The sequence below is a fragment of the Bradyrhizobium sp. YCK136 genome, assembly GCF_044570075.1.
Taxonomy (GTDB): Bacteria; Pseudomonadota; Alphaproteobacteria; order Rhizobiales; family Xanthobacteraceae; genus Bradyrhizobium; species Bradyrhizobium diazoefficiens.
In genome coordinates this window covers 3766494-4214414 of the sequence record NZ_CP172424.1, presented here as the reverse complement: position 1 = coordinate 4214414, position 447921 = coordinate 3766494, and the positions used below count along the sequence as shown (strand labels likewise).

The following is a 447921-nucleotide window of genomic DNA, read 5'->3' as shown; positions in this document are numbered from 1 at the left end:
GACGACGAGCGCAAGCAACATCGCGATCGCTGCCGCGCCCCGGCGGACGCGGTTCAGCCCGATCGTCTGCCGTGTCCCGGAGGGCTGCGATGTGCAGCGCATGACGACAAATCCCGAAGCAAATGGCGGCGCGCAAAAATGCAACACGAGCGGCGCACGCATGCTGCGATTTGCGCCGAACTGTTACGGAGGGTCAACCGGCTGGCGCCTTGAGACGGGGGTGATTGCTCCCGATTGTGGTTCCGCGGCCACAGGTCGGAAATTGCAGACGGGCACTCCCGGCCCGGCCTTGAAATTCGCGCATGGCTTGCTAACGCGCGATTTTCGTGTTGCAATATCCGACACAATCGGAATTGGCGCTCGGCTGTGCGTTTCGCGACATTGAGACTCAAGACTCGAACAGACTTCCGGAAGCCCGTTTGTGGCGTGGCACGCGAAAAGCGGCCGCGTCTTTTTTGTATCTAGCGGAGGAGACGAACGATGCCACAAAAGGGCACCGTCAAGTGGTTCAACCCGACCAAGGGCTATGGGTTCATCAAACCGAACGGCAGCGACAAGGACGTGTTCGTCCACATCTCCGCCGTCGAGCGTGCTGGACTCTCCACCCTCAACGAAAACCAGGTGGTTGAATACGACCTCGTGGAGAACCGCGGAAAATCATCCGCGGAGAACCTCAAGGTCTCCTGATCTCTCGTTCCACACGCGAGACATCACGACGATGCCCCCGGCTCTGCCGGGGGATTTTGTTTGTGACGACGAAACGCGACGGCGCCTCAGCTCGCCACGGGCGAAACCAGGAAATTCTCCGACGGTCCGCTGCCCGCCGTCTTGCAGACATCGCCCGCGATCTGGACCTTGCCGGTCGCCAATAGCCGCAGCGCGGCCGGATAGATGCGGTGCTCGACTTCGAGGATGCGTTCCGACAGCGTGTCCGCCGTATCGTGGTCGCTGACGGGAACCGCGCCCTGCATCACGATCGGGCCGGCATCGGTCTCGGGGATCACGAAGTGCACCGTCGCGCCAGACAGTTTCACGCCGGCGCGCAGGGCCTGACCGTGCGGGTCGAGGCCGGGGAAGGACGGCAGCAGCGAGGGATGGATGTTGAGCATCCGCCCGTACCAGGCCTTGGTGAATTCGGCCGTGAACAGGCGCATGAAGCCGCCAAGACAGATCAGCTCGATGCCGTGCTGATCGAGCGCGGCCTGCAGCACCGCCTCGAAGCCGGCGCGATCCTTGCCGAACGGCTTGCTCTCGATCACCAGCGTGTTCACGCCGCTCGCCCTGGCCCGTTCGAGCCCAGGTGCATCGGCCTTGTTCGAGATGACGAGGGAAATTTCCGCCGGAAAATCCGGCGCGCTGGCTGCCTTGATCAGCGCGACCATGTTGGAGCCGCGGCCGGAAATCAGGATGGCGACGCGGCGCTTCATCACGGCGCCAGATCGAGATGGCCATTGTAGACGACGCGATGCTCGCCCTCGGCGGGGATCACGGTGCCGAGCTGCGCCACGCTCTCGCCTGCTTCGGTGAAGACCTGCACGACCCGGTCGACCTTGTCCGGCTCGACGATCGCGATCATGCCGATGCCGCAGTTGAAGGTGCGCAGCATTTCGAGCTCGGCGATGCCGGCCTGCGCGGCCAGCCATTTGAACACCGGTAGCACGGGCAGCCGCGCCAGATCGATGCCGACGCCAAGGTTCTTGGGCAGCACGCGCGGAATGTTGTCGGTGAAGCCGCCGCCGGTGATGTGGGCGAGCCCCTTCACCGCGCCGGTCTCTCGGATCGCGCGCAGGCAGGATTTGACGTAGAGCTTCGTCGGCGTCAGCAGCGCGCCGCCGAGCGTCATGACAGGCGCGAACGGCGCCGGCGCCTCGAAGCCGAGGCCGGACTGCTCGACGATCTTGCGCACCAGCGAGAAGCCGTTGGAGTGCACGCCCGACGAGGCAAGACCGATCACGGCGTCTCCTGCGGCGATGTCCTTGCGCGGCAACAGCGTACCGCGCTCGGCGGCGCCGACGGCAAAGCCGCCGAGGTCATAGTCGCCGTCCTTGTAGAGGCCTGGCATCTCGGCGGTCTCGCCGCCGATCAGGGCACAGCCGGATTCCCGGCAGCCATCGGCGACGCCGGCGACGATCGAGGCGGTCGCCTCCGGATCGAGCTTGCCGCAGGCGAAATAGTCGAGGAAGAACAGCGGCTCGGCGCCCTGCACCACGAGGTCGTTGACGCTCATGGCGACCAGATCGATGCCGATGCCGCCATGCAGGCCGGTTTCGATCGCGATCTTGACCTTGGTTCCGACGCCGTCGGTGGCGGCGACCAGGACGGGATCCCTAAAACCGGCCGCCTTGAGGTCGAACAGGCCGCCGAAGCCGCCGATCTCGGCGTCGGCGCCGGGCCGCGCGGTGGCGCGCACCATCGGCTTGATCAGATCGACCAGGCGGTTGCCCGCGTCGATATCGACGCCTGAATCGGCGTAGGTGAGGCCGTTTTTGCGGTCGGTCATGCCCGATTTCCAGTGGGGTTGCGGCTGGTTACGTCGAATTCCGGGGACGCGCAATGGCTCGCATGGCGCTCGGCGCCATACTATGTAGATATCAACGGGTTCAGCCTTCAAACGGGGCGGATTCGAGGTCAGGCCGGGTGCCGGGAAGCGCCGCGTGAGTATTCCGAACATCATCACTTTGGGCCGCATCATGCTGGTCCCGATCATCGTCTGGGCCATCGTGTCGAGCCAAATGGAGGTGGCGTTCGCCGTCTTCCTGATCGCCGGGATCAGCGATGCCGTGGACGGCTTCCTCGCCAAGCGCTTCAACATGGCAAGCGAGCTCGGGGCCTTGCTCGATCCGCTCGCGGACAAGGCGCTGCTGGTCTCGATCTATATGTCGCTCGGCATCTGGGGCGCGATTCCGCGTTGGATCGTGATCCTGGTGGTATCCCGCGACATCATGATCGTCGCCGCCGTGATCGTGTCCTGGCTGTTCGACCGGCCCGTCGAGATGAAGCCGTCGAAAGTGTCGAAGCTCAACACCGTCGCCCAGGTGGCATTCGCAGCGCTGGTGCTGGCCGCGCTTGCCTTCGGTTTCAAGCCGGCGCCCTATGATATTATCCTGATGGGCCTCGTCACGATCTTCACGCTCTCCTCCGTGTCGCTCTATCTCGTCGAGTGGGTCCGGCACATGAGCACGATCGAGGCCAAATGAGCGCGAACCGGCCCCGCAAAAGGCCAACTCACGCCCGATCAAGTCGAATCTTTCAAGCGAAGCCGGCCGTCCGGCATGGAGCAAAGCAAGCGTGGCAGGCCGCGTTCACCCCCGACAATTGGCGTTCTCGCTGCCACACGCGGAGAGCCTCAGCCGGGACAATTTCCTCGAAGGCCCCGCCAACGCTGCCGGCCTCGCCTTGATCGACGGCTGGCCGGAATGGCCGAACCGGATCATGTGGCTGGCCGGCCCCGAAGGCAGCGGCAAGAGCCATCTCGCCGCGATCTGGGCCGAGGAGGCCGGCGCCCGCTCGACCACGGCCAATGCGTTGTCCGCCGCAGGCGTTCCTGGCGCGCTCGCCACCGGCGCGCTGGTGGTCGAGGATCTCAAGGCCAAGGATTTTGACGAGCGCGCCCTCTTCCACCTGATGAACCTCGCCCGCGAGGACGGCGCCTACGTCCTGTTCACGGGGCGCGAGGTGCCGGCTGCTCTGGACATCGAGCTCAACGACCTGCGCTCGCGGCTGCGCGCCTTGCCGGTGGTCACGCTGCTGCCCCCCGACGACCAGCTCTTCCGGGGCCTGATCGTCAAATTTTGTGCCGACCGCCAGCTCACCGTGGACGAGAGCGTGGTCAGCTACCTCGCCACCCGCCTGGAGCGATCCTCGGCCGCCGCCCGCCAGGCCGTGGAACTGCTCGACAGCGAAGCCCTGCGGCTCGGCCGCCCGGTGACCCGGGCGCTGGCCGCCGAGCTGCTCCGCGACGCCTGACCCCGCCCCAACGCCGCTTGACGGCGCGGAACGGCGGAACATCAATGTCATCGAAACGTCATCGCCCTAACACATGCTCCCGGCGGTTTTGCGCATCAGTCGCAAATTGGGGCAAACTGGATGGACCGACTTCTCATGGACTCCGCGCAAGCTGTTGAAATAAAAGAAAAAGTCCCGGAGACGGAAAGCCTGCCGGCGATCGCATCGAGCCCCGAGCGATTCATCAACCGCGAGCTGTCCTGGCTGCATTTCAACCGCCGCGTCCTGGAGGAATCGGTCAATCCCAGCCATCCCGTGCTGGAGCGGGTGCGATTCCTGTCGATTTCCGCGAACAACCTCGACGAATTCTTCATGGTCCGCGTCGCCGGCATCAAGGCCCAGGTACGCGAGGGCATTGCCGAGCGCAGCCCCGACGGCCTGACACCGTCCGAGCAGCTCGCGCTGATCAACCGCACGGTCTCCCAGCTTGCTTCCGACCAGCAGGCGATCTGGCGCGACCTGCGCGCCACGCTGGCCGATGTCGGCATCGTGCTGGTGGACGGCAAGGAGGTCACCAAGGCGGAGCGGACCTGGATCGAGGACTACTTCCTCAACAACGTGTTCCCGCTGCTGACGCCGCTCGCGATCGACCCGGCCCATCCCTTCCCGTTCATCCCGAGCCTCGGCTTCACCATCGCACTCCAGCTCACGCGCGCCGCCGACGGCAAGCAGATGAACGCGCTGATCCGCATGCCCGGCAAGATCGACCGCTTCATCCGCCTGCCGTCCGAGGGCACGATGCGGCTGATCTCGCTGGAGCAGGCGACAGCCCTGTTCATCAACCGACTGTTCCCCGGCTACAATCTGCATGGCCAGGGCGCCTTCCGCATCCTCCGCGACTCCGAGCTCGAAATCGAGGAAGAGGCCGAGGATCTCGTCCGCCTGTTCGAGACCGCGCTGAAGCGCCGCCGCCGCGGATCGGTGATCCGGCTCGAGATCGACGCCAAGATGCCGGAGCAGCTGCGCAACTTCGTGCAGCATGCCCTCTCCGCCGCCGACGACGAAGTATTCCTGGTCGACGGCGTGCTCGCCATGAACGAGCTGTCGCAGCTCACCCGCCTCGACCGACCCGACCTCGAATTCACGCCTTACGTGCCGCGCCATCCCGAGCGCGTGCGCGAGCATGGCGGCGACATCTTTGCCGCGATCCGGCAGAAGGACCTTGTCGTCCATCACCCCTACGAATCCTTCGACGTGGTGGTGCAGTTCCTCCAGCAGGCAACGCGCGACCCCGATGTCGTCGCGATCAAGCAGACGCTCTACCGCACCTCCAACAATTCGCCGATCGTGCGCGCGCTCGCCGAAGCCGCCGAGGCCGGCAAATCCGTCACCGCGCTGATCGAGCTCAAGGCGCGCTTCGACGAGGAGGCCAACATCCGCTGGGCGCGCGACCTCGAACGCGCCGGCGTGCAGGTCGTCTACGGCTTCCTCGAACTGAAGACGCACGCAAAACTCTCGATGGTGGTGCGCCGCGAGGGCGGCAGCCTCACGACCTACGTCCACACCGGCACCGGCAACTACCACCCGGTCACCGCGCGCATCTACACCGACCTCTCCTACTTCACCTCCGAGCCGACCATCGGCCGCGACGCCGCGCGCGTCTTCAACTTCATCACCGGCTATGCCGCGCCGAGCGATCTGGAAAAGATGGCGGTGTCGCCGCTGACCCTGCGCAAGCGCATCATCGAGCACATCCAGGGCGAGACCGCGCATGCGCGGCACGGCCGCCCCGGCGCGGTCTGGATGAAGATGAATGCGCTGGTCGACCCCGACATCATCGACGCGCTGTATGAGGCCTCACAGGCCGGCGTCCAGGTCGAGCTCGTGGTGCGCGGTATCTGTTGCCTCAGGCCCGGTATCCCTGGCCTGTCGGAGAACATCCGCGTCAAGTCGATCATCGGGCGCTTCCTGGAACACGGCCGAATCTACTGCTTCGGCATGGGCCAGGGGCTGCCGAGCACGAAAGCGGCTGTGTATATCTCCTCGGCCGACATGATGCCGCGCAACCTCGACCGCCGCGTCGAAGTGCTGTGTCCACTGCAAAATCCCACGGTGCATCAGCAGGTTCTCGAACAGATCATGGTCGCGAATCTCAAGGACAATGAGCAGAGCTGGCAATTGTTGCCGGATGGGTCCTCAACGCGTATGAAGACCGCGAAGGGCGAGGAGCCTTTCAACGTCCACAACTACTTCATGACAAATCCGAGTCTGTCTGGCCGTGGAAAGTCGCTCAAGGAATCCTCGCCGCGCCGTCTCACGCGCCGGAACGAACGCCATCCATCCTGATCGGACGTCGACGTGACTCGGCCGCGCAAGCGCGGCTCGAGCGTCGCGGTCATCGACATCGGTTCCAACTCGGTCCGCCTCGTCGTCTACGAGGGACTGGCGCGGAGCCTCATTCCGATCTTCAACGAGAAGACGCTGTGCGGCCTCGGGCGCGAGGTGCAGAGCACGGGCCTGCTTGCGCCCGACGCCGTCGACAAGGCGCTGACCTCGCTGAAGCGATTCCGCGCGCTGTGCCGCGTGATGCAGGTCGGTCGCGTGTTCGCGATCGCGACCGCCGCCTGCCGCGACGCCTCCAATGGCCCCGACTTCATCGCCAAGGCCGAGCGCATCTGCGCCGTCAAGATCGAGATTCTGTCGGGCCCGCGCGAGGCGCGGCTGTCGGCGCTCGGCGTGATTTCCGGCATCCACCACCCCGACGGCATCGTCGGCGATCTCGGCGGCGGCTCGCTCGAACTGATCGACGTGCGCAGGAACAGCGTGCGCAGCGGCGTGACGCTGCCGCTCGGCGGGCTCGCGCTCCAGGACCTCGCCCACAAATCGCTCAAGCGCGCCGACCGTATCGTGCGCGAGGAGCTCGACGGGGTGCCGCAGCTCAAGGCGGGCAGCGGCCGCACATTCTACGCCGTCGGCGGCACCTGGCGCGCGCTCGCGCGCATCCACATCATCCAGAGCGGCTATCCGCTCCAGGTGATGCACGGCTATTCCATCTCTGCAGCGGAAGCGCTCGACTTTTCGCGCCGCCTTCGCCGTCTGGCGGCCGCCGACATGCTCGCCGATATCGAGATCGTTGCCGATGCGCGGCGCCCGCTCCTCACCTACGCGGCGCTGGTGCTCGAGCACATCATCCGCGTGGCAAAGCCCAAGACCATCGTGTTCTCGACCTTCGGCGTACGGGAGGGCCTGCTGCACGAGAAGCTGACGGAAACCGAGCGCAACAAGGACGGGCTGATCTGCGCAGCCGAAGAGCTCAACCAGCTGCTGTCGCGCTCGGCCAAGCACGCCCGCGAGCTGATCGCCTGGACCGATCGCCTGGCGCGCGTCGTGAAGCTGCGCGAGACCGAGGAAGACCGCCGCTTGCGCCACACCGCGTGCCTGCTCTCCGACATCGGCTGGCGCGTGCATCCCGATCACCGCGGCGAGCAGACGCTGAGCCTCGTCGTCAACGGCAATTTCGGCGCGATCACCCACACCGAGCGCGCCTTCGTCGGCCTGTCCGTGTTCTATCGCTATGCGGGCCTGAGCGAGGAAAACCAACCGCCGGCCACCATGCAGGAGTTACTGACGCCGGCCCAGCTCGACCGCGCCCGCCTGCTCGGCGCGGCATTCCGCGTCGCGCATCTGATCTCGGCGGCGCGGCCGGGCGTGCTGCCCGCCACGCATTTCCGCAGCCAGGGCCGCAAATTGATGCTGGTGTTCGAGCATCGTCTCGGCGACATCGTCGCCGACCGCGTCGGCAGCCGCTTCCGCCAGCTCGCCCGCCTGGTCAACCGGGCCGGCTCGATCGTGCGTCGGTAGTTCACCTCTCCCTGCGGGAGAGGTGAGATATGCGTCCCTCGGAAAAGTTTACTCTGCCGACGCCTTGGCGTGGCGCTCGGAGGATTCCAGCGCCGCCTGGCTCAGGCTGCGCCGGCGCCAGATGGTGCCGACGACCAGCACGACGATGACGCCGAGCGCCGCGCAGAAATATTCGCCGCCTCCACCGCCATGGCCGAATTGGGCCGGGATGCGCAGTGCACCGAGCATGTTGTCCAGCGAGGCACCGAACGGACCGTCGAACAGCGTGTGCAGCTTCGGTGCGACGCCGGGATCGGTCGCGATCACCTCGCCCGCGATCCAGCCGAGCAGCGCAGCGCCCGCCCACACCAGGACCGGGAGCTTGGCGAGCAGCGCCATGATCAGCGCCGCACCGGCGACGATCAGGGGAACGCTGATGGCAAGGCCGAGGATCAACAGCGGCACGCTGCCATTGGCCGCGGCGGCGACCGCAATGACGTTGTCCAGGCTCATGACGATGTCGGCGACGACGACGATCTGCACCGCCTGCCATAGATGCGAGGCCGACTCGACGCCGTCCTCGTCCTCGTTTTCAGGCACCAGGAGCTTGGCCGCGATCACGATCAGCGCGAGACCGCCGACGAGCTTGAGATACGGCAGCTCCATCAGGCTTGCGACGATGCCGGTGAAGATGATCCGCAGCACCACCGCCGCGCCGGCGCCCAGGATCATGCCCCACAGCCGGTGCCGCGGCTTGAGGCCGCGGCAGGCGAGCGCGATCACCAGCGCGTTGTCGCCGGAGAGCAGGATGTTGATCCAGATGATCTTGCCGACCGCAATCCAGAAGGTCGGCTCGGCCATCTCATTGCGGAACTGGGTGAAGAATGCCCCGATCGTAGCGGGATCGAAGATCTGCCAGAGCCAGTTCACAATGAGTCCTTTCGCCCCGTCGCTTTAACGTATCGGCTGAATGATCAGCCGACGATCTCGTTGCCCGAGAAGAACTGCGCGATCTCGATCGCGGCGGTCTCCGGAGCATCCGAACCGTGCGCGGAGTTCTCGCCGATCGACTTTGCGTAGAGCTTGCGGATGGTGCCTTCGGCCGCCTTGGACGGATCGGTCGCGCCCATCGCGTCGCGGTACTTGGCGACGGCGTTCTCGCCTTCGAGCACCTGGACGACCACCGGGCCCGAGGTCATGAACTCGACGAGTTCGCCGAAGAACGGACGCGCCTTGTGGACGGCATAGAAGGTCTCGGCCTGTTCCTTGGTCATGCGGATGCGCTTCTGCGCGACGATTCGCAGGCCCGCCTTCTCGATCACGGCGTTAACCGCACCGGTCAGGTTACGCGCGGTCGCATCGGGCTTGATGATCGAGAAAGTGCGTTCGATGGCCATGATCTTGTCCTTGAGAAGAAAAGCGGTGGTTCGGAGTTGCGGGGCTTATATCGGCGCCTTCGCCAGACGGCAAGCGACCGCCAAAACCCTCCTCCCGGGCGCTTCGCCGCAGGCCGCCCCGGCGGATCCAGCGATGGATTACCGAGATTTCATCGAGATGAACCCAATCTGAAGCCCCCATTCAGGCTTTGGTTCAGCTTCGCCGGCGTAAGGTTGGGTCTATCGAAACCAAAGCCTGATCATCAGGCAGACCGTTTCGGCGGCCTTTCCATCGACGCGATACCCCGCGCCGGCAGTTTTGAGGAGATCACCATGTTGAGGAAACTTTCGCTTGCCGCTGTCGCTGCGGTCGCGCTGGGTGCCGCGCTGGCACCGACCTCGGCCTCTGCTCACTGGCATGGCGGCGGCTGGGGCTGGCACGGCGGCGGCTGGCATCACGGCTATGGCTGGGGTGGCCCGCGCTTCTATGCCCCCGTCTCCTACGGTTATGGCGGCTGCTATGTGCGCCGGCTGGTCCCGACCCCCTGGGGACCCCGCTGGCGGCTGATCAACCGCTGCTACTGAGCCCGACAGCACCTTAACTCAGGGTGCCGGCCCCCCACGGCACCTTCCAAGAGAGGCCCCGGCGATCCCCCCGCCGGGGCCTCGCATTTGAGCAGGCACGACGAATTCATACAATTTTCACGAGAATGTCCGGCATTCCCCACGACCGGCGAAACCATTTGGAGGCCAACGACTTGGTACCGTGTCGTTACTCTGCAACATGGAACCTCGTGATGACGGGCCCTTTCGCCAATGACAGCGAACAAATCGACCGGCGCACCAGCCGCTCGATTTGCGATGCCGTGGGGGAACGGCTTCAGCAGAGACTCCGCCCCGACCCCCGGCTGCCCACGCATCTCGAACAGCTCCTCGACGAGCTGAAGAAGCGCGACCGCGAGGGCGGCGCTCACTGACAGGCCGTAGACGTAGAACGGGCTGCGCAAAAACGGGTTGCGTTTGATCCCGGCTGCGGTGACAAGGCCGCATGCTTGCTATCACCGACCTCTCCATCCGCCTCGCCGGACGCCTTTTGATTGACCAGAGTTCCGTGCAGATCACGCCCGGATCGCGCGTCGGCATGGTCGGACGCAACGGCACCGGCAAATCGACGCTGTTCAAGGTGATCCGCGGCGAGCTCGCGGCCGAGCACGGCGCGGTGACCCTGCCGCCGCGCTGGCGGGTGGGCAGCCTCGCGCAGGAGGCGCCGAACGGCCCCGAGAGCCTGATCTCCGTCGTGCTCAAGGCCGACCTGGAACGCGACGCGCTGCTTCACGAAGCCGAGAGCGCCACCGATCCGCACCGGATCGCCGAGATCCAGACCCGGCTGGTCGACATCGACGCGCATTCGGCGCCGAGCCGTGCCGCCGCGATCCTCTCCGGCCTCGGCTTCTCCGCCGCCGATCAGCTCCGTCCCTGCGCCGAGTTTTCCGGCGGCTGGCGCATGCGCGTCGCGCTCGCCGCGACGCTGTTCGCGGCCCCCGACCTGTTGCTGCTCGACGAGCCCACCAACTATCTCGATCTCGAAGGCACGCTGTGGCTGGAGGATCACCTCGCGCATTACCCGCGCACGGTGATCGTGATCAGCCACGACCGCGACCTCCTCGAAAGCTCGGTCGACCAGATCCTGCATCTGGAGCGCGGCAAGCTCACGCTCTACAAGGGCACCTACTCCTCCTTCGAGGAGCAGCGCGCCGCGCGCGAGCTGCTCGATGCGAAGGCGGTCAAGCGCCAGGAGGCCGAACGCGCCCGCCTGCAAGCCTTCGTCGACCGCTTCAAGGCCAAGGCCTCGAAAGCGCGCCAGGCCCAATCGCGCGTCAAGATGCTGGAGCGGCTGAAGCCGATCACCGCGCTGGTCACCGAAGACGTGCGCGAGATCAGCTTCCCCGCGCCGGAAAAAATCCTGTCGCCGCCGATCATCGCCGTCGACAACGCCTCGGTCGGCTACGATCCGGCGACGCCGGTGCTCGGCCGCGTCACCTTGCGCATCGACAATGACGACCGCATCGCGCTTCTCGGCGCCAACGGCAACGGCAAGTCGACGCTGGTGAAGCTGCTCGCCGGCCGCCTCGCGCCGTTCTCGGGCAAGGTCACGCGCGCCGACAAGCTGTCGATCGCCTATTTCGCGCAGCATCAGCTCGACGAGCTGAACGAGGACGCCTCCGCCTACGATCACGTCCGCAAGCTGATGGGCGATGCGCCGGAAGCGAAAGTGCGGGCGCGCGCCGGCGCGATCGGCTTCTCCGGCAAGGCGGCCGACACCAAGGTGGCAAGACTGTCGGGCGGCGAGAAGGCGCGGCTGTTGCTCGGAATTGCGACCTTCTTCGGCCCCAACATGATCATCCTGGACGAACCGACCAACCATCTCGACATCGACAGCCGCGCTGCGCTTGCGGAAGCCATCAACGAATTCCCCGGCGCGGTGATCATGGTCTCGCATGACCGCTATCTGATCGAGGCCTGCGCCGACCGGCTCTGGATCGTCGCCGACCGCACCGTCACCAATTACGACGGCGACCTTGACGAATACCGCCGCCTGGTCCTGTCGGCGCGCAACAGCGAACCTGCCCCGCGCGAGCGCAGTACGCCAAGCGAGAAGCCGCAGCGCCCGAAGTCGGACAATCGCGGCTCGCTCAGGAAGCGCATTACCGAAGCCGAAGCCGAGATCGCCCGCGTCAGCGACATCATCACCAAGATCGACACGGCGCTCGCCCTGCCCGACATCTTTACCCGCGATCCCAAGCAGGCCGCGCAGCTGTCGAAGGCGCGCGCAAACGCAGCGGATGCGCTGGCGCGCGCGGAAGAGCAATGGCTGGAGGCGAGCACGCAATTCGACGAGGCGGCGGGCTAGTCTTGCGACCGCGGAACGTCGGTCCGGGCTCGGCCGGCCAAGGCTCCATCAAAATCTGAAGAACAACCCCATGCACAGTACAGGTATTAAAATACCTGCACGTTTCCATCTGGGGCTGTTGGACAATCTGCTCCGCTGCGCCGGGCCCGGTTATCCCCCGAACTGATTGAAAACGGGGCTGGCACGTTGGCGCGCGATACGGACGCCGCGCCTGCTCAAGTCGCGCAACTGCAGGAACATCATCGCAGTCATCAATGCGTCGTTGAAAGCATCGTGCTGCCCAAGAGGCGGAATGCAGAGGTCGTGGAGGATCGCGGCGAACGACAGATCGACCTCGGTATTCGGCGGCGCGTTGCCGTATTTGCGTTCGTAGTAGAGCCGCGACACTTCGATGCGTTCGTTGGGCAGTTCGATTCCCACCAGCGGCAGGATGTACTTGTCCAGCATGGCGATGTCGAAGTCGACATAATAGCCGATCAGCGGGCGCGGCCCGATGAAATGCAGAAAGCCTGGCAGCACCTTCCAGACGATCGGCGACGCTTCGACGTCGGACCGGCGCAAGCGGTGAATCTTGATCGCCTCCGCCTCCAGCTCGCTGTCGGGATGGACGATGGCTTCGAAGCGCGCGCTGGTCAAAATCCGGTTGCCGCGGATCTTGATTGCGGCAATGGCGACGACGTTGTCCGTTCGCACATTCAGACCGGTGGTCTCGCAATCGATGACGACAAACTCGTCGTCCGGAGCGCGATCGAACATGAAGCGATAAGATTGATCGCTCAGGGTCGCCTGGTGCAACAGTCGTTTGATCGCACGGGGCAGCATTCTAGAACATGCCGAGCTTGAAATGATGACCGACAATTTCCCGAAACTTCTTCACCACCTGGAGCGCGTCACGCAATAGATGACGTTCCATGCTGGACAAGTGCGCCGGTCTTACCAGAGTTCCCGATGCGCCCGCGGATGCGGCCAGTTGCCCGTCGAGCCGAAGCATCAGCAGGAATCGGAAGGCTTGTTTCAAGTCGCGTCCAAAGTCCCGTTGCAGCACGCCGAGATCACAGAGCCGGGAAATCCGCTTGTCGGTGGAGGTCTCGCGCAGGCCCTGCTCGAGCGCCAGGCTGCGAACGCCGTGCACGATGGGAAAGATGCCGCCCTTCTTGAGATCCAGCGCATCGCCGGTGCCCTCCGACGTGATCAGGTTGTTGAAGAGGCCGATCGGCGTTTCAAACGCGTCAACGGCGCGCGCGAAGTGTGCCATGAACGCCTGCTCGCCCCGGGTCATGTCGATCAGCGCCGTCTTGGCGTCGTGCAGGAGCTGCTCATTGCCCGCGATCGCCTGCGCATCGTAGACGATGGCCACATTCATGTGCCCGGCCTGATCGGGAAGCACGATCCAGCGGCGCAAATCCGCGCGATACTCCGAAAGCGGCCGGGACCATAGCGGATTGCGCACCATGATATCGCCCGGACAGGGCGGAAAGCCGAAGCTCTGCAGAGCGACGAAGAATTCCTGACGGAACGCCTCCAGGATTTCGCCCTGCATCGGACCTGCGAGGATAAGGCCGTTGTCCTGGTCGGTGCGGATGGTCTGCTCGCCCCGCCCTTCGCTTCCCATCACGATCAGGCAGCTGCTGGTGCGCAGCTCGGCCGGCGCGACCATTTCGAACAACCGAGACAGCAGGCGTCGATTGAGGTCGGAGACGATCTCCGCAATGACCTCTACCTTGACCCCTTGCCGTCGCAGCACGCGCGTTTGCGTCTCGATCTCCCGCGCCGCGGTGGCGAGGTCCTGCTGACTCGAGGCTCGATCGATGCGGCCGGCAATGACTTGAGCGCTTCCCGCCAAGAACCCCAGCAGATCGATCTCCTCCAGAATTCCGACGAGCTCTTCGCCGTCGCGCACGGCAAGCCGCCGCTTGTTGTGCTTGGTCATGAGCAGGAGGGCCGAGGAGACGAAATCGTCACGGCGCAGCGACACGATGTCGAAATTCGCGAGCTCGCCGACCGGCGTCTGGATGGACTGGCGCCGCAGCACCACCGCTTTGGACAGGTTCATGCCGGTCACGATGCCGATCCGCTCACCGTCCCGGACAAACAGCGCATTGCTGTTGATCTCGCGCATCAGATGCCCGGCGGCCTCGATCGTATCACTGGCAGCCAGAAACACCGGCGGATGCAGGAACAGTTCGCCGACCTTGGCGTGCATCAACGAGCCGTAACGTCCCGTCTCCTCGTCGTTGGCGAGTTCGTCCAGCTTCTGGGATATCTCCCGGTAGAAAAAAGCCGCAAAGCGCGGGTTCGCCTTGATCAGACCGAGCGCGACCTTCCGGGGGATCACGTAGCAAAGCGTCTCGTCGCGGGCGATAAACTGGTGGCCGCTATGGTCGTGAACGAGCGCACGACTGTCGAACGTGTCCTTGGGACCGAGCAATGCCAGCAGGTCGGCTTCGTTCCGCTCCTCGACGATGCCCTTGATCACGACATAGAGCGCCTCCGCCGGGGCGTCCCGCCCGATGATCGCTTCGCCCGGACTGAAGTACCCGATGTCCAGCGCGGCCCGCAACGTCTCGGCCTCGCCCGGCGTCAGACGATCGAACGGCGGGTTGGTGATATCGAACGCCTTGGGCATTTCGGCCTTTCGAAGATACGGACCATCCGAGGATCCGACGACTGATCATCGAAAGCGCGGCACCGGCCGGCCCATATGAGCCGGTCGGTACCGAAGCGACGTCCCGCAGATCCTCGCCTAGTGAGCCGTGGCCGAAGCAGCACCGATACCGGTCTGCGATCGGACATATTGCGCGTCAAAGCCATCGCGATCGGCCGCGGCACGCTTGCTGCGGTCCAGGATCGAGACCAGCCAGATCCCCGCAAAGGCGAGCGCCATCGAGAACAGCGCCGGATTGTCCAGCTTGATGGGAGCCGACCCCTTGGCAAAGCCAAGGGTCGCCTCCCAGACTGCCGGCGAGAGGACCACGCCCACAACCGCGCTGAACAGGCCAAGGAAGCCGCCGAACACGGCTCCCCGCGTCGTCAGGCCTTTCCAGAAGATCGACATCACCAGCACGGGGAAATTGCAGGATGCCGCGATGGCGAAAGCAAGGCCCACCATGAAGGCGACGTTCTGGTTCTCGAACACGATGCCCAGGAAGATCGCAAGCACGCCGAGCACCAGTGTCGCAATCTTCGAGACCCGGATCTCGTCCTGCTCGTTTGCGTTGCCGCCCTTGATCACCATGCCGTAGAGATCGTGGCTGATGGATGATGCCCCGGCCAGAGCCAAGCCCGACACGACGGCCAGGATCGTGGCAAAGGCAACGGCCGAAATGAAGCCAAGGAACAGATTGCCGCCGACGGCGTTCGCGAGATGAATCGCCGCCATGTTGGAGCCGCCCTTGATCGCCGCGATTCCGCTCTTGGTCTTCTCGAGAATGCTCCCATCGAGAAACATCGCGTCGGTCGAAACCAGCGTGATCGCGCCAAAGCCGATGATGAAGGTCAGGATGTAGAAATAGCCGATGAAACCCGTGGCGTAGAACACCGACTTGCGGGCCGCCTGAGCGTCCTTCACGGTGAAGAAGCGCATCAGGATGTGAGGCAGGCCCGCCGTTCCGAACATCAGCGCCAGGCCGAGCGAGATGGCCGAGAGCGGATTGGAAATCAGGCTGCCGGGCTCCATGATCGCGAGTTTCTTGGGATGCACCTCTGTTGCCTTGGTGAACAGCGCTTCCGGGCTGAACCCGTACTTGTAGAGGACGGCTCCGGCCATGAACGTTGCGCCCGAGAGCAACAGCACCGCCTTGATGATCTGCACCCAGGTCGTCGCCTTCATCCCGCCGAACGTCACGTAGATCATCATCAGGCCGCCAACCAGGACGACCGCGATCCAGTAGTCGAGGCCGAACAACAGCTGGATCAGCTTACCGGCACCGACCATCTGCGCGATGAGATAGAACGCAACCGTCACCAGCGAGCCGCACGCCGCCAGGATACGGATCTCGGTCTGCCCGAGCCGAAACGAGGTCACGTCGGCAAAGGTGAACTTTCCGAGGTTGCGCAATTGTTCGGCGATCAGAAAGGTGACGATCGGCCATCCCACCAGCCAGCCGACGGAGTAGATCAAGCCGTCGTAGCCCGAAGTATAGACGAGGCCCGATATGCCGAGGAAGGACGCCGCCGACATGTAGTCGCCTGCGATCGCAAGTCCGTTCTGGAAGCCCGTAATTCCGCCGCCGGCCGAGTAGAAATCCGCGGCCGATGCGGTCCTCTTGGCGGCCCAATAGGTGATGACGAGCGTCAGGCCAACGAACCCGACGAACATACCGATCGCCGACCAGTTGGTCGCCTGCTTAACGCCGCCGTCGATGGTGCCGGCGGCGAGCGCGATGGTGGGCAGGCCTGCGAGCAGGATCGCCAGGAGCCATGAGAATTTCTTCACGAGCGGTTCTCCTCGACAATCTTGCGGATGAGCACGTCGTAACTGGAATTCGCCTGGCGGACATAGATACCCGTCAGCAGGAAGGCGAGCACGATGACGGACAGTCCGATTGGAATGCCGATCGTCGTCACGCCGCTGCCCAGCGGTATCCCGAGGAACTTGGGAGCGTAGGCGACCAGCAGGATGAAGCCGAAATAGACAACAAGCATAACCGCCGACAGCATCCAGCCCAGCGACGAACGTCGGCGCACGAGCTCCTGGTAGTTCGGATCGCGTTCAATCTTGGCGAGGTTGCTCACATCAATGGTCCCTGGATGATCCTCTGGAGTTCTTGTCGTCAAAGCGGTCCCTTATCTGGCGGGACCATCCGAGCCTGCACTGCCGGACGGCCAAGCTCCATGATCCAGATCAAGTCCGGTTGATCCCTAGGACGTGCGTGACAAACGGCCAGCGGCCGCGCAGCTGTCGAAGGCGCGCGGAAGAGCAATGGCTCGGGGCCAGCACGCAGTTTGATGAAGCGGCGGGGTAGAGGTTGCTCCGGACTACGCGATGGTTCCGAACTCGGCCACCGGAGCAATCCTATATACGAGATTGCAGCCCGCGAACGAATGCCGGAGCTGATCGACCAGGCGCCTGGCGTCCGCTCCTGGCAGAACGATCTGGACATGCACCTGATCGGCGTGGCCCTTCACACGTTCGGCGGCCGTCGGCAACTGCACGCCTGAGCCGTGTCCCGCGGCATCGGAGACCGTGAAGCCGGACGTCTGGCCCGGCTGCTCGCTGAGAAAGTCGAGCAGCTCCTCGCGCAGCTTTCGCGCCAGGATCAACGACAGGCACACATATTCGCTGGTCATTTTGACTCCTTCGCAGTGCCGCCGAACCGGCGATAGAGGATGGGGAGCAGGATGAGCGTGAGCAGCGTGGACGACAGCAATCCTCCGATCACCACGATCGCCAGCGGCCGCTGGATCTCCGATCCCGGACCGGAAGCGAACAAGAGCGGGATCAGGCCCAATGCGGTGATGCTGGCGGTCATCAGCACCGGGCGAAGTCGCCGCCTGGCACCGTCGACCACGATCTGGTCCTCGCCGACGCCATGCGCCCTCAACTGATTAAAATACGAAACCAGCACGACGCCGTTCAGGACCGCGATTCCGAGCAGGGCGATGAATCCGACAGAGGCCGGAACCGACAGATACTCGCCGGTCGAGACGAGGGCAAACACGCCTCCGATCAGCGCGAACGGGATGTTCACGAGCACGAGCAAGGCCTGCCGGACGGAAGCGAAGGTCGTGAACAGCAACACGAAGATGAGACCGATGGCGACGGGCACGACAATCGAAAGGCGCGCGGCAGCGCGTTGCTGGTTTTCGAACTGTCCGCCCCAGGTGAGCCGATAGCCCTTCGGCAGCGAAAGGTCGGCGGCGACCTTCCGTTGGGCCGCCTCGACGAAGCCGACCATGTCGCGGCCGCGCACATTGGCGCGAACGACGCTCATCCGGTTGCCGTCCTCGCGGTCGATCTTCACCGGGCCGTCGACGCGCTGGATGCGCGCGACCTGGGACAGCGCGACGTGCTGCCCGGAGGCGAGCGTGAGTGGCAGGCTCGCGAGCAATGTGGGCGCCTCCCGCGTCGTCTCGCTTCCCCGGACCAGAATGGGCGTGCGACGGCCCTCCTCGAGCGCGGTGCCGATCGTCCGCCCCTCGATCTGAGTCCGCAGCGCATTGGCAATGGTGTCCACCGTCAGACCGAGACGGCCGGCCTCCATCCGGTTCACGACGACCGTGTAGTATTGCGCACCTTCGTTGAGCGTCGTGTAGACGTCTTCCGCACCCTCGATACTGGTGAGGATCTCGGACAGTTTCGTCGCAATCTCGTTGAGCCGGCCGACGTCGCTGCCGAAGACCTTCACAGCGACGTCGCCACGCACGCCGCTGATCATCTCCTGCACCCGCATGTCGATGGGTTGGGTGAAGCTGAGCGAGATGCCCGGAAAGTCGGCGAGCACGTTGCGCAGTGCCTTCAAGAGCTCCGTCCTGTCCGGGGCGGCTCTCTCTTCAACAGGCTTGAGCACGAGAAACGTGTCAGTCTGGTTCGGTCCCATGGGATCGAGCCCGAGCTCGTCGGAACCGGTTCGCGCGATGATCCCGGTGACGTCCGGAACCTTCAAGAGCGCCGACTGGATCCTCGCGTTGATCGCGAGGGATTCGTCCAGATTGACCGACGGCAACGTCTCGACGCTGACGATGACGTCGCCCTCGTCCATGGTCGGCATGAAGGTCTTGCCGAGTTGCGAATAGGCGTACCCTGCCGCGACCAGCGCCAGGAGAGCCGCAGCAATGACCTTTCGCTCGTTTCGCAGCGACCAGTCCAGCGCGGGTGCGTAGACGCGTTGCGCGAGGCGGATCAGCAGCGGCTCGCCGTGCCCTGCCGATTTGAGCAGGAACGAGGTCGCGACCGGGATCACGGTGAGCGCCAGCAACAGCGAGCCGGCGAGCGCAAAGATGATTGCGAGCGCAACAGGGATGAAGAGCTTGCCTTCGAGCCCCTGCAGGGTGAGCAGCGGCACGAACACGATCATGATGATCAGCACGCCGGAAGCGACAGGTTGCAGCACCTCGCAGACCGACCGGAAGATGACGTGGATCAGCGGAAGGCCCCTGCCCGGCTCGTGGTTGCCGAGATTTCCGACGATGTTCTCGACCACCACCACCAGCGCATCGATCAGCATGCCGATCGCGATCGCAAGCCCGCCGAGGCTCATCAGATTGGCGGACATTCCAACCGCACGCATGGCCAGGAGCGCAATGACGATCGCGAGCGGCAGGCTGAGGGCGATCACCAACGATGCGCGCCAATTGCCCAGGAACAGCAACAACAGGACGACCACCAGCACGGTCGCCTCGCCGAGCGCCCGCACCACCGTGCCGACGGCGCGACCGACGAGTCGGCTTCGGTCATAGAACACGTTGAGGGATACGCTCTGGGGCAGCGCGGGCTTCAGCTCCTCGAGCTTTGCGCGGACGTCACGCACGAGTTGGCCGGCATTGGCTCCGCGCAAGCCCAGCACCAGCCCTTCGACCGTTTCGCCCTGGCCGTTCTCCGTCACTGCCCCATAGCGTGTCAGGGCCCCGACCTTGACCCGCGCAACGTCGTTCACGCGTATCGGGACCCCGTCGCGGGTGTCCACGACAATGGCCTTGATGTCGTCGATCGTGCGGATGCTGCCTTCAATCCGCACCAGGGCACTGTCCTCGCCCTGGTTGACGCGCCCCGCGCCGTCGTTGCGGCTGTTGGTTTCGACGGCGCGGCGAAACAGCTCCGACGAAATGCCGCGCGCGGCGAGCGCATCGTTGAGCGGGACGATCTCGAACGCCCGCACGTAGCCGCCGAGGGCATTCACGTCGGCAACCCCGGGAACCGTGCGCAGCGCCGGTCGGATCACCCAGTCGAGCAGGGTTCGCCGTTCCGCCAGCGACAGCTCGGAGCTGTCGATGGTGAACATGAACATCTCGCCGAGCGGACTGGTGATCGGCGCAAGCCCGCCACTCACCCCCTCGGGAAGGTCACGAGCGATGTTCGACAACCGCTCGGAGACCTGGTTGCGCGCCCAGTAGATATCCGTGCCGTCCTCGAAATCGATCGTGACGTCGGCGAGCGCGTATTTGGTGGTCGAGCGAAGGATCTTCTTGTTCGGCAGGCCCAGCAGTTCGAGCTCGATCGGGACGGTGATGCGCTGCTCGACCTCCTCCGGCGTCAGGCCCGGTGCCTTCATGATGATTTTCACCTGGACTGGTGAAACGTCGGGGAACGCGTCGATCGGCAGGCTGGGGAGGAACGTTGCGCCCGCGCCGATCAGCAGCAAGACGGCGAGCAGGACGAACAGCCGCTGCGAGAGCGCAAAGGCGACCAGACGCTGGAGCATTATTGGCCGGCTCCGAGCCGCGAGAGAATGCCCCGAAGCGCCGAGATGCCCGCGATCGCAACCTCGTCCTTGTCGCTGATCGGGCCGGATATCACGACGTGATCCTGGTCCTCTGCGAGCAGCGTGACCGATACCAGCCGGAAGCCGCCCTCGATGGCTTTGAATATCCAGCTCTGCTCGCCACGACGGACGAGACCGCTATAGGGAATCTCCCAGGCGCTCTCGCCCTCGGAGAGGAAGCTGAGACGGACGGACGCCGTCTGGCCCGGGTGCAATTGGCCGCTGTTCGGCACTTCGGCCCGCACCAGGATGGTTTGCGTCGCCGCATCGGTCGTCTCGGAAATCAGAACGACGCGACCGGGCGTTGCGTAACCTTCGACCTCGACCCGCGCACCGGTGCGGATTGCGCGGATGTTGGCCGCTGGAATGGCGATTTCGGCCCACAACGGCGAAAGCCGGGCAAGCTTGACCAGCGGCGCGGACTGCTCCAGCCGCTGCCCCGGCGAGACCGCGATCTCGACCACGGATCCCGTTTGCGGCGCATTGACGGTCAGCGTCCCGCTGATTGCCGCGTCGGTCGCCAACCGGGAGATTGCGTCATCGGAGAGCCCCGCCAACCGGAGCATCTGCCGGCGCTCCGCGACCGCGATGGTGGCCTGTCGCGCCTCGGTCTGGCTCGCCTCAAGAACGCGTTGTGGGACGGCCTTGCCCTCGAAGAGATCGGCGTTCCGCCTGAGCTGCTGGTTCGCAAGAGCCTCCTGCGCGACGGCGTGAAGATAGTCCCGCTGGAGTGACACGAAACCCTGGCTCTCCAGCGTAAGAAGCGGCTGGCCGGCGCTCACGCGATCCCCGCGCGCGACGGCCAGATTGGTGACCATGCCGGCAACGGGTGTGCTCACCACCCACAATTGAGGCGTCGGAACGACGATCTGCGCCGGATAAGGCAGTGTCTGGTCGGTTCTGCTCGAAACCGGATGCACGACACGAATGCCGAGGCTTTCGATCTGCGTGGGCGTCAGTTTCATGTCGTCGTCGGCCGCAGCGATGCCGGGGCACCCGACGATCGAGAGCGCAACAACGACGCGGCACGCCCTGCGTAGAAGACGTTCCATCTGATGGAAAGATCGCATCAATACCAGCTTCGAAGACCGTTGCCGGGTCTTTCTAGGCCGGATGCGATTGAAGGTGTTGACCTACGTCAACGGCAGCCCATTGCGGCAAATCGGGTATTCGAGCTGGCTGTCGCGGATGATGTTGTTGTTTTGGTCGCGCGCGGCGCGCGCTCTTCAATTGCGCGATCCGCGCGAACCAGCGGCAAGGACCGTATGTCGAGGTCGATCGCCCTGGCCGCGTTCGGATCGACGACCAGCTCGTAGCGTTGCGCCGGGACGCGGGCTTGCGCTTACGCCGACTTCTTCTTCGCCTTGGGCTTGGTCGCCTTCGGCATCACAGGCGCCTCCGGCGTGCCCTCGATCGAGGACAGGCGTCCGGCCGTGAACGTGTAGATGCCCGCGCGCGGACCGGTCGTCCATGTGACAACGGCAACGCGCCTGCCGACGGCATCATTGGAGAGGTTCACGTTCGAGGGCGCGCCGATGCCGCGCACCACGTCGCATTCGGTATGGCCGAGCGCGACTGTGCCGCCGGCGGCCGCCGGCGCGGTCGTCGATGCATTGGCATCGGCAGGTCCGGGAGGCGCCGCCATGCCGGGACAGGCGCCGTCGGCGCTGACCAGATCCTCAGCCCCGACCGGCTTTTCGGGAGTCAGCGGCGGCGATTCGATCGAGATGTTCCTGATGAACAGGCGGCTGGGCGTGTTGAACCACTGGGCATCCTTGGACAGCAGATCGGTCCCGCCCGAGCAGCCCGCGACCAGCGGTGCTACGGCAGCCAACGCAACTATGAGCGAGCCGGGAAGCTTTTGATGTCGCACGATAAACTAAATTCCCCGCGTGAAGGACCAGCCCTAAACGATTGTCCCAACATCACTTTGCGGCACGAAGGTGGCCGAAGCCAGCATCACCCGTAAAGTGCAAATTATCATTAATTGCGATCGACCGCTAATTCCGCCGCTGCCACCGACCCCGTTCGTCGGCCTGCCAATAGGTGACATCAAATCCCCGCGCCTTGCAATCCGTCCAGGCACTGCGGGCGAGCGCCAGCGCGTCCGGATCGTCGCCGTTGAACAGCAGCACCATGCGCTCATAGCCCTGCGCATCCTGCGGCAGCGCTGCGTTGTCGACCAGAAAGCGGACATGGGCGCCGTTGGGATTGTCCTCCTCGATCGCCAGCACGATCGGCTGATCGGCGGCATCGTTCACGCGCCATGTCGCGTGCGGCAGGAAGGAATCGTCGCGATAGGTCCACAGATGCGCATCGAGCGCATCGGCGCGTTCCTCCGAGGTCGACTGCACCACGACGCGCCAGCCGCGCTCGAGCGATTTCTCGAGAAGCGGCGGCAACACGTTCTCCACCGTCATGTTTTGCAGATGGTAGAACAGCACTTCAGTCATTTTGGATCATTTGCGCTCGTAGTGGTCCGCCACCAGGCGATCCAGGAGGCGGACGCCATAGCCGCTTCCCCAGCTCTGGTTGATGTCGGTCTTCGGCGCGCCCATGGCGGTGCCGGCGATGTCGAGATGCGCCCAGGGCGTGCCGTCGACGAAGCGCTGCAGGAACTGCGCCGCGGTGATCGAACCGCCGTGGCGGCCGCCGGTATTCTTCATGTCGGCGAACTGCGAATCGATCAGCTTGTCGTATTCGGGGCCGAGCGGCAGGCGCCAGACCTTCTCGCCGCTCTCGATGCCGGCCGTCAGCAGCCGGTCGGCAAGTTCGTCATTGTTGGAGAACATGCCGGCATGCTCGGTGCCGAGCGCGACCACGATCGCGCCGGTCAGCGTCGCCAAGTCCACCATGAATTTCGGCTTCGTCTTCTTGGCCACGTACCAGAGCACGTCGGCCAGCACGAGGCGGCCTTCGGCGTCGGTGTTGATGATCTCGATGGTCTGGCCCGACATCGAGGTGACGATGTCGCCCGGCCGCTGCGCATTGCCGTCGGGCATGTTCTCGACGAGGCCGATGGCGCCGACCACGTTGGCCTTGGCCTTGCGCGCCGCAAGCGCGTGCATCAGCCCGACGACGCAGGCAGCCCCGCCCATGTCGCCCTTCATGTCCTCCATGCTGCCGGCCGGCTTGATGGAGATGCCGCCGGTGTCGAAGCAGACGCCCTTGCCGACGAAGGCGACCGGGGCCTCGCCCTTCTTGCCGCCGTCCCAGCGCATGATCACGGTGCGGCTCGGCCGCGTCGAGCCCTGGCCGACGCCGAGCAGCGCGCCCATGCCGAGCTTGTCCATCGCCTTGACGTCGAGCACCTCGACCTTGACACCGAGCTTGCGGAGCAGGCTTGCGCGGCGTGCGAATTCCTCGGGGAAAAGCACATTCGGCGGCTCGTTGACGAGGTCGCGCGCGATGATCACGCCGTCGACGACATGGCCGGCCGAGGCAAACGCCTTCTTGGCCGCGGCGACATCGCCCACCGCAAGCGAGATATCGGCGCGTGAGCCGCCCTCCTCGCCGTCCTTCTTCTTGGTCTTGTAGCGGTCGAACTTGTAGGCGCGCAGCCGGAGCCCCGCGGCGATCGCAACCGCCTGCTCGCTCGTCATGGCGCCGTCAGGCAGTTCCGCCATGATGGTCATCGCGGCAGCAGTGGCGGAGAGCTTGCCCGCCGCCACGCCGCCGAATTTGAGAAAGTCGTTCGCCTTCAGGCCTGTCGCCTTGCCGGCCCCGATCACGATCAGGCGGGTGGCCTTCACCCCCTCCGGCGCCAGGATGTCCAGCGCGGCGCCGCTTTTACCTTTGAAAGCGGCGGCCGAGGCCGCCCGCTTCACAAGTTCGGTAGCGCCGCCGAGCGCCTTGGCGGTCGCCGGGCCCAGCTTCAAACCGTCGTCGCAGAACACGACCAGGATGCCACGGGCGGCAGCAGACAACGGGACGAAGCCGACCTTGATGGCATCGGACATGGGTAACTCCTCCAAAACATGGGGCTTTTGCCGCTCGACGGGTCCGGCCACGGGCCGGCGCTGAACGGCGATTCACTGGACTTTCCCCACTATGGGCCACCGGCCGGGCAGATGCCAAGCACCGCCCGTGGCCGCCAGGCCACAAGAGGGAAATATTAACCATATGTTGAGGGTGCCACGGGGCAGCCATTTTGTTGACGGATCAAAGGGATGGTAGTGAGAGAGTAAGCCGGCGTAAGAGCTGTTTGTCCGACCTTGGGGATCCCCTTCCGGGGATTGGTTGGACGGCCAGAACTCCGGCCGACATTGGGGACTTGGTGGGATTCGTGCGGTAGCGCATGGGGTCAATCGATAGGTATATCTTCCGCACGACGCTGGCGTCGTTTGCGCTGGTCCTGGTCAGCCTCACCGGCGTGATCTGGATTACGCAGGCGTTGCGCGGCATCGACCTGATGACGAGCCAGGGTCAGACCATCCTCACCTTCCTCGGCATCACCAGCCTCGTCGTGCCCGCGCTGGTCCTGATCATCTCGCCGATCGCGCTGATGATCGCGATCTCGCACACCCTGAACAAGCTCGCGACCGATTCCGAGATCATCGTGATGAATGCCGCCGGCTTCTCGCCGTTCCGGCTGTTCTATCCGTTCTTCTACGCCACCTGCGTGGTGGCCCTGCTGGTCGCCTTCATCGCGGCCTATCTTGCGCCCGACGGCATGCGGCGGATCAAGCAGTGGGACGCCGAGATCACCGCCGACGTGCTCACCAACATCCTCCAGCCCGGCCGCTTCGCCCAGCTCGACAAGAACCTGACGATCCGGATCCGCGAGCGCCTGCCGGGCGGCATCCTCGCCGGCATCTTCATCGACGACCGCCGCGATCCCAACGAGCGCGTCTCGATCGTCGCCGAGCATGGCGAGGTCATGAAGAACGACACCGGATCGTTCCTGGTGCTGGAGACGGGAAACCTGCAGCGTTTCGAGGTCGGCAAGCGCGATCCCGCGCTGGTGGCGTTCGGCCGTTACGGCTTCGACATGTCGAAGTTCTCCGGTCAAGGCCGCGACGTCACCCTCGGCATCCGCGAGCGCTATCTCTGGGAGCTGTTCTCGCCGTCCGAGGATGATCCCGTCTACAAGCAGATTCCCGGTCAGTTCCGCTCGGCCTTGCACGACAGCCTGTTGGCGCCGATCTATCCGTTCGCCTTTGCCGTGCTGACCTTCGCCTTCCTCGGTGCGCCTCGCACCACCCGCCAGAGCCGCAATTTCTCGATCGGCTCGTCCATCGTCGCAGTGTTCGGCCTGCGCATGGCCGGCTTCGCCTGCTCGGTGATGGCGGTGAAGTCGCCCGCCGCGGTGCTGGTCCAATACGCGATGGTGTTGGGCGCCATCGGCGTCGGGATGTGGATGATCGTCGGCGGCATCGTGGTCGAGCCGCCGCCCCGCCTCATGGAGGCCATCAACAGGTCGAACGCGCGCATCGCACGGTTGTTCGGACGGCCGGCCACCGCATGAGCATGCTCACCAATACACTCGGGCGCTATTTCGCCGGCCGCTTCGTGGTCGCGGCGCTCGGCGTGTTCGCCAGCATCTTCCTGCTGCTGGTGCTGGTCGATTACATCGAGATGGTGCGCAAGACCTCCGGCCTTGCGCCCGCCTCGGCGATCATGGTGGCCGAGACCTCGCTGTTCCGGGTGCCGCAGCTCCTGGAGAAACTGACGCCGTTCTGCATGCTGATCGGCGCCATGACCTGCTATCTCGCGCTCTCGCGAAGGCTCGAGCTCGTGGTCGCGCGCGCCGCCGGCGTCTCGGCCTGGCAGTTCATCTCGCCGGCGCTCGGCAGCGCGCTCCTGATCGGGGTGATCGCCACCGTCGCCTACAATCCGATGTCGGCCAATCTGCGCGAGCTCTCCAAGCGCATGGAGGCCGAGCTGTTCGGCTCGGCGCCCGGCGGCGGCATCCAGGACGCCTCCGGCTTCTGGCTCAACCAGGTGACCAACGACGGCCAAACGATCATCAATGCGGCGCGCAGCGAGCAGCAGGGCGTCCGGCTCACGGGGCTCACGCTGTTCCGGTTTGACACAGAGCAGCACTTCAAGGAACGCGTCGAGGCGCGCGAGGCGGAGCTCGAAGTCGGCCAGTGGATATTCAGGAACGTCCGCCGCTTCTCGCTCGACGGGCCGCCGATCGAGCAGGCCGTTCTGGCGATTCCGACGACGTTGACCGAGGCCCAGGTCCGCAACAGCTTTTCCACACCCGAGACTGTGTCCTTTTGGCAACTACCGAGCTACATCCGCTCCTCCGAAAGCTCAGGCTTCGCGACAGCCGGCTATCGACTCCAGTATCACAAGCTGTTGGCGCAGCCGTTTTTGCTCGCCGCCATGGTGATGCTCGCGGCCTCGGTGTCGTTGCGTTTCTTCCGGATGGGCGGCGTGCAGAAGATGGTTTTGAGTGGCGTGGGCGCAGGCTTTCTGCTCTACGTTCTGTCGAAAGTGACTGAAGACTTGAGCAAGGCTGAGTTGATGCATCCGATCGCTGCGGCGTGGTTGCCCGTGGTGGTGGGCGGCCTCACCGGCTTTTTGGCCTTGTTGTACCAGGAGGACGGTTAGTGACTGCCGTCCATCGAGGGCCCGTGTCTCGTTTGACGCGCCGCACTGTGATGCGCGCGAACGGGCGCGGCTTGTCCGTGCGCAGGCTTCTGCTCGCCGTCGTCGCTGCCGTCTCGCTCGGCGGGCTGATCGACATTGCAGCCGTGGCGCCGGCCTCGGCCCAGTTCACCTATAATCCGCTGCCGCCGCGCCCGAAGCCGCCGAAGGCCGCCAACGACAACCAGATGCTGGTTCAGGCGACCGAGGTCGACTACGACTACAACAATTCGCGCGTCTCCGCGGTCGGTAACGTCCAGCTGTTCTACAACGGCACCAGCGTCGAGGCCGACAAGGTCATCTACGACCAGAAGACCAAGCGGCTCCATGCCGAAGGCAACATCCGCATGACGGATGCCGACGGCAAGATTACCTATGCCGAGATCATGGATCTCTCGGACGATTACCGCGACGGTTTCGTCGATTCGCTGCGCGTGGACACCGCCGACCAGACCCGCATGGCCGCGACCCGTGCCGACCGGTCCAGCGGCAACTACACGGTGTTCGACAACGGCGTCTACACGGCCTGCGCGCCGTGCAAGGACGATCCGAAGAAGCCGCCGCTGTGGCAGGTCAAGGGTGCGCGCATCATCCACGACCAGCAGGAGAAGATGCTGTACTTCGAGACGGCGCAGCTCGAATTCTTCGGCGTGCCGATCGCCTACATGCCCTATTTCTCGACGCCCGACCCGACCGTGAAGCGCAAGTCCGGCTTCCTGATGCCCGGCTACTTCCCCGGCACGACGAACACCGGCTTCGGCGCCGAAGTTCCCTATTATTGGGCGATCGCGCCCGACATGGACGCAACCTTCACCCCGCGCTTCATGTCGCGACAGGGCGCGCTGCTGCAAGGCGAATTCCGTCAGCGCTTGATCGACGGCGCCTATCAGATCCGCGCCTACGGCATCTACCAGCTCGATCCCGGAGCCTTTGCCGGGCAGCCCGGAGACCGCCAGTTCCGCGGCGCTATCGACACCAAGGGTCAGTTCGCGCTGAACGACAAATGGGTCTGGGGTTGGGACGGTGTCCTGATGTCCGACTACTATTTCTTCTCGGACTATCGCCTCGCGGCCTACAGGGACCCGCTCGGATCGTTCCTGAACCTGCCGACCGATGCGATCTCGCAGCTTTATCTGACCGGCGTCGGCAATCGCAGCTTCTTCGACGCGCGCACGATGTACTGGCTGAGCTTCTCGGGCAACCAGAACCAGGTGCCGATCGTCTACCCCGTGATCGACTACTCGAACGTGCTCAACTATCCGGTGTTCGGCGGCGAGTTCAGCTACAAGACCAACTTCGTGAACCTGTCGCGTGACACCGCCGTGTTCGATCCGATCACGACGCTCGCCAACACCAACAGCCTGTGCACGACGGCGTCGGCCGATCCGCTCGCGCGCACGCCGTCGCAGTGCCTGCTGCGCGGCTTCCCCGGCACCTATACCCGCCTGACGGCGGAAGCGCAGTGGCGCAAATCCTTCACCGACCCGCTCGGCCAGATCTGGACGCCGTTCGCCAGCCTCCGTGCCGATGCGATCAACTCCTCGGTCTCGAACCAGCCGGGCGTGTCGAACTACCTGCCGGTCGGCGACACCCAGGCGATCCGCCTGATGCCGACCGTCGGCCTCGAATACCGCTATCCCTTCATCAACGTTCAGCCCTGGGGCTCGACCACCATCGAGCCGATCGCGCAGATCATCATCCGCCCGAACGAGACCTATGCCGGCAAGCTGCCGAACGAGGACGCGCAGAGCATGGTGTTCGACACATCGAACCTGTTCAGCGTCGACAAGTTCTCCGGCTACGACCGCGTCGAGGGCGGCGGCCGCGCCAATGTCGGCGTGCAGGCCACCACGCAGTTCGACAGGGGCGGCGCCGTCAAGACGCTGTTCGGCCAGTCCTACCAGCTGTTCGGCATGAACTCCTACGCGGTCCAGGACTCCATCAACACGGGCCTGGATTCCGGTCTCGACAAGCCTCGCTCCGACTACGTGGCGAGCATCGCCTACTCGCCCAACCGCACCTACACGTTCAGCGTCCGCTCCCGCATGGACGAGCAGACCTGGAACGTCCAGCGTTTCGAGGCGGAAGGCCGCGCCAACTTCGATCGCTGGTCGATCAGCGTGATGTACGGCAACTACGCGGCACAGCCGGAACTCGGCTATCTGACGCGCCGCGAGGGCATCCTGACCTCGGGCTCGCTCAAGGTCGCGACCAACTGGGTGGTGTCGGGCTCGGCGCGCTGGGACCTCGAGGCCAACAAGATCAACCAGTATGTGCTCGGCGCCGGCTATGTCGACGATTGCTTCGTGTTGGCGGCGAACTATGTAACTTCGTATAGCTATTCGGCGGGCACTACGCCGCCAGTGCTGAGCCATGCGTACATGTTCACGTTCGGGCTGCGTACGCTGGCGACCTCGTCGACGACCAGCAGTACCGGCGGCCTCCAGTAAACGGTTTGAAGTGCCGACCGCGTTGCCCCAATCGCAGGTTCACCGCGGCTGACATGCGAGCGAGATCCATGACGACTGCCTTGCCTTTGTTCCGCCTCCTCCTCGTCCTCGCCGCCCTGTTTCTGGCCGGCACGCCGTCGCGCGCGCAGAACATCGTCGTCATGGTCAACGGCGATCCGATCACCGATTTCGACATCGACCAGCGCTCCAAGCTCGACCTGCTGACGACGCAGAAGACCCCGAGCCGGCAGGAGGTCATCAACGAGCTGATCGACGACAGGGTGAAGCTGAAGGAAGGCAAGAAGTACGGCGTCGATCCCGGCGTCTCCGACATCAACCAGTCCTTCGAGGGCATGGCGCAGCGCATGCGCATCACGACGGATCAGCTGACCAAGTCGCTCGAGGTCAAGGGCGTCCGCCCGGAGACGTTGAAGGCCCGCATGAAGTCCGAGATGGTCTGGACCAGCCTCGTGCGCGGCCGCTTCAAGGAGAAGCTGATGGTCGGCGAGCGCGACGTCGCGCAGGCGGTGCAGGCCCAGGCCGGCGACAAGCTGCAGATCGAGGGCACCGAATACAAGATGCAGCCGATCGTGCTGATCGTGCCGCGCGGCTCGTCTCCGGCCTTTCAGGAAACGCGGATGAAGGAAGCCGAACAATATCGCTCGCGCGTTGCGAGCTGCGAGGAGGCCAATTCGCTGTTCCGCTCGACGCCGAACGCCACCATCCGCGAGAGCCTCACCAAGACGACCGCGGAGCTGCCCGAGGCGCTGCGCAAGGTGCTCGACGACACGCCGATCGGCCATCTGACCGCGCCGGAGGTGACCAAGGCGGGCATCGAGATGGTGGTGCTCTGCTCACGCAAGCCGACCATGATCGACACGCCGAAGAAGCGCGAGGTCCGCGAGAAGATGTATCAGGAGAAGTACGAGAAGACCCAGAAGGCCTATCTCGACGAGCTCCGCAAGGCGGCGATGATCGAATATCGCAACCGCTGATGGCCAACCACGCAGCAAAGCCCCTCGCCCTGACCCTGGGAGAGCCTGCCGGCATCGGCCCCGACATCACGATCGCAGCCTGGCTCCGGCGCCGCGAGCTGAACCTGCCCGCCTTCTACCTGCTCGGCGACGAGGCGCTGATCGCGCGGCGCGCCAAGACACTGGACAAGACCCTGGGTACGGCGCTCGGCGCCGAGATCCGGATCGCCTCCGTGAGCGCACACGAAGCCGCGGCCGCCTTCACCGAGGCCCTGCCGGTGGTTGCGACCGGCGAGCGCGCCACGGCCGAACCCGGCCAGCCCGACGCCTCGAGCGCGCCGGCTGCGCTCGCCTCGATCCGCCAGGCGGTGGCCGATGTCCGGGCCGGCCGCGCCGCCGCCGTCGTCACCAATCCGATCGCCAAGAGCGTGCTCTACCGCGCGGGCTTCCGCCATCCCGGCCACACCGAATTCCTCGCCGAGCTCGCCGCAGAGGACGGCCGCGTGCCGCAGCCGGTGATGATGCTGTGGTCGCCGCGGCTCGCCGTGGTGCCCGTGACCATCCATGTCTCCTTGCGCGATGCGCTGTCCCAGCTCACGAGCGAATTGATCGTCTCGACCGTGCGCATCGTCGCGACCGAACTGAAATCCCGCTTCGGCATCGCGCGGCCGCGTATCGCGATCTCCGGACTCAATCCGCACGCCGGCGAGGACGGCTCGCTCGGCCACGAGGAGCAGACCATCATCGCGCCTGCGCTCAAGACATTGCGCAACGACGGCATCGACGCCAGGGGGCCGCTGCCGGCCGACACCATGTTCCACGAGGCCGCGCGCAGCCTCTATGACTGCGCGGTCTGCATGTATCACGACCAGGCGCTGATCCCGATCAAGACGGTCGCCTTCGACGACGCCGTCAACGTCACGCTCGGCCTGCCCTTCATCCGTACCTCGCCCGATCACGGCACCGCCTTCGACATCGCCGGCACCGGCAAAGCCAATCCGGCGAGCCTGATCGCAGCGCTTCAGCTCGCCAGCCGCATGGCGGCTGCCAAGACCTGATGAGCGCGATCGACGACCTCCCGCCGTTGCGCGAGGTCATTCGCCAGCACGCGCTGTCGGCCCGCAAATCGCTCGGCCAGAATTTCCTGCTCGATCTCAACCTCACCGCGCGCATCGCGCGCGCGGCGGCGCCACTGGACAACTCCACCATCGTCGAGATCGGCCCGGGCCCGGGAGGACTAACCCGCGCCCTGCTTGCGCTCGGCGCCAGGCGCGTCGTCGCCATCGAGCATGACGAGCGCGCGATCCCCGCCCTGCAAGATATTTCCGCGCGCTATCCCGGCCGGCTCGAGATCGTCCACGGCGATGCCATGACCTTCGACCCGCGTCCGCTGCTCAATGGCGAAAGCGCAAAGATCGTCGCCAACCTGCCCTACAACATCGCGACCCAGCTTCTGATCAACTGGCTCACCACCGAACCATGGCCGCCCTGGTACGACATGATGGTCCTGATGTTCCAGCGCGAGGTCGGCGAGCGCATCGTGGCGCGCGAGGACGAGGAAGCCTATGGCCGCCTCGGCGTGCTCGCCAACTGGCGCTGCGAGACGAAGATCCTGTTCGACATCGCGCCGTCCGCCTTCGTGCCGCCGCCGAAGGTCACCTCCTCCGTCGTGCGCCTGGTGCCGCGCGCCGAGCCCCTGCCATGCGATCGAAAAATGCTCGAGCAGGTCGCGGCGGCCGCGTTCGGCCAGCGCCGCAAGATGCTGCGGCAAAGCCTGAAATCGCTCGGCGTCGATCCGGCGCGGCTTGCGCAGGCCGCCGGCGTCGATGCGACGCGGCGCGCCGAGACCATTCCGATATCCGGCTTTGTTGCCATGGCGCGTGAATTGGCGGATATACGCAGCGAAGGCTAAGACAGAAATTCCGGAGGAAAGAAAATGGCGTTGATGCGTCGGCAGTCGCTGGTCAAGTTCGATGCGCCCTTGTGCGAGACCATCGTCGACACGCCAAAGCCGAAAGGCGCCGAGGTGCTGGTGCGCATCGAGCGCTGCGGCCTCTGCCATTCGGATCTGCACATCCAGGACGGCTATGCCGATCTCGGCGGCGGCAAGAAGCTCGACACCACGCGCGGCATGACGCTGCCCTTCACGCTCGGCCACGAGATCGCCGGCGTCGTCGATGAAGTCGGCCCCGACGTTCCGGCCGGCCTCGTCGGCAGCAAGAAGGCGGTGTTTCCGTGGATCGGCTGCGGCCAGTGCCGCGACTGTGCCAACGGCGACGAGAACCTCTGCGTCAAGCAGCGCTTCCTCGGCGTCTCCATCGACGGCGGTTTCGCCACCCACGTGCTTGTGCCCGACGCGAAATACCTGCTCGACTACGATCCCCTGCCCGTCAACCAGGCCGCGACGCTGATGTGCTCCGGCGTCACCGCCTACGGCGCGCTCAAGCGCCTGGTCGACCGTCCGCGCCAGCGCAACTTGCTGCTGATCGGCCTCGGCGGCGTCGGCATGATGGGCCTGTCGTTCGCGCAGGCGATGTTCAAGCAGCCGATCACGGTCGCCGATCTCTCGCCGGCCGCGCGCGACACCGCACTGAAGAACGGCGCAGCCAACGCCTACGATCCGGCCGAGCCCGACGTGATCAAGCGCATCCTCAAGGAGACCGAAGGCGGTTTTGACGAGATCGTCGATTTCGCCGGCAACGAGAAGTCGATGGCGTTTGCGGTCGCGGTCGCCGCGCGCGGCGGCAAGATCGTGGTCTCCGGCCTGATGGGCGGCCAGTTCACGCTGCCCATGGTGCAATGGGTCTACAAGCGCATGACCATCGAAGGCTTCATGGTCGGCACGCTTGCGGAGGCCAAGGAGCTGATGGCACTCGCCCGCGCCGGCAAGATCAAGCCGACACCGATGCGCGAGGAGCCGATGGGCGACGTCCAGAAATGGATCGACGAACTGCGCGCCGGCAAGGTCGTCGGCCGCATCGTGCTGAAGAACTGACACCGCCCGCGGCGGCCGGACGCAAGTTTCGCCCGCCGCGCGGAACGGCTGCGGCCACGCCGCGTTGGCAGAGTATGTCCATTCGCTGCACCGTCGAGAGCGCGTTCTTCATCGCCTGGGGCTTCCTGGAGCAGAGCGGAGAGCTCGGCCCTCCGGACGAGACCGCGAATGTCCTTCTCGACGCCATCGAAGCCCAGCTCAGGACCGGTGAACGCCGGCAGTTGATGCTCGCGAACAGAGCGATCGATACCTGGCGTGCCCACGCGGCGAAGCGCCGGCCGTCGCAGGAAGCCCGCTTCGGATGATGGGCGGCGGGCGATCCCCTCGGGCCCCGTTCCGGCAAATGCGCCACCGCCATCGAGCCCAATGCCCGCCCCTTCGATGAAGACAGGAAGCTTCCGCTCCGCCACACCATCATGCCGGTTGCCAGCCGATCACTTCGGCCTGACATTGGAACGTCGCGCGCCTCGGGCGCGTTTGTCTCTCGTGAAGGCAACGACGGAGTCAGAGCTGATGACAAGGCCGCTGACGAAGACAGTGCAACCTGTTCCTGAAGAAAACCGGAGCCACAAGGGCGCCGGCAGCGCGCCGTCGGTCCCGGTCGACACCACCAAGGGCCACCGCGACGACGAGAAGCAGAATATTCGCGAGCAGGCGGCGCACGGCAATCTCACCCAGAACACAAGCAACAGGCGCAAGGGATAAGCGATACACCGGGGGGGTAAAACGAGGAGAGACGAACGTGGTCAGTCTCGGCAAGTGGTACGATCCGATATCCGAACGCTGGATCGTACCGCGCGAACCCCGCCCTGAGACGCCATCCTCCCCAACGAGCGAGAACCACGTCCTGGAGCTTCAGAGGACGGTCGAAATCCAGCGCATCTGGCGCGCGCTCGTCGATTGCTGCGCACGCGACTGATGCTCGCGCGCAGCAGAGGAACCTGTCGTCGGCTGCGCTGTTGTCATTCCGCATGAACGATCCCGCATCGCCCGCAAGGCCAGTCGCAGTCGCGATACGCTATCTGTCGATGATCGTCGGCTGCGCTTGCCTGCTGCTCGCGGCTGTTTGCTTCGCTATCGCGGCGCAAGTCTTTGTTCAGACCGGCGTCTTCGCGCAATCCTACGCGTTGGTGGGCCTCATCAGCGCCGCGCTGGGGCTGCTGGCGCTGACGTTGGCGCGCGTCTGGAAATAGGCTTGCCCGACGGGTCGCGAGGGGCGCCCTTGAACCATGCGCGTCATTCCGGGGCGCAAAACACCCCGTCAATCCCCTCACGCAAAAATATTTCACTTTTCCGAATTTCGGATTTATGGCATACACCCCCTCACCTCGGCCCTGCCAAAGGGGCGTTCGCGACCGTCACGACATGCGGGCCGGGTGGCGGTGGACGCGGCAGCGTCGGCGCGGTCCGTGCGATGACAGGGCGGGCAACCGTGAGCCATCCACGCGACGCGGTACGACACGGCGCAGTTACAGCGGCTTCGTCGGTCGTCTTGGGTGAGCACGCGCCAGCCCCTGACGATCCGGCAAAGCCGTCCGCGGACGGAGAAGTCGTGTGGTCCTGACGCCCGGGGTCTGTGCGTCAAGTCCTGCGGTGATGTGGCGGCCCGACCGGGCGCGCGTATCAGTGATCGGCAGGGCGACGGGGGCAATAGTGCATCGCTCCGCGGGGAGAGCACGAAGGACACCGTTAAAACCATCCGCGCAGGGAAGGCCGGGCGACCGGCATCACCTGTGGTCCAAACCGTGTGCATTTCTATCGCGCACGGACGTGCGGGTGCCGCCGGCGCCCGGCCTTCCCTGCGCCCTTTGGCCTCCATCGGGCCGCGAACGGAAGCAAGGCTCGGGCAAGACCTGCCGCGGGAACGCACAGCCGCGCCTCTTTCCCGGCACGATGCGGACGGGCCCGTGGCCGCACAGAATGTCGCACCGCTTTTCGCCCGCGCACCTAGCTGGTACATTGGCGCCATTGCTTTGGGGAATTTTTATGCGCGCGAGGATTTTCAATCGCGTTGTGGGGCTGGCGGCACTCGCCACAGCGCTGCTCGTCGCCGCGGCAACGCCCGCATCCGCCGATAAGCGCATCGCGCTCGTCGTCGGCAACTCCGCCTACAAGAACATCACGCCGCTCGACAACCCGTCCAAGGACGCCAGCCTGATGGCGGAGACGCTCGGCACGCTCGGCTTCACACTGGTCGGCGGCCGCGCCCAGCTCGATCTCGACAAGGGCGCGATGGACATCGCGGTGCAGAGCTTCGGCCGGCACGTGCAAGGCGCCGACGTCGCGCTGTTCTACTATGCCGGCCACGGTGTCCAGGTCGCCGGCTCCAACTATCTCGTGCCGGTCGGCGCCAATCCGACGCGCGAGGCCGACGTCGACTTCCAGATGACCGACGTCAATCTCGTGCTGCGCCAGATGCAGGGGTCCGGCACGCGGCTCAACCTTGTCATCCTCGACGCCTGCCGCAACAACCCCTTTGGCTCACGCGGCTTACGATCGTCCGATGGCGGCCTCGCGCAAATGCGCGCACCCGAGGGCACGCTGATCTCCTACGCGACGCAACCCGGCAACGTCGCCCAGGACGGCAGCGACGGCCATAGCCCCTACACCAAGGCGCTGGCTGCGACGATCCGGACCGCAGGTCTCGACGTATTCCAGACCTTCAACCAGGTCGGCCTCGCGGTGAAGCGCGCCACATCGGGCGCGCAGCAGCCCTGGGTGTCGTCCTCGCCGATCGACGGCACCTTCTATTTCGTGCCGCCGACGCAAGCCGCGCCGCCACAGGTCGCGGCGATGCAGCCCGATTCCTTGCCGGCGGACCGCCTGCGCGCCGATCCCGACCGCGTGCCCTTGCGCGATGCCGCCTTGCTCAGCGAACTCAGCGAACGGCTCTACGAGCTCAATTTCGATCCTGACACGCCCGACGGCCTTACCCGCGCGATCACGAAGCTTCAGCAGCGGATATCCATGGCGCCGACCGGAGAGGCGACCGAAGGCCTGCTGCTGCGGATGCGCAAGATGGAGGATCTGAAGCCATGGGGCTCGATCGTTTACGGCCCCGACGGCAGCAAATGGGGCATGTCGTGGAACCACGCCTCGCGGCGCGCGGCGGTCGCGGATGCGCGCGGCAACTGCGCCGGCGCCAAATGTCCGATCGAGCTTTCCTTCTATGGCAAGGGCTGCGGCGCCTTCGCGATCTCCGACAAATCCTGGTCGCTGGTCCAGCGCGAGGGCGTCCAGCGCGCCAGGGATGCCGCGCTTGACGAATGCGGCAAGGCTGGCAAGGCTTGCCGCATTATCGGATCCGTCTGCGCCGACGGCTCCGGCCGCTGATACGATTTTCATTTTGGATTATTTGCCCATGCCCAACGCCACTGCCCGCACGTTCGCTCTCGCCTCCCTCCTCGCCCTCGCCTCGTCGTCCGCCTTCGCGCAATCCGGCAGCGCCGGTGGCTCGATCGGCAATGACGAGAAATCGCTGTCCGGCTCGCGCCAGGATCCTTCTTCAGGCCGCTCGGCCGAGCCCGCGCCCTCCGCGCGCCGGAGCAAGCCGGCGGCCGAGGAACGCTCGGCGCCGCGGAGAAGCGGCGGCGGTGGTGGCGGCGGTTTCGACGGCGCCTGGGTCGTCCTCAGCGTCGGCTGCGGCGGTTCGACCTCCGGCGCGGTGGTCGTGAGCTCGGGCCGGGTCATCGGCGAGGGCGTCAGCGGCAGCGTCAGCGCGAGCGGCGCGGTTCATACCTCCGGCGCGGGCAATGGCGTGACCTTCACGGGCGCCGGCCGCCTTTCGGGGCGCAGCGGTTCCGGAACCTTCCGCCGCTCCGACGGCTGCTCGGGAACATGGACCTCGACCAAACAATAATGGTCGAAAATGCCTGATTTCGCGGCGGAACGATCGCCGCGCAGGCCCGATTCAAGCCACATCCTCTCCGGATTTGCGGCTCATTGCCACCCAACTCTTTGAAGAGAAAGGGAAGGTTAAGAGTTGCGTCATGCGTAACCGGGAGACCAGGATGGGCAACCGCACCGCGAAATTCATATCAGCGCTTGTTGGCAGTATCATTGCCGGCGCCCCCCTCGCTGCGGTGTCGCAGAACGCGCCGAGCACGTCGAGCACGGCCAATGCGGCCGCCGACTGCCTCACCTCGCCGAAAAGCACCGCGCCGCAGGGACAGCACTGGCACTATCGCCTCGATCGCGCGACCAAGCGGCAGTGCTGGTACCTGCGTGCCGAAGGCGGCAAGGCGACGCAGAGCGCGCAAGCGACGGCCGACACGCCAAACGCAGATTCAGCAGCGCCGCCGTCGGTGCAGAATGCGCGCGCGGAATACATTGCACCGCAGACTGGTGCCGCGCCGAGCTCGCCGAACATGACCGCGCCTGCGCCAACGAGCGCGCCACAGGTCATGCAACAGCCGCCGGGCGCCATCGCCGACAACAACGCGCAGCAGCCCGCCGTCGCCGCGCGCTGGCCCGATGCTTCCGCGAGTTCCGCTGCGCCCGCACCCGCAACGCAGCCGGGCGCGACACCACCGGCAAAGGCCAACGCCCCGGTGGCGCTCGCCGCGGCCGAAATTCCCGCCGACAAGCCGACCGGCTCGCTCCAGACGCTCCTGCTCGTGATCGGCGGCGCTTTGGCGATCGCCGGCATCCTCGCCAGCGTCATCTACCGCTTCGCCGGTGCGCGCTCCCGCGTCAAGGCGAGCGACCACCGCCGCGTGAATTGGGACGATTGGGAGCCGCAGGACCAGGACGAGAGCCGCGCGCCCTGGCTCAAGGCGATGCCGGCCGTCACGCCGCGCGCGCAGCCGCCGCGCCCGATCGACTTCGATGCCGCACGTCCGCAGGCGGCACAGCTCGCCGCGATCGACCGCGAGATCGATGTGATCGACGCACACGAGCCGGCTGGCGTCGCCGAAGTCGTGGAATCCGGCGAGTCTCAGGTCGCGGTATTCGACAGGGAATTCGAGATCGGGGCCAGTTCACCCCGGTTAGCCGCGGACCGAGCCGACAGCGATGAAAAGCCGGCTGGTCGCGACGAGGATGCGGTCGACGTCGACATCATCACCGCGATGCTGGAACGGCTGGCGCAGGAAGGGCCGCGGCTGAGGCAGCCTGGCCCTGGCTCTAACCCTGCAGCTGGCCTTGCAAACCTCGCACGAAACCAACGAGGCCAATCCGCCGCTCGCGCTTGAGGCGCTCGGCCTTCAGGATCGATTGCACCTCGGCGAAGGCCTCGTCGACGTCGTGGTTGATCACGATGTAGTCGTACTCGGCCCAGTGGCTCATCTCGTGGCTGGCGCGGCTCATGCGCTTGCGGATCACCTCGTCGGAATCCTGCGCGCGCGAATGCAGCCGCTTCTCGAGATCGCCGGCCGACGGCGGCAGGATGAAGACGCGAACGACGTCGACGCTTGCCTTCTGGTGCAGTTGCTGCGTGCCCTGCCAGTCGATGTCGAACAGCACGTCCTGCCCCGCCGACAGCGCCGCCTCGACCGGCGCACGCGGCGTCCCGTAGAGATTGTCGAACACGGTGGCCCATTCGAGCAGTTCACCCTGCTGCACCATCGTTTCGAACTTGGGCTTACTCACGAAGAAATAGTCGCGCCCCTCGACCTCTCCCGGCCGCATCTGACGCGTGGTCGCCGACACGGACATCTTCAGGCCGGGCTCCCGCTCGAGCAGCAGCCGCGACAGCGTCGTTTTGCCTGCGCCCGACGGCGAGGACAGCACGAACATCAATCCACGCCGCTCGACACCGTCAGTTCCGTGACCGCCCGTCGTCATCGATCACTCCAGATTCTGGACCTGCTCGCGAAATTGCTCGACCACGTTTTTCATGGCGAGCCCCGTATTGGTCAGCTCGATGTCGTTCGACTTCGAGCAGCAGGTATTGACCTCGCGGTGAAACTCCTGCGCCAGGAAGTCGAGCTTGCGCCCGATCGGGCCGCCCTTGCCGATCAGCTCGCGCGCCTGCGCGATATGCGAGGCGATACGGTCGAGCTCCTCGCGGATGTCGGCCCTGGTCGCGATCAGGATCGCCTCCTGCATCAGGCGGTCGGGATCGAAACGGTCGGAGGTGTCGAGCAGCGTTGCGATCTGCTCGGCGAGCCTGGCCTTGATCGCCTCCGGCTTGCGGCCGGGTGCGGCTTCGGCCTTCTTTGCCAGTTGCTCGACCTCGTCCACCCGCTGGGTCAGGATCTGCCCGAGCGAGGTCCCCTCGCGCTTGCGCATCTCGACGAGATCGGCGAGCGCCTTGTCGAAGGCCTCCGCTGCCGCGGCGCGCGCCGCCTTGTCCTCTTCCTCGTCGCCCTCGGGCTCGGCGACCTCGACGACGCCCTTGATGGCGAGCAGGCCGTCGACGCTCGGTGCCACCGCATCGACCTTTCCGGCGATCATCGAGGCGGCTTTCAGGACGGCGTTGAGCACGTCCTCGTTGACACGGACGGAGGCGGCGGCATTGGCGCGCTTGACGTTGAGATTGGCGTAGACGGTGCCGCGCGACAAAAGCTCGCCGGCGCGCTTCTTGGCGTGGGCCTCGAGCTCGTCGAACCCCTGCGGCAGCCGCACCCTGAGGTCAAAGCCCTTGGCGTTGACCGACTTCAATTCCCATTCGAACGTGTACGGCCCGCTAGCGCCGTGGCTTCGGGCAAAGCCGGTCATGGACGACAGCGCCATCAGGTCAAATTCTCCAGAAACACAGGATTCGCGAGGCTATCAAGGCACGCGAATCTTAAGACTATTTTGCCGGAAAGTGGAATCCGCAAAGTCCCGTAGGCAGGTCTGCGCGGGCCTAGCGCTGGATCACCGGCGACGAGGGCTGCACCGCGCCCTGCCGGGCAGGGGCGGGACCAGCGGGGCGAGGAGCAGCCGGCGGCTTCTTCTGCTGGTTCGGCCGTGCCGGCGTGGTCGCGGTCGGCGTGTCGGCAGCGCCGGGCGCTGCCGCCGCCGGCGGCTGCGCGTCCTCGGCCGGCTCGACCGTGTCGTTCTGGATCTGCTTCTCCATCGCGCGCAGCTTGGCGACGTTTTTCTGGTGCGCGTCGTAGGTCTCGGTGAAGGCATGCCCGCCGGTGCCGTCGGCGACGAAATAGAGGTCGCGGGTGCGGGCCGGGTTGGCGGCGGCTTCGAGCGAGGCGCGGCCGGGATTGGAGATCGGGCCCGGCGGCAGGCCTTCGATCACATAGGTGTTGTAGGGCGAGGGCTGCGTGATCTCGCTGCGCTTGATCGGGCGGCCCAGCGTGCCCTTGCCGCCGACGAGGCCATAGATGATGGTCGGATCGGACTGGAGCTTGATCTTCTGCTTCAGGCGATTAACGAACACGGCAGCGACGCGGCTGCGCTCGTCCGGCTTGCCGGTCTCCTTCTCGACGATCGAGGCCAACGTCACCAGCTGCTCCGGAGTCTTGACCGGAATGTCCTGGCTGCGACGCTCCCAGATCTCGGTCAGCACGCGCTTGTGTGCCTGCTGCATGCGCTGGATCACCTGCTCGCGCGTGGTGCCGCGCGGGAACTTGTAGGTCTCGGGCAAGAGCGTGCCCTCGCGCGGCAGCTCGCGCACGCTGCCGGTGAAGATATCGTTGTCGGAGAGCCGTGCCACGATCTGCTCGGAGGTCAGGCCTTCCGGAATCGTGACGGCATGCTGCACCACCTTGCCTTCGACGATGGTGGCGATGACGTCGCGCAGGGATGCGTTCTTCTGGAACGAATACTCGCCGGGCTTGAGGTCCGAGCTCGCCTTCAGCGCGGCCACGCTTGCGATGAACACCCACGGGTTGACGTCGGTCACGCCTTCCCGGTTCAGCGTCTCGGCGATGTCGCGCTTGCCGGCGCGCTGCGGGATGTTGACGATCTTGTCTTCCTTGAGCGGACCCGGCGCTTCGAGCACCTGCCGGCCGTAGTAATAGACGGCGCCCGCCCCGATCATGGAGATCAAGAGCAGCGTGATGATGGCGTTGCCGACGATCACGAAGGGATTGCGCGCGCGGTCCGATCGCTTCGGCGGCGGCGGGACCTGCTCGGGCTCGAGCGCTGCCCGCGGACTCCGGGGCGAAATGGGCGGCCTTTCACTCATCGAAGCAACCTGAATCCTGCCGGTTCAATCGCGGCCTGACAACCGTTTGCCCTGCCAAATGCACGCGCCCACTACCATGACTATCGCCGAATACGGCAAAACGGTGGATTCGTTTCAAACGCAAACTAATTGGCCAAACGGCGGACGATCACCGACGCATTGGTACCGCCAAAACCGAAAGAATTCGACAACGCGACGTTGACCTCTCGCTTCTTCGCCGTGTGCGGCACGAGATCGATCGCAGTTTCGACCGACGGATTGTCGAGGTTGATAGTCGGCGGCACGACATTATCGCGAATCGCGAGAATGGCGAAGATCGCCTCGATCGCACCGGCCGCGCCGAGCAGATGGCCGGTCGACGATTTGGTCGAGGACATCGCGACCTTGGAAGCGGCATTGCCGAGCAGACGCTCGACCGCGCCGAGCTCGATCTCGTCACCGAGCGGCGTCGAGGTGCCGTGCGCGTTGATGTAGTCGAGATCGGACGCCGTGAGGCCGGCGCGCTTGAGCGCGGCCTGCATGCTGCGGAAGCCGCCATCGCCGTCGGGCGACGGCGACGTGATGTGATAGGCGTCGCCCGACAGACCATAGCCGATCACCTCGGCATAGATCTTGGCGCCGCGTCGCCTCGCATGTTCGAGTTCTTCCAGGACGAGGACGCCGGCGCCCTCGCCCATCACGAAGCCGTCGCGATCCTTGTCGTAGGGACGTGAGGCCTTCCCGGGTGTCTCGTTGAAACCGGTCGAGAGAGCGCGCGCAGCATTGAAGCCGGCAATGCCGATGCGGCTGATCGGCGACTCAGCGCCGCCGGCGACCATCACGTCGGCATCGCCCAGCGCGATCAGGCGGGCGGCATCGCCGACCGCATGCGCGCCGGTCGAGCAGGCCGTGACCACCGAATGGTTCGGCCCCTTCAGCCCGTGCGCGATCGAGACGTAACCGGAGGCGAGATTGATCAGGCGGCCTGGAATGAAGAACGGCGACACCCGGCGCGGTCCGCGCTCCTTCAGCAGGATGGCGGTTTCCGCGATGCCGTTAAGGCCGCCGATGCCGGACCCGATCATGGTGCCGGTCGCACACTTGTCCTCTTCGGTTTCGGGATGCCAGTTGGCATCGTCGAGCGCCTGGCCGGCTGCGGCCATGCCGAAGATGATGAAGTCGTCGACCTTGCGTTGGTCCTTCGGCTCCATCCAGTTGTCGGGATTGAAGGTGTCGTTCGACCCGTCGCCGCGCACCACCGTGCAGGCGATCTTGGTCTGAAGATCGGAGACATCGAAGCTCTCGATCCTGCGCGCACCGCTTTCGCCGTTGAGGATGCGTTTCCAGGTCGGCTCGACGCCACAGCCGAGTGGCGAGACCATGCCGAGACCCGTGACGACAACCCGCCTCATATCCGCAAACTCCGCATCGAAAGATTCACGGCCAATAACAAGAAACCGGCTGACCGCTGCGAAGCGGCCCGTCCGGTTTCAATGTTGTCCCCGCGAAAATAAAGAGCCTTAGCTCTTCGCGTTCTTCTCGAGAAACTTCGTGGCGTCGCCGACGGTGAGAATCGTCTCCGCGGCGTCGTCCGGAATCTCGCAACCGAATTCTTCTTCGAACGCCATCACCAGCTCGACGGTGTCCAGACTGTCGGCGCCGAGGTCGTCGATGAAGCTCGCAGCGTCGACAACCTTCTCGGGTTCAACACCAAGGTGTTCGACCACGATCTTCTTAACCCGCTCGCCAATGTCACTCATTGCATAACCTCGTGTTGTTCCCTGTAGACCCGACCCCCCGGGACGATACGAGCCGTCGTGGTCGTTGACTGCCTTCGCTTACGAACTTTGATTTGGCCCCATCCTAACCGATGCAGGGCCCGGCGAACGACGGCCAAGGCTCCGCATCGCCAATATACAGGGTTTCAAAAACCTGCAATGGCGTTCTTTGCCCATCCGTTGAAGGTCCGGTTACCATACTTCAACTGCCTTGACTACAAGCCTCATTTCGCATCGGAAACGGCCGTTTGCCGCATCCCGCACCGCCATGTGGGCGGCACGGAACGAGGACTTCAGATCATGGCCATGCCGCCGTTGACATGGATGGTTTGCCCGGTGACGTAGGCCGCTTCGTTTGAACTCAGGTAGACGGCGGCCGCCGCGATGTCCTCGGGCGTCCCCAGCCGGGCCGCCGGAACCTTGGTCAGAATCGTCTCGCGCTGCTTGTCATTGAGCGCGTCCGTCATCGGCGTCTTGATGAAGCCGGGCGCGATGCAGTTGGCGGTGACGCCGCGCTTGGCGTATTCGGCACCCAGCGTCTTGATCATGCCGATCAAGCCTGCCTTCGACGCCGTGTAGTTGCCCTGCCCGGGATTGCCGGTGACGCCGACCACCGAGGTGATGGCGATGATGCGGCCGAAGCGCTTGCGCATCATCAATTTGGTGGCGGCGCGCGCCAGGCGGAAGGTCGAGGTCAAATTGACGTTGATGACCTCGTCCCAGTCCTCGTCGCGGAGCTGGACGAAGAGATTGTCGCGCGTGATGCCGGCATTGGCGACGAGGATGTCGACCTGGCCCATCGCGGCTTCCGCCGCAGGCACCAGCGCCTCGACCTCGTCGGCCTTGGAGAGATTGCAGGGCAGCACGAAGGTGCGCTCGCCGAGCTTGCCGGCAAGCTCATCCAGCACTTCCTTCCGCGTTCCTGATATCGCGACCGTGGCGCCCTGCGCGTGCAGCGCCTGCGCGATTGCGCCGCCGATACCGCCGGTCGCGCCGGTGACGAGCGCCTTTTTGCCAGTCAGATCGAACATGGATAACTCCTTCAAAGCACGATCCGGAAACGTGCGCAGCGGTTTTCCGGCAAGATCGTGCGCAAACTAAAGAACCAAAGCGCGATGACGATTCATCGCGCTTCAGGCCTGCTTCGCAGCGGCCAGCGCATCCTTGGCGGCCGCTATGTCGTTCGGTCCGCCCACCGCGACACCGACGGCGCCGTCGGCGATACGCTTGACGAGACCCGTCAGCACCTTGCCGGCACCGATCTCGAAGAAACGGGTAACGCCCTGCCCGGCCATATAGGCAACCGACTCGCGCCAGCGCACCGTTCCGGTGACTTGCTCGACCAGACGGCGGCGGATCTCGTCGGGATCGGTGATGGCGGTTGCCAGCACGTTCGACACCAGCGGAGCTGCCGGAGCCTTGATCGTGACCTTGGCCAGCGCCTCCGCCATCGCGTCGGCAGCCGGTTGCATCAGCTTGCAATGGAACGGTGCGGACACCGGGAGCAGCATCGCGCGCTTGGCGCCCTTGGTCTTGGCGATCTCGACGGCGCGATCGACCGCGGCCTTGTCGCCGGAGACGACCACCTGCCCGCCGCCATTGTCGTTGGCGGCCTGGCAGACCTGCCCCTGAGCCGCCTCATTGGCGACCTCCATGGCGGCCTCGTAATCGAGGCCCAACAGAGCGGCCATCGCACCGGTGCCGACCGGCACGGCTTTTTGCATTGCGAGACCGCGGGTGCGAAGCAGCCGCGCGGTATCGGAAACCGTCAGGCTGCCGGCCGCGGCCAGCGCCGAATATTCACCAAGCGAGTGGCCGGCGACAAAGGCCGCGTCCCGCCCTCCGGAAAAACCGGCTTCAGCCTCAAGCACCCGCAGGGTCGCAACAGAAACGGCCATCAGCGCCGGCTGGGCGTTTTCGGTGAGCTGGAGGGTTTCGGCCGGGCCATCCCAGATGGTGGCCGTCAGCTTCTCCCCAAGCGCTGCATCGACCTCGTCGAACACGGCGCGCGCCACCGGGAAGGCGTCGGCCAGCGCCTTGCCCATGCCAACCGCCTGGGACCCCTGCCCCGGAAATGTGAATGCTGCCGTCATCGGCGCTCCCTGCTTGTCGAGCACGATCCCTGCGAGAACCGGCAGCCGAATACGCGCGGCCTTGGGCCATGGTTCCGGATCGTGCCTCAAAGGGGGCCGTAGACACCGTCCGGGCCTGCAATGTCAAGCCAAGATGGGAACGTCGACCGGCATTCAACTGGGGATGCGCCCCTTAAAAACCACCCGCCTTCTGATCCGCGCCGACCTCGGCGCCAGCCCGCGCGCGGCGCGCGCTGCTGACCAATTGCCCCGGCCGGTCGTCGCGGTTCGGCTTGGCGGTGGCGAGCCGCAGCACGGCGCAGTAGTTCGGCTGCACTTCCATGCGGCCGGCATGACGACTCTCGCTCAGCAGGCGATGGACCTTGGGCAGATTGTAGCAGGCACGTAGAACAAGAGATGATGCTCGAGGTGATAGTTCACGTAATACGGCGCGATGAACAGGCGCTCGAGAAAATTGGCATGCGTGGTGCGGGTGTTGCGCAGGGGATCGCTGCTGTCGGGGACGACGGCATGCTCGGCGATGTTGCGGATGCGGGTGATGACCATCATCCAGGTGAGCAGCGGCACCAGCCATAGCAGCGGGTAAGCCCACCACACACCGGCCGCCGCAAGGCCTGCAAACAGGATGGCGTTCAAAACGCATTGCGGGCCAAGCTTCTCCCAGAAATGCGCCGCGCGCTGCCGCCACGGCCAGTCCTGCGGGCCGAGTGCGTTGAGCAGCTGCGCCTTGCGCTGCTGGTAGCCGGTCTGCCCGGTGATGTCGCGAATGAACTTGCGGCGATAGCTCAGCTGCGTGATCGGAAATGGCGCCGACAGCACGAGATCGGGATCGTCCTCCTGCTGGGTGCGCGCGTGGTGCTGCAAGTGATAGCGGCGATAGGCGCGCGTCTCGGCAAAAACGGGATAGGCGCAGAACCACTGGCTCAGCGTCAAATTGGTGTTCTCATCGGCGGAGAGACAACCATGCGCGCCGTCGTGCATGAGGATCGACAGGCCCAGCTGGCGCGAGCCGATGACGGCGACAGCGAAAATGTACGTCAGCGGATTGGGCCACCATGCGACGAGGGCGATGGCACCGGCAATCAGCGCCCAGGCATGCGCGATCAGTGCGACACCCTTCCACGTTACGCGCCGGCGCACGTCGACGAGCTGATCCTCGGTCAGGAAATCGCGGGCACGCATGCGAAGTGCGGTCATGGCCTAGCTCTCCTCATCCGAAGTGGTCGATGCGTCGCGGTCGTCGACGAGGCGCAGGCGCGCGGCGTCGCCGGCAGATTTCGCCTGCTCGCCAAGCACGCGCAGCATCTCGGCGCAGAGCTCATCCGGCGAGCGGCCCATGGCATAGCCTTCGAGGATAACGCCGATGGCGACGGCCCAGAACCGCCGCGAGCTCTCGTCGGGCGCGCGCGGGGAACGCCAGCCGTGGCGCGCGACCTGGCTCGCATAGGCGCGTGCGCCCTCGGCGTGCAGACGCTCGATGGTGCGCTCGACCAGCGGCGCGAGATCCGGGCGACGCCGCGTCAACGTCAACGCCTCGGCGAAGAAGGCCACCGAATCGCTCGCCGTCACCGTCTCGGCCAGCGCGTGGGTGTAGTCCCGCGGCGTGCGCGCCTTCAGCGCAGCCTGCTCGGTCGCGCGGGCGACGTACAGGAGCTCGCGGCAGGCGCATTCGACGAACAGCGCCTCCTTGGTGCGGAAAGTAGGTGATCTGGCTCGGAAATGCGTCCGCGGCGGCCGCGATGTCGGTGATCGAGGCGCCCGACAATCCCCGCTCCCGGAACAGCGGGCTGACCGCATCCAGCAGCAACGAGCGCATTTTGCGACCGGCCGAGCGTGTGGCGCGCGCCGCATGCTTGGGGTCGCCGGCGGCCGGCTCGGATGGGGCGCGGGCAGATTTGTCTGCCATGGGATCCTCCCGTTGATTTATTTGTATGCTATACAAACAAATAAATCAAGCCGAAGGGCCCCCAGCCTGGGCGCCAGAGGCGAAACCTGGCCCTCCAACCTTGCAAAGCCGGCCAAAATCCGTATAAGGCGCGCATCCGCAGACCCCGGCCGGGAGCTGAACGGACGGTCTCAACAAATCATTCGTGATTTTGGTGTGGCAGGGCCAGTCGGCCCGTCGTCCCGTGTTTCCGCCTTCTGAGCTTAATCCCAGAGTCCTTTCCGAAGGCCTCTTAAGGGCTTGACGCCGGGCGATGCGCCAACATGAGGAAAGGACTTCCATGGCTCTCTATGAGCATGTTTTTCTCGCGCGCCAAGACGCGAGCCCGCAGCAGGTCGAAGCGCTGACTGCGCAGATGACCGGTATCGTCGAGGGTCTCGGCGGCAAGGTCACCAAGACCGAGAACTGGGGCGTTCGCTCCCTCACCTACCGCATGAACAAGAACCGCAAGGCGCACTTCGTGCTGCTCAACATCGACGCGCCGTCCGCGGCGATCGCCGAGATCGAGCGCCAGGAGCGCATCAGCGAAGACGTGATCCGCTATCTCAGCGTCCGCGTCGAGGAGCTCGAGGAAGGCCCGTCCGCGATGATGCGCAAGGCTGATCGCGATCGCGAACGTGACGATCGTGGCGGCGGCTTCCGTGGCGACCGCGAGGGTGGTTTCCGTGGCGGCGATCGTGACGGTGGTGGCTTCCGCGGTGATCGCGGCCCGCGCCGTCCGCGCGAAGAAGCTGAAACCACGACGGATGGGGAGTAAGATCAATGGCTGAAGCTGGTGCACGCCGTCCGTTTTTCCGTCGTCGCAAGAGCTGCCCGTTCACGGGCGCCAATGCTCCGAAGATCGACTACAAGGACTCCAAGCTGCTGATGCGTTACGTCTCCGAGCGCGGCAAGATCGTGCCGAGCCGCATCACCGCGGTGTCCGCGAAGAAGCAGCGTGAGCTCGCCCGCGCCATCAAGCGCGCGCGCTTCCTGGGCCTGCTGCCCTACGTCATTCGCTAAGACGAATTCGGCCGGCGGCGACATCGCCGCCGGCCGCACTCTCGAAGTTTCATAAGGCTTCCGGGTCGTCCGGTCGCCGATGGTTGGGGCGAGATGCCTCTAACCGCTCGGAAGGAGCGGGACAGCTGATGATGGCCTTTGGACTGATAGCCCTGATCGCCGGCGCTGCGTCGGCCCTGATGTTCGCCTCGATCGTTTCGGGCGCGCTGATCTCGCTCGTCCTGTTCTATCTCGCACCACTGCCGCTGATGGTCGCCGCGATCGGCTGGGGACCGCTTTGCGCGAGCCTTGGCGGCATCGCCGCTGCGATCGGCCTCGGCGCCCTGTTCGGCCTGCCCTACTGCATCGCGTTCGCCGTCACCGTCGCGCTGCCGGCCTGGTGGCTCGGCCATCTCGTCCTGCTCAGCCGGCAGGTTGGACCTGTCACGCCGGACGCCGCGACCGAGCCGCCGGCCGAGCCTGGGCTCGAATGGTACCCGGTCGGCCGCATCCTGCTGTGGATCGCGGGCTTCGCCGCGCTGACCACGATCGCCGCCCTGCTCACGCTCGGCACCGACGCCGACACCATCATGGGCACCCTGCGGCGCGGCCTGATGCGCATCCTCCGCGCCACCGATCCGCAAGCCTCCGGCGAAGCCGACCAGTTCGTCGACGCACTGGTGCGCATCGCGCCGGCCGCCGCCACCATCGTCGCCATGATGACGCTGACCCTCAACCTCTGGCTCAGCGCCAGGGTGACGGCGACGTCGGGCCGGCTGCGCCGCCCCTGGCCGGATCTGATGACGGCCGAGCTGCCGCCGATGACGCTCGTGGCGCTCTGCATCGCGCTCGCTTTCTGCTTCACCGGCGGGCTGCTGGCGATCGTCGCGCAGATCACCACGGCGGCGCTGATGATGGGCTATGCGCTGACCGGCTTTGCCGTGCTGCATACGCTGACGCTCGCGCTGAAGAGCCGCACGTTCTGGCTCGGCTCGACCTACGCCGTCGTCGTCGTGTTCGGATGGCCTGTCATCGCGATGGTGATCCTGGGCCTTGCGGACGCCGTGTTCGGCTTCCGCGAGCGCTTCCTGCGCAGCCGCCAGCCGCCGCCGCTCCCGACCCCTTAAGTCCACCCCTGAAACCCAGAACTCACAGAGCACTTCAAAGGAGAACGAATATGGAAGTCATTTTGCTGGAACGCGTGAACAAGCTCGGCCAGATGGGCGAAGTCGTGAAGGTTCGCGACGGCTACGCCCGTAATTTCCTGCTCAAGCGCGGCAAGGCGCTGCGCGCCACCGCCGACAACCGCGCCAAGTACGACGGCATGAAGGCCGACCTCGAGGCCCGCAACCTCGCGTCCAAGGCCGAGGCGTCCAAGGTCGCCGAGAAGATCCAGGGCAAGAACATCATCGTGATCCGCCAGGCCTCGGAAGCCGGCCAGCTGTTCGGCTCGGTCAACGTGCGTGACATCGTCGTCGCGTTCGAAGCCGACGGCATCTCGCTCGCTCGCCCGCAGATCCAGCTCGACGCACCGATCAAGACCATCGGCAAGCACACCATCACCGTCGCCGTTCACCCCGAGGTCGAGGTCGAGATCACCGTCACGGTTGCGCGCAGCCAGGACGAGGCCGAGCGCATCAACCGCGGCGAGGACATCTCGACCCGCAACGAGGACCGCGATGCGGCCGCCGAGGCGATCGCCGCCGCCGGCGAGTTCTTCGATCCGGAAGCCCAGCACGACGACGTCGAGCCGGCCCCGGCTGCGGAAGAGACCGAGAAGTAACTCCAACGTCGTCATTCCGATGGTCCGAAGGACCAGACCCGGAATCTCGAGATTCCGGGTCCAGCGCCGATGCGCTGTCCCGGAATGACGAAGACAAATCAAAAGCCCGGTCGCTTCAAGCGGCCGGGCTTTTCGTTTTGGCGGCGACGTCCTCGCTCGCATCGCGATCGAACGAGCGCCGTTGCCGTGTGCTTCTCGACTCCGTCGCTGACACAGAACACGTCGGCCGCCACCACCGAGACCTGGCGTCCTGGCTTGATCACCCTTGCCCGGCAGATCAGCTTCTCGCCGACAGCGGGCGACAACAAATTGAGCTTGTATTCCGCCGTCAGCGCCGGCTGGCCGCGCGAAGTGGCGGCCGCGATCGTCGTGGCGTTGTCGACCAAAAAGGCGGTGACGCCGCCGTGGAAAAAGCCGTGCTGCTGGAGCAGTTCCGGCCTGCGCTCCACCGCGATCGTGCAGGTGCCGCGCGACAATTCCGAGAGCTCGGCACCGACGAGGTTCATAAAGCCTTGGCGGCCGACATTGGCATGGATGCGCTCGGCTACGGCCGCAAATTCCGGATCCGCTTCGGCTCGCATGACATCTCTCCCTATTGCTTGTTGATGCGATCGGCCGGCCGCAGCGCTCGGATGGCGCAGGCGACCAGCGTGTCGGCTTCGCTCCGCGGATCGGCACGATCGCGGCCCGACAGGAAGGCGCGGCATAAGATCTGCGCCGGGCCGATGAGCTGGCTGATGAACGTCACTGGCGTCATCGGCAGGAGCTCGCCGCCGGCAACCAGCGGCGCGCGCCAGCGTTCGATGCCTTCGGCAAGGCGCGCATTCTGTGCGCGCTGGGCGTCGCGGACGTCCTCGCCCCATTCGCTGCGCGAGATCTCGAAGAGATAGCGGGCCTCGCGCCGGCTCGAGACGACCCAGTCGAGATGCGCCCGGATCAGGCGATCGATGCCCTGTTCGGCGTCGGACACGGGATCGAGCGCGGCCAGCACTGCGGCGTGATAATGCCGCAGCACCTCCAGGAACAGCGCGCCGGCCAGCTCCTTCTTCGACCCGAAGGCATGAAAGAAGCTGCCGTTGGAGGCGCGCGCCTTGGCGCGGATCGCAGCCACCGTCGCAGCTTCGAAGCCGACGCGGTCGAACACGAACAGCCCCGCCGCCAACAGGTCGTCACGCACGCTCGTCGTCATCGCGCCTCCTAGAGTATCACTCTAGAGTACTGCTCCAATCGCGGTCAAGACGATGCGAAGGCCGCGGCGAGCGCGACCTTCGCAACTTGATCTGAGAATGCGGGTTGGCTTAGCGCGAAATCGGCGGTGCTGGCGGTCCCGATGACTCCGCCGGCGGCGGGGCCGCAGCGGTCGTGGGCGGCGCCGGCTCCTGCGGCTTGACCGCCGGCTCGGAGCTTGCGGCAGGCGCGGCAGGCTTGGGAGCCGCCTCTTCCGCCGCCTTGGGCGCGGCCGGCTCGGCGGGCTTCGTGGCGGCCGCCGGCGGGGCCGGCGTCACCTGCGGCACAGGATCGGGCCGCAGCGCCGGAGCCTCGCTGCCGCGCGGCTCGACCCTGGCGCTCTCCGGCTTCGGCTCGGCGGGTTTCTCTGAGGCCTTGGCGCTGTCGGGCTTGGCTTCGTCGCGACCGGGCTCGACCTTGGCGGTGTCGGGCTTGGGCTCGCTCTTCCTGTCGTCAGCGGCCGGCGCGGCGGCATCGACCTTCGGCGCCTCTTCGGTCTCGGGCTTGCCGCGCTTGCTGAGACGCTTGGCCTTGCGGCCCTCCGGCGTGGCTTGCCCCTCGGGCTTCGCGCCTTCCTTTACCCCCTCCTCGCTCGGCCGCGCCGCGCGCTTCTGGCGCGCGCCCTCGGCGGCTGGGGCGGCAGCTTCGCCTTCCGGCTTGGCGGCCTCCTGGGAGCGCTGGCGACGGCCCTGATGCTCAGGCGACTGCGCAGGATTGGTGCTCGCCTCCTTGTCCTTGGCGCCGTCCTTCTTGTCCTTGCCGTCCTTGGCCTGGTAGCGGGTGTCGGTGGCGCCGTTCGAAACGAGGTAGGAGGCCAGCACGCCGGCCATGTCGGAGCTGGTCGTGTAGTGCTGACGCAGGAAACCCGGGAGCGAGCCCGGCGCGACAGTCTTCAGCAGCCCCCTCGGGCTCTTGTGGCAGGCACTGCAGGTCTGCGCGAAGAGCTGGGATGGGGCCTTGCCGGCCTCGAGGTTCGTCGCCTGTGCCAGAACGGCATCGGCCGCACCGAAGCCGATCAGAAGCACTACCGTCGCGAGGCTGAGCGCTCGGCTCGACATTCCCATCATCTCCGTTGAATTTCCGCGAATGCAGCCGGCATCCCGGCGCGGCGGCGGTCACCTTTTACCGGATTGAGCCACGAATGGAAGCAGGGTCCGCGCGCAAGGATGTGATTAAGCGCTTTTGGAATATCGGCATTGAATACAGCGCAATAGCGGGAGCGGAATACCCTCCCTAGATTTAGATGCAAACGCATAGGAACCTGAGCGGGACCTGAGCGTCTGATGTGAAAGCCGGGTTGGTCGCATCTCTTCGGGTTTGCTCGAGAGGAAGGTGTCGATGGACCGTTTGTTGCGTCAATTCCTGTCTCAATTCATTCGCCGCGGGTCGATGACGGTGACCACGGCGAAGGGGTCGAAGTTCACCGTCGGCGACGGCTCAGGCGAACCGATCGCAGTCCGTTTCGTGACTGCGGACGCGGAACGGAAGATCCTCATCAATCCCGAGCTCGGGCTTGGCGAGGCCTATATGGATGGCGAGTTCGTCGTCGAGCGCGGCACCATAGCTGATGCCCTCGCGATCCTGCTCGATCAACCCGACCTGTTGCCGCAGTGGGCAAAACCCTGGTGGCACCTGCGCTATCTGACGCGGCATCTGAAGCAGTTCAATCCGCGCGCGCGCTCGCGTCGCAATGTCGCGCATCACTACGATCTCGACGCCCGGCTCTATTCGCTCTTCCTCGACGCCGACAAGCAATATAGCTGCGCCTATTTCGAGACGCCGGAGAGCACCCTCGACGACGCGCAGCTCGCCAAGAAGCGCCACATCGCCGCAAAGCTTCGCGTCAAGGGCGGCGAGCGCGTGCTCGACATCGGCTCGGGCTGGGGCGGGCTCGGGCTCTATCTCGCCGAGACCGCAGGCGCCGACGTCACCGGCATCACGCTGTCGTCAGAGCAGTTGCAGCTCGCCAATGCGCGCGCGGCCGAAAAGGGCCTGACCCGATCGGCCAAATTCCTGCTCCAGGACTATCGCGACATTGACGGGCCGTTCGACCGGATCGTCTCGGTCGGCATGTTGGAGCATGTCGGCGTCAGGTTCTACGACGCCTACTTCCAGCGCTGCGCCGAACTCCTGAACGAGGACGGCGTCATGATGCTGCACTCGATCGGCCGTTCACAGGGCCCGGATTCGACCAATCCCTGGATCGCCAAGTACATCTTCCCGGGCGGTTACATCCCCGCTCTGTCCGAAGTGCTGCCGGCGATCGAGCGTGCTGGCCTCCTGGTCTGCGACATCGAGATCCTGCGGCTGCATTACGCCGAGACGCTGAAGGCCTGGCGGGAGCGCTTCATGGCGCGGCGCGAGGAGGCCGTGCAGCTTTACGACGAGCGCTTCGCCCTGATGTGGGAATTTTATCTGGCGGCCAGCGAGATGACGTTCCGCAAGCAGCACATGATGAACTTCCAGATCCAGCTCACCAAGCGTCAGGGCGTGGTGCCAATCACCCGTGACTACGTCGCGCACGAAGAAGCCCGCCTCCGGGCCATCGAAGGCGGCGCCAAGCCACGGCTGAAGCTGGCCGGTGAATAGAGGCTAGTGGCGCGAGGTTGAAATCGGAGAAGAGCGGAAAGACGCCGTTAACGCCAACTGCGCCCGCAGTTCCGCCAGGATCTCGGGCGCGACCGGCTGGCGGCGGACTTCGGGGCGCTCGGCATGCTGCATGGCCGCGATCAGCCCGGACAGCCAGAGCCGGCTGCCTGCCTCGCTTCGCCATATCCCGTGCTGCCGTTCTGGCCGCATCGCCTGCCTCGTCCCCCTGATGGCGGGTTACCGGGGACAATCCCCTGTCCGCCCGTCCGTTCCGGCTCTACCCCCGAAAGAATCCGGGGAGATGTGATCTGCTTCACATAAGTCTGGTCGGGCCTGGCTTAGACCGTCGCCATGAGCAAAGAGACCCAAACCTCATTCGACGTGCAGGACGACCTCCGCACCGATTACGCCCTGATCGCTACCGGCGTCGGGGCGGCCCTGGTTGCACTGGTCTACCTCCTGCTGGTCTGAGCCCGAGCCGAAAGCGGCCAGCGCGCGTCATTTCGCGCGCTCTTCATACGTCTGCACCCCAATCCATTAGGTTCACTGTTTCAGTATTTTTCCGCGGCACAGTCGCGGCCGCTTCCAGGCCGGGGTGAGTTCCGCAAAAATCCGTCAAGCGCGGCGCATGCTGCGGCTGCTAATCATCCACCATTTTAACTGAGCGGTTGATAGCGGTCAGCTTTTGCTTCCGCTTTGGGCGCAGGCGGCGCTTTATCCCGGCCCCGCATCCGCCCAAGAAAATTGCTAAGCACGTCCGACCATGGCCCTGACTGATTCGAACGTTCTCAAACTCGCGCCTGACGCAGGAACTCCGACCTATCGGAGCGCGCCGCACAATATCGAGGCGGAACAGAGCCTTCTGGGCGCCATCCTGGTCAACAACGATGCCTTCTACCGCGTCTCCGACTTCCTGGAGGCGAAACATTTCTTCGAGCCGCTGCACCAGACCATCTTCGACACCGCCGGCAGCCTGATCCGGATGGGCAAGATCGCCACGCCCGTCACGCTGAAGACGTTCCTGCCCGCCGATACCGATGTCGGCGGCATGACCATCGGGCAATATCTGGCGCGCCTCGCTGCCGAAGCGACCACCATCATCAACGCGCAGGACTACGGTCGCACCGTCTACGACCTGTCGCTCAGGCGCGACCTGATCGGCATCGGCGAGGACATGGTCAATGTGGCCTATGACGCCCCGGTCGATTTCCAGCCGCGCGCGCAGATCGAGGACGCCGAGCGAAAGCTGTACGAACTCGCCGAGTCCGGCCGCTATGACGGCGGCTTCCAGAAATTCTCGCAGGCGTTGGCGGTCGCGGTCGATCTCGCGGCAAAGGCGTTCCAGCGCGACGGAAAGCTGTCGGGCATCTCGACGGGTATGCGCGACCTCGACACCAAGATGGGCGGCCTGCAGCACTCCGATCTCATCATCGTCGCGGGACGTCCCGGCATGGGCAAGACGTCACTGGCGACCAACATCGCCTACAATGTCGCACGCGCCTACGTTCCGGAACTCCAGGCCGACGGCACCACGAAGGCCGCCAATGGCGGCGTAATCGGCTTCTTCTCCTGCGAAATGTCGGCCGACCAGCTCGCCACGCGTATCGTGGCCGAGCGCACCGGCGTTCCCTCCTCCCACATCCGCCGCGGCGGCATCTCGGAAGCCGATTTCGAGAAGATCCGGGAGGTCTCGATTGAGCTGCAATCGCTTCCTTTCTATGTCGACGCGACTGGTGGCCTGTCGATCGCGCAGCTGATGGCGCGCGCGCGCCGCCTGAAGCGTCAGAAGGGCCTCGACCTGCTCGTGATCGACTACATCCAGCTGCTCTCGGGGTCCGGCAAGCGCGCCAGCGACAGCCGCGTGCAGGAAATCACGGAGATCACGACCAGCCTCAAGGCGCTGGCGAAGGAACTCAACGTCCCCGTGATCGCGCTGTCGCAGCTCTCGCGTCAGGTCGAATCCCGCGACGACAAACGGCCGCAACTCTCCGACTTGCGTGAATCCGGATCGATCGAGCAGGACGCCGACGTCGTGCTGTTCGTGTACCGCGAGGAATATTACCTCGCGATGAAGGAGCCCCGCCCGGGCACGCCTGAACACGAGAAGTGGCAGCTTGACATGAGTCTTGCGCACGGAAAAGCCGAGGTCATCATCGGCAAGCAGCGCCACGGCCCGACAGGCACCGTCGATCTGGCGTTCGAAGCCTCGGTCACGCGGTTCGGTGACCTCGCGCCCGACAGCCAGATGCCGGCTCGCAGCAGCAACGACTACTGAGTTCCTTGAACCAGACCTGCCTCTTGCGTAAAACGGCGCCATGACAATGGCGTCCGACCCGAAAATGAACCCGCAATCCGGCCTTCTCTCAGCGGAGGCCAACCATGCCGCCGCGCTCGCAGCCTATGGCGGCGTGCTCACCGTCGACCTCGACGCCATCATTGCCAACTGGCGCAAGCTCGAGAAGACGGCGGTGCCGGCCGAATGCGCGGCGGTGATCAAGGCCGATGCCTATGGCTGCGGCGCCGCGCAGGTCGCGCGTGCCCTCCACAAGGCCGGCTGCAAGACCTTCTTCGTCGCCACCATCGAGGAGGCGCGCAAGGTGCGCGCCGCCGTACCGGAGCCGACCATCTACGTGCTCGGCGGCTATTTCCAGAACACCGGCGAGCACTACGCCCAGATCAATTGCCGTCCGGTGATCGGCGATCTCAACGAGCTCGCCGAATGGGACGTGTTCTGCCGCCGCACCGGCTGGAACGGAGGCGCCGCTGTTCACATCGACACCGGCATGAACCGGCTCGGGCTGACGCTTGCGGAAGCACAGGCCATCATCCCCCGCATCAATGCCGGCGACCACGGCATCACGCTGGTGATGAGCCATCTGGTCTCGGCCGAGCAGCTCAACAGCCCCGTCAATGCCAAACAGCTCGCTTCCTTCCGCGGCATCGCCAGCGAATTCTCCGGCGTGCCGGCGGCGCTCGCCAATTCGTCCGGAATCTTCCTCGGGGCGCCGTTCCAGTTCGACCTGGTGCGGCCGGGCGCCGCGCTCTACGGCGTCAACCCGACGCCGGAGGCCGATAATCCGATGCAGCCGGTGGTCGACCTCAAGGCGCGCATCGTGCAGATCCGCAATGTCGAGCGCGGCGAGAGCGTCGGCTATGGCGGCACCTGGACCGCGCGCCGGCCGACAAAGCTTGCAATCATCGCGGTCGGCTATGCCGACGGCTATTTCCGCGCCGCCAGTTCAAACGACGGCACGCGCGGCGCAGAGGTGATCGTTGCCGGCAAACGCTGCCCGGTGGCAGGCCGCGTCTCCATGGACCTGATCGCGATCGACATCACCGATCTGCCGCCGAACGCGGCACGGCGCGGCCACCTGGTGACGCTGATCGGCGAAGGCATCACCGTCGACGAGCTCGCGCATCATTTCGGCACGATCGGCTATGAGGTGCTGACCAGCCTCGGCCACCGCTATGCCCGCGTCTACAAGGGCGGCAATGTGGCGGAGCCGCTGGCAAAGCCGGCAGCCGAGCAGCCGTCCTCTCCGCCGCCGGTCGAGCAGCCGGCGAGCCCGCCGCCGCTGCCGAGCTAAGCCGTCAGCCGCCTACTTCTTCTTCCTGTTGTCCAGCGCCGCCTTGCAGGTCGCGCTGAGCTGGTCGCGCTTGCCGTTGAGGCAGGCGACGATGCCGCCGCCCGGCGCAATGCCGGCACAGAACTTGTCGTAATCCGCCTTGCACGCACCGCGTGGATCGGACGATTGTGCCGAAGCCGCTCCGGAGATCGCGGCAACGACGACGAGAGCAGCAAAGTTCAACTTGGACATTGTATCTCCGGTGACGGAAGGCGGGAGCCGCTAGCTCTACATGAAGATCGCGACATTCAACATCAACAACATCAACCGCCGCCTGCCCAATCTGCTGGCATGGATGCGCGCGGCAAAGCCAGATGTCGTCGCGCTCCAGGAATTGAAGGCAAGTGATGGCGAATTTCCGGCGGCAGCCATCGAAAAGGCCGGCTACGGCGCAGTATGGCGTGGACAAAAAACCTGGAACGGCGTTGCCATCCTCGCCCGCGATGCCGAGCCCATTCTCACCCGCGACCACCTGCCCGGCGGCAGCGACGATCACGAGGCGCGCTACATCGAGGCCGCCGTGCGCGGCATCATCGTCACCAGCATCTACCTGCCCAACGGCAACCCCCAGCCGGGGCCGAAATTCGACTACAAGCTCGACTGGTTCGCGCGCCTGAAGCGCCACGCCAAGACCTTCATCAAGCAGGATCTGCCCGTGGTGCTCGCCGGCGACTACAACGTGGCGCCGACGGCGATCGACATTTATCCGACGAGGTCCTGGGACAAGGATGCGCTGATCCAGCCGAAGAGCCGCGCGGCATTTGCCTCGCTGGTCGCGCAAGGCTGGGGCGACGCGATCCGCGAGCTTCATCCGGACAAGCGCATCTACACTTTCTGGGACTATAAGCGGAACCGCTGGCCGCGCGATGCGGGCCTGCGGCTCGATCATCTGCTGCTCAGCCCTGCCCTTATTTCACGCCTGGCCAAGGCCGGCGTCGACAAGAAGGTGCGCGGCGAGGACGGCGCAAGCGATCACGCGCCGGCCTGGATCGTCCTGCGCTAGATCAGCGCCCGTAATACTCCTGCACCGTGTCCCACGCCGCCTTTTGCAACAGTTGCGCCGTCTCCGGATCCAGCCCCATCGTGTAGGAATTGCCGACCGGCGTGCGACCTGTCAGCGCGGCGAGCGTCGTGCATGCCGCCAGATACGTGCCGGCCGGACTCGGATGCCGCTTGTCCGGCGCATAGAGATTGAGCTCGGGCTGAAGCTTGCGGACGCGCGCAAACGCAAGACCCGCGGGAATGACGAGCGCATCATTGGCATTGCCGGCGAGCGTATAGGCCTCGGCCAGTCCTTCCGTCATCTCCGGCTTGTCGGCGTAGGCCCAGGACATGAACAGCACCGGCCGCATGTCGTGGGCGCGGACGATCTCGCTGTCCTTCTTGGCGAAGGCGACGAAGGCATCTTTCAATTGCGGATGGATCGGGCACTGACTGCAATCCATCATCACAACCGCTTCGAACTGCCTGCCGGGCTTGTTGAAGACCACGACGTTCTGCTCGTCGAAGGAGTAGGCGCCGATGCCGCCCGGCCGCAGCAGATTGTCCATGTCGTGCCAGTCGAGGCCGGAGCCGCCGATCGTGACCATGGTGTTGCGATACGCCGCCTTGTTGGCCGCATCCGCAGCCCGCTCCATGAAGGAGAGATGCCAAGGCATGCCGTTGTTGTAATAGAAGAAGCTGTTCCCGACGAACAGCGCCGCCTTGGGGAAGTCAGGTCCGAGCGTCGTGACCTTCGGCCTGGTCTGCGCCTGCGCCGCGTTGAAGCTGACTACAACTCCCAGACACATTGCGAGCATCGCTCGCGTCAAAAGACGCATCATGGGTTTCCTCGCCTTTTCTTCTCACCGAGGCCGGAAACAGATCAGCTTTCTCCGCCAGCCTCAAGAGGACGGGAGGCGGCATCCTCACCACAAATTCCTGCCGTCGATCATGTTCACCGATACCGCGTCGAGGTCGAAATCGTCGAACAGGCGCGCGTTCACCGCGACCTTGGGGTTGTCGAAGTCAGGCTTGCCGGTCGACCAGTCCGGCGACTCCGAATAGGTGCCGCAGCCGCAGCTCGCACAGAAATGGTGTTTGACGGTGCGGCTGCCCCAGAGATAGGTCGTGACGTTTTCCGGCGGCGACAGCAGACGAAACTGCTCCGGCTTGTAATAGGCCCACAGCGCGCCGCGCTTGGCGCAGAGCGAACAGGTGCAGCGCGTCACGCTGGAGGGCGCCTCCGTCACCTCGAACACCGTTTCACCGCAATGACAGCTCGCCTCGATCGGCATGACCACCTCTCCGTTTTGTCAGGAGATGGTCGTAGCCGGCCCCTGCTGCCAACATGCTGTCAGCAGCGCAATTCCCTCACGGAGTCTCGTTCGCGGAGAGGCGCCTGGCATTCGCGGCCACATGCTCACGATAGCGCCGGACGATGGCGGCCGGCGTTGCCCCCGCAAGCAGGCCCGCGGCGGCCTCGAAGGCTGCAGCGATCTTCTCGCTCACCATCAGCACGGCCTCCTGCCCGGCGGCCTCATCGCCCTGGCTGAGCTTCTCGCAGCGCAGCCGCACCACTTCACTCGCTTCGACCGCGAGCATCGCGCCGGCGTACCAGGGAAAACCGTTGTCGGACCCGCTGAGCACGGCATGGCGGTCGAGCGCGGAGAAGGAATGGTGATCGGGCATCGCGGACCTCAAATTCTCTAGGCGAACGCTCCGATCAATACGCTTCAAATTCTAAGGACCAGGCCGCCGAGCGGGTCGGATTGGCGGTTCCTGCAACACCGCCGATTAACCAAGAGGCGATGTCGATGCGGCTGGGCACGGTTGCCGGCCACGGGCTACATTCGTCCGATTCCCGGAGCCCCGCCCTTGGCCTTCCTCTTCGTCCTCACCGTCGGCCTCGTCGCCGGCACCATCTCAGGCATCGTCGGCACCGGCTCGTCGATCATGCTGATGCCGGTGCTGGTCTACGCCTATGGGCCAAAGGAAGCCGTGCCGATCATGGCGGTCGCCTCCGTGATGGCGAATTTCTCGCGGATCCTGGCCTGGTGGCGCGAGGTCGACTGGCGGGCCTGCGCGGCCTATTCGGTGACGGGTGTTCCGGCCGCAGCGCTTGGCGCGCGCACGCTGCTGGCGCTGCCCTCGCACACTGTCGAACTTGCCATCGGCATCTTCCTGATCGCGATGGTGCCGGTCCGGCACTGGCTGGCGCGGCACGACCTCAAGGCCAATCTCTGGCATCTTGCGATCGGCGGCGCGATCATCGGCTATCTCACCGGCATCGTGGTCTCGACCGGGCCGCTCAGCGTGCCGCTGTTCCTGTTCTACGGCCTGTCCAAGGGTGCCTTTCTCGCCACCGAGGCGGCCGCCTCGCTCGGCCTCTACTTCGCGAAGTCCGTGACCTTCGAGCGCTTCGGCGCACTGACGAGCGATGTGTTCATCAAAGGTCTGATCGCAGGATCGTCATTGATGGCCGGCGCCTTCATCGCAAAGCGTTTCGTGCTGCATCTGAAGCCCGAGATGTTCCGCCTGCTGATGGACGCGATCATGATCGCGGCCGGGGTCTCGATGTTCTGGAACGCGACACAGCCGTAGCCGCACAGCGCTCAGGCGGCAAATTCGGGCGCGATCGACGGGCTGTCGATGACGACGCGGCTCCCAGCCGCCTGTCCCTCGAGCCATTGCAGCACGGCCGCGAGCGGTTGCGGCCGATGATAGTGATAACCCTGCCCGAGCATCACACCCATCTCGCGCATGGCGTCAGCTTGCTCGGGCCGCTCGATACCTTCCGCGACAAGCGTCAGCCCCAGCGTGCCGGCGAGCGAGGCGATGACGCCAACGATCGCCTTGTCTTCCGCGCTGTCCGGAATCTCGCTGATGAAGGCCTTGTCGATCTTGACCTTGTCGAGCGGGAAACGCCTGAGATGGGCGAGCGAGCTGTAGCCCGTGCCGAAATCGTCGAGCGCGATGGTGGCGCCGAGGCGCCGCAGGCGGTGCAACGTCTCGGACGCGCTGGCGATGTTGTTGATCAGCGAACCCTCGGTGATCTCAAGCTCGAGCGACGATGCCGCGACGCCGAAGCGCTGGCAGGTCTCGCGCAGCTCGGCGGCAAGCGAATGGTCGGCGAGCTCGGACGGCGGCAGGTTGATCGCGATCCGGATATCCGGCCTGCCGGCGGCAGCCAGATGTCGCAGCGCGCGGCAGGCATCGGTCAGCACATAGCGCGTCAGCCGTGCATTGTTGCCGCTGCGCTCGATCAGCGACAGGAATTCGCCGGGACCGATCACGCCATATTCAGGGTGGCGCCAACGAATGAGCGCCTCCAGGCCGACGACGCCCTGGCTGTCGAGGTCGACCTGGCTTTGATACCAGACCTCGAACTGGCCCTCGGCGAAGCCTGTGGGAATGGCAAGCTCGAGCTCCCTGCGACGGCGGTAGTCGCGCTGGAGCGCCTCGTTCAGCACCGCGACGGTGCCGGGCGCCTTGGTCTTGGCATGGTAGAGCGCGATGTCGGCGAGCGCCGGCAGGTGCGATAGCTCGGGATCGTCGGCGCGGCGCACGGCAAGACCGATGCTGGCCCGCGGCACGACCTGCTTGTCGTGAAGCCGGATCGGCTCGGAAATCGCGGCCAGCAGATGGCGCGCGAAGGCCTGCGCGGTCGCTTCGTTGCTGACTTCGGGGCGGATCACGACGAATTCGTCGCCGCCGAGCCGCGCCACCCAATCCTGCGGCTCGACCGCCTCGCGGAGACGCCCGGAAATGTGGACCAGGAACTTGTCGCCGGCATCATGACCGAAAGTGTCGTTGATGCCCTTGAAGTCGTCCAGATCGATGAAGCAGAAGGCGATCAGGGAATCCGGCGAGCCTGCATCGCCGCTCAAGGTCACCAGGCGCTCGGACAGCGAGCGCCGATTGGGCAGGCTCGTGAGCGGGTCGTGCGACGCCATGTGCCCGAGCCGGTCGAGCGCACCTGACGTCGTGTGCTGCATCGCGTTGAAGGCGTGCGCGAGCTGGCCGAATTCGTTCGACGATGTGATGTCCGCCGGATAGGCGCGACCATCCCGCTTGCTGCGCTGGATCGCAGACATGATTGCGTCAAGCGGCTTGCCGATGAAGATGTTCGCCGATATCCGCATTGCGACCACGGTCGCAAGCGTTGCGAGCAGGCCGACGATCAGCAGCCGCATCAGACGGCTGCCCGTGTCGGCGTAGACTGTCGCGTAGGAATAGGCGATCGCAATGCGGCCGGCCTGCACGGCCATGTTGCCGTTGCTGTAGTTGATCGGACGCGACACCTCCGCGACCGCCTGCCCGGAGGGGCGCGCCACCACGCGGGCGATCGCAACGCCGGTGTCGTCATAGACGGCCGCCGCAGCGATGGTCTCGTCGTGCATGATCTCATTGAGCACGTTCGTGACCTGGTCGTAACGCATCTTCCAGAGCGGCTCGGCGATCAGCTCGGCGCGGCTCTCGGCCGTGCGGGCAATGCGCGCGTCGAGCTGCCTGATCTGCGACCAGAAGCTGGATGCCTCGACGCCGGCGGAGGCGAGCAACTGCACCACCAGCAGCACCGGCACGGTGGCCCAGATCATCGCGCGGACCACCGAGCGCGAGCGCGACGGCGCCGCCGCCTGCTGCTTGCGATCTGGATCGGTCATGTCGTCACCGTTTCGCATCAGTCAGCGATGCCTTCCGGCAGCGTCAGCGAAGAAATCAGCGCATCGACGGAGAAATCGTACTGGCCGCAGCGCCCTGCCCTCGCCCTGAAACGCGCGAAATCGATCCGATCGAAGGCGCGCGTCTTGATGAGGTCTCCGACCGCAGCGAGATTGTCGCGGGTGATCGCGGATGTCTTGGCCTCGACGCGGGGCGATGTGGCCGCGAAATCGCAGCCATCGGCGTAGTCGCGGAGCAGGACGATCGACCAGCCGCCGAGCAGGAAGTGGCCGCCGTCGGTCAGGAGCAGACGGCCGGCCCTGATCTCGCGCAGTGCATCCTCCGACCAGTTGAGGCCGACCACCTGAATATTCCGACCGGGCATGAGGCCGGCAGCGGTCGCCGCGCGAAGCGCGCCGAGCGCCATCGGATCGTTTCCGGCCCAGATTCCGGCGGGCCGAATCTCCTTGCGCGCGGCCCAGCTCAGATAATTCGCCGTGACCTGCTCGGCCTCCGACTGCGTCCAGTTGGCGAACAGCATCCGGTCCACCACCACGTCGGGCGCGGCCGCCACCGCAAGCTGGAGCCCGGCGTTGCGCGCGATCGAGGCGGGCGTGATCTCGTCGCCACCGATGCCGAGAATGTGGATCTTGCCGTCCGGGCTCTGCCATTTCTCGGCACGCGCCGCGCTGATCAGCGCATTCGCCATCCGCGCGCCCGCGGTCTGAAGATCGGTCGTGATGTCGCCGAGCCAGGTCTTGAGCGTCTGGCGCGGCGGTCCGAGCCGCGCCGCATCCTCGCCGATCAGCGTGTTCGAGAGCAGCAGTGTCTTGACGCCCGCGACCTCGGCCGCTTCCAGGATCGGAACGGCGGCGGATTCCTCGTTCGAGAGAATGAGGAAGTCGGGCTTGTCGGGACGTGCCACGACGCCAAACCCCAGTTCCTGCATGGTGCGGTAGTTGCGCTCGCTGGTCAGCACCTCGACATGCGCATCAAGCTTGCGGCCGGCGGCCTGCATGGTCTGCGCGACCATGTCCCAATAGACCTCGCCGGTCTTGCCGGGATTCACGAAGACGATGTTGAGGGATTTGGCGTCAGCCGCGACGACACGGCCGGCAGGCGCCAGGACGCCGCAGGCCATGCCCACGGCGAGCAATATCCGCAAAAATATCGTCATTGGTCTCGTCACCCCGTACTGGTTCCGAAACTGGACCGTTGTCCGCTAACATTTGGCAAAGCCCGGTGCGGCGCTGCGGCCTAGAACTAACAAAGGGTGTACTGGTTGCGTTGAATTGCGATATTGGGCGCGCGGGCGATCGGCCTCGCGGCCCGCCATTCCGTGCTATCAGCTGACATCAAGACCCCCGACTCAACTGTCCCCATGGCCAAGAACACGCTTTCCTTCGTCTGCCAGAACTGCGGCGCGGCCTATAACCGCTGGCAGGGCAAGTGCGAGTCCTGCGGCGAGTGGAATACGCTCGCCGAGGAGGACACGAGCGGCAGCGTGCCGGTCTCGATCCGCTCCAAGCGCAAGGGCCGGACCTTTGCGCTGGAGAGCCTTGCCGGCAAGAGCCCGGACGCGCCGCGCCTGTCCTCGGGGATGACCGAGCTCGACCGCGTCACCGGCGGCGGCTTCGTCCGCGGCTCGGTGCTCCTCGTCGGCGGTGATCCCGGCATCGGCAAGTCGACGCTGCTGACGCAGGCGACCAGTCTGATGGCGCGCGCCGGGCATCGGATCGTCTACATCTCCGGCGAAGAAGCCATCGCCCAGGTGCGGCTGCGTGCCGAGCGGCTCGGCCTGTCGGACGCGCCGGTGCAGCTTGCGGCCGAGACCTCGGTCGAGGACATCGTCTCGACGCTGTCGGAGGGCGCGGTTCCCCGCCTGATCGTGATCGACTCGATCCAGACCATGTGGACCGACACCGTGGAATCCGCGCCCGGCACCGTCACGCAGGTGCGCGCTTCGGCGCAGGCGTTGATCCGTTTCGCCAAGAAAACCGGCGCCGCCATCATCCTGGTCGGCCACGTCACCAAGGACGGCCAGATCGCAGGCCCCCGCGTGGTCGAGCACATGGTCGATGCCGTGATGTCGTTCGAGGGCGAAGGCTCGCAGCAATTCCGCATCCTGCGCGCCGTCAAGAACCGCTTCGGGCCAACCGACGAGATCGGCGTGTTCGAGATGACCGGCCTTGGTCTGCGCGAGGTCACCAATCCCTCCGAACTGTTCCTGTCGGAGCGCGATCTCGGCACGCCGGGCACCGCGGTGTTTGCGGGCATCGAGGGCACAAGGCCGGTCCTGGTCGAATTGCAGGCACTGGTCGCACCAACCTCGCTCGGCACCCCGCGCCGCGCCGTGGTCGGCTGGGACCCGAGCCGGCTCTCGATGGTGCTGGCGGTGCTGGAAGCCCATTGCGGGGTCAAGCTGTCCGGCCATGACGTCTATCTGAACGTCGCCGGCGGCTTGCGCATCCACGAGCCGGCGGCCGACCTCGCCGCGGCGGCGGCACTGGTTTCGTCCCTGGTTAATGCGCAGTTACCCACGGATGCAGTCTATTTCGGCGAGATTTCGCTCTCAGGCGTGGTCCGTCCGGTGGCGCAGACCCCGGCCCGGCTGAAGGAAGCGGCAAAACTCGGCTTCCAGCGCGCCGTGCTGCCGGAATCGGCCCGGGGCGAAGCCGGCGGCGACGCCGGACTGTCGCTCAACGCGGTGAACAGCCTGACGACTTTGGTGGCCGAGATCGCCGCTCGCGGCTCCCGTCGGGGCGAATCCGGCGGATCGGCAGAGAAAAATGCCACACCGGCAAGATTCCGCCGCGGAGAGGGGTAGCCGGAGGTGACGTCCCCGGCCCCCGCCGCTATACAGCCGTCACAAAAGCAGCATGGGATTGCGTGGTTGCGGCCTTGCCGGGAACGCCGTCTGCCCCTCTTTTAGGGCAGCGGCCAAACACCGATTCGCTGAGCACCTTTGAGAGTACGAGCGGACCAGACCAGCCGATGCCAGTAACACTCCTCGACCTGATCCTGCTCGGTGTGATGCTGATCTCGGGCCTGCTTGCCATGGTCCGCGGCTTCATGCGCGAAATCCTGTCGATCGCAGCCTGGGGCGCGGCCGCGATCGTGACGCTGTACTCCTTCTCCAAGCTGCTGCCGACCGCAAAGACCTATTTCAACAACGACACGGTCGCGAGTGTGGTCGTGGTCGCCGGCGTGTTCGTCGGTACCCTGGTCGTGGTCTCCGTCATCACCGTCCGGATCTCCGACATGATCCTGGATTCGCGGATCGGCGCGCTGGACCGCACCCTCGGCTTCCTGTTCGGGCTGGCTCGCGGCCTTTTGATCGTCGTGGTCGCCTTCCTGTTCTTCACCTGGCTGGTGCCGGACAAGCAGCGCCCGGACTGGGTTACGGGGGCGAAATCCCGCGTGGTGCTCCAGGGAACCGGCGATTGGCTGATGGCGCTCTTGCCGGACGACCCCGAGAACACCATCTTGAAGAGATTCAAGAAAAACAAACCAGATGATGATCAAGCTGATTCCGAGCAGCAGCCTTCGGGCAGTGGCGACGGATACAGTAAACCTGCTCGTGACAGCCTGAAAAAGCTGATCGAGAAACCTGCGGCGCGTTGATTAGGCCCTAAAGAGAGGCGCGGACGAGATGCGACACCCTGACCAGGACGCCCAACTTGATCTCGATCCAAAAGCCGGTTTGAGCCCGGCCGCGCTAGAGCTTCAGGACGATCTGGAGGGGGATACGCTCCGCGAGGAATGCGGCGTATTCGGCATCTACGGCCACCCCGACGCCGCCGCCATCACCGCCCTCGGCCTCCACGCCCTTCAGCACCGCGGCCAGGAAGCCGCCGGCATCGTCTCCTATGACGGCAGCCGCTTTCACAGCGAACGCCGCCTCGGCCTCGTCGGCGACACTTTCTCCCGCCGCGAGGTGATCGACCGCCTGCCCGGCAACATGGCGGTCGGCCATGTCCGCTACTCCACCACCGGCGCGACCATCCTGCGCAACGTGCAGCCGCTGTTCGCCGAGCTCAACGCCGGCGGCCTTGCGGTCGCCCATAACGGCAACCTCACCAACGGCCTGACGCTGCGCCGCGAGCTCGTGAGGAACGGCGCGATGATGCAGTCGACCACCGACACCGAGGTGATCCTGCACCTCGTCGCGCGCTCCCGGCGCAGCCGCTTCATCGAGCGCTATATCGACGCGCTGCGCGAGATCGAGGGCGCCTATGCGCTGGTCTCGCTGACCAACAAGAAGCTGGTCGGCGCGCGCGACCCGCGCGGCATCCGCCCCCTGGTGCTCGGTGAGCTCGATGGCTGCCCGATCCTGACGTCGGAGACCTGCGCGCTCGACATCATCGGCGCGCGCTTCATCCGCGACATCGAGCCGGGCGAAGTCATCGTGTTCGACGAGAACGGCCAGGACATCCACAAGCCGTTCCCGCCGATGGCGCCGCGTCCCTGCATCTTCGAATACATCTATTTCTCCCGTCCGGATTCCATCGTCCACGGCCGCTCGGTCTACGAGGTGCGCAAGGCCTTTGGTGCGCAGCTCGCGCGCGAGAGCCACGTGCCGATCGACGTCGTCGTACCGGTGCCGGATTCCGGCGTGCCCGCCGCTGTCGGCTACAGCCAGCATTCCGGCGTGCCGTTTGAGCTCGGCATCATCCGCAACCACTATGTCGGCCGCACCTTCATCCAGCCGACGCAGGCAATCCGCGAATCCGGCGTGCGCATGAAGCATTCGGCCAACCGCGCCGCGATCGAAGGCAAGCGCATCATCCTGATCGACGACTCGCTGGTGCGCGGCACCACCTCGAAGAAGATCGTGCGCATGATGCGCGATGCGGGCGCGAAGGAAGTGCATTTCCGCCTCGCCTCGCCGCCGATCCTCTATCCCGATTATTACGGCATCGACCTGCCGGATCGCGGCGGCCTGCTGGCCGCAACGCATTCGCTGGAGGAAATGCGCGAGATCATCGGCGCCGACTCGCTCGCCTTCCTGTCGATCGACGGCATGTACCGCGCCATGGGCGAGCCCGGCCGCGACCCGGCCAATCCGAAGTTCTCGGATCACTGCTTCACCGGGGCGTATCCGACCCACCTCACCGACCAGACCCAGACCGAGCAGCAGCCTCGGCAATTGTCGCTGCTGGCGGAGGCGAGCTGACGGCGAAGCCGTCATCCCGGGGCGGTCCGTAAGGACCGAACCCGGGATCTCGAGATTCCGGGTTCGCGCTACGCGCGCCCCGGAATGACGGGGATGCGGGGGGCTTGTCCCGGCCATCCACGGCTGTAAAACCCCGCCATGACAAATCCCCTCGCCGACCGCATCGCTCTCGTCACCGGCGCCTCGCGCGGCATCGGCTTCGCCACGGCCAAGGCGCTGGCGAAGGCCGGCGCACACATCGTCGCGGTGGCGCGCACGCAGGGCGGGCTGGAAGAGCTCGACGACGAGATCCGGAAAGAAGGCGGCAGCGCCACGCTGGTGCCGCTCAACCTCACCGATTTCGACGGCATCGCGCGGCTGGGCGCAGGCCTGCACGAGCGTTACGGCAAGCTCGACATCCTGGTCGGCAATGCCGGCGTGCTCGGCCCCTCCTCGCCAATTGGCCATATCGAGCTGAAGGCCTTCAACGACGTCATGGCCGTCAACGTCTCCGCCAACTTCCAGCTGATCCGCTGCATGGAGCCGCTGCTGAAGCGGTCCGATGCCGGCCGCGCCGTGTTCATCACCTCGGGCGCCGCCAGCAAGGCGACCGCCTATGTCAGCCCCTACGCCGCCTCCAAGGCCGCGCTGGAAACGCTGGCGCGCGCCTGGGCGCAGGAGACCGCGAACACGCCTCTTCGTGTCAACCTGTTCAACCCCGGCCCGGTCCGCACCCGCATGCGTGCCACCTTGATGCCGGGCGAGGATCCCGCGACGCTCGACACCGCCGAGCAGGTCGCCGAATTCATCGTGCCGATGTGCGCGCCTGATTGGACCGAGACCGGCAAGTTCTACGACTACAAGACCCGCAGCCTGATGAGCTTCCGCTCGCCAGGCTGATTGACCTGATTGGCTTGGCCAATTGACTTGGCCTCCTCCCCGCGATTGACTGCCCGCGCTCAAGCGGCAGCAAGCCGCAGGCCAAAAAAGGGAGGTTGCGATGGCAGCATCGCATGATCGCGCACGCGTTGGCGGTGCGCTCGCACGGGTCTCTCACGCCTTCTCCATCCTGATCGCGGCACTCACATTTGCGCTTCCGGGCGCTGCGACCGCCGGCGATGTCCCGACCTTCGCCGTCGATCCCGCCTGGCCAAAGCCGCTGCCGAACAACTGGATCCTCGGCCAGGTCGGCGGCATCACGGTCGACTGGCAGGGCCATATCTGGGTGATCCATCGCCCGCGCTCGCTCACCGATGACGAGAAAGGCGCAAGCCTCAATCCGCCGCGCTCGAAATGCTGCGTCTCGGCGCCGCCCGTGCTCGAATTCGACACCGACGGCAACCTGCTGCGGTCCTGGGGCGGCCTCGGCGAAGGCTACGAATGGGTCGGCCGCGAGCACGGCATCGAGGTCGACGAGCGCGGCTTCGTCTGGGTCGGCGGCAACGCCGACAATGACAACGCCATTTTGAAATTCACGCTCGACGGCAAGTTCGTCGCCCAGATCGGCAAGATCGCGCCGAGCCTCGGCAGCAACGACACGACGCAACTCGGCAAGCCCGCGGAGACCGCGATCGACAAGGAAGCGAACGAGATCTACGTCGCCGACGGCTACGGCAACCGCCGCGTCATCGTGTTCGACGCGAGCACGCTGGCCTACAAGCGGCACTGGGGCGCCTACGGCAACAAGCCCAACGACGACAAGCAAGGTCCCTACGACCCCAAGGCGCCGGTTGCGCAGCAATTCGGAAATCCCGTCATTGCGTGAAGCTCGCCAATGACGGGCTCGTCTATGTCTGCGACCGCATCAACAACCGCATCCAGGTGTTTCGGAAGGACGGCACCTTCGTGAAGGAGTTTTTCTTCGAGAAGAACACGCTCGGCAACGGCGCGGTGTGGGACATCGCGATCTGGCCCGATCCAAAGCAGACCTGGCTGCTCAGCGCCGACGGCGAGAACAACGAGATCAGGGTGATCAGGCGCGACGACGGCAGCGTGGTCGGCAGCTTCGGGCGCAACGGCCGCAATGCCGGTCAATTCCACTGGGTGCACGCCATGGCGATCGACGCCAAGGGTAACGTCTATACCGCCGAGGTCGATACCGGAAAGCGCATCCAGAAATTCAAGCTGACGTCGGACGCGCTCAAATAGCGCCTCAACGCATTTTGCCCAAAAGTTAACCGACGGATGACGTAACGACGCAGCGTCATCCGGCTTTAGGCGCATTGCCGCCGGCCGTGGGACACGGTAGAGCGATCAGCTGGACCAAGGCTCCGCAAGAGAGCCGTCCGCATGTTTGACAATGGAGGGAATCTATTATGACGACATTCGCGCGCCGCTCCGCGGCCCTTCTGGCCTGTGCCGCCTTCGGTTTTTCCACATCCGCCTTCGCGCAAGACAAGACCGTCAAGATCGGCGTCTTGAACGACATGTCGAGCCTCTATGCCGACATCGGCGGCCCGAACTCGGTCGCCGCGGTGAAAATGGCGGTCGAAGATTCCGGCCTGAAGGCCAAGGGCTGGACCATCGATGTCCTCTCGGGTGATCACCAGAACAAGCCCGACATCGGCGTCAACATCGCCCGGCAATGGATCGATGCCGACAAGGTCGACGCCATCGCCGACACGCCGAGCTCCGGCGTTGCACTCGCGGTGAGCAACCTCGTCAAGGATAAGAATTCGGTGCTGCTCAATTCGGGTGCCGCCACGGCCGACCTCACCGGCAAGGCCTGCACGCCCAACACCGTCTCCTTCACCTACGACACCTACATGCTCGCCAACGGCACCGGCAAGGCCCTGACCAAAGCCGGCGGCGACAGCTGGTTCTTCCTGACCGCGGACTACGCCTTCGGCCACGCGCTGGAGCGTGACACCAGCGCCGTGGTCACGGCCACCGGCGGCAAGGTGCTCGGCGGCGTCAAGCATCCGCTCAACTCCTCCGACTTCTCCTCCTTCCTGCTGCAGGCGCAGTCGTCGAAGGCCAAGGTCATCGGCCTTGCCAACGCCGGCGGCGACACCACCAACGCGATCAAGCAGGCGGCCGAGTTCGGCATCGTGGCCGGCGGCCAGAAGCTCGCCGCGCTGCTGCTGTTCATCAACGACGTGCATTCGCTGGGCCTGAAAACGGCACAGGGGCTGACCTTCACCGAGTCCTTCTACTGGGACCTCAACGATCAGACCCGCGAATGGTCGAAGCGCTTCCAGAAAGTGTCGCCCAAGGGCTCGATGCCCTCGATGACGGTAGCGGGCCTCTATGCGGAAATCCTGCACTACCTGAAGGCAATGGACGCGCTCGGCGACAATCCGCATGACGGCGCCAAGGTCGTCGCCAAGATGAAGGAGCTGCCGACCGACGATCCGCTGTTCGGCAAGGGCCCGCTGCGCGCCGACGGCCGCCGCCTCATCCCGGCCTATCTCTTCGAGGTGAAGAAGCCGGAAGAGTCGAAGGGGCCATGGGATTACTACAAGCTGGTGGCCACCATCGCGCCGGAAGACGCCGCCAAGCCGCTCGAAGCCAGCGAGTGCCCGCTGGTCAAGAAGTGACCGCGTAGCGGACGCGCACAGGCTCCACGACGACATGCCCGGGCGAGAGCGCGAAGCGCGTCTTCGTCCCGGGCATTTACGTTCGGTGCCTGCACAAAGGACGAGGGTACCGGCGGGCAAGGCGCCGCTCGCGCCATTTCTCTACGTCGCGTCTCTACAACGCGGACGAGCGCTTCCTACCAGGCATAGCGCACCACGCCCTTTCCGGAGTAGCTTGTGGTGACGTTCGAGAACTCACCCTCAAAGGTCCCGGCGAGCGAGAAACCGTTCAGCCATTTCGCCTCGGCGGTTGCCGAGGTGAGCGCCGCGTCTCGCGCAGGCGATGCACCGCCGACGACGAAGGATGCGCCCGGCAACGCCTGGAAAGTGGCGGCGATGCCGCGATCGATATTGTAGTCATGTGCCCAGCCGAAGCGGCTGCGCAGGGTGAGGATCGCTCCCGGCAATGCCAACGATCGGTCGGTGCGGAATCCCAATTCGGAGCGCGGCGAGGTAGCGGTCTTGGCCGCATAGGCCAGCGCAAAGGTGTTGGCACCGACTATTGCCCGTTCGGCATAGCCCGGCAGCTCGAAGGTCGCGAATTGCGCGGCGGCATAGGGCGTAAGGCCGATGCCGGCCCACGGGGTGATGAGGCGATAGCCGCCCTCGATACGCCCCGCCCACGCATTGGCGTTGAACTGCGCACGCAACTGGTCACTGCCCGCAATCGTGACCGTCCGGTTCGTCGTGATATCCTGCCAGCCATAGGCCAGGGCGCCGGAGACGTACGCGGCGCCGGCCGTATGACGAACGAATACGCCAGCCTGGAACAGGTCGGAGCGCCCCGAACCGAGACCGTTGGCGACGACGAAGTTGGTACCGCCGCCGGCCAAGGCGAACCCGACCTGGGTGAATGGAGAGATCCGATAATCGGCGCCGACGGCCGTGCCAGCGATGCGGCTGGTGGACGTGTTCGATCCCTGTACGGCATTGCCGTCGGTGGTCTGCGAGCCCCCATAGCCCGCGCCCCACACGCTCCAGCGCTGGCCGAAATCGATCGCGCCCGGCGTCTTGGCGATCATGGCGTAGGCGTCACGCTCGGCACCGGGCCGGCGGCGACCGCCGGCATAGCTATCGGCTGCTCCCTCTTTCCCAAATGAAGCGGCCGTCGGTGCGGTCCCGTCGCGGCCCGCGGTAAACGGATCGGCCAGCAAATTGACGAAGAGGTTCATCGCGTCGAATGTTGTCTGCTGCGAACCTGCCGCCAGTTCGCCCGAGGCCTGTGTCAGGTTCGCCGGGACATTGCCGGCGAAGATGCCGCCAAACGCCGAAGGAACGCTGCCGAAGGAATTGAACGCCCTGTCGAGCGCGGTGGCGACGGCCCGCTGGTTGATGTTGAGGCCGGCAATCTCCCCAAGGCCCGAGGCCAGAACAAGCTGCACCGTGCCGCCCGAATAGGTCAGCGAACCGGAAATTCCCGTCGGCGTCGCCACCGAATCAAAGCGCGAACCGTTCAGCGCCCCCGCGGTCAGGATGGTATAGGGCGAATTGAACCGCAGGGTGCCGCTGGCGAGCGCAACCCGAACCGTCCCGGCCAACGTCGCCGCCCCCGTCACATTGGTGAGGTCGGAAGCCGCCGATGACACCTGCACGAGGTAGGTCGCGGCGGCCGTGAATACGAGGCTGCCCTGAACGTTGATGGTGCCGACCGAGTTGCCTGGAGACAGAATGCCGCCGTTGATGACGGTATTGCCGACGATGCCATTGCCGCCCAACGTGCCGCCGGCATTGACAACGAGATTGCTGGCCGATGCGATGTTGCCGTTCACGATCAGCGCCCCGCCGCCGACATTGACATCACCGGAGAAGGAGCCGGTGCCAGTCAGCGTCCAGACTGAATCGTCGACCTTGTTGAAGGTCGTGAACCCCCGATACTGGGCCGCCGCACCCAACGTGCTGACATCGAAGGTCGCCGCACCGCTGCCCCCGAGTTGGAACGTATCACTGCCCCCACCGAGCACGTTGCCCGATATCACCGATCCCGGCGCGAGCGTGAGAACGTTGCCGCTACCGGCGAACTGGATCGCGGCCGTTCCTCCAGTGATGGTCCCCGCATTGAACACGGCCGATCCGCCCGTGCCCGCATAGATGCCGTTGCCCGCAAGGCCGGAAATGGAGCCGTAGTTGATGACTGAGACGGACCCGAGGCTGGCGCGGACGCCTGTATCGCCGCCACTGATCTGCGCGCCGGCATTGTTGGTCACCACCGCACTCGTCTCGGCGCGAATGGCGTAGCCAAAGCCGCCGGCGCTTATGGTTCCGGAATTGACGACGGTTGCGACGCCATTGCTGGCATAGATTCCGTTGTTGATCAGGCTCGTGATCTGCCCGCCAACGCCGTTGGTTACATTGACGTCGGTGAAGGCAAAGATGGCGATATTGTTGAGACCGGAAATGGTCCCGTGATTGGTAACGTGAGCAAAGCCCAAATTGGCAACCATGCCGCCGGTAATGCTTCCAGTGACACCGTTCGTTATTGTCAGATTGGCATTCGCAGAGGCGGCAAAGCCGGTGGGGCTCGAGATGGTGCCGAAATTCGTTACCGAAATCGATCCGCTGTTGGCGCGGATGGCAGCCGTTGCGCCGGTAATCGTCCCGGCGGCGGCGTTGGTGACGTCCATATTGCCGGTCACCTCCAGGCCATAGCTGGTCGTACCGGTAATCGTGCCGGCATTGGTGACATTCAACAATTGGTTGGCCTGGACACCGCTTATCCCGCCGGAAATCAGACCGCCCGCAGCGTTGGAGACGACCCCCGTGCCGTAGGCAATGAAACCGTAAGAAGTGCCGATGATATTGCCGGCATTGGTGACATTCCCGACAGCGGAATAGCCGGAATTGACGCCGAGATCGCCGGCGATGGTGGCGCCCGCATTGTTGGTAACCGTGGCGTTGACGAAGGCGAATACGCCAACGTTTGCGTTGCCCGTGATCGTGCCGGAGTTGACGACAGTCACACTGCCGTTGTTCGAGCCGATGCCGGATAGGACAGTGCCGGTGATGGTGGCGCCGGTGTTGTTGGTGACGGTGACGTCATTTTGAGAGAAGACACCGTTCGTTGCGCCTGTGATGCTTCCCGAATTGCTGACCGTAGCGTTGCCGATATTGATTCCGCTATTCACGCTTCCGGTGACAGAGGCACCGCTATCGACATTGATGACAATGCCGGTCTGGTTGCCCGTCCCGTAACCGTTGGTCCCGTTCTGATCGGTCGTCACGCCCGAGCATGTAATGGTCGTGCCTGGCGGAGGATTGGGGCTATTGTCGGCCGCCGGCGAACAGGCCGCATACGCCCCGCCCATCAGAGCCAGCGTGACGGTAGCCGTGATCGCAATTGCAGCGGCAGCTCGCCAAATCAGCAAGCGCTGCCGAGGGAAACACCATATCCGAATCGGCAGGCGCGTCATTTGAATGGCTTGCTTCCGAGGCGTCGGCGGCCCCGGCCTTCAATTGCAAAAAGAACGAATCAACAGATTTATTGAATATGCTAAGTATCGCCGCCGAAAGGCTCCATGTACGCACGTCTGGCGAGAATCCGACGAATCGGAATCTCTGTTGCGAATTGGCGACAGTCGCAACCGTCCTATTCGCGGGCACCAGTCTGCCGGGCGGATGCGACTGTCGCCAGCGTCCGCATCGCGATGGCCACGCATACCACCATCAGCGCGCCCGCGAGGAGGAATGGCGCGCCGGGCAATTGCCAGGGCGCGCTGGTGCCGATGAAGTATGAAAACGTCAGCGTGAACAGGAACGGCCCGACGAGCTGCGACACGCTCTGCACGCTCGCGGTTGCGCCCTGCAGCTGACCCTGTTGATCGGGTGCGACCAGCCGCGTCATCAGCGATTGCATCGCGGCACCCGAGATGCCCCACAGCGACATCACTGGAATGCCGATCCAGAACAGCGGTCCGGTCGGCGCTGCGCCAAAGATCACGAACCCGATCGCACCACAGCACAGGCCCAGCAACAGTGTGTTCCGCTCGCCGAGCGCGCGCACGATCGGGCCGATGGCGAGCCCCTGCACCACCATGGCGCAGATGCCGACCATCGCGAGCGTCAGCCCGACCGTCTTGGAATCCCACCCGTAGCGATAGGTCGCATAGAGCACGAAGGTCGACGGCAGCACGACATGCGCGACCTGCGCGATGAAGTTGACGACCGACAGCGCAGCCAGCATCGCGTTGGAACGCAGCAGACGCAGCGCCCCGACCGGATTGGCGCTGGTCCAGCGGAACGGCGCGCGCTTGTCGGGCGCCAGCGATTCCGGCAGGACCAGGAGCCCATAAAGCGCATTGGCGAAACTTAGAGCCGCCGACGCCCAGAACGGCAGGCGCGGATCGATGTCGCCGAGCAGGCCGCCGAGCGCCGGGCCCAGGATGAAGCCGGCGCCGAAGGCCGCGCCAATCCTGCCGAAGATCGCCGCGCGCTGCTCCGGCGGCGTAATGTCGGCAATATAGGCAAACGCCGTCGAGATGCTGGCCGAGGTGATGCCGGAGATCACGCGCCCAATGAAAAGCCACACCAGCGACGGCGCCAGCGCCATCAGCACGTAGTCGGCGGCGAGCCCGAAATTCGACAGCAGCACCACCGGCCGCCGTCCGAAACGATCCGACAGCGCGCCCAGCACCGGCGAGAACACGAACTGCATCAGCGCCCAGGCGGTGCCGAACAGGCCGAAGATGCGGGCTGCATGTGCGGTGTCGTTGTCGACGAAGCTCTCGATGAGCTTTGGCAGGATCGGCATGATCACGCCGAGCGCGAGCATGTCGAGCAGGATGGTGACGAAGATGAAGGCGACCGCGCCGCGCCGGACCGGCGCAGCGCCCCGCGCCATCGCCTCGCCGGCATCGCCGCTCACGACGGCCGCTTGCGCTTATGGGCGAAGGGGTTGGCCTTCTCGCGCAAGGTGATGCGCACGGGCGTGCCCGGCAGATCGAAAGCCTCGCGCATGGAATTGGTCAGGTAGCGCAAGTACGACTGCGGCACCGCGTCGGCACGCGAGCAGAACAGCACGAAGCTCGGCGGCCGCGCCTTGGTCTGCGTGATGTAGTTCAGCTTCAGCCTGCGGCCGGACACGGCCGGCGGCGGATTGGCCTGGACCGCCTGCTCGAACCAGCGATTGAGCGCTGACGTCGACACGCGTCTGTTCCAGACCGCGTAGGCGTCCTGGATCGCCTGCATCAGGCGATCGATGCCCTCGCCCATCAGGCCTGATACCGCGACGATCGGCACGCCCTTGACCTGCGGCAGCCAGTGGTCGGCGTCGCGGCGCAGGCCCGAGATCGCGCCGCCACCCTTGGTCTCCATCAGGTCCCATTTGTTGGCGGCGAGCACGAGCGCGCGGCCCTCGCGCTCGACCAGATCGGCAATGCGCAGATCCTGCTCCTCGAAGCGGTTCTGCGTATCCATCATCAGCACGACGACTTCGGCAAAGCGCACCGCGCGCAGCGCGTCGGCGACCGAGAGCTTTTCGAGCTTCTCCTCGATGCGCGAGCGACGCCGCAGGCCGGCGGTGTCGAACACGCGAAAATCCCGGCCCTGCCAGTTGATCTCGACCGCGATGGAATCGCGCGTGGTGCCGGCCTCCGGGCTCGTCAGCAGGCGCTCTTCGCCGAGCAAATGGTTGATCAGCGTCGACTTGCCGGCATTCGGCCGGCCGACGATGGCGACCCGGATCGGGCGCGTCGCGGCCTCTTCCTCGGAGAGCGGCGCGTCGTCCTCGTCCTCATCCTCCTCGACGGGCTCCGGCATCAGCTTGGCGAGGGCGTCATAAAGCTCGCCCATCCCCTCGCCGTGCTCGGCCGAGATCTGGATGGGATCGCCAAGACCAAGCGCAAAGGCTTCCATCGCGCCGGCATCGCCATGCTTGCCTTCGCTCTTGTTGGCGACCAGCAGCACCGGCTTGTTGGCCCTGTGGGCGAAGTCGGCGAAGGCGCGGTCGGTCGGCGTCAGGCCGATGCGGGCATCGACGACGAAGAACAGCGCGTCGGCCTGCGCGATCGCGGCCTCGGTCTGCTCCTGCATCCGCGCGGTCAGCGAGCCCTTGGCCCCCTCGTCGAGGCCGGCGGTGTCGATGATGGTGAATTCGAGGTCGCCGAGCCTGGCCTCACCCTCGCGGCGGTCGCGGGTGACACCCGGCAGGTCATCGACGAGCGCGAGCTTTTGCCCAACCAGGCGGTTGAACAGCGTCGATTTGCCGACATTGGGCCGGCCGATAATGGCAATCGTGAAGGACATCGGTCATTCGTGCGCTGCGAAGGCCGCGCCTGTCAATGCAATGAAATTATTAGCGCGAGAAGCTGCCGCTCGGCAGCGGCGCCGGGAAGCCGCCCTGCGACTGCTGCTGCGTGGTCTGGGTCGGTTGGGCCTGCTGGACGGGCTGATCGGGCGGCGGCGCGGTGGTGCGCTTGCGCACGATCTTCTGCTTGGGCTGCGGAGCGGCCGCGGGCGGCGCAGCCTCCGGCTGGGCCTCGCCATCGACTTCGCCGGCAGGCGCATCGGCGGGCGCGGCCGCGCTGGCAGCCGGCTGTCTGGTCTTTTTCGCCTTCGCACCCTTCGCCGGCTTGGCCGGCTCAGGCGGCGGCTCCGTGGGCAAAGCCGCAACGGCAGGCGCATTCGGATCGGGCTGCTGCTGTGCGCCCTTGTACATGTCCTTCGGCACACCCTGCTCGAGGCCCGGCACGCCCTCCGGGAAGACCGGCTTGCGGTCGCCTGGCAGCTTCTTCTTGGTGTCGAGGAAATCGAGCATGTCGCTCGGATCGAAGCTGGAGCAGCCGCCCAGCACGCCCGTGAAGGCGATCAGGACGGCGGCTGCGATCAAGCGTGGCGTGCGGCGCATATCGGTGTCTCGTCTCAGCTCTCGGGACCGTCAGCTTTTGGCGACGGGCGGCAGCAGGGCCTGGAGCGCCTCGGCGCGCGAGCGCAGGCCCGGCGGGGTTTCGCCGTCCTCTGCGATCGCGTCGAGCCATTTGCGGGCTGCGGTTGTGTCGTTGTTGCGCCAGGCCGACAGCGCCAGCAACTCGCGGGCGCTGTGGCGGAAGGTCGATTTGGGTGTGGCGGAAGCCTCCAGCCGCTGCTGCATGTCGGCGTAGCTGGCGCTGTCGACCAGCAGGCCGGCGGCGCGGATCTTCGCCAGATCCTGCCACTCGCCGCCGACGCCGCGGTCGGCGGCAATGTCGTCGTACATCTTGGCGGCGGCCTTGGGATCGCGGCTAGCGGCCTCGGCCGCAGCACGCAGCCGCGCCAGAGTGCGATAGCCCGACGGAGCCTTGGCGGCGAGCTCGGTGAAGGCCGTCTCGGCCTCCGCATGCTTGTCCTGCTCTGACAGCTCGACGGCCTTCTCGAAGGCGGCGCCGGCCTCGGCGGCCTTCTTGGCCTCCAGATACTGGTAGCCGCGCCAGCCGCCCACGGCGGCCACGATGAGCACCATCAGGGCGATGAAGTAGATCGAATATTTTTCCCACAGCTTCTTGAGCTGTTCGCGACGTACTTCCTCGTCGACTTCGTCAAATAATTCAGACACTTATGCTAATCCCATGCCCGTCCGGGTGCGCGCGCCACAGCGTTCGCGTCAGGAATCCCGTCCCCCGCGTGGCGGCGAGGTAGCCTAACGATATGGCGGTGGCAAGGCAAAGCGAGCCCGATCAAGGCGTTAACCACCCGGGAGAGCCCGGAAGAAGCCCCTGCCCGGCTCAGGTTCCCAAGTGCTCCCGCAACTGCCGCTTCAGCACCTTGCCATTGGCGTTGCGCGGCAGCGGCTCGGCGGTGATCGCCATGGTCTCGGGGACCTTGTAGTCGGACAGCCGCTCCGCGCACCAGGCCCGCAAGACGTCGCCGGCGACCGGGGTGCGGGTCACCACGACAGCATGGACGCGCTCACCGAGCACCGGGCAGGCCCTGGCAATGATCGCGCTCTCGATCACCGCGGGGTGGCCCGCCAGCACGGACTCGACCTCCGCGGAATAGATCTTCAACCCGCCGCGATTGATCATGTCCTTCTGGCGGTCGAAGACGCGGACAAAACCGTCCGCATCGACTGACCCCAGATCGCCCGAGTGCCAGAACCCACCGGTGAAGCTCTCGGTCGTGGCTTTCGGGTTGTTCCAGTAACCCTTGATGACGGAGGCGCCCTGAATCCAGAGCTCGCCGATCTCGCCATGGGGCAGCTCGCGCCCATCGGGTCCCATCGCGACGATGCGCGCGCCCGTCGCGCCGTAGCAGTTCATCAGCTTCAGGCCGGGAATCGTCGCCTTGAGCTTCTCGATGGTCGCGACCGGCATCGGCGCGCCGCCAAAGCCACCGATGCGCCAGCTCGACAGATCGTAGCTGTCGAAATCGGGCTGGAGCAGGCAGAGATTGTACATTGCCGGAACCATCACCGTGTAGGTGACGCGCTCGCGCGCGGCGAGCTTGAGATAATCGGCGGCCTTGAACTCCGGCATGATGATCAACGCGCCACTGCTGCGGATCATGGTCGTGATGTTGGCGACGACACCAGTGACGTGACCGAGCGGCACGGCCGCGATCGAACGGTCCGCTTCCGTCAATTGCAGGCAGGACGCAAACACCATCGAGGAATGGACGATGTTGCAATGGGCCAGCATCGCGCCCTTCGGCTTGCCCGTCGTGCCCGAGGTGTAGAGGATCATCGCCGTGTCCTCTTCGTGCACGTCGACTGGCGCGGCGGCCGCGGCGTTGTCTGCGAGCACTGCGAAGCGCGACACACGCGGGTCGTCGTCGACGGCAACGCGGTGGATCACATCGGGCACATCCCGCGCATCCGGCAGCCGCTCGGCGAGCCCTGCCTCGTGGATCAGGATATTGGCGCCGCAATCGGTGAGCACATAGGCAATCTCCGGCTTCTGCTGCCGCGTGCTGAGCAGAACCGTGACCAGCCCCTCATGCGCGGCGGCAAACAGCAGCAGCGGAAATTCGATGCGGTTGCCCAGCAGGATGGCCACGCGATCACCGCGCTTGAGGCCGAGCTTGCGAAAGCCCTCGGCGATCCGGGCGGCCCGGTCGACGACCTGGCGCCAGCTCAGCCGGACATGACCGCAGATCAGGGCCTCGCCATCGGCGTTCTGCGCAACCGCTTCCGCAATCATCGCCCAAACGCTGCCCGGCCGCTTCACAAAGGCCGGCACGACGCGGTCGCCGAAGCGCGGCTCAAGCCGCATCGACGGAAGTGCGTGCTGCGACCAGTCCATGCGCGCCCCTCCTCAGCTCTTCTTCATGTCGTAGACATGCTCCGGGCCCGGGAAGGCCCGGCTCTTCACGTCGCGCGCATAGCCCGCGATGGCTTCCTCGATCGCCGGCCCGAGATTGCCATAGCGGCGTACGAATTTCGGCGACCGCGGCGACAAGCCGAGCATATCTTCCAGCACCAAAATCTGGCCGTCGCAGGCTGCGCTCGCGCCAATGCCGATGGTAGGAACTGCGATCGATTGCGTGATCTTGCGCGCCAGCGGCTCGGCGACCGCCTCGATCACGATCGAGAAGGCCCCCGCCTCTGCGATCGCCCTGGCGTCGTTCTCGATCGGAGCCCAGTTCGCCTCCTCGCGGCCCTGTGCGCGGAACGAGCCAAGCGTGTTGATCGACTGTGGCGTCAGTCCGATATGGCCCATCACGGGAATGCCGCGCTCGGAGAGAAACGCCACCGTCTCCGCCATCCGCGCGCCGCCCTCGAGCTTGACCGCGCCGCACAGCGTTTCCTTCATGATCCGCACCGCCGACTGGAAGGCCTGCTCCTTCGAGCCTTCGTAGGAGCCGAACGGCATGTCGACGACGACGAGCGCCTGGCTGGAGCCGCGCATCACCGCGCAGCCCTGCAGGATCATCATCTCAAGCGTCACGGGCACCGTGGTCTCGAAGCCATGCATGACATTGCCAAGGGAATCGCCAACCAGGATCGCATCGCAGTGCCTGTCGACCAGCGCGGCGGTGTGCGCGTGATAGGAGGTCAGCATCACGATCGGCTCGCCATTCTTGCGGATGCGGAGGTCGGGCGCGGTCTTGCGCCTGATGGCGGATTGGATGGACATTTGTCAGACCCCTACGACAGGAACTCCGATCACGACAGGATGGAATGCAAACGCCAGCGCCAGATAGGCAACGACGCCGACCGCGACCGCGATCAGATCGTTGGAGACGCCGCCTACCGGAATCGGCGGGCCGCCAGCGTCAGTGCGATGCTTCAACGAAATGCGGTCATACACAGCCCAGCCCAGGAACGAGCCGAACAGGATGATGGAACCGAGATCGCCATTGGCGAGGAGATGCGCGGCCGCCCACAGCTTGATGCCGGCCAGCATCGGATGTTTCAGCGTCGCGTAGATGCGGCCGCGCAGGTATGACGCGACAACCAAGATGACCGCGGGCAGCATCAGCGCGAGCGTGATGTGCTTCATCGCCTTCGGCGGATACCAGACGTCGATCCAGCCGGTCGCACGGTAATGACCAAAGCCCCAGATGATCAGCGCGAGCCCCGCGAGTGAGACGAGCGCATAAAGGATCTTGTAGGTCCCCTCGCCCAGCCTCGCGATGGCCTGCGCGCGCGCCTCGCGTTTCGTTGTGAAGACATGGGCCGCGAAAAACAGCACCAGCCCCAGGATCATGACCAGCAGACCCACGACATCCTCCCCTCAACCAGCGCCCGCCTCTGGCGTAGCATCGATTGGCGGTCGGTCGCAACCGATGCGCTACTTGCCGAGCTGCCGATTGTCGACATAGCGGATCGCGATCGGCCGCCCTGCCAGGGCGCCGCCGAGACCGCTGGTGAATTTCAGCGGCAAGCAGGCCTTCAGCGAAGCATCGATGGCGTTCAGATAGGTCGTGCGGGTGTCGGCCGGGACGCCCGCGGTGGCGTATGTGAGGCGTGGCGGACCGATCAGGCCGCCCGCCTTGTTGAAGCTGAAGCGCACCGACATCTGCATGCCGGCCCGCGCGTTGTCCGCTGGCGGCGACCAGCAAGTGCGCAATTCGGCGAAGAGGTCGCCGATCGTATCGAGATCGTGATCCGGCTTCCGGTATTTGGCGCGGTCGGATTCGGACGGCACGCTGACGATCGTAAGCTGGAGATTCTGGCCGTAAGGATAGTCGATCTCGGGAATGCACGGCCCGGGCTCGAGCGGGCTGCAATAGGACGGCGTGCAGGGCCGGTTGTCGAGCACGCTGCACGGTTCATGCGCAAACGGGATGGGATTGATCTGGCGCCGCTGCGCGTCGGCGGCCACCGTCGACATCGCCAGCAGTATAAGGAGGAGAATGCCGCGCCACATGGTATGCGAGCTCACAATGCCACTGTGGACGAAAGGTGGCATTGGTCGCGAAAGCGTCAAGTGCGCGCGCGTTCACATGCTCGCGTTTAGGCGGCCTTGGCGCGCGTTATCCCTTCTTCTTGACGTCCTTGACGTTGGTGAACTCGATGCCCTCGGCGCGTTCCCTGGTGTAGCCGAGATAGAACTCGTTCCTCGCCAGATAGACGGGATCACCATCGACGTCGTCGGCGATACTCGAGGTGTTGGCGGCGATGAAAGTGTCGAGCTTCTTGCGATCGTCTGAAGAAACCCAGCGCGCAAGCTGGAACTCGCTGACCTCGAACTCGACCGGAAGGGAATATTCCGCCTCCAGCCGTGCCTTCAGCACGTCGAGCTGGAGCGCGCCGACCACGCCGACCAGCGCAGGCGCACCGTCGCGCGGGCGGAACACCTGGACGACGCCCTCTTCCGACATCTGCTGAAGCGCTTCCTTCAGCTTCTTCGCCTTCATCGCGTCTGTGAGACGGACGCGGCGGACGATTTCCGGCGCAAAGCTCGGCACGCCGACGAAGTTGAAATCCTCGCCCTCGGTCAGCGTATCGCCGATGCGCAGCGTGCCGTGATTGGGAATGCCGACGACGTCGCCGGCAAAGGCCTCATCCGCCACCGAACGGTCCTGCGCGAAGAAGAATTGCGGGCTCGACAGCGGCATGCTCTTGCCGGTGCGCACCAGTTTCGCCTTCATGCCGCGGCTGAGCTTGCCCGAGCACAGGCGCGCAAAGGCGATGCGGTCGCGGTGGTTCGGATCCATGTTCGCCTGGATCTTGAACACGAAGGCGCTCATGCGCGGATCGGTCGCCTCGACTTTGCGCTGGTCGCTCTCCTGCGCACGCGGCTCGGGCGCGAACTTGCCGAGGCCCTCCAGGAGGTCGCCGACGCCGAAATTGCGCAGCGCGCTGCCGAAATAGACCGGCGTCAGGTGGCCCTCGCGAAACGCCTCCAGCTCGAACGGCTTTGAAGCCTCGGTGACGAGCTCGAGCTCGTCCTTCACCGCGGAAACGTCGAGATTGGCGTTGAGCTTGGCGAGCTCCTCGATCTCGATCTGCTGCGCCGCGCCGGTCTTGGCGCCGCCGCCTTCGAGCAGGCGCACGCCGCCATTGACCACGTCATAGGTGCCGAGGAAGTCGCGGCCGCGGCCGACCGGCCAGGTCATCGGCGTGGTGTCAAGCGCCAGCGTCTTCTCGATCTCGTCCAGCAGCTCGAACACGTCGCGGCTCTCGCGGTCCATCTTGTTGATGAAGGTGATGATCGGAATGTCGCGCAGGCGACAGACCTCGAACAGTTTTCGGGTGCGCGCCTCGATGCCCTTGGCGGCGTCGATGACCATGACGGCGGAATCGACGGCCGTCAGCGTGCGATATGTGTCTTCCGAAAAATCCTCGTGGCCCGGCGTGTCCAGCAGGTTGAACACGAGGCCCTCGAACTCGAAGGTCATCACGGACGTCACGACCGAGATACCGCGCTCGCGCTCGATCTTCATCCAGTCCGAGCGCGTATTGCGCCGCTCGCCCTTGGCCTTGACCTGACCGGCGAGGTTGATGGCGCCGCCGAACAGCAGCAGCTTTTCGGTCAGCGTGGTCTTGCCGGCGTCGGGGTGGGAGATGATCGCAAAGGTGCGCCGCCGCGCCACTTCAGCGGCAAGCAGGGAACGGGCCGGCGATTCGGCTGTGGTGGTGGCGATGTCGGACATGGCGGGAGCGTTTGGCAGGGAAAATGGGCCGGATCAAGCCTGATTTGGTAATTGCGGAGCCCTTCGGCCAGCCCCATATAGCCGTTTGGGAGGGACGGCCCTCCTATCCACCAGCATATCAGCCGCGGGGACGACCCTGCTTTGAATGGAGGGTCGTCATGGCCTGGAGCATCCTGTTCGTCGCCGGTCTTCTCGAGATCACCTGGGCGATCGGCCTGAAATACACCGAGGGTTTCACCAGGCTTGTTCCCTCCGTCATCACGCTCGCGGCGATGGCGGGCAGCGTGATCCTGCTCGGGCTCGCGCTCAAATCGCTGCCCGTCGGGACCGCTTATGCGGTGTGGACCGGCATCGGCGCGGTCGGCACCGCGACGCTCGGGATCATCCTGTTCGGCGAGCCGGCGACCGCGCTTCGCCTGGCCAGCATCGGACTGATCGTTGCCGGTATCATCGGGCTGAAGCTCGTTACTTGACGAAAATCCTGACCGCCCACCAGGTCAGCGCGGCGACGATCGCCGAGGCCGGCATCGTGATCACCCAGGCATAGACGATCGAGCTGGCGACGTTCCAGCGCACCGCCGAGAGGCGGCGGGCGGCGCCGACGCCGACGATGGCGCCGGTGATGGTGTGGGTGGTCGAGACGGGAACCCCGAGGAAGGTCGCCATGAACAGGGTCGCGGCGCCGCCGGTTTCGGCGCAAAAGCCCTGCATCGGCGTCAGTTTCGTGATGCGCAGGCCCATGGTGCGGACGATGCGCCAGCCGCCCATCAGCGTGCCCATCGCCATCGCCGCCTGGCAGGACAGCACGACCCAGAACGGCACCGAGAATTCGCTGCCGAGATGGCCCTGTGAATAGAGCAGCACGGCGATGATGCCCATGGTCTTCTGCGCGTCATTGCCGCCATGGCCGAGCGAATAGAGCGAGGCGGAGGCGAATTGCAGGATGCGGAAGGCGCGATCCACGGCGAAGGGCGTCGATCGCACCGAGGCCCAGGAGACGATCGCAACCAGCAGCATCGCCAGCAGGAAGCCGACCAGCGGAGACAGCACGATGGCGATCACCGTCTTGGACAATCCGCTCCAGACCGCCGCCGAGATCCCGGCTTTGGCCACGCCGGCACCGAACAACCCGCCGATCAGCGCATGCGACGACGAAGACGGGATGCCGAGCGCCCAGGTCACGAGGTTCCAGACGATGGCGCCGACCAGCGCCGCGAAGATCACCTGGGCATCGACGATCGAGGGATCGATGATGCCGGTGCCTATGGTCTGGGCAACGTGCAGCCCGAACACCATGAAGGCGACGAAATTGAAGAAGGCGGCCCAGAACACCGCGAATTGCGGCCGCAGCACGCGGGTCGAGACGATGGTCGCGATCGAATTGGCAGCATCATGCAGGCCGTTCAAGAAGTCGAACAGCAGCGCGACGGCGATCAGTCCGACCAGGACGGGAAGACCCAACGCAGCATCCACGGCGAGGCCCCTGCCTTAAAGTTTTGGCATGATTTGCGCGGACAACCGCTGCACATTTTTCCGGATCATGCGCTACACTTGCTCGATGACGATGCTGTTGATCTCGTTTGCGACGTCGTCGAAGCGATCGGCGACCTTTTCGAGATGGTCGTAGATCTCGACACCGACGATGAAATCCATCGCGTTGCCGTCGCGGTGTTTGAGGAACAGCTCCTTCATCCCGATGTCGTGGAGATCGTCGACCCGGCCCTCGAGCTTGGTCAGCTCTTCCGTGATCGCGGTCAGCATGGCCACGTTCTTGCCGATCTGCTGCATCAGGGGCAGCGCACGGCCGACCAGATTGGCGCATTCGATCAGAAGCCCGCCGATCTCGCGCATCGGCGGCTCGAAGGCGCGGACCTCGAACAGCATCACGGCCTTGGCGGTCTGCTGCATCTGGTCGATGGCGTCGTCCATCGAGGTGATGAGGTTCTTGATGTCGCCGCGGTCGAACGGCGTGATGAAGGTGCGGCGCACCGCCGTCAGCACCTCACGGGTGATGTTGTCGGCATCGTTCTCGAACTGGTTGACGCGCTGGCAATAGACCGGCGTCTCCTCGCCCCCGTTGAGCATGCCCTGGAGCGCGATCGAGCCCTGGATCACGGTCTGGGCATGTCGGTCGAACAGGTCGAAGAACCGTTCTTCCTTGGGCAGGAAAGCGCGAAACCATCGCATCATGGGGATAGACTACCGGTTGGAAATGGCCCGGCCCGGAAGGGCCGTCACGAAACTGTCATAGACCATTTTCGGTCCGCGCGCGTGCCACCTCACGCTCGCGGTGCCGGATCATCCACCACTTTCACGAAGCGGGTAAATTGACCTTAAATCAATTACTTAGAGCGAACGCCGGAAGTAATGCGCGATTTCACCGACGACGCCGCGGCGGAAGGTGAGCACGCAGATCACGAAGATCGAGCCCTGGATCACCGTCACCCATTGGCCGAAGCTCGCCAGATATTGCTGCATGGCGATAATCACGAAGGCGCCGACCACGGGTCCGAAGATGGTCCCGAGACCCCCGACCAGCGTCATCAGCACGACTTCGCCCGACATCGACCAGTGTACGTCGGTGAGCGAGGCATTTTGCGCCACGAACACCTTCAGCGATCCGGCGAAGCCGGCCAGCGTGCCCGACAGGACGAAGGCCAGGAACTTGTACTGGTCGGTCCGGTAGCCGAGCGAGATCGCGCGCTGCTCGTTCTCGCGGATCGACTTCAGCACCTCGCCGAACGGCGAGTTGATGATGCGGAAGATCAACAGGAAGCCGGCGAGGAAGCCGACCAGCACGACGTAGTACAGGACCGTCGGCTTGGAGAGATCGAGGACGCCGAACATGTGCCCCTGCGGAATGCCCTGGATGCCGTCTTCGCCATGGGTGAACGGCGCCTGGAGGTAGATGAAGTACAGGAGCTGCGACAGCGCCAGCGTGATCATCGAGAAATAGATGCCCTGGCGGCGGATCGAGATGTAGCCGGTCACGATCGAGAGCACGAAAGCACCGGCGACGCCGACGAGGATGCCGAGCTCCGGCGGCAACGCCCACACCTTCAGCGCATGCGCGCTGCAATAGCCGGCCGTGCCTAAGAACATCGCGTGGCCGAACGACAGCAGGCCGCCATAGCCGATCAGAAGGTTGAAGGCGCAGGCGAGGAGCGCGAAGCACAGCGCCTGCATCACGAAGAACGGATAGACCCCCGTGAACGGCACCGACGCCAGCAGCAGCGCCATCACCGCAAACACGATCATCTCGTCACGCATCGCGCGCGGGGTCGCCCGCAGCGTATCGTCCGTCAAGGCTGTCATATCAGGCCGCCCTTCCCGTCAATCCCGATGGCTTCACCAAGAGCACCAGCACCATCAGCACGAACACGACGGTGTTGGAGGCCTCGGGGTAGAAATACTTGGTCAGGCCCTCGATCACGCCGAGAGCGAAACCGGTAATGATCGAGCCCATGATCGATCCCATGCCGCCGATCACCACCACGGCAAACACGACGATGATGAGGTCGGCGCCCATCAGCGGCCGCACCTGGTTGATCGGCGCCGAGAGCACGCCGGCGAGCGCGGCAAGGCCGACGCCGAGACCGTAGGTCAGCGTGATCATGCGCGGCACGTTTATGCCGAAGGCGCGGACCAGCGTCGGGTTTTCGGTCGCGGCGCGGAGGTAAGCGCCGAGCCGCGTCTTCTCGATCAGGTACCAGGTCGCCAGACACACGATAAGCGAGAACACGACGACCCAGCCGCGATAGACCGGAAGGAACATGAAGCCGAGATTCATGCCGCCCTTGAGCTGGTCAGGAATGGCGTAAGGCAGGCCCGACGATCCAAAATAGTTCTGGAACACGCCCTGCACGATCAGCGCAATGCCGAAGGTCAGCAGCAGGCCGTAGAGATGGTCAAGCCCGGTCAGCCATTGCAGCATGGTCCGTTCCAGGATCATGCCGAAGATGCCGACGACAATCGGAGCGACGATCAATGCCGGCCAGTAGCCAATACTGAGATAATCATTGTTCAGCAGGAAATAGGCGACGAAGGCGCCCATCATGTAGAGCGCGCCATGGGCGAAATTGATGATGTTGAGCATGCCGAAGATCACGGCAAGCCCGAGACTGAGCAGCGCGTAGAACGAGCCGTTGATCAGTCCCACCAGTAGCTGAGCGTAAAGTGCCTGCATCGATCCCGCACCCGGTCCCTTCGGCGTTCCCCTGAAAGTCGCCCGCAGGCCTCAAAGGCCTGCGGGCCGTTATCCTACTTCTTCAACAGCGCGCACTTGCTCTCGGACAGCGGCGTGAAGGCCTGATCGCCCGGCACCGTCCCGACCAGCTTGTAGAAGTCCCACGGGCCCTTGGACTCCGAGGGCTTCTTGACCTCGAACAGATAGGCGCTGTGGATGGTGCGGCCGTTCGGCTGGATCTCGCCCTTGCCGAACAGATCGTCCTCCGTCGGCATCGACTTCATCTTCTCGACGACCTTGACGCCGTCGTGTGGATTGCCGCCGAGTGCGTCCAGCGCCTTGAGATAGTGGCGCACGCCGGCATAGACGCCGGCCTGCACCATGGTCGGCGGCGCGTTGTTCTTCATTTTCCCGGCAAAGCGCTTCGAGAACGCCCGGGTCTGGTCGTTCATGTCCCAGTAGAACGTCTCGGTGAAGTTGAGGCCCTGCGCGGTCTCCAGACCGATCGCCTTGACGTCGGTGAGGAACAGCAGGAGCGCGGCGAGCTTCTGGCCGCCCTTGACGATGCCGAACTCGGCCGCCTGCTTGATGGCGTTGGTGGTGTCGCCGCCGGCATTGGCAAGGCCGATGATCTTGGCCTTGGAGGCCTGCGCCTGGAGCAGGAAGGACGAGAAGTCCGGCGTGTTCAGCGGATGCTTCACGCCGCCGACCACCTTGCCGCCATTGGCGGTGACAACGGCCGTTGTATCGCGCTCGAGCGCCGCACCGAAGGCGTAGTCCGCGGTCAGGAAGAACCAGCTGTCGCCACCCGCCTTCACCAGCGCCTGGCCCGTGGTGTGGGCCAGCATGTAGGTGTCGTAGGTCCAGTGCACGGTGTTGGGTGAGCACTGCGCGTTGGTGAGGTCAGAGGTCGCCGCACCAGAGTTGATGTAGACGCCGTTCTTTTCCTTGATGACGTTGTTGACGGCGAGCGCCACACCGGAATTCGGCACGTCGACGATGACATCGACCTTGTCGACGTCGAACCACTGCCGCGCGATCGCGGTGCCGATGTCGGGCTTGTTCTGGTGATCGCCGGAGACAATGTCGATCTTCCAGCCCTTGGCGGTAAGGCCGGAATCTTCAACGGCCATCTGCGCTGCGAGCGTCGAGCCGGGGCCGCCGAGATCGGCATAGAGTCCTGACTGATCGGACAGCGCGCCGATCTTGACGGTCTTGTCCTGCGCGGACGCGACGCCGGCTGCGGCGAAGGTGAGCGCGGTGGTCAGCAGCAATGATGCAATCGACCTGGTCTTCATGCAACTTTCCTTTTTGAATTTTCTCGTTGGCAGTTCTTCTGTTTAAGCATGATCTTTTCGGAAAATCGCTTCACACCTTCCGGATCATGCCTAGACGCCGAGATAAGTGTGGAGCTTGTCCATGTTGGCGGCAAGCTCCGCATTGGAAAATCCGTCAATGATCTTGCCGTGCTCGACCACGTAGTAGCGGTCGGCAACGGTGGATGCGAACCGGAAGTTCTGCTCGACCAGGAGGATCGTAAAGCCCTCCTTCTTGAGCCGCGCAATGGTGTGGCCGATCTGCTGGATGATGACTGGCGCCAACCCTTCGGTCGGCTCGTCCAGCATCAGGAAGCTCGCACCGGTGCGCAGGATGCGCGCGATCGCCAGCATCTGCTGCTCGCCGCCGGACAACTTCGTGCCCTGGCTGTTGAGCCGCTCCTTCAGGTTCGGAAACAGGTCGAAGATCTGCTCGAGCGGCAGTCCGCCTTCGCGGACCACTGGCGGCAACAACAAATTCTCCCGCACGTCGAGGCTGGAGAATATCCCCCGCTCTTCCGGGCAGAACGCGATGCCCATGCGCGCGATCTTGTCGGAGGTCGTGCGGATGATCTCCTGGTTGTTGAACTTCACCGAGCCGGTACGCTTGCCGATGATGCCCATGATCGACTTCAGCGTGGTCGTCTTGCCGGCGCCGTTACGCCCGAGCAGGGTGACGACCTCGCCCGCGTTCACGTCGAAATTGATCCCATGCAGGATGTGGGACTCGCCATACCAGGCCTCGAGGTTGCGGACCTGGAGGATGTTTCCGCCGCTCGCAGCCTTTGCCGGAGCCTCGGCGATCGCAGTGTCAGGCATGACCGGCTCCCAGATAGGCTTCCTTGACGTGTTCGTCCTTGGTGAGCTCGCTGTAATGGCCCTGCGCGAGAACCTGCCCGCGCGTCAGCACGGTGATGATGTCGGAGAGATTCGCCACGACGCTCAGATTATGCTCGACCATCAGGATGGTGTATTTCGCGGAGATGCGCTTGATCAGCGCCGCGATCTTGTCGATGTCCTCGTGGCCCATGCCGGCCATCGGCTCGTCCAGCAGCATCATCTCGGGGTCGAGCGCGAGCGTGGTTGCAATCTCGAGTGCGCGCTTGCGCCCGTAGGGCATTTCGACCGCAGGCGTATTGGCAAACTCGCTGAGGCCGACATCGTTCAACAGGTCGCGTGCGCGATCGTTGAAACGGTTGAGCACGGACTTGGAGCGCCAGAAATCGAAGGAACTGCCGTGCTGGCGCTGAAGCGCGACGCGAACGTTTTCCAATGCGGTCATATGCGGAAACACCGCCGAGATCTGGAACGATCGCACCAGTCCCATGCGGGCCACGTCGGCCGGCGCCATCGCGGTGATGTCCTGTCCCTTGTACAGGATCTTCCCGGCGGACGGCCTGAGGAACTTGGTCAAAAGATTGAAGCACGTCGTCTTGCCGGCGCCGTTCGGGCCGATCAACGCGTGAATGCTCCCACGGCGGACCTTGAGCGCAACGTCGCGGACAGCGAAGAAGCCCGCGAACTCCTTGGTCAAGCCTTCCGTTTCGAGAATGAACTCATCGGCCAAACAGATTTCCCCCTGCCCGCGCGACCCGCGTGGCTGTCCTTGTTGCTTCGGCTTTCAGGAGGCCTTGGAGCCTTCCCGGAACGCCGCCTCCGGGCGCGGAATATGCCGGAGGTGACGGGGGTTAGGCAAGGCGGAAAGCTGAGCAGATCAGGTCTCCGGCTGGGATACAAATGCTCCCTTAGTCGGAGATGTTTTGATGTCACGCCTGCCCGGCCTTCCGGTTCAAGAAAGCACCGGTCGTCAAGCCGTCGTTAACGGTCTTTCGTCCCGCGCGCCAGCCTTCATAGAAAATTTTCCCGCCGCATGGATGATGCGCGGGTTTCGATCTGCCGGGAATATTGTTTTGGATTTCGCAAGCGCCGCTCCCTCCGTCGTCAAGTCGATCAGGCAGCGTGATCTCCTGAACACGTGGCTGCGGCTCTACGCGCGCCAGCAGATCGCGCCGGCGATCTGGGAGTATCAACCTGCGCGGCTCGAGGAAGAGCTGTCCGATCTCATCTATTATACCGTTGACGCCTCAACTCCGGTGCCGCGCCTCATCATCCAGAGCGAAGGCACGCGGATCTCGCGCGCCTATGGACATACCGGCAAAGGCCTGCCGCTGGATGAATATATCGGGCCGCGGCTCGTGCCCTCCGTGATGCCCATCTATTACGAATGCGTCGCGCGCGGGCTTCCGGTCTACAGCGTTGCCGACGTCGACGACATCTACGGGCGCATCGTCGCCTACGAACGCCTGCTGTTGCCGTTCCTGACCGACGGAAAGGTCTGTCACATCATCGCCTCGCTCAAGACCTTCTGCGAGGACGGCGGCTTCGAGATCAAGAATCTGATGCGCGGAAATGACGCGCCGCCGCGACCGAAGCTGCGCGCCGTGATCGATCGCGACCTCTTTCATCGCGCCCCCGGCCGTATCGCGGCCGCCGACGTCGTCGAGTTCGCGGACCAGTCCGGTCCCGCCGACGCCACCGAGATCATCGAGCTGAACTAGCCTTCAGCGCGATTTGGCGCCGACTTACTTCGCCCTGACTTCCTTGGCGTAGATGTCCGGCTTGAAGCCGACCAGCAGCTTGCCGCCGACTTCCAGCACCGGACGCTTGATCATCGATGGTTGCGCTAGCATCAACGCCAGTGCCTTCTTCTCGGTAAGACCCTCCCTGTCGGCGTCGGGCAGCTTCTTGAAGGTCGTGCCGGCACGATTGAGCAGAATCTCCCAGCCGAGCTTGTCGCTCCACTGCTTGAGCTTGTCCTTCTCGACGCCCGCCGTCTTGTAGTCGTGAAACTCATAGGCAACGCCATGGCTGTCGAGCCAGGCGCGCGCCTTCTTCATGGTGTCGCAGTTCTTGATGCCGTAGATGATGTTGGGCAAGACGTTCCTCTCGCATGCGTGATGCTTCGGCTGTGGCGTTGTACGAAACTCCGGTTCGCGCGACAATATTGCGAGCGAAGCTTACGAACTCTGTCAACGGACTCATCATGCACGTCACCCACGATCCCGCCGCGGCCCCGTCGCCGACCATCGACTTCAACAGCTTCCTCGCGGTCGATATTCGCGTCGGCACCATCGTCGATGCCAAGCCGTTCCCGGAGGCGCGCAAGCCGGCCTGGCGGCTGTGGATCGACTTCGGCCCGGCGATCGGCGTGCGCAAGAGCTCGGCGCAGATCACCGAGAACCATCCGCTCGAGACGCTGGTGGGGCAACAGGTCGCGGCCGTCGTCAATTTTCCCCCGCGCCAGATCGGGCCGGTCGTATCGGAAGTGCTGACGCTCGGATTTCCCGATGCCGACGGCAAGGTCGTGCTGGTGCAGCCGGGCAAGCCGGTGCCGAACGGCGGACGGCTGTTCTAGCGGCACACGGTCGCGAGCCGAGCCGTTGCGTCTGTCGGCGGCTCGCCAGCCGTTTACGTCTCCTGTTCCCCGGCTCGGAGCCATCGAGACTTGACCAAAACCCGTATCGCTAAAACGATCGATCAGTCAGTTATTTGCGGAGGCTCGATGCCGAAGATCAGCGACAAGCAGCGTGAAGGCCGGCGACGGCAGATCCTCGAGGCCGCCCTCGCCTGCTTCGCCGAGAATGGCTTTCACCAGACCGGCATGGCCGACATCGTGAAGCGGTCGGGGCTGAGCCATGGCGCGGTCTATCTCTACTTCCAGAGCAAGGACGACCTGATCGAGGCGCTCGCCGACGACCGGCACCGCCGCGAAGCCGTGCTCAACTCGGTCGCGCAGGGATCGGGTGATCCGATCGAAGGACTTCACGCGCTGGTCCGCGTCTACGCGCAATGGCTCACCGATCCCGCCGGCGAAGCGCGGCGGCGCGTCGGCATCCATGGCTGGGCCGAGGCGCTGCGTAACCGCCGCGTCCGCACCAGCGTCGTCGAAGGCATCGAGATGCCGCGCGCCCTGATCGTGGCGCTGGTCGAGCGCGCCCAGCACGACGGCCTCATCAGGCGCGATCTCGGCGCCGACGCCATCGCGCGCGTGTTGATCGCTATCTTCCAGGGCTTTGTGCTGCAAAAATGCTGGGGCGAGGACTTTGACGTCGATGCCTGCATGGCGGCTGTCGATGGCGTGATCGACGGCTTCCGCACGACGAAGCCGGACGTCAAGCGACGAACCCGGGCTTGAGCGATGTCCTGGATTTACGAACTGCTCGCAGGCATCGGCGTCGGCTTCGTCGGCGGCGTGACATCGGGCTTCATGGGCACGAGCCCGGGCGGCGGTCTCGTGATCTTTTCCGTTCTGTTGCTCGGCGCGGAGCAGCACGTCGCCCAGGGCACCTCGCTGATCACGCAGGTCCCGCCGACCGGTTTCGCCGGAGTGCGCCGCTACTGGCAGAGCGGCAATCGCAGTCCGCTGCAATGGATCGTCTGGATCGGCATCGGATTTCTCGTCGGTGGCGCGGGCGGCGGCTATGCCGCGGCCGGCGTGTCCGACGCAGTGCTGCAATGGACCTACGTCGTCTACCTCGCTCTGCTGATCGCAGCCCTGCTGCTGCGCCGCGACCGCAAGGACGGAGCTGGCGAGGCCGGCGATCCCGCCGAACTGCCCTGGCTCCCGCTGTTCCTCATCGGCGCGCTGGCCGGCTTTTCCTCCGGCTTCATGGGGATCGGCGGCGGCCTGGCGATCACCGTCGGCCTTGCCGCGGGCCTGCGCGTGCCGCAGCACCAGGCGCAACTCGTCAGCCTCGTCTTCTCGGTGATCCCGACCAACATTCCAGCGGCGTGGATCTACTGGAGCAAGGGGCTCTTGGTCGGCTGGCCGGCCATCATCGGCATCGTTGCCGGCCTCTGGGTCGGCACCGATCTCGGCGCACGCATGGCCAATGGGGTCAGCAAATCGGTGCTGCAACGGGTCATGGTCGCCCTCGTCTCGCTGATGGCGCTCTACATGATCTACAAGGCGCTGAGCTAGTTTCACGGCCGCTTGGGAATATTGAGCCCACGTTGCACCGCCGGACGCGCGAGTCCCCGTTCGAGCCATGCGGCAACCGATTTGAACTGGGTGAATTCGACGAGATCACCGGCGCCGTAGAAGCCGATGAGGTTGCGCACCCAGCCAAGCATCGAGATGTCGGCGATGGTGTAGTCGTCATCCATGAACCATTGCCGGCCGGCCAGATGCGTCTCCATCACGCCGAGCAGACGCCTGGACTCGCCCACGTAGCGTTCGAGCGGCCGCTTGTCCTCGAAATCCTTGCCGACGAATTTGTGGAAGAAACCGACCTGGCCGAACATAGGCCCGATCCCGCCCATCTGGAAATGCACCCACTGGATCGCCTGGTAGCGGCGCGCGGCATCCTGCGGCAACAGCTTGCCGGTCTTCTCCGCTAGTACCCACTTTTCTTGGAACGTGAGTCGTGATTCAAGGTCGGGATGATACCCGAAGCAAGAGAAGTCCACCTTTCGAGGAAAGATCGCAAGGTGCTTGAGGCGTGCTGTCGCTCACCGGTGACGTTGCAGCGCGATTTGAAGCGGGCGCGGATAGTTCTGTTGGCGGCGGATGGGCGCAGCACCCGGTCGATCGCCAAGGAAGTTGGGGTCCAGCCGCGGATTGTCAGCCTTTGGCGGCATCGCTATGCCGACCATGGCCTTGAAGGGCTGCAAGACAAGCCGCGGCCTGGCAAGCAGCCGATCTATACGAAGACGACCGACAAGCGGATTCTGAAGCTGCTGGATAAGCCGCCACCGCAAGGGTTTGCGCGCTGGACCGGCCCCCTGCTGGCCGAGGCGCTGGGCGATGTCGATGTCCAATATGTCTGGCGGTTCCTGCGCAGCCACAAGATTGACCTGGTGGCTCGCAAGTCCTGGTGCGAGAGCAACGACCCGAACTTTACGGCCAAAGCCGCCGATGTTGTCGGCCTCTATGTCGCGCCGCCGGCGAAGGCCATTGTGCTGTGCGTGGACGAGAAGCCCTCGATCCAGGCTTTGGAGCGAGCGCAGGGTTATCTGAAGTTGCCCAATGGCCGCGCCTTGACCGGCCAAAGCCACGATTACAAGCGGCATGGCACCACAACATTGTTTGCGGCGCTCGAAGTCGCCACCGGAAAGATCATCGCGACCCATTCAAAACGCCGGCGCCGCGTCGAGTTTCTCGATTTCATGAACAGCGTCACCGCGGCTTTTCCGAACCGCAAGCTTCACGTCATCCTCGACAACCTCAACACCCATAAAAAGAACGAGGACTGGCTCAAGGCCCACCCCAACGTGCAATTTCATTTCACGCCGACAAGTGCGTCATGGCTCAATCAGGTCGAAGTATGGTTTTCCATCTTGCAGGGGCAGTCGCTCAGCGGCACCTCCTTCACGAGCCTCAAGCAGCTTCAGGAACACATCGATGCCTACGTCAACGCATACAACGACAGAGCCGAGCCCTTCGTCTGGACCAAGAAAAAGGTCCGTCAACGCCGTTTCAAAGGCCGCCGTATCACTCAGCTCTGATTCCGGGTACTAGATATTGCAGGATAGCCCCGGACTCGAACAGCGGCAGCGGCCGGCCGCCGGGACCGTTGGGATCGAGGATCGCCGGGATCTTGCCGTTGGGATTGAGCGACAGAAACTCGGGCGTCTTCTGGTCGTCCTTGCCGAAATCGACGAGATGGACCTCGTAGGGAAGCCCGATCTCCTCCAGCATGATCGACACCTTGACGCCGTTCGGCGTCGGCAACGAATAGAGCTGAAGTAGCTCCGGATGCCTTGCCGGCCAGCGCTTGGTGATGGGAAAGGCGGAGAGATCGGACATCGGGACCCCGGCATCGTTCGTGAGATTGTCGCCTAATCTAGGCGAGCGGACGAACGGCACAAGGCCGATGCAGAGGTCACACGATCTTTTCGCACTGAAGCCGGATCACAGCGGCCGCAGCAAGTGACTTGTCGCATACACGATATCGCGCTGCGCACGTTGCTCGATGAAGCGCTGCCCGGTGACGAGCAGGGCTCCGGTGAAAACGAGCGCGAGCAGCGCGGTCGCGAATTGACTGGTATCATTCATCGCACGAGCATCTCTGTAATCTCTTCGCACGGGGAACGCGGGCCGACCATCTACAGTTCCTATACCTGTCAAATAAATTGCCGCTTTATCCCGAGTGCACCTTGGCGACCGGTCGCCTCAATAGTTGATCTCCATCCGCAATCCGCGCGGATCGATCTCGCCATCGCCGACCGACTGCGTGCTGTCGCGCGCTGCGACCGCGCAGGCGCAGGCGTCGATGAGATCGTCACGGCCGATGCCGGTGCCGTGACGCTGCGTCAGCCATTTCCGCAAGCGTGTGAAGCCGCGTTGCTCCAGTAGCGCGATGCGTTGTTCGCGGCCCTGCGCCGATGTCTTGCTCTCGAGCCGTAGGCGCCCGGCGAGATTCCAGAAGATCAATTCCGGATGCGCTTCGCCGATCGCGGCTTGCCGTGCCGGCGTCATGATCTCGTCGACCTCCCTGATCTTGTCCCTGATGTTCCAGAGCTGCGCCGACACGCCCCTGCCCTTGCCCTCGTGCTTCCAGTAGTGACGATTGGCTGCCGCCATGTCGGGAAATCTCCAGAGGTCGCGGCGCGCGCCGAGAAACACGGCGGGGCCGACCAGTTCGCGCGCACGCAGGTCGCATGTTCGATAGCCGCTCGTGTTCAACCCAATCGGCATGTCGATCATCGCGCGCGCGTGTGGCGTCGCGAGCAATCGCGTCAGCCCCGGCGAATAGTCGAAGCCGTGATCGCCGTGCTCGTCGATCCAAGCTGCGACCCAGCCGTAACGAAATCCATCGAGGCCGAGATAATTATTCACGCGGACGACCGAGCCTCCGATGCGCGTTCATCCCGTGGTTTCACCTCGATGTCGCTCGAACAGGCGCTGCGCCAACAGCGCATGGCCGAGCGTGCCGCCGGCGCGGACCGCAGCGGCGATCAACGCAGCTTCCGCGACCTCCTCGCGCGTCGCACCGGCTTTCGCCGCCTGCGCCGTATGCACGTCGAGGCAATAGGCGCATTGCGTGGTGAGCGCGACCGCGAGCGAAATCAGCTCGCGATATTTCGGCGGGATCAAGCCGTCCTTGCGCTCGACGGCATGATTGAAGGCGAGGAAGGCGTTGGCCTCGACCGGCGCGAGCGCGACGAAGGCCGGGACGGATTTCAGGTCATCGGGGTTTTGATAATCGGTCATGTCTCATCTCGTCAGATATTCGCGCATCAATGCGCGGGCGCGATGCAGGCGTGCCTTGACGGTCTGCCTGGACGCGCCGAGTGCGACGGCGATTTCGTCGATGGTCATCTCCTTGACGTCGCGCATCAGCGCGACGTCGCGATAGTGCAGCGGCAGCGCCTCGAAGGCCGCGGCCACGTCGAGCCGCAGATCGGCCTCGGGCCGCGACAGCAGTGCGGCCTCCGCGTCACTCGCAGCGATGGCCGGCATAAGGCCGGCCTTGCGCGCGAGCCGCAGGCATTCGCGCCGAACCACGCTGAACAGCCAGGCGGACAGCGCCAGCAGCGAGCGGATGGTGCCGACATGGCGGAACAGGATCCACAGCGCCTCCTGCGTCGCATCCTCGGCATCCGCCGAACTGCGGCAGGTCGCGCGCGCGTAGCGGCGGATATCGGGCTGCGCCGTCGCGAGCAGCGCCGCGATCGCCTCGGGATCGCCAAGCCGCGCCGCCTCGAACAGGTTGGGCGAGATCGCAGCCGCACTCACGACACGCCTCCTCGTCCGATTCCGGCCATCGCGCACATCGTGCAGTAGCCGACGAGGCCGGTCAGCGCGAAGCCTGCGCCGCCGAGCGCGACCAGCCACGCCGCAAGCCCGGACAGATACGCGAACGCGGCAATCCCGACCGCAATTCCGAGCGCCACCCGCACCGCCTGATGCACGCCACCGATGTTCTTCCTGTAAAATCCCATCACATCCTCCGACACGCGCCGAGGCGGAATGCCTCGAGGACAAGGAGGACGCGACGGGCGAAAAGGATTCGCGGAGGCCTGCAATTTTTTCGCGGTCAGCCTCCGACCGCCTGGTAGGCCAGGCGCTTGAACTCGAAGAAGAACGGATTCCAGAAGCCCATGTAGCGCTGGGCCATCAGGACGCCCGCGGTATTCGCCTGCGGGCAGATCCACCAATGCGTGCCGGCAAGGCCGCCCCACTGGAATTCGCCGGTGGAATTCGCCGGATCGAACGGCGTCGGCGCGAAGGTGACGGCGCCGCCGAGACCAAAACCCTTGCCGGGCATCGGCCCGAGATTGGCAAAGCGGATGGTCTGGCCTGCGGGCAGCTGGTTCGTCATCATCTGCCGCAGCGTCTCCGGCTTCAGCAGTGTATCTGACCCGGGCACCAAGGCGCGCACCAGCGCAAGCATGTCCGGCAGGGTCGAGACCAGACCGCCGCCGCCTGAGAGCCGCGGGAACGGACGGCGATAGGCCTGCGGGTAAGGCAGATTGTCGGCCCGCGTCAGGCCGGGCTTCATCGGATCGAGCACGTCGGCGCCGGTGTAGAGCGCGACCAGCCTGCCCTGCTGCGCTTCGGGCACGTAGAAGCCGGTATCGGTCATGGCGAGCGGATCGAAAATGCGCGCCTTGAGGAAGGCATCGAGGGATTTTCCGGAGACAACCTCGACGACGCGGCCGAGCACGTCGGTCGCCACCGAATATTCCCAGCCCGTTCCGGGATGATAGGACAGCGGCAGATCGGCAAGCTTGTCGATCATGTCGGTCAGCGGCGTCAACGGATTAAGCACGCCCGCCTCGTTATAGCCTTTGAACAGCACCGTGCCGGGGTCGAAGATGCCGTAGCTGAGGCCGGAGGTGTGGGTCAGGAGCTGGCGGATCGTGATCGAGCCCTTCGCCGGCTCGACATCGGCAAGGCTCAAAGCGCCCTGCTTCAGCACCTTGCGATTGCCGAGCTGCGGCAGGAATTTTTCGACGACATCGTCAAGCCCGAGGCGGCCCTCTTCCACCAGAAGCATGATCGCACACGTGACGAAGATCTTGGTATTCGAAAACGCGCGGAAAATGTGGTCGGTCCGGAGCGCGGTTTTCGCTTCGCGGTCGGCAAGCCCGACGCATTGCTGGTCAACGACCTCCCGGCCGCGCAGCACCGCCCAGGACACGCCGGGAATGATCTCCTGATCGACGTAGCGCTGCATCGCCGTCCGCACGGCGGAAAAATCGGTTGTCCTGGCGTCCATGTGTTTCCCCCAATTGTGGTTGGGACGGATTTAGCGTGAATTCGAAGGAAATGAAGGGCGATCCCCGAGGGAGCCTATCCCTCCTTCATGAACGCAGTGACGTACAGGCGCCGCCGAATTCGCATGCCCTGTCGCTGGTACAGCGCGATCGCGGACGCGTTGCCGGAAAACACGTGCAGGAACGGAATCTCGCCGCGCGCCTCGATCCGGCGCGCGACCGCCGCGAGCAGCGCCTGCGCATAGCCGCGCCCGCGATAGTCCGGATGGACGCAGACGGCTGTCATTTCGACGAACCTTCCCGGCTTCATCCGCTCGCCGGTCATCGCGACCAGTTCGCCGCTGACGCGGATGCCGAGGAATGTGCTGAGCTCATGCGTACGCAGTGCGAATGGACCGGGCTTCGTCAGATCCGTCAGCGCCATCATGGCGGGAACGTCGGCGGCGCTTAATTTGACGATCTCGGCGTCGCGCAGCGAACTGTCAGCGGGCGAGCCGATCATCTGCTCGCCGGTCTTGGCCAGCACCACCTTGAAACCGGCGGGCATTTCGACCGGCTCCGGCGTGAACAGCGCGGCGACCTGCGAGCCCGACAGGAGATCACGGAGCGCGGCAAAACTTGCCGCGGACATGTCGGCCATGTCGGCAAACGGCGTCATGTCCACAGGATAGCGCAGCGCTCGCGGGCCGCCCTCCGCCAGATGCTTCTGGCTCGTTGTCAGCGCGCTCCAGATCGGGCGATCCAGCAGCGCCTCATCGCTGTCGGACACCGGCCTACTCCTTGTCGAAGCTGACGATGACGGCGGCATTGGCGATGAGGATGGGGTCGTTGGCCACCTCCGTGGCCGAGGGAATCTCAAGCCCGCCCTTGACCGCAGTCACGGTCACGGTGCCGTAGGGCAGCTCCTTCGCAACGGCTTCCTTGTCCACCGCCTCGGGGTTGGGCACTCCGATCGTGACATCGACGAACATGTCGTTCGCGGTCTTGCCGATCATCCGGAAGAAACCGAGGCTCGAATGCCGGATGGCATCCGACACCGCCCGCTTCGCCGCCTTGGTGGCGTCCCTGCCGTGAACGTCGACGCCCATGCCCATCTCGGTGATACAGCGAACGCGAGTCATTTCATATTCCTGTGGCTGGTTGGATTACGTTGACGCAAGTTGTTATCGCATTTTGGCTGATCGGCATACTCCGTCATTGCGAGGAGCGAAGCGACGAAGCAATCCAGACTGCCTCTGCGGAAACACTCTGGATTGCTTCGCTACGCTCGCAATGACGGGTGTGGCGAGAGTGGCGAGCACATCACGCCTTCGACTTCTCGTGAGCCCGCAGCTCATCCACGAGCACCCGCACGTTCTCCGAATAGTCGATCGGGATCGAGACCAGGTGCACGCCGCCTTCCCTGAACGCGGCATCCAGCGTCGGGCCGAAGCTGTCGATGCTCGCGATGCGATGGCCCTTGGCTCCATAGGCCTTCGCGTAGAGGGCGAAATCGGGATTGCCAAAGGTCATGCCGAAATCGGCGAAATGATCGACGGCCTGCTTCCAGCGGATCATGCCGTAGGCGTTGTCCTCCAGCACCAATACGACCAGGTTGAGCTTGAGGCGGACGGCGGTTTCCATCTCCTGGCTGTTCATCATGAAGCCGCCGTCGCCGGCGACCGCGAGCACGCGGCGGTCGGGATAGAGCATCGCCGCCATCATCGCCGACGGCAGGCCTGCGCCCATCGTCGCCAGCGCGTTGTCCAACAACAGCGTGTTGGCGACGCGGGTGCGGTAGTTGCGCGCGAACCAGATCTTGTACATGCCGTTGTCGAGCGCGACGATGCCGTTCTCCGGGATCACCTGGCGAATGTCGTGCACGATCCGCTGCGGCGTCGGCGGCCAGCGCGCCTCGGTGGCGCGGTCGGCGATATGCCTGAGGATCTCCTCACGGAGCGGCACCAGCGCCGCGGCCTGCGGCAGCTTGCCTTCGAGCCGGTCGGCGAGCAGCTCCAGACTCGGGCCCACGTCGCCGACAACCTCGGCATCCGGGAAATAGACCTGCTCGACGCTGGCCGACGTGTAGCTGACGTGAATAACCTTCGGGCCCGACGGCCCCATGATGAAGGGCGGCTTCTCGATCGGGTCGTGACCGATCGCCACGATCAGATCGGCGGCGTCGATCGCGTCGTGGACATAGTCGCGCTCCGACAGCGCCGCGGTGCCCATATAGAGATTGGTGCCGCCGGGCACGGTGCCCTTCCCCATCTGCGTGGTGAAAAAGGGAATGCCGGTTCGCCGCACGAAGCTCGCGATGCCGTGGGTCGATCGCGGCCGGCTGGTCGCGGCGCCCATCATCACCAGCGGATGCCTTGCGGCGAGAATCATCTCGGCGGCACGATCGAGCGCGGCGCGGTGGGCGACCGGAATCTCGATCGGATGGATCGGAATCACGGGAGCGGCCGGCACTTCATCGCCCGCGATGTCCTCGGGCAGTTCGAGATGCACCGGCCCCGGCCGCTCCTCCATCGCCACGCGAAAGGCATCGCGCACCACGGTCGGGATGCTGGAGGCGCTGATGATCTGCCGCGACAGCTTTGTCAGCGGCTTCATGGTCGCGACCACGTCCACGATCTGGAAGCGCGCCTGCCTGCTGCTCATGATCGGCTTCTGGCCGGTGATCAGGATCATCGGCATCGCGCCGAGATGCGCATAGGCCGCACCCGTGGACAGATTGAGCGCCCCTGGGCCGAGCGTCGAGAGACAGACGCCGGGCTTCCCGGTGAGCCGGCCATGGGTGGCAGCCATGAAGGCGGCCGCCTGCTCGTGGCGGGTCAGGATCAGCTCGATCTTGGAGGTGCGGAGCGATTCCACGAGATCGAGGTTTTCTTCGCCGGGAACGCCGAAGATGCGATCGACGCCTTCATTCTCCAGCGCCGCGACAAACAGGTCCGATCCCTTCACCTTGCGCTCCTGCCCGCTCATGTCGCCTCCCGGTCACAATGTCGGCCCCTGTGTTCGACGGGAACCTCAAGTGTATCGTAACCGCGTGGCGCTCCGGCACAACTCACAAAGCGGCGCAGTTGGCCAACTATGTAGAGAGTGACTGTTCCGTCATCCTGAGGTGCGAGGCTTGCGGTGCGAATGCATCGCAAGCCGAGCCTCGAAGGATGAACGGCCGGGATGCAGCCGGGCCGTCGCCCTTCGAGGCTCGCCCTGCGATACATCGCAGGACGAGCACCTCAGGGTGACGGTGATAAATTGGTGCTCGCGACCAGTCGGATTTCCCAATCGCAGACACATCTTCGCATCCTCGCGGCTTGCTTCGCCCGAGCTTTGCTTCATCGCGACACCCTCCGATGTCAGAGGGCGCAGGGAAGACCGGGTGCCGACTGGCACCCGAGGTCCACTGTGCGAAAGGTGGCTACAAAATCTGCACAGCGGCATACAGGTGAAGCCCAACACACGGCCTTCCCTGCGCAGTGGTTTGACGGCTTATGCCGCGTTCTCCCCGGGGAGCGATGCACTATTGCCCCCGTCGCCTTGCGGATCGCTGATGTGCGCGCCCGGTCGGGCCGCCGCATCACCGCAAGACTTGGCGCACAGACCCCGGGCGCCAGGACGACACGGTTTTGCCGTACGCAGATCACACCGGTCGTGTGCGCGACGGCCTTCGCTCACGGTTGCCCGCCCTGCGATGCCCTCGCGCCGATGTGACTAGCGTCCACCGCAGCTCACCCCGCGTGTCGTGACGATCGCGATACGCCCCTCTGACCGGGATGAGGTGGCGCACGAATACGCCAAAGCCGAATTTCGGTAAAGTGGAATATTTTTGCTTGAGCGGATTGACCCGCGGCTTGGGTGTTTTGCCCGTCGGGCAACGCAAGCTCTTGTAGCCCGGATGAGCGAAGCGATATCCGGGATTCGTGCGGGCGGCGGTCCCGGGTATCGCTTCGCTCACCCGGGCTACGAGTCACATCAAAGCTTCGCCTCGGCAAAAATGCCCAATATCCAGTCGAGGAAGACGCGCAGGCGCAGCGCGGGCTGGCGGTTTTGCAGGTACAGCGCGGAGAGCGGCGTCGGTGACGGCGGATAGTCGGCGAGCACCTCGACCAGCGCGCCGCTGGCGAGATCATCCGCGAAGCGATAGCGGGGGGCCTGGGCGAGGCCGAAGCCGAGCCGTGCGAGATCGGCCATGGTGTCGGAATTATTGACGCGAACCCGGCTCGGCAGCACGACGTGATGCAGCGCGCCGGGAACCGAAAATTCCAGCGGCAGCACATGCCGGTGCGCGAGGAGACGAAGGCGACCATCTGATGGCCGTCGAGCGTATCCGGCGCCATAGGCACGCCGTGGCTGGCGAGATAGGCCGGGCTCGCCACTGTGATCTCCGCGATCGTGCCGAGGCGGCGCAGGATCATCCCGCTGTCCTCCGGCTCGCCCGACCGGATTACGCAATCGATGCCTTCGCGCACGAGATCGACCAGGCGGTCGCCCTGCCCGATCTGCAAGTCGAGCTGCGGATAGCGCGCCAGGAATGCCGGCAGGTGCGGCAGGATGAAGGTGCGGGTCAGCAAGGGATGGGCGTCGATGCGGAGCAGGCCGCGCGGCCGCGCATCACGCATCGCGGTTTCCGCTTCCTCGACCTCGGCCAGGATGCGACGCAGCGGCGGTAATAGTCCTCGCCGTCCAGCGTCGGCGTGACATGCCGCGTCGTGCGGTCGAGCAGGCGCGAGCCCAAGCGCGACTCGAGGCTGCGCAAGACCTCGCTCGCCGTCGAGCGGGGAATGCCGAGATCGGCGGCCGCAGCCGTAAAACTCTGCCGCTCGACGAGGCGAACGAACAGACGCATGGCGTCAAATCGGTCCATGGCCGATTGTTCACCACAGCCGACAAGTGATGGCAAGTCCCGGGCGATTATCCGGCCACGGCGATCAGCTAGATCTCCGGCTGAGGACAACGAGGAGACCTGCCATGACCCACCAACATCAGCGCGCCGCCATCGTGACCGGCGGCTCCCGCGGCATCGGCGCGGCGATCGCCCGCCGGTTGGCGCAGGACGGAATTGCGGTCGCGATCAACTATGCGAGCGGCCGCGCGGCTGCCGATGCGCTCGTCGCCGAGATCGAGGCCGCCGGCGGACACGCCATCGCCGTGCCGGCCGACCTCGCCGATCCGGCAACCCCTTTACGGCTGTTCGATGCGGCCGAGCGCGCCTTCGGCGGCGTCGACATCCTCGTCAACAATGCCGGCGTCATGGAGCTCGGGCCGCTCGCCGAGGTGACCGATGAAGCGTTCGCGCGGCAGATTTCGATCAATCTCGAAAGCGTGTTCCGGTCCTTGCGCGAAGCGGCGCGGCGGCTTCGCGACGGCGGCCGCATCGTCAGCCCTCCAGCGTGATCGGTCTCTACCAGCCCGGCTACGGCGTCTACGCCGCGACCAAGGCGGCGGTCGAAGCCATGACGCACATCCTCGCCAAGGAGCTCGGCAGCCGGCGCATCACCGTCAACGCGGTGGCGCCCGGGCCGGTCGAGACCCGGCTCTTTCTCGAAGGCAAGAGCGAGCAGCAGGTGCGCGCCATTGCCGCCATGAATCCGTTCGGCCGCCTCGGCCAGCCCGACGACATCGCAGGAATCGTCGCCTTCCTCACCGGTCGCGACGGCGGCTGGGTCAACGGCCAGGTCATCCGCGCCAATGGCGGCGTGGTCTGACGCGCGGCACGATCGCATCACACGGAGAGACCCATCATGCCTTTCGCCAACATCAAGATTCCGCAAGCCGCACTGTCTCGCGCCCAGAAGGCGGAGATCGTGCATCGCCTCACCGCGCTGTTCGTCGACTATTTCGGCGAAGCGGCGCGGCCGCACACGATGGTGCTGATCGAGGAAGTCCCCGACGGCGGCTACGGCCGCGCCGACGAGGTGTTCGTTGTTCCCGACGCCTGGCGCGCCCGCGACGCCGTCACGCCAGCTTCAGGCTGAGCTCGGTGCCGCCCTTGGTCGTTTCACCAGCAAAATCAGCAGCCAAGCTTGACATTCCTCTGACATACCGCTGGTATGTCAGCTATGCCAACCGCCTCCCTCGACCGCGACCGCGCCTATGCCCTGCTCCGCGACCTCGTCGTGTCAGGCGAGTTTGCGCCTGACGAACCCCTCTCCGAACGCAGCCTGTCGAGCCGGCTGGCGCTGGGCCGCACCCCGATCCGCGAGGCGCTGAAGGCGCTCGCCAAGGACGGCCTGCTCACCATCCATCCGATGCGCGGCACCTTCCTGCGCCAGATGTCCTTCGACGATCTGCGCGAGATTCATGAATTGCGGCTCGCGCTCGAAGGCATGGCCGCCTATCTCGCCGCGACGCGCGGGCCGACGGAGCCGCTGCGCCAATGCGCCGGGGAGCTGCGCAGCATTCAGCCGCGCGAAAACCTCGATGTCGAGGAGGCGCAGCAGGTCGGCTGGGCCTTCCACGACGAACTGTTTCGCGCGACCGGCAATGGCCGGCTGGCGCAGTCCTACGACAATCTGCGCGCGCAGAGCGGCCTCGCCCTCCAGAAGATGCGGCAATACAGCGTCGAGCGCACGCGCCAGGCCGTCAGCGAGCATCTCGATATCTACGCGGCCATCGAAGCGCACGATCCTGACGCCGCGCAGCAGCGCATGTGGCGGCATCTGTCGTCCGCATTCGAGGCTCGCCTCACCGCGCTGGGCGCGATCCGCACGCAATATCCGGGACAAGGAGACCACCACGCATGATCCGGCCGCTGTTCAGATTGCCGCTCGTGTTCCAGATGCTGCTCGGATTGGTGCTGGGCCTCGGCGTCGGCCTGCTCTGGCCGGATTTCGGCGCGAGCCTGCGGCCGATCGGCACCGCCTTCGTCGAGGCGGTGAAGATGATCGTCATTCCCGTGGTGTTCGCAGCCGTCACGCTCGGCCTCTATCGCATGGGGAGCGAGTTGAAGGTCCTCGGGCGCATCGCCGCGATCAGCCTCGGCTATTTCTACCTCGCCACCGTGATCTCGATCCTGATCGGCCTGCTCCTCAACGCCGCCTTCCATCCCGGCGCCGGCGCCCCGCTGGCCGCGACCGGCAAGGTGCCGCAGAACCTCGCAGTGTCGGTGGACTGGATCAAGTTCTTCATGGACATGATCCCCTCCAACATCGTCGCGGCGATGGCCGAGCAGAAGATTCTCCCGACGCTCGTCTTCGCCATTCTGTTCGGCCTAGCCCTCGCCTCTAGCGGCAAGGTCGGCGAGCCCATGGTGGCCGTGCTCGAGGCGGTGATGGCGGCGATGTTCAAGATCACCAAATGGATCACCTCGCTCGCTCCGATCGCCATCTTCGCGGTGATGGCGTGGCTGTTCGCGACGCAAGGACTCGCCACCGTGGTCGCGCTCGCAAAACTCGTCGGCGTGATGTATCTGGGCCTTGCGATCATGGTCGCGATCTTCTGGCTGATGCTGCTTGCGATCGGCGAGAAGCCGCTTGCCGTCACCAAGGCGGTGATGGAGCCGATGATCCTGGCCTTCTCCACCCGCTCCTCGGAAGTGACCCTGCCGCTGCACATGGAGAAGCTGCGGGCGATGGGCGCCTCAGAGCGCATCGTCTCGGTGGTGCTGCCGCTCGGCTATGCCTTCAACCGCGACGGCGCCATCATGTATTTTGCCCTCGCCGTCACTTTCCTCGCGGAAGCCTATGGCGTGACGCTGACCTGGTCGACGCTGTTCACCATCGTCATGGTCACGACGATCGCGAGCAAGGGCAGCGCCAACGTCCCCTCCGGCGGGCTCGTCGCCATCGCCATGGTGCTGTCGGCAATCGGGCTGCCGATCGAGGCGCTCGCGGTCATCGCCGGCGTCGACGCCTTCCTCGACATGGGCCGCACCGCGATCAACGTGTTCGGCAACACGGTCGCGGTGAAGCTGGTCGAAAAGTTTGCCGGCGACATGGCCGCCGATGAGACCCAGCCGACGGCGGCCGGCCTGCAAGTGCAGGACGCCTGATGGTCGCGCAAGAGAGAGGCCGCGACGGCGTCGTCGATCTGCGCAGCGACACCGTCACGCTACCGACGGCCGCGATGCTGGAGCGCATGCAGCGGGCCCCGCTCGGCGACGACGGCCGCGAGGGCGACCCGACCGTCCGCGCGCTCGAAGCGCGCGGCGCCGCGTTGACCGGCAAGGAAGCTGCCCTGTTCGTGCCGAGCGGCACGATGGGCAATCTCCTGGCGATGCTCGCCCATGCCGAGCGCGGCGCAGAGGTATTCGCCGACGCTGGTGCGCACCTGCTCAACTCCGAGCTCGGCAGCGTCGTGACGATCGCGGGGCTGGTGCCGAAGCCCATGCCGAGCCGTCGCGGCGCAATGGACGAAGCGGCGCTTGCAGACGCGATCCGCGGCTCGGAACGTCCCGGCCTGATCGCAATGGAGACGACGCATAACGGCGCCGGCGGCGCCGTGCTGCCCCTGCCGCACATGATGCGAATTCACGCGCTCGGACAGAGCAACGGGATCCCCGTGCATCTGGACGGCGCCCGCCTGTTCAATGCCTCGGTCGCGCTCGGCGCGCCGGCGGCACGGATCGCCGAGCATGCCGACAGCGTGATGGTCTGCCTGTCCAAAGGCCTGAGCGCGCCGGTCGGCAGCCTTCTGTGCGGTACCGCGGAGTTCGTCGCACGGGCGCGCACCTTGCGGAAACTCGTCGGCGGCACCATGCGCCAGTCCGGTGTCGTCGCAGCCGCGGGCCTCGTCGCGCTGGAGACGATGATCGAGCGCCTCTCCAAGGATCACGCGGCAGCAAGGCGGCTCGCCGCGGCCTTGAGCTGGCTCGACCCGGCACTCGCTGATCCCGACCAGGTGCAGACCAACATCCTGCGCGTCGACGTCTCCGCAAGCGGACGCGAGGCCGCCGCATGGGCCGAGGGCGTGAAGCAGCGTGGCATCCTGGTGCAGGCGAGCGGCCCCTCGCAGCTCCGGCTCGTCACCCATCGCCACATCGACGGAGCGGCGGTGGACCGCACCATTGCCGCCTTCGCGGCGCTCGGCCGCTAGCGCGCGCATTGCAAGCAGCAAGCGCGCGCATTGCAAGCCGCACGCGGCGTGCTATCGCTCGCCCCATGACTCCGAAAAGCTTCGAAGCGCGCTGCCTGCGCCTGCCCGCCGCCACCAAGGTGGTGCAGTGGGAAGGCACCTCCGTATTCAAGGTCGGCGGCAAGATGTTCGCGCTCGGCGGCGGCTTTGTCGCAAGCTCCGGCGGCTACATGTTCAAGGTCTCGGACATGGCCTATGCGATGCTGATCGAGCACGGCGTGGCACGTCCGGCGCCGTATCTCGCCCGCGCCAAATGGGTGCAGCTCGTCAGCAACAACGCCCTGCCTGATGCCGAGCTCACCGCCTATCTGGCGCAGGCCCACGCGCTGATCGTGGCCAAGCTGACGCGCAAATCACGCAAGATGCTGGGGCTGGACTAGAGCCTCGCTGCGCCGCCCTCGCCATAACGTGATGTTCCTCCCATGGACTTGTGCTGCACCGCAACTAGCTCAAGGCAAAGTCCAATCGAGATGGAGTGTTTTATGAGCTCACCGAACACCACGACAGCCGCCAAATCTCATCGCTATGAACTCGTGCATGGTGACGGAGCCGACTTCGTCGCCTACCAGCGCCGTCGCGAAGACGGGATTTGGCAGACCTTTGCGACATGGATGATTCCGCGCACGGTCTGCAGCTGAAGCGGAGCGCTTTTCCCTCGTGCTTGCGCCGGAGGCGGACGCCGCCTCCGGCTTCCCTGCAGAAGCCCGCTCCGCTCAGCGCTTCTTCTCTGCACCCGTTTGGGTCGCGCGCAGCAGATTGTCGCGCAATGTGCTCACCGTCTTCTGCACCACCGGAAAATCGTCGCCGAGGCCGGTCGCCTCGATCAGGGACTCGCCGAGATCCTGTTCGATCAGCTTGCGCCCGCCCGGCGTCAGGCTCACCCGCACCTGCCGCTCGTCGGCGGGATCACGGTGGCGCCTGATGTAACCCGTCTGCTCGAGCTTCTTCAGGATCGGCGTCAGCGTGTTGGATTCCAGGAACAGCTTCTCGCCGAGCGCGCTGACGGTCTGCTCGTCCTCCTCCGACAGCGCCACCAGGGCGATGTACTGGGTGTAGGTCAGCCCGACCTTGTCCAAGAGGGGCTTGTAGGCACGGCCGAAGGCGAGATTGGCCGAATAGACCGCAAAGCACAGGAAATTCGACAGCTTTCGGCCTTTGCCGGCGGCTTTGGGGAAACGGGCCACGGGAACCTCCGCAATTCGTGATCTGCCAACCGATATAAATCGTATCCGATTAAATCGGAAGATCTTGACCGGCGGATGCGGCGGGTTTATTTCATGGCGCATCCGATTAGCTCGGATACGATAAAAAAGGACCCCGCCATGTCATCCGCTGCCAAGCTTCTCTTTACCGGCAAGACCCACGTCACCTCAGGCTCCGATGGTGCCGCGCACTCCAGCGACGGCTTCCTCGACATCAAGTTGGCGCAGCCGCATCCGGCCGCCGAAAACCTGTTCGCCGCCGCCTGGTCGGCCTGCTACCTCGGCGCGCTCGGGCTCGCCGCCGCCCAGCGCAAGGTCAAGCTGCCGAGCGAGCCGTCGGTCGACACCGCGATCGACCTGAACAATGCGAACGGCGCCTTCTTCCTGCGCGCCCGTCTCGACGTCAGCGTCCCCGGCGTCGACCGTGCGGTGGCGCAGGAGCTGATCGAAGCCGCGCACGGCATCTGCCCGTACTCCAAGGCGGTGCACGGCAACATCGAGGTGACCACCACCCTCGTCTGAAGCGCCACGACGCGGGAACCGGCCGGCATCGGCTGGGCCCGAGTGGTGCGATCAATCCTGCGACCACACGGAGCCGACCATGAGCCATCGTCTTTTGCCCGCCGTGCGTATCCTCGCCAGCGCCGCCGTACTGGCCGCAAACCTGTTCACGCTGCCGGTAGCGGCGCAGCCGGCCGGCGTCACGCGCACCGGACTCCAGCGCCACGATCTCAGCGCGCCCGGCCGCGAAGCCGTGCAGGTGCGCGTCGACCTCGCCCCCGGCGTGGCGTTCGGCCGGCACACCCATCCGGGCGAAGAAATCATCTACGTGCTGTCAGGCGCCATCGAATACGCCGTCGAAGGCAAGCCACCGGTGACGCTGAAGGCCGGCGACGTGCTGTTCATCCCGTCCGGCACAGTGCATGCGGCGAAGAACGTGGGCACCGAGACCGCCAGCGAGCTTGCGACCTATATCGTCGCGAAGGACAAGCCGCTGCTGACGCTGGCAAAGTGAGGCCAGCCACTCCAATTGACCAGGAGATAATATCTGACTAAAGTCAGATATTATGCTCGATTCCGTCTCACGCGTTCGCCGCTTCAACCGTGCCGTCACCTCCGCCGTCGGCGCGCTCGACACCTCGTTCCTCGGCCGCGGCCGTCCGCTCGGCGCGGCGCGCGTGCTCAACGCGATCGGGCACGGACGTTCGGACGTGGCCGAGATCCGCGACTATCTCGGGCTCGATTCCGGGCTGATGAGCCGGCTGTTGCGCAGCCTCGAGGACGAAGGGCTGGTCGAGACCACGGCGCATGCGGACGATGCGCGCCGCCGCGTGGCAAAACTCACACGCACCGGCCGGCGCGAGTTCGCGGCCTACGAGGCGCTGTCGAATACGCAGGCAGAAAGCTTCCTCGCCCACCATTCGCAGCGCGATGCGCTGCTGGCGGCCATGGACATGATCGCCTCCGCGCTGACGCGCGAGCGCGTTGTGCTCGACGAGATGGACCCGCGATCCGAGGAGGCGCGCTATTGCCTCGGCGAATATTACGCGGAGCTCAGCCGCCGTTTCAAACAGGGCTTTGACGTTTCGCTGTCGCGCGATCCCGATGCCAAGGACATGCGCCGGCCGCGCGGGAGCTTCATCGTCGCGATGTCGGATGCGCTGCCGATCGGCTGTGTCGGGCTGAAGGGAACCGACCACGGCTATGCCGAGATCAAGCGGCTGTGGGTCGCCCCCGCCGCGCGCGGATTGCGGCTCGGCCGTCGCCTGATGGACGCGGCCGAAGATGCGGCGCGCGCGCTCGGCATCGCGCTGCTGCGGCTCGACACCAACAGCGCCCTCCCCGAGGCCGGCCAGCTCTACCGCAGCACGGGCTGGCGCGAGATCCCGCGGTTCAATGACGATCCCTATCCGGATCTGTTCTTCGAAAAGCAGCTGTGAGTCAGAAGTCCCGGGTGTCGCTTCGCTCACCCGGGCTACAGTCTCACGCCGCTGCAGTCGCCGCCTGCCCTTGCGGCTTCGCGAACGGGCGGAAGGTCATCGCCATCAGGAAGGCGCCGAGGCCCATCGCCCAGGAGGCGATGTAGAGCCAGGCGTAGCTCGAGAACGCGTCGTAGATCAGGCCGCCGGCGAGCGGCCCCGTCGCCATGCCGAGGCTGCCGGCCATCGCGGTGCCGCCGATCACCGTGCCCATCATGCGCAGCGGAAAGTTTTCGCGCACCAGCACCGCGTAGAGCGGCATGGTGCCGGCATAGATGAAGCCGAAGATGGCGCCGACCGCGTAGAAAGTCGCGAGCTGATGCGCGAAGACGTAGGCGAGCGCGCCGAACGCCTGCAACAGCAGGCCCGTGACCAGCACGCGCTTGGCGCCGAAGCGATCGCCGAGCAGGCCGAAGGCGATGCGGCCGCCCATGCCGGCAAAACCCTCGATGCTGTAGATCGTCACCGCCGCGATCAGCGGAATGCCGCAGCTCACGGCATAGCTGACGGTGTGGATGATCGGGCCGGAATGGGTGGCGCAGCAGAAGAAATTGGTCGCGAGCAGGATGAGGAATTGCGGCGAGCGCAGCGCCTCCCCCAGCGACATCTCCGCCTGCGCGGCGTCCTCACCCGACGGCACGGGCATCGCCTGCGCAAGCGCGGGCGGACGGCGCACCAGCAGCGATACCGGGATCATGATGGCGCCGACCACCAGTGCCACGATCTGCATCGAGGTGCGCCAGTCATGGCCGGAGACGAGCCAGGCCGCGAGCGGCGACATCGTCATCGGCGCCATGCCCATGCCGGCCGACACCAGCGAGACCGCGAGGCTGCGATGGGTGTCGAACCAGCCGGTGACGGTCGCCATCATCGGCGCGAAGATCGCCGCGCAGGAGGCACCGACCAAGAGGCCGAACACGAACTGGAACGCAATGAGCGAGGTCGCATGGCTCGCCCCGAACAGGCTCAGCGCCAACACCGTCGAGCCCGTCAGCACCACCGGCCGCGGCCCGAACCTGTCCGTCGCGGTGCCCCAGGCCATGCTGGTGAAGGCCATCGCCAGAAAGCCGATCGTCATGGCGCTGGAGATGCCGGTCACCGACCAGCCGGTGTCCTTGGCGATCGGCTGCAGGAACACCGGCAGCGAAAACATGCCGCCGATCGCGACGCAGCCAAGCAGGCCGCCGGCGGCGACGATCACCCAGCGATAGTAGGACGAGTTCATTTTCCTTGTCTCCCGTCAGTCTGTCTGAGTGAAAGACGATTGGGATTGGCGCGCGCCGACAGGCGACGGTACTTTAATTTTCCGGCGATCGCGACCGCGCCGCCGGTGCGCGGTTCCGCAAGCGCCGCCCCTGATGCGGCCTGTTCGCGCCTCATAACTCCAAAGGTTTCAGGAAAGCACCCGCATGCCCAAGATCGACATCGCCGCAGTGCCGGAGCGCAGAGGCTCCGGCTATCCCTCGCCCTTCAGCCTTCCTTGCGCCGAGCGCATCCGGCAGCGGCTCGGCAGCGCCGGGGGGCCTTTCCGATTTCGGCGTCAATTTGATGCGGCTGCCGCCGGGCAGCTGGTCGAGCCAGCGGCACTGGCATTCGCATGAGGACGAGTTCGTCTATTTGCTCGAAGGCGAACTGACACTGATCGAGGACGACGGTGAAACCGTCTTGCGCGCGGGCGATTGCGCCGCCTTTCCGAAAGGCAGCGGCAACGGCCATCACATGATCAACCGGTCGGACGCGATGAATCGGCTCGCGCTCGCCCGCCGACCTCATCACCTGCTCCGACATCGACATGATGAGCCCGGCTTCCGACGGCCGGTTCCTGCACAAGGATGGCAAGCCCTATCCGGACGGCTAGTTCGGCCACGAGAACAAAAACCTCGAAAACAACCCCATGCACAGTAGGCGGGCGCTGCGGGATCAATGACTTACGATGTCGGTCACTTGCGATGCCGATCACTTGCGATACCAGGCCGCAATTTGACTCGTCGGGCAAAACACCGGCATCCTGTCATGATCCCGCCAACGCCATCGCATCACCCCAGCTGAGCCCGCCTGGCGCCACGCCGCCACGCGCTGACGGTGAGCCAGATCGCCGAGACCAGGAAGTAGAGCGCGCCGACCGCAGCATAGCCGGCGACATTCGTGATCGACGGAGCCGCGGGCATCGCGGCTTGAGCAATGAAGAAGCCGCCTGCCAGCGCTGATTGGCCACCGCTGAGCGCCATGGCCCACTGCGCGCCAAAACGGCTCCAGCGTCGGATTGCCGTCCCGAGCTGCAGCAATCCGGACAGGATCGCCCATGCACCGAACACGCCGAGCACCCAGTTCATGCTGACCTGCAAGGCAAGGACGACCGCGACTGTGGTCGCCAGACTGACCAGGACGTTCAGAGCCTGGGTGCGGTTCTGGGCGAGCCCACCGCTGCGCAGCGCGTCGAGCCAATTGGCCGCGGCGTCCCACGCCGGATAGGCGACGAGCAAAGCTCCGGCGACCGGCGCGGAGGACTGACCGACGGCAAACGCAGCGGCGACCCAGGCGACGGAAAACCCCGCGCGCGTGAAGTAGTACAGCCTCAGCCATTGCTCCTGACCGGCCGAATCCGGCTGATGATGATCTCTCATGACAGTCTCCTTACCTACTAGTTGGTAGTTTCTCGAGCGAAGCGAAATTGCAGCGACGCAGGTGGCTTGCAGCTTGTGTGATTGTCGGGGGGCCCGCCGGGTGGATCTCAGCGCGTTGCGGACAGCCGCTCCAGCAGCGGCCGGGTGATGACACCGAACATCTTGGGATCGCCATAGGCACGCGCCGACAGCATCGCGCCGTGAACCGTGGCCATGAATCCTTCGGCCTCGACCCGCGCCGTGCCGGAAAGCTGTAGCCGCCCCTGCCGCTTGCCGCGCTCAATCACCGAGGTCAGCCAGGATGCCAGGGCGCGGAAATGGGCGCGCACTTCAAGCGCCACCTCCTCGGGCAGGAGCGGAAGCTCGCTGGCAAGAAGCGCACACACGCAGAACGGAGCCGTCGCGTCCTTGATGCACGCCTCCCAATAGGCGAGATAGCTTTTGAGCTGTGCGCCGGGGTCCGGGATGTTGCGCTCGATGGCGGAGAGTCCCGCCGCGGCCTCCTCGCGATAGCGCGACACGAGGGTGCGGACCAGGTCGACCTTGCTGGCGAAATGGTGGTGGATGCTCGGCTTGCGGATGCCGACGATGTCGGCGATGTCGGCGTAGCTGAAGCCGTTATAGCCGCCGGCAATGATCAGCTTGCGCGCGCAGGCCAGAATCTCGTCGGCGGTCGAGGAAACGTTGGTCATGGCGCATTAACTACCTTCCAGTTGGTAGGGCGTCAAGAACGAGGTGCTTCAACCATCCGTGAGTGGTAGGGAGCGTGCATGACCATCCGCCCCCTCGTCCGCTACCCCGACCGCCGGCTGGCGATTCCTGCCCGCCCCGTCACTGCGTTCGACGACGAGCTCCGCGAGCTCGCCGCGGACCTGCTCGACACCATGCGCGCCGCGCCCGGCATCGGCATCACGGCTCCGCATATCGGCGTGCCCTTGCGCGTCGTGGTGCTCGAGCTCGACGCCAAAGACGGCGCACGGACCTATGTCAATCCTGAGATCACATGGGCTTCGCCCGAGATGATCATGCACCGGGAGGGCAGCGTCTCGATGCCCGGGGTCAACGACGAGGTCCAGCGTCACGCCCGCGTGCGCATCAGCTACTGGGATCTCGACGGCACCATGCAGACCGAGGATTCGGAAGCCCTGCGCGCCGTCTGTCACCAGCACGAGATCGATCAGCTCGACGGGATGTTCTGGATCCAGCGGCTGTCGCGGCTGAAGCGGGAACGGCTGGTGAAGAAGTTCGAGAAAATGTCGCGGGGGTGACCGTGACGCTAAGGCGGCTTCGCCACCTTGTTCGCGACGCCTTCAAGCCCTCTTCCCGCTCCGTTTGGTGACGGGAGCGTGACGACGCTCCCGCTTGCCGCGCGCGATCTCGGTCGCCAGCGCGTCCAGCTTCGGCTCCCAGAAATTCCTGAACTGACCGATCCACGCATCCACCGCGCGAAGCCCCGCAACGTCGACCGAATAGAGCCGCCTTTGCGCCTCCGCCCGAACCGTCGCGAAGCCGCTCTCGCGCAGCACCTTGAGGTGCTGCGACACGGCGGCCTGCGTGATTCCGAACTCCGCCCCGATCGCCTCGACGACCTCGCCGGACGCCATTTCCCCGGGCGACAGCAGCTCGAGGATGCGACGGCGCACGGGATCGGCGAGGACCTCGAAGACGTGCATCAGCTTCCTGTGCCTGGATGTGCGACATCGGGCGGCATCTCGCCGCGATAGAAGGCGATGGTGCGGTCCGAGCGCTGCTTCGCCGTGTCAGGGTCGACCCCGCTCGCGACATGCGCCTCGCGCCATTGCTCGCCGCTTCGTGTCATGAATTCCTTGCCCGCAGGAGATCCCATCCATGCCTCGGCCGTCTCATGGTCGACCGATGCCCCCGTGGCAACATATCGCTCAAGTCCGGCAATGGCGAGGTCCCAACCGATACCCACGGCGCCTGGGCCGAACTGATTCCAGTGATCCTCGATGATCGCGGTGTGCTCCAGCGTCAACCGCGCCTGATGTCGTTCTGCCGCGAGCTGGACGTCGATCCAGCTCATCGCACCGCCGAATTCCCACGTCGCTGCAAAATGGGTCGGCGGCGTACATGCCGTGATGGTGCCGCCCGCATTGCCCTTGAGCTGGTACCTTCCGCCGAGCTGGAGGTCTCCCTCGACCGGCAAGAACCAGCGCGGAATGCGCTCCCTGCTGGTCACCGCGTCCCAAAGATCGTCAACGCTCGTCTCGTAAAGCCGCGTCAGTGTCACCGCGCTGGCCGGCTTGCCGTCTTTCTCGAAATTCCGCACCGAACGCGTCACAAGCCCCAAGACTCTGGCGACGTCGATCTCCATTGCATTCCTCCTTGTCGTTGATCGCAAGGGCAAATATCGATCTGCACTAATATAAGTCAAGTCTTATATTCACGACGTTCGACGCCTGGAATTCGGTGCCCCTCCTTCAGCGGCAGAAAAAGGTCCCCAACCGCCTCGTGCTCCGGCACCTCCGGGAAGAAGCTCCGCCGCTGGCAATAGATCGGGAAGTTGCGTGCTTCCCTACGCATCCCGCACGATACTGCTGAGATATTTTGCCGGGGGTTTGCCGAGCGCCTTCTTGAACATCGTGATGAAGGCCGCGACGGACTCGTAGCCGAGATCGGCCGAGACCTGCTGCACGCTGGCGCCGGCAGTGAGTTCTCGCAGGGCGACGATCAGGTGCAATTGCTGGCGCCAGCGCCCGAAGCTCAGACCCGTTTCCCTGACGACGAGACGCGCGAGGCTGCTCTCGCTGAGCGCGACGCGCTTCGACCATTCGGCGAGGGTCCTGCGGTCGGAAGGATCTTTTGCCAGCGCAGCCGCGATCCGCTTCAACCGCGGCTCGGACGAGAGCGGCAGATGGAGCTGCTGGACGGGCATGCGCGGCAGCTCGCGGAGCAGGACGCTCGCCAGGAGGTCCACCCTCGCCAAGTCATCCCCGACCTGATCGCACAACTCGACGATCAGCTCACGCAGCAGCGGCGAGATCGACAGCGTGCAGCATCGACCCGGCAGGTCCACGATGTCGGGCTCGATGTAGAGGAAAAACAGCCGGGCATTCTCTGTGGCGAGGTTGCTGTGCTGCATGCCGCCGGGAATCCACACCGCGCAATGTGGCGGCACCATCCACAGGCCACTGGGAACGCGACATGTGACACCACCTCCCAACGCGAAGACCAGTTGTCCCTTGCGGTGGCTGTGATCGGGGACCTCCCCCTTGGTCCCCGTCACGTCAACGCGCACGGCGATGACCGGGGCGGAGCGATCGTCCACATCGAGGCTGGACCATGGAAAGCGAAGGGGTTGCCGCATGCTGCCGGTTTTTAGTCATTGATTGGCTAAATATCTAAATTCAACGAGGGCGAAAGTCGATAGGTTGTTGCCAAACCTGCAGGGCGGCGGCCAGGCGCCTACCGATGACGGGATACGACCATGAATGCCTTCACGACCGCGACAGCAGCCGAACTCGGACGTGTGGTCCGCACCCAAGCCGGTTTCGTGCGCGGCGGCGTGCGGGACGCAAGCGGCGTGCTGTCGTTCAAGGGCATCCCCTACGCGGCGCCCCCGGTTGGACGGCTGCGCTGGTGCGCACCGCGGCCGCCAGCGCCTTGGGACGGCGTGCGAGATGCAAGTGTGTTTGGCGCAGGCTGTCTTTCAGCTCTCGAAAACGACCATCGGCCGGGACCGCGCGACGAGGATTGCCTCTATCTCAATGTCTGGACCACAGCGGAGCATCCGGACGAGAGGCGGCCCGTGATGGTGTGGATTCATGGCGGGGGCTTTCAATTCGGCTCCTCGGCCAACCCCGCGACCGACGGCGGCGCGCTGGCGGCCAGCGGGGTCGTCGTCGTCAGCTTCAACTATCGCCTCGGCGTCTTCGGCTTCCTCGCCCATCCTGATCTCGACGCGGAAGCGCCGTCGGGCAATTACGGCCTCAGAGACCAACTGGCGGCGCTGCGCTGGGTCAAGGCCAACATTGCCGGCTTCGGCGGCGATCCTGACAACGTCACCCTGTTCGGCGAGTCCGCCGGCGCCATGGCCGTCGGGATCCTGATGGCCTCGCCGCTCGCGCACGGACTGTTTCACAAGGCCATCGGACAGAGCGGCGCGTTCTGGGATGGCAAGCACGGGCCACTTCAGAGTTTTGAAGAAGCCCGCGCGCGCGGTCTCGCGTTCGCCCGGCAACAAGGCGATGAGTCCATCGCCGCCTTGCGCGCGATGCCGGCCGACCAATTGAACGCAGCCGCGCCGTGGAGCTTCAAGACCAGTCCCGTCGTCGCGGCATTCTCACCGAGCATCGATCATGATGTGGTGCCCGACGTGCCCGCCCGCAGATTCCTGCGCGGCGAGCAGATGCACATCCCGTTGCTGGCGGGCTGGAATAGCGCGGAGGAATTCCCCTTCCCTGCGCAATCCCTGCCCGACCACTCGGCGCGCGCCTTTCTCACCGCGGCCGAGGCAATGTTCTGCCGGGAACGCATGGCCGATTTCCTGAAGGTCTACCCCGCCGCGACCGATGCCGAGGCGAAGGCCTCCGCGGCGGCCCTCACCGGCGACACCGTGATCGGCGAGCAGTGCTGGCAGTGGCTGCGGCTGCATCGGCGTCGCCGGCGCGCGCCCGCCTACGGCTATCTGTTCAGCTATACGTCGCGCTACACGCCGATCGCCTCGCATGTCACCGAGATCCCGTTCGTGTTCGGCACGCTGACGCCGCAACAGGTGATCGGCAGCACAGCACCGCCGGCCGAGGAGGACCGCGCGCTGGCGCGGACGATGATGGGTTACTGGGTGAATTTCGCGACGCAGGGGAATCCGAACGGATCAGGTCTGCCACCCTGGCCCGCCTATGACGAGAACGACGTCGTGCAGATCCTCGATACGACGATCGAAGCCCGTCCCAATCCGCAAGCCGCCCGCTTCCGCTTCCTCGACAGTTTCAGGCAGGACGGCGTATTGCCGATGCGCTGGCGCGAGATGGCATAAGCGGCTTAACCGCCAACTCGATAGCGACCAGTCCGTCTCCTACGACCGAAACGGACAGGCCGCCGTCAGGTGCGCTATTTCAGCGGCAGGAAAAGCTCCGCGACCGCCTCATGCTCCGGCACCTCCGGGAACAAGCTCAGCCGCTGGCAATAAATCGGGAAGTCGCGCGCTTCCTCGCCGCTGGCCGGAAGCCAGTCGCGATAAAGGTAGAGCGCGGCGGGCTCCAGATTGTCGGTGTGGCCGACGACGCGCAGCACCGCGCAACGTCCGCCGGGGATCTCGCCGGCCTTGATCGCTTCGCCATTCGCCTGGATCGGCTGGTCGGTCCCGGCGCAGAGGTCCACGCTGTAATCGGCCGGCGAGGCGGGACGCCGCTCGGAACGCCAGACATTGAAGGTCGGACTTATCCTGGGGTGGAGGTTAGCCGCCCTGCGCCAGGCGATGAACCGCTGGATGGTGGCAGGAAGCGTCGCCGGGTCGCCCCGATGCGCCATGATCGCCACCCGTGTGGGCGGGACATCGCGGATCGTCACGTCGTCAGGGGTAAAGGTCTTCTGCATGAGCTTGCTCCTCGCGTTGTCGAGAGGCCCGAAGGCCGCAAGCCACGGCTCCCAGTCGGGAGATTTCCGGAACGACGACGGCGATTGCCCGAACCGTTGCCGAAAGGCGCGGGCGAAGGCGTCCGGTGCGTCGTAGCCGGCATCCATCGCGATGTCGGTGACGCTTTCGTCGTCCCTGTAGGCCAGCCGATGCGAAGCGCGCTTCATACGGGCAAGCTGAACATAGCGATGCACGGACAGCCCGAAGGTCGCCGTGAACTGCCGGTGGAAATGAAATTTCGAGAAGGCCGCAACAGCGCTCAGCGTGTCGAGGTCCAGATCAGCGTCAAGATGCCGGTCGATATGCTCCAGCACCCGCCGCATCCGATCCTGATAATTTTGCAGCGCCGCCTTCATCGTCCCTCCTCCGTGGCGGCTCCAGTTAGTCGCTGACGGCTGCGACGTGCTCGACCGATCTTGCGGTTCGGGGACTCGTAGGATGGGTAGAGCGCAGCGAAACCCATCATCGCTGGTACTCCGCGAGAGAAGCCGATGGGTTTCGCTATCGCTCTACCCATCCTACAACCTCACCTCACCCGCCCGCCATCAGCTGCTTCGCCAGCGCCATGTAGGCCGGCAGCGTCACGGGATCGTTGGCGGCGTTGCCCGCGACGGGGTGCGAGGCGTAGCGCGCGATCACCATCTCGGCCTTGGGATCGATGTAGATGCCCTGGCCGTGGACGCCGCGCGCCATGTAGGCGCCGTGGGGATTGTGCGTCACCCACCATTGATTGCGATAGGAGGCACCTGGCAACGTGGTGTAGCCGGCCGGCTTGAATTTCTCGGAATCGCCGCCGCGCGAAATGTCCTCGACAACGGACGACGGCACGATCTGGCGGCCATTAAAACGGCCGTGATTGCGCATGGTCTCGCCGAAGCGGGCGAGATCGCGCAAAGTGGTCGAGAGACCGCCGCCGCCGCTTTCGGTGCCGATGCGGTCGACGTGATAATGCGCGTCCTCTTCCGCGCCGATTTGCGTCCAGATCCGCTCGGAGAGAAGATCGGACAGCGTCAGGCCGCTGGCGCGCCGGCAGATCCAGGCCAGCACGTCGGTGTTGACGGTCTTGTAGGCAAAGGCCTTGCCGTGCTCGCCCTGCTTCTTCTGCGCGACGAGGAAATCGAAAATGGTGGTCGGGCCGTCATAGCCAGGCGGAATCGGCGCCATGCCGTTGGCGCGCCGCAAGCCCCACACATGCGAATTCTTGTCGGTGTAGACCTCGGTGTATTCGAGGCCAGTGGTCATATCCATGACCTCGTGCACGCGCGCATCGCCAAATGCGCTCGCCTTCAGCTCCGGTACATAGTCCGTGACCGGTGCCTGCGGATCGATCTTGCCCTCGGTGACCAGAATGCCCGCGAGCACGCCGGTGAAGGATTTCGTTACCGACATTCCGATATGCGGCTTGTGCGCCTTCAACGCACCGAAGTAGCGCTCGTAGATCAGCTTGCCCCGATGCAGCACGGCGATGCCGTCGGTGTAGGTCTCCTCCAGCATTTTCGCGAAGGTCATGGGACGGCCGTCCATCGTGGTCGAGGCGACCGCGCCGATGTCGTGGTCCTCGCGCGGCAGCGGCGATGCCGGTCCCGCCCCGCGCCAGACGTTCACGGTCGGCACCAATTGGCGGATATTGCTCCAGGCCCAGCGCAGCTCGGGGAAGCTGCGGAACGAGCCGTCCTGGAAGGTGATCGTCCGCTCCGGCGCCGGCGGGAAGCCCTTCATCCAGCCGAGCGTTTCGGGATCGGTCTCGGCGGCGGTTGCGGGGGCTTGATTGGCGGTGGTCGCGACGGACATGAAGGCAGGCTCCGGAGAGGACGATGTGGCTGGCGTATCATGAGACAGCGCAACCCGCATCCCGCGTTTGTGCCGGGGTGCTGTGCAGTGCCCCCCGATGATGCCCCGCCCCGGCGGGCCGCCCGCGCGGTCGATCGCTGTCTCGTGAACGGCGTCGAGGCGTGCCGATTGACCTGTCTCAAAGTGACGACCTCCATTGTGATCCATCGTTTCGTCAGCACCGGCGGCTGAGATCGGCGATTTGTTCTCTGCTTACGCGAAAGGAACGACGAAGCATGGCCTACGCAACCACCTACCCCTACACGGGTGAAGTCCTCGAGACATTCCCCACCGCCACCGATGCCGAGGTCGCCCGCGCGATCGACGCGGCGCATGCGGCCTTCCTTGCCTGGCGCGAGACGTCCTTTGCCGCGCGCGGCGCAATCCTGCAAAAGGCAGCTAACCTGCTGCGCAAGGACGCCGACGCCTATGCAAAGCTCCTGACGCTCGAGATGGGCAAGCTGTTCACCGAAGCGAAGGCCGAGGTCGAATTGTCCGCGAAGATCTTCGAATATTACGTCCAGAATGCCGAAAGCCTGCTCCGGCCGGAGAAATTGACTGTCGCCGATCCCGCCGAGGGCGAGGCCGTCATCGTCTGCGAGCCGCTCGGCGTGCTGCTCGCCATCGAACCCTGGAACTTCCCTTACTACCAGATCGCCCGCATCATCGCCCCGCAGCTTTCGGCCGGCAACACCATGCTGCTGAAGCACGCCTCCAACGTGCCGCAGAGCGCGGCGGCGTTCGAACGGCTGATGCGCGAAGCGGGGCTGCCCGAGGGCGCCTTCATCAATCTCTACGCGACCCGCTCGCAGGTCGAGACGATCATCAACGATCCGCGCGTCCATGGCGTGGCGCTCACGGGCTCGGAAGATGCCGGCGCGGTCGTCGCCGCGCAGGCCGGCAAGGCGCTGAAGAAGTCGACCATGGAGCTCGGCGGCGCCGACGCGTTCGTCGTGCTCGCCGACGCCGACATGGCCAAGACGATCAAATGGGCGGTGTTCGGCCGTCACTGGAACGGCGGCCAGGTCTGCGTCTCATCCAAGCGCATGATCATCGTCGATGCGGTCTATGACGAATTTCTTGCGCGCTACCGCGAGGGCGTGGCCGGCCTCAGGGCGGGCGACCCCTTCGCTCCCGAAACGACGCTGGCTCCGCTCTCCTCGCAAGCCGCGGCCGACGAGATCAAGGAAAAGATCCGCCAGGCCGTCGCTCATGGCGCCAAGGCCGAGCAGGTCGGCCCGCCCGTCCCCAACCAGGGCGCCTTCGTGCAGCCGACGATCCTGACCGATGTCGCCGACGACAATCCGGCGCGCTACTGGGAATTCTTCGGCCCCGTCTCGATGCTATTTCGCGCCAGGGACGAGAATGATGCCGTGCGCATCGCCAATGATTCCCCGTTCGGCCTCGGCGGCTCGGTGTTCACCTCCGACACGAAGCACGGCGCGGACGTCGCCAGGAAGATCTCGACCGGCATGGTGTTCGTCAACCATCCGACCAAGGTCGAGGCCGACCTGCCCTTCGGCGGCATCCGCCGCTCCGGCTACGGACGCGAATTGCTGGGGCTCGGCCTCAAGGAGTTCGTCAATCACAAGCTGATCGACGTCGTCGACATCGACGCCCGGTTCTGACGACGCGTCGTGCGTCACCCGCGCCGTGCGCGGGTGACGTGCGATGGATGGGTCGGGCGATCGATACCCGTGGCTCCGGCTTCGGCTTATCCCTTTCGCCCCGTGCGCTTCTTTGCCTTCGCGGCGCGTTTGCGCCCGGGGGCTGCCGCGCGTGCGGGACCGCGTGCCGCGCGGCCGCCCGTGTCGGCGGTCAGCTCGGGACGCAATCTGGCGAGCTTGGCGCGGTCCGGCAGCAGGTCCGCGAAGCCGTCGAGCACCCGCGGCGCGGGCGCGCCGTCGCCGGCGACGGCCAGTGCACCTGCCGGCGCCGCGGTCTGGCTGAGCGCCTGCAAGCGCCGGCACGCCTCGCCGAGGTGATAGGCATCGCCGCCGAGCGCCACCCATTTGCCGACCTCGGGATGCAGCACGAGATTGGCCGAATGGTTGTCGCTGGCGCTGGACGGATAGTCGACGAACACGTCGATCCCCGACTGCACGCCCACCATCACGCCCTGCGCCGACCACGACACGGCGACGTCGACGCGGTAGCGGCCCGGTCGCTCGAAGGCAAAACCCGCCGTACTCCAGAACACCTTCGCCGAGGCCGTGACGCTCTTGCCAGGCTCGAGCTCGCTCAATTTCGCGTGCTCGCACAGGATCACGAAGGGCCTCACCGGGCGCTCGCGCCCCTCGGCATCGGTGACCGTGATCGACGCGAACAAGGCCTCGATGCCGACGTCGTTCGGCGCGCGCAGCGACACGCCGCTGGTGTTCGTCATCGTCCAGGTCAGATCCAGCGGCTGGCCGAGCGCGACGCGGTCGGTCGTAGCCGTCACCGCAAGCGTCAGCTCGGAAGGTTCGAAGTCGTGCCGGTCGGCGGCCTGCGGCGCGCCGGTCGGGAACCAGCTTGCGAACGGCCATCCGCCCGGACGAATGACCGGATCCGGCATGTGGTTCAGGTGATGACGGACGTTGGTGTTGTGCGCGAGCTTGATCTGATCCGGGAACACGCCGGGCTCGCCCGTCGCGGGACCTCCGAGCACGTCCGCCACGCTCGGCGTCGTGGTCATGATCGAGTTGTCGGCCGCCGTCTCCTGCTCCTGGTGGATCTGGTTCAGCGTGTGCGTCAGCTCGTGGGTCGCACTGCGCAGGAACGCACGCGGCACGTCGCGCTGCTTCCTGTTCGCGGCGAGACCAAAGTTCGACGAGTCCGAGGTGGGATAGCCGTCATCGGAGAAGCTCGCGCAGCCCTCGCGGGGAACGCCGATCTGGTCGTACATGATGCCGCGCGAGCAGCCGAGCTTCGCAGGCACGACGATCATGTGCACGCGCCATTCGGCGTCCAGATTCGTCGCCGGATTGCGCACGGTCGTCATCAGCGCGTGCAGATCCGCAGAGCTCCAGCAGTTGGTCGGCACCACGCCTGATGGCACCGGGACGTTGAGCTGGTCCTGCACCACCGTCAGCTGCCAGCCGGTCCTGGCGAAGATCGTGTCGAAGAACTCCGTGCCGCCGGCGCCGTCGGGCACCGGCGCGGGCCGCACGGCGCCGACCAGCGTATCGATTTCCAGCGTCGCCCGGCGGAAGAATTTCGACACCCAGGCGAGCGTGACGCTGCCCTTGTCCACACCGCCCTCGAACAGCCGGCCCTCGTAGAACGGTCCGCCGGTCAGGGAGAACGGAAACGGCGCCGGCACCTTCGCAAGCTTCATCGTCACGGTGCGCGACGGCGTCGCCGGGAACGTGCCCTTGAACTGGCCGACCGGCGGCTGCGTGTAATTGAACTGCTCGGCGACGATGGTGAGCTCGCACTTCTTCGGCAGCGGGACCGCGACCGGCGCGGACACGCTGGTCACCCTGAGATAGGAGTGATAGCGCGCGCGGGGGAAGATGGGGATCCTCGGCCTGCGGATCGGGAACGGAATAGCCGGCTCGTCGACCGCGCTGAGCGAACCGGCGAGGCTCGTCAGCCCCGCGTCCGCTGTGGCTGCATCTCCGTCCTTGTTCCCCACGGGCGGCAACGGATGGGGGATTGGACCGATCACCGGCCGCTTCGAGTAGAGATCGCCGCTGACGATCAGATGATCCGCGCCGCCGTCGGGCGCCGAGCGATCGACGCGCAGCGTGCCTTCGAAAGACACGAAGCCGGCCGTCGGCCTGAAGTTGATCTGGTAGCAGCCCTCGCGAAAGTCGAGCCTGCACAGCCTGAAGGGCGGAAACGGCTGCAGATCGGTCCCGGCCGGCTGGTCGCCGGAATCGTCGTCGCTGATGCTGATCTGACGCGACAGCGGCACCTGCGGCTTCATCGCCGGCTCGACCGATGCTCCGGTCATCTTCGCAAGGCTGCCACTCGATTCATGCTCTGAGCAATTGCACATGTCGTAATCTCCTCGTTGAAATGACGAGGCGATCGACGTGAGCATCGGGCTCGTTCGCGGGTACGCCCGCGTTATCTCAAGTCAGCTGTGGCGTGCGCAGTCCTACGCGCGCCGATAGGTCACGACACAGCCCTCGGAATCCGTAAACTCAAACCGGTCGGCCTCGAGTGAAATGCGATAGGTCACAAGTTCATCGCTGGCCGTCCCGACGACGAGTGTGTTGGGATCCTCGAGACGGTAGATTCCCGCGTCCCACCACACCATGCCCTGCCCCTCGCCGCGCATGCCGCGGTAGGTGCCGGTCGAGAAGGTGATGGTGGCGGGATATTTGTCCGCACACGCAGCCGCCGTGGTTTTGGTCCACGTACCAACCATGCTCTGTTCGTGTTTGTCAGCCATAGTGTCTCCATAGCTCTCATGGACCGACGCAATCGGCCGGTTCATGGCTATTTCAACATGTCGTTCTGGCGTGTGCAGCTCATTTCAGCTGATGTGGTGGCGGGCATCTCAATAAGCCCAATTCACCACGTACAATCACAGCAGGTGTTCTGTCGCATGATTGACGCAAGCGTGCGTGTGAGATGCTTCACATGAAGGTGCGACAATTGGCGCCGAGAGGCTTGCGCCAACGCCAGACCTACTCCGTCATCAACCGGCTCGGCCAGCCCACGCGGACGAGCAGGTCGTCGGGGCCATTTAGCACGAATTCATACATGCCCCACGGCTTGTGCTCGGCCGCGCGGCTCGGCTCGACGATCTCCGGGCACATCGCCGCGGCCAGGCCGCGGACCCGGGGCGTGTAGACGTAGACGCCAAACGGGTTGCTCCCCGGAATGAGCCAGCCTTCCACCGCCTGCTGCAAATGCACCTCGCCACCAACACCATCTGACAGCATCCGATAGTCTTCGTAGACTTGATCGACCGGCCTGAAGAAGCCGAGCCTGTTCCACCACCGTTCCGCTGCATCGAGGTCGTTGCAGGGAATGATTGCGACTACGCTCGATGTCTGCCGCTCGTCCATGGCGCTGCTCCGTTGAATATCATGCAATGATTGCACCCTAGCAGGCGTCGATGAACTCTTGAATGCGATCCGCCACGATCCGTCCCGCGCGGCTGTCGAGGTGCACGCCATCGGTATGGAACCGCCATCCATTCATGCGCGAGACCCAAACGACGACCTTGCCGGGACGACAGGCAAGCACCGCAGGCAATCGCTTCAGCGCATTGTAGGCCAGGTCACCACCGACACCGAAGTTCTCGAACTTGACCTGCGCATTGCGCGGCCGGGCGCGCAGCTCGGCGATCCAGTCAAAGGCCTGCCCTTTGCCTCCCGTGCTGCTCGATCCGAGGCACGCCACGGTTTCCCGGCGACATGATACCGATCCTGCAAAACACCAGCCGCAGCGGACTGACAGGGAGGCATGAGCCCCCGCTTGGCGCTTGCCGTCAGCCATAAATTCTATATATTCGGAATATGCCGAATATGTCAAACAAGACCAACAAGGACGAGCAGCGGTTCACGGAGGACGTGGCACGGCTGCTCACGCCCTGGGGCGTGCCGCCCGTCGCCGCCCGTCTCTATGGCTATTTGCTTCTCTGCCCCCGCCCCGTCAGCCTCGATCAGATCACCGAAGACCTCGGGATCAGCAAGAGCAGCGCAAGCGTAGCCGCTCGACTGCTCGAGAGTTACACGCTGGCGCGTCGCCATAGCGAACCTGGGACGAAGCGCGCGCTCTATGCCGTGGCAGACGATTACGAAGCCATGGTCCGGCAGCAGAATCGTCTGCTCGACGCGTTGGCCGGGCAGTTGAACGCCGGAGCTGAAATAGCTGCGTCCAAGGCGGCAAGCGCGCGTCTCAGGGAGATGGCCGACTTCTATCGGGTCATGCGGGGCGCCATGGAGGACGCCATGAGCCGCTGGACACGTGGCCGACGACGGCAATGAGGAAACCCGCAGCGGCGCTGGCCGTGCGGAAGACTCCGAACCTTCGACGGGAAAGGCAGAAAAATGGGTCTCGTTCTCAATCTCATCGTTCAGACGATCGTCTGGTTCGGCTTCATGGGCGCGATCATCTTTGGTGCTGCAGGCACGACGGACTACACTGGCGGGTGGCTCTACCTCGGCGCGATGATCGCGCTCTCGGTCGTGTTCGGGATAAACATGGCGCGGGTTGATCCGAGCCTGCTCAGAGAGCGCCTTAAGCCGCCCGTGCAGAAAGATCAGCCGCTCGCGGACAAGCTGATTCTCATCCCGATCCTGCTCCTCATATTCGGAGGAATGGGCTTCATGGCGGCAGATGCGGCGCGCTGGCACTGGTCAGCAATGCCAACTTCCGTGCAGTGGGCAGGCTGCGGGCTCCTGCTGGCGGCAATGCTGTTCATTTACTGGATCATGCGCACGAACAGCTTCGCGGCGCCGGTCGTGAAACTGCAAAAGGACCGCGGGCAGGCGGTCATCACAACAGGCCCCTATGCCATCGTCCGCCATCCCATGTATTTCGGCACGCTCTTCTACGTCGCCGGGACATCGCTGGTGCTCGGCTCGTGGTGGGGACTTGCGACGGTCCTCATCCTCGCCCTGTTGTTTGGCATCCGGATCGGCATCGAGGAGCAGACGCTGCGCGCAGGCCTCAAGGGCTATGACGACTACGCGCGCCGTGTGCGCCGGCGCCTGATTCCGTTCATCTGGTGAGACGGTACGTCCTGCATGGCAACGCGAGAACGATCGCCTGCTATTGCTGACACAACATCGCCTTAGTACGACGCTGCATCAGTCGCGCGATACGGACAGCCCCGCGAGAAGCGGCGCGTACGCGGTGAGCCTGCGGGATACGAACTCGGTGAAGAGCCGCACGCGCTTCGTCTTGCGTGTCTCGCCCTGTGTGAGAAGCCAAACCGTTCCGTACATGTGCAGGTCGCTGCCCGGCACCCTCACCAGCAGGGGGTCGGCATCGCCGACGAAGCACGGCAGTGTCGTGATCCCGAGCCCTTGCCGTACGGCAGCGATCTGCGCGCCGGCATCCGTGACCCTGAACGGACCGCCCGTGGTGCGAACCTCACCCTCGCTGGCCCAATCCGGAATCCCATGCATGCTGATGACGATCCACCTGACAGGATCAGGCGCGCCCGCACGCCACGCGGCCAGTCGATCCCTGGACATGTAGACGGCGCCGAACAGCTCCGGTCCCTTCAGGCCGTGAAGATTGAGCGGCAGGGTTTTGCGGTCGTAGACGACGCGGATCGCGACGTCGGCCTCCCGGTTGGTCAGATTTGCCAACTCGCCGAACGACAGGATGTCCATCTCGATGTCCGGATGCAGACGCGCGAAATCGGCGAAATCAGGCATGAGCAGGTGTGTCGCCAGCGGCGGCGCCAGCGTCACCCGCAGAAGCCCGCGCACGCTCTGGTCGCGCCCGAAGACGCGCGTCTCCAGCAGGTGCGAAGACGTTTCCATCTGGTCCGCGAACTCGAGGACCTCCTCGCCTGCAGCCGTCAGGCGGTAGCCCGAAGGCAGCTTTTCGAACATATGGACCCCGAGGCGCTCCTCGAGCTGGGCGATGCGTCGCAGCACGGTCGCGTGGTTCACACCGAGGCGCTCGGCGGCAGCCCGCACCGAGCCTCCGCGCGCGACGGCAAGAAAGTAGCGAACGTCATCCCAGTCGATCATGGTGCAATCCCGCACCGCACGGTGCGCCTTCCAAAGCCCGTGTCCAACACATCGAGCGGCATCTCGTATGTGGGTAGCACGGGCAGCGATCACAGCCCCATGCCGGCAGGTACGGCCCAATTCCGACCGGCGGACACCGCTCGTCGCGGCCGGCGTCAATCGTCCAGCCGGATCGATTTCGCACCACCGATGTGCGCGCTTTCGCACTCAACACCTGACCCCGGCGGACCCATCTCGGGGTTCTCGGAGGCAGATGCTGTCCCGACACCACGAATGGAGAAGTCATGGGAAAGCTTGAAGGCAAGGTTGCGGTCGTCACGGGTGGATCGAGTGGCATGGCGCTGGCGAGCGCCAAGCGGTTCGTTGACGAAGGCGCGTACGTTTTCATCACGGGCCGGAGGCAGCAGGCGCTCGACGAGGCCGTCAAGCTGATTGGCCGGAACGTGACCGGCGTGCGCGGCGACGCGGCCAATCTCGACGATCTCGACCGCCTGTTCGACACGGTCAAGCGGGAGAAGGGCAAGATCGACGTCCTCTACGCGAGCGCCGGCATGGGGGAAGCCGTTCCGCTCGGCGAGATTACCGAGCAGCATTTCGATGCAACCTTCGGCCTGAATACGCGCGGCACGCTGTTCACGGTGCAGAAGGCGTTGCCGCTGTTCCGCGACGGCGGATCGATCTTCATGACCGGGTCCGTTGCGTCGGTGAAAGGCTTTCCCGGTTACGGCGTGTATGCGGCGAGCAAGGCGGCGTTGCGCTCATTTGCACGCACCTGGCTCAACGAACTGAAGGGCAGAAACATCCGGGTGAACGTGCTGAGCCCGGGGCCGATCGCCACACCGATGCAGGACCAGGTTCTCACCGAGGACGCGAAGCGGATGTTCGAATCCCTGATCCCCAGGGGAACGATGGGTCGTCCTGAGGAAATCGCGGCGGTCGCGCTGTTTCGGGCGTCAGACGATTCAAGCTTCGTGAACGGGGTGGAGTTGTCCGTCGACGGCGGCTTCTCGGCCATCTGAAAACAGGAGACGTATGATGAGCTACGCAATCATAGGATTCGGCAAGATAGGCCAGGCCCTCGCCCACGCCTTCGCCCGCAAGAACATCGACGTATCAGTTGCAAGCCGCCGGCCGCCCGAGGCGTTGGCGCCGCAGGCTCGGGCGATTGGCCCCACGGTCGTCGCCAGGTCGCTGCGGGACGCGCTCGAGGCCGACACGATCATCCTGGCGGTCCCGTTCGGGGAGCATCGCGCGGTTGCGAAGGCCCTGCCGAACTGGAAAGGCAAGACAATCATCGACGCGACGAACGGCTTTGGAGAAGAGCTGGACGGTCTTCTGTCCTCCGCCGTCGTCGCGAAGGCGTTCACCGGAGCCAGGTTCGTGAAAGGTTTCAATCATCTGATTGCAGCCAAACTGGCTACCGATCCGGTCGTCGAGGGCGGCCACCGGGTCGTCTTTCTGTCCAGCGACGACGAGGACGCGATCGTTCCCGTCGCGGCCTTGGCGAAACAACTCGGCTTCGCACCCGTGAAGCTCGGAAAGCTCAACGAGGGTGGCGCGCTGGTGCACGCGCGCGGCCGCACCTGGGGCCCGCTGGTCTTCCAGGATTTGTTCAGGAAGGAGCAGTAATCGATCTATGGCCGTGATCGACGCCGAGAACCGGTCGCGCGCTGACTTCTTCGAACATTACGGTGACAGTGAATTCAACTCGCAAGCCTTCTTTAGCGAGCGATAGTCAAATGCACTGTCACCGTAATCCCGATCCCTCAAACTGAGACTTCGGCTCACCGCTTCCGACCTTTCTGCACGCCGCAGTACGCCACATTGCGCTGTTCGCGGAAGCGCGATAGTTTTCAGACCTCGATCAGGCTTATGTGACGACGCGACCGGGAAGAAATGAGATAGACGCTCCAAAACCACGCCAAACTGCCCGATGACAACCGGTCCACTACTCCCACTCAATCGTCCCAGGCGGCTTGCTGGTCACGTCGTACACCACCCGGTTCACGCCCTTCACCTCGTTGATGATGCGCGTGGCGGTCTCGCCTAAGAACTTCATGTCGAACTGGTAGAAGTCCGCGGTCATGCCGTCGGTGGAGGTGACGGCGCGGAGGCCCACGACGTAGTCGTAGGTGCGGCCGTCGCCCATGACGCCGACGGTCTTGACCGGGAGCAGCACCGCAAAGGCCTGCCAGATGTCGTCGTAGAGGCCGTGCTTGCGGATCTGGTCGATGTAGACGGCGTCGGCCTTACGCAGGATGTCGAGCTTGTCGCTCGTGATGTCGCCGGGGCAGCGGATGGCGAGGCCCGGGCCCGGGAACGGGTGGCGGCCGACGAAGATTTCGGGCAGGCCGAGCTCGCGCCCTAACTTGCGCACCTCGTCCTTGAACAGCTCGCGCAGGGGCTCGACGAGCTTCATGTTCATGCGCTCGGGCAGACCGCCGACATTGTGGTGCGACTTGATCGTCACCGAGGGGCCGCCGGTGAAGGAGACGCTCTCGATCACGTCGGGGTAGAGCGTGCCTTGCGCCAGGAAGTCGGCGCCGCCGATCTTCTTGGCCTCGGCCTCGAACACCTCGATGAAGAGGCGGCCGATGGTCTTGCGCTTGATCTCGGGGTCGGTGACGCCTTCGAGCTCGCCCAAAAACTGCTTCGACGCATCCACGTGCACGAGCGGGATGTTGTAGTGGTGGCGGAACAGGTCGACCACCTGCTCGGCCTCGTTGAGGCGCATCAAGCCGTGATCGACGAAGACGCAGGTGAGCTGGTCGCCGATGGCTTCGTGGATCAGCACGGCCGCGACGGCCGAATCGACGCCGCCGGAGAGGCCGCAGATCACCTTGCCCTTGCCGACCTGGGCGCGGATTTTTGCGATCTCCTCCTCGCGGAAGGCGCGCATGGTCCAGTCGCCGGTGAGGCCGGCGATCTTGCGCACGAAGTTGCGGATCAGCTTGGCGCCGTCGGGCGTGTGCACCACTTCGGGGTGGAACATCAGGCCGTAATATTTGCGCTTCTCGTCCTGGATGATCGCGAAGGGCGCGTTCGGCGAGGTGCCGGCCACCGAGAAGCCCGGCGGCATCTTGGTGATGCGGTCGCCATGGCTCATCCAGACCTGGTTCTTGCTGCCTGATGACCAGACGTCCTCGAACAGCTTGCTCTCGGCCTTCACCTCGACATCGGCGCGGCCGAATTCGCGGTGATGGCCGCCCTCGACCTCACCGCCGAGCTGCGCCGCCATGGTCATCTGGCCGTAGCAGATGCCCATCACGGGAACGCCGGAGGCGAAGATCAATTGCGGGGCGCGGGGCGAGCCGGCCTCGTGCACCGACTCCGGCCCGCCGGAGAGGATCACCGCCTTCGGCTTCATCTCCAGAAAAGCCTGTTCGGCCTTGTTGAACGGGACGATCTCGCAATAGACGCCGTCCTCGCGCACGCGACGCGCGATCAGCTGCGTCACCTGGCTGCCGAAGTCGACGATGAGAATCTTGTCATGCGCCGAGGCCACGGAGGGCGTCGACGCGGAGCGGTCGTTCTGTGCTGCTGTCATGGCAAGCAGATACGCGACAGGCGCCCGGCCCGCAACCGCGCAGGTTTGCGCGCCCACATTCTTCTTTGGGCATGGACAAACGGATATAGGTAAGTATTATTGACCTAATTTGCCACCCTTCAACCAGGGGCCGATCAGGGAGAATGCCATGTCACAGCACCATCAGCCATCGACGCTTGCCGCGCTCGGCCGGACCTGGGTCGAGGCCTGGAACGCGCGCGATCTCGAACGCGTGCTCACGCTCTATGACGAGGCGGCCGTGATGACATCGGACCGCATCCCGGCGCTGGGGTTCGATGCCAGCGGCACCGTGCGCGGCAAGGACGCGTTGCGGGCGTACTGGGGCAAGGCGCTTGGGCTGCTGCCGGAGCTGCACTTCTCGCTGATCGACTTGTTCGTCAGCCCGGATAGCGTTGTGGTGTTCTACGCGAACGAGCGGGGCAAGAAGATCTGCGAGTATCTGCGGGTGAATGATGCGGGGCTGATCGTGCAGGGGTCGGCGAACCATTTGCCGCAGTGACGCCTGCGTGGGTTGCTGTCCCCGCCGCGGCTTGTCGTGTGCAGACGGTGCCACCCCACCCACCGCTGTCATTCCCCGCGAAAGCGGGGAATCCAGTACGCCGCGGCTTCTCCGTATCACGGCACGGCCTCTGGAATACTTGATCGCCCGCTCCAGTGCGCAAGCGCGCACAAGGCGGGCGATGACACCTTGAGCGGTGTGCGAGCGTGCCCCAAGCCCGTCATCGCGAGACAAAATTGCGGAGCAATTTTGCGCTGACGCGACGAAGCAATCCAGATGGCCTCCGCGGATGCATTTCTGGATTGCTTCGCTGTGCTCGCAATGACGGAGACTGCGGCAACGGCCTGCGCTAACACCGGCATTGCCGGCTCTGAGACAGGATCCCCCCATGAAACTTCCCACCTCCCCCTTCACCGTCACCGACTGGAGCAAGGTCGAGCCGACCAAGCATGCCGGCGAGACCGGCCAGGCGCTGTGGCGCACGCTCAACATCGGCGATCTCCGGGTGCGGATGGTCGAGTATTCGCCGGGCTATCTCGCCGACCATTGGTGCGACCGCGGCCACGTCATCTTCGTGGTCAAGGGCGAGCTCGATTCGGAGCTGCGCGACGGCCGCAAGTTCAAGCTCACGGCGGGGATGAGCTACCAGGTCTCCGACTTCGGCGACGCCGCGCACCGGTCCTCGACGGCCACCGGAGCGACGCTGTTTATCGTCGATTGAGATGCGCCGGAGCGGTTAATTTGCACCGCAAAATAGAAAATCCGGGCGAGGTGCCGGGTGGCGGGTGGTGCCTTGAAGTGGCCCAAAATTCTCGCTATATTGTGATCATCGATACTTGGCCGAACGACTGGGCCGCTTCGCCTCGTCTAAGACAGGCGCGCACGCTTCAGATGATTTCTCCAAAACATCGACTCATCAGGACTATGGGCGCAGTGCTGCGTACCGGTCCGCGTGCGTATCCTCTCTAACTAACTAAAGGAAATTCCCATGGCTATGGGCACCGTGAAGTGGTTCAACACCCAAAAGGGTTATGGTTTCATCCAGCCGGACGACGGCCAGAAGGACGTGTTCGTGCACATCAGCGCCGTCGAGCGCGCTGGCCTCTCCTCCCTCAACGAGGGTCAGAAGGTCTCGTTCGACATCGTCGCCGACCGTCGCAGCGGCAAGTCGTCGGCTGACAATCTCCGCGTCGGCTAATCGCCAGCGCACCAGCGCTTCTGACCACGGACGTACCGGCAGAGCGCGAGAACTTGAAAGCCCCGTGGCCGGGATTCGGTCTGCGGGGCTTTTGTTTTTGGGGGGCCCAACGGCCGTCATTCCGGGGCGCCCGGAGGGCGACCCCCGGAATCTATCGCGCGGCGGTCCCTGCGGCTCGATGGATTCCGGGTTCTCGCTTCGCGAGCCCCGGAATGACAACGTTGATCAGGCGGTCTTCTTCAGCACCGAGACGAAGAAGCCATCCGTCCCGGTCCGGCGCGGCGTCATCAGCCAGCCCTCGGGCGATTGCAGCGCGGCTTTTGCGAAATCTTCCGCCTTGTCCCAGAGCACGCTCGCGATCTGCTCGGGTGGGACCACCGCGAACTCCGGGTGACGGCCGATGAACGCCCTCACCTGCTCGCCGTTCTCTTCCGCCAGCACCGAGCAGGTGATGTAGGCGATGCGGCCACCTAGCTTCACCAGCGGCACGGCGCGCTCCAGCACCTCGGCCTGGTCGCGCAGGCGAATCTCCAGCGCACCCGGCCGCATCCGCCATTTGGCGTCGGGGTTGCGGCGCCAGGTGCCGGTTCCCGTGCAGGGGGCGTCGATCACGACGAGATCGGCCGTGGCACTGATGTCGGCCAGCGGATCGGCCTCGCCCTTGGGCGTGCGGACATCGGCATTGTGGACGCCGGCGCGCGACAGGCGTTCGTGAATGGGCGCAAGCTGCCGCTTGTCGCTATCGGTCGCGATCAACCGGCCCTTGCCCTGCATCATGGCGGCGAGCGCCAGCGTCTTGCCGCCGGCGCCGGCGCAGAGATCGATCACCTGCTCGCCGGGTTTTGCCGCGGTGAACTGGGCCGCAAGCTGCGATCCCTCATCCTGCACTTCAACGGCGCCCTTGATGAAATCCTCCTCGGCCTGGATGCCGGGGTTGCGCGCATCGGCGGAAAGCTCGATGCGCAGGCCGGTTGCAGACCAGGGCGTCGGTTTCGCATGAAGATGAGCAAGCGCCCGCAGCACCTTGTCACGATTGGACTTTAGCGTGTTGACGCGCAGGTCCAGCGGCGCCCGGCTCGCCATCGCGGCCGCCTCCGCCGCACGGTCCTCGCCGAACACCTTTGCCAGATGCGGATCGAGCCATTCGGGGTAGTCGCCGGCGATCGCAGCGGGAGCGTCCTTGAGGGAGCGATGGCTGAGCGCCGCCTGCTCGGCCTCCGTCAGCGGCGCCGGCGCAAAGCGGCTGCCGTCGAACAGGGCGGCCATGGTGGCCGCGTCCATGTCGCGCTCGAGGCGGAGCATGCCGATCAGCCGCGCCCGCGCGGTGTCGGCGTCCATCAGGAAGGCGCTCGAGGCATAGCGGCGCAGCACGTCCCAGACGAGGCCGGCAATCGCGGCGCGGTCGCCGGAGCCGGCGAAGCGGTGCGCGGTGCCCCACTCCTTCAGTGCCTTGGCCGCGGGCACGCGGTCTCTCTCGATGGTATCGATCAGTTCGATGGCTGCGGACAGCCGGGCAGCGGGGGTCATTTCAAATCTTTCAGATGAAATCCGACCGTTAAAAGTCAGATCAACAAGAGCATTCTCAGCGCGAAGCAGATCCACATCACCAGCAGCACCAGTACGCCGGCGAGCCAGATCGTCGAGCGGCGGCCGAGATCGTTCGAGGAGACGAACACGCCGGCATGGGCGAACCGTGTCACCACGAACACCCATGACATCAGCACGATGAAGAGATCGACATGGCGCAAGGGGAGCGCCAGCGCGATCAGGGCGTAGAACAGCAACGGCAGCTCGAACTGGTTGCGGTAGCAATTGGCGATTTGCGTGGTGCTCTTGGGCCAGTTCGGCTCGCCCAGCGCAATGTCGCGGATCTTGGTCTCGCCCGAGACCAGCGCCTTGCGACGCCCGAAGACCATGCCGATCAGAAGCGCGAAGGTGAGACCGACCTGCACGAAGACAGGCAGCAGGATCATTTGGACAGACATCGGAACTTTCCCGTAAGGCGGAACACCGCGGACCGTCATTAGCCGCGACTTCTGACGCTGACAATCAGCGAGTTGAACCGGTGTTCCCGCTCTTGCGACCAACCACCGATTGTTAAAGCAATTTCGTCCCCTTTGGGGCGCAAGGCGAGCGACCGCCATGAACACCCTCTCCGGCCTGATCGGCCCCCTTGCCGAATCCGCCAGCGACCGGCTCGGCATCCTGATGTCGGCGCTGTCAGGTATCGCGATGGCGCTCGCGGTCGCGCTGGCGATGACGGTGTATTTCCGCCTGGGCTATCGGATGAGCTATTCCCCTTGGCGCGATGTCGTCAGGCATGGCCTCGCCACGCTCGCCGCCGTCGCCTTGTTCGCCTTCGCCGCCTACGACGTGCGCCACGCTGCGCTCGCCTATCTCGGCCTCAACCCGTCCAAGCCTGCGGTCGAGTTCGAGATCCGCATGCCCAGGGAGACGCTGACGGCTGTATCCGACACCCAGATCGAGCTGCATACCGACCGCAACCAGACGCTGGCGCTGGTCGACGGCGTGCGCGACCTCGCCGACGGCCGCGCACTGCTGCGCGGCGCGGTGGCGCTCAACCACCGCACCGCCGACCGCGTGCTGGTGGTGAACCTGCCCGGCAAGGGCACGTTCGAATTCCGCCTCCGCCTTCCGGCCAAGCCGCATCGCTCCGAGCAATTCGGCCCCTGGCATCTCGCCGACCGCATCGCCTCGCCGGTGACGGGCAGCATCGCGCCGCAGGACGCCTACACGATCCGCTATCGCGTGCTTTAAACATTGTTCGATCGCGGATGATGCGCGCGCCGTCATCGTTCCGACGTGCGACAACGCGTATGCTGACGCCATGTCCGAATTTCGCCTGACGCAGATTTCCGACACCCATCTCGGCCAGCGCTTTCCCGGCCTGATCGCCAACTTCCACCGCGTCTGCGAGCACATCGACGCTGACCGGCCCGATCTCGTCGTCAACACCGGCGACGTCTCCTTCGACGGCCCGACCAGCCGCGATGATGTCGTATTCGCCAAAGGCCTGCACGACGCCCTGCCCGTGACCTGCCGTTACCACCCCGGCAATCACGACATCGGCGACAATCCGACCGCGATCGGGCCGGCGCCGAAGCCGCCGGTCAGCGAGGCATACCGCCAGCAATTCCGCGACATCATCGGCGAAGACCATTGGTCGTTCGAGGCCGCGGGCTGGTGCTTCATCGGCCTCAACACGCTGGTGATGAATTCCGGGCTCGCCTTCGAGGCCACGCAGTTCGACTGGCTAACCCGGGAGATCGCACGCACGAATGGCAGGCCGGTCGCGCTGTTCCTGCACAAGCCCGTGTTCCTCAACCTGCCCGACGATCCAGAGACGCCGGAGACCTCGATCCGCTACGTGCCGCAGCCGGCGCGGGCGCGGCTGATCGAGATGTTTGCGCGTGTCGATCTGCGCCTCATCGCCAGCGGCCACGTGCACCAGCGCCGCGACTTCACGTTCCGCCACACGCGCCACGTCTGGGCGCCGTCGGTCGGCTTCAAGATCAACGACCAGCGCCAGGACCGGATCGCGATCAAGGAGACCGGCCTCGTCGAGTACCGCTTCCGGCCGGACAGCCTCGAGGTCCGCCACCTCAGGGCGGCGGGCCAGGTCGACATCGATATCGAGGAGGTCCTCGGCCAGATGGGTGGCGAGCACTAGCCCAATCCGACGGCATCAACCCCTACTTTGATACCTATTTGCACTGAACTTGGTCCGTGGATGGCTAAAATCCGCTAATGACAACGTTGTCATTAGGACATATCGTTCATTCCGGCGGTCGAGGGCCGCTGAGGGAGCGACGATGCAGTTCTTGTCCCGGTGGGATAGCCAACGCGTTTCGACGACTACCCGGGGCATCCCCCTGGTCGATGGCCTGGCCACTGAGGACATTGGCGGCCAGCGCTGGTCGCCTTCGCGCGGCGATCTTGCCCTGCCCGCCCTCACCCTTGATGAAGCCGCCTTCGCGGCCAACCGCGACCTCTTCCTGACATGGTGCGCCAGCGCCGGCGTCAGCGTCGCGCCCCACGCCAAGACCCCGATGTCGCCGGAGCTCGCCCGCTCGCTGCGCGCAGCCGGCGCCTGGGGCACGACGGTCGCCAACGTCCAGCAGGCCGCCGTGCTGCTCGCGAGCGGCGAGCGGCGCCTGTTGCTGGCCAACGAGATCGGCGGGCTGGCAGCCGGCCGGCGGCTCGGCGCGCTGCTCAGCGCCTATCCCGACGTCGAATTTCACGCCTTCGCGGATTCACCCGCCGCTGTCGCCGCGCTCGCCGAAGCGGCACGGATCGCGGAGCGCCGCGAATTGTCCGTGCTGGTCGAGCTCGGCGCAGGCCGCGCCGGCGCGCGCGATCGCGCCGCCATCGAGGCGACGATCGCAGCCGTGCTCGCCGTCGACCGGCTCGTGCTCGGCGGCGTTGCGACCTATGAGGGCGCAGCCGCAACGCCCGATGCCGACGAGACGAGGCGCGCGATCGCGGCACTGATGGAGCGCACCATCGAGACTTTTGCGCTGGTGCGCGCCGCCGCCCCGCAGCGGCCACTGATCATCAGTGCCGGCGGCTCGGCCTATTTCGACATCGTCGCGCGCGCGCTCGCACCTGGCGCGCAGGCTGACGGCAACGCCAGCGTGATCCTGCGCTCCGGCGCGCTGTTCTTCGCCGATCACGGCATCTACGCCCGCGCCTTCGCGGAAATAGACCGGCGCGGCGGTCTCCTCATCGACGGTCTGCACCACTCCGCCGTAGAAGGCTTTCGCCCTGCACTGACGCTCTGGGCCGAAGTCTTGTCGCGCCCCGAGACAGGCCTTGCGATTGCCGGCTTCGGCATGCGCGACGCCTCGTTCGATCAGGGACTGCCGGTCCCGTTGCGCGTATTCCGCGACGGCATCGAGCAGCAAGGGCTCGACGCTGCGCTGACGGTCACGCGCCTCAACGACCAGCATGCGTTCCTGTCCGTCGCCCCCGAAAGCGTCCTTGCCGTCGGCGACATCATCGCCTTCGGCATCTCGCATCCCTGCACCTGCCTCGACCGCTGGCGGGTGATCCTCGGGCTCGACGCCGATGGTGTGGTCACGCGCGCCCTCCCCACCCAGTTCGGCTGAGAGCGCACGCAATGAACTTCCTGCCGCTCTGGCGCTATCAGAACCAGCTCATCGACGGGGCCATCGTCACGCTCGAGCTGACGGTGATCGCGGCGCTGGCCGGGCTCCTGATCGGCGTTGCCGGCGCGGTCGCGCTGAACGGCCGCATCACGCCGCTGCGCTGGCTGGTGCGCGGCTATATCGAGCTGTTCCGCAACACGCCGTCGCTGATCCAGATCTTCATCGTCTTCTTCGTGCTGCCGAACTTCGGCCTGAAGCTGCCGGCCTTCGAGGCGGCTGCCGTCGCGCTGTCGCTCTATTTCGGCGCCTATTCGGTCGAGATCATCCGCGCCGGCCTCGACTCCGTGCCGAAGAACCAGATCGAGGCCGGCCAGTGCCTTGGACTATCGGGCTGGCAGGTTTTCCGTCACATCCTGCTGCCGCCGGCGCTGCGCAACGCCTATCCAGCCGTGACCAGCCAGTTCGTCCTTTTGCTGCTCGGCACCTCGCTCGCCTCGCAGGTCGCCGCCGACGAACTCTTCCATGTCGCGGGATTCATCGAGAGCCGCACCTACCGCAGCTTCGAGGTCTATGCGGTGATCTGCGCGGTCTATTTCGCGATGGCGATGTCGTTCAAGGCGCTGTTCGCCATCATCGGTCTGGCGGCCTTCCGCTGGCCGCGGCGGCGCTGAGGGGACAGCGATGCGATCCTTCTCCCTCATCGATTTCGTCTCGCTGTTTGCGGCGCTGCGCTGGACCGTTGCGCTGGTCGTGCTCGCGCTCGTCTTCGGCGCGCCGCTGGCGCTCGGGCTCGCCATGGGCCGCATCAGCCGCTTCGCCGGGCTGCGCTGGACGATGGCGGCGTGCATCCAGGTGATCCAGAGCGTGCCGCTGCTCGGGCTGTTGTTCTTCTTCTATTTCGGCATGCCGGTGTTTTTGGGCATCCAGGTGCCGGCGCTCGTCGCCGTGACCGTCGCCTACACGCTCTACACCGCCGCCTTCCTCGGCGAGATCTGGCGCGGCGGGCTGGAGGCCGTGAAGCAGGCGCAATGGGAGGCCGGTGCCTGCCTCGGCCTCTCCGCCTGGCAGCAATTCCGCCACATCATCGCGCCGCAGGCGCTGCGGCTGTCGCTGCCGCCGACCGTCGGCTTCCTGGTGCAGCTCATCAAGGGCACCTCGCTCGCCTCGATCCTCGGCTTCGTCGAGCTTGCCCGCGCCGGGCAAGTGGTGAGCGCGGCGACGTTCCAGCCGCTGCTCACCTACGCGCTGGTCGCCGCGATCTATTTCGCGCTGTGCCTGCCGCTCACGCTCTGGTCCCGCTCCCTGGAGGCCCGCCTCGATGGCTCTCGTTGAAATCCGCGACGTGCACAAGACATTCGGCAAGGTCGAGGTGCTCAAGGGCGTCTCGCTCGACGTCGAGGAAGGCGAGATCGTCACGATCATCGGCCGCTCGGGCTCGGGCAAGTCGACGCTGCTCCGCTGCATCAATGCGCTGGAGAGCGTCGATTCCGGCGAGATCCGCGTCGAGGGCGAGCGGGTCCACGCGAGGATGCCCGACCTCAAGAAATTCCGTCAGCGCGTCGGCATCGTGTTCCAGGCCTTCAACCTGTTTCCGCATCTGAAGGTCGAGCGCAACATCACGCTGGCTCCGCTGCTCACCGGCCGCATCGACAAGGCCCGCGCACGCACGCTGGCGGAGGATGTGCTCACCCGCGTCGGCCTTGCCGAGAAGATCGACGCCTGGCCGGAGCAGCTCTCCGGCGGCCAGCAGCAGCGCGTCGCGATCGCGCGCTGCCTCGCCATGGCGCCTCATCTCATGCTGTTCGACGAGGTGACCTCCGCGCTCGATCCTGAACTCGTCGGCGAGGTGCTGAAGGTGATGGAGGCGATGGCGAAGCAAGGCATGACCATGATCCTAGTCACCCACGAGATGGGTTTTGCCCGCAACGTCGCCAACCGCATCGTCTTCATGCACCAGGGCCGCGTCTGGGAACAGGGGCCGCCGGCAAAGCTGTTCGCCAATCCTGAGACCCCCGAGCTCGCCAGCTTCATCGCCTCCGCAAAATGATCATCCAGCCATCCGCCACCAGGAGAGAGTCATGAGACAACTGAAATCCCTCTTTGCGATCGCAGCCGCGGCACTCGCAGTGCTCGCCGCGCCGAACCTTGCACACGCCGACAAGCTGCAGGACGTGCTCGGCTCCGGCAAGCTGCGCGTCGGCATCCTGACCGATGCCGCGCCCTGGGGCTTCAAGGACGACAAGGGCGAGATCGCAGGTCTTGACGCCGATCTCGCCCGGCTGATCGCCGCCGACATGGGCGTGAAGCTCGAGCTCGTGCCGGTGACGGGCGCCGCGCGCATCCCGAGCCTGCTCTCCGACAAGATCGACATGCTGATCGCGGGCCTCGGCGCCACGCCCGAGCGCGCCCAGCAGGTGATGTTCTCGCAGGCCTATGCGGTGGTGAATCTCGGCGTCTACGGTGCGAAGTCGCTGCCCGCCGCGACCGGCAAGAAGCCCGACAATCTCGACGGCCGCAGCGTTGCGGTGGCCAAGGGCTCGACGCTCGACGTCTGGCTCACCGACAACGCACCGAAGGTGAAGCTGGTGCGCTTCGAGGACACCCCGGCCGCGCTCGCCGCATTCCTCGCCGGACAGGCCGACACCTTCGCCGAGAACAGCGCCATCGCGCTGAAGGTGCAGGACCAGAACCCGACCAAGGAGGTCGAGCTGAAATTCCTGATCCGCCAGTCGCCGGCCCATGTCGGCGTGCGCCAGGGCGAGCAGAACCTGCTGAACTGGATCAACACCGACATCTTCTTCAACAAGCTCAACGGCAAGCTCGGCGCACTTCAGCTGAAATGGTTTAGGGAAGAGCAGTCGCTGCCGACGCTGTAAGTTCACAAGCGGCTCCCGCGCCCGCGCGGGAGCCGCTTTTCCCAAGGAGACTTCGAGATGATCAAACGTTACGTCGTCGGCTCGCGCATGAGCCAGGCCGTCGCCGCCGGCGGCATGGTGCATATCGCAGGTCAAGTTGCGGACGACCGCAAGGCCGGCATCGTGTCGCAGACCCAGCAGGTGCTCGCCAAGATCGACGCGCTGCTCAAGGAAGCCGGCACCGACCGCTCCAAACTGATCGCGGTCAACGTCTTCCTGCCGCATATCACCGACTTCGACACCATGAACTCGGTCTACGATTTCTGGATCGATCCGGCCAATCCGCCGGCGCGCGCCTGCGTCGAAGCCCGTCTCGCCGATCCCGATTTGCGCGTCGAGATGACCGCGGTCGCCTTGCTGTAACGGCATCGTCCCTCTTTCAACCTTCGGCCGGCGTCGGCGACGACGCGGCCCCGAGGCAAGCCATGCATACCGGACTTTTCCACGAGATCGATTTCGAGAAGGACCAGAAATGGTCCGGCCATCTCGGCATTCCCTTCTCGATCGATCGATCGCCCTACTTCCAGCTCAAGATCCCGATCTTCCGGATCAAGAACGGCGCCGGCCCAAAACTTCTCTTGATGGCCGGCAATCACGGCGACGAATACGAGGGCGAGATCACGCTGACGCGGCTGTATCGCCGGCTCGATGCCAAGGCGGTCAAGGGCGAGATCACCATCCTGCCCTTCGCCAATCTTCCTGCCGTGATGGCGGCGCGACGGCGCTCGCCGCTCGACGAGGGCAATCTCAACCGCGCCTTCCCGGGCGATGCCGGGGGCACGCCGACGTTCCGCCTCGCGCACTTCCTCGAGCACGAGCTGTTTCCGCGCCATGACGTCGTCTTCGACATCCATTCCGGCGGCACGTCGATGGCGCACGTGCCCTGCGCCCTGATCGAGCGGCAGGGACCGCCCGAGATGTTCGGCCAGGCACTGCGCCTGATGGAAGGATTAGGGATGCCCTTCGCCTTCGTCGCCGAGAACGGCGCCGCTGCGCCGACCTCGATGGCGGCGGCCGCGCGCGCCGGCGCGATCGGACTGTCAGGCGAGTTCGGCGGCGGCGGCACCGTCACGCCGCAGACGATGGCGTTCACCGCGCGCGCCGTCGACCGGCTGCTGCTCGCGCTCGGCATCGTCCAGGCCCCGGTGCTGGGGCCGCACGCGCCGGTCGAGCGTGCCACCGAGTTGCTGGCGCTGCAAAGCCATGCGCAGGCGGTGTTCGCGACACGGCGCGGCTGGTTCGAGCCCGCCGTCATGGTCGGCGCGCGCGTTGCGGCCGGCGACGTCGCCGGCTGGTATCATGATTTCGAGCGGCCGGAGCTGCCGGAGGAAGTGTTGCGCTTCCCGGCCGATGGCATCGTGATCTCGCAGCGCCTGCACACCGACAGCCAGAGCGGCGACTGCCTGGTCCAGGTCGGCCGCGCGCTGTCGCGCGACGAGCTGCCAGCGCGCTGAGCTTTGGAGACGATAGCGACTTCGACTACCCTCGGGATTCGATGACCGATCCGGCAAAGCCGAGCTATGACGACGTGGTGCGCATTCCGGCGCCGCCCGGCCGCGCCAGCGCGACCGGACGGCCGCCGCGCATCGCGGAGGTGGCGGAGCGCGCCGGGGTATCGCCGATCACGGTGTCGCGGGTGCTGCGCCACCCCCAGAAGGTCAATCGAAAGACCCGCGAGCGCATCCTTGAAGTGATCGAGGCAACCGGATACGCCTCCAACCCGCATGCGCGCGCGCTGCGCTCGGGCCGCTCGAACGTGGTCGTCGCCTTCGTCTCCAACATTCTCAGCCAGCAGTTCGGGCTCGCCGTGCGCAGCTTCGCGGCCACGCTGGAGCCGGAAGGTTTCGAGGTGCTCGTCGGCCAGACCTCCTACTCCTATGTCAAGGAAGTCGCGATGATCCAGTCGCTGCGCGGCATCCGCCCCGCCGCGGTGATGTTCACCGGCGTGATCGAGCTCGAGGAGAATCGCGCAGCGCTTGCAGAGCTCGGCATTCCCGTGATCGAGACCTGGGCGTTTCCGCGCGATCCCATCGACATGCTGGTCGGCCTGCCCAATGCGGATGCCGGTGCGATGGCGGCGCGCAGGCTTGCCGAGGCCGGACATCGCCGCGTCGCGTTCATCGGCCGCAGCAGCGGCCGCGGCGCGCTGCGCCGCGACGGTTTTCGCGCGGCAGCGGCGCAGCTCGGCCTCGAGATCGTCCGCGAGATCGGCGTTGGCGAGATCACAGGCCTCATAGACGGCCGCGCCGCCTTCACCGCCCTGCTCGATCGCGGCGACCGCGTGGATGCCGTGTTCTGCGCCAACGATCTGCTCGCGACCGGCGCGCTGATCGAGGCCCGCGCGCGCGGCCTGTCGGTGCCGCGCGATCTCGCCGTGCTCGGCTTCGGCGACAACGACGTCGCCGATCAGATCACGCCCGGCCTCACCACCATCTCGTTCGATGCGGCGGCCGTGGGGCGCATCGCGGCCGAACTGCTGCTGGCGCGCCTGTCGGGCACGCAGCTTGCCGAACAGCGGCTCGCCGTCGACCTGTCCCTGATCGAGCGCGGCAGCGTCTGAGGATTGCGGCTTACGCGACGCTCTTGAGGTCCTGCTGGATCGCAGCCAGCAAGGATTCCAGCGCTGCGCTGTTCACCGGCCTCGCCTCGGCCATCTCGGGCTGTACGTTGGCGGACTGGACGCCGGCGGGCTGCGCAGCTTTGAGCGGACGCTTCGGGAACGGCGGCGGTGTCGGCATCGCGGGCCGGGTCAAATCGCCCTCGTCCTCGGCATGAACGAACTTGCCATGGATGACGTCGTCGCGGCGGCCCATGACGAACATGGTCGTCCAATAGCCGGCGGCCAGGAGGATTACGCAGAAAATACCAATCTCTAACATCGCAACACCTGAAATATGCCCGATGATTCAATGCCTTCGTCCGGACGTCAATGAACCGACGGTCACACCTGCGGGTTTTGCGGGCAGGTGTGACCGATCGGTGACACTTTCTTAACCATCCGCGCCGGGGCTGTGGCGCAGGTGCAACCAAGCCGTGCAGCTAGGCCTTATCTGGCCCGACCCGCACCAGCTGCTTGCCGAAATTGGCGCCCTTCAGAAGCCCCATGAAGGCACCGGGGGCGCTCTCCAGGCCCTCGGTGACGAACTCCTTGTATTTCACCTTGCCGTCGCGGACCCAGCCGGACATGTCGCGCAGGAAGTCGCCATGGCGCGCGGCGAAGTCGGAGACGATGAAGCCGCGGAAGGTCAGCCGCTTGGTCAGGGTCGCGCGCATCATGCTGGCGGCCCATTTCGGCGGCTTGGCCTCGGTGTCGTTGTAATGGGCGATCAGGCCGCAGACCGGCACGCGCGCGAACGGATTGAGCAGCGGGAACACCGCTTCGAACACGGCGCCGCCGACATTCTCGAAATAGACGTCGATCCCCTTCGGGCAGGCGTCCTTCAGCTTGGCCGCAAGATCGGGATCGCGGTGATCGATGCAGGCATCGAAGCCGAGCTCCTTCACCACGTAGTCGCATTTGTCCTTGCCACCCGCAATTCCGACCGCCCGCGCGCCCTTGATCTTGCCGATCTGGCCGACGGCGGAGCCGACCGCACCGGAGGCACCGGCGACGACGACGGTCTCGCCTTCCTGCGGCTTGCCGATGTCGAGCAGGCCGGTATAGGCGGTCATGCCGGGCATGCCGAGCACGCCGATCGAGGTCGAGATCGGACCGAGCTTGGGATCCACCTTGATCAGGCCCTTGCCGCTGGAGATCGCGTGCGTCTGCCATCCGGTACGGGCTCGCACGATGTCGCCTGCCGCGAAATCAGGATTGTTCGACGCCGCGACCTCGCTAACCGCCTCGCCCTCCATCACGCCGTCGATCGGCACCGGCGCGGCATAGGACGGACCGTCACTCATGCGGCCGCGCATATAGGGATCGAGCGACAGCCAGATCGTGCGCAGCAGGACTTCGCCCTGCCCCGGTGTCGGGACAGCGAATTCCTCAATGCGGAAATCGGACGGCTTGGGTTCGCCGACGGGACGCGCGGCGAGAACGATGCGTTTTGCTTGGGACATGATGGCTTCCTCCTGAATGCTTGTTGCAGTCATTTAGGAGGTAGGTGGGAATGAAGCAAATCCCACACTCGCTGTCATCGCGAAAGCGGGCGATCCAGTAGTCCAGGGGCGGCTGTGATTGAACCGAGAAGCCGCGGCGTACTGGATTCCCCGCCTTCGCGGGGAATGACACCGTCGTTGAGGCGAGCGCGCAAACCACTCATTGTCATTCCGGGGCGATGCGAAGCATCGAACCCGGAATCTCGAGATTCCGGGTTGCGCTTCGCGCCCCCGAAATGACGGCAGAGGCGACTAACCCCCGCCCGGATAGTTCGGGCTCTCGCGGGTAATCGTGACGTCGTGGACGTGGCTTTCGCGCAGGCCTGCACCGGTGATGCGGACGAACTGCGCCTTGTCGTGCAGCTCCTTCATGTCCTTTGCGCCGACATAGCCCATCGCGGCGCGCAGGCCGCCGGCGAGCTGGTGCATGACGTGGCCGACCGCGCCCTTGTAGGGTACCTGGCCCTCGATGCCTTCAGGCACGAGCTTGAGCGTGTCCTTGATGTCCTGCTGGAAATATCGGTCCGCCGAGCCGCGCGCCATTGCGCCGACCGAGCCCATGCCGCGATAGGCCTTGTAGGAACGGCCCTGCCACAGGAAGACTTCGCCGGGCGTCTCGTCGGTGCCGGCGAGCAGCGAGCCGACCATGGCGATGTCGGCGCCGGCCGCGAGCGCCTTGGCGAGGTCGCCGGAGAACTTGATGCCGCCATCGGCGATGACGGGAATGTCGGCCTTCTTTGCAGCCTCCACCGCATCCATGATCGCGGTGAGCTGGGGAACGCCGACGCCGGCGACGATGCGGGTGGTGCAGATCGAGCCGGGGCCGATGCCGACCTTGATGCAGTCCGCGCCAGCATCGATCAGCGCCTGCGCGCCTTCGGAGGTCGCGACGTTGCCGGCGACGACCTGCACGGAGTTGGACAGACGCTTGATGCGGTTCACTGCGTGCAGCACGTGGCGCGAATGGCCGTGCGCGGTGTCGACGACGACGAGGTCGACGCCGGCGTCGATCAGCCGCTCGGTGCGCTCGAAGCCGGTGTCGCCGACGGTGGTGGCGGCGGCAACGCGAAGGCGGCCCTGCGCATCCTTGCAGGCGAGCGGATGGGCGACCGCCTTTTCCATGTCCTTCACGGTGACGAGGCCGACGCAGCGATATTGCTCGTCGACCACGAGCAATTTCTCGATGCGATGCTGGTGCAGCATCCGCCGCGCCTCGTCCTGGCTGACATTCTCGCGCACCGTGACGAGGCCTTCATGCGTCATCAGCTCGGAGACTTTTTGCCTGCGGTCGGTGGCGAACCGCACGTCGCGGTTGGTGAGGATGCCGACCAGCTTGCCCGGCGTGGACTTGCCCGCGCCGGTGACGACGGGAATGCCGGAGATGCCGTGATCGCTCATCAGCTTGAGCGCATCGTCGAGCGTCGCCTCGGGGCTGATGGTGAGCGGGTTCACCACCATGCCCGACTCGTAGCGCTTGACCTGGCGCACCTGGGCGGCCTGCCCTTCGGGATCGAAATTGCGGTGGATGACGCCGAGGCCGCCGGCCTGCGCCATGGCGATCGCCATGCGGGCCTCGGTGACGGTGTCCATGGCGGAGGCCATGATCGGGATGTTGAGCGGAATGGCGCGGGTGACGCGGGAGCGGATGTCGACCTCGCCCGGCATGACGTCCGAGAGGCCTGGCTTCAACAGCACGTCGTCGAACGTAAGGGCTTCGCGGATGCCTTGAACTTGCACCGTGGCCATCTGCCAACTCCTTCCTGCGGCCCTGCCGCAAATAGCTATGGATGAGCGCCGCCCTCGGCGTACCTTGCGGCATCGCCGGAGAATCGGAGCCCATCGGTGGGGTTGACGCGGGTCGATAGCACGGCCGCGTGACGAATCAAAGCAAATCGAGCCGCTGGCCAGCCATGCACAGGCTTTTTACCCAAATTCAGCGGGGATAGCCGGGCGGCGGCCACCCCTCGTCATTCCGGGGCGCGACCAAGGGCGCGCCCCGGAATGACGAGGGAGCGAGTGCAACCGCCGTCGAGGGTCACATGGTTATTACCCAGGATTTAGGTGCCATGCGTTGATCCGCAATGGTCGCCGCCGGGCGGCGGTGTTAAGCCGCAAGCCTCGCCCTTCCTTCCGATTTTCGTTACCAATCCGTCATGGTCGACAAGCAACGCGTCATTCCGCTGATCGTGGCCACTGCTCTCTTCATGGAGAACATGGACTCGACGGTGATCGCCACCTCGCTGCCGGCGATCGCGGCCGACATCGGCACCAGCCCGCTGACGCTGAAGCTCGCGATCACCTCCTATCTGCTGTCGCTCGCGGTGTTCATCCCGGCGAGCGGCTGGACCGCGGACCGGTTCGGCGCGCGGATGGTGTTCGCGATCGCGGTCGGCGTCTTCATGGTCGGCTCGGTCGGCTGCGCGCTCTCGACCTCGGTCACGGATTTCGTGTTCGCGCGCATCCTCCAGGGCATGGGCGGGGCGATGATGACGCCGGTCGGGCGCCTCGTGCTGCTGCGCTCGGTGGACAAGAGCGCGCTGGTCAATGCGATGGCCTGGGTGACGGTCCCTGCCCTCATAGGCCCTGTGATCGGCCCGCCGCTCGGTGGTTTCATCACGACCTACGCGTCCTGGCACTGGATCTTCCTGATCAACATCCCGATCGGGCTGCTCGGCATCTTCATGGCCTTGCGCTTCATCGATCCCATCAAGAGCGAGGAACGCGAGCCGTTCGACCTCTACGGCATGGTGCTCGCGGGGATCGGGCTCGCCGGCATCGCCTTCGGCCTGTCGGTGGCCGGCCTCAACCTGCTGCCCTGGAGCACGGTCGCCGCGCTGATCGCCGGCGGCGCGATCTCGATGACGCTCTATGTCATTCATGCCCGGCGCACGGGATCGCCGGTGCTGGACTTCTCGCTGCTGACCTTGCCGACGCTGCGTGCGGCCGTGCTCGGCGGCTTCCTGTTCCGGCTCGGCATCGGCGCGCTGCCGTTCCTGCTGCCGCTCCTGATGCAGATCGGCTTCGGCCTGTCGCCGTTCCATTCGGGCCTCGTCACGTTTGCTTCCTCGCTCGGCGCCATGGGCATGAAGACGCTGGCCGCGCGGATCATCCGCACCTTCGGCTTCCGTAATCTGATGACGGTGAACGCGATCGTCAGCGCGTTCTTTCTTGGCGTCTGCGCGCTGTTCACGGTGACGACACCGCTGCTGATCATCATGGTGATCCTGGTGGTCGGCGGCTTCTTCCGCTCGCTCGAGTTCACCGCGATCAACACGGTGGCCTATGCCGAGGTCGAGACTGGGCAGATGAGCCGCGCCACCACGCTCGTCAGCGTCAACCAGCAGCTTGCGGTCTCTGCCGGCGTCGCCGTCGGCGCAGCGTCCGTCGAGACGACGATGTGGCTCAGCCATGTCAGCGAGCTCAACGCCACCGTGTTCGCGCCGGCCTTCGTCGTGGTCGCGCTGACCTCGGCGGCGTCGAGCTGGTTCTTCTGGCAGATGCCCGCTGATGCCGGCCACGAGATCTCCGGCCGCAAGGCGACCGAAATCGCGAGCCGCAAGGGCGCCGGCAAGGGCGCGGCCAAGGCCGCCGTGAAGGCCGCGACGGAGGATACGCAGGACGTGCGCGACCAGCGGCTGGGGTAAAAAACGCGCTCCGTCATTCCGGGGTGATGCCACGGGACCGCGCAAGCGCGGCCCGGAGCATCGAGCCCGGAATCCATTGTGCCGCAAGAGTCCTGGGAGAAATGGATTCCGGGCTCGCCTCTTCGAGGCGCCCCGGAATGACGGAGTTCGTTGCTACGCCTTCGCCCCGCCGCGAAACCCGGTCGCCAGCACGTAACGTTCCGACGAATCCTGCCGGCTCGCCGCCGGCTTCACATGGCGCACGGTGGCGAAGTCGCGCTTGAGTTGGGCGAGCAGATCGGCATCGGCGCCGCTCTGGAACGTCTTGGCGAGGAAGGTGCCACCGGGCTTGAGCACGTCGCACGCAAACGCCGCCGCGGTCTCGATCAGGCCGACGATACGGAGCTGGTCCGTCTTGCGGTGACCGGTGGTGTTGGCGGCCATGTCGGACATCACGACATCGGCGCCGCCCCCCAGCATCGCGGTAAGCTTTGCCGGCGCGTCATTGTCCATGAAGTCGAGCTGCGCGAACTCGACGCCGGCAATCTCGGGCATCTCCAAAAGGTCGATCGCAACGACCTTGCCCTTGCCGTCCACCGAACCGACGCGCTTGGCGGCGATCTGGCTCCAGCCGCCCGGCGCGGCCCCCAGATCGACCACGGCCATGCCGTGCTTCAGCAGCCGAAACTTGTCGTCGATCTCGAGCAGCTTGAATGCCGCGCGCGAGCGATAACCCGCCGCCTTGGCTTTCGCCACATAGGGATCGTTGAGCTGCCGCTCCAGCCACAGCTTCGACGACAATTTGCGCTTGCCGCCGGTCTTGACCTGGACGTGCAAGCGGCCGGTGGTGTCCTTGGCCATCTCACCAGCTCCTGAGCGCGCCGTCCTCGCGCATCATCTCGACCAGCATGCCTTCGCGCAGGCCGCGGTCGGCGACGCGCAGGCGCGGCAGCGGAAAGGCGCGGCGGATCGCGTCGAGGATGGCGCAGCCCGCAAGCACGAGATCGGCGCGCTCGACGCTGATGCAGCTGTTGTTCGCGCGCTCCTCGTAGCTCATGCCGAGCAGCTTGTTGATGGTCGCGGTGATGTCGGAATCGTTCATCCAGATGCTGTCGATGCGGCGGCGGTCGTAGCGCGCGAGATTGAGATGGATGCCGGCGAGCGTCGTCACCGTGCCTGAGGTGCCGAGCAAGTGCATGTCGGCGAGATCGACGCCGTGCTGTTCGGCGAACGGCGCAACGTGGTGTGCGACCTCCCGCTCCATCGCGTCGTAGATCTCCGGCGTCACGTCGCGGCCGCCGAACTGCTCGGCGAGCGTGACCACGCCGAACGGGATCGACATCCAGGCCTTGATGCGCGGCTCCGGATTTTCCGGATCGCGCTCGATCCGCACCAGTTCGGTCGAGCCGCCGCCGATGTCGAACAGGATCGCGCCGCGCCCCCTGGGGTCAACCAGCGGCGAGCAGCCGAGCACGGCGAGCGATGCCTCGGTCTCACGGTCGATCACCTCGAGCTCGATGCCGGTCTCGGCCGCGACGCGGCTGCGAAAACCCTCCGCGTTCGAGGCCGCGCGGCAGGCTTCGGTCGCGATCAGCCGCAGCCGGCGCGCTTTCCGCAAGTTGATCTTGTCGCGGCAGATGCTGAGCGCCGCGATGGCGCGCTCGATCGCGGCCTCGCTGATGGAGCCGGTCGCCGAGACCCCCTCGCCGAGCCGGATGATGCGCGAGAAGGAATCGACCACGCGAAAGCCGTCGCTGGTCGGACTGGCGATCAGGAGCCTGCAATTGTTGGTTCCGAGGTCCAGCGCCGCGTAGACGCCGGTTCCCGGCGCTTGCGCGGCGACGGCCGGTTCAGTGGCCAACGCCACCGCCGCCATCGACCCCTCGAGCTCACCGTGCGGCCCATGGCCGTCGCGGAGCCGCGTGTGGTCATTCATACAAACTGTCTTTCCGCGGCCCGCTGGGGCCGAGCTGGAATTGCTTTTTCGCCTGAAACATTAGCAGCGCGGCAGGCCTGCGCAACAACGCATCACATGGCACCATGCCCATTCGTGCGTTGTCGTGAACGGGACCGTGGGTTATTTTTGAGGGGTCCGGCCCCCCCAAGCGCCCCCCAAAACGCGCAATTGCCGGCTTTTCAGGTCAATTCCATGCAAGAACACACCAAATCGTCCACGCTCGAAAACGCTATTGCACTGCAAAAATACGGCGTCGGGCAGCCCGTCCGCCGCAAGGAGGACGACACGCTGGTGCGCGGCAAGGGCCGCTACACCGACGATTTCAACCTGCCCGGCCAGGCCTACGCCGTGGTGGTCCGCTCGACCCACGCCCATGGAATCATCCGTGGCATCGGCCTCGATGCCGCCAAGGCGATGCCGGGCGTGCTGGGGGTCTGGACCGGGACGGACCTCGATGCCGCCGGCTACGGCCCCTTCACCTGCGGCCTGCCGCTGAAGAGCCGTGACGGCTCGCCCCTGCTCCAGACCAACCGCCAGCCGCTGGCGACCGACAAGGTTCGCTTCGTCGGCGATCCCGTCGCCTTCGTGGTGGCCGACACGCTGGCCCAGGCGCGCGACGCGGCCGAGGCGGTCGAGCTCGATATCGAGCCGTTGCCGGCTGTGACCGACCCCGAGGAGGCCGCCAAGCCCGGCGCGCCGCAGCTCTACGACCACATCCCGAACAACGTCGCGCTCGACTACCATTATGGCGACATGGAGCAGGTGAACGCGGCCTTCGCCAGCGCCGCTCACGTCACCAAGATCGACATCGAGAACACCCGCGTCGCCGTGGTCTCGATGGAGCCGCGCGTCGGGCTCGCCTCCTACGACAAGAAGGCCGAGCGCTACACGCTCCAGGTTCCGACGCAGGGTGTCGCCGGCAACCGCGCCAACCTCGCCAAGAACCTGAAAGTGCCGAACGAGAAGGTGCGCATTCTCACCGCCAATGTCGGCGGCTCCTTCGGCATGAAGAACATCAACTACCCCGAATACATGTGCATCCTGTACGCGGCCAAGGCGCTGGGACGGCCGGTGAAGTGGCTGGACGAGCGTTCGACCAGCTTCCTGTCCGACAGCCACGGCCGCGCGCAAAAAATCCATGCCGAGCTCGCGCTCGACGCCGAGGGGCACTTCCTCGCGGCCAAGCTCGAAGGCTACGGCAATCTCGGCGCCTACATCACCGGCGTTGCGCCGGGCCCGCTCTCGCTCAACACCGGCAAGAACTTCTCCAGCGTCTACCGCACCCCGCTGATGGGCATCGACATCAAGACGGTGCTGACCAATACCACGCTGATGGGCGCCTATCGCGGCGCCGGCCGGCCCGAGGCGAACTACTACATGGAGCGGCTGATCGACCGCGCCGCCGACGAGATGGGCATCAACCGGCTGACGATGCGCAAGCGCAACTTCATCAAGCCGAACCAGATGCCGTTCCCGGCGTCCTCCGGCGTCACCTATGACAGCGGCGACTTCCAGGCCGTCTTCAACAAGGCGCTCGAAATCTCCGACCACGAGAATTTCGCCAAGCGCAAGAAAGAGAGCAAGAAGGCCGGCAAGCTGCGCGGCATCGCCGTCGGCTCCTATCTCGAGGTCACCGCGCCGCCGAGCCCCGAGCTCGGCAAGATCGTGTTCGATCCTGACGGCAGCGTGCAGCTCATCACCGGCACGCTCGACTACGGCCAGGGCCATGCCACTCCATTCGCGCAGGTTCTGTGCGAGCAGCTCGGCGTGCCCTTCGAGAGCGTCAAGCTCGTGCAGGGCGACAGCGACATCGTCCACGCCGGCAACGGCACCGGCGGCTCGCGCTCGATCACCGCGAGCGGCATGGCGATCGTGGGAGCCGCCAAGCTCGTCATCGAGAAGGGCAAGCGCGCCGCCGCGCACATGCTGGAGGCGTCCGAAGCCGACATCGAGTTCGAAGGCGGCAGCTTCACCATCGCCGGCACCGACCGCAGCATCGACATCATGGAGCTCGCCAAGAAGCTGCATGACGGCAAGGTGCCGGACGGCGTGCCTGATAGCCTCGACGTCGATCACACCAGCGAGCCGGTGCCCTCTGCCTTCCCGAACGGCTGCCACGTCGCCGAGGTCGAGATCGATCCCGATACCGGCGTGGTGCAGATCGTGCGCTACAGCGCGGTGAACGATTTCGGCACGGTGATCAACCCGCTGCTGGTCGCAGGCCAGCTCCATGGCGGCGTCGTCCAGGGCATTGGACAGGCGCTGATGGAGCACGTCCGCTACGACGAGAGCGGCCAGCCGATCACGGGCTCGCTGATGGACTACGCCCTCCCCCGCGCCGAGGACGTGCCGTTCATGACGGTCGGCGATCACCCGGTGCCGGCCACGACCAATCCGCTCGGCAGCAAGGGCTGCGGCGAAGCCGGCTGCGCCGGCAGCCTGTCGACCGTGGTGAACGCCGTGCTCGATGCGCTCTCCGACCACGGCATCAAGCACATCGACATGCCGCTGACGCCGGAGCGCGTGTGGCGTGCGATCCAGGATGCGAAGAGCAAGGCGGCGTAGGAGTTGTTTGTCGTTCCGGGGCGATGCGAAGCATCGAACCCGGAACCTCGAGATTCCGGGTTCGGTCCTGCGGACCGCCCCGGGATGACGACGCTGGATGTTACGCCGCAGCCTCCTCGCGCGGCTGGTAGATCGCGGTGTGCTGGCAATGCGCCAGCGGTGTCGTGCCGTTGGCGACGACCAGCGCGTCGAGCTCGACGAAGCGGTGGCCCTTCTTCTCGTAGTTCGCGGTGACCTTGGCCCGCGCAACGATCTCGTCGCCGGCGCGCGCGGGCGACAGCAGCTGCATGCGGCTGCCGACGTGGATCCACGGGCCCAAAATGGTATTGTCGACGAGGACGCGATTCATCACGCGCTGGATCAGGCCGGGATGGCCGAGCCCCTCGCGCGCGAAGATCGGATCGGTTTCCCTGATATCGGCGAGATAGTCCGCGGCGGCCTGCCCGATCCATCGGCGCGGCTCTGTGCCAAGCCATTTGCCGGTCTCGAACGTCGCCGGGCTGACCGGCTTGCGCTCGGCGACCGCGGGGACCGCGAGATAGTCGCTCAAATCCACCGCAGGCGCAGCCGCCGGCAGCGAGGCCGTCCCGGTGGCGCAGAGCTCGGTACGGCTGAACACCTCGATCGTGAGCAGGCCATTGTGCTCGGTCGCATCGACATCGGCCGTCTCGCCGTCATAGACCGGCTTGATGAAGCGGGCCTCCACCAGTCCGCGGGTGAGGAAATCGCGGCCCCAGCGCGCCAGCGGCACATGCATCATGTAGGCGAAGACGTCGACGCCGGGCACCAGCCCGCCCGAGAAGCCGAAGCGGCGCGCCACCTTGTCGTCATGCATCTTGTTCTCTGATTGTTTGGCGGTGTTGTAGGCCTCGACGCGGTAGGTTTCGAGCCGGTTCGGCATGGCTGGCCTTCCCCAAAATTCCTGTTGTTTCGGATCGATCGTAGGCCCCGGGGAACACCGGTCAATCCCCTCGCCTTTGCGGCCCGAATGGGGTACCACCCCGCCAATGACTGACACGCCCACCCGCATCTATGTCGACGCCGACGCCTGTCCGGTGAAGGACGAAATCTACCGCGTCGCGCTCCGGCACGGCGTGCCCGTAAGCGTGGTGGCTGGCAACTTCATCCGCGTGCCGCAGGACCCCTTGATCGAGCGCATCGCGGCGGGAGCCGGCATGGATGCCGCTGACGACTGGATCGCCGAACGCGCCAGGCCCGGCGACGTCGTCGTCACCTCCGACATTCCGCTCGCCAGCCGCTGCGTGAAGGCGGGCGCCGACGTGATCGCGCCGAACGGCAAACCGTTCACCGAAGAGTCGATCGGGATGACGCTGGCGGTCCGTAATCTGATGACGGATTTGCGCTCGGCAGGCGAAGTCACCGGCGGCCCGCGATCGTTCGCGCCGCGCGACCGTTCGACGTTCCTCTCGGCGCTCGACCAGACGCTGCGCCGGATCCAGCGGCGCCGCATTGATGCGGCCGCAACCAGCCAGAATTCAAGCCAGGGCTGACGATGGCGCCGCCGCTGATCCAACTCAAGGACATCAAGCTGACGTTTGGCGGCACGCCGCTGTTGAACGGCGTCGAGCTCAACGTCGCGACTGGCGAGCGGGTCTGTCTGATCGGCCGCAACGGCTCCGGCAAATCGACATTGCTGAGAATCGCGGCTGGCCTGGTCGAGCCCGACGGCGGCACACGCTTCGTGCAGCCGGGCGCCACGATCCGCTATCTGCCGCAGGAGCCTGACTTCGGCGACCACAAGACCACGCTCGCCTATGTCGAGGCGGGGCTTGCGCCCGGCGACGACCAGCATCAGGCGCGCTATCTCCTCGAGCAGCTCGGGCTGACCGGCGACGAGAACCCGCACAACCTCTCCGGCGGCGAAGCTCGCCGCGCGGCGCTCGCGTGTGTGCTTGCGCCCTCGCCCGACATCCTGCTGCTGGACGAGCCGACCAACCATCTCGATCTCTCCACCATCGAGTGGCTGGAGCAGGAGCTCGACAGCCGCCGCAGCGCGCTGGTGCTGATCAGCCACGACCGTCGCTTCCTCACCAACCTCTCGCGCTCGACCGCCTGGCTCGACCGCGGCCGGATCAAGCAGATCGACCGCGGTTTTGCCTCGTTCGAAGCCTGGCGCGACGAGGTGCTGGCGGAGGAAGAGCGCGACCAGCACAAGCTCGACCGCAAGATCGTCGACGAGGAGCACTGGCTGCGCCACGGCGTCTCCGGCCGGCGCAAGCGCAACGTCAAGCGGCTTGCCAATCTGCACACGCTGCGCGACCAGCGCCGCAACTATCGCGGCACCGCTGGCAGCGCCAATCTCGCAGCCGCCGAGGCCGAGCAGTCCGGCAAGCTGGTGATCGAAGCCAAGGGCATCACCAAGGCCTATGGCGAGCGCAAGATCGTCGACAATTTCTCCACCCGCATCCAGCGCGGCGACCGGCTCGGCATCATCGGGCCGAACGGCGCCGGCAAGACCACGCTGGTCAATCTGCTCACCGGCGGCATGCAGCCTGACAGCGGCACCGTGCGGCTCGGGGCCAATCTGGAGATGGCAACCCTCGACCAGCACCGTGAAAGCCTCGACCCCAAATCGACGCTGGCGGAGGCACTGACCGGCGGCCGTGGCGACCAGATCATGGTCGGGGGCAAGCCGAAGCATGTCGTCGGCTACATGAAGGACTTTCTGTTCGCGCAGGAGCAGCGCGGCACGCCGCTGGAAGTGCTTTCCGGCGGCGAACGCGGCCGGCTGATGCTGGCGCGCGCACTGGCCAAGCCCTCGAACCTGCTGGTGCTGGACGAGCCGACCAACGATCTCGACCTCGAAACGCTGGACGTGCTCGAGGACATGCTCGGCGACTACGAGGGCACCGTCATCCTGATCAGCCATGACCGCGACTTCCTCGACCGCGTCGTCACCTCGGTGATCGCGCCTGAGGGCAACGGCAAATGGATCGAATATGCCGGCGGCTACAGCGATATGCTGGCGCAGCGCGGCGCGGACTTGAAGCGCGAGACGGCGAAGGCGCAAGTCCCCGCGGAGAAGAAAGAGGAGCGGATCGCTATTCCCGCTGCCGCGCCAAAGCGGCGATTGAGCTTCAACGAGAAGCACGCGCTGGAAACACTTCCGAAGAAGATGGAGACGTTGCAGGCCGACATCGCCAAGCTGCAACGCGTGCTCGACGATCCCAACCTCTACACCAAGGATCGCAAGACATTCGACGACACCTCCGCCGCCATCGCCAAGGCGCATGACGAATTGTCCGCCGCCGAAGAGCGCTGGCTCGAACTGGAAATGCTCCGCGAAGAAATCGAACAGGCTTAGCCCGTCTTATTCGTAAGAGTGCGCCTGAGGGCTGGCGAGCGTGGTGTAAAGCGCTGATGCGGCGTAGGATTCGGTTGCGAAGCCACCCCATCACCTTCAACCGCGAACGCCACGCCCGCCATGACCGATGATACGATTCTGCCCTTCTCGTTTCCAGCCATTCACGCCAAGAAAGTCACAGCTGCCTTCGATGGTGGGCGCCTAACCTCGAACGGGGGCGTGATGCTTCTGGCGATGGCCGAGCGGCGTCTCGGCTTGGCCGACAATCTGGCCCGGGTGTTCCCGGATCGGCGCGATCCGACGCGGGTCGTGCACAGCCTTGTCGATATGTTCCGCGCGCGCATGTTCGCGATCTGCTGCGGCTACGAGGACGCCGACGACCTCGATCATCTGCGGTCCGATCCCGCATTCAAGCTGGCCTGCGGACGGCTGCCGGACACGGGCCGCGATCTGTGTTCCCAACCGACGCTGTCGCGGCTGGAGAATGCTCCGCGCCTGCGCGACGTGATCCGACTGACCTACATTTTGGTCGACGCATGGATGGATAGCTACCCGCGCGAGCCGGCATCCGTCACGCTCGACATCGATGATACCTGCGATGTCGTCCACGGCCATCAGCAGCTCTCGCTGTTCAACGCTCATTATGACGAACGCTGCTTCCTGCCGATCCACGTCTACGACACGGAGAAGAGCCGTCCCGTGGCGGTCGTGCTGAGGCCCGGCAAGACGCCGGGCGGCGTCGAGGTGCGTGCCCTTCTGCGCCGCCTGGTACGGCATATCCGGACGCGGTGGCACAACACGCGAATTACGTTCCGTGGCGACGGGCACTATGCCCGGCCGGAGGCCATGGCGTGGTGCGAGACCAACGGCATCGACTACATCTTCGGTCTGTCCGGCACCAAGCCTCTCGCCAGAAAAGTCGACGAGGTCGCCGACGACATCCGCACCCGACGCGCCATCGAGAACCTGCCGGTTCTGCGTGGCTATACCGAGACCCGCCACAAGGCAAAGTCCTGGGATCGCGAACGGCGCACCGTCGCCCGTATTGAGGCGACGATGCTCGGCCTCGACATCCGTTTCGTCGTCACCAGCCTCGATGTCGGCTCGGCCGAGTGGATCTACGACAGCCTGTATTGCGCGCGCGGCCAAGCAGAGAATCTGATCAAGCTGCATAAGACACAGCTCGCCTCCGACCGCACCAGCTGCCGTTCGGCGCTCGCCAACCAGGTCCGTCTCGTGCTCCATACGGCCGCTTATTGGCTGATGCTGACCGTGCGCGACGCCATTCCCAAAGCCCGGGAATTGGCCACTGCCGAGTTCGCGACGCTGCGTCTTCGGCTCTTGAAACTCGCTGCCCGTGTGGTCGAGACCACGAGCCGCATTCGCCTTGCGTTTGCCGCGGCATGTCCCGAAGCCGACCTGATCCGCGGCTTGCCCGGCGCGCTGCTGCCGCTCGGTCCTTGACCGGCGGGGCGTCCGCCCCCGTTCGCCCAACCCATCCCTCAAGCGCGTTGCAAAGTACCGGTCGTCAGGCGGCGAAAAGCCGAAGGCAATCCTGTGCGCCTCGTCAGACAAGATGTGCGGCCGCATCAATCGGGCCCAAAAGCCGCACTCTCACGAATAGGACGGGTTAGCGCGTATTCCGCAAAAATGGGCACCGGTTTTGCAATCAGACTACGCGCCAACTGAGGGACTGCCATGACAACGACTCTCGCCGCCAAGATCGCCCGTGAATACGGCACCCCCTGCGCCGTCATCGACATGGACAAGGTCGAGCGCAACATCGCGCGGATCCAGAAAGCCTGCGACGAGGCCGGCGTCGCCAATCGTCCCCACATCAAGACGCACAAGAACCCAACGATTGCGAAGATGCAGATCGCGGCCGGCGCCAAGGGCATCACCTGCCAGAAGCTCGGCGAGGCGGAGATCATGGCCAATGCCGGCATCGACGACATCCTGATCAGCTACAATCTGCTCGGCGAAGAGAAGATGGCGCGGCTCGGCGCGCTGCAGGCGAAGGCGAACATGACGGTGGCCGCCGACAATTCGACGGTCGTTGCCGGTTTGCCCAAGGCGGCCGCAGCATCAGGCCGTCCGCTCTCGGTGGTGGTCGAATGCGATACGGGCCGCAAGCGCGCCGGCGTCGAGACGCCGGCCGAGGCGATTGCGCTGGCGCGCGAGATCGCAGGGTCCAAGGGGCTCGAATTCGCCGGCTTCATGCTCTATCCGACCGAGACCGGCTGGGCCGACGCGCAGAAATTCTACGACGAGGCGCTGGCCGGCGTGCGCGCGCACGGGCTCGATGCAAAGATCGTCTCGACCGGCGGCACGCCGAACCTCGTCAATCTCGGCAAGCTCAAGGGCGGCACCGAGCATCGCTTCGGCACCTATATCTACAACGACCGCATGCAGGTCGCGGCCGGCTCCGCCACCTGGGACGACTGCGCGCTGCACATCTATTCGACCGTGGTGAGCCGCGCCGCGCCCGAGCGCGGTATCCTCGACGCCGGATCCAAGACGCTGACCACGGACACCGGCGGGCTCGACGGCCACGGCCTGATCCTGGAGCACCCAGAAGCCAAGATCGCGCGCTTTGCCGAAGAGCACGGCTTCCTCGACCTCTCCCGCAGCAACACGCGCCCGAACGTCGGCGACGTCGTGCGGATCATTCCCAATCATGTCTGCGTCGTCGTCAACATGATGGACGAGGTGGTGATGGTGCGCGGCGATGAGATCATCGGCACGCTGCCGGTGGCGGCGCGGGGGAAGCTGCGCTAACTCCCGATCATCGCCTGGAGCTCCCGGTCCAGTCCATCGCGGAACAGCTTGATCGGCCGCTCCAGACGGCCGGCGGGCGCACGATGGACTATCCAGGCGCGCACGGCGGGTTTGAAGTCGCGCGCCACCACCGGCTTGAGCTTGTCGCGAAACGCGCTGCGTTTCAGGGCGATCGGAGTGACCAGCCCGACGCCGAGGCCGCGCGACACCAGCGACAGGCGGAGCTCGCTGTCCAGCGCTTCCACGGCGATGCTGAACGGCAGATGCTCCGCGTCGAATTTTCGTTTCAGCGAATCGCGAAAGCCGCAACCGTCCTGGTTGATCACCCACGACAGCTGCGACAGCCGTTCAAGATCGACGATGCGCGGGATCTTCATGTCGCGCGCAACGACGAACACGACGGGCTGTGCGCCGAGATCGTCGGCGGCGAGATCGGAAGGCGGGACCGCGCCGTCGGGCAGACAGATCGCGGCCGCATCGAGCTCGTTGCGGCAGACACGTTCGAGCTGGTTCGGCGACCAGCCGGAGACGACACGCACGGCCAGCGCGGGAAATTCGGCACGCACCGCGTCGAGCGGTCCGGTCAGCCCCGCCTCCGAGAGGAACGGCGTCAGGCCGAGCCGGAATTCGCCGCGCACCACGCCGTCATTGGCGACCCCTGATTTGAGATCGTCCAGCATCCGGAGCAGGCGCCGGCCCTGCTCATACGCTTCATGGCCCGCCGCGGTCGGTTTCAGCGGCTTGGAGAGCCGGTCCAGAAGCTTCGCCCCCAGCATCTCCTCGAGGTTCTGGATACGCCGCGTCACGCCGGGCTGCGTGAGATTGAGGCGCGCCGAGGCCGCCACGATCGATCCGGTCTCGACTACCGCAACAAACGCCACAAGGTCATGGGTGTTCATAACTAACTCGCATATTCTTTATAGACTTATTTGAATTGTAGCATATTAGACCCGCGGCTTAAAGGGACCTGCACTGAGCCCCGCGAGGTCCCATGACGATTTCAGAAACCCCCACGCTTGCGTCGCGAAACCAACTCGCCGAACGGCCCCTGATCTGGCTTGGCGCCATCACTGCCGGTGTCGTCGTCACCAACCTGTTCGCGCCGCAGATCCTGCTCGGGCAGATCGGGCGCTCCTTGTCCATGCCGGCGTGGCAGGCGGGCCTGATCAGCACGTTGACGCTGCTCGGCTATGCCCTCGGCCTGTTGCTGCTGGTGCCACTGGTCGATCTCGTCGAGAACCGGCGCGTCATCCTGCGCACGCTCGGCTGCGCTATCCTTGCCGCGCTCGCCACGGCGTTTGCGCCGAAGCCATTCCTGCTCTTGCTTGCGACCTTCGCCCTCGGCGCCTCCTGCGCGGCGATTCAGATGATGGTTCCACTGGTTGCATCCATGGTGGCGCCGGAGCGGCGCGGACAGGCGATCGGCGAGGTGATGAGCGGATTGATGATCGGCATTCTGCTGTCGCGGCCCGCCGCGAGCCTGATCGCCGATCTCTGGAGCTGGCGCGCCTATTACGTCGTCTCCGCCGCCCTGATGGCGCTGCTTGCCGGCGCGCTCGGCCGCTACCTTCCAGCCCTGCAATCGCCGGCGCGCGCAAGCTACGGCGAGTTGCTGCTCTCATTTCCCAGGCTGCTGCGCGAAGAGCCCGTGCTGCGCGTGCGCGCCTGGACCGCATCGCTGGTCATGGCCTCCTTCACCGCCTTCTGGTCGGCGGTCGCGCTGCGACTGCCGGAGGCGCCGTTCGGCCTCGATGCCAAGGGAATTGCCGCTTTCGCGCTGATCGGCGTCGTTGGCGCCGCCGCGACGCCGATGGCCGGCCGGTGGGGGGACAAGGGATGGGCACGCTCGATGTTTGTTGCGGCCCATCTGCTCATCATCGGCTCGCTCGCGCTCTGCGCCTGGGCCGGCGCGCTGGAGTCCCGCATTGCCGCCCTCCTCGTGCTCAGTCTGGGCACCATCCTGCTCGATGTCGGCATCACCACCGACCAGACGCTCGGCCGCCGGGCAATCAACCTGTTGCGGCCCGAGGCACGCGGCCGCATCAACGGCCTGTTCGTCGCGCTGTTCTTCATCGGCGGCGGTGTCGGTGCCGCCGCGGCATCGCTGGCATGGACCCTCGGCGGCTGGACGATGGTCTGCGCGGTGGCGGCGAGTTTTGGGGTGCTCGGCCTGGTCACGGATCTCGTCAGCCGGACGGGGACATCATGAGCACCGCTATCAGCGAGCATCGAACAGCGACGGCGATCTACGAACGCTTCAGCCACTCCAGCACACCCCTGCCCGCGGCAGCGCCGGTCGCGAACGACGCCTGCAGCAGATAGCCGCCGGTTGGCGCCTCCCAGTCCAGCATTTCGCCGGCGGCGAACACGCCCGGCAGCTTGCGGATCATGAAGTCCGCGTCGAGCTCGTCAAACGAGACTCCGCCTGCAGTCGAGATCGCGCGATCGATCGGGGCAACGCCGGTGAGCTGAACCGGAATTGCGTTGATCAGGTGTGCGAGCTCGGCCGGCGAGAACGATGCCAGCGGCCGGCCGGATGCGATCGCGGCCTCCTGCATCAGGCCGATCCCGACCGGCGAGACTTGCGCGGCCTTGCGCAGGAAGTTTGCGAGCGATTGCTTGCCGCGCGTACCTGACAGGCGCGTGGTCAGCGCGGCGGCGCCGAGGTCGGGCCGCAGTGCGATGGTCAGCGTCGCCTGCCCGATCCCCAGCACCGCCTCGCGCAGCTCCGCCGACAGCGCGTAGATCGCGCCACCTTCGATGCCGCCGCGGGTGATCATCGCTTCGCCGCGCACCGTGTGTGCACCGATCGTCACCGCCACGCCCTTGAGCGGCTGGCCCTCGAAACGGTCACGGAACAATTCGGACCAGGCGACGGTGAAGCCGGAATTGGCCGGCCGCAGCTTTGAGATGGCAATGCCGTTGGCCGCAAGGATATCGCCCCAGCCGCCGTCCGACCCGAGCCGCGGCCAGCTTGCGCCGCCGAGCGCAAGCACCGTGGCATCGGCCGCAACGACGGAGGTGCCGCTCCGGGTTTGGAACAACAGCCGCCCTTCCCCATCCCACCCGGTCCAGCGATGGCGAAAGGCGAACCGTACGCCGCTGGCGTCCAGTCGCCGTAGCCAGGCGCGCAGCAATGGCGAGGCCTTGAATGCCTTCGGAAACACGCGGCCGCTGGTGCCGACAAAGGTCGGCTCGCCCAGCGCCTCGCTCCAGGCGCGTAGCGCGTCGGGTGGAAACGCTTCGATCGCGGCCTGCAGCTTCGCCGCCGCCTCGCGATAGCGCGGCATGAACTGCGGCAGAGGCTCGCTGTGAGTGAGGTTGAGCCCGCCGCGGCCCGCCATCAGGAATTTGCGGCCGGCGGATGGCATCGCGTCGTAGACGGTGACGCGCGCGCCACCCTGCGCCAGCACCTCGGCCGCCATCAGCCCGGCCGGACCTGCGCCAATGATGGCAACGTGGGATTCGGGTGCGGTCATGGTGGGAATTTAGGCCAGATTCTAGCGCCCAGCTCGTCGTTCCAGGGCGCGCCTTCTTGGGCGCGAACCCGGAATCCATTAGACGACGGATTCTGAGGCACGATGGATTCCGGGTTCGCGCTACGCGCGCCCCGGAATGACAACTCAGAGCTTGATGCCGGCCCTGGCCGCGGCCTGCGCAACATACTTCTGCGTCTGCTCGAAGGCGCCCTGCAAAGCCTTCGCCTTCGACATGTCGCTGATCTCGGCGAAATGCGCGGCGACCGCGTCCGGCGTCCATTCGGACTCCGGCAGGTTGATGCCTTCGCTCTCCACAATCTTGATCACGGCGAAGGAGCCGGCACCGGCGCCCATGATGGTGCGGGTCGGCGCATCCTCACTGAGCATGTACTCGACAGCGGGCGTGATCGCGTTCGGCTTCATCAGTTGCAGCGCCTGCGGCGGCAGCAGCTCTTCGGTCATGCGGGTCGCCGCGGTCGGCGAGATGATGTTGACGCGGATGTTGGTCTTGCGGCCCTCTTCCGCCAGCACATTCATCAGGCCGACCATGCCGGACTTCGCCGCGCCGTAATTGGCCTGGCCGAAATTACCGTAAAGGCCGGAGGACGACGTGGTCAGCACGATGCGGCCGTAGTTGCGGTCACGCATGCCGGCCCAGGCCGCCTTGCAGCAGTAGAAGGTGCCGACGAGGTGCACGTCGAGCACCTTCTGGAAATCGGCCGCCTCCATCTTGCCGAACGACTTGTCGCGCAGGATGCCGGCATTGGCGCACAAGAGGTCGACGCTGCCCCATTCCTTCGTGGCACGCTCGACCATCGCGGTGACCTGCTCGAGGTTCGAGACGTCGGCACCGTCGGCCATCGCGGTGCCGCCGGCTTTGCGGATCTCCTCGACCACGGCTTCCGCCGGCGACAGCGAGCCACCAGTGCCGTCGCGCGCGCCGCCGAAATCGTTGACCACGACCTTCGCGCCGCGGCTGGCCAGTCCCAGCGCATGCGCCCGTCCGAGGCCATTGCCCGCGCCGGTGACGATGGCGACGCGTCCGTCAAACCTGATTGCCATTGTGCTTCCTTTCTTCCTTCTCCCCTTGTGGGAGAAGGAACGTCCATGTAACTAATTGATCCTGCATGGGAAACTAAAAGTGGTGTCCATATGGTGTCCCTTGCAGGAGGTTCTTTGCGCCTCTCAAATTGATGGCTTGACGCGCGGCTCTGAACCCGCGTGTTTATGCAGGACCAAACCTGACCTGCATCGACATCTCCACCTTCGGAATTTGAGCCTCGGAGGGGTGCGGCGCAATACCATCATATTCGAACACCATGTCGGGCGTCAAAATCACCACGTTGTTGACGAAGTGCCCGTCGCGATGAGCGAATACGGGTGTCCCCTCAAGCTTAGGCATTGAATTCAAGATAGCGTGCCAAGCGGCTCTGCCCGCCTCGTTTACAAGGACTGGCAGAGGAAGACCCACTTCTTTCTCAACTGTGTCTGGCGATCTGCCGTGAAGAAGATGATCCCGTGTTCTCACTAGGTCGCGATAAAACCGACCACCTCCATCTTCCCGGATTGCTGACAATAGCTGTCGAATTGCTTGCCGGGCCATCGGGCGACGTAACGGGCTTTCATTGCAATCAGAGCAGAACAGGGCACCTTGGCATTTCGGACAAGGAATTGGGGCTCGTGTCGTTGCCTTACTGCCTTCGGCGATGGTCTCAATTGCCAGCCAGAAGTGCTGGAACTGGTCTTCAGGTTGCTGCTCTATTACGCCATCACGAAAGCTACGCTGAGCTTGTATCACGTAATCTTCTTGCTTAGCGCGAGTGATAGCCTGTGCGGTGTCAATCAGCTCACGGTGCAGTTCGGGATCGGGCGGGTCGAACGGATCGAACTTCTTCATCGGCCGAATTCTTCGGCTCTTCTGATGCGGCTCCCAATCGATCACGCGCTGACACTCGTCGATGCGGAAAGCAGAGTGCGTAACGAAGCTGAGCACATCCAGCTGTTGTGCCAATAGCGTTCGAAATTGCCCAGCCACGTTTTCAATCGCGTCACAATCTGCAATCATGTGTACTGTGAGCGCCGGAGTGTGGCCCGCTGCATTGGGATCAGCGTTACACAACAGCATTTCGAATGGCGGGTCGCCTCCCGAGATAACCTTCGGTTCGGAGCCGAATGGCAAAACAAGACTGCCCTTTACTAGGAAGTCTGCGCGAAACTTGCTCATCCAAATGAACTCCTCTCCCTCGCGCAGGGTAGAATATGAAAACGAGAGTGAATAGTTCTTTTTGTAATACGACCGTCTAAGCGATACAAAGACCCATGGCGCTCGATCATTACGTCTCTCAGGTTCACCTGAAAAACTTTTACTCTCCGGCGATGGATGGCTTGATGTACGCTATCCGCAAATCGGACCTGAAGCGCTTCCCGACCAAATCGCAGGACGTGTGCCGCATTGAGGAGGGCAGCACCAACGCATACCTCACGAAGGATCGTGCCGTTGAAGAATTCCTGAAGGATGTTGAGCCGCGCTACAACGCTTCGGTCGCGAAGCTGCGCGAAAACAAGATGGATCAAGAAGCCATCGCCAGCCTTGCGGGATTTGCCGCCTACATCGTGGCGTGCTCGCCTACGGCGATGCGTCTGCACTCCGGCCCCCTCAAGGCTCAGCTTGAGGCAACGGCAGCCATTCTCGACAAGCAGGGCGCAATCCTGAAAGCGCCGGAAATTCTCGGCGGAAAGTCGATCACCGAACTGCTGGCTGACGGTACTGTGAAGTTTACGGTTGATCCCAAATATCCGCAGGCCATCGCGATTGCCAACATTCTGCACCACACTTCTGTTTTCGGGAATTCGCCGTGGGAAATCCTGCACAATGGCGAAAAGGAAAGTCCATTCTTCACCAGCGACTACCCGGCTGCCATCGAGGCGTTCGACATCAACACCCCGATTAACCGCATCGTACCTCTTGCGCCGGACATCGCCTTGCGGATCAAGCCGGACATTAACCTGTCAGGCGTGAAGCCCGACATCAGCTTTGCACAGTCTAACGCCACGCACCGCTATTTGAAGCGCTCCGAAGTCCTCGAAATCAATCGCCTGCTAGTACGTTGCGCGGAGGACATGATCTTCTTCCGCGAGGACGGGGATTGGATCGAGGACTTCGTTGCCAAGAACCGCCGCTACCGCATCGAACCGGTGACGCATAAGCTCCCGCATGGGAGCGGCCACGTTCTGGTCTCCACGCACCGAATTCTTGCCCAACCTGAAGAGACCAAGTAGGCGCAATCCCAGCGGAGACAGCAAAGATGTCAAGTTTCAGCGGCCTGCCGAACGACTTGAATGAACTCATCGCTTACGAACGGGATGCCTTGAAATTTGTACGTTTGGAGCTTTTTGACCAGAGATCATCGAGTGGCCACGGGCTAGAATTGGACTTGTCCAAGCCGAAGACTGCGGAGGGGCACTTTCCCGTTACAGCAAAGGTCGCGGCGCATATTTCTGTCAGCGGCGACGCCGTCAAGTCCGCATTGTCTCGATTGCGCCCGTTGGCCTTTTCGGCCGCGTTCAAAATGCACGATATGATTGTTGAGTGGGTGTTGCGAGCCAACGGCTCTACATCGTGGCGGTTCGGAGACAAGATTTCGGACCTAACCCGATCTATTCACGAGAGCACGGTCGTTCTTGACGTCTGACGGGGGCTGGCGGCTGGCGTGGGTGACCGTCCGGCCTTTTCTCACCGGGTTCTGCATCAAGCTGTTTTGTAGGCGATGGAGGAGTGGGGCGGGTGAGCGGGCGCAGGCCCGGTCGGTTACGGACCGAGCGGGAGCAGCGCGCCGGGCAAGCCGCGGATCAGGTCGGCTTCGGGACATGCCGCGGCAAACGCAAGGCGAATGCGGCTCGTGGTCTCGACCACACGGGCAGCGAGTTTCAAGAGACGAAGACGCAGCGTCGCGAACTCGGCAGTGGCCAATTCCCGGGCTTTGGGAATGGCGTCGCGCACGGTCAGCATCAGCCAATAAGCGGCCGTATGGAGCACGAGACGGACCTGGTTGGCGAGCGCCGAACGGCAGCTGGTGCGGTCGGAGGCGAGCTGTGTCTTATGCAGCTTGATCAGATTCTCTGCTTGGCCGCGCGCGCAATACAGGCTGTCGTAGATCCACTCGGCCGAGCCGACATCGAGGCTGGTGACGACGAAACGGATGTCGAGGCCGAGCATCGTCGCCTCAATACGGGCGACGGTGCGCCGTTCGCGATCCCAGGACTTTGCCTTGTGGCGGGTCTCGGTATAGCCACGCAGAACCGGCAGGTTCTCGATGGCGCGTCGGGTGCGGATGTCGTCGGCGACCTCGTCGACTTTTCTGGCGAGAGGCTTGGTGCCGGACAGACCGAAGATGTAGTCGATGCCGTTGGTCTCGCACCACGCCATGGCCTCCGGCCGGGCATAGTGCCCGTCGCCACGGAACGTAATTCGCGTGTTGTGCCATCGCGTGCGGATATGCCGTACCAGGCGGCGCAGATGGGCACGCACCTCGACGCCGCCCGGCGTCTTGCCGGGCCGCAGCACGACGGCCACGGGCCGGCTCTTCTCCGTGTCGTAGACGTGGATCGGCAGAAAGCAGCGTTCGTCATAATGAGCGTTGAACAGCGAGAGCTGCTGATGGCCGTGGACGACGTCGCAGGTATCATCGATGTCGAGCGTGACGGATGCCGGCTCGTGGGGGTAGCTATCCATCCATGCGTCGACCAAAATGTAGGTCAGTCGGATCACGTCGCGCAGGCGCGGAGCATTCTCCAGCCGCGACAGCGTCGGCTGGGAACACAGATCCCGGCCCGTGTCCGGTAGGCGACCGCAGGCCAGCTTGAATGCCGGATCGGACCGCAGATGATCGAGGTCGTCGGCGTCCTCGTAGCCGCAGCAGATCGCGAACATGCGCGCGCGGAACATATCGACCAGGCTGTGCACGACCCGCGTCGGATCGCGCCGATCCGGGAACACCCGGGCCAGATTGTCGGCCAAGCCGAGACGCCGCTCGGCCATCGCCAGAAGCATCACGCCCCCGTTCGAGGTTAGGCGCCCACCATCGAAGGCAGCTGTGACTTTCTTGGCGTGAATGGCTGGAAACGAGAAGGGCGGAATCGTATCGTCGGTCATGGCGGGCGTGGCGTTCGCGGTTGGAGGTGATGGGGTTGGCTTCACAACCGAATCCTACGCCGTATCAGCGCTTTACACCACGCTCGCCAGCCTCTCGGGCGCCTCTTACGAATAAGACAGGCTAAAGAGATTTCTGGCCGCAGGGAGCCTGACGCAGCCACCTGTCTTAGGTAACTGGCCCACTGGAGCTGCTGGGTTCTGGAAGCTCTACGAGGTTCTTGCCCCGTTTAGAAACCAGCTCACTCATGGCGGAAGCTTCGTTCTTGAAGGAGATGTGCTAAAAATACGAGATCGCAGCGGGGCACAGTTAGTGCTTTCCGACACGGCGCAAGGTGCTTATGTGCGCTTTGTTTGTCTCGTGGCCGATCATGCCTTGAACGGACGGCCGTTCGAAGTGCGAGAAGCCCTGATAGCCGAGAACGATCTGTACGAACTGCGGGTGGTCCACGCGCTAACGAACTTCTCCGCGGGAGGCTTCCGGTTCACTTCAGTTCGAGTATCCGCACCTGCTACATTGGATGGCGGTCTAGCGCGTGTCGTTGTTAACTTCGATGATATAAGAGCAAGCTCTGAAAGAGTGCTGCCTGTCCCAGGTGGCGGCGTCCTGGTGTATGACTTGACCTTAACTGCTCAGGTTGACGGTCGCCGCCTCGAATGGCGGTTCCCGGATTTAGGCGCACCAACTGGAGAGGTAACAATACTTGAGGGCGATGCAGAATTTGAGCCTTACCGAATAGTGTAAGGCTACTCCTTTCAGATGGCCAATCCAGCGCGTTTGGAGGCCGCGCTCGTGACTGAAGCCGGAGTATCCTGCGGCGAAGCAGAAATGATACGCTGATGACCTAAGCCGTCTCTAATAATCGCCGCCCCCTCGCCAAGACGGCTGCCTCTCGACGGCCGCCGAAACCGTGAGCGCGTTGGCGCTGGCGGTGCAACTCGATCGCAGCCGGATCTACATTGGCAAGCTCGAAGCCGAAGGCGTGATCCAGCGGCAAGGTGGCGGCTTTCCGCTCGACCAGAGCCGCGTTACCTACCTTTAAGCCGCGCGATGCTACTTTTGGTGGCGTGCTTCTCAATACTATACTAAGCTAAATAAGGGGCCACATGACGCGATTTTCATTCCTATCGCTGTGCTTAGTCGCGATTTTGCTGTCGGGATGCATAACCACAACTATGCAGGGTTACGCGGATCGAGATTTGCCTGCGCGGCCCATACAACGCATGGCTGCTTACGTTGTCGCGCCCACCGCCCTGGCGTCCAGTTTTCAGTCGAGCATCACGGAGGAGGCAGCGAAGCGAGGCATCGCCGCCGAAGACGCGTACGCCCTGCTGCCGCCCACGCGAACGTACACAGACGCAGAAATTCGGAAGGTGCTGGCCGAGAATGGCGTTGAGGCTGTTCTTATCATCAACGTGGGTGATACCGGTGTGGTCAAGGAATATGCTGGCACGTTCTTTCAAGGCCAATACTCGGGTTCAACTGATGTTGGTGGCACCGTCACGCGCAACGGAAACTTCTCGAATGTTTCTCTAGCAGGAACCACCTCCGGAACGATGACGGCCACGGCAACGCCCATGCACCGGTACAGCCGACAAACGGTATTTAGAGCACGTCTCGTTGATCCAGCTACCGCGAGAAATCTCTGGGTCGGTTCGGGAGAAGTGAGCGCAGGTGGGAAACTTTTCGTAGGCAATGGCAGCAGCGCATCAAATTCTGTCTCTGCGATTTTCGACGACTTGCGCTCTAAGAAAATAATTGGCGGCACCTCCTAGACGGCGACTACTGCGACTGTTTCAATGTGCAACCTCTACAGCATCACCACTAACCAAGCCGCGATCATCAACCTGTTTCGGGTGATCAACAGGTACGTCGGAAATCTTGCACCAATGCCCGGCGTGTTTCCCGACTATCCCGCCCCGGTCATCCGGAACACAGACGCGGGCACCAAGATGGTGACGATGCGCTGGGGCATGCCGCCGTCACCGCGCACAGGCGGGCCGCCGGTCACCAACATCCGCAGCACATCGTCACCGCACTGGCGCGGCTGGCTGAAGCCGGAGAGCCGATGCTTGGTCCCCGCTAACAGCTTTGCCGAGTACGCGCCGGAGCCGGACCCGGAGACGAAGAAAAAGGACGTGGTGTGGTTCGCGCTTAGCGACGACCGACCGCCGTTTGCCCTCGCTGGCATCTGGACGACGTTTAACGGTGATCGCGGCACCAAGTCCAAGCCGGTGCCGGGTCCATATGGATTTATGACGACATCGCCCAACGCGGTGGTCGAGCCGATCCATCCGAAGGCCATGCCGGTGATGCTGACCACCGATGAGGAGCGCGACGCATGGATGCGTGCGCCATGGGATGAGGCGAAGGCGCTGCGCAGCGGCCATTGCCGGATGATGCGCTAAGGATCGTCATGCGCGGGGCCGACAACGAGGATCGCTGGGCGGCAGCATGATCCGAGACATCATTCCCAAAAACCTTGCCAGGCTCCATAGCACCGAGGAGCAGTTGCGCCAGAAAGCGCACAGCATGATCGCCGCCGATGATCGGCTGCAATTGCATCTCGCGGTGACGGAAGCCGCGATGGACTTGGCCGACACGCTGCGGCAATTCAATTCGAGCGACGAAGACCTGAAGGTTGCCGTGGTGCTCGGGATGCGCACGTTCAATGCGTTCGCTGCGAGCACTAGACTGACGCTTTCGGGTTACCATCAAAACAGCGCCCTCATCCTGCGCGACGTTATGGAAACGGTGTTTTTGCTGGACTTATTCGCTGGCGACCCGCCGCTGATCGAGCGCTGGCGATTTGCCGACAAAAAGGCGCGCATGAAGGATTTTTCGCCTCTGAAAGTACGCGAGGCGCTAGATGCCCGGGACGGCATTACATCGAAAAAGCGCTTTGAAATGTACGAGCTATTTTCTGAACTCGCCGGTCACCCCAACATGAAATCGTCCTGGATGATGCGACCGCAAAAAGACGGCGATGCCGTGATCGGCCCGTTTATGGAAGCAACGTCGCTGGAAGCCGTCATCTCCGAAATGGGACGGCTCGCGGTGCAGGTTGGCGAACAACTCGACCGTTTTTTTCCCACGGATTGGGGCATCCCGTCGCGTATCGCCTTCGCCAAGCTAAAGCAAAACTGGATAAACAGCTTCTATCCGACCGCAGCGAGGCCCGATGCCGCTACCTGAAAGCCCGTTCCAGATCGACATCGGCGCGTCACTGTCCCTGACCTTGCACGAAGCAGCGAGCCGTCAAGTTGACGCGGCCATCGATGCATTACAGGCCGGAGACTTCGACGTGGCATTGACGCTTGCCGGAGCCGCAGAGGGAATGATCGAGCGCACGGGCCATCACATGTTCGGCTGGCTGAAGCAACACCCAAGAGCGTTGGAGCGGTTCGACAAAAAGGAGTGGATTTCGATACTGAACAGCGAGCGCGATTGGCTGAAGCACGGCGGTCGGCCAGCGATGCACATTGAGTGCGCTGGCGCCGCGTTCATGATCGCGCGCGCGGCGTCGAAGCTGGAGGAATGGACACCCAAAATGGTGGCTTTCAAAATCTGGTTGCTCGCCAACATCGACAACATTTAGTCCCTGCCGATTGACCAACTACTTGATAAGGACGGCTATACATGGCAGCCCAGCTATCGCAAGTTGACGCGAGAAGCGAGGACAATCCCTGCCAATGAGCGCAACTCCGACCCGCACATACAACCCCCTTCCGTTCACCGACCTTGAACCTAAGCGGTTCGAAGATTTGGTGCGGCAGCTTGTCTACGATTTTCGCCAATGGCGGAGATTAGAGGCGACCGGGCGATCTGGCTCAGATGATGGCTTCGACGCCCGCGCTCTTGAGATTGAGGCACCCGACGCGACTGCTGCGGTGGATCAGGATGAACCGGAGGATGAGACGCGGACCGATGGCGCGGCAGATCGGCTATGGCTGATCCAGTGCAAACGGGAGCGAACTATCACCCCCGCCAAGCTCAAGGGCTACTTGGCGGAGATAAGTCTCGCTGCCGACGAGAAGCTGCACGGGATCATCTTTGCTGCCGCTTGCGACTTCTCCAAGGCATCCCGCGATGCATTTTATGCTTGGTGCCGGGATAAAGGTATCAGTGAGGCGGTGATCTGGGGCAAAGGCGAATTAGAGGACCAGCTATACCAGCCCAAAAACGACAATCTGTTATTTGCTTACTTCGGCATTTCCCTGACGATCCGCCGCCGTAGCCAGGCCACGCAGATACGGTCTGAGATAGCCACGAAGCGAAAGCTAAAAAAGACGATCCTCCTAAGCTCCGCCGATGTGCTGCTGCGCGATCCGTCGGCCGAAGAATACCCACGCGTCATGGAGGGGGAACGGCCAACCAAATGGGGCGTCTACGCTCCGGAAGCACTAAGCCACAATGGCCTCGAAATGGGTATCTCGTGGTATTTTGCATTCCTCGATCCCGACACAGGCGAGTGGGATGCGGCCGACGCAGTGCCTGCCATGCGTCGTCATCATCATTGGCGCGTGGAAGATGAGCGTCTGGATAAACTAGAGCATATGGCGCGCGAAGTGTGGGATCAGTTGCCAGAGAGCAACCGAGCGTGGCTCAAAATTTTCGGCGCTATCAGGTTGCGAGACATTGTTGCGATTGATGAGGTTGGCGACGATCTTTTCGAAGGTGTTCACGTCTACGTTCCCTTTTCGCCAGCGAACGGACCATTTTATGGTTTCATGCACCGTCTGGAGATACCCCGACATCTTCACCAATATGGTTCCTTTGATCCCGACCCCGCAAAGCGGATTGACCGCTATCCGGTTCAAACAAAGAAGACCAAGAGGGCTTAGGCGCGGATTGAACCTGTCGCGCGCTGCTCTATCCTCCGGCTATGGTCTTGCAGCTGCGGCGTTTCTCCGGCTTCATCAAAGCGTGTCTGCCGTCTAGGGTGGTCCGGCCAGGCGCCCTGCCCGCTGCTGTGGGGTCCATGAAATCAAGCATGAAGGCTATCGGCTGATAGTGCGCCGGTATGGCGAGCGCGTTCGCGCGATAATCGGGCCGCCACGCACGCCCATCTTGCGCGCGCCAAAAAGCTCCCGTTCGGCCGAGCCTCACGGGGGCAGGCACCACCCGTAAATTTCCCAAGTGTTGGCTATTAGGCTCGATGGTTAACTGGCGCGGGTTGAGCGCCGCACCATGAAAGCACCGAAGCCAAAACAATGGGACGAGCAGGAAGTCCGACGATTGGTCAGGCTGGCCCGGGCACGTGCTGGCGTATCGAAGATAGCAGCCGAGCTGGGCCGTCACGCAGGATCAGTGAGGCGAATGGCGCGAACGATAGGGATACTGTTGAAGAAGTAGCCGACTGGCCCGATGAACACTCGGCGCCGTCCTACAGCCCAAAACCGCGGCCAATCTCCCGCACAAGCCTGAACGCAGCGTCAGTATTTCGGCCGTAAAAGAGCGCCTGATCGAGCTGCGAAAGAATGCTCAGCCCAAATAGCGCGATAGCTATGCCTCTAAACATGGTTGTGGACCGGGTTGAACCATACAGCGAAAGTTCAAATCCGCCCCAGCCGCAGGTTGGGAGAAACAGCCGGGGCCGACATTCCCATTCCGTGTGCCGTAATCAGCGGTAATCGGCACGCTCCCAGCAAGCCACAAGAAAGCTAATGAACTGTTTCGTAAGTCCCGAATTTGGAGCACCACGCCTTGATTATCGGCAACGAGCACGTGCTTCGCAACGCAACACGAGCGTCGACCGTAATTGTACGGAGCCTGAAGCAAGGTCCTTGGAGTTGCGTGTCTTCCATCTTTTACGTCTACTTCAGATTGATTGACTGATTTTTTCAGACGAGGGCTCATGAGCGTCAAAGCCATGATGGCGACCATTCTCCAAGACCAGATGACGTTGCGTGGCGTGAATTCGCTGTCGCCCTCCGACTACGAGCAGATCGTCGAACTGCTGATTGAACAGCTCAGAGAGCTTGAGCCTAGCTTGGCGCCCGTTGCGATGACAGTCTTCAACCAATCGGTCGCCGACCCCTCGTATTGAGTTACCTCTTAATAGCAATCGCCCAAGTTGGCGCTTATCCGTGAGGATTGGCCTCGTTTCGACCCGAGCTTTGGGGGCGCCCATTGTACGAAGCGATTGCGACGAGTTCATTCATTTTTGCGGTTTTGGGAATTTTAGTCGGCTTGGCTTTCCTCCGTGTCTCGAACAGGAAACCCCTCGGCAAGGCTCTGGCAATCGGCTGCTTCTTCATCGCTCTCGCCTCATGCGAATACAATAGGAGCGTCGTCGATCGAAGGGACAAGCAAGAAGCTCTGTCGCATGGCTACGCGAACGTCAACGACTGGAAGGTCGCTAGACAACAGTTGATCCCCATCGAAGTTGGCTTAGGAGCGATTAGCCAACGCAGGGCCGCACAGGAAGCTGAACGCCTGCGCCTGGAGCGCAACAAGCAGGAAGAGGACCGAAGACTGCAAGAAGAGGAGCGCAAACGGCAAGAAGAGCAGCGATGCGCGACAGAACTGAAGTGTATCGGCGATAAAATACGGTCTTACGCTACGGTGTATTGCCCGCGCTACGTAGAGCGATTAGCGAAGAACGACTTTCAATGGACCGACGGCTGGCTCGACGAAAAATTCAGTCACTACCGATGGGCCAACGGCTCTCATCGAACTATCACGTTCATCGGCGACAAAATCAAATTCCAAAATGGTTTCGGCGCCTGGACGTACCACACTTACGAGTGCGACGTTGATCCCGCGCCAGAGCACGTGGTCGACGTTAGGGCCCACCCAGGTCGTCTTCTACCGTGAAGGGTGTCTCGTCTGGTAAGAGGGAATTGCAGGATGTCCAAGTACGTTTACTTCGCGGCGTCGCTTATTGCTGCCACTCTAACATGGACTTCGATGGCGTTGGGCCAACCTCTGACGAGCGAAGAATGCCGCCAAATGGTCAAAGGTCTCTCAAATCTCGCACCATCAGGGAGCAAACTAGAGGAGGCGCTACCCAAGCTCGATGCCGCGCTTAAGGACAAACTCCTTCCACGCACGTCAGACCAACTCAGAGCAACAACCATTTCCGCGATGCAAGCAAATCAAGAATTGCTTCCCGTCGTGCGGAAGTTTTTTGCTAGCATAGATGCTTTGAGCAGCCAGCTACAGCTCTGTGCGGATGCGAACTCAACACTAGTTAAGTCTTCGGACGCGAATACTTCACCCACAATCGCCCCGGCGCCTAAGGATGACCTCAAAGGTGCGCCCGCATCGGCGCCCAAACAACCAGCGGTGTCCACGCCTATTACCACGGTCGAGAAGCCAATCGTAAGAGCAGGCGCTGCAAATGTCGATAAAGGGCAAGAGGCCCCAAACGCTGCACCAAACATCGATCCAGCGGTCACTGGAAATTCAGCTCATGATCGCGTGAGTAAATTGCCGAAAGCTGAACAAGCCGCACTTTTGGGTAAGGCCATTCCTTGCACTGGAATTGATGCGTTCTTCATGGGGATGGGGCCCGAAAGGGAGGCGTTTTGGAGTTTACGGTGTACAGACGGAAGGACCTATGCAGTCTCACTCCCTCTTAAGGTTGCCGACGGCAAAGTCGTTGAGTGTGCGGTTCTAGCTGCTGTGGGCGCGGGGCCCTGCTTCAAGAAATTTTCAGGCCAATAACAAGGTCCCTATTTCCACCGTCCCATCATTTCTGTCCGAGCGCGGTGAGATCGGCCTCAATCACTTTCGCGCCCCAGGGCCGCATGGGTTAGACGGTCCGGTCTGCAAGCATCGCGAACAGTCTCGCACGATGGTTGGGTGCAGGCACTGGGTCAAAGTCAAAAACCGCCAGTATCCTGAGATGGAGCGTGAGCTGTGAGGTCGCGAACAAACAAGTTGGCAGGTACCAACTTGTTGCACGCAAGCAACTCTTCTCTTGTTCCATGATTTGCACCGTGGTTCCAGCTTCACACGATAAGCCTGACCTGCGTAGAATAATCTGCGCGTGAAAGTGGCTGGTAATATTATGATCGGCGGGGAAGAAGCCGCGCGCATTTATCCGGCGCCTACAGAAAGACCGTCTGTAGATGGTCTTTCTGTAACGCGTGGCCGTTCGTATTAGTCACGCGCAGGAGAATATTTTGGGCTTTCTCGCGAAGCCTAAGCCGCTACATTCATACTATTGCGATCTCATATTTTATAATGGGGCCGACTATGTTGGATGACGAATTCAATAGGCAACGTGCGAAAGTATTACGTGAACTCGCAGAGCAAGCTGACCCATTCATCAAAAAGCGGCTCTTAAATCTGGCGCAGCGCTACGAACCCAGGCGGCAGCCCACAAAGCAGAAAGGCCCCGACGATGTTGCACGTCGGAGCCTTTCAAGATCGTCAGGCACGGGTACCTCCGCCGGGCCTTCCGATCTTTGATCTCGCCGATTACCGCATCTGATCTGGTGCAGAAGGTGGCACGGCTGAGGCATAAAGCGCTCGGCCGCATGATCGGCCAGTTAGTGCAACGTCGCGGACGGCCGCTCCATCATCGCCTCGACAAATTGCCGCAAGCCCTCCATAGCCTTGCTCCGCCACGCCTCCAGCTCGCCGGCATATTTCGACAAGTCCGCACGAAACTCTTCCCCGTGAATGTCCGCGCCGCGCGCAAGCAGGCGCCGCGCATAGGCCGTGAGCGCAAGATCGCGATGGCGGCATAGCTCGGCGTTTGCTTCATCTAAGGTCATTTTGTGCCCCGCTTCACAGCCAGTCGCCAAAAATTTCCGCCTTCACCTGGCCGAACGCCGGTGCTTTCCGCCTCGGTATGCCAAACTGAACCCGCATGGGTGACGAAGGACCCCGGCGGATACGTCCGCGATGCATCCCAAATGCCCAGGTACCGCAGCGTCGGGCGCGACTCGAGTTCCTTGATCCGGTTTTTCAGCGGCGTGATTGCTGCCAGCACGAAATCGCCGATCACCGGTGCCAGCGATTTGACGAGGCCTTCGATCTCGGCTCGCCGCTGGGGCGAAACCTTCGCTTCGATCGCACGGTGCTCTTCGGGAGTTGGGACGTTCGTCATTGGGGGGCTTTCCCATGGCGTCGCTCATACGCAAGCGACAGCCGAGCTTGCTCGCGGACCAACGCGCGACACGCGCGCATGCTGTCAGGATCATCGCGGCGCCAGAGCAGCTCGCGGATTTGCTTGGTTATCCGATTGATTGCAACCAGATCATCGGCTTCCGGCAAAATGCGAACCACCGAACGAACCATCTTGCGGGCAACCAAACGGCGGCCAATTTCCAATTCACTCGCTGTTAGCCTGACGACCATTGTCGTCCCTTCTTCATTTCGAAGTCGATCTTCAAATAGCAGATCGCGATCTCAACCTCCGTTACGCCGTAACTTGCGATGCTGTTTTTGCAGCACCAGCTTCAAAGCTTGCGCGAGTGCTCGTTCGTCGTCCTCGTCCCACTCCCGCAGCACGCCCTGGCTGCGAAGCCAATCCTTGTCGTCCCCGTCGAGATCAATGGCAATTCGCGTAGCACCGATCGCCTGGCGCGCGCGGTGTTCACGCATGCGCTGGGCAGCGGCCGTCGGTGCAAGCTGCGCCTTCGCCTTGGATTTCACGGTTACCTCCTGGGCTAAATGCCGTCAAAATGGGGCAACCCCCCTCTAGGAATTTGATCCCATTGCATACGGACCACCCCGTGCGGTCCAGAACCCCCGCGCCTTGGATTCCGACAAGCCCCCCAGGGGTCGGTCAGTGAACTGTGTCATGATGCGGACTGCCTCCACTGTTCGCTGATCTCGCGGCGAGCCATCGCTTCATCCCCTGGGACGCAGCCCACGACAGCGCCTCCCGACGCCGTCCCGATGACCGATGACCTAACCTGACCCGAAAAACGCCCTTTCTCTGTAAACCCACTTTCTCCCTGCCTTTTGGCCTTCCTTCCCTTCATTTCTCATTTCTCCAACAAAGAGGATTAAAACTGGTCACTACGGTCATTACTGCTCGAAAAACGAATGCAGCCAACAACTTGAGTCAGTGACCGCCTCGATGACACGTCGCGCCTCATCGGCACTTTCCCGGTCACTGGTCAGTGACCGGCACCTCGCCCGCCTCATCATTCTGGTCATTCGTGACCCGATTTGCGTGATGCTCGCGCATCTTGGTCACGCTCTGCTTGTTGTCCCAGGACGGCGGGATCAGCCCATTGACCTCGCTCGCCGGGTCGGTGGCGTTGCCGACCTTGCCCTCGAACAGCCGGCTCTGGTAACCGATCTTGTGATAGTCGAGACCCGCGTCGTTGAGCGCGACACCGCAATAGTACCGCCTCTTGCCGTCGCGCATTTCCTTCCTGTCCATACCGATGCGACCATCACCGATCGCCTGCAGCGCCTTTCTGATCGCTTCATTGCTCGGCAAGCGCCGATCTTCGCCCTTCATCTCCACGAACCACGCCGAATGCGCCAGACAGAAGTCGACAATCTTGATGCGCGCGAGCGGATCGAACTCGATGCAGTCCTCCAGGAAGCCCGCCACGAGATTGCTGTCCTCGTGGATCGCTTTGGCAGTCTCGGCGATGCTGTCGGTGCTGGCGATCGAACCGCGCTCCAGCGCCCGCTGCAGGCCCGCCATGGCCCAGTTGAGAACGCCCGGCAGCTCGGTCGCGACCACGAATTCGCCGGGCTTGCTGAAGCCTCGCTTGATGGCTTCGGCGGCGGCGCCGATCGGCTTGGCCGTGTCAAATTTGCGCGTGACCTCGATCACGATCATGCGCTCGACGATCGCCCTGGTCGCCTCCTTGAATTGCGGCTGATGGTTGGTCGCCCAGAAGATCGGCGCGCGCACGGTCCGCGTCAGCATCGGCCCATTCTTGATGTTGATCTGAACCGGCTCGCCCGTGACGATGGCCTTGACCGTCTGCGACATGTGCCACACTCCCGTGAAGGCTTCGTGCAGCACCCAGGGCGCGCGTCGCACGAACGGCATCGTGCCGTGGGTGCTATCGACGGTGCCGATGCCGGCGGTGATCGGCCGATCGCCGAACAGGCCTGAGACGACCTCCAGCACGCCGGACTTGGCGCGGTTCTCATTGCCCCAGAACACGCATGCTTTGCGCAAGCCGCGCGCCTTATTGTCGATCAGCGCGGCGCCCATCAGCTCCTGCACGACGCCGGCCAGGGCGCGCTGCTCGGGCGCGGGACGATCGCCGAACATGTCGGCCATCATGGTTTCCCACCACGGGCATTTCGCGGCGGGATCATAGTCGACCTCGACGCGCCATGTGCAGAAGTGATCGGGGCGAGCCGGCTCCAGCTCGCCCGTGCGCGGGTCGACGAGGCCAGAGCGCGTCGGAATCTTGCCGTGCTGATCCCAGGGCAATTCGCCGTCGCGCCACAGCTCGGGCCGGCGCAGAATCCAGTTGCGCGTTTCGTTCACCAGCTTGGTGCCGGTCTTGTAGCCGTGCTGCTCGAAATTATGCTCGATCCGCACGTCGAGCCATTTGGTCTCGTTGCGCAGCTCCCAGATGCCCTTGCTGTAGAACCAGCTCCCATCCTTGGTGTTGATCAGCTCTTCGCCCTCGCTGGCGAAATGCGCGATGACGGACTTGCCGACTGCGATGTGCAGCTCGTGCGGCTTCGGCGGGGCCGGCGTGATCTTCGGCATCTTCACGATGTTGTCGGTGCCGGTGGCTTGCTGTTGCTCTTCCACTTCGATCTTGCCGCCCTCGACCGCCTGCAGCTTCGGTTTCGGCTTCGTGGCGGCCGGATGCTTCTTGATCCAGTCATCACACATCTTGATGATGCCGCGTTCCTCGCGGCGCCAATTCCAGCGCTTGCCATAGTCGCCGGCCGCGCGCCGCGTGTAGGCGAGCACGGTGGCGACAACCTCATCCTTCGGCACGCCGGCATTGAGCAGCGCCGCCGTGCATTGCAATTGCGTCTGATGGACCGCGCTGTCGCCGCCGCCCATGAAGATCATGTTTTCGAGCCGCTGCTGCACGTCGATCGGCGGCTTCAGGTTGAAGCGCTTGCCATATTCGGCAAAGAAGTTGAGCGTATCGTTGCCGGCGCCGGCCGGCTCGGCGTGCTCGCGCACCTTGCGCAGCATGACCGGCGATTGCTCGCTCAGCCATTCCTCCAGGTCTTCGAGGTTATAGCGGCGATCGGGATGCAGCTCGATGATCTCGACCTCGGTGAACGCGCCGTCCTTGGTGTTGTGCGAGCCTGGCAGGCGCAGCACCCGCGCCACCTCGCACACCGGCAGGTCGCCGGCCGAGACGTCGGCGAGCTGGCGCAGCGCCGCCTCGATGCGCTCCATTTCGTCCTGGGTCTGCAGCGGCTCCTTGAGCAACCAATAGCAATGCACGCCACCGCCGGAGAACACGATGATGCTCGGCTGGTATTTCAGCCGCGCGATGTGCTTCAGCACGAAGCCGCGCGCCTCGACCGGATCGCTCGGGCAGTCGTAAATCTTGCCGAAGTCCTGGTCGGTCCACAGCGCAGGCGTCTCGACGCAATTCTCCTTGTTGCGCTTGGCACCGGCCTTGATCGTCGACATCGCGACGTACATGCCGCGGCCGGGCTTGTCCCATTTCTGCATGAACGAGGTGACATCCGCGGCGTTGCGCGTCGCCACGTGACGCTCGGCGCCTGCGCCGCGCTCATTGGTGAATGAGCAGAAGTAAACCGGCTCCGGCTCGGTGTGGGCGAACAGTGTCTTCACGAAGTCGATCGAGGTGATGTGCGTCGGCACGCCAGCGTCGGACACACTGCTGGCAATCCGCGGGGGCGGTTCCTCCCATGGCGCGAAGAGGGGGGCGTGCTCGATGGTTTCGGCGTAATCCTCGTAGAACTTTGCAATGGCATCGAAGTGTGTGCTATCAAGCATGAGTGAATTTCCCAATGTTCACATGAACCAAGCGCTCACTTGGTTTTCTAAGATCAAAGGTCCCGCCGCTGACCACGGCGGGCCTTCGCGTTTTCGGATCAGGCCACGGTCTCGCGCTCGCGCTCCCATTCGGCGATCGCCGTCGCCGAAATGATCACGCGGCGGCCCAAGCGCATCTCGCGCGGGCCTTTCCCCTCCTTGCGCAGCTTGCGATAGAAGCCTTCCGAGAAGCCATACGAAGCGCGGAACTCTGCGATGGAAAGGCCCATGCGCGGAATGTCGGCCCTGGCTTTGGCATCTTCAGCCTTGGTCTTGCTTGTCATGGAAGTAAGAAACCCCTCAACGAACGATGCTGAGGAATTTAGAGCCGCGTGGGCGCGGCGAGGAGATGGTTATCAACACCCACGATGCGATTTCAACACTCGCGGATCACGGGCAAAAACGGAGATGTGCGCACGATCCGTGCGCACATCCCTCGCCTGATAGTCACCGCGCCAGCGGGATGACGTTGTCTGGCATCCGCTCGCACGCTTCATCGGCGAGCAAGCCCCTCCGGCTCAGATCGTCCGATGCATTGCCGAGATAGCGGGCGTAAGTACGCTCGATCTCCTGGACGCTGGTATCGTGCGTGAAGGCAATGATGCGCAGTGGAACGTTGCTGCGAATTTGGCGGATGATTGAACTGTGTCGCAACGTGTATGGCGACAGCGACAGATCAAGGCCAAGCCGATCGAGCACCACACGGAAGCGCTGTGACATGTTCCAAATGCGATCGAACAGCGCCCGTTTCATGCCCCTGGCTGTGGCGCGCTTGCGCAGCATCTCGGCCAGCTTCGGCGTGATCGGCACCGAGCGCTGTTCGGGATCACGATCCTTGCCCTTATTCGAGCACCAGAGCATCAGGCGCGGCTCTTTTCGATGTTCGTCGCGCAAGTCATTGGGCCACAGCTTCAGGGCTTGGCTCTCGCGTGTGCCGGTCACCGCTAGTACGTCGATGAGTGCGCCGAAATCCGCATCTTCGACATAGCATTCGCGCACGATGTCGCGGACCGTGGCATCTGGCAGATAGTAGTTATCACGCGGCGGGCTGCTGCCGCCTTTCGCTTTGAGCGGCTTGAGACCGTTCTTCCAGGCCGCGCTGTTGGTGATGCGGCGGTCACGCTTGGCTGCCAGCGCCAACGCGGCCTTCAATGATTTGCCGATCCGGTTGGCAGACGAAAGCTTGAGCCCCTTTGTGATGAGGCCATTGCGCCAGTTTGCCAATTCAATGTCAGTCAACAGCATCACGACCTTCGACAGCAGGGCCGGAGTCAGATGGTTGCGCACCGAGGTCGCGTTATATTTGGCGCCACCGCGCACCGCGAGGTCCGTCTCGTAGGCGGTGAGCGCTTCATCAACCGTGACCGGCTTATCGCTGTCAGCTTCGCTGCCGCGGGCCAGCGCCAGCGCGCGCTTCTGTGCCTCCCAGAAGGACATCACGGTGTTGTTGTTGGCGGCCTCGAAGTCGTCAGCGACAGCGAACCGCTTCAACCAACCAGCTTCGACGCTCCAAGTGCCGGGACCGGCATTCCTGCGATAGCAAAGGAAGATGCCGGGCGCGATCAGCAGCTTGTATGGCTTCTTTTTGATCGGCAGCTTGAGGCGGTTGGTTCGGTTTTTCAGATGATTGGAATAGACGCTGCGCGCCATGGTCCTGCCCTCGGTGTCCGCCAAAGTGTCCCTAAACTGGTGCTGCGGCCTAGTGAGGTCTGGTGATGGCTCAGTGAGGTAGACTTTAGTGATTACAATGATTTGCGCTTGGTCAGGAAGGTAGCATACCGCTCAATGCGGTCAACCTTCTCCCCTTGTGGGAGAAGGTGGCGCGAAGCCACCCTCTCCCACAGGGGGAGTGGGTAAGAGCGCTTCGCGAGAGATTGGACAGCTTTTGAGCAGCGATGAAGGACCGGGTCAAGCCCGGCCAGACCTACGCGAAATAGATCAGGCCCAGCCACTCGGCGACCAGCGCGGGCTTGTCCTCGCCCTCGATCTCCACCGTGACGTTGGTGCGGGACTGCAGCTCGTTCGGCTTGCGCAGCTTGGCTTCCGCCAGCACGAAACGGCCGCGGACGCGCTTGCCCGAGCGCACCGGCGAGATGAAGCGCAGCTTGTCGAAGCCGTAATTGACGCCCATCGTGGTGCCGGCGATGACCGGCATGACTTCATAAGACATGATCGACAGCAGCGACATGGTCAGGAAGCCGTGCGCGATGGTGGTGCCGAACGCGGTCTCCTTCTTTGCCCGTTCAGGGTCGACGTGGATGAACTGGTGATCCTCGATCACGTCGGCATAGGTGTCGATGCGGGGCTGGTCGATCAGGTGCCATGACGACACGCCGATCTCCTTGCCGACCATGGCCTGATAGGCGTCCAGCGTAATCGGCGGCTTCTTCCAGACTTCGTTCATTGATAGCTCCAGATGGCGTCATTCCGGGGCGATGCGCAGCATCGAGCCCGGAATCCATTGTGCCACAGAGCTTGTCGCCGAATGGATTCCGGGTTCGCGCTCCGCGCGCCCCGGAATGACGAAGGTGCCCACTTAACTCTCGCTCCGGGTTTTCGGCAGCTCCGGAAAATCCTCCTCGCGGAATTCCCGGCCACGCAGCGGATCGCCCCGATCATCGTCGCGCTCGAGACGTCGTAGCTGCACGCGGCGGATTTTGCCAGAGATCGTCTTCGGCAGCTCGGTGACGATTTCAAGGCGGCGGATGCGCTTGAACGGCGCAAGTCGGGTGTGCAGGTGCTTGAAGATCGACAGCGCCGTCTCCGGCGTTCGCTCCGCACCCGAAGTCAGCAGCACGAACGCCTTGGGGATTGCCAGCCGGATCGGATCCGGGCTCGGCACCACGGCAGCCTCGGCGACGAGTTCATGCTCGAGCAACACGCTTTCCAGCTCGAACGGACTGATGCGGTAATCAGACGATTTGAACACGTCGTCGGAGCGGCCGACGAAGGTGAGATAACCATCTTCGTCTTCGAACACGACGTCGCCGCTGCGATAGAGTGCGCCCTCGGCACCCGAGAGCTTGCCGTCGTCGCCCTGATAGCCCTGCATCAGGCCGGCGGGACGGTTCGCCCCGAGCACCAGCGTCACCTCGCCTTCCTTCGCCGGGTTGCCGTCGGCATCGCTGACCTGCACGCGATAGCCCGGCAGCGGGCGGCCCATCGAGCCGACCTTGATGTTTTGCCCCGGCGAGTTGCCGGCAAGCGCGGTGGTCTCGGTCTGGCCGTAGCCGTCGCGGATGGTGAGGCCCCAGGCCGCCTGCACCTGGTCGATCACCTCGGGATTGAGCGGCTCGCCGGCGCCGCAGACCTCGCGCAACGCGACCTTGAACGAGGCAAGGTTCTCCTGGATGAACAGCCGCCACACCGTCGGCGGCGCGCACAGCGTGGTGACACCGCAGCGGCCGATGGTGGCGAGCAGCGCCTTCGCGTCGAAGCGCGGCTGGTTCACCACGAACACGGTGGCACCCGCGTTCCACGGCGCGAAGAAGCAGCTCCAGGCGTGCTTGGCCCAGCCGGGCGATGAGATGTTGAGATGGACGTCGCCGGGCTTCAGCCCGATCCAGTACATGGTGGAGAGATGGCCGACGGGATAGCTGCGCTGGCTATGCAGCACCAGCTTCGGCTTTGCCGTGGTGCCCGAGGTGAAATAGAGCAGCATCGGGTCGTCGGCGTGGGTGGGGCCGTCGGGCACGAAGCTATCCGGAGCCTCTGCCGCCTCATCGTAAGCGAGCCAGCCATCGGAGGCCGCGCCGACCACGATGCGGACGACATTCTCTGCACCGAGGCTCGCGAACTTCGCGACCTGATCCTGCGCGGCCACCACGGCCTTCGCCTTGCCGCGATCGAGCCGGTCGCGCAGCTCGTCGGCGGTGAGCAGCGTGGTGGCGGGGATGACGACGACACCGAGCTTCATCGCAGCGAGCATGGTCTCCCACAGCGGAACCACATTGCCGAGCAGCAGCAGGAGATGGTCGCCACGCTTCAGGCCCTGCGCTCGGAGGAAGTTGGCGACCTGGTTGGAACGGCGCGACAGCGCCGCGAAGGACAATTTCGTCTGCCGGTCCTGCGCGGCATCGACGATCCAGAGCGCGGGCCGGTCCTTGCTCTCCGCATTCGCCGCCAGCTCGGCGTCGAACCAGTCGAGCGCCCAGTTGAAGGGGGCCGGATCGGGCCAGCGGAAGCCTTTGACCGCTGCCTCGTAATCCGTGCGGTGTTGTAGAAGAAACGCGCGCGCTTCCTGAAATGTCGTCATGGTCCGGGCCCGTCCAATTGACCTGCGAGCGTAGCCCGGATGGAGCGAATCGCAATCCGGGGCCGGCTACGCAATTGGCAGAGCCTGTCCCGGATTTCGCTTCGCTCCATCCGGGCTACGGGCAAAGCCTCGCTATTTTCCAGCGAGGCCGCGAACGTGCTTGATAATTCCGGAAAAATCCACCCCGCCCTGCCCCGCCTTGTCGAAGGCCTGGTAAATCTCCTGCGCATGCTGCCCGAGCGGCGTCGCCGCGCCGGCGGCCTTGGCGGCATCCTGCGCCAGGGTCAGGTCCTTCACCATCAGTGCCGAGGCGAAACCCGGCTTGTAGTCGTTGTTCGCCGGAGAGGTCGGCACCGGGCCCGGAACCGGACAATAGGTCGTCAGCGACCAGCACTGGCCCGACGAGGTCGAGGCGACGTCGAACAGCGCCTGATGCGAGAGGCCGAGCTTCTCACCCAGCGCGAAGGCCTCGCTCACAGCGATCATGGAAATGCCGAGGATCATGTTGTTGCAGATCTTGGCCGCCTGGCCGGCGCCGGCGCCGCCGCAATGCACGATCTTCTTGCCCATGTTTTCGAGCACGGGCTTTGCCGCGGCGAACGCCTTGTCCTCGCCGCCGCACATGAAGGTGAGCGTCGCCCCCTTGGCGCCGCCGGTGCCGCCGGAGACCGGCGCATCGACCGAGAGCACGCCGTTCTTGGCGGCCAGCGCGTGTACCTGCCGCGCGCTCTCGACGTCGATGGTGGAGGAATCAATGATCAGCGCGCCCTTGGTCATGACAGGGACGACCTCGTTCCAGACGCCGAGCACATGCTTGCCGGCCGGCAGCATGGTGACGACGACATCGGCGCCCTTCACTGCGCCCGATGCGCTGTCGGCAATGCCGGCGCCATCGGCCTTGGCCTGCGCGCGCGAGGCCTCGACGAGGTCGAACGCGACGACCTTGTGGCCGGCCTTGACCAGATTGGCCGCCATCGGGCCGCCCATGTTGCCGAGACCGATGAATGCGATCGTGGCCATTGTCGTTTCCTCCGCTTGAGACTGTTGTTAGTTGAACTTGAGTTCGTCGGCGCCAATCTCGGCGAGATACGGCGCAAGCAATTCCGGCGTCACATCCTCGATCCGCGGCGGCGACCAGATCGGATTGCGGTCCTTGTCGATCACGGCGGCGCGTACGCCCTCGCGGAAATCGTCGCTGCGGAAGACCTCCAGCGCGGCGCGATATTCGCGCACCAGACATTCTTCCAGGCTCGACGCGGCGCGTGCCAGCCGCAGCAGCTTCAGCGTCACCACCATGCCGCGCGGCGATTTTTCGCCGAGCGTCTTCAGTGTCGCCAGAGCAAATTCCGAACCGTCGCGCTTGAGCGCGGCGACGATGTCCTCCATCCGGTCGAAGCCGAACAGCGCATCGATCATCTTCTGCTTCGCCGCGACCGGCCCGGCGGTCTCGCCGGTCGCAAAGCCGTTGATGAGCTTGCCGACCTCGGCCGCGGTTGCACCGGAGCGCAGCTTCGTCAGCGCATCCCGCAGCTCCGGCCATTTCGCCGCTGGCACCACCCAATCGGCGAACTTCGCGTGGATCGCGTCCGGCCCGTTCATGGTCTGGCCGGTCAGGCCGAGATAGGTGCCGATCTCGCCCGGCGAGCGCGACAACAGATAAGTGCCGCCGACGTCCGGGAAGAAGCCGAGCCCGACCTCGGGCATCGCGAGTTTGGTGCGATCGGTGACGACGCGGTGGCTCGCATGCGCGGAGAGCCCGACGCCGCCGCCCATCACGATGCCGTCCATGAAGGCGACATAGGGCTTTGGGAACCTCTTGATCCGGGCGTTGAGGATATATTCCTCGCGCCACAGGATCTTGCCAAGGTCGCCATGAACCTTCGAGCTTTCCCAGAGCGTGCGGATGTCGCCGCCGGCACACAGGCCGCGCTCGCCGGCGCCCTCCAGCACGATCACGGCGACGGCCGCATCGGTCTCGAAGCGGTCGAGCGCGGTCTCGATGTCGCGAAACATCTCGAGCGTCACGGCATTGATGGCCTTGGGACGGTTGAGCCTGATGACGCCGGCCGATCCCTCGACGCGGGCGACCAGATCGCCCTCTTCCGCTGCCGTCATCGCGCGCCCTCGATCAGTTTGCGCGCCACGATGAGCCGCATGATTTCATTGGTGCCTTCGAGGATCTGGTGCACGCGCAGATCGCGCACGATCTTCTCGATACCGTATTCGCTGAGGTAGCCATAGCCGCCGTGAAGCTGGAGCGCCTGGTTGGCGACCTCGAAGCCGACATCGGTGCCGAAGCGCTTGGCCATCGCGCAGAGCATGGTGGCGTCAGGATCCTTGCGGTCGAGCGCCGCTGCGGCCCGCCACAGGAACGTGCGCGCGGCCTCCAGCTCGATCGCCATGTCGGCAAGACGGAATTGCAGCGCCTGGAATTCGTCGAGGCGTTTTCCAAACGCCTTGCGCTCCTTCATGTAGTTGCGCGCCTTGTCGAGCGCGGTCTGCGCGCCACCGAGCGAGCATGCCGTGATGTTGAGACGGCCGCCATCGAGGCCGGCCATCGCGATCTTGAAGCCGACGCCCTCCTCGCTCAGCCGGTTGGCGACCGGCACGCGGGCGTTCTCGAACATGACGGCGCGGGTCGGCTGCGCATTCCAGCCCATCTTGCGCTCGTTGGCACCGAAGGAGACTCCCGGTGTGTTGCCGTCAATGACGAGCGTCGAGATGCCGCCGGGGCCGTCGCCGCCGGTCCTGACCATCGCGACCAAAAGGTCGGTGCCGCCGGCGCCCGAGATGAACTGCTTCTGGCCGTTGAGCACATAATGGTCGCCATCGCGCACCGCGCGGGTGCGCAGCGCCGCCGCATCGGAGCCGGCGCCCGGCTCGGTCAGGCAGTAGCTCGCGATCAGCTCCATGGTGCAGAGCTTCGGCAGCCATTTGTGGCGCTGGGTGTCGCTGCCGTAGGCATCGATCATCCAGGACGCCATGTTATGGATGGAGATGAAGGCCGACGTGGTCGGACAGCCCGTCGCCAGCGCCTCGAAGATCAGCGCCGCGTCGAACCTGGTCATAGCGGAGCCACCGACATCCTCGCGGATGTAGATACCGCCCATGCCGAGCGTCGCCGCCTCGCGCATCACGTCGACGGGGAAATGCTTCTCCTCGTCCCAGCGCAGCGCGTGCGGCGCGATCCTTTCCGCCGCAAACGCCAACGCCATGTCGCGAACCGCGATCTGATCCTCGTTCAGAGCGAACTGCATGCTCGGCTGCTCATTTTTCTCGTCATTGCGAGCGAAGCGAAGCAATCCAGACTGTCTTCGCGGAAAGATCCTGGATTGCTTCGTCGCAAGAGCTCCTCGCAATGACGGCTGAGGAGATCACTTCATCAGCGGGATCGAGAACTCCGCACCTTCCTTGACGCCGGACGGCCAGCGCGAGGTCACCGTCTTGGTCTTGGTGTAGAAGCGGACCGAGTCCGGGCCGTGCTGGTTGAGGTCGCCGAAGCCCGACTTCTTCCAGCCACCGAAGGTGTAATAGGCGATCGGCACCGGGATCGGCACGTTGATGCCGACCATGCCGACATTGACCTTGGCCGCGAAGTCGCGCGCCGCGTCGCCGTCGCGGGTGAAGATCGCAACGCCGTTGCCGTAGTCATGCTCGGATGGCAGCGCCAGCGCTTCCTTGTAGTCGTGCGCGCGCACCACCGAGAGCACCGGGCCGAAGATCTCTTCCTTGTAGATCCGCATGTCCTTGGTGACGTTGTCGAACAGCGAACCGCCGAGATAGAAGCCCTTCTCGTAGCCCTGCATCTTGAAGCCGCGGCCGTCGACGGCGAGCGTCGCGCCTTCCTTGATGCCGATGTCGATGTAGCCCTTGACCTTCTCGACCGCCTCGCGCGTCACCAGCGGGCCGTAATCGGCCGACGGATCAATCGAGGTGCCGATCTTGAGGCTCTCGACGCGCGGGATCAGCTTTTCCATCAGGCGGTCGGCGGTGGACTTGCCGACGGGCACCGCGACGGAGACGGCCATGCAGCGCTCTCCGGCCGAGCCGTAGCCGGCGCCGATCAGCGCATCGACCGCCTGGTCCATGTCGGCGTCGGGCATGATGATGGCGTGGTTCTTGGCGCCGCCGAAGCACTGGCAGCGCTTGCCGGTCTGCGCGGCGCGCTCATAGATGTACTGCGCGATCGGCGTGGAGCCGACGAATCCGACGGCCTTGATGTCGGGGTCGTCGAGGATGGCGTCGACCGCTTCCTTGTCGCCGTTGACGACATTGAGGATGCCGGCCGGCAGGCCCGCTTCCATCATCAGTTCGGCGAGCAGCATCGGCACGCCGGGATCGCGCTCGGAGGGCTTGAGGATGAAGGCGTTGCCGCAGGCGATCGCGGGCGCGAACTTCCACATCGGGATCATCGCCGGGAAATTGAACGGCGTGATGCCGGCGACGACGCCGAGCGCCTGGCGCATCGAATAGATGTCGATGCCGGGGCCGGCGCCTTCGGTGTACTCACCCTTTATCAGATGCGGGATGCCGCAGGCGAATTCCGCGACCTCGAGGCCGCGCTGGATGTCGCCCTTGGCGTCCGGCACGGTCTTGCCGTGCTCACGCGCCAGCAGCTCGGCGAGCTTGTCGTAGTCGCGCTGGACCAGCTCGACGAATTTCATCATGACGCGGGCGCGGCGCTGCGGGTTGGTCGCGGCCCATTCCGGCTGCGCGGCGCGGGCGTTCTCCACGGCAGCGCGGACCTCGGCCTTGGACGCCAGCGCCACCTTGGCCTGCACGTCACCGGTCATCGGCTCGAAAACGTCGGCGGTGCGGCCCGAGGTACCCTTGACCTCCTTGCCGCCGATGAAATGTCCGATTGAACGCATGGAAATATCTCCTTCAGGCCAGCCTGTTCGCTTTGACAAATCCTATCGACCTGCATTTTATAGGATTCAAGTCTGATATATTGCACCATAGATGTGCGAAAATGCTGGATCAAGGCGCTATCGACTGGGACGACTTTCGCTTCGTGCTGGCCATCGTGCGGGGCGGCTCGGTTTCGGCTGCGGCAAAACAGCTCGGCGTCGACCATGCCACGGTGATCCGTCGCGTCGACAGGCTGGAAAAGCACCTCTCGGCGAAGCTGTTTGACCGGCGCAAGACCGGCTATCTCCTCACCGAGGCCGGCCAGCGCGTCGCCGACAGCGCGGAAGCGATGGAATCGACCATCGTCGCCAACCAGGAGCAGGTCGGCGGCTCCGTGGCGCGGCTGACCGGAACGGTGCGGATCGGTGCGCCCGATGGCTTCGGTACCGCCTTCCTGGCGCCGCGGCTGGCGCCCTTCGCGGACCGGTATCCCGATCTCGATCTGCAACTTGTGGCTACTGCGCGGCTGTTCAGTCTCTCCAAGCGCGAGGCCGACATCGCGATCAGCCTGACCATGCCGAAGGAGGGCCGCATCGTCGGCCGCAAGCTGCTCGACTACCGCCTCGGGCTCTATGCCGCCCCCGCCTATCTCGACCGCTTCCCGCCGATCGTGTCGCGCGAGGTGCTGCCGCAGCACCGCTTCGTCGGCTACATCGAGGAGCTCCTGTTCACGCCGGAGCTCGACTATCTGCCGCAGGTGTCGCCGCGGATTTCCGCCCGCTTCCGCAGCGCCAATCTGATCGCACAGCTCAACGCCACGCTCTCGGGCTTCGGCATCGCGGTGCTGCCGCATTTCATGGCGAGCGACTATCCGCAGCTCGTCGCGGTGCTGCCGGAGGAGATCTCGATCACGCGGACGTTCTGGATGCTGATGCACGCCGACAGCAAGGACCTCGCCCGGATCAGGGCCGTGGCGGACTACATCGGCGAGATCGTGGAGCGCGAGCGCGCGTTGTTTGCGGGGCGGTAAGCACCGATCCCGTAGGGTGGGCAAAGCGAAGCGTGCCCACCATGCCAACTACGATCACGGAGAGACGGTGGGCACGGCGCAAGAGCGCCTTTGCCCACCCTACGGCATCTCGGCCTAACTCTGCTTCGCCTTCTTCACCGCCGCCACCTTCGGCTCACGCTTCGCACCATCCAGCGCGCTGTCCCTGCCCGCCTTCAGCACCTCGTCCGACAGTTCGCTGGAGCCGGCGATGCGCGCCAGCAGCATGGTGCCGGCCATCGTCGCCAGCGTCGCGATCGCCTGCTTGCGCGCCGCCTTGCGCGGCAGGTTCGGGATGTAGTCGGTCATCATCTCGATCATCTCGTCGAGCTTGCCGGCGAAGGCCTTTCGCGTCTTCGGGCTCTCGCGGGCGATCTCGGCGCCCAGCGCGGGAATCGAGCAGCCATGGCCGGGATTGTCGCGATGCAGCGCGGAGAGATAGGTCTCCGCGATCAGCGCCAGCCGTTTCTCGGGAGAGACCTCGCCACTGATCTTGCGCCAGTGCTCCATCGAGCGGTCCATGGCGTAGGCAAAGGCCTCGATCACCAGCGCCTCGCGGGAATCGAAATGCGCGTAGAAGCCGCCATGGGTCAGGCCCGCCTCCTTCATGAGGTCGGCGACACCGATGCCGTGCGCACCCTTTTCGCGCAGCCGCACGGAGGCCTTCTTCACGATGCGGTCGTGGGTTTCCTGCTTGTGTTCCCGGGAATAGCGCATGCGGGTCTCATTGAATGTCGGAGATCATTTCATAACACAAGAATGGACCGGACAGTGAATTAATTCATGTTAAGATATTGCCAATCATGGAAAAGGTTGCAGTTGCATGGACTGCGAGCGCCCCCTTGCCGTCGCGGACGAACCCCTCGGTGTAGCTGGTCTGCCGTCCCAGCTTGATGATCTTACCTTCGGCCGTGATCAGCCCGGACCGGACCGACAGCGGACGCAGGAACGTCATTTTCAGATCGAGGGTCACGGACGACTGCCCGGCCTCCAGCCGGGTCGAAATGGCGCATCCCATGGCGGTGTCGATCAGCGCCGCGGCCGTCGCGCCATGCAGGAGGCCGATGGTATTTTCGAGATCCTCGCGCGGCTCCAATTGCATCACGATCCGGCCCGGCTCGACCACCGCCATGGTGAAGCCGATCAGCTTTGCGAAGGGTGGCGGCGGCAGCCGGCCGTCGCGAATGCCCAGCATGGCGTCCATGCCCGACAGGCCCATCGCCGCTTTCGCGACCGGCGCAGGGACCTGCCACTCCACCACACGCTCGCGCCGCTGCGTGGGCGAAAACAGGTCGAGTTGATCGATGTCGGTCATGGCAGCCTCGTTGTATGACATGCATCATACTATGCCACGAACTTCGCGCTGGCAACTCCGTCTCCCCGGCCCGCTTGACAAGCAACGCGTTTCGGCCCGGAAGTGATCCCGACCGGTGCGCCCGCGCACGTCCAACAAACGTCGAGATCCCACGATGGAAATGCTCAACAGCCACTGCGGCGTGACGCGCGATGCGCGCGGCGTCGTTCACGTCGCGATCTGCAACGCCGGCTCGCTCAACATCCTCGGCTCGCCCGTCACCGACGCGGTGCGCGAAGGCCTGCAACAGCTCGCCTCCGATCGCAGCATCCGCGTCGTGGTGCTGCGCGGCCAGAGCGAGAAGAGCATGATCGGCGGCGCCGACATCAAGGAGATGGCCAAGCTCGACCAGGCATCGGCCGAAGCCTTCATCAGCCGCCTGCGCGATCTCTGCGAGGCCGTGCGCCAGTTCCCGGCCCCCGTGATCGCGCGCATGCCCGGCTGGTGCCTCGGCGGCGGGCTCGAGGTGGCGGCCGCCTGCGACTTCCGCATCGCCGCGCATGATGCGCATTTCGGCATGCCGGAGGTCCGCGTCGGCATTCCCTCGGTGATCCACGCCGCGCTGCTGCCGCGCCTGATCGGCTGGGCCCGCGCGCGCTGGCTGGTGATGACGGCAGAGAACATCGACGCAGCCACGGCGCTCGCCTGGGGACTGGTCGACAAGGTGGCGCCCGAGGGCGGGCTGGATGCAGCCGTCGAGCACACGGTGAAGGCGCTGCTCGAATGCGGCCCCAAGGCGTTGCGGTCGCAAAAGGCGCTGCTGCGGCAATGGGAGGAACTGCCGCTGACGGAGTCGGTGAACCTCAGCGTCAAGGTGTTCGGCGAGTCGTTCCTGACCGACGAGCCAACGCGCCTGATGCAGGCGTTCGTGAACAGGAAGCGGTAGGCGCTGGACGGGGTGCTTCGTTCCGCATGACGCTGTCATCGCCCGCGAGGCGGGCGATCCAGTATTCCAGAGGCTGCGGTGATTGAGCCGAGAAGCCGCGGCGTTCTGGATGCCCTCGCCTTCGCGGGGCAGACATCGTCATTGGGGGAGCGCTTTCGTTCCTAGAGTCACAGCCCCTCCTCCGATCGCAGGAGGAAATCTCATGCGAACCACAAGATTTTCTCATCCCAGCCGCGGTTGCATTTTTTGCGCCGCATCATATGATGAGCATAATCTTACTCAACCGTCATCGCAGGGAGTCCCGTCATGGCCGAAGCCGCCGATCCCGTCGTCATCGTCTCCGCCGCCCGTACCCCGCTCGGCCGCTTCATGGGCGAATTGTCGCCGCTGGCCGCGCATAAGCTTGGATCGCATGTGATCGGCGCTGCGCTGGAGCGCGCCAAGCTCGCGCCTGAGAAGGTCGATGAGGTCTTCATGGGCTGCGTGCTGCCCGCAGGACAAGGCCAGGCCCCGGCACGCCAGGCTGCCCGTGCGGCCGGCCTGCCCGATGCGACCGGCGCCACCACGGTCAATAAGGTCTGCGGCTCCGGCATGAAGGCGACCATGCTGGCGCACGACATCATCCGCGCCGGCTCCGCCGAGATCGTCGTCTCCGGCGGCATGGAGAGCATGAGCAACGCGCCCTATCTTCTCGCCAAGGCACGCGGAGGCTATCGCGTCGGCCATGACCGCATCATCGACCACATGATGATGGACGGGCTGGAGGACGCCTACGAGACCGGCCGATCCATGGGCGATTTCGGCGAGGCCACGGCAGAGGCCTACCAGTTCACCCGCAAGGACCAGGACGCCTATGCGATGGAGACGCTCAGCCGCGCCCGCAGGGCGGTCGAGGGCGGCGCGTTCAAGGCCGAGATCGCGCCGATCACGCTGACCGAGAAGGCTGGCCCACGCGTCATCGCCAATGACGAGCATCCGCTGAAGGTCGATCCGGCCAAGATTCCCGGACTGAAGCCGGCGTTCCGCGCCAATGGCACGATCACGCCGGCCGCCTCCTCCGCCAATGCCGACGGTGCCGCCGCGCTGGTGCTGACGAAGCGGTCGCTGGCCGATCGGGGCGGCCTTCCGGCGCTTGCCGTAATCAAGGGCCACGCCACCCACAGCCAGGAGCCGCAATGGTTCACCACGGCGCCGATCCCTGCGATCCGCAAGCTGCTCGACAAGATCGGCTGGAGCGCCGGTGACGTCGACCTGTTCGAGATCAACGAGGCTTTCGCCGTGGTGGCGATGGCGGCGCAGCGCGATCTCGGCATTCCCCGCGACAAGCTGAACATCAACGGCGGCGCCTGCGCGCTCGGCCATCCGATTGGCGCCACCGGTGCGCGGCTGATCGTGACGCTGCTGCATTCGCTCGAGGCGCAGAACCTCAAGCGCGGCGTCGCCGCGCTCTGCATCGGTGGCGGCGAAGCCACGGCCATCGCGGTGGAGCGGCTGACGCACTAGTCGTGATGTCCGAAATTGAGGGAAGTCTGACATTTTAGACTTCCGACGAATATGCCAGATTATAACGATGACGCGAGTCCCGGGAGGGACCGCCAACCATGATTGAGGCCCAATGATCTCGAACTGGCTCGCGGCAAGGCTCAGCCGCCGCAATATCCACTACGGCTGGGTGATGGTCGGCGTGACCTTCCTGGCCGCGCTGATCAGCGCCGGCACGGTCGGTGCGCCCGGCGTGTTCATCGTTCCCCTGCAGAAGGAGTTCGGCTGGAGCACGGCGGAGATCTCTTCCGCGCTGTCGATCCGCTTCATCCTGTTCGGGCTGATGGCGCCGTTCGCCGCCGCCCTGCTCAACCGCTACGGCCTGCGCAACGTCACGCTCACGGCGCAGCTGATCGTGGTCTCGGCGCTGGTCGCATCGCTTGGCATGACCGAGGTCTGGCAGCTCATAGCCCTGTGGGGCGTCGTGATCGGTATCGGCACCGGGATGACCGCGCTGGTGCTCGGCGCGACCATCGCCACGCGCTGGTTCGCGGCGCGGCGCGGCCTCGTCGTCGGCATCATGACCGCGAGCGTCGCCACCGGTCAGCTCGTGTTCCTGCCGCTGCTCGCAAGCCTCACCGAACGCTTCGGCTGGCGGCTGGCGCTCGGCTTCGTCTGCATCATGCTCGGCGTTTCCGCACTCGCGGTCCTGCTCGCGATGCGCGACCGTCCGAGCGATCTGGGCCTGCGCCCGTTCGGTGACGAGGGCAGCGAGCCGCTGCCCACCCCGCCCGTCAACCACGGCTCGATCACGGCGGTGGCGCTCGGCACGCTGCGCGACGCCTCGAAGTCGAGCGCGTTCTGGATCCTGTTTGCGACCTTCTTCGTCTGCGGCGCCTCGACCAACGGCCTCGTCCAGGTCCACCTGATCCCGATGTGCCTCGATTTCGGCATCCCGCAGGTGCAGGCCGCAAGCCTGCTGGCTGCGATGGGTATTTTCGACTTCTTCGGCACCATCTTCTCGGGCTGGCTGTCGGACCGTTACGACAATCGCTGGCTGCTGTTCTGGTACTACGGCCTGCGCGGTCTCTCGCTGATCTTCCTGCCCTTCAGCGATTTCTCGTTCTACGGCCTGTCGATCTTCGCGATGTTCTACGGCCTCGACTGGATCGCCACCGTGCCGCCGACGGTGCGCCTCACCGCGCAGAAGTTCGGCCCCGAGCGCGCCAATCTGGTGTTCGGCTGGATCTTCGCCGGGCATCAGCTCGGCGCCGGCACCGCGGCCTTCGGAGCGGGCCTGTCGCGGACGCTGCTCCAGAGCTACCTGCCCGCCTTCTTCATCGCCGGCGCGCTCTGCGTGTTCGCCTCATTGATCGTGCTGGCACTGTCGCGGCAGCCGAAGCCGAAGACGCAACCCGCAATGGCGTAAGCCGCCCTAGTACCGGATCGTTGTGGTGACGCCGAAGACTGCGGCGTCACCGATCCGCGAAGTCCTGCTCGGATCGTTCGGATTGGGGATGCCGCCCGAGGGGCGGAACACGTACTGGAAATACGGCGCCACCAGCCAGCCCGGCTTGATATGCGCCTCGTAGATCATCTCGATCAGGGTCTCGTTGCTGCGCACCGGGCTCTGCACGCCGGTGAAGGCCTGCGTATCGAGATCGAGCGTGCGGGCCGTGTTCGAAATCCGCATATAGGCCATCGCCACGCCGAAGCGGTCGAGCGGACGGCCTGGCGTGAAGCCGACGAAGCCGATGCCGCCGTCGAGATAGAGGTCGATCAGATTGCGATCCGGCGGGCTGTAGGCGATGCGGCCGAACGCGGTGACGCCCGGGATCGAAGCGGAGGTGGTGTTGTCCTTCACCTCCGGCGGGCGGTAGAGCACCTGCTCGATCACCGCGAAGATGCCGTAGTTGCCGCGGAGCTTCGCCGGAACGCCGCTTCCGGAGGGATCGGCGATCGACAGTCCCTCCGCGGTAAACCGCTGGCTGTCGAACGAGCCAACTTTTCTTGGAACGTGAGTCGTGATTCAAGGTCGGGATGATACCCGAAGCAAGAGAAGTCCACCTTTCGAGGAAAGATCGCAAGGTGCTTGAGGCGTGCTGTCGCTCACCGGTGACGTTGCAGCGCGATTTGAAGCGGGCGCGGATAGTTCTGTTGGCGGCGGATGGGCGCAGCACCCGGTCGATCGCCAAGGAAGTTGGGGTCCAGCCGCGGATTGTCAGCCTTTGGCGGCATCGCTATGCCGACCATGGCCTTGAAGGGCTGCAAGACAAGCCGCGGCCTGGCAAGCAGCCGATCTATACGAAGACGACCGACAAGCGGATTCTGAAGCTGCTGGATAAGCCGCCACCGCAAGGGTTTGCGCGCTGGACCGGCCCCCTGCTGGCCGAGGCGCTGGGCGATGTCGATGTCCAATATGTCTGGCGGTTCCTGCGCAGCCACAAGATTGACCTGGTGGCTCGCAAGTCCTGGTGCGAGAGCAACGACCCGAACTTTACGGCCAAAGCCGCCGATGTTGTCGGCCTCTATGTCGCGCCGCCGGCGAAGGCCATTGTGCTGTGCGTGGACGAGAAGCCCTCGATCCAGGCTTTGGAGCGAGCGCAGGGTTATCTGAAGTTGCCCAATGGCCGCGCCTTGACCGGCCAAAGCCACGATTACAAGCGGCATGGCACCACAACATTGTTTGCGGCGCTCGAAGTCGCCACCGGAAAGATCATCGCGACCCATTCAAAACGCCGGCGCCGCGTCGAGTTTCTCGATTTCATGAACAGCGTCACCGCGGCTTTTCCGAACCGCAAGCTTCACGTCATCCTCGACAACCTCAACACCCATAAAAAGAACGAGGACTGGCTCAAGGCCCACCCCAACGTGCAATTTCATTTCACGCCGACAAGTGCGTCATGGCTCAATCAGGTCGAAGTATGGTTTTCCATCTTGCAGGGGCAGTCGCTCAGCGGCACCTCCTTCACGAGCCTCAAGCAGCTTCAGGAACACATCGATGCCTACGTCAACGCATACAACGACAGAGCCGAGCCCTTCGTCTGGACCAAGAAAAAGGTCCGTCAACGCCGTTTCAAAGGCCGCCGTATCACTCAGCTCTGATTCCGGGTAATAGTGCTTCCAGGCGCCCGGCGTAAAATTGCCGGCGAGCGGGCGGCCCCCGATATCGATGTCGTAGTTGAAGCGGACCTGCCCGATCACCCAGGGCGGATCGTTGACGCGGAACGCGAGGCCGTGATGGTCGCGAATCTGTGGATCGGCATCGCCCGGCCCGGACGGATCGCCGTTGAACACCGCAGCATAGGCGGTGATCTGGTCCGTCAACGCGGCCTTGACGCGAATGCCGGGCACCGCGATCGGCGGGGCCGGGCCGCCGGCCGGAAGGTTGGAGGCCTTGATCGCCGGCCAGCCGAAGGTGCCGTTGATGAAGAGGTCGTCGGTCTGGCTGTCGAAGAACTCCACATCCGCGGCCTGCTGGCCGGCCCTGATGTTCAGCCTGTCGCCAAAGAAGCTCTGCTCGAAATAGGCGTTGTAGAGCCGCTGGTCCGGCAGCGCCTCGATCTCGCTGATGGTGGCGAGGTTCTGCACGTAGTTGCGCGAGAGCCCGCGGCCGTAGATCACGAAGGCGTTGGCGTAGAAGCGGCCGCCGCTCCAGCCGACGAGCTTGTCCAGATCGGCATCGACCGAGAGATCGAGGCGGCCGAAATGGATCGCGCCGCGCCCAACACCGCCGGACACATTGCCGATGTTGTCGGCGATGTAGGTGGCGCCGAAATTCAGGCCCTTGTTGGCGAGCCCGTCATGCCATTCGTTGGACCATTTTGGCGCCAGCCATTCCGCCGCGCTTTCGTCCTTGGCGCCGGCGCGCGCGCTCGTGCTCGCCAAGGTGCACGCCAGCGCAATTGCAGCCATGCTTCGCAGCAGAGAGCTATCGGCAATCGCGTTCACGGTTGGGTACGCTACTTGAAAATGCCCGTGCGCCGCATGAACAAATAGGCCGCGCCGACCGACGAGGCCATCAGCGCCGCCGCCCAGAGGAATCCGGTCTCGACGTCGGTGAGCGGCAGGCCCTTGGTGTTCATGCCGAAGATGCCGGTGATCAGCGTCGGCGGCAGCAGCAGCGTCGTCACGATGGAGAGCGTGTGGAGGTGGTGGTTGCTCTCCTCCTCGTTCTTGAAGCGCAGCTCCTCCTCGAGCAGCCGGCTGCGCTCGCGCAGCTCGACGATGTCGTGATCGAGACCATCGAGCCGCTGCGCCAGCTTGCCGGCGTGGATCCGCAAGCCCGGCGAGAGATGGTCCGTGTTCTTCTGGTCGAGCCGGTGAAACAGCACGCGCAGGCCGGTGAGCTGACGATGCAGCCTGACGCAGGTGCGGCGCAGCCGGCCGAGATTGCGGCGCATCTCCGGCTTGGCATCGTCGGCGAGGATGCGTTCCTCGATGCCGTCTCCTGCCCGAGCTTGTCGGCCATCCGATCAAGCGTGTCGGCGACCTCGTCCACGATCTTTTCCAGGAGATGGGCGACGTTGTCGACGCGGTAGCCGCCTTCGAGCACCCGGCGCGTCGCATCCGCCGAGCACAGCGCCTGATGGCGGCCGCTGACCAGCAGGTGCTCGGTCATGGCGAAGCGCAGGAACGCGGTCTCCTCCGTGGCGCTGTCGATGTCGCGCACGAGGTCGGAGAACACGCCGTAGACGCAGTGGTCGATGACATGGAGCTGCTGGAACGTGTCGTTGGACAGCAGCAGCTCGCGCGCAAGCGGCGGCAGCGTCGATGCCGCAATCCACGGCCGCGCCCGCGCATCGGTCAGGTTGAAATGCAGCCAGAGCCGGCCGTCATGGCTGAACTCGATCGGCCGGTCGATCGGCAGCGCCTCGGCGCTGCCGTCGCTGTGCAGGCGGAACGCCCAGACCAGGCCCGGAATGGCAGGCTCAGCCCCCGATATCGCGCTGACAAGCTTTGCCGGCTCAGCCATGGTCGCCCCAACCGTCAACAAATGCCCCGTCTCCGGAAGATGGCTGACGGCATCGTCCGGATCCACGCGGGTACTCAATTACGCCTTTGTTACAGTTTGATGATGGCGCCGCCCTACTCCGCGGCCAGCCCCGTCGCGGCCGCCGCCTCGGCTTCCCTGATATAGTCGTGCACGACGCGGCCGAACGGCAACGTCAGATCGGCGATGTAGTGATGCGCGCCGCACGCACAATCTCAAGGTCCTGCTCTACAAGGCCCTGGCGAAGCTGCCGGAGGAACAACTGAGCGAGGAAGAGCGCAAGTTGAAAGCGAGCCTGTGCCACATACCCGAGATCGCGATCCTGCATCTGATCTACCAGCAGAAGGCCTATGAGGGCGACGCCAAGGACCACGAATTCTCGGACACCTCGATGCGCGAGCACTGGCAGAGCGGCTTTGAGGACACCAACCGCACGCTGAAGCGGCGCGACCGGATCAAGATGCCCGAGCAAGGCATGGGGCTGGTGGTGCACGACGTGCACCGGGAGACGGAGAGCGCGTAGGGGTAGTGGAGCGGGGGCGCAAACAAAAACCGCGAAAACAACCCCATGCACAGTAGCCGAGGCACGGCGGATCAATGACTTACGCGTCCGCAAGGCGATTTGACTCGTCGGGCAAGACACCGGCATGATGTGATCATGGCGGGATACACAAGTCGCCGATGCCCTGCCCGACATTGATGCAGGAAGCCTTGCTCAAAGCGTCGCGACGCGCGGGTTGACGACCGTATACCCCCGCAAGGAACGCGCGTGCATTCTTGTTGCGTGTCCGCCCGAGTTGGCGTCATACGCCATCCAGATGTCTCCCCCGAGGTGCTGCTCCAGGACGAACACGTGGCCGCGTCGTGCCGCCACCATTCCCGGCGCTGGCGATGTGCGCGGAAAACGTAGCCAGTTAGCCGCGAGATTCAATTCCGGCACCATACGACCAAACACGCGCAGGGCCGCGCCGCAACCACAGAAGGACGACGGGCAACCGGCCGGTCGACCGCCGACGATCCGATCGCCAGGGACATTCGCCGCCGCAACGGCGTTGCCAGCGGCGACCATTGTGAGTTGTCTTGAATGGGGCGCCTGTGATGAGTACTTGGAAACGCGCTCGCGGCGCGTTTGCGAAGACGAGAAGTCGCAGGGCATGATGACATTGCATTCGGGCGCTTGAGCAATGCGGTTGGGTCGTGCTTCCGAAGCAATAGAACTGACGGCAACAAAAAGACACGCAGAAAGAACCGGCTTGAACATTGCAGGACTCCGAATTGGAAGGTCCCGCCCCGGTCGATGAGCAACTGATAACAGTTTGGCTGAAATGGGCCTAAAGGGCGGCAGAAAATGGCAGCATTTGCGGACCGCTCTCTTCAATCCGCATAAGCCACACGTTGCGACCGAAATGATTAACTCGCAGAGTACGAACGTCCGCCTTTGACACTCCCAGCGCTTGCGACAAGCGACCAGCTTCGCGTTGCGCTGGAAGCGGGAGGTCGCGACCGCCGGCGACGCCGAAGGCGTTGCGCAGGAGTATTCGACGAGCCTTGTACATATCGTGTCAGAGTGGAAATCTCGCTCCCGCGAATTTAGGCGCTAAAGCCAGCGTAAGGACGCTCAATTATGCTCACTGTCTATGGCGAAGGTCGTGGGTTCCGTGTCGTTTGGCTGCTCGAGGAATTGGGAGTGGCTTATCGGCTGCGCCCGGTCGATCTGCTTGCTGTCGAGAATGATCCCGATTTTCTTGCGATCAACCCCGCCGGCTTTATCCCGGCGCTACAGGACGGCGAGATGATCATGGTCGAATCGATCGCGATCCTCGAATACCTGCTTGCCCGCCACGGTCCGAGCCCGCTCGCCGTCGCCCCGGATGATCCGGCTTTCGGCGCCTATCTGCAATTCCTCCATTTGGGAGAGGCTGGGCTCGCTGGACCAATGAACGCCGTCTTCGTCGGTCGCGCACTCGCGCCCGCAGAGCGAAACGCCCGGGTCACAAACTGGGCACTACAGACCTTTCACAGCCGGCTGGGATTGGTCATCCAGCGTCTCGCAAATCGTCCATCTCTCGCCGGAGACCAGTTCACTGCTGCTGACATTTCAGTGAGCTACGCTCTCCTGCTTGGTCTGCGCACCGGCAACTATACCCCGGGTTCAGTCGAGCGTGCCTATCTCGCCCGCACGACGACACGCCCCGCCTACGCCCGAGCGATGGAAACCTGCAAAGCCACCAAAGCTTGGGCGGAGCGATCACCGACGTTGTAAAGCCAAGTCGTGAATCCATAGAAGGGATTCCCACGAGCGTGGTTGTCTGGTTCAGGATTGGCATGAGCCGATATGACCTGACAGACGTCGAGTGGCGCGTGATCGCCCGCCTGCATCCCGGTTAACCGGCGCCGCGTCGCGACGCTAGCAGGTCTTCTGCTGCAGATGCTGGACGCATGTGCACGTCGTCGTCGCCGGATACTTCACGTCGTAGTATGGGAAGCTCGAGTTGGCCGGGCTGTTGGTCGAGCAGCGCGGGAACAGGTAATAGCTGTCGGTCAGCTGCACGGTGCCGGCGATCGTATAGCCGAGGTTGGGCGTGTAGTCATAGGACACCTCGCTCAGGATGAGCGAGATGTTGGCGTTGTTGGGATTCTTCGGATCGGTGGCGGTGAACTGGGACAAGGTAATCTGCTGACCCACGGTTCGCGCTGCCCCCGATTTGGTCGACGTGCTCCATTGCACCGTCGCATTGCCCTTGCTGTCGGTCGAGACTCCGGAGACCGTGATCGTCATCAGGGAGGTACTGCCGCTCTTGACGGCATAAGGCGCCATGATGGCGGTCGAAGCGGCAAGGATGCCGGTCATCTGGGACGCTGTGACCTGGGTGTTCTGCGAAACCATGTCCGCGACACTGTGCGCGGTCGCGGAGACCTTGACGTTCATGGCCAACCCGTTCCCGAGCTCGACGCCGCCGATATAGAGCAGCAGCATGAACGGGCTCACGATGGCGAACTCCGTCGCCGCAACGCCGCGAGCGTCGGTCCACAGGTCCCGTGCGCGAAACGACAGGCCGGCGATCATCAGTCAGCTCCCTGGCTCATTCTGGAACGCGGCGGACGCCATGATCAGCCGGTTGCCGTTGGAAAGATTCGACAGATTGAAACCGAGTGGCCCGAGCATGACAGGCCAGACATACATCACCCGGAGGACGACGATATCGCCGGAGTCGCCGGGATTGAACTGCCAGGTGTTGGTGACCGCACCCGTAGCGTCGAAGGTCAGGGAGGGCATGGCCGTGTTCGCGGAAGTCCACGACGTGGCGACCTGCATGTCCACCATGATGCCGCTGCAGTTGAACAAGATCACGATCTGGTCGCAGACCTTCTGCTTGAATGCGGACTGCGTCATCTGCGCGGACTGAACCTGTCCCGTCATGACCAGGCGCGCCGATTGACGCACCACGGATTCGAGCAATTCCTGCGCAAAGAAAACGATGAACGTCTGAATGAGCGCAATGATGAGGGCGAGGAACGGCGCGGCGACGAGCGCGAATTCGACGGCCGTGGCACCCCTGCTGTCCCGGGCGAAAGCTGCGCAGCGACCGCCGCGCCTCGTTCTCGTTGTAGCCTTTGGACCAGTCATGGCGCTTGCTCTACTGCACGAGGCTGGCAGTGCTTGACGCCACCTTGATGAAGAGGTTCGTCAGCGCGTCGGAAATGTCGCCACCGGTTTGGACGGAGGCATAGAAGCCAGGCGAGGCGCATGATTGCAGTTTTTGCGCGATGGTCCCGGTCAAGGAAGTAGGCTCGTTGTACGGGTCCACCCAGCTCATGTACCAGCTGTTCGTGACCGGGATATTGGGGGTCTTAAGTTGCAAGTATTCCGTGTAGAGGACAGCGATCTTAATGCCCCGGTTCTTGATGGTCGTGCAGATCGTCGTGTCGAGCGGCTGCTGGCATCGATTGTTGGAGGCGAGGCTCGCGTTGGGGCAAGTCGAAGCGCCCGAGACGATCTTGTCCTCCACGCCGTCGGTGACAAGGAACACCACTTCCTGCGGCGTATCTCCCGACGCGTTGCTCCCAAGCCCGGGAGTGGGCATGACGTCGTTGAGGCTTTTAAGCGCGCCGGCGATATCTGTGCCATTGTCGGTCTTGCAGTTGGTCGTCACAACGACGCAGTTCTGGTAGGCGACCGGCATCAGCGCGATGTTGGAAACCTGGGTTCCGGCGCTGGTCGGGGTGGTCAGTGTGGCCAGTGCGTTCAAACCCAAATCGAACGTATAGAGCGCCGCTTTGTAGGTGGTGTTGTTCAACGCCGACATGCACTGCATGACGCCGCCCGAAACGCCCGACTGCGGGCAGTTCGACCAGCTATTCAGCAACTGGTTGACGGCACTCGTCACGAGATCGATCCGCAAGGTGATATTTCTTTGTCGCGCGATCGCGAGGTTATCCTTGGTCCCGCCGTCGTGAGCGATATTGGTTTCATGACAGGCGAAGCCGCAGTTCTGCGAGCCCCCTGCCGACTGGTACGCGGGGGCGGTGTATTTGATGAGATTGCTGATGTCGGTCGTGGTCGCGCCGATCCCCATGGACGGCGAGTCATCCATCAGCAGATAGAAATTCATGTTGGGCGCGCTCGACGCCCTCGCCGTCGCGGAACCGGCGACCTGCCAGGTCTGCTTGCCGAGAACGCCGGGGAAATTGTTCGTGGACTGCGCGGTGTAGGAAACCGTGATGGTTCGCGCGAGACCGGAATCGACGATAGTGACCGTCGGTGTCGGAACCGCGGACAGTCCGGGAAGATTCGCCTTCGCTGCGAAGACGGCTTCCGCGGTCGCCTTGACGACGGTGGTGTCGCTCTGCGTCAGCATCGCCGGCCTCACGGCCGCGATCGCGGCCGCGTCGGCAGCTGCGTTCAATTGCTCCCGCTTGCGCAGGGCCAGCGTATAGTCGAGCGCCATGCCCAGTAGAAAGATCGTGGGGACCATCATCAGCGCGAAGATGATGGCGACGTTGGCCTTCCTGTCTCTCGCGAAACGAAGCATTGCGCTGCGGAGCATGAGTTTCATCCTGGCTGCCGTCGCTACGGCAGCGGCCCTTCCCCTGAAATCGACGGAAACGACTGCCGGGTTTCGATCCCGGCGCTCGCCGTCATGGGCGGAATATGCGGAGGGCTCCCTTAATCAAGACTTACGAGCAATCCACAACATGGGCTGCAACAGGTTGGATGTATCATATTGAGAAGGCATCATTAACGTCGGTTAAACGCGATCGCAGACACCCGCGGGTAAGCGGTAACAGGTGCCCCCTACGCCCGTTGCGGCCTCACGACCGGCGCTATCAGGCACGGCCGCGCGCCGTCTCCAGGCAGCTCGCAAGCGGCGGAAAACCCGTCCCGCTCATGGCAAGGGGGGCCTGTCGGTCCGATTCGGGACTTTCGCATGTCCCGCCTCTGTGACGCGCCGGGCCGCCTACGGCCTGATCGTCATGTTCGTCGGCGGTCCGGCTTTTCGCAGCGGCTCGGCCAGCCTTGCGAACTCGCAGAGCAACGATCTCGTCTTCCTGGGATCGATGATCTCCTCGACCCAGAACTTCTCGGCCGAACGGAACGGCGAGCGCAGCTTGTTCAGCCGCTCCTCGATCTCCCTCAGCTTCGCCGCCTTGTCCTCGGCCGCATCGATGTCGGCGCGGTAGGCCGCTTCGATGCCGCCCTCGAGCGGAAGCGAGCCCCAATAGGCCGACGGCCAAGCGTAGCGGATAGAGAAGCGGTCGGCCGGCTGATGCACCACGCCGGCGACGCCGAACGCGTTACGCAGGATCACGGTGCACCAGGGCACGGTGGTCTGGTTGACCGCGGCCATGACGCGGACGCCGTGGCGGATGGTCGCCGCCTTCTCGGCATCGAGCCCGATCATGAAGCCGGGGCAGTCCATGAGATAGACGATCGGCAGATGGAAGGTTTCGGCGAAATCGACCCAGCGCACCACCTTCTGGCACGCATCCGCCGTCCAGGAGCCGCCATAGTGAAAACTGTCGCTGGCAAGCAGCAGCACCGCCCTGCCCTCGAGCCGCGCGAGGCCGACGATGATTGGTTTGCCGAAATTCTTCGCGACCTCGAAGAACGAGCCCTTGTCGACAACGGACTCGATGATCGGCCGCATCTTGTAGACCTGCTTGCGGTTGCGCGGCACCGCGTTCATCAGCGCTTCCTCGGTGCGCTCCGGATTGTCGGTGCAGGGCAAGGTCGGCGGCAGCTCGTAGACCGACGACGGCAGATAGGACAGGAAGCGCCGCGCGCAGGCGAACGCCTCTTCCTCGGTGTCGACGGCATGGTCAATCGCGCCGGCGCGGGTCTGGATGTCGGCGCCGCCGAGTTCCTCCTTCGAGAGGTCCTGTCCCAGCGCCTTCACCACAGGCGGCCCCGCGACGAACATCGCGGACTTTCGGGTCATGATGGAATAGTGGCTGGCGGCGAGGCGCGCGGCACCGAGCCCTGCAACCGAACCGAGGCCGAGCGCGACCACCGGCACCTGCGACAGGTTTTCCGTCGTGAAGCGGTACCAGCGCGTGCCGCCGATGCCACCCGGCAGGTTCGCCGCGCCCTTGGTCTCGATGGTCTTGACCGAGCCGCCGCCGCCGGAGCCTTCGATGATGCGGACGACGGGCAGACGGAAGTCGTGCGCCATCTCCTCCGCCATCAGCGGCTTCGCGGAGATCGATGCATCCGCCGAGCCGCCGCGCACGGTGAAATCGTCGCCGACCACGACCACCGTGCGGCCGTCGACGCGCGCGCGGCCGAACACGCAGTTCGCCGGCGTCAACTTCTGCAACTCGCCGCTGGAATCGTACTCACCGATGCCGGAGACGGCACCGATCTCGTGAAAGCTGCCTTTGTCGATCAGCTTGTCGATGCGCTCCCGAACAGTCAGCCGGCCCTGGTCATGCTGTCGCTTGACCTTGTCAACGCCGCCCATCTCCCGCGCGAAGGCTTCGCGCCGGGCGAGCTCGTCGAGTTCCGGCTTCCAGGTCATTCACTCCCTCCGAATTGATCGGCTTGTTATTGTTGTGCACGGCCATTGCGACCGGTTTGCGCGGGATACGGTTGTTGAAGACGTCGCCTTCCGCACCCTCGAGCAGGCTGCCCAGCGATCGGCCCAGCGCGAGCATCAGCGGCGCGACTTCCGCATGCAGACGCTGCTCGTCGTACATCGCGGACAGAAGGCCGATCGTGATGACGACGAAGGTCTGGTACTGCGGCGACCAGATCGGCACCGCGAGGCCGTTGATGTGCGGGCTCCAGAGGCCGCAGGCCACGACATAGCCGCGCTCGCGCAGCGATTGCCGGTTGGCTTCGATGCGAGGCTTCAGGATCTTGGCCGCCTCGGGAGCTTCGCGCTCCATGTCCGCAATGAAGGCATCGCCGACCTCGGGCGCCAGCGCCGCGGTGTAGGCTGCGCCCGCAGCGGTCGAGGCCATCGAGATGCGGCTGCCGGTGCCTTCATGCAGGCCGAGCGCAGTCGCGGATCGCGCGAACTGGAGATAGACGAGATGGAAGCGATCGGGGACCACAAAGCCGACCGTCCCCGGCAGTTGCTCAGCGACCTCTTGCAGGCGTTGCCGGATCATGCTGCGCAGCTGCGCGCCCTTCATCATCGAGGCGCTCATCGCCACCGCGCTCGGGCCGATGCGATATTTCTGGTCGCGCGGCAGATAGACGAGCTGGCCCATGCGCGTCAGCGTGTGCGTGAGCCGCGACACGGTCGAGCGCGGCAGTCCGCAGCGATTTGAAATCTCGAGATTGCCGAGCCGCGCCTCGTGGCCCTCGAAGCATCGCAACACGTCGAACGCGCGCGACACCACCTGGATGACATCACCCTCACCGGCTTCGCCAGCGAGCGCACCTTGCCTACTCAACCGCTCCGAACGTCGTCCCATGTTCCCTACCATCTGTTCCGCTGTGCGGAATTAAATTCCACTTGCAGACGACGCTACCTCAGGCATTTTGCGACGACAACAAAAAGGCGATGGCATGCCAGAAATTAAGATCGTCACGGAGGTCGCTGGACGTATCTGCGCAACTCCCGTGCAAGTTGGAGGAACCGTTGCGGATGGTGACGACGTTGTGGTGGTCGAGGCGATGAAGATGGAGATCCCGGTACCCTCGCCTGCTTCTGGCACGATCACATCGCTTCTCGTCAAACTCGACGACGTCGTCGCCGAGGGACAGGCCATCGCGATCGTCGCGAGCTGAAGCGCATGCGCATCGCCTGACGTGGTTGCGCAATCTTTTTGTGGCCATCCTTCGAGACGCCTGCTTTTGGCAGGCTCATCGGGATGAGGCTGGTTTTCGCAGCAAATCACACATCCTCATGGTGAGGAGCGCCGCTCACGGCGCGTCTCGAACCATGGCCGAGCGATGCGCTATCGCCGTCAGTGGTCCGCGACAATCTGTCAGACCTCCGCTTCACCTCCGCGGTACGACGTTGCCATCGCCTGATACGGATGACATGATCTTTTCAAGCAAGAAGGTCTTCGCGAACCAAGCGAGGACGTTGGGAGGAAAACATGCTTCGTGGGCTGCTCGTGCTCGCGCCTGCCTTGGTTGCGGGCATTTCTTTTGCGTCTACACGCTATGCGTCGGCCGAAGACATCAAGCTGCCGCCGACATTGACGTTCACCGCCTATGACACCGGCACCGCCGGCTTCAACATCGCGGTCGGCGTCGGCAAGATGATGAAGGACAAGTACAGCACCGACGTGCGCGTGCTCCCCGCAGGCAACGACGTCGCGCGGCTGGCGCCGCTGCGCGCCAAGCGTGCCGCGGCGGCGGCGATGGGATCGGGCACCTATTTCGCGCAGGAAGGCGTGTTCGAGTTCGGCAGCAAAGAATGGGGGCCGCAGTCGCTTCAGATCCTGCTCTCGAGCGTCGATTGCAATTGCGGTTCGCTTGGCGTCGCAGCCGATACCGGCGTGAAAGATCTGAAAGACCTGAAAGGCAAGCGCGTCGGATTCGTCGTGGGCTCGCCCGCGCTGAACCAGAACTCGCTCGCGGTGCTCGCCTTCGCCGGGTTGACGCAGAAGGACGTCAAGGTCGTCGAGTTCGCCAGCTACGGCGCGATGTGGAAGGGCCTGATCAACAACGACACTGACGCGGCCTTCGGCACCACCATCACCGGCCCCGCCAAGGAAGCCGAGACCTCGCCGCGCGGCCTGATCTGGCCGCCGCTGCCGGCCAAGGACAAGGAGGGCTGGGCGCGGATGCAGAAGGTCGGCTCGTTCTTCTTCCCGCAAGTCGCGACCTGCGGCGCCGGCATCTCGCCGGACAAGCCGATCGAGCTCGGCAACTATCCCTACCCGATCTTCGTGACCTACGCCTCGCAAGCACCCGACCAGGTCTACGCGATCACCAAGGCGATGATCGTGAACTACGACGCCTACAAGGACTCCGCGCCCGGCGCCGGCGGTCTCGCCGCCGACCGCCAGACCAAGAACTGGGTGGTGCCGGTGCATCCCGGCGCGGTGAAGGCACTGAAGGAAGCCGGGCAATGGAGCGATGCGCAGGACGCGCACAACAACAAGCTGATCAAGCGGCAAGAGGTGCTCGCAGCCGCCTGGGCGGACTACGGCAAGTCCAGTCCGCCGTCCGACGACAAGGCGTTCCTCGACGGCTGGATGAAGGCGCGCGCCACTGCGCTTGCGAAAGCCGACATGCCGAACGGGTTCGAGGACTAATCCACAGCGGTTAACTGCCTACGATCGGGGTCGATCATGTCGTCTGCTTCAGTTTCCACGGCCCCCAAGGACGAGGCCAAGCGGGTCGTGTTCGACGATCCGCACGGCGCCGCCGGCAACATGCAGGAGGCCGAGGTGACGCGCGTGCGCGCGTTGCGCGGCGCCTGGCGCTGGACGCTGGTTACTGCGACCGCGGCGACCATCCTGCTCTGCATCAACCAGCAGTTCTCGCTGCGCTTCTTCATCGGCTATACCCAGCTCAACACGGAGTATTTTTATCTCCTGATCGCCTTGATGCTGCCCTTCACCTTCCTGATCTTCCCGGGAACCGAGCGCGCGCCGCTCGACCGCATTCCCTGGTACGACCTCGTCTTCTTCGTCGTGACCTTCGCGGCCGCGCTGCTGTTGATGTCGAACGTGCGCAAGGCGGCGGAGGCCGGGTGGGAATTCGGCGGCGCGCCGAACAGCGTGATCGCCGCAGGCCTCGTGATGTGGGTGATGCTGATGGAGGCGCTGCGCCGCACCGGCGGCTGGAGCCTGCTGCTCAGCGTGTTTCCCTTCACCGTCTATCCGCTGTTCGCCGAATCCGGCTGGTTAGGTCCGTTCCGCGGCACGCAATCGACGCTGGAGCAGGCCACCGCCTATCACGTGCTGTCGGGCGAGAGCCTGCTCGGCATTCCCATCCAGGCCTTTGCCGACACCGTGATCGGCTTCCTCGTGTTCGGCACCGCGCTGATGATGACGGGGACCGGCAAATTCTTCATCAACCTCGCCTTCGCGCTGTGCGGCACGTTCCGCGGCGGCGCGGCGAAGGTCTGCATCTTTGCCAGCGGCCTGCTCGGCATGATGTCGGGCTCGATCATCTCCAACGTGCTCACCGCGGGCACCATGACCATCCCCGTGATGAAGAAGAGCGGCTTTCGCGCCTCCTATGCCGGCGCGATCGAGGCCTGCGCCTCCACGGGCGCGGTGCTGGCGCCGCCGGTGATGGGCGCGACCGCCTTCGTGATCGCGCAGTTCCTCAATGTCAGCTACGCCGACGTCGCGGTCGCCGCGATCATTCCGGCGGCGCTCTATTATGTCGGCCTGTTCATGCAGGTTGACGCCTACGCGGCGCGCCACGGGCTGAAGGGCATTCCGCGCGCCGAGCTGCCGCGGATCATGGATACGATCAAGGACGGCTGGTACTACGTCTTCGTCATCGCGCTCCTGATCGTGATGCTGCTCTACTTCAAGCGCGAGAGTCATGCGCCGTTCTACGCCACCGCGCTGCTGCTCGTGCTCAACCAGTTCTTCTCCAGGGACACGCGCTGGACGCCCGGCACGATCGGCAAGTTCCTCGAGGTCAACGGCCGCACCTTCGTCGAGCTCGTCGGCATCCTCGCCGGCTGCGGCCTCCTGATCGGCGCATTCTCGATGACCGGCGTGGTGTCGAGCCTCGCCAATGACCTGCTGCATATTGCCGGCGACAATCCCTTCCTGCTGCTCGGCATGTGCGCCCTCACCAGCCTCATTCTCGGCCTCGGGCTGACGACGACGGCCTGCTACATCTTCCTCGCCATCCTGGTCGCGCCGGCGCTGGAGAAGCTCGGGCTGAACAGGATGGCGGTGCACATGTTCATCTTCTACTGGGGCATGCTGTCGTCGATCACGCCGCCGGTTGCGATCGCCTCTTTCGCCGCCGCGGGCATCGCCGGCTCGCTCGCGATGAAGACGGGCTGGGAATCGATGTGGGTCGGCAGCATCATCTATTTCATCCCGTTCTTCTTCGTGCTCAATCCGGCGCTGGTGCTGCAGGGGGCGAGCCCCTATCTCGCCGGCCTCGGCCTGATGGCGCTGGCCGCGTTCGGCACGCTGTTCATCTGCGGCGGCATCCAGGGCTACCAGCCCTTCGTCGGCGACCTCCGCGGCGCAGGCGCGCTGGAATGGCCGATCCGCGTGCTGCTGGTGATCGGCGGATTCGTGGTGGCGACCCCCGGCGGCGGAATCATGCCGCTGTCGCAGATGCAGGTCACCATGCTGGGCCTTGCGATCCTCGCGCCAACGATTTTGATCGCCCTGCTGTTGATCCGACGGCAAGGGCCGATACCGGACGGGTTGCGCGTGCCCTGATTGCGTTGCACAAGGAGGCGATGACACCGCCGCCCGCCTCCGCCTGGACCCGCTCGAAGCCGCCCTTGCTGCGGTTTCTCGACACCTGCCTCAACGAATTCTCCGCCGAAACCTCCGGCGCGGTGGCCGATTACATTCCGGAGCTGGGCAAGGCCGACCCTGCCTATTTTGGCATCAGCCTCGCCACGCTGGACGGCCATGTCTACGAGGTCGGCGACTCCAGGGTGCCCTTCACCATCCAGTCGATGTCAAAGCCGTTCGTGTTCGCGCTGGCGCTGGATCTTTTGGGCGCCGGCCGCGTCGAGAGCGCGATCGGCGTCGAGCCGTCGGGCGATCCCTTCAACTCGATCCGGCTCAATTCCGACAACCACCCGTTCAACCCGATGGTCAATGCCGGCGCGATCGCGTGCACCGGACTGATCTACGACAGCAAGGGCGCGGAGGCCTTCGAGCAGATCCGCCTTGCGCTCAGCCGCTTCGCCGGGCGCGATCTCGCCGTGGACGAGGCCGTCTACAGCTCGGAGAGCCAGACCGGCGACCGCAACCGCGCCATCGGCTATCTCCTGAAGACCAATGCGGTGATCTCGGACAACGTCGCCGCCGTGCTCGACGTCTATTTCCGGCAATGCGCGGTGCTGGTCACGGCGCGCGACATCGCGGTGATGGCGGCAACGCTCGCCAATCGCGGCATCAATCCGGTGACCGGCGAGCAGGTGATGAGCGCTTACGCGATCTCGCGCACGCTGTCGGTGATGACGTCTTCCGGCATGTACGACTATGCCGGCGAATGGATCTACCGCATCGGCATTCCCGCCAAGAGCGGCGTCGGCGGCGGCATTCTGGCGGCGCTCCCTGCCCGGCTCGGGCTCGGCAGCTATTCGCCGAAACTCGACAAGCACGGCAACAGCGTGCGCGGCATCAAGGTCTGCGAGGCGCTGTCCTCGCATTACGACCTGCACATGCTCAACCGCAGCGACGACGCGCGCAACGCCGTCATCGCCGACTACGACATCGGCAAGAGCCCGTCGCGGCGCGTGCGCCGCGCGCAGGAGCGCGAGATCCTGGCCGCGCACGAGCAGGAGGTGCGGATCATCGAGCTGGTCGGCACGCTGTCGCTGTCGGCGGTCGACTACGTGTCGCGGCGGCTCGCGGGCCGGCCACGGCCGCAATTCGTGATCTTCGACCTCCACCGCGTCACCTCCACCACGCGCGCCGGCGCGCGGCTCGTGGCCGAGGCTTTCGAGGAGCTCGCCGCGCTGAACGTCACGGTGGTGCTATCGGGCGTCAGGCGTGCCTCGAAGGAGTGGAATACCCTGCGAGAGTGGACCGCGGAGCTGAAGAACGTCCGCGACTTCTACCTGCTCGACACCGCGATCGAATGGGCCGAAGACCAGATCGTCTACCGCTATGGCGGTTCGATCGATTTTCACGAGACCACCGAGCTTGCCGAGCAGCCGCTGCTGGATGGTCTGAGCGCGGACGAGCTGGCGGAGCTCGGCGCGATCTGCACCATCAGGACCTATCAGTCCGGCGCAAAGATCCTCACGACAGGCGATCCCGCCGATGCCCTGTTCTTCCTGCGCAGCGGCGCGGTGCATGTCACGCTGCCCGACGGCGTGCGGCTCGCAACCCTGACCGCCGGCATGGCGTTCGGCGAGATGGCGCTGCTCGAGCAAACCCGCTCGGCCGACGTCTTCGCCGACATGGCGGCGACGGCCTTCGAAGCCCCGCTGAAGGATTTTGAGCGCTTCCGCAAGCAGCACCCCCACGCCAGCGAGCGCATCATGCGCAACCTGGCGCAGCTGCTCGCCGATCGCCTGATTGTGGCCAATGCCAAGGTGGACATCCTGACGTCGACCTGAGCGGCGCCGGCATGGCTTATCGGCTTGCCGCCTCGCTGATCCGCCGCCTGATCTTGGCGGCGCTAGCCTTGAGCAATTCGGATGGCTGCTGGCCGGTCGCGGCGCACAGGCAGGCCCAGTAGTAGATGACATCGCCGAGCTCTTCGACGAGACCCGCCTTGTCGAGCCAGTCATCGCGCAGCAGCTTCTTGATGTGGTCGGCGACCTCGCCCGATTCACCGGCGAGGCCGAGCCCGAGATAGGACAGCCGCTCGTTCGACGGATGCTCATCGACTTTCGCAACGCTTGCAGCCCAGGCCGCATATTCATCGATCGTCATCGGCATCCCTCGCCCCGGCTTTCGGATCAGCCCACCACTTCCGTGACCGGCTGAAGATCGATCTCGAACGTCTCCAGGAATTTCGACGTCATGATGTAGAAGCCGACCGAGAGCTGCAGCTCGACCAGCGCGGCCGGCGTCAGCTTCGATGCGATCGCCTTGAAGGTCGCGTCCGTCGGCTTGTTCAGCTTGACGATCTCGTCGGTGAAGGCGAGCGCGGCGCGTTGCACCTCATTGAAGCAGCTCGCGGCCTGCCAGTTCTCCAGCGCCTCGTTCTGCTCGTCGGTGACGCCGACATTCTTGCCGATGCGCTTGTGGGCGACGATCTCGTACGGCGCCTCGCACAGGATGCCGGTGCGCGTGATGGCGAGCTCGCGCACGATCGGGTCGAGCTCGCCCTTGTGGCGGATGGCGCCGCCGAGCCGGCAGTACTGCTCAAAATAGCTCGGCGAATGCGACATCATCCGGAAGATGTTGGCGTGGCGGTTCTTGTCGAGGATTTCGCGGGTGCGATCGGACGCCTTGGACGGGTCGCTGTAGTTGATACGGGCCATCAGTCACCTTGGGTCTTGGTCTTGTTGTCGTTTTTTCGGAGTTCCCAAGACTAATCTTGCGCTGACGCAAGCGCAACATCATCGCGCATCGCGTCATCGCTACGCGGTTGACGCTTTCGGCGCCTGGAACGGCGTGGAATCAGCAAAGCGGCGGACGATATTGGTCACCAGCAGGGCAGCACGTTGTTGTAGCCGTCAACCGGCAACGCACCGATGAAATTCATCGAGCCGACGGAAAAGACCGCGCCGCCATTCGGCGTCTCGAAGAAGGTCAGGTCGGAACGGATGATCTCCTCGCGCGACGCCGGCCAGGTGTGGTCGTAGCGCTCTTCATTGACCGGCTGATAGGTCGGATCGGCAAGCACGGCCCGGCCGATGATGATCGCATGATGCGGCGTGCCGAGGCGCGTGTCGGCGCGGTCGAGTTCGTGGCCTGCGGCGCCACCGCCCATGAAGCCGCGCTCGCCGAGCTTGGCGCCCGGCCTTGCCAGATCCTCGATGCCCTCGCGCATGAATGCGACGCGGGGATCGAGAATGCCGTCGAGGAAGGTGTAGGGGAAGCCCATGTACTCCCCTTGCGTACTGAAGCCGACGCCGACCAGCGCCTGCGGCGGGCGGCCGAGCCTTCGCCAGAGGCCGCCATAGGACCCGTCGAAAGCATGATAGCTCTCGCCGGGGAGCGTTTCCCAGAGCCGGATGCCGCCCTCGGCGCGTCGCAATTCGAAAGCCCATGTGCCCGTCGCGTGCGGCACCACTTTCCAGTAGAAGCCGTTGCCGCCGAGATACATGAAGCGGCCGCCATTGCCGATATAGGCACCGAGCGCATCGAGCGTCTCGTGCGTGTGGTACTCCGGATGCTGGCCGGTCAGAACCACGGAATATTTCGACAGCAGATCGACGCCTTCGGCATGGACGTCGTGATCGGTGATGACCTCGAAATCGATGCCCTTGCGGGTCAGAAGATCGGTGATGGCGCTGTCGGCGGAGATCCAGTACAGGCCGGAACCGTAGTCGCTGGGATCGACGAGGTGGATCTGGTTCACGCGCTTGTCGATCAGCGGCCGGCGCATGGTCGACATCACCACGCCGCTGCCGTCCGAATGGAAGTTGTAGGGCGACACGCCGTATTCGGGATGGCCGTCCGGCGCCTGCGCCAGCGCGCCCCAGGCGAGCGACCGCTCCGTGATCAGGGCCTGCCTGCCCTTCTTCTGATACTGGCTATAGACCGTGTAACTGAAGGTCGGGGCGAGGAATGCCACCTTGGCCTGCGATCCCGGTATGCGGGCGCGGACATAGAAGACGATGTTGTCGCGCGCGCCGTCCTTTTCCAGGTGCAGCGCATAGACGCCGCTCTTCCAGTCGTCCGGCACGGTGAAGGTCAGCGACGGCTGCCAGCCGGAATCGCCGATATCGTCGTCGTGGAAATGGATCGCGCCCCAGAGCTTCGGCTCCTCTGTCCAGCGATGCGTCACGCCGCCTGTCCAGCGCGATCCCGTCATCGCGCGCGTCGGCAAATTGATGCAAACGCCGTGCGCCCTGGACGGACCGATGTCGGTCGCAATGTCGGTCGGAATGCCGATGGAGAAATCCCATTCGGCGACGGCCGGGGCCGCGGCTCCAGAGCCTTGCGCGGCGATGACATCATCAAGGCCGTTGCTGCCATCGGTGATGCGCGGCCGTTCGATCTTGCCGTTGAAATGGTGGACTGCGCCTTGCCCTGCGCGCTCCGCCGCAATCGCGACGGCCCCCATGCCGGCCAACGCGGTGCGCGGCGCGCCCAGCGTTTTCGTCGCGCGCTCGTCGCGGTCGAACCTGATCTTGCGGGGGGCCTGTGCGATCGCCAGCGATCCGGTCACCGGGTCGAACAGACACGCGATATCGTGCCACGCCCGCTCGGTGAGCGCGATGCCGGTCTCGACCTCGAATGTTGTCTCGCCAACGACAAGCCGCGCAAAAGCGCCCGCCTTGCCGACGCCAAGCGTCAGCGCGCCGCTGGCGCCCGCCCAATTCAGCACGGCCTGCCTGCCCGCGGCGAGCAGGGTCGGCCAGACGGTCGCGGCAAAGGCGATCGGGCCTGCCGGCAGCGCCAGTGCTGATACATCGACCCATGAGCCCTTTGCGATGGTCTGCTCGATGCCATCGTGCTGGCCTTCGAGATCCCACTTGACCGGAATCTCGCGATAGCCGGGCCCCTTCGGGTTCGGGTCGCCACAGATCACGCGGGCGATCCGCGCCGAATAGCGGCCACCGCCCTTGACCGCGATCATGAAGTTGATGGCGTCGCCGGGGCGCACGCTCCAGCGGTCCGCATAGCCGGTGATCGGAAGCATCGAAAATCCCTCTTCAGGCCCCGCGCACGTTCCAGAACAACGGCAGGCCCTTGAGCATGCCCGTCAGGCTCTTCTTGTAAGCGGTCGGCTGATAGAAGACACCAAGCGGAACATAGGGAACGTCGATAAAGCACTGCTTCTGCATCTCGACGCCGATCCTGACCTGCGCGGCGGCATCGGGAGCGGCGAACCAGGCATCCCGCAGCTGTTCCAGCTTCTCGCTCTTCGCCCAGCCGAAGGTTGCCTTGTCGCCGCTGCCGCGGATGAAGTTATGCGCCGACGGATTCAGCTGCGTGACACCCGCGGAATAGGTGCAGAAGGCGCTGTATCCGCCCTTGTCCGGCGTCTCGCGGTTGCCCATGCGCCGCAGCATCGAGCCCCAGTCCATCGCCGCGTAGTCGAGATTGAAACCGAGCTTGCGGAACAGATCGGCCGCGACTTCGCTCATCTGCCCGATCACAGGGAAATCGCCCGGCGCCATCAGCAGCACTTTCTCGCCCTTGTAGCCGGCGTCCTTGATCGCCTTGGCCGCGGCGGCGATATCCCGGGGGCCGGTCAGCGCTTCCATGCCGGCATCGTTCGCCATGTTGCCGCCGGGCGCGAAGAAGCCGATTTTGTCCCGCCAGAGACTGCTGTCCTCGCCCGCGACCGCGGACATGAATTCCTTCTGGCTGATGGCGGAGAGCACCGCGCGGCGGATGGCCGGGTTGTCGAAGGGCGGCTGCGTGTGGTTGAAACGCAGCACGCCGACATTGCCGATCGGATCGAGCAGCTCGACATTCAGCGCCTTGTTGCCCTTCAGCTTCGGCAACAGGTCGACGATGGGCTGATCCCACCAGTCGATCTCACCCTGCTGAAGTGCGGCCGCCGCCGTCGCGGGATCCGGGATGACCTGCCACTCGACCCGGTCGAAATGCGCGACCTTCGGACCGGCGAGCAGGCTCGGCGTCCCCTCGGGGCGCGGCACATAGCCGTCGAAACGCGTGTAGACCAGACGCGCGCCGGGCACGTGCTGATCGGCCTGGAACTTGAACGGACCGGAGCCGATCAGCTCCTTGACCGGCGTGACGCTGTCCGTCTGTGCAAGACGCTCCGGCATGATGAAGGCAACGATGGCGCCCACTTTGCCGAGCGCTTCCGGCAGCAGCGGAAACGGCGACTTGAGACGCCAGCGCACGGTCTTGTCATCAGGCGCCGAGACCTCGTCGACCAGGTTGAAGAGCGAATTGCCGAACGCATCGCGCGAGGCCCAGCGTTTCAGGCTCGCCACCACGTCGCGTCCGCGCACGGGCTCACCGTCGTGGAATTTCAAGCCATCCCGCAACGTCATCGTCCAGAGCTTGCCGTCGTTCTCGACGGTATGGCCGGCGACCATCTGCGGCTGAACCTGGAATTTCTCATCCACGCCGTAGAGAGTATCCCAGATCAGGAAACCGTGGTTCCGGTTGACCAGGCCGGTGGTGATCATCGGATCGAGAATTGCGGCATCGGCCTGCGGTACGAAGCGCAGCACGCGCGAGGCTTGCGCGCGGGCCAGCCGCGGCATCGGCAAAGTCGAGCCCAAGGCGACGCCGAGACCGGCGCCCAGTGTGGATCGGAGCAGGTCTCGACGGCGCATGCTGTGGTCTCCTCAACGGGTTACGCGGATGGACGTTTCTCGGCAAGCTTCGCTTCGGCGCTGAACAAGGTCCGCCCGAAAAGGTCGAGCGCCTCGTCAACTCCGGCTTCGTCGATGATCAGCGGCGGACAGAACCCGATCGTGTCGCCCATCGCGCGGATGATCAGGCCGTTCTCGATCGCGAGCGCGTCGAACATCGCGCCGACCTTCAACGCGGGATCGAAGGCCTGCCGCGTCGCGGGGTCGGCGACGAGTTCGACCCCGATCATCAATCCCTCGCCGCGCACCTGCCCGACGATGCGCGAATCCCGCGCGATCTGCTCCAGCCCGGCGCGGAGCCGGCTGCCCATGCGGCGGACATGCGGGACCACATCCATCTCGTGATAGATCTTCAATGTCTCGAGCGCGATGGCCGCGCCGACCGGGTGTCCGGAATTGGTGAAGCCGTGGCCGAACAGCTCACCGCCCTTGTTGATCTCGCTGAGTGCATCCCGGATAGGACGTCCCAGCAACACCGCTGACATCGGGAAGTAGGACGAGGTGATGCCCTTGGCGAGCGCCACCATGTCCGGCTTCATGCCGACCGTCTCGCAGCCGAACCAGTTGCCGGTGCGGCCGAAGCCGCAGACCACCTCGTCGCCAAGCACCAGGATGTCGTGACGGCGGAGCACCGCCTCGATCGCAGCGAAATATCCCTTCGGCGGCACGACGATGCCGCCGCCGGCGTTGATCGGCTCGGCGATGAAGGCTGCGATCGTATCAGGCCCTTCGGCCATGATCAGCGCTTCGAGATCGGCGGCAAGGCGATCGACGAACGCCGCCTCGCTCTCGCCCGGCCTGGTGCCGCGATAGGCATCCGGGCAATGCGTGTGCAGGAAACCGTCGAGCGGGAGGCCGAATTCACGATGCATGCGCGGCAGGCCGCACATCGAGGCCGCAACGATCGTCGAGCCATGGAAACCGCGATCGCGGGCGATGATCTTCCGCTTCCCGGGCTTGCCGTGAACCGCGTGATACACCCAGGCAAGCTTCACCATCGTCTCGGTGGCTTCCGAGCCTGAGGTGGCGAAATAGGCCTGCGCATCCGGGATCGGCGAGATTTCGACCAGCTTCTCGGCAAGCTCGATCGTGTTATCCGGCGTCTTGTGATTGAAGCTGTGATAGAAGCCGAACTTGTCGTAGGCCGTCGCTGCTGCGGCCTTGAGCCGCGTCTCGGAAAAGCCGAGCGAGGTGCACCAGAGCCCGGCCATCGCTTCCAGATAACGCTTGCCGCTCGCGTCATAGACATGGACGCCCTCGCCGCGCGCCATGATCAGCGGTCCGATTTCTGCATGACGCTGTGGGTTGGTCTGCGAGTGCAGATGGAACGCGATGTCGCGCGCCTCGGCTGAATTGGGCTTGCTGTCGAACACGCGCGCAGCCTCCATCGTCCCACCGACGGAGCATTCCCAACCCCGGTCGCGTGCGAAACTGGTCAGTCCAAATTGGTCTGACCAGCTTGGCTTTCGTGCGGCAGCTTGTCAAACTCAAATAAAGAGCTGATGAGCACGAAGATGTTGCACGATCCCCCGTCTAAGCCTGAACGCAGCTTCGAGATCGTCGCCCGGCGCATTGCTGCGATGATCCAGGCGAGTTACCGGATCGGCCAGCGCCTGCCGGCAGAGCGCGATCTCGCGAAGGCCTTTGGCGTGTCGCGGCCGACGGTGCGCGAGGCCATCCTGTCGCTGGCGATGGCCGGCATGCTGAAGGTACGCAGCAACAGCGGCGTCTATGTGATCAGTCGTCAGGAAGCACCCGACGTGCACGCGCTCGAAGGTTTCGGGCCGTTCGAGAACCTGGAAGCGCGCCAGCTCATCGAGCCGCAGATCGCCGCGATCGCGGCGCAGCGCGGCACCGAAGCCACCTTCGCGCAGCTCGCCGAAGCGCTCGCCATGATGCGCTGGGAACATGCGCAGGGACGCGAGGCCGACACGTCGGATCACCGTTTCCACATGGCGCTGGCCGAGGCGACGGGGAACGGCGCGCTGGTGCAGATCAGCGACTCGCTGTGGCGCGCGCAAACCGAGTCCGGCATCTGGCAGGAAAATCACAACCACATGCAGATGGAGGACTATCGTCCCATGTGGCGCAGGGATCACGAGGCCATCTTCGAAGCCGTTCAAGCGAGGAACCCACGCAAGGCGAGCCTCGCCATGACGCGTCACCTCACCAACATCAGGGATGCGCTGATGGAGGCTTCGAATGCCAGATCGATGGCCACGACCAAGGCGCCCGCGAATCCTCCCAAGAAGGCCAGATGAAACTTTTTGCGGTTGAAGCAAGTTTTCGCAAACCCTGTGCTGCGCGACCGCAAGAGCAACATCATCGAGTCAAAATGCCGCCGCATTGCTGATCGAGCTTGGCACAGTCGATATTCGCCGCGTGGGGACAAATCGCGGCGGATACTCGCAAGGGGTGTTCCGAGTAAAAACAATTGGCCGTCGGGTGCGCTAGCCGCGCAACGATGAGTCACGCCCAAGTCTAGGGAGAAAAGGCATGAAGGAAGCCACCAAGGGGGCGGCCTCGGGAGCGCTCGCGCATATGCTGGCGGTGACGGCGATGCTCGTCATCGCCAGCATCTTGTTCTACGGGCGCTAGTAAGAGTTGTAAGCGTTGTAAGAGTTTTCGTCGTTCCGGGGTGGCCCTCGCACAGGCCAGGCCCAGAATACCCGTTCCAGGCTCGGTCTTCCGGACCGCCCCCGAATGACGAAATCCCGCTATTTGCTTTTGGTGAAGAACGGCACGAGCTTCCCGGCGAACGGCTTGAAGCTCGCATTGACCTCGTCGCCGATGGCGAGGTCGGTCTCGCCGTGGGCCATCATGCGAAAACCCTCGGCACAATCGACCAGCAGGATGTTGTAGGGCACGTGCGCGCGCGTCTCGGGCGTGGCGGCGCGGCAGACCAGCGAGGTCGCGTAGACCCTGCCCTTGCCGCTGGCGCGCTGCTCGGATGGGCCGGACCCTCCGCAGGCCGCGCAGAAAGCGCGAGGGAAATACTGCACATGACCGCATGCGCCGCAGGTCTGAAAGGTGATGGCCCGTTCGCCCGTGGTCCAGTCGGCCAGACGCTCGCTCATCGCACCCGCTCCAGGAACATGCTGACATGGGACGACAGCACGCCGCCGTCGCCGTGCAGGAGTGCGATCGAGGCATCGCGCACTTGGCGATTCGCCGCCCGCCCCGTCATCTGCAAATGCGCCTCGACCAGATGCGCCATCGCACCGCCGACGCCGCAATGGCCGTAGCTGAGCAGACCGCCATGGGTGTTGAGCGGCATCGCGCCGTCGCGGCCATAATGGCCAGAGCGTACGCGGGCCGCCGCCTCGCCGCGACCGGCAAGGCCGAGGTCCTCCAGCAGCATCGCGAGCGTGATCGTAAAACTGTCGTAGATCGCGGCGTAGCGCACGTCGGAGATCGCAAGGCCGGTGGCCTCCCTGGCGCGCGCGATCGAGATTTCGGCGCCGAGCTCGCTCAAGCCGGGCGCGGCCGTGACGTGCTGATGGGTGTGGGCCTGCGCGCAGCCGCGAATGCGCACGCCGGCCTCGCCCGTCCGCTCGCGGCTGATGACGAAGGCCGCGCCGCCGTCCGACACCGGGCAGCAGTCGAGCAATTTGAGCGGCATCGCCACCGGCTTCGAGGCCATGACGTCCGCGACCGTGATGGGATCTCGGAATTGCGCGCCGGGATGGGTGCAGGCGTGGGCCCGCATCAGCACCGCGAATTCGGCGAGGTCCTCTTCGGTCACGCCATATTCGTGCATGTACCTGTTAGCAACGAGGCCGTAATAGGCGGGAATGGTCGGGCCGAGCGGCACCTCGTAATCGGGATGGCCGACCTGCGCCAGCGCCTGGATCGAGGCATCGCGGCTCTGTCCCGTGAGGCGGTTCTCGCCGGCGACGACGAGCACATTGCGCGCGACGCCGGCCTCAACGAGATGATGCGCGAGCATCGTCATCGCCAGCCCCGTGGCGCCGCCGACCTGCACGGCGTGGGCGTAGCTCGGGCGGATACCAAAGTGCTCGGCGAACACGGTCGCCAGCATGATGCGCGGCGAGACGGTGGAGTAGCCGCAGAGGACGCCGTCGATCTCGGCACGCTTCAGCCCGGCATCGTCGAGCGCGGCTTGCGCGGCCCTGCTCATCAGGTCGAGCGAGGATGAGCCTTCGTGCTTGCCGTACGGCGTGAGGCCGACGCCGGTGATGAAGCTCATGCTCTCTCCTCCCCGTCATTCCGGGGCGCGCCTTCTTTAGGCGCGAGCCCCGGTGCGCAATTGCGCACCTGAGAATCCATACTCCCGATGGTGGTTATGGATTCCGGGCTCGCGACTTCGTCGCGCCCCGGAATGACGGATGAGAGGGTTTGCGCCATCGCTTCCTCCTCTATTCCGGCGCGGAGCGCGTCACGCCGTCGCGGACCATGGCTGCGATCTCGTCGGCGGAATAGCCGATCTCCTTCAGTATCTCCGCGCCGTGCTCGTTGAGACGCGGCGCAAGCCTGGTGGTCTCGGCCTCGGTCTCCGACCAGCTCGCCATCACCTTCATGCTGCGGATCGGGCCCTCGGTGGGATGGTTCACGACCGGGAAGAAGCCGGTCGCCTCGAGATGCTCGTCGTGCAGCATCGAGGCGAGGTCGTGCATCGGCATGACCGGCACGTCGGCCTTGGTCAGCAGGTCGATCCATTCGGCTGTCGTGCGCGTCTCGAAGATGCGGGCGAGCTCGGCATAGACGACGTCGATATTATTGGCGCGGCCGGCGAAGGTCGCGAATTTGGGGTCGGCGCGCAGATCGTCGCGACCCGTCGCCTTGAAGAAGTTTTCCCACTGCTTGTCATTGTAGACGATGACACTGAGATAGCCGTCCGACGTCTTGTAGGGCCTGCGGTCGCGCGAGAGGTGGCGGGCATAGCCGCCCTTGTCGAGCGGCGGCTCGAAGGTGAGCCCGCCCATGTGGTCGCCCATGACGAAGCCGGCCATGGTCTCGAACATCGGGATGTCGACGCGCTGGCCGCGCCCGGTGCGGTCGCGGTGCACGAGGCTGGCGCAGATCGCGCCGACGGCAGTGAGGCCGACGATGCGGTCGACCAGCGCGTTGGGCACGTAGCGCGGCACGCCGTCGCCCGTCTGCGCCATCAGCGCCGGCAGCGCGGTGGCACCCTGGATCAGATCGTCATAGGCGGGTTTGGCCGCATAGGGCCCGTCCTGGCCGAAGCCGAACACGCCGGCATAAACGAGGCGCGGATTGATCTCCGAGACGACGTCATAGCCGAGCTGGAGCCGCGCCATCGCCTGCGGGCGGACGTTGTAGACGAGAACGTCGGCGTCCCGGAGCAGGCGCAGCACGGCATCGCGCCCCGAAGGCTTCTTCAGATCGAGGCAGATCGAACGCTTGCTGCGGTTGGTGTTGAGAAACACCGGGCCCATGCCGGCGTGGCGCATCGGGCCGATCAGGCGGGTGACGTCGCCGTCCAGCGACTCCACCTTGATCACGTCGGCACCGTAGTCGCCGAGCATCTGGGTCGCATAGGGCCCCATCAGCACGGTGGTCATGTCGACGACCTTGATGCCCTTCAGCGGCCCCATTCGTTCGCTCCCGATTGCGCGGGCTCGGCTCAGCCCGCGATTTCGGTCCAGCTAACGGCAGCGACGCCGCGCGCGCAAGGGCGGCCGGCGTATGGCTGCATGCGTGGTGGCGCGGCCGCTATTTCTTCTCGCGGGATTCCCGGATCTTCAGCAGCCGGTCGAGCTCTTCGTTCTGCTGGCTGATCCGGTCCGCGATGCGCGACTCGTTCTGCTCGCCGGAAGCGGCCGCGGCCTGCTCGATGAGCTGCCTGATATTGTCCTCGAGGATCGCGATGCGATCGTTGAGTGCGTCCATCGACAGCGAGTCTTCGTAGTCATTGCTCATGATGCATTCCCTGCAAATCAATCAAGAGCTTTAAGGGGCCCGGGCGGGGCCACCATGATCTAGCGCAATAAAGAAAGAAGGTGGGCACCGCGCTTCGCGCCTTTGCCCACCCTACAAGCCTTACTTCAGCGGCTCCAGCACGGAGACGTAGTTGGCAACCGCTGCACCGCCCATGTTGAAGATGCCGCCGAGTTTTGCATTTTTGAGCTGCATGCCCTCGGGCGCCTGACCCGCAAGCTGCATCGCGGTCATCACGTGCATGGAAACGCCGGTGGCACCGATCGGGTGGCCCTTGGCCTTCAACCCGCCGGACGGATTGACCGGCAGCTTGCCGTCCTTGAGCGTCCAGCCTTCCTTGATGGCGCGGGCGCCCTGCCCCTTCGGCGTCAGGCCCATCGCTTCGTATTCGATCAGCTCGGCGACGGTGAAGCAGTCATGGGTCTCGACGAAGGAGAGATCGGTGAGCGCGACGCCCGCCTTCTCCAGCGCCCGTTGCCAGGCGACCGTGCAGCCCTCGAACTGGAGGATGTCGCGCTTGGACATGGGCAAAAAGTCCTGGGCGTGCGCGGTGGCGCGGAAACCGATCGACTTGCTCATGCCCTTGGCGGTTTCGGCGTCGGCCAGAATCAGCGCCGCGGCGCCGTCGGAGACGAGCGAGCAATCGGTGCGCTTCAGGGGGCCGGCGACGTAAGGGTTCTTCTCGCTCTCGGCGCGGCAGAACTCGAAGCCAAAATCCTTGCGCATCTGCGCGAAGGGATTGGCGACGCCGTTCTTGTGGTTCTTGGCCGCGATCAGCGCCAGCGCATCGGACTGGTCGCCGTATTTCTGGAAGTAGGAGCTGGCAATCTTGCCGAACACGCCGGCAAAGCCGCCCACCGTGTCGCCGTCCTCGGGCAGGTAGGACGCCTTGAGCAGGTTCTTGCCGATCTCCGGCCCCGGCGTGCGGGTCATCTGCTCGACGCCGACGACGAGCACGATCCTGGCCGCACCTGCGGCAATCGCGCGCAGGCCTTGGTGCACCGCGGCAGAGCCGGTCGCACAGGCGTTCTCGACGCGGGTTGCCGGCTTGAAACGCAGCTTCGGGTCGGCCTGGAGCACCAGGGAAGCGGTGAAATCCTGCGGCGAGAAGCCGGCGTTGAAATGACCCAGCACGATCTCGTCGACGTCGCCGGCCGAAATGCCGGCATCCGCCAGCGCCTCATTGGCCACGCGGACGACGAGGCTTTCGACGGTCTCGGTGTCAAACTTGCCGAACGGCGTATGCGCCCATCCGACGATGCTGGCAGTCATGGTCTTTTCTCCCTGGAAGCTCTCCCCTGAGCTATGTCTTAGCCTAGGGATGGCAAGACTTCACGCGCCTTTCAGGGCCTTGAGGGTGCGCTGGCAGATGGCAGTTATGCCGGCCCAGTTCCCCGCCTTGATCTCCGCGGTCGGGCACAGCCAGGATCCGCCGACCGCGACCACGTTGGGCTCCGCCAGCCAGGTCGCCGCATTGGCCTCGCCCACCCCGCCGGTCGGGCAGAACCGCACGTTGGGGAATGGCCCGCCGAGCGCGCGCAGGCCCTTGATGCCGCCGGCCTGCTCGGCCGGGAAGAATTTTGCGACGTCGAAGCCGTAGGACAGCGCCATCATCAGCTCGGACGCCGTGGCAATGCCCGGCACAAACGGCAACGAGCTATCGGTGGCGGCCTTCAACAGGTCCGGGGTCAGGCCCGGGCTGATGCCGAACGCGACGCCGAGCTTCTCCACACGGGTGAAGTCGGCCGGATTGAGAATCGTGCCGATGCCGACGACCGCCTCGGGTACCTCGGCCATCATCGCCCTCGCCGCCTCGATCGCAACGGGGGTGCGCAGGGTCACCTCCAGCGTGCGGACGCCGCCCGCAACCAGCGCACGGGCCAGCGGTACAGCATCCTGGATGCGCTCGATGGTGAGGACGGGAATAACGGTCGCAGCCTTGAATAGCGCGACGAGCTGGTTCTGTTGGGCAGTCGTGGTCATCTTGGCCTTCGTTTCACTTGGTCGCTTGGCGCGTAGCCGCCGGCCGGTGCCGCTTCTTCGGCGGCATGGCATAGCCCGGAATGATGGCGCCGGCATAGCAGATCACGAGGCTGGCGAGGCGATGACCGGCCTGGGCCGCCTCGACCGGCTCGGAACCGGCGAGCCGGGCTGCGATATAGGCCGCGGCAAAGCTGTCGCCGGCGGCCGTGGTGTCCACCACGGGCTTGGTCATGGGCTCGGCACGGACCTCGCTGGTCCCGCCCGGAAAGCGCAGCAGACTGACCGGCTCGGCGAGCCGGAACACCAGCTCGGGGCTCGGGATGCGCGCCATCAGCTGGTCGTGGCTCTCGCCGGGATAGAGCGCGAGCAGATCCTCGGTCGAGGTCAGCACGATGTCGGCGGTCGCAAACGCCGCGGCAAAGGCCTCGCGCGCGACATCGCGATCGGGCCATCCCCGCGCGCGAAAATTGGTGTCGAACACGAAGCGGGTGCCGAGCAGGCGCGCGCGCTTGATCGCCGCGAACAGGCGCTCGCGGCCAGGGGCGTCGTAGATCGAGAGCGTGATCGCGGAGAGATAGACGATGTCGTAGCTCATCAGCGAGTTGAGCAGCTCGTCCGTCTCCGGCAGGCTCATCAGCTGGCGGGCGGCCGCGCTGTCGCGCCAGTGGAAGAACTGGCGCTCGCCCTTCGCATCCGTCTGGATCATGTAGAGGCCGGGCAGCTTGCCCGGCAACCTTACGACGCGCCGCGTGCCGACGCCCTCCGCGGTCCAGGCCGCGATCATCTCATCGCTCAAGGCATCGTCGCCGAGCGCGGTGAGGTAATCGACGTTGACCTCGAGCCGCGCCAGATAGACCGCGGTGTTGAGGGTGTCACCGCCGAAGCCGCGCGAATAGAGACCGCCGCCCTGCCCGGCGGACTGTCCGGCAGATTGTCCCGCGGAATGTCCACCTTGGGCCTGCCGGAGCTCGACCATGCATTCGCCGATGCAAGCAACGCTCGCCATCATCAGATCCACGCTGTTCATCGATTGCGTCAGGCGACGAAATTGCCGCCGAGCTCGTCTTCGATGTGAATGCGGATGATATCGTCGAAATTCTTCTCGGCAGTGGTGAAGCCGAGCTCGAGCGACCGCTTTGCGTTGAAGTTGCGCGGCCAGCCGCCGACGATGCCGACGATGAAGGGATCGGGCTCCCGCTTGATGCGGGCTGCGACCTTTTCGCCGGCAACGCGCTTCAAGGCGGCGATCTGCTCGCCGACGGTCGCCGACAGGCCCGGCATGGTCAGGTTGCGGCGCGGGCCGACGGTGGCGAGGTCCATGGTGCCGGCGTGGAGCAGGAAGCCGACCGCCGAACGCGGCGTCGCGTGCCAGTGGCGGACGTCCTCGGACACCGGGAGGATCGCTTCCTTGCCGGCCAGCGGCTCACGCAGGATGTTGGAGAAGAAGCCCGATGCCGCCTTGTTGGGCAGGCCGGGCCGGATGCAGATGGTCGGCAGGCGGATGCCGATGCCATCGAGGAAGCCGCGGCGGGAATAGTCGGCGAGCAGCAGCTCGCCGATCGCCTTCTGGGTGCCGTAGCTGAGCAGCGGGGTGTGGAAGAACTCGTCGCCGATCGCGTCCGGGAACGGGGCGCCGAACACCGCGATCGACGAGGTGAACACCACGCGCGGCTTGTAGCCGCCGCCGACGAGGCGGATCGCGTCGAGCAGCATTCGCGTGCCGTCGAGATTGATGCGGTAGCCCTTGTCGAAATCGAGTTCGGCCTCGCCCGAGACGATCGCGGCGAGATGGAAGATCGCATCCGGGCGTCCGGCGATCAGCTTTTCGGCAGCCCCCGGCACGGCGAAATCGCCCGACACCGTCTCGACCGGGAAACCGGCCTTCTCCGGCTTCTTGGGCTCGACCACGTCGTGCATGGTCAGCTTGGTGATCTCGCTCTTGCCGAGCCGGCCGTCGCGCAGCAGCCGTTCACAGAATTTACGGCCGACCATGCCGGCGGCGCCCAGAACCAGAATGTGCAAGAGCTTAACTCCTTCTTATTGGCCGGACCGCGCCGCTCCTGACGCGCCCTCGGCAAGCCCCGCGATCATTCCTTCACGGCGCCGGTCATCGCCGACACATAATGCTCCACGAAGAAGGCGTAAAGGATGACGAGCGGCAGCGAGCCGGCCAGCGCCCCCGCCATCAGCGAACCCCAACGGTAGATGTCACCATCCACGAACTCGTTGACGATCGCGACCGGCACCGTCTTGTTGCTGGTCGATTGCAGGAAGGTCAGTGCGTAGATGAACTCGTTCCAGCACAGCGTGAAACAGAAGATGAAGGCCGAGATGAGGCCGGGGATTGCGAGCGGCACGACGATCTTGATCAGGATCTGCCAGCGGCTCGCGCCGTCGATCAGCGCGCATTCCTCGAGCTCGAAGGGGATGGTCTTGAAATAGCCCATCAACAGCCAGGTCGAGAACGGGATCAGGATCGTCGGATAGGTCAGGATCAGCGCCAGCGGCGAGTCGAAAAGGCCGTACTGATACACGACGGTGGCGAGCGGAATGAACAGGATCGAAGGCGGCACGAGATAGGCAAGGAAGATCAGCCCTCCGACGAGGTTGGCGCCCTTGTAACGCAGCCGCACGATGGCGTAGGCCGCAAACACCGATGCGACGATCGAGAGCACCGTGGCGCAGATCGCCACGTACATCGTGTTCCAGAGCCAGTGCGGATAGTAGCTCTCGAACAGCAGCTTGTAGAAGTGCTTGAAGGTCGGATTCCAGGTCCAGAACGGATTGAACTTGTCGAGATCGAGCAGCTGCTCGTCCGGCTTCACCGAAGTCAGCGCCATCCAGTAGAACGGGAACAGCAGGACCACGACGATGATCGTGAGCGGCAGATAGAGCGTCACCATGCGCCGCGGCACGGACTGGAGATAGCTCATGCCCTCGCTGTTATCGGCGCGCGCCGGCGTCGATAGCACGGACTTGAGATCGACTTTCGAGGCAGGAAGATCAGTCATTGCTTTCTCCCTGTTGCCACTTGCGACGCTGCAGGCCGAACCACGAGACCATGATCGCGGCAAGCAGGAATGGAATCATGGCGCTCGAGATCGCGGCGCCCTCGCCGAGTTGCCCTGCGATGATCGCGCGCTGATAGGACAGCGTCGCCATCAGGTGGGTTGCGTTGACCGGGCCGCCGCGCGTCATCGCCCAGATCAGCTGGAAGTCGGTGAAGGTGAACAGCACCGAGAAAGTCATCACCACCGCAATGATCGGCGTCAGCAGCGGATAGGTAATGAAGCGGAAATTCTGCCAGCGCGTGGCGCCGTCCAGGGTCGCTGCTTCATAGAGCGAGGGCGATACCGTCTGCAGGCCGGCGAGCAGCGTGATCGCCACGAACGGCACTCCGCGCCAGATATTGGCGAAGATAACGCAGATCCTCGCCCAGGTGGTATCCCCGAGGAAATTGATGTTCTGGCTGATCAGCCCGAGATGCCGCAACGACCATGAGATGATGGAAAACTGAGAGTCGAATATCCACCAGAACGCCAGCGCGGAGAGCACCGTGGGCACGATGAACGGGATCAGTACGGCTGCGCGCAGCATCGCCTTGAACGGCATGTGTTCGTTCAGGAGCAGCGCGAGATAGAGCCCGACCGCGAATTTAACGGCGCTGGCGACGAAGGTGTAGAGCAGCGTGTTGAACACCGACAGCCAGAAGATGGAATCGTCCCAGAGCCATTCGTAGTTCTCGGTGCCGATGAAGTGCCCGACGCGGCCGATGCGGGTATCGGTGAAGGACAGCCAGATCCCGAGCCCGAGCGGATAGGCCAGGAAGAAGATCAGGAATGCCATGGCCGGCACCATGAACCAGAAACCGAGCCAGTTGCGGTTGTGCTTGAGCTGGTCCCAGGCGCGTGCCTTTTGAATCTGCGGCTTGGCGCGGGGAGCAACTGCGATATCGGCCATGCTCGGATCCCTGATCGGAGTGTTGACGAGTGGGTGGCCGGCGAGACCACCCACTCCGCGACGGTTAACGATAGATGCGCTTCAACTGGCGCTCGGCTTCCGCCATTGAGCCCTTCACATCCTTAGTGCCGGTGCAATAGTTGGCGAACATGTCGACGACGATGAAGTCGGCGATTGCGGTTGCCGCCTTCTCGCCCACAGTGCCGATGCCCGAGGCCGGCAACGTACGCTTGGACGCCTGCGCAAACACGGCGTTCTTGGGATCCGCGGTCCAGACCGGGGCCGTCTCATAGGCGTTCAAGGTCTGCGTCAAATAGCCTTGCGCACCGCTCAACCACTTCTCGTAGTTCTCCTTCTCCAGCATGAAGGCGATGAAGGCCTTCGCTGCGTTCGGATATTTGGTGAAGTTGAACGCGAGGATGGGCAGCGCAAGCTGCAATTCGGTCGGCTTGCCGATCGGACCCACCGGCCACAGGGCGTGATAGGTGTCCTCAGTCAGCTCCTTCTTGGTCGGATCGGTCTTGGCCCCCACGTAGATCGAGATGCCGTTGGCCGTACAATAGAGTTCGCCAGCCAGGTACGCCTTGTTGTTGGAGGAGTCGTTCCACGACGGCGTGCCCGGGATGAAGGTCTCGTAAAGCGCCTTGCAATACTCCAGCGCCTTCGCCGTCTCCGGCGAATTGATGATGACCTTGTCGTTCTGGTCGACCGTGTAAGCGCCGTGGCCCCAGAGGACCCAGTGCAGCCATGAGTTGCCGTCGCCGCTGGCATGGCCGAGGGCAAAGCCGGCCGGCGTGTTGTTTGCCTTCAGTGCCTTGCACATCTCGAGGAAGCCGGGGAAGTCCTTCGGGAATTCCTTGAAGCCGGCCTTGTCCGTCGCCGACTTGCGGTACGTCATGTAGCCGCCGTTGGTCGCAACCGGGATTCCCAACCAGTCGTCACCGAGCTTGCAGGTCTTGGCTGCCGCATCGGTCCATCCGCCGTACTTCTTGCCGAGATAATCGGCGACGTCGTTCATCTTGAGGACCTTGGTCGGGAACAGCTGCGGCAGCGTGTGCAGGCCCCAGGCCAGATCGAGACCCGAGCCGGTGTTGGCGGCAACCGATGCCTTCGGCTGCACGTCCTCGAAGGACTCGCTGAACACGTTCATCTCGGTGCCGGTCGCAGTCTTGAACGCCGCGACCATGGCGTTGAATGCTTCGTCTTCCTGCGGCACGAAACGCTTCCAGCGCATCACCGTCAGCTTGGCGCCCGGCTCGGCCTTCCACGGCGAGTCCGCCGCCCAAGCCCTTGCGAAGTCGAACAGTGCCGGCCCGGTCAGTGCGCCGGTGGCAGCCAGCGCGGTTCCGCCTTGGAGCAGAGCCCGGCGGGTAAAGTCTTGCATGTCGTCCTCCCTGTGATGCTTTTTTGTAGTCTTTTGCAGTCTGCCTTATTCAGCTTGCATTACGCATTGAGCCGTTTCCCCGTGGCCTCGTCGAACAGGTGAACCACCGACGGATCGGGCCTCAGCCGGACCTTGTCGCCCGGGTTGAACTGGTGACGCTCGCGGAAAACGGCGACGACCTGCTCGCCGCCGAGCTTGGCGAAGACCTGGGTTTCCGAGCCGGTCGGCTCGACCACGACGATCTCGGCCTCAGCGCCATCGTCGGCGATGGTGAAATGCTCGGGCCGGACACCAAAGACCACGGGACGGCCGTCGGCCCCCTCCGGCGCGTTCCTGAGCGGCAGCTTGACACCGTTCGGCCCTTCGAAGGTCGCAGTGCCGTTGACGCGGACATGCCCCTTCAGGAAGTTCATGGCCGGCGAGCCGATGAAGCCGGCGACGAACTGGTTTTCAGGCTTGTCGTAGAGCTCGAGCGGCGTGCCCATCTGCTCGACGATGCCGTCATGCATGACGACGATCTTGTCGGCCATAGTCATGGCCTCGATCTGGTCGTGGGTGACGTAGACGGTCGTGGTCTTCAGCCGCTGGTGCAGCTCCTTGATCTCGGTGCGCATGGCGACGCGCAACTTGGCGTCGAGGTTCGACAAGGGCTCGTCGAACAGGAAGACCTGCGGATCGCGCACGATGGCGCGGCCCATGGCGACGCGCTGACGCTGGCCGCCGGAGAGCTGGCGCGGATAGCGCTCGAGCAGCGGCGACAACGCGAGGATCTCGGCGGCGCGCTTGACGCGCTTGTTGATCTCGTCGGAACTCGCGTTCCGCAGCTTCAGCGAGAAGCCCATATTCTCGCCAACGGTCATATGCGGATAGAGCGCGTAGTTCTGGAACACCATCGCAATGTCCCGCTCCTTGGGCTGGACATTATTGACGACGCGGTCGCCGATCGAGATCGTGCCGGAGGTGATGTTCTCGAGGCCTGCGAGCATGCGCAGAAGCGTCGACTTGCCGCAGCCGGAGGGGCCCACCAGAACGACGAACTGGCCGTCCTCGATCGGGATCGAGACGCCGTGCAGGACTTCAAAGTTGCCGAACGATTTCCGCACGTCGCGGATTTGCACAGACGACATCTAGCTCCCTCCTCGAAAGTCCACGGCGCCTCGCGCCGCGACCGTCTTGTTTTTTTTCTGAACTTCGCCGAACGAAGCCCGGTCTTAACAGGCGACATTGTCGGCAGTTTGTGCGGTTTTGGCAATTTGTCTTTGGTTAGTCGTTGCTGGTAGCGCTGTCAACGTTCCTTTGTTTGCGGCAGTGACTGTGTTAAGAGCAGCAATGGGTCGAAAACGCACCAAGTCAGGCAAAATCCGGCTGGCGGAAGTCGCCGAGCTTGCCGGCGTCAGCCCGATCACGGCGTCCCGCTTCTTCCGTAACCCCGAAGCGCTCTCAGTCGCCAAGCGGACGCGGGTCGAGAGCGCGGCCAAGGAGCTCGGCTATGTGCCGAACCTGGCGGCACGCGCGCTCGCCTCGCAACGCACCGAGGTTATCGGTGTCTTGATTCCGTCACTGACCAACAACGTGTTTTCCGACGTGCTGCGCGGCATCTATGACGCCTCCGAAGGCGGCCGTTACTCGATCCAGCTGTCCAACACACGCTACAGCATCCTCCAGGAGGAGAAGCTGCTGCGCCTGTTTCTTGCGCAGAAGCCTGCCGGGCTGATCGTCACCGGCATCGACCAGACCGCGGAATCGCGCGCGATGCTGGAGGCGGCCGACTGTCCGATCGTGCAGATCATGGAGATCGGGCCCAATCCGGTCGACATGATGATCGGCTTTTCCCACTATGAGGCAGCACGCGCGGCGGTTGCCCACCTGTTCGCGCAAGGTCACCGCAAGATCGGATTCGTCGGCGCGCGCATGGACCCGCGGGTGCAGCGGCGGCTGGACGGATATGTCTCGGCCATGAAGGACGCCTCCCTGTTCGAGCAACGCCTCGTCGTCACGACCGCCACGCCGACGTCGGTGACGCTCGGCGGCGCCCTGTTCACCGATCTCCTGGCACGCGAGCCCGACCTCGATGCGGTGTTCTGCGCCAACGACGACCTCGCGCTCGGCGTGCTGTTCGAATGCCGGCGCCGCGAGATCGGCGTCCCCGAGCAGATCGCGATCGTCGGCTTCAGCGACCTCGAATTCATGGCCTCCGCCGTCCCCACCCTGACCAGCGTGCGCACCAACCGCTACGAGATGGGCAAGACAGCCGCCACCATGCTGATCGAGGCGATCGACGGACGGCGCCCGGAGCAGCCGGTGCTCGATCTCGGCTTCAAGGTGATCGAGCGGCAAAGCTCGTCGGCGCGGCGTCCGGACGGCAGGCCGGCTGCGTCAGGCGCGGGCACTGCGAACAAAATGGTAGCGTTACCAAGTAGCCATGACTAGTATCGGATTTGTGAGGAAACGACCCGCCAGCGGGAAGGCAGGTCATCGCTAGCGCCGCTGGGCATCGCACAAGCCGACACCCCAAGACCGACGCCAGTGCGTTTGCATTGCAGGAGAACCCAATGACAAAAAAGCCAACCAATGGGCACGCGCCCGCCGGTAACGGCGCCCGTCGCCACCTTCGCTCGCAGGAATGGTTCAACAACCCGCATAACCCGGGCATGACGGCGCTCTATATGGAGCGCTATCTGAACTATGGCCTCACCCGCGCCGAGCTGCAGTCCGGCAAGCCGATCATCGGCATCGCCCAGACCGGCAACGACCTCTCCCCTTGCAACCGCCACCATATCGAGCTCGCCCACCGCGTCCGCGAGGGCATCCGCGAGGCCGGCGGCATCGCGATGGAATTCCCGACCCATCCCATACAGGAGACCGGCAAGCGCCCGACCGCGGCGCTCGACCGCAACCTCGCCTATCTCGGCCTCGTCGAAATCCTTTACGGCTATCCGCTCGACGGCGTGGTGCTGACCACCGGCTGCGACAAGACCACGCCCGCCTGCATGATGGCGGCGGCGACCGTGAACCTGCCCGCGATCGTGCTGTCGGGCGGCCCGATGCTGAACGGCTGGCATGCCGGCGAACGGACCGGCTCCGGCACCATCGTCTGGAAGTCGCGCGAGCGGCTTGCCGCCGGCGAGATCGACTATGAAGAGTTCATGGAGATCGTGGCGTCCTCGGCGCCCTCGGTCGGCCATTGCAACACCATGGGCACCGCCTCGACCATGAACGGGCTGGCCGAAGCGCTCGGCTTCTCGCTGCCGGGCTGTGCGGCGATCCCCGCCCCCTATCGCGAGCGCGGCCAGATCGCCTACGAGACCGGAAAGCGCATCGTCGAGATGGTCTGGGAGGACCTCAAGCCCTCGGACATCCTGACCCGCAAGGCGTTCGAGAACTGCATCGTGATCAATTCGGCGATCGGCGGCTCGACCAACGCACCGATCCACATCAACGCGCTGGCGCGCCACATCGGCGTCGAGCTCTCGATCGACGACTGGCAGAAGGTCGGCCACGACGTGCCGCTGCTGGTCAACATGCAGCCGGCCGGCTTCTATCTCGGCGAGGAATTCCACCGCGCCGGCGGCGTGCCGGCCGTGGTGCGCGAACTGATGAAGCACAAGCGCATCCACGAAGACGCGGTCACCGTGAACGGTCGCGGCATCGGCGAGAACTGCGCCAATGCGCCCACGCCCGACAACGACGTGATCTGGTCCTACGACAAGCCGCTGGTGAAGGACGCCGGCTTCCTGGTGCTGAAGGGCAATCTGTTCGATTCCGCGATCATGAAGACCAGCGTGATCTCCAAGGAATTCCGCGACCGCTATCTCAGCAAGCCTGGGGATCTCAACGCCTTCGAGGGCCGCGCCATCGTGTTCGAGGGTCCGGAGGATTATCACGCGCGGATCGACGATGCCTCCCTCGACATCGACGAGCGCTGCGTGCTGTTCATCCGCGGCACCGGCCCGATCGGCTATCCCGGCGGCGCCGAGGTCGTGAACATGCAGCCGCCGGCGGCGCTGATCAAACGCGGCATCCTGTCCCTGCCCTGCATTGGCGACGGCCGCCAGTCCGGTACCTCGGGCTCGCCGTCGATCCTGAATGCCTCGCCGGAAGCAGCCGCCAATGGCGGCCTCGCGATCCTCAAGACCGGTGACAAGGTCCGCATCGACCTCAACAAGGGCAGCGCCAACATCCTGATCTCGGACGACGAGCTGAAGAAGCGCCACGCCGAGCTCAAGGCCAATGGCGGCTTCAAGCATCCGCCGAACCAGACGCCGTGGCAGGAGATCTACCGCAACACCGTCGGCCAGCAGTCGACCGGCGCCTGCATGGAGCTCGCCACGCGCTACCAGAACGTCGCCGGCACCTTTGGAGTGGCGCGGGATAATCACTGACACTGTCATTCCGGGGCGCGACGAAGTCGCGAGCCCGGAATCCATTGATCAACCGACGCTGTGGCCCGATGGATTCCGGGTTCGCGCCAAGAGGCGCGCCCCGGAATGACGACAAAAAATTCAAAGGAGAACAAAAAAATGGCAGACCGCCTCAAGGGAAAGCGCGCCGTCATCACGGCTGCGGCAGCAGGCATCGGGCGCGCATGCGCCATCGCATTCGCGCGTGAAGGCGCGACCGTGATCGCGACCGACATCAACGAGAGCGGCATCGCGGGCCTTGCCAAGGAAGGCATCGCCGAAACCGCAAAGCTCGACGTGCGCAACACCGCCGACGTCAATGCTTTTGCAAAACGAGTCGGCAAGATCGACATCCTGCTCAATGCGGCCGGCTTCGTGCACCACGGCACCATCCTGGAATGCTCGGAAGAGGATTTCGACTTTTCGTTCGACCTCAACGTCAAGTCGATGCACCGGACCATCAGGGCCTTCCTGCCGGACATGCTCGCGGGCGGCGGTGGCAGCATCGTCAACATCTCGTCCTGCGCCGCGCTGCGGCCGCCCGCCAACCGCTATGTCTACAGCGCGTCGAAGGCTGCGGTGTCGCTGCTGACCCGCGCGGTCGCGCTCGACTTCATCACCAAGGGCATCCGCTGCAACAGCATCTGCCCGGGCACCGTTGAGACGCCCTCGATGCTCGACCGCGCCGCCGCGCAAGGACCGCAGGGCAAGGAGATGTTCATCTCCCGCCAGAAGATGGGCCGGCTCGGCACCGCCGACGAGATCGCCTCCATGGCGGTCTATCTCGGCAGCGACGAGAGCGCGTTCACCACCGGCGTCGACCTCGTCGTCGACGGCGGCTACATGCTCTGATCACGTCTCGTCCCGAGGAGGCGCGACAAGCGCCGTCTCGAGGGACGGGCCACGGGCTCCATGGGTCGAGACGCGCGCCAAGCGCGCGCTCCTCACCGTGAGGGACAGATAGAGGGATTTTTCGATGAACAAGATCGACCTCAACGGCCGCGTCGCCATCGTCACCGGCGGCGCACAGGGCTTTGGCCGCGCCATCGTTCAGCGCTTCGCCGCCTCCGGCGCCAAGGTCGCGATCTGGGATTTCGACGCCGCGCTGGCCGAGATGACGGCAAAGGAGATCGGCGGCGAGACCAAGGTGTTCAAGGTCGACGTCACCGACACCGCAGCCGTCGAGCAGGCCCGCGATGCGACGCTGGCCGCCTTCGGCAAGATCGACATCCTGGTCAACAATGCCGGCATCGCAGGCGTCAACAAGCCGGTCTGGGAGACTGACCTCGAGGAATGGCGCAAGGTGCTGCGCATCAACCTCGACGGCCCCTTCATCTGCTGCAAGGCGATCGTGCCGGAAATGCTCAAGCAGAAATACGGGCGGATCGTGAACATCGCCTCGATCGCCGGCAAGGAAGGCAATCCGAACGCCTCGCACTATTCGGCGTCCAAGGCCGGCCTGATCGCGCTGACGAAGTCGCTCGGCAAGGAGCTCGCCGCGCACGACATCCTCGTCAATGCGGTGACGCCGGCGGCGGCGAAGACCGCGATCTTCGACCAGATGACGCAGCAGCATATCGACTTCATGCTGTCGAAGATCCCGAAAGCGCGCTTCGTGCAGGTGGAAGAGCTCGCCGCGATGGTGAGCTGGCTCGCATCCGAAGATTGTGCCTTCTCCACCGGCGCGGTGTTTGATATTTCCGGTGGACGGGCGACCTACTGAAGCATTGGCCGCCCCTGGAAGGGGCGGGCCATGCGGCTTGGTTGTCGGGATTTTGGGCGTCGGGATTTCGTGAAGCTCGCAGCGGGCGCAGGCGCGCTGCCGCTGCTGTCGTCGACGACGTTCGCGCAACTCTCGCCCAACCCGCCGAACATCCGCCCGCCCTCACCCGCCGAGCGCGGCGCCATGGCACGGCTCGCGCACAGCTTCATGGACAAGTACGGCGTGCCGGCACTCTCCGTTGCTATCGGCTATGCCGGCACTGTTGTCCATGAGGACGCCTTCGGTGTTGCCGATATCGAGCGGAACGAGGCCGTAACACCGCGGCATCTGTTCCGGATCGCCAGCGTCAGCAAGATGATCACCTCAGTCACGATCTTCCGCCTGATCGAGGAGAACCGCCTCAAGCTGGCGGATCGCGTGTTCGGCCCGGGCGCGTTGCTCGGCACCGATTACGGACAGCCGCCCTATTCCGCCGGCATCGACCAGATCACGCTCGAGCATCTGCTGACCCACACCGCCGGCGGCTGGAGCAACGACAACCGCGATCCCATGTTCACCCATCCGCGGATGGATCATGCCGAGCTGATCGCCTGGACGCTGGCCAACCGGCCGCTCGACCGCCCGCCGGGCCAGCACTACGCCTACTCCAATTTCGGCTATTGCGTGCTCGGGCGCGTGATCGAGAAGCTCACCGGCCAGCCCTATGCCGAGCACGTCCGCACCGATGTGCTCGCGCGCTGCGGCGTCACCGACATGACCATCGCGGGCAACACGCGCGAGCAGCGCCAGACCGGCGAGGTCGCTTATTACGGCCAGGGCGAAAATCCCTACGACATGAAAGTGAGGCGGATGGATTCCCATGGCGGCTGGATCGCGACGCCGGCGGATCTCGTGCAGTTCCTGATGCATGTCGACGGTTACACGAGACCCGCGAACATCCTGCGGCCGCGCACCATAAAGATCATGACCACCGCGCCCAGCTACAGCCCGGACTATGCCAAGGGTTTCTGTGTCAACAAGTCAGACAATTGGTGGCACAATGGCAGCCTGCCGGGCACGAGCACGATTGCCGTGCGCACCCATGGCGGCTTCTGCTGGGCAGCCTTCACCAACACAAGGCGCGGGAATTCCAACATGGATGGCGATCTCGACAATCTCAACTGGAGCATGGCGCGCCAGGTCGGCGAATGGCGGGTGGCCTGACATGATCCGGGAAGGTGGATGCCTGTGCGGCGCGGTGCGGTTCAAGGCGGAGGGCGAGCCGCTCAACGTCCGCATCTGCCATTGCCGCTTGTGCCAGAAGGCGATGGGCTCGCCCTACTTCGCCCGCGCACAATTCGACCAGCGTGCGCTGACCGTCGAGGGCGAGACCGAGCGCTATGCCTCGTCCGAGAACATCGACCGCGTGTTCTGCAAGCGCTGCGGCACACGCCTGTTCGCCTGGCGACGCAACGGCACGCTGGCCGGTGTAGCACTCGCCACCTTCGACGACCGCAACGCCTTCGCGCCGACCGAGCACATCTGGGTGTCGGAAAAGCTCGCCTGGCTGAAGCTCGACGACGGCCTGATACAATATCAGACGACGATTCCTGCATGAATTTGCACGACTGCACGGCGGGGACGGTCCGCCGGTCATTTGCGGCGTGGTATTTCGGAACCGGCCACCCTATCTTGAGCTGAAGCGTTGCTGCACCGCCGGTTGGCTGGGACGGCTGCAAGGCCGCAGGCAAACCGGGACGGACGAGCCGTGAACATTTCCTTTTATGACCTTTCGGTGTGGGTGCTGCCGCTGGTGCTCGCCATCACCTTCCACGAGGCGGCGCACGCCTTCGTCGCGCATCGGCTCGGCGACAACACGGCCTGGCAGCTCGGCCGCGTCAGCTTCAACCCGCTCCGCCACATCGACCCTTTCGGTACCCTGATCCTGCCGGCAATGCTGCTGTTTGCGCATTCGCCGTTCCTGTTCGGCTACGCCAAGCCGGTGCCGGTGAATTTCCGCAAGCTCAACAACCCCAGGCTCGACATGGTCTGGGTGGCGCTGGCCGGGCCCGCGACCAACATCCTGCTGGCGCTGGCGGCGGCTCTCACTCTCCACGCCCTGCCCTTAGCGCCGGCGGGGTCCGCGCAGTGGATCTTCGACAATCTCAAGAATGCGCTGCTGATTAACGCCGTCCTGGCCGTCTTCAACATGATGCCGATCCCGCCGCTCGACGGCGGGCGCGTCGCGGTCGGGCTGCTGCCGCGGCCGCTCGCCCTGCCGCTGGCCCGGCTGGAGCCGTTCGGTATGCTGATCCTGATCGGCCTGTTGATCCTGCTGCCGCTTGCGGGCTCGCAGTTCGGTCTAAATCTTGATGTTATTTCAGCAATACTGCGAACGTTGACCGGTTATGTGATTCAGGCTGTTCTCTTCCTGACCGGCAACGCGTAGTTGAACTACGACACCCGAACACAAGCCGAAGGGCCAGAGGCCGACTTGGTCAAAGCTGCCGATATGCTGATCGCGCGACGCGCCGACACCCGAGCCCGCGCCGATTTTGCCACCTGGAAGATGATGGCCAAGCTCAACGGGTCGTCCGCGCTGCCGCCGGAAGCCCAGGAGTTCCTCGCGAGCTACAAGAACCTGCTGGCGCAGATGAGCGAGGGCGAGGCTACCGAAGCCACCATCGGCGCGATCTACCGGGCCTATTATGCCGAGATGGGCGGCGCCGGAACCCCGCCCGACGTCCGCACCCGCCCGCCTGAAACGGCGGCGGACAATGTTACCGCTTTCCGCCGTCCGGCACCGAAGCCGAAGAGGTCTGCCGCCTTCGGGGCGACGACACTCGGTGGAACCCAGAAGCGACCGCTTCCGGTGGCGCTGATCTTCGCCTGCCTGGTCGTGGTCTATGTCGGAATCCGGCTCTACTGGCGCTGAGCCGTCTTCTTCTTTTTCTTCTCGTCCGGCGGCTTGAAGATGATGGGGACCGTGCGCTCGATCCGGTCCTCGGTCAGCGCGGCGGGCGGTGTCGGGAAAGGATCGGATTTGTGGACCATGGAGATCGCGGCGGCATCGTAAGCCGCATCTCCGGACGACTCCACGACGTCAACCGAGATCACGTTCCCCCGTCGGTTGAGCGCGAAGCTCACCTTTACCGTCTGGTTATTGGGCTCCTTGCCCTCCGGGTTGACCTTGTGCGCAGATAGGTGCGCGCTGATCTTGCGGTTCCAGTCGGCCGTCAGCTTCAGGATGTCCTTGCCGATGCCGAGAACCGGCGCCATCGCCTTCTCGGCCTCGCGCGTGGCGTCTTCAAAGGTTTGGCGCTCCATGGCAACCGACTTCTGCGATGCCTCCATGGCCGGCGTTTCGACGGCGGCCACCTTCGGATCGTCGTCCTGCTCCTTCTTCGGCTTGTTCTCGGTGACGAGGCGATCGGGATCCTCGGCCTGTTGCGGCCGATCCTGTGGAAGATCCGTCTCCTTGACCTCGGCCTTCTGCTCGGGCAGCGCCGGGCGCTCTTCCTGCTCCTCAGAGTCCGTCGGCCCGGGTGCCCTGTCGGACTCCTGAACCGGCGGCGACGTCATCTCGACCGCGAACTCCGCTCCCGCAGCGCCCAACCCCTCGTCGCCATCGTCGGCCCGCAGGTTCGCGAGCGCCAGCGCGGCCCCGCCCAAATGGAGCGCGAGCGCCGCAACCGCCGCCAAAATCCAAAGCCGCCGGGCTGGTCCGGGTTCGAGTTCGACGTCGGACATGACGCCCCCTATGGCTGCGCCGCGCCAGCGGCGGCCGATCCCGCCGCCGTGGGCGGGCCTTCGAGCGCAACCAGCTTCACCCGCGTGTAGCCGCCGGAGCGCAACAGCTCCATGACGCCCATCAACTCGCCATAGGGCACGGAGCGATCGGCACGCAGGAAGACGTACTTGTCCTTGCTCATGTCGGACAGCCCGTCGAGCGTGCCGATCAGCTCGGCGCGGTGGACGGAATCCTCTCCGATGGCGAGCGTCAGATCGCGCTTGATGCTGAGATAGGTCGGCTTGTCCGGCTTCTTCTGCGGCGTCGAGCTCGACGTCGGCAGATCGATCGGCAGATCGACCGTCGAGAGCGGGGCTGCGACCATGAAGATGATCAGCAGCACCAGGATGACGTCGATGAACGGCGTGACGTTGATGTCATGCGTTTCCGAGAAGTCGTCGTCATCATCGTTGTCTGCGAGCGAAACGGCCATGGTTCACTCCGCCGCGCGCGAATGCACGCTGCCGTGGCTGCGATCGAGATCGCGCGAGAGCAGCCGCCCCGCCGCGCCCGAGGCACGGCTGACGAGCTCGAGATAGCTCTTCGTCACGCGCGAGAAGTGATTGTAGATGATGACCGCAGGGATCGCGGCGACGAGGCCGATCGCGGTGGCGAGCAGCGCCTCGGCGATGCCGGGCGCGACCACGGCGAGGTTCGTGGTCTGCGACTTCGAGATGCCGATGAAGCTGTTCATGATGCCCCAGACCGTGCCGAACAGGCCGACGAAGGGCGACGTGGAGCCGATGGTCGCGAGCACGCCCATGCCGATGCGGATGCGCCGCGCCTCCGCGCGCACGATCTCGGAAAAGCTCGAGGCCGCGCGCTCCTTGATGCCGGCATCGCTGGACAGGCCGGCCGACATCCGTGCCTCGCGCAGCGCTGCCGCCAGGAAGGACGGCAGGATCCCCTCCTTGGTGCCGAGCGCCATCTGCGCTTCAGCGAGCGACCGTGCCTCCGAGATCTTCTTCAGCGCCGAGCGAAGCCTGCCGGACGCGACCGACAGCTCGATCGACTTGGCGATGAGGACGGTCCAGGTCATCAGCGATGCGAAGGCGAGCCCGATCATCACCGCCTTCACGATGACGTCCGCCGACATGAACATCACCCAGGGCGACAATTCCTTCATGGCCGGCGCGGTAGCGGACGCGGCGTCGGGCTTCGCAGTCGCCGGAGCGATGGCTGCGGGGGATGCCGTCGGTGCCGCGGGAGCGGTCGCCGTCGAGGCCGCAGGCGCCGGGGCGGCAGGCGCGGCCGTCGATGGTGCCGCTGGGACCGGGGTGACCGGAGCCGGCCGGGCCGTAGACTGTGCCGGGGCCGCAGGCGGGGTCTGTGTCTGGGCAGAAACAGGAGATGCGAGCCAGGCGGCCGCCAGCATCAAGGCTGCGGCACGGCTTGCTTGGAAGGACATGATCTTCATACTTCGGCCCAGTAGCGAATGAGGTTGTGATAGATACCCGTCAATTTGACCGTTTCGGGATCGTCACGCCCGAGCCGTTCCACCAGCGCCTGTATCGCGGTGTCGAGGTCAAAGATCATGCTCCGGGCTTGATCGTCCCGTATCATGCTCTGAAGCCAGAAGAAAGATGCAACCCGCGCTCCCCGGGTCACCGGCGTCACCAGATGCAGGCTGGTCGAGGGATAGAGCACGCAGTCGCCGGCTGGCAACTTGACTTCGTGCGAGCCGTAGGTGTCCTCGATCACAAGTTCGCCACCGTCATACTCGTCCGGCTCGGCGAGGAACAGCGTGACCGACAGGTCTGTGCGGATGCGAAGGCCGGTCAGGCGGTCGCCGCGGATCGCATTGTCGACATGCAGGCCGAAATGGTGACCGCTGCTCGCCGCATAGCGGTTGAACAGCGGCGGGAAAATCTGAAGCGGGATCGCCGCCGCGATGAAGCGCGGGTTCGACGTCAGCGCCGAGATGATGCGGTTGCCGAGCTCGCGCGCGACCTCGCTGTCCGGCGGCAATTGCTCGTTGCGCTTGACCATGGCCGACTGCGAGCCGGCAGTGGAGCGGCCGTCCTCCCATGCGCTGGCGTCCATGATGCGGCGGAAATCCGCCACATCATCCTTGCTGAGAACGTTTTCGATGCATGTCAGCATGAAACTGATTATCGCTCCATCAGTAGCGCGCCGAGAGCACCACATAGGCGGCACGGCCCGGAGCCTCCAGCACGAACGGTGCCGCGCTCTGGTACAACGCGTCGTAGTAGCGCTTGTCGAAGATGTTGTTCACGAACAGCTTGACCTGCCAGTTCTTGTTGATCTTGGCCTCCGCGAACATGTCGAAACGCCAATAGCTCGGAATCGACGTGCCCTGGTTGGCCGCGAGCAAAGTGCCGCCGTAAATCTTCGAACGGTAGACCGCCTGCCCACCAAGTTCCCAGACGTCGGTGAGCTGGTACTTCGTCAGCAAGCTGAAGGACTCATGCGCGATGTTGGCGAGCGGACGCCCGACATTGGTCGGATACAGCGCCTTGTTGGCCGACGGCGCCAGCGACTGCGTCACTTCCGACTGCATCAGCACGAGACCGCCAAACACGCTCCACTTGTCGGTGATCTTGCCGCCGACGCCGAGATCGATGCCGCGGATGCGGTAGGCTGCTCCGGCGGTGATACACGATATATTGCCGCTCGTTCCGGTCGGATAGACGCATCCCAAAGGAGCTGCAGCGGCCGCACTGCCCACGTTCTGCGACTCGCGTGCGTTCTCTTTCGTCGTCTGGAACAACGCTGCGGTCAGAAGCAGATGACGATCGAACAGCTCCCACTTGGTGCCGAGTTCGATGGCCTTGTTCTTCTCGGGGCCGAATATCTGCGTATTGCCGCCCGGCAGGTTCGGATTGAGGCCGCCATAGGCTGTGCTGGTGCCGTCGAATTCGGCACCAACCGGGTTCGCCGAGGTCGCATACGCCACATAGACACTGCCGTTCGGTGCCGGCTTCAACGTCAGGCCGAGGTTGAAGTTCGGAATTAGAAACTCCGCCGATTGCTGGTTAGGACTGCCGACCTTCCGCGTGTTGATGCTGTAATCATCATAGCGGAACCCGCCGTTCAGGATCACCAAGTCACGATAGTTTGCGCTATCCATGACGTAGCCGCTGACGGTGTCGATGCCGATCTTGGTGGGACTGCCGGTGAGGCTCGGAATCCCGAAGGGAAGATTGGTATATTGCGGAGCGAATACGCTGACGTCGGTCTTCGATCCGCTGCCGCTGAAGGGCGTGCCGGTCGTCAGCTCCGAGCTGAGGCCGGTATAACTGTCGATCGACGATCTCTCGCGATCATACTCGACACCGCCGAGCAAGGTGTGCCTGAAGCCTACATCGTCGTTGAACTTGTAAGTTGCCTCGGTCTGGTTGGCGAACACGTCCGTGACCTGGAATCGGCTCTGCGGATTTGCACTCAGCGTCGAGGCCGAGAGCGGATCGACAAGCTTCGGCGCTTCAGGAAGCGTACCGATGTAATTCTGCGTCGAGCGGGACGCGCGGATCTTGTTGCTGACCATCAGGTCGGGGGTGATCTGCACTTCCGCGTTGATTGTGCCGATGTCCTGGCCGGTCCGGAAGAAGTCCCGGTTGACGAAGCCGTACCAGTTATTGCGATTGGCGCCGAAGTCCGGAAACGGACCGCCGGCAGTCGACGTCGTGCTGGGCCGATAATATGGCACGCCAAAATCCGGGCGGCCGGTCAGCTCGGTGTGAATGTAGTTGCCGGTGACCTTGACCGTATCGGTCGGCTTCCAGGTCGTGGCGACGAAGGCGCCGTTTCGATTGTCGGTGACGTAGTCGCGGCCGGCGACGTTGGCATCCTGGAACAGGCCGCCGACGCGGACGGCGAGCGTCGGGTCGATCACCTGATTGACGTCGAGTGTGACACGCTTGGTCTGGTCGGTGCCAAACGTGGTGTCCATGTTGTAGAAGCTCTTTGCCGTCGTCGCCTGCTTGGTGACGATGTTGATCGCACCACCGGCGACACCGCGGCCGGAAAAGGTCGAGCCGGGACCGCGCAGGATCTCGACCTGCTCGGTGAAGAAGTTCTCGCGCACACTGACGCCGGCATCGCGCACGCCATCGATGAAGATGTCGTTGCGCGCGTCGAAGCCGCGGATGAAGAAGCGGTCACCGAAGGCATTGCCGCCCTCGCCCGATCCAAGCGTCACGCCAGCCGTGCTGAGAATCGCCTGCTTCAGCGTCGTGGCGTTCTTGTCCTCGAGCACTTCCTTGCTGAGAACCGTGATCGACTTAGGCGTATCGACCAATTTCTCCGGAAACTTGCCCCCGGCCTGCACGTGATCGACCTTGTAGGGCGCGGCCGGATCGGCATAGGGATCCGCGTCGGCGGGTCCGGAGGGCGTCGCCGGAGCAGCCTGCTGGGCCTGCTGGCGCTGCGCGGCGCGGCGAAGCGCGTTGCGGGCGCGGACCTGATCCGGCGTGGGCTTCGAGGCCGTCGGGCGCGGACGCTGGACCGGAGCATCGACCGTCACCGGCGGCAGGTTCGACTGCTGCGCCTCTGCGCCGCTCGACACCGACGCCGCCGCGATCAGGCTTGCGACTGCCGAGACCTTCTTGCCGGAAATGCCCGCGGACTTTTCATACGCCAGATCGAATGCTGCGACCGAACGCAACGACTTCGGTGCGACCACCTGCCCCATTACAACACGCCCCATCTTCATGTCCGCTCATTCACTTCGATGAGCGATTGGGCTGTTGGTATCGACGGCAAAATAGTGGGTCAATGCGGGCAAGCCGCGAGAACGCTTGAATAAGTCCAGATCAAAACGATTCTAATCTACAGTTTCAAACGGTTCTAAAGTGAGATTGGAGTCGTTCTAAAACGAGCGCGAAAACAGCCGCGAAATCAACGATCGCGTGCGCAGCGTCAATCGCTGCTCGGCGGCTTCATCAGCGAGAACAATTCGTCGACAGTCTTCTGCGCGACGGCACGCACACGATCGGTGTTGTCCATGCCGGCGATGTTGACTCCCTTCACCACCGCCTTGATCTCGTCGCGGAAGTCGGTGAGGAAGCGCAAGGGGTCGCGCTGCTCGTTGGCGACGCGGGCGATCAATCCCGTGATCAGAATCTGACACGCGATCAGCTTGCCGTTCAATTCGTCCATCCTGCGCTCCCGTTGTGGCGCGCCGATATGAACGATGCCGATTTTCCTGACAACCGAAACACCGCCCGCGCGATTTAGAACCGTTCTCGGAACGCGCACATCCCGACGCTCCTGCCCGGGTGTTGCGCCAGCCTCGTTCCCAACTCGCCGCGGCCACCCACACCGGCTACGGGCATTGCCTCATTTTTGCACGCTGATCGCTCGCGGCGGGAAAATGCAGCACTGCACACCGGCGCGCCAGCGAGTTGCCTAAGCCGTGCAAAGCTTTCCAATTGTTTAGGATTCCCGATCGATAGTGCTGTTTACACTGGAACTTGGCGTGTATTATACAAGCGCCTTGGAACCCAATGATTGCCCCACAATTCGTAAATGAGGGCACAAGAGCCGACACGAGCCGATATGAAAAAAACACGGCCGATCCTCTGGATTCTGATCATCGCGGCCGTGGCCTCCGCGGGTTACTATGGTTGGCAGAAATTCGGCTCGCCGAATGCCGGAAAAACCCAGACGGCACAAAAAGGTCCGCCCCGCGCCCCCGCCGTTCCAGTGAGCGTTGCGCCGGTCCAGAAGGTCGATTTCCCGGTCTACCTGACCGGTCTCGGCACGGTTCAGGGTTTCAACACCGTCCAGGTCCGGCCTCGGGTTGACGGCCAGATCGACAGGATCGCCTTTACCGAAGGCCAGATCGTCAAAGAGGGCGAGCTTCTGGTCTCGATCGATCCCCGTCCCTATCAAGCCGCGCTCGACCAGGCCAAGGCCAAGAAGGCGCAGGACGAGGCAAATCTGGCGAACGCCAATCTCGAGCTCCAGCGCGCCATGAAGCTCGGCGAATTCGCCACCGCGCAGCGGGTCGACACCCAGCGCTCCACTGTCGCCCAGCTCACCGCCCAGATCGCCGCCGACGACGCCGCGATCTCCAATGCCCAGACCCAGCTCGACTACACCCAGATCAAGGCGCCGATCACCGGCGTCGCCGGCCTGCGCCAGGTCGACGTCGGCAACATCGTCAACGCCTCGACGCAGACGGGTATCGTCACGATCTCGCAGGTCGAGCCGATCTCGGTGATCTTCACCGCGCCTGAAGATCAGCTCGCCTATATCAGCGAGGGCCAGAAGGCCGGGGCACTCAAGGTGATCGCGTTCACCACCGACGGCAAGAAGACACTGGCCGAGGGCAAGCTCGCCGTCATCAACAACCAGGTCGACACGACCAGCGGGACGATCCGGCTCAAGGCGGTGTTCGACAACAAGGACCACACGCTGTGGCCGGGACAGTCGGTCTCGACGCGGCTTCTGGTGCGGACGCTGAAGGACGCGACGGTGGTCCCGGATGATGCGGTCCAGCATTCGACCAACGGCCTTTACGCCTATACCGTCAATCAAGACAACAAGGCCGAAGTGCACAAGGTCAAGGTCAGCTACGCGATCGACGGACGTTCGGTCGTCGACGAAGGCCTCGCGCCGGGGCAGCAGGTGATCACCGGCGGCCAGTTCAAGGTGCAGCCCGGAAGCCTCGTCTCGACGGCGGTGGCGAGTTCGGATCCGGCCCAGAACAAGGTTCGACAGGAATGAACGCGGGCGGGATTTCGGCACCTTTCATCCGTTATCCCATCGGCACCTCGCTGCTGATGGCGGGCATTCTCTTTGTCGGTCTCGTCGCCTATCCCCTGCTCCCGGTCGCGCCGCTGCCGCAGGTGGACTTTCCGACCATCCAGATCACCGCCAACCTGCCGGGCGGCAGCCCCGAAACCATGGCCTCGTCGGTGGCGCAGCCGCTGGAGCGCCAGTTCGCCCAGATCCCCGGCATCGCCCAGATGACCTCGACGAGCTATCTGGGCACCGCATCGATCACCATCCAGTTCGACCTCAACCGCAGCATCGACGGCGCGGCCAATGACGTGCAGGGCGCCATCAACGCCGCCAGTGGCCAACTGCCGAAGAATCTTCCCTCGCCGCCAACCTGTCGCAAGGTCAACCCAGCCGACGCGCCGATCCTGCTGCTGTCGGCGACCTCGGAGACGCTGCCTCTGACCAGCGTCAGTGACGCAGTCGACGCCCAGCTCGCCCAACAGATCAGCCAGCTCTCCGGCGTCGCGCAGGTGTTCATCGGCGGCCAGCAGAAGCCGTCCATCCGCATTCAGGTCGATCCGGCGAAACTCGTCGCCAAGGGCCTGTCGATGGAGGACGTGCGCAGCCAGATCGCGATCACCACGGTCGACAGCCCCAAGGGCAATATCGACGGCGACAAGCGCGCCTACACGATCTACGCCAACGATCAGCTCACCCAGTCCAAGGACTGGAACGACGTCATCATCGCCTATCGCAACGGCGGTCCGTTGCGGATCCGCGACATCGGCCAGGCGGTCAGCGGCGCCGAAGATGCCAAGCAGGCGGCCTGGGCCAACGGCAAGCGCGGCGTGTTCCTGGTGATATTCAAGCAGCCGGGCGCCAACGTCATCGAGACCGTCGACAAGATCAAGGCGACCTTGCCCCGGCTGGTGGCAGCGATTCCGCCCGCGATCAAGATCGAGCTCATCAGCGACCGCACCACGACCATCCGCGCCGCAGTCGAGGACGTGCAGTTCACACTGCTGCTGACCATCGCCCTCGTGGTCATGGTCATCTTCATCTTCCTGCGCAGCTTCTGGGCGACCGTCATTCCCACCATCACGGTTCCACTGGCGCTATTGGGCGCGTGCGCCCTGATGTGGGTCGTCGGCTATTCACTCGACAATCTGTCGCTGATGGCACTCACGATCGCAGTCGGATTTGTTGTCGACGACGCCATCGTGATGCTCGAGAACATCACCCGGTACATCGAGGAAGGCGAATCGCCGATGGCGGCCGCCTTCAAGGGTTCGAAGGAAATCGGCTTTACGATCGTCTCGATCAGCATCTCGCTGGTCGCGGTGCTGATCCCGCTGCTGCTGATGGGCGGCATCATCGGCCGTCTGTTCCGCGAGTTCGCCGTCGTGCTGGCGATGACCATCTTCGTCTCGATGTTCGTGTCGCTGACGCTGACGCCGATGATGGCCTCGCGCTTCCTGCGCGCCCATGGCGAGGTGACCCACGGCAAGTTCTACCAATGGAGCGAGCGCGCCTTTGACGGGATGCTGCGGGGCTACGAATACATCCTCGATCATGCCCTGGCCTGGCGCCGTACCACGCTCACGATCTTCTTCGCCACGCTTGGCCTGTCGATCTACCTGTTCGTCCTGATCCCGAAGGGCTTCTTCCCGCAGCAGGATGTCGGCCTCATCACGGCGACCTCCGAAGCCTCGCAGGACATCTCGTTCAAGGAGATGGTGAGACGCCAGGAGCAACTGGGCAAGATCATCCTGGCCGATCCCGACGTTGCCAGCGTTGCCATGTCGATCGGCGGCAGCGGCCGCGCCGGCAACAACGGCAACCTGTTCATCACGCTGAAACCTCGCAACCAGCGCGAGGCATCGGCCCAGCAGATCATCGCGCGACTGCGTCCGCAGTTCGACAAGGTCGAAGGCGCCCGCCTCTACATGCAGGCGGCCCAGGACGTCCGGCTCGGCGGCCGGCCGACCCGCACGCAGTTCGAGTTCACCCTGCAGGATGCCGATCTCGGCGAGCTCAACGACTGGGCACCGAAGATCCTCGCCAAGATGCAGACGCTGCCGGAGCTGCGCGACGTCGCGACCGACCAGCAGACGCAGGGCACCACGGTCCAGCTCAAGATCAACCGCGACACCGCCTCACGCTACGGCATCCAGCCGCAGCTGATCGACGACACGCTGTACGACGCCTTCGGACAGCGCCAGGTCACGCAGTATTTCACCCAGCTCAACACCTACAAGGTGATCCTCGAGATCCTGCCGGAGATGCAGGGCAGTCTCGAGAGCCTGAACAAGCTCTATCTGAAATCGCCTTTGACCGGCGACCAGGTGCCGCTGTCGACCTTCGCGACCTGGACCACCGATCCGGTCCGCCCGCTCTCGATCAGCCACCAGGGCCAGTTCCCGGCGATCACCATCAGCTTCAACCTCGCCCAGGGCGTCGCGCTCGGCCAGGCCACCGAAGCCGTGCAGAAGGCGATGGCCGATCTCGGCGCGCCGCCGACGCTGAACTCGAGCTTCCAAGGCACTGCGCAGGCATTCCAGCAGTCGCTCGGCACCGTGCCGCTGCTGATCCTCGCCGCGCTCGTCGTGGTCTATCTGATCCTCGGCATCCTCTACGAGAGCTACATCCATCCGATCACGATCCTGTCGACCCTGCCCTCGGCCGGCGTCGGTGCGCTCCTGATACTGATGGCGTCCGGTTTCGACTTCAGCCTCATTGCATTGATCGGAATCATCCTCCTGATCGGCATCGTGAAGAAGAACGGCATCATGATGGTCGACTTCGCCATCGCCGCGGAACGCGACGAGCACAAGACGCCGGCGGAATCGATCCGCCAGGCTGCGCTGCTGCGCTTCCGCCCGATCATGATGACGACGATGGCGGCGCTGCTCGGCGGCGTGCCGCTGATGCTCGGCCACGGCACCGGCGCCGAGATCCGCCAGCCGCTCGGCTACGCCATGGTCGGCGGGCTGATCGTCAGCCAGGCGCTGACGCTGTTCACCACCCCGGTGGTCTATCTCTATCTCGACGAGCTCAACAATTGGTTCTCGGGCTGGGGCCGTTCGGATGACGGCGAAGGCCACGAGGCACCCGCGCGCGGCACCGTCAAGCAGGCCGCCGAGTAAGCTTGCGCCGTCGCTCCCGCGACGCTACAGCGAGGCTTCCGGTTCACGCCAACGCAGTCTCGCCATGCCCATGCAATCCAGACTTGTCGCCCTTGCCGCCGCCCTCCTGTTGTCGACCGGTGCCGCGTATGCCCAGCTGAGCGCCAAGAAGAACGCGGCTCCTGCCCCGGCCGCACAGCCCGCGCCGGCGCCGACACAGCCGCAGGCTGACGGCGCGCAGCAGGCCGGCTGGGTCGTGCGCTGCACCAGCGTCAGCCGCGATGCGCCGCTCGAATGCGCGATGGAGCAGAACGCGGTGCTGACCAAGACCGGCCAGACCATCGTCCTGATCAACATCCGCATCGCGCCCGACACCCGCACCCCGGTGGCACTGCTGCAACTGCCGCTCGGCCTCAACCTTCCGATCGGCGCCAAGCTCCAGATCGACGACGGCAAGACGGTCGACCTCCAGATCCAGACCTGCGAGAACCGCGGCTGCTACGCCTCGACGCCGATCGCGGCGGACTTGCTCGCAGCCTTGCGGTCGGGCAAGCAGCTGAAGGTCTCCTTCCAGAACATGGCCAAGGAGACGATCGCGATCCCGATGCCGCTGGGCGATTTCGCGGCCGCCTACGACAAGATCAAGTAACGGGACGTTTCGCCCCTACTGCCGCGCCATCTGCGCGTTGCCGACGGCATCACCGTCGAGCTTCTGGTCGTTGTGCATGGTGACGGTGACGCGCAGCAGCCGGCCCTCGAACTCGAACGGCGCTTCGTAATGCGACACCGGGCTGCCGCGGTCGCGGCCGATGTCGAGGCCGGACCACGAGATCAGCGTGTGGAAGCCGAGCTGGGTCTGGAGCGTGCCCGCCGGCTCGCCGTCGATCAGCAGCGTGTATTCGGTAACGCCGGTGCGCGAGCCCTTGGCCGGCGGCTCCTTGCGCAGGAGGCGCTCGACGTGCACACCGAGCCGCCGCGCACCTGACGGCACCTTGCGGTTCGAGTGCACGACCTGGTGGCTGCCGCCGATGTTGAGGTCGTGCACGAGATGGCCGTCCTTGACGTAGAGGCTGTAGCCCGACGTCGCATCGCCATGCGCGATCAGCACGCCGTTGGCGCCCGCCTCGTCGATCTCGAACTCGATCGTGTAGCTGCGGCTGCGCACGTCGGGCGCCACATCGGTCGGCACGTGACCCATGCCGTGGTGGAAGACGAAATGGTGGCGCGCACCGTGGAAGCGCGCGGCGTTCTCCGCAAAGCGCGGCCCGAAACGGTCGTCGAGCGGCAGCACGTTGTGCTTCTCCGCCTCCTCCCACCAAGTCGCGATCATGCGGCCGAGACGCTCCGGCTCCTTGGTGGCGAGATCATTCGTCTCGGAGAAATCTTGATCCAGATGGAACAGCTCCCATCTGTTGTTCTCGAACGGCGTGCCGGGCGGATGGAAGGCGACCGCCTTCCATCCCGCCTGCCAGAGGCCGCGATGGCCGAACATCTCGAAATATTGCGGCGAGCTTTTTGAGGGCGCGGACGCGTCCGTGATCGAGCGCGCAAAGCTCTCGCCTTCGAGCGGCATCTGCCGGCAGCCCGCGATCGTCGGCGGCGACTCGATGCCGATCAATTCCAGCAGCGTCGGCGTGAGGTCGCAGGCGTGCACGAACTGGTGCCGCAGCTCGCCTTTGCCTACGATCTTCTTCGGCCAATTGATGACGAAGGGATCGCGGATGCCGCCGATCGCGTTCACCAGCGTGCCCAGCACGACCTGGAAGCCGAAGGCGATCGTGCGGGTCTTGGCGGCCTTGCGCCCCTTGCCCATTCCCTTGCCCATGGCCGGCAGCAGGAGAGGGGTGTGAACCGTGGAACCGCCAAGGCGGACGGCGGCGACGTCGCAGGCGCCATCGCTGACTACGACGCCGCGATCGTCCTCATGCAGGCGATCCAAAACGCGTTGGGCGAGGCCTGGCCGGTCCCGTGGCAGAACGATCTTGCCGGCTCCCTTCAGAACCGCGGGATCGCCAAGCGGCGCGGCGGCGACCTCGCCGGCGCCATCGCCGACTACGACGCCGCGATCGCGCTCAGGCAGGCGATGCGCGCCGCGCTGGGTGAGGCCTGGCCGATTCCGATTCAAAACGAGTACGCAGCCGTGCTCCAGGGCCGCGGGAGCGCCAAGGCGGAGAACGGCGATCTCGCGGGCGCCATCGCCGACTGCGACGCCGCGATCGCGCTCATGCAGGCGATCCGCACCGCGCTCGGCGTTGCATGGCCTGTTCCTTGGCAGAACGATCTCGCCACGTCGCTCCAGAACCGCGGGAGCGCCAAGACGTTGAGCGGCGACCTCGCCGATGCCATCGCCGACCACGACGCCGCGATCGCGCTCAGGCAGGCGATCCGCGCTGCGCTCGGCGAGGCATGGCCTATTCCTTGGCAGAACGATCTCGCCCACTCCCTCGAGAGCCGCGGGAGCGCCAAGGGGGACCGCGGCGATCTCCCGGCCGCCATAGGCGATTTCGATGCGGCGATCGCGCTTAGGCAGGCGATCCGCACCGCGCTGGGCGGGGCGTGGCCGGTCCCGATGCAGAACGATCTCGCCAGGGCTCTCCAGAACCGCGGGATCGCCAACGCGCGCGACGGCGACCTGATGGGCGCCATCGCTGACTACGACGCCGCGATCGCGCTTCGGCAGGCGATCCGCGCCGCGCTCGGTGAGGCGTGGCCGGTCCCTATGCAAAACGAACTGGCAGTTGTGCTCCAGAACCGCGGGAAAGTGAAGGCGCGCGGCGGCGACTTGGTGGGTGCCATCGCCGACTTCGACGCCGCGATCGCGTTCAGGCAGGCGACCCGCGCCGCGCTTGGTGAGTGCTGGCCCGTCCCGATGCAGAACGATTTCGCAGCTGCGCTGCAGAACCGCGGGGCCGCCGAGCGGATCAGCGGCGACTTCGCCGGTGCCATCGCCGACTTCGACGCCGCGATTGCCCTCAGGCAGGCAATCCGCGCCGCGCTGGGTGAGGCCTGGCCGGTGTTGATGCAGAACGATCTCGCAGTCGCGATTCAGAACCGCGGGGCCGCCAAGCGAGGTGGCGGCGACCTCGTCGGCGCCATCGCCGACCACGATGCCGCGATCGCGCTCAGGGAGGCGACCCGCGCCGCACTGGGTGAAGCCTGGCCGGTCCCGTTGCAGAATGATCTCGCCAACTCGCTTCAGAACCGCGGTAATGCCAAGCGGGACAGCGGCGACCTCGCGGGCGCCATCGCCGACTACGACGCCGCAATCGGCTTGATGGAAGGCATCCGTCGACGGATTGGGCAAGCGGCCTGGAGCAGCAACCCGCCATGGGCCATTGCGCTGAATACCGCCCTAGCAAATCGCGTGATTGCTGCCGCGAGATAGAAGACCAAACGAAATACTCGATTGGTGAAAAAATTAAATGGCTTGGCAGGCAAATCAGGACACATCCATGGCAGACCTCGCGGAGCAGGAAAAGTCCTTAGTTTGGGCTCTGTTGGAAAAGTCTGAGGCCCTGAGACATACACGGGGGAGATTCCGAACAATCGTCTCGGACGAACTCGACAAACTTGATATCGATCCTGCACGGCGTGAGCTCATCTTTGAATTCGCGCGCCAGCGCGCCGAAAATAGTGCGGCGCTCGCCTCTGACACCGTCGAATTGGCGACTGTCGAAGATGCGCGACGGATACTCAAGGATTCCGCCGCTCGTCTGGCGTCGAAACCTTGGCGCGCTGCGGTGCGCGATCGATGGCCAGCGCCGATCGCTCATGAGATCGAGCGTCTTTTTGACGAGATGCAGGGACGCCAGTTCGCAAGCGGCGAACGCATCGATCCATCGGTCGACAGCGCGTTGCTTCAGCTCAAGGACACCTTTGAGGCGCTCATCAAGTTCACTGCGACAGTGCTGATGCGCGGGCTGATGGAGACGGATCCCGATCGCAGAGATTGGGCGCGGCGCCAATTGTTTCGGCGAGGCCTTTCTCTTGGTCACTGGACCGGCATGTTGCGCGAGGCGACCTCCCGATACAATGACGGCAGCTCCATTTCTGCACCGCTCGAGACGCTGGCCCGCGCATCCAGACGGAAGCTTCTCGCAGCAGCGGACGAGTTCGTGACAGTCCGTAACAACGTGATCGGACACGGCACCCGATCACTAAACCCCAAGGAGACTGCCGAACTTGTGATCGGTTGTCTCGATACCGGCAAGGTCCAGAACTTGCGCGGCGACCTGATTCGCGTAACGCCGCTGGCGGCCGTCCTCGACGCAATGGTCGGCGAAGGGGCGTACGACGGGATGGCTGTGGAGGCCGGAGTTGCCCCAGAACTCTTTTCGCTCAGTGGAGCAGCTGCAGCAGACAGATGGCTCGCGGACGAACGACACGCAGGTCACGAGGGGATCGTGGTGGGCACATCGGTGCGCCTCTCTGATGGGCGCACGCTTTCGCTTGCGCCATTCGTTGCAGCTCGCATTTGCACGCAATGCGGCCGGCGTGACGTCTTCCTCTACGACTCACTGCACGACGCCGCACGGGGCGGACGGTTCGACCTCCTCGACTATGCGCGCGGCCACAAGTCCCGGCTCCACGGAGCGGAGGCCAGCGATCTGTCTGACGCACTCGGCGACGTTGTGCCGGAGGATGCGCCGGAACTTGTCGGCGCCTCGACGAATTTCGGCCACGTACTTGAGGCGCTCGACAAGGCACGCGTCGATCGCAACTACCTGTCGCCTGCGTATCTGCGCGACGATCTCGCAGATTTCCTGGGCACGCACGATCGTGGCGTGTTTTGGTTGCAGGCGCCAGCCCATGTGGGCAAAACAACTTTCATCCAAGGTCTGACTGAAGCGGAAATCGGAGACGCGCCAATCGATCCGCGGTTCGGCCCCGCGCAGGGAGGCAAATGCGTCGCGTACTATTGCCGGAAGGAATATCGCACCGGCCTCGCTGGCATGGTGAGCACCTTACAGGACAAGTTGCAGGCCGCGTACAACCCTTCGCAAAATTTGCGGAACGAACAGCCGCAGGCGCGGCCTGTTGTCGAAGCTGCCACTTCAGGCACTTTTCTACACTGGCTCTTGGAATGGAAGAACTTCGCTGAGCGTTATCGACTCGCACCGCCGGGCGCACCGTTGCTGGTCGCCATCGACGGCTTGGACGAGGCTGATCCGCCGCCCGAGAGCACGCCCCTTCAGGTACTGCCTCACCCGAACGAATTGCCGAAGGGAGTCTATCTCCTGCTGACGTCACGCCCGGTGGGCGACGTGGACGCGCCCAGCTTCCTTTCCACGCACGTCGAGGCCTTGTATGGCCGGTCTTAAACAACCTGCCCCGCGTGTTCGCCTGTATGATCTCGGTTCGGCGCCGTATCAGGCGCTGCTGCGGGATTACCTGTGCGGGCGGTTGTCGCTCGATCCTACCAATGCTGAAGATGTGGCACTTTCGGACGCCATCATCCGAGCGGCTGATAGCCGCTTCGCCTATGCCTCGTTCCTCGCCGACCGCCGCGAGGTCGGGCAGGCCTCGGTCAAGAACATCTCCGCACTGGCCCCGGGCAGTGGCCTGTACCAAGTGTGGCTCGCCAATCTCGAGCGCGAGTACGGCCGCAAGCAAGCGGAAGCGATCCGGCAGGTGCTGGCGCTGCTGGCGGCCATGGAAGAGGCGCACGCCTGGGTGTTCGGCGAGGGCCGCAAGCTCGATCCGGCCACCGGCGGAGCGCTCACGCCCCTGCCCGAACAGTTCGCAGGGATTGAGATCAGCCTGCTTGCGCGGCTGCTCGATCTCGACCGGCCCGAAGCTGACGCGCACGACCGCATTGACCCGGGACTGCTGCTGACGCTGCAGATGCTGCAAGGTGTGCTGTGGGTCTCGCGGGCGGGCACAGGGACAACGCGGTTCCGCTTGGCGCTGAAGGAGTTTCTGCCAGCCGCGAAGGACGACCCGGTGGTCGGTCCAATGCTCAAGCTGATGCAGGCGCGCGTGGCTGCCTGCGCGCTCGACGCTGCCGACCAACTCGTCGCAGACGCGGGTGAGGCCTGGGCGCTCCTGGAGCCCCTTGCACCGCTCATCGAAGCTCTGGTGCATCTGTCGAACTCCGATCCGATCGCGCAGCGATGGAAACCGGCTACTCTCTTGTCATTGCTCGTGCAACGCGACGACGATTTGCGAGATCAGGGCCACGCGCTGCAGCGGGTGCCTGGCCTGACTCTAGCTGCAGCCTCGATACTACCTCCCACTTCTACACATCTGGCCAACGAGCAACCGATCAATCAGCGCACCGCGCTGGCTGGCTGCCTTTCGGACCGTGGGAACGCCAGGGCGTCCGGCGGCGACCTCGCCGGAGCCATCAACGACTACAACGCCGCTATCGCGCTTATGCAGGCGATCCGCGCCGCCCAAGGCGAGGCCTGGCCGGTCCCGTCGCAGAACTATCTCGCAGCTGCACTCCAGAACCGCGGGATCGCGAAGAGAGGCGGCGGCGACCTCGGCGGCGCCGTTGCCGACTACGACGCGGCCATAGTGCTCAGACAGGCGATACGCGTCGCACAGGGCGAGGCTTGGCCGGTTCCGTTGCAGAACGATCTCGCCGGCTCCCTTCAGAACCGCGGGATCGCAAAGAGAGGCCGCGGCGACCTTGCCGGCGCCATCGCCGACTATGATGCCGCGATCGCGCTCATGCAGGCGATCCGCGCCGCGCTGGGTGACGCCTGGCCGGTCCCCTTGCAGAACGATCTCGCAGCCGTGCTTCAGAACCGAGGGATCGCCAATGCAGATGGCGGCGACATCGCCGGCGCCATCGCCGACTTCGATGCCGCCATCGCGCTCAGGCAGGGGATCCGCGCCGCGCTGGGTGACGCCTGGCCGGGTCTATTGCAGAACGATCTCGCCGGCTCGCTCCAGAACCGAGGGAATGCTAAGGCGATCAGTGGCGACCGCTTAGCCGCCGTCGCCGACTACGACGCCGCGATCGCACTACGACAGGCAGCCCGCTCCGCGCTGGGCGAGGCCTGGCCGCTCCCATTGCAGAACGATCTTGCAAATGTCGTCCAGAACCGCGGGAATGCCAAGGCGCAGGGCGGCGATTTCGCCAGTGCCATCGCCGACTACGACGCCGCGATCGAGCTCAAGCAGGCAATCAGCGCCGCGCTGGGTGAGGCCTGGCCGGTTCCGTTACAGGACGACCTCGCCGGCTCGCTCCAGAACCGCGGGGCCGCCAAGGCGCAGGGCGGCGACTTTGTAGGCGCCATCGCCGACTACGATGCCGCGATCGCGCTCAGGCAGGCGATCCGCGCAGTGCTGGGTGCAGCCTGGCCGATCGAGTGGCAGAACGATCTTGCCAGGTCCCTCCAGAACCGCGCCATCGCCAAAGCGCGCGGCGGCGACCTGGTCGGCGGTATCGCCGACTACGATGCCGCGATCGCATTCAGGCAAGCGATCCGCACCACGCTGGGTGAGTCCTGGCCGGTCCCGTTGCAGAACGACCTCGCCCGCTCCCTCCAGAACCGCGGGATCGCCAAGACGCGTAGCGGCGACCTCGCCGGTGCCATCGCCGACTACGACGCGGCGATCAGCTTGATGGAAGACGTCCGTCGACGGGTTGGGCAAGCGGTCTGGAGCGGCAACCCGTCGTGGGACAATATGCTAAGCACCGCCCGTGGAAATCGCGCGATGGCGCTACAGGGTGCAGCACGCGAGAGTCGGCGATAATGTGGCGCTCCGGCAGCAGGATGATTCCGAAAGCGGTTTAGCGCAAAGGACAAACCAAACGAATGCTTGCGACAGTTCATTCGACGGATCAGCGGTTCAGAGGGAGCCATGAAACAGTTCAAAGTGCTTTCCATCGATGGCGGCGGCATCAAGGGACTTTACTCAGCAAAGATACTTAGCCTTCTGGAGGCAGACATCCGGCAAACACACGGCGACGCGGCCCGCATCGTCGATTATGCGGATTTGATCTGCGGGACTTCAACCGGCGGCCTGATTGCCTTAGGCCTTGCACTGCGTATACCGGCAGAAACAATCTGTCGTTTCTACGAGATACACGGCCCGAAGATTTTCAAAGGATCGCAAAGCTGGCTTGCGCTACTTCGCCAGACACTGCTTGGAGGCAAATTTTCAGACGAAGATCTGCGTCTGGCGTTGGAAGAATTGCTCCAAAAAAACACCATTGGAGACAGCCATTGCTTGTTATGCATACCTACGTACGACTTCACCCACGGCACCTACGGCATTTTCAAGTTTGATCACAAGGAAGGCAATCTTTCTCGCCACAACTCCCTGCCGATGGTCGACGTTGCGTTGGCTACCTCTGCTGCTCCAACTTTCTTTCCGCTGGCGCAGATCGAGAAAGAAAACAACACCCAGTATGTCGACGGCGGCGTCTGGGCCAACAATCCATCACTTGTGGGGTTGACTGAAGCGCTCTCGTACTTCGTGGGTCCTGGCAAACCGTTTGACCATCTGGCTTTGCTTTCCATCGCCAGCATGAACTTCAGTGCTGGAAGAACTCCAATGCTCAAGCGCCGCAGGAGCTTCCTGCGGTGGGCCCCTGACCTCTTCGATCTCAGCCTCATTGCTCAAAGCGAGTTTGCCGATATATTCCTGAGTGCGATGCTAGGACTACAGACTATACCAATGACATACACTCGCATACCCAGCGCCGAGATCAGCAGCGAGCAGCAAAAGTACATCAAGCTCGATCTCGCGGTTCCGCAATCGCTTGCCTTGATGAACCAATTTGCCACTGACATGTACTACAAATTTCGCAAGCTACCGACGATAGAGGGCTTCTTTGCAGAGCAAAAGTCGTATCGAGTAAAGCCATGACTGCCCGACTTTCAGAGGCTAAAGTCGAGGAGCTCTTGTAGTGGTCCTGGCCGCCGTTCCCCTGCGTGTGCGCCGGTATGATCTTGGTTCGGCGCCGTACCAGGCGCTGCTGCGGGATTACTTGTGCGGGCGGCTATCACTCGATCGTACCAACGTGGAAGATGCGGCGCTTTCAGACGCCATCATCCGCGCAGCCGACAGCCGCTTCGCCTATGTCTCGTTCCTCGCAGACCGCCGCGAGGTCGGACAGGCCTCGGTCAAGAACATCTCCGCACTGGCCCCGGGCAGCGGTCTCTACCGGGTGTGGCTTGCAAACCTCGAGCGCGAGTACGGCCGCAAGCAGGCGGAGGCGATCCGGCAAGTGCTGGCGCTGCTGGCGGCGATGGAAGAAGCACATGCCTGGGTGTTCGGCGAGGGACGCAAGGTCGATCCGGCCACCGGTGGAGCACTCACGCCGTTGCCCGAACAGTTCGCAGGGATTGAGATCCGTCTGCTTGCGCGGCTGCTCGATCTTGATCGGCCCGAAGCTGAGGCGCACGACCGCATTGACCCGGGACTGCTGTTAACGTTGCAGATGCTTCAGGGCGTGCTGTGGGTGTCGCGGGCGGGCGCGGGAACGACGCGGTTCTGCCTGGCGCTGAAGGAGTTCTTGCCAGCCGCAGAAGACGACCCGTCGGTCGGCCCGATGCTCAAGCTGATGCAGGCGCGCATTACTGCCCGCGCGCTCGATGCTGCTGACCAACTCGTCGCAGGCGACGACCCGACGGGCGAGGCCTGGGCGCTGCTGGAGCCCCTTGCACCGTTCATTGAAGCCCTGGTGCACCTGTCAGGCTCCGAGCCGATTGCGCAGCGGTGGAATCCGGCCGACCTCGTATCGTTGCTTGTACAACGCGACAACGCCCTGGAACATCAGGGCCATGCGCTGCTGCGCGTGTCTGGGCTGACCTTAATTGCGGCATTGGTACTGCCTCCCTCCAGACATCCACCGGAAGCCATTCCGATCGAGCAGCGCAACGATCTCGCCGGCTCCCTTCAGAACCGCGGGCTCGCCAAGGCGAATAGCGGCGACCTCGCTGGCGCCGTCGCCGACTACAACGCTGCGATCGCGCTCAGGCAGCGCGTCCGCGCCTCTCTGGGTGAGGCCTGGCCCATTCCGATGCAAAACGATCTCGCAGCTGCGCTCCAAAGCCGCGGGAACGCCAAGTGGGGCAGCGGCGACCTCGCGGGCGCCATCGCCGACTACGATGCTGCAATCACGCTCCCGCAGGCGATCCGCACCGCGCTGGGCGAAGCCTGGCCGGTCCCGATGCACAACGATCTCGCAACGGTTCTCCATAATCACGGGAACGCCAAGGCGGACAGCGGCGACCTCGCGGGCGCCATCGCCGACTACAACGCCGCGCTCGCGCTCATGCAGGCGATCCGCATCGCGCTGGGCGAGGCATGGTCCGTGCCGTTGCAGAACGATTTTGCAACAGTGCTCCAGAACCGCGGGAATGCCAAGGCGCGCGGGGGTGACCTTGCGGGCGCCATCGCCGACCAGGACGCGGCGATCACGCTCATGCGAACGATCCGCTCCGCGCTCGGCGAGGCCTGGCCCCTCCCGTGGCAGAATAATCTTGCAGCCTCCCTGCAGAAGCGCGGAACCGCCAAGAGGGGCAGCGGCGACCTCGCCGGTGCCATCGCCGACTCTGATGCCGCGATCGCGCTCAGGCAGGCGATCCGCACCGCGCTGGCTGAGGGCTGGCCGGCCCCGCTGCAGAACGATCTCGCCGGCTCCCTCAATAATCGCGGGCTCGCCAAGTGGGACGGAGGCGACCTCACGGGTGCCATCGCCGACTACGACGCTGCAATCGAGCTCAGGCAGGCGATCCGCGCCGCGCTGCGTGAGGCCTGGCCCCTCCCGTGGCAGAACGATCTCGCAAATGTTCTCCAGAACCGCGGGAACGCCAGGGCAGGCAGCGGCGACCTCGCCGGCGCCATCGCCGACGGCGATGCTGCGATCGCGCTGATGCAGGCGACCCGCTCCGCGCTGGGCGAGGCCTGGCCGGTCCGGATGCAGAACGATCTCGCCAACTCCCTCCAGAACCGCGGGGCCGCCAAGATGAGCGGCGGTGACCTCGCGGGCGCCATCGCCGACTACGATGCCGCGATCACGCTTAGGCAGGCGACCCGCGCCGCGCTGGGCGAGGCCTGGCCGATCCCGTGGCAACACGATCTCGCAGCCGTGCTCCAGAACCGCGGGCTCGCCAAGTGGGTCAGCCGCGACCTCACCAGTGCCATCGCCGATTACGACGCCGCGATCGCGCTCATGCTAGCGATCGGTACCGCGCTGGCTGAAGCGTGGCCGATTCCGTGGCAGAATGATCTCGCCGGCTTCCTGAATAGTCGCGGGCTCGCCAAGGCGGACAGCAGCGACCTCGCGGGAGCTATCACCGACTATGATGTTGCGATCGGCTTGATGGAAGGCGTACGTCTACGGGTTGGGCAAGTGGCCTGGAGCAGCAACCCGTCGTGGGACAATATGCTGAGCACCACTCGGGGAAATCGCGCGATGGCGCTCAAGCGGCGTGAATAGTCCGATCGTTGGGGCAAAGTAAAAGGTGGTCGAAGCGAATACGGGCGGTCAGTGCGATCATTTGTTAGGCTTAGCCACGAGTGTGTAGTTCGCGCTCAGCGTGACGAACTGCAGAATTGCGCCGACGGACGAAGGGTCGGATTTCAAATCGGCGATGACTGGCTCGCCGGCGCCGTTCCACATGCGCTGAGGATTCGCCGACGAAGGCCTTGTTTTACTCTCAACTTTCGCTCGTTTCCGGCCAGCCGGATTGAAAAGACGATAGCAACATCCACCTTCGATCCGCCGGCCGTCCCTTCACCCCACTCCTTCCCGCCGCAAAGTTCACTTCGATACAAAGGGCAACTCGGTGTAGCCTCTCCCGACAGAGACAGAGAACTTCATTGGTTCACGAGTTTCGCCATGGGGAGATGTAAAAGAAGCGCCGCCGATAATTCGCCTACGCTGGTCGGCCAAAACTCATGTTGCTCCGATTCCAATTTGCTGTCGATGTATCTGATGCGACTGAGGACGCTGATGCTCTGAACGCCCGCCAAGACGGGTCGGTTCGTTAATGTGTCACAAGGGCACATCGTGGAAGACGACGCTTTAAGCTCAATCTGCAGTGTGTGAAAATGGTGAGACCGGCTCAGCCGCAGAAAAAATTTTGTGAGAATCGTCTGTTCGTTTTCGGCTACGCCGGATGGTCTCCTCGACCGTCCCTGAAATCGCCCACCTAACCGGTCCTACACGGTCAGCAGATAAGGGCGTTCGGTTCGCTCCACATTTTCTTCATTTTCCGACCGGGGCGCTTCTTTGGGCATTCTAGCCGGGTTTGGGAGAGGCAGTCTTGGCATCAGCTTGCCGGGTCTGCCGCAGGGGCCGCCATTTTTGAGCCTCTTTTTAGCGCGCGCCATGAGCAGCACAACGGAGACAGCTCATGCGCATGTTCGATGGTTTGATTAATCTACTGGTTCCGAAGCCGAAGAGAAGTTCGGCCGCACCAAGTGACGCTATTGGTCTGGGAGTCGATAACACTTCGGCTGCTCGCGGAGGCGATGATACTCAAGGGGCCTTCCTTTCCCGAGTCCGGTCTTACGAGAGAGCACGCCCCAGACCCACCTTTCGTCGAGCTGTGCAGCTCTTGCAGTCCGCGACGGCGCACGGGGCATCCGAAAAGCATGAGGCAGCCCGCAGGGTCGTGGGCCCGGTCATTGTCGATTATTTGCGGTGCAGAGCCGCGAAGGGCGACCATTTTGATTGCGGCCCGGCCGGCGCCGACGTGGACGAGGCGACGCTCCGTTCCGCGGTGGAGACCGACTGGGAGGTTTGGGTGGACGGCGCGGAGAAAGGTCTAGTCCTGGAGATACCCGGCCAGATTACGATGCTGATGGTGACCGCCCTTGCACAGGCCTACGGACTGGAACGCCCCCAAAGCATGACTGCCCAACCGATCGCCAGCCACGAAAAGTATCGGGCGGTCCACTTGATTGAGCGCCACGGCTTCATTGTTTACCCACAAGCCCTCCGGCGGGGAAATTTCTACGAGATCCTCCATAGCCCATTCGCTAGCACCCGCGGCCCCCGGCGGATTCACGTTAACTCGGCCTCAAGATCGGATTGGCTGTGCGTGAACGGATGGGTGCCGCTTCCCCATCATCCGCTCAGAGATCGTGATGAGGGCGGATGGGACGTTCTGGCCTACGGATACAAGGGACCCTGAAATGGATGAGGGAAGCTAACGAGCAAGGTGAGATGAGAAAGAAAGCGAAGATAGGAAGATAAGCCAGCGGTGGCGGTGGTCCACATTTCTCCGAATTTTGGACCACCGCCAATTCTGGGCAAGGGGTACCCCTGTGCAACCCAATGCAGAAAATAAGCTGAAAAAGCGCCGGACGGAGGCGCTGCGCATCCGCCTCTCTTTGGCGGAGCGGAACGCCATCAACGTGGCGGCCGAGGCAGCCGGAGTAGGCCCGTGCACGTTCGCGCGCGTCGTGATCGTCTCAGCAGTCGGGAAAACGCCGACGCCCGCGCCGCGCCGTCGCCCCACGCCCAGCCAGGCTTCTCGTGATCTGGCAAAGGCGATTGGCGAGATCGCCCGGATCGGTAACAACCTGAATCAGCTCGCTCGCGCTGCAAACTCGGGGTTCGATCTGGACCCCGCGATTGTCCTAGAGGCGACCGCCGAACTCCGGCGACTGCGTGAGACTATCGTTGCGGCCCAAGACGAGGGCCCGTAGTCGTGATTATCAACTGCAGCAAGCACGGTCGGACCCGGCGCGATACCGCAAGGCTGGCCGCGCACCTGTACAAGAGTGAAAACGATTTCGTTTTGTTGGCGGAGGTCGGCAACACGGCCGCCGTGAATCTCGCGGGCGCGCTGCGGGACATGGAATTGCTCCGGGACGGCGCTATTCCCGGAGCCGCCGCGTTTCACCACTTTCCTCTAAGTCCGGCGACCAACCGAACGAATGCGGAAATAGTGGAAGCAGCACACGCCTTGCGGCGGGAATTTGATCCGGGTGGAACGAGGCCGTATGCCGTTGTTATCCACGGCAAAGAGCGTGCTGGCGGGGCGGATGGGCGGGTCCATGGTCATTTAGTTCTGGGCAATTTTAGTAATGGTCGAGCAATCAGGGATCGATTTTCGAAACTCCGAACAGAGCGACTGGCCCGCGAAATCGAGTATTCGTGGCGCCTGGCTTCACCGGGTGGTCCCGCGGAACCCTGCGGTCTCGGCCGACACCACGTCTCAGTTTTGCGTGCGCTTCGGAAGTGCAGACCCGAGGTGGCGACGTGGCTCGTTGAAGCTCACGGCGAGCAGCCAGAGCAGCCAAAATCAGCAATTTCGAGCGCCTCGAGAAATCGCGCCAAGCGTCTCGATTTCGACCTTCCTGCCGCTCGGGCTTCCGTCCAGAGGATGTGGACCGAGACGCTGGATATCAGCTCGTTCAAAACAGCGCTCAGTAGCGCCGGATATGAGATTGCTCCCGGCGCCAAGGCGGGCGTGTGGGTGCTGCGCGACAGCAAGAATGGGTTTGTTCTCGGAGCACTTGACCGTTTACTCAGGCTGAAGCGCCACGCCGTTCGCAATATGATGATGGAGACGATAGATGAGCGGAAGCAGCGAGAAAACCAACCCGGACTTGGGGCCGTTGACAATCGGTCACGGACGAAGGCTGTTCGACCAATCGAAGGCGATCTCGGCCCAATTGAAGGAGCTGACGCCGCTTCTCGGATTGCTCGAACAGGCTACCCCGGACGCGGATCAAGACCCGATCCTTCAGATTATGCGATTTCTGGAAGCTCTGGCCGATCACTCGCAGCACCAGGCCGCCTTGTTGCAGGACATCGATGGAAAACTGGAATACTTACTTGCAAATTCCAGCATCAACGAACGCTGATCCTGCTGCGACGCGTCGGCCGTCGGCTTGCCGAGTCAGGACCGATAGCCGAATTCACGAACAAGGACGCCGCTCCGCCTCAGCGTTTTGAGACGCGCTGGGACATTTGGGGCGTCCCGATTGAGCCACCCAAATACCGCCCCTAGACCTCGCACGCTCAGGCTCGCCTGGCACGAGGGGCATGGCTAAGATGGTCGGGCCGCTTGGGCTGCCAACAATAAAATGCGCCCAGGCTCCTGACACTGCTCATTTGCCGGATGTTCCCCAAGGAGGGCCCGGGTGGCCCGCAAATGAGGGGCAAATGACTAACTTGACAGACGGACAAAGCGTTAATTTTATAGGATTTGACTACTCGCTCGTAGATCGCGATCTAGCGAAGGTTTTGAAAAGCCAGGCGGCACGCATCAAAACGGAAATCGGTCATCAGACCCAGTCGATATTGGCCACAGGAGCTCTCCTGATCGAGGTCAAATCCAACCTTCAACACGGCCTATTTTCGCGTTGGGTTGACAAAGAAATCGGCGTGAGCGTCCGGACGGCGGAGAACTATATGCGGGCTGCCAGTTTGGCTTCGGAATGCAAAAGCGAAACGATTTCGCGTTTGTCTCCGTCTACCATCTACCTGCTGGCCGCAATGCCGGAGGACGCCAAGTCCAAAAATCTGCAGACGTTACAAGCAACCAGCCAATTCGATGTGAAGGCTTTTGAAGCCCAAATTCGCTCAGCGTGCGGCAAGAAGAATGGACGCAAATCTGCGGGAAATGGCGATGATCAGATAACGGCTTGCAAAGAGATCGCAATCTTGTTGGAGAAGCTTCTCTCCGAGGATGGCTATCGACGCTTTTGTGAGCTCATCACCGGTCCATCCGTTGTCAACCATCCCAGCTCATTGCCGGCGGCGTTGCAGACCGTATTTGGAGCCAATCGCGAGTTGATCGAACTCGAACCTCGATCCCGATAGCTACGGCCGAACTTGTTGGGCGTCTGTAGCGGCGTCGTTTCGCATGGATGCCGTTTTTCTCGCCGTCCCCCTCGTGTCAAGGGTTTACCGCGAAGCGGTGGCCATTTAGCCGCCCTTGACACGAGGGGGACGGCGAGGCTTTTGCAGCCATCGAAATAGACGCCCTATTCCGAGCAAGTCTCGTCGCGGTCGGTTAACCGAGCGACCGCTTAGGTTGCCCGCATCGAGCCACTGTTGCACCAAAATGTGGGCCTTGGATTCGATTTGAAGGTCGCGCTCGTGGCGAACGGTGATGCTCATCGAACGTCATCTGCGTGCAGATTTCTTCGATTTCGTTGATTTTTGCGTAGGCTTCTGAATAGGCTTGGTCTTACGCGCAATCGACTTCTTCTTTTTGGCAGATCGCTTTGCCACGGGCGCCTTCTTTTTCCTGCTCCGACTGCCTTTCTTGGCGCGCTTCGCTGTCGCTCGCGTACCCTTCGTTGCTCGCACCGAAGCTTGAATGCTATCGACGCCTTCTTCGTCGAAGAACTTCTTTAGTTGATCTTTAGTAGGGCGCCGAAACTCTTCCCGATCCCGCCGTTCGAAGCCATTCTCGGTCAGCCAATAGACAGAAGCAAAGCTTCGTGCGCCGCCGTATCCGTGGTCACGCTTTTTCCCTCCGAAAGCTTCCTTGGTGCCAGTAATGACCCACACCGCCTCCAATCCGTCGCGCTTCAAGAAATCAAGAAATTCTTGTCGGTCCACCAAGGCGGCTCCGGGACCAGGCTCCTTGGTCGACGGATCGAAAAATACCACACGACCGTCAGCATTCGCGTAAGTGAGATCCCGGCCGTTCGTCAAACGGAGTTCCAATCCGGCAAAAAGGCCCGGGGCCGGAACATGAAACTTTACTGTGTCCTCGATCGAGTAGTCGTGACCACTGCGTTCCGCGCGATACTCCGTGACGGTCGGTTGCAAGGGCTTGCGCAAGCCATTCCAATCGTCGGGCCGTATCCATGTATCCACGCCCTCGTACAGTGGATGCCAAGGGTACTCGCCAATGTACCCTTCCGGGATATCGAGCGACGTAAAGCTATCGTGGCCATCGAGGACGCGCGCCATTAGCGTCTCTATGGCGATTTCGCGGTCCTTGGCCTGAACCAGCAGGCAAATGACAAAGAACCATGTCTGCCGTTCGAGTGACCGATCCCCCTCTTGCACACCCCATTGCGTCCAGCCCTCGTACTCATCAATAACCAACCACTCCCGGCCCGCAATCGGGTCCACAACGCTCAGCAACGAGGAATCGTTTACAATATCGTCAGCGCTATCCAGCCACGTCAGCCGAGCCTGCGGCGAGACCGATTTAAGAGTCACCTGAAACGGCATCCACCAAGTCCGGTCACTCTGACGCTTCTCTTCAGGCATGCGTGAAGCAAAAAGCGACGGGTCCATATTACGTCGGCTCAGCTCCCACGGCCCCTCGAACACCCGCATGCTATCTTCACGCCGCCATCCGACAAAACCGACATTATCTCCGAGCCGCGCCAACAATTCGTAGAAGGCAATCCACTGGTACTTCTTGCCGATGCGCTCCAACTGATGATCGTAACGGCTGCCGCTGTGCCCCCGGTGACGATCGAATTCCCTGAAGCGCTCTTGCGTCCAGCCTAGATCATGCGCTCGCTTGCAAATCCAACGCCGCGCCCGATAGGGGTCAAAAGAGGGCGGCCATTGATACGTCCGGCGGGCCCAATGTAGTACCCGGAATCAGAGCTGAGTGATACGGCGGCCTTTGAAACGGCGTTGACGGACCTTTTTCTTGGTCCAGACGAAGGGCTCGGCTCTGTCGTTGTATGCGTTGACGTAGGCATCGATGTGTTCCTGAAGCTGCTTGAGGCTCGTGAAGGAGGTGCCGCTGAGCGACTGCCCCTGCAAGATGGAAAACCATACTTCGACCTGATTGAGCCATGACGCACTTGTCGGCGTGAAATGAAATTGCACGTTGGGGTGGGCCTTGAGCCAGTCCTCGTTCTTTTTATGGGTGTTGAGGTTGTCGAGGATGACGTGAAGCTTGCGGTTCGGAAAAGCCGCGGTGACGCTGTTCATGAAATCGAGAAACTCGACGCGGCGCCGGCGTTTTGAATGGGTCGCGATGATCTTTCCGGTGGCGACTTCGAGCGCCGCAAACAATGTTGTGGTGCCATGCCGCTTGTAATCGTGGCTTTGGCCGGTCAAGGCGCGGCCATTGGGCAACTTCAGATAACCCTGCGCTCGCTCCAAAGCCTGGATCGAGGGCTTCTCGTCCACGCACAGCACAATGGCCTTCGCCGGCGGCGCGACATAGAGGCCGACAACATCGGCGGCTTTGGCCGTAAAGTTCGGGTCGTTGCTCTCGCACCAGGACTTGCGAGCCACCAGGTCAATCTTGTGGCTGCGCAGGAACCGCCAGACATATTGGACATCGACATCGCCCAGCGCCTCGGCCAGCAGGGGGCCGGTCCAGCGCGCAAACCCTTGCGGTGGCGGCTTATCCAGCAGCTTCAGAATCCGCTTGTCGGTCGTCTTCGTATAGATCGGCTGCTTGCCAGGCCGCGGCTTGTCTTGCAGCCCTTCAAGGCCATGGTCGGCATAGCGATGCCGCCAAAGGCTGACAATCCGCGGCTGGACCCCAACTTCCTTGGCGATCGACCGGGTGCTGCGCCCATCCGCCGCCAACAGAACTATCCGCGCCCGCTTCAAATCGCGCTGCAACGTCACCGGTGAGCGACAGCACGCCTCAAGCACCTTGCGATCTTTCCTCGAAAGGTGGACTTCTCTTGCTTCGGGTATCATCCCGACCTTGAATCACGACTCACGTTCCAAGAAAAGTGGGTAGTAGGCCACGCCGCACATAGTGTCGGCCCTGATTGCAATAATCCTCCCATCTTTCTGAACCCAGCGCGGACTTCAGGCGATCTTCGGCTTCATCAGAGCTGGCCCCGGTTGTTTGGACAGCGCCCCGCTGGATTTAAGTGGATTCCTGCCGGGTTATGCTGAACGCGGGGCTTTACGGTTTTGTCGTTGCGTCGGGAGGGCGTAGCCCGACCAGAGCGACGACAAAACCGTCGGCGACGGTCATGCGGCCATCACCATAGCTTGCGTGCCGAAGTAAGCCTCGTCGGGCGTGCGCCCGTCAAGGCTCGAGTGAGGGCGTCCCTGATTGTAGAAGGCCAGATACTTGGCAATTGACGCTCGCGCCTCGGACACGCTGTCGTAGGCGCGGAGATAAACTTCTTCGTATTTGACCGTGCGCCAGAGCCGCTCGACAAACACGTTGTCGCGCCAGGCGCCCTTGCCGTCCATGCTGATGGCGATCTTCGCGTCCAGCAGCACATCGGTGAACTCGAGGCTGGTGAACTGGCTGCCCTGATCCGTGTTGAAAATCTCGGGCCTGCCGTGCTTCGCCAACGCCTCCTGGACCGCTTCGACGCAGAAGGCCGCCTCCATTGTGATCGAGACGCGATGGGCCAGGACCCGTCGGCTGAACACATCGACGACCGCCGCGAGATAGACGAAGCCACGCCGCATCGGAATGTAGGTGATGTCCATTGCCCACGCATGGTCGGGCCGCTCGATCTTCAATCCGCGCAACAGGTACGGGTAGATCTTGTGACCCGGAGCCGGCTTGCTCGTGTTCGGGCGACGATAGACCGCCTCGATCCGCATGCGCTTCATCAGCGTCGCGATGTGGCGGCGACCGGCGTATACGCCCTCCCGCCGCAGCAACGATCGCAGCATACGCGCTCCCGCGAAGGGATAATCGAGATGCAGCTCATCGAGCCGACGCATCAAGGCAAGGTCCTCGGCCGAAACTGGCCGAGGTTCATAGTAGACCGTGCTGCGAGCCAGCTTCAGGACCTTCGCCTGGCGCACGATAGAAAGATCATGATCGCGGTCGATCATCGCTTTGCGCTCAGCAGGCCCGCCTTGGTGAGCGCGCCGGACAAAAAATCGTTTTCCAACGCCAGCTCGCCGATCTTGGCATGTAACGCCTTCAAATCGACCGGCGTCTCGGCCGATGTCTTGTCATGCCCAAACACGCCGGCGGCGCCTTCCAGGAGCTGGTTTTTCCAGATCGTGATCTGGTTCGGATGAACATCAAACAGTTGCGCCAGCTCCGCCAGTGTCTTGTCGCCTTTGACCGCAGCCAAAGCAACCTTCGCCTTGAATGCCGGAGAATGCGTCCGGCGGCTCTTCTTCGTCATCTTCGCTCCTGATTCGCAGCAAGAATCCTCGCCGCTGTCAGGCAGAAAATCCACTCAAGCTACTGTCCGAATTTGCGGGGCCAGCTCTATCGACAGCCTTTTCAAACTCGCTTCTCTGATCCTCATCAACCTCACCGGCCTCTACAAACTTAATCGCAATTTCCATCGGGCTGCGCTTGTCTTGCTTGGCACGCCACTTGTTGCAGGCAGCAATCACTTCTTGCAAATGGGCAAAAGCTCCGGGATTGGCAGTTGTCACGTCGGCGACCCACGACTGAAACACCTCTTCCTCGGTTCGACCAATCCATGCGATAGGTAGATTGCTGAACTTCCGGACTGCCGGGTCGATGATATATCGAGCAAAATCCCCATCGGTCACGGCTGAGCTTACAATGTCATCCGTAAAGCGATGCCCTCCGGGATAGTCCTGTTTGTATTCCTCGACCGTCTCTTGAGAGACATCCTCGATTGGCCAAGCACTGCGATACGGTGGCCGCGCCCGTATCAACTCGACTTTCGGTGATAGAACGTCTCGTGTTTTGGCAAGCTCGATAATGCCACGAGCCGAATCTCGGATCAGCACATGTGGAATAGGCTCATCCCGGTTGAACGCCACATCGAAAGCCGCTTGGGATAGTTCGCTCAATCCGCTCGCTGCCACCCCTTGCAACGCGGCTCCATACGCCGCCGCGACAATCCTTTCGAGAACATAATGATCGTCTACGCCCTCAAATCGCAAAAGGAGTCGAGCGGCAATGTCTAATCGCCTTGCGAGCAAGGCAGCGAGCGCCTTGGTGGCCCGGTCGCGTATCACGCGATGGCTCGTGGAACAGAACCAGCTCAGCATGACCGCCGCGAGTTCCGCACGGTCTTCTTCTACTTCGTCAAATCCATTTTGGAGAGTCCAGGTGATCAGTGTTTCAATCGGGCTATCGCCGTCTTCATCGCCCCCATCTTCCGCAACAAATATCGACCAGTTCTCATCTCGCTCCGGCATCGCAAGAGCTAGAAGTCGCTCATGAAAATAAAGGGCATTGAATCTGTTTTGAGGCTCAGTCGATACCGAAATGAGCGTGCGAAGCAGATCGTCGCGTCCATGTACACGGGACGATGTACTCAAAATATCAAGCGTTCGCTGCGTGAATACCTTTTGATCTCGCCATAGAGTGCTATCGCGAAAGGCGTCGAGAACCATATACCAATTTGGCGCGTTGGATGGCAGCGCGTCTGGCAGCTCGACCCCGCAACGTTCCGGCAACTGAATGGCCATCGCCTCAATGACGCCGGCACGTTCATAGGCATTGTCTGCCATGATGTAACCGTGCAGCGCCGTTGATGGAAGAAACGAATCCTTTGGATTCGCTGCATCTAGATGCAGATCCAGAAGTTGCTTGGCAATTCGATGATCGCTGTATCTCTCAAACGAGAACCGAACGACATGCAAAGGCTCATCGCTTTCGCCTTGTACCGGCTCATCGGCAAGAACCCCTTCATTCACGAGCTGTGTCAGCAAACTGCGCTCGAAACTACTATTCGAAGGATGAATTTTGTTCAGGAGCTCAGCGGCTTTCTCGTATTCAAGATATCCCCGCTCGCCGTGATCGAACGCGTTGGCTAAAGCCTCAAGTGCGCGGGAGACGATACGCAGCTTGCGATCCAACCCCAAGCGCAGTTCAACCTGTTTGGCGACGGCTTCGGTATAAAAGCCGAATATCTCGGTTACCCCACGCAACCCCCGTGGCAATTCGCGAATACCTTCCTTTTCGAGATAGTCGCAACACGTCTTCAGAAAAAGGGGGTTCTCGAATTCAGGAATTAGATTGGGGGCGGCCATGCGCACAATGCCGCGTCGGTCCAAGTAGATTCGCGCCGCCTCCGCCGCGCGCCCTGCAAACCCGACATGTTCAAGCTGCGGCAGATCCTTTTCGGTATCATCGCGAAGAATATACGGCAGATAGGTCGTGCGGCATGACAGCGCCACAGCGACACGCGGATATGGTTCGATTGTCTTGAGGAATCCTGCAAGCCGCTCAGACCAGATGGCAATTCCATGCCGCTCGTTAATCGCATCGATGAAAATCACTGCTCGTGTGCCGGCCGCCTGAGCCGCCGCATCAAGCGCCCCTAGAAAGACGCTAGGTGCAATCGTCGACCCAAGTTGCTGGACGATCTGCGACCAGAGATCGCCATCGACCAGTGAGCCGCCAAGCACCAGAATGGCAGGCCGGCTCTGACGTGCTTGATGGTCTACTGCGTCGCCGAACAGGTGGGATTTTCCGACGCCGGCCACGCCGGTCACGAGCACACGGCGGGCGTTAACCACACGCCACCGTTCGCTCGCAAGAGCATCGTAGATATTTGAAAGAGCACTATCGAGCTGACCAACATAATGGCTGAGATGACGCTTCCGCTCTCGAATTTTGTCATCCTCGGTCTTAAAGGACCAAATGGCTCGCATCAGATGCGCCGTCGCAACGGCGGCCTTGTCGGCCAGCGCACGTAGCTCCTCAACTGGAAACGTATAGTCTGGGTCACTTGGCGTAGCAGCTAGAAGTGCCTCGAGGCCTGAGAGGGCTTCTTCGAGCGGAGATTGATAAGGGGACCAGTCCGTTGCCGACGCCACATCACCCAAATGGCTGATAACCTGATGGCGCCGCTCCGCCAGAGCCTCTCCCCAGCGTTCGACCTCATCAAGAAGGGACGGATCGCGGCAGAAGCCCAGAATAGCCCGTCGGATCGGCAGCTCCACGTTCGTTTCTGGCGTATAGCGCTGCCCTAGACTTGCGCGCGCGATGGCGAAGCGTTCTTCAAACCACTTCGATGCCAACATGATTTCATCGAACCAGAATGCTGCGCGTCCCGAATACAACGGATCATCGCCCCCAAGCCGTTCGACGAGCGCGCTCTTGCTCCAAAGCTCAATGATAAGCTTTCTCTTGCTTTTTGCAGCAGCAGCCTTCCACTTCTTAACCCAAGCATCCCAACGCTGAAGTTGGGTTTGCGCTTTGCCGACCCGTTGATCGAGCAGGTCAAATGGAATGCAGACGATATAGCGGGTAAGCTTTGGGTGCTTTTTTAGGGCGGTTTCGATCGATTCATTGAGCTGCGCGATCTGACCCGCATCAAGCTGAAAGAAGTATTTTACTTGCCAACCTGATTCGCTGCGGTCCTGGTGACGCAGGAAGCATTCAACCCCCGCATCCGCGCCCACACCTTTCCGGTAGAACACGTCACCGGGCGCACGAGGCTCCAGTGATGCAAGCTGCGTACACAGCTCTTCAAATGCGTGATTCTGAGAGCCCCCGAAAGATCGTATTCTTTGAAAATCAACCGATCGTATAGTCACGAGACATCCTGTTTATCCCTCCGGGCGGTCCTTGAGTCGCCACACAACGTTGGCGTTTAACTTACCGCAGGTACAGTTGTGACGGCAATTCGACACTAGAATGAAGGATTGAGCGGACGCGCCCCGAAGGGACAGCTCCCGCAAACCGAGCCGCATTCGCGTCTCGGCCATTCGGCTTCGATACTCGCGCATATATAAGGTGTCGCTCGCCGGAGGCACTCCTGCGAAGGGCCCGCCGCTCTGCGGCGTCGCTATCACTGTCGGTCGCCCGGGTGCCTTCTTGACCGGTCTCGCGACTGCACTCGGTCCCGCGCCCCGCCGCTCTTCGTCTGCGCTATGTTGACACTCCTGCGGGTACCACAGTTAAGTTACGTCTTTAATCGTCAGGCTGTAGTGATTTGGCACGCGCTCGGCCTGCTTCAAGCCAATCTTTCGACCGGAACGTCGAACGATATCACGAACAGCGCCACACGCTGCGTCGGACGCAACGCATCCGATGATGATCGACGTCAAAGCGCCGTCTGGCAACAAAAGGAGATTGCTTTTCGTAATTAGGCTTTCACGGCTGAGTGCTTCAGCCTCTTCTTGCGCAATTAGCCGATATTCGTCTTCATACTCCCAAGCCTTCGCCTTGGCGATGAGGGGCAATAAGATGGTTTGAGCATCGTTATCCGCAAGGTCGAGAGGCGGATAGGTCTCGCAGTAGACAACCTTCAGGGCGCTGCTCAGCACATCATTCGCACATCCGAACTCCAGACAAATGCCGGTGTGATTCTGCGCATAGTGCGACCACATCAGCGTGTCGGCTGGCTTTGTTGTAAGGCAGTAAACCCGGTACAGTTTCTGGATTTCAGATTCCATGCCGGACATCTGATAGATGCAGTATTCAAGGAATGCCCGGTCTTTCCGCAGTCGATCAGCTCTTTCCCGATGCTCTGCATCAGACAAGTGGGTATTACGCTTCCTGTCAACGTGCTCGAAAAACTGCACCTGTCGTTCGTAGAACGCGGGATCGTCCAGTCGGGTTAGATCGTAGCAAGGCCGGCAGTCCCAAGGATCGTTGAATCCCTTCGTGTCGGACAGATAGAGACTGTTCGTCGCCAGCAAGCGCTCCAGACGACCAGCGTCAAAGCGCTGATAGTTGTAGAGAAACTGTATTCGGTTCATTGCCGCTGTGACGGTTCGCATCGACGGGCCTCGCGTTCATCAAACCAAGCTACCAATTTCGCCGTCAGCTCGCCATACTGGCCTTTCGTTCGAGACCGGCCTGTCACTGAAGCGACCAGGATCGCCCCATGGCTGATGTGTTGAAACTCGTCAACGACCTTTCGAACCTCACGGTGCTCGAATCCGCTGAACTCGCACGGCTTCTAGAAGAGAAGTGGAAGCCGCCGAAGGTGTCGCTGGCCGACATTAAGAAGGATCTTCCATTCTGGCCGGATGAAGTCATTGAATTGTGGCTGTTTTACCTCGCCAACCGCAGCGCTGGCGATACAGGTTGGCCGCCGCCGGAGCCGCTCGGCGACCATGCTTGGGCGGCCATTCTCGGTTACAGGCCGCTTTCATGGTGGCGCGAAGTTACCTGGAAGCGCGAGAAGGTAGACTGCGGTTTGGCAGATCTCTGCCGGGGAACGCAGGCCATTGCCGTGGACATGTTGCAAAAGAAGGTGTCCAAGACCCTCGACGAGGTGACTGCGGCGCGGTTCAAAAAGGCCTCAGATTTTTTGCTAAAAAACCGCGAATTCGAAATGCCGCCGATTGCCGTGAGGCTCCCCGACGGGCTGAGCATTTTGGATGGCAATCACCGGGTAACGGCCTTTTGCGGATTGCAAGATACGCCGGATGGCTTTCTCGAACAGTACGGTCTCAAAAAGCCGAAGCCAGAACAGGATTTGTGGATTGGGACCCATAGCCGTGGCGAGGTGCCGCTTGATTACGACCCCACAGTCTAGCTGACCTCGGCTGAGCCTAGGGATTCGGTATGTCAGCGGCAGGGCCAACATAGGGTACGATGGCGCGCTCCGCTTCGAGAGTATGGTCGGAGGCAACGGTTTTCACGCTCGGAAAGACATTCCAGCCGGCATCCAGGTCAATAGAAACAAGGGCAGCGGCGGGCCCCGCGCCGCCGAATATGCGCACGATGATCTTGGTGGGGTTTGCAGGAAGGAAATGCTTCTTTCCGCTCTCGTCAATGAAGAACCATTCATTCGCTCGGACCGGTCCCCGAAATACAAGCGGCACAATAGCCTCTTGTCCAGCTGATAGATGAAACCTGTCACTTGTGCCGGCACGAATTTGACGGTCAGTCCTAGGCACGAAAGGCATTGGCATGCCAACTGGTGCAGTGCCGCTGAGTTCGACTATTTGGACGAGACAGCCACTAAGATCGCTCGCGCTGATGTTCCGAACCGACAGCGAGCAAATGGGGGTATAGTCGTCAATGCGCGCGTTAACAGTGTCTAGTCTAACGGAGAGACCGGCCGATGGCGGCGCCTTGCCTGCGTTCCCAAGCCAGGCTTTCGCCTGCATCGCGTCCAGATGAAGATCGCGAAAAATCCGTCCGCGTAACCCGCGCTGCGGTTCGTCAGGCCTATAGGTAAAGATGTCGTAGTTCTCCGCCTGCGCAAGCTGCACAACATCGAAGCCGAATTCTTCGAAATGCTGGCTGGGGATTCTGAGCTATGGCGGAATCTGGGTGATGACGGTGTGAGGAAGGCGGCGTATCGAGGCGGGTGACGAGCCTGCCAGAACCTCTCGAGGAGAGCGATACGCCATGACCGAGACTACCAATGTTCTTGCTTTCCGTCAGCCGTCCGCGGTTGATGATCCACTGACCGATATCGTTCGAGCCGGCGCGCGGGACCTGCTTGCCAGGGCGATCGAGATCGAGGTTGGCGCGTTTCTGGCCAGCACGGCCAATCTGACGCTGCCCGACGGTCGAGCGCGCCTGGTCCGACATGGGCACGGTCCGGTGCGCGAGATTGCGACCGGCATCGGTCCGGTGGAGGTCGCTCGTCCCAAGGTCCGCGACCGCGGAGCGAGCGGGCCAGGCGACCGCCTCCGCTTCAGTTCGGCAATCCTGCCGCTATGGGCGCGGCGGACGAAGAGCCTGGATGCCTTGATCCCGGTCCTCTATTTGCGCGGCATCTCGACCGGCGACTTCCAGGAGGCGCTCTCGGCGCTGCTCGGCAAGGATGCGCCGAACCTGTCGCCTTCGGTGATCGCCGGCCTGAAGGCCGATTGGCAGGTCGAGTACGAACGCTGGCAGAGACGCGATCTGTCGGCGCGTCGCTATGTCTACATCTGGGCCGATGGCGTGTACCTGCAGGCCCGCATGGAAGATCACAGCGAATGCATGCTGGTGCTGATTGGCACCACGCCGGAAGGCAAGAAGGAGCTGATCGGCTTCCAGGTCGGCGTGCGCGAGAGCGCGCAGAGCTGGCGCGAACTCCTGATCGACCTGCGGCAACGCGGGTTACGGATTGCCCCGCAACTCGCCATCGGCGACGGCGCCCTCGGCTTCTGGAAGGCACTGGACGAGGCCTTTCCCGGCACGCGGCACCAACGATGCTGGTGCCATAAAGTGAGCAACGTACTCGACAAGGTCGCCAAATCCGTGCAGGGCCCCATGAAGAACGACCTGCGGAACATCTATCTGGCCCCACACCGGGCCGAAGCTGAAACCGCGATCGACGTCTTCGTCGAGAAATACCACGTCAAATACGGACGTGCGGTGGAGTGCCTGATCAAGGATCGCCATGCGCTGCTCGCCTTCTTCGACTTCCCTGCTGAGCACTGGATCCACCTACGCAGCTCGAACCCGATCGAGAGCGTCTTCGCCACGGTGCGCCACCGAACGGTGCGGACCAAGGGATCGCTGTCGCAACAAACTGCGAAGCTGATGGTGTTCAAGCTCATCGACGCCGCATCGAAGACCTGGCGGCGATTGAAGAGCACGAACCAGTTGCCGAAAGTCATCGCCGGTGTAAAGTTCATCGACGGAATCGAAGTCATTCCGAACACTGAAAGCCACGCCGCCTGATCAGGCCGCGTCACCCAAAATCAGCCATAGCTCGGGGATTCTTGTGAGCGGCTCTGCGTCAAGCTCCTTTCCGTAGTCGGAAAGATAACGCTTGCCGGCAAATTGGATATCGCCATCGACCGCCGCTTGGCGCAATCGTTTGGTGAAACTCCATAAATCATTATCCCCCATCGGAGCAGCTTGGGCGTCCATGCACCAGCCAGCCTCAGCGGCCCATACACGAAAGTCAGCGAATGGTACTCCACGGGGCTCAGATGACGATCCGCCGTTATCGGCCGGCATCTTTCTATCTTCGGGCTTTAAGGTTGCCAGGATTTCGAAGGCTACTGCGCTCGCCGCATCGGCCGCGATTTCCTGCCAGCCCTTCGCATCGGAGCTACTTTTGCTTTTGAGCAGGTCCGAGATCCCACGGATCACGCAACCCTGCACGGAAGCATTGACGTGCACCCCCTCCAAGAACCCGCGGCCTTCCATCTCGACCGCTAAAGTATCACCGTAGTGTTCACGCAGGAATTGCGCAACTTGCCCTTGGGTAGATGCGATAACCTTCTCCCCAGCCGCGATCGGCCCCAGGTGAATCCGCTTTTCGCTACTAGTAAGTAGCGGGTTGAGCCGGGCCTTCCAGTCAGACTTCTGGCGCAGAACGCGTCCTCGTTGCTCCAGTGCGTGACCGGCCACTAAGCTGTTAGGTCTTGTCTTAAAGCCCTGCGTCGTTTCTTTTCCGGTTTCGTATCCATAAACTTTAGTGCCGATAACGATGTCACCGAGGTGGACATCTTTGACCCCTCCAGCTACGCCGACAAACAGAGCTACCTCCGGCTTGTAATGAGCAATCGCTCGTTCGGCGATCACCGCGGCCGGATAGTTGCCCGCGCCGACTTCCGCGACAGCCACGTCCCAGTTCTCAAATCGGCCGCGATAAAAAACGGTGTCTCGAACCACATCGTCGTTCCAGCCTGGAAGATGCCGAAGCACAGCGCGCGTCTCCACCTCTAATGCAACGAGGATTACCGCGCGCCGCGGATTTGTTGCGGCTGCGAGGGACGCTGATTCAATATTGGATTCGTTGCCTGTGATCTTCGCGAACCCGGCCTCCGTTAAGATCACGACCGTTTTGCTCGTGTTCATCTCGACAAAACCGGCCGATACCAGCCAATTCACTCCCACAGAGACCACATCCCCCTTTCCAAGGCTGTGCCATAGGGTGAGAATCGGCAGGGAGCCCCCGGGCCGGGTATTCATCTTTTCAAAGACCGACAGCACATCTTGTGCTTGCCAGCAGGCGATGGTTTTCATCATGACCTAAACATCATTCCTCAATAGGGCTTATACGATGGTGCGCGCTGCAAGCTGTCATCGACGTACGTTCCTCCGAAACCCGCCAAGCGGAGATGCGTAGCGTGTCTCCGGCTATGCGTTTAATTCGTTCTATGAACTGTGGCCGAACGAGTAGTGCGGAGCCATGGCCGCGAATGGCGTCATCAACATCGTCGACGCGAAAGCCGCCTTCGCGCCACCAGACAGTTCGCAAGGCCACTTCACCGGATGAATCCCGATAGATAAAGGGCTCGGTCCTGCGAGATTCGAACCCTATTGATTTCGCTGCGTGCGGACAGAAAGTCAGGCCCCAACGTGGCACGGACCCGGCCATTCCCTCGTCGATCCTGACAACGCCACCAGGCGCTGCACCCTTGTAGAGAGGATAAAGCGATCCCAGGACTTCAACCCGGGGGATCTTGTCCCACGCTTGTTGCAAGTCTTCACACGGCTCGCCGGCAGGCGATGGCACGGTGAGCCGATCCCCTCCCAACCTGTCGGCAAAACGGCGGCGCTCGAAGCGAGAGATCGAGGCTACGCAGATCCATCCTCGCATGTGATCGCGCAACGTATCTTGATCGTTCGACTGGTTTGCCCACTCTTCCTTGGGAGCCGAACGTGTGAAAAAGCCCGGGATGGCCAGCCTATGGAAGCCCGCCGCGCGGCTTTCAGGAATGACCGTGTCAGTAGATAAGTTAAATGCCCCGGTCTCATGCAGAAAATAAAACGACTTGGAGAGGTCGAGTTGATCGGCCAGGGCTATTTCTCCCGCAGTCTGACGCACGGCCAAAAACGCAGCCATTGCCATCGGCCGGTGATACTTCAATCGCAGATCAAGCCTTGAATAACGTTGCTTGAGCTTCTTCGCGACCTCGGGTCCGAATGCTGCTCCTCCACCCATTTGAGCCATGAGAATGGCCGTACGACGGCGAAGCACGCCTTTGGCAAAAGGCGAGCAGTCGGAAAGAAGATCGAGCGGGAATTTGAGGCCCCAAGTCCAGCTATAAGGGTCATCAGTCCAAAGGCCCTCGTCGTACGGAGAAAAGCCGATGGGCTGCTCGTAATCATCGGCGCCATCGTCTGGCGGAAGCTCAATCGAGTAAAAGGCGGGCAACTCTCGTTGCGCCCGCTCTACCTGGACCTGCCAATAGTCCGCTAGAGCTGCGACAGAACGTTGGACTGCCAAGTCGCGACTGGTCGACCATCCTTGAAGCTGCGGTGCGATTGCATCACGGATCGCCTCCACGTCCCGACACTCCCAAGCTATGCGCGTCGCCTGAAGTTCACCGTCTCCCCCTTTGCCCCACAAAGCGTGCACTACTTTCACCGTGATCGGCGCTCCGGCTTCTATAGCTGCTAGCTCGCGCAGCCCGATCCGCGCCTGACTCTCCAAAATCCCGATTTTGAGTTCGAAAGCGCGCTTGAAAAGATCTCCAAGGAGAGTCCCCGGTTCTTCGGTATCTGCAACACACTGAATATCAGGGCCCGACTTATATTCGCGAAACTCTCTGAGTAGCTGCGCCAAAATTTCCCATAACTCTGCATCTGTGACTCTTGGGATAGTTAGGTCGAGGACATCAGGTAGGTCAGGCAAGAGCGAGGCTAACCATTCCCGTCCCAGGCTCAGATCAAGACAAAGCTCCGCGAAATTTTCCTTACGAGCGGCGTCGCCATGAAGTGCAACCTCGACGCCTCGAAGCCTCGCTTTGGCCCCGCTTTGCCAACTTCCCCAAGAGCCCTCCGTCGCCGTCTTGCCCTTGATAGGCTCTATCAGCTCCGCAGCCACATCAGGCCTTCCATGTTTCGCAGCCGCCGTGGCGGCATGGACCACAATCCTTTCGTCGTCGCGCAAAATGGGATGCTGCGCCAACAACGGTTCAATCTCTTCGAATGACCGTCCCTCTGCCGCGCGCTCAAAGGCCGAGCTGATGTCCCAGCTTGAGTAAGATGTTCCATCCTTCAATCTCTCGTCCAACTCTTCAAGTGATCGCACATTACGAAGCTTGTCATCATTCGTCGGGCCGTGCTTGACGACCTCTGGATCGTCTTGCCACCGAACTGCAATATCCGTTTCGATCGTTCGTCCACGCACCGCCGCTTTTTTCGTGATGTTCTCCATGATTGTCGAGCGATAACCCAGATGACCATCGACCGCAGCCGCGCTCAAACCTAGCGTCATAATACCACCGACTTGCTCATCCGGAGCTATCTCGACAAGATCGGCCAGCATTTCGTGGCCGTGTTCCGATGCAAATGGCAGCGCCAACCGCGCAAAAATCACCGCAGCGCACGTGGCAAGCTGTGCGTCCCGCTCAACGACGCCACGAGCAATGCTCTCGACGATGCTTGACCATGATGCCAACCCGGCATTTTCTATTTGATCAACCGTTGCGTTAGCCAGCGACACGCCACCGACAGCCGCCCACTTGACGATGGAGTTAGCAATTCGTCCCGCCGCGTTGTCTCCCTCCGTCTCGGACATTCCAGCAACTAGCCGTGCCATCACGGCTACCCGGTTGGGAATTCCTGTGCTGTCCTCGCGACACGCTCTTTCGAAAACGTCGCGCCACAACATATACTGCGGATCCTTCTTGGCCGGCAGTGCATAACCAAGGCCTTGCTCGTGAATGCCGGCCAATAGCTTTTTGGCGCGCTCAGGCTCACCAAGCTGCGCAAACCCTATTGCTTCTTTTGCGATTGCGGCGAAATAGTCACCAGGTGATCTCTCGCTGCCGACGGATCTTCTCCAGGTGATCCTAGACAACGCAGCATTGCGGTCTTTCTGAAACTTATAAGTCGCGACTGCAAAGGCACGGCGGAATCTTGGCAGCTGCAGATTATCTTTTTCGGAGTTTAAGACTCCATCTATGTAGTCAGCTACTTGAGTCAGCGTTTCGTTACCAAAATGCGCAGCCGTCTCGACGATCGCGTTAGCTGCTGCCGCCAATCCGCCATTGATACGCCAGCGCGAGTGATCGTATTCGCTGCCAGCCGAACTTGCCTTCCCTAAAAACGTTACAAACGTCTTGATTTCGGCAATGGCATCACCCGCCATACTTTTATTCCGTACGTAATCTTGCCCGTTGTACCAACCTAGCCGCTCCAGCCGTGATTGGAGACCCTTGACAAGGTCCGAGTCCCCCACGTTCGCGGGTTTTGTTGTAATCCCGAGGGCAGAGGCCACCGCTGCATATCGAAAAACCTCTCGACAGTCGTAATCGAAATTGTCTTTGCCAGAGTAATCTCCCTGGAGTTTCGGCAGTCCAATAGGGTCAAAAAACGCTGCTGCAAGATCGAGCCATTGGCGCTTAAGACAAATCGCAGCTGCGCCGAGACGCGCGTCAGGCGGCAGCTGCTCATTTTGGTCCAACAATTCGGTGAAGCGGCGTTTCGCCACGTCTTCGACATCGTCCGCGTCTGCGGAGCGGGCGGCCACAAATCTCAAAAGGGCCTGGTACTCTGCGGCAACTCGATAAAGGTCACGAATTGGCTCAGCCTCAAGAGATGAATCTCTCTCAAGGACCCAGCGGGCGACTATAAACAGGAGCTTAGCTCGCAAATTTGCGATATCAAATTCGTCATGCAGCCTTTCGGAGCGCTGGCGTAGTCGGTCGATGGACGTAAGAATTTCTGACGGTGAGCGAAATAACGCAACCCGTTCGGCCCATTCTGAAAGCTCGCGGTTGTCGGAGAAACCATCAATCGATTCCGAGCCAAGTAACTTGGTTAGAGGTTCATGATTCTCAAACATGCGCCGCGCATCGTCGGGACGGCCTTGATCAAGCAATGCCTCAACGACGTCGTAGGCCTTGCCCACCGACAGACGAGCACCGTCTGCTTCGACAAGCCCTATCGCTCGATCAAGGTCATCAACAGCGATGTATGCGTCGATTAGCCGGTCAACACCCAGCGCGTCAGCCCGCATTTCGAGTTCATGTCGGGCCAATATTAACTCGACGAGCCGCTTTGCGGATTTCGCAAAAGCCACCGCGACGAACGCGAGTCGGATATCGTCAGAGATCGCGCGCGGCGCGCGACCTTCGATGAACTGCTGTCGGAAGCGAAGCGGCTCGCAGAGCGCGACTACCGCCTGATGATCTTCCGCGCGCGCCGCATAGCGCAATTCCATCCAGCGCTGTTCATCTCCTGCTGCTGCCGCCCGCGCCATCGCGGCGAGCTTTTGATATCGTTCTTTTCTTAAGGCTGGGGCCGGCTTATCATGTCGCTGCGAAGTCGCCTCGCGCAGGAACAGTCGAAAGCTGTTGTGGAATATCCTCCATTCGTCATCGGGAGTGCGGAGCAATAGGTGCTTGGCTGCATCCCACGCCTTGTCAACCGAACGAGAGTCGACAAGCCCATCCAACGATGCGACACGTATTTTGCCCTCCACAAGCGCGAGAAGCGCTAACACTTCACGAGAATGTTCGTTTCCTTCAAGATCGCGCCACGCGCTGCGATAGAAATTCTCGACGTCGCCGCCATATTCGGGCCCGCTTTTGAGCCAGTTGCTGCGCTCCTCTTCCGTGAGAGCGTTTCGAGCCCCCTCGATCAAGTACCGCGCCGACAACGGATGACCGAGTGAGCGCTCGAAAATGGCGTCGGCATCCGAATCCTCGCTTAGCCCGGATACTTTCACAAGGCGGAACACTGCTTCGCGGCTTAGCGCTTCAACCGTGATCAACCGGTCGGGTCTGGATGCTTGGCTCTTAACGTCAGGTGGCATCCCCTCAAGATCGAGCTTTTGAGTGCCGAGAACAAACAGAACACCTGTCGGCAGGCTGATGGGTAGAGGCAGCTCGTTCAATAGAGAGCGTTCGGGGCGCTCTTCCCGGGGAACGTGATCGAGGCCATCGACGACGATAACTGTACGTAGTCCTTCCTTCTTAAAACGAGCGTTAGCTTCCAAAAGAAGTTTAGCGAGCTGCAAGCGAAGCTCGTCAAGCGTTGTGCCGGTAACTAGTACCCGGAATCAGAGCTGAGTGATACGGCGGCCTTTGAAACGGCGTTGACGGACCTTTTTCTTGGTCCAGACGAAGGGCTCGGCTCTGTCGTTGTATGCGTTGACGTAGGCATCGATGTGTTCCTGAAGCTGCTTGAGGCTCGTGAAGGAGGTGCCGCTGAGCGACTGCCCCTGCAAGATGGAAAACCATACTTCGACCTGATTGAGCCATGACGCACTTGTCGGCGTGAAATGAAATTGCACGTTGGGGTGGGCCTTGAGCCAGTCCTCGTTCTTTTTATGGGTGTTGAGGTTGTCGAGGATGACGTGAAGCTTGCGGTTCGGAAAAGCCGCGGTGACGCTGTTCATGAAATCGAGAAACTCGACGCGGCGCCGGCGTTTTGAATGGGTCGCGATGATCTTTCCGGTGGCGACTTCGAGCGCCGCAAACAATGTTGTGGTGCCATGCCGCTTGTAATCGTGGCTTTGGCCGGTCAAGGCGCGGCCATTGGGCAACTTCAGATAACCCTGCGCTCGCTCCAAAGCCTGGATCGAGGGCTTCTCGTCCACGCACAGCACAATGGCCTTCGCCGGCGGCGCGACATAGAGGCCGACAACATCGGCGGCTTTGGCCGTAAAGTTCGGGTCGTTGCTCTCGCACCAGGACTTGCGAGCCACCAGGTCAATCTTGTGGCTGCGCAGGAACCGCCAGACATATTGGACATCGACATCGCCCAGCGCCTCGGCCAGCAGGGGGCCGGTCCAGCGCGCAAACCCTTGCGGTGGCGGCTTATCCAGCAGCTTCAGAATCCGCTTGTCGGTCGTCTTCGTATAGATCGGCTGCTTGCCAGGCCGCGGCTTGTCTTGCAGCCCTTCAAGACCATGGTCGGCATAGCGATGCCGCCAAAGGCTGACAATCCGCGGCTGGACCCCAACTTCCTTGGCGATCGACCGGGTGCTGCGCCCATCCGCCGCCAACAGAACTATCCGCGCCCGCTTCAAATCGCGCTGCAACGTCACCGGTGAGCGACAGCACGCCTCAAGCACCTTGCGATCTTTCCTCGAAAGGTGGACTTCTCTTGCTTCGGGTATCATCCCGACCTTGAATCACGACTCACGTTCCAAGAAAAGTGGGTACTAGGGTATGACCAAGCCCGGTTCGCTTTAACTGAGCTACAAGGTCATGGAGTAAGTCAAACGCTTCGGCGCGGCCGAGCTGGTGGCCTTCATTCGGCATGAACGCGAGGTAGCGAATTACCACGGCCTGTGGCGTCGGCAGCAGACCGGTTTGTAGCAATGTTGACTTGCCGCAACCCGGCGGTCCGACCAAGGACAGATATCCACAGTCAGTAGCCGCGAGCGCCAACTGGAGCTTGTCCTGAGTTTTGCGGTTAGCCTGGACTAAGGCGTCCGTTGGAAATGTGTGGCCATGGTGCGGACTGAAAGGGTCACTCCAATTTAGGCGACTGAACAGTTCTTCGAGAGTCCAGCGATCCTTGTCACCCTCATCCGCGATCAAACGCGGAAGTAGAGCCGAGATATCTGCTACGCGCCGTCTATCTAAGGGTGTCTGCCCCCAAGCATCATTTCTGCGGCCTTGGCCGGAATCGAGAAATCGAACGCTTGACAGAAACTCAATGAATTTCTCCGGCTCTAATCCACTTGCGCTAATTAATTCTGAAATAAATGGGCCATACGTCGAACCACGCCACTCTTCTAAAGACCGTGAAGAACGGTTTGCCTCCAAGGTTCGCAAAAAGGCGGAGGAGGATGGCCCAAAGCTCGACTTATCTATGTTATCGTCATCGGCAGGAACATCATCGCAGACATATTGGACTTCAACCGGCAAGTTCTCCTTGCTCTTCAGTTTTTGCCAGACAGCCACGAGAGACGCGAGGAGCGCGTTGCTTCCCAGCATCAAAGTTCGCACGTTGAATTTCTTTGGCTTTGAACTCGTTTTTACCTGATGTGCAATGACGCGCTCACTGAGCCCCAACACGAGATCGTCGAAGTTTCCCGCCGATCGATCTGAAATGGACCCGCGGAGCGGGACCGGTTGAACCGGTTTGTTAGTTGGAAACGGATCGCTCCTGATCCCTTTCTATCACGCAGCCAGAGACTCTGTCTGCTGGAATTGCTGTGGGCATGTGGTCAACGCGTCAGCGTTGTCCACCATGTCCACAGCCTGCGCGGCCTGCATCCGTTCGCGCCAGACCGCCATCGGCGTGCGATAGCCGAGGGACTGATGAAGGCGACGATCGTTGTAGAAGGCGATCCAGCTCGCGATCCCTGCCTTGGCCTCGCGGCCGTCGGCATAGCCCTTGAGATAGATGTCCTCATGCTTGAGCGACCGCCACAGCCGCTCGATGAAGACATTGTCCATCCAACGACCGCGGCCATCCATGGAGATCTTGATCCCTGCGCCCACCAACGCGCCGGTGAAGGCCACGCTGGTGAACTGGCTGCCCTGGTCGGTGTTGAAAATCTCCGGCGTGCCGTACGTCGCCAGCGCCTCTTCCAGAGCCGCCACGCAGAACGAGACGTCCATCGTATTCGACAACCGCCACGCCAGAACCGCACGGCTCGCCCAGTCGATGATGGCGACGAGATAGAGAAAGCCGCGGCCGATGGGCAGATACGTGATGTCGGCCGCCCACACCTGGTTCGGCCGGTCGATCGTCATGTTGCGCAGCAGATAGGGATAGATCTTGTGGCCCGGCGCCGGCTTTGTCGTGTTCGGCTTCGGTCCCAGCGCCGCGATGCCCATCTTGCGCATCAACCGCTGCACGCGCTTGCGATTGACCTGAAGCCCCTCAGCCTTCAGCATCGCGGTCATTCGCCGCGAGCCCAGGAATGGCCAGGCGGTGAACAGCTCGTCGATCCGCTGCATCAGGGCAAGGTCGTTGTCGTTGGCCGGCTGTGGCGGCCGGTAGACCCCAGAACGGGCGATGCCAAGCAACATGCATTGCCGGCGGATCGACAGCGCCTGGTCGGCGCGATCGAGCATTCCTCGACGGTCCGGCGTGCTCATCTTCCGGACCTCCGCGCTAAAAAATCGCGCTCGACTGTCAGTTGTCCAATCTTGGCGTGCAGCTTCTCGATCTCGCGTTCGCGCGTTTCCTCGCTCTCGCGCCCGACACCCGCGTCAAAAGCCCGGGCCGCCTGGTCCAGCAGCTGCTTCTTCCAGGCATAGATCTGGTTCGGGTGAACCTCATAGCGCTGGGCCAGATCGGCCACCGTCGCCTGCTCCCGCACCGCTTCCAGCGCGATCTTTGCCTTCAACGCCGCGTCGATCTTCCGTCGTGTCTTCTTCGTCATCATGCCCTCCGTCTATCAAACGGAGCGGCCCTTTTCCAACTTAGCCTCTGGTCCCAAAACCGGGGTCCATTTCAATCAGCCAGCCCAACCCACTGTAGCGTTCCGCTTGCGATTGCTTTGTGGATTGCGTACGCCGCAAAGTCATATTGCGGTACATAGCCTCGCTGCGCGCGTCGCTCGCCTTCGCCTGGGGCGACCGCATTTCCCTTTACCTTGCCCATCGCAACGCTCAGCAGCCCATGGTTGAAAGCCGTTCACCTTACCATTGTGGCTTAGCCACGCTATTGGGACGATGCAATTGACACCCCCAGTATACTCGCAACCCTGAGTCTCTTGCATTCTGTGGCTTAGGATGGCCAAGCCGACGGAGGCTGAGCGCTCGTACTCGCTGCGTCGTCGTCTGGCTGGCTACCATCGGGGCCAGTGCAACTGTGGCCACGGCCGCCATCGCTGTGGGCGAGCCTATGCGGCGATGCGCGTAGGATTGCCCATCACGATATCGACGGGATGACCCGCGCGCGAGCAGGTGCTTGCGCGCGGTCCACAAACGTGGTCCAAAACGCAATTAGCGGTCCATCGTCTGCGGCGAAAAGCCCGTTCGGATCAAACGGTTGATTGGGTTGCCGAGTGTGGCTGGGGAACCTGGATTCGAACCAAGACAAACAGAGTCAGAGTCTGTTGTGCTACCGTTACACCATTCCCCACCGAAGCTCTTGATATAACAAGACTTTCTTCGGAAGTTTTGCAAACCGCAGCAAAAGTTTTGCAAGTCAGCGGCGCGCTGGCGCTCATATAGCCGCGTCGGCGTTCGCGGTCCAGCCCCTCTGTGACTATCGCGGCTCGTTCTCTTTACGTTCTCACCTATGACTCGGCGCCATGTCCGCCGCCCGCATCATCAAGGCGCCACCGCTTTCCGGCGGCGATCGCAAATACTACGCCCGTGAGATCCGCAAGGCGGAAGTCACCTTCGCGACGATTCCCGGCGTCGGTCCGATTGGGTCGTCCATGCTAAGCATGAAAGCGCCGCCGCCCGAGACCTTCAGATCGGGTCGCGACTTTGCGGCGTGGCTCGGGCTGACACCTAAGGATCATTCAACTGGCGGCCGGCAAAGGCTTGGCGGCATTACAAAGGCTGGAGATTCTATACTGCGATCGACGTTGATCGTCGGTGCGACCGCACTGCTGAGGCATATTCGAAAGGGCCGTCATAAGCCCACACCATGGCTCGCTTCGCTGCTCGAGCGAAAGCCGCCAAAGTTGGTCGCGGTGGCCTTGGCCAACAAGTTTGCCCGCATCGCTTGGCGCTTGATGATATCGGGCGGCGTGTACAAGCAGCCGGTAGCCGTCATGCCGACTTGATCTGAAATCGGCCCGCGAGCAGGTTGCTCGGCGGATTGCCCACGAACTTGCAGGACGCAGTAGATGGAAGGACCGATCGGTCGATACGCGCGAGCTTCCGAAGATTACACTGGCAACAAGAATGTCGCCCATGTGCTTGGAGCGCGCGTAGCGAACACCATCTCGGCCAGCGGGCTTTGTCCGCGCAAACAGGCCGGACATCTGATAGCAAGCGATCTGGCCAAAAGTCTGCTACAATCCTGACAAGTGGGGGGCCGTCCACATCTGCAATCTCTAGAGCGTCACCGCCAGCCAGGCGGCGATCAGCGCGCTGTTTCGCGTCGTCAATCGCTACGTCGGCAACCTGGCGGCGATGCCCTCGGCCTTCCAGGACAATCCGGCGCCCGTGGTGCGTGCCGCCGACAACGGCGAGTGCGAGCTTGCCATGATGCGCTGGGCATGCCGTCGCCGCCGAGCATCAAGGGGCCCCCCGTCACCAACGAGCGTAACACGACGTCGCCACACTGGCGTCGCTGGTTGAAGCCCGAGAGCCGTTGCCTGGTGCCGGCGAACAGCTTCTCCGAATACGCGCCGGAGCTGAACCTGGAAACGGGCAAGGCAGCGAGTTCGGCACCGGCAGGAGAACGATTGCCTTGAGTTACATGAGCGCGGGCCGTATGACCGGATACTTGCTGACGCTCCATAAAGCACGAAGCCGCCACGCAGATCAAAATGTTCAGCCTCGATCGAACGAAGAACGATACTTCCACATTGCTGGATCTCCTCCGCGCGCTCGCCGCCCAAATGGTTTGCGTCGGGCACACTTGGAATTTGACTTTCACGTTCTTCGGCGGGGCTACGCAGACGCTAATCCCCGATATCGGCGTTCTTCTGTTTTTCGTGCTGTCCGGCTTCGTCATCGCATTCACGCTCCACGAGCGAACCAAAGCTGATGATTATTCCCTGCTGAACTATGCCGTCGAGCGCTTCGCCCGCATATACTCCGCATACGCGCCGGCGCTGATCTTGATCGCCGTACTGGACTATTCCGCCTGGGCGCTCGGAGTTGAGCGGTTTCGACTCGACAGCGCGGCAAGCTTTTTGAAGAACTTGGTGATGCTGCAGGGTTATCCTGGTAGGTGGGGCGGAGACACATTCGGCTCAGCCGGCCAGCTCAGCACGCTCGCCATCGAATTTCACATCTACTTCTTCGTCGGCGGCCTGTTCTTCTTCTGCAAAGGTCGCGACCAGATCGCTGGCCTCGTGCTGGCAATCGCAACCGCCACCGTTCCACTGTTCCATTTTGCTGAGAGGCCGGACGCGTCCCACGGCCTCTTCGTGCTCTGGTTGCTGGGTTTCGGCGGGTACTTCGTCGCGATCAATATGAGGATCGATCGGCTGGTGACAGTCGCCTGCGCCATACTCTCTATCCCGTTGTTCTGGAAGTGGCGCGGCTCTCATGTGCGCGGCGACGAGTACGCGCTAGCTGCACAACCCTATTTTGCGCTGTTTTTTGTGAGTCTTGCGATCGCAGCGCAGGGCCAAAACTGGCTCCGAAGATTTCAATCAATCGTCGGGTTCTTCGCAGGTTATTCCTATAGCCTGTTCTTAATCCACTTCACGATAGTGAAGATCGTCGTTTGGCACTTGACGTCGCCGCTCTGGGTGAGATTCGTGCTGGCGATCCTCATCTCAAATTTCGTCGCTTGGCTCTTCGCCATGGTCACCGAAGCCCGACACAAACAACTCGCTCGCTGGATACTGCGGAGAATGGCTTCGTTTCGAACCGTAACCGCTCGCCCCTGAAGACGACGGCAAATCCGCCAGTAACGCTGTCGGAGGGCTTGGAGGTTAGTGGAGCCAGCTCATTCCCCACTTGGCCCCCTCAATCATCACCGCGATGAGCCGATCATGCGGCTCTTCGGAATGCCAATAATGAAACGACCGGTAGAGAACAAATTACAGGACGGCGCCTGAGGCTATCCCTAAAATTGGCAATTCTCAGTCCCATCGGCTTCGCGGCGCGCTCTAACAGTTTGCCCGAGGGCCGGAAATTGGTTGACTGAACGTCTTGCGTCAATAGAGATCGAGAAATCTCACAATCCAACGTAGCAGCTGAACGGCTGATGAATGCCCCATTCAATAAGCGTTGCATATCATAGGCGTAATCTGCCTATTGGAACCCGTATCCACGCCCTTCGTTGAAGATCAATCAAAAGGAGAGAACAGTGTTTATTCGTGCTGCAATTCTGGCGCTGGCAATCCTAGGATCAGTCTCATCGGCCATGGCTCAGTTTCCAGGCTCGCCGAGTGGCGGGTGTCCGCACGGCTATGATTTCAACTACTCCAATGGGCGCTGTTATCCTAACGAATACAAAGCGCCAGGTACCTATGCCCGACCGCAGCCGGACTATCAAGGCTATAGAGCCTATGGGTACGGATCCTGCCCCGATGGGTACGACTTCAACTATGACAACGGACGCTGCTATCCAAATTGGAGGCGCGCGCCTGGGCGATACCGCTACTGATCTGGCCACAACTCTGACACCGACCATAGGCTTTGGCGTTCAGCTTGGCGCCTGCGATATTCCGGAGGCGCTGCGCGATTTCATCGAAAGCCAGCTGGGCCGCGCGATCGGCGTGCAACTGGCGCTGCCGCTGCGAATCGCCGGCCGTGGCTAAGTGCACGGCCTGTGACGATCTCGGCTGCGTATGCGAGAACCACCCGGACTACCCATGGGACGGCCCGCGCGCATGCGGTTGCGGCGGCGCCGGCGCACCCTGCCCGGCCTGCAACGTCCCGGCCGACGGCGACGCGCCGCGAATGCCGGACGGCTTCCGCCTGGAGGTCGATCGCGCTGGTTCTCGCATGCGCGGTACAGCTTGGTCGGCGACACGCGCCAGCCAAGCCTTGGAGTGAACGCCTGCCCCCTACTCCAGCTTGATGTTCGCGGCCTCGATCACCTTCTTCCAGCGCGCCGTTTCTGCGGTGATGTAGGCTGCGAACGGCTCCGAATCCACCGCGACCGCAGCCGCGCCGAGCTCGGCCATCTTCTGCACCGTGTCCGGCTGCTGCATGAAGGCGCGGATCTCGGCCGAGAGCTTTTCGACGATCGGCTTCGGCGTGCCCGCAGGGACGAGGAAGCCGTGCCAGGCGACCGCCTCGAAGCCCGGTAGGAATTCGGCGACTGCCGGGACTTCCGGATCGAACGCGGCGCGCTTCGGCGTTGCTGTCGCAAGCATCGCGAGCTGGCCGGTCTTCACCTGCGGCAGCAGCAGCGGCACGTTGTCGAAGGCGAGATCGATCTGACCGCTGAGGAGATCGGTCAGCATCTGGCTGGAGCCCTTGTAAGGCACGTGCACCATCTTCGTGCCGGTCATCTGCTGAAACAGCTCGCCGGCCAGATGCTGCGAAGTACCGACGCCGGCCGAGCCGAACGAGACCTTGTCCGGATTCGCCTTCAGATAGGCGATTAGCTCCGGCACGGTGCGCGCCTTGATCTTGTTGGGGTTCACGACGAGAACGTTGGGCACGACGCTGATCTGGGCGACCGGCACCAGATCCTTGTCCGGCTGGTAGCTGAGCTTCGGCCCATAGAGCGAGGGGTTGATGGCGAGCGCCGACGTGCTGGCAAGCCCGAGCGTGATGCCGTCAGGCGCCGATTTCGCCAGCCGTGTCACGCCGAGGATCGAGCCGGCGCCGCCGACATTCTCCACCACGAAGGGTTTGCCGAGCTTGACCTGCAAATGGTTGGAGACCATGCGCGCGAAGATGTCAGCGGTGCCGCCGGCGGCGAAGGGAACGATCACCGTCACCTGCTTGGACGGATAGCCGTCCTGCGCCTTCGCCGGCGACGTCGCCAGCAGCATCACTGAGGCAAGAACAAGCCACATCGATCTCATCGAAGTTTCCTCTGTTTTCACTGTGTTATTGATTGGCCGCCGCGCGCGGCGGGTGTTTTAGAACGCGACCTCGTACATCCCGTGGATCGCATCCCGGCCGAGATCGCGCGGGTTGTTGTCGAGCAGGCGGCGAATGGCGTGCGCCTCGTCGGCCATCACCCCGAGGTCGTCCTTGGGCACGCCGAGCGCGGACAGCCGCATCTCGATCCCGAGATCCCTGCAGAACTCGTAAGTCGCGTCGAACGCGCGTTTCGCATCGCTCTGCTCCGGCAGTCCGAGCGCCTGGAGCACTGCGCGCGTCTTCGCCTCGACCGCTGGCATGTTGAAGGCCAGCGTGTGCGGGAAGATCACCGCGCAGGCGAGCCCGTGCGCGATATGATGGCGCGTGCCAAGTGGATAGGCCACCGCATGGCCGGCGGTGGTGTTCACCGGTCCAAGGCAGTAGCCACCATAGAGCGAAGCCAGGGCAAGACCGGCGCGCGCCTCGCGGTCGCCGCCGTCGGCCACTGCGCGCTTGAGATAGCGCCCGACCAGCCGCGCTCCCTCGAGCGCATAGAGATCGATCGTCGGATGCGCCTTGCGGCTGGTATAGGCCTCGACGCAATGCGCGAGCGCATCGACGCCGGTGGCCGCAGTGACCTCCTTCGGCACGGTCATCGACAAGTCCGGATCGACGATGGCGATGTCGGCGAGCATGAAGCGGCTCTGCACCGCCTGCTTGTTCTGGCTGACGGGATCGGTGACGAGCGCACGAGTGCCGGCCTCGCTGCCGGTGCCCGACGTGGTCGGGATCTGCATCAGCGCCACGCTGCGGCCGGCCACCTTCTCCGGCCCGACGATGTCGGCAAAGGCCACGTCGGAAGTGCAGAGCACCGCGACCAGCTTGGCGAGATCCATCGCGCTGCCGCCGCCGAAGCCGACCACGAGATCGGGCTTGGCCTCGCGCGCCATCGCCACCGCCTTCTCGAGATTGGGCAGGTCCGGCTCGGGCTTGACGTCGCCGAACACCTTCACCGCACCCGGCAACGCCAGCATGTCGATGCGGCGCGCATTGAACGCATCGGAAATCACGAGCGGCCGCCTGGCGCCGGTCCGCTCGGCGAAGCGCGCCGCGGCCGTGATCGTGCCGTTGCCGAATTCCAGGATGGTGGGACGAAGGATTTCGATGGGCGTGAAGGCGTTGGTCATCGTGCGGTCGATCTCATGATTTGGATGCGGAGGCGCCAGCGGCCAGCCGTTCGGCATAGTCGATGGCCTCGATAAGGCTGTGCTCGTTGGCGATGCCCTTGCCGGCAATGTCGAAGGCGGTGCCATGATCGACGGAGGTGCGGATGATCGGCAGGCCCAGCGTGATGTTGACGCCGGAGAGCTCCTGCCAGCGGCCGGTCGCGGGATCGACCTGGAAGCCGAGCAGCTTGACGGGAATGTGCCCCTGGTCGTGATACATCGCGACCGCCGCGTCGAACTGGCCGGCGCGCAGCTTGACGAAGATGGTGTCGCCGGGCACGGGACCGATGACATCGAGGCCGTCGGCGACCGCTTTGGCGATCGTCGGCGCCGACACGTCGATATCCTGCCGGCCGAACAGGCCGCCCTCGCCCGCATGCGGATTGAGCGCGGCGACCGCGATCTTTGGTTTGGCAATGCCGAGCCGGCGCAGCGCATCGTTGGTGAGGTCGATCACCATGCGCAACCGCTCCGGCGTCAGACGCTTCGGCACGTCTTCCAGCGCGACATGGGTCGAGACATGGCTGACGCGCATGTTGCCATGGGCGAGCAGCATCACCGAGCCGCGCACGCCGGTCAGATGGGCCAGCATCTCGGTATGGCCGGGGAAATGATAGCCGGCCTTGTTGAGGGCCTCCTTGTTGAGGGGGGCCGTGACGATGGCCGCGGTCCGACCCGCCTGCGTCAGACGCACGCCCTGCTCGATCGCCTTGTAGGCGAAGCGGCCGCCATCGGCGCTGAGCACGCCCGGCTTGATCGGATCGCCCTCGGCGTCGGCCTGCAGGTAGCAGAGGTTGGGCCATTCGCGATCGTCCGCCGACACCTGCGGGATGGCAACGTCGGTGCCGAGCGCGGCCTTCGCACCGTCCAGCGCCGCGCCGCTGCCGATGATCAGCAGGCGCAGATCGCCCGTCGCGATCCGGTCCTTCAGCCCGAGGCAGGCCTTGACGATGATCTCCGGCCCGATCCCGGCCGGATCGCCCATGGTGACGGCAAGATGACGAGAGGTCATGTCGGACTCTCCATTCTGAGCAGATGATTGTCCCGGAGCAGATCGCGCCAGAGCTCGCGGGTGCCGAACGCTCCGGACTTCGAGACGACGTCAACGCCGGCCCAGCGCCCGCCTTGCAGCACTGAACGCGGCAGTCCCGGCACGATGCGTCCTGTCACCTGGAGGGCATGCGCGCCAAGGGCAATGCATGCGGCCTTCAGGGTCTCGCCGCCGGCGACGATCAACGTGCCGGGTCGATCGAGCGCCGCGATCAGCGCCGTCATTTCGCGCGCGATCCGCCGCGCCGCCTCGGCGCGCGTCAGGCCTTCGGCGAGAGAGAATTTGACCAATGCGATTCCGTCACCGGCCAGCTTGCGCTGGACACGCATCGCGCCCTCACCTTCCGCAAGGGCGATGGTCGCCTCGCCGCATGCGGCGAGCTGCGACGCCGTGGCAGCCTGGTCCGAGCCGAACAGTCCCAGCACCGGCAGCTTCAACTGGCTCGGCGCGTCGGCACGATGGCTGCGGGCGAGCGCCCCGGCCAAGCCGCCGCTTCCGCACCACAGCACGGGCCCCGGCATGCGCCGTCCCATCTCCACCACACGATCGAGATCGATGTCGCTCTCGGCATCGAAGACCTGAACGCCGGCCTGCGCCAGCGTGTCGGCCTGCCCCTGCCGCGCCTCGATGCCCTCGAGCTGCAATTGGGCGAGGAGATTGTCGCCGACGCGATGCCAGTCGCCTTGCACAGTGCGCGCGAATTGCTGGCCATCGACGGTACGGCGTCCCTGATAGTCGAAGGCGGGCGCGACCACGCAAGATGCCCAATGGCCGCTGCGCAGGCAGGCGCCGAGCTCTGCCGCCCATGCGCCACGCAGGAGGCTATCGACCTTCTTGTAGCCGATCGTCGCCCCGTGGAGCTGCGGCGCCAGCCGCCCGACGATCTCGACGCTCTCGGCCTTGGAGCGCTCCCGCGTGCCGCTGTCGATCGCAAGGCTCCGGGAGCCTTGCGTCGCGGGCGCTTCCGGCCAGGTAACGTCGAACGATCCGCACAGGCCGACGAACTCCGCCGCGGTGTCAAGCGCACCGGTGAGATCGTCGGCAAGCAGGCGGACACTCGTCATCGGCGCACGCCTCCTGCGTCGAAAATCTTGCCCGGATTCATCAGGCCATTCGGATCGAGCAGATGCTTGATATCGCGCATCAGCTCGATGTCGAGCGGATCGGCGACGCGGGCGAGCCGGCCGCGATTGGTGATGCCGATGCCGTGCTCGGCGCTGATGGCCCCGCCTTGCGCCGCGGTCTCGTCGTCGACGATCTCGTTGATCTCGGCCACCAGCTCGGCCGTCGCATCCGGGTCCTGACAATGCGCGCGATCGATCAGTGCCACGACATGGATGTTGCCGTCACCGATATGGCCGTGCATGACGACGTTCGCATGTGGCACGGCGGCCTTGATCCGGGCCTCGACATTGTTGACGAAGGCCGCCTGGCGCTCCAGCGGCACGACGCTGTCATGCGACACCACGTAACCGCTGCGCTTGTTGCCTTCGGACACGCTGTGCCGGACCGCCCAGATCGCCTTCGCCTGCGCCAGGTTGGAGGCCAATATGGCGTCTTCGGCAAGCCCCGCCTCCATCGCCTCGGCAAGCACCGCGGCCAGCGGCTCGCTCAGGTCCACGCCTGCGAGCGTGTCGGTCAGCTCGACGATCAGATACCACGGCGTCGTCAGCTCGAAGGAGATCGTGACATGCGGCACCGTCTTCGCGATCGCCTCGATCTGCGACCGCGACATGATCTCGAGGCTGCCGAGCCGGTCGCCGACGGCACCGCGCAGGCGCTGCATGATCTCGAGCGCCTGCTCGACGCCCTGCAACTTCAATAGCGCCAAAGCCGAGCTGCGCGGCGGCGCGAACAGTTTCAGCACCGCTGCGGTGACGATGCCGAGCGTTCCTTCGGCGCCGATGAAGAGCTGCTTGAGCGCGTAGCCCGTGTTGTCCTTGCGCAGCGCGCGCAGGCCGTTGAAGACGCGCCCGTCGGGCAGCACGACCTCCAACCCGAGCACGAGATCGCGCGTCGGCCCGTAGCGCAGCACGGCCGTGCCGCCGGCATTGGTCGAGATATTGCCGCCGATCTGGCAGGAGCCCTCGGCACCGAGGCTCAGGGGAAAATAGCGATCGACGTCCCGGGCCGCGTTCTGCACCTCGGCGAGGATGCAGCCGGCCTCCACGGTGATCGTGTTGGCGAGCGGGCTGACGTCGCGCACGGCCCGCATGCGGTCGAGCCGGATCACGACATTGCCCGCGCGATCGTCCGGCGTCGCCGCCCCGCACATGCCGGTGTTGCCGCCCTGCGGCACGATCGCGAGCCGCCTTGCCGCGCAGAACTTGACGACGGAGGCGACCTCGGCGGTCGAGCCGGGCTTCACCACCGCCACGGCGCGGCCGTGATAGCGCCCGCGCCAGTCCACCACATAGGGCTCCTGGTCGGGCCCGGACGCGATGACGTACTTGTCGCCGACGATATCAGCGAGCCCGGCCAACGCACCCTGGAAAGAATCGGACATCGGATCGCCTCGTCGCCCGCGCCAAGTCTAGACGGCGGCGGCAGCGAATGCAGCAGCATCCGCGAGCAGTTCTTTCATTTGAGCCGGCGGCAGCGACTCCAGCGGCGGCCGCAGCCGCTGCCATCCGGCGTGACCGGTGCGCTCGGCCACCAGCGCCTTCAGCGATGCCATCTGCGGGAACCGCGAGACCAGCTCGCGCGCCTTCACGATGCGCGCCTGCGCCGCCTTGAGGGCCGGATCGTCATCGCCGTCGCGAAAGTGCTTGTAGACGTGGGCAAGACTGCGCGCGACGAGGTTGGACGTCGCGGTGATGCAGCCTGCGCCGCCCTTGCGCAGCAACGGCAGCATCAACGGGTCCGCGCCGCCCAGGACCGCGAACCCGGGGAAGCGCTCCACCATTGCGGTCATGTTGGCGAAATCGCCGGACGAATCCTTGATGCCGGTGAAGACGGCCGGATAGGCCTTGCGCAGCCGTTCGATCAGCGCATGCGAGATCGGCTGCGCCGACATCTGCGGATAGTGGTAGAGCACGACTTTCAGGCGCGCATCACCGATGCGCTGCACCACTTCGCTGTAGGAGGCGTAGATGCCGTCATCGCTGACGTTCTTGTAGTAGAATGGCGGCAGCATCACCACGGTGTCGACGCCGACCGAAAGCGCGTGACGCGTCAGCGCGATGGTCTCGGTGAGCGCGGCAACGCCGGTGCCGGGCAGAAGCCGCTGCGGCGCGATGCCGGCGGCCACCACGGCTTCAAGCAGCGCGGTGCGCTCGGCCGCTGAGAAGGAGTTTGCCTCGCCGGTCGTGCCGAGCAGCGCGATGCCGTTGCAGCCCTCATCCAGAAGGTAGCGGCAATGCTCCACGAAACGCGCGTGATCGGGCGCGAGCTCGGCGTCGAGCGGGGTCAGCGCGGCGGAGAACACGCCATGAGGGTGCAGCGATGATGTCGACAAGCTTCCTCCGATCGCCAAATCGATATTGTTCGGAATGCGAACATTTGTTATTTACTGATGCTGTCAGTAAAATCAGCGCGCCCCTGCGTCAAGGGTGATGCTGTCATGACGGGGGCATTCGAGCATGGCCAAGGTCCAAAAGAAGGCCGCGAAGCGCAAACCTGAAGCTAGTACCCGGAATCAGAGCTGAGTGATACGGCGGCCTTTGAAACGGCGTTGACGGACCTTTTTCTTGGTCCAGACGAAGGGCTCGGCTCTGTCGTTGTATGCGTTGACGTAGGCATCGATGTGTTCCTGAAGCTGCTTGAGGCTCGTGAAGGAGGTGCCGCTGAGCGACTGCCCCTGCAAGATGGAAAACCATACTTCGACCTGATTGAGCCATGACGCACTTGTCGGCGTGAAATGAAATTGCACGTTGGGGTGGGCCTTGAGCCAGTCCTCGTTCTTTTTATGGGTGTTGAGGTTGTCGAGGATGACGTGAAGCTTGCGGTTCGGAAAAGCCGCGGTGACGCTGTTCATGAAATCGAGAAACTCGACGCGGCGCCGGCGTTTTGAATGGGTCGCGATGATCTTTCCGGTGGCGACTTCGAGCGCCGCAAACAATGTTGTGGTGCCATGCCGCTTGTAATCGTGGCTTTGGCCGGTCAAGGCGCGGCCATTGGGCAACTTCAGATAACCCTGCGCTCGCTCCAAAGCCTGGATCGAGGGCTTCTCGTCCACGCACAGCACAATGGCCTTCGCCGGCGGCGCGACATAGAGGCCGACAACATCGGCGGCTTTGGCCGTAAAGTTCGGGTCGTTGCTCTCGCACCAGGACTTGCGAGCCACCAGGTCAATCTTGTGGCTGCGCAGGAACCGCCAGACATATTGGACATCGACATCGCCCAGCGCCTCGGCCAGCAGGGGGCCGGTCCAGCGCGCAAACCCTTGCGGTGGCGGCTTATCCAGCAGCTTCAGAATCCGCTTGTCGGTCGTCTTCGTATAGATCGGCTGCTTGCCAGGCCGCGGCTTGTCTTGCAGCCCTTCAAGGCCATGGTCGGCATAGCGATGCCGCCAAAGGCTGACAATCCGCGGCTGGACCCCAACTTCCTTGGCGATCGACCGGGTGCTGCGCCCATCCGCCGCCAACAGAACTATCCGCGCCCGCTTCAAATCGCGCTGCAACGTCACCGGTGAGCGACAGCACGCCTCAAGCACCTTGCGATCTTTCCTCGAAAGGTGGACTTCTCTTGCTTCGGGTATCATCCCGACCTTGAATCACGACTCACGTTCCAAGAAAAGTGGGTACTAGTCACCAGACCCCACCCCGAATCCATGCCCCACGGGAACATTACGCCCACATCGACCGCAACTCCAAGGTGGTATTTTGCAACTTTCTCGATATGAAACTTTTCCCATCGCAGCGGCTTTCTACACCCCTCGATTTGACAGCGACGGCCTCACCACCCATGTTCGGTTCGAAACGGCCGACCCGAATCTCGTCGAATTCGGCCTAGAATTTCCCCGTAAGTTACTGGAACTACATGAATATCGTCATTGTGGAGTCGCCGGCGAAAGCCAAGACGATCAACAAGTATTTGGGCTCGTCCTATGAGGTTCTGGCCTCGTTCGGCCATGTCCGCGACCTCCCGGCGAAGAACGGTTCCGTCGATCCGGACGCCAATTTCAAGATGATCTGGGAGGTCGACCCCAAGGCGGCCGGCCGGCTCAACGATATCGCCAAGTCTCTGAAGAACGCCGACCGCCTGATTCTCGCCACCGACCCTGATCGCGAGGGCGAGGCCATCTCCTGGCACGTGCTGGAGGTGTTGAAGGAGAAGCGCGCACTCAAGGATCAGAAGATCGAGCGCGTGGTGTTCAACGCCATCACCAAGCAGGCCGTCACGGACGCGATGAAGCATCCGCGCCAGATCGACGGCGCGCTGGTCGACGCCTATATGGCGCGCCGCGCGCTGGACTATCTGGTCGGCTTCACCCTCTCCCCCGTGCTGTGGCGCAAGCTGCCGGGCGCCCGCTCGGCCGGCCGCGTGCAGTCGGTGGCGCTGCGCCTCGTCTGCGACCGCGAGCTCGAGATCGAGAAGTTCGTCGCCCGCGAATACTGGTCGCTGGTCGCGACCCTGCTCACCCCGCGCGGCGATGCGTTCGAGGCGCGCCTCGTCGGCGCCGACGGCAAGAAGATCCAGCGTCTCGACATCGGCACCGGCGCGGAAGCCGAAGACTTCAAGAAGGCGCTGGAAGCCGCCGCCTACGCGGTCACGGCGGTCGATGCAAAGCCCGCCCGGCGCAATCCGCAGGCCCCCTTCACCACCTCGACGCTGCAGCAGGAAGCCAGCCGCAAATACGGCTTTGCGCCCGCGCACACGATGCGCATCGCCCAGCGCCTCTATGAAGGCATCGATATCGGCGGCGAGACCACCGGACTCATTACTTATATGCGTACCGACGGCGTGCAGATCGATCCGTCCGCGATCACCCAGGCGCGCAAGGTGATCGGCGAGGATTACGGCAACGCCTACGTGCCGGAGGCCCCGCGCCAGTACCAGGCCAAGGCCAAGAACGCCCAGGAAGCTCACGAAGCGATCCGCCCGACCGACATGTCCCGCCGCCCGGACAGCATGAGCCGCAAGCTCGATTCCGATCAGGCGCGGCTCTACGAGCTGATCTGGAAGCGCACCATCGCGAGCCAGATGGAAGCGGCCGAACTCGAGCGCACCACCGTCGACATCACGGCGAAGGCCGGCGGCCGTACGCTGGAGCTGCGCGCCACCGGCCAGGTCGTCAAGTTCGACGGCTTCCTCGCGCTCTACCAGGAAGGCCGCGACGACGAGGAAGACGAGGATTCCCGCCGCCTGCCCGCGATGAGCGCCGGCGACGGCCTGAAGCGGCAGTCGCTCGCCGTCACCCAACACTTCACCGAGCCGCCGCCGCGCTTCTCCGAGGCCTCGCTGGTCAAGCGCATGGAGGAGCTCGGCATCGGCCGGCCCTCGACCTATGCCTCGATCCTCCAGGTCCTGAAGGACCGCGGCTACGTCAAGCTCGAGAAGAAGCGCCTGCACGGCGAGGACAAGGGCCGCGTCGTGGTCGCGTTCCTCGAAAGCTTCTTCAGCCGCTACGTCGAGTACGACTTCACCGCCAACCTGGAAGAGCAGCTCGACCGCATCTCCAACAACGAGATCTCCTGGCAGCAGGTGCTGAAGGATTTCTGGAGCGGCTTCATCGGCGCCGTCGACGAGATCAAGGATTTGCGCGTGGCGCAGGTGCTTGACGTGCTCGACGACATGCTCGGACAGCACATCTATCCGCCCCGCGCCGACGGCGGCGACATCAGGCAGTGCCCGAGCTGCGGCAACGGCCGGCTCAATCTCAAGGCCGGCAAGTTCGGCGCCTTCGTCGGCTGCTCGAACTATCCGGAGTGCCGCTACACCCGTCAGCTCGCCGCCGACAGCGAGGCGACGGCCGACCGTTCGCTCGGCCAGGATCCCGACACCGGTCGCGACGTCCGGGTCAAGGCTGGCCGCTTCGGCCCGTACATCCAGCTCGGCGAGCAGAAGGATTATGAGGAAGGCGAGAAGCCGAAGCGCGCGGGCATCCCGAAGGGCACCTCGCCCGGCGACGTCGAGCTCGAACTTGCGCTGAAGCTGCTGTCGCTGCCGCGCGAGATCGGCAAGCATCCTGAGACCGGTGAGCCGATCACCGCCGGCCTCGGCCGCTTCGGGCCGTTCGTGAAGCACGAGAAGACCTATGCCAGCCTCGAGGCCGGCGACGAGGTCTTCGACATCGGCCTCAACCGCGCCGTGACGCTGATCGCGGAAAAGGTCGCCAAGGGCCCGAGCCGCCGCTTCGGCGCCGACCCCGGCAAGGCGATCGGCGATCATCCGACGCTCGGCACCGTCACCGTGAAGAGCGGCCGCTACGGCGCCTATGTCACCGCCGGCGGCGTCAACGCGACGATCCCGGCCGAGTTCGAAAAGGACACCGTCACGCTGCCGCAGGCGATCGCACTGATTGACGAGCGCGCGGCCAAGGGTGGCGGCAAGACCAAGGCGAAGAAGGCGGCGAAGCCGGCCAAGGCCAAGAAGGCTGCGGCGAAGGCCGCCGGCGGCGATGACGCCGCGCCCAAACCCAAGAAACCGGCCGCGAAGAAAGCCGCAGCCAAATCCGAATCCACCAGCAAGGCGCGCGCCGCCGTGTCGTCGACTGCAAAGACGTCGCCGACCAAGACCGCCGCCACCAAGAATCCTGCAAACACTCCGGCCAAGAAGAGTGCCGGCAAGAATTAGAGGTTAAGTGAAACGCAAGAATGACCGTGGCTTTCCCGACAGGCAAGCCATCGTCGCCTTCATCAAGGCAAATCAGGGAAACGTCGGCACCCGCGAAATTGCGCGCGAGTTCGGCCTGAAGAACGCCGATCGCGTCGAGCTCAAGCGCATGCTGCGCGAGCTCGCCGACGACGGGACCATCAAGAAGAAGCGCCACAAGGTCTCGGAACCGGACACCCTGCCGTCGACGCTGGTCGCCGACATCACCGGCCGCGACTCCGATGGCGAGCTGATCGCCTCCCCCACCGAATGGGACGAGGTCGAAAGCGGCGAACCGCCAAAAATCCTCATCGTCATGCCGCGCCGGCCGAAGCCCGGCACCGCCGCCGGCGTCGGCGACCGCGCCCTGCTGCGCGTCGAGCGCATCGACGAGACCGAAGGCCCGGCCTATCGCGGCCACATCATCAAGGTCTTCGACAAGGCCAAGAGCCGCATCCTCGGCGTGTTCCGCAGTCTGCCCGAAGGCGGCGGACGGCTCGTCCCCGTCGACAAGAAATCCGCCGACCGCGAACTGAACATTGCCGCGGCCGATGCACAGGACGCCCAGGACGGCGACCTCGTCAGCGTCGACATCGTCCGCTCACGCGCCTTTGGCCTCGCCTCAGGCCGCGTGAAGGAGAAGCTCGGCTCGGTCAAGTCGGAGAAGGCGATCAGCCTGATCGCGATCTACGCGCACGACATTCCCCTGCAATTCCGCCCCGCGGCAGAACGTGAAGCCGAAGCGGCGGAGCCGGCGAACCTGAAGGGGCGCGAGGACTGGCGCGACGTCCCGCTCGTCACCATCGATCCGCCCGATGCGAAAGATCATGACGACGCGGTGCATGCGCAGGCCGACGGCGATCCCAACAACAAGGGCGGCTTCATCGTCAACGTCGCCATTGCCGACGTGAGCTTCTACGTGCGGCCGGGCACCGCGCTCGACCGCGATGCGCTCGACCGCGGCAACTCGGTCTATTTCCCCGACCGCGTCGTGCCGATGCTGCCGGAGCGCATCTCCAACAATCTCTGCTCGCTGGTACCGGGCGAGCCGCGCGGCGCGCTGGCGGTGCGCATGGTGATCGGCCCCGACGGCCGCAAGCGCTCGCATACGTTCCACCGCATCCTGATGCGCTCGGCGGCGAAGCTGAACTACGCACAGGCGCAGGCCGCGATCGACGGCCGGCCTGACGACACCACCGGCCCCCTGCTCGATCCGATCCTGAGGCCGCTCTACACCGCCTATGCCTGCGTCAAGCGCGCAAGAGATGAGCGCGATCCGCTCAATCTCGATCTGCCCGAGCGCAAGATCCTGCTTAGGAGCGACGGCACGGTCGATCGCGTCATCGTTCCGGAGCGTCTCGATGCGCACAAGCTGATCGAGGAGTTCATGATCCTCGCCAACGTCGCGGCGGCCGAGATGCTGGAGAAGAAGTCGCTGCCGCTGATCTACCGCGTGCATGACGAGCCGACGCTGGAGAAGGTTCACGCGCTCGCGGAGTTTCTGGAGACGCTCGACGTTCCCTTCGCCAAATCAGGCGCGCTGCGCCCGGCCCTGTTCAACCGCGTGCTGGCCCAGCTCGAGGGCCACGACCACTTCCCGCTGGTGAGCGAGGTCGTGCTCCGCGCCCAGGCGCAGGCCGAATATTCCGCCGAGAATTACGGTCATTTCGGCCTCAACCTGCGCCGCTATGCGCATTTCACCTCGCCGATCCGCCGCTATGCCGACCTCGTCGTGCACCGCGCGCTGGTTCGCGCGCTCGGCCTTGGCGAAGGTGCGCTGCCCGACACCGAGACACCGGAAACGCTCGGCGAGGTCGCCGCCCACATCTCGGTGACCGAGCGGCGCGCGATGAAGGCGGAGCGCGAGACCGTGGACCGGCTGATCGCGCACCATCTCGCCGACCGCATCGGCTCCAGCTTCCAGGGCCGCGTTTCCGGCGTCACGCGCGCCGGCCTGTTCGTCAAGCTGAGCGAGACCGGCGCCGACGGCCTGATCCCGATCCGATCCCTTGGCACGGAATATTTCAACTATGACGAGAGCCGCCATGCCCTCGTCGGCACGCGCAGCGGCGCCATGCATCAGCTGGGTGACGTGGTCGACGTCCGTCTGATAGAAGCAGCTCCGATCGCAGGCGCGCTGCGCTTCGAGCTGCTGTCGTCAAGCGGCGAGACCGCGCCGCAGGGCCGCAGGGCATCCGGTCGGCAACGCCGCCCCTCGTTCAAGGCGCATCCCGGACGCAGTCCGGCGAAGAAGCAAAAACCGGCGAAGCCGAAGAAGCCCGGCAAGGGCAAGAAGAACAAGGGAAAAGGCAAGAGCCAGAAGGGCAAGACATGGTGACGATGAGCACGGCCCCGAAAATCTGGACGCGTGAGACCGGCCTCGTCGAGAAGCGCGATGTCTGGACGGCAATGAAGCGCGGCTTTCGCGGCCGCTGCCCGCGTTGCGGCGAAGGAAAACTGTTCCGCGCCTTCCTGAAGACCGCTGATCATTGCTCGGCGTGCAGCCTCGACTTCACGCCGCATCGCGCCGACGATTTGCCCGCCTATCTCGTCATCGTCATCGTCGGCCACATCGTGGTGCCCGGCATCCTCTGGATCGAGACCAACTACACGACGCCGGTCTGGCTCAGTTTCGCGGCCTACCTGCCCTTCACGTTCTTCGCCTCGCTCGCGCTGCTCCAGCCGGTCAAGGGCGCCGTGGTCGGATTGCAATGGGCCCTGCGCATGCACGGCTTTGACGACAACCCTCCGGATGGTATTCCGCCGGTGTAACCAATAAGCAAGAAGCGGTTTGGGTGAGGACATGACGGACACGTTGCAGGCAGCCGAGAAGGCGAAGATCCACGAGGGCAAGGAAGCCGACCATCATCCCTATTTCCGCCCGAAGGATGCGGCGACACTGATCCTGGTCGATCGCGGCGGCGCCGTTCCGAAAGTCCTGGTCGGCAAGCGCCACGACAAGGTGGTGTTCATGCCCGGCAAGTTCGTCTTCCCCGGCGGCCGCGTCGACAAGGCCGACTACCGTGTGCCGTGTGCGGCCCCCATCACCTCCGAGCTGGAAGCCAGCCTCGCCAAGGGCAGCCCGAAGACGCCGGCCTCACGCGCAAAATCGCTGGCGATCGCCGCGATCCGCGAGGCCTGCGAGGAGACCGGCCTCTGCCTCGGGCGCAAGGCCGAGGGGAAAGCGCCCAAGCTCGACAGCGCCTGGAAGCCGTTTGCGGATGCGGGTCTGCTGCCCGACCCCTCAGGCCTGTTCCTGATCGCGCGCGCCATCACCCCGCCCGGTCGCGTCAAGCGGTTCGACACGCGCTTCTTCACCGCGGATGCCTCCGCGATCACCCATCGCGTCGAGGGCGTGATCCATGCGGATGCGGAGCTGGTCGAGCTGGTCTGGGTCGAGCTCGGCTCGAAGCCGCTCGCCGATCTGCATCCGATGACGCGCAACGTGCTCAACGAGCTAGACACGCGCCTTGCCACCGGCCCGCTCCGCCACGACGCGCCGGTGCCGTTCTTCCATTTCTACGGCGGCAAGATGCAGAAGGATATTTTGAGCTGACTGCTCACCTCTCCCGTAGGGAGAGGTGAACCGCGCTAAGCCGATCGAGTATTCTTATTATGCGTCGTCGCTATCCGGCTCGGTGCCGACATAGTCGCGCGCCGGCAGCTTGAGGACGCGGCCGATCTCGCCCGCGAGCTTGCCCGCCTCCTCGCGCCGGGTAAAGCTCATCAGGTTGATCGGCTCGGTGCCCTTGTTGCCGCAGAGATTGACGTCATAGGTCGTCAGATCCGCATCGTAGTCGTCGGTGATGCTGATGAAATGATAGTCGGCGAGATTGCGATGCTTGCGAATATTCAGCGGGCCGAACTGGCTGGTGATGACGATCTGGCGCAGCCTCTCGTTGAGCACGACGAAATAGCGGAAGGTGAGCAGGATCAGGCCGGGGATGCCGACGAGCAGCCCGAGGCCGGTAAACACCAGCACCGGCACGAGGTCATCGGCGAGCCGGCCGAAGCTGGAAAAATCCTGGCGCAGGCCGAGCGCGACATTCCACAGCAGATAACCGCTGGCCGCCAGCAGCGGCAACGACAGCAGCCGGCCAATCCAGGGCATCGGCCGGTCAATACGGACCATGCCGCCATCCACTGTCATCGCGCCTGCCATTGATGGTCTCCTCACGAGGTCATGGCTTTGGTCGGAGCGAGCGGCGGATTGGTTCGATGGGCGCTCCTTCGTCATTCCGGGGCGCGCCCCTTGGCGCGAGCCCGGAATCCATTGCGCGTCAGTCTCTGCGGCCCGATGGATTCGGGGCTCGCCGCTGACGCGGCGCCCCGGAATGACGGGATTGTGCTGAGTGGATCGCGAAATACGAAAAATTCTTCCCGCCTCCCCCAATGGCGGAGTTCCCACTCATGCCTATGTCTTCCCCCAACGACACCCAGAACGGATACGGGGCGATGGCACAACGACAACTCAAGCTTGGCGCGTTCATGCGCCCGATCAGCATCCACACCGGCGCCTGGCGCTATCCGGGGGCCTGGCCGGACGCCAATTTCAATTTCGGCCACATCAAGACGCTGATCAGGAAGCTCGAGGCCGGCAAGTTCGACGCCTTCTTCATGGCCGATCACCTCGCCGTGCTGAACATGCCGATCAACGCGCTCAAGCGCAGCCACACCGTGACGTCGTTCGAGCCGTTCACGCTGCTGTCGGCGCTCTCAGCGGTCACCGAGCGGATCGGCCTGATCGCGACCGGCTCGACCACCTTTGACGAGCCCTATCACGTCGCGCGCCGCTTCGCCTCGCTGGACCATCTCAGCGGCGGCCGCGCGGGCTGGAACATCGTCACTACCTCGAACCCGGACGCCGCGCTGAATTTCGGGCTCGAAGATCACATGGAGCACGCCGAGCGCTACAAGCGCGCCCGCGAGTTCTACGACGTCGTCACCGGCCTGTGGGATTCCTTCGCCGACGATGCCTTCGTGCGCGATGTCGAGAGCGGGCTGTTCTTCGAGCCCTCGAAGATGCACACGCTCGACCACAACGGCAAATATCTGAAGGTGCGCGGCCCCCTCAACATCGCCCGCCCGGTGCAGGGCTGGCCGGTGATCGTGCAGGCCGGCGCCTCCGAAGACGGCAGGCAGCTTGCGGCCGAGACGGCGGAGGCCGTGTTCACCGGCGGCGGCAGCCTCGCCGACGGGCAAAAGCTCTACGCCGATATCAAGGGCCGCATGGCGAAGGTCGGCCGCGACCCTGAACATCTCAAGATCCTACCCGGCGCCTTCGTCGTGGTCGGCGACAGCGTCGATGAAGCCAAGGAGAAGCGCGCGCTGCTCGACAGCCGCGTGCATTACGACAGCGCCATCGCCTCGCTCTCCGTCATCCTCGGCACCGATGCGTCGGGCTTCGACCCGGACGGGCCTCTGCCGGAGATCCCCGAGACCAACGCCAGCAAGAGCGGCCGCCAGCGCATGGTGGACCTCGCCGCCCGCGAAAAGCTCACGGTGCGCCAGCTCGCCCAGCGCGTCGGCGGCTATGGCGGGCTGGCCTTTGTCGGCACCGCCAAGACCATCGCCGACCAGATGGAAGAATGGCTGGTCGGGCGCGGCTCCGACGGCTTCAACATCATGTTCCCGTTCCTGCCCGCCGGCCTCGACGATTTCGTCGACAAGGTCGTCCCGGAGCTCCAGCGGCGCGGGATTTTCAGGAAAGAATATGAAGGGGCCACTTTGAGGGAGAATCTGGGCCTGCCACGGCCGAATAACCGGTTCTTCGAGGCGTAATGGGCCCGATTTGGGTGGTTTTCGGGGTGTAAAACCTTGACATCAGTCGGTTTCTGGCTAGGTTGCCGGCCAACGCGGGCCGTTTGGCCGGCTCCAGATTCCCTTCATTTCTGAGGTTCTGAACATGGCCAAAGCGGTCACCATCAAGGTCAAGCTCGTGTCCTCGGCCGACACCGGCTTCTACTACGTCGCCAAGAAGAATTCGCGCACCATGACCGACAAGCTGGTCAAGAAGAAGTACGACCCGGTCGCGCGTAAGCACGTCGAATTCCGCGAAGCCAAGATCAAGTAAGAGATCAAGTAAGATCGCGGGATACGTTACGGACTTTTGACGGGGCCTCACGGCCCCGTTTTTATTTTGTCTGTCGTGTCCCGGGCGCGCGGCAACGCGCGGGCGCTGTGGCGCTGGGTCCGGAGCGCGAGACTGAAGCTGACGCGCTACTCCTTCTCCACGCCGTCATTGCGAGGAGCTCGCGACAAAATTGCGGAGCAATCCAGTCGTTCTGCAGAGGCACCCTGGATTGCCTCGCGGAGCCTGTCATCGCGCCGCGCTTTGCGCGGCCGGTGGCTCGCAATGACGGCGCGAGCATTCCGCGTTCTGCATGGCTGCCATCTCGGCCGCGGGCCACCGGTAGACATCCGCTCAACCCTCGGTTGCCCGATCCGGAATGTATGTTACCGTGCACTTACCGGAACGGCATTTCCGTCCCGGATTTGGGAAGGACATGGTCATGAGATTGTCATCAAGCCTTGTCGTGCCTTCAACTGTCGCTGTCTTGTCAACCGTCCTGGTGTGCGGTCCCGCCGCGTCGCAGATCCCGACCGGCTCCGCCGCCACACTTCCCCCCGTCACGGTCGATGCACCGAAGCAATTGACGAAGCCACCGGCGCCGCAGCGGGCGGCAAACACCGGGGCATCATCGCGCCGGACTGCGTCAACCGTTCAAACGTCATCGTCAACCGCACGGACGCCTTCGTATGCACCGGGTTCAGTGATGGGGAGGATTGCCAGCCTGGAGAAAGTCGCCAGCAGCTGCAACGGGGGCTGTGCATCAAGTTTCCCACACGGCAAGGAGCCCTGGATTGGCTGTAGCGAGTCGGGCGGCAACATAGATTATGGACCTTTCTCGCCAACGTGCCGAGACACCATCACCCATACGTCCTACGAGAATTGCGTCGAGACGAAGGTGTTCCTGGGCGAGAATCGAAACAGAGCCCACTGGTTCTGCAGCAGCCTGGCCGCCGGCAACAGGTTTAAGGTCGCAGAACTCAAGCGGTCGGGGCGTCCGCGCTAGTCCCGTCCGCTTGAACTCAGCCCCGGATGTCGGCCCGCGCTTGCCGCGGGTCGCCACGTTGAAGCCGTCCGATTCCAACGTTGGCGCCAGCAGTCGGCGCCAACGGCCGTCTCCATCACGAGTTCGTCCTGCCGACCAGGGACGCCAACAGGCGGCCGGCAGCTGCCAGATCTGCCGTCTCCAGGCCTTCCGTGAATTGCTCGAACACGGGCCTTAACAGCCCGCAGGCATCGTCAGGTTGCCCTCGACCCGCCAACAGCGCAGCCAGATCGATTGCGGTGCGTAACTCCCAGGCGGGCGCGCCTTGGCGACGGCTCAATTCGAGCGACTGCTTGAACCAGCGTTCCGCATCGTCAACCCGGGTCGGCATAGCCAGGACGGCGCATCCCCTGACACGCAACGCTTCTGGCATGAAGAAGAGATCTCCATTCTCCTCGGCCCGGCTGATCGTGTCGTCGACCAATCTTATGGCTTCGCCGACCTGTTCGATTGCGAGGAGCCCTTGCGCCAGGAGAATGTTGAACTCCGTGTTGCGCACCTCGTAGTGCATCGCGTGGCAGTGCTTCAGGCAACCGCGAAGTGTGTCGACGCCGCCCCTTGCATCGCCACGACGGATCGCGAGGATGCCTTTGTACCCGTAGCCAACATGAAGATAGGGGCCCAGGGAATGGGACCGGGCATGCGCCACCAGGCGGTCAGCATGTGCTTCGGCGCTTGCGAGATCGCCGTTCCAGACGAATACGTCCGGAGCCCAGGCAAGAGCGACAGCAAGCGATGCGGGATTGGTGCTGGATTCCGCGTCTTTGATTGTCTCGCGCGCGCGGACCGCGGCCTTGGTGGGATGCCCCTGCACCCATAGGCCCCGCGCAAGGCCGAGGCCAACCAGGATACGGTCATCGAACCCAAGATAGGCCCGCTGGGCGTGCGACCAATGCTGGAGCGCAGCCTCGAGCTCCGACCGGGCGCTGCCGTGCTCACCGATGAAGTGGAGCGCCCTGCCCACGGCCGATTGGGCCAGGGCCATCGCGTGAGGGTCCTCGGCGGCCCCGGCAACCGTCCGCGCGCGCCTTGCATGATCCAGCGCAGTCTTGAATTCGCCGTCGCGCGTGCAGAACATCGACAGCGTGCCGAGAATTCCAACTTGGCTGAGCACGTTGCCGCCTGCCTCCGCAATCGCGAGGCTTCGGTCCAACGCCGCACGCGCTGCGTCGCTCGGCCCGTTCATGTGCATTGACGCAACCCCGAGGTTTGCCTGGAGCTGCATCTCCTCCGGTTCGCCGCGGGTCCTGCCTTCCAGCGCGACGATTGCGTGCTGCGACCAGCGATAGCATTCGGACAACAGCGACATCGCCAAAAGGACAGGCGCTGCGGCTGCCGCCAGCTTGATCCCGATTTCGGGATCGCCGCCCTCGCCAAAACACCATTCCAACGCCGCCCGGACATTGTTGAGGTCGGCAAGGTGCGCCTCCCTTTCAGCGCCGCTCGACAACGCTGCCCTTTCCCTTCCCGCCTGCTCCGACCAGCGCCGAAAGTAGTTTGCGTGGCGCACGGCCAGATCGGCAGCCTCCGGATCGGTGATTTCCGTCCCGAGAATGTAAGTGCGCGTCGTATCAAGCAGCCGATAGCGCATCATGGCTCCGATCGGGCGGGTCGTAACCATCGACTTGGCAATGAGGCTGTCGATCGCGCCAAGGACGGCGGTCTGGTCGACGTTGACGCTTGTGACCACCGCGAGCATTGCGTCCAGCGTGAAATGTCCGACGAACACGGCCAGCCGGCGAAGTACCAGCCGCTCGACGCTGGAAAGCAACCGGTAGCTCCAGTCCAGCGTTGCCTGCAAAGTCTTATGACGCGGCGGCGCGGTGCGCGAACCCAGCCACAACAAGGTCAAGCGCTGGTCGAGCAGAGCCGCCGTATCGCGCAATCCATAGGCCTCGACGCGCCTTGCTGCCAGCTCTATGGCCAATGCCACGCCGTCCAGCTTCCGGCAGATACCGACCACGATTGGCGCGTCTGCATCGTCGAGATCCAACCGGGCGCCGCTCGCCGCTGCGCGTTCGACGAACAGCTGCGTGGCTGGGAACGATCGCGCAATTGCCGCCGTTGGCATCGCGTCGTCTGGCGGGCATGCCAACGGCTCCAGTCGATAGATCTGCTCCCCATCAACCTGTAGCGCTTCTCTGCTGGTCGCGAGTATGTGGACTTGCGGGGTCTCTCTGAAGACGCACGACGCGAAGGTCGCTACCGACTCGATCAGATGTTCGCAGGTGTCGAGGATCAACAGGACCCGCTTGTCCCGAAGATAGGCGATCAGGTTCGGCGTAGCGTCGTCCGATCGCACCGATAGTCCCAGCATGGATGCGACGGTACTCGTCACCAGCCGTGAATCGCTCAACATGCTCAGATCGACAAACAGCACCGCGCCCCCGAATGCCTCAATCAGGTGGTGCCCGAGCGCGGTCGCGAGCGTGGTCTTGCCGACGCCTCCGAGGCCGACCACCGTGACGAAGCGCGCCACTTCCAGCTGGGCGGCGACCCTTTGCAGATCATCTTCCCGGTCGATCAATCCTGCGGGACGGACGGGCAGGTTGGCGTTTCGAAAGCTCTCAGCGGCAGCTGATGCCGCCTCGGGCTCCCCGAGCGACCGTGAGACTGGCGCTACGAAGCAGTAGCCTCGACCGGCCACGGTCGTTATGTATCGCGCGCCGTCTTTTCCGTCGCCGAGCATCTTGCGCAGGCTGGCCATTTGACCACGCAGGCTGCCCTCTTCGACCGTGACGTTGGGCCAGACCAGCGACAGAAGGTCTTTCTTGCTGATGACTTCATTCGGCGTGGAGACAAGAGCGGTCAGAATTTCGTAGGCGCGTGCGCCCAGGTCGACGGGAACTCCGTCTTTGGTGAGCAACCGCTCGCTTGCAGTCAGGCGAAACGGCCCGAACGACAGGACTTCCTTGCCGTGCGTCGTCATTGGAACCGTCGCATTGTGCCCATGCTCCGGACCACATTTTAGGCCAAGGTCCCGCGTCAGGCCAACGGTCGGGAAATTGCCGTGCAGTCCTCACACTACCAAGGGCGAAGGACTGACGCCTCCTAACAACATTTCACAACGCATGACGGGCCATTCGCGACGGTTGGGCTTAGCTTGTTCGCCATCGGATAGGACGGCGCACGACAATGTCGAGCACAAGCCCATGAACAAGACCATCTTGCACGATCCCTTGGCGGCTCTGTTCTCGCCGGCGGCGCACCCGAGGGACGTTCCGGTTCCCGAGCTCCGCCCGGCCGATGTGGAGATGGCGCGGGTCCTCAAGACCGCGCCAATTCGTATGGCCTCCGATCCGTTGGGCGGCGCCATCGCCCATTGGAAACATGGCGCGCTACATGACGTCGTTGAACCCATGGCCAATCATGTCGTCATGACTTACCCGTGCGGCGTGCAGCGACTTGAGCGGCGCGCCGGCAAGTCGGTCGCGATCGGAACGGCCCGTTCCGGCGTGGTGACGATCATTCCGGCAGGCTCAAGCGCCCGATGGGACATTGCCGGGGACATCAATGTCGTTCAGCTCTACCTCCCCCACACGACGCTCGATCGTGTCGCCCGGGAAGCCCGCGCGGCTGCACCTGGCGACCTCATGGAGCGAACGGGGCATCCCGATCCCGTCACATCCCGCCTGCTGCTGAGTGCAGCGGATGCACTGGACGGCAATGCGGCCCTGGATGCCTTGTTCAGACATCAACTGACAGATCTCCTGGCCACCCGCATCTTGGCCGCGCACGTCGGTTCGCCTACCGCGATCCAGGCACTGATCGGCGGGCTGTCGCCAACAGCCCTCCGCCGCGCGATCGATCGCCTGCGCTCGGAGAGCGATTCCGATGTCTCTCTCGCGATGCTTGCTTCGGATGCCGGCCTGTCACGCTTCCATTTCTGTCGTGCCTTCAAGGAAAGCACAGGGCTCTCGCCGCATGCCTGGCTCCGCCAGTACCGACTCGAGCAAGCCATGAACATGCTGCGCGATACTGACGATTCGGTCGTCTCGATCGCAGCGGCGCTCGGGTACGCCTCCCAAACCGCCTTTGCCGCGGCGTTCAGAAAACTCGCCGGCGTGACACCGAGCGACTGGCGGCGACGTCTCCGTTAAGCAGCAATCGCCCTGCAGGCGCTGCAATCGGCTGCGCAGCTACAGCTCATTTCCGTGAGATCCTGCGACATCCGCATCCCCCCAAACCGCCGCTCACGAGTCCCCGCCCCGGCTACGCCGTCCGCAGCACCGGCGGCTGCGACGGCCGGATCAGCGCGAACGCCACCTGCACGATGCCGCCGGCAAGACCGAGCGCGACGCCGATGCGCCAGGCCATGGTGTAGGAGCCGAGCGCGTCGTAGAGCACCCCTCCGCCGTAGGCGCCGAGGAAGCTGCCGATCTGGTGGCTCATGAAGGCGAGGCCCTGGATCATCGCCTGCCAGCGCAGACCGAACATCTCGGCGACCGCGCCTGCCACCAGCGGCCCTACACCCATCCACAGGAAGCCCATGATGGCGCCGAACAGCAGCGTCGAGAACGACGTCGCCGGCAGCATGAAGTACCAGGCGAGCGCCAGCGAGCGCAGGATGTAGATGCCCCCTAACAGCGCGAGCTTATTCCAGCGCTGGCCGGCCCAGCCGAAGAACAGCGAGCCCAGCACGTTGAAGCCGCCGATCATGCCGAGCGTCTGCGCGCTCAGCATCGGATCGAGGCCGCAGATCGCGAGGTAGGACGGCAGGTGCGTCGTGAGGAACACGAGCTGCATGCCGCAGACGAGATAGGCGCAGGTCATCACCGCGAAGGAGGCGTTGCCGAACGCGGCCGTCGCCACCGATGCGGCCGTGGCGTCGCCGATATCGTCGGCGGCCGGCTTCGGCAGCGGGACCTTGTCGACACGCCCCGCATACCAGGCCGCAGGGATCATCAGCACCGACATGATGACGAAGCCGGCGAGCCCGACGCGCCAGCCAAAGCCTTCGTTGAGCAACTGCCCGATCGGCGCGGACAGCAGCGCGCCGAGCGAGCCCGCGCCGGAGACGATGCCGAGCACGGTGGACCGGACGGTCTCGGGCACAGCGCGCGCGGCCACCGACATCGCGATCGCCGCCGCGGTGCAGGCGAGCGAGGTGCCGATCAGCACGCCGGCGCCGATCATGATGCTGACGAGCCCGCCCGCGGTCGCCATCAGAATGAGGCCTGCGATGTACATCAGCGAGCCGACGATCATGATCGGGCGGAAGCCGTAGCGCACCGTCATCGCGCCGGCGAGCGGCTGGAGAAAGCCCCAGGCGAGGTTCTGCACGGCGAGCGCCAGCGTGAAATCCGAGATCGAAATGTGGATGTCGTGAGTCAGCGGCTGCATGAAGATGCCGAGGCTCTGCCGCAACCCCATGCTTAGCGTCAGCATGATCGAGGCGCCGATCAGGATGGGCAAGGTCGGCCGCAGGACCTGCAACAGGGGCATTTTTCTTCTGCCTCGTGGGCGCGGCGCGAGCGCCGACGTCTGCAATATCAGTTGATTTTGGTTACACAGACCTGTGTACTTAGGCTATGAAAAGGTGCACGCTGTCAAGCGAACAGGACGCGCGCTGCTGCATGGCTCCCCCGACGACCCCACAGACGATGAAGGAGCGGATCCTCGAGACCGCCGACAAGCTGTTCTATCTGCAAGGCATTCGCGCCATCGGCGTCGACACCATCGCGGCCGAGATCGGCATCTCCAAGCGCACGCTGTACAACCACTTCCCCTCCAAGGACGCGCTGATCGCGGCTTACCTCGAGCGCCGTTTCGTAGCCCCGCGCCCCTCCGACAAGCCGCCGGCCGAGCAGATCCTCGCCACCTTCGATTCGCTGGAGCGCCGTTTTGCGGCGAAGGATTTTCGCGGCTGCCCGTTCGTGAATGCGGTGGCCGAGCTCGGCCCAAAGGACCGCGCGGTGAGGAAGATCGCGGTCGCCTTCAAGGAAAGCCGCCGCGTCTGGTTTCGCGAGCGGCTCAACGAGCTCGGCGTTGCGAATGCGGACGCGCTGGCAACGCAGCTCGTGCTGCTGGTCGACGGCTCGATCGCCCAGGACCTCGTCCGCGACGACCCCGCGATGGCGCGCGCCGCGAAGGAAGCGGCGAAGGTGTTGTTGCGGAATGCGGGGGTGGATGTGGGGGATGGTGCGAAGCCGACAAAGGGACGCAAGCCCGCGCCACAATAAACACTGTCGTCCCGGCGAAGGCCGGGACCCATAACCACAGGCAAATGTTTGGCGAAGACTCGGAGTTACCTGCTCGCACCACAACCCCTCCCTGGGGTTATGGGTCCCGGCCTCCGCCGGGACGACACTGAGTATGTGGCCGCAGTATTTGTCCCACTACCCGACGATACCAATATGCCCCTGTTTTGCCCGACGGGTCAAATGGCGCCGCTGCCGGCGCAAGCCTGTTTGCTACCCGCGTAAGCCCTTGATCCGGCTAGCGCCGGCTACTGTGCATGGGGTTGTTTTCGCAACTTTTGTGCGAGCCGCCCTCACGCCGCCTGCGAGACCACGCGATTGCGGCCGTCGTGCTTCGCGCGATACAGCGCGGTGTCGGCGCGCTTGAGGACGTCGGCGACCGCCTCGCCCTTCTGCTCCAGCGTTGTGAGGCCGATCGAGATCGTGACCTCGATGCGCTTGGTGCCCTTGTGGATCGCGAACGGCTCGCCCGCGATCGAGCGGCGCAGGCGCTCGGCGACCATGCCGGCGACGTGGAGATCGGTCTCCGGCATCACGATGACGAACTCCTCGCCGCCATAGCGGCAGGCGAGGTCAATGCCGCGGATCGACTTGCGCACGCGCACCGCGAATTCGCGAAGCACGTCGTCGCCGGCATCGTGGCCGTAATTGTCGTTGATCGACTTGAAATAGTCGATGTCCAGGATCATCAGCGCCAGCGGCTTGCCGCGGGTTGCGGCCTGCTCGGCGAGCGTCGCCAGATGGCTCTCCATGTAGCGGCGATTGTGCAGGCCGGTGAGCGCGTCGGTGATCGCCATCTCGATCGAATTCTGCACGTTGTCGCGCAGATGATCGGTGTAGCGGCGGCGGCGGATCTGGGTGCGGGCGCGCGCCAGCAGCTCGGTCTTGTCGATCGGTCGCAGCAGGTAGTCGTTGACGCCGATCTCGAGGCCGCGGAGCAGCCGCGTCGAATTCTCGGGGTCCGCGATCGCCAGGATCGGCACGTGGCGCGTGCGCTCCAGCGAGCGCGCCTGGCTGCACAGCCTGAGGCCATCGAAATTGTTGAGGTCGAGCGAGACGATCAGCAGGTCGTAATTGCCCTCGGCGGCGTGGAACAGCGCTTCGGTCGGGTTCGGCTCGACATCGACGGTGTGCTCGGCGGCGAGCAGGCTCGCCAGCCGCTCATAGGAGGACTGGCGGTCGTCGACCAGCAGGATGCGGCCGCCCTTGCCGGTGTCGGCGACCGCAGTGCGCTCCGGCGCCTGCATGCCGATCTCGAGCGAGGTGATGGCGCGCATGCGCAGCTCGTCGGTCATCATCTTCAGCCGCGTCAGCGAGCGCACGCGTGCGATCAGCACGACGTCGGAGACGGGTTTGGTCAGGAAATCGTCGGCGCCCGCTTCCAGCCCGCGGTTGCGGTCGGACGGGCTGTCGAGCGCCGTCACCATCACGACGGGGATGTGGTGCGTCGCCGGATCGGTCTTCAGACGGCGGCAGACCTCGAAGCCGTCCATGTCGGGCATCATCACGTCGAGCAGGATGATGTCGCATTCGGCGCGGCGGGAGATCGCCAGCGCCTCGGTGCCGTTCGAGGCGGTCATCACGTCGAAATATTCGGCGGAAAGCCGGGCCTCGAGGAGTTTGACGTTGGCAGGAACGTCATCGACAACCAGGATACGCGCGGACACTTTGAACTCACTTCCTATCCGATAAAACGCCGGACCGTCTCAATGAACTTGCCGACCGAGATCGGCTTGGACAAATAGGCTTCGCAGCCGCCCTCGCGGATGCGCTCTTCGTCGCCCTTCATCGCGAAGGCCGTGACCGCGACGACGGGAATGGAGCGCAACTCCGGATCGTCCTTGATCCAGCGCGTCACCTCCAGGCCCGAGACCTGCGGCAATTGGATATCCATCAGCACGAGGTCGGGCCGCATCTTCCGAACGAGATCCAGCGCCTCGTAGCCGTTGCTGGTGCCCGTGGTCTGGTAACCGTGCGCCTCCAACAGGTCGCGGAAGAGCTTCATGTTGAGCTCGTTGTCTTCCACGATCAGGACGGTCTTAGCCATCCCGTCCTCCTGATTGGCACGAAGCCCGATACATGTGACGCCTCAGGCGCCGCTCCCCGGCGCTTCGAAAACTGGATTCAAACTAGCCTCAGATTCGCTCTAGTTTCGTTAAACCCGAGGGGCCACTTTCTGCGATGTGGTTTCCAGTTGCTTGTCGGGCGTCGCAAGACTCAGGCGCGAGACTCGGGCATATTCCAAAGTAGACACTGAAAGTTAACGGAAAGGCAAACTGGGCCCTTGAAAAAGCCTGTTCACAACCCCCGCGAAGTCGCTGAAATCGTTGCGATTCAGGCATTGTCCTTTGTCGCGGGCGAGCCCGAGCGGCTGGGCCTGTTCCTGGCCGAGACAGGTGTCGGCCCGGAGACCCTTCGGAACGCCGCCTCGGACCCCAATTTCCTCCTCAGCGTACTCGATTTCGTGCTGCGCGATGACGCGACCGTGAAGGCCTTTGCCACGGCCTCGGAGCTGCATCCGACCAACGTTGCCGCGGCGCGGCAGGTGCTGGGCGACGCGCTCGGCGACCGGACCTGGGAGCGCGACGTGCCGTGACCGTCTCCGACCCGGCCGGGCCCCGCTGCTTCTGCCGGGATTGCCTGGTCGATCTGGATATGGGCGTGCGGCGCTGCTCGGCTTGCGGTTCCCCTCGCCTCGTCCGCCACCGCGCGCTCTCGAGCCTGACCATCGCCCATATCGACTGCGACGCCTTCTATGCGACAGTCGAGAAGCGCGACAATCCTGACATCGCCGACAAGCCCGTCATCATCGGCGGGGGCAAGCGCGGCGTCGTGTCGGCCGCCTGCTACATCGCACGCACCTATGGCGTGCGCTCGGCGATGCCGATGTTCAAGGCGCTCGATGCCTGCCCGCACGCGATCGTGATCCGTCCCGACATGGCGAAATACGTCCGCGTCGGCCGCGAGGTACGCCAGGCCATGCAGGCGCTGACGCCGCTGGTCGAGCCGCTCTCGATCGACGAGGCCTTCCTCGATCTCTCCGGCACCGAGCGGGTCCACGGCATGATCCCGGCCAAGGTGCTGGCGCGGTTTGCGCGCAACATCGAGCGCGACATCGGCATCAGCGTCTCGGTCGGCCTCTCCTGCAACAAGTTCCTGGCCAAGATCGCCTCCGACCTCGACAAGCCGCGCGGCTTTGCCGCACTCGATCAGGAGGAAGCGCGTTTGATGCTGGCTTCGAGGCCGGTCGGCTTCATCTTCGGCGTCGGTCCTGCGACGCAGGAACGCCTGGTGCAGCGCGGCTTCCGCATCATCGCCGATCTTCAGAAGGCCGACGAGATCGAGATGATGCGGCAATTTCCGAGCGACGGCCGCCGGCTGTGGCGGCTTGCCCGCGGCATCGACGACCGCCGCGTCGAGCCCGATCGGGGCGCCAAGACGATTTCCAGCGAAACCACCTTCGAGACCGACATCCGCGATTTCGCGACGCTGGAGAAGATTCTCTGGCGGCTCTGCGAGAAGACGTCGTCGCGGCTCAAGAGCAGCGAGCTTGCCGGCTCGACCGTCACGCTGAAGCTGAAGACCGCCGACTTCCGCCAGCGCACGCGCTCGCAGTCGATCGCAGCGCCAACGCAGCTCGCCGCAAAGATCTTTTCGATCTGCCGCGAGATGCTGGCCAAGGAGATCGACGGTACCGCCTTCCGCCTGATGGGCGCCGGCGTCAGCGCACTGCGCGAAGGCTCGCCCGCCGACGACACCGACATGCTCGACCGCCGCGCCGCCCACGCCGAGCGCGCGGTGGACAGTCTGCGCAAGAAGTTCGGCAACTCCGCCGTCATTCGTGGCATCGCGTATGATGGTCCCGAAACAGGACAGCAGGAGTGATCGAGTCCTGCTCAATTCAGTCGCGTTCGAAGATCCGCGCACCCGGATAGACGCGCCGGGCATACTGAACGACCAACTGCCGATCCTGAGTCTCCAGGAACGGAGTTCGGATCTGACAAGACCCGACGACGAGGTGCCACAGGCCGTTGAGCTTTCGAATGATGACGTTCATTTGAGCTTCCTCGCAGTGACCCGAGTGGACTCAAATTGTAAGAATCTCCCGCCGTCGCTCAATTGTACCAGCGTAAGGTCAGCGTATGAGAAGGATTGCAAGAGATATACAAAGGTATGTTGACCGTGACTCCAACGGCTTCCGGCGCCGATAGCTTCGCAAGGGCTCAAACGATCCCGCCCGCCCAGGAGCTGGCACCGTGACAGGCGAACGCGACCTCAGCGTGCTGTTGAAAAACATGAAGCCGGAGATGCAGCCCGGCGCCTTCGTGTTTTGCACGATCCCGCCCAACGAGCCCATTCCCGCAGCGGTCAACCCACTGCTGACGTTCCGCAAGCAGGAAGGAACGACGCTGGTGATCCCACGCGAAGAAGCCGAGGCATCAGGCTTACGCTACGCGTTTGCATCGCGCCCGATCACCCTGACGGTTCACTCCGCACTCGATGCGGTGGGCTTTCTGGCGGCTATCACGGCGCGACTGGCCGAAGCCGGCATCAGCGTGAATGCCGTTTCGGCCTTCCACCACGACCATCTCTTTGTGGCTGTCGACCAGGCCGATGAGGCGATGGCCGTTCTGCGGGAGATGTCCAAAGCGAAGCACTCGTAGCCCGGGTGGAGCGAAGCGCAATCCGGGCTACGGGATTCACGAACACAGCGGAAGTAGGTTGTCCCGCGTCAAAGGCGCGAGTTTGACAGCTCCGGGCGTGGACGGATCGAGCCAGAGAATCTCCTCGATCTCGGCTCCCGGAGCGACCGGATGCGCAATGACGATGCGGAATACTTCCGCATCGACCTGCCGGCCCGGCTCATTCGCGGCAGGCGCAGTGTATCGCCCGACATAGGTCATCTCGCTCGGATCGATATCGATCCCGAGCTCCTCCGACAATTCGCGCCTCAGCGCGTCCTGCGGATGCTCGCCCATCTCGATCTTTCCTCCGGGCTGCATGAAGCTTTCGGTAGCCTTCTTCCTGACCAGCAGGACGCGCCCATCGCTCCTGCTCATCAAGGCAGCAGCGATCCGAATGGAATTCTGCAAAGTCATTCCGTCCGCACCTCAATCCGCGACCGCCACCGCCTCGATCTCGATCAGCCATTCCGGCGCGGCGAGCGCGGAGACGCCGACGAGGGTGGAGGCCGGCGGCTCCATGCCTTCGAAGAAGGCGGAGCGGGCCTTGCCGATGATCGGGCGCAGTTCCGGCTTGTAGTTCACCACGAAGGTCGTGATCTTGACGATGTTGGCGTAGCTCGCGCCGGCAGCCTTCAGCGCCAGGCCGAGATTCTGCATCACCTGCGTCGTCTGCGCGGCGATATCGCCCTCGCCGACGATCCGCCTCTCCTCGTCGGTCGAGACCTGGCCCGAGATGTAGATCGTCCGCGCGCCCGTGGCGGTGACGACGTGGGAATAGGCCGGATTGTGGTGCAGGCCGCTGGGGCGGAGATGGTCGAGCTTGGGCATGGGGCTGGCTCCCGGAGTTTATGGTTGGGGGAGAGCGTAGCGGGAGAGGGAGCTGAGGGCCAGCCCGTCATTGCGAGGAGCTCTTGCGACGAAGCAATCCAGAATCGTTCCTCGGAGAGATTCTGGATTGCTTCGCTGCGCTCGCAATGACGACACCGAGTGAGAGCCGACAAACAACTCTCGCCGTCCTTCCGGGGCGGTCCGCAGGACCGAACCCGGAATCTCGAGATTCTCAGGTGCGCAATTGCGCACCATAGTTCTGGCTTCGCGAGCCCCGGAATGACGATCGACGCTCAATTACAGGGCTTACTGTCCTTGACGTCGAACTTGCCCATCGCGCCCGAGATGACGAAATCATTGTAATCGAGCACGAGCTGGCGCGAGACGCCGTTCTCATAGAGCTCGAACGCCATTGCATAGATCGGCGTCTGCTCGCCCTCCTTCTGCTGGGCGTCGCGGTCGAAATAGCTGACGGTGACGGGCCAGCGCTTGAGCGATTTCATGTGCTCGTCCGTGGTGGACGGATCGGTCGAGGAGGCACGGTCGGCGGGGATCGGCTGGCCGATCACGGTCAGCGTGTTGTAGACTTTCTGGCCGTCGTCGGAGCCGTCATAGACGGACAGCTCGAGCAGCGACTTGCCGTCCTTGGCGGCGGCGATGATGCGCTGGATCTGCTCGGTCGGGAACACGATCTTGCCGTCGAGCGTAAAGCTCTTCGGCGCCGGCAGCTTCAGCTTGACGTTGATGTGGTCGCCGTCGCGCTCGGCCGAGCCGTCGACCCGTCCGGCGTCGGCCTCGTTCATCCGCGTCTCGATCTTGAAGCGGTAGCTTTTTCCCGCGGCGTCCTCCCAGGAGTTGGAGCGGAGGTCGCTGAGCGTGATCTTGCCCTCGCCGCTGTCGAGCTCGGAGACCTGGCGGAATTCGGAGGTGTAGCCCTCGCAGGAGCTTCCGGTGAAATTGTAGAGGATGCGGCCGCGCGCGCTGTTGACCGAATTGGAGCGCGACTTGACGAGGCTGAGGTCATAGAGCGCCTGATGCGCGAGGAACGGACCGTTGGCGGCCAGCGCCCCGCCGCCGGGGCCACAAGCGGCCGCCGCGAGCGCCATCACACCGAGCGAAGTCCGGAAAAGGTGCATCATGTCTGTTCCTTGAAGATGCGTCCTTGGGAAGCGCAGATTCGACATTTTAATGACCGTTCCATTGCGTCGCAACTGAGGCCGTTTCACGTAAAGTTGCGGCCCTCGCCCTGAACCTCCTGCCCTGCCTCAACAAAATGCAGCCCGCCGGGGTTGCTTGCATGTGGCGGCACGATGGGCGAAACAGGGCGCGCCCGGGCCGCCGATGGGACGCGCCCGGGGTGGATGATTTTTGGACAACGAGGTCGAAGATGGCGGGCACGGTCGAGCAGAAACTGGCGGAACAGGGCATCAAGCTGCACGAGGCGCCCACCCCCGTGGCCAACTACGTGCCGTTCGTGCGCACCGGCAATCTGCTGTTCGTCTCCGGCCAAGTCTGCTTCGATCCCGCGGCCAAGCTGATCGCCAAGGGGAAGCTGGGTGCCGGCGTCTCGATCGAAGAAGGCGCCGCGGCCGCGCGCGGCTGCGCCGTCAACCTGCTGGCCCAGGTCAAGGCGGCCTTGGGTGATCTCGACAAGGTCGTCCGCGTGGTACGCCTCGGCGGCTTCATCAACTCGGCGCCGGACTTCCTGGACGGGCCGAAGGTGCTCAATGGTGCCTCCGACCTGATGGTTGCCGCCTTCGGTGACAAGGGCCGCCATGCCCGCACCACCGTCGGCGTCGCCTCGCTGCCCGCGGATGCGGCGGTGGAGGTCGAGGGTGTGTTCGAGGTCGCCTGACGCGAATGCGCGCCTCTGATTGGCTGACAGCCCGGCCGGTCGCCCATCGCGGCCTGCACGACATTTCCCGCGGAATCGTCGAGAACATGCCGGGCGCGGTCCAGGCTGCGATCACAGGCAATTTCTCGATCGAGGTCGACATCCAGCTCTCGGCCGACGGCGAGGCCATGGTCCATCACGACCATGCACTCGGCCGCCTCACCGAGGCCACCGGCGAGGTGATCGAGAGGACCGCGGCGGAGCTGAGGGCGATCAGGTTCAAGGACACGGACGAGCGGATGATGTCGCTGTCCGACCTCTGCGCCATGGTTGGCGGCCGGGTGCCGCTGGTGATTGAGGTGAAGAGCCATTTTGGCGGCGACCGCAAGCTGGTGAAGCGGATGGCCGAGGTGCTGGCGTCCTATCAGGGCCCCGCGGTCGGCATGTCCTTCGATCCCGACCAGGTGCTGGCGCTGCGCGAACTGCTGCCCTCCCGCCCGCGCGGCATCGTCGCGCAGCGGAGCTATGAGGACGAGTACTGGGCCAAGCTGACCGAGGCGCAGCGCGACAGCATGCTGTACCTGCGCCACGGCTTCCAGACCCAGCCGCATTTCGTCGCCTTCAAGGTCGACCACCTCCCGGCACCCGCCCCCTGGATCGCCCGCAATGTGTTCGGCTGCGCCCTGCTCGGCTGGACCGTGCGGACGCCGGAGCAGCGGACGCGAGTCGGACAATACGCGGACCAGATGATCTTCGAGGGGTTCGTGCCGTAGCCCTAGGGTCGTCCTGGCGAAAGCCAGGACCCATTACCCCAGGGAGGAGTCGTGGCCCGAAGCTGCAACTCCGAGTCATCGCCAAACCAAATTCTGTGGGTATGGGTCCTGGCTATCGCCAGGACGACTCGGGATAGATCTTTGCACAATCGCTGATACCGCGTTTGCATCTACACCTCAGTTCCCGCCCTCTTGAAGTCGCTGCTGCAATGCACGATCTTGGGCACGATGGCATCAACCGAAATCACGCTCGAGGCCGTACCGTCTATTGGCGAAGTGTCGCCCGAAGATTGGGACGCCTGCGCAAATCCCGGCAAGGCTCTTATCGAAAAGGCTTGCAACGGGCATGGCAAGGGATCCTCATCCGGGCTTCCAGGCGATTCGGCCGGTCTCTTAAAGCCTGCCTATAACCCGTTCGTCTCGCACGCGTTTCTCTCCGCCGTCGAGAAATCGGGTTCGGCAACGATCCGCACAGGATGGGGACCCCGGCATCTGCTCGCCAAGATCGACGGCCGCGTTGCCGGCGTCGTGCCCTGCTATCTGAAATCGCATTCGCAGGGCGAATACGTCTTCGACCGCGGCTGGGCTGACGCCTACGAGCGGGCCGGCGGGCGCTACTATCCCAAGCTCCAGGTCTCGGTTCCCTTCACCCCGGCGACCGGGCCGCGGCTGCTGGTCCGCGACGGTGTCGACCGCGAGCGCATCATGGAGGCGCTGGCGAGCGGGCTGGTGGCGCTGTGCGGGGTCAGCAAGGCCTCCTCTGTGCACGTCACCTTCGCGCGGGAGGCGGAGTGGAAGCTGCTCGCCGGGCACGGCTTCCTCCAGCGCACCGACCAGCAGTTCCACTGGCACAACGAGGGTTTTGCAAGCTTCGACGGCTTCCTCGCCACCCTGAACTCGCGCCACCGCAAATCGATCAAGCGCGAACGCCGCGACGCGCTCGCGTCCGGCATCACGATCCACTGGCTCACCGGAAAAGACATCACCGAGGAGGCCTGGGACGCCTTCTTCGAATTCTACATGGAGACCGGCTCGCGCAAATGGGGCCGTCCGTATCTGACGCGCGAGTTCTTCTCGCTGATCGGCGAGACCATGAGCGAGGACGTGCTGCTGGTGATGGCGCGCCGCAATGGCCGCTGGATCGCGGGCGCGATCAATTTCATCGGCTCGGACACGCTGTTCGGCCGCAACTGGGGCGCGGTCGAGCACCATCCGTTCCTGCATTTCGAGGTCTGCTACTATCAGGCGATCGATTTCGCGATCACGCGCGGCCTCACACACGTCGAGGCCGGCGCGCAAGGCGAGCACAAGATCGCGCGCGGCTACCTGCCGAAGACGACCCATTCCGCCCACTTCATTGCCGATCCGGGCCTGCGCCGCGCCATCGACGATTACCTCAAGCGCGAGCGCGCCTATGTCGCCGAGGCCGGACGGGAGTTGGCCGAGCTCGGCCCGTTCCGGAAAGGCGCCGACGAGGCGCCTTGACGGTTCGATGCGGCTGGTGACAGTAAGCGCAAAATTCCGAGGAGCCGCCGAGGAGCTGCCATGACCGCCTACGACACCAACAACATCTTCGCAAAGATCCTGCGCGGCGAGTTTCCCTGCCACAAGGTCTATGAGGACGAGCACGTCTTCGCCTTCCTCGACATCATGCCGCGGGTGCCGGGCCATACGCTGGTGATCCCGAAGGCCCCTGCCCGCAACATCCTCGACATCAAGCCCGACGACTACGCTCACGTCGCCCGCGGCGCGCACAGGATCGCCGCCGCCGCGATGAAGGCGTTCAAGGCCGACGGCATCACCGTGCAACAGTTCAACGAGCCGGCCGGCGGACAGGTGGTGTTTCACCTGCACATGCACGTCTTGCCGCGCCACGACGGGGTGGCGATGCTGCCGCCCGCGAGCCGCAAGGAAGACGTCAAGGTGCTGGAAGAGAACGCGACCAAGCTGATCGCGGCGCTGAAGGCGGGCTGACTTTCGCCACATCGTCATTCCGGGGCGCGCCTCTTGGCGCGAGCCCGGAATCCATTTCACGACGATCTCTGCGGCCCGATGGATTCCGGGCTCGACGCTTCGCATCGCCCCGGAATGACGACTACTCCGTCTGGAAATCCCCCGCCTGCGGCGCGGCCAGTGGCGTGAACTCGCAGCGGTCGGGCTTGATGTCGATCAGCGGCGTGTTGTCGAGACAATCGAGCCCGCGCACCAGAATGGCATTGCCCTCGATGCCGACCAGCTTGACGATCGAGGTGCCGATCGGGTTGGGCCTGACCGGCGAGCGCAGCGAGAACGTGCCGCGGGTCTTCTCGTTGTTCTTCGGGCTTTGCAGGATGATGTCGCGGCGCGACTTGTCGAGCCAGTAGAGCACTTCGAGATTGCTGTAGAAGTCGACGCCCTTGATGGCCGGCACGAACGGCTCGAAGATCTCGAGGCGGCAGATCGGGCCGTCGTGCCGCCCCTGCCGCGGCGTCTCCAGCCGCGACGTCCAGGGCGTGCGGATGCGGCCGATGAAGACGAGGCCGGCATCCTCTGCGGGCGGCAGCTCGATGGCGACCTCGCCCTCGCGGAGCTCCTGTTCGCGAACCATATTTCCTGTTCCTTGGCTGTTCGCCGGCGGTTTTAGCCCAACCACCACTTGCCGGCCAGCATGAAGACTTCGCCGGTCACGACGCCCGCAAAGATCGAGCGGCGGGTCAGCAGGAACATGACGAGGCCGGCCGCCACGGCGCCGTAGCGCAAGGCATCGGGCACGCTGGCGAGCGCGCCCGGCGGCTGGACCACGATCTGGGCGATGACACCGGCGAGGATCGCGGTCGCGACCGCCCGCACCCACACCAGCAGCTCCGAGCCCTCGTCGATGCCGCCGCCGAACCACAGGCCCAGCATGCGCCAGATCTGGTTGGGAACGACGCCGGCAACGAACAGCACGACGAGCGCATGCCAGTCGCCGATGAGCTGTGCGAAACTCATGCGCGCACCTCCCGCCACCAATGCACGCCGTAGGCGATCGACCCGGCCACCACGCCGCTGACGAGGATGTCGAGGCCGGAGTTCATCTTCGCCGCCAGCGGATAAAGCAGAATCCCGAGCGCCAGCGCGACCACGTCGGCGACCTCGCGGCTGTTGCGCGCGGTCGAGAACAGGAAGGACAGCGGCGTCAGCAGCAGGATCGCGGCGCCAAGCGTCTGCGTCAGGTTGGCGGCGAGGAAATAGCCGACCGTGTTGGCGGTGAGGCACACCGAGACCAGGCCACAGCCGAGCCCGTGGACAAAGGCGATGCGCCGCTCGCGCGGCACCTGCGGCAGGAAGCGGTGGCATTCGACCCAGAGCGTCACGGCGGTGAGATGTGCGGCGAAGACCAGCTCACGCCGTTTCGTCTTCGGCGTGCGCATCAGCGGCAGCACCGAGACCACCATCGGAAACAGGCGGATCGCACTGACCGTCACCGCGATCGCCGATTGGATGACGGTCGCGCCCGAGCCGAGCGTCGTGATCAGGATGATCTGCGCGGGGCCTGCCCAGACGAACAGCGTCGAGCAGAGCGCCCAGAGCAGGCTGAAATGGGTGTCGTGGGCGAGCGCGCCGATGCCGAGATAGGTCACGAACAGCACGATGGTGAGGATCGTCTGCGTGATCGAGCGCAGCCCCCACGCAAAGGCGCGCCAAGGACTTTGCCATTGAGGTGAATCGAGCGGAGGAAGCGCCACGGGACGGCCGGCTGGGGTTACGGAATCGTGCCTGCATAACGGGCAATGCGGCGGTCCGCGTCAAGGAACCGCGCGGCGGAGCTGGCATGCGCACGGCCAACACCCGCCGCCGTCATTCCGGGGCGCGACGAAGTCGCGAGCTATGATGCGCAATTGCGCATCTGAGAATCCATCAGGCCGCAGAGATTGTTGAACAATGGATTCCGGGTTCGCGCCAAGGGGCGCGCCCCGGAATGACGGCGGGAGAGAGTTGCCCTACCCGCTCACACCGCGGTTCTTCAGCACGAAGCAGGCACCGCCAGCCTTGCGGATGCGGTTGCAGAGATCATCCGCCTCGCTGCGCGTATCCGCGCCGATGCGCACCTGGTAGAACGCGCGCGTGCCGCGGCTGCGCATCACCGAACTCAGCAGGCTCGGGTCGCGCTCGCCGATCACCGCGCTCAGCCGCGTGACCGCGCGGGAATACATCGCCAATGCCCTGTTGCGGTCGAAGCCGGCGGCGAGCTGCACGCCCCAGATCTTCGCGGCGGCCAGCTCTACATGCTGCTCGAGCTCGGCGACGAACGGATTCGGCGCGCGCTTCAACAGGGCCATGAGATCGCGGCAGCTCGTCGGCGGCGCGCTCGGCGGGCCCTTGCCGGTACCGCCGGCCTTCGCCCAGGCATCCACCGTCGCACCGGTGATGGCATAGACGTAATTGCGGGTCTGCTCCGGCATCGGGCCGGTGCCGGCCAGCCATTCCTGGACGCGGCGCGGCCCCGCATTGTAGGCGGCCGCCGCAAGCCCGAGATTGCCGAACTGGTTGCGCAGCTCGTTCAAAAATTCGGCCGACTTCGGCAAGGCCTGAACCGGATTGAACGGGTCAAGCAACCCACGCTCGCTCGCGGTGCCCGGCATGAACTGCGCGATCCCCTGCGCATGCTCGCCGCTACGGGTCATCGGACCCACCGCATCGGCCTGGAAGCGGCTCTCCTGCCAGATCACGCGGGCGAAGAATTCCAGCGGCAGGTTGGCGTCCCGCGCGGCCGCCTCGACGATCAGGCAGATGGACTCCCGCGTGTCGCTCTCGCGCGCATCCGCTGGCTTCTGCGGCGGCGTCGCCAGCTCCTCGACGCTCGGCACCGCGACGTCGGTCCCCGCGGGCGAGTTGTCCCCTGCCGCGACCTCTGTCGCAGAGGTCAGCAGCACGGCAACGGCGAGTGATGCAATTCTCGCCAACGCTGCCCAAGCATCGCTGTGGCGCACGCCGGCGCGGCATGCGAGAAGCTGATCCGCCATGTTGTGGCATCGTGCCATGGTTCGACGAGTTGCCAGTATATGCTGCCTGCCCTGCTTCTCCCAATGCGTTCCCCCCCAAACGGATCCGCGCGATCCTTGCCCTCGCCGCCCTGGTCCTGTCCGCCGCGCCGGCCATAGCGCAGGTCAACTGGCGGATGACCACGGAATATCCGCAAAACAACATTTCCGGGATTGGCCTCACCACTTTCGCCGACCGCGTCGCGGTGCGCACTAACGGTTTCGTGACCGTGGCCAACGCCTTCGACAACGAGCTCAAGATCAATTCGGGCGAGATGCCGCGCGCGGCGCTGGACGGCCGGATCGGCGGCGGCGATGCCTTTGCGGGCGCACTGTCCGGCCTCGACCCGGTGCTCGCCCTTTCTACCCTGCCCTTCCTGGTGCAATCGGTCGACGTCGCTCGCGCCACCAATGCGCGGGCACGCCCACTCTACGAAAAGGCGTTCGCCGCCCGCGGTCTCAAGCTGCTCTATCTGACGATCTGGCCGGCGACGGGCCTCTGGTCGGATCATGCGCTCGCAGGCGCCGACGATCTGCCAAAGCTGAACCTGCGGGCCTATGACGCCAGTTCCAGCGCGGTGATGCGCGCGGCCGGGGCCAATGCGCAGTTCCTGCCGATGGACAAAGCGCTCGCCGGATTGAAGGAGCACCAGCTGAACGCGTTCCTCACCTCCGGCGACGGCGGCGCGGGACGCAAGCTCTGGGACTTCCTGCCGCATTTCACGGCCATCAACTATGCGATGCCGGTCTCGATCGCCTTCGTCCGCAGCGAGGCGTTCGCGGAGCTGTCCGAGCCGATGCAGCGCGAGGTGATGGCGGCTGCGGCCGAGACCGAGCAGAGCCAGTTCGCGCTGCTGGCCCATCGCACGACCGAGAATTATGCGCGCATGCGCGACAACGGCGTCAACATCGCCGAGCCCGCACCGCCGTCCCTCGTCACCGCACTCCGCAACGCCGCGACGGACACGATCGCCACCTGGGAGACCCAGGCCGGCGCGGATGCGGCGGCGATCGTCGAATGGGCGAGACAGCAATAAGGGGTCGCAGCCATCGGCATGCGACCGCTCCCCTGCGACGAGATGTCGGCTGATTTCCCGTTGCGCTGCCTCAGTTCTTGACGGGCAACAGGCTTTCGCCGTTGATGGCGCGGTCGAGGGCGTCGATCAGCGCCTGAATCTCGACGAACTTGTTGCGCGCCCGCTCGGCCGTGTCGCGCACAAAGGGAGCGGCCAGCACTTTCGCATGCGCGTCTCTGTCCTCGATCATGCGATCGCGGGCCTTCTTCAGGGTTTCAAGTCGCTCGCTCATGTAGGCTCCTCTGAAAAGTATCTTCTCGATCGCAACCAGGGACTTTAGTCGAAGCCGGCCGGAAGCTCGCCTTTCCGGAAAAACACCGTCGGCTCATCGTCATAGTCACCCATTTCGGCATCGCCGCTGGACGAGAACGCAACGACGCCGAGCTTGCTCAAGGCCAGTCTCTCCGCCGTTCGCAGCGCGCCGCTCTCCGATTTGCAGACGATCGGAGAGTCGGCCTTGAGATTCCCGCCCTTGCCGGCATTGAACGCCTGCACGACGTAGGTTGTTTGGCGAACCATGACGGCTCCTCTGACCCTGTTGGCAAACGGAAGTGACGTCAACGACTGCGAACGCTCAGCGTCGCATCGCATCCATGAGCGCGGAAATCCTGATCGTTGCGAAACTGGAGAAGGTGTCCGACACGGCATATGGCAGGATGATCTGGTCATTGTGCCTCATCGCGCCGCAGGTATAGACGACGTTGGGGACATACCCTTCGCGCTCGGACGGTTCAGGCCGCAACAGCGGCTCGCTCGAACGCGCCAGCACCCTGGATGGATCGTGCTTGTCGAGCAGCGCCGCTCCGATCGAGTATTTCCGGATAGGGCCGACACCATGCGTCAGCAGCAGCCAGCCTTCGTCGAGTTCGATCGGCGACCCACAATTGCCGATCTGGACGAACTCCCAGGGAAACTGCGGTTTCAGAAGGGCCCGGCCGCCTTCCCATGTGGAGAGGTCGTCCGAATAGACCAGATACAGGTTCTCATTGTCCTGTCGCGCGATCATGGCATAGCTGCCGCCGATCTTGCGCGGGAACAGCGCCATGCCCTTGTTGTGGGCCGCAGCGCCCCGCAAAGGCGTCAGTCGAAACGACATGAAATCGCTGGTCTCGATCAATTCGGACCGGATCGCCCGCCCGCTGTAGGCCGTGTAGGTCGCGTAATAGGTCTTCCGATCGCCGTCGCTGAATTGGACAAAGCGCGCATCCTCGATGCCGTTCGATTGGGATTCGGTCACGGGAAAGATGACACGCTCGCTGAGATCTTCCTCGGGCCTGAACGTCAGCTCGACCCGGTCGCCGTCCGGGCCGGATGCGCGATGGCTGATCCGCGGGACCGAGGCAAGGCGAGCCGTCGGATCGACGGTCAGGCTCCCCTCAGCCGCGATCGTTCCGGTTCGAAACGTCAGCGACGACACATGCCCTTCGCCGATCGCCCGGAGACTGAGGATGAAGCGTTTGCCGCCCTCCGGGCTACCGGATTGATCGGGGTGCGGTACGATGCTCGGATTGAACAAGGCTGAGGCCTCGAACGAATACTCGCTGAGAAAATAGGCGCCGATCAGCTGGCGCTGGGCTTTCGAGAAGATACCATGCGTTGCGAAAGCATCCTCCATATCGTCGGCGCGGGCCTCGAACCTCTCCAGGAGGTTCCGATGTCGGCCCTCGAAATTATCGAGGACGTCCGCGAGCTGGGCCGCAACGGCTTCCGAATTAAGTGCGAGAACCCGCTCGACGATATGATTTGCGCGCATCTTGTCGGTCGGATTGAGATCGCGCGGTTCGGTCGCCGGCTTGAACGGCCGCACGATGACCCGCGCTGGATCGGGGCGCAGATGAAGTCCCTGCCGGTTCAGGAAGGAAGGTTGTGACACGGTATCCTCGGCTCGCTAGGTGGGAAGGTGAAGTTCAGGCGCCCACGGCGCGCAACGCGATCGGCCTTGTCAGGCTCGCGTTGACGCGCGCAAGCTGACGCATCTCGGCAAGGCCGAGGAGATAGCAAACGACCGACTCGCCCCCGCGGTTTTCGTTGGCGCGATCGGGGTGCAAGCCATCGCGGCAACTGCCGGTGAGCGGATCGACCAGCGCCACCGAGAGATCATTGCTGCCGAGAAACCAGGCGAAGGCTCGCGTTGCCATGGCCTTCCATTCGGCATCGCCATCCGCACGCCACGCCGTGAGGCAGGCCGCAATCGTCGCCGTTGCTTCCACCGGCTGCTGGTCGAAGGCACGGGGATGCTGCCGCTGCTCGCCGAAGCCAGAGGTGCCGACCGGCCGGAATTGACCTGCCGCGGTCGTTTGTTGCGTCATGAGCCAGCGCAACGACCGCAATCCCGCATCGATATATTGAGGCGTTTGCGTCGCCATGCCCGCGAGCATCAGGGCCTGCGGCAATCGCGCGTTGTCATAGGCCAGCCCCTCCTCGAACCACACCCAGTCCGGCGTCTCCACCGACGCCAGACAGGACATCAACCTGTCGGCAAGGGAATGCCGGACTTCCCTGGCGTGGAGATCGTCCGGCGCCACGGCGCAGTAGGCGTCCAAACCCAGCAGCATGAAGGCCCACGCGCGGGGCGAACGAAAGCTCTCCGCGATCGACAATGCCTGCGCGAACAAGGCCGCAGCCCACCGGCGCCGCGCCGGGCTCGCGTCCGTGCGCGCCGCCTCACCCAAGGCCCAGAGGGTCCGCCCGTGACTGTCCTCGGAGCCCCTGTCTTCAAGCCAGGTGCGATTGAAGCCCATGAAGTTGCGAAATTGCCCGGTGTCAGGATTCCACGCGTGCTGCACAAAGGCGGCAAAGCGGGCCGTCAGGATCTCCGACAGGGGCTGCTCGCCCGGATTGTTGAGGGCGCAGGCCAGCAGCAATGCTCTGGCATTGTCGTCGACGCAATAGCCGTGCGCGCGATCGGGCACCGAATGCACCGCGTGCTGAAGCAGGCCGACATCGTCGCACATCGACAGGAAGTGGCCGATCTGCATATCCGGCGGCGCGGGGCCACGCAGTCCCGGCAAGCCCATGTCGGAGCGCGCAAACACCCTGGGCCGGTGACCGTGCCGCGCCGTCTCGAAGACCGACATGTAACGCTCGGCCGTGCATTCCCACGTCATCATTCGGCTCGCGGCATAGGCGCGCCGAGACATCGCCTGCCGTCGCACGTCGTCGGTGAGCAAGTTTGCGATTTCCCCGCCGATCGCGGCGGCATCGCCGAACGGCACCAGAACTCCGCATCCCTCAGTGAGCAACTCGCGGGCGTGCCAATAAGGCGTCGAGACCACCGGCTTCCCCAGCCCAAAGCTGTAGGCTAGCGTCCCCGACGTCATCTGGGCCTCGTTGAGATAGGGCGTGACATAGACGTCGCACATCGAAATGAATTCGAGCAACGTTGCCAAATCGACGAACCGATCGAGGAACACCACGTGATCCTGGATGCCAAGTTCACGCACCCGCGCCATCAGGCCCTCGCGATAGGCCTCGCCCTGGTCTCGAACCAGATTCGGGTGCGTTGCGCCGAGCACGACGTAGACTGCGTCCGTGCAGCGCTTCATGATCGACGGCATGGCGTCGATCATGACCTCGATGCCCTTGTTGGGCGATAGCAGGCCGAAGGTCAGAATGACCGACTTTCCCGCAAATCCGAGCCTGGCTTTCGCTGCGTCGGACCCGACGAATGCGACATCGGGAATGCCGTGCGCAATTACCTCGATCTTGTCGTCCGGCACCAGGTAGACGTCACGCAACAGCTCCCGGCCCTTGTTGGCCATCACCACGACCTTCGACGACGCGTCGACGATACGCTCCACGACGGCGCGTTGCTTGGCCGTCGGACGCGCCAGCACGGTATGGAACGTCGTCACGACCGGCATGGTGAGGCGCGACAACAGCACCAGGATATGGGCGCCGGCCTCGCCGCCGAAAATCCCGAATTCGTGCTGGAGGCACACGATGTCGAACCGGCCGGCATTGAGGAAATCAGCGGCGCGCATGTAGTCGTCGATATGGCCGTCCTTGATCTGAAAAGCGACCGCCGGAGGATAGTCGTAGGCCTGACCGGGATCGGTCATCGCCACGATGCTGGTCTCCAGATCCGCACGCGACATCGAGATCGCCTTGTGCAAGTCGGTCGTGAAGGTTGCAATTCCGCATCGGCGAGGCAGCGAGTTGCCGATGACGGCGATACGGTGGAGCGGCGTCATGTCGGTACCTCGATGATTTCACTTGATGTCGGCGCCTGAGCGGCGGTGGAATTTTTCGTCAGTCCCGTACAATCCTGCAGCAAGGATGCGATGGGATCCGGTCCCGGATAGGCGAGCAGCATGCTCATCCCGCTCGGGCCAATGTCGATACCGGCGCTGTCGGCCTCAATGAAGATGGCCTCTCCGACGGTCACGTTCGCCCGTCCGATGCGCCCCTTCCCGTCGATCACGAGGAGCCAGGCTTCCCGATCGGTATCGAGCTCCCAATGCGAATTGGCTTGAAGATCGATCCGCTCGAGCACGAAAGGCGAGCTCGCGACGAGAACCGTACGACCGTCGGTGAGACGCCGCGGAGGCAATTGCGTTGGCGGCGGCCAGGCATCGGAGGCGGCCACGGCACTGTCCTCATGCAGCTCGCGCTGCCGGCCAAAATCGAACAGACGGAATGTCGTATCGCTCTGCTGCTGAATCTCGGCGAGCACGATATTGGCGCCGATGGCGTGGATCGTGCCGCCGGGAACGAAGATGACGTCGCCTGGCGCGGCAGGACGCCATTGCACATGGCCCGCAATCGAGCCGTCCCTGATTGCCGCGCGCAATGCCTGCGGCGTGAGTTTCCGCTTCAACCCCAGCGCAACCCGCGCGCCCGGCGGCGCCGACAGGATGTACCACGCCTCCGTCTTCCCGTTCGGCAAGCCGATGGCGTGTGCGAATTCGTCATTCGGGTGAACCTGGATCGACAAGGGCTGGCTGGTGAACAGCAGCTTGAGCAGGAGCGCCGGGCTGGGCGCACGCTTGTCGATACGCCCAAGCCGCAACTCACCGACCGGATCAGCCGAAGCGTCGATGCTGCTCCAGGGACGCAGATCGACGCGGCCCCAGGGTTTGCGGGCGATCTCGACGGCGGCATGCTCGATGGTCATCCTGTCCGGCTCAAGCCAGCCGATGGAATGCCGGCGGCAACGGCTCGCGCACGAGCTCGCTCAGATCAAGGGCCTCACCACTTTCCTCAATGTCCGAGACCAGAACCTCGACAAACGGGTGTTGGCGGTTGAGCGTGACTCCAAGCTGGTACTTTGCACTGACGATGCGCTCGATCGACGCAAGATTCAGTTTGCCGAGCGCATTGTACTGACCACGGAACAGGCTTTGTTTGCCGACACGATGCGCGACCGAGGCGACCCAGATATCCATCACCTTGCGGCCAATGAACGCCTCGACCGGCTCAGCGCCATCCCGCGCGCTCAGTCGCAGCCCGTCCATGGTATGTGGCCCGTCATCGACGCCAAATTGTGTAAGTGACATGCAGATCCTCCCGTTAATGGCGCTTGTTCACGCCGTCAGCCCGCTGCCACGCCCGCGCTGCCTGGTTACAAGCCTCAACAACCGCGACAGATATTCTTCAGCTTCGCCGCGGTTCGGGCCTCTTCCGCAACGAATGGATCCTTGTATGGGGCCCGAGATATGTCGATTTCCACGGCAATGGACTTCTTCACCTTCGGAGGAAACGCGGCGTCGTAACAGGCGAGCCGTCCGCTCGTGCTTTCGATCTCGCGGCAGTCAGATTCACCGGCGATAGCGCCTTGCGCGAATGCGCCGAGCGTCAATACGACAAGGAGCGTTTTCATCCAGATACCTTTCGGGGGCGGCGTTCACACGAGGCATTCTCTTGCGATGGACCCGGGCGCGCCATGTGACGAACCGCAGGCGTCACCTCATGCCTCGAACTGGTCGAACTCATCGGAGAGCAGAATCCGGCCTTGCGGTGTGCATATCCGCACGTCGAGATAGCCTTCCTGCAACAGCTCCCTCGCCTTCTTCAAAGCGGCAGCCGTTGTGGTGCGACCCAAGCTGACGTAGCCGCTTTGATCGCGCGCGCTCACCAGATATTGCAGTGGCGTCCTATCCACGCAGAAAAGCCGCCGCAGCCACCAGAAGCAGTAGAAACATCGGGACGATCACTGGCGGCACGATCCAGTCGGCCAGACGAAATCGAGGCATGCACGCTCTTCCTCGTTCGGCGGGAGCGCTCGTGACCCTCAGTCACCGATGGAAGCCGTGGGAAGGGCGGTGATGACGCGACTCTACGCTTACGTCCCGCCAATAGCGAGCTTTATAACGGGGCGCGACATCAGCGAACGCGATTTCGACGGATCAACCATTTCGAATTGTCTGAAATGCCGCGGCAACAAGACGGCTGACGGCGCCGGATCCGAGATTGCTCCTGGTTTCCTCGCCAAATCTGTCCGCGAGCGCCGCCTTCCTGAACCTCTCCGCAGCCTGTGCCGACCGACGCATACCGGGAGATTGCATTGTCCGGAACAAGCTCAGCGCCGCCAGGCATTATTCAGCTTGGTCGCGCTGCATTCTGATCGTCGAATGCGCAAGACGGCATGATGCAAGGGTCTTGACTTGAGGCCTGATCCAATTAGCAACGGGCGGCAGTCTCCACGCCGGTTCCGCATTGATGATGACAATCTATTTCGATCTCGACGGCACCCTGACCAACCCGAAGCCTGGGATCACCCGCTCGATCCAATACGCGCTTGAGCGCTTGAACCTCGCGGTGCCGAGCGAGGACAAGCTGACCTGGTGCATCGGGCCTCCGCTGCATGCCAGCCTGAAAAAGCTGACGGGCACCGACGAGCTCGCCGACCGGGCGCTGCTGCTCTATCGTGAGCGCTTTGCCGATATCGGCCTGTTCGAAAACGAGGCCTATGCCGGCATCACGGACACCTTGGCGACGCTGGCCGCGACAACACCGCGCATGTTCGTCGCCACCAGCAAGCCCGCGGTCTACGCCACGCGTATCGTCGATCATTTCGGCCTGAAGCCCTATTTCGAACGCGTGTTCGGCTCCGAGCTCGACGGCACGCGCGTCGACAAGCGCGACCTGCTCCGCCACGCCCTCGACGAGGCCAGGGTCGATCCCACCAGTGCGATCATGATCGGCGACCGCAGCCATGACGTGGTCGGCGCCCGGACCAACGGCATGACCGCGATCGGCGTGCTCTATGGCTATGGCAGCGAGGCCGAGCTGCGGGACGCCGGCGCACATCACATCTGTGCCGCGCATCCGGACTTGCTCGGCCACTGCCTGGCGTAGGACGCCCATCCCGGCCAGCCATCACCGCAAGCCTTCGTCCTGAGCGAAGGCAGCGCTCGGCAATTCCAGATTGTCTTGGTTGGCAGCCTGCATCAGGCTGGCTCGCATGAGGACTCACGCCACGACAAGCGGATCCGAACTGTTGCTGGGCATGATCGCGATCCGGCTCGCGGCGCTGGTCGTGGTGGGCTGGAGCCTTGCGCTCCTGCCGCGGCAGGCGCGCACCGTTGAGCTCGCCTGCACGCCCTCTGTCGCAGCAGCAATCAAGACGCAGGCTTCAGTGGAAACCGTCGGCCCGCGCGTCGTCGATGCCACGTTCGACGACATGCTTCGGCACGACTAGAGCGTTCCCGAGCAAGGCCGGTATGTGACTGCGCGATAGGACAAGGCGCTCGCTTGCGCTAACTTCGGCGCCAAGGCCGCATCGATCAACCAGCGGCCAGCCGAGGAGCATATCGATGGAATACCGACGCTTGGGCCGGTCAGGCCTCATGGTGCCCGCTCTGAGTCTTGGAACCGGCACCTTCGGCGGCGTCGGCCGCCTCGCTGCGTGGGGCACCACGGACGCGAGCGAAGCCCGCCGCCTTCTCGATATCTGTCTCGAGGCCGGCGTGTCGATGTTCGACACCGCCGACGTCTATTCGCTCGGCGAGTCCGAGCGTGTTCTCGGCGAAGCCATCAAGGGCCGCCGCGACAAGGTTTTGGTCTCGACCAAGGCGACGTTCCGCTTCGGCGACGGGCCCAACGATATCGGCTCGTCACGGCAGCATCTGCTCGCGGCCATCGACGGCTCGCTCGCCCGGCTCGGCACCGACTACATCGACCTGTTCCAGCTCCATGGCTTCGACGCCTTCACCCCGCCTGAAGAGGTGCTCGCCACCCTCGACGTGCTCGTGCGCGCCGGCAAGATCCGCTATGTCGGCGTTTCGAACTTTTCAGGCTGGCACCTGATGAAGTCGCTCTCCGTCGCCGACAAGCACGGCTTCCCGCGCTACGTCGCCAATCAGACCTACTATTCATTGATCGGCCGCGACTATGAGTGGGAGCTGATGCCGCTCGGCCTCGACCAAGGGATCGGCGCCGTGGTCTGGTCGCCGCTCGGATGGGGACGCCTCACTGGAAAGATCCGCCGGGGGCAGCCGAAGCCCGAGGTCAGCCGCCTGCCCAAGACTGCCGATTTCGGCCCGCCCGTGCCGGACGAGCACGTCTATCGTGTGGTCGACGCGATCGACGAGGTCGCCAGGGAGACGGGAAAGAGCGTCTCGCAGATTGCGCTGAACTGGCTGCTCCAGCGTCCAACGGTCTCGACGCTGATCATCGGCGCGCGCAACGAGACGCAGCTGCGCGAAAATCTCGGCGCGGTCGGCTGGTCGTTGACCAAGGACCAGGTCGCAAAGCTCGATGCTGCGAGCAAGGTGACGCTGCCCTATCCCTACTGGCACCAGCGCACGACCTTCACCGACCGCAATCCGCCGGCGGTGTAGCGCGCCCGGGCTTGAGCTGCATCAAGCCCGCTCGCGTCGGCCGTGGCATCGTACGGTCCTCGCGAGGCTTCCGATGCGCCGATTTGCCATGAAGGCCCTGTTTACGGCCCTCACTTTCAGAAAGGGTGAGAGAGAGAGGATCGATTGGGATCGCCGCATTCTGATCTTCTCGACAGTGGTAACGATCGTTTTGATCGCACTCTACGTCTGGGGCAAGGCAAACTCGCGCTGAGAATGACGGGGAATGCTCGATGAAGAGGTTCGTGCCGGCCCTGCTGGCCGTTGTCGTGCTATGGAGCACCGGCAGTCAAGCCATGGACTTCGAGCAGCGGCACGCTGAAGCACTGTTGCAGCGGATGTGCTCGCGGTGTCACGCGGTCGGGAAGACCGGCACGAGCCCGAACAAGGTGGCGCCGCCGTTTCGCCGCCTCGGCGAGAACAAGCTCTACGATCCCGATTTCATGCAGCGCCTTCAGGACGGCTACAGCAGCATTCACCGCTTCATGCCGACGTTTCGATTCGGCCGCGACGACGCCGAGGCCGTGGTAAACTACCTCAGAGCGATTCAGGAGCCGCAGAAGCCGAAATAGCCATCGGCTTTGGCTGGAACCATCCCGGGTCGGATCAAGTTGCGAACGAGCAACTGCGCCTCAACCGAACACGATTACCATGTCGTCCGCCCCAACAGTGCATGCCGACGGCCTGCCGCAGCCCCAGCGCAACCAGGCGATCCTGACCATTGCGCTCGGCATCATCATGGCGGTGGTCGACAGCGCCATCGCCAACGTCGCGCTGCCGACGATCGCGGCCGACCTCGACGCGAGCCCGGCCTTCTCGATCTGGATCGTCAACGGCTACCAGCTCGCGATCACCATCTCGCTGCTGCCTCTGGCTTCGCTCGGCGAGATCGTCGGCTATCGCCGCGTCTATCTGGTCGGGCTCGTGCTGTTCACGCTCGCATCCGCCTTCTGCGCGCTGGCGCATACGCTGCCGCTGCTGACGGTCGCACGCATCGTCCAGGGCTTTGGCGCGGCCGGCATCATGAGCGTCAACGCGGCGCTGGTGCGCTTCACCTATCCGCGCAGTCTGCTCGGCCGCGGCATCGGGCTCAATGCTCTTGTCGTCGCTTGCTCGGCCGCGGTCGGCCCGACGCTCGCGGCCGGCATCCTCGCGGTCGGAAGCTGGCCCTGGCTGTTTGCCATCAACGTGCCGCTCGGCGCGGTGACGCTGGTGCTCGGCCTGCGCAGCCTGCCGCACACCAAGCCCGCGAGCCATTCCTTCGACTGGCAGAGCGCGGGTCTCTCCGCGATCACCTTCGGCGTCGGCATTGCCGCGATCGACAGCGTCGGCCATGGCGAGGCCGCGCTCACCTGCCTCGTCCAGTTCGCCATCGCTCTCGTCGCCGGTGCGCTGCTGATCTACCGCGAGACACACATGGCCTCGCCGCTGCTGCCGGTCGACCTCTTGCGCATCCCGGTGTTCGCACTGTCGATCGCGACCTCGATCGCGTCGTTCTGCGGGCAGATGCTGGCCTTCGTCGCGATCCCGTTCTATCTCCAGAGCCGCTTCGGCTATTCCGCCGTGCATATGGGCCTCTTGATCACGCCGTGGCCGATCGCGATCGCCTTCGCGGCCCCCCTCGCCGGCCGCCTGGTCGAGCATTATCCGGCGGGCCTGCTCGGCGGCATCGGCCTCACGCTGTTCGCCTGCGGGCTCGGCGCGCTGGCCCTCCTGCCTGCCGCGCCAACGCCGCTCGACGTGATCTGGCGGATGGCGCTGGCCGGCGCCGGCTTCGGCCTGTTCCAGACCCCCAACAACCGCACCATGATCGCAGCCGCCCCGCGCGAGCGCGCCGGCGGCGCCAGCGGCATGCTGGGCACGGCGCGGCTGCTCGGCCAGACCACGGGCGCGGCGCTGGTGGCGCTGTTCCTCGGCCTCTATCCAATTGACGGAACCCGAGTCGCGCTCCTCGCTGGCGTCGGATTTGCGCTCTGCGGCGCGGTGCTGAGCATGCTGCGGCTCTCGCCCGCAGGCGCGCGCGGCGCCGAGCAAGTCCGCGTGCAGGACGACCAGCGCCTGCGCGGCGAATAGACCGGCCCACGCGCAGGTTCGCCCCCCTTCTCCGCACAACCGGTGCGTGGCTTAACTATCTGGACCAATGACGTATTGCCCTCCCGCCCTGGTTGCGCTTCACTGCGGACGGGACAAGGGGCATTTCATGCGTTCAATTGGAATTGTGGCGCTCAGCGTCATGCTGGGCGGCTGCGCGTCTGTCACGCGCGGCACGACCGAGAATATCAGCATCTCATCGACACCTTCAGGCGTTGAAGCCGTCGTCAGCGGAATGGAGGTTCCGACCACCTGCACGACGCCCTGCTCCGTGGTCGTCAAGCGGAACGCCGACATCTCCATCACCTTCCAGAAGGACGGCTACGAGCCGCAGATCGTCCCGCTCAGCCGCGACATACAGACCGGCGGCGCCGCCGGCTTTGCCGGCAATCTCTTGCTGGGCGGTGTCGTCGGCATGGGGGTCGATGCCGCGACGGGCGCGGCAACCGATCACAAGCCGAATCCGGTCATCGTCACGATGCAGCCGTCCGCTCCCGCCCGCGCACGGCCAACCGCGCCGAAGAAACCGCGGCCGCCTGCGGCACCCGCGCCTGACACCGGCACTTAAAGCCCCGCACTGCGACACAAACAAAAAGGCCGGCTGAACAGCCGGCCTTTTCGATTTCATCACGCGCCGATCAAGCCTTGACCAGCGGCCCCTTGGAGGTCGGCCCCTTCGAGCCGCCGGGGCCGCCCGGCTTGGGCTTGCCCGGCGGGCGCTTGCGGGCGCCGGGCAACTTTTCCTGCTTCGGCGTGACCGGGCCTTCGACGAACTCGAAGCCGATCTTCTCCTTGGTCTCGTCGGCCTCGTCCTTGACCAGGACGACGCGGACGTGGCCACCGCTCTTGAGCTTGCCGAACAGCACCTCGTCGGCCAGCGGCTTCTTGATGTGCTCCTGGATCACGCGGGCCATCGGCCGCGCGCCCATCTGCTCGTCATAGCCGTGCTGAACCAGCCAGGCCTTGGCGGGCTCGGACAGCTCGATGGTGACGTCGCGGTCGCCGAGCTGAGCCTCGAGCTGGAGCACGAACTTCTCGACCACCGTGCCGATCACCTCGACGCTGAGATGGCTGAACGAGACGATGGCATCGAGGCGGTTGCGGAATTCCGGCGCGAACTGCCGGTTGATCGCCTCGTGGTCGTCGCCTTCCCGCTTCGAGCGGGTGAAGCCAAACGCCTGCTTGGCCAGATCCGAAGCACCCGCATTCGTGGTCATGATGAGGATCACGTTGCGGAAATTGACCTGCTTGCCGTTGTGGTCGGTGAGCCGGCCGTGATCCATGATCTGGAGCAGCACGTTGTAGAGGTCGGGATGTGCCTTCTCGATCTCGTCGAGCAGCACCACGCAATGCGGATGCTGGTCGACGCCGTCGGTGAGCAGGCCGCCCTGGTCGAAGCCGACATAGCCCGGAGGCGCGCCGATCAGGCGCGACACGGTATGCCGCTCCATGTATTCGGACATGTCGAAGCGCAGCAGCTCGACGCCGAGCGACGCCGCGAGCTGCTTTGCGACCTCGGTCTTGCCGACGCCGGTGGGCCCGGAGAACAGGTAGCAGCCGATCGGCTTCTCCGGCTCGCGCAGGCCGGCACGCGCCAGCTTGATCGAAGCGGCGAGCGACTCGATCGCCTTGTCCTGGCCGAACACGGTGCGCTTCAGCGTCTGCTCGAGATGCTTGAGCACCTCGGCATCGTCCTTCGACACGCTCTTGGGCGGGATCCGCGCCATCGAGGCGATCGTGGTTTCGATCTCCTTGATGCCGATGGTCTTCTTGCGCTTGTTCTCGGCGACCAGCATCTGCGCCGCACCGGATTCGTCGATCACGTCGATCGCCTTGTCGGGCAGCTTGCGGTCGTGGATGTAGCGCGAGGAGAGCTGCACCGCAGCCTCGATCGCCTCATTGGTGTACTTCAGCCGGTGGTAGTCCTCGAAATACGGCTTGAGGCCCTTGAGGATCGCGATCGCGTCCTCCACCGTCGGCTCGTTGATGTCGATCTTCTGGAAGCGCCGCACCAGCGCGCGGTCCTTCTCGAAGTGCTGGCGGTATTCCTTGTAGGTGGTCGAGCCCATGCAACGGATCGTGCCCGAGGCAAGCGCCGGCTTGAGCAGGTTCGAGGCATCCATCGCCCCGCCCGACGTCGCGCCCGCACCGATCACGGTGTGGATCTCGTCGATGAACAGGATGGCGTTGGGATGCGCCTCGAGCTCCTTCAGCACCTGCTTCAGGCGCTCCTCGAAGTCGCCGCGATAGCGCGTGCCCGCAAGCAGCGTGCCCATGTCCAGCGAGAACACGGTGGCAGCCGCCAGCACCTCCGGCACCTCGCTGTCGACGATGCGCTTGGCGAGGCCCTCCGCGATCGCGGTCTTGCCGACGCCGGCTTCGCCCACGAACAGCGGGTTGTTCTTCTGCCGGCGGCACAGCACCTGGATCGCGCGGTTGATCTCGGAATTGCGTCCGATCACCGGATCGATCTTGCCGTCGCGCGCCTTCTTGTTGAGGTTGACGCAATAGGTCTCGAGCGCTTCGCCCTTCTTCTTGGCGTCGTCGCTGCCCTTGGTCTCGGTCTCCTCGTCGACGCCGCGCACGGGGCGGGCCTCGGAGACGCCCGGCCGCTTGGCGATGCCATGGCTGATGTAGTTGACGGCGTCGTAGCGCGTCATGTCCTGCTCTTGCAGGAAGTATGCGGCGTGGCTCTCGCGCTCGGCGAAGATCGCGATCAGCACGTTGGCACCGGTCACCTCTTCGCGACCGGAGGATTGCACGTGGATCACCGCGCGCTGGATCACGCGCTGGAAACCGGCGGTCGGCTTGGCATCGTCGGCGCCATCCGTCACCAGGTTCTCGAATTCGGTCTCAAGATAGTTGACGAGGCTCGTGCGGAGCTTGTCGAGATCGACGCTACAGGCGCGCATGACGGCGGCTGCATCGGAGTCGTCGATCAGGGAGAGCAAGAGATGCTCGAGCGTCGCGTATTGGTGATGACGCTCGTTTGCGATCGCCAGCGCACGATGCAGGGATTGTTCAAGGCTTTGAGAAAAAGTCGGCATTCGCGTCCTCTATGGCCCCCACCATCATGATCGTCCTCGCCCGGTCAGGCAACAACAACCTTTGTCACATATAGTTATACAAGACCGCGGCGAAAGACCGGTTCCGCGACTCGGCAGCTAGCCACCTGCGGTATTTTTCGATGCAAAACCCGTTCCGATTTGGGCGGGATCGGCGCCGGTGCAGAATTCCGTAGTTTTGCCGGCTGCGATGGAGATCGCGCGCAGGCATCACGCGGCGATCACACTGCGACATACACAAGCAAGAGCCGGCTACGAACGCGCCGTGGGGTGACTTATTTCTTTTCCATCACGCATTGCAGCGGATGCTGGTGCTTGCGGGCGAAGTCCATCACCTGCGTCACCTTGGTTTCGGCGATCTCGTAGGTGAACACGCCACACTCGCCGATACCGTGATGATGGACGTGCAGCATGATCTTGGTCGCCGCCTCGACGTCCTTCTGGAAGAACTTCTCCAGCACGTGGACCACGAACTCCATCGGCGTGTAGTCGTCGTTCAGGATCAGAACGCGATACAGGTTCGGCCGCTTGGTCTTCGGCTTGACCTTGGTGATGACGGAGGTGTTCGGACCCGTCGGGCTGCCGGAACGGTTCTCGTCGTTGCTCATCCGGGGAGCGCGGGCGGCGGCGGCCGCAGACAGGTCAAGGCTGGAAGTCAATTGCGACATGGCTCAGGCGTTCAAATTCCCCACGGAAGCGTATGACGGCCCGCCGCGCGGCCCCGCCTTTCGGAGCTTCGCACTGGCGCACCGCGCTTTTGGATCGCCGCTTCCAACCGGTCCGGTCCAAACCAGATCGATTGCAGGAATATGGGCTTGCCCCCGCCTCGCCGCAAGCGTGCAAAAGTCCGGCTATGGCGGGCCCGATTCCCGATCCGGGCGATCCTGACCAAGGTTAATCAATCCGGACCGGTTTGACAAAAATTTCCGCCGCGCCGGTCCAGAACAGGTTGACCAGGAACCTAGCCGTTAACGCGACTGCGACGGTTTCGCGCGGGATCGTCTCCGGTTTTCTACGGTAGATGCTGTTCAATCGCGTGGCGCCAAATCGGGCAAAATCGCAAATTTCGAGGATGGCCGTGCTTCGTCCGCCCTGCCCTGTGTCAGCCGCATCGCTCGACGCGTCCGGCACCATCATCACCTCGCAGATCAGCAGCAAGGCGCGGACCCAATTCAACGCGCTGTTCATTCGTGCTGTGCGCATGGAGCGGGTGAGCATCCGATCCACACCATGCAGGCGAACACCGGCAGCGCCCTGCCCCCAAGCGTGCTGCAATATCGCGCGAGCAGCACCGGCAAATTCTGCTTGGTCACGCCGGCGAACCCGACCGCGCTCTGGCACGGATCGGTCGCGACAACAAAAAAGCCCGGCTGGTTCAGCCGGGCTTCTTGCTTCCAGGATGTCCGGGAAAAGTTAGTTGGCGGCCGGGGTGAACTTCGACACGATGGTCTCGACCGGCTTGAACGCCTGCTTGGCGAGGTCGCTGTAGAGGCCGGCAATCTTCTGCGATTCCGCGACGAAGGTCTCGTAGGCGGAACGGGCGAAGTCGGTCTGGGCTTCCATCGCCTTGTCCAGCGACTTCACGCCGGAAAGCTTCTCGACGAAGGACTTGGTGTCTTCGAACGACTTCTTGGTGTAGTCGCCGTAGGCGCTGGCGATTGCCTGGAGGCCGTGCTGCACCGAGGTCGCGGAGGCGACGCACTGCTCGAACTGCTCTTTCCCGTAGCTCTGAAAGTCTTCAACCTTGAACATTTCGGAATCCTTTTCCCTGGCTCGCGTCGGGAAGCCCCGGCTCCCTGACTCTGCCCACAAGTAGTGCAACGCACAAAAAAGTCAAGAATCTTGTGCGTCGCACAAAAACTAGATCCAAACCGAAGAGATTCCCGGGGTTTCCCGCAAGGGTTCCTTAAGCTTTTGGAAACCGCGGACCCCTACCTTGATTCCCTGGACGTGTTCAGCTTCCGCAAGCGGTCAAAAGCCGTTTGAGAACATCACCTTAGCCAGAATAGCGGCTCAGGTCCAACGTCCCCCGCGGCGAACACCAGCGGAGGGGCAGCCTGGGCAGGTAATGATCCCGGGTCCATTGGGCACAATTTCGCCTCACGGGCCGGTGATCAAGTCAGAAACGGGGACGGGGTTTCATGCTTCGTAAAAACTTGTCTTCCTCGCGCTTGGCGCGGGTCGGGGTTTTCGGGCTTCTTACGGTCACCACCGCGGTCATCTTCACCACCGATGCCGCCGAGGCGCGGCGTCACCGCCGCCACTACGCGCACCACCGGGTGCAGCGCGACGTGTCCGAGAGCTCCAGCCCGAAATTCGCGTCGATCATCGTCGACGGCAATTCCGGCTCCGTGCTCCAGGCAACGAGCCCCGACGGGATTCGCCATCCGGCGTCGCTGACCAAGATCATGACGCTCTATCTGCTGTTCGAGCGTCTCGAGTCCGGCAAGATGAAGCTCGACACCGAGATGCCGGTGTCGCAGCACGCCGCCGATCAGGATCCGACCAAGCTGAACCTGCGTGCCGGTCAGACCATCCGTGTCGAGGACGCGATCAAGGGTCTCGTCACCCGCTCCGCCAACGACGCAGCCGTGGTGATCGCGGAAGCGATCGCCGGCGACGAGGACGACTTCGCCCAGATGATGACGCGCAAGGCGCGTTCGCTCGGCATGTCCAAGACGGTCTACCGGAACGCCAACGGCCTTCCCAACGACGAGCAGGTCACGACCGCGCGCGATCAGGCCACGCTCGGCCGCGCCATCCAGGAGCGCTTCCCGCGCTACTACCGCTATTTCGCGACCTCGACGTTCAACTGGCGCGGCCAGTCGATCCGGAACCATAACCACCTGCTCGGCAGCGTCGAGGGCGTGGACGGCATCAAGACCGGCTACACCCGCGCCTCCGGCTTCAACCTCGTGACCTCGATGCGCCGCGGCAACCGCCACCTGATCGGCGTGGTGCTGGGCGGCCGCAGCGGCGGTTCGCGCGACGCCATCATGCGCAACCTGCTCGCGGAGAACCTCGACAAGGGCGCGACCAGCCACACCGTCGCCGCGGTTACCGAGCGTAGCGGCGCTGACGCCGCTACCGAGGTCGCCGATGCGTCGGATACCCCGGCCCGCACCGCTCCGCAGGTCCAGGCCGCGGCCGCCCCTGCTCCCGAAGCAGCCCCGTCGCGTCTCGCCTCGCGCCTGTCCACGCTTGCGGCCGCCACCGCCGCAATGCCACCCGCTCAGCCCAAGCCTGAAGCTCGGCCGACTGAATCCAAGATCGAGCCCGCGCCGCTCACCAATGGCGTGATCTCCAGCCAGCCGCTCTCGATCATCCCGGGCTCGTCCGAACCGATGAAGCCGGTCCGGGTCAAGACGGTGCAGGTCAAGGCCGGCACCGTGAAGGTCGCCTCCGCCGCCCCGTCGCAGGTCGCGCCGCAGATTACCAACACGGTTGCCTCCCGCTCCGACGTCGCGGAAACCTCCGGCGCCGTCGTCGCCCGGGCCGATCTGATCAACAAGCCCGAGATCCAGAGCCAACCGGAAGCGCCGAAGGCGGAAGTCGCCCGCACCGAACTGCCACGCCAGCCGGCCGGCTTCGGCACCGGCAACGGCGTCCTCGGGGTGCTGCCGGCTGCGACCGCCGCCGCGCCCGCCCCGGTCGCTCCGAAGCTCGCCTCCGCCGACCCGGCGCCGCAGCCGATCCAGATGAGCGCCACCACCAAGCCGGTCGTCACGCACAGCGGCTGGATCGTCCAGGTCGGCGCGCTCGAGAGCGAGAACGAAGCCCAGCAGCGCATCGACGCCGCGCGCAGCTCGGCCCGCGGCCTGCTCAGCAAGGCCGATCCGTTCACCGAGCCGGTCGTCGCCAAGGACAATCGCAAGCTCTACCGCGCCCGCTTCGCCGGGCTCGAGCGGGATCAGGCCGAAGCCGTCTGCCGCGCCCTGAAGCGCGCCGACATCTCCTGCATCACCGTCCGCAACTGATCTCCCGCACCGCTCCGAAAAATGCCCGCGCCTTGCGCGGGCATTTTTGTTTTCGGCATGCGGCCAGCCAAAGTCGGTTCCGCGACAACCTCTCGTCAACGTTTTACGGTTAAATTTTTACTCAAGAGATCGGCCACGCCGAAATGGCGGGCATCGGGGCGACGACAGACAGAGCCAACGGAGATCACGCGGTACGGGCGTTTGTAGCGTAGTGCCGGAGTTAGCCGTTATGCGTGCGAAGCAGAGTATCCTTGGCCTCGTTTACCCGGGCAGCGAGATACGTCGAGCCCCCCTGGTCGGGATGGAGTTTCTTCATCAGGGACTTGTGGGCCCGGCTGATGTCGTCGCGCCCCGCTCCCGGCTGCAAGCCAAGGATCTGATAGGCCTCCTCCGTCGTCATTTTGCCGCTCGCCGCCGTGCGGCGCTGCCCCCCTGCCGCATCGCCCTGCGCGTTCTGACGCCAGGCGGGAAACCTGCGGTCCAGATAGCTTTCAAGTAAGGCCACGCTCTCGGCGTCGAACGCCGGGACCATCGCCAGCAGGCCGGCGAGATCGAACTCGTCGAGATCGCGCCCGGCGTGAGGCCCGGCAACGATCTGGCCTCCGAGCCGGCCGGAATCGTGGTCGAGCCGCATGTCGAGGAATTGCGAGCGCACGCGCGAGGCCTGCCCGGGCGCGGGCGCCGCACCGCCACCGAACAGCCCGCCGATATTGCCGAAGCCGGCGTTCGTCAACGGCGTCCAGCCGAGCAGCCCGGCGCCGAAAATCCCGAGCGGGATCGCGACCGCAAGCTCGCCCCGCAAGCCCGTGAAGGCCGCAACCGCCAGCGCCACCACGCCGCCGCCGAACTTGATGGTGCGCGCCAGCACCGCCGGATTGGCGGCGCGGAACATCTGAAGCAGCAGATACAGCGTGATAACGGCGACAGCGCCGGCGATCAGGGTCATGTCCGGAATATAGGCGCCCTGTTGTCAAAAAGCATGGCGTCCTTTCGCCCGTCGGCAATTGGCAGATGACATGGAACGCTGGCTTGCCCGATAGTCCGGCGCGACGATTGAGGGAGACAATGCGTAGCGGATTCAAGCCGCCGATCGTGCCGGCCGCCTTCTTCGGCATCGTGCTTGGCCTTGCCGGCCTCGGCAATGCCTGGCGCGCCGCGCATCAGGTCTGGCATTTGCCGGCGATCGTCGGCGAGATCCTGCTCGCCCTCGCCTCCATCGTCTGGGCGCTGCTGCTCGTTCTCTTCATCCTGCGCTGGATCCTCGCGCGCGCCGAGTCGCTCAGTGAAGCCCATCATCCGGTACAATGCTGCTTTATTGGTCTCGCCGGCGTCTCCACCATGCTGATCGCGATCGCGGCGGAGCCCTACTCGCACCTTGCCGCCGAAATCCTGTTCGGCCTTGGCGCGGCGTTCACGCTCGGCTTCGCGCTGTGGCGGACGGGGTTGTTGTGGCGCGGCAATCGCGATCTCACCGCGACGACACCGGTCCTGTATCTGCCGACCGTTGCCGGCGGCTTCGTCACCGCGGCCGTTTCTTCGGTGCTCGGCTACCCCGATTGGGGACAGCTTGCCTTCGGCATCGCGCTGTTTTCCTGGCTCGCGATTGAATCCGTGCTGCTGCATCGGCTCTACACGGTCGCGACACTTCCAGTCGCACTGCGGCCGACGCTCGGCATCCAGCTGGCGCCGCCCGCGGTCGGTGCCGTCGCCTATCTCGCGATCAATGGCGGCGTGCCCGACATGGTCGCGCATGTCCTCGTCGGCTACGGACTGATGATGGCGCTGCTGCTGCTTCGCCTGCTGCCGTGGATCATGGAGCAGCCGTTCTCGGTGTCGTATTGGGGCTTCACCTTCGGCGCCACCGCGCTTGCGATCGCACCGATCCGCATGGCCGGCCACGGCGACACCGGTGCGATCGCGCTGCTCGCGCCATGGCTGTTCGGAGCCGCCAACATCGTGGTCGGATTGATCGGGCTGGGCACGCTGCGCCTGATCCTGCAGGGACGCCTGCTGCCGCCGGTCGCAGCGCCGCCGCCAACGCAAGCCGCGCCAGCGTAACCTGCTACTTCATCTGGCCGATCAACTGGGCCGCACCGCTCGCGCTCTTGGCCAATTTCAGCAGCGCCTCGCGCCCGCCGGCGGCATAGGCCGCGGCCGCCCGCAACAGCTCGCGCAGCTGTGCCGCAGCGCCGGGATCGAAACGGCACCAGGCGCCGCCGGTCAGGCGCGCGATCTCGCGAAACGCCTGCTCGGCCACCGGGTCATGGCCTTCCTGAAACACGAAGACGGGCACCTTGAGCATGCCGAGTTCGCCGGCCTTGGCGCAGAGCTCGTCAACCTTCTCCTCCATCGCATCGCCGACGAAGACCACGGCCCGCACGCCCGATGCGACCGCCTCGCGCCGCGCCTCGCTCAGCACCTTGCCGATCTGGGTGTCGCCGCCGCGGCAATCGATCTTGCTCATCAGCGTTGCGAGCCTGGCGCTGTCGGAGATCCACCCCGTGGCACGGCACTCGTTGAAGCCGCGATAGTAGACCAGCCGGATGTCGAGACTGCCGAGCGCCGCGGTCTCGCGAAACATGTCGGCCTGGAGCGCGCAGGCCATGTCCCAGGTCGGCTGCCGGCTCATCGTCGCATCCAGCGCGAAGATCAGCCGGCCTTTCGCGCCGGGAGCATGCGGTGACAGCGCACGCGCCTTGGCGACAAAGGCGGCGATATCGTCCGAGGTCGACGTCCCGGCCTGCGGCACCGCGCCGCCTGCTTGCGGCGAGACGGCATCGCGGCCGCGCGGTTTGATGGGTTCGCCCGACATCCCTTGGCCCTGCGTGAACGGCTAATGTGGTTAGCGGGTGCAGCCCGGTCAATGTGCAAAGCCTCCGCGGGCGAGCGCCGGCGGAGGCTTTGAAAGTCGTTTCTGACTATGATGAAACGTCAGCTCTTGGCAGGCGCCATCAGAGCGACCGGACCGGGCTCGAGAATCTTGGGTGGAGACGATTGCGTATCGACCGGCCCTACCTCGCTGTCAGTCGCGCTCAGGAATTTGTCGAGCATGCCTTGGATCGAGTTCTTGGCCACATCCGGACCGGTGTCGCGCATGTCGTTGTGCTGGAATTCGGTCTTCACGACCTGGATGCCGGCCTTCTCGCATTCCTCGTCGCTCGGGATCACGCCCGCATCGGTCTTGAACTGCGGATCGGCGGAGCGGAACGACAGGATCTTGAACTTGCCGGCGGTCACGAACGGCACGCGCAGATTGTCCAACGTAACGACCTTCTTGACCTCATCCGGATACTGCTTGGCGAAGTACATCGTGATGTCGCCGCCCATGGAGTGGCCGACCATCGTCACCTTCTCGTAGTCGGCGTTGGGCTGAACCTTCTTCATCTCCTGCATCGCCAGGTGGATATTGGCCACGCCGCGCAGGATCTGCGGCAACCGGCCGACATAGAGCTCGCCGGGCTTGGTCACCATCGGAGGATCGGTCGGCAAATCATGCTGCGGGCTCACGACGAGGTAGCCGCGCGCAGCGAAAATGTTAGCAAGGAAGCCGTACTCGGTGTTCTTGACGGTATTGCCATGGTTGATCACGGCGACAGGCATCGTGATCATGCCGGCATTGGCCTGCATTTCCTTGTCGCGACGGATCGCGATATCGACGGGCACGGGACGGTTGTCGCGCGAAGCGTCGTAGAAGGTGATGGTCTCGTGCCTGATGGCCCACTTGCTCGCCGTGAAATAGGCGATGCCGCAGAGGGCACTGACCGAAACCAGAACGGCAATTCCACGCTTCATTTTCGTCCTCAGCCTCAGGCTCTTGCGGCCTGAATCCCTGTTGAAAATCGTGTTCTTCCGGGGCTCTTCGGCCCCTGGTCGCCTATTCGCTAATATATGTCACAGCCGCGTGACAGGAAGGCCAAATATTGTGAACTGGCAGCCCTTTCATTGTGCGCCGCACACGTTTCTTGGGCATCCTCCTCTCATACGGCTACGTCAGGGAGCAGATCACCATCCGATGCAACCGGTCTCGATTGGGTGCAATTTCGCAGTAAACGTAGAGTGAAAACGGCCGAGGGCGGGCTCAGTTCCTGCGGGGGACCGGCTTATCAGGCCGCTGGCAGTAGCGATATACCGCTAAATCAGGCGCCGAGGATGTCGTGGACCTCGAGCGGCTTGTCGACCTGGCTGAACCACTCGGCGCGGTTGGCCGCGCGGCGGCGGCCGCGCTCGTCGAGCGGCAGCTTGAGCTGGCGGAGCAGGCTCGTCACCTCTTCCCGCGCGGTGAGATGGCCGAGATTGGGCCGCATGCCGAGCGTCGCCTCGTCGATCTCGTCGAGCGCGGTGAGGCCGCGCGGGAAGAATTCGCGGTAGACGACGCGCTCGGCGAAACCGTCGATGTAGCGGAAGCCGAGCCGCAGCGACAAATCCTTCAAGCCGTCGGCGACAAGCTGCTTGTTGCGGGAGCCGAGCATGGACAGGCGGTTGCGCACCACGATCCAATCGGTGCTCGAGCCGTCGAGCTGGCGACGCTTGCGCCTGACATCCCGCACCATCTCGGCATAGTGGCTCTCGCCGGTGACCGCATAGTTGGCGGGGTCGACGGTGCCGAGCACGTCGAAATCGAGGAAGCTGTCGTTGATCGGCGTGACCAGCGTGTCGGCCATCGAATGGGCGAGCCGCATCAGGTAGCTGTCGGTGCCGGGCGTATCGATGACGATGAAATCGAAACTGCTCTCGACCGCAGAGACCGCCTCCATGAACTGCTGGAACTCGGAGTTCTCGTTCTCGGCAATCTGCATGGTCTCGCCGAGCTTGATGCAGCGATGCACCGGCAGCTCGAGATCGAGCTTGGTGCGACGGGCCCAGGCGGCGCGGTTGTTGATGTAGTGGGTGAAGCTTTGCTGGCGGCAGTCGAGGTCGATGGTGGCAACGCGCTGACCGGCCTTCAGGAGCGCGACCGCGATGTGCAAGGCAGTGGTCGATTTGCCGGAGCCGCCCTTCTCGTTGCCCAGCACAACGACGTGCGCCGAGCCGGATTGGCCTTGGCTAGCCTGCACAAGCATGGTGATCCTCAACACCCCTAAGCAATATCTTCAAGTTGGCCGCGACTGCGGTCAAGTGAAATGCGTGACAGGATAGCGAAATCACAGTGCGTTAGTCTTCATCGTGAATTGCGTCGCCGCCTCGCGTCTGTGATTCAGCCCACAATGTCGCGACGTCGTGCGCGGCATTGCGCGGGATGCTGTGCCGCATCCGGATGCATGGCGTCCACGATCGCTGCTCGTTAAGGTTAGCCGGCTGCACGCCGCGCCCCACCCATCCCCAAGCCCCCTGAGTCCTGATGTCACGAAGCCCTCTGATCGCCCGCACGGTCCCTGCGCTCCGACGCGCCGCCGACAATCTTCGCAAGCGAAAGGCCACGATCGCGCTGGTCCCGACCATGGGGGCGCTCCATGACGGGCATGTGTCGCTGGTGCGCCTCGCCAAGCGGCGCGCCAGCCGCGTCGTAGTCTCGATCTTCGTCAACCCGACTCAATTCGCCCCGACCGAGGATTTCGGCGCCTATCCCCGAACCTGGAAGGCCGACATCGCCAAGCTCGCGGCCGAGGACGTCGACATCGTCTGGCACCCGGGCGTCGAGGCCATGTATCCGGAGGGCTTTGCTACCCGAATCGTGCCGGAGGGTCCGGCCCTGGCCGGCCTCGAGGATCGCTTCCGGCCCCACTTTTTCGGTGGCGTCGCCACCGTCGTCGGCAAGCTGTTCACGCAATGCCGGCCGGACTTTGCGATCTTCGGCGAGAAAGACTTTCAGCAATTGCGGGTGGTGACGCAGATGGCGCGGGACCTCGATCTTGGCGTCAAGGTGATCGGCTCCCGCACCGTGCGCGAGCGCGACGGGCTCGCGATGTCATCGCGCAACGTCTATCTCTCACCGCAGGAGCGGCAGACCGCGACCACGCTCTACCGCGCCATGAAGGACAGCGCCGGCCGCATCCGCGCCGGCGAGGCCATCGCGCCGGCGATGGCGCGCGGCGCCGCGACCATCAAGGCGGCCGGCTTCGTGCTCGACTATTTCGAGGCCCGCCACGCCGAGACGCTGGCACAGGTCACCTCGCGTAAGGACGGCCCCTTGCGGATCCTGGTCGCAGCCAAGCTCGGCACGACCCGGCTGATCGACAATATCGAGGTCTAGTACCCACTTTTCTTGGAACGTGAGTCGTGATTCAAGGTCGGGATGATACCCGAAGCAAGAGAAGTCCACCTTTCGAGGAAAGATCGCAAGGTGCTTGAGGCGTGCTGTCGCTCACCGGTGACGTTGCAGCGCGATTTGAAGCGGGCGCGGATAGTTCTGTTGGCGGCGGATGGGCGCAGCACCCGGTCGATCGCCAAGGAAGTTGGGGTCCAGCCGCGGATTGTCAGCCTTTGGCGGCATCGCTATGCCGACCATGGCCTTGAAGGGCTGCAAGACAAGCCGCGGCCTGGCAAGCAGCCGATCTATACGAAGACGACCGACAAGCGGATTCTGAAGCTGCTGGATAAGCCGCCACCGCAAGGGTTTGCGCGCTGGACCGGCCCCCTGCTGGCCGAGGCGCTGGGCGATGTCGATGTCCAATATGTCTGGCGGTTCCTGCGCAGCCACAAGATTGACCTGGTGGCTCGCAAGTCCTGGTGCGAGAGCAACGACCCGAACTTTACGGCCAAAGCCGCCGATGTTGTCGGCCTCTATGTCGCGCCGCCGGCGAAGGCCATTGTGCTGTGCGTGGACGAGAAGCCCTCGATCCAGGCTTTGGAGCGAGCGCAGGGTTATCTGAAGTTGCCCAATGGCCGCGCCTTGACCGGCCAAAGCCACGATTACAAGCGGCATGGCACCACAACATTGTTTGCGGCGCTCGAAGTCGCCACCGGAAAGATCATCGCGACCCATTCAAAACGCCGGCGCCGCGTCGAGTTTCTCGATTTCATGAACAGCGTCACCGCGGCTTTTCCGAACCGCAAGCTTCACGTCATCCTCGACAACCTCAACACCCATAAAAAGAACGAGGACTGGCTCAAGGCCCACCCCAACGTGCAATTTCATTTCACGCCGACAAGTGCGTCATGGCTCAATCAGGTCGAAGTATGGTTTTCCATCTTGCAGGGGCAGTCGCTCAGCGGCACCTCCTTCACGAGCCTCAAGCAGCTTCAGGAACACATCGATGCCTACGTCAACGCATACAACGACAGAGCCGAGCCCTTCGTCTGGACCAAGAAAAAGGTCCGTCAACGCCGTTTCAAAGGCCGCCGTATCACTCAGCTCTGATTCCGGGTACTAGAGCAATCCGAGATCGCGCAGCTCGCGCCGCATCGGCTCCGGCATCGCCGCGATCGTGCCGGCGGCGGACTTGCCGAGATCGGGCGGTACGGAATCGTCCGCGAGATAGCGCCAGCCCTGGAACGGGCGCATCGGCCGCGGCGAGACCGGGATCACCTTCGGCTGCATCACGATCCGGCAGCGCCCGATGCCGTCCTTGTCGCGGAACGGCTCGATGCCGATGATCTTTTCGCGCGCGGCGATCTCGCCCTTGATGACCCAATAGAGCGACCCGCCCGAGAGGATCTCGGCGTCGCGCTTGGGCACCATTCGGGTGATGTGGATGTGATGTTGCGGCAGACCCTTCTTCTTGGTGGTCTGCATCCGTTCGGCCACCCACTCCTTCAATTCCTTGACGGAGTCGCAGCCGACGGCGAGCTTGATCAGATGGAGTGGCATGCCCCAGCATTAGCGGGCCGGCCGCAGGTTTTCAAAGCCGAACTATTCGTTATCCGCAGCCGCGGGAGCCGCAGCAGCCGGCGGCGGTGCCAGCGGAACCGGTGCAGCTGCCGGTGCGCGCGCAGCCTTCGGTGCCGGCGGCTTCTTCGCGGCCGGTGCCGCAGGCGCTGCGGCCTGCGCCGAGGTCGTGGCCGGCGCGCGCGGAGCCGGCGCTGCGTTCGCTGCCGGCGCGGCCTGGCGCGCCGCCGCTGTAGGCGGTTCCGGATTCATGATGCTCACCGGCGGCGTCGACGAGGCGCTCGGGAATTCAGCGTTGGTCGGCTTGCCCGTCGGCATCGACGGCGGCAGCGCGGCGAGCGCACCTGCGGCCGGTGCTGCCGCCGCGGGCGCGTTCCAGGTGGGCGCATAGCGTGCGACCAGCATGTCGTAGAGATGGGACTCCATGTTGGCGGCGACCTGCTGCTGATCGGTCAGCGAGCGGAAGGCGGCGCAATCGAACCGGGTGCAGCCGTCGCGGGCGATCAGCACCTGCGCGACGAGGCCGTAGCGATCGCGCTCCAGCGCCTTGCGCAGCACCTTCATGTCCAGCGTCAGGCTCTTGTCGACGGTCGCGGCGTCGCCGAGCGCGGTCAGCCGGTCGATCCTGGCGGCGGTGTAGGAGACGGCCGCGGCCGCCGCATCCGGCGAACCGAACAGCGCCTTCTCGCAGCCAATGGCCACCGCATCGCCGGCAAGATCGTCAAGGCAGGACAGCGCCGGCAGGCTCGCGGTAATAACGCCCTGCGCGCGCGCCTCGGCTGGAGCGGCCTGCCCGTCCGGTCCATAGAGGTGCGCCGTGGCAGCCACCGCGATGGCAATGGCAAGCAGCGTGATGACGGTCAGCGCACCGTTGGCAACCGATCTCTCGGCGCGCAGCAGCGTGATCATGAGGATCAATCCGAAAAAGCCGGCAGCCGCCAGCGTCATCCACATCGGGACGGCCGGCGAGCGCCAGATTTGGTCGAGCGACGAGGCCCATGCCCAGTTCATGCGCGACGTCCCCTCACGCGAGCAAAGAGCGAATGGTCAAAGCGAGCACCGTGAGCCGGCAACTGCCCCCGACCCACCTTGTGAAGGTGAAGCGGGCCTTTTGACGGCGAGCGCAGGAAATTCGTCCGCGACATCAACGGGCGGCGGTGCCTCAGGAGAGCGCGAGCTGGCTTTCCTTGGCGACCCGTTCGAAGGCTTCAGTCGAGCTCTTGATCCGGTACTGGCAGTCGTCACCTTCCGTCGGCAACAGGCGGATGATCTCATACGAGCCGCTGGCAGCCGGGCGCGCGACGTTGCTGGCCGTGAACAATACGCGCGTTCCAACGGGGAATTTGTGCTTCAACACCCTCTCCATTACTCAAACAACGCCTGCCTCGCCCATGGTCCCACTGCGATGGCCGGCCGGAAACCCAGCCGTTATATAGCACGCATGCGGCGTTTTTGGCCAGCCTCATGCGAGCATGGCAAACACGCCAATCTTGAAGTCTTTTCAGGACGATAACGGGAACAGCGGGCCACGCTAATACCGCTGGAACCGGGCCTCAGGCGGTATGGGGCAGATGACCCTGCGGGCTGGCCTGGTCCACCGCCTTGGGCAGCTCCTGGGCCAGGATCTGGCCCAGCTGGTCAACCGGGATGTTGTAGCGCGCAGCCAGCTGGCGGACGGTGTCGTTGCCGAGCACGGCGCGGAGCTGGTCGGCCGAGATCGGCAGGTTCTGGCCGTTGCCGAGCCAGGATTTGACCTGGTCACCGAACCCGGCCTGCTGAAGCTTGGCCACGATCGCGCTGAGGCCGCCCTGATTGTTGCTGCCGAGCACCTCGCTCAAGACGGCCGGCAGCACGGCGGCGCCGAGCTGGCCGAGCGCGCTGCGGAGCGCGGGGTTGTTTTCCAGCGAGTCCAGGATTCCCATGGCGTGCCCTCTTCCAAGCCGCAACTCGGTACGATTGAGCGCCGCGGGCTGGTGTATCGTCAAGCGGCGCCCGATCACATTCGCGGGTTACGCGTCCTCGAACTTCGCGATGACAAGCGTCTCGGCAAGCCCCTCGCGGGTCCATTCCTGGAATGCCGGCAGCGCCATCATCGTCTCCATGTAGGCCTTGGTATCCGGTGCCACCTCGATCGCGTAGGTGCGGAAGCGGTGCACGACCGGCGCATACATCGCGTCCGCCGCGCCAAAGCGGCCGAACAGGAACGGTCCCCTGGCACCATGACGCGCCCGGCACTCGCGCCAGATCTCCTCGATGCGGGTCACGTTGGCCTTCGCATCGGCCGACAGCGCCACGGGACGGATCGGCCGATGCAGGTTCATGCCGCATTCGCTGCGCAAGGCGACAAAGCCGGAATGCATCTCGGCGCACACCGAACGGGCATGGGCGCGGGCCGCGGCATCATCGGGCCACAGTTTCACTTCCGGGTAGCGCTCGGCGATGTATTCGATGATCGCGAGCGAATCCCACACCGTGGTCTCGCCGTCGACCAGCACGGGCACCTTGCCGGCGCGGCTGAAGGACAGGATCTGCTCCTTGTCCGCGGGGTTATCCGTGTAGAGCGGGATGAGGGTCTCCACGAACGGGATGTCGTTGGCGCGCAGCGCGAGCCAGGGCCGCATCGACCATGACGAGTAGTTCTTGTTGCCGATGGCAAGTTTTAGTGCAGCCATGTCCACTGGTCCTTCCCAAGTCCTCTGGATGCGGTGCTTTTAGCGCCATCGCCTGCCATCAATCAATCGTTGCTGCGCCCGGCCTTGCGTGGCAATCGTTGCGATGCTCGCGAGGAGAGAGACATGAGCAGGCATTGGGTCGACATCACCGCCGTCGGCTTCTTCATCGTCGAATGGCTGGTCTATGCCCTGACCCTGGAACACTCGGCCTATGGCCGCGACAGCCTGTCGGCGCGCATGAACCGTTATCGCGAGGTCTGGGTGCGCCGGTTGCTCGACCGCGAGACGCGCATGGTCGACATGCAGATCATGGCCTCGCTCCAGAACGGCACCGCCTTCTTCGCCTCCACCAGCCTCATCGCACTCGGCGGCGCGCTGGCGCTGCTGCACGCGACCAACGACGCCATCACGATCCTGAGCAAGCTGCCGACCGACCTCAGCACCTCGCCCGCAATGTGGGAGCTGAAATGCGTCGGTCTCGTGCTGATCTGCGTCTACGCCTTCTTCAAGTTCGCCTGGGCCTATCGCCTGTTCAACTATGTCGCCATCCTGTTCGGCGGCATGCCGCCGGCGTCCCAGCGCGACACGCCTGCGGCCGAAGCCCATGTCATCCGCACCACGCGCCTGTTCGAATCCGCCGGCCGTCATTTCAACCGCGGCCAGCGCGCCTTCTTCTTCGCGCTCGGCTATCTTGGCTGGTTCGTCAGCCCCTGGGTGCTGTTCGTGACCACGGCGGCCGTGGTGATCGTGACATGGCGCCGGCAATTCGCCTCGAGCGCATGGTCGGCGATGGCGCCTGAGGTGGCCGGGGATGAGGAGATGCGGAAGCGCGGGCATTGACCCCAACTCTCTCCACGTCGTCATTGCGAGCGCAGCGAAGCAATCCAGAGTCTTTCCGCGGAGGGATTCTGGATTGCTTCGCTGCGCTCGCAATGACGGAGCAAGGGGCGGCATCGCCATGCTCCAATCCGCATCTCAATTTGCAGACACGCCTTCACATCCTCGCGGCGTAATTCGCCCGAGCTTTGCTTCGTCGCTCTGCTCTCTTGAGCCAAGAGGGCGCAGGGAAGGCCGGGTGCCGGCTGGCACCCGCGGTCCGCTGCGCGAAAAGCACACGCAGGAAGAACCGCACAGCAGCATACAGGTGTAGCCAATCACTCGGCCTTCCCTGCGCAGTGGTTGGACGGCTTATGCCGTGCTCTCCCGGGAGCCGAGTTCCTGCTGGCCTCCCTCACTCTCGCGAAAGTCGCCGGCACCACGCCGGTTGACGTGAATGCCGCATCCGCCCGCCGCCGACAAGGTCCGCGCCTGTCTCGCCGCGCGCGGATAGCCGCGAGGCAACTTATCCCCCGCCGAAATCCTGCGGCGTGAACGGCAGGTCCAACACCTTCCATTCCTCGTATTTGTCGGCCGGCAGCATCTTGTACGGCTGACAGGCCTGGAGCGCGCTCGTCGCCGACTTCACGATGGCCACGCCCTTCGCGGATGGCGGGGCTTCGATCAGGATCGGCGGGCGCGCCAGCGTGCCGTCGGTGGCGAACACCGCGCGCAGCTTGATGCGCACCGGGTCGGTCGGCGCGACACCGGCCGGCAGTTTTGCGCAGCTCCTGAGGCGCCGACGAAGCTCGGCAATGACCTCGGGCGGCAGCTTGGCTCCGATGGAATCCTTGGCATCGCCGCCGTCATCCCTCGGCGCGTCTTTCGGCTCGACCGGCAGTTCCGGCGGCAGGCCCAGCATCACGCCGTATTTGACGGTGACGTCGGGCTCGGGGGCCTGATAGGCCGGAGGCGCGGCCTGCGGCTGCGGCACCGCTTGTGAGGGCTGCAGCGCGGGCTGAGATTGCGACTGCGACAGCGGCTGTTGCGGCGGCAACTGCGACGGCTGTGGTTGCGGTTGCTGAGGCTGCTGCGGCTGCGCGGTGGCCTCACGTTGCTTCGGCGTCTGTGAGGGTTGCGGCTGCGGCTGTTTCTGCTGCGTCGGCTGCTCCGGTTCGGGCGACGCTTTCTGCTGCGATGATTGCGAGGCGGCCTGCTGCTTGGCGTCCGGCTTCGCCGCTGCATCCGCCTTGTCGGTGACGTCCAGCTTCGGCAGTCTCAGCTCGGGGGTCGGGGTCGGCTCCGGCGCTTTCTCCTTTGCGGCCTCCTCCGCCTTCGTCTCCTGCTCCTTGACCTGCTCCGGCGTGACGATGTCGACCGCAACAGCTTCGGGCGGCGCGGCATGGAACGGATGGACCTCGCTGATCACGATGATCAGCGCCACCAGCGTCAGATGCGCGATCGCCGACGCCGCAATGTCCGTCCGTATGATCTTCCGCAGTTCCATCGCCCGATCTTGGGTTGCCGCCCTGCTCCTAAAGCGCGATGAGGTTAGGATCAACCGTCATCCCGCTTTAGGCTCTTGTTCGAGCATGATCTTATCGGAAAACCGCTTCGCACTTTTCCGGATCATGCTGGGCATACGGCAGCCCGCCCTCAATCCCATTTTGGCGCGAAGCCAAAGTCGGTCAGGCGGCCCTTGGGATTGGCCAGCGCGGCGATCCGGGCCATCTCGTCGTCGGAGAGCTCGAAATCGAAGATCTCGATGTTCTCCGACAGACGCTCGATGCGCGAGGTGCGCGGGATCGCTGCGACGTTCTGCTGCACGAGCCAGCGCAGGCAGACCTGCGCCGGCGTCTTGCGATGCGCCCGCCCGATCCCGGCGAGCGTCTGGTCGGTCTTGATGCGCCCCCTGGCGATCGGGCTGTAGGCGACCAGCGCGAGCCCATGCTGGTCGCAGGCCGCCCTCACCTTGGCCTGGTCCAGATAAGGGTGAAATTCGACCTGGTTGCAGACGAGCGGCTCCGGCGACAGCGCGACCGCCTGCTCGATCAGCGCCACCGTGAAATTGGAGACGCCGATGTGACGCGTGAGGCCCATTTGCCTGGCATGCGACAGCGCGCCCAGCGTCTCCGCCAGCGGCACGTGCGAATTGGGCCAGTGCAGCAGCAACAGATCGACGGAGGGAAGTCGCAGCCGCGCAAGGCTCTCCTTCACCGACCGTTCGAGGTCGTTGGGCGCGAAATGGTTGGTCCAGACCTTGGTGGTGAGGAAGACGTCGTCGCGGCGCACGCCGGAGGCGCGCACGCCATCGCCGACCTCGCGCTCATTGTCGTAGACCTGTGCGGTGTCGATGTGGCGGTAGCCGAGCCGCAGCGCCTGCTCGACCACGCGCGCGCATGGCCGCCCGCTCAACTCCCAGGTCCCGAGCCCGATCGCCGGGATCCTTGCGCCATTGGCCTCGACGAACAGCATGAGGAATCCTCTCTGTTGCGGTCGCCCCAAATACCATCAGGCATCATTATGGACCGGGTCCGGGAGGCTGCCAACGGAAGCCGTTGCAACCGGGCCGGTTATTCAGCGCAATGCTAATGGGAGGTTCGCGTCAGGCTTTGGCAAGCGCCTGGAACACCGTATCGGGCGCATGCGCGATCACGGCGAGCAGCGCGCGGGCCGGTCCCCGCGGGGCGCGCTTGCCCTGCTCCCAGTTGCGGATGGTCTCGACGGGAACGCCGAGCTTGGCGGCGAACTCCATCTGGGTCAGGCAGGCGCGGCGGCGCAGGTCGCGCACCGCGAGCGAGCCGGTGTCGGCCGGCGCGGCATTGGCCGTGGGCTGGACCGGAAATTCCTGCCCGTCCCGCAACTCGACGATCCGTCCATCCGCCTTCAGCCGCAACCGCATGTTCATTCCCCCAGGCCCGGGCGATGATGCGTCAGGTCGCTTAAGTTCGGATTAAAGATGATGGCGGGCCGTCATTCCGGGGCGCGCGGAGCGCGAGCCCGGAATGACGGAGCGGAGACGAGAGCTACTACCTCAACCCGAACCACAAGGTCGCAATCCCGAGGAAGGAGAAGAACCCGACCACATCGGTCACCGTCGTCACGAACGTCCCTGACGCCACCGCCGGATCGGCCCGGACACGTTCGAGCGCCATCGGGATCAGGATGCCGCCGAGCGCGCCGGCGACGAGGTTGCAGATGATCGCAAGCCCGATGACGATGCCGAGGCCGGGGATCTTGAACCAGGCCACCGCGGCAATGCCCGTGATCACGGCGAAGGCCAGGCCGTTGACGAGGCCGACCAGGCCTTCGCGCATCACCACGCGCCAAGCATTGGAGGAGCCGAGCTCGCGGGTCGCGAGCGCCCTCACCGCGACCGTCATGGTCTGGGTCGCGGCGTTGCCGCCCTGGCTCGCCACGATCGGTGCGAGCACCGCGAGCGCCACCATCTTTTCCAGCTGGCCCTCGAACAGGCCGAGCACGGAGGACGCCAGGAAGGCGGTGGCGAGATTGACCAGCAGCCAATTGAACCGCGCCCGGGCAATGGTGAACACGGTGTCCGACAGCTCTTCGTCGCTGGTGACGCCGCCGAGCGCCTTGAGGTCTTCGTCCGCCTCTTCCTCGATGACGTCGACGACGTCGTCCACGGTGATGACGCCGACCAGGCGATCCTGGGTGTCGAGTACGGGAGCTGCGACGAGATTGTACTTGCCGAACATGCGCGCCACCTCCTCCTGGTCCTCCAGGACGGAGACGCGACGGCGATCCTCGTCGGTCAGTTCGGCAAGCGCCACCGGGCGGCGGGCGCGGAGCAGCACGTCGAGCGAGATCGCGCCCTGCCAGTGCTGGTCCTTGTCGACGACATAGATCTCGTAGAAGCGGTCGGGCAGATCCGGCGTCTCGCGCATGTAGTCGATCGCCTGCCCCACGGTGAAATCCTGGGGCACGGCGATGAACTCGGTCTGCATCCGGCGGCCGGCGGAATTTTCCGGATACAGCAGGCTGCGCTCGAGCGCGACGCGCTCCCGCATGGGCAGCTTCTCGAGGATCTCCTCCTGCTCGGCCTCGTCGAGGGTCTCCAGCAGCTCGACCGCATCGTCGGATTCGAGCTCGCGGACGCCTTCCGCGACCGTCTCCGGCGGCAGCTCATCGAGGATCTCCTCGCGGACGCTCTCGTCGACTTCGTTCAGCGCCGAAAAGTCGAAGTCGCGGCCCGTGAGCTCGACCAGGCGGACGCGGTCGTCGGGCTCCAATGCGCCGATGAGATCGCCGAGATCGGCCTCGTGCAGCTCGGCAACGCAGGCGCGCAGCGCGGCGCTGTCGCCGGCCTCGATCGCACGGGCAATTTCCTCGACGAATTCATGACGAATTTCGCCGTCTTCATTGCGCATCGGCACGTGGTCGAGTACCGAGGCCGCAGCGGATGGAGCACCGTCCATATGTTCATCCATGGTGCGCCTCGCCGTTTGACAGGTTGGTGGTCTGAGCTGATGGTTCAGGCAATACCCACAAGGCAACTCCGAGCGCAATGGCAAAGATGCTTCGGCTGAAATGGACATCGATGTCGGCGGGCGCGGTGCTCGCGGCCCTCGCCGGCATCGCCTCGACTGAAGCCGCCGAGTGCCCGCGCAAGGATGCGCTCGGCACCTCGCGCATTCTGAGCGTCGACGCCAGGACCACGCCGCGCGTGGGCTTGAAGAGCTTTCCGCAGACGCTGCCGCTCGCCGATCACGAGGTCGTGCTGACCTTCGACGACGGCCCCTATCCGCCGACGACATCGAAGGTGCTGGCGGCGCTGGCGCAGGAATGCGCGCGCGCGACCTTCTTCCTGATCGGCCTGCACGCCTCCGAACACCCTGACGTGGTCAAGCGCATCGCGCGCGAGGGCCACACCATCGGCCATCACACCTGGTCGCACCCATTCATGGCGCGGATCCCGCTCGACAAGGCCAAGGCCGAGATCGACCGCGGCATCGCCGCCGACGAGATGGCGCTGCACGGGACCTCGACCACGACGCCCTCGACGCCGTTCTTCCGCTTCCCCTATTTCGAGGCGACGCAAGCCGAGCTCGACCTGCTCCAGTCGCGCGGCATCGTCGTGTTCGGCGCCGACCTCTGGGCCAGCGACTGGAACGAGATGACGCCGGAGCAGGAACTGAAGCTGATCACCGAGCGGCTCGCCGCGGCCGGCAAGGGTATCATCCTCTTCCACGATCCCAAGGCGCGCACGGCCGCGATCATGCCGGCCTTCCTGCGGTATCTGAGGGAGAACGGCTACCGGGTGGTTCACGTCGTCCCGGCGGGCGCAGCGCAGAAGAATGCCGATACGCGCTGATGCCGGAATGTCACGCCGTCGCAAAATGGGGTGATTTAGGGCCTATTAACACTCTGTTCATGCTACGCCGTGCAAGTATTGAAGCGGACTCGTCGTGGGGAAGGTTCTTGTGCCTGAACCGTTTCCTGATGTCTCCGACCTACTATGGCGACAATCGCGTATGAGGGCAGACGGGATTCATGATCGGAAGTAGCGTTGTTGTTCGGACGCGATCGTGGATCGTCCTTTGTTTGGGCTTGCTGACCGTTGGCGCACCGGCGGCCCTTGCAGCCGACTGTCCCGGCCACCCGGACGCGCTCGGGACCTCCCGCACCCTCGTGGTCGATCCGCACGAGCATCCGCGCATCGGCACGATGCAGTACCGCGAAACGCTGCCGCTGAAGGACCACGAGGTCGTCCTGACCTTCGACGACGGTCCGCTGCCGAAATATTCCAACCAGGTGCTCCAGATCCTCGCCGACGAGTGCATCAAGGCGACCTTCTTCATCATCGGCGGCCAGGCCAAGGCGAACCCGGAAGGGGTGCGCAAGCTTGTCGCGGCGGGCCACACCGTCGGCACGCACAGCATGAACCATCCGCTGACGTTCGACCGGATGGGAATCGAAAAATTCGAGCCCGAGATCAACGGCGGCATCGAGTGGACTTCGGCCGCGATGACCGATCCGTCCAAGCTCGCGCCGTTCTTCCGCATTCCCGGCCTGATGCGCGCCGAGGGCGTCGAGAACTATCTGATCTCGCGCGGCATCCAGGTCTGGAGCGCCGATTTCCCCGCCGACGACTGGCGGCACGTGTCGTCCGACCGCGTCTACCAGCTCGCGATCCAGCGGCTGGAGGCCAAGGGCAAGGGCATCCTGCTGCTGCACGACATCCAGGCCCGCACGGTGGCGGCGCTGCCCAAGATCATCCGCGATCTCAAGGCGCGCGGTTATCGCATCGTGCATGTGGTGCCCGCAACCGCGGACCGCCCGGCGACGCCGACCACGCCGGTGGAATGGCTGCTGCATCCGCCGACCGAGACCGTGCCGATCGCGCGCTGGCCGGCCGTGCCGAACTTCGTATTCACGCAGACCCAGACGCTTCCGGCGCCCTCGCTTGCCGATCTCAATGGGCAGACCGGGCATCAGCCGCTGCTGCCGCGCCGGACCATGGCGCAGGCGAACGTCGCCGCCACCCTGCCCGTGCCCGACCGCGATCTCTTCGCGATTCCCGAGGGCTCGATCGAGGTCTTGCTGTCCACGACGCTGTCGCGGCGGGCCGCGACACGGCTGGCGATGGCGGCCGAGACGCCCCGTGCGGCCACGAGCAAGGCTGCCAAGTCGCAGGCGCGCCGCACCGCCCAAGCGGCACACGGCGCACCGAAGCATGCCGCGCAGGCCAAGGGCACGGCCCCCAGGAGCGCTGCCCCCAAGAACGCTGCTCCCAAGAGCACTGCGCAGAACGCCGCGCCGCGTCCGACCCGCGTGGCCAGCCTGAAGAAGCGCGCGCAGTAAGCTCTACTGCCGCATGATGTTGGCGACGCAGAGCAGCACGATCAGCGCCAGGAAGAACAGGTCCATATAGGACTTGAGCTCGCCGTCGCGGCGCAGCCGCGCAACGTCGGTCACGATCTGCTTGCGCGTCGAGGTTCCGCCAGCGCCATCGTTGATCGGGGCCTGAAGGCGCTTGGTCTCGGCTTCGAGCTTCTCGATCTTCTGGAAGAAGTAGAACGCACGCAGCGTCGAGGCCGCGCGCATGCCGGTGTAGACCAGCACCAGGATCGCGACGATCGCCCGGTTTTGATATTTCTCCAGGAAGTTGAGGCTGAAATAGACCATCGCCATGAACGCGAAATTGGTCACGAAGCGGTAGACGAAGCTTAGAAAGACCATGCTGGCTCCAGCCCAGAGAGATGCGCGCAACCGGATCGTGCTGCGCGTTCAGCGATTATGGGACACAGGCCGGAACAGCCGGCCCGAATGCCGCGCGGGCCCGTCTACGCCAACTTCGTTTCAACAAAGATACCATCGCCCTCAACTCGCCGCCTTTTAACCACGCGCGGCCATAATGCAAGCCGGGCCACGACGGCCGGCCTGTTCCGCACACGGATGTCCGCAACGCTCAATGGCGATCTGGCGGGAGTCGCGATAGACTGCGGCTCGCCGCCATATGTGGGGTCTGCCGATGCCGAAGAAGGGAATCACGGGCCACGACGACTGGGTTCTGACCGAAGCTCTCGCGACGGCGCTGGTCGCGCTGGAGCAGCTTGAGCCAAAGCACCAGCCGAACGCGCATATGGACGACATCCGCAAGATGCTTGCGAACGGCAAGGAGCCGGCGGCGGTGAGCCTGCACCTCGCCCAGGCCAAATGCCGCCTGTTTCCCGATCTCGACCCGCTGGAGATCTACCGCGAATACGGCATCGGCGAGGAATATGGCTGAGGGGGGCGGATCATCACCCTACTCCCGCCCGCATCGTGCGCGACATCGGACGAGCTGCACAGCGCGTCCTCGACGATGACGACCCTGAAGCCGAGATCGACAGCGCTCAGGACCGTCGACAGGACGCAGACGTCCGTCTCCGCCCTGGATGTCGGCAACTTCCGACGCGCTGTCCCTCGTCGTCCTCCACCTTCAAACGCATGGCCGCGCGACGGCACGCGGCGAGCACATCGGCTGTCATGCGCGTCCGACAGCCGTCGTTCCGCGGTCATCCGCGGTGGGCGAAGCCCCGCGCCATCAGCGCGCTCCATCACGCCGGCGAATCGCGGGATCGATTGACGGTGTCAGCGATCGGACCGGTCACGCGACGGCCCGACCGACGCAAGCGGCGCGCGGAAGAGGACCGGCGTGATGCCAGTCCCGGGTCTACATCAGAAAAACTTCAGGGATTTCAAAGCCAAGTTCGGCCTTGTGGTGCGCTCGGAGGGACTCGAACCCCCACGATTTTACTCACTGCCACCTCAAGGCAGCGCGTCTACCAGTTCCGCCACGAGCGCTTTGGGGATGCCGGCCTGAGGCTTGAGGGCCGGCCGGATCAACGGCGCCGATCTAACAAATCCATCAGAGGGGTACAAGCCTGCAAAGGCCCAGAATTCCACAAGCTTGGCAGGAAAGTTCCGGCCCTCCCCGCAGGATCGGCCTTTACCGCATGCCCGGGCTGCTATCGCGTGCCCTGGGCCGTTACCGCGTGCCCAGGCCGCTACCGCGTGCCCAGGCCGCTACCGCGTGCCCGGCGTGCGTGGCAGCATCTGCTTGACCTCGACCGCGATCCGGTTGCGGTCGACCAGCACGACGCCGGAGGCGACCGGCAGGTTGTTGGCCAAAACCTTGACCTCGTCGGCCTCGGTTGCATCCAGCTCGATGATGGCGCCGCGGGAAAGACGTAATACCTGATGGATCGGCATGGTGGTCGTCCCGAGGACGACCATGAGATCCACGGTGACTTTATCGAGAGTGGGCACTGTCGGGACCGCCGCAACTTGAGACTGGCATTTGCGCCTGCAATCATCACCACGTTATGGTTAGCCAATGGTTAATTCGCCTCAAAACCCCCGCCAAGATCAGCGTCAAGACCTCGATCTGACGTCGTTTTCCGCCACAGGCGGCGAGCCCGTCGAGTGGCGGATTTCGGACGCGCCGGTGCCCTATCCGGAGGCCGTGGCCGCCATGGAGGCGCGGGTTGCCGCGATCGCGGCCGGCGAGGCCCTCGAGCTGGTCTGGCTGCTCGAACACCCCCCGCTCTACACCTCCGGCACCTCGGGCAAGGATTCGGACCTGCTCGATCCCCGATTCCCGACCTTCGCCACCGGGCGCGGCGGGCAGCTCACCTATCACGGGCCCGGCCAGCGAGTGGCCTACATCATGCTCGACCTCAAGCGCCGCCGGCCTGATGTCCGGGCCTATGTCGCGAGCCTGGAGGAGCTGATCCTGAAGACGCTCGCCGCCTTCAACGTCCGCGGCGAACGGCGCGAGGACCGGGTCGGCGTCTGGGTGAAACGGCCTGACAAGGGATCGGAGCACGAGGACAAGATCGCCGCGATCGGCGTCCGGCTGAAGCGCTGGGTCTCGTTCCACGGCATCGCCATCAATGTCGAGCCGGAGCTGTCGCATTTTGCAGGGATCGTGCCCTGCGGCGTCGCCGATCCCCGCTACGGCGTCACCTCGCTGGTCGATCTCGGCCAGCTCGTGACGATGGCCGATGTCGACGTTGCGCTTCGGCAGGCGTTCGAAGAGCTGTTCGGACCGACCCGCGCGCTGGTGCCGGAAGCGGCCGCCTGACATTTTCCTGTTCGAGCCTGACCGCGCGAGTTCTCCGCTCGTAATGGAATCGGCTATGCTTGTTTCAGGTGCCGCCCACGCCTCCCCCCTCCGCCGGGAAAGCAGACCTCATGCCGGGCGAGTTGATCATCGGCCGACTGTTCGAGCGCCAGGCATAAGGAGGGGTTGCGATCCATGCTCGCAATGGGAGGTTTTGACGATGAGACTCTCTGCACCCATCTATCATCTGAAGCGCAAGGCGAAGCGCCTGTCCCGCGAGGAAGGCATTCCGCTCCACCACGCGCTTGACCGCATCGCCACGACGGAAGGGTTTTCCGCCTGGAGCATGCTTGCGGCAAAAGCCGCCGCGATGACGCCGTCCAATCGGCTGTTCCCGCAATTCCGGCCGGGTGACCTGGTGCTGGTCGGGGCGCGCCCCGGTCAGGGCAAGACGCTGATGAGCCTCGAGCTTGCCGTGGAGGCGATGAAGTCGGGCCATCGCGCCGCGTTCTTCTCGCTCGAATATACCGAGAAAGACGTGTTGGAACGCCTTCGGGCGATCGGCGTGGACCCCGCGCAATTCGCTGACATGTTCGAGGTCGATTGCTCCGACGCGATCAGCGCCGATTACGTCGTCAAGCAGATGGCCGCAGCCCCCCCGCGGCACGGTCGTGGTGATCGACTATCTGCAACTGCTCGACCAGCGACGGGAAAACCCCGACCTGACCGTTCAGGTGCGCGCACTGAAATCGTTCGCGCGCGACAAGGGGCTGATCGTCGTCTTCATCTCGCAGATCGACCGGTCCTATGATCCCTCACTCAAGCCATGCCCCGACCTCGACGATGTCCGCTTGCCGAACCCGCTGGACCTCAAGCTGTTCGACAAGACGTGCTTCATCAACAACGCCGAAGTGCAGTTCCGCGCGGCGAGCTGATGGCTTCGGGCCGCGGGTGAGATGGTTCACCCGCGGCCCGCAACGTCATGCCGCCTTCAGCGCAACCTCGAGCTTGCCGGCGATGTAGCGCCGCTCCTGCGTCAGTCCGCCAAAGCCGTAGGCGTCGCCCTTGACCTCGTCGACATGCAGATAGGTCTCGGGATGAAGCGGGCCCAAAATCTCGGCCATGCGCTTGAACATCGCGGCGAGATAGGCCGCCTTCTCGTCCTTGGTGTTGGTGCCTTCGGTGACATGGATGTCGATCCAGTAGCTGGCGAGCCTCTGCTCGGCGAGTGACTTGCCGCCTGCGAACCAGTCGCCGGCATCGACGGACTTCACGATGATGGCGGTGACCTTGGGATCCTTGTGCAGGATTTTTGCCGTGAGTTCGGACACGGCGCTGGCGATGTCGGCCTTCAGCGAAGGCGATTGGCGCGAGGCGGTGTAGGACACGGTGATCAGGGGCATGGTCGTTCTCCTCAAGATGCCGCACTGGCGTTGCGCGGTGGTGATGAAAAGCTAGACCTCCCCTCGTCATTTTGGTATCTTATCTCTGTTGATACCAGTGATAACCAACTATAATGACAGCCACACTCGACATCGCCACCATCAAGGCCTTCCTGCTGGTCGCCGATCTCCAGAGCTTTACCCGCGCCGCCGAAGCGCTCGGCACCACCCAGGCCGCCGTCAGCCTCAAGCTACAGCGGCTGGAGACGTTGCTCGGCAAACGCCTCGTCGAGCGCTCGCCGCGCGCGGTCCGGCTCACCGCCGACGGCGCCGCATTCCTCGATCGCGCCCGTGCGCTGATGGAAGCGCATGACCGCGCGCTGTCCGGCGATACATCGACTGCACAATCCCTCTCGCTCGGCATCTCCGACCATGCCGCGGGCCCCGAACTGGTGCCACTGCTCGAACGGCTGCACGCGATGTCCGCGAACCTCACGCTCGCCGTCACCATCGGCTTCTCGCGCGAGATGCAGGACGCCTATGACGCGGGCGAGCTGGATGCGGTGATCGTCCGCCAGGAAGGCAGCCGCCGCGGCGGCGAGAAGCTCGCCGAGGACGAGTTTTGCTGGTTCGCGTCACGACGCTTCACGCTGCCGAAGGGTGAGCCGCTGCCGCTCGCGACGCTCGCCCCGCCCTGCGGCGTTCGCGCCATTGCGGTCCGCGCGCTCGACAGGGCCGGCCTCGCCTGGCGCGAACGTTTTGTCGGAGGCGGCGTCACCGCAGTGGTCGCTGCCGCGCTTGCCGGACTTGCCATCGCGCCGCTGGCGCGGCGGATCGCGCCTCCCGGGCTGATCGACATCGGGCCCGCGCACAAGCTGCCGAAACTCGGCAGCTCGAAGGTGATGCTGCATTCGAAGGTCAGCGATCCCGCGAAGCTGGCGGCGCTGCGGGCGGTGGCGGCGACGTTCAAGAGCGTTGCCGCCTGACGTCCATCACCTCACAAGATCGCCTCGAACGCGCTGCGCAGCGTCTCGTGCCGGAACACAAAACCGCGGCTCAGCGCCTTGTTCGGCAGCACGCGCTGGCCACCGAGCAGAAGCTCGTCGGCAAAGCCGCCGCCGATCCGGCGCAGTAGGCCGCCGGGGATGCGGAACACGGCGGGCCGATGCAGGCGGCGGCCGAGCTCCTCGGTGAACTTTGCGTTGGTGACCGGGATCGGCGCGGTGGCGTTGACGGGCCCAGTGAGATCGGGCGTCGCGATCACATAGGCGATCAGCCGGATCAGATCGTCGCGCTCGATCCAGGACATCCACTGCCGCCCGGTGCCGAGCGGCCCGCCAAGGCCGAACTCGAACGGCGTCAGCATGCGCGTGATGAAGCCTCCTTCCGTGCCGAGCACGAGGCCGATGCGCAGATAGACCACGCGCACGCCAAGCTCCTCCGCCGGCCGCGCCGCCTGCTCCCACGCCGCGCACAGTTCGTGGCTGAAGCAGGCATGCGACTTCGCCGACTCCGTCAGCACCTGGTCGGCCCACAGGCCGTACCAGCCGATCGCGGAGCCGCTGACGAGCACGTCGGGCTTGTGGTCGAGCCGCGCGATCAGCTTGACGACCTCGCCGGTCATGTCGATGCGAGACTTCAGTATCTCTGCGCGTTTCGCCTCGGTCCAAAGGCCGTTGCCGATCGGCTCGCCGGCGAGATTGACGATGGCGTCGATACGCATGTCCGAGGCGAGCTGATCGAGGCTGGTGATCAGCGTCACCGGCGGCGGCAGCAGCTCGGCCTTCGCCGGGTTGCGAATGAGCGCGATGACGTGATGCCCTGCCGCGCTGAGGCTCGCCGCGAGGCGGCTGCCGATGAAGCCGGTGGCACCTGTGATCAGCACGGTCTTGCGCCCGGGGAGCTTTTCGACGAGCCCGTACGCCGGCACGCTCGTCATGCGGCCGAGCCGGCGCACCGCCGCAAAATCCCTGATCCCGCAGAGCGCTGCGCCGACCGCACAGGCGGTCGCTGCGATGCTGAGCAGACCTTGATACACGACGGTCACGCCGAACGGCCGCATCGCCCAGTCGATCAGGACCGGCAGCAGCAGGACGAGAATGGCGCCGTAGTTGATCGCAAGCAGCGTGTGATTGATGCGCTCGCTCGGCGGCAATTTCCGGCTCAGATCCTCCTCGACGAAATCCATCAGCGTGATGACGACCTCGGCGACCAGCACCGCGACGATCGAGAGCGCCAGCAGGCCATGAACCTCGAGCCAGCCGAGCACGAGGAACAACAGCGCGTAGAGCATGTTGCGGACGCCGTGCAGCTTCAGCTCGAAGCGCTGCGACGGACGCCAGGCCAGGCGCTCGGTGAATTCGTGGTGATAGAAGGTGTCGAACACGCCCATCGCGATCTGGACGGCGATGAGGATCCACAACAGCGGCGTCATGATACGGCCTCCCTGAAGGTGGCGGACTGGTGGATCAGCGCACCGTAACGCGGGTGACTGAGATCGAGGGTGAAGCGGAAGGCGCCCTCGCCGAGATCGCGATGCGTCACCGTGAGGTCGCCCGGCGTCAGCCATCGCGGCAACGGAATCCACAGGCTTCCGAGCTGGAGCCCGTAAGCGGCGCTGCGGAAGGTCAGCACCTGGTCCTCGACCGCGATGCGCAGCGCCATCGAGAGGCCGAAGCCGACATATTCCTCGAGCCCGGTCGGACCGGCGAAGCGCTTTGCGGAATGGATCACCTGCGGAAAGCCGCGCTTGCGCGCGCAGATGCGCGTCCAGGTCTGGCCGCCGCTGGCGCCGTCCTCGGTGACGGTGACGATCATCGGCACGCCGGTGTCGCGGCCGGTCGGCAATGGCCCGCCGATCAGGCGTACGAGCTGCGCGAGCCACCAGCCGATGTCGCTGAAAGCGACCTCGTCGACGACGCCGACATAAACGACGCTGTCGCCGTCAGCGACGCGCTTGGAAAAGCGCCGCCAGGTCGCGAGCGGCAGGCGGCCCCAATCCTCGTCCGACAGCAACGCACGGAAGCGGCGGTCGTCGAGCAATTTGGCGTGAGTGGGAAGAGATGCGCTGGAACCTGATAATCGAGCCGACGTCATCGCACCCTCCCCGACGCTATTTGACCTTGCCCAGCGGCAGCAGGTTGACGACCTTCTCGCCAAGCCGCATCAGGGCGACCAGCCGCGGCCGCGGCACCTTCAGCATCTGCATGAACCAGTGGTCGGCGAGCTCGGTGAAGGCGAGCATCTCCTTCAGCCGTTTGCTCGCGACCGGATTGATGGTCGGATCGTCGGCGGCATCGGACACGCAGGCCCGGAGCGCTACGATCGCTGGATCGAGCTCCCGCTCCTTGCGCCGCGCCGCGATCCGGGCCGCAACCTCCCAGATGTCGGTCTCGGCTTCGAAATGATCGCGGCGGTCGCCGAGGATCGGCACCCGCCGGATCAGGCTCCAGGCCAGCAGCTCCTTGATCGAGTTGGAGACGTTGGAGCGCGCCATGCCGAGCGTGTCGGCGATGTCCTCGGCGGTCATCGGCGCTTCCGCCAGATAGAGCAGTCCGTGGATCTGGCTGACCGAGCGGTTGACGCCCCATTCGTCGCCCATGTCGCCCCAATGCAGGATGAAGCGCTCGACGGCGGCAGGGAGTTTCTTCTTTCCGGTCGTTTCTGTCATAACAGAAATATCTGACGGATGAGATTGACTGTCAAGTGCTCCCCGACGGCCTGTCCCCCTGCATACCGTCCGCTGCATTTGCCTAAAAACTTCCCAGAGGCCAGGAACCAAACGACTTATTCAGCGTTTGCACGGGTCGAGGCAGGGTGTCCGAAATGGTTAGAAAGTCCAATCAGCAGAGAGACTTGTTCGAGAGCGAACGCAGTTTCCGGCTGTTGGTCGAAGGGGTTGCCGACTACGCCCTGTACATGCTCGATCCCAAGGGGATCATCACGAGCTGGAATATCGGTGGCGAGCGCATCAAGGGCTATTCGCCCCAGGAGATCGTCGGCCAGCATTTTTCGCGTTTTTACACCGAGACCGACCGGGCCAACGGCAAGCCCGCCCGCGCCCTCGGCATCGCCCGCGACAAGGGCCGCTACGAGGAGGAAGGCTGGCGCGTCCGCAAGGACGGTACCTTCTTCTGGGCGAGCGTCGTGATCGACCCGATCTACGAGGACGGCGAGCTCATCGGCTTCGCGAAGATCACGCGCGACATCACCGAGCGACGCAACACGGAGCTCAAGCTCGAGGCGATGCAGAAGCAGCTTGCCGAATCCCAGAAGTTCGACGCGCTCGGCCAGCTCACCGGCGGCGTCGCCCACGATTTCAACAATCTCCTGATGATCATCAGCGGCAGCCTTCACACCCTGAAGCGGGGCGCCGACGACGGTGCCAAGCTCCAGCGCGCGATCTCGGCGATCGAGACTGCGACCCGGCGCGGCGCCGCGCTGACCAACCAGCTCCTCACCTTCGCGCGGCGACAGAGCGTCAACCCGCAGGCGATCGATCTTGCCGAGCGCATCGGGGCGATCCGCGAGGTGCTCGAGGCCGGCGTCGGCAGCGCCGTGCGCCTCGCCTTCGACATCGCCCGCGAGGTCTGGCCGATCAGAACCGACGTCTCGGAGTTCGAGACCGCGCTGCTCAATCTCGTCATCAATGCCCGCGATGCGATGCCCGACGGCGGCACGGTGACGATCCGCGCCCGCAACGTCGTGCTGGACGAAGCTCCGCTCGCCGGCGAGTTCGTGGCGATCGACGTCGCCGACACCGGGCTCGGCATTCCCGCCGACGTCGTCGACAAGATTTTCGAGCCGTTCTTCACCACCAAGCCGATCGGCAAGGGCACCGGTCTCGGCCTGTCCCAGGTGCACGGCTTTGCGCACCAGGCCGACGGCACGGTGAAGGTCGCAAGCGAGCTCGGCAAGGGCACGACTTTCAGCATCCTGCTGCCGCGCGGACGGGATGTGCCGGCGCGGGAAACGGCGGAAGCGGTGCCGTTCCGCGGCGCCGGCACGGTGCTGCTGGTCGAGGACAATCCGGATGTCGCCATCGTCAGCATCGGTCTGCTGGAGCAGCTCGGCTACCGCGTTCGCCGCGTCCCCGACGCGGAATCCGCGCTGCGCGAGCTCGAGCAAAACGGCGTCGATTTCGTCTTTTCGGACATCGTGATGCCCGGCAAGATGGACGGCCTCACCCTCGCCCATCATCTGCGCCTGATCCGCCCCGGCCTGCCGATCCTGCTCGCCACCGGCTACAGCGAGGCCGCCGCCGACGTGCGCGGCGATTTCCCGATCCTGCGCAAGCCCTACGAGATCCACGAGCTGAGCGAAGCAATCGCGAAGCTGCCGAGGTGATCTTCACCTCTCCCCGCTTGCGGGGAGAGGTCGAATTCGATCGCAGATCGAATTCGGGTGAGGGGGTACAGGTCACTCGACGACCACTCGTGTTGAGAGAGGCTCCTCACCCCAACCCTCTCCCCGTAAGAACGGGGTGAGGGAGCACACCATCTGTGTGGAACGAGGTGTAGCTCTCAAACCGTCGGCAACACCGAGAACTTCTCCCCTGCCCTGCGCAGGTTCAGCTCATCCGCACCGGCCGTCTCGCTGGTGACACTGTCGACGCGCGAGGATGGCGGACCATGGCGGCATAGCGCGACCATGTCGGCGACGTGGTTCGGCGCGCCCGCGAACAACGCTTCGACGCTGCCGTCGCGGCGGTTGCGGACCCAGCCTTCGAGGCCGCTCGCGGTGGCCTGGTATTCGACCCAGGCACGATAGCCGACGCCCTGCACGCGGCCGCGGATCATGACCTGGAGGATCGCCCGGCTCATTTCTTGAATCCGAGCACATCGGCGCCGCGCGCCTTCGTCTCGGCCTCGCGCATGACACGGCTGGTCAATTCCGCGGACGCCAATCCCTTGAGCGCTTTGGGCGGCGCGCCTTCGCGCAGCGCCTTCAGCGTATCGTGGACGGCCTGCGTCGCGGCCGCGATCGGCGCATGGCCCTGGAGCGCGATGCGCACGCGCTGGCCGGCGAGATAATCGGGCGCATTCAATTCTTCCGGCGCGCCGCCGAGCACGATCGGCAGATGCGTCGCGGCTGCGACTGCTTCAAGCTCGGCACGCGACTTGATGCCGGTGAAGAACAGCGCATCCACGCCGGTCGCCTCGTACGCCTGCGCGCGGCGGATCGTATCGTCGAGCGAGGTGATCGCGGCAGCTCCAGTGCGGCCCATGATGACGAGCGTGGGATCGCTGCGGCCGCTGAGCGCCGCCTTCATCTTGCCGACGCCCTCCTCCAGCGATATCAATTGCGTCTTCGCTTCACCGAAGGCGGCCGGCAGCAGCGTGTCCTCGATGGTGAGACCGGCCGCACCCGCCGTCTCCAGCTCCTGCACGGTGCGGCGCACGTTGAGCGCATTGCCATAGCCGTGATCGGCATCGACCAGCACCGGCAGCGCGGACGCGCGCGACATCCGCCGCATCTGCTCGGCGAGCTCGGTGAGCGTGATCAGCGTGATATCGGGGTCGCCGAGCACGGCGAGCGAGGCCACCGAACCGCCGAACATGCCGAGCGGAAAGCCGAGATCCTCGGCGATGCGGATCGAGATGGCGTCGTAGACCGAGCCGGGATGGATGCAGCCCGGACCCGACAGGATCGATCGCAGTTTTTCGCGGCGGGAACGAAAGGCCATGGTCGCCTCACTCGCAATTCCTCATCCTGAGGAGCGCGCTCTTGCGCGCGTCTCGAAGGATGAAGGCCCGGCTGGTGGCCTCGCCCTTCGAGACGCCGCGCAAGCGCGGCTCCTCAGGGTGAGGGTCGACTGTTGTGCTCCGGAGTGCTTACGCAAACTCCAAAATCAGTGCGTCCACCGCGAGCGTCGCACCGGCGCTGGCGTGGATCTTCTTCACGGTGCCGTCCTGCTCGGCGCGGAGCACGTTCTGCATCTTCATGGCTTCGACCACCGCGAGCGTCTCGCCGGCCTTGACCTCCTGCCCTTCCGTCACCGCGATCGAGACGATGAGCCCGGGCATCGGGCAGAGCAGCTTCTTGCCGGTGTCGGAGGCCGTATTCACAGGCATCAGCCGCGCCGAGGCGGCCTCCGCCTCGGTCCAGACATAGACCGGCACCTCGACGCCCTGATGCGCGAGGCGGATGCCGTTGGCGATCGGCCGGGCCTGCACCGCGACGAAATGGCCGTCGATGGTGCCCTGCCAGACCGGATCGCCCGGCTTCCACGGCGACTGCAATAGATGCACGTGGCCGGCCTTGCCCTCGGCATCGACGAAGCGCACCGCGATCGCCTCGCCCTCGCGACCGACCTCGAGCGAAATCTCCTGGCGGTCGAGCCAGACCGCGCGGCGGCGCTCACGCTGCACGACGCGGCCACCAAGCTGACCGGAAATCTGACGCTTGCGTTCACCCAGCACGTGGTCGATGGCGGCGCCGACCGCGGCGATCCGCCGGGCGACCTCGCCTTCGGGCACGCGCACCGCAAAGCCCTTGGGGAATTCCTCGGCGATGAAGCCGGTCGAGAGCCGGCCCTCGCGCCAGCGCGGATGATGCATCAGCGCCGACAGGAACGGGATGTTGTGACGGATGCCGTCGACATAGAACGAGTCCAGCGCGGTCGCCTGCGCCTCGATCGCGGCCGCGCGCGACGGCGCGTGGGTGACGAGCTTGGCGATCATCGGATCGTAATGGATCGAGATCTCGCCGCCTTCCTGCACGCCGGTGTCGTTGCGGATGGTGATGCCGTCCTGGCTCGCTTCCGCCGGCGGACGATATTTCACCAGGCGCCCGATCGAGGGCAGGAAGTTGCGGAACGGGTCTTCGGCGTAGAGGCGGGATTCCACGGCCCACCCGGTCAGCGTGACGTCCTTCTGCGCAAGGCCGAGCTTCTCGCCGGCGGCGACGCGGATCATCTGCTCGACGAGGTCGATGCCGGTGACGAGCTCGGTGACGGGATGCTCGACCTGGAGGCGCGTGTTCATCTCCAGGAAGTAGAAGCTCTTGTCCTGGCCTGCGACGAACTCGACGGTGCCGGCGGAATCATAGTTCACGGCCTTGGCCAGCGCGACCGCCTGCTCGCCCATCTTGCGGCGGGTGGCCTCGTCGAGCAGCGGTGACGGCGCTTCCTCGATGACCTTCTGGTTGCGGCGCTGGATCGAGCATTCGCGCTCGCCGAGATAGATGACGTTGCCGTGCTTGTCGCCCAGCACCTGGATCTCGATGTGGCGGGGATCGACGATGAACTTCTCGACGAAGACGCGGTCGTCGCCGAACGAGGCCTTGGCCTCGGCCTTGGCGAGGTTGAAGCCTTCGGCGACCTCGCTCTTCGAATTCGCGATGCGCATGCCCTTGCCGCCGCCGCCGGCGGAGGCCTTGATCATCACGGGGTAGCCGATCTCGTCGGCGATGCGGACCGCGTGCTTGTCGTCCTCGATGACGCCGAGATGGCCCGGCACGGTCGAGACCTTGGCCTTCGCGGCGGCCTTCTTGGATTCGATCTTGTCGCCCATCGCGGCGATCGCGCCCGGGTTCGGGCCGATGAAGACGAGGCCGGCCGCCTCCAGCGCGCGTGGGAACGCCTCGCGCTCGGACAGGAAGCCGTAGCCGGGATGCACGGCCTGTGCGCCCGTCTTGCGGCAGGCCTCCACGATCTTCTCGATCACCAGATAGCTCTCGGCCGCAGCCGGCGGGCCGATCAGCACGGCCTCGTCGGCCATCTCGACATGGAGGGCATCGCGGTCGGCCTCGGAATAGACCGCGACCGTTTCAATTCCCATCCGGCGGGCAGTCTTGATGACCCGGCAGGCGATTTCGCCGCGATTGGCGATCAGGATGCGTTTGAACATGCTTTTCTTGAGTCTCGACCTTGGGCGGGACCCTTCCCCGGCCGTTGGGGCCTCTGGGATGGGCCGTGTGACCCCCGTGGTACATTAAAATAGGCCGGAGGCAACGGTCTAAATCCGGCCCCTCTGGTGTACCAGCGCAAGACCGAAACGGGCTTGGGCAACGGGCTCGGCGCGCCCCGGGATGGGCCTACGGCTTTCCGGCCCTGGCCGCGTCCCGCAACAGGGCGTGAATGAAGTCGAGTTTGGCGACCACCGCCTGCGACAGGATGAACGGATAGAGGTCGCGCATGCCCATGGCGCGGTTGACGCTGTTCATGGCGAAGGTGAAGGGCAGCCATGCGTCGACCAGCGTCTGGACGCCACGTGCCTCGTAGGGGTTGAACCGGAGCCGCGTCGACAACTCTCCGTCACGATCGACCCGCGGCCGCACCTCCATACCGAACTCGGAGGCCATCTCCAGGGTGTCGACGATGTGGAGGTAGTGCGCCCAGGTTTCGGCGAAATCCTCCCAAGGATGCGTCGTGGCGTAGGTCGAGACATAGCTCTGCTGCCAGTCCGGCGGCGCGCCTTCGGCATAATGGCGCTGCAAGGCCTGGCCGTAATCGGCCGAATCGTCGCCGAAGACGGCGCGGCATGCGTCGAGCTTGCCACCCTCGCGGACCAGCACATCCCAGAAATAATGTCCGACCTCGTGGCGGAAATGCCCTAGCAGCGTCCGATAGGGCTCGCCCATCTCCAGCCTGCGCCGCTCGCGCTCGATGCCGTCGGTTTCGGTGAGCGCGATCGTGATGAGGCCGTTGTCATGGCCGGTCATGATCCTCTGTCCGCTGTTCGGATCGTCGGCGAGGAAGTTGAAGATCAGGCCGCGCTCGGGATTGTCCTGCCGGTTCTGGAGCGGCAGCTTCCAGCGGATCAGGGAATAGAACAGCCGGTGTTTCGCCACCTCCAGCTCGCGCCAGCCGGCGAGCTGAGCCGGATCGGAGAGATCGGGCACCATGCCGTTGTGACGGCAGGCGCGACAATATCCGTTGGTATCGCCCGGATCCGTCAGCCAGTTGCAGGCATCGTACTCGGCATTGCGGCACAGCATCCGTCCCCTGCCCTTATCGGCCAGCGTCGTCCAGGACACCGCCTGAGCCTCGCCGTCCGGCTCGAGCGCCGACATCGTCTCCCTCTCCGGGAGGAAGGCGACGCGGTGACCGCAACGTCCACAGGCGCGGTTCTCGAAATAGAGGACGTTGCCGCAGGCCTGGCAGACAAAGAGCTTCAAGATTTAGCCTCTTCGAAAACGGAGTTTTATGAATGAGCGTTATGGCGCCTCGCAAAGACGCGTCCGCAGACGCATCGTTCCAATCTTCGGAACAAATAGCCAGCCCCGCCGTTAGCTGACCGGACTTTTCCGCGTTCAGGCTGGCCGCGGGCCTTTCCGACAATCTATCCCCTTTGAGCAATGGCTATCACGCTTTGTCTGTGTGAATATTGGTCCGGCACGTGCGCACACGCATCACAACGGCCGACGCCTTGAACGATCCTTTGCCAGAGACAATCGCCGCCGAAAGGCTGCGCCAGCACCTCGAAGATGTCGCGCGCGAGCGCGACAATGCCTATCGCGCGCTCCAGGAGCGCGAGGCCGAGCTCGCGCGCATCCAGCGCATCGGCAAGGTCGGCGGCCTCGAGGTCGACTTCCGCGAGGGCTTCAAGAACCGCCGCTCGCCGGAATATCTGATGATCCACGGCCTGCCCCCCGAAGCCGCCGACGAATCGCACGAGGACTGGGTCAACCGCATCCATCCCGATGATCGCGACGCCGCGGTGAAACACTTCTTCGATGTGCTGGCTGAGACCAGCGAGGATTATACCGCCGAATACCGCATCATCCGTCCGAGCGACGGCGAGACCCGCTGGATCCGCGTCGTCGCCAAGATCGAGCGTGACAGCAACGGGCGCGCCATCCGTCTCGTCGGCGCCCATATCGACATCACCGACCAGATGCTCGCTCGTGAGACGCTGCGCGAAAGCGAGGACCGGTTTCGGCTGATCGCCGACAGCGCGCCAGTGCCGATCTGGGTCACAAAACTCGACCGCAAGCGCTCCTTCGCCAACCAGGCCTATGTCGACTTCGTCGGCCTGCCCTACGAGGAGGCCATCGATTTCGACTGGCGCAAGGTGCTGCATCCGGACGACCTGCCGCATGTGCTCCAGCAATCCGTCCAGGGTGAAGCGTCGCTAAAACCCTTCGTGCTGGAAGCGCGCTACAAGAACGCCAGCGGCGAATGGCGCTGGCTTCGCTCCGAATCCCAGCCGCGCTGGGATCCGACCGGCAAGCATATCGGCTTCATCGGCGTCGCCCACGATATCACCGCCGCCAAACAGGCCGAAATCGAGCTGCGGCGGCTCAACGAGACGCTGGAAGAGCGCATCGTCGAGCGTACCGCCGAGCTCGAATCCAACGAGGCCCGCCTGCGCGCGATCCTGGAGACCAGCAACCAGTATCAGGGGCTGGTCAACCTCGAGGGCGAATTGCTCTACGCCAACAAGACCGCGCTCGCCGGCATCCGCACCGAGGCGCGGGACGTCATCGGCCAGCCGTTCTGGGACACGCCGTGGTTCACGGAGACCCCGGGCATGAGCGACGTCGCGCGCGAGGCCTTCGAGACCGTGCTGAGGGGCGAAGCGGTGCGGATGGAGATGCGGCTGCGCCTGCCGATCGGCGAGCGCGATTTCGAGTTCGGCATGCGCCCCGTGCTCGACCGCCACGGCAACATCACGGGCGCGGTGCCGGAACTGGTCGACATCACCGAGCGCCGCCGCGGCGAGGAAGCGCTGCGGCAGTCGCAGAAGATGGAGGCGATCGGCCAGCTCACCGGCGGCGTCGCCCACGACTTCAACAACCTCCTGACCATCATCCGCTCGGCGACCGACTTCCTGCGCCGGCGCGAGCTGCCGGAGGAGCGGCGCCGCCGCTATGTCGACGCCATCTCCGACACCGTCGAGCGCGCCTCGAAGCGCCGCACTGGCGTTGGCAACGCGCCGGACGACATAGCCGAGATCCTCCAGCAGCTCGGTCGAGAACTGGCCGACGTCGTCATTGTCCTCGACCACGAGCACGCGGTAGCCGCGCCCGGTGGTCGCGGCCTCGCTGGTCCGCGCTGCGGCTTCGTTGTCGGCGGCCGGGCTCTGCGCCTGCGGAAGGTAGATCGTGAAGGTCGCGCCTTTGCCAGGCGTGCTCATCACCGCGATGTCGCCTTCGGACTGCTTGGCGAAGCCGAACGCCTGGCTGAGGCCGAGGCCGGTGCCCTTGCCGACCTCCTTGGTCGTGAAGAACGGCTCGAAGATGGCGTCGATGTTTTCCGGTGCGATGCCGCTGCCGGTATCCGCGACCGAGATCGCGACATAGTCGCCGCCACGCGCCGATTGCGCGCGCAGGCTCGGGATGCCCTGCACCTTGCGCACCGCGATGGTGAGGCGGCCTTCGTCGTCCATGGCGTCGCGGGCGTTGATGGCGAGGTGTGGAATCGCTGTCGCGCATCCTGCGCAAGGCGATCACCGAAAAGCTGTCGGTGGCGCGGTGAGTGTTATGGTTGCACGAAGCTCCCACAGACTCCGTCTTTGCGAGCGCAGCGAAGCAATCCAGGCTGCCTCCGCGGAAAGACTCTGGATTGCTACGCTGCGCTCGCAATGACGGCGCTGGCGCCCCGTCCCAAAGCAACGGAACTTGACGACATGAAACCCGCCCTCCTCTCCGCCTGGCAGACCTGGGCGCTGCTGTCCGCTTGCTTCGCCGCACTGACCGCGATCTTCGCCAAGGTCGGCGTCGAGAACATCAATCCGGATCTGGCGACCTTCATCCGCACCATCGTGGTGCTGCTCGGCTTTTCGGTGCTGCTGTTCTTCACCGGGCAATTCGCCGTGCCCTCGGCGATCTCGTCCAGGACCTGGCTGTTCCTGGTGCTGTCGGGGCTCGCGACCGGCGCATCCTGGCTGTGCTATTTTCGCGCGCTGAAGCTTGGCCCTGCCACGCTGGTGGCGCCGATCGACAAGCTCAGCGTCGTTCTGGTTGCTCTCTTCGCGTTCGCCTTCCTCGGCGAGCGTCCGACAGCGCAGGGCTGGACCGGCATCGCCATGATCGGCGCCGGCGCGGTGCTGCTCGCGGTGAAGTTTTGAGGTACTGATCCCGCGGCGGTACGTTTCCAGACCATGCGCTCGCTCCGTTCCCGATTGCTCGCCCTCTGGATCATGCTGGTCGTCTCCGGCGTCGCCACCGGCTACCTGTTCTTCGAGTCGTTCCAGCAGACCTCCAATGCCCGGCTGGCCCGCGCCGAGGAGACGGTCGCCCGCGCCTGCGGCGACCTCGCCGACCGCTATCAGTTCTTCGTCGCCGGTTGGCCGGGAGGGCCGCTCGACGATCAGCTCAAGCAGCAACTGACGGCAGTGGCGCAGACCGCGCTTGCCGGCGCGAACGGCGTCGAGGGAGGGTTCTGGCAGGCCGACGAAGGTTCGCTGGCCTACGCCTTCCCCACCTATGAAGGTACCGGACCGAAGACCGACCTTCCCGCTGCCGAACTCAACAGGATTCGCGAGGTCAACGCCGAGGCGTTGCGATCCGGACGCGCCGCGTCAATCAGGCAACCCGGCCGCTCGCAGGTGCTGATCGTGCACGCCTGCCCGTTGCGCGGGCCCCTGCCAGGGGTCACCGGGTGGACCATGACGCGGGCCTACACGTCCGAGGGGCCGGCCTACAATCAGCTGCTGGCGGGGCTCCTTGTGCTCGCCCTGACCATTTTCGGTTCGGCCGTCTGGCTTGCACGCGTGCTCTATGTCTGGTCGCGCCACATCACGTTGATCGAGACGGCGCTGGACGACCGCCAAGAGGGCGTCGTCGATCTGCCCCGGCTCGCGCCGACCGGGGCTCCCGAACTCGACCGCCTGGTCGATGCCCTCAACAGCACTGGCGAGCGCCTGTCGATCGAGCGCCGCCGCGCCACCGCCGCCGAACGGCTGGCGGCGCTGGGCCGGATGTCGGCCGGGCTCGCCCACGAAATCCGCAACCCCATCGCCGCAATGCGCCTGAAGGCCGAGAACGCCCTTGCCGTCGCCGACGGCTCGCGTAGCGAAGCGGCCTTGAACACCATTCTCCAGCAGGTCGGCCGGCTGGACGCATTGTTGCGCGACCTTCTGGAGATGACCCAGGCGCGTGAGCCGAAACTCGTCGACGTCGATCTCGCGGATTTCCTGAGCAACACGATCGAGACCCACCGCGATCTTGCGGCCGCAAAAGGCATTGCCTTGACCGCGGGAACCGGGTCCATGTCTGCGCCGTTACCCAAGTTCGATCCATCCCAGATGCAACGGGCCCTGGACAATTTGATCATCAACGCCGTTCAAAACACGCCCGCGGGCGGAGCGATTGCCGTCGAGGCGCACAAAACAGACGACATGCTGCTCTTGCGGGTTGCCGACACCGGTCCCGGCGTTGCCGACGAGGTGCGAGAACGTCTCTTCGAACCCTTCGTCACCGGACGCGCCGATGGCACAGGCCTGGGCCTTGCCATCGTTCGTGAGATCGCAAGGCATCATCATGGCGATGTCCGCCTGGTCCAGGCCGACAGCGGCGCCGTTTTCGAGATCGAGGTGCCATGGCAACCGTCCTGATCGTCGACGACGACGCGGCGCTGCGCGAAGGTCTGGCCGAGGCGCTGAGCGACCTCGGGCACACGCCGCGCCTCGCCGCTTCTGGCCGTGAGGGCCTCGCCGCGCTCGGCGGCGACGTCGATGCGGTGCTGCTCGACCTGCGCATGCCCGGCATGGACGGCATCGAGGTGCTTCGCCGGATCCGTTCGGTGAACAATCCGCCTCCGGTCGTGGTGTTGACGGCGTTCGCCGGCGCAGCCAATACGATCGAGGCGATGCGGCTCGGCGCGTTCGACCATCTCAGCAAGCCGATCGGTCGCGAAGAGCTGAAAGTTCTCCTGAATCGCCTGCCCCGCCGCGCACCTGTGGTCGGCCATCCCCAAGACGACAGCGGGGACACCCTGATCGGGACCAGCGAGAGCATGCGACGGGTGCAGAAGGCGATTGGGCTTGCGGCAGACAGCGACGCCACCGTGTTGATCCTGGGCGAGACCGGGACCGGCAAGGAGCTGGTGGCCCGCGCGCTCCATGTCCACGGCAAACGCAAGGATGGTCCGTTCGTCGCGGTCAATTGCGCGGCGATCCCTGAGGACCTGCTCGAGAGCGAACTGTTCGGCCACGTGAAGGGCTCCTTCACCGGCGCCGCCGCCGACCGCACCGGCGCATTCCGCGACGCCGCGAACGGCACGCTATTCCTCGACGAGATCGGCGACATGCCGCTCGCGATGCAGGCCAAGATCCTGCGCGCGCTCCAGGAGCAGGTCGTCACGCCGGTCGGCGGAAAGCCCACCCACACCACGGCCCGCGTCATCGCCGCCACCCATCGCGATCTCGCCAAACTGGTCGCCTCGCATGGATTCCGTGAAGATCTCTACTATCGGCTCAACGTGGTGCCGATTGCGATTCCCGCACTACGCGACCGCGTAGCCGATATCACGCCGCTTGCCGGCCATTTCCTCGCGCGTGCTGCAGCTTCCGGCGGGCGGCACAAGCAGCTCGACGCGGCCGCGCTCGACAAATTGCGCCGCCATGCCTGGCCTGGCAATGTCCGCGAGCTCCGCAACGTGATCGAGCGCGCCTGCATCATGACGCGCGCCGATGTCATCGGCCCGGGCGACATCGATATCAGCGGAATCGAGCTGAAGACTGCCCTGTCGGACCTCGATGCGGACCTCCCCACGGCCGTCGCGCAGCTTGAAACGAAGATGATCCAGAGTGCGCTGGAGGCTTGCGGCGGCAATCGCACCGAGGCGGCGCGGCGTCTCAACATCAACCGCCAGCTCCTCTACACGAAGATGCAGCGCTATGGCCTCGCCGAGGCGTCAGAAAACCTGACGGACCGCGTCGGGAAAGACGACGACTGACAGCGGCGTCTTCGGAATTTTCTCTTTCGAATCAACGATCGCACGGCTGGCATAGCGCTTGCTGACGTAACGCTTGCTGAAGTCATGGCAAGCGACTGACGTCGCGCCAAGCGACGACGTCGCAAACTCGAAAGGAGTTGTTCCATGAAGATGACACGCATGCGCGCGCTGTTCTGCGTGCTACTCGCCACGACGGCAATCGGCGGCGGAGCGGCCGCGAACTCACAGGCAAGGGATTCGATGTGGGATTCCTCGCAACTTCCGGAGTCGCGCGGAACCGTCAAGCAATACACGCTGACACCGCGCGGTGATATCGACGGCGTCATTCTCACCGATGGCACGGAGGTGAAGCTGCCACCGCATCTCACCGCCCAGACCGTGTTTGCGATCCACCCCGGCGATGAAGTCTCGATACGAGGCTTGCGCGCCCGCGCCCTGCCGCTGGTCGACGCGGCCTCGATCACCAACATCGCGACGGGCAAGAGCGTCGTCGACAACGGCCCGCCGGACCGGCGCGTCGGCAACGAAGATCAGGTCGTCAGCGGCAGGATCGCGGCGCAGTTGCACGGCAAGCGCGGCGAGGTGAATGGCGTGTTGCTTGACGACGGCACCACGCTCCGCCTGCCGCCGCCGGAAGCCGAGCGCATGCAGGACCAGCTGCGCCGGGGCCAGACCGTATCAGCGCGCGGCGACGTCCTCGACACCGTGTTCGGCCGGGTCGTCGACGTGCGGGCGATCGGCGCCTCGCCGGAGCAGATGACCGAATCGCGCGGTCCACGCCCGCCGGGTCCGCCGGACGGCCCGGATCGCCGCGGCCCGCCGCCGCCACCCCCGCCCCCCGGATTTGGGCCGCCTCCACCTCCGCGCGGCTGACGCTTCAACCCGAAACAAACGGACCAGGATATCAAAATGCATTGGATCGATCCCGACCGCCTGCCGGAAGTCGCAGGCATCCTTGAACGCTTCGTGCTCAATCCGCACGGCGAGGTCGACGGCTTCGTCATGAAAGCAAAGCAGTCCGCCGTCCTGGTTCACACGCCGCCGCACATGGACCGCGAGCTCACCCGCCATGTCTCGCCGGGCGATAAGATCAGCGTGCGCGGCGTGCGGCCGCGCGGCGCGAAGCTGCTTGCGGCGGTCTCGGTGACGACAGCGGGAGGGCGCGAGATCATCGACGAGGGTCCGGACCACGACCGCGAGCATCCGAAAGTGAAGCACGAGCCGATGTCGGTTCAGGATCGCGTCGAACTATCGCTGTTTGGCCCGAAGGGCGAGTTGCGCGGAGCACTGCTGTCCGACGGGACCGTGCTGCGCATCGGCCCCAGGGAGGCTGGGCACTTTGCTGCCTTGCTTGCTCCCGGCGCAAAGGTCGCCGCCCGTGGCGACGGCCTTCAGACCAAGCATGGACGCGTGATCCATGCGCGGGAGATCGGCCCGGATCCGGAGCGACTGAAGCCGTTGAAAAAGCCAAAGCCGAAGGACAGGAAGCCGAAACACGGTCACGACGAAGACGCTCACGCAGCTTGAGACGAGACGTTGGCGGGGAAGGAAGCCTTCATGTTCGACAGGGGCGAAAAGGGACGCGCCGGGCACGCGCTGGATGCGGCCAACTTCTTTCTCGCCGACGTCCGCGACGGGCTTGGGCCCTATCTTGCCGTCTATCTCCTCACCGAGCAGCACTGGGACGAGGCGCGCATCGGCCTCGTGATGTCGATTGCCACAGTCGCGGGTATCGTGGCGCAGACACCGGCCGGCGCGCTGGTCGATGCGACCCGGGCGAAGCGGCTGGTGATGGTTGTCGCCGCCATCATGGTGACGCTTGCATCGCTTTCGCTGCCGTTGTTCCCCGGCTTCGTGCCGGTCGCAATCTCGCAAGGCATCGCGCAGGCCGCCGCCGTGGTCTTTCCACCGGCGATCGCCGCCGTCTCGCTCGGCATCTTCGGCCACGCCGCTTTCACCCGGCGGATCGGCCGCAACGAAACTTTCAACCATGCCGGCAACGCGGTCGCGGCGGGTCTTGCCGGCCTCTCCGCCTATTGGTTTGGCCCGACCGTGGTGTTCTACCTTCTCAGCGCCATGGCGATCGCAAGCCTTGTCAGCATTCTTGCGATCCCCGAACGGGCCATCGACCACGACCTCGCCCGCGGGCTGCACGACGCCGATACACGGAGCGAACAGCCGTCAGGCCTCGCGGTGCTCCTCACCTGTCGCCCCCTGCTCGTCTTCGCGATCTGCGTCCTGCTCTTCCATCTCTCCAACGCGGCGATGCTGCCGCTGGTCGGCCAGAAGCTCTCGCTCCAGGACAAGAACATGGGCACCAGCCTGATGTCGGCCTGCATCGTCGCAGCCCAAGTGGTGATGGTGCCGTTCGCGATGCTGGTCGGCGCCAGGGCCGACCGCTGGGGCCACAAGCGCTTCTTCCTCGCCGCACTCCTGATACTGCCCATGCGGGGAACGCTCTACACGCTCTCCGACAATCCGTTCTGGCTGGTCGGCGTGCAGCTTCTCGACGGCGTCGGCGCCGGCATCTTCGGGGCGATCTTCCCCGTCATTGTCGCCGACCTGATGCGCAACACCGGACGTTTCAACGTCGCGCAAGGCGCGGTCATCACCGCCCAGAGCATCGGCGCGGCGCTGTCGACGACGCTTGCGGGCCTCGTCGTGGTCGGTGCGGGCTACAGCGCGGCGTTCATCACGCTCGGCGCGGTCGCTGCGATCGGCGCGATCGTCTGCCTTGTCGCCTTGCCCGAGACGCGGCATGGAACCTTGCCGCCGCAGGGGAAGACAGCGCCGCCGACATCAGCTATCGCAGCCGAATGAGCCGACCAAACCTCAAGGACTGAACGTGCCGTCTGACGCCATCTGGGCCTGGAGCATCATCGTCGCCGCGACCGCCGGCGTCATCATCCGTCCCTTCCGCCTCCCCGAAGCGATCTGGGCCGTGATCGGCGCTGGCGCCCTCGTGCTGCTCGGCTTGCTGCCGTGGCAGGATGCGCTTCTCGGCATCGAGAAGGGCGTCGATGTCTATCTCTTCCTGATCGGCATGATGCTGATCGCCGAACTGGCGCGGCTCGAGGGCCTGTTCGACTATCTCGCCGCGCTCGCGGTGGAATATGCAGACGGATCGCCGCAGCGGCTGTTTTTGCTGATCTATCTCGTCGGCACCCTTGTCACCGTGCTGCTCTCCAACGATGCCACCGCGATCGTGCTGACACCCGCCGTCTATGCCGCGACCCGCGCGGCCGGCGCCAAGCCGCTGCCCTATCTGTTCGTCTGCGCCTTCATCGCGAATGCCGCAAGCTTCGTGCTACCGATCTCCAACCCGGCCAACCTCGTCGTGTTCGGCGCACGCATGCCGCATTTGACCGAATGGCTGCGCCTGTTCGCCCTGCCCTCGGCAGCCTCGATCCTGCTCACCTATGTCGTGCTGCGCCTGACCCAGCACCGCGCGCTGAAGGAAGAGACCATCGCGCGCAGCGTGCCGCATCCGAAGCTCAGCCGCGGCGGCAAGCTCACAGCCGTGGGCATCATCGCGATCGGAATCGTGCTGGTCACGGCCTCCGCGCTCGACAGGCAACTCGGCTTGCCGACCTTCATCTGCGGCGTGGCGACGTCCGCGATCGTGCTGCTGATCAGCCAGCAGTCACCTTTGCCTGTGCTGCGCGGCGTGTCCTGGAGCGTGCTGCCGCTGGTCGGCGGGCTCTTCGTCCTGGTGGAAGCGCTGGTGAAGACCGGCGTGATCGGGCAGCTCAGCGCGCTGCTGCACCAAGCGGTCGCGCAATCGATCCCGAAAGCTGCCTGGAGCGTCGGCATCGCGACCGCATTCGCCACCAATGTCGCCAACAATCTTCCGGTCGGCCTCGTCGCCGGCTCGGTCGCCGCCAGCGATCATTTGCCCGCGCCCGTCGTCAGCGCCATCCTGATCGGCGTCGACCTCGGCCCCAATCTGTCGGTAACAGGGTCGCTCGCCACCATCCTCTGGCTGGTCGCGCTGCGGCGGGAGAAGATCGAGGTTGGCGCCTGGCCGTTCCTCAAGCTGGGTCTGCTGGTGACGCCGCCCGCTTTGGTCGCCGCGCTGGCTGCCGCGATCAGGTAGTCGCGGCCGAACCCGCCGACCAATCAAGTGCAATTGTTTGCGGTGCATCAATGCCGGCGGGGCTACCGCGGCTAGAGTTCACTTGTCGCGCGATACATGCCGCGGCAAGGAAGGTTCATCATGCAGATTCAATCAAAGGCGCTGCCGCAGAGCTTTTCCCTGCGTCGCGAAATCCGGAGCTTCATCGCGCCCGCTGAAGGCCGCGGGGAGACATCCCATCCCCTGCTCGTCTTCTCCGTCGTGGCGCTGCTGGCCCTGTTCGCCATCGTGGAAATCGACCTGCACGCCGCCCAGCTTCAGGCCATCGGCCTGCTCAGCCATGGGACCGGGATCGATCCCGTCTTCCTGAGCCCGTAGCTGGAAAAGCCCGATCGCGGCCATAACGGCCGCGACCGGGCAGCGCATCCTCAGTCGTTCTCGTAGCCGTACACTTCCGGCAGGATGAAGATGGCGGCGAGCAATCCGATCAGCGGGAAGATCGCGACCATCAGCGTTGCATTCGCCTGCCCGATCGCAGCGAATACCGTCGGGAACAGGAAGATCGCCAGGAACGACGGCAGCTTCACGAACATGTAGGCGAAGCCGCTGGCGGTGCCGCGGTACTTCGGCTTGGCGACCATGGTCGGGATCGTCATGCAGTTCGACGCGTCCCAGTAATGGCCCCACAACATGGCAGCCGCTGCGAACGGCAGCAGGATCTTGTTGTCGGTGTAAAGCGCGAAGGCCGCGACCAGCAACGAGGCCATCACGATCGAGAATCCGGCGATCGCGATGCCGCGATGGCCAATCTTCGGCGTCAACAGCGGCCCGACCCACCCGGACAGAGCGGCGAAGGAGAACAGCGCCATCGTCACCAGATTGATGCCGAGCACGCTCGACACATCGACCATCACGAACAGCACGGGCAGGTAGAACGCAAAGGTCGAGAACTCGCTCGCCTGGGTGAAACAAGCGATCCAGCCGTAGACCGTGGCGCGCCAGCGGATCGGATCCTTCTTGAGGTCGGCGAGGAACGCCCGCGTGCTGGTCTTCGGAACCACCACATCCTGGTCCGGCAGCATGTCGAGATTGTCGTTGAACATCTCGCGCGCGACCTGCTTGGCCTCGCGGTAGCGTCCCTTCTGCACCAGCCACACCGCCGTCTCCGGCACGTCATGACGCATGATCAGGATGATCAGGATGATCAGCGCCGGCACCGCGCCAAGGCCGAGCGTCACGCGCCACAGCATCTCGTGCTGCATGTCGATCAGCAGGAAGATCACGATGACGCCGATGGTGAGCACTTCACCGACTGCGAACATGAACTGCCAGCGGTTGCCCATGACCTCGCGCTCACCCTTGGCCATGGATTCCATGATGTAGGTGTAGCCGGTCGAGATATCGGAGCCGAGCGGAATGCCGAGCAGGAAGCGGATCACGACGAGCCAACCGACGGTCGGCACGAAAGCCTGCGCCAGCGCCAGCACGATGAACAGCACCATCGTCACCAGGAACATGACGCGGCGGCCGATCTTGTCGGAGAGCCAGCCGCCGAGCAGCGCGCCGATCAACGCGCCGCCCTGCGTACCGGCGGCGGCAAGACCCAGCATCAGCGGATCGGGATTGTACTGCTCCTTGATGAAGATCAGCATGAAGGCGATCGAATAGAGATCCCAGGCCTCGACGAGGATCGAGGCCATCATCAGCCAGCCGACCTTGTTACCCTTGGGACTGTAGTTCGTGATCAGGTAGCGGACCGCGGCTTCGCTCGCGGTCGGTTGTGGCATCGCCATCGTCGACATTCTTCTTCCTTTCTCCAGAACTCTTTACGCGCCGAGCAGCGGCTCGATGCTGCAGTCGAGTAGGCGCGGGTCGATCCCCGCCTCCATGCCCGTGAACATCTCGCCCATGTAGTCGATCAGCGCATCGCTCGCCTTCACGGCGTCATCGACGCGGCGGCTGGCGACGGCTGCGAGAATGGCGAGATGATGGTCGATCGTGCCGGAAAGATCGGCCTGGCCCGGCATGAAGCGGTGGTGGATGTAGCCGATGCGGCGGTACAGCGTGTGCAGCGGCCGCAGCGTGTGCACCAGGAACGGCTCGCCGGCCGCCTCCAGCACCAGCGCATCGATGCGGCGGTCGATGTGATTGAATTCGTCGAGGGTCAGGGTGGCGCGGCGCTCGCGCAGCAGGCGCTCGATGTGCAGCGCCTGATTACGGTGCGACAGGCTGGCGCGATCGGCCGCGAGCCGGACGACAAAGCGCTCCATGTCACGGCGCAAGGCCAGCAGCATCCGCTCGCGCGCAAGATCGATCGGCGCGATGTGCAGGCCGTGGCGCGGACGGATGATGATGAGCGTGTCGGCGGACAGACGATTGACGGCGTGATGCACCGGTGTGCGACCGAAGCCGGTGATGTGCTGCAATTCCAGCATCGTCATGAATTGTCCGGGCTTGAGCTCGCAGTGGACGAGGAGCTCTTCGATCCTCTGGTAAGCCAGCTCGAAGAAGTTGAGCCGGTTGCGCCGGGAGGGCTTGCCCTCGCCGTCGTCCTCGTTTCTCACCACCTCGAGCGCGCGCTTGCGCCGTGCCATGTCGTCCTCCTGTCAGCCGCGCTCTCATTGCTGGGTGGCGCCTATTTGTGGCACCCTTAAAACATGTTGTGATATATTACAAGCAGGCGTAAGACTTCGGCGCGACCTGCAGCATGCAGCAGTGCGAAATGAGACTTCAGGCGCGAGGCGCCTGTGATGGGAGGATTGTTGCCGTGAAGATCACGTCGATCGAGACGCTGCGCACCGAGGAATTTTCCAACGTCATCTGGGTGCGCGTCCACACCGACACGGGCATGATCGGTCTCGGCGAAACCTTCTATGGCGCGGGCGCGGTCGAAGCGCAGATCCACGATACGTTCGCCGGCCGACTGCTCGGCCGCAATCCCCTGCACATCGAAGCGATCCACCGCGACATGCTGAACCTGCCGATGGCGCAATCCTCGACCGGTGTCGAGTATCGCGCCGCTTCAGCGATCGACATCGCGCTGTGGGACCTGTTCGGCAAGGTCTGCAATCAGCCGGTACACCAGATGCTCGGCGGCCTCTGCCGCGACAAGCAGCGCATCTACAACACCTGCGCCGGCACGCAATATGTCCGCTCCACCAATATCAGCCCGGTCGCGAACTGGAATCTCGGTGCCTCCAAGGGTCCCTATGAGGACCTCGACGGCTTCATGCACCACGCCGACGCGCTCGCCGAAAGCCTTCTGGAGAGCGGCATCTCCGCAATGAAGATCTGGCCGTTCGATCCGGCGGCCCAGGAGAACAAGGGGCTCTACATCACCGCTGCGCAGATGAAACGGGCGATCGAGCCGTTCGAGAAGATCCGCAAGGCGGTCGGCGACAAGATGGAGATCATGGTCGAGCTCCATTCGCTGTGGAACCTGCCGACCGCCAAGCAGATCGCGCGCGCGCTCGAGCCCTACAAGCCGACCTGGTACGAAGACCCGATCCGCATGAACTCGCCGCAGGCGCTCGCCGAATATGCGCGCTCGACCGACGTCTGGGTCTGCGCCAGCGAGACGCTGGGCTCGCGCTTCCCCTACAAGGACATGCTCGACCGCGACGCCATGCATGTGGTGATGGCGGATCTGTGCTGGACCGGCGGCCTCACCGAGGGCCGCAAGATCGCCGCGATGGCCGAGACCTATCACCGGCCTTTTGCTCCTCATGATTGCATCGGCCCGATCGGCTTCATCGCCGCCATCCACATGTCGTTCAGCCAGCCCAACACGCTGATCCAGGAATCGGTGCGCGCCTTCTACAAGGGCTGGTACAATGAGCTCGTCACCACGATGCCTGTTATCAAGGACGGCTATGTCTTCCCGATGGAAGGCCCCGGCCTTGGCGTGGACCTGCTGCCGGCGGTATTCGACCGCAGCGATCTCACCGTGCGCCGCTCCAACGTCTGAGGATTTCTTGAGATGAGCACCGCCCTTTTCGACCTTTCCGGCCGCACCGCACTCGTGACCGGCTCCTCCCGCGGGCTGGGCCGCGCCATCGCCGAGGGCATGGCCAAGGCCGGCGCCAAGATCATTATCAACGGCGTCGATCCCAAGCGCGTCGAGCAGGCCGTCGCCGAATTTCGTACCGCCGGCCACCAGGCGGAAGGTGCTGCGTTCAACGTCACCGACGAACCGGCGATCGTCGCGGCGTTCAATGACTTCGACAAGAAGGGCATTGAGGTCGACATTCTCGTCAACAATGCCGGCATCCAGCACCGCAAGCCGCTGGTCGAGTTCACCACCGACGAATGGCGCAAGGTGATCGAGACTGACCTGACCAGCGCCTTCGTGATCGGCCGCGAGGCCGGCAAGCGCATGATCCCGCGCAAGCGCGGCAAGATCATCAATATCGGCTCGCTCGGCAGCGAGCTCGCACGTCCCACCATCGCGCCCTACACGGCAGCGAAGGGCGGCATCAAGAACCTGACCCGCTCGATGGCGGTGGAATGGGCCCAGCACGGCATCCAGGCCAATGCGATCGGCCCCGGCTACATGCTGACCGACATGAACGAGGCGCTGGTCAACAACACCGATTTCAACAACTGGCTGATGGGCCGCATCCCCTCCAAGCGCTGGGGCAGACCGGACGAGCTGGTCGGCGCGGCGATCTTCCTGGCGTCGGACGCCTCCACTTACGTCAACGGCCAGATCATCTATGTCGACGGCGGCATGATCGCCGCGATGTGATCGCGAAACGCTAAGGGAAAGAGACCATGCGCGCCGTCGTCGATCGCCGGCGTGGTCGCGGCCGTCGGTGACGGCGTGACCAGCGTGAAGCCCGGCATGCGCGTCGCCGTCAATCCGAGCAAGCCGTGCGGCCAGTGCCTGCATTGCAAGGAGGGCATGCGCAACCAGTGCCTCGACATGCGCTTCCTCGGCAGCGCGATGCGCTTTCCCCATGTGCAGGGCGGCTTTCGCGAGTTCCTTACGATCGACGCGACGCAGGCCGTGCCGATCGCGGATAAGCTGTCGCTGGCCGAGGCCGCGGTCGCCGAGCCGCTCGCGGTATGCCTGCATGCCGGCAAGCAGGCCGGCCCCCTGCTCGGCAAGCGCGTGCTGATCACCGGCTGCGGCCCGATCGGTGCACTGATGATCCTGGTCTCGCGTTTCGGCGGGGCGTCCGAGATCGTGGTGACCGATGTCGCCGACGCGCCGCTGGCGGTCGCCAGAAAGCTCGGTGCCACCCACGCCATCAACGTCGCGACCCATGCCACCGCGCTCGATCCCTGGCGCGCCGGCAAGGGCGTGTTCGACACGCTGTTCGAGGCTTCCGGCAACCAGGCTGCGCTCCGCACGGCGCTCGACGTGCTCAGGCCCGGCGCCACGCTGGTGCAGCTCGGCCTCGGCGGCGAGATGACGCTGCCGATCAACGCCATCGTCGCCAAGGAATTGCAGCTCCGCGGCACCTTCCGCTTCGATCCCGAGTTCGAGCTCGCGGTGCGCCTGATGGGCGAAGGCCTGATCGACGTCAAGCCGCTGATCACGGCCACCATGCCGTTCGAGAACGCGGTCGCCGCCTTCGAGCTTGCCAGCGACCGTTCGCAGTCGATGAAGGTGCAGCTGTCGTTCTAGGGCTTTGCCTGGCTCTCGATCAGCCGGTCGCTGACCAGCCGTACGGCGCCGCGCTTCCAGGAATAGTCCGCGCCCATGCGCAGGCCGCTGTCGCCGCGCGCCAGCACCGCCCCGGTCCTGGCATCGCGGAGCTGGAAGCCGAGCGTGTATTCGGTGCGGCTGACCCGCCGCACCACGCCGATCAGCGACTGGTCCGCGCCGAGCTTTTGCGCAATCGCGGCCTCGCAGCCGCCACAGTCGCGCAAGGCACGCGCCTTCACCGCCTCGCCGCTGATATCGACGATACGGTAGCGGCCGGACTGGCCCAGGGCCTCACGCACGCTGCCGGTGACCTCGGCCAGGTATGACGCATCCGAAGCGGCCGAGGCGGCCGCCGAAGCTGCGGTCGTGTCCTCGAGCTCGAAATCGAACACCGCCAGCGCGACCGGCGCCGGCGTGCTGAGCGCGGCCATCACCTCGCGGGAGACAAAAATCTCGGCGCGCTCCCAGGATTCATCATTGTCGCCCCGGAAGGTGTAGAGCTTGTCCATCACGATCTTTTTGGCACCGACATCGATCACGGCGACCTTGGCCCATTGCACCAGCGTGCTCGTCTTCTGGATGCCGCCGATGACCTTGAAGGCCGCGCCGTCCTGCGCCGACGGCACTGGCCGGTAGCGGCCGTCCGCACTGATATCGCGCCTGAGCGCGGCCATGAACGCCGACAGCCGCCGCTCATGGGCGGCGGCCTGGTTGGCCGGCTCGGCCGACGTATCGGTATAGCTGAAATCGTCCATGGCAACGCCGATGGCGGCCTCGGCGCCGGCTGGCGAATAGGCCGCCGGCAGGACGACAAGGAGAAAAGCAGTGGAGATCAACCGGGACAGGTGCATGAGCGGGCCTCGTGTGACGGAGCGGCGCGAAAATCTGGATGGCCGCTTCTCGCCATGCAACCGTGCCCGTCCCGGCGAACGCCGGGAAATTTTCACGACGTTGCACTGCGGTAGAGCACAGCGCTTTCCGCCGCTTGCGTTCTGCCGTTTAATGCGCAGGCGACAAACCCGTTCGCGCCAGGTGCTGCCGATGTGGAACCGCCCGAGATTCGATCTCAAGGTCCGTCTGACGTTGCGCGTGGCCGCAATATCGGCCGCCTGCTTCGCCGTGATCTCCGCCTATTTCCTTGTAACGGCCGACCGCGAGGCGCATGCGCGCATCGACGGTATCGCCGCCATCGTGGCGAAGTCGCTGGAGCTGCAACAGGGCAAGGTCCAGTGGGTGGCGAACCCGCGCTCGGACTTCCCCAACCTCGACCCCGTATCGGCCTATGTGATGACGCCCGGCCTGTGCCTGGCATTCCGTGGCACGAGCGGCGAGATACTCCAGCGGTTCTGCAGTGGCGCGCCTACTCCGGCAAACCCGCCGCCGCAGGTCTTCGCGGCCTTCTATCGCAGACTGTTCGACCCCGGCCGTGAGGCAGCGCGGCCAGTGATCGTGCGCGGAGCGAAGCTCGGCGAGACCGTGGTCTCGGTCGATCCGGCCGTGCAGACGGCGGAGGCATGGCACGAGGCCGGCCGCCTGATGATTGCGCTTGCGATCGCACTGCCGCTGCTCTGCGCACTGGTCTATGCGGCACTGGCGCGGGCGCTGCGCCCCACCCGCATGATCCGCACCGGCCTCGAACGAATCGCCGCCAATGACCTCACCGCGCGGCTGCCGCCGTTCGACCTCGCCGAGCTCTCCGCCATCCGCGACGTCTTCAACCATCTCGCCGAAAGCCTCGACACCGCGCTAGCCGAGCGCAGCGAGCTGACGCGAAAGCTGATCGCGCTCCAGGACGAGGAGCGCCGCCATCTCGCGCGCGAGCTGCACGACGAGTTCGGCCAGTCACTGGCCGCCATCCGCGCGCTCGCCGCATCCGCCCGCCAGACCGCCGTGCAGGACTGCCCTTCCCTGCTGTCCGAGTGCGACGGCATCGCGCGGACCGCAACCGGCATGATGGAGATGCTGCGCGGCACGCTGTTCAGGCTGCGTCCGCCCGATGTCGAAGAGCTCGGGCTGGTCGCCAGCCTCGAAGGCCTGGTCGCCGGCTGGAACGGACGCAGCCGCGGCGAAACGCGGTTTGCGATCCGCTTCGACGGCGCCTTCGAGACCCTGCCGGCCGCGATCAGCGCCAGCCTCTATCGCATCGTGCAGGAGGCTCTCACCAACGCCGCCAAGCATGCCGGCGCAACCAAGGTGAGTCTGGAACTGACGATGCGTGCCGACGAGATCGCGCTTGCGATCGACGACGACGGACGGTCGAGCGATCCCGCCGCGAAATCCGGAATGGGCCTGCTCGGCATGCGCGAGCGCGTCGCGGCCCTGCGTGGCAAATTGAGCTTCGAGGCCGGACCGCATGGCGGCACCGCGCTGCGCGTCACCATCCCTGTTGCGGCCGATCGGCCGGTGCTGGAGCGGGCGGCATGAGCGCGGGCGATGCGACCATTCTGCTGGTCGACGACCATTCCGTCGTCCGCGAAGGCTATCGCTCGGTGCTCCAGAAGCAGCCGGGCCTGCGCGTCGTCGCCGAAGCCGCCGACGGCGCGGAGGCCTACCGTCTCTTCAAATCCGAGGCGCCCGACCTCGTCATCATGGATCTGAGCATGCCCGGCATCGGCGGCATCGAGGCTGTCAGGCGGATCAGGCAGTGGGACAAGGGCGCGAGAATCCTCGTCTTCACCATGCACCAGAATGCGGGCTTTGCCGTGCAGGCGATCCGCGCCGGTGCGAGGGGCTATGTCACCAAGACCAGCCCGCCCGAAACGCTGGTGCGCGCGGTGATGGACGTGCTCGCGGGCAGGATCGCCATCAGCCCCGACATCGACCACGAACTCGCACTGAGCCGCATCAGCGGCGAGAGCTCGGCTGCCGACGTCCTCACGCCGCGCGAGTTCGAGGTGCTGCGGCTGCTGCTGGCCGAGGAGTCGACGGAGGAGATCGCCGAGACGCTCCACGTCAGCCCGAAGACGGTGGCAAACCTGCATTCGCTGATCAAGGACAAGCTCGGCGTCGACTCCGACATCGAGCTGGTCCGCCTGGCGCTGCGTCAGGGACTGTTGACGCAGGTCGATCTCGGCAAGGCCTGATCGCCGCTTGCGCTCTCCCGCCTGGCGGCGGATCATTCGCGCGCGACCACCGCGTCCAGCCATGCGCAGTTCAGCGGCGGCACACGCGGGTCGGCGACGCGCACGCCACGGGCCGCGGCGTCCAGCCTCATGTCGCGCAGGCGCTTGCGCTGCTCCTCCGGCATGTTGAGCCGCTCGTGGCCCCATAGCGACGGGCCGTCAAAGGTCTCGTGCGGCTGCCAGGTCTCGGGATCGATGACGCGGCCGCCCCAGCCATATTCGATGAAGAAGCCCGAGGGCGTATTCACGTAGAACGAGGTCATGTGGTCGTTGGTGTGCCGCCCCAGCGTATAGGCAATACGGCCGTCATCCAGCTGCGCGAGGTCGTAGCCCTGCCCGACATCGTCGAGGCTGCCGAGCTCGACCATGAAATGATGCAGCGCCTTCCGTCCGGAGCCTACCATCGCAAAGCTGTGGTGGCGGCCGTTGACGTGGAAGAAATAGAGCCCATAGGGCTTGAGCCCGAAATCGGAGACGTGGAAGCCGAGCACGTCGCGGTAGAACGGCAACAGCGGCTCGACGTCCTCGACGTTCAGCACCACGTGCCCCATGCCGAGCGCGCCGGTACGAAAACCCGAGATCGGCCGCCCAGGCTGGAAGGGCTCGCTCGCAAGCTCCGGCTTGCAGAAGGCCTCAAGCCGGTTGCCGGCGGGATCGGCGAACGTGATCAGCTCGGCCACATGACGTTCGTCGGCAAGCGTGCGCGAGCCGCGCGTCACCTTCACGCTGTGGCTTTCCAGCCGCCCGGCTAACTGATCGAGCTCGGCGGTCGAGGGAACTTCCCATCCCATCACCGCCAGCCCGGCATCGCTGCTGCCGTCAACGATCAGCCGCTGCTTGCGATCATCCATGCGGAAGGCGCGCATCTTGCCGCCGCGATCGACCTGCTGCATGCCGAGCAGCCGGGTTGCCATTTGGCCCCACTGATCGAGCTGGGATGAATTGATCCGGACATAGCCGAGCGCGGTGATTTCCATCGACGTCCTCCCGAGGGCATCGCACCCGCCGCGCTGCGGCGAACTTGATACCGGCCGCGCACGCTCCTACGGTGGCGTCCGCAATCGCTTCTCGTTTGCGAAGACGATAGCCGCGGAGCGAAACGGCACAAGGGAGGAAATGCGAAGTGTCCAAGGAGCGGACGCGGACCGGAGCGCCGCGGCAGTCGGAGGGCGTCCGCGCCTTCAAGCGTGGGCTGGACGTGCTGCACGAGGTCAACCGGTCCGGCGGCATCCGCGCGGGCGACGTCGCCCGCGCACTCGACCTGCCTCGCCCGACCGTCTATCGCCTGCTCGAGACGTTGGAGGAACTTGGCTATGTCGCCCGCAGCGCCAGCGACGACCGCTTTCGCGTGACCCGGCGCGCGCTCAGTCTCGGCGACGGCTACGATCCCGGCGTGGTGATCTGCCAGGCGGCGGCGCCTTATCTCGCCGAGCTCAGCAAGAACCTCGTCTGGCCGGTCGATCTCTCGACTTACGAGAACGCCGCGATGGTGGTGCAGGAAACCACGCACTCCCGTAGCCCGCTCTCGATCGACCGCGGCATGATCGGCAAGCGCCTGCCGATGTTGCGGACGTCCGCGGGCCGCGCCTATCTCGCCGCCTGTCCTGCGCGCGAGCGCAACCTGATCGTCAATCATCTGCGCCGCATCGACGAGGCCGACGACCGCCCCTTCCTCGACGAAGGCCGCCTCGACCGCATGATCGCCGAGACGCAAGCCCGCGGCTACGCCATCCGCAGCGAGGGCGAGTACAATCCCAAGACGGCCTCGATCGCGGTCCCCATTGTGCGCAGCAGCGCCGTGTTCGGCTGCATCTCCATCATCTGGATCCGCTCGGCCCTCGGAATTGAAGAAGCGGTGGCGCAATTTGCAGGACAGCTTCAGGAAACGGCATCGGCCATCCCGGTCGAGGTCTAGCGGGGTCCGTCCGCTGGGCGGACACTTGGCGCGACGGCATTGATGCTGCGGCGCGGCTTGGGGAAGAGATAGCCCCATGCAACATAAGTCCACCCCCGAAGAGTTTGATGTCGTGATCGTCGGCCGCGGCCCGGTTGGCGCCACGTTGGCCAATCTGCTCGGACTGTGCGGCGTGCGGACGCTGGTACTGGAGCGCGAGGCGCGGACCTATCACCTGCCGCGCGCGGTGCATTTCGACGACGAATGCATGCGCGTGTTCCAGACCATCGGCCTCGCCAACGCGATCCTGCCGCATGTCATCCTCAGCCCCGGGATGCTCTTTCTCGACGCCGGCGGCCGGATGCTGCTGGACTGGTCGCGCCCGCAGACGCTCACGCCGATGGGATGGAATCTCAGCTATCGCTTCCACCAGCCCGATCTGGAGGACGTGCTGATCCATGGCCTTGCGCGCTGGCCGCATGTCACCCTGCGCAACCGCTGCGACGTGTTCGCGCTGGATCAGGACGAGACCGGCGTGCGCGTCCGCTACGAGGACCTTTCCAATGGGACGCTTGGTGAAGTCCGTGCCGGCTATGTGGTCGGCTGCGACGGTGCCCGCTCTCTGGTGCGCCGCTTCATCGGCTCCGGCATGGACGATCTCGGCTTTCACGAGCGCTGGCTGGTGATCGACGTGCTGCTCAAGCGCGACCGCGATGACCTCGGCGACTACAGCATCCAGCACTGCGACCCCCGGCGGCCGGCGACCTATGTCCGCGGCACCGGCACCCGGCGGCGCTGGGAGATCACGGTGTTGCCGGACGAGGATTCGCAAGATGTGGCGCAGCCGGCCAAGGTCTGGGAGCTGCTGTCGCGCTGGATCACGCCCGACGACGCCGAGATCGAGCGCGCCGCTGTCTATACTTTTCATTCCGTGATCGCGCAGCAATGGCGGGGCGGACGGCTGCTGCTCGCGGGCGATTCCGCACACCAGACCCCACCCTTCCTCGGACAGGGCATGTGCGCCGGCATCCGCGATGCCGCCAACCTTGCCTGGAAACTCGGCGCGATCATCCGCGACGGCGCCGCGCCTGATCTGCTGGAGACCTATCAGAGCGAGCGCCAGCCGCATGTGCGGGAGTTCATCGAGCTCGCCATTCGCCTTGGCGGCATCATCAACACCAAGGCGATCGAGGCCGGCCTTGCCGCCGGCGAAGCGCGCGACAACGCGCCCGTGAAACTCGAGGTGAAAAAGCCCCTGCTCGGCCCCGGGCTCGCGCTCGGCGGCCTGCCGCTGGCCGGGCATCTCGCACCGCAGTTCGAGCTGAACGACGGTCGCCGCAGCGATGACCGGACCGGCTACAGCCATGTGCTGCTTGTCGAGAGCGCGGCCGCGCTGCCATCGCGTCTTGTCTCGTCGCCGGCCGGGATCGCAATCCTGACCGGCGACGAAGCCCAGGGCGTCGGGCACTGGCTGCGTGAGCACGGCATCATCGCCGCGCTGGTCCGTCCCGACCGCTATGTGCGTGGCACGGCCCGCAACGATTCCGAGTTCGAACGACTCGTCGCCGCCGTTACTCCCCCAACCCGCGTGCCGTCCGCGGCCTGACCGAACCCGCTTTCCAAGGACACTCTCATGAAGCTGCTCTCTTTCATCGTCGACAGCCGCGCCTCTTTCGGGGCCGTCAAGGACAACGGCGTCGTCGATCTCGGCGCGCGCATGGCAGGCTGCACGACACTGCGGCAGCTGCTCGAAGCCGGTCGCGTCGCCGAGGCGGAAAAGCTCGTCGCGTCCGCCGCGCCCGATCATGCCCTCGACAAGGTCAGCTTCGCGCCCGTCATCCCCGATCCCGGCAAGATCATCTGCGTCGGGCTGAACTATCGCGACCATGTCGCTGAAACCGGACGTATCGTCACCGAGAAGCCCGCACTCTTCGTTCGCTTCCCCTGCAGCCAGGTCGGCCATCTCCAGCCGATCGTGAAGCCGAAAGTCAGCGACGATTTCGACTATGAGGGCGAGCTTGCGCTCGTCATCGGCAAGCAAGGCCGGCACATCCCCGCGAACCGCGCGCTCGACCACATCGCCGGCTATTCCTGCTACAACGAAGGCAGCATCCGCGACTGGCAGCGCCACACCAGCCAGTTCCTCTCCGGCAAGACCTTTGCAGAGAGCGGCAGCTTCGGCCCATGGCTGGTGACGGCGGACGAGATTCCCGATCCGTCAAAGCTGACCTTGCAGACCCGGCTCAACGGCACGGTGGTGCAGGACACCACCACCGATCTCCTGATCACCGCCATCCCCGGGCTGATCGCCTACATCTCGACGATCTGCCCGCTGGTCCCCGGCGACGTCATCGTCACGGGCACGCCCGGCGGCGTCGGCGCAAAGCGCACGCCGCCGTTGTGGATGCGCCCCGGCGACACCGTCGAGGTCGAGATCTCCGGCATCGGAACCTTGCGCAACAAGGTCATCGCCGAACCGGAGTGACCGCCAACGTCGCTCAATCAAAACGACAACAAAATCAGGAAACGCCATGGCCACTCACCGCACGACCTCCGCCGCTATCCTGCTGATCACGCTGGCGCTCGCAGGCACCGCCGCACGCGCCGAGATCAAAGGCGACGCCATCCGGATCGGCGTCCTCACCGACATGAACGGGATTTTCGCCACCGCCATGGGTCCGGGCTCGGTCGAGGCGGCGCGAATGGCGGCGGAGGAGTTCGGCGGCAAGATCAACGGCAAGCCCATCGAGATTTTGCAGGCCGATCACCAGAACAAGCCGGACCTTGCAGGCTCACTCGCGCGAAAATGGTTCAGCGACGGCGTGCAGGCGATCGCGGACGGTGGCAGCTCGGGCGCGGCGCTCGCGGTGCAGGAGCTGGTGCGCGGCAACGGCAGGATCTTCCTCGTCTCCGGCGCCGGCGCCAACCAGCTCACGGATGAGGCCTGCGCGCCGACCAGCGTGCAATGGACCCAGGACGCCTACTCCACCGCGACTGCCGTGGTCTCCGGCATCATGCAGACCAGCAAGGAGCCATGGTTCTTCATCACCGGCGACTACGCCTTCGGCCATTCGATCGAGGCGACCGCGCGCGCCCGCATCACCGAGCTTGGCGGCAAGGTTGCTGGCGGCGTTAAAGCCCAGCTCGGCACGCCCGACTACAGCTCGTTCCTACTCCAGGCGCAGTCCTCGGGCGCAAAGGTCCTGGCGATCAACGTCGCCGGCGACAACGCCACCGCGATCAAGCAGGCCGAAGAATTCGGGCTCGCCGCGCAGGGCATGAAGATCGTGCCGATGTCGTTCCAGAATGTCGACATCGAAGCGGTCGGCCTGAAGGCCACGCGCGGCGACCTTATCGTGACCTCGTTCTTCGAGGATATCTCGCCGGCGGCGCGGAAATTTTCCGATGCGTTCTATGCGCGCCGCAAGGCGATGCCCTCACAGATCCAGGCCGGGGTCTATTCCGCCGTACGCCACTATCTGCAGGCCATCAAGGACACCGATACGGACGACAGCGCGATCGTGATGGCCAAGATGAAGGCGACGCCAGTGTCGGATGCCTACACCACCAACGGCCGCATCCGCGAGGACCAGCGCATGGTGCACGATCTCTATCTGGTCCAGGTCAAGACGCCGGAAGAGTCGAAAGGCCCGTGGGATTTCGTCAAGCTGGTCGCGACGATCCCGCCCGACCAGGCCTTCCGCCCGCTCGACCGCAGCAAGTGCAGCCTGGTCGGCAAGTAACCCTCAGGCGAGATAGCGCGTCAGATAGCCTTCCATCGCGTAGAGCGCGCAGAGCGCCAGGCTCGACCACACCGCGGCGCTGAAATACAGGAACATCCAGGTCAGCTCGCCCTTCCAGTGCGCGATGTCGTGGGTCACCACCCAGCGGGTCGAGACGTCATGCAGGCCTTCGAGGAAGCCCAGGAACCTGCCGCCCTCGGCATGCCCTGCCCGCCAGCGGCTGAGATACATCGGCACGTCGACGGTGACGAGGAAGGCGAGGAAGCAGGCGATGCCGACGATGCCGGCGATCAGAGCCCAGCGCACTACGCCCTGGAATTCCGGCATCAGGCGGCACAGCGCGATGCCGGCGAGGAAGAAGGTCACCGCCCACAGCGAATTCTCGATCGCGTTGTAGAGATAGTTGGTGGTCACGACCGCGTACCACGAGAAACACTCCGCGATGATGATCACGGGCACGATCACCCACGCGATGTTCACGGCCGTCTCGGCACCCGTCATGGTGCCGAGCTGATGCAGGATCACCGCCCATTGCGCGGCGAAGCAGACTTCGGCCACCGTCGCGACCGAGCGGCCGACAAAGACGCTCGAGAGCCAGGTGTCGAACAGGCAGATGCGCTGCACGTCGGCGCGCGGCAGGAACGAGCGGAAGGCGCAGCCGAACACATACCCCGCGCAGAGCAGGAACATCAGCCCGATGTCGGAGCCGCCGCCGACGCTGCCCGCAACCGTCGGGTAGAACTCGCGATACAGCATGAACCAGACGAGGATGTTGGCGCTGCTGACGAGCGTGAGCGACCCCCACCACCACGCGAGGGGATTTGACCGCGCCTGCCACTGCAACATGAATCGCTCCGCTGTAATCGATGTGACATCTATTCGTAATAATCCTGTCACAGGACGCCATGGAATCACGACAAAAATCTGTGTGCGGCTCGGCTCGCGCTCGTCTTTTTTGCCCGCGGTAACGACGGAGAGCGTGTCCACATATTGGACGGAAGAGGCAAAATTGTCGAATCTATTGGACAAGCCAGCGGAGCGGGTCCATTAAAACTCCCATGGCTCGAACCGCGTCCAAACCGCCTCCCGCCTCCTCATCCGCGGCCGCAGTGCTGGCTTCGAGCGCGGATGACGCCGCGTTCGCGACGACGCTGGCAAAGGGCCTCGTGGTGCTCGAGGCGTTCAAGGCCGGAACGACGCAGCTCGGCAACATGGAGCTGTCGACGCTGACGGGGATTCCGCGGCCGACGGTGGCACGGCTGACGCATACGCTCGCCGAGCTCGGCTACCTCCGCTACGACGCCGAACGTACGAAATACCGCGTCGGGGCACGCGCCCTGCGGATGGCGCATCCGCTGCTTGCCGACATGCAGTTCCGCCAGGTCGCGCGCCCGATGATGATGGAGCTGGCGCAGAGCGTGCGCGGCACGGTCTCGATCGGCCTGCTCGACGCCACGTCGATGATCTATGTCGAGACCGCGCGCTCCGGCGATGTCGGCCCGCACGTCCCCGACATCGGCATGCCCATTCCCGTAGTGATGACGGCAATGGGCCGCGCCGCGGCGGCGACCTTGCCGCCGGCCGATGCAGTGCTGCTCGAACAGCAGATCGCAAGCGAGGATGCCGAGCTGTGGTCGGCCTTTCGCGACAGATATCGCGCCGGCCTTGCACAATGCGCCAGCCGCGGATTTTGCACCTGCTGGGGCGAGTACATGGCCTCGATCCACGCCGTCGCCGCGCCGCTGTTTCATGCAGATGAGACGAGGCGGTCGTTCTCAATCAATTGCGGCATTCCCGCGTTCCGGCTCCAGCCCGGCCAATTGGAGGCCGAGATCGGCCCGCGCATCGCCGCCCTCGCCGACAGCATCCGCGCCATCGTCGGCGCGGCAGGGCCGGCGGCCGAGACACAAAAGCAAAACAAGAAGAGGGCCAGGAAATGAACAAGACAACTGGCGCTCCACCACCGGGAGGCCAACATGACTGTCACACGCCGAACATTGCTGGGCACCCTCGCCCTTGCCCTGTCCGGGCTTCCAGTCTCCGCGCGCGCTGAGGACCTTTGGCCGTCGCACATGGTGCGGCTGATCTCGCCCTACGGGCCCGGCGGCTCCAACGACATCTCGCTGCGTCTGCTCGCCGAAGAGTTCGGCCGCAGCCTGCACCAGCAATTCATCGTCGAGAACAAGCCGGGCGCCGGCACGCGCATTGCGAACGATCTCGTCGCGCATGCGCCGGGCGACGGCTACACCATTCTCTATGTCGCGGCCCCCTATGCCACCGCCGAGGCGCTGTTCGGCAAGCTGACCTATGATCGCAAGGATCTTCGGCCGGTCGCGATGGCGGTGATCGCGCCGCTGTTCCTGATCATCAGCGCGGAAGCGCCGTTCAAGACGCTGCCGGACCTGATCGCCTACGGCAAATCGTCCGGACGGACTGACCTTCGCCTCACCCGGCGCCGGCTCGCAGCCGCATCTTGCCGGCGAGCTCCTGTTCAGGGATGCCGGCGTCAAGGGTCTCAACATCCCGTTCCGCGGTGACGCGGCGTCCTACACCGAGCTGCTCGCCGGCCGCGTCGATGCCACGCTGACCGCACTCCCGACGGCGCTGCCCTACATCCAGAGCGGCAAGTTCGCCGTGCTCGGCGTCGCCTCAAGCGAGCGCAGCCCGCTCTATCCGCAGGCTCCGACGCTGCGCGAGCAAGGCTTTCCCAACGTGATCGCCGCCGGCTGGTTCGGCTTCATGGCGCCGGCCACAACGCCGCAGCCGATCGTCGACAAGCTGCAGACCGAAGTCTCGCGCGTGCTCGCCGACCCCGCCGTGAAGGACAAGCTCACCGCCCAGGGCCTGGAAGTGCGCACCGGCACCGCCGCCGAATTCGGCCAGTTCATCGACAGCGAGACCCAGAGGTAGGCCGGATTGATCCGCGAGGCCGGGCTGAAGGGGGAGTGACAGCCGAGGTGGACGAGTGAGGGGCGCCATCGACCTCCTCTCGTCATGGCCGGGCTTGTCCCGGCCATCCACGCCTGACCGCGCGGCACGTAGAACGTGGATGCCCGGGCCTTCGCCTCGCCGGAGCGGCTTCGGCCGCGCAGGCGGGACAAGCCCGGGCATGACGACTGACGGTGCAGCTACCTCTTCAACGCGCCCACATAAGCCGCGAGCTTGTCCAGCGTCTGGTAGCCGTATTCGACGGCGCCGAAGCTGATCATGCCATCGCGCTGCTCCGTGCTCGAGGCCAGTTGCCGCATCATCAGCACGGTCTTGCCGTTGCTCTGCTCGGCGAAGGTGACGGTGAAGCGAAACATGCCGGGATCGTCGTCCCCGTCGACGCCATGGTCCATCTCCATCAAGGACGGCCGCTCGATGCGCCGAAAGCGCATGCGGTTCGGATAGACGGTGCCGTCGGGGCCGATCATGTTGAAGCGCCAGACGCCGCCCACCCGCACGTCGATCTCGAAGGTCTCGATCTTGAAACCCTTGGGCCCGAACCATTGCGGCAGGTGCTTCGGATCGGACCACGCCTCGAACACCAGATCGCGCGGCGCGTCGATCACGCGCGACATCACGATCTCGCGGTCGAGCGACCATTGCGACAAAGCGGGATTGGCAGAATTCGTCATCACTCAGAACCTTTCCGTTTGGTTGTTCGGGACGGCCGCTTGGCGGCCGCCCTCTCCTTCTCTTTCTTGAGCTTCATCACGTAAGCCTCGAACCGGTCGAGGCGCGCCTCCCAGATCGCGCGCTGCTGCTGGAACCAGTCCTCCGCGCCGACGAGCGCGTCCGGGCTGAGGCGGCAGGTGCGCACGCGGCCGGATTTCTCCGACAGGACGAGCCCGCTCGTCTCCAGCACATGGACGTGCTTCATGAAGCTCGGCAGCGCCATGTCGAAGGGATCCGCGAGCTCGCCGACGGATGCCTCGCCCATGCAGAGCCGCATCACGATCGCCCGCCGTGTCGGGTCGGCGAGCGCGGAAAAAATCTGGTCCAGTCGAGATAATTGGTTAGCCATGAAGCTAACTATAGACCCGTCGCGAACCCGCGTCAATATTTGTTAGCCGACAAGCTAAGTAAAATCCGTCGTCGACGCGGCCGTGCGCTGGATAGGCGGCTAGAAGGTTCGCTACGGAACTTCCAACGCGCGATTGTGAATTGAGGCGGGACGCGGTTTGCAGGTACGACTGGCGCCGGGGGCGTCGGCAATCTGTTCATCAAGCGCGTGTCCTCTCTTGTCACCTTACGATCTCTTTCGATCAGCCGGCGCGGCTTCGCCAGGGCGGCCCTGCTTCCGCTCGCAATCGGCCTCATCAGGCCGCGCGAGGCGGCTGCGGATTCCGACATGATCGCGCAGATGCGCGACATCGTCGCCAATGAGCTGGCGCCGACCGCGACGCCGGACCAACCGGGCGGCCTCGCCGCCGCGCTCTATGCCGGCCGCCATGTCGAGTTCTTCAACTACGGCTTTGCCGACGACACCACGCGACGGCCGGTCACGTCGGACACGTTGTTCAACCTCGGCTCGCTGCGCAAGCCGTTCGAGGCGACGCTGGTCGCGCTCGGCACGCTCCGGGGCGAGCTGCGGCTCGACGACCGCCTGCCGAAATACCTGCCCGAGCTCACCGGCGACTCTATCCGCCGCGTCACCGTCGGCGAACTCGTCACGCACACGTCGGGACTGCTGCTGCCGACCGACCACCCGCCCTGGCCGAACGAGGAGTTCTCGCGCGCACAGTTCATCGAGATGCTCAACGCCTGGAGACCGCAGTCTGGCGAGGCGCCCGGCAAGCAGCGCATCTACAGCCATGCCGGCTATGTGCTGCTCCAGCTCGTGCTCGAACGCTGTTACGGCACGCCGATCGCAACCCAGCTCGAACAGCGCACTTCAGGCCGCTCGGTATGACCGCGACCTCGGTGCCCGAACGCGGCGAGGACAACCGTGCCGTCATGGATGCAGCGTGGATGCAGCGGGTCGTCCAGGGCTATTCGGATCAGGGCATGGCCATCGGCCCGCCCGGCAACCAGCAGAGCTATTTCGATTTCCCCGGCACCGGCCAGATATTCTCTTCGCCGCGGGATCTTTCGACCTTCGTTGCGGCCTGCGTCGATGGCCACTCGGTCGACCCGCATTTGCGCGAGGCGCTGAGGATGACGCAGCACGAGACCTTCCGCGTCGACGAGAAATTCGGGCAAGGCATGGCGTGGGAGACGGTGCATCTTCCCGAGGCCACCGTCGTCGACAAGCCAGGCGGCCTCAACAACGCCTCCGGCTATCTCGGCCTCGTGCCGGCGCGGCGGATCGGCATCGTGCTGCTGGCCAATCGCGGCGAATATCCGCACGAGATCGCGCGCTACAGGATCCTGCCCGCGCTGGCGAAGCTCGTGGCCTCGCACTGAAGCCGGCCCTCGAAACAGAAAGCCCCGGCTGAGCCGGGGCTTTCCACGCCAGATTCGGAACGGGATGAAGCTCAGTATCTGGCGACGACAGGTCCGCCGAACTTGTAGTTCACGCCGACGCGGACGATGTTCGACTTGAGATCGACCGAGTGGGTGTAGACGTTGCTCGGAAATGCGATGGCCGGCACGAAGGCAGCAAGGTTCGTGCTGGTCGCGCTGGCGCGTCCGAGATCGACATAGAGATATTCGGCCTTGAGCGACCAGCCGCCGCCGAACGCATATTCGGTGCCCACGCCCGCGGTCCAGCCGAGACGCGTGTCGCGGATCGCGCTCGACTCGGTTGCTCCCGCAAACGTGTCGGTGAAGTTAAAATTGCCCTTGACCTCCGCGATCGCGGCGCCGCCCGTGGCGTAGAGCAGCCAGGTCGGAGCGGCCAGGAAGCCGATACGGCCGCGGATGGTCGCGAGCCAGTCGGCCGAGACCGACGACGACACCGTAAAGCCGGTCGGCGCGCAGCAGGGATAAAGCGCCGAACCGGTCGCACTGCCCTTGAAGCCGAAATAGTTGATGTCGCCTTCGAGGCCGAGCACGGCATGGTTGACCTGCCAGTTGTAGCCGGCGGTGAAGCCGCCGGTCACGCTGGAGCTGTTGATGCCCTGGGCGCCGACCGTGTTGATGGCGGGAACGCTGCTGGCGGCGAAATAGCCCGTCGGAGAAAACACGGTCGAGGTGCTGGGATCGGAGCTGCCCCACTGCCCGCCGACATTGCCGCCGACGTAAAATCCGGTCCAGTTGTAAGCCGGCGCCATCATCGGCGCCTTGGTGTAATGCGCCGCGAGGTCGGCCGCCTGCACCGATGCGGTGCCCAAAACAACCGAAGCGACCGCCAGCAAAAACTTCTTCATTCTAGCCACGCGATCAGCTCGCGTTTCGAATGCGCGCGGGCGGAAGGCATCCGGCGCAGATCGGGCATAGGCCGCCGGCCCCATGCCGTCTTGGGCTGCGGCGAAGTTCATAGGGACTGTGACGTAGTGTGCGCCCCACGTCGTGCGAACGGACGAGGAGTGTGACCCAAGAGCCACGCCTCGCCCTTCATCCGTGGCGCGCTACGCGCGCCGGTGTCGCATCACGACAAGGCGGCGCGAGCGCGATTCGAATCTTCCGGCGTCAGACCGAACGCGTCAGCCCACCGTCCACACGGATGTTCTGGCCGGTGATGTAGGCCGCGCCGTCGGACGCCAGGAACGCGATCGTCGCCGCGATCTCCTCGACCTTGCCGTAGCGCTTCATCGGCACGCTGTCGCGGCGCGCATCTAGCTGCGGCAGGCTATCGATCCAGCCCGGCAGAACGTTGTTCATGCGGATGTTGTCGGCGGCATGGGTGTCGGTGAAGATTTTGGTGAAGGCGGCAAGGCCCGCGCGGAACACCGCCGAGGTCGGAAACATCGCGCTCGGCTCGAATGCCCAGGCGGTCGAGATATTGATGATGGCGCCAGCCTTCTGTGCCTGCATCACCGGCGTCACCAGCCGGGTCGGCCGGATCACGTTGAGCAGATATGTATCGAGGCCGGTGTGCCACTGCTCGTCGGTAATCTCCGTGATCGGCGCGCGCGGTCCGTGGCCCGCACTGTTGACGAGCACGTCGATACGCCCCCACTTCGCCATCGCGCCGTCGACGAGGCGCTTCAGATCTTCATTCGACTTGTTGGAGCCGGTGACGCCAAGCCCGCCGAGCTCGGCCGCCAGCGCCTCGCCCTTGCCGGAGGACGACAGGATCGCGACGCGGAAGCCGTCGGCCGCGAGCCGCCGCGCAGCCCCTGCCCCCATGCCGCTGCCGCCGGCGGTGACGAGTGCGACTTTCTCTGCTGCCATGACTGATCATCCCTGTCTTGAGGCGAGCCGCGGGCCCGGCCTATCATGAGGCCTTCTACCGCCAGACTTGCCGGCAGGTCCACCGTCGAAGGCATCCGTGATGAGCGATTTGCAGATCCGCAATTTGCGGCCCGAGGAGATTTCGATCGCCGTCGACTGGGCCGCGGCCGAGGGCTGGAATCCGGGCCTCGCCGACGCCGCCTGCTTCGCAATATCAGATGCGCAAGGTTTCTTCGTCGGCGAGATCGACGGCGAGCCGGTCGCGACCGTCTCCTGCGTCAATTACGACGACCGCTTCGCCTTTCTCGGCTTCTACATCGTGCGTGAAAGTTTTCGCGGTTCCGGCCACGGCCTGCGCATCTGGAATGCGGCGATCGCGCATGCGCGCCCCCGCGTGATTGGCCTCGACGGCGTCGTGGCGCAGCAGGACAACTACAGAAAGTCCGGCTTCCAGCTTGCCTACGCCAATATCCGCTATGGCGGCATCGTCGCCGCGCCGCCAGGGCCGCCCACTGACCTCGTCGCACTCGACACGATCCCGTTCGCGCTCGTCGAAGCCGACGACGCCACGGTGTTCCCAGCGCCGCGCAGCGCCTTCCTGCGCGCCTGGATCAACACATCAGGACATGTCGGCCGCGCGCTGCTGCGTGATGGCAAGCTTGCCGCATGGGGCGTGATCCGCCGGTGCCGGAGCGGCCACAAGATCGGCCCGCTCGTCGCCGATGATCGCGCCGCGGCCGCAGCGGTCGTGCAGGCGTTGCTGGCGAGTGCGGGCGACGGCGAAGTCTTCCTCGATGTCCCCGCCGTCAATCGCGAGGCCATCGCGCTCGCGGAACAGCTCGGCCTCAAGCCGGTGTTCGAGACGGCGCGGATGTACACGGGGCCGATCGCGCCGCTGCGGATCGACCGCGTCTTCGGCGTGAGCAGCTTTGAGCTGGGCTAGTAGCACCGCATGATGTTGACGGTGTGCTCGCCGCCGCCGCGGCCGGGCACCGTCACCTGCTCCGTCGGGCAGCTCGGCACGTAGGGCCGATCGGACGGCACCACGTTCGGCGGGAAGCGATGCGTCCAGTCCCAGGGAACGTCATAGGTATAGGTGTAGCGCACGTCGTTGGAGAGCGGCTGCCCGGCGTCGGCGAAGGGCTGGCCGTAGCCCGCGCCGTCGTAGAAGAACCCGCCGCCGCCCGGCCAATAGACCCACGGCGTGTTGCGGCCGCGGAACCGGGCACCCGGCGCGATCGGCGGACGCATTGCCGCAGTCGGCGGCGCCGCAGCGAGCCCATGCGCAGCAACGCCGCCGGGTCTTGAAAAACTGTCGCTGGAAGAAAGGAGCAGCGCGGCTGCGCTGAGCGAGGCGAGCAGCGCCCCATATGATCTGGACATCATGATACGCACCAACTCGTTTGGCTTCGGCGGCTCCCCACCACACGCTAGGCCGGGCTGTCGCCCACCCGCAAACGTATAGTTAATTGTTGGTTAAGACACGGGATTAACGGGGAACAAGGTGCGGCAGAACGCCCGGAAGTCCCGGCCTGTTTCAGCGACGTCGTTCCGGCCAACGCGGGTGGCCCGTCGTCCTTTCAGGGACGATGGGCCTCTCTGCGTCAGCAGGACGTGTCAGTGGTCTTGCTGGTGCTTGCGCAGCCAATCGAGCATGTCCTGCGCATTTCCGGTGCCCTGCGTCACGATCGCGGTGTTTCCGCCGCTGCGCCGGTACACCGTGGTGCGCCCGGGCTCTTTCTCGATCCTGACCTCGGCCTGCGCGGGATCGCCGCTTTGCGTGATCGCCGCCGTCCCGTTTTCGTCCTGGACCACCGTGGTGTGACCGTCGCCGGCCCCGGCCGGCGCCATCGCAACCACGCCCATGAATCCTATTCCGGATGCGAGCAGAAGCAACCTCATGTCATCCCTCCATCATCGGCCGAACTGGAAGATCGCCAGCCAGTTGAAACGTCCGAACTGCCTCACCGCTCCCGAGTTCATGTCGCCGATCTGAAGCAGGAGCGCATTGGTGGAATTGCCGATCTGGGTGATGTCGGCGGTGTTGCTGAGGCCGGACTGACCGACCGCCGCGTTGGTGGTGCCGCCCATCTGGATCACGTTGGCATAGTTGCGCGTGCCGTTCTGGATGATGGTCGCATCCACCGTTCCCGATCCGCCGATCTGGATCACCCGCGCGATATTGACGCGGCTGTTCTCCTCGATCGTGACAGGCTGAACGTCGTTGCCGAATTGCACGATCGTCTCGATGCTCACGTTCGGGTTCGTCACGCTGCGCTGGATGGATCCGGCCGACGCCTGCGTCGCCGCGCCGATGGCGGCAAGCAACGCCGCCACGGCCAGAACCCGCTTCGAGACCTCTCTGCCGCTCCGCATCGCGCTTCCCCGCTGGTTCCCGACGCCGATGAGTTCGCGCGTCTTTACGGACCGGTCTGGACGATCGTCGACGTATTGACCGTGCTGAACTGCGCCACCGTGCCCGTGTTCATGGCGCCGAGCTGCGACACGAGACTGGTCGCCGACTGGCCGGTCTGGCCGACGAAGGCGAAATTGTTCATCCCGGCCTGCCCGACCGACGCCGAATTCGTCCCGCCGAATTGCAGGACGCCCGTGGCATTGTTGGTGCCGTTCTGGACAACGGTCGCGCTGGTGCTGCCGCCGACCATGAACACGCCCGCCATGTTGAGCTGACTGTTCTGGTTCAGCACGACCGGCGGTCCGCCGACCGACACGATGGTCTTGATGTCGGCGGTCTGGGCGCCGGCTGATCCGGCGCCGGCGCAGCACAAGGCGAACATTGCGGCGCAGCTGCTTGCCAAGAGGCGTTTCGAGAGGCGTTTCGAGAGACGTTTCATGACGTGCCTCACCACTTCAGAATTGCTCACGGAGTCTGCTGGAGAATCGTCGAGCCGTTCAGGATGCCGAGCTGCCCGACGCCTGCCGTGTTGTTCGCGCCGATCTGACCGATCAGGCTCGAATTGGAGCCGCCGACCTGGCCGGTCAGCGCCGTGTTGGACGCCGTCGCGGTGGTGCCGCCCTGCCCGGTCACCGCGGTGTTGACGGTGAGGAGCGAGCCTGTCTGCAAGGTGGTCGCCGTATTGGTCGCACCGAACTGCAACGTCGTGGCGTTGTTGCTGGTCGAGCCCGTCTGCGAGATGAAGGAGCTGTTGGTCGTGCCGAACTGCAGCACGCTGGCCGAGTTGCCGGCCTGGGCATCGACGGTGGTCAGGGCACTGAGCGCGATGGCCGTCGCAACGAGATAGGTGATCCGCATGTCATGTTCCTCCGCGAGAATTGGCCGGACGCGCCGTGACGCATCCGGCCGACGAGATGGTTCAGTGCGCCGTCTGCGAGACGGTGCTCGTGTTGATGCCGAAGCTGAGCTGGCCGACGCTGGCGGAGTTGTTCTGGAGCGCGGGCGGCCCGAACGAATTCTGGGTGATCGCGCTGCCGTTGTTGCCGAAGGCCACCTGGCCGGTGGTCGCCGAGTTCTGCACGCCGGCCTGGTTCACAGTGCTGACGTTGTTGAGCGACGGCGAGCTGGTGCCCTGCATGGTGGACGCACCGTTCAGGATGCCGATCTGGGTCGTCGACGAACTGTCGTTGGTGAGGCCGTTCTGCGTGACGCTCGAACCGTTCACCAAGCCGACCTGCACCGTGGTCGAAGTATTGGCGGCCTGGGCCGCGGAAGACAGAGCGAGCACGGCAACGGAAGCAAAAAACAATTTGCGCATGGAGTATCCCTTTCTGGCCAAGTTGTCTGACTGGTTTCGGATGCTGGTCCTGAATGCGACCGACATCGTGGGATGACTCTGAACCGATCGCGGCGATCGCGACAGACTGCAGTTCATGCTAATCGGTACGGACTAGACGAAGCGCTGCATGTCGCCACGCGCAGCCTCAGGTTTGCGGCTGTCCTGCACCGGAGCGCGCCGTCTCCGCTTCGCGTCCCATGCTGTCGATCAGCCGCGCCACCTCGATCGGCGAACGCAGCTCCAGCTTTCGCATCATCCGGGCGCGATGGACCTTCACCGTCACTTCGCTCACGCCAAGCCTCGCCGCGATCTGCTTGGCGACAAGCCCCTCGGCCATCAGCAGCATGATCTCGCGCTCCCTCGCCGTCAGCGTCTCGATGCGCAGCCGGGCCTCGCGCACGGCGTATTCGCGTTCCATCCGCCTGCGGTCGCGCTCGATGCCATGCCTGATCGCATCGAGGATCTCCTGCTCGCGAAAGGGTTTTGGCAGAAACTCGACCGCGCCGCGCTTCATCGCCTCGACCGAGACACGGACGTCTGAGTGGCCGCTGATGAAGACGATCGGAATCGGCACGCCCGTCTCGGCGAGCCGGCGCTGCAGCTCGAGGCCGGTCGGCGAGGTCCCGGGAAAGCGAACGTCGAGCACGAGGCACGAAGGCCCGCCGGAAAGTCTCTCCGCGAGAAATTCGTCGGTCGACGCAAACAATCTCACCTGGTGTCCGGTCTCCTCGCAGAGACTTCCAATCGCAGTTCGAATCTGAACCTCGTCGTCAACGACGTAAACGGTGGCTTGACCTGAGCTCATGGCAGACGGACTCCCCGGCTTGGGGCTCGATGAGCAAGCAGCGAGCCATCCATTCTTCTTGCAAGCGAGAACAAGGTGCTTGGTTGAATTCGCGGGGATCGAACGAATGGCGTCGGTCCACCGGTTCGACGTCTTAGGGCCAACACTCCGTGAAGACGAGTGAAGGCGTTCACATATCGGGCTTCGTGATTGCAGAGATTCGATCTCGCCACCGGCGGCATCACGGCGAGGCGCGTTATCGCGAATGAAGCAATCCGACGTCGTCGCCGCGGTATCGCCGACTGCGTCATGGCGTCGCCACCCATACGCCGACTTGAACGCCGGCGACTGGCCGCATCGGCCAGATCATACGGGACGTTCAGTCAGCCTATCGAGTTCGATACCGCGCGCAACCTTTGGTATACGCCGGGTATACATTTCACGCAAATCACGAAAAGTCGCACCCCCGCACTTTACTTCTGGATCGCTCAGCGCACCCGACCGTCGCCCCGGCAACGACGACATACTGACGATCGATATTGCTTTTGACAATTTACAACCATAGCGCGATCTCGCTCCGCGCCGCCAACGAAGCCATTTCAAGCAGGCGAGTTTTTGATATGCGATTTGTGCCAATTATTGCCGTGCTTGGAACTGCATGCGGCCTTGCCGCGGTCTTCGCCGCGGAGCCGGCCGTCATCGCCGGCGCCGCCGGGAGCGCGGCAGACACGGCGGCTCACGCCTACGACTCGACGAAACGGCTGCTCGTGCCCGGCGGGCGCGAAGCTTCGGCCTTCGGGTCGGATGCGCCGATGTTCCGCTATGCCGCGATCCAGCGCGGCAGCATCGAGCAGACCGTCACCGGCGCGCTGCAGCCGGTCAAGACGATCGAGGTCGGTTCCCAGCTGTCCGGGCAGCTCGCCCGGGTCTATGTCGACTTCAACGACACCGTCGCCAAGGACCAGCCGCTCGCCCTGATCGATCCGCGCAGCTTCGCGGCCAAGGTCGACGAAGCCAGGGCTTCCCTGGCGGTCGCCAATTCCCTGGTCGACATCGCGCGCGCCAAGCTCGATCGCGCCAGGATCGATCTGCAGAACGCCAGGGGCAGCCGGGACGTGCTCGCCGCCAAGCTCGAGAGCGCGCAAGCCGTCAAGGCCTCGGCGCAGAGGACCCTGCAGCGCAAGCTGGCGCTGCAGTCGCAGAACGTGGTGGCGACGACGACGGTCGACGACGCGCAGACCGAGTTCACGGCACGGCTGGCCCAGGAGCGCGAGGCCGAGGTCCTGATGTCGCTCAATTCCTAATTCCGCGGCAGCTCTCGGGCGGCGAGCAGCAGCGCGTCGCGATCGCGCGTGCACTGATCGCCTCTCCGCTGATCGTGCTCGCCGACGAGCCGACCGGCGCGCTCGACAGCCGCACCGGCGCCGAGATCCTGGCGCTGTTCGCCGCGCTCAACCGGACCGGCCAGACCATCGTGATGATCACGCACGACCCAGGCATCGCGACGCGGTGCCGGCGCACGATCCGCCTGCACGACGGCGAGCTCGTCAGCGACGAGACGGTGGCCCCGCTGCTGCCGAAACGGAGCGCTGTGTCATGACGATGCTCCAGGGCTTTCAGATCGCCCTGCACGCCTTGCGCCTCAATACATTGCGCAGCTTCCTCACCATGCTCGGCATCGTGATCGGCGTCGCCTCGATCGTGACGGTGTTTGCGATCGGGTCCGGCGCGCAGCTTCGCCTCCAGGAGCAGATCCGCTCGATCGGCGCCAACGTGCTGATGATCACGCCGGGCGCGGTCTATCAGGGCGGCGTGCGGCTCAAGGACGGCAGCAAGCTGACGATGACCGAGAGCGACGTGCAGGCCATCATCGAGCAGATTCCGGAGATCCAGGCCGCGGCCGGCTCGATCGCCGGAACGGCGCAGGTCATCCACGAGAGCAAGAACTGGAATACGACCATCAACGGCACGACGACCGGTCACTTCATGGTGCGCGACTGGCAGCTCGCGGCCGGGCGCTATTTCTCCGGCACCGAAGAGACCGGTGCCGGCAAGGTCGTGATCCTCGGCAGCACCGTCGCGCGCGAGCTGTTCGCGCCCGGCGACGATCCGATCGGCGCGCAGATCAGGATCATGAAGGTGCCGCTCGAAGTCGTCGGCGTGCTCGATCGCAAGGGCCCGGCGCAGGACGACGTCGCTTTCGTCCCCCTCACCACGGCCAAGCTGCGCTTCCTTGGCAGCGCGAGCAACATCAACCGGGATTCGGTCGCCTACATCATCGCCAAGGTGGCTGCGGACAGTCAGATGGCGGGCGCGCGATCGGAGATCGAAAGCCTGCTGCGGCAGCGCCACCGCATCCCCGCCGGCCAGGAGGACGACTTCAAGGTCCAGGATCCGGCCGCCGCCATGGAAGCGCAGCAGGGCGCGATCCGCACCGTGGCGCTCCTGCTCGTCGCCATCGCCTCGGTCTCGCTGCTCGTCGGCGGCATCAGCATCATGAATGTCATGATCGTGTCGGTTACGGAGCGCACGCGGGAGATCGGAATCCGCCGCGCGCTTGGCGGCCGGATGCGGGACATCAGACTCCAGTTCCTCTGCGAGGCACTCGTCCTCTGCCTGCTCGGCGGCGCCATCGGGGTTGCCGGCGGCATCACACTCTCGATGACCGTCGCCCGTATGGCCGGATGGATCACCTCGATCGACGGCGAAGCGATCGGCCTTGCCCTCGTCTTCTCGATCGCGACCGGCCTGATCTTCGGTTTCTACCCCGCCCACAAGGCATCCAGGCTGAGCCCGATCGAGGCGCTCAAGACGGAGTGAGAAGATGCCGGGGGGCTGCCACGTCAACCAGAAGACCAGGGAGGAGCCAGTCATGAGCCCGGATCCGAAGGATTCGATTACACCGACGCCGCGCGAACGTGAGCTGATGATGTTGATCGCGCGAGGCATGCAGAACAAGAACATCGCCTACGAGCTCAAGATCTCGGAGAACACGGTGCGGGCGCATATCGGCAACATCATGCGCAAGTACCGTCTCCAGAACCGGACCCAGATCGCGATCATCTATGCGCTCAAGACGGCCCCGCTCTCGCTGCGGCGCGATCGGACCAGGAGCGGAGCCGACCCGGCGTCCGTCAAGCCGGCACAGGCCCTCGCGCAGACTCCGCGGGTGACGACCGCGCCGGAATAAGTGTCCCGGCACAACCCCTTGTGCACCCCGTCGGGCAAGACACTCAAGACCGGGGTCAAGCGACCGGCATCAAATAATTCTATTTATTAGAATTCGGATTTTTGTTAGACATTTTTCACTCCGGCCCAAGGAAGAGGGGCGTATCGCGATCGTCACGACACGCGGGCCGGGCAGCGGTGGACGCAGGTTTCACTGGCGCGAAGGCTTCGCAGGGCGGAGAGCCGTGAGCGAAAAGCGTCGCGCGCACGACCGGTGCAGCTTGCGTACGGCAAAATCGTGTGGTCCTGACGCCCGGGGTCTGTGCGTCAAGCCTTGCGGTGATGTTGCGGCCCGACCGGGTACGCGCATCAGCCATCCGCAGGGCGACGGGGGCAATAGTGCATCGCTCCCCGGGGAGCTCACGACATAAGCCGTTCCAACCATCCGCGCAGGGAAGGCCGGGATGTCTCCGGTTGCCCTGTTTCCCGCTGTGCATTGTAGCGCAACCTGCTCTTGGCATAGCGGTCAATGGGAGCCAGCCGGCTCCCGGCCTTCCCTGCGCCCTCTTTCATTGATGAGGGTGAAGTGACAAAGCAGAACTCGGGCGAAACAAGCCGCGAGGATGCGGAGGTGTGTCTGCGGGGTTGTAGGATGGGTAGAGCGAAGCGAAACCCATCACCTTTCGTCTACGGGGAAGCATGATGGGTTTCGCAAGTGCTCTACCCATCCTACGAGCTGCGTCGCGTCCGGGACACGAGGGTGTTGCCGCCCCCCTCCCCATCCCTCTTGCACTAGTAACAGGCCTTGTAACAAAACTGTCATCCAGCAAAACTAAACGAAGGCCGGGGCCGCGGTCGCGGCCTTGCCGCCTCACCGTTAGGAGAGATTTGATGCGCCGTTCACTGGTGTTGCTGTCCGCCGGACTGACAGTGCTGTCCACCGGACTTTCCGCTGGACTTGCCTCCGCCCAAAACAACACCCCCCGCAACCTCATCCTGTTCATCCCGGACGGGCTGCGCGCGCTGAAGGTCACCCCTGAAACGGCGCCCGCGATGGCCGAGGTGCGCGACAAGGGCGTCAACTTCAAGAACCCGCATTCCCTCTTCCCGACCTTCACCATGGCCAACGGCTCGGCGATGTCGACCGGCCATTATCTCGGTGACACCGGCGTGTTCTCCAACACGATCTGGACCAACTACACCTCCGTCCCCGCCGGTGACACCGTGGTCCCCTTCATCGAGAACGACGCCGTGCTCGGCGACATCGACGAGCATTTCAAGGGCGACTATCTCAACGAAGAGACCATTCTGAAAATGGCCCGCGACAAGGGGCTGAGCACGGCGGCGATCGGCAAGGTCGGCCCGACCTACCAGTTCGACCACACCGACAAGCCCGAGAAGCCCGGCCTGCATTCGGTCGTGTTCGACGACTCAACCGGCGGCAAGAACGGCGTGGCGCTGTCGGACGAGGTGAAGGCGGCGCTGACCAAGGCCGGCCTGCCCCTTGCGACGCCCCCGCGCGGCGACAACAGCAAGGCCGGCGATGCCAAGACGCCCGGCACCACCGTCGCCAATGTCGCGCAGCAGGCCTATTTCGCCGACGTCGCCGCCAAGGTGGTGCTGCCGATGTTCAAGGCGCGCAACAAGCCGTTCGTCCTGGTGTTCTGGTCGCGCGACCCTGACGGCAGCCAGCACAACACCGGCGACAGCCTCAACCAGATCATGCCCGGCATCAACGGGCCGACCTCGATGGCCGGCATCAGGAACGCCGACAACAACCTCGCCCAGCTCCGCAAGGCGCTCGACGAGCTCGGGCTCGCCGCCTCGACCAACATCATCATCTCGGCCGACCACGGCTTCTCGACGATCTCCAAGGAAAGCAAGACCAGCCCGTCGGCCAAGGTCAGCTATGACGACACGCCGAAGGACTTCTTGCCGATGGGCTTTTTGGCGCTCGACCTTGCAAAAGCGCTCGATCTGCCGCTGTTCGACCCCAACGACAAGAATGCGAAGGTCGAGGGCAACAAGCATCCCAAGGCCGGCAACGGCGTGCTCGGCAAGGATCCGGAGAAGCCCGATCTCGTCGTCGCCACCAATGGCGGCTCGGACCTGGTCTACCTGCCGAGCAAGGACAAGAAGCTCGCGGCGAAAACGATCAAGGCCCTGCTCGAGCAGGACTACGTCTCCGGCCTGTTCGTCGACGACCAGCTCGGCCGCTTCCCCGGCACGCTGCCGCTGTCGAGCCTCAACCTGCGCGGCAAGTCGGCGACGCCGACGCCGTCGATCGTCGTCAACTTCCGCTCCTATGCCAGCGATTGCGGCGAGGCGCCGACCAACTGCTCGGTGCAGGTCGCCGACACCGTGCTGCGCCAGGGCCAGGGCATGCATGGCAGCTTCAGCCGCGGCGACACCATGAACTTCATGGCCGCGATCGGACCGGATTTCAAAGCCGGCTATGTCAGCCTGATCCCGGTCAGCAATGCCGACGTCGGCATGACGGCCGCCCAGCTGATGGGCCTGCGCGGCGCACACAACGGCGGCCTGATCGGCCGCGTGATGTCGGAGGCCCTGCCCAACGGCATCGTGCCATTCAAGGGCGTCGAGAAGTCGAAGATGTCCGAGAACGGCCTTCAGACCGTGCTCAACCTCCAGCGCGTCGGCAGCCAGCGCTATTTCGACGCCGCCGGCTTCCCGGGCCGCACGCTCGGGCTCGAACCGGACGCCGGCAAACAAAAAACGGCGGGGAAATAACCCCGCCGCTCAATAGCGTCGTCCTCATGAGAGGCGCGTGAAGCTACATGCCGATGTCGAACACGTTCGGCAATTGGCCCGCCAGAGGCAGCGCGGTGGCGCCCAGGAAGGTCGCCACCATCGCCATCAGGCGACGATTGTTCTGGCGCTTGCCGCGCATCTGGCCGGCGATCCACTCCAGCATCTCGCTGTTGACCTTGGAGGCATAGGACGGCGCCCAGCTCTCGATCTCGGTGTCGGCCGACAGCGCGACGCTGCGCGGCGGCACCTTCAGGCCCGAGGCGCTTGCGGCGTAGTGGGCCACGGCCTTGGCAAGCAGGTCGTCGAACCGGCCGCCGTCGGTGCGCTCGGTCGCGGCCTCGTTGATCTCGAACAGCGTCTCGGCTTCGGCGCGGCTGACCGGCTGGTCGTTGACGGCGGTGGCGGTCAGGATGCGCGTGCACCAGGCGGTGTCATCGGCATCGAGCGAGCGGGAGAAGTGCACCCGCCCCTTGGTGGTCGGGCCTTCGCCCGTGATCACGCCGTCGCGCACGATGGAGAGAGCATGAGCCGCGGTATCGCGGCAGGACGGTTCGAGGGACGGCGACTCAACAGACTTAGGCGCAGCGGCAGACATAGTTCACTTCCAGATTTCTTCTGACCGACCAGCATTTTCATGCGGGCGTAAAGAGGTGGTTAATGATTCGATACGGAGATCGCGACTTTTCTCAATGGTTGCCGATTAGTCGCTATGAGAACCATTTCGGTTCCGGAGAGCGTCGGGCGGGCGTGATGCGGGTCATAAAAGGCTTTATCGGGGCAATCGAGACCGTGAGGCCCCGGTGGAGATGTTTCGCCGCAGGTGCCGCTGTAACAGAAAAGTGCTAGGAGATCGGCTCTTCAGAGAAGGAATTCACATTTTACTTCAAGCGGTTCAGTCAACGTTCACTTAGCCTCGCCAAGCCCCTATACTGACGGCGACGGCCAAAGACCAATTCTCAAGCAAATTCAATGTGATGAGGTAGAACCATGACACTTCCGATCGGCACCACCGCCCCCGACTTCGAAGCTGAGACGACCGAAGGGAAGATCAAGTTCCACGATTGGATCGGCAACAGCTGGGCACTGCTGTTCTCGCACCCCAAGGACTTCACGCCGGTTTGTACGACCGAGCTCGGCGCACTGGCAAAGCTGAAGCCGGAATTCGACAAGCGCGGCGTCAAGCTGATGGGCCTCTCGGTCGATCCGGTCGATCGCCACGCGAAGTGGTCTGAGGACATCAAGGAGACGCAAGGGGCGGCTCCGAACTATCCGATGATCGGCGACACCGACTTCAACGTCTCCAAGCTCTACGAGATGCTGCCGGCCTCGACCTCGGGCGATCCCCTCACCCGCACGCCGGCCGACAACCAGACCGTCCGCAACGTCTTCATCATCGGGCCGGACAAGAAGATCAAGCTGGTGCTGGTCTATCCGATGACGACGGGGCGGAACTTCCAGGAGATCCTGCGCGTCGTCGACTCGCTCCAGCTCACCGCCAAGCATCGCGTCGCGACCCCGGCCGACTGGACGCAGGGCGAGGACGTGATCATCGCAGGCTCGGTCTCCAACGACGAGGCCAAGACGATCTACCCGCAGGGCTGGAAAGAGCCGAAGCCCTACATCCGGATCGTGCCGCAGCCTAAGTGACTTTTGGCGGTCGCGAATAGCGACCGCTAAAAGTCATCCCGGGATGGTCCGAAGGACCAGACCCGGGATCTCGAGATTCCGGGCTCGGTGCTGACGCACCGCCCCGGAATGACCGCGTTGGAGCCCTACGCCGCGTGAACGCGCTCGAGGAAGCCGTCGACCTCGGCCTTCAGATGCAGGCTCTCGCCCGACAGCGCCTGCGCGGAGGCAAACATCCGGCTCGACGTCTCGCCGGTCTCGCTCGCGCCCTTGGCGGCGTGACGGACGTTGACGGCGACCTCGGCCGTACCCGAGACCGCGGCGCGAACGCTGGCCACGATGTTGTGGGTCGCGCTCTTCTGCTGCTCGACCGCAGCCGAGATCGAGCCGGCGATGCCGCTGATGCGCTCGATGGTCTGGCTGATCGCCCTGATGGCGGCGACCGATTCCTCGGTCGCAAGCTGCATGCTGGCGATCTGGTTCGAGATCTCGTCGGTCGCCTTGGCGGTCTGGCCGGCGAGCGTCTTGACCTCCTGAGCCACGACCGCAAAGCCGCGGCCGGCATCGCCGGCACGCGCGGCTTCGATGGTGGCGTTCAGCGCCAGGAGGTTGGTCTGCTCGGCGATCGAGGTGATCAGCTTGACGACGTCGCCGATGCGCGTGCCCGCCTCGGAGAGCTGCGCGATGCGCTGGTCGGTGACCTCGGCCTGCCTCACCGCCTCGGCGGAGATCTCGTTCGATTCCTGCACTCTCCGGGTGATCTCGGAGATCGACTGGCTCAGCTCGTCGGAGGCTGACGCCGCCGAACGCACGTGCTCGGAGGCGTCCTCGGACGCCCCGGCCGACTGTGCGGACAGATCGGCGGTCGAGCGTGCGGTGTCGGTCAATTGCCGCGCCACCCGCTCGAACTCGCCTGACGACGTCAGCACCTTGTCGAGGATGCCGCCGACGCTGCCGCGGAACTGCTCGACGAAGTTGCGCAGGTCGGCCTTGCGCTGCTCGACTGCGGCAGCCGAAGCCGCCGCCTGCTCGCTGCGCATGCGGGCGCGCTCCAGCGAATTGCTCTTGAACACCGCGACGGTGCGGGCGATCTCGCCGATCTCGTCGGCGCGATCCTCGCAATCGATCTCGACATCGCTCTGGCCGTTCGCCAGCGCCGTGAGCGAGCGCGTGACCGAGGTCAGCGGCCGGGTGACCCGGCGGACGATCAGCAGGGTGAGGATTAGAACCAGCAGCGCGGCGAACCCGGCGGCGGCGGCCATGCTCGAGATCGCCTGGGTCAGCATGCTCTCGAACTGGGCCATCGGGATGCCGACGTAGAGAATGCCGGCGACCTTGCCGGTCGCGTCCGCGACCGGGAAATAGGCGGTCATGAAGGACTTGCCGAACAGAACGGCCGGGCCCTTGTAGGCCTCGCCACGGCGCAAGCCGGCCTGCGCCGGATGATCGGCGGCAAGCTGGGTGCCGACGGCGCGGTCGCCATTCTCCTTCTTCACATTGGTCGAGCGACGGACGAACTGCCCGCTCGCCTCGTCGAACACGAACAGGGTTGCGTTGCCCCCGACATAGGACACCGCGCGGTCGACGATGGCGTGATCCCTAAATTCGGGCATCTTGGGGATCTCGGCGCGCGCGACCGCGCCATCCCGCACAGTGATCTTGGCGTCGGGCACGATCTCGGCAAAGGCCAGCGCCAGCGTGCGCAGATTGACCTCGATGTCGCGCAGCGCGCGGTCATTGAAGGCGTTGGTCAGCGACCAATAGCCGGCGCCAACCACGAGCGCCGTGTTTACGGCGATCAGCAGCACGGCGCACAGGACGGCCTTGGTGCCAAGTTTGAACTGCGGCAGGAACTTCGCCGTCGAAAGGCTGGACATGAATGGAATGACCCCCGTAATTCCTGCATAATCGTGCAAGGGGCTTACGGCCGCATTAACGGCGGTTCACGCCGCCCCATGCTTTACAAATTGTAAACGAGGACGCCCTGACCACACCAAGCGCGCCGCCTATCGTCGTCTGGTTCCGCGATGACCTCCGCCTGTCCGATCACCCCGCCCTCCATGCCGCCGCCAAGACCGGTGCGCTGGTGGTTTGCCTCTACGTACTCGACGACACAGCCGGCCGGGCACCCGGCGGCGCGGCGCGCTGGTGGCTGGCACAGTCGCTGCGGGCGCTCGGCGCCGAGATCGCAGCGCGGGGCGGATCGCTGATCCTGCGCAAGGGGCCCGCAGCCAAGGTGATCCCCGAAGTGGCGCGCGAAAGCGGCGCCCGTGCCGTCTATTGGAACGGGATCGCGCAAGCGCCGCATCAGGCAGTTGAGAGGCAGCTCGAAGCGACACTGGCAAAGCTCGGCGTGGAGTCGCAAAGCTTCCCCGGAGACTTGATCGCCCCACCTTCGGCGATCCGCAACAAAGAAGGCCGGGGCCTGCGCGTGTTCACGCCGTTCTGGCGGCGCGTGCTGTCGCTCGGCGATCCGCCAAAACCCCTCCCCGCGCCGAAGCAGCTGCGCCCGGGTCCAAAGATCGTGAGCGACAGGCTGGAGAGCTGGCAGCTCGCGCCGACCAAGCCCGATTGGGCGGGCGGCCTGCGCGAGCGCTGGACGCCGGGCGAAGCCTCGGCCCGCGCGCGCCTGCGCGACTTCCTCAAGACGATCGCGCGCGGCTATGCCGGCGACCGCGACCGCCCGGACCGGGTGGGCACGTCAGGCCTGTCGCCGCATTTGCGGTTCGGCGAGCTCAGCCCGCGGCAGGTCTGGCACGCCGCGCGCTTCGCCGCGGCCGAGGATGCGGCGCTCGGGCCCGGCATCGAGAAGTTCCTGAGCGAGCTCGGCTGGCGCGAATTCTGCCGCCACCTCCTCCACGACCACCCCGACCTCGCCACCGAAAACCTGCAAACGAACTTCGACGGCTTCCCCTGGAAGCGCGACACCAAGGCGCTCGCCGCCTGGCAGCGGGGCCGCACCGGCTACCCGATCGTCGATGCCGGCCTGCGCGAGCTCTGGCACACCGGCGTGATGCACAACCGGGTACGGATGGTGGCGGCGTCCTTCCTGGTCAAGCACCTCCTGATCGACTGGCGCGATGGCGAGGCCTGGTTCTGGGACACGCTGGTCGATGCGGATGCCGGCAGTAATCCCGCCAACTGGCAGTGGGTCGCGGGCTGCGGCGCCGATGCTGCGCCCTATTTCCGCGTGTTCAATCCGCAGCTGCAGGGCGAGAAGTTCGATCCCGATGGAACCTATGTCCGGCGCTGGGTGCCGGAGCTGCAAGGACTGCCGGCGAAGCTGATCCACCAGCCCTGGCAGGCGACGCCGATCGAGCTGGCGAGCGCCGGCGTCACGCTCGGCAAGACCTATCCGCAGCCGATCGTCGATCACGCCCGGGGACGCGAGCGCGCGCTCTCCGCCTACGCAAAGATCCGCAAAGGTTGAGGGTTGCTTTGACACAATTTTGAAACCCGCTATCGTCATCGCTCCATACAAACCGTGGGGGACGATATGGACGACGATAAGCCGATCACCGAACAGGCAATGGAGACGATCACCACCGCCGTGGATGCGACCAAGGACGCCGCAGTCACGGCCGTCAAGAAGGTCAGGAAAGCCGCCAAGAAGGTCGCGAAGAAAGTAGCGCCGAAGAAGGCCGCAAAGAAGTCGTCGAAAAAGGCGGCCAAGAAGACCGCGAAGAAGGCCGTGAAGAAATCCGCGAAGAAGGCCGCCAAGAAGAAAAAGAAGGCCAAGAAGGCCAAGCGCTGATCGCGCTCCCGAGAGCAGACACGAACAAGCCTTCGGGTGCGGACGCGCCCCCGGAGGCTTCTCCCCGCAATAGCCTATCCTCGCCGCTTGGCTGCGCGCCGCCCCGGATGATGGACCCCTCGCGGGTCGCGAAATTCGCTGCGATGGCCGCGCCGGTCCTCCTTGGCAAAGCGCCGCCGTTTCTCGGGCGAGCCGAACTGCTTGATCACCCGCCTGCCGTTGACCTTCTTGATGACGTAGCCGCCCTCGGTCATCGAGAACGGCTCCTTCAGCGTTCCCTTGTGGTCGAACTTGGTGCCGCGCGGATGCTCGAACGGCTCGAACCAGGACGGATAGACGAAGTTCGACATCTCGAAGCCGCCGACGAAGAAGGAGTCCTCCTCCACGGCGTCGCAGACCTCGTAGGCGTATTGCGTGTTCCTATTCTTGTCGGCCCAGAGATTGGCCATGGGGTCGAGCACCATCTCGAACAGCTCGTGCGAGGCCGCGACGCTGACGGGCTCCTCGCCCAGCGCCTTGACGAAGATCTTCGAGATCGGCTGGCCGCGATGCGTCAGCTCATGGCGCCCGAGCAGCCCCTCATGCGAGGCGTCGTCAAAATAGACGAGCTGCCAATCGGTGGGCTTCGGCCTTTTCGTGACATAAAGGTCGACCGGATAGCCCCACACCGGCAGGAAATGCTTGTCGTAACATTTCTGGAGCGCCGCGGTGAGCTGGCTCATCATGCGGCCGCTGATCGTTTCCTCCGCGTAGTTGATGCAGGCAATCCGGACCGGCTTCAGGGACCGGCCGAGCAGCGCACGTCTCGCCTTCTTCATGGAGGTCACCGCGTGAAAGGGAAGCTGAAATGCGGCCAGCCTAACACGGCGCGCCGCGCACGTCAGGGATGTATGCCGTCGCCTCGCCCCGTCAGCCTAGACGCGCCGGTTGACCACGAACACCGCGGCCGCGCACATCGCCATGCCGGCAATCGCCATCGCATCGAGCTTCTCGTCGAACAGTGCGTAAGCCATCAGCGCGGTCACGGCGGGCACGAGATAGAACAGGCTCGCGACCGACGTCGCCGCGGCGTGGCGGATCAGCCAGTACAACAGCCCGATCGATCCGATCGAGAGCGCTACAGTGAGCCAGGCGAGCGCGAGCACGAACTCCCGCGTCCAGTGCACCACGCGATCCTCGAACAGGAAGGCGCCGGTCGCGAAGAAGACGGTGACGGCCACATATTGCACGAGATTGCCGGCGCGCCAGTCGATGTGGTTGCAGTAGCGACGCTGATAGAGCGTGCCGAGCGTGATGCTGATCAGCGAGACCACCGAGGCAAGCCAGCCGAGCCCGGCTTCGCCGGTCATGGGGCGGTTGTGCAGGATCAGCACCACGCCGCCGAGGCCGAGCACGAGCCCCGCCCATTGCACCGGCGTCACCTTCTCGCCCAGCCAGCGGTTGGCGATGGTCGAGGTCAGGATCGGCTGCAGGCCCGGAATCAGTGCGGAGAGCCCGGCCGGAATCGAATGGGCGATCGCGATCGCGGTGCCGCCGAGATAGAAGCCATGGACGAGGATGCCGGCAACCGCGCTGTGCGCGATGCCAATACGGTCGGGCCATTTTGGCCGCGCAATGCCTGCGATGATCGCCATCAGGCCGACCACGATCGCCATGCGGATGGCGAGATAGGTCAAGGGATCGGCGTTACTGATGACGTATTTGGTGCCGATGAATCCGGTGCTCCAGAGCAGGACGAACAGGATCGGCGCGGCGCGGGCGGTCAGGGCTTCTTGATTATGGTTCATTGCCGCCCTCATTGCCCCATGGGGGCCGATGCGGCAATGCGAATTTCTCGCCTAGCGATGCTGCGCTGCGACGAGCGGCAGCGGCTCGGATCAGCCGCTCACCATTCTTCCGGACAGGGGTCGATGATCTTCCAAAGCTCGACGCCGTTCTTGATCTTCTTCATGTCGGTGGTGAGTCCGCCATTGCGGCGGATCCAGTCCTTCACCGTGTCAGGATAGTAGGACATCAGGTCGGACGTCCCTTCCGAGCTGGTGACCTTGATGCCGAAAGTGAAGGCCTTGTCGTAATAGGCCTGATGGAAGCCGAGGCTGGCGCGCGGCGTCACGCAGATCTTGTTCATCGGCACGATGCCGAGCACGAGCGTGCAGGCCGAATTGCAGATGCCGTCGATGATGACGCGCTCGCCCTTCTCGCGGACACGCTTGTACTTGGCCTTGTACTCCTCGACATAGCCGCCATGGTCGCGGGTAATGTGCAGCTCGGCCCGCGCCGGCGTGGCGGCGGCGAGGCAGAGCAACAGCAGGCTCAAAAGCGTGATGCGCATGGCGGCGGACGACGAAAGCCTTCAGGAATGGGACCGGCCTCGAAGGACCCCCAAAGGGCCGGCAACAGGATTCTAACCGAATTCTCTTTGGTCATACTTGTGTGGGGAATTCGTTAAGCATCCCGAAAAGGCCAAAAATGGGCAGGGTCCGGCCGCACTTCCGGCAATTCTGTCACACCCACCCGGGAATCGGCGGGACTGGCCCCGTTTTCCGGCCGCCGGACAGGTGTCCTGGCGGCTTGAAATGGCTATAACCGGACGACCTATTCGCGCGGGTTCCGGAGAATCGAGATGAGCAAGTTGAAGCTTGTAGCCGCGGTTGCTGCCCTGTCGGCCGCAATCCTAGCCCCTGGTCTCGCGGAGGCGCGGGCACATCACCGGTACCACCGCTCCTACGTCAACCCGCTGCCCTACCCGATCAGCTATCTGCACAATTACGGCCCCGGCATCACCCCCGGCACCTTCGCCTATTACGACGGCCCCTCGACCAACCGCTGCTACCAGAGCGCGGCCGCCTATGTCGGCCAGGACCGCCGCCGGCACCCCTGCTTCTGAAGGGGCGCCGGCGCGTCCGCTGCGGGCGTCCCTATCTGGCGGCGCCCGACAGCAGCAATTGCTTCTCGATCTCGTAGACCGGCAGCTTGACGAGGTCCTTGCTCACCTCGCCCTGAAGCGCCTTGCGCACGACGTCCGAATAATCGGCGCGGATCATGCCGAGCGCACGCGGTGAGGCCACCATGGTCAGGGCCGACGTCTCGCCCGAGCTGACCGCGGCGTCGAGCCGGCTGGCCAGGCCGCGTAGGAAGGCGCGCTCGGCCTCATCGTGCCAATCGGTCTGCTCGACCGAGCTGCGCGCACCGCCGGCTGCGCCATGCAATCGGCCCGGCGCATCGCTCCCTTGTGCGCTCGTCGGGGGATTGGGCTGCTCGTGCACCTCCCTGGTGTGCAGGTTCGGAAACATCTCGTCGCCGAGGTTTTCCAGAATGAGCGCCTTGCGCCCGTCGCACACGACCAGCCAGTCACCCTTGTCGATTCTCATCTTGTCCATTGCACAGCTCCAAGCAAACGGTGGGCCCCGGACCGATGCGGACGACCGGCCGAACGCGCTCTTCGTATTCCGCGAAGGACGGCCCACGGCGACAAGACTAGGGTCTGTACCTAAATAGCGCCACGTGATTCTCTTGCCTACGTGTTGATTCGGGGGCGAGAGAATGCGCGCTGGTTTGTTTTGGCTGAACGACAGGCAATGGGCGCGTATCGAACCGCATCTGCCGAGGGGACTGACGGGGCCGGATCGGGACGACGACCGACGCATCGTCAGCGGCATCATTCACATGCTGCAATCGGGTGCACGATGGCGTGATTGTCCACGTGAATACGGCCCTTACACGACGATCTACAATCGCTTCAATCGCTGGGCCAAGCGAGGACGATGGTGCGCAATCTTCGAAGCGCTGGCCAAGCCTGGCGAAGACGGCGTCGTACTGTCGCTCGACTCGACCTCGATTAAAGCTCACCGGTGTGCCTCCGGCGGAAAAGGGGGGAGCACAATCAAGCAATCGGCCGCTCGCGCGGAGGCCGCACGACAAAAATCCATGCGCTGAGCGATCCGCTCTGCCGGCCGGTCGTCCTGCATCTGACTCCAGGCCAGGATGCCGATATCGCTGCGGCTCCCGATGTCCTGGCGCTCGCGCCACCCATGAGCGTGCTCCTCGCCGACAAAGGGTATGATGGCGACAAGCTTCGCGGCGAAATCATTCGTCGTGGCGCCAAGCCCGTAATCCCCAATAAATCTAACCGTGTCGTCATCCATCGCTTCAACAAACGCGCCTACAAAGGACGAAATGTCATCGAACGCTGCTTTTGCAGGCTCAAGGACTTCCGGCGCATCGCCACGCGATATGACAAGCTCGCCCGTAATTTTTTGGCCGCTGTTCATCTCGCCGCTCTCGTCGCATATTGGCTCAATTGAGTCTGGACCCTAGTACCCACTTTTCTTGGAACGTGAGTCGTGATTCAAGGTCGGGATGATACCCGAAGCAAGAGAAGTCCACCTTTCGAGGAAAGATCGCAAGGTGCTTGAGGCGTGCTGTCGCTCACCGGTGACGTTGCAGCGCGATTTGAAGCGGGCGCGGATAGTTCTGTTGGCGGCGGATGGGCGCAGCACCCGGTCGATCGCCAAGGAAGTTGGGGTCCAGCCGCGGATTGTCAGCCTTTGGCGGCATCGCTATGCCGACCATGGCCTTGAAGGGCTGCAAGACAAGCCGCGGCCTGGCAAGCAGCCGATCTATACGAAGACGACCGACAAGCGGATTCTGAAGCTGCTGGATAAGCCGCCACCGCAAGGGTTTGCGCGCTGGACCGGCCCCTGCTGGCCGAGGCGCTGGGCGATGTCGATGTCCAATATGTCTGGCGGTTCCTGCGCAGCCACAAGATTGACCTGGTGGCTCGCAAGCCAAAGCCGCCGATGTTGTCGGCCTCTATGTCGCGCCGCCGGCGAAGGCCATTGTGCTGTGCGTGGACGAGAAGCCCTCGATCCAGGCTTTGGAGCGAGCGCAGGGTTATCTGAAGTTGCCCAATGGCCGCGCCTTGACCGGCCAAAGCCACGATTACAAGCGGCATGGCACCACAACATTGTTTGCGGCGCTCGAAGTCGCCACCGGAAAGATCATCGCGACCCATTCAAAACGCCGGCGCCGCGTCGAGTTTCTCGATTTCATGAACAGCGTCACCGCGGCTTTTCCGAACCGCAAGCTTCACGTCATCCTCGACAACCTCAACACCCATAAAAAGAACGAGGACTGGCTCAAGGCCCACCCCAACGTGCAATTTCATTTCACGCCGACAAGTGCGTCATGGCTCAATCAGGTCGAAGTATGGTTTTCCATCTTGCAGGGGCAGTCGCTCAGCGGCACCTCCTTCACGAGCCTCAAGCAGCTTCAGGAACACATCGATGCCTACGTCAACGCATACAACGACAGAGCCGAGCCCTTCGTCTGGACCAAGAAAAAGGTCCGTCAACGCCGTTTCAAAGGCCGCCGTATCACTCAGCTCTGATTCCGGGTACTAGGGAGGATGCACCGAAGATGAATTGCGCAGGATCAAGGTTGGTGGCGATGTCCCGCGATGCGGCCGCGAGGCAAGCACGACATGGCCAGAAGCGCGGAGCTGGAGTAATCTGGCAGAGCTGGGATCAGACCCGCGGCGGAGCAACTGAAGATTTGTTCATCAGCATTACATTTCGGTTCCGCCACAATTTGATCAGAACAACTTCGATATCCTGCATCGCGTAAGCGGAGGAAGACATTATGAATCTGAAGATTGGCCTCGTCGCCGCGTCCCTGTTCGGTGCCCTCGCGGCATCGCCGGCGGCGTCCGCCATGCCCATCGCGCCTGCACCTGCGGTCCCGCAGGTCTCCGACGTCGAGCAGGTCCGCATGGTCTGCGATGCTTGGGGGCGCTGTTTCTGGCGTCCGAACTATTATGGATATTACGGCCCGCGGCCGTACTACGGCCCCCGATATTATGGACCGCCGCGCTACTACGGCGGCTACGGCCCGCGCTATTATGGTTACGGCTATCGCCGCTGGTAACATTCGAAGGGGCCCTCGGGGCCCCTTCGCTTTTGCAAGATCGCGGATGGTCCACGCGCGCCTGTTCGGCCGGTCTGGAGCAATTCCAAAACTGATCTAGATCAAAGAGAAAAATTCGCCGCGCCGACATTCTGCGACGATGGCCGACCTGATTGTTTTTCGATGCCCCCAGACGGGCATGAATGTGCAGACGCATCTGGAGAAGCAGCAGATACCGGAGGGACGGAGCTTCGAGTCCTTCGTCTGCCCCGCCTGCACGCGCATCCATTTCATCGACCTCGCCTCCGGCCAACCGATGAACCGGGAACGTTGACGGTGACAATGATCTGACGGACGCCTTGGCATGATGTCCGCAATACTACGGCCCGGAATCCGGTTTACTGAAGCGCGATGTTTCGCCATTGATGGCGATGTACCGACGTTCATTTTATTGTCACATTGCAGCAGCCGGCCAGACGCATGTTCGACGCCTTCGCCCCGTCCTCCGCGCTTCAACTGATCGACTTTGCCGATGTCGATGCCTTTCGGCCGATCGAGTCGATGGAGGACGCTCGAAGCATTCCGCTCGACGTCCCGAACTTCGCGGCCGCTCGCGCCGTCGTCTCTCTGCCGGCGTGCCGCATCATCGTGATGAGATCGTTCGCGCGCATCCTCGACACCGCCTATCGCATGCCGGGCGGGATGGTGATCCTGTCGATGACCGACGACCTTCTGGTCAATTCCAAGGGAATGGATCTCGACGCGCGCTTCTTCGTTGCGCTCCGCGGCAACGACGAATGCCATTTCGTCGAACCCCGCACGAACTATCATGCGATGATCATCTTCTCTCCAGGCCTGAAAGACCGGGGCTGGTTCGATCATGCCGACGATTTGCGGGCCTATGTCGCGAACCGGCCGGCCCTGCTGCACACACGGCAACTCCTGCTCGACATCCTGCGAACCGCGTCGGTGCAGCCGCTCCTGTTCGAGACCACCGAGGCCGCCGCCCATCTCCAGGAAGGCCTGCTGCTCGCGCTCGACGATTTGTTTCGGATCGACGCGCGACCGGAGCGGAGCACCTCGGTCCAGGGCGGGCGGTCGGCCAAGCTCGTGCAGTGGATCGACGAATACGTCGCGGCCTATCCGACCGCTCCGATCTATACGGCCGACCTCGCCGGCGAGTTCGGCGTCTCGATTCGGACGCTCGGCGGCGCAGTCAGCAAGGTGCGCGGCATGAGCCTGCACCAGTACATCCGCCTGAAGAGACTGTGGGCGACACGCGCCCGGCTGCTGAAAGGCGGCGGCGCCACCGTCGCCACCTGCGCACGTGCCCAGGGTTTCCATCACATGGGCGAGTTTGCCGCGGCCTACCGTGCGACCTTCCACGAGGCGCCCTCGGACACGCTGGCGCGGGGCCGGCAGATCGGACTTCCGGCAAGCTGACAACGCACGCCGTGCGACGCTGACCGGCATTGGCGCCAGTTCGGAACATATCCGGAACATCAAGACTGGCGCGCTCGGAAGGATTCGAACCTCCGACCCTCGGAATCGAAATCCGATGCTCTATCCAGCTGAGCTACGAGCGCCCCGGCCCGTACATCGGGCCGCAACCGAGAAGCGCCGGACCGTTGCTGGCGAACCAGCGTACCGGCGGCGTTCGGACGCGTTCGAATTAGCAGAGAGGCTGGCCAATAAAAAGCCCTTCCCGTCTCGTTTCGAGACGGGTCAGAGGCGCTCTCACCAGGTCGTGTTGAAGAGGGCGAAATGCGGCTGCTGGGCCACCATCATCGGCCGGCCGTATTGTGGCCCACCAAACTGTGGCCCACCATAATGCTGCGGCGCCGGATGCGCCCTTGCGATCTTGCGCTTGGGCTGAGCCCGGGCCGGCGAAGCCGCCGGTATCTCCGCCTGGGCCTGGGCCGTCTTCCTGGCTGCAGCGGCATCGGCCTTCGAGCCCGGCGTAAACTGGGCGAAGGTCTCGCGGACCCGCGCCTTGGCCGACATCTCGGCGAGCTCCGCCGACGTGCTGTCCTGCACCGGCGGCTGAGGCGCAACGACGGCAGCAGTCTTGACCGCAGGCGGGGCAATCGTCGGCTGGGTGGTGTCGAGCACGACGCGCTCAGGCAGGTGCCGATCGGACCGGATCCGGATCAACGGCTGGTCATTGTTTGCGGTCGCGACGACTGGCGTCACGGGCGAGGCCGGCACAACGAAGTTCACCGCAAACAGCAGTGCGAGCAACGCTCCGCCGACAAACATGAAATACCGAAAGATGGGCATTGGCCGCGCTCCGCCCCCCGCAATCCCCGCGTGGGCACTCCGCCTTAACAGGCGATACTATAATTGGTTCCTGGCCCAGCCCTTTGGTTCAAATGGCAACCCCAGGTTTTTCTGCCAAGGCCCGGTAAGGGTAACTTTTCCGCTACCCGAAAATGCCGCCCTTTACGCGCGACGGGCTGCAACCAGCGAACACTTCGCCTGATCGGCATTGACGTTGACGTAGCCGACAGGGATGCGCGCAAAGGTCTTGCGGCTCTTCATGCTGACTGTGTCGGCCAGAACGCGGCTGCGGTCGGTGAGATGACTGCCGTCGCGCCGTGCGAACGCGCAAACGATCGCCAAATCCGTTACGGCATAGTCATTGTCATTTCGCAGCGTGAACGTCACCAGCGCCTTCGAGCCAAGGCCGCCGCGGCGCCAGGTCTGGGAGGAAATCCTGAGACGGTCGAGTTCTGCCGCAGCCTGGGCTTCGGACCCCGGCGTGACCGCAACTGCCGCATCGCCCGAAGGCGCCATCTCGACGGATGCCAACTCCGGCTTCACCGGTTCAGCGCTGTTGCCTTTGGAGAGCGGCAGCAGCATCCAGACGCCGCAGCCCACGATGATGGCGGCCAGCAGCCACAGAATGCTTCGGCCAAATGATACGCTCGCGACCGTCACGACCCGCGCCGTGCGCTCACCAATGGCGGCGAAGCGTCCCAACCCGACCCGCTCAAGCCCTGCCCTCATGGCTGTATCACCGATCGTGGCCGCAGAAGGTTCGACGGCGGACTGGGCCACTGCTTACCTTAATCCGGGAGACGAACTAAGGTTCCCGCGCTTCAAGCGAGTCGGCAAGGACGGTGGCGATCACCGGCTGGGGTCGCTAACATGCGCCGCAATATCGAAAGACCCTGTTGGGAGAACATGAAATGCCAATCGCCGTCACCTGGGATCACGTCCACCTGCGCAGCCCCGATCCGGAGGCCACGGCGACCTGGCTGCGGGACATCCTCGGTGGCGAGATCGTGCGCGCGCCCGGACGGATCGACGTGAACCTCGGCGGTGCCAGGATCTTCATCGCCCCGCTCGAGGGCGACAACGCCGTCAGCCCGCCGCCGCCGCATCCGCACCAGGGCCTCGATCATTTCAGACTCACGGTGAAGGACATCGACGCCGTCGCGGCCGAGATCAAGGCCTAGGGCGTCACGTTCACGCGTGAGCCGACGACGATCCGGCCCGGCGTACGCATCTGCTTCATCCGTGGCCCCGAAGGAATTTCCGTCGAGCTGCTCGAGCGCGACAAGAAATACACCTGACGCGGCGCACGCCACATCGGCCATCAGCGAGACCAGGCGGCGTGCCGCTTGGCGCAGCTAAGTCATGCTGCCGGGCATGAAGCAGCGGATGGTGACGCCCATATAGCCGTAGATCGGCCACACCATGGTACGCCCGACCCGGTTCGGCTCCGAGATCACGGCCTCCTCAGGCACGTCGACCCAGACGAGTTCCTGCATCTGGCCCTCAAGCGCGTAGCCATAGCGCGGGACGCGGACACGATAGTGCCCGTCCTTGCTGTCCCAGTCGGTGTCCGAGAGCGCCGAGCCGTCGGCATCGGAGCAGCACGGCCCCTTGCCGCTTCGCAGGCCGTCGAACCAGGCCTTCAAATCCGCATTGGTGTTGACGAACTGGCCGCGGTCACGGGCGTGCCCGAAGGGGGCTGCTAGCGCGATCAAGGCCGAGGCGCATGCCAGCTTCGTCACGCTTCGCCAGCGTACCGCGCTGCCTATCCGCCGTCGTTCGCTTTTGCAATTCGTGGGACGCGCACTGTACAGACGCGGCTGATCGCCGCCGGAATCGATCCAGTTGCTCACGTTTGTCTTGCTCCAGCACCCCGCGGCCAGTGCAACAATGGTTATGCATTTCGCGGGCCAACTTGATTCGCAACGACGGGCCTCGCCTCATGATGAGACCGTCATAACCGCGTCACAAACAAGCCGGGACAACTACGGCTCGCGGCCGCCGGCTATCGTGGCCGGCCGGCAAACTGCCGCGTTGCGCGAGGGGATGTGCTTTGGCATAAAAGCTCTACCGGTTACGCCATTGGGCGATGGCGGCCGGCCTGCGGGACGTTATGAAGAACGGCCTCTATTCGATCCACGTGAACCTGCTCGATGGTCGAGCGGGCAAGGGCAGCGGCGTGATTCTTTTCCGCGACGGCAAGATCCTTGGCGGCGATGCCTACCTCTATTACACCGGCAGCTACGTGGTGAAGGATGATCACTCCTTCAAAGGCGAGGTGCTGGTGCAGCGGCACACCTCACCGCGGGGCGACGACAATCCGCTGTTCGGCGGACCGGCGCCGGTCGGCATCGGCGTCAGTGGGACCTACACGGACACGCGCGCGGAGATGACGGGAACGGCGCTCGTCGGCAAGGCCAGCCTGATTTTCGGCGCTACTTTGCACAAGCTCGCCGAAGTCGACTAGCTATTCCGCAGCCTGCTCGAGCGGCGCCGTGCGCGGCAGGATGATCTGGATGCGCGTGCCCCCGCCCGGCTCGGAATCGAGATCGAGCCGGCCGCCGAGCCGGTTGGTGACGATGCTGTAGACGATGTGCAGCCCGAGTCCGGTGCCGCCCTGGTCGCGCCGCGTCGTGAAGAACGGATCAAAGGCGCGGCGGCGGACGTCGAGCGACATGCCGCAGCCGTTGTCGGAGAAGATGATCTCGACATTGTCCTTGCCGGACTCGCGCACCTGGATGTCGATGATCCCCGGACGCCCGTCGGGAAAGGCGTGCGCCACCGAATTGAGAAACAGGTTGGTCAGCACCTGCCCGTACGGGCCCGGATAGCTGTTCATGGTCAGGTTGGGCTGGCAATCGACGTTGAGCGTCAGGTTGTGTTTGCGCAGGCCCGGCCGCAGGCTCATCACCACCTGCTCGGTGAGGTCGCCGAGATCGAAGCTGCGCTGGTCCGAATAGTTGCGGTCGGCCGCGACCTGCTTGAACGACTGGATCAGCTCGGCAGCGCGATTGAGATTGGAGACGAGCTGCGAGGATGCGTCGCGGCTGGTGTTGAGGAACTCGTTGAGCGTCGAGCGGCGGAGCTCGCCGCGCTCGACCTCGGACGTGAACATCGCGGTCTTGCGCTCCAGCGCGGAGGCGACCGTCAGGCTGATGCCGACGGGATTGTTGACCTCGTGAGCGACGCCGGCGACCAGCCGTCCGAGCGCGGCGAGCTTCTCCGCCTCGATCAGCGAGGCCTGGGTCTCGCGCAGATTGCGCAGCGCGGTCTCCGCCGATTCCTTGGCTTTGCGCATCTCCTGCTCGCCGCGCTTGCGCTCGCCGATGTCGAGCGCCACCGTGACGATCCGCTCGATCTCGCCCTCGGCATCGAGCAGCGGCAGCTTGTTGACAAGCCATTGGCGCATGTTGCCGGAGGCGTCCTTGTACTCCTCCTCGTAGAAGCCGAGCCCCTTACGGAGCCTCAGCACGCGCTTGTCGTTCTCGTCGGTCTTGGCCGCGCCGTAACGCGACATCAGGTCCGCGGTGGTGCGACCGAGCGCATCGCCGGGCTCGATGCCGAAGATGCCGGCCATATAGCGGTTCATCAGCACATAGCGCAGGTCGCGGTCCTTGACGTTGATGACCGCGGGCACGGTATCGATGACCTGCTGGAGCAGGCGCCGGCCTTCGGCGATGGCGTCTTCCGCCCGCTTCTGGTCGGTGATGTCGCGCAGCGTGCCCTCGTAGCGGATGATCTTGCCCTGCTCGTCCCGCACGCCGGTCGCACTGTCGGAAAGCCAGAGGATGTCGCCGCTGCGCTGGCGCACCTGGTACTCGAACTCGCGCACCATGCCGTCGCGATGCATCAGCCGCTGATACTCGACGCGCGCCTCGGGGTGGACGTAGATCGTGTGGGCGATGTCGTTGATGCTGTCGATGAGGTGCTGCGGGCTGTCATAGCCCATCATCCGCGCCAGCGCCGGATTGGCGTTGAGGAGGTCGCCGGCCGGCGTCGTCACATAGATGCCGTCGACCGAGCCCTCGAACAGTTTCCGGTAGCTCTCTTCGGCGAGGCGCTGCTCGGTGAGCGCGCGCACCGCCGCCTCGCGCGCGGTGTCGGCTTCTTCCAGCGCGCGGCGGAACACTTCGGCGGCGCGTGCGATGTCGCCGATCTCGTTGTCGACGTCGGCGGACGGGATCGAAGTGTCTTTCTGGCCGGCCGCGAGCGCGCGAATCGATCGTGCGATCTGGGCCAGCGGACGTACCGTCCGCCGCACCACGAAGCCGGCCGCGAGGATGCCGATCAGCACGCCGATGCTGCCGAGCACGATGCTCTGCCACCGCGCCTCCGTGAGCGTGCGGGCAAAATCGCGCGACAGCACATGGCCGCGCCTTGCGCTGACCTCGCGCAGCAATTCGGTGACGCGGCCGATCAGCCGGCCCTCGGTGCCCAGCACCTCGCGGTCGATGTCGGCGATCTGCCGCTCCCGGACGGCGACCGCCATGATCGCCTCGGCGTAATCATTCACGGCCGTCCGGAGCTTTGCGTCGGCGATGTCCATCGTCCGCATGTTCTGCGCGGCCTGCTCGGCCGCGGAGGGATTACGCGCGAGCAGCCCGAGCGCGATCCGGCTCTGCGCCTCGGATAGGCGCGAGGCGAGCTCGCGGTCCGCGGTGCCGGAGACCGCCGCGTCGAACTGGTCGCGCAGCGGCGGCAGGCCGGCAAGCAGCTGGGCGCGGCGGTCGATCAGGGTGGAGATCCGCTCGAGGCCGTTGCGATAGGTCGCAAGGCGCTCGGTGACCCCGTCGATCATGTCCTGCTGCTCGGGCGCGAGCTCGATACGGGTCTTCTTCAGGATGTCGCTGAGCGTCGAGGCCGCCTCGCCCACCTGCTTGAACTGGATGCCGGCGCCGGGGTCGGTGACGAAGTCGCGCGCAGCAAGGCGCAATTCGTTCATGCGGCGGTCGATGTCCTCGGCAAGGTCGCCGACGCTCTGGAGCCGCTGCAATTCGGCGAAGGTCGTGTCGATGTGCCGGATCGCGATCACGCTCGCCGTCGAGGTGACGATGATCACCGCCAGCACCAGGATGAAGCTTCCGAACGTAAGCTGGCCGATGGACAGCGAGAAGATTCGCTTTTTCTCGGGGGGCGGCGTCAAGTCGGCGGACATTGGTGCGTTGAGGGACCGGGCTGTTGGAAGCCCAATATACGACGTATTGCACGCCCGGGGGAACCTGCCTCCCGCCTCGGAATATCCTTAATATCGTGGTTCTCGGCCCGTCCTCCGCGCCGGCTTTATGACGTTTTGACGCTCGCCTGCCGCCAGGCCGGGATCGTCATGGCGGCAACGCCGAGGACGACGCAGGCCAGCCCGATCCAGGCGGTCCGGCTCAGGGTTTCGCCGAGGAAGGCGACACTGATGGCGACCCCGATCGGCACGCGCAGATAAGCCTGCGCGGTGATCCCGACCGAGCCCAGGGTCTGGATCAGGCGGAAATAGATCGCGAACGCCGCCGCGGTCGAGAACACCGCGAGCGCGAGCAGCGCCAGCACGGAACTCAGCGACGGCGATAGCGTCCAGGGCTGCTCGACAACCAGCGAGGCCGGGATCAGGACGGCCGCGCCCGCCAGCAGCGAGCCGGCGGCGGGCGCCATCGGGTCGAGGCCCATGAAGCTGCGGCCGAAGATCGCGGCGCAGGCGTAGCAGATGGTGGCAGCGACGATCGCGGCCTCCGCAATGATGCCGCTGCCGATGTCGTGGACGGTATCGACGCCGACAATCAGGAGGATGCCGGCCATGCCGGCGACCACGCCGAACAGCTTTCGCGGTGTCGTCGCCTCGTGGCGGGTCACGACCGCCGTAAGCAGGAAGGTGAAGATCGGCCCGGCCGAGTTGAGGATGGTGGCGAGCGCGGCATCGACATGGCGTTCGCCCCAAGCGATCAGCGTCCAGGGGATGACGCTATTGAGCACGGCCTGGAACGCGAAGCGCTGCCAGGTCGCGGCATCCGTCGGCATTTTGATGCCGCGCGCCCGCATGACGATGAGCAGCAGCAGGCCGGCGATCGCGGTGCGCGCCGCGATCAGCGTAATCGGCGGAATGGTGGCGACGCCGAGCTTGATGAAGGTGTAGGAGCCGCCCCACAGCGTTGCGAGCGCGACGAGCAGCGCCAGCTCGACGGCGATGTTGGTGTCCTGCCGGTTGTCCATTGTGCGCTCCGTCCATTCCGCGATGGACGGAACCTAGCGCGCCCGCAAGCGCCAATACTTCGCTGCGTGTCGAAGTGTATCAGCCGACCGCGCCGACCTCGAACACCTCGCCGTCATAGCCGGCCTCGCGGGGGATGCGGAGCTGGCGGCCGGTCTCGGTCTTGGTCATGACCGGCATCACCGTGACGATGGACATGCCGCGGGCGTGCTCCAGCGCGGCATCCACGCTGCCCTGCTTGGCAAGCCGGATCAGGTTGCGCGTGGTCGGGAACGGCAGCTTGAAGCGGCCGCTCTCCCCGCCCTCCACCGCCTCGCGCGGCGACACCCAGATCGAGTCGGTCGACTCGCGGCCGTCATGCGCGCCGAGCTGGTCCGGGGGCGCCGCGGCCAGGAAGAACCAGGTGTCGAACCGCTTCGGCATGCCCTCGGGCGTGATCCAGTGTGCGTAGGGCACCAGCGTGTCGAGCGCGAGCTGGAGGCCGTTGTCGGCGAGGATGCTGAGGAACGAGATCTTGTGCTCGTTGAGCGCGACGCGATGCTTGTCGGCGAGTTCGCCGGCACGCCTGGCATCGACCGGCGTGCCCGTGTCCTTCGACCGCGCCAGCAGGATGCCGCTCTCTTCAAAGGTTTCGCGGATCGCGGCAATACGAAAGCCGCGGTCCGATTCACTCAGGCCCTCGCCGCCCGAATACAGGTCGGCGCGGGCGACGATCTCGTTGTCGCCGGCATCGACACTGCCGCCGGGAAACACCAGCGCGCCCGAGTTGAACTCGATCTGATGATGGCGGACCATCATGAAGACTTCCACCTCCTCCGTTCCATCACGGAGCAGAAGGATCGTCGACGCCGGGCGTGATGCTGATGTCTCGGCCATTTACCTAACCTGCAGCGCTGGATTGCGGGCCAAGATTGGCGCGCTTGTCGACGCGGGCAACGCGCGCGAGCAGATACTCGACCTCCGCCTTCGCCGTCGCCGTGATGGTCGCGCCCGGCTTGCGCTGCGCGCTGGAGGCGATGATACCGCGCTTCTGCAGCACGTGTTTGCGCACCGCAAGGCCGGCCCCCGGCTGCTGCTCGTAACGGATCAGCGGCAGATGCGCGTCGAACAGATCATGCGCCGCATCGCGCTTGCCGGCCTTGGAGAGGTTCACGACGTCGATCAGAAGTTCGGGAAAAGCATAGCCGGTCATGGCGCCGTCAGCGCCGCGCTCCATCTCGAAATCCAGGAACGTGCCGCCATTGCCGCAGAGGATCGAGAGCGGGCGAAGCGAGCCGTCTTTCTGGAAGTTGCGCAGCGTCGTGATCTTCTCCAGGCCCGGCCAGTCCTCGTGCTTGAGCATCACGCAGTTCGGATTGTCCATGACGATCTTGCGGATCACCGCCGGCGTGAACACCACCTGCAGGGTCAGCGGATAGTCCTGGAGCACCCACGGCACGCCGGGGCCGATGGCTTCCGCCGCCTGCTTGAAATAGCCGACGATCTGGTCGTCGGTGCGAAGCGAGGGCGGCGGCGCGATCATCACGCCGGCCGCGCCTGCATCCATCGAGGCCTTCGCCAGCGAACGCATGGTGGCAAAGCCCGGCGCGGAGACGCCGACGATCACCTGCATCTTCTTGGCGCGCTTGACGAAGCGAACCGCGACCTGCTCGGCCTCGGCGGCATCGAGCTTCGGCGCCTCACCGAGGATGCCCAGCACCGTGACGCCATCGCAGCCGACCTCCTCGTAGAAATCCGTCAGGCGGTCGATCGAGCGCTCGTCGATCCGGCCGTCGTCGTGGAACGGCGTCGGCGCGATTGCGAAGGTGCCCTTGGCGTCGGCGGTCAGTTTCATCAGTCTCTCTCTTTCTCTGTCATTCCGGGGCGCGCGCAGCGCGAACCCGGAATCTCGAGGTTCCGGGTTCGGCTCTTCGAGCCGCCCCGGAACGACAACAACGGCTAAAACCGCCGCGCCCCCATCTTGATCTGCTCCTCGGAGAAGAAGATCTCCTTGGCATGATCGGCGATGT

The 447921-nt window shown here is 64.3% G+C and carries 414 protein-coding genes, 3 tRNA genes and 27 pseudogenes (2 of these 444 running past the window's edge); 204 read left to right on the top strand and 240 right to left on the bottom strand.

What is annotated here, in order from left to right; all coding sequences use genetic code 11:
- A protein-coding gene (locus ACFLEY_RS20095; protein ID WP_211433599.1) for an autotransporter outer membrane beta-barrel domain-containing protein crosses the window boundary here: on the bottom strand, window positions 1–102 show its beginning. 1062 nt of this gene lie to the left of the window's left edge; the window shows 102 of its 1164 coding nt (coding positions 1–102); it begins with the start codon at window positions 100–102; its stop codon lies off the left edge, out of view.
- Window positions 103–480: 378 nt separating this feature from the next.
- Between ACFLEY_RS20095 and ACFLEY_RS20090 the strand changes: the two genes are divergently transcribed.
- Window positions 481–687, top strand: coding sequence for a cold-shock protein (locus tag ACFLEY_RS20090; protein ID WP_008129967.1), 207 nt, complete (start codon window positions 481–483; stop codon window positions 685–687).
- Between the two features lie 86 nt (window positions 688–773).
- Here the strand turns inward: ACFLEY_RS20090 and purN are convergent, their stop codons facing one another.
- Window positions 774–1427 carry a phosphoribosylglycinamide formyltransferase gene (gene purN, locus ACFLEY_RS20085; RefSeq protein ID WP_060911756.1) on the bottom strand — a complete coding sequence of 218 codons (654 nt, stop codon included), beginning with the start codon at window positions 1425–1427 and terminating at the stop codon, window positions 774–776.
- On the bottom strand, window positions 1427–2500 hold the full coding sequence (gene purM, locus ACFLEY_RS20080; RefSeq protein ID WP_028171110.1) for a phosphoribosylformylglycinamidine cyclo-ligase: 1074 nt from the start codon (window positions 2498–2500) through the stop codon (window positions 1427–1429). Before purM ends, purN begins: the two co-directional genes overlap by 1 nt.
- Window positions 2501–2654: 154 nt before the next feature.
- Here purM and ACFLEY_RS20075 point away from each other — a divergent pair, with 154 nt between their 5' ends.
- The 4 genes from ACFLEY_RS20075 to ppx all read left to right on the top strand — a co-directional run bounded on the left by ACFLEY_RS20075 (window position 2655) and on the right by ppx (window position 7806).
- A complete protein-coding gene (locus ACFLEY_RS20075; RefSeq protein WP_011086898.1) occupies window positions 2655–3197 on the top strand; it encodes a CDP-alcohol phosphatidyltransferase family protein in 543 nt (180 codons plus the stop codon).
- A gap of 91 nt (window positions 3198–3288) precedes the next feature.
- The gene (locus ACFLEY_RS20070) at window positions 3289–3966 is read left to right on the top strand and encodes a DnaA ATPase domain-containing protein (RefSeq protein ID WP_060911755.1); all 678 of its coding nucleotides are present in this window, start codon (window positions 3289–3291) and stop codon (window positions 3964–3966) included.
- A 135-nt stretch (window positions 3967–4101) separates the two neighbouring features.
- A complete protein-coding gene (locus ACFLEY_RS20065) occupies window positions 4102–6291 on the top strand; it encodes an RNA degradosome polyphosphate kinase (RefSeq protein WP_028171108.1) in 2190 nt (729 codons plus the stop codon).
- Between the two features lie 12 nt (window positions 6292–6303).
- The gene (gene ppx, locus ACFLEY_RS20060) at window positions 6304–7806 is read left to right on the top strand and encodes an exopolyphosphatase (protein WP_060911754.1); all 1503 of its coding nucleotides are present in this window, start codon (window positions 6304–6306) and stop codon (window positions 7804–7806) included.
- Between the two features lie 48 nt (window positions 7807–7854).
- Here the strand turns inward: ppx and ACFLEY_RS20055 are convergent, their stop codons facing one another.
- Window positions 7855–8715 carry a TerC family protein gene (locus ACFLEY_RS20055; protein WP_060911753.1) on the bottom strand — a complete coding sequence of 287 codons (861 nt, stop codon included), beginning with the start codon at window positions 8713–8715 and terminating at the stop codon, window positions 7855–7857.
- A 44-nt stretch (window positions 8716–8759) separates the two neighbouring features.
- On the bottom strand, window positions 8760–9182 hold the full coding sequence (gene ndk / locus ACFLEY_RS20050) for a nucleoside-diphosphate kinase (RefSeq protein ID WP_011086893.1): 423 nt from the start codon (window positions 9180–9182) through the stop codon (window positions 8760–8762).
- A 312-nt stretch (window positions 9183–9494) separates the two neighbouring features.
- Between ndk and ACFLEY_RS20045 the strand changes: the two genes are divergently transcribed.
- The 3 genes from ACFLEY_RS20045 (at window position 9495) to ACFLEY_RS20035 (ending at window position 12072) form a co-directional block, all read left to right on the top strand.
- The gene (locus tag ACFLEY_RS20045) at window positions 9495–9746 is read left to right on the top strand and encodes a hypothetical protein (protein ID WP_027576269.1); all 252 of its coding nucleotides are present in this window, start codon (window positions 9495–9497) and stop codon (window positions 9744–9746) included.
- Between the two features lie 212 nt (window positions 9747–9958).
- Window positions 9959–10138, top strand: a complete 180-nt coding sequence (locus ACFLEY_RS20040) for a hypothetical protein (RefSeq protein WP_028171105.1) — start codon at window positions 9959–9961, stop codon at window positions 10136–10138.
- A 71-nt stretch (window positions 10139–10209) separates the two neighbouring features.
- Window positions 10210–12072: an ABC-F family ATP-binding cassette domain-containing protein gene (locus ACFLEY_RS20035; protein WP_060911752.1), complete on the top strand. Its 1863-nt coding sequence runs from the start codon at window positions 10210–10212 to the stop codon at window positions 12070–12072.
- A gap of 150 nt (window positions 12073–12222) precedes the next feature.
- On the opposite strand, the gene ACFLEY_RS20030 is transcribed toward ACFLEY_RS20035, so the two are convergent.
- The 10 genes from ACFLEY_RS20030 to ACFLEY_RS19985 form a co-directional block, all read right to left on the bottom strand.
- Entirely contained in the window at window positions 12223–12930 is a 708-nt protein-coding gene (locus ACFLEY_RS20030; protein ID WP_304565167.1) for a 3'-5' exonuclease, read from the bottom strand.
- The gene (locus ACFLEY_RS20025) at window positions 12896–14698 is read right to left on the bottom strand and encodes a putative nucleotidyltransferase substrate binding domain-containing protein (RefSeq protein WP_060911751.1); all 1803 of its coding nucleotides are present in this window, start codon (window positions 14696–14698) and stop codon (window positions 12896–12898) included. Before ACFLEY_RS20025 ends, ACFLEY_RS20030 begins: the two co-directional genes overlap by 35 nt.
- A gap of 117 nt (window positions 14699–14815) precedes the next feature.
- On the bottom strand, window positions 14816–16507 hold the full coding sequence (locus tag ACFLEY_RS20020) for a cation acetate symporter (protein WP_060911750.1): 1692 nt from the start codon (window positions 16505–16507) through the stop codon (window positions 14816–14818).
- A complete protein-coding gene (locus ACFLEY_RS20015; RefSeq protein ID WP_028171101.1) occupies window positions 16504–16806 on the bottom strand; it encodes a DUF485 domain-containing protein in 303 nt (100 codons plus the stop codon). The genes ACFLEY_RS20020 and ACFLEY_RS20015 overlap by 4 nt, the downstream gene beginning before the upstream one ends.
- A gap of 243 nt (window positions 16807–17049) precedes the next feature.
- On the bottom strand, window positions 17050–17361 hold the full coding sequence (locus ACFLEY_RS20010) for a DUF3240 family protein (RefSeq protein ID WP_060911749.1): 312 nt from the start codon (window positions 17359–17361) through the stop codon (window positions 17050–17052).
- Window positions 17358–20432, bottom strand: a complete 3075-nt coding sequence (locus ACFLEY_RS20005; protein ID WP_060911748.1) for an efflux RND transporter permease subunit — start codon at window positions 20430–20432, stop codon at window positions 17358–17360. The genes ACFLEY_RS20010 and ACFLEY_RS20005 overlap by 4 nt, the downstream gene beginning before the upstream one ends.
- The gene (locus tag ACFLEY_RS20000) at window positions 20432–21544 is read right to left on the bottom strand and encodes an efflux RND transporter periplasmic adaptor subunit (RefSeq protein ID WP_373565284.1); all 1113 of its coding nucleotides are present in this window, start codon (window positions 21542–21544) and stop codon (window positions 20432–20434) included. Before ACFLEY_RS20000 ends, ACFLEY_RS20005 begins: the two co-directional genes overlap by 1 nt.
- 290 nt (window positions 21545–21834) lie before the next feature.
- Complete coding sequence (locus ACFLEY_RS19995; RefSeq protein WP_028171098.1) at window positions 21835–22326, bottom strand: hypothetical protein; 492 nt, start codon at window positions 22324–22326, stop codon at window positions 21835–21837.
- Window positions 22327–22492: 166 nt separating this feature from the next.
- Window positions 22493–22945 (bottom strand): DNA polymerase III subunit chi, encoded by a 453-nt coding sequence (locus ACFLEY_RS19990; RefSeq protein ID WP_011086883.1) that lies wholly within the window; start codon window positions 22943–22945, stop codon window positions 22493–22495.
- Window positions 22946–22951: 6 nt separating this feature from the next.
- Window positions 22952–24451 (bottom strand): leucyl aminopeptidase, encoded by a 1500-nt coding sequence (locus ACFLEY_RS19985; protein ID WP_028171097.1) that lies wholly within the window; start codon window positions 24449–24451, stop codon window positions 22952–22954.
- 338 nt (window positions 24452–24789) lie between these two features.
- Here ACFLEY_RS19985 and lptF point away from each other — a divergent pair, with 338 nt between their 5' ends.
- The 13 genes from lptF to ACFLEY_RS19920 all read left to right on the top strand — a co-directional run bounded on the left by lptF (window position 24790) and on the right by ACFLEY_RS19920 (window position 38700).
- Window positions 24790–25959 carry an LPS export ABC transporter permease LptF gene (lptF, locus tag ACFLEY_RS19980; RefSeq protein ID WP_011086881.1) on the top strand — a complete coding sequence of 390 codons (1170 nt, stop codon included), beginning with the start codon at window positions 24790–24792 and terminating at the stop codon, window positions 25957–25959.
- Entirely contained in the window at window positions 25956–27053 is a 1098-nt protein-coding gene (gene lptG, locus ACFLEY_RS19975) for an LPS export ABC transporter permease LptG (RefSeq protein ID WP_060911746.1), read from the top strand. Before lptF ends, lptG begins: the two co-directional genes overlap by 4 nt.
- Window positions 27053–29539, top strand: coding sequence for an LPS-assembly protein LptD (locus tag ACFLEY_RS19970; RefSeq protein WP_028171095.1), 2487 nt, complete (start codon window positions 27053–27055; stop codon window positions 29537–29539). Before lptG ends, ACFLEY_RS19970 begins: the two co-directional genes overlap by 1 nt.
- Before the next feature lie 68 nt (window positions 29540–29607).
- A complete protein-coding gene (locus tag ACFLEY_RS19965; protein WP_060911744.1) occupies window positions 29608–30534 on the top strand; it encodes a SurA N-terminal domain-containing protein in 927 nt (308 codons plus the stop codon).
- Window positions 30534–31571 (top strand): 4-hydroxythreonine-4-phosphate dehydrogenase PdxA, encoded by a 1038-nt coding sequence (gene pdxA, locus ACFLEY_RS19960; RefSeq protein WP_060911743.1) that lies wholly within the window; start codon window positions 30534–30536, stop codon window positions 31569–31571. Before ACFLEY_RS19965 ends, pdxA (ACFLEY_RS19960) begins: the two co-directional genes overlap by 1 nt.
- Window positions 31571–32425 (top strand): 16S rRNA (adenine(1518)-N(6)/adenine(1519)-N(6))-dimethyltransferase RsmA, encoded by an 855-nt coding sequence (gene rsmA, locus ACFLEY_RS19955; RefSeq protein ID WP_011086876.1) that lies wholly within the window; start codon window positions 31571–31573, stop codon window positions 32423–32425. The genes pdxA (ACFLEY_RS19960) and rsmA overlap by 1 nt, the downstream gene beginning before the upstream one ends.
- A gap of 24 nt (window positions 32426–32449) precedes the next feature.
- Window positions 32450–33508 carry an alcohol dehydrogenase gene (locus ACFLEY_RS19950; protein ID WP_060911742.1) on the top strand — a complete coding sequence of 353 codons (1059 nt, stop codon included), beginning with the start codon at window positions 32450–32452 and terminating at the stop codon, window positions 33506–33508.
- A gap of 74 nt (window positions 33509–33582) precedes the next feature.
- On the top strand, window positions 33583–33813 hold the full coding sequence (locus ACFLEY_RS19945; RefSeq protein ID WP_038968058.1) for a hypothetical protein: 231 nt from the start codon (window positions 33583–33585) through the stop codon (window positions 33811–33813).
- A 208-nt stretch (window positions 33814–34021) separates the two neighbouring features.
- Complete coding sequence (locus ACFLEY_RS19940) at window positions 34022–34213, top strand: hypothetical protein (RefSeq protein WP_171901258.1); 192 nt, start codon at window positions 34022–34024, stop codon at window positions 34211–34213.
- 323 nt (window positions 34214–34536) lie between these two features.
- On the top strand, window positions 34537–34701 hold the full coding sequence (locus tag ACFLEY_RS19935; protein ID WP_249162908.1) for a hypothetical protein: 165 nt from the start codon (window positions 34537–34539) through the stop codon (window positions 34699–34701).
- Window positions 34702–35494: 793 nt separating this feature from the next.
- The gene (locus tag ACFLEY_RS19930; protein WP_060911740.1) at window positions 35495–36841 is read left to right on the top strand and encodes a caspase family protein; all 1347 of its coding nucleotides are present in this window, start codon (window positions 35495–35497) and stop codon (window positions 36839–36841) included.
- 28 nt (window positions 36842–36869) lie between these two features.
- Window positions 36870–37367, top strand: a complete 498-nt coding sequence (locus ACFLEY_RS19925) for a hypothetical protein (protein ID WP_060913066.1) — start codon at window positions 36870–36872, stop codon at window positions 37365–37367.
- A 151-nt stretch (window positions 37368–37518) separates the two neighbouring features.
- A complete protein-coding gene (locus tag ACFLEY_RS19920) occupies window positions 37519–38700 on the top strand; it encodes a hypothetical protein (RefSeq protein WP_060911739.1) in 1182 nt (393 codons plus the stop codon).
- On the opposite strand, the gene gmk is transcribed toward ACFLEY_RS19920, so the two are convergent.
- From gmk to ACFLEY_RS19875, 9 genes and pseudogenes are all read right to left on the bottom strand, one after another.
- Window positions 38633–39292: a guanylate kinase gene (gene gmk, locus ACFLEY_RS19915; protein ID WP_060911738.1), complete on the bottom strand. Its 660-nt coding sequence runs from the start codon at window positions 39290–39292 to the stop codon at window positions 38633–38635. The two genes, ACFLEY_RS19920 and gmk, sit on opposite strands and share 68 nt — an antisense overlap.
- A 3-nt stretch (window positions 39293–39295) precedes the next feature.
- Entirely contained in the window at window positions 39296–40183 is an 888-nt protein-coding gene (locus ACFLEY_RS19910) for a YicC/YloC family endoribonuclease (RefSeq protein ID WP_028171087.1), read from the bottom strand.
- Window positions 40184–40298: 115 nt separating this feature from the next.
- A complete protein-coding gene (gene mltG / locus ACFLEY_RS19905; protein ID WP_028171086.1) occupies window positions 40299–41576 on the bottom strand; it encodes an endolytic transglycosylase MltG in 1278 nt (425 codons plus the stop codon).
- A 125-nt stretch (window positions 41577–41701) separates the two neighbouring features.
- Entirely contained in the window at window positions 41702–42967 is a 1266-nt protein-coding gene (gene fabF / locus ACFLEY_RS19900; protein ID WP_060911737.1) for a beta-ketoacyl-ACP synthase II, read from the bottom strand.
- A gap of 108 nt (window positions 42968–43075) precedes the next feature.
- On the bottom strand, window positions 43076–43315 hold the full coding sequence (locus tag ACFLEY_RS19895; protein ID WP_008130699.1) for an acyl carrier protein: 240 nt from the start codon (window positions 43313–43315) through the stop codon (window positions 43076–43078).
- 311 nt (window positions 43316–43626) lie between these two features.
- Window positions 43627–44364 carry a 3-oxoacyl-[acyl-carrier-protein] reductase gene (fabG, locus tag ACFLEY_RS19890; protein WP_011086858.1) on the bottom strand — a complete coding sequence of 246 codons (738 nt, stop codon included), beginning with the start codon at window positions 44362–44364 and terminating at the stop codon, window positions 43627–43629.
- Window positions 44365–44466: 102 nt separating this feature from the next.
- Window positions 44467–45426 carry an ACP S-malonyltransferase gene (fabD, locus tag ACFLEY_RS19885; protein WP_396604741.1) on the bottom strand — a complete coding sequence of 320 codons (960 nt, stop codon included), beginning with the start codon at window positions 45424–45426 and terminating at the stop codon, window positions 44467–44469.
- A 172-nt stretch (window positions 45427–45598) separates the two neighbouring features.
- Window positions 45599–46623 (bottom strand): annotated as a pseudogene (locus ACFLEY_RS19880) (fatty acid desaturase family protein).
- A 3-nt stretch (window positions 46624–46626) separates the two neighbouring features.
- Window positions 46627–47332: pseudogene (locus tag ACFLEY_RS19875) on the bottom strand (TetR/AcrR family transcriptional regulator C-terminal domain-containing protein).
- Between the two features lie 319 nt (window positions 47333–47651).
- Between ACFLEY_RS19875 and rpsF the strand changes: the two are divergent.
- The 4 genes from rpsF to rplI all read left to right on the top strand — a co-directional run bounded on the left by rpsF (window position 47652) and on the right by rplI (window position 50135).
- Window positions 47652–48128, top strand: coding sequence for a 30S ribosomal protein S6 (rpsF, locus tag ACFLEY_RS19870; protein WP_060911736.1), 477 nt, complete (start codon window positions 47652–47654; stop codon window positions 48126–48128).
- 5 nt (window positions 48129–48133) lie between these two features.
- The gene (gene rpsR, locus ACFLEY_RS19865) at window positions 48134–48373 is read left to right on the top strand and encodes a 30S ribosomal protein S18 (protein WP_007592020.1); all 240 of its coding nucleotides are present in this window, start codon (window positions 48134–48136) and stop codon (window positions 48371–48373) included.
- 128 nt (window positions 48374–48501) lie between these two features.
- On the top strand, window positions 48502–49479 hold the full coding sequence (locus ACFLEY_RS19860; protein ID WP_060911735.1) for a DUF2232 domain-containing protein: 978 nt from the start codon (window positions 48502–48504) through the stop codon (window positions 49477–49479).
- Window positions 49480–49529: 50 nt separating this feature from the next.
- Window positions 49530–50135, top strand: a complete 606-nt coding sequence (gene rplI, locus ACFLEY_RS19855; protein ID WP_011086852.1) for a 50S ribosomal protein L9 — start codon at window positions 49530–49532, stop codon at window positions 50133–50135.
- A gap of 115 nt (window positions 50136–50250) precedes the next feature.
- Here rplI and ACFLEY_RS19850 read toward each other — a convergent pair.
- The 3 genes and pseudogenes from ACFLEY_RS19850 to ACFLEY_RS19840 form a co-directional block, all read right to left on the bottom strand.
- Window positions 50251–50716: pseudogene (locus ACFLEY_RS19850) on the bottom strand (PaaI family thioesterase).
- Window positions 50717–50727: 11 nt separating this feature from the next.
- Window positions 50728–51324, bottom strand: a complete 597-nt coding sequence (locus ACFLEY_RS19845) for a TetR/AcrR family transcriptional regulator (RefSeq protein WP_060911734.1) — start codon at window positions 51322–51324, stop codon at window positions 50728–50730.
- Window positions 51325–51433: 109 nt separating this feature from the next.
- Window positions 51434–52420: a hypothetical protein gene (locus tag ACFLEY_RS19840; RefSeq protein WP_060911733.1), complete on the bottom strand. Its 987-nt coding sequence runs from the start codon at window positions 52418–52420 to the stop codon at window positions 51434–51436.
- A 280-nt stretch (window positions 52421–52700) separates the two neighbouring features.
- On the opposite strand from ACFLEY_RS19840, the gene ACFLEY_RS19835 reads away from it, so the two are divergent.
- The gene (locus ACFLEY_RS19835) at window positions 52701–53951 is read left to right on the top strand and encodes a cyclopropane-fatty-acyl-phospholipid synthase family protein (RefSeq protein ID WP_028171076.1); all 1251 of its coding nucleotides are present in this window, start codon (window positions 52701–52703) and stop codon (window positions 53949–53951) included.
- A gap of 3 nt (window positions 53952–53954) precedes the next feature.
- Here the strand turns inward: ACFLEY_RS19835 and ACFLEY_RS19830 are convergent, their stop codons facing one another.
- Window positions 53955–54161 carry a transcriptional regulator gene (locus ACFLEY_RS19830; RefSeq protein ID WP_082756721.1) on the bottom strand — a complete coding sequence of 69 codons (207 nt, stop codon included), beginning with the start codon at window positions 54159–54161 and terminating at the stop codon, window positions 53955–53957.
- Window positions 54162–54714: 553 nt separating this feature from the next.
- Between ACFLEY_RS19830 and ACFLEY_RS19825 the strand changes: the two genes are divergently transcribed.
- Window positions 54715–56226 (top strand): replicative DNA helicase, encoded by a 1512-nt coding sequence (locus tag ACFLEY_RS19825; protein WP_028171074.1) that lies wholly within the window; start codon window positions 54715–54717, stop codon window positions 56224–56226.
- A gap of 46 nt (window positions 56227–56272) precedes the next feature.
- Entirely contained in the window at window positions 56273–57538 is a 1266-nt protein-coding gene (gene alr, locus ACFLEY_RS19820; RefSeq protein ID WP_060913064.1) for an alanine racemase, read from the top strand.
- 12 nt (window positions 57539–57550) lie between these two features.
- On the opposite strand, the gene ACFLEY_RS19815 is transcribed toward alr, so the two are convergent.
- Window positions 57551–57769 carry a hypothetical protein gene (locus ACFLEY_RS19815; protein WP_028171072.1) on the bottom strand — a complete coding sequence of 73 codons (219 nt, stop codon included), beginning with the start codon at window positions 57767–57769 and terminating at the stop codon, window positions 57551–57553.
- A gap of 40 nt (window positions 57770–57809) precedes the next feature.
- Here ACFLEY_RS19815 and ACFLEY_RS19810 point away from each other — a divergent pair, with 40 nt between their 5' ends.
- Window positions 57810–58580, top strand: a complete 771-nt coding sequence (locus ACFLEY_RS19810) for an exodeoxyribonuclease III (protein ID WP_060911731.1) — start codon at window positions 57810–57812, stop codon at window positions 58578–58580.
- Window position 58581: 1 nt separating this feature from the next.
- On the opposite strand, the gene ACFLEY_RS19805 is transcribed toward ACFLEY_RS19810, so the two are convergent.
- From ACFLEY_RS19805 to ACFLEY_RS19795, 3 genes are all read right to left on the bottom strand, one after another.
- Entirely contained in the window at window positions 58582–59400 is an 819-nt protein-coding gene (locus ACFLEY_RS19805) for a DUF4886 domain-containing protein (protein WP_060911730.1), read from the bottom strand.
- A gap of 84 nt (window positions 59401–59484) precedes the next feature.
- Complete coding sequence (locus ACFLEY_RS19800) at window positions 59485–59853, bottom strand: GFA family protein (RefSeq protein WP_060911729.1); 369 nt, start codon at window positions 59851–59853, stop codon at window positions 59485–59487.
- Between the two features lie 76 nt (window positions 59854–59929).
- Entirely contained in the window at window positions 59930–60247 is a 318-nt protein-coding gene (locus ACFLEY_RS19795) for a hypothetical protein (protein WP_028171068.1), read from the bottom strand.
- A 186-nt stretch (window positions 60248–60433) separates the two neighbouring features.
- Between ACFLEY_RS19795 and ACFLEY_RS19790 the strand changes: the two genes are divergently transcribed.
- On the top strand, window positions 60434–61159 hold the full coding sequence (locus tag ACFLEY_RS19790; RefSeq protein WP_060911728.1) for a sulfite exporter TauE/SafE family protein: 726 nt from the start codon (window positions 60434–60436) through the stop codon (window positions 61157–61159).
- Between the two features lie 11 nt (window positions 61160–61170).
- Here ACFLEY_RS19790 and ACFLEY_RS19785 read toward each other — a convergent pair whose 3' ends face one another.
- Together ACFLEY_RS19785 and ACFLEY_RS19780 are read right to left on the bottom strand one after the other, a co-directional pair.
- Window positions 61171–63240 (bottom strand): bifunctional diguanylate cyclase/phosphodiesterase, encoded by a 2070-nt coding sequence (locus ACFLEY_RS19785; RefSeq protein WP_060911727.1) that lies wholly within the window; start codon window positions 63238–63240, stop codon window positions 61171–61173.
- A complete protein-coding gene (locus tag ACFLEY_RS19780; protein WP_038967546.1) occupies window positions 63240–64397 on the bottom strand; it encodes an ABC transporter substrate-binding protein in 1158 nt (385 codons plus the stop codon). The genes ACFLEY_RS19785 and ACFLEY_RS19780 overlap by 1 nt, the downstream gene beginning before the upstream one ends.
- Before the next feature lie 204 nt (window positions 64398–64601).
- Between ACFLEY_RS19780 and radA the strand changes: the two genes are divergently transcribed.
- The 6 genes and pseudogenes from radA (at window position 64602) to ACFLEY_RS19750 (ending at window position 71914) form a co-directional block, all read left to right on the top strand.
- A complete protein-coding gene (radA, locus tag ACFLEY_RS19775) occupies window positions 64602–66047 on the top strand; it encodes a DNA repair protein RadA (protein WP_011086838.1) in 1446 nt (481 codons plus the stop codon).
- Window positions 66048–66214: 167 nt separating this feature from the next.
- Window positions 66215–66844, top strand: a complete 630-nt coding sequence (locus ACFLEY_RS19770) for a CvpA family protein (RefSeq protein ID WP_011086837.1) — start codon at window positions 66215–66217, stop codon at window positions 66842–66844.
- A 28-nt stretch (window positions 66845–66872) separates the two neighbouring features.
- Window positions 66873–68396 (top strand): amidophosphoribosyltransferase, encoded by a 1524-nt coding sequence (gene purF, locus ACFLEY_RS19765; RefSeq protein WP_011086836.1) that lies wholly within the window; start codon window positions 66873–66875, stop codon window positions 68394–68396.
- Window positions 68397–68534: 138 nt separating this feature from the next.
- Entirely contained in the window at window positions 68535–69275 is a 741-nt protein-coding gene (locus ACFLEY_RS19760) for an SDR family NAD(P)-dependent oxidoreductase (RefSeq protein ID WP_060911726.1), read from the top strand.
- Between the two features lie 100 nt (window positions 69276–69375).
- A pseudogene (locus ACFLEY_RS19755) lies at window positions 69376–70523 on the top strand (hypothetical protein).
- A gap of 164 nt (window positions 70524–70687) precedes the next feature.
- The gene (locus ACFLEY_RS19750) at window positions 70688–71914 is read left to right on the top strand and encodes an ABC transporter substrate-binding protein (protein ID WP_060911725.1); all 1227 of its coding nucleotides are present in this window, start codon (window positions 70688–70690) and stop codon (window positions 71912–71914) included.
- 176 nt (window positions 71915–72090) lie between these two features.
- Here the strand turns inward: ACFLEY_RS19750 and ACFLEY_RS19745 are convergent, their stop codons facing one another.
- The 10 genes from ACFLEY_RS19745 to ACFLEY_RS19700 form a co-directional block, all read right to left on the bottom strand.
- Window positions 72091–75360 carry an autotransporter domain-containing protein gene (locus ACFLEY_RS19745; RefSeq protein WP_396604740.1) on the bottom strand — a complete coding sequence of 1090 codons (3270 nt, stop codon included), beginning with the start codon at window positions 75358–75360 and terminating at the stop codon, window positions 72091–72093.
- A 176-nt stretch (window positions 75361–75536) separates the two neighbouring features.
- Window positions 75537–76811, bottom strand: a complete 1275-nt coding sequence (locus tag ACFLEY_RS19740; RefSeq protein WP_060911724.1) for a TCR/Tet family MFS transporter — start codon at window positions 76809–76811, stop codon at window positions 75537–75539.
- Window positions 76808–78190 (bottom strand): ribosome biogenesis GTPase Der, encoded by a 1383-nt coding sequence (gene der / locus ACFLEY_RS19735; RefSeq protein WP_060911723.1) that lies wholly within the window; start codon window positions 78188–78190, stop codon window positions 76808–76810. The genes ACFLEY_RS19740 and der overlap by 4 nt, the downstream gene beginning before the upstream one ends.
- 49 nt (window positions 78191–78239) lie before the next feature.
- Window positions 78240–78791 carry a hypothetical protein gene (locus ACFLEY_RS19730; RefSeq protein WP_028171058.1) on the bottom strand — a complete coding sequence of 184 codons (552 nt, stop codon included), beginning with the start codon at window positions 78789–78791 and terminating at the stop codon, window positions 78240–78242.
- Window positions 78792–78821: 30 nt separating this feature from the next.
- Entirely contained in the window at window positions 78822–79475 is a 654-nt protein-coding gene (locus ACFLEY_RS19725; RefSeq protein ID WP_011086826.1) for a tetratricopeptide repeat protein, read from the bottom strand.
- A gap of 169 nt (window positions 79476–79644) precedes the next feature.
- The gene (locus ACFLEY_RS19720; protein ID WP_211433960.1) at window positions 79645–81159 is read right to left on the bottom strand and encodes a class I adenylate-forming enzyme family protein; all 1515 of its coding nucleotides are present in this window, start codon (window positions 81157–81159) and stop codon (window positions 79645–79647) included.
- Window positions 81160–81171: 12 nt separating this feature from the next.
- Window positions 81172–81993 (bottom strand): 3-methyl-2-oxobutanoate hydroxymethyltransferase, encoded by an 822-nt coding sequence (panB, locus tag ACFLEY_RS19715; protein ID WP_060911721.1) that lies wholly within the window; start codon window positions 81991–81993, stop codon window positions 81172–81174.
- A 3-nt stretch (window positions 81994–81996) separates the two neighbouring features.
- Complete coding sequence (locus ACFLEY_RS19710) at window positions 81997–82581, bottom strand: NnrU family protein (protein WP_060911720.1); 585 nt, start codon at window positions 82579–82581, stop codon at window positions 81997–81999.
- Between the two features lie 69 nt (window positions 82582–82650).
- Entirely contained in the window at window positions 82651–83229 is a 579-nt protein-coding gene (locus ACFLEY_RS19705; RefSeq protein ID WP_060911719.1) for a hypothetical protein, read from the bottom strand.
- A 106-nt stretch (window positions 83230–83335) separates the two neighbouring features.
- The gene (locus ACFLEY_RS19700; protein ID WP_060911718.1) at window positions 83336–84958 is read right to left on the bottom strand and encodes a peptide chain release factor 3; all 1623 of its coding nucleotides are present in this window, start codon (window positions 84956–84958) and stop codon (window positions 83336–83338) included.
- A gap of 158 nt (window positions 84959–85116) precedes the next feature.
- On the opposite strand from ACFLEY_RS19700, the gene sugE reads away from it, so the two are divergent.
- Window positions 85117–85431, top strand: coding sequence for a quaternary ammonium compound efflux SMR transporter SugE (gene sugE / locus ACFLEY_RS19695; RefSeq protein ID WP_028171053.1), 315 nt, complete (start codon window positions 85117–85119; stop codon window positions 85429–85431).
- On the opposite strand, the gene ACFLEY_RS19690 is transcribed toward sugE, so the two are convergent.
- The 7 genes from ACFLEY_RS19690 to ACFLEY_RS19660 all read right to left on the bottom strand — a co-directional run bounded on the left by ACFLEY_RS19690 (window position 85424) and on the right by ACFLEY_RS19660 (window position 92027).
- The gene (locus tag ACFLEY_RS19690; protein ID WP_060911717.1) at window positions 85424–86431 is read right to left on the bottom strand and encodes an inorganic phosphate transporter; all 1008 of its coding nucleotides are present in this window, start codon (window positions 86429–86431) and stop codon (window positions 85424–85426) included. The genes sugE and ACFLEY_RS19690 overlap by 8 nt on opposite strands.
- 72 nt (window positions 86432–86503) lie before the next feature.
- Window positions 86504–87148, bottom strand: a complete 645-nt coding sequence (locus tag ACFLEY_RS19685; RefSeq protein WP_011086818.1) for a DUF47 domain-containing protein — start codon at window positions 87146–87148, stop codon at window positions 86504–86506.
- 156 nt (window positions 87149–87304) lie between these two features.
- Entirely contained in the window at window positions 87305–88273 is a 969-nt protein-coding gene (locus ACFLEY_RS19680; protein ID WP_011086817.1) for a branched-chain amino acid ABC transporter permease, read from the bottom strand.
- 1 nt (window position 88274) lies between these two features.
- The gene (locus ACFLEY_RS19675; protein ID WP_011086816.1) at window positions 88275–89144 is read right to left on the bottom strand and encodes a branched-chain amino acid ABC transporter permease; all 870 of its coding nucleotides are present in this window, start codon (window positions 89142–89144) and stop codon (window positions 88275–88277) included.
- Between the two features lie 74 nt (window positions 89145–89218).
- Window positions 89219–90442, bottom strand: coding sequence for an ABC transporter substrate-binding protein (locus tag ACFLEY_RS19670; RefSeq protein WP_060911716.1), 1224 nt, complete (start codon window positions 90440–90442; stop codon window positions 89219–89221).
- A gap of 90 nt (window positions 90443–90532) precedes the next feature.
- A complete protein-coding gene (locus ACFLEY_RS19665) occupies window positions 90533–91279 on the bottom strand; it encodes an ABC transporter ATP-binding protein (protein WP_060911715.1) in 747 nt (248 codons plus the stop codon).
- A complete protein-coding gene (locus tag ACFLEY_RS19660) occupies window positions 91272–92027 on the bottom strand; it encodes an ABC transporter ATP-binding protein (RefSeq protein ID WP_060911714.1) in 756 nt (251 codons plus the stop codon). The genes ACFLEY_RS19665 and ACFLEY_RS19660 overlap by 8 nt, the downstream gene beginning before the upstream one ends.
- Window positions 92028–92337: 310 nt before the next feature.
- On the opposite strand from ACFLEY_RS19660, the gene ACFLEY_RS19655 reads away from it, so the two are divergent.
- A complete protein-coding gene (locus ACFLEY_RS19655) occupies window positions 92338–93018 on the top strand; it encodes a hypothetical protein (protein ID WP_171901338.1) in 681 nt (226 codons plus the stop codon).
- A 24-nt stretch (window positions 93019–93042) separates the two neighbouring features.
- On the opposite strand, the gene ACFLEY_RS19650 is transcribed toward ACFLEY_RS19655, so the two are convergent.
- Window positions 93043–93396, bottom strand: a complete 354-nt coding sequence (locus tag ACFLEY_RS19650) for an ArsC family reductase (protein ID WP_060911712.1) — start codon at window positions 93394–93396, stop codon at window positions 93043–93045.
- Window positions 93397–93503: 107 nt separating this feature from the next.
- Here ACFLEY_RS19650 and ACFLEY_RS19645 point away from each other — a divergent pair, with 107 nt between their 5' ends.
- The 3 genes from ACFLEY_RS19645 (at window position 93504) to ACFLEY_RS19635 (ending at window position 95441) form a co-directional block, all read left to right on the top strand.
- Window positions 93504–93875, top strand: coding sequence for a tRNA-binding protein (locus ACFLEY_RS19645; protein ID WP_011086810.1), 372 nt, complete (start codon window positions 93504–93506; stop codon window positions 93873–93875).
- A 147-nt stretch (window positions 93876–94022) separates the two neighbouring features.
- Window positions 94023–94655 (top strand): TetR/AcrR family transcriptional regulator, encoded by a 633-nt coding sequence (locus tag ACFLEY_RS19640; RefSeq protein ID WP_028171048.1) that lies wholly within the window; start codon window positions 94023–94025, stop codon window positions 94653–94655.
- Window positions 94656–94658: 3 nt separating this feature from the next.
- Window positions 94659–95441, top strand: a complete 783-nt coding sequence (locus tag ACFLEY_RS19635; RefSeq protein ID WP_060911711.1) for a sulfite exporter TauE/SafE family protein — start codon at window positions 94659–94661, stop codon at window positions 95439–95441.
- A 2-nt stretch (window positions 95442–95443) separates the two neighbouring features.
- On the opposite strand, the pseudogene ACFLEY_RS19630 reads toward ACFLEY_RS19635, so the two are convergent.
- Window positions 95444–95860, bottom strand: a pseudogene (locus ACFLEY_RS19630) (glutathione S-transferase C-terminal domain-containing protein); the annotation flags it as partial.
- A gap of 42 nt (window positions 95861–95902) precedes the next feature.
- Between ACFLEY_RS19630 and ACFLEY_RS19625 the strand changes: the two are divergent.
- On the top strand, window positions 95903–96967 hold the full coding sequence (locus ACFLEY_RS19625) for an IS630-like element ISRj1 family transposase (RefSeq protein WP_026192128.1): 1065 nt from the start codon (window positions 95903–95905) through the stop codon (window positions 96965–96967).
- 10 nt (window positions 96968–96977) lie between these two features.
- On the opposite strand, the pseudogene ACFLEY_RS19620 reads toward ACFLEY_RS19625, so the two are convergent.
- The 11 genes and pseudogenes from ACFLEY_RS19620 to ACFLEY_RS19570 all read right to left on the bottom strand — a co-directional run.
- Window positions 96978–97268, bottom strand: a pseudogene (locus tag ACFLEY_RS19620) (glutathione S-transferase N-terminal domain-containing protein); the annotation flags it as partial.
- A 105-nt stretch (window positions 97269–97373) separates the two neighbouring features.
- The gene (locus ACFLEY_RS19615) at window positions 97374–97517 is read right to left on the bottom strand and encodes a hypothetical protein (RefSeq protein WP_165448151.1); all 144 of its coding nucleotides are present in this window, start codon (window positions 97515–97517) and stop codon (window positions 97374–97376) included.
- 117 nt (window positions 97518–97634) lie between these two features.
- On the bottom strand, window positions 97635–98300 hold the full coding sequence (locus ACFLEY_RS19610) for a DUF429 domain-containing protein (protein WP_060911710.1): 666 nt from the start codon (window positions 98298–98300) through the stop codon (window positions 97635–97637).
- Window positions 98301–98327: 27 nt separating this feature from the next.
- Window positions 98328–98675, bottom strand: a complete 348-nt coding sequence (locus tag ACFLEY_RS19605; protein WP_060911709.1) for a carboxymuconolactone decarboxylase family protein — start codon at window positions 98673–98675, stop codon at window positions 98328–98330.
- 3 nt (window positions 98676–98678) lie between these two features.
- The gene (locus ACFLEY_RS19600) at window positions 98679–99200 is read right to left on the bottom strand and encodes an RNA polymerase sigma factor (RefSeq protein WP_028171043.1); all 522 of its coding nucleotides are present in this window, start codon (window positions 99198–99200) and stop codon (window positions 98679–98681) included.
- Window positions 99197–99406, bottom strand: a complete 210-nt coding sequence (locus tag ACFLEY_RS19595; RefSeq protein ID WP_060911708.1) for a DUF2892 domain-containing protein — start codon at window positions 99404–99406, stop codon at window positions 99197–99199. Before ACFLEY_RS19595 ends, ACFLEY_RS19600 begins: the two co-directional genes overlap by 4 nt.
- A gap of 95 nt (window positions 99407–99501) precedes the next feature.
- A complete protein-coding gene (locus ACFLEY_RS19590; protein ID WP_082756680.1) occupies window positions 99502–100686 on the bottom strand; it encodes a serine hydrolase in 1185 nt (394 codons plus the stop codon).
- A 74-nt stretch (window positions 100687–100760) separates the two neighbouring features.
- Window positions 100761–101453, bottom strand: coding sequence for a GNAT family N-acetyltransferase (locus ACFLEY_RS19585; protein ID WP_060911707.1), 693 nt, complete (start codon window positions 101451–101453; stop codon window positions 100761–100763).
- A gap of 4 nt (window positions 101454–101457) precedes the next feature.
- Window positions 101458–101805, bottom strand: a complete 348-nt coding sequence (locus ACFLEY_RS19580) for a Lin0512 family protein (protein ID WP_028171039.1) — start codon at window positions 101803–101805, stop codon at window positions 101458–101460.
- A gap of 181 nt (window positions 101806–101986) precedes the next feature.
- On the bottom strand, window positions 101987–103651 hold the full coding sequence (locus ACFLEY_RS19575) for an acetolactate synthase large subunit (RefSeq protein WP_060911706.1): 1665 nt from the start codon (window positions 103649–103651) through the stop codon (window positions 101987–101989).
- Between the two features lie 993 nt (window positions 103652–104644).
- Window positions 104645–105536: pseudogene (locus tag ACFLEY_RS19570) on the bottom strand (LysR family transcriptional regulator).
- A gap of 104 nt (window positions 105537–105640) precedes the next feature.
- On the opposite strand from ACFLEY_RS19570, the pseudogene ACFLEY_RS19565 reads away from it, so the two are divergent.
- The 7 genes and pseudogenes from ACFLEY_RS19565 (at window position 105641) to ACFLEY_RS19535 (ending at window position 110382) form a co-directional block, all read left to right on the top strand.
- Window positions 105641–106377, top strand: a pseudogene (locus tag ACFLEY_RS19565) (SDR family oxidoreductase).
- A 36-nt stretch (window positions 106378–106413) separates the two neighbouring features.
- A complete protein-coding gene (locus ACFLEY_RS19560; RefSeq protein WP_060911705.1) occupies window positions 106414–106647 on the top strand; it encodes a 4-oxalocrotonate tautomerase family protein in 234 nt (77 codons plus the stop codon).
- Between the two features lie 84 nt (window positions 106648–106731).
- Complete coding sequence (locus tag ACFLEY_RS19555; protein WP_249162939.1) at window positions 106732–107415, top strand: GntR family transcriptional regulator; 684 nt, start codon at window positions 106732–106734, stop codon at window positions 107413–107415.
- Window positions 107412–108662, top strand: coding sequence for a dicarboxylate/amino acid:cation symporter (locus ACFLEY_RS19550; RefSeq protein ID WP_060911703.1), 1251 nt, complete (start codon window positions 107412–107414; stop codon window positions 108660–108662). The genes ACFLEY_RS19555 and ACFLEY_RS19550 overlap by 4 nt, the downstream gene beginning before the upstream one ends.
- Complete coding sequence (locus ACFLEY_RS19545; protein ID WP_060911702.1) at window positions 108662–109705, top strand: low specificity L-threonine aldolase; 1044 nt, start codon at window positions 108662–108664, stop codon at window positions 109703–109705. The genes ACFLEY_RS19550 and ACFLEY_RS19545 overlap by 1 nt, the downstream gene beginning before the upstream one ends.
- Window positions 109706–109770: 65 nt before the next feature.
- Window positions 109771–110124 carry an MmcQ/YjbR family DNA-binding protein gene (locus ACFLEY_RS19540; RefSeq protein ID WP_011086791.1) on the top strand — a complete coding sequence of 118 codons (354 nt, stop codon included), beginning with the start codon at window positions 109771–109773 and terminating at the stop codon, window positions 110122–110124.
- 102 nt (window positions 110125–110226) lie between these two features.
- Window positions 110227–110382, top strand: a complete 156-nt coding sequence (locus tag ACFLEY_RS19535) for a hypothetical protein (protein WP_053815110.1) — start codon at window positions 110227–110229, stop codon at window positions 110380–110382.
- Between the two features lie 75 nt (window positions 110383–110457).
- Here ACFLEY_RS19535 and ACFLEY_RS19530 read toward each other — a convergent pair whose 3' ends face one another.
- Window positions 110458–110928, bottom strand: coding sequence for a MarR family winged helix-turn-helix transcriptional regulator (locus ACFLEY_RS19530; protein WP_211433640.1), 471 nt, complete (start codon window positions 110926–110928; stop codon window positions 110458–110460).
- Between the two features lie 138 nt (window positions 110929–111066).
- On the opposite strand from ACFLEY_RS19530, the gene ACFLEY_RS19525 reads away from it, so the two are divergent.
- The 3 genes from ACFLEY_RS19525 (at window position 111067) to ACFLEY_RS19515 (ending at window position 112886) form a co-directional block, all read left to right on the top strand.
- The gene (locus ACFLEY_RS19525) at window positions 111067–111468 is read left to right on the top strand and encodes an Ohr family peroxiredoxin (protein ID WP_060913061.1); all 402 of its coding nucleotides are present in this window, start codon (window positions 111067–111069) and stop codon (window positions 111466–111468) included.
- A 79-nt stretch (window positions 111469–111547) separates the two neighbouring features.
- Complete coding sequence (locus ACFLEY_RS19520; RefSeq protein WP_060911701.1) at window positions 111548–111961, top strand: cupin domain-containing protein; 414 nt, start codon at window positions 111548–111550, stop codon at window positions 111959–111961.
- Between the two features lie 52 nt (window positions 111962–112013).
- Window positions 112014–112886 carry a bifunctional helix-turn-helix transcriptional regulator/GNAT family N-acetyltransferase gene (locus tag ACFLEY_RS19515; RefSeq protein WP_060911700.1) on the top strand — a complete coding sequence of 291 codons (873 nt, stop codon included), beginning with the start codon at window positions 112014–112016 and terminating at the stop codon, window positions 112884–112886.
- A 43-nt stretch (window positions 112887–112929) separates the two neighbouring features.
- Here ACFLEY_RS19515 and ACFLEY_RS19510 read toward each other — a convergent pair whose 3' ends face one another.
- Window positions 112930–114150: an MFS transporter gene (locus tag ACFLEY_RS19510; RefSeq protein WP_060911699.1), complete on the bottom strand. Its 1221-nt coding sequence runs from the start codon at window positions 114148–114150 to the stop codon at window positions 112930–112932.
- A gap of 184 nt (window positions 114151–114334) precedes the next feature.
- Between ACFLEY_RS19510 and ACFLEY_RS19505 the strand changes: the two are divergent.
- A pseudogene (locus tag ACFLEY_RS19505) lies at window positions 114335–114783 on the top strand (cupin domain-containing protein).
- Window positions 114784–114961: 178 nt separating this feature from the next.
- Here ACFLEY_RS19505 and ACFLEY_RS19500 read toward each other — a convergent pair.
- Window positions 114962–115549, bottom strand: coding sequence for a DUF308 domain-containing protein (locus ACFLEY_RS19500; RefSeq protein ID WP_396604739.1), 588 nt, complete (start codon window positions 115547–115549; stop codon window positions 114962–114964).
- A 107-nt stretch (window positions 115550–115656) separates the two neighbouring features.
- The gene (locus tag ACFLEY_RS19495; protein ID WP_060911697.1) at window positions 115657–116241 is read right to left on the bottom strand and encodes a TetR/AcrR family transcriptional regulator; all 585 of its coding nucleotides are present in this window, start codon (window positions 116239–116241) and stop codon (window positions 115657–115659) included.
- Window positions 116242–116319: 78 nt separating this feature from the next.
- Between ACFLEY_RS19495 and ACFLEY_RS19490 the strand changes: the two genes are divergently transcribed.
- Window positions 116320–116817: a peptide deformylase gene (locus tag ACFLEY_RS19490; RefSeq protein WP_011086781.1), complete on the top strand. Its 498-nt coding sequence runs from the start codon at window positions 116320–116322 to the stop codon at window positions 116815–116817.
- Between the two features lie 42 nt (window positions 116818–116859).
- Here the strand turns inward: ACFLEY_RS19490 and ACFLEY_RS19485 are convergent, their stop codons facing one another.
- From ACFLEY_RS19485 to ACFLEY_RS19475, 3 genes are all read right to left on the bottom strand, one after another.
- Window positions 116860–117222, bottom strand: a complete 363-nt coding sequence (locus tag ACFLEY_RS19485; RefSeq protein ID WP_028171024.1) for a helix-turn-helix transcriptional regulator — start codon at window positions 117220–117222, stop codon at window positions 116860–116862.
- Window positions 117222–117884 carry an SRPBCC family protein gene (locus ACFLEY_RS19480; RefSeq protein ID WP_011086779.1) on the bottom strand — a complete coding sequence of 221 codons (663 nt, stop codon included), beginning with the start codon at window positions 117882–117884 and terminating at the stop codon, window positions 117222–117224. The genes ACFLEY_RS19485 and ACFLEY_RS19480 overlap by 1 nt, the downstream gene beginning before the upstream one ends.
- Before the next feature lie 201 nt (window positions 117885–118085).
- On the bottom strand, window positions 118086–118877 hold the full coding sequence (locus tag ACFLEY_RS19475) for a helix-turn-helix domain-containing protein (protein WP_060911696.1): 792 nt from the start codon (window positions 118875–118877) through the stop codon (window positions 118086–118088).
- 120 nt (window positions 118878–118997) lie between these two features.
- Between ACFLEY_RS19475 and ACFLEY_RS19470 the strand changes: the two genes are divergently transcribed.
- Window positions 118998–120548 (top strand): carboxylesterase/lipase family protein, encoded by a 1551-nt coding sequence (locus ACFLEY_RS19470; RefSeq protein ID WP_396604738.1) that lies wholly within the window; start codon window positions 118998–119000, stop codon window positions 120546–120548.
- Between the two features lie 74 nt (window positions 120549–120622).
- Here the strand turns inward: ACFLEY_RS19470 and ACFLEY_RS19465 are convergent, their stop codons facing one another.
- Complete coding sequence (locus ACFLEY_RS19465) at window positions 120623–121504, bottom strand: GyrI-like domain-containing protein (protein ID WP_060911694.1); 882 nt, start codon at window positions 121502–121504, stop codon at window positions 120623–120625.
- A gap of 175 nt (window positions 121505–121679) precedes the next feature.
- Window positions 121680–122939 carry a serine hydrolase gene (locus ACFLEY_RS19460; protein ID WP_060911693.1) on the bottom strand — a complete coding sequence of 420 codons (1260 nt, stop codon included), beginning with the start codon at window positions 122937–122939 and terminating at the stop codon, window positions 121680–121682.
- 275 nt (window positions 122940–123214) lie between these two features.
- Between ACFLEY_RS19460 and ACFLEY_RS19455 the strand changes: the two genes are divergently transcribed.
- Window positions 123215–124606: an NAD-dependent succinate-semialdehyde dehydrogenase gene (locus tag ACFLEY_RS19455; RefSeq protein ID WP_060911692.1), complete on the top strand. Its 1392-nt coding sequence runs from the start codon at window positions 123215–123217 to the stop codon at window positions 124604–124606.
- A gap of 86 nt (window positions 124607–124692) precedes the next feature.
- Here ACFLEY_RS19455 and ACFLEY_RS19450 read toward each other — a convergent pair whose 3' ends face one another.
- The 4 genes from ACFLEY_RS19450 to ACFLEY_RS19435 all read right to left on the bottom strand — a co-directional run bounded on the left by ACFLEY_RS19450 (window position 124693) and on the right by ACFLEY_RS19435 (window position 128417).
- Complete coding sequence (locus ACFLEY_RS19450; protein ID WP_396604737.1) at window positions 124693–126918, bottom strand: hypothetical protein; 2226 nt, start codon at window positions 126916–126918, stop codon at window positions 124693–124695.
- Window positions 126919–127065: 147 nt separating this feature from the next.
- Entirely contained in the window at window positions 127066–127362 is a 297-nt protein-coding gene (locus ACFLEY_RS19445; protein WP_060911690.1) for a hypothetical protein, read from the bottom strand.
- 238 nt (window positions 127363–127600) lie between these two features.
- Window positions 127601–127984 (bottom strand): glyoxalase, encoded by a 384-nt coding sequence (locus tag ACFLEY_RS19440; RefSeq protein WP_060911689.1) that lies wholly within the window; start codon window positions 127982–127984, stop codon window positions 127601–127603.
- Window positions 127985–128021: 37 nt separating this feature from the next.
- Window positions 128022–128417, bottom strand: a complete 396-nt coding sequence (locus tag ACFLEY_RS19435; protein ID WP_171901257.1) for a hypothetical protein — start codon at window positions 128415–128417, stop codon at window positions 128022–128024.
- Between the two features lie 29 nt (window positions 128418–128446).
- On the opposite strand from ACFLEY_RS19435, the gene ACFLEY_RS19430 reads away from it, so the two are divergent.
- The gene (locus tag ACFLEY_RS19430; RefSeq protein WP_060913060.1) at window positions 128447–128908 is read left to right on the top strand and encodes a GbsR/MarR family transcriptional regulator; all 462 of its coding nucleotides are present in this window, start codon (window positions 128447–128449) and stop codon (window positions 128906–128908) included.
- Between the two features lie 63 nt (window positions 128909–128971).
- A complete protein-coding gene (locus ACFLEY_RS19425; RefSeq protein ID WP_060911687.1) occupies window positions 128972–129655 on the top strand; it encodes an isoprenylcysteine carboxylmethyltransferase family protein in 684 nt (227 codons plus the stop codon).
- A gap of 78 nt (window positions 129656–129733) precedes the next feature.
- On the opposite strand, the gene ACFLEY_RS19420 is transcribed toward ACFLEY_RS19425, so the two are convergent.
- Entirely contained in the window at window positions 129734–130630 is an 897-nt protein-coding gene (locus tag ACFLEY_RS19420; RefSeq protein WP_060911686.1) for a LysR family transcriptional regulator, read from the bottom strand.
- Window positions 130631–130914: 284 nt separating this feature from the next.
- Between ACFLEY_RS19420 and ACFLEY_RS19415 the strand changes: the two genes are divergently transcribed.
- On the top strand, window positions 130915–131649 hold the full coding sequence (locus tag ACFLEY_RS19415) for an SDR family NAD(P)-dependent oxidoreductase (RefSeq protein ID WP_060911685.1): 735 nt from the start codon (window positions 130915–130917) through the stop codon (window positions 131647–131649).
- Window positions 131650–131665: 16 nt separating this feature from the next.
- A complete protein-coding gene (locus ACFLEY_RS19410) occupies window positions 131666–132259 on the top strand; it encodes an NADPH-dependent F420 reductase (RefSeq protein WP_060913059.1) in 594 nt (197 codons plus the stop codon).
- Between the two features lie 319 nt (window positions 132260–132578).
- Here the strand turns inward: ACFLEY_RS19410 and guaA are convergent, their stop codons facing one another.
- Window positions 132579–134177: a glutamine-hydrolyzing GMP synthase gene (gene guaA, locus ACFLEY_RS19405; RefSeq protein WP_060913058.1), complete on the bottom strand. Its 1599-nt coding sequence runs from the start codon at window positions 134175–134177 to the stop codon at window positions 132579–132581.
- Between the two features lie 148 nt (window positions 134178–134325).
- Here guaA and ACFLEY_RS19400 point away from each other — a divergent pair, with 148 nt between their 5' ends.
- The 3 genes from ACFLEY_RS19400 to ACFLEY_RS19390 all read left to right on the top strand — a co-directional run bounded on the left by ACFLEY_RS19400 (window position 134326) and on the right by ACFLEY_RS19390 (window position 135895).
- A complete protein-coding gene (locus ACFLEY_RS19400; RefSeq protein ID WP_060911684.1) occupies window positions 134326–134697 on the top strand; it encodes a nuclear transport factor 2 family protein in 372 nt (123 codons plus the stop codon).
- A 388-nt stretch (window positions 134698–135085) separates the two neighbouring features.
- Entirely contained in the window at window positions 135086–135418 is a 333-nt protein-coding gene (locus tag ACFLEY_RS19395; RefSeq protein ID WP_011086763.1) for a DHCW motif cupin fold protein, read from the top strand.
- Window positions 135419–135685: 267 nt separating this feature from the next.
- On the top strand, window positions 135686–135895 hold the full coding sequence (locus tag ACFLEY_RS19390; RefSeq protein WP_008141931.1) for a cold-shock protein: 210 nt from the start codon (window positions 135686–135688) through the stop codon (window positions 135893–135895).
- A 225-nt stretch (window positions 135896–136120) separates the two neighbouring features.
- On the opposite strand, the gene ACFLEY_RS19385 is transcribed toward ACFLEY_RS19390, so the two are convergent.
- Entirely contained in the window at window positions 136121–137422 is a 1302-nt protein-coding gene (locus ACFLEY_RS19385) for an RsmB/NOP family class I SAM-dependent RNA methyltransferase (RefSeq protein WP_060911683.1), read from the bottom strand.
- A 35-nt stretch (window positions 137423–137457) separates the two neighbouring features.
- On the bottom strand, window positions 137458–137880 hold the full coding sequence (locus ACFLEY_RS19380; protein WP_211433637.1) for an MAPEG family protein: 423 nt from the start codon (window positions 137878–137880) through the stop codon (window positions 137458–137460).
- A gap of 157 nt (window positions 137881–138037) precedes the next feature.
- Here ACFLEY_RS19380 and ACFLEY_RS19375 point away from each other — a divergent pair, with 157 nt between their 5' ends.
- From ACFLEY_RS19375 to ACFLEY_RS19330, 10 genes are all read left to right on the top strand, one after another.
- Window positions 138038–138673 (top strand): hypothetical protein, encoded by a 636-nt coding sequence (locus tag ACFLEY_RS19375; RefSeq protein WP_060911681.1) that lies wholly within the window; start codon window positions 138038–138040, stop codon window positions 138671–138673.
- Between the two features lie 70 nt (window positions 138674–138743).
- Window positions 138744–139586, top strand: coding sequence for a metallophosphoesterase (locus ACFLEY_RS19370; RefSeq protein ID WP_060911680.1), 843 nt, complete (start codon window positions 138744–138746; stop codon window positions 139584–139586).
- Between the two features lie 142 nt (window positions 139587–139728).
- The gene (locus tag ACFLEY_RS19365) at window positions 139729–141024 is read left to right on the top strand and encodes an amino acid deaminase (protein WP_211433636.1); all 1296 of its coding nucleotides are present in this window, start codon (window positions 139729–139731) and stop codon (window positions 141022–141024) included.
- Between the two features lie 11 nt (window positions 141025–141035).
- Window positions 141036–141695 (top strand): amino acid ABC transporter permease, encoded by a 660-nt coding sequence (locus tag ACFLEY_RS19360; protein WP_060911679.1) that lies wholly within the window; start codon window positions 141036–141038, stop codon window positions 141693–141695.
- Between the two features lie 10 nt (window positions 141696–141705).
- Entirely contained in the window at window positions 141706–142356 is a 651-nt protein-coding gene (locus ACFLEY_RS19355) for an amino acid ABC transporter permease (RefSeq protein ID WP_060911678.1), read from the top strand.
- On the top strand, window positions 142343–143071 hold the full coding sequence (locus ACFLEY_RS19350) for an amino acid ABC transporter ATP-binding protein (RefSeq protein WP_211433635.1): 729 nt from the start codon (window positions 142343–142345) through the stop codon (window positions 143069–143071). The genes ACFLEY_RS19355 and ACFLEY_RS19350 overlap by 14 nt, the downstream gene beginning before the upstream one ends.
- A 31-nt stretch (window positions 143072–143102) precedes the next feature.
- On the top strand, window positions 143103–143900 hold the full coding sequence (locus ACFLEY_RS19345) for a transporter substrate-binding domain-containing protein (protein ID WP_060911676.1): 798 nt from the start codon (window positions 143103–143105) through the stop codon (window positions 143898–143900).
- A gap of 57 nt (window positions 143901–143957) precedes the next feature.
- Entirely contained in the window at window positions 143958–144302 is a 345-nt protein-coding gene (locus ACFLEY_RS19340) for a RidA family protein (protein ID WP_060911675.1), read from the top strand.
- 62 nt (window positions 144303–144364) lie between these two features.
- Window positions 144365–145393, top strand: coding sequence for a succinylglutamate desuccinylase/aspartoacylase family protein (locus ACFLEY_RS19335; RefSeq protein WP_028171000.1), 1029 nt, complete (start codon window positions 144365–144367; stop codon window positions 145391–145393).
- Between the two features lie 41 nt (window positions 145394–145434).
- Complete coding sequence (locus ACFLEY_RS19330; RefSeq protein ID WP_060911674.1) at window positions 145435–146499, top strand: LacI family DNA-binding transcriptional regulator; 1065 nt, start codon at window positions 145435–145437, stop codon at window positions 146497–146499.
- 10 nt (window positions 146500–146509) lie between these two features.
- Here the strand turns inward: ACFLEY_RS19330 and ACFLEY_RS19325 are convergent, their stop codons facing one another.
- From ACFLEY_RS19325 to guaB, 3 genes are all read right to left on the bottom strand, one after another.
- On the bottom strand, window positions 146510–146818 hold the full coding sequence (locus ACFLEY_RS19325; protein WP_060911673.1) for a hypothetical protein: 309 nt from the start codon (window positions 146816–146818) through the stop codon (window positions 146510–146512).
- A 160-nt stretch (window positions 146819–146978) separates the two neighbouring features.
- Entirely contained in the window at window positions 146979–148001 is a 1023-nt protein-coding gene (locus ACFLEY_RS19320) for an NADP-dependent oxidoreductase (protein ID WP_060913057.1), read from the bottom strand.
- A gap of 291 nt (window positions 148002–148292) precedes the next feature.
- Window positions 148293–149786: an IMP dehydrogenase gene (gene guaB, locus ACFLEY_RS19315; RefSeq protein WP_011086749.1), complete on the bottom strand. Its 1494-nt coding sequence runs from the start codon at window positions 149784–149786 to the stop codon at window positions 148293–148295.
- A gap of 407 nt (window positions 149787–150193) precedes the next feature.
- Between guaB and ACFLEY_RS19310 the strand changes: the two genes are divergently transcribed.
- A complete protein-coding gene (locus ACFLEY_RS19310; protein ID WP_011086748.1) occupies window positions 150194–151684 on the top strand; it encodes an MFS transporter in 1491 nt (496 codons plus the stop codon).
- A 153-nt stretch (window positions 151685–151837) separates the two neighbouring features.
- On the opposite strand, the gene ACFLEY_RS19305 is transcribed toward ACFLEY_RS19310, so the two are convergent.
- The gene (locus ACFLEY_RS19305) at window positions 151838–152524 is read right to left on the bottom strand and encodes an RlmE family RNA methyltransferase (RefSeq protein ID WP_011086747.1); all 687 of its coding nucleotides are present in this window, start codon (window positions 152522–152524) and stop codon (window positions 151838–151840) included.
- 1 nt (window position 152525) lies between these two features.
- Window positions 152526–153599: a Ppx/GppA phosphatase family protein gene (locus ACFLEY_RS19300; protein ID WP_011086746.1), complete on the bottom strand. Its 1074-nt coding sequence runs from the start codon at window positions 153597–153599 to the stop codon at window positions 152526–152528.
- Between the two features lie 213 nt (window positions 153600–153812).
- Here ACFLEY_RS19300 and ACFLEY_RS19295 point away from each other — a divergent pair, with 213 nt between their 5' ends.
- Entirely contained in the window at window positions 153813–156185 is a 2373-nt protein-coding gene (locus ACFLEY_RS19295; protein WP_060911672.1) for a xanthine dehydrogenase family protein molybdopterin-binding subunit, read from the top strand.
- 100 nt (window positions 156186–156285) lie between these two features.
- Here ACFLEY_RS19295 and ACFLEY_RS19290 read toward each other — a convergent pair whose 3' ends face one another.
- Window positions 156286–157086 carry a hypothetical protein gene (locus ACFLEY_RS19290; RefSeq protein WP_028170995.1) on the bottom strand — a complete coding sequence of 267 codons (801 nt, stop codon included), beginning with the start codon at window positions 157084–157086 and terminating at the stop codon, window positions 156286–156288.
- Window positions 157087–157192: 106 nt separating this feature from the next.
- On the opposite strand from ACFLEY_RS19290, the gene ACFLEY_RS19285 reads away from it, so the two are divergent.
- The 4 genes from ACFLEY_RS19285 to ACFLEY_RS19270 all read left to right on the top strand — a co-directional run bounded on the left by ACFLEY_RS19285 (window position 157193) and on the right by ACFLEY_RS19270 (window position 162288).
- Entirely contained in the window at window positions 157193–157696 is a 504-nt protein-coding gene (locus ACFLEY_RS19285) for a YaiI/YqxD family protein (protein WP_060911671.1), read from the top strand.
- 2 nt (window positions 157697–157698) lie between these two features.
- On the top strand, window positions 157699–159510 hold the full coding sequence (locus tag ACFLEY_RS19280) for an ABC-F family ATP-binding cassette domain-containing protein (RefSeq protein ID WP_211433634.1): 1812 nt from the start codon (window positions 157699–157701) through the stop codon (window positions 159508–159510).
- Between the two features lie 120 nt (window positions 159511–159630).
- Window positions 159631–160974, top strand: coding sequence for an IS1380-like element ISBdi2 family transposase (locus ACFLEY_RS19275; RefSeq protein ID WP_396604703.1), 1344 nt, complete (start codon window positions 159631–159633; stop codon window positions 160972–160974).
- Window positions 160975–161208: 234 nt separating this feature from the next.
- Window positions 161209–162288: a D-TA family PLP-dependent enzyme gene (locus tag ACFLEY_RS19270; RefSeq protein ID WP_060911670.1), complete on the top strand. Its 1080-nt coding sequence runs from the start codon at window positions 161209–161211 to the stop codon at window positions 162286–162288.
- Here ACFLEY_RS19270 and ACFLEY_RS19265 read toward each other — a convergent pair.
- A complete protein-coding gene (locus tag ACFLEY_RS19265) occupies window positions 162285–163187 on the bottom strand; it encodes a LysR family transcriptional regulator (RefSeq protein ID WP_011086740.1) in 903 nt (300 codons plus the stop codon). The two genes, ACFLEY_RS19270 and ACFLEY_RS19265, sit on opposite strands and share 4 nt — an antisense overlap.
- Window positions 163188–163279: 92 nt before the next feature.
- Between ACFLEY_RS19265 and ACFLEY_RS19260 the strand changes: the two genes are divergently transcribed.
- On the top strand, window positions 163280–164497 hold the full coding sequence (locus tag ACFLEY_RS19260) for an MFS transporter (RefSeq protein ID WP_211433633.1): 1218 nt from the start codon (window positions 163280–163282) through the stop codon (window positions 164495–164497).
- 37 nt (window positions 164498–164534) lie between these two features.
- Here ACFLEY_RS19260 and ACFLEY_RS19255 read toward each other — a convergent pair whose 3' ends face one another.
- The 3 genes from ACFLEY_RS19255 to ACFLEY_RS19245 all read right to left on the bottom strand — a co-directional run bounded on the left by ACFLEY_RS19255 (window position 164535) and on the right by ACFLEY_RS19245 (window position 167991).
- Window positions 164535–165713 carry a TIGR03862 family flavoprotein gene (locus tag ACFLEY_RS19255; protein WP_060913056.1) on the bottom strand — a complete coding sequence of 393 codons (1179 nt, stop codon included), beginning with the start codon at window positions 165711–165713 and terminating at the stop codon, window positions 164535–164537.
- A gap of 198 nt (window positions 165714–165911) precedes the next feature.
- The gene (locus tag ACFLEY_RS19250; protein ID WP_060911668.1) at window positions 165912–166829 is read right to left on the bottom strand and encodes an SDR family NAD(P)-dependent oxidoreductase; all 918 of its coding nucleotides are present in this window, start codon (window positions 166827–166829) and stop codon (window positions 165912–165914) included.
- Window positions 166830–166992: 163 nt separating this feature from the next.
- Complete coding sequence (locus ACFLEY_RS19245; RefSeq protein ID WP_396604736.1) at window positions 166993–167991, bottom strand: hypothetical protein; 999 nt, start codon at window positions 167989–167991, stop codon at window positions 166993–166995.
- A gap of 95 nt (window positions 167992–168086) precedes the next feature.
- Here ACFLEY_RS19245 and ACFLEY_RS19240 point away from each other — a divergent pair, with 95 nt between their 5' ends.
- Window positions 168087–169046, top strand: coding sequence for a DUF4238 domain-containing protein (locus ACFLEY_RS19240; RefSeq protein WP_396604735.1), 960 nt, complete (start codon window positions 168087–168089; stop codon window positions 169044–169046).
- Window positions 169047–169072: 26 nt separating this feature from the next.
- On the top strand, window positions 169073–169459 hold the full coding sequence (locus ACFLEY_RS19235) for a hypothetical protein (RefSeq protein WP_396604734.1): 387 nt from the start codon (window positions 169073–169075) through the stop codon (window positions 169457–169459).
- Window positions 169460–169575: 116 nt separating this feature from the next.
- On the opposite strand, the gene ACFLEY_RS19230 is transcribed toward ACFLEY_RS19235, so the two are convergent.
- Window positions 169576–170919: an IS1380-like element ISBdi2 family transposase gene (locus tag ACFLEY_RS19230; RefSeq protein WP_039183842.1), complete on the bottom strand. Its 1344-nt coding sequence runs from the start codon at window positions 170917–170919 to the stop codon at window positions 169576–169578.
- A 310-nt stretch (window positions 170920–171229) separates the two neighbouring features.
- Between ACFLEY_RS19230 and ACFLEY_RS19225 the strand changes: the two genes are divergently transcribed.
- From ACFLEY_RS19225 to ACFLEY_RS19180, 10 genes and pseudogenes are all read left to right on the top strand, one after another.
- Window positions 171230–171661 (top strand): hypothetical protein, encoded by a 432-nt coding sequence (locus ACFLEY_RS19225; RefSeq protein WP_396604733.1) that lies wholly within the window; start codon window positions 171230–171232, stop codon window positions 171659–171661.
- A gap of 166 nt (window positions 171662–171827) precedes the next feature.
- Window positions 171828–171959, top strand: coding sequence for a hypothetical protein (locus ACFLEY_RS19220; protein ID WP_396604732.1), 132 nt, complete (start codon window positions 171828–171830; stop codon window positions 171957–171959).
- A 181-nt stretch (window positions 171960–172140) separates the two neighbouring features.
- A complete protein-coding gene (locus ACFLEY_RS19215; RefSeq protein ID WP_396604731.1) occupies window positions 172141–172692 on the top strand; it encodes a hypothetical protein in 552 nt (183 codons plus the stop codon).
- 24 nt (window positions 172693–172716) lie between these two features.
- Window positions 172717–173375, top strand: a pseudogene (locus ACFLEY_RS19210) (SOS response-associated peptidase).
- Window positions 173372–174112 carry a hypothetical protein gene (locus ACFLEY_RS19205; protein WP_396604730.1) on the top strand — a complete coding sequence of 247 codons (741 nt, stop codon included), beginning with the start codon at window positions 173372–173374 and terminating at the stop codon, window positions 174110–174112. Before ACFLEY_RS19210 ends, ACFLEY_RS19205 begins: the two are co-directional and overlap by 4 nt.
- Complete coding sequence (locus ACFLEY_RS19200; protein ID WP_396604729.1) at window positions 174099–174515, top strand: hypothetical protein; 417 nt, start codon at window positions 174099–174101, stop codon at window positions 174513–174515. The genes ACFLEY_RS19205 and ACFLEY_RS19200 overlap by 14 nt, the downstream gene beginning before the upstream one ends.
- 94 nt (window positions 174516–174609) lie before the next feature.
- A complete protein-coding gene (locus ACFLEY_RS19195) occupies window positions 174610–175761 on the top strand; it encodes a hypothetical protein (RefSeq protein WP_396604728.1) in 1152 nt (383 codons plus the stop codon).
- A gap of 1013 nt (window positions 175762–176774) precedes the next feature.
- A complete protein-coding gene (locus tag ACFLEY_RS19190) occupies window positions 176775–176966 on the top strand; it encodes a hypothetical protein (protein WP_396604727.1) in 192 nt (63 codons plus the stop codon).
- Window positions 176967–177049: 83 nt separating this feature from the next.
- Complete coding sequence (locus tag ACFLEY_RS19185) at window positions 177050–177736, top strand: hypothetical protein (protein ID WP_396604726.1); 687 nt, start codon at window positions 177050–177052, stop codon at window positions 177734–177736.
- Between the two features lie 33 nt (window positions 177737–177769).
- Window positions 177770–178588: a hypothetical protein gene (locus tag ACFLEY_RS19180; RefSeq protein WP_396604725.1), complete on the top strand. Its 819-nt coding sequence runs from the start codon at window positions 177770–177772 to the stop codon at window positions 178586–178588.
- 830 nt (window positions 178589–179418) lie between these two features.
- Here ACFLEY_RS19180 and ACFLEY_RS19175 read toward each other — a convergent pair.
- The 13 genes from ACFLEY_RS19175 to ACFLEY_RS19115 form a co-directional block, all read right to left on the bottom strand.
- On the bottom strand, window positions 179419–179646 hold the full coding sequence (locus ACFLEY_RS19175; RefSeq protein WP_396604724.1) for a hypothetical protein: 228 nt from the start codon (window positions 179644–179646) through the stop codon (window positions 179419–179421).
- Window positions 179643–179981 (bottom strand): hypothetical protein, encoded by a 339-nt coding sequence (locus tag ACFLEY_RS19170; protein WP_396604723.1) that lies wholly within the window; start codon window positions 179979–179981, stop codon window positions 179643–179645. Before ACFLEY_RS19170 ends, ACFLEY_RS19175 begins: the two co-directional genes overlap by 4 nt.
- Window positions 179978–180232 carry a hypothetical protein gene (locus tag ACFLEY_RS19165; RefSeq protein WP_396604722.1) on the bottom strand — a complete coding sequence of 85 codons (255 nt, stop codon included), beginning with the start codon at window positions 180230–180232 and terminating at the stop codon, window positions 179978–179980. Before ACFLEY_RS19165 ends, ACFLEY_RS19170 begins: the two co-directional genes overlap by 4 nt.
- A gap of 51 nt (window positions 180233–180283) precedes the next feature.
- Complete coding sequence (locus ACFLEY_RS19160; protein ID WP_396604721.1) at window positions 180284–180529, bottom strand: hypothetical protein; 246 nt, start codon at window positions 180527–180529, stop codon at window positions 180284–180286.
- Between the two features lie 463 nt (window positions 180530–180992).
- The gene (locus ACFLEY_RS19155; protein ID WP_396604720.1) at window positions 180993–183797 is read right to left on the bottom strand and encodes a hypothetical protein; all 2805 of its coding nucleotides are present in this window, start codon (window positions 183795–183797) and stop codon (window positions 180993–180995) included.
- 98 nt (window positions 183798–183895) lie between these two features.
- The gene (locus tag ACFLEY_RS19150) at window positions 183896–184120 is read right to left on the bottom strand and encodes a hypothetical protein (RefSeq protein WP_396604719.1); all 225 of its coding nucleotides are present in this window, start codon (window positions 184118–184120) and stop codon (window positions 183896–183898) included.
- 163 nt (window positions 184121–184283) lie between these two features.
- The gene (locus ACFLEY_RS19145) at window positions 184284–185486 is read right to left on the bottom strand and encodes a site-specific integrase (protein ID WP_396604718.1); all 1203 of its coding nucleotides are present in this window, start codon (window positions 185484–185486) and stop codon (window positions 184284–184286) included.
- A 274-nt stretch (window positions 185487–185760) separates the two neighbouring features.
- The gene (locus tag ACFLEY_RS19140; RefSeq protein ID WP_011086736.1) at window positions 185761–186240 is read right to left on the bottom strand and encodes a MaoC family dehydratase; all 480 of its coding nucleotides are present in this window, start codon (window positions 186238–186240) and stop codon (window positions 185761–185763) included.
- Window positions 186241–186372: 132 nt separating this feature from the next.
- Entirely contained in the window at window positions 186373–188091 is a 1719-nt protein-coding gene (locus ACFLEY_RS19135) for an AMP-binding protein (RefSeq protein ID WP_161535235.1), read from the bottom strand.
- A 132-nt stretch (window positions 188092–188223) separates the two neighbouring features.
- On the bottom strand, window positions 188224–189111 hold the full coding sequence (mmsB, locus tag ACFLEY_RS19130; RefSeq protein WP_060911638.1) for a 3-hydroxyisobutyrate dehydrogenase: 888 nt from the start codon (window positions 189109–189111) through the stop codon (window positions 188224–188226).
- 27 nt (window positions 189112–189138) lie between these two features.
- A complete protein-coding gene (locus ACFLEY_RS19125) occupies window positions 189139–190206 on the bottom strand; it encodes an enoyl-CoA hydratase/isomerase family protein (protein ID WP_060911637.1) in 1068 nt (355 codons plus the stop codon).
- Window positions 190203–191348 (bottom strand): isobutyryl-CoA dehydrogenase, encoded by a 1146-nt coding sequence (locus ACFLEY_RS19120; RefSeq protein WP_060913052.1) that lies wholly within the window; start codon window positions 191346–191348, stop codon window positions 190203–190205. Before ACFLEY_RS19120 ends, ACFLEY_RS19125 begins: the two co-directional genes overlap by 4 nt.
- Window positions 191349–191465: 117 nt before the next feature.
- Window positions 191466–192962 carry a CoA-acylating methylmalonate-semialdehyde dehydrogenase gene (locus ACFLEY_RS19115; RefSeq protein WP_060911636.1) on the bottom strand — a complete coding sequence of 499 codons (1497 nt, stop codon included), beginning with the start codon at window positions 192960–192962 and terminating at the stop codon, window positions 191466–191468.
- Window positions 192963–193063: 101 nt separating this feature from the next.
- Here ACFLEY_RS19115 and ACFLEY_RS19110 point away from each other — a divergent pair, with 101 nt between their 5' ends.
- Entirely contained in the window at window positions 193064–193972 is a 909-nt protein-coding gene (locus tag ACFLEY_RS19110; protein ID WP_060911635.1) for a LysR family transcriptional regulator, read from the top strand.
- A 114-nt stretch (window positions 193973–194086) separates the two neighbouring features.
- On the opposite strand, the gene ACFLEY_RS19105 is transcribed toward ACFLEY_RS19110, so the two are convergent.
- Together ACFLEY_RS19105 and ACFLEY_RS19100 are read right to left on the bottom strand one after the other, a co-directional pair.
- On the bottom strand, window positions 194087–194707 hold the full coding sequence (locus ACFLEY_RS19105; protein WP_028170985.1) for a TetR/AcrR family transcriptional regulator: 621 nt from the start codon (window positions 194705–194707) through the stop codon (window positions 194087–194089).
- A 64-nt stretch (window positions 194708–194771) separates the two neighbouring features.
- The gene (locus ACFLEY_RS19100; protein ID WP_060913051.1) at window positions 194772–195305 is read right to left on the bottom strand and encodes a PaaI family thioesterase; all 534 of its coding nucleotides are present in this window, start codon (window positions 195303–195305) and stop codon (window positions 194772–194774) included.
- A gap of 154 nt (window positions 195306–195459) precedes the next feature.
- On the opposite strand from ACFLEY_RS19100, the gene ACFLEY_RS19095 reads away from it, so the two are divergent.
- From ACFLEY_RS19095 to ACFLEY_RS19085, 3 genes are all read left to right on the top strand, one after another.
- Window positions 195460–196230, top strand: a complete 771-nt coding sequence (locus ACFLEY_RS19095; RefSeq protein ID WP_060911634.1) for an enoyl-CoA hydratase — start codon at window positions 195460–195462, stop codon at window positions 196228–196230.
- Window positions 196231–196536: 306 nt separating this feature from the next.
- Window positions 196537–197733 carry an acetyl-CoA C-acyltransferase gene (locus ACFLEY_RS19090; protein ID WP_011086726.1) on the top strand — a complete coding sequence of 399 codons (1197 nt, stop codon included), beginning with the start codon at window positions 196537–196539 and terminating at the stop codon, window positions 197731–197733.
- Window positions 197734–197845: 112 nt separating this feature from the next.
- Window positions 197846–199141 (top strand): MFS transporter, encoded by a 1296-nt coding sequence (locus ACFLEY_RS19085; RefSeq protein WP_028170981.1) that lies wholly within the window; start codon window positions 197846–197848, stop codon window positions 199139–199141.
- Window positions 199142–199147: 6 nt separating this feature from the next.
- On the opposite strand, the gene ACFLEY_RS19080 is transcribed toward ACFLEY_RS19085, so the two are convergent.
- Complete coding sequence (locus tag ACFLEY_RS19080) at window positions 199148–199672, bottom strand: carbohydrate porin (protein WP_396604977.1); 525 nt, start codon at window positions 199670–199672, stop codon at window positions 199148–199150.
- 80 nt (window positions 199673–199752) lie between these two features.
- Here ACFLEY_RS19080 and ACFLEY_RS19075 point away from each other — a divergent pair, with 80 nt between their 5' ends.
- Window positions 199753–200817 (top strand): IS630-like element ISRj1 family transposase, encoded by a 1065-nt coding sequence (locus tag ACFLEY_RS19075; protein WP_026192128.1) that lies wholly within the window; start codon window positions 199753–199755, stop codon window positions 200815–200817.
- Window positions 200818–200856: 39 nt separating this feature from the next.
- Here ACFLEY_RS19075 and ACFLEY_RS19070 read toward each other — a convergent pair.
- Both ACFLEY_RS19070 and ACFLEY_RS19065 read right to left on the bottom strand, forming a co-directional pair.
- Window positions 200857–201627, bottom strand: a pseudogene (locus tag ACFLEY_RS19070) (carbohydrate porin); the annotation flags it as partial.
- A 47-nt stretch (window positions 201628–201674) separates the two neighbouring features.
- Window positions 201675–202687 (bottom strand): annotated as a pseudogene (locus ACFLEY_RS19065) (transporter).
- 217 nt (window positions 202688–202904) lie between these two features.
- Between ACFLEY_RS19065 and ACFLEY_RS19060 the strand changes: the two are divergent.
- Window positions 202905–203228 (top strand): annotated as a pseudogene (locus ACFLEY_RS19060) (DUF3734 domain-containing protein); the annotation flags it as partial.
- A 192-nt stretch (window positions 203229–203420) separates the two neighbouring features.
- On the opposite strand, the gene ACFLEY_RS19055 reads toward ACFLEY_RS19060, so the two are convergent.
- Window positions 203421–203966 carry a hypothetical protein gene (locus ACFLEY_RS19055; protein WP_060911632.1) on the bottom strand — a complete coding sequence of 182 codons (546 nt, stop codon included), beginning with the start codon at window positions 203964–203966 and terminating at the stop codon, window positions 203421–203423.
- Window positions 203967–204329: 363 nt separating this feature from the next.
- On the opposite strand from ACFLEY_RS19055, the gene ACFLEY_RS19050 reads away from it, so the two are divergent.
- Complete coding sequence (locus tag ACFLEY_RS19050; protein ID WP_396604717.1) at window positions 204330–204968, top strand: glutathione S-transferase family protein; 639 nt, start codon at window positions 204330–204332, stop codon at window positions 204966–204968.
- 144 nt (window positions 204969–205112) lie between these two features.
- Here the strand turns inward: ACFLEY_RS19050 and ACFLEY_RS19045 are convergent, their stop codons facing one another.
- The 5 genes from ACFLEY_RS19045 to ACFLEY_RS19025 form a co-directional block, all read right to left on the bottom strand.
- Window positions 205113–205772, bottom strand: a complete 660-nt coding sequence (locus ACFLEY_RS19045) for a TadE/TadG family type IV pilus assembly protein (RefSeq protein WP_060911630.1) — start codon at window positions 205770–205772, stop codon at window positions 205113–205115.
- Window positions 205773–205775: 3 nt separating this feature from the next.
- The gene (locus ACFLEY_RS19040) at window positions 205776–206333 is read right to left on the bottom strand and encodes a TadE/TadG family type IV pilus assembly protein (RefSeq protein ID WP_011086719.1); all 558 of its coding nucleotides are present in this window, start codon (window positions 206331–206333) and stop codon (window positions 205776–205778) included.
- A 10-nt stretch (window positions 206334–206343) separates the two neighbouring features.
- Entirely contained in the window at window positions 206344–207753 is a 1410-nt protein-coding gene (locus tag ACFLEY_RS19035) for a TadE/TadG family type IV pilus assembly protein (RefSeq protein ID WP_028170976.1), read from the bottom strand.
- Between the two features lie 411 nt (window positions 207754–208164).
- A complete protein-coding gene (locus ACFLEY_RS19030) occupies window positions 208165–209724 on the bottom strand; it encodes an acyl-CoA carboxylase subunit beta (RefSeq protein WP_060911629.1) in 1560 nt (519 codons plus the stop codon).
- Window positions 209654–210628 (bottom strand): IclR family transcriptional regulator, encoded by a 975-nt coding sequence (locus ACFLEY_RS19025; RefSeq protein ID WP_060911628.1) that lies wholly within the window; start codon window positions 210626–210628, stop codon window positions 209654–209656. The genes ACFLEY_RS19030 and ACFLEY_RS19025 overlap by 71 nt, the downstream gene beginning before the upstream one ends.
- Window positions 210629–210722: 94 nt before the next feature.
- Here ACFLEY_RS19025 and ACFLEY_RS19020 point away from each other — a divergent pair, with 94 nt between their 5' ends.
- The 4 genes from ACFLEY_RS19020 (at window position 210723) to glsA (ending at window position 216399) form a co-directional block, all read left to right on the top strand.
- The gene (locus ACFLEY_RS19020; RefSeq protein ID WP_011086715.1) at window positions 210723–210944 is read left to right on the top strand and encodes a biotin/lipoyl-containing protein; all 222 of its coding nucleotides are present in this window, start codon (window positions 210723–210725) and stop codon (window positions 210942–210944) included.
- Window positions 210945–211258: 314 nt separating this feature from the next.
- Window positions 211259–212425 (top strand): TAXI family TRAP transporter solute-binding subunit, encoded by a 1167-nt coding sequence (locus ACFLEY_RS19015; RefSeq protein WP_060911627.1) that lies wholly within the window; start codon window positions 211259–211261, stop codon window positions 212423–212425.
- A 36-nt stretch (window positions 212426–212461) separates the two neighbouring features.
- On the top strand, window positions 212462–214537 hold the full coding sequence (locus ACFLEY_RS19010; protein ID WP_211433754.1) for a TRAP transporter permease: 2076 nt from the start codon (window positions 212462–212464) through the stop codon (window positions 214535–214537).
- A gap of 20 nt (window positions 214538–214557) precedes the next feature.
- Complete coding sequence (gene glsA / locus ACFLEY_RS19005; RefSeq protein ID WP_060913050.1) at window positions 214558–216399, top strand: glutaminase A; 1842 nt, start codon at window positions 214558–214560, stop codon at window positions 216397–216399.
- Window positions 216400–216415: 16 nt separating this feature from the next.
- On the opposite strand, the gene ACFLEY_RS19000 is transcribed toward glsA, so the two are convergent.
- The 5 genes from ACFLEY_RS19000 to ACFLEY_RS18980 form a co-directional block, all read right to left on the bottom strand.
- The gene (locus tag ACFLEY_RS19000) at window positions 216416–216718 is read right to left on the bottom strand and encodes a nucleoside triphosphate pyrophosphohydrolase family protein (protein ID WP_027543134.1); all 303 of its coding nucleotides are present in this window, start codon (window positions 216716–216718) and stop codon (window positions 216416–216418) included.
- A gap of 26 nt (window positions 216719–216744) precedes the next feature.
- Window positions 216745–217272 (bottom strand): carboxymuconolactone decarboxylase family protein, encoded by a 528-nt coding sequence (locus tag ACFLEY_RS18995; protein ID WP_028170970.1) that lies wholly within the window; start codon window positions 217270–217272, stop codon window positions 216745–216747.
- A gap of 164 nt (window positions 217273–217436) precedes the next feature.
- The gene (locus tag ACFLEY_RS18990; protein ID WP_211433753.1) at window positions 217437–219602 is read right to left on the bottom strand and encodes a N,N-dimethylformamidase beta subunit family domain-containing protein; all 2166 of its coding nucleotides are present in this window, start codon (window positions 219600–219602) and stop codon (window positions 217437–217439) included.
- Between the two features lie 13 nt (window positions 219603–219615).
- Window positions 219616–221220 (bottom strand): ABC transporter substrate-binding protein, encoded by a 1605-nt coding sequence (locus tag ACFLEY_RS18985; protein ID WP_211433752.1) that lies wholly within the window; start codon window positions 221218–221220, stop codon window positions 219616–219618.
- 20 nt (window positions 221221–221240) lie between these two features.
- Window positions 221241–222632 (bottom strand): aspartate aminotransferase family protein, encoded by a 1392-nt coding sequence (locus ACFLEY_RS18980; protein WP_309142092.1) that lies wholly within the window; start codon window positions 222630–222632, stop codon window positions 221241–221243.
- Window positions 222633–222761: 129 nt separating this feature from the next.
- On the opposite strand from ACFLEY_RS18980, the gene ACFLEY_RS18975 reads away from it, so the two are divergent.
- Complete coding sequence (locus ACFLEY_RS18975; protein ID WP_060911622.1) at window positions 222762–223520, top strand: FadR/GntR family transcriptional regulator; 759 nt, start codon at window positions 222762–222764, stop codon at window positions 223518–223520.
- Window positions 223521–223976: 456 nt separating this feature from the next.
- On the opposite strand, the gene ACFLEY_RS18970 is transcribed toward ACFLEY_RS18975, so the two are convergent.
- From ACFLEY_RS18970 to ACFLEY_RS18915, 12 genes are all read right to left on the bottom strand, one after another.
- Window positions 223977–224336 (bottom strand): Zn-ribbon domain-containing OB-fold protein, encoded by a 360-nt coding sequence (locus ACFLEY_RS18970; RefSeq protein ID WP_060911621.1) that lies wholly within the window; start codon window positions 224334–224336, stop codon window positions 223977–223979.
- The gene (locus tag ACFLEY_RS18965; protein WP_060911620.1) at window positions 224333–225469 is read right to left on the bottom strand and encodes a thiolase family protein; all 1137 of its coding nucleotides are present in this window, start codon (window positions 225467–225469) and stop codon (window positions 224333–224335) included. The genes ACFLEY_RS18970 and ACFLEY_RS18965 overlap by 4 nt, the downstream gene beginning before the upstream one ends.
- A gap of 169 nt (window positions 225470–225638) precedes the next feature.
- Window positions 225639–226838, bottom strand: a complete 1200-nt coding sequence (locus ACFLEY_RS18960) for a CaiB/BaiF CoA transferase family protein (RefSeq protein WP_396604716.1) — start codon at window positions 226836–226838, stop codon at window positions 225639–225641.
- Window positions 226839–226956: 118 nt separating this feature from the next.
- Complete coding sequence (locus ACFLEY_RS18955; protein WP_011086702.1) at window positions 226957–227163, bottom strand: hypothetical protein; 207 nt, start codon at window positions 227161–227163, stop codon at window positions 226957–226959.
- A gap of 120 nt (window positions 227164–227283) precedes the next feature.
- Window positions 227284–228453, bottom strand: a complete 1170-nt coding sequence (locus ACFLEY_RS18950) for an acetyl-CoA acetyltransferase (RefSeq protein ID WP_011086701.1) — start codon at window positions 228451–228453, stop codon at window positions 227284–227286.
- 60 nt (window positions 228454–228513) lie between these two features.
- On the bottom strand, window positions 228514–229164 hold the full coding sequence (eda, locus tag ACFLEY_RS18945) for a bifunctional 4-hydroxy-2-oxoglutarate aldolase/2-dehydro-3-deoxy-phosphogluconate aldolase (protein WP_060911618.1): 651 nt from the start codon (window positions 229162–229164) through the stop codon (window positions 228514–228516).
- A 13-nt stretch (window positions 229165–229177) separates the two neighbouring features.
- Window positions 229178–230170 (bottom strand): sugar kinase, encoded by a 993-nt coding sequence (locus ACFLEY_RS18940; protein ID WP_060913049.1) that lies wholly within the window; start codon window positions 230168–230170, stop codon window positions 229178–229180.
- Window positions 230171–230199: 29 nt separating this feature from the next.
- Window positions 230200–231186 carry a D-erythronate dehydrogenase gene (gene denD / locus ACFLEY_RS18935; RefSeq protein WP_028170962.1) on the bottom strand — a complete coding sequence of 329 codons (987 nt, stop codon included), beginning with the start codon at window positions 231184–231186 and terminating at the stop codon, window positions 230200–230202.
- Between the two features lie 65 nt (window positions 231187–231251).
- Complete coding sequence (locus ACFLEY_RS18930; RefSeq protein WP_011086697.1) at window positions 231252–232175, bottom strand: carbohydrate ABC transporter permease; 924 nt, start codon at window positions 232173–232175, stop codon at window positions 231252–231254.
- Window positions 232168–233124 (bottom strand): carbohydrate ABC transporter permease, encoded by a 957-nt coding sequence (locus tag ACFLEY_RS18925; protein ID WP_028170961.1) that lies wholly within the window; start codon window positions 233122–233124, stop codon window positions 232168–232170. The genes ACFLEY_RS18930 and ACFLEY_RS18925 overlap by 8 nt, the downstream gene beginning before the upstream one ends.
- 64 nt (window positions 233125–233188) lie before the next feature.
- On the bottom strand, window positions 233189–234508 hold the full coding sequence (locus ACFLEY_RS18920; protein ID WP_011086695.1) for an ABC transporter substrate-binding protein: 1320 nt from the start codon (window positions 234506–234508) through the stop codon (window positions 233189–233191).
- A gap of 59 nt (window positions 234509–234567) precedes the next feature.
- Window positions 234568–235635, bottom strand: a complete 1068-nt coding sequence (locus ACFLEY_RS18915) for an ABC transporter ATP-binding protein (protein WP_011086694.1) — start codon at window positions 235633–235635, stop codon at window positions 234568–234570.
- Between the two features lie 202 nt (window positions 235636–235837).
- On the opposite strand from ACFLEY_RS18915, the gene ACFLEY_RS18910 reads away from it, so the two are divergent.
- The 8 genes from ACFLEY_RS18910 to ACFLEY_RS18875 all read left to right on the top strand — a co-directional run bounded on the left by ACFLEY_RS18910 (window position 235838) and on the right by ACFLEY_RS18875 (window position 243545).
- Window positions 235838–236938 (top strand): LacI family DNA-binding transcriptional regulator, encoded by a 1101-nt coding sequence (locus ACFLEY_RS18910; protein ID WP_396604715.1) that lies wholly within the window; start codon window positions 235838–235840, stop codon window positions 236936–236938.
- 122 nt (window positions 236939–237060) lie between these two features.
- Entirely contained in the window at window positions 237061–238890 is a 1830-nt protein-coding gene (locus ACFLEY_RS18905) for an IlvD/Edd family dehydratase (protein WP_028170958.1), read from the top strand.
- Between the two features lie 138 nt (window positions 238891–239028).
- A complete protein-coding gene (locus ACFLEY_RS18900; RefSeq protein ID WP_038966876.1) occupies window positions 239029–239760 on the top strand; it encodes an SDR family oxidoreductase in 732 nt (243 codons plus the stop codon).
- Between the two features lie 124 nt (window positions 239761–239884).
- Window positions 239885–240631, top strand: coding sequence for an SDR family NAD(P)-dependent oxidoreductase (locus tag ACFLEY_RS18895; protein ID WP_028170956.1), 747 nt, complete (start codon window positions 239885–239887; stop codon window positions 240629–240631).
- 69 nt (window positions 240632–240700) lie between these two features.
- Window positions 240701–241834, top strand: coding sequence for a serine hydrolase (locus ACFLEY_RS18890; RefSeq protein WP_309142091.1), 1134 nt, complete (start codon window positions 240701–240703; stop codon window positions 241832–241834).
- A gap of 1 nt (window position 241835) precedes the next feature.
- Complete coding sequence (locus ACFLEY_RS18885) at window positions 241836–242228, top strand: GFA family protein (RefSeq protein WP_011086688.1); 393 nt, start codon at window positions 241836–241838, stop codon at window positions 242226–242228.
- A 150-nt stretch (window positions 242229–242378) separates the two neighbouring features.
- Window positions 242379–243059 (top strand): site-2 protease family protein, encoded by a 681-nt coding sequence (locus tag ACFLEY_RS18880; RefSeq protein WP_060911616.1) that lies wholly within the window; start codon window positions 242379–242381, stop codon window positions 243057–243059.
- Between the two features lie 63 nt (window positions 243060–243122).
- Window positions 243123–243545 (top strand): hypothetical protein, encoded by a 423-nt coding sequence (locus ACFLEY_RS18875; RefSeq protein ID WP_011086686.1) that lies wholly within the window; start codon window positions 243123–243125, stop codon window positions 243543–243545.
- On the opposite strand, the gene ACFLEY_RS18870 is transcribed toward ACFLEY_RS18875, so the two are convergent.
- The 6 genes from ACFLEY_RS18870 to ACFLEY_RS18845 form a co-directional block, all read right to left on the bottom strand.
- Window positions 243533–244360, bottom strand: a complete 828-nt coding sequence (locus tag ACFLEY_RS18870) for an energy transducer TonB (protein ID WP_060911615.1) — start codon at window positions 244358–244360, stop codon at window positions 243533–243535. The two genes, ACFLEY_RS18875 and ACFLEY_RS18870, sit on opposite strands and share 13 nt — an antisense overlap.
- Before the next feature lie 8 nt (window positions 244361–244368).
- The gene (exbD, locus tag ACFLEY_RS18865) at window positions 244369–244833 is read right to left on the bottom strand and encodes a TonB system transport protein ExbD (protein ID WP_011086684.1); all 465 of its coding nucleotides are present in this window, start codon (window positions 244831–244833) and stop codon (window positions 244369–244371) included.
- 3 nt (window positions 244834–244836) lie between these two features.
- Window positions 244837–245817 carry a tonB-system energizer ExbB gene (gene exbB / locus ACFLEY_RS18860; RefSeq protein ID WP_060911614.1) on the bottom strand — a complete coding sequence of 327 codons (981 nt, stop codon included), beginning with the start codon at window positions 245815–245817 and terminating at the stop codon, window positions 244837–244839.
- On the bottom strand, window positions 245814–246503 hold the full coding sequence (locus ACFLEY_RS18855) for a Fe2+-dependent dioxygenase (RefSeq protein ID WP_211433751.1): 690 nt from the start codon (window positions 246501–246503) through the stop codon (window positions 245814–245816). The genes exbB and ACFLEY_RS18855 overlap by 4 nt, the downstream gene beginning before the upstream one ends.
- A 19-nt stretch (window positions 246504–246522) precedes the next feature.
- Entirely contained in the window at window positions 246523–249054 is a 2532-nt protein-coding gene (locus ACFLEY_RS18850) for a TonB-dependent siderophore receptor (protein WP_060911612.1), read from the bottom strand.
- A gap of 227 nt (window positions 249055–249281) precedes the next feature.
- Window positions 249282–249521: a hypothetical protein gene (locus tag ACFLEY_RS18845; protein ID WP_028170951.1), complete on the bottom strand. Its 240-nt coding sequence runs from the start codon at window positions 249519–249521 to the stop codon at window positions 249282–249284.
- Between the two features lie 399 nt (window positions 249522–249920).
- Between ACFLEY_RS18845 and ACFLEY_RS18840 the strand changes: the two genes are divergently transcribed.
- The 3 genes from ACFLEY_RS18840 to ACFLEY_RS18830 all read left to right on the top strand — a co-directional run bounded on the left by ACFLEY_RS18840 (window position 249921) and on the right by ACFLEY_RS18830 (window position 254864).
- Window positions 249921–251093 carry an efflux RND transporter periplasmic adaptor subunit gene (locus tag ACFLEY_RS18840; RefSeq protein ID WP_038966871.1) on the top strand — a complete coding sequence of 391 codons (1173 nt, stop codon included), beginning with the start codon at window positions 249921–249923 and terminating at the stop codon, window positions 251091–251093.
- The gene (locus ACFLEY_RS18835) at window positions 251090–254236 is read left to right on the top strand and encodes a multidrug efflux RND transporter permease subunit (protein WP_211433750.1); all 3147 of its coding nucleotides are present in this window, start codon (window positions 251090–251092) and stop codon (window positions 254234–254236) included. Before ACFLEY_RS18840 ends, ACFLEY_RS18835 begins: the two co-directional genes overlap by 4 nt.
- A gap of 64 nt (window positions 254237–254300) precedes the next feature.
- Window positions 254301–254864 carry an invasion associated locus B family protein gene (locus tag ACFLEY_RS18830; protein WP_211433749.1) on the top strand — a complete coding sequence of 188 codons (564 nt, stop codon included), beginning with the start codon at window positions 254301–254303 and terminating at the stop codon, window positions 254862–254864.
- A gap of 15 nt (window positions 254865–254879) precedes the next feature.
- Here ACFLEY_RS18830 and ACFLEY_RS18825 read toward each other — a convergent pair whose 3' ends face one another.
- Window positions 254880–255956 (bottom strand): sulfatase/phosphatase domain-containing protein, encoded by a 1077-nt coding sequence (locus ACFLEY_RS18825; protein WP_396604714.1) that lies wholly within the window; start codon window positions 255954–255956, stop codon window positions 254880–254882.
- On the opposite strand from ACFLEY_RS18825, the gene ACFLEY_RS18820 reads away from it, so the two are divergent.
- From ACFLEY_RS18820 to ACFLEY_RS18780, 9 genes are all read left to right on the top strand, one after another.
- Complete coding sequence (locus tag ACFLEY_RS18820) at window positions 255876–257600, top strand: hypothetical protein (RefSeq protein WP_396604713.1); 1725 nt, start codon at window positions 255876–255878, stop codon at window positions 257598–257600. The two genes, ACFLEY_RS18825 and ACFLEY_RS18820, sit on opposite strands and share 81 nt — an antisense overlap.
- 67 nt (window positions 257601–257667) lie before the next feature.
- Window positions 257668–259536, top strand: a complete 1869-nt coding sequence (locus ACFLEY_RS18815; protein ID WP_211433747.1) for a hypothetical protein — start codon at window positions 257668–257670, stop codon at window positions 259534–259536.
- The gene (locus tag ACFLEY_RS18810; protein WP_211433746.1) at window positions 259523–261922 is read left to right on the top strand and encodes a hypothetical protein; all 2400 of its coding nucleotides are present in this window, start codon (window positions 259523–259525) and stop codon (window positions 261920–261922) included. The genes ACFLEY_RS18815 and ACFLEY_RS18810 overlap by 14 nt, the downstream gene beginning before the upstream one ends.
- 108 nt (window positions 261923–262030) lie before the next feature.
- Complete coding sequence (locus ACFLEY_RS18805) at window positions 262031–263041, top strand: CBASS cGAMP-activated phospholipase (RefSeq protein ID WP_211433745.1); 1011 nt, start codon at window positions 262031–262033, stop codon at window positions 263039–263041.
- A 40-nt stretch (window positions 263042–263081) separates the two neighbouring features.
- On the top strand, window positions 263082–265619 hold the full coding sequence (locus ACFLEY_RS18800) for a tetratricopeptide repeat protein (RefSeq protein ID WP_211433744.1): 2538 nt from the start codon (window positions 263082–263084) through the stop codon (window positions 265617–265619).
- 1123 nt (window positions 265620–266742) lie between these two features.
- On the top strand, window positions 266743–267321 hold the full coding sequence (locus tag ACFLEY_RS18795) for a hypothetical protein (RefSeq protein WP_396604712.1): 579 nt from the start codon (window positions 266743–266745) through the stop codon (window positions 267319–267321).
- Between the two features lie 133 nt (window positions 267322–267454).
- Window positions 267455–267838 carry a MobC family plasmid mobilization relaxosome protein gene (locus ACFLEY_RS18790; RefSeq protein ID WP_211433742.1) on the top strand — a complete coding sequence of 128 codons (384 nt, stop codon included), beginning with the start codon at window positions 267455–267457 and terminating at the stop codon, window positions 267836–267838.
- Between the two features lie 873 nt (window positions 267839–268711).
- A complete protein-coding gene (locus tag ACFLEY_RS18785; protein ID WP_211433741.1) occupies window positions 268712–269002 on the top strand; it encodes a hypothetical protein in 291 nt (96 codons plus the stop codon).
- A 301-nt stretch (window positions 269003–269303) separates the two neighbouring features.
- Window positions 269304–269963, top strand: coding sequence for a DUF3102 domain-containing protein (locus tag ACFLEY_RS18780; RefSeq protein WP_211433740.1), 660 nt, complete (start codon window positions 269304–269306; stop codon window positions 269961–269963).
- Between the two features lie 306 nt (window positions 269964–270269).
- Here ACFLEY_RS18780 and ACFLEY_RS18775 read toward each other — a convergent pair whose 3' ends face one another.
- From ACFLEY_RS18775 to ACFLEY_RS18755, 5 genes are all read right to left on the bottom strand, one after another.
- Window positions 270270–271544 (bottom strand): hypothetical protein, encoded by a 1275-nt coding sequence (locus tag ACFLEY_RS18775; protein WP_211433739.1) that lies wholly within the window; start codon window positions 271542–271544, stop codon window positions 270270–270272.
- A gap of 171 nt (window positions 271545–271715) precedes the next feature.
- Window positions 271716–272780 (bottom strand): IS630-like element ISRj1 family transposase, encoded by a 1065-nt coding sequence (locus tag ACFLEY_RS18770; RefSeq protein ID WP_026192128.1) that lies wholly within the window; start codon window positions 272778–272780, stop codon window positions 271716–271718.
- A 282-nt stretch (window positions 272781–273062) separates the two neighbouring features.
- Window positions 273063–274192 (bottom strand): IS3-like element ISRj2 family transposase gene (locus ACFLEY_RS18765; protein ID WP_085967151.1). Its coding sequence is split into 2 segments (ribosomal slippage): window positions 273063–273940 and window positions 273940–274192, totalling 1131 coding nucleotides; the frame shifts between segments, so codons are not numbered across the junction.
- Window positions 274193–274229: 37 nt separating this feature from the next.
- Window positions 274230–277421, bottom strand: a complete 3192-nt coding sequence (locus ACFLEY_RS18760; RefSeq protein ID WP_396604711.1) for a hypothetical protein — start codon at window positions 277419–277421, stop codon at window positions 274230–274232.
- A 480-nt stretch (window positions 277422–277901) separates the two neighbouring features.
- Window positions 277902–278726 (bottom strand): DUF2971 domain-containing protein, encoded by an 825-nt coding sequence (locus ACFLEY_RS18755; protein ID WP_211434486.1) that lies wholly within the window; start codon window positions 278724–278726, stop codon window positions 277902–277904.
- Window positions 278727–278833: 107 nt separating this feature from the next.
- Here ACFLEY_RS18755 and ACFLEY_RS18750 point away from each other — a divergent pair.
- Window positions 278834–278923, top strand: a pseudogene (locus tag ACFLEY_RS18750) (50S ribosomal protein L7/L12); the annotation flags it as partial.
- A 583-nt stretch (window positions 278924–279506) separates the two neighbouring features.
- Here the strand turns inward: ACFLEY_RS18750 and ACFLEY_RS18745 are convergent.
- Window positions 279507–280172, bottom strand: coding sequence for a hypothetical protein (locus ACFLEY_RS18745; protein WP_211434485.1), 666 nt, complete (start codon window positions 280170–280172; stop codon window positions 279507–279509).
- A 139-nt stretch (window positions 280173–280311) separates the two neighbouring features.
- On the opposite strand from ACFLEY_RS18745, the gene ACFLEY_RS18740 reads away from it, so the two are divergent.
- A complete protein-coding gene (locus tag ACFLEY_RS18740; RefSeq protein WP_038952271.1) occupies window positions 280312–281580 on the top strand; it encodes an IS256 family transposase in 1269 nt (422 codons plus the stop codon).
- Here the strand turns inward: ACFLEY_RS18740 and ACFLEY_RS18735 are convergent, their stop codons facing one another.
- The 6 genes from ACFLEY_RS18735 to ACFLEY_RS18710 form a co-directional block, all read right to left on the bottom strand.
- Window positions 281581–282879 carry a 5'-methylthioadenosine/S-adenosylhomocysteine nucleosidase gene (locus tag ACFLEY_RS18735; protein ID WP_211434481.1) on the bottom strand — a complete coding sequence of 433 codons (1299 nt, stop codon included), beginning with the start codon at window positions 282877–282879 and terminating at the stop codon, window positions 281581–281583.
- Window positions 282880–282889: 10 nt separating this feature from the next.
- On the bottom strand, window positions 282890–287824 hold the full coding sequence (locus ACFLEY_RS18730; RefSeq protein WP_396604710.1) for a hypothetical protein: 4935 nt from the start codon (window positions 287822–287824) through the stop codon (window positions 282890–282892).
- Between the two features lie 42 nt (window positions 287825–287866).
- The gene (locus tag ACFLEY_RS18725) at window positions 287867–288931 is read right to left on the bottom strand and encodes an IS630-like element ISRj1 family transposase (protein ID WP_026192128.1); all 1065 of its coding nucleotides are present in this window, start codon (window positions 288929–288931) and stop codon (window positions 287867–287869) included.
- Window positions 288932–288950: 19 nt separating this feature from the next.
- On the bottom strand, window positions 288951–289835 hold the full coding sequence (locus ACFLEY_RS18720) for a hypothetical protein (RefSeq protein WP_396604709.1): 885 nt from the start codon (window positions 289833–289835) through the stop codon (window positions 288951–288953).
- 105 nt (window positions 289836–289940) lie between these two features.
- Window positions 289941–291154 (bottom strand): IS3 family transposase gene (locus ACFLEY_RS18715; RefSeq protein WP_244433177.1). Its coding sequence is split into 2 segments (ribosomal slippage): window positions 289941–290878 and window positions 290878–291154, totalling 1215 coding nucleotides; the frame shifts between segments, so codons are not numbered across the junction.
- A gap of 630 nt (window positions 291155–291784) precedes the next feature.
- Window positions 291785–291858: transfer RNA gene (locus ACFLEY_RS18710), tRNA-Gln, on the bottom strand.
- Between the two features lie 265 nt (window positions 291859–292123).
- Here ACFLEY_RS18710 and ACFLEY_RS18705 point away from each other — a divergent pair.
- The 4 genes and pseudogenes from ACFLEY_RS18705 to ACFLEY_RS18690 all read left to right on the top strand — a co-directional run.
- Window positions 292124–292513 (top strand): annotated as a pseudogene (locus ACFLEY_RS18705) (transposase); the annotation flags it as partial.
- A gap of 301 nt (window positions 292514–292814) precedes the next feature.
- Window positions 292815–293110 (top strand): annotated as a pseudogene (locus ACFLEY_RS18700) (SOS response-associated peptidase); the annotation flags it as partial.
- Between the two features lie 114 nt (window positions 293111–293224).
- The gene (locus ACFLEY_RS18695; RefSeq protein WP_211434604.1) at window positions 293225–294298 is read left to right on the top strand and encodes an acyltransferase; all 1074 of its coding nucleotides are present in this window, start codon (window positions 293225–293227) and stop codon (window positions 294296–294298) included.
- 645 nt (window positions 294299–294943) lie between these two features.
- Entirely contained in the window at window positions 294944–295174 is a 231-nt protein-coding gene (locus tag ACFLEY_RS18690) for a hypothetical protein (RefSeq protein WP_304552747.1), read from the top strand.
- Window positions 295175–295423: 249 nt separating this feature from the next.
- On the opposite strand, the gene ACFLEY_RS18685 is transcribed toward ACFLEY_RS18690, so the two are convergent.
- The 7 genes from ACFLEY_RS18685 to ACFLEY_RS18655 form a co-directional block, all read right to left on the bottom strand.
- A complete protein-coding gene (locus ACFLEY_RS18685; RefSeq protein ID WP_028170943.1) occupies window positions 295424–296395 on the bottom strand; it encodes a tripartite tricarboxylate transporter substrate binding protein in 972 nt (323 codons plus the stop codon).
- A 57-nt stretch (window positions 296396–296452) separates the two neighbouring features.
- The gene (locus tag ACFLEY_RS18680) at window positions 296453–297583 is read right to left on the bottom strand and encodes an iron-containing alcohol dehydrogenase (RefSeq protein ID WP_396604708.1); all 1131 of its coding nucleotides are present in this window, start codon (window positions 297581–297583) and stop codon (window positions 296453–296455) included.
- A 13-nt stretch (window positions 297584–297596) separates the two neighbouring features.
- The gene (gene pdxA / locus ACFLEY_RS18675; protein WP_060911601.1) at window positions 297597–298634 is read right to left on the bottom strand and encodes a 4-hydroxythreonine-4-phosphate dehydrogenase PdxA; all 1038 of its coding nucleotides are present in this window, start codon (window positions 298632–298634) and stop codon (window positions 297597–297599) included.
- Window positions 298631–299737, bottom strand: coding sequence for a four-carbon acid sugar kinase family protein (locus ACFLEY_RS18670; RefSeq protein ID WP_060911600.1), 1107 nt, complete (start codon window positions 299735–299737; stop codon window positions 298631–298633). The genes pdxA (ACFLEY_RS18675) and ACFLEY_RS18670 overlap by 4 nt, the downstream gene beginning before the upstream one ends.
- Window positions 299734–301179, bottom strand: coding sequence for an FAD-binding oxidoreductase (locus ACFLEY_RS18665; protein ID WP_060911599.1), 1446 nt, complete (start codon window positions 301177–301179; stop codon window positions 299734–299736). The genes ACFLEY_RS18670 and ACFLEY_RS18665 overlap by 4 nt, the downstream gene beginning before the upstream one ends.
- A gap of 27 nt (window positions 301180–301206) precedes the next feature.
- Window positions 301207–302130 (bottom strand): dihydrodipicolinate synthase family protein, encoded by a 924-nt coding sequence (locus ACFLEY_RS18660; RefSeq protein ID WP_028170938.1) that lies wholly within the window; start codon window positions 302128–302130, stop codon window positions 301207–301209.
- A 180-nt stretch (window positions 302131–302310) separates the two neighbouring features.
- Entirely contained in the window at window positions 302311–303375 is a 1065-nt protein-coding gene (locus tag ACFLEY_RS18655; protein WP_026192128.1) for an IS630-like element ISRj1 family transposase, read from the bottom strand.
- A gap of 278 nt (window positions 303376–303653) precedes the next feature.
- On the opposite strand from ACFLEY_RS18655, the gene topA reads away from it, so the two are divergent.
- The 4 genes from topA to ACFLEY_RS18635 are packed head-to-tail and all read left to right on the top strand — an operon-like array spanning window position 303654 to window position 309984.
- Window positions 303654–306410: a type I DNA topoisomerase gene (topA, locus tag ACFLEY_RS18650; protein WP_211433828.1), complete on the top strand. Its 2757-nt coding sequence runs from the start codon at window positions 303654–303656 to the stop codon at window positions 306408–306410.
- Window positions 306411–306417: 7 nt separating this feature from the next.
- Entirely contained in the window at window positions 306418–308766 is a 2349-nt protein-coding gene (rnr, locus tag ACFLEY_RS18645; RefSeq protein WP_060912508.1) for a ribonuclease R, read from the top strand.
- Complete coding sequence (locus ACFLEY_RS18640; protein WP_028171573.1) at window positions 308760–309200, top strand: DUF983 domain-containing protein; 441 nt, start codon at window positions 308760–308762, stop codon at window positions 309198–309200. Before rnr ends, ACFLEY_RS18640 begins: the two co-directional genes overlap by 7 nt.
- Window positions 309201–309231: 31 nt before the next feature.
- A complete protein-coding gene (locus ACFLEY_RS18635; protein ID WP_060913131.1) occupies window positions 309232–309984 on the top strand; it encodes an NUDIX hydrolase in 753 nt (250 codons plus the stop codon).
- A 57-nt stretch (window positions 309985–310041) separates the two neighbouring features.
- On the opposite strand, the gene ACFLEY_RS18630 is transcribed toward ACFLEY_RS18635, so the two are convergent.
- Entirely contained in the window at window positions 310042–310590 is a 549-nt protein-coding gene (locus ACFLEY_RS18630) for a hypothetical protein (protein ID WP_060912509.1), read from the bottom strand.
- 293 nt (window positions 310591–310883) lie between these two features.
- On the opposite strand from ACFLEY_RS18630, the gene ACFLEY_RS18625 reads away from it, so the two are divergent.
- Entirely contained in the window at window positions 310884–312209 is a 1326-nt protein-coding gene (locus ACFLEY_RS18625; protein WP_060912510.1) for an LLM class flavin-dependent oxidoreductase, read from the top strand.
- Window positions 312210–312333: 124 nt separating this feature from the next.
- Entirely contained in the window at window positions 312334–312501 is a 168-nt protein-coding gene (rpmG, locus tag ACFLEY_RS18620) for a 50S ribosomal protein L33 (RefSeq protein WP_007603295.1), read from the top strand.
- Between the two features lie 1118 nt (window positions 312502–313619).
- On the opposite strand, the gene ACFLEY_RS18615 is transcribed toward rpmG, so the two are convergent.
- Window positions 313620–316472 carry an ATP-binding protein gene (locus ACFLEY_RS18615; protein WP_396604707.1) on the bottom strand — a complete coding sequence of 951 codons (2853 nt, stop codon included), beginning with the start codon at window positions 316470–316472 and terminating at the stop codon, window positions 313620–313622.
- 223 nt (window positions 316473–316695) lie between these two features.
- On the opposite strand from ACFLEY_RS18615, the gene ACFLEY_RS18610 reads away from it, so the two are divergent.
- Window positions 316696–317643 carry an AraC family transcriptional regulator gene (locus tag ACFLEY_RS18610; protein ID WP_060912512.1) on the top strand — a complete coding sequence of 316 codons (948 nt, stop codon included), beginning with the start codon at window positions 316696–316698 and terminating at the stop codon, window positions 317641–317643.
- A 112-nt stretch (window positions 317644–317755) separates the two neighbouring features.
- Here the strand turns inward: ACFLEY_RS18610 and ACFLEY_RS18605 are convergent, their stop codons facing one another.
- Window positions 317756–318988, bottom strand: coding sequence for an MFS transporter (locus ACFLEY_RS18605; RefSeq protein ID WP_060912513.1), 1233 nt, complete (start codon window positions 318986–318988; stop codon window positions 317756–317758).
- 131 nt (window positions 318989–319119) lie between these two features.
- Between ACFLEY_RS18605 and ACFLEY_RS18600 the strand changes: the two genes are divergently transcribed.
- Complete coding sequence (locus ACFLEY_RS18600) at window positions 319120–319725, top strand: TetR/AcrR family transcriptional regulator (protein ID WP_060913132.1); 606 nt, start codon at window positions 319120–319122, stop codon at window positions 319723–319725.
- A gap of 311 nt (window positions 319726–320036) precedes the next feature.
- Here ACFLEY_RS18600 and ACFLEY_RS18595 read toward each other — a convergent pair whose 3' ends face one another.
- Together ACFLEY_RS18595 and ACFLEY_RS18590 are read right to left on the bottom strand one after the other, a co-directional pair.
- Window positions 320037–321410, bottom strand: a complete 1374-nt coding sequence (locus ACFLEY_RS18595) for a PleD family two-component system response regulator (protein WP_028171565.1) — start codon at window positions 321408–321410, stop codon at window positions 320037–320039.
- A gap of 14 nt (window positions 321411–321424) precedes the next feature.
- Window positions 321425–321790, bottom strand: coding sequence for a response regulator (locus ACFLEY_RS18590; protein WP_007603272.1), 366 nt, complete (start codon window positions 321788–321790; stop codon window positions 321425–321427).
- 237 nt (window positions 321791–322027) lie between these two features.
- Between ACFLEY_RS18590 and ACFLEY_RS18585 the strand changes: the two genes are divergently transcribed.
- The gene (locus tag ACFLEY_RS18585) at window positions 322028–322339 is read left to right on the top strand and encodes a DUF3572 domain-containing protein (RefSeq protein ID WP_011087883.1); all 312 of its coding nucleotides are present in this window, start codon (window positions 322028–322030) and stop codon (window positions 322337–322339) included.
- Between the two features lie 59 nt (window positions 322340–322398).
- Window positions 322399–323628, top strand: a complete 1230-nt coding sequence (locus ACFLEY_RS18580) for a DNA polymerase IV (RefSeq protein ID WP_249163068.1) — start codon at window positions 322399–322401, stop codon at window positions 323626–323628.
- A gap of 16 nt (window positions 323629–323644) precedes the next feature.
- On the opposite strand, the gene ACFLEY_RS18575 is transcribed toward ACFLEY_RS18580, so the two are convergent.
- Window positions 323645–323800, bottom strand: coding sequence for a hypothetical protein (locus ACFLEY_RS18575; RefSeq protein WP_165448163.1), 156 nt, complete (start codon window positions 323798–323800; stop codon window positions 323645–323647).
- 199 nt (window positions 323801–323999) lie between these two features.
- On the opposite strand from ACFLEY_RS18575, the gene ACFLEY_RS18570 reads away from it, so the two are divergent.
- Window positions 324000–324407 carry an ACT domain-containing protein gene (locus ACFLEY_RS18570; protein WP_060912514.1) on the top strand — a complete coding sequence of 136 codons (408 nt, stop codon included), beginning with the start codon at window positions 324000–324002 and terminating at the stop codon, window positions 324405–324407.
- Window positions 324408–324443: 36 nt separating this feature from the next.
- Here the strand turns inward: ACFLEY_RS18570 and ACFLEY_RS18565 are convergent, their stop codons facing one another.
- The 3 genes from ACFLEY_RS18565 to ACFLEY_RS18555 all read right to left on the bottom strand — a co-directional run bounded on the left by ACFLEY_RS18565 (window position 324444) and on the right by ACFLEY_RS18555 (window position 326395).
- Window positions 324444–324803 (bottom strand): NUDIX domain-containing protein, encoded by a 360-nt coding sequence (locus ACFLEY_RS18565; RefSeq protein WP_396604706.1) that lies wholly within the window; start codon window positions 324801–324803, stop codon window positions 324444–324446.
- Window positions 324804–324854: 51 nt separating this feature from the next.
- The gene (locus tag ACFLEY_RS18560) at window positions 324855–325256 is read right to left on the bottom strand and encodes a RidA family protein (RefSeq protein WP_060912516.1); all 402 of its coding nucleotides are present in this window, start codon (window positions 325254–325256) and stop codon (window positions 324855–324857) included.
- 293 nt (window positions 325257–325549) lie between these two features.
- The gene (locus tag ACFLEY_RS18555) at window positions 325550–326395 is read right to left on the bottom strand and encodes a cell envelope integrity EipB family protein (RefSeq protein ID WP_028171560.1); all 846 of its coding nucleotides are present in this window, start codon (window positions 326393–326395) and stop codon (window positions 325550–325552) included.
- A 248-nt stretch (window positions 326396–326643) separates the two neighbouring features.
- Here ACFLEY_RS18555 and ACFLEY_RS18550 point away from each other — a divergent pair, with 248 nt between their 5' ends.
- From ACFLEY_RS18550 to ACFLEY_RS18535, 4 genes are all read left to right on the top strand, one after another.
- Window positions 326644–327111 carry a RidA family protein gene (locus tag ACFLEY_RS18550; RefSeq protein WP_060912517.1) on the top strand — a complete coding sequence of 156 codons (468 nt, stop codon included), beginning with the start codon at window positions 326644–326646 and terminating at the stop codon, window positions 327109–327111.
- Between the two features lie 5 nt (window positions 327112–327116).
- The gene (locus tag ACFLEY_RS18545; RefSeq protein WP_060912518.1) at window positions 327117–327863 is read left to right on the top strand and encodes a glycerophosphodiester phosphodiesterase; all 747 of its coding nucleotides are present in this window, start codon (window positions 327117–327119) and stop codon (window positions 327861–327863) included.
- Between the two features lie 228 nt (window positions 327864–328091).
- Window positions 328092–329348 carry a GNAT family N-acetyltransferase gene (locus tag ACFLEY_RS18540; RefSeq protein WP_211433831.1) on the top strand — a complete coding sequence of 419 codons (1257 nt, stop codon included), beginning with the start codon at window positions 328092–328094 and terminating at the stop codon, window positions 329346–329348.
- Window positions 329349–329408: 60 nt separating this feature from the next.
- The gene (locus tag ACFLEY_RS18535) at window positions 329409–329837 is read left to right on the top strand and encodes an HIT family protein (RefSeq protein ID WP_060912520.1); all 429 of its coding nucleotides are present in this window, start codon (window positions 329409–329411) and stop codon (window positions 329835–329837) included.
- A 121-nt stretch (window positions 329838–329958) separates the two neighbouring features.
- Here ACFLEY_RS18535 and tsaA read toward each other — a convergent pair whose 3' ends face one another.
- The 4 genes from tsaA to ACFLEY_RS18515 form a co-directional block, all read right to left on the bottom strand.
- Window positions 329959–330450 carry a tRNA (N6-threonylcarbamoyladenosine(37)-N6)-methyltransferase TrmO gene (tsaA, locus tag ACFLEY_RS18530; RefSeq protein WP_060912521.1) on the bottom strand — a complete coding sequence of 164 codons (492 nt, stop codon included), beginning with the start codon at window positions 330448–330450 and terminating at the stop codon, window positions 329959–329961.
- Between the two features lie 32 nt (window positions 330451–330482).
- Window positions 330483–330833, bottom strand: coding sequence for an AzlD domain-containing protein (locus ACFLEY_RS18525; RefSeq protein WP_211433832.1), 351 nt, complete (start codon window positions 330831–330833; stop codon window positions 330483–330485).
- A complete protein-coding gene (locus tag ACFLEY_RS18520; RefSeq protein WP_060912523.1) occupies window positions 330830–331570 on the bottom strand; it encodes an AzlC family ABC transporter permease in 741 nt (246 codons plus the stop codon). Before ACFLEY_RS18520 ends, ACFLEY_RS18525 begins: the two co-directional genes overlap by 4 nt.
- A 255-nt stretch (window positions 331571–331825) precedes the next feature.
- A complete protein-coding gene (locus tag ACFLEY_RS18515) occupies window positions 331826–332848 on the bottom strand; it encodes a lytic transglycosylase domain-containing protein (protein WP_246740598.1) in 1023 nt (340 codons plus the stop codon).
- A 39-nt stretch (window positions 332849–332887) separates the two neighbouring features.
- Here ACFLEY_RS18515 and ACFLEY_RS18510 point away from each other — a divergent pair.
- Window positions 332888–333903: pseudogene (locus ACFLEY_RS18510) on the top strand (TRAP transporter substrate-binding protein).
- A gap of 70 nt (window positions 333904–333973) precedes the next feature.
- Here ACFLEY_RS18510 and ACFLEY_RS18505 read toward each other — a convergent pair.
- The 8 genes from ACFLEY_RS18505 to ACFLEY_RS18470 all read right to left on the bottom strand — a co-directional run bounded on the left by ACFLEY_RS18505 (window position 333974) and on the right by ACFLEY_RS18470 (window position 340045).
- A complete protein-coding gene (locus tag ACFLEY_RS18505; RefSeq protein WP_060912525.1) occupies window positions 333974–334174 on the bottom strand; it encodes a hypothetical protein in 201 nt (66 codons plus the stop codon).
- A 44-nt stretch (window positions 334175–334218) separates the two neighbouring features.
- The gene (locus ACFLEY_RS18500; protein ID WP_027548121.1) at window positions 334219–334461 is read right to left on the bottom strand and encodes a hypothetical protein; all 243 of its coding nucleotides are present in this window, start codon (window positions 334459–334461) and stop codon (window positions 334219–334221) included.
- A 55-nt stretch (window positions 334462–334516) separates the two neighbouring features.
- Window positions 334517–335815 carry a glycoside hydrolase family 130 protein gene (locus tag ACFLEY_RS18495; protein ID WP_028171550.1) on the bottom strand — a complete coding sequence of 433 codons (1299 nt, stop codon included), beginning with the start codon at window positions 335813–335815 and terminating at the stop codon, window positions 334517–334519.
- 34 nt (window positions 335816–335849) lie between these two features.
- Window positions 335850–338135 (bottom strand): glycosyltransferase family 4 protein, encoded by a 2286-nt coding sequence (locus tag ACFLEY_RS18490; protein ID WP_211433833.1) that lies wholly within the window; start codon window positions 338133–338135, stop codon window positions 335850–335852.
- Window positions 338132–339058: a class I mannose-6-phosphate isomerase gene (locus ACFLEY_RS18485; protein ID WP_028171548.1), complete on the bottom strand. Its 927-nt coding sequence runs from the start codon at window positions 339056–339058 to the stop codon at window positions 338132–338134. Before ACFLEY_RS18485 ends, ACFLEY_RS18490 begins: the two co-directional genes overlap by 4 nt.
- Window positions 339059–339068: 10 nt before the next feature.
- A complete protein-coding gene (locus ACFLEY_RS18480; protein ID WP_011087904.1) occupies window positions 339069–339440 on the bottom strand; it encodes a hypothetical protein in 372 nt (123 codons plus the stop codon).
- 74 nt (window positions 339441–339514) lie between these two features.
- Window positions 339515–339763, bottom strand: coding sequence for a hypothetical protein (locus tag ACFLEY_RS18475; protein ID WP_028171546.1), 249 nt, complete (start codon window positions 339761–339763; stop codon window positions 339515–339517).
- Window positions 339764–339850: 87 nt separating this feature from the next.
- On the bottom strand, window positions 339851–340045 hold the full coding sequence (locus ACFLEY_RS18470; RefSeq protein WP_135177275.1) for a hypothetical protein: 195 nt from the start codon (window positions 340043–340045) through the stop codon (window positions 339851–339853).
- Between the two features lie 163 nt (window positions 340046–340208).
- Between ACFLEY_RS18470 and ACFLEY_RS18465 the strand changes: the two genes are divergently transcribed.
- The 7 genes from ACFLEY_RS18465 to ACFLEY_RS18435 all read left to right on the top strand — a co-directional run bounded on the left by ACFLEY_RS18465 (window position 340209) and on the right by ACFLEY_RS18435 (window position 345402).
- A complete protein-coding gene (locus ACFLEY_RS18465) occupies window positions 340209–340532 on the top strand; it encodes a hypothetical protein (RefSeq protein ID WP_129557635.1) in 324 nt (107 codons plus the stop codon).
- Window positions 340533–340602: 70 nt separating this feature from the next.
- Entirely contained in the window at window positions 340603–341241 is a 639-nt protein-coding gene (locus ACFLEY_RS18460) for an HAD family hydrolase (protein ID WP_060913133.1), read from the top strand.
- Between the two features lie 151 nt (window positions 341242–341392).
- On the top strand, window positions 341393–341584 hold the full coding sequence (locus tag ACFLEY_RS18455) for a hypothetical protein (protein ID WP_249163071.1): 192 nt from the start codon (window positions 341393–341395) through the stop codon (window positions 341582–341584).
- A 115-nt stretch (window positions 341585–341699) separates the two neighbouring features.
- A complete protein-coding gene (locus ACFLEY_RS18450) occupies window positions 341700–342725 on the top strand; it encodes an aldo/keto reductase (protein ID WP_060912527.1) in 1026 nt (341 codons plus the stop codon).
- A gap of 251 nt (window positions 342726–342976) precedes the next feature.
- Window positions 342977–343315 carry a c-type cytochrome gene (locus tag ACFLEY_RS18445; protein WP_060912528.1) on the top strand — a complete coding sequence of 113 codons (339 nt, stop codon included), beginning with the start codon at window positions 342977–342979 and terminating at the stop codon, window positions 343313–343315.
- A 79-nt stretch (window positions 343316–343394) separates the two neighbouring features.
- Window positions 343395–344816 (top strand): MFS transporter, encoded by a 1422-nt coding sequence (locus tag ACFLEY_RS18440; RefSeq protein ID WP_028171540.1) that lies wholly within the window; start codon window positions 343395–343397, stop codon window positions 344814–344816.
- A 127-nt stretch (window positions 344817–344943) separates the two neighbouring features.
- Window positions 344944–345402 carry a PEGA domain-containing protein gene (locus ACFLEY_RS18435; protein ID WP_028171539.1) on the top strand — a complete coding sequence of 153 codons (459 nt, stop codon included), beginning with the start codon at window positions 344944–344946 and terminating at the stop codon, window positions 345400–345402.
- 70 nt (window positions 345403–345472) lie between these two features.
- On the opposite strand, the gene clpA is transcribed toward ACFLEY_RS18435, so the two are convergent.
- The 4 genes from clpA to ACFLEY_RS18415 all read right to left on the bottom strand — a co-directional run bounded on the left by clpA (window position 345473) and on the right by ACFLEY_RS18415 (window position 349651).
- Window positions 345473–347881, bottom strand: a complete 2409-nt coding sequence (clpA, locus tag ACFLEY_RS18430) for an ATP-dependent Clp protease ATP-binding subunit ClpA (RefSeq protein ID WP_011087911.1) — start codon at window positions 347879–347881, stop codon at window positions 345473–345475.
- Between the two features lie 293 nt (window positions 347882–348174).
- Window positions 348175–348507 carry an ATP-dependent Clp protease adapter ClpS gene (clpS, locus tag ACFLEY_RS18425; protein WP_027548135.1) on the bottom strand — a complete coding sequence of 111 codons (333 nt, stop codon included), beginning with the start codon at window positions 348505–348507 and terminating at the stop codon, window positions 348175–348177.
- 286 nt (window positions 348508–348793) lie between these two features.
- Window positions 348794–349117, bottom strand: a complete 324-nt coding sequence (locus ACFLEY_RS18420) for a hypothetical protein (protein WP_129557636.1) — start codon at window positions 349115–349117, stop codon at window positions 348794–348796.
- Between the two features lie 195 nt (window positions 349118–349312).
- The gene (locus ACFLEY_RS18415) at window positions 349313–349651 is read right to left on the bottom strand and encodes a phasin family protein (RefSeq protein ID WP_011087913.1); all 339 of its coding nucleotides are present in this window, start codon (window positions 349649–349651) and stop codon (window positions 349313–349315) included.
- A gap of 389 nt (window positions 349652–350040) precedes the next feature.
- Here ACFLEY_RS18415 and ACFLEY_RS18410 point away from each other — a divergent pair, with 389 nt between their 5' ends.
- The gene (locus ACFLEY_RS18410; RefSeq protein WP_211433834.1) at window positions 350041–351876 is read left to right on the top strand and encodes a D-alanyl-D-alanine carboxypeptidase; all 1836 of its coding nucleotides are present in this window, start codon (window positions 350041–350043) and stop codon (window positions 351874–351876) included.
- Between the two features lie 220 nt (window positions 351877–352096).
- Here ACFLEY_RS18410 and ACFLEY_RS18405 read toward each other — a convergent pair whose 3' ends face one another.
- The gene (locus ACFLEY_RS18405; protein ID WP_011087915.1) at window positions 352097–352822 is read right to left on the bottom strand and encodes a DnaJ domain-containing protein; all 726 of its coding nucleotides are present in this window, start codon (window positions 352820–352822) and stop codon (window positions 352097–352099) included.
- Between the two features lie 119 nt (window positions 352823–352941).
- Here ACFLEY_RS18405 and tehA point away from each other — a divergent pair, with 119 nt between their 5' ends.
- Window positions 352942–353934, top strand: a complete 993-nt coding sequence (tehA, locus tag ACFLEY_RS18400; RefSeq protein ID WP_060912530.1) for a dicarboxylate transporter/tellurite-resistance protein TehA — start codon at window positions 352942–352944, stop codon at window positions 353932–353934.
- Between the two features lie 4 nt (window positions 353935–353938).
- Here tehA and ACFLEY_RS18395 read toward each other — a convergent pair whose 3' ends face one another.
- From ACFLEY_RS18395 to ACFLEY_RS18385, 3 genes are all read right to left on the bottom strand, one after another.
- Window positions 353939–354688 (bottom strand): hypothetical protein, encoded by a 750-nt coding sequence (locus ACFLEY_RS18395; RefSeq protein ID WP_011087917.1) that lies wholly within the window; start codon window positions 354686–354688, stop codon window positions 353939–353941.
- 119 nt (window positions 354689–354807) lie between these two features.
- Entirely contained in the window at window positions 354808–355668 is an 861-nt protein-coding gene (locus ACFLEY_RS18390) for an alpha/beta fold hydrolase (RefSeq protein ID WP_060912531.1), read from the bottom strand.
- A 344-nt stretch (window positions 355669–356012) separates the two neighbouring features.
- Window positions 356013–356936, bottom strand: a complete 924-nt coding sequence (locus ACFLEY_RS18385; protein ID WP_060912532.1) for a division plane positioning ATPase MipZ — start codon at window positions 356934–356936, stop codon at window positions 356013–356015.
- A gap of 278 nt (window positions 356937–357214) precedes the next feature.
- On the opposite strand from ACFLEY_RS18385, the gene panC reads away from it, so the two are divergent.
- Both panC and ACFLEY_RS18375 read left to right on the top strand, forming a co-directional pair.
- Window positions 357215–358066, top strand: coding sequence for a pantoate--beta-alanine ligase (gene panC, locus ACFLEY_RS18380; protein WP_060912533.1), 852 nt, complete (start codon window positions 357215–357217; stop codon window positions 358064–358066).
- A gap of 42 nt (window positions 358067–358108) precedes the next feature.
- Window positions 358109–359173, top strand: coding sequence for an IS630-like element ISRj1 family transposase (locus ACFLEY_RS18375; RefSeq protein WP_026192128.1), 1065 nt, complete (start codon window positions 358109–358111; stop codon window positions 359171–359173).
- Between the two features lie 9 nt (window positions 359174–359182).
- Here the strand turns inward: ACFLEY_RS18375 and ACFLEY_RS18370 are convergent, their stop codons facing one another.
- The 5 genes from ACFLEY_RS18370 to ACFLEY_RS18350 form a co-directional block, all read right to left on the bottom strand.
- On the bottom strand, window positions 359183–359623 hold the full coding sequence (locus tag ACFLEY_RS18370; RefSeq protein ID WP_211433653.1) for a DUF1489 family protein: 441 nt from the start codon (window positions 359621–359623) through the stop codon (window positions 359183–359185).
- Between the two features lie 42 nt (window positions 359624–359665).
- Complete coding sequence (locus tag ACFLEY_RS18365; RefSeq protein ID WP_060912534.1) at window positions 359666–360652, bottom strand: hypothetical protein; 987 nt, start codon at window positions 360650–360652, stop codon at window positions 359666–359668.
- A gap of 151 nt (window positions 360653–360803) precedes the next feature.
- Window positions 360804–361007, bottom strand: a complete 204-nt coding sequence (locus tag ACFLEY_RS18360; RefSeq protein WP_011087923.1) for a hypothetical protein — start codon at window positions 361005–361007, stop codon at window positions 360804–360806.
- A gap of 187 nt (window positions 361008–361194) precedes the next feature.
- Window positions 361195–361563: a YidB family protein gene (locus ACFLEY_RS18355; protein WP_028171531.1), complete on the bottom strand. Its 369-nt coding sequence runs from the start codon at window positions 361561–361563 to the stop codon at window positions 361195–361197.
- A gap of 87 nt (window positions 361564–361650) precedes the next feature.
- Window positions 361651–362313: a glutathione S-transferase family protein gene (locus ACFLEY_RS18350; protein ID WP_060912535.1), complete on the bottom strand. Its 663-nt coding sequence runs from the start codon at window positions 362311–362313 to the stop codon at window positions 361651–361653.
- A gap of 123 nt (window positions 362314–362436) precedes the next feature.
- Between ACFLEY_RS18350 and ACFLEY_RS18345 the strand changes: the two genes are divergently transcribed.
- Window positions 362437–363153, top strand: coding sequence for a DUF599 domain-containing protein (locus tag ACFLEY_RS18345; RefSeq protein WP_060912536.1), 717 nt, complete (start codon window positions 362437–362439; stop codon window positions 363151–363153).
- A gap of 502 nt (window positions 363154–363655) precedes the next feature.
- On the opposite strand, the gene ACFLEY_RS18340 is transcribed toward ACFLEY_RS18345, so the two are convergent.
- From ACFLEY_RS18340 to mgtE, 4 genes are all read right to left on the bottom strand, one after another.
- Window positions 363656–364636 (bottom strand): hypothetical protein, encoded by a 981-nt coding sequence (locus tag ACFLEY_RS18340; protein WP_161534640.1) that lies wholly within the window; start codon window positions 364634–364636, stop codon window positions 363656–363658.
- A 149-nt stretch (window positions 364637–364785) separates the two neighbouring features.
- Window positions 364786–365604, bottom strand: a complete 819-nt coding sequence (locus tag ACFLEY_RS18335; RefSeq protein ID WP_011088005.1) for an aldo/keto reductase — start codon at window positions 365602–365604, stop codon at window positions 364786–364788.
- A gap of 130 nt (window positions 365605–365734) precedes the next feature.
- A complete protein-coding gene (locus tag ACFLEY_RS18330; protein ID WP_011088006.1) occupies window positions 365735–366037 on the bottom strand; it encodes a DNA-binding transcriptional regulator in 303 nt (100 codons plus the stop codon).
- A 121-nt stretch (window positions 366038–366158) separates the two neighbouring features.
- Window positions 366159–367580: a magnesium transporter gene (mgtE, locus tag ACFLEY_RS18325; protein WP_011088007.1), complete on the bottom strand. Its 1422-nt coding sequence runs from the start codon at window positions 367578–367580 to the stop codon at window positions 366159–366161.
- Between the two features lie 77 nt (window positions 367581–367657).
- Between mgtE and ACFLEY_RS18320 the strand changes: the two genes are divergently transcribed.
- Together ACFLEY_RS18320 and ACFLEY_RS18315 are read left to right on the top strand one after the other, a co-directional pair.
- On the top strand, window positions 367658–368464 hold the full coding sequence (locus tag ACFLEY_RS18320; protein WP_082757065.1) for a polysaccharide deacetylase family protein: 807 nt from the start codon (window positions 367658–367660) through the stop codon (window positions 368462–368464).
- A gap of 179 nt (window positions 368465–368643) precedes the next feature.
- Window positions 368644–369954, top strand: a complete 1311-nt coding sequence (locus tag ACFLEY_RS18315) for a polysaccharide deacetylase family protein (RefSeq protein WP_060912537.1) — start codon at window positions 368644–368646, stop codon at window positions 369952–369954.
- Between the two features lie 3 nt (window positions 369955–369957).
- Here ACFLEY_RS18315 and ACFLEY_RS18310 read toward each other — a convergent pair whose 3' ends face one another.
- Window positions 369958–370332 carry a hypothetical protein gene (locus ACFLEY_RS18310; protein WP_011088010.1) on the bottom strand — a complete coding sequence of 125 codons (375 nt, stop codon included), beginning with the start codon at window positions 370330–370332 and terminating at the stop codon, window positions 369958–369960.
- 292 nt (window positions 370333–370624) lie between these two features.
- Between ACFLEY_RS18310 and ACFLEY_RS18305 the strand changes: the two genes are divergently transcribed.
- A complete protein-coding gene (locus tag ACFLEY_RS18305; RefSeq protein WP_063194972.1) occupies window positions 370625–370882 on the top strand; it encodes a hypothetical protein in 258 nt (85 codons plus the stop codon).
- A gap of 29 nt (window positions 370883–370911) precedes the next feature.
- Here ACFLEY_RS18305 and ACFLEY_RS18300 read toward each other — a convergent pair.
- The 3 genes and pseudogenes from ACFLEY_RS18300 to ACFLEY_RS18290 form a co-directional block, all read right to left on the bottom strand.
- A pseudogene (locus ACFLEY_RS18300) lies at window positions 370912–371025 on the bottom strand (isochorismatase family protein); the annotation flags it as partial.
- A 329-nt stretch (window positions 371026–371354) separates the two neighbouring features.
- Window positions 371355–371439 (bottom strand) — tRNA-Leu (locus ACFLEY_RS18295).
- 222 nt (window positions 371440–371661) lie between these two features.
- Window positions 371662–371904: a FliM/FliN family flagellar motor switch protein gene (locus ACFLEY_RS18290; protein ID WP_011088012.1), complete on the bottom strand. Its 243-nt coding sequence runs from the start codon at window positions 371902–371904 to the stop codon at window positions 371662–371664.
- Between the two features lie 67 nt (window positions 371905–371971).
- Between ACFLEY_RS18290 and lipB the strand changes: the two genes are divergently transcribed.
- On the top strand, window positions 371972–372721 hold the full coding sequence (lipB, locus tag ACFLEY_RS18285) for a lipoyl(octanoyl) transferase LipB (protein ID WP_060912538.1): 750 nt from the start codon (window positions 371972–371974) through the stop codon (window positions 372719–372721).
- Between the two features lie 199 nt (window positions 372722–372920).
- A pseudogene (locus ACFLEY_RS18280) lies at window positions 372921–373635 on the top strand (DNA helicase).
- A 45-nt stretch (window positions 373636–373680) separates the two neighbouring features.
- Here ACFLEY_RS18280 and ACFLEY_RS18275 read toward each other — a convergent pair.
- Window positions 373681–374103, bottom strand: a complete 423-nt coding sequence (locus ACFLEY_RS18275) for a 4-oxalocrotonate tautomerase family protein (RefSeq protein WP_028171473.1) — start codon at window positions 374101–374103, stop codon at window positions 373681–373683.
- Window positions 374104–374216: 113 nt separating this feature from the next.
- Between ACFLEY_RS18275 and ACFLEY_RS18270 the strand changes: the two genes are divergently transcribed.
- A complete protein-coding gene (locus ACFLEY_RS18270; RefSeq protein WP_028171472.1) occupies window positions 374217–375068 on the top strand; it encodes a LysR substrate-binding domain-containing protein in 852 nt (283 codons plus the stop codon).
- Window positions 375069–375079: 11 nt separating this feature from the next.
- Here ACFLEY_RS18270 and ACFLEY_RS18265 read toward each other — a convergent pair whose 3' ends face one another.
- The 3 genes from ACFLEY_RS18265 to ACFLEY_RS18255 are packed head-to-tail and all read right to left on the bottom strand — an operon-like array spanning window position 375080 to window position 377752.
- A complete protein-coding gene (locus ACFLEY_RS18265) occupies window positions 375080–376516 on the bottom strand; it encodes a TIGR01777 family oxidoreductase (protein WP_060912539.1) in 1437 nt (478 codons plus the stop codon).
- Window positions 376513–377178, bottom strand: coding sequence for a DUF4166 domain-containing protein (locus ACFLEY_RS18260; protein ID WP_011088018.1), 666 nt, complete (start codon window positions 377176–377178; stop codon window positions 376513–376515). The genes ACFLEY_RS18265 and ACFLEY_RS18260 overlap by 4 nt, the downstream gene beginning before the upstream one ends.
- Before the next feature lie 16 nt (window positions 377179–377194).
- The gene (locus tag ACFLEY_RS18255; protein WP_028171470.1) at window positions 377195–377752 is read right to left on the bottom strand and encodes a GbsR/MarR family transcriptional regulator; all 558 of its coding nucleotides are present in this window, start codon (window positions 377750–377752) and stop codon (window positions 377195–377197) included.
- 155 nt (window positions 377753–377907) lie between these two features.
- Here ACFLEY_RS18255 and ACFLEY_RS18250 point away from each other — a divergent pair, with 155 nt between their 5' ends.
- Window positions 377908–379428, top strand: coding sequence for a PAS domain-containing sensor histidine kinase (locus ACFLEY_RS18250; protein WP_028171469.1), 1521 nt, complete (start codon window positions 377908–377910; stop codon window positions 379426–379428).
- Between the two features lie 176 nt (window positions 379429–379604).
- On the opposite strand, the gene ACFLEY_RS18245 is transcribed toward ACFLEY_RS18250, so the two are convergent.
- The 4 genes from ACFLEY_RS18245 to ACFLEY_RS18230 all read right to left on the bottom strand — a co-directional run bounded on the left by ACFLEY_RS18245 (window position 379605) and on the right by ACFLEY_RS18230 (window position 384201).
- Window positions 379605–379904: an acylphosphatase gene (locus ACFLEY_RS18245; protein WP_011088021.1), complete on the bottom strand. Its 300-nt coding sequence runs from the start codon at window positions 379902–379904 to the stop codon at window positions 379605–379607.
- Entirely contained in the window at window positions 379901–380767 is an 867-nt protein-coding gene (locus ACFLEY_RS18240; RefSeq protein WP_011088022.1) for an oxaloacetate decarboxylase, read from the bottom strand. Before ACFLEY_RS18240 ends, ACFLEY_RS18245 begins: the two co-directional genes overlap by 4 nt.
- 148 nt (window positions 380768–380915) lie before the next feature.
- Window positions 380916–382931, bottom strand: a complete 2016-nt coding sequence (locus ACFLEY_RS18235) for an acetyl/propionyl/methylcrotonyl-CoA carboxylase subunit alpha (RefSeq protein ID WP_060912540.1) — start codon at window positions 382929–382931, stop codon at window positions 380916–380918.
- A gap of 187 nt (window positions 382932–383118) precedes the next feature.
- The gene (locus ACFLEY_RS18230) at window positions 383119–384201 is read right to left on the bottom strand and encodes a putative zinc-binding metallopeptidase (protein ID WP_060912541.1); all 1083 of its coding nucleotides are present in this window, start codon (window positions 384199–384201) and stop codon (window positions 383119–383121) included.
- 455 nt (window positions 384202–384656) lie between these two features.
- Here ACFLEY_RS18230 and ACFLEY_RS18225 point away from each other — a divergent pair.
- Window positions 384657–385874 (top strand): annotated as a pseudogene (locus ACFLEY_RS18225) (PAS domain S-box protein); the annotation flags it as partial.
- A gap of 297 nt (window positions 385875–386171) precedes the next feature.
- On the opposite strand, the pseudogene ACFLEY_RS18220 reads toward ACFLEY_RS18225, so the two are convergent.
- Window positions 386172–386414: pseudogene (locus ACFLEY_RS18220) on the bottom strand (ATP-binding protein); the annotation flags it as partial.
- Window positions 386415–386654: 240 nt separating this feature from the next.
- Here ACFLEY_RS18220 and ACFLEY_RS18215 point away from each other — a divergent pair.
- The 8 genes from ACFLEY_RS18215 (at window position 386655) to ACFLEY_RS18180 (ending at window position 394379) form a co-directional block, all read left to right on the top strand.
- Window positions 386655–387095, top strand: a complete 441-nt coding sequence (locus tag ACFLEY_RS18215; protein WP_082757271.1) for an EamA family transporter — start codon at window positions 386655–386657, stop codon at window positions 387093–387095.
- A 33-nt stretch (window positions 387096–387128) separates the two neighbouring features.
- Window positions 387129–388583: a HAMP domain-containing sensor histidine kinase gene (locus ACFLEY_RS18210; RefSeq protein ID WP_060912542.1), complete on the top strand. Its 1455-nt coding sequence runs from the start codon at window positions 387129–387131 to the stop codon at window positions 388581–388583.
- Window positions 388568–389926, top strand: coding sequence for a sigma-54 dependent transcriptional regulator (locus tag ACFLEY_RS18205; RefSeq protein WP_060912543.1), 1359 nt, complete (start codon window positions 388568–388570; stop codon window positions 389924–389926). Before ACFLEY_RS18210 ends, ACFLEY_RS18205 begins: the two co-directional genes overlap by 16 nt.
- A 144-nt stretch (window positions 389927–390070) precedes the next feature.
- The gene (locus ACFLEY_RS18200) at window positions 390071–390799 is read left to right on the top strand and encodes a hypothetical protein (RefSeq protein ID WP_249162983.1); all 729 of its coding nucleotides are present in this window, start codon (window positions 390071–390073) and stop codon (window positions 390797–390799) included.
- Between the two features lie 36 nt (window positions 390800–390835).
- The gene (locus ACFLEY_RS18195) at window positions 390836–391453 is read left to right on the top strand and encodes a hypothetical protein (protein WP_060912544.1); all 618 of its coding nucleotides are present in this window, start codon (window positions 390836–390838) and stop codon (window positions 391451–391453) included.
- Window positions 391454–391483: 30 nt separating this feature from the next.
- Window positions 391484–392746, top strand: coding sequence for an MFS transporter (locus ACFLEY_RS18190; protein WP_060912545.1), 1263 nt, complete (start codon window positions 391484–391486; stop codon window positions 392744–392746).
- A gap of 25 nt (window positions 392747–392771) precedes the next feature.
- Window positions 392772–394022 carry an arsenic transporter gene (locus tag ACFLEY_RS18185; RefSeq protein WP_211433654.1) on the top strand — a complete coding sequence of 417 codons (1251 nt, stop codon included), beginning with the start codon at window positions 392772–392774 and terminating at the stop codon, window positions 394020–394022.
- A 120-nt stretch (window positions 394023–394142) separates the two neighbouring features.
- The gene (locus tag ACFLEY_RS18180) at window positions 394143–394379 is read left to right on the top strand and encodes a hypothetical protein (protein ID WP_028171463.1); all 237 of its coding nucleotides are present in this window, start codon (window positions 394143–394145) and stop codon (window positions 394377–394379) included.
- A 50-nt stretch (window positions 394380–394429) separates the two neighbouring features.
- On the opposite strand, the gene ACFLEY_RS18175 is transcribed toward ACFLEY_RS18180, so the two are convergent.
- Both ACFLEY_RS18175 and ACFLEY_RS18170 read right to left on the bottom strand, forming a co-directional pair.
- Complete coding sequence (locus ACFLEY_RS18175) at window positions 394430–395803, bottom strand: MFS transporter (protein WP_396604705.1); 1374 nt, start codon at window positions 395801–395803, stop codon at window positions 394430–394432.
- Between the two features lie 24 nt (window positions 395804–395827).
- Window positions 395828–396595: a GntR family transcriptional regulator gene (locus tag ACFLEY_RS18170; protein ID WP_011088031.1), complete on the bottom strand. Its 768-nt coding sequence runs from the start codon at window positions 396593–396595 to the stop codon at window positions 395828–395830.
- 173 nt (window positions 396596–396768) lie between these two features.
- Here ACFLEY_RS18170 and ACFLEY_RS18165 point away from each other — a divergent pair, with 173 nt between their 5' ends.
- The 3 genes and pseudogenes from ACFLEY_RS18165 to ACFLEY_RS18155 form a co-directional block, all read left to right on the top strand.
- Window positions 396769–397968, top strand: a complete 1200-nt coding sequence (locus ACFLEY_RS18165) for a mandelate racemase/muconate lactonizing enzyme family protein (protein WP_038967093.1) — start codon at window positions 396769–396771, stop codon at window positions 397966–397968.
- Between the two features lie 12 nt (window positions 397969–397980).
- Complete coding sequence (locus ACFLEY_RS18160; RefSeq protein ID WP_028171461.1) at window positions 397981–398748, top strand: SDR family oxidoreductase; 768 nt, start codon at window positions 397981–397983, stop codon at window positions 398746–398748.
- Between the two features lie 42 nt (window positions 398749–398790).
- A pseudogene (locus ACFLEY_RS18155) lies at window positions 398791–399633 on the top strand (L-idonate 5-dehydrogenase); the annotation flags it as partial.
- Here ACFLEY_RS18155 and ACFLEY_RS18150 read toward each other — a convergent pair.
- Entirely contained in the window at window positions 399630–400505 is an 876-nt protein-coding gene (locus tag ACFLEY_RS18150) for a DUF3280 domain-containing protein (RefSeq protein WP_060912548.1), read from the bottom strand. The pseudogene ACFLEY_RS18155 and the gene ACFLEY_RS18150 overlap by 4 nt on opposite strands.
- A 190-nt stretch (window positions 400506–400695) precedes the next feature.
- Between ACFLEY_RS18150 and ACFLEY_RS18145 the strand changes: the two genes are divergently transcribed.
- Together ACFLEY_RS18145 and ACFLEY_RS18140 are read left to right on the top strand one after the other, a co-directional pair.
- Window positions 400696–402078, top strand: a complete 1383-nt coding sequence (locus tag ACFLEY_RS18145) for a histidine kinase (RefSeq protein WP_211433656.1) — start codon at window positions 400696–400698, stop codon at window positions 402076–402078.
- Window positions 402075–402737: a response regulator transcription factor gene (locus tag ACFLEY_RS18140; RefSeq protein WP_028171458.1), complete on the top strand. Its 663-nt coding sequence runs from the start codon at window positions 402075–402077 to the stop codon at window positions 402735–402737. Before ACFLEY_RS18145 ends, ACFLEY_RS18140 begins: the two co-directional genes overlap by 4 nt.
- Before the next feature lie 32 nt (window positions 402738–402769).
- Here ACFLEY_RS18140 and ACFLEY_RS18135 read toward each other — a convergent pair whose 3' ends face one another.
- Window positions 402770–403753: a VOC family protein gene (locus ACFLEY_RS18135; RefSeq protein ID WP_060912549.1), complete on the bottom strand. Its 984-nt coding sequence runs from the start codon at window positions 403751–403753 to the stop codon at window positions 402770–402772.
- 146 nt (window positions 403754–403899) lie between these two features.
- Between ACFLEY_RS18135 and ACFLEY_RS18130 the strand changes: the two genes are divergently transcribed.
- The 4 genes from ACFLEY_RS18130 to ACFLEY_RS18115 all read left to right on the top strand — a co-directional run bounded on the left by ACFLEY_RS18130 (window position 403900) and on the right by ACFLEY_RS18115 (window position 408413).
- The gene (locus ACFLEY_RS18130) at window positions 403900–404691 is read left to right on the top strand and encodes a DNA-binding transcriptional regulator (protein ID WP_060912550.1); all 792 of its coding nucleotides are present in this window, start codon (window positions 403900–403902) and stop codon (window positions 404689–404691) included.
- Between the two features lie 76 nt (window positions 404692–404767).
- A complete protein-coding gene (locus ACFLEY_RS18125) occupies window positions 404768–406276 on the top strand; it encodes a bifunctional 3-(3-hydroxy-phenyl)propionate/3-hydroxycinnamic acid hydroxylase (RefSeq protein WP_211433657.1) in 1509 nt (502 codons plus the stop codon).
- 27 nt (window positions 406277–406303) lie between these two features.
- On the top strand, window positions 406304–407155 hold the full coding sequence (locus ACFLEY_RS18120) for a fumarylacetoacetate hydrolase family protein (protein WP_060912552.1): 852 nt from the start codon (window positions 406304–406306) through the stop codon (window positions 407153–407155).
- Between the two features lie 46 nt (window positions 407156–407201).
- Window positions 407202–408413: an ABC transporter substrate-binding protein gene (locus ACFLEY_RS18115; RefSeq protein ID WP_011088042.1), complete on the top strand. Its 1212-nt coding sequence runs from the start codon at window positions 407202–407204 to the stop codon at window positions 408411–408413.
- A 3-nt stretch (window positions 408414–408416) separates the two neighbouring features.
- Here the strand turns inward: ACFLEY_RS18115 and ACFLEY_RS18110 are convergent, their stop codons facing one another.
- Complete coding sequence (locus ACFLEY_RS18110) at window positions 408417–409259, bottom strand: hypothetical protein (protein ID WP_028171453.1); 843 nt, start codon at window positions 409257–409259, stop codon at window positions 408417–408419.
- A 212-nt stretch (window positions 409260–409471) separates the two neighbouring features.
- On the opposite strand from ACFLEY_RS18110, the gene ACFLEY_RS18105 reads away from it, so the two are divergent.
- Together ACFLEY_RS18105 and ACFLEY_RS18100 are read left to right on the top strand one after the other, a co-directional pair.
- A complete protein-coding gene (locus ACFLEY_RS18105) occupies window positions 409472–410353 on the top strand; it encodes an IclR family transcriptional regulator (RefSeq protein ID WP_060912554.1) in 882 nt (293 codons plus the stop codon).
- Between the two features lie 36 nt (window positions 410354–410389).
- Window positions 410390–411323, top strand: a pseudogene (locus ACFLEY_RS18100) (Bug family tripartite tricarboxylate transporter substrate binding protein).
- 218 nt (window positions 411324–411541) lie between these two features.
- Here ACFLEY_RS18100 and ACFLEY_RS18095 read toward each other — a convergent pair.
- On the bottom strand, window positions 411542–412033 hold the full coding sequence (locus tag ACFLEY_RS18095; RefSeq protein ID WP_060912555.1) for an SRPBCC family protein: 492 nt from the start codon (window positions 412031–412033) through the stop codon (window positions 411542–411544).
- The gene (locus ACFLEY_RS18090; RefSeq protein WP_028171449.1) at window positions 412033–412422 is read right to left on the bottom strand and encodes a helix-turn-helix transcriptional regulator; all 390 of its coding nucleotides are present in this window, start codon (window positions 412420–412422) and stop codon (window positions 412033–412035) included. Before ACFLEY_RS18090 ends, ACFLEY_RS18095 begins: the two co-directional genes overlap by 1 nt.
- 327 nt (window positions 412423–412749) lie before the next feature.
- On the opposite strand from ACFLEY_RS18090, the pseudogene ACFLEY_RS18085 reads away from it, so the two are divergent.
- Window positions 412750–413804: pseudogene (locus ACFLEY_RS18085) on the top strand (serine hydrolase).
- 71 nt (window positions 413805–413875) lie between these two features.
- On the opposite strand, the gene ACFLEY_RS18080 reads toward ACFLEY_RS18085, so the two are convergent.
- Window positions 413876–414709 (bottom strand): outer membrane protein, encoded by an 834-nt coding sequence (locus ACFLEY_RS18080; protein WP_011088049.1) that lies wholly within the window; start codon window positions 414707–414709, stop codon window positions 413876–413878.
- Between the two features lie 262 nt (window positions 414710–414971).
- Entirely contained in the window at window positions 414972–415676 is a 705-nt protein-coding gene (locus ACFLEY_RS18075) for an SDR family oxidoreductase (RefSeq protein ID WP_011088050.1), read from the bottom strand.
- Between the two features lie 100 nt (window positions 415677–415776).
- Here ACFLEY_RS18075 and ACFLEY_RS18070 point away from each other — a divergent pair, with 100 nt between their 5' ends.
- The gene (locus ACFLEY_RS18070; RefSeq protein WP_060912556.1) at window positions 415777–416619 is read left to right on the top strand and encodes a GNAT family N-acetyltransferase; all 843 of its coding nucleotides are present in this window, start codon (window positions 415777–415779) and stop codon (window positions 416617–416619) included.
- Here the strand turns inward: ACFLEY_RS18070 and ACFLEY_RS18065 are convergent.
- From ACFLEY_RS18065 to ACFLEY_RS18045, 5 genes are all read right to left on the bottom strand, one after another.
- A complete protein-coding gene (locus tag ACFLEY_RS18065) occupies window positions 416616–417062 on the bottom strand; it encodes a hypothetical protein (RefSeq protein WP_028171445.1) in 447 nt (148 codons plus the stop codon). The genes ACFLEY_RS18070 and ACFLEY_RS18065 overlap by 4 nt on opposite strands.
- A 231-nt stretch (window positions 417063–417293) precedes the next feature.
- Entirely contained in the window at window positions 417294–417578 is a 285-nt protein-coding gene (locus ACFLEY_RS18060; protein WP_060912557.1) for a hypothetical protein, read from the bottom strand.
- Window positions 417579–417590: 12 nt separating this feature from the next.
- Entirely contained in the window at window positions 417591–418052 is a 462-nt protein-coding gene (locus tag ACFLEY_RS18055; protein ID WP_011088053.1) for a minor curlin subunit, read from the bottom strand.
- Between the two features lie 44 nt (window positions 418053–418096).
- Entirely contained in the window at window positions 418097–418531 is a 435-nt protein-coding gene (locus tag ACFLEY_RS18050) for a curlin (protein WP_051000353.1), read from the bottom strand.
- Between the two features lie 26 nt (window positions 418532–418557).
- Window positions 418558–418950, bottom strand: coding sequence for a curlin (locus ACFLEY_RS18045; RefSeq protein ID WP_011088055.1), 393 nt, complete (start codon window positions 418948–418950; stop codon window positions 418558–418560).
- A 35-nt stretch (window positions 418951–418985) separates the two neighbouring features.
- On the opposite strand from ACFLEY_RS18045, the gene ACFLEY_RS18040 reads away from it, so the two are divergent.
- Complete coding sequence (locus ACFLEY_RS18040) at window positions 418986–419486, top strand: hypothetical protein (protein ID WP_171901290.1); 501 nt, start codon at window positions 418986–418988, stop codon at window positions 419484–419486.
- A 90-nt stretch (window positions 419487–419576) separates the two neighbouring features.
- On the opposite strand, the gene ACFLEY_RS18035 is transcribed toward ACFLEY_RS18040, so the two are convergent.
- Window positions 419577–420236, bottom strand: coding sequence for a response regulator transcription factor (locus ACFLEY_RS18035; RefSeq protein WP_028171442.1), 660 nt, complete (start codon window positions 420234–420236; stop codon window positions 419577–419579).
- Between the two features lie 599 nt (window positions 420237–420835).
- On the opposite strand from ACFLEY_RS18035, the gene ACFLEY_RS18030 reads away from it, so the two are divergent.
- The 5 genes and pseudogenes from ACFLEY_RS18030 to ACFLEY_RS18010 all read left to right on the top strand — a co-directional run bounded on the left by ACFLEY_RS18030 (window position 420836) and on the right by ACFLEY_RS18010 (window position 426134).
- Window positions 420836–421519: an efflux RND transporter periplasmic adaptor subunit gene (locus ACFLEY_RS18030; RefSeq protein WP_249162987.1), complete on the top strand. Its 684-nt coding sequence runs from the start codon at window positions 420836–420838 to the stop codon at window positions 421517–421519.
- Between the two features lie 2 nt (window positions 421520–421521).
- Window positions 421522–421815 (top strand): annotated as a pseudogene (locus ACFLEY_RS18025) (ATP-binding cassette domain-containing protein); the annotation flags it as partial.
- Entirely contained in the window at window positions 421812–423035 is a 1224-nt protein-coding gene (locus tag ACFLEY_RS18020) for an ABC transporter permease (protein ID WP_060912558.1), read from the top strand. The pseudogene ACFLEY_RS18025 and the gene ACFLEY_RS18020, both read left to right, overlap by 4 nt.
- 52 nt (window positions 423036–423087) lie before the next feature.
- A complete protein-coding gene (locus ACFLEY_RS18015; protein WP_038967096.1) occupies window positions 423088–423405 on the top strand; it encodes a response regulator transcription factor in 318 nt (105 codons plus the stop codon).
- A gap of 869 nt (window positions 423406–424274) precedes the next feature.
- Window positions 424275–426134, top strand: a complete 1860-nt coding sequence (locus ACFLEY_RS18010) for an alkaline phosphatase family protein (RefSeq protein WP_211433659.1) — start codon at window positions 424275–424277, stop codon at window positions 426132–426134.
- A 43-nt stretch (window positions 426135–426177) separates the two neighbouring features.
- Here ACFLEY_RS18010 and ACFLEY_RS18005 read toward each other — a convergent pair whose 3' ends face one another.
- Window positions 426178–426750 carry a hypothetical protein gene (locus ACFLEY_RS18005; protein WP_028171438.1) on the bottom strand — a complete coding sequence of 191 codons (573 nt, stop codon included), beginning with the start codon at window positions 426748–426750 and terminating at the stop codon, window positions 426178–426180.
- A 392-nt stretch (window positions 426751–427142) separates the two neighbouring features.
- Here ACFLEY_RS18005 and ACFLEY_RS18000 point away from each other — a divergent pair, with 392 nt between their 5' ends.
- Window positions 427143–427802 (top strand): peroxiredoxin, encoded by a 660-nt coding sequence (locus ACFLEY_RS18000; RefSeq protein ID WP_011088064.1) that lies wholly within the window; start codon window positions 427143–427145, stop codon window positions 427800–427802.
- Window positions 427803–427927: 125 nt separating this feature from the next.
- Here ACFLEY_RS18000 and ACFLEY_RS17995 read toward each other — a convergent pair whose 3' ends face one another.
- Complete coding sequence (locus ACFLEY_RS17995) at window positions 427928–429658, bottom strand: methyl-accepting chemotaxis protein (protein WP_028171437.1); 1731 nt, start codon at window positions 429656–429658, stop codon at window positions 427928–427930.
- Between the two features lie 107 nt (window positions 429659–429765).
- Between ACFLEY_RS17995 and ACFLEY_RS17990 the strand changes: the two genes are divergently transcribed.
- Together ACFLEY_RS17990 and ACFLEY_RS17985 are read left to right on the top strand one after the other, a co-directional pair.
- Window positions 429766–431211, top strand: coding sequence for a deoxyribodipyrimidine photo-lyase (locus tag ACFLEY_RS17990; RefSeq protein ID WP_060912559.1), 1446 nt, complete (start codon window positions 429766–429768; stop codon window positions 431209–431211).
- Between the two features lie 66 nt (window positions 431212–431277).
- The gene (locus ACFLEY_RS17985; protein WP_060912560.1) at window positions 431278–431535 is read left to right on the top strand and encodes a hypothetical protein; all 258 of its coding nucleotides are present in this window, start codon (window positions 431278–431280) and stop codon (window positions 431533–431535) included.
- A gap of 74 nt (window positions 431536–431609) precedes the next feature.
- Here ACFLEY_RS17985 and ACFLEY_RS17980 read toward each other — a convergent pair whose 3' ends face one another.
- The 3 genes from ACFLEY_RS17980 to ACFLEY_RS17970 all read right to left on the bottom strand — a co-directional run bounded on the left by ACFLEY_RS17980 (window position 431610) and on the right by ACFLEY_RS17970 (window position 433867).
- On the bottom strand, window positions 431610–432353 hold the full coding sequence (locus tag ACFLEY_RS17980) for a hypothetical protein (RefSeq protein ID WP_060912561.1): 744 nt from the start codon (window positions 432351–432353) through the stop codon (window positions 431610–431612).
- A gap of 96 nt (window positions 432354–432449) precedes the next feature.
- Complete coding sequence (locus ACFLEY_RS17975) at window positions 432450–433322, bottom strand: DMT family transporter (protein ID WP_060912562.1); 873 nt, start codon at window positions 433320–433322, stop codon at window positions 432450–432452.
- Between the two features lie 98 nt (window positions 433323–433420).
- Entirely contained in the window at window positions 433421–433867 is a 447-nt protein-coding gene (locus ACFLEY_RS17970; protein WP_011088070.1) for a hypothetical protein, read from the bottom strand.
- Between the two features lie 291 nt (window positions 433868–434158).
- Here ACFLEY_RS17970 and ACFLEY_RS17965 point away from each other — a divergent pair, with 291 nt between their 5' ends.
- A complete protein-coding gene (locus tag ACFLEY_RS17965; RefSeq protein ID WP_060912563.1) occupies window positions 434159–434422 on the top strand; it encodes a hypothetical protein in 264 nt (87 codons plus the stop codon).
- A 31-nt stretch (window positions 434423–434453) separates the two neighbouring features.
- On the opposite strand, the gene ACFLEY_RS17960 is transcribed toward ACFLEY_RS17965, so the two are convergent.
- Window positions 434454–434915, bottom strand: coding sequence for a host attachment protein (locus ACFLEY_RS17960; RefSeq protein ID WP_060912564.1), 462 nt, complete (start codon window positions 434913–434915; stop codon window positions 434454–434456).
- Window positions 434916–435078: 163 nt separating this feature from the next.
- Here ACFLEY_RS17960 and ACFLEY_RS17955 point away from each other — a divergent pair.
- From ACFLEY_RS17955 to ACFLEY_RS17935, 5 genes and pseudogenes are all read left to right on the top strand, one after another.
- Window positions 435079–435839 (top strand): IS5 family transposase gene (locus tag ACFLEY_RS17955; protein WP_110115998.1). Its coding sequence is split into 2 segments (ribosomal slippage): window positions 435079–435418 and window positions 435418–435839, totalling 762 coding nucleotides; the frame shifts between segments, so codons are not numbered across the junction.
- Between the two features lie 55 nt (window positions 435840–435894).
- Window positions 435895–436924: pseudogene (locus ACFLEY_RS17950) on the top strand (IS630 family transposase).
- A gap of 251 nt (window positions 436925–437175) precedes the next feature.
- Window positions 437176–437460 (top strand): hypothetical protein, encoded by a 285-nt coding sequence (locus ACFLEY_RS17945; RefSeq protein WP_028171430.1) that lies wholly within the window; start codon window positions 437176–437178, stop codon window positions 437458–437460.
- Window positions 437461–437599: 139 nt separating this feature from the next.
- Entirely contained in the window at window positions 437600–437773 is a 174-nt protein-coding gene (locus tag ACFLEY_RS17940; RefSeq protein ID WP_011088072.1) for a zinc ribbon domain-containing protein, read from the top strand.
- A gap of 146 nt (window positions 437774–437919) precedes the next feature.
- Entirely contained in the window at window positions 437920–438882 is a 963-nt protein-coding gene (locus tag ACFLEY_RS17935) for an AraC family transcriptional regulator (protein WP_060912565.1), read from the top strand.
- A 66-nt stretch (window positions 438883–438948) separates the two neighbouring features.
- On the opposite strand, the gene ACFLEY_RS17930 is transcribed toward ACFLEY_RS17935, so the two are convergent.
- The 3 genes from ACFLEY_RS17930 to ACFLEY_RS17920 form a co-directional block, all read right to left on the bottom strand.
- A tRNA-Arg gene (locus tag ACFLEY_RS17930) sits at window positions 438949–439025 on the bottom strand.
- Between the two features lie 151 nt (window positions 439026–439176).
- Entirely contained in the window at window positions 439177–439719 is a 543-nt protein-coding gene (locus ACFLEY_RS17925; RefSeq protein WP_060912566.1) for a hypothetical protein, read from the bottom strand.
- A 162-nt stretch (window positions 439720–439881) separates the two neighbouring features.
- Entirely contained in the window at window positions 439882–440448 is a 567-nt protein-coding gene (locus ACFLEY_RS17920; protein WP_396604976.1) for a hypothetical protein, read from the bottom strand.
- A gap of 182 nt (window positions 440449–440630) precedes the next feature.
- Between ACFLEY_RS17920 and ACFLEY_RS17915 the strand changes: the two are divergent.
- Window positions 440631–441017, top strand: a pseudogene (locus ACFLEY_RS17915) (VOC family protein).
- Window positions 441018–441074: 57 nt separating this feature from the next.
- On the opposite strand, the gene ACFLEY_RS17910 reads toward ACFLEY_RS17915, so the two are convergent.
- The gene (locus ACFLEY_RS17910) at window positions 441075–441572 is read right to left on the bottom strand and encodes a hypothetical protein (protein WP_060912568.1); all 498 of its coding nucleotides are present in this window, start codon (window positions 441570–441572) and stop codon (window positions 441075–441077) included.
- A 260-nt stretch (window positions 441573–441832) separates the two neighbouring features.
- Here ACFLEY_RS17910 and ACFLEY_RS17905 point away from each other — a divergent pair, with 260 nt between their 5' ends.
- Window positions 441833–442186 (top strand): GrlR family regulatory protein, encoded by a 354-nt coding sequence (locus tag ACFLEY_RS17905; RefSeq protein ID WP_028171426.1) that lies wholly within the window; start codon window positions 441833–441835, stop codon window positions 442184–442186.
- Here the strand turns inward: ACFLEY_RS17905 and ACFLEY_RS17900 are convergent, their stop codons facing one another.
- The 5 genes from ACFLEY_RS17900 to ACFLEY_RS17880 all read right to left on the bottom strand — a co-directional run.
- Window positions 442187–444874: a PAS domain S-box protein gene (locus ACFLEY_RS17900; protein ID WP_011088084.1), complete on the bottom strand. Its 2688-nt coding sequence runs from the start codon at window positions 444872–444874 to the stop codon at window positions 442187–442189.
- Between the two features lie 125 nt (window positions 444875–444999).
- Window positions 445000–445914 carry a DMT family transporter gene (locus ACFLEY_RS17895; protein WP_011088085.1) on the bottom strand — a complete coding sequence of 305 codons (915 nt, stop codon included), beginning with the start codon at window positions 445912–445914 and terminating at the stop codon, window positions 445000–445002.
- Window positions 445915–445993: 79 nt separating this feature from the next.
- The gene (locus ACFLEY_RS17890) at window positions 445994–446788 is read right to left on the bottom strand and encodes an NUDIX domain-containing protein (protein ID WP_028171423.1); all 795 of its coding nucleotides are present in this window, start codon (window positions 446786–446788) and stop codon (window positions 445994–445996) included.
- A 4-nt stretch (window positions 446789–446792) separates the two neighbouring features.
- Window positions 446793–447746, bottom strand: coding sequence for a dihydrodipicolinate synthase family protein (locus ACFLEY_RS17885; protein ID WP_211433888.1), 954 nt, complete (start codon window positions 447744–447746; stop codon window positions 446793–446795).
- Between the two features lie 104 nt (window positions 447747–447850).
- Window positions 447851–447921, bottom strand: the end of a protein-coding gene (locus ACFLEY_RS17880) for an SDR family oxidoreductase (protein ID WP_060912570.1). It continues 808 nt past the right edge of the window; only the last 71 of its 879 coding nucleotides appear in the window; its start codon lies off the right edge, out of view; the stop codon is at window positions 447851–447853.

Excerpts from the sequence above, each read along its gene's own strand:
- ACFLEY_RS18755 (WP_211434486.1), bottom strand. The coding sequence starts at position 278,726 with ATGCGAACCGTCACAGCGGCAATGAACCGAATACAGTTTCTCTACAAC.
- ACFLEY_RS19170 (WP_396604723.1), bottom strand. The coding sequence starts at position 179,981 with ATGACGAACGTCCCAACTCCCGAAGAGCACCGTGCGATCGAAGCGAAG.
- ACFLEY_RS19190 (WP_396604727.1), top strand. The coding sequence starts at position 176,775 with ATGAGCGTCAAAGCCATGATGGCGACCATTCTCCAAGACCAGATGACG.
- ACFLEY_RS18610 (WP_060912512.1), top strand. The coding sequence starts at position 316,696 with ATGAACAAGACCATCTTGCACGATCCCTTGGCGGCTCTGTTCTCGCCG.
- ACFLEY_RS18045 (WP_011088055.1), bottom strand. The coding sequence starts at position 418,950 with ATGCGGATCACCTATCTCGTTGCGACGGCCATCGCGCTCAGTGCCCTG.
- ACFLEY_RS18960 (WP_396604716.1), bottom strand. The coding sequence starts at position 226,838 with ATGGGGCCGCTGAAGGGCATCAAGGTCGTCGACATGACCACCGTGCTG.
- ACFLEY_RS18830 (WP_211433749.1), top strand. The coding sequence starts at position 254,301 with ATGCCCATGCAATCCAGACTTGTCGCCCTTGCCGCCGCCCTCCTGTTG.
- ACFLEY_RS17970 (WP_011088070.1), bottom strand. The coding sequence starts at position 433,867 with ATGCGCATCACGCTTTTGAGCCTGCTGTTGCTCTGCCTCGCCGCCGCC.
- ACFLEY_RS17975 (WP_060912562.1), bottom strand. The coding sequence starts at position 433,322 with ATGAACCATAATCAAGAAGCCCTGACCGCCCGCGCCGCGCCGATCCTG.
- ACFLEY_RS18120 (WP_060912552.1), top strand. The coding sequence starts at position 406,304 with ATGAAGCTGCTCTCTTTCATCGTCGACAGCCGCGCCTCTTTCGGGGCC.
- ACFLEY_RS18735 (WP_211434481.1), bottom strand. The coding sequence starts at position 282,879 with ATGATGAAAACCATCGCCTGCTGGCAAGCACAAGATGTGCTGTCGGTC.
- rpsR (WP_007592020.1), top strand. The coding sequence starts at position 48,134 with ATGGCTGAAGCTGGTGCACGCCGTCCGTTTTTCCGTCGTCGCAAGAGC.
- ACFLEY_RS20090 (WP_008129967.1), top strand. The coding sequence starts at position 481 with ATGCCACAAAAGGGCACCGTCAAGTGGTTCAACCCGACCAAGGGCTAT.
- ACFLEY_RS18210 (WP_060912542.1), top strand. The coding sequence starts at position 387,129 with ATGCGCTCGCTCCGTTCCCGATTGCTCGCCCTCTGGATCATGCTGGTC.
- ACFLEY_RS18205 (WP_060912543.1), top strand. The coding sequence starts at position 388,568 with ATGGCAACCGTCCTGATCGTCGACGACGACGCGGCGCTGCGCGAAGGT.
- ACFLEY_RS17965 (WP_060912563.1), top strand. The coding sequence starts at position 434,159 with ATGAGCAAGTTGAAGCTTGTAGCCGCGGTTGCTGCCCTGTCGGCCGCA.
- ACFLEY_RS19340 (WP_060911675.1), top strand. The coding sequence starts at position 143,958 with ATGATCAAACGTTACGTCGTCGGCTCGCGCATGAGCCAGGCCGTCGCC.
- ACFLEY_RS18275 (WP_028171473.1), bottom strand. The coding sequence starts at position 374,103 with ATGCCCCTGATCACCGTGTCCTACACCGCCTCGCGCCAATCGCCTTCG.
- ACFLEY_RS19235 (WP_396604734.1), top strand. The coding sequence starts at position 169,073 with ATGTCAAGTTTCAGCGGCCTGCCGAACGACTTGAATGAACTCATCGCT.
- ACFLEY_RS18010 (WP_211433659.1), top strand. The coding sequence starts at position 424,275 with ATGCGCCGTTCACTGGTGTTGCTGTCCGCCGGACTGACAGTGCTGTCC.
- ACFLEY_RS18000 (WP_011088064.1), top strand. The coding sequence starts at position 427,143 with ATGACACTTCCGATCGGCACCACCGCCCCCGACTTCGAAGCTGAGACG.
- ACFLEY_RS19685 (WP_011086818.1), bottom strand. The coding sequence starts at position 87,148 with ATGATGCGATGGTTTCGCGCTTTCCTGCCCAAGGAAGAACGGTTCTTC.
- ACFLEY_RS19105 (WP_028170985.1), bottom strand. The coding sequence starts at position 194,707 with ATGCGCTATTCCCGGGAACACAAGCAGGAAACCCACGACCGCATCGTG.
- ACFLEY_RS18770 (WP_026192128.1), bottom strand. The coding sequence starts at position 272,780 with ATGATACCCGAAGCAAGAGAAGTCCACCTTTCGAGGAAAGATCGCAAG.
- sugE (WP_028171053.1), top strand. The coding sequence starts at position 85,117 with ATGGCCTGGAGCATCCTGTTCGTCGCCGGTCTTCTCGAGATCACCTGG.
- ACFLEY_RS18640 (WP_028171573.1), top strand. The coding sequence starts at position 308,760 with ATGGTGACGATGAGCACGGCCCCGAAAATCTGGACGCGTGAGACCGGC.
- ACFLEY_RS19110 (WP_060911635.1), top strand. The coding sequence starts at position 193,064 with ATGCTGGATCAAGGCGCTATCGACTGGGACGACTTTCGCTTCGTGCTG.
- ACFLEY_RS18410 (WP_211433834.1), top strand. The coding sequence starts at position 350,041 with ATGCTTCGTAAAAACTTGTCTTCCTCGCGCTTGGCGCGGGTCGGGGTT.
- ACFLEY_RS18555 (WP_028171560.1), bottom strand. The coding sequence starts at position 326,395 with ATGATGCACCTTTTCCGGACTTCGCTCGGTGTGATGGCGCTCGCGGCG.
- ACFLEY_RS20040 (WP_028171105.1), top strand. The coding sequence starts at position 9,959 with ATGACGGGCCCTTTCGCCAATGACAGCGAACAAATCGACCGGCGCACC.
- ACFLEY_RS18515 (WP_246740598.1), bottom strand. The coding sequence starts at position 332,848 with ATGGCGGATCAGCTTCTCGCATGCCGCGCCGGCGTGCGCCACAGCGAT.
- ACFLEY_RS19545 (WP_060911702.1), top strand. The coding sequence starts at position 108,662 with ATGGTCGCGCAAGAGAGAGGCCGCGACGGCGTCGTCGATCTGCGCAGC.
- ACFLEY_RS18995 (WP_028170970.1), bottom strand. The coding sequence starts at position 217,272 with ATGGCCCGTATCAACTACAGCGACCCGTCCAAGGCGTCCGATCGCACC.
- ACFLEY_RS19020 (WP_011086715.1), top strand. The coding sequence starts at position 210,723 with ATGCCAGAAATTAAGATCGTCACGGAGGTCGCTGGACGTATCTGCGCA.
- ACFLEY_RS19025 (WP_060911628.1), bottom strand. The coding sequence starts at position 210,628 with ATGGGACGACGTTCGGAGCGGTTGAGTAGGCAAGGTGCGCTCGCTGGC.
- panC (WP_060912533.1), top strand. The coding sequence starts at position 357,215 with ATGTCACGAAGCCCTCTGATCGCCCGCACGGTCCCTGCGCTCCGACGC.
- ACFLEY_RS19835 (WP_028171076.1), top strand. The coding sequence starts at position 52,701 with ATGGACCGTTTGTTGCGTCAATTCCTGTCTCAATTCATTCGCCGCGGG.
- ACFLEY_RS18240 (WP_011088022.1), bottom strand. The coding sequence starts at position 380,767 with ATGGCCTTTCGTTCCCGCCGCGAAAAACTGCGATCGATCCTGTCGGGT.
- ACFLEY_RS19150 (WP_396604719.1), bottom strand. The coding sequence starts at position 184,120 with ATGACAAGCAAGACCAAGGCTGAAGATGCCAAAGCCAGGGCCGACATT.
- fabD (WP_396604741.1), bottom strand. The coding sequence starts at position 45,426 with ATGACGGCAGCATTCACATTTCCGGGGCAGGGGTCCCAGGCGGTTGGC.
- ACFLEY_RS18180 (WP_028171463.1), top strand. The coding sequence starts at position 394,143 with ATGCAGATTCAATCAAAGGCGCTGCCGCAGAGCTTTTCCCTGCGTCGC.
- pdxA (WP_060911743.1), top strand. The coding sequence starts at position 30,534 with ATGGCCAACCACGCAGCAAAGCCCCTCGCCCTGACCCTGGGAGAGCCT.
- ACFLEY_RS18615 (WP_396604707.1), bottom strand. The coding sequence starts at position 316,472 with ATGACGACGCACGGCAAGGAAGTCCTGTCGTTCGGGCCGTTTCGCCTG.
- ACFLEY_RS19030 (WP_060911629.1), bottom strand. The coding sequence starts at position 209,724 with ATGACCTGGAAGCCGGAACTCGACGAGCTCGCCCGGCGCGAAGCCTTC.
- ACFLEY_RS19335 (WP_028171000.1), top strand. The coding sequence starts at position 144,365 with ATGCATACCGGACTTTTCCACGAGATCGATTTCGAGAAGGACCAGAAA.
- ACFLEY_RS19050 (WP_396604717.1), top strand. The coding sequence starts at position 204,330 with ATGCTCACTGTCTATGGCGAAGGTCGTGGGTTCCGTGTCGTTTGGCTG.
- topA (WP_211433828.1), top strand. The coding sequence starts at position 303,654 with ATGAATATCGTCATTGTGGAGTCGCCGGCGAAAGCCAAGACGATCAAC.
- ACFLEY_RS19370 (WP_060911680.1), top strand. The coding sequence starts at position 138,744 with ATGTCCGAATTTCGCCTGACGCAGATTTCCGACACCCATCTCGGCCAG.
- ACFLEY_RS18385 (WP_060912532.1), bottom strand. The coding sequence starts at position 356,936 with ATGCTTGTGCAGGCTAGCCAAGGCCAATCCGGCTCGGCGCACGTCGTT.
- ACFLEY_RS19295 (WP_060911672.1), top strand. The coding sequence starts at position 153,813 with ATGCAAGAACACACCAAATCGTCCACGCTCGAAAACGCTATTGCACTG.
- ACFLEY_RS18065 (WP_028171445.1), bottom strand. The coding sequence starts at position 417,062 with ATGATGTCCAGATCATATGGGGCGCTGCTCGCCTCGCTCAGCGCAGCC.
- ACFLEY_RS18445 (WP_060912528.1), top strand. The coding sequence starts at position 342,977 with ATGAAGAGGTTCGTGCCGGCCCTGCTGGCCGTTGTCGTGCTATGGAGC.
- ACFLEY_RS18305 (WP_063194972.1), top strand. The coding sequence starts at position 370,625 with ATGCCGAAGAAGGGAATCACGGGCCACGACGACTGGGTTCTGACCGAA.
- gmk (WP_060911738.1), bottom strand. The coding sequence starts at position 39,292 with ATGACGACGGGCGGTCACGGAACTGACGGTGTCGAGCGGCGTGGATTG.
- ACFLEY_RS18505 (WP_060912525.1), bottom strand. The coding sequence starts at position 334,174 with ATGAGCGAGCGACTTGAAACCCTGAAGAAGGCCCGCGATCGCATGATC.
- ACFLEY_RS18875 (WP_011086686.1), top strand. The coding sequence starts at position 243,123 with ATGCTGATCGCGCGACGCGCCGACACCCGAGCCCGCGCCGATTTTGCC.
- glsA (WP_060913050.1), top strand. The coding sequence starts at position 214,558 with ATGACACCGCCGCCCGCCTCCGCCTGGACCCGCTCGAAGCCGCCCTTG.
- ACFLEY_RS18125 (WP_211433657.1), top strand. The coding sequence starts at position 404,768 with ATGCAACATAAGTCCACCCCCGAAGAGTTTGATGTCGTGATCGTCGGC.
- ACFLEY_RS18460 (WP_060913133.1), top strand. The coding sequence starts at position 340,603 with ATGATGACAATCTATTTCGATCTCGACGGCACCCTGACCAACCCGAAG.
- ACFLEY_RS18330 (WP_011088006.1), bottom strand. The coding sequence starts at position 366,037 with ATGAACATGCGGTTGCGGCTGAAGGCGGATGGACGGATCGTCGAGTTG.
- ACFLEY_RS18625 (WP_060912510.1), top strand. The coding sequence starts at position 310,884 with ATGGCACAACGACAACTCAAGCTTGGCGCGTTCATGCGCCCGATCAGC.
- ACFLEY_RS19780 (WP_038967546.1), bottom strand. The coding sequence starts at position 64,397 with ATGACGATATTTTTGCGGATATTGCTCGCCGTGGGCATGGCCTGCGGC.
- ACFLEY_RS19670 (WP_060911716.1), bottom strand. The coding sequence starts at position 90,442 with ATGAAGACCAGGTCGATTGCATCATTGCTGCTGACCACCGCGCTCACC.
- ACFLEY_RS17960 (WP_060912564.1), bottom strand. The coding sequence starts at position 434,915 with ATGGACAAGATGAGAATCGACAAGGGTGACTGGCTGGTCGTGTGCGAC.
- purN (WP_060911756.1), bottom strand. The coding sequence starts at position 1,427 with ATGAAGCGCCGCGTCGCCATCCTGATTTCCGGCCGCGGCTCCAACATG.
- ACFLEY_RS18925 (WP_028170961.1), bottom strand. The coding sequence starts at position 233,124 with ATGGCCGATATCGCAGTTGCTCCCCGCGCCAAGCCGCAGATTCAAAAG.
- ACFLEY_RS19760 (WP_060911726.1), top strand. The coding sequence starts at position 68,535 with ATGACAAATCCCCTCGCCGACCGCATCGCTCTCGTCACCGGCGCCTCG.
- ACFLEY_RS19700 (WP_060911718.1), bottom strand. The coding sequence starts at position 84,958 with ATGTCCGACATCGCCACCACCACAGCCGAATCGCCGGCCCGTTCCCTG.
- ACFLEY_RS18580 (WP_249163068.1), top strand. The coding sequence starts at position 322,399 with ATGGGCGTGCGGCGCTGCTCGGCTTGCGGTTCCCCTCGCCTCGTCCGC.
- ACFLEY_RS19155 (WP_396604720.1), bottom strand. The coding sequence starts at position 183,797 with ATGCTTGATAGCACACACTTCGATGCCATTGCAAAGTTCTACGAGGAT.
- ACFLEY_RS19290 (WP_028170995.1), bottom strand. The coding sequence starts at position 157,086 with ATGCCGAACCGGCTCGAAACCTACCGCGTCGAGGCCTACAACACCGCC.
- ACFLEY_RS19910 (WP_028171087.1), bottom strand. The coding sequence starts at position 40,183 with ATGGCGCTGTCGTCCATGACCGGCTTTGCCCGAAGCCACGGCGCTAGC.
- ACFLEY_RS18670 (WP_060911600.1), bottom strand. The coding sequence starts at position 299,737 with ATGACGAGTGTCCGCCTGCTTGCCGACGATCTCACCGGTGCGCTTGAC.
- ACFLEY_RS19175 (WP_396604724.1), bottom strand. The coding sequence starts at position 179,646 with ATGACCTTAGATGAAGCAAACGCCGAGCTATGCCGCCATCGCGATCTT.
- ACFLEY_RS18690 (WP_304552747.1), top strand. The coding sequence starts at position 294,944 with ATGGGTACGACTTCAACTATGACAACGGACGCTGCTATCCAAATTGGA.
- ACFLEY_RS18135 (WP_060912549.1), bottom strand. The coding sequence starts at position 403,753 with ATGGAAATCACCGCGCTCGGCTATGTCCGGATCAATTCATCCCAGCTC.
- ACFLEY_RS17945 (WP_028171430.1), top strand. The coding sequence starts at position 437,176 with ATGAATCTGAAGATTGGCCTCGTCGCCGCGTCCCTGTTCGGTGCCCTC.
- ACFLEY_RS19815 (WP_028171072.1), bottom strand. The coding sequence starts at position 57,769 with ATGTCCAAGTTGAACTTTGCTGCTCTCGTCGTCGTTGCCGCGATCTCC.
- clpA (WP_011087911.1), bottom strand. The coding sequence starts at position 347,881 with ATGCCGACTTTTTCTCAAAGCCTTGAACAATCCCTGCATCGTGCGCTG.
- guaB (WP_011086749.1), bottom strand. The coding sequence starts at position 149,786 with ATGGCCACGGTGCAAGTTCAAGGCATCCGCGAAGCCCTTACGTTCGAC.
- ACFLEY_RS18975 (WP_060911622.1), top strand. The coding sequence starts at position 222,762 with ATGAGCACGAAGATGTTGCACGATCCCCCGTCTAAGCCTGAACGCAGC.
- fabF (WP_060911737.1), bottom strand. The coding sequence starts at position 42,967 with ATGAGGCGGGTTGTCGTCACGGGTCTCGGCATGGTCTCGCCACTCGGC.
- pdxA (WP_060911601.1), bottom strand. The coding sequence starts at position 298,634 with ATGACCTCTCGTCATCTTGCCGTCACCATGGGCGATCCGGCCGGGATC.
- ACFLEY_RS18845 (WP_028170951.1), bottom strand. The coding sequence starts at position 249,521 with ATGGACGAATTGAACGGCAAGCTGATCGCGTGTCAGATTCTGATCACG.
- ACFLEY_RS19560 (WP_060911705.1), top strand. The coding sequence starts at position 106,414 with ATGCCTTTCGCCAACATCAAGATTCCGCAAGCCGCACTGTCTCGCGCC.
- ACFLEY_RS18950 (WP_011086701.1), bottom strand. The coding sequence starts at position 228,453 with ATGACTGCCAGCATCGTCGGATGGGCGCATACGCCGTTCGGCAAGTTT.
- ACFLEY_RS18015 (WP_038967096.1), top strand. The coding sequence starts at position 423,088 with ATGAGCCCGGATCCGAAGGATTCGATTACACCGACGCCGCGCGAACGT.
- ACFLEY_RS17940 (WP_011088072.1), top strand. The coding sequence starts at position 437,600 with ATGGCCGACCTGATTGTTTTTCGATGCCCCCAGACGGGCATGAATGTG.
- ACFLEY_RS18110 (WP_028171453.1), bottom strand. The coding sequence starts at position 409,259 with ATGTTGCAGTGGCAGGCGCGGTCAAATCCCCTCGCGTGGTGGTGGGGG.
- ACFLEY_RS18080 (WP_011088049.1), bottom strand. The coding sequence starts at position 414,709 with ATGAAGAAGTTTTTGCTGGCGGTCGCTTCGGTTGTTTTGGGCACCGCA.
- ACFLEY_RS19730 (WP_028171058.1), bottom strand. The coding sequence starts at position 78,791 with ATGCGCCGCACGCCACGCTTGATCGCAGCCGCCGTCCTGATCGCCTTC.
- ACFLEY_RS19325 (WP_060911673.1), bottom strand. The coding sequence starts at position 146,818 with ATGTTAGAGATTGGTATTTTCTGCGTAATCCTCCTGGCCGCCGGCTAT.
- ACFLEY_RS19795 (WP_028171068.1), bottom strand. The coding sequence starts at position 60,247 with ATGCCCGATCACCATTCCTTCTCCGCGCTCGACCGCCATGCCGTGCTC.
- ACFLEY_RS18835 (WP_211433750.1), top strand. The coding sequence starts at position 251,090 with ATGAACGCGGGCGGGATTTCGGCACCTTTCATCCGTTATCCCATCGGC.
- ACFLEY_RS18895 (WP_028170956.1), top strand. The coding sequence starts at position 239,885 with ATGAACAAGATCGACCTCAACGGCCGCGTCGCCATCGTCACCGGCGGC.
- ACFLEY_RS19485 (WP_028171024.1), bottom strand. The coding sequence starts at position 117,222 with ATGCACGTCTTCGAGGTCCTCGCCGATCCCGTGCGCCGTCGCATCCTC.
- ACFLEY_RS18145 (WP_211433656.1), top strand. The coding sequence starts at position 400,696 with ATGTGGAACCGCCCGAGATTCGATCTCAAGGTCCGTCTGACGTTGCGC.
- ACFLEY_RS19495 (WP_060911697.1), bottom strand. The coding sequence starts at position 116,241 with ATGACCAACGTTTCCTCGACCGCCGACGAGATTCTGGCCTGCGCGCGC.
- ACFLEY_RS18150 (WP_060912548.1), bottom strand. The coding sequence starts at position 400,505 with ATGCACCTGTCCCGGTTGATCTCCACTGCTTTTCTCCTTGTCGTCCTG.
- ACFLEY_RS19240 (WP_396604735.1), top strand. The coding sequence starts at position 168,087 with ATGGCGCTCGATCATTACGTCTCTCAGGTTCACCTGAAAAACTTTTAC.
- ACFLEY_RS18160 (WP_028171461.1), top strand. The coding sequence starts at position 397,981 with ATGAGCACCGCCCTTTTCGACCTTTCCGGCCGCACCGCACTCGTGACC.
- ACFLEY_RS17925 (WP_060912566.1), bottom strand. The coding sequence starts at position 439,719 with ATGCCCATCTTTCGGTATTTCATGTTTGTCGGCGGAGCGTTGCTCGCA.
- ACFLEY_RS18545 (WP_060912518.1), top strand. The coding sequence starts at position 327,117 with ATGCGCGCCTCTGATTGGCTGACAGCCCGGCCGGTCGCCCATCGCGGC.
- ACFLEY_RS18560 (WP_060912516.1), bottom strand. The coding sequence starts at position 325,256 with ATGCCCAAGCTCGACCATCTCCGCCCCAGCGGCCTGCACCACAATCCG.
- ACFLEY_RS19675 (WP_011086816.1), bottom strand. The coding sequence starts at position 89,144 with ATGCAGGCACTTTACGCTCAGCTACTGGTGGGACTGATCAACGGCTCG.
- ACFLEY_RS19345 (WP_060911676.1), top strand. The coding sequence starts at position 143,103 with ATGAGACAACTGAAATCCCTCTTTGCGATCGCAGCCGCGGCACTCGCA.
- ACFLEY_RS19135 (WP_161535235.1), bottom strand. The coding sequence starts at position 188,091 with ATGACGACATTTCAGGAAGCGCGCGCGTTTCTTCTACAACACCGCACG.
- ACFLEY_RS19270 (WP_060911670.1), top strand. The coding sequence starts at position 161,209 with ATGACAACGACTCTCGCCGCCAAGATCGCCCGTGAATACGGCACCCCC.
- ACFLEY_RS19550 (WP_060911703.1), top strand. The coding sequence starts at position 107,412 with ATGATCCGGCCGCTGTTCAGATTGCCGCTCGTGTTCCAGATGCTGCTC.
- ACFLEY_RS20000 (WP_373565284.1), bottom strand. The coding sequence starts at position 21,544 with ATGGAACGTCTTCTACGCAGGGCGTGCCGCGTCGTTGTTGCGCTCTCG.
- ACFLEY_RS18965 (WP_060911620.1), bottom strand. The coding sequence starts at position 225,469 with ATGAGCTTCATCACCGGCGTCGGCCTCACGCCGTACGGCAAGCACGAA.
- ACFLEY_RS18870 (WP_060911615.1), bottom strand. The coding sequence starts at position 244,360 with ATGTCCGACGTCGAACTCGAACCCGGACCAGCCCGGCGGCTTTGGATT.
- ACFLEY_RS19180 (WP_396604725.1), top strand. The coding sequence starts at position 177,770 with ATGTCCAAGTACGTTTACTTCGCGGCGTCGCTTATTGCTGCCACTCTA.
- ACFLEY_RS18365 (WP_060912534.1), bottom strand. The coding sequence starts at position 360,652 with ATGAACTGGGCATGGGCCTCGTCGCTCGACCAAATCTGGCGCTCGCCG.
- ACFLEY_RS18200 (WP_249162983.1), top strand. The coding sequence starts at position 390,071 with ATGAAGATGACACGCATGCGCGCGCTGTTCTGCGTGCTACTCGCCACG.
- mltG (WP_028171086.1), bottom strand. The coding sequence starts at position 41,576 with ATGAGTGAAAGGCCGCCCATTTCGCCCCGGAGTCCGCGGGCAGCGCTC.
- ACFLEY_RS19580 (WP_028171039.1), bottom strand. The coding sequence starts at position 101,805 with ATGACTCGCGTTCGCTGTATCACCGAGATGGGCATGGGCGTCGACGTT.
- ACFLEY_RS18420 (WP_129557636.1), bottom strand. The coding sequence starts at position 349,117 with ATGCTCACCCGCTCCATGCGCACAGCACGAATGAACAGCGCGTTGAAT.
- exbB (WP_060911614.1), bottom strand. The coding sequence starts at position 245,817 with ATGAAGATCATGTCCTTCCAAGCAAGCCGTGCCGCAGCCTTGATGCTG.
- ACFLEY_RS18940 (WP_060913049.1), bottom strand. The coding sequence starts at position 230,170 with ATGGCGAGCGTTGCTTGCATCGGCGAATGCATGGTCGAGCTCCGGCAG.
- ACFLEY_RS17995 (WP_028171437.1), bottom strand. The coding sequence starts at position 429,658 with ATGTCCAGCCTTTCGACGGCGAAGTTCCTGCCGCAGTTCAAACTTGGC.
- ACFLEY_RS18605 (WP_060912513.1), bottom strand. The coding sequence starts at position 318,988 with ATGCCCCTGTTGCAGGTCCTGCGGCCGACCTTGCCCATCCTGATCGGC.
- lptG (WP_060911746.1), top strand. The coding sequence starts at position 25,956 with ATGAGCATGCTCACCAATACACTCGGGCGCTATTTCGCCGGCCGCTTC.
- ACFLEY_RS19395 (WP_011086763.1), top strand. The coding sequence starts at position 135,086 with ATGAAACTTCCCACCTCCCCCTTCACCGTCACCGACTGGAGCAAGGTC.
- ACFLEY_RS18310 (WP_011088010.1), bottom strand. The coding sequence starts at position 370,332 with ATGGTCTTTCTAAGCTTCGTCTACCGCTTCGTGACCAATTTCGCGTTC.
- ACFLEY_RS18550 (WP_060912517.1), top strand. The coding sequence starts at position 326,644 with ATGGCGGGCACGGTCGAGCAGAAACTGGCGGAACAGGGCATCAAGCTG.
- ACFLEY_RS19785 (WP_060911727.1), bottom strand. The coding sequence starts at position 63,240 with ATGCGAAACGGTGACGACATGACCGATCCAGATCGCAAGCAGCAGGCG.
- ACFLEY_RS18920 (WP_011086695.1), bottom strand. The coding sequence starts at position 234,508 with ATGCAAGACTTTACCCGCCGGGCTCTGCTCCAAGGCGGAACCGCGCTG.
- ACFLEY_RS19285 (WP_060911671.1), top strand. The coding sequence starts at position 157,193 with ATGACTGACACGCCCACCCGCATCTATGTCGACGCCGACGCCTGTCCG.
- ACFLEY_RS18390 (WP_060912531.1), bottom strand. The coding sequence starts at position 355,668 with ATGAAGCGTGGAATTGCCGTTCTGGTTTCGGTCAGTGCCCTCTGCGGC.
- lipB (WP_060912538.1), top strand. The coding sequence starts at position 371,972 with ATGGTTAATTCGCCTCAAAACCCCCGCCAAGATCAGCGTCAAGACCTC.
- ACFLEY_RS19845 (WP_060911734.1), bottom strand. The coding sequence starts at position 51,324 with ATGACGACGAGCGTGCGTGACGACCTGTTGGCGGCGGGGCTGTTCGTG.
- ACFLEY_RS18345 (WP_060912536.1), top strand. The coding sequence starts at position 362,437 with ATGAGCAGGCATTGGGTCGACATCACCGCCGTCGGCTTCTTCATCGTC.
- guaA (WP_060913058.1), bottom strand. The coding sequence starts at position 134,177 with ATGACAGCAGCACAGAACGACCGCTCCGCGTCGACGCCCTCCGTGGCC.
- ACFLEY_RS19410 (WP_060913059.1), top strand. The coding sequence starts at position 131,666 with ATGAGCTACGCAATCATAGGATTCGGCAAGATAGGCCAGGCCCTCGCC.
- ACFLEY_RS19365 (WP_211433636.1), top strand. The coding sequence starts at position 139,729 with ATGCAGTTCTTGTCCCGGTGGGATAGCCAACGCGTTTCGACGACTACC.
- ACFLEY_RS18635 (WP_060913131.1), top strand. The coding sequence starts at position 309,232 with ATGACGGACACGTTGCAGGCAGCCGAGAAGGCGAAGATCCACGAGGGC.
- ACFLEY_RS19800 (WP_060911729.1), bottom strand. The coding sequence starts at position 59,853 with ATGCCGATCGAGGCGAGCTGTCATTGCGGTGAAACGGTGTTCGAGGTG.
- ACFLEY_RS19085 (WP_028170981.1), top strand. The coding sequence starts at position 197,846 with ATGATCTCGAACTGGCTCGCGGCAAGGCTCAGCCGCCGCAATATCCAC.
- ACFLEY_RS18500 (WP_027548121.1), bottom strand. The coding sequence starts at position 334,461 with ATGGTTCGCCAAACAACCTACGTCGTGCAGGCGTTCAATGCCGGCAAG.
- ACFLEY_RS19330 (WP_060911674.1), top strand. The coding sequence starts at position 145,435 with ATGACCGATCCGGCAAAGCCGAGCTATGACGACGTGGTGCGCATTCCG.
- ACFLEY_RS19920 (WP_060911739.1), top strand. The coding sequence starts at position 37,519 with ATGGGCAACCGCACCGCGAAATTCATATCAGCGCTTGTTGGCAGTATC.
- ACFLEY_RS19015 (WP_060911627.1), top strand. The coding sequence starts at position 211,259 with ATGCTTCGTGGGCTGCTCGTGCTCGCGCCTGCCTTGGTTGCGGGCATT.
- ACFLEY_RS19590 (WP_082756680.1), bottom strand. The coding sequence starts at position 100,686 with ATGGACGCCAGGACAACCGATTTTTCCGCCGTGCGGACGGCGATGCAG.
- tehA (WP_060912530.1), top strand. The coding sequence starts at position 352,942 with ATGCGTAGCGGATTCAAGCCGCCGATCGTGCCGGCCGCCTTCTTCGGC.
- ACFLEY_RS20065 (WP_028171108.1), top strand. The coding sequence starts at position 4,102 with ATGGACTCCGCGCAAGCTGTTGAAATAAAAGAAAAAGTCCCGGAGACG.
- ACFLEY_RS18255 (WP_028171470.1), bottom strand. The coding sequence starts at position 377,752 with ATGACAGAAACGACCGGAAAGAAGAAACTCCCTGCCGCCGTCGAGCGC.
- ACFLEY_RS19440 (WP_060911689.1), bottom strand. The coding sequence starts at position 127,984 with ATGGACGAGCGGCAGACATCGAGCGTAGTCGCAATCATTCCCTGCAAC.
- ACFLEY_RS19935 (WP_249162908.1), top strand. The coding sequence starts at position 34,537 with ATGATCGTCGGCTGCGCTTGCCTGCTGCTCGCGGCTGTTTGCTTCGCT.
- ACFLEY_RS18395 (WP_011087917.1), bottom strand. The coding sequence starts at position 354,688 with ATGTCGGGCGAACCCATCAAACCGCGCGGCCGCGATGCCGTCTCGCCG.
- mgtE (WP_011088007.1), bottom strand. The coding sequence starts at position 367,580 with ATGGATGAACATATGGACGGTGCTCCATCCGCTGCGGCCTCGGTACTC.
- ACFLEY_RS18090 (WP_028171449.1), bottom strand. The coding sequence starts at position 412,422 with ATGGCTAACCAATTATCTCGACTGGACCAGATTTTTTCCGCGCTCGCC.
- rpsF (WP_060911736.1), top strand. The coding sequence starts at position 47,652 with ATGGCTCTCTATGAGCATGTTTTTCTCGCGCGCCAAGACGCGAGCCCG.
- ACFLEY_RS19645 (WP_011086810.1), top strand. The coding sequence starts at position 93,504 with ATGCACGTCACCCACGATCCCGCCGCGGCCCCGTCGCCGACCATCGAC.
- ACFLEY_RS18060 (WP_060912557.1), bottom strand. The coding sequence starts at position 417,578 with ATGAGGTTGCTTCTGCTCGCATCCGGAATAGGATTCATGGGCGTGGTT.
- ACFLEY_RS20035 (WP_060911752.1), top strand. The coding sequence starts at position 10,210 with ATGCTTGCTATCACCGACCTCTCCATCCGCCTCGCCGGACGCCTTTTG.
- ACFLEY_RS18140 (WP_028171458.1), top strand. The coding sequence starts at position 402,075 with ATGAGCGCGGGCGATGCGACCATTCTGCTGGTCGACGACCATTCCGTC.
- ACFLEY_RS19380 (WP_211433637.1), bottom strand. The coding sequence starts at position 137,880 with ATGTCTGTCCAAATGATCCTGCTGCCTGTCTTCGTGCAGGTCGGTCTC.
- ACFLEY_RS18405 (WP_011087915.1), bottom strand. The coding sequence starts at position 352,822 with ATGACCCTGATCGCCGGCGCTGTCGCCGTTATCACGCTGTATCTGCTG.
- ACFLEY_RS18350 (WP_060912535.1), bottom strand. The coding sequence starts at position 362,313 with ATGGCTGCACTAAAACTTGCCATCGGCAACAAGAACTACTCGTCATGG.
- ACFLEY_RS19895 (WP_008130699.1), bottom strand. The coding sequence starts at position 43,315 with ATGAGTGACATTGGCGAGCGGGTTAAGAAGATCGTGGTCGAACACCTT.
- ACFLEY_RS18190 (WP_060912545.1), top strand. The coding sequence starts at position 391,484 with ATGTTCGACAGGGGCGAAAAGGGACGCGCCGGGCACGCGCTGGATGCG.
- ACFLEY_RS18955 (WP_011086702.1), bottom strand. The coding sequence starts at position 227,163 with ATGAGCAATGACTACGAAGACTCGCTGTCGATGGACGCACTCAACGAT.
- ACFLEY_RS18215 (WP_082757271.1), top strand. The coding sequence starts at position 386,655 with ATGAAACCCGCCCTCCTCTCCGCCTGGCAGACCTGGGCGCTGCTGTCC.
- ACFLEY_RS18415 (WP_011087913.1), bottom strand. The coding sequence starts at position 349,651 with ATGTTCAAGGTTGAAGACTTTCAGAGCTACGGGAAAGAGCAGTTCGAG.
- ACFLEY_RS20010 (WP_060911749.1), bottom strand. The coding sequence starts at position 17,361 with ATGACCAGCGAATATGTGTGCCTGTCGTTGATCCTGGCGCGAAAGCTG.
- ACFLEY_RS18355 (WP_028171531.1), bottom strand. The coding sequence starts at position 361,563 with ATGGGAATCCTGGACTCGCTGGAAAACAACCCCGCGCTCCGCAGCGCG.
- rpmG (WP_007603295.1), top strand. The coding sequence starts at position 312,334 with ATGGCCAAAGCGGTCACCATCAAGGTCAAGCTCGTGTCCTCGGCCGAC.
- ACFLEY_RS18805 (WP_211433745.1), top strand. The coding sequence starts at position 262,031 with ATGAAACAGTTCAAAGTGCTTTCCATCGATGGCGGCGGCATCAAGGGA.
- ACFLEY_RS18910 (WP_396604715.1), top strand. The coding sequence starts at position 235,838 with ATGGGTCGAAAACGCACCAAGTCAGGCAAAATCCGGCTGGCGGAAGTC.
- ACFLEY_RS19095 (WP_060911634.1), top strand. The coding sequence starts at position 195,460 with ATGGAAATGCTCAACAGCCACTGCGGCGTGACGCGCGATGCGCGCGGC.
- ACFLEY_RS19745 (WP_396604740.1), bottom strand. The coding sequence starts at position 75,360 with ATGACGCGCCTGCCGATTCGGATATGGTGTTTCCCTCGGCAGCGCTTG.
- ACFLEY_RS18600 (WP_060913132.1), top strand. The coding sequence starts at position 319,120 with ATGGCTCCCCCGACGACCCCACAGACGATGAAGGAGCGGATCCTCGAG.
- ACFLEY_RS17920 (WP_396604976.1), bottom strand. The coding sequence starts at position 440,448 with ATGAGGGCAGGGCTTGAGCGGGTCGGGTTGGGACGCTTCGCCGCCATT.
- ACFLEY_RS18455 (WP_249163071.1), top strand. The coding sequence starts at position 341,393 with ATGATCGCGATCCGGCTCGCGGCGCTGGTCGTGGTGGGCTGGAGCCTT.
- ACFLEY_RS18465 (WP_129557635.1), top strand. The coding sequence starts at position 340,209 with ATGACGCGACTCTACGCTTACGTCCCGCCAATAGCGAGCTTTATAACG.
- ACFLEY_RS18020 (WP_060912558.1), top strand. The coding sequence starts at position 421,812 with ATGACGATGCTCCAGGGCTTTCAGATCGCCCTGCACGCCTTGCGCCTC.
- rsmA (WP_011086876.1), top strand. The coding sequence starts at position 31,571 with ATGAGCGCGATCGACGACCTCCCGCCGTTGCGCGAGGTCATTCGCCAG.
- ACFLEY_RS18480 (WP_011087904.1), bottom strand. The coding sequence starts at position 339,440 with ATGTCACTTACACAATTTGGCGTCGATGACGGGCCACATACCATGGAC.
- ACFLEY_RS18105 (WP_060912554.1), top strand. The coding sequence starts at position 409,472 with ATGGCTCGAACCGCGTCCAAACCGCCTCCCGCCTCCTCATCCGCGGCC.
- ACFLEY_RS18680 (WP_396604708.1), bottom strand. The coding sequence starts at position 297,583 with ATGACCAACGCCTTCACGCCCATCGAAATCCTTCGTCCCACCATCCTG.
- ACFLEY_RS18565 (WP_396604706.1), bottom strand. The coding sequence starts at position 324,803 with ATGAGCAGGAGCGATGGGCGCGTCCTGCTGGTCAGGAAGAAGGCTACC.
- ACFLEY_RS18915 (WP_011086694.1), bottom strand. The coding sequence starts at position 235,635 with ATGTCGTCTGTGCAAATCCGCGACGTGCGGAAATCGTTCGGCAACTTT.
- ACFLEY_RS19265 (WP_011086740.1), bottom strand. The coding sequence starts at position 163,187 with ATGAACACCCATGACCTTGTGGCGTTTGTTGCGGTAGTCGAGACCGGA.
- ACFLEY_RS18095 (WP_060912555.1), bottom strand. The coding sequence starts at position 412,033 with ATGACGAATTCTGCCAATCCCGCTTTGTCGCAATGGTCGCTCGACCGC.
- ACFLEY_RS19445 (WP_060911690.1), bottom strand. The coding sequence starts at position 127,362 with ATGGCTGACAAACACGAACAGAGCATGGTTGGTACGTGGACCAAAACC.
- ACFLEY_RS19055 (WP_060911632.1), bottom strand. The coding sequence starts at position 203,966 with ATGTTCAAGCCGGTTCTTTCTGCGTGTCTTTTTGTTGCCGTCAGTTCT.
- ACFLEY_RS17935 (WP_060912565.1), top strand. The coding sequence starts at position 437,920 with ATGTTCGACGCCTTCGCCCCGTCCTCCGCGCTTCAACTGATCGACTTT.
- ACFLEY_RS17900 (WP_011088084.1), bottom strand. The coding sequence starts at position 444,874 with ATGTCCGCCGACTTGACGCCGCCCCCCGAGAAAAAGCGAATCTTCTCG.
- ACFLEY_RS20005 (WP_060911748.1), bottom strand. The coding sequence starts at position 20,432 with ATGCTCCAGCGTCTGGTCGCCTTTGCGCTCTCGCAGCGGCTGTTCGTC.
- ACFLEY_RS19465 (WP_060911694.1), bottom strand. The coding sequence starts at position 121,504 with ATGAAGGCGGCGCTGCAAAATTATCAGGATCGGATGCGGCGGGTGCTG.
- ACFLEY_RS19390 (WP_008141931.1), top strand. The coding sequence starts at position 135,686 with ATGGCTATGGGCACCGTGAAGTGGTTCAACACCCAAAAGGGTTATGGT.
- ACFLEY_RS18320 (WP_082757065.1), top strand. The coding sequence starts at position 367,658 with ATGGCAAAGATGCTTCGGCTGAAATGGACATCGATGTCGGCGGGCGCG.
- ACFLEY_RS19525 (WP_060913061.1), top strand. The coding sequence starts at position 111,067 with ATGTCATCCGCTGCCAAGCTTCTCTTTACCGGCAAGACCCACGTCACC.
- ACFLEY_RS19615 (WP_165448151.1), bottom strand. The coding sequence starts at position 97,517 with ATGAATGATACCAGTCAATTCGCGACCGCGCTGCTCGCGCTCGTTTTC.
- ACFLEY_RS17885 (WP_211433888.1), bottom strand. The coding sequence starts at position 447,746 with ATGAAACTGACCGCCGACGCCAAGGGCACCTTCGCAATCGCGCCGACG.
- ACFLEY_RS19810 (WP_060911731.1), top strand. The coding sequence starts at position 57,810 with ATGAAGATCGCGACATTCAACATCAACAACATCAACCGCCGCCTGCCC.
- ACFLEY_RS19705 (WP_060911719.1), bottom strand. The coding sequence starts at position 83,229 with ATGTGGCGCGGCATTCTCCTCCTTATACTGCTGGCGATGTCGACGGTG.
- ACFLEY_RS20025 (WP_060911751.1), bottom strand. The coding sequence starts at position 14,698 with ATGCCCAAGGCGTTCGATATCACCAACCCGCCGTTCGATCGTCTGACG.
- ACFLEY_RS19480 (WP_011086779.1), bottom strand. The coding sequence starts at position 117,884 with ATGGAGATCGACGTCGCCAGAGTCTTGGGGCTTGTGACGCGTTCGGTG.
- ACFLEY_RS18575 (WP_165448163.1), bottom strand. The coding sequence starts at position 323,800 with ATGAACGTCATCATTCGAAAGCTCAACGGCCTGTGGCACCTCGTCGTC.
- mmsB (WP_060911638.1), bottom strand. The coding sequence starts at position 189,111 with ATGGCCACGATCGCATTCATCGGTCTCGGCAACATGGGCGGCCCGATG.
- ACFLEY_RS18695 (WP_211434604.1), top strand. The coding sequence starts at position 293,225 with ATGTTCAGCCTCGATCGAACGAAGAACGATACTTCCACATTGCTGGAT.
- ACFLEY_RS18850 (WP_060911612.1), bottom strand. The coding sequence starts at position 249,054 with ATGGGGCAGGTGGTCGCACCGAAGTCGTTGCGTTCGGTCGCAGCATTC.
- ACFLEY_RS19990 (WP_011086883.1), bottom strand. The coding sequence starts at position 22,945 with ATGACTGAAGTGCTGTTCTACCATCTGCAAAACATGACGGTGGAGAAC.
- ACFLEY_RS18685 (WP_028170943.1), bottom strand. The coding sequence starts at position 296,395 with ATGAGATCGATGTGGCTTGTTCTTGCCTCAGTGATGCTGCTGGCGACG.
- panB (WP_060911721.1), bottom strand. The coding sequence starts at position 81,993 with ATGTCCATCCAATCCGCCATCAGGCGCAAGACCGCGCCCGACCTCCGC.
- ACFLEY_RS19310 (WP_011086748.1), top strand. The coding sequence starts at position 150,194 with ATGGTCGACAAGCAACGCGTCATTCCGCTGATCGTGGCCACTGCTCTC.
- ACFLEY_RS18035 (WP_028171442.1), bottom strand. The coding sequence starts at position 420,236 with ATGAGCTCAGGTCAAGCCACCGTTTACGTCGTTGACGACGAGGTTCAG.
- ACFLEY_RS19605 (WP_060911709.1), bottom strand. The coding sequence starts at position 98,675 with ATGACCGATTATCAAAACCCCGATGACCTGAAATCCGTCCCGGCCTTC.
- ACFLEY_RS18260 (WP_011088018.1), bottom strand. The coding sequence starts at position 377,178 with ATGACGTCGGCTCGATTATCAGGTTCCAGCGCATCTCTTCCCACTCAC.
- ACFLEY_RS19520 (WP_060911701.1), top strand. The coding sequence starts at position 111,548 with ATGAGCCATCGTCTTTTGCCCGCCGTGCGTATCCTCGCCAGCGCCGCC.
- purF (WP_011086836.1), top strand. The coding sequence starts at position 66,873 with ATGCGACACCCTGACCAGGACGCCCAACTTGATCTCGATCCAAAAGCC.
- ACFLEY_RS19805 (WP_060911730.1), bottom strand. The coding sequence starts at position 59,400 with ATGATGCGTCTTTTGACGCGAGCGATGCTCGCAATGTGTCTGGGAGTT.
- ACFLEY_RS19425 (WP_060911687.1), top strand. The coding sequence starts at position 128,972 with ATGGGTCTCGTTCTCAATCTCATCGTTCAGACGATCGTCTGGTTCGGC.
- ACFLEY_RS18590 (WP_007603272.1), bottom strand. The coding sequence starts at position 321,790 with ATGGCTAAGACCGTCCTGATCGTGGAAGACAACGAGCTCAACATGAAG.
- ACFLEY_RS19840 (WP_060911733.1), bottom strand. The coding sequence starts at position 52,420 with ATGTCGAGCCGAGCGCTCAGCCTCGCGACGGTAGTGCTTCTGATCGGC.
- ACFLEY_RS18030 (WP_249162987.1), top strand. The coding sequence starts at position 420,836 with ATGCGATTTGTGCCAATTATTGCCGTGCTTGGAACTGCATGCGGCCTT.
- ACFLEY_RS18170 (WP_011088031.1), bottom strand. The coding sequence starts at position 396,595 with ATGGCACGGCGCAAGCGCGCGCTCGAGGTGGTGAGAAACGAGGACGAC.
- ACFLEY_RS18070 (WP_060912556.1), top strand. The coding sequence starts at position 415,777 with ATGAGCGATTTGCAGATCCGCAATTTGCGGCCCGAGGAGATTTCGATC.
- ACFLEY_RS19350 (WP_211433635.1), top strand. The coding sequence starts at position 142,343 with ATGGCTCTCGTTGAAATCCGCGACGTGCACAAGACATTCGGCAAGGTC.
- ACFLEY_RS19680 (WP_011086817.1), bottom strand. The coding sequence starts at position 88,273 with ATGACAGCCTTGACGGACGATACGCTGCGGGCGACCCCGCGCGCGATG.
- ACFLEY_RS18115 (WP_011088042.1), top strand. The coding sequence starts at position 407,202 with ATGGCCACTCACCGCACGACCTCCGCCGCTATCCTGCTGATCACGCTG.
- ACFLEY_RS18175 (WP_396604705.1), bottom strand. The coding sequence starts at position 395,803 with ATGTCGACGATGGCGATGCCACAACCGACCGCGAGCGAAGCCGCGGTC.
- ACFLEY_RS17980 (WP_060912561.1), bottom strand. The coding sequence starts at position 432,353 with ATGAAGAAGGCGAGACGTGCGCTGCTCGGCCGGTCCCTGAAGCCGGTC.
- ACFLEY_RS18840 (WP_038966871.1), top strand. The coding sequence starts at position 249,921 with ATGAAAAAAACACGGCCGATCCTCTGGATTCTGATCATCGCGGCCGTG.
- ACFLEY_RS19655 (WP_171901338.1), top strand. The coding sequence starts at position 92,338 with ATGCGCGGGTTTCGATCTGCCGGGAATATTGTTTTGGATTTCGCAAGC.
- ACFLEY_RS19045 (WP_060911630.1), bottom strand. The coding sequence starts at position 205,772 with ATGATCGCCGGCCTGTCGTTTCGCGCACGGGACCTGTGGACCGACGCT.
- ACFLEY_RS18450 (WP_060912527.1), top strand. The coding sequence starts at position 341,700 with ATGGAATACCGACGCTTGGGCCGGTCAGGCCTCATGGTGCCCGCTCTG.
- ACFLEY_RS19300 (WP_011086746.1), bottom strand. The coding sequence starts at position 153,599 with ATGAATGACCACACGCGGCTCCGCGACGGCCATGGGCCGCACGGTGAG.
- ACFLEY_RS19250 (WP_060911668.1), bottom strand. The coding sequence starts at position 166,829 with ATGGCAATCAGGTTTGACGGACGCGTCGCCATCGTCACCGGCGCGGGC.
- ndk (WP_011086893.1), bottom strand. The coding sequence starts at position 9,182 with ATGGCCATCGAACGCACTTTCTCGATCATCAAGCCCGATGCGACCGCG.
- ACFLEY_RS19255 (WP_060913056.1), bottom strand. The coding sequence starts at position 165,713 with ATGGCGGCCGAGGTGCTGGCGCAGGGTGGCGCGCGCGTCACCGTCTAC.
- ACFLEY_RS19860 (WP_060911735.1), top strand. The coding sequence starts at position 48,502 with ATGATGGCCTTTGGACTGATAGCCCTGATCGCCGGCGCTGCGTCGGCC.
- ACFLEY_RS19415 (WP_060911685.1), top strand. The coding sequence starts at position 130,915 with ATGGGAAAGCTTGAAGGCAAGGTTGCGGTCGTCACGGGTGGATCGAGT.
- ACFLEY_RS19280 (WP_211433634.1), top strand. The coding sequence starts at position 157,699 with ATGGCGCCGCCGCTGATCCAACTCAAGGACATCAAGCTGACGTTTGGC.
- ACFLEY_RS18440 (WP_028171540.1), top strand. The coding sequence starts at position 343,395 with ATGTCGTCCGCCCCAACAGTGCATGCCGACGGCCTGCCGCAGCCCCAG.
- ACFLEY_RS19215 (WP_396604731.1), top strand. The coding sequence starts at position 172,141 with ATGGCTGCTTACGTTGTCGCGCCCACCGCCCTGGCGTCCAGTTTTCAG.
- ACFLEY_RS18490 (WP_211433833.1), bottom strand. The coding sequence starts at position 338,135 with ATGACGCCGCTCCACCGTATCGCCGTCATCGGCAACTCGCTGCCTCGC.
- ACFLEY_RS19165 (WP_396604722.1), bottom strand. The coding sequence starts at position 180,232 with ATGGTCGTCAGGCTAACAGCGAGTGAATTGGAAATTGGCCGCCGTTTG.
- eda (WP_060911618.1), bottom strand. The coding sequence starts at position 229,164 with ATGACCACGACTGCCCAACAGAACCAGCTCGTCGCGCTATTCAAGGCT.
- ACFLEY_RS18780 (WP_211433740.1), top strand. The coding sequence starts at position 269,304 with ATGACTAACTTGACAGACGGACAAAGCGTTAATTTTATAGGATTTGAC.
- ACFLEY_RS18540 (WP_211433831.1), top strand. The coding sequence starts at position 328,092 with ATGGCATCAACCGAAATCACGCTCGAGGCCGTACCGTCTATTGGCGAA.
- ACFLEY_RS19555 (WP_249162939.1), top strand. The coding sequence starts at position 106,732 with ATGCCAACCGCCTCCCTCGACCGCGACCGCGCCTATGCCCTGCTCCGC.
- ACFLEY_RS19385 (WP_060911683.1), bottom strand. The coding sequence starts at position 137,422 with ATGACCCCCGCTGCCCGGCTGTCCGCAGCCATCGAACTGATCGATACC.
- ACFLEY_RS19125 (WP_060911637.1), bottom strand. The coding sequence starts at position 190,206 with ATGACGGCAGCGGAAGAGGGCGATCTGGTCGCCCGCGTCGAGGGATCG.
- ACFLEY_RS19320 (WP_060913057.1), bottom strand. The coding sequence starts at position 148,001 with ATGTCCCAAGCAAAACGCATCGTTCTCGCCGCGCGTCCCGTCGGCGAA.
- ACFLEY_RS19575 (WP_060911706.1), bottom strand. The coding sequence starts at position 103,651 with ATGAGCGGGCAGGAGCGCAAGGTGAAGGGATCGGACCTGTTTGTCGCG.
- clpS (WP_027548135.1), bottom strand. The coding sequence starts at position 348,507 with ATGAGCAACGACGAGAACCGTTCCGGCAGCCCGACGGGTCCGAACACC.
- ACFLEY_RS18655 (WP_026192128.1), bottom strand. The coding sequence starts at position 303,375 with ATGATACCCGAAGCAAGAGAAGTCCACCTTTCGAGGAAAGATCGCAAG.
- ACFLEY_RS19510 (WP_060911699.1), bottom strand. The coding sequence starts at position 114,150 with ATGAACTCGTCCTACTATCGCTGGGTGATCGTCGCCGCCGGCGGCCTG.
- ACFLEY_RS19275 (WP_396604703.1), top strand. The coding sequence starts at position 159,631 with ATGACCGATGATACGATTCTGCCCTTCTCGTTTCCAGCCATTCACGCC.
- ACFLEY_RS19230 (WP_039183842.1), bottom strand. The coding sequence starts at position 170,919 with ATGACCGACGATACGATTCCGCCCTTCTCGTTTCCAGCCATTCACGCC.
- ACFLEY_RS18375 (WP_026192128.1), top strand. The coding sequence starts at position 358,109 with ATGATACCCGAAGCAAGAGAAGTCCACCTTTCGAGGAAAGATCGCAAG.
- ACFLEY_RS19400 (WP_060911684.1), top strand. The coding sequence starts at position 134,326 with ATGTCACAGCACCATCAGCCATCGACGCTTGCCGCGCTCGGCCGGACC.
- ACFLEY_RS18990 (WP_211433753.1), bottom strand. The coding sequence starts at position 219,602 with ATGCTTCCGATCACCGGCTATGCGGACCGCTGGAGCGTGCGCCCCGGC.
- ACFLEY_RS18340 (WP_161534640.1), bottom strand. The coding sequence starts at position 364,636 with ATGGAACTGCGGAAGATCATACGGACGGACATTGCGGCGTCGGCGATC.
- ACFLEY_RS18930 (WP_011086697.1), bottom strand. The coding sequence starts at position 232,175 with ATGACTGATCTTCCTGCCTCGAAAGTCGATCTCAAGTCCGTGCTATCG.
- fabG (WP_011086858.1), bottom strand. The coding sequence starts at position 44,364 with ATGTTCGATCTGACTGGCAAAAAGGCGCTCGTCACCGGCGCGACCGGC.
- ACFLEY_RS19500 (WP_396604739.1), bottom strand. The coding sequence starts at position 115,549 with ATGAGAGATCATCATCAGCCGGATTCGGCCGGTCAGGAGCAATGGCTG.
- ACFLEY_RS18630 (WP_060912509.1), bottom strand. The coding sequence starts at position 310,590 with ATGGCAGGCGCGATGACAGTGGATGGCGGCATGGTCCGTATTGACCGG.
- lptF (WP_011086881.1), top strand. The coding sequence starts at position 24,790 with ATGGGGTCAATCGATAGGTATATCTTCCGCACGACGCTGGCGTCGTTT.
- ACFLEY_RS19305 (WP_011086747.1), bottom strand. The coding sequence starts at position 152,524 with ATGGCCAAGGACACCACCGGCCGCTTGCACGTCCAGGTCAAGACCGGC.
- alr (WP_060913064.1), top strand. The coding sequence starts at position 56,273 with ATGGCGTCCGACCCGAAAATGAACCCGCAATCCGGCCTTCTCTCAGCG.
- ACFLEY_RS19245 (WP_396604736.1), bottom strand. The coding sequence starts at position 167,991 with ATGAGCAAGTTTCGCGCAGACTTCCTAGTAAAGGGCAGTCTTGTTTTG.
- ACFLEY_RS17890 (WP_028171423.1), bottom strand. The coding sequence starts at position 446,788 with ATGGCCGAGACATCAGCATCACGCCCGGCGTCGACGATCCTTCTGCTC.
- exbD (WP_011086684.1), bottom strand. The coding sequence starts at position 244,833 with ATGGCCGTTTCGCTCGCAGACAACGATGATGACGACGACTTCTCGGAA.
- ACFLEY_RS19140 (WP_011086736.1), bottom strand. The coding sequence starts at position 186,240 with ATGAACGAAGTCTGGAAGAAGCCGCCGATTACGCTGGACGCCTATCAG.
- ACFLEY_RS18055 (WP_011088053.1), bottom strand. The coding sequence starts at position 418,052 with ATGCGGAGCGGCAGAGAGGTCTCGAAGCGGGTTCTGGCCGTGGCGGCG.
- ACFLEY_RS18435 (WP_028171539.1), top strand. The coding sequence starts at position 344,944 with ATGCGTTCAATTGGAATTGTGGCGCTCAGCGTCATGCTGGGCGGCTGC.
- ACFLEY_RS19985 (WP_028171097.1), bottom strand. The coding sequence starts at position 24,451 with ATGTCCGATGCCATCAAGGTCGGCTTCGTCCCGTTGTCTGCTGCCGCC.
- ACFLEY_RS17895 (WP_011088085.1), bottom strand. The coding sequence starts at position 445,914 with ATGGACAACCGGCAGGACACCAACATCGCCGTCGAGCTGGCGCTGCTC.
- ACFLEY_RS19435 (WP_171901257.1), bottom strand. The coding sequence starts at position 128,417 with ATGGCTGACGGCAAGCGCCAAGCGGGGGCTCATGCCTCCCTGTCAGTC.
- ACFLEY_RS18785 (WP_211433741.1), top strand. The coding sequence starts at position 268,712 with ATGAGCGGAAGCAGCGAGAAAACCAACCCGGACTTGGGGCCGTTGACA.
- ACFLEY_RS19460 (WP_060911693.1), bottom strand. The coding sequence starts at position 122,939 with ATGTCCGTCGCGACCACCGCCAATCAAGCCCCCGCAACCGCCGCCGAG.
- ACFLEY_RS18905 (WP_028170958.1), top strand. The coding sequence starts at position 237,061 with ATGACAAAAAAGCCAACCAATGGGCACGCGCCCGCCGGTAACGGCGCC.
- ACFLEY_RS19825 (WP_028171074.1), top strand. The coding sequence starts at position 54,715 with ATGGCCCTGACTGATTCGAACGTTCTCAAACTCGCGCCTGACGCAGGA.
- ACFLEY_RS18370 (WP_211433653.1), bottom strand. The coding sequence starts at position 359,623 with ATGCCACTCCATCTGATCAAGCTCGCCGTCGGCTGCGACTCCGTCAAG.
- ACFLEY_RS18360 (WP_011087923.1), bottom strand. The coding sequence starts at position 361,007 with ATGGAGAGGGTGTTGAAGCACAAATTCCCCGTTGGAACGCGCGTATTG.
- ACFLEY_RS19470 (WP_396604738.1), top strand. The coding sequence starts at position 118,998 with ATGAATGCCTTCACGACCGCGACAGCAGCCGAACTCGGACGTGTGGTC.
- ACFLEY_RS19770 (WP_011086837.1), top strand. The coding sequence starts at position 66,215 with ATGCCAGTAACACTCCTCGACCTGATCCTGCTCGGTGTGATGCTGATC.
- ACFLEY_RS18250 (WP_028171469.1), top strand. The coding sequence starts at position 377,908 with ATGGTTAGAAAGTCCAATCAGCAGAGAGACTTGTTCGAGAGCGAACGC.
- ACFLEY_RS18195 (WP_060912544.1), top strand. The coding sequence starts at position 390,836 with ATGCATTGGATCGATCCCGACCGCCTGCCGGAAGTCGCAGGCATCCTT.
- radA (WP_011086838.1), top strand. The coding sequence starts at position 64,602 with ATGGCCAAGAACACGCTTTCCTTCGTCTGCCAGAACTGCGGCGCGGCC.
- ACFLEY_RS19420 (WP_060911686.1), bottom strand. The coding sequence starts at position 130,630 with ATGATCGACTGGGATGACGTTCGCTACTTTCTTGCCGTCGCGCGCGGA.
- ACFLEY_RS20045 (WP_027576269.1), top strand. The coding sequence starts at position 9,495 with ATGTTGAGGAAACTTTCGCTTGCCGCTGTCGCTGCGGTCGCGCTGGGT.
- ACFLEY_RS19595 (WP_060911708.1), bottom strand. The coding sequence starts at position 99,406 with ATGGGATTTTACAGGAAGAACATCGGTGGCGTGCATCAGGCGGTGCGG.
- ACFLEY_RS18855 (WP_211433751.1), bottom strand. The coding sequence starts at position 246,503 with ATGCTGACATGCATCGAAAACGTTCTCAGCAAGGATGATGTGGCGGAT.
- ACFLEY_RS19035 (WP_028170976.1), bottom strand. The coding sequence starts at position 207,753 with ATGCTCCGCAGCGCAATGCTTCGTTTCGCGAGAGACAGGAAGGCCAAC.
- ACFLEY_RS18475 (WP_028171546.1), bottom strand. The coding sequence starts at position 339,763 with ATGAAAACGCTCCTTGTCGTATTGACGCTCGGCGCATTCGCGCAAGGC.
- ACFLEY_RS19205 (WP_396604730.1), top strand. The coding sequence starts at position 173,372 with ATGATCCGAGACATCATTCCCAAAAACCTTGCCAGGCTCCATAGCACC.
- ACFLEY_RS19120 (WP_060913052.1), bottom strand. The coding sequence starts at position 191,348 with ATGCAGTTCGCTCTGAACGAGGATCAGATCGCGGTTCGCGACATGGCG.
- ACFLEY_RS18005 (WP_028171438.1), bottom strand. The coding sequence starts at position 426,750 with ATGTCTGCCGCTGCGCCTAAGTCTGTTGAGTCGCCGTCCCTCGAACCG.
- ACFLEY_RS18740 (WP_038952271.1), top strand. The coding sequence starts at position 280,312 with ATGACCGAGACTACCAATGTTCTTGCTTTCCGTCAGCCGTCCGCGGTT.
- ACFLEY_RS18900 (WP_038966876.1), top strand. The coding sequence starts at position 239,029 with ATGGCAGACCGCCTCAAGGGAAAGCGCGCCGTCATCACGGCTGCGGCA.
- ACFLEY_RS19455 (WP_060911692.1), top strand. The coding sequence starts at position 123,215 with ATGGCCTACGCAACCACCTACCCCTACACGGGTGAAGTCCTCGAGACA.
- ACFLEY_RS19260 (WP_211433633.1), top strand. The coding sequence starts at position 163,280 with ATGACGATTTCAGAAACCCCCACGCTTGCGTCGCGAAACCAACTCGCC.
- tsaA (WP_060912521.1), bottom strand. The coding sequence starts at position 330,450 with ATGGTTCGCGAACAGGAGCTCCGCGAGGGCGAGGTCGCCATCGAGCTG.
- der (WP_060911723.1), bottom strand. The coding sequence starts at position 78,190 with ATGTCCTTCACGATTGCCATTATCGGCCGGCCCAATGTCGGCAAATCG.
- ACFLEY_RS18535 (WP_060912520.1), top strand. The coding sequence starts at position 329,409 with ATGACCGCCTACGACACCAACAACATCTTCGCAAAGATCCTGCGCGGC.
- ACFLEY_RS18985 (WP_211433752.1), bottom strand. The coding sequence starts at position 221,220 with ATGCGCCGTCGAGACCTGCTCCGATCCACACTGGGCGCCGGTCTCGGC.
- ACFLEY_RS19965 (WP_060911744.1), top strand. The coding sequence starts at position 29,608 with ATGACGACTGCCTTGCCTTTGTTCCGCCTCCTCCTCGTCCTCGCCGCC.
- ACFLEY_RS19945 (WP_038968058.1), top strand. The coding sequence starts at position 33,583 with ATGTCCATTCGCTGCACCGTCGAGAGCGCGTTCTTCATCGCCTGGGGC.
- ACFLEY_RS19640 (WP_028171048.1), top strand. The coding sequence starts at position 94,023 with ATGCCGAAGATCAGCGACAAGCAGCGTGAAGGCCGGCGACGGCAGATC.
- purM (WP_028171110.1), bottom strand. The coding sequence starts at position 2,500 with ATGACCGACCGCAAAAACGGCCTCACCTACGCCGATTCAGGCGTCGAT.
- ACFLEY_RS19430 (WP_060913060.1), top strand. The coding sequence starts at position 128,447 with ATGTCAAACAAGACCAACAAGGACGAGCAGCGGTTCACGGAGGACGTG.
- ACFLEY_RS18315 (WP_060912537.1), top strand. The coding sequence starts at position 368,644 with ATGATCGGAAGTAGCGTTGTTGTTCGGACGCGATCGTGGATCGTCCTT.
- ACFLEY_RS18270 (WP_028171472.1), top strand. The coding sequence starts at position 374,217 with ATGACAGCCACACTCGACATCGCCACCATCAAGGCCTTCCTGCTGGTC.
- ACFLEY_RS19665 (WP_060911715.1), bottom strand. The coding sequence starts at position 91,279 with ATGCCTGACACTGCGATCGCCGAGGCTCCGGCAAAGGCTGCGAGCGGC.
- ACFLEY_RS18335 (WP_011088005.1), bottom strand. The coding sequence starts at position 365,604 with ATGCTGTTCGTCGAGGCCAATGGCGCAAGGATCCCGGCGATCGGGCTC.
- ACFLEY_RS19950 (WP_060911742.1), top strand. The coding sequence starts at position 32,450 with ATGGCGTTGATGCGTCGGCAGTCGCTGGTCAAGTTCGATGCGCCCTTG.
- ACFLEY_RS18245 (WP_011088021.1), bottom strand. The coding sequence starts at position 379,904 with ATGAGCCGGGCGATCCTCCAGGTCATGATCCGCGGCCGCGTGCAGGGC.
- rplI (WP_011086852.1), top strand. The coding sequence starts at position 49,530 with ATGGAAGTCATTTTGCTGGAACGCGTGAACAAGCTCGGCCAGATGGGC.
- ACFLEY_RS19200 (WP_396604729.1), top strand. The coding sequence starts at position 174,099 with ATGCCGCTACCTGAAAGCCCGTTCCAGATCGACATCGGCGCGTCACTG.
- ACFLEY_RS19515 (WP_060911700.1), top strand. The coding sequence starts at position 112,014 with ATGCTCGATTCCGTCTCACGCGTTCGCCGCTTCAACCGTGCCGTCACC.
- ACFLEY_RS19475 (WP_060911696.1), bottom strand. The coding sequence starts at position 118,877 with ATGCGGCAACCCCTTCGCTTTCCATGGTCCAGCCTCGATGTGGACGAT.
- ACFLEY_RS17905 (WP_028171426.1), top strand. The coding sequence starts at position 441,833 with ATGAAGAACGGCCTCTATTCGATCCACGTGAACCTGCTCGATGGTCGA.
- ACFLEY_RS18050 (WP_051000353.1), bottom strand. The coding sequence starts at position 418,531 with ATGAAACGTCTCTCGAAACGCCTCTCGAAACGCCTCTTGGCAAGCAGC.
- ACFLEY_RS19090 (WP_011086726.1), top strand. The coding sequence starts at position 196,537 with ATGGCCGAAGCCGCCGATCCCGTCGTCATCGTCTCCGCCGCCCGTACC.
- ACFLEY_RS18525 (WP_211433832.1), bottom strand. The coding sequence starts at position 330,833 with ATGAGTTTCGCACAGCTCATCGGCGACTGGCATGCGCTCGTCGTGCTG.
- ACFLEY_RS18665 (WP_060911599.1), bottom strand. The coding sequence starts at position 301,179 with ATGTCCGATTCTTTCCAGGGTGCGTTGGCCGGGCTCGCTGATATCGTC.
- ACFLEY_RS18485 (WP_028171548.1), bottom strand. The coding sequence starts at position 339,058 with ATGACCATCGAGCATGCCGCCGTCGAGATCGCCCGCAAACCCTGGGGC.
- ACFLEY_RS19490 (WP_011086781.1), top strand. The coding sequence starts at position 116,320 with ATGACCATCCGCCCCCTCGTCCGCTACCCCGACCGCCGGCTGGCGATT.
- ACFLEY_RS19635 (WP_060911711.1), top strand. The coding sequence starts at position 94,659 with ATGTCCTGGATTTACGAACTGCTCGCAGGCATCGGCGTCGGCTTCGTC.
- ACFLEY_RS18815 (WP_211433747.1), top strand. The coding sequence starts at position 257,668 with ATGGCAGACCTCGCGGAGCAGGAAAAGTCCTTAGTTTGGGCTCTGTTG.
- ACFLEY_RS18810 (WP_211433746.1), top strand. The coding sequence starts at position 259,523 with ATGGCCGGTCTTAAACAACCTGCCCCGCGTGTTCGCCTGTATGATCTC.
- ACFLEY_RS18265 (WP_060912539.1), bottom strand. The coding sequence starts at position 376,516 with ATGACGCCGCTGTTGTGGATCCTCATCGCCGTCCAGATCGCGATGGGC.
- ACFLEY_RS17985 (WP_060912560.1), top strand. The coding sequence starts at position 431,278 with ATGGACGACGATAAGCCGATCACCGAACAGGCAATGGAGACGATCACC.
- ACFLEY_RS19625 (WP_026192128.1), top strand. The coding sequence starts at position 95,903 with ATGATACCCGAAGCAAGAGAAGTCCACCTTTCGAGGAAAGATCGCAAG.
- ACFLEY_RS19010 (WP_211433754.1), top strand. The coding sequence starts at position 212,462 with ATGTCGTCTGCTTCAGTTTCCACGGCCCCCAAGGACGAGGCCAAGCGG.
- ACFLEY_RS19145 (WP_396604718.1), bottom strand. The coding sequence starts at position 185,486 with ATGGCGCGCAGCGTCTATTCCAATCATCTGAAAAACCGAACCAACCGC.
- ACFLEY_RS19535 (WP_053815110.1), top strand. The coding sequence starts at position 110,227 with ATGAGCTCACCGAACACCACGACAGCCGCCAAATCTCATCGCTATGAA.
- ACFLEY_RS18075 (WP_011088050.1), bottom strand. The coding sequence starts at position 415,676 with ATGGCAGCAGAGAAAGTCGCACTCGTCACCGCCGGCGGCAGCGGCATG.
- ACFLEY_RS19100 (WP_060913051.1), bottom strand. The coding sequence starts at position 195,305 with ATGACCGACATCGATCAACTCGACCTGTTTTCGCCCACGCAGCGGCGC.
- ACFLEY_RS18970 (WP_060911621.1), bottom strand. The coding sequence starts at position 224,336 with ATGAGCGAGCGTCTGGCCGACTGGACCACGGGCGAACGGGCCATCACC.
- ACFLEY_RS19540 (WP_011086791.1), top strand. The coding sequence starts at position 109,771 with ATGACTCCGAAAAGCTTCGAAGCGCGCTGCCTGCGCCTGCCCGCCGCC.
- ACFLEY_RS19000 (WP_027543134.1), bottom strand. The coding sequence starts at position 216,718 with ATGACGATCGATGAATATGCGGCCTGGGCTGCAAGCGTTGCGAAAGTC.
- ACFLEY_RS19830 (WP_082756721.1), bottom strand. The coding sequence starts at position 54,161 with ATGCGGCCAGAACGGCAGCACGGGATATGGCGAAGCGAGGCAGGCAGC.
- ACFLEY_RS19195 (WP_396604728.1), top strand. The coding sequence starts at position 174,610 with ATGAGCGCAACTCCGACCCGCACATACAACCCCCTTCCGTTCACCGAC.
- ACFLEY_RS19040 (WP_011086719.1), bottom strand. The coding sequence starts at position 206,333 with ATGACTGGTCCAAAGGCTACAACGAGAACGAGGCGCGGCGGTCGCTGC.
- ACFLEY_RS19925 (WP_060913066.1), top strand. The coding sequence starts at position 36,870 with ATGCCCAACGCCACTGCCCGCACGTTCGCTCTCGCCTCCCTCCTCGCC.
- ACFLEY_RS19450 (WP_396604737.1), bottom strand. The coding sequence starts at position 126,918 with ATGACCGGAGCATCGGTCGAGCCGGCGATGAAGCCGCAGGTGCCGCTG.
- ACFLEY_RS19360 (WP_060911679.1), top strand. The coding sequence starts at position 141,036 with ATGAACTTCCTGCCGCTCTGGCGCTATCAGAACCAGCTCATCGACGGG.
- ACFLEY_RS19720 (WP_211433960.1), bottom strand. The coding sequence starts at position 81,159 with ATGGACTGGTCGCAGCACGCACTTCCGTCGATGCGGCTTGAGCCGCGC.
- ACFLEY_RS19115 (WP_060911636.1), bottom strand. The coding sequence starts at position 192,962 with ATGCGTTCAATCGGACATTTCATCGGCGGCAAGGAGGTCAAGGGTACC.
- ACFLEY_RS19940 (WP_171901258.1), top strand. The coding sequence starts at position 34,022 with ATGACAAGGCCGCTGACGAAGACAGTGCAACCTGTTCCTGAAGAAAAC.
- ACFLEY_RS18725 (WP_026192128.1), bottom strand. The coding sequence starts at position 288,931 with ATGATACCCGAAGCAAGAGAAGTCCACCTTTCGAGGAAAGATCGCAAG.
- ACFLEY_RS19075 (WP_026192128.1), top strand. The coding sequence starts at position 199,753 with ATGATACCCGAAGCAAGAGAAGTCCACCTTTCGAGGAAAGATCGCAAG.
- ACFLEY_RS19355 (WP_060911678.1), top strand. The coding sequence starts at position 141,706 with ATGCGATCCTTCTCCCTCATCGATTTCGTCTCGCTGTTTGCGGCGCTG.
- ACFLEY_RS19375 (WP_060911681.1), top strand. The coding sequence starts at position 138,038 with ATGAACACCCTCTCCGGCCTGATCGGCCCCCTTGCCGAATCCGCCAGC.
- ACFLEY_RS18885 (WP_011086688.1), top strand. The coding sequence starts at position 241,836 with ATGATCCGGGAAGGTGGATGCCTGTGCGGCGCGGTGCGGTTCAAGGCG.
- ACFLEY_RS18235 (WP_060912540.1), bottom strand. The coding sequence starts at position 382,931 with ATGTTCAAACGCATCCTGATCGCCAATCGCGGCGAAATCGCCTGCCGG.
- ACFLEY_RS19930 (WP_060911740.1), top strand. The coding sequence starts at position 35,495 with ATGCGCGCGAGGATTTTCAATCGCGTTGTGGGGCTGGCGGCACTCGCC.